Origin of the sequence: uncultured Pseudoxanthomonas sp. (assembly GCF_947498795.1) — a bacterium.
Classification (GTDB): Bacteria; Pseudomonadota; Gammaproteobacteria; order Xanthomonadales; family Xanthomonadaceae; genus Pseudoxanthomonas_A.
The window spans coordinates 1-458,057 of record NZ_CANMLQ010000002.1; the positions used below are offsets into that span (position 1 = coordinate 1).

396 protein-coding genes, 11 tRNA genes and 3 pseudogenes (1 of these 410 running past the window's edge) are annotated in these 458,057 nt (G+C 67.4%); 223 read left to right on the forward strand and 187 right to left on the reverse strand.

From position 1 onward, the window contains the following. Nucleotides 1-101: 101 nt before the first annotated feature. A complete protein-coding gene (locus tag Q0907_RS06260; protein ID WP_299342674.1) occupies nt 102-668 on the reverse strand; it encodes a GspH/FimT family pseudopilin in 567 nt (188 codons plus the stop codon). Nucleotides 669-819: 151 nt separating this feature from the next. Between Q0907_RS06260 and uvrB the strand changes: the two genes are divergently transcribed. The 13 genes from uvrB to Q0907_RS06325 all read left to right on the forward strand — a co-directional run bounded on the left by uvrB (nt 820) and on the right by Q0907_RS06325 (nt 12,863). Next, a complete protein-coding gene (gene uvrB / locus Q0907_RS06265; RefSeq protein WP_299342676.1) occupies nt 820-2,841 on the forward strand; it encodes an excinuclease ABC subunit UvrB in 2,022 nt (673 codons plus the stop codon). A gap of 75 nt (nt 2,842-2,916) precedes the next feature. Continuing rightward, nucleotides 2,917-2,991, forward strand: a tRNA-Val gene (locus tag Q0907_RS06270). Nucleotides 2,992-3,259: 268 nt separating this feature from the next. Beyond that, entirely contained in the window at nt 3,260-5,167 is a 1,908-nt protein-coding gene (thrS, locus tag Q0907_RS06275; protein WP_299343812.1) for a threonine--tRNA ligase, read from the forward strand. Nucleotides 5,168-5,215: 48 nt separating this feature from the next. Then, nucleotides 5,216-5,740 carry a translation initiation factor IF-3 gene (gene infC, locus Q0907_RS06280; RefSeq protein ID WP_299343815.1) on the forward strand — a complete coding sequence of 175 codons (525 nt, stop codon included), beginning with the start codon at nt 5,216-5,218 and terminating at the stop codon, nt 5,738-5,740. A gap of 338 nt (nt 5,741-6,078) precedes the next feature. Continuing rightward, nucleotides 6,079-6,276, forward strand: coding sequence for a 50S ribosomal protein L35 (gene rpmI / locus Q0907_RS06285; RefSeq protein ID WP_014160066.1), 198 nt, complete (start codon nt 6,079-6,081; stop codon nt 6,274-6,276). A gap of 10 nt (nt 6,277-6,286) precedes the next feature. Beyond that, nucleotides 6,287-6,646, forward strand: coding sequence for a 50S ribosomal protein L20 (gene rplT / locus Q0907_RS06290; RefSeq protein WP_299342678.1), 360 nt, complete (start codon nt 6,287-6,289; stop codon nt 6,644-6,646). A 189-nt stretch (nt 6,647-6,835) separates the two neighbouring features. Continuing rightward, nucleotides 6,836-7,831, forward strand: coding sequence for a phenylalanine--tRNA ligase subunit alpha (gene pheS, locus Q0907_RS06295; RefSeq protein WP_299342680.1), 996 nt, complete (start codon nt 6,836-6,838; stop codon nt 7,829-7,831). A gap of 78 nt (nt 7,832-7,909) precedes the next feature. Then, nucleotides 7,910-10,303 carry a phenylalanine--tRNA ligase subunit beta gene (gene pheT, locus Q0907_RS06300; RefSeq protein WP_299342682.1) on the forward strand — a complete coding sequence of 798 codons (2,394 nt, stop codon included), beginning with the start codon at nt 7,910-7,912 and terminating at the stop codon, nt 10,301-10,303. Between the two features lie 56 nt (nt 10,304-10,359). After that, entirely contained in the window at nt 10,360-10,659 is a 300-nt protein-coding gene (locus tag Q0907_RS06305; RefSeq protein ID WP_055936063.1) for an integration host factor subunit alpha, read from the forward strand. Continuing rightward, nucleotides 10,640-10,996, forward strand: coding sequence for a MerR family transcriptional regulator (locus tag Q0907_RS06310; protein ID WP_055936060.1), 357 nt, complete (start codon nt 10,640-10,642; stop codon nt 10,994-10,996). Before Q0907_RS06305 ends, Q0907_RS06310 begins: the two co-directional genes overlap by 20 nt. An 86-nt stretch (nt 10,997-11,082) precedes the next feature. After that, nucleotides 11,083-11,159, forward strand: a tRNA-Pro gene (locus Q0907_RS06315). Between the two features lie 102 nt (nt 11,160-11,261). Beyond that, nucleotides 11,262-11,732: a cupin domain-containing protein gene (locus Q0907_RS06320; protein ID WP_299342684.1), complete on the forward strand. Its 471-nt coding sequence runs from the start codon at nt 11,262-11,264 to the stop codon at nt 11,730-11,732. Between the two features lie 87 nt (nt 11,733-11,819). Then, nucleotides 11,820-12,863 (forward strand): TraB/GumN family protein, encoded by a 1,044-nt coding sequence (locus Q0907_RS06325; protein ID WP_299342686.1) that lies wholly within the window; start codon nt 11,820-11,822, stop codon nt 12,861-12,863. A gap of 45 nt (nt 12,864-12,908) precedes the next feature. On the opposite strand, the gene dxs is transcribed toward Q0907_RS06325, so the two are convergent. The 5 genes from dxs to Q0907_RS06350 form a co-directional block, all read right to left on the reverse strand. Then, on the reverse strand, nt 12,909-14,816 hold the full coding sequence (gene dxs / locus Q0907_RS06330; protein ID WP_299342687.1) for a 1-deoxy-D-xylulose-5-phosphate synthase: 1,908 nt from the start codon (nt 14,814-14,816) through the stop codon (nt 12,909-12,911). Nucleotides 14,817-15,086: 270 nt separating this feature from the next. Next, entirely contained in the window at nt 15,087-15,740 is a 654-nt protein-coding gene (locus Q0907_RS06335; protein WP_299342689.1) for an HNH endonuclease, read from the reverse strand. Nucleotides 15,741-15,834: 94 nt separating this feature from the next. Next, a complete protein-coding gene (locus Q0907_RS06340; RefSeq protein ID WP_299342691.1) occupies nt 15,835-17,628 on the reverse strand; it encodes an acyl-CoA dehydrogenase C-terminal domain-containing protein in 1,794 nt (597 codons plus the stop codon). 40 nt (nt 17,629-17,668) lie between these two features. Then, the gene (locus tag Q0907_RS06345; protein ID WP_299343818.1) at nt 17,669-18,142 is read right to left on the reverse strand and encodes an LEA type 2 family protein; all 474 of its coding nucleotides are present in this window, start codon (nt 18,140-18,142) and stop codon (nt 17,669-17,671) included. 83 nt (nt 18,143-18,225) lie between these two features. Beyond that, on the reverse strand, nt 18,226-19,677 hold the full coding sequence (locus tag Q0907_RS06350) for a glycoside hydrolase family 30 beta sandwich domain-containing protein (RefSeq protein WP_299342692.1): 1,452 nt from the start codon (nt 19,675-19,677) through the stop codon (nt 18,226-18,228). Between the two features lie 253 nt (nt 19,678-19,930). Here Q0907_RS06350 and Q0907_RS06355 point away from each other — a divergent pair, with 253 nt between their 5' ends. The 4 genes from Q0907_RS06355 to Q0907_RS06370 all read left to right on the forward strand — a co-directional run bounded on the left by Q0907_RS06355 (nt 19,931) and on the right by Q0907_RS06370 (nt 28,103). Beyond that, nucleotides 19,931-22,663 (forward strand): TonB-dependent receptor, encoded by a 2,733-nt coding sequence (locus Q0907_RS06355; protein WP_299342694.1) that lies wholly within the window; start codon nt 19,931-19,933, stop codon nt 22,661-22,663. A 126-nt stretch (nt 22,664-22,789) separates the two neighbouring features. Then, a complete protein-coding gene (locus Q0907_RS06360; protein WP_299342696.1) occupies nt 22,790-25,333 on the forward strand; it encodes a glycoside hydrolase family 3 protein in 2,544 nt (847 codons plus the stop codon). Between the two features lie 124 nt (nt 25,334-25,457). Beyond that, the gene (locus Q0907_RS06365) at nt 25,458-26,912 is read left to right on the forward strand and encodes an MFS transporter (RefSeq protein WP_299342698.1); all 1,455 of its coding nucleotides are present in this window, start codon (nt 25,458-25,460) and stop codon (nt 26,910-26,912) included. A 147-nt stretch (nt 26,913-27,059) separates the two neighbouring features. Next, the gene (locus Q0907_RS06370) at nt 27,060-28,103 is read left to right on the forward strand and encodes an alpha/beta hydrolase (protein WP_299342700.1); all 1,044 of its coding nucleotides are present in this window, start codon (nt 27,060-27,062) and stop codon (nt 28,101-28,103) included. A 7-nt stretch (nt 28,104-28,110) separates the two neighbouring features. Here Q0907_RS06370 and Q0907_RS06375 read toward each other — a convergent pair whose 3' ends face one another. The 3 genes from Q0907_RS06375 to Q0907_RS06385 form a co-directional block, all read right to left on the reverse strand. Beyond that, the gene (locus tag Q0907_RS06375) at nt 28,111-28,419 is read right to left on the reverse strand and encodes a hypothetical protein (RefSeq protein ID WP_299342702.1); all 309 of its coding nucleotides are present in this window, start codon (nt 28,417-28,419) and stop codon (nt 28,111-28,113) included. 736 nt (nt 28,420-29,155) lie between these two features. Next, the gene (locus tag Q0907_RS06380) at nt 29,156-29,866 is read right to left on the reverse strand and encodes an rRNA pseudouridine synthase (protein WP_299342703.1); all 711 of its coding nucleotides are present in this window, start codon (nt 29,864-29,866) and stop codon (nt 29,156-29,158) included. A 119-nt stretch (nt 29,867-29,985) separates the two neighbouring features. Continuing rightward, nucleotides 29,986-30,061: transfer RNA gene (locus Q0907_RS06385), tRNA-Phe, on the reverse strand. A 178-nt stretch (nt 30,062-30,239) separates the two neighbouring features. Here Q0907_RS06385 and Q0907_RS06390 point away from each other — a divergent pair. Next, complete coding sequence (locus Q0907_RS06390; protein ID WP_299342705.1) at nt 30,240-30,689, forward strand: DUF6491 family protein; 450 nt, start codon at nt 30,240-30,242, stop codon at nt 30,687-30,689. Nucleotides 30,690-30,702: 13 nt separating this feature from the next. Here the strand turns inward: Q0907_RS06390 and Q0907_RS06395 are convergent, their stop codons facing one another. The 3 genes from Q0907_RS06395 to ftsY all read right to left on the reverse strand — a co-directional run bounded on the left by Q0907_RS06395 (nt 30,703) and on the right by ftsY (nt 33,318). Continuing rightward, nucleotides 30,703-30,972 (reverse strand): oxidative damage protection protein, encoded by a 270-nt coding sequence (locus Q0907_RS06395; RefSeq protein WP_299342707.1) that lies wholly within the window; start codon nt 30,970-30,972, stop codon nt 30,703-30,705. 3 nt (nt 30,973-30,975) lie between these two features. Next, a complete protein-coding gene (gene mutY / locus Q0907_RS06400) occupies nt 30,976-32,031 on the reverse strand; it encodes an A/G-specific adenine glycosylase (protein ID WP_299343820.1) in 1,056 nt (351 codons plus the stop codon). 90 nt (nt 32,032-32,121) lie between these two features. After that, complete coding sequence (gene ftsY, locus Q0907_RS06405; protein WP_299342709.1) at nt 32,122-33,318, reverse strand: signal recognition particle-docking protein FtsY; 1,197 nt, start codon at nt 33,316-33,318, stop codon at nt 32,122-32,124. A gap of 120 nt (nt 33,319-33,438) precedes the next feature. Here ftsY and Q0907_RS06410 point away from each other — a divergent pair, with 120 nt between their 5' ends. Further along, entirely contained in the window at nt 33,439-33,738 is a 300-nt protein-coding gene (locus Q0907_RS06410) for a hypothetical protein (protein WP_299342711.1), read from the forward strand. A 208-nt stretch (nt 33,739-33,946) separates the two neighbouring features. Here Q0907_RS06410 and htpG read toward each other — a convergent pair whose 3' ends face one another. Beyond that, nucleotides 33,947-35,845: a molecular chaperone HtpG gene (htpG, locus tag Q0907_RS06415; protein ID WP_299342712.1), complete on the reverse strand. Its 1,899-nt coding sequence runs from the start codon at nt 35,843-35,845 to the stop codon at nt 33,947-33,949. Between the two features lie 168 nt (nt 35,846-36,013). Between htpG and rsmD the strand changes: the two genes are divergently transcribed. The 6 genes from rsmD (at nt 36,014) to Q0907_RS06445 (ending at nt 40,802) form a co-directional block, all read left to right on the forward strand. Further along, the gene (gene rsmD / locus Q0907_RS06420) at nt 36,014-36,658 is read left to right on the forward strand and encodes a 16S rRNA (guanine(966)-N(2))-methyltransferase RsmD (protein ID WP_299342714.1); all 645 of its coding nucleotides are present in this window, start codon (nt 36,014-36,016) and stop codon (nt 36,656-36,658) included. Continuing rightward, a complete protein-coding gene (gene coaD, locus Q0907_RS06425) occupies nt 36,655-37,164 on the forward strand; it encodes a pantetheine-phosphate adenylyltransferase (protein ID WP_296282544.1) in 510 nt (169 codons plus the stop codon). Before rsmD ends, coaD begins: the two co-directional genes overlap by 4 nt. A 44-nt stretch (nt 37,165-37,208) precedes the next feature. Beyond that, nucleotides 37,209-37,703, forward strand: coding sequence for a hypothetical protein (locus Q0907_RS06430; RefSeq protein WP_296282543.1), 495 nt, complete (start codon nt 37,209-37,211; stop codon nt 37,701-37,703). A 145-nt stretch (nt 37,704-37,848) separates the two neighbouring features. Beyond that, on the forward strand, nt 37,849-38,097 hold the full coding sequence (locus Q0907_RS06435) for a YfhL family 4Fe-4S dicluster ferredoxin (RefSeq protein ID WP_055940809.1): 249 nt from the start codon (nt 37,849-37,851) through the stop codon (nt 38,095-38,097). 94 nt (nt 38,098-38,191) lie between these two features. Further along, nucleotides 38,192-39,892, forward strand: coding sequence for a gamma-glutamyltransferase (ggt, locus tag Q0907_RS06440; RefSeq protein WP_299343822.1), 1,701 nt, complete (start codon nt 38,192-38,194; stop codon nt 39,890-39,892). 19 nt (nt 39,893-39,911) lie between these two features. Then, nucleotides 39,912-40,802, forward strand: a complete 891-nt coding sequence (locus Q0907_RS06445) for an MBL fold metallo-hydrolase (protein ID WP_299342717.1) — start codon at nt 39,912-39,914, stop codon at nt 40,800-40,802. 83 nt (nt 40,803-40,885) lie between these two features. Here Q0907_RS06445 and upp read toward each other — a convergent pair whose 3' ends face one another. Further along, nucleotides 40,886-41,518: a uracil phosphoribosyltransferase gene (gene upp, locus Q0907_RS06450; RefSeq protein ID WP_299343825.1), complete on the reverse strand. Its 633-nt coding sequence runs from the start codon at nt 41,516-41,518 to the stop codon at nt 40,886-40,888. 113 nt (nt 41,519-41,631) lie between these two features. Beyond that, nucleotides 41,632-44,007 carry a TonB-dependent receptor gene (locus tag Q0907_RS06455; RefSeq protein ID WP_299342718.1) on the reverse strand — a complete coding sequence of 792 codons (2,376 nt, stop codon included), beginning with the start codon at nt 44,005-44,007 and terminating at the stop codon, nt 41,632-41,634. A gap of 267 nt (nt 44,008-44,274) precedes the next feature. Here Q0907_RS06455 and Q0907_RS06460 point away from each other — a divergent pair, with 267 nt between their 5' ends. From Q0907_RS06460 to Q0907_RS06470, 3 genes are read left to right on the forward strand one after another with little or no spacing between them, the layout of a single operon-like run. Next, nucleotides 44,275-45,339, forward strand: coding sequence for a phytase (locus Q0907_RS06460; RefSeq protein ID WP_299343828.1), 1,065 nt, complete (start codon nt 44,275-44,277; stop codon nt 45,337-45,339). Continuing rightward, the gene (locus Q0907_RS06465) at nt 45,336-46,724 is read left to right on the forward strand and encodes a metallophosphoesterase family protein (protein WP_343229809.1); all 1,389 of its coding nucleotides are present in this window, start codon (nt 45,336-45,338) and stop codon (nt 46,722-46,724) included. The genes Q0907_RS06460 and Q0907_RS06465 overlap by 4 nt, the downstream gene beginning before the upstream one ends. A gap of 32 nt (nt 46,725-46,756) precedes the next feature. Beyond that, entirely contained in the window at nt 46,757-47,374 is a 618-nt protein-coding gene (locus Q0907_RS06470; RefSeq protein ID WP_299342720.1) for an inorganic diphosphatase, read from the forward strand. A gap of 69 nt (nt 47,375-47,443) precedes the next feature. Here the strand turns inward: Q0907_RS06470 and Q0907_RS06475 are convergent, their stop codons facing one another. Further along, entirely contained in the window at nt 47,444-48,940 is a 1,497-nt protein-coding gene (locus Q0907_RS06475; protein ID WP_299342722.1) for an aminotransferase class III-fold pyridoxal phosphate-dependent enzyme, read from the reverse strand. 118 nt (nt 48,941-49,058) lie between these two features. Here Q0907_RS06475 and Q0907_RS06480 point away from each other — a divergent pair, with 118 nt between their 5' ends. From Q0907_RS06480 to secF, 6 genes are all read left to right on the forward strand, one after another. Further along, nucleotides 49,059-49,490, forward strand: a complete 432-nt coding sequence (locus tag Q0907_RS06480) for an Lrp/AsnC family transcriptional regulator (protein ID WP_192269829.1) — start codon at nt 49,059-49,061, stop codon at nt 49,488-49,490. 59 nt (nt 49,491-49,549) lie between these two features. Further along, nucleotides 49,550-50,584 carry a tRNA preQ1(34) S-adenosylmethionine ribosyltransferase-isomerase QueA gene (gene queA / locus Q0907_RS06485; RefSeq protein ID WP_299342724.1) on the forward strand — a complete coding sequence of 345 codons (1,035 nt, stop codon included), beginning with the start codon at nt 49,550-49,552 and terminating at the stop codon, nt 50,582-50,584. Beyond that, nucleotides 50,581-51,717 (forward strand): tRNA guanosine(34) transglycosylase Tgt, encoded by a 1,137-nt coding sequence (gene tgt, locus Q0907_RS06490; protein WP_296282537.1) that lies wholly within the window; start codon nt 50,581-50,583, stop codon nt 51,715-51,717. The genes queA and tgt overlap by 4 nt, the downstream gene beginning before the upstream one ends. Before the next feature lie 277 nt (nt 51,718-51,994). Then, the gene (gene yajC, locus Q0907_RS06495; protein ID WP_296282536.1) at nt 51,995-52,333 is read left to right on the forward strand and encodes a preprotein translocase subunit YajC; all 339 of its coding nucleotides are present in this window, start codon (nt 51,995-51,997) and stop codon (nt 52,331-52,333) included. 95 nt (nt 52,334-52,428) lie between these two features. After that, nucleotides 52,429-54,312 carry a protein translocase subunit SecD gene (gene secD / locus Q0907_RS06500; RefSeq protein ID WP_296282535.1) on the forward strand — a complete coding sequence of 628 codons (1,884 nt, stop codon included), beginning with the start codon at nt 52,429-52,431 and terminating at the stop codon, nt 54,310-54,312. Between the two features lie 16 nt (nt 54,313-54,328). Further along, nucleotides 54,329-55,312: a protein translocase subunit SecF gene (gene secF / locus Q0907_RS06505; RefSeq protein WP_296282534.1), complete on the forward strand. Its 984-nt coding sequence runs from the start codon at nt 54,329-54,331 to the stop codon at nt 55,310-55,312. Between the two features lie 225 nt (nt 55,313-55,537). On the opposite strand, the gene Q0907_RS06510 is transcribed toward secF, so the two are convergent. Continuing rightward, a complete protein-coding gene (locus Q0907_RS06510) occupies nt 55,538-56,359 on the reverse strand; it encodes an inositol monophosphatase family protein (protein WP_299342727.1) in 822 nt (273 codons plus the stop codon). A 95-nt stretch (nt 56,360-56,454) separates the two neighbouring features. Here Q0907_RS06510 and Q0907_RS06515 point away from each other — a divergent pair, with 95 nt between their 5' ends. The 3 genes from Q0907_RS06515 to Q0907_RS06525 all read left to right on the forward strand — a co-directional run bounded on the left by Q0907_RS06515 (nt 56,455) and on the right by Q0907_RS06525 (nt 60,358). Then, a complete protein-coding gene (locus Q0907_RS06515) occupies nt 56,455-57,261 on the forward strand; it encodes an RNA methyltransferase (protein ID WP_299342729.1) in 807 nt (268 codons plus the stop codon). A gap of 86 nt (nt 57,262-57,347) precedes the next feature. Then, nucleotides 57,348-58,241: a phosphate/phosphite/phosphonate ABC transporter substrate-binding protein gene (locus Q0907_RS06520; protein WP_296282559.1), complete on the forward strand. Its 894-nt coding sequence runs from the start codon at nt 57,348-57,350 to the stop codon at nt 58,239-58,241. Continuing rightward, complete coding sequence (locus Q0907_RS06525) at nt 58,238-60,358, forward strand: bifunctional diguanylate cyclase/phosphodiesterase (protein WP_296282531.1); 2,121 nt, start codon at nt 58,238-58,240, stop codon at nt 60,356-60,358. The genes Q0907_RS06520 and Q0907_RS06525 overlap by 4 nt, the downstream gene beginning before the upstream one ends. A gap of 102 nt (nt 60,359-60,460) precedes the next feature. Here the strand turns inward: Q0907_RS06525 and Q0907_RS06530 are convergent, their stop codons facing one another. Continuing rightward, nucleotides 60,461-61,087 carry an exopolysaccharide biosynthesis protein gene (locus Q0907_RS06530; protein ID WP_299342731.1) on the reverse strand — a complete coding sequence of 209 codons (627 nt, stop codon included), beginning with the start codon at nt 61,085-61,087 and terminating at the stop codon, nt 60,461-60,463. A gap of 1 nt (nt 61,088) precedes the next feature. Beyond that, the gene (locus tag Q0907_RS06535; protein ID WP_299342733.1) at nt 61,089-62,393 is read right to left on the reverse strand and encodes a hemolysin family protein; all 1,305 of its coding nucleotides are present in this window, start codon (nt 62,391-62,393) and stop codon (nt 61,089-61,091) included. Between the two features lie 281 nt (nt 62,394-62,674). On the opposite strand from Q0907_RS06535, the gene Q0907_RS06540 reads away from it, so the two are divergent. Next, the gene (locus tag Q0907_RS06540; RefSeq protein ID WP_056878267.1) at nt 62,675-63,301 is read left to right on the forward strand and encodes a DUF47 family protein; all 627 of its coding nucleotides are present in this window, start codon (nt 62,675-62,677) and stop codon (nt 63,299-63,301) included. 12 nt (nt 63,302-63,313) lie between these two features. Beyond that, nucleotides 63,314-64,435, forward strand: a complete 1,122-nt coding sequence (locus Q0907_RS06545; RefSeq protein ID WP_299342735.1) for an inorganic phosphate transporter — start codon at nt 63,314-63,316, stop codon at nt 64,433-64,435. An 81-nt stretch (nt 64,436-64,516) separates the two neighbouring features. Here the strand turns inward: Q0907_RS06545 and Q0907_RS06550 are convergent, their stop codons facing one another. After that, entirely contained in the window at nt 64,517-64,927 is a 411-nt protein-coding gene (locus Q0907_RS06550) for a hypothetical protein (RefSeq protein ID WP_296282565.1), read from the reverse strand. Between the two features lie 41 nt (nt 64,928-64,968). Between Q0907_RS06550 and Q0907_RS06555 the strand changes: the two genes are divergently transcribed. After that, nucleotides 64,969-65,307, forward strand: coding sequence for an MGMT family protein (locus tag Q0907_RS06555; protein ID WP_299342737.1), 339 nt, complete (start codon nt 64,969-64,971; stop codon nt 65,305-65,307). Between the two features lie 43 nt (nt 65,308-65,350). Next, on the forward strand, nt 65,351-65,998 hold the full coding sequence (locus Q0907_RS06560) for a rhomboid family intramembrane serine protease (RefSeq protein ID WP_299343831.1): 648 nt from the start codon (nt 65,351-65,353) through the stop codon (nt 65,996-65,998). Between the two features lie 69 nt (nt 65,999-66,067). Here the strand turns inward: Q0907_RS06560 and Q0907_RS06565 are convergent, their stop codons facing one another. Both Q0907_RS06565 and Q0907_RS06570 read right to left on the reverse strand, forming a co-directional pair. Then, the gene (locus Q0907_RS06565) at nt 66,068-68,086 is read right to left on the reverse strand and encodes a M13 family metallopeptidase (RefSeq protein WP_299342739.1); all 2,019 of its coding nucleotides are present in this window, start codon (nt 68,084-68,086) and stop codon (nt 66,068-66,070) included. A gap of 204 nt (nt 68,087-68,290) precedes the next feature. After that, complete coding sequence (locus tag Q0907_RS06570; protein ID WP_299343834.1) at nt 68,291-70,393, reverse strand: M13-type metalloendopeptidase; 2,103 nt, start codon at nt 70,391-70,393, stop codon at nt 68,291-68,293. A 164-nt stretch (nt 70,394-70,557) separates the two neighbouring features. Between Q0907_RS06570 and Q0907_RS06575 the strand changes: the two genes are divergently transcribed. Beyond that, complete coding sequence (locus tag Q0907_RS06575) at nt 70,558-71,931, forward strand: MBL fold metallo-hydrolase (RefSeq protein WP_299342741.1); 1,374 nt, start codon at nt 70,558-70,560, stop codon at nt 71,929-71,931. A 19-nt stretch (nt 71,932-71,950) separates the two neighbouring features. Here the strand turns inward: Q0907_RS06575 and Q0907_RS06580 are convergent, their stop codons facing one another. The 7 genes from Q0907_RS06580 to trxA all read right to left on the reverse strand — a co-directional run bounded on the left by Q0907_RS06580 (nt 71,951) and on the right by trxA (nt 79,439). Further along, nucleotides 71,951-73,660 carry a CHASE2 domain-containing protein gene (locus Q0907_RS06580; RefSeq protein ID WP_296282570.1) on the reverse strand — a complete coding sequence of 570 codons (1,710 nt, stop codon included), beginning with the start codon at nt 73,658-73,660 and terminating at the stop codon, nt 71,951-71,953. Next, nucleotides 73,657-75,315: a FecR domain-containing protein gene (locus Q0907_RS06585; protein WP_299342743.1), complete on the reverse strand. Its 1,659-nt coding sequence runs from the start codon at nt 75,313-75,315 to the stop codon at nt 73,657-73,659. The genes Q0907_RS06580 and Q0907_RS06585 overlap by 4 nt, the downstream gene beginning before the upstream one ends. A 144-nt stretch (nt 75,316-75,459) precedes the next feature. After that, nucleotides 75,460-76,476, reverse strand: coding sequence for a serine hydrolase domain-containing protein (locus tag Q0907_RS06590; RefSeq protein WP_299343836.1), 1,017 nt, complete (start codon nt 76,474-76,476; stop codon nt 75,460-75,462). A 73-nt stretch (nt 76,477-76,549) separates the two neighbouring features. After that, nucleotides 76,550-77,326, reverse strand: coding sequence for a queuosine precursor transporter (locus tag Q0907_RS06595; RefSeq protein ID WP_299342745.1), 777 nt, complete (start codon nt 77,324-77,326; stop codon nt 76,550-76,552). Nucleotides 77,327-77,329: 3 nt separating this feature from the next. Continuing rightward, nucleotides 77,330-78,001 (reverse strand): DUF502 domain-containing protein, encoded by a 672-nt coding sequence (locus tag Q0907_RS06600; RefSeq protein ID WP_299342747.1) that lies wholly within the window; start codon nt 77,999-78,001, stop codon nt 77,330-77,332. A gap of 72 nt (nt 78,002-78,073) precedes the next feature. Then, nucleotides 78,074-78,538, reverse strand: coding sequence for a DUF4442 domain-containing protein (locus Q0907_RS06605; protein ID WP_296280298.1), 465 nt, complete (start codon nt 78,536-78,538; stop codon nt 78,074-78,076). 46 nt (nt 78,539-78,584) lie between these two features. Further along, the gene (gene trxA / locus Q0907_RS06610) at nt 78,585-79,439 is read right to left on the reverse strand and encodes a thioredoxin (RefSeq protein ID WP_299342749.1); all 855 of its coding nucleotides are present in this window, start codon (nt 79,437-79,439) and stop codon (nt 78,585-78,587) included. Between the two features lie 141 nt (nt 79,440-79,580). On the opposite strand from trxA, the gene Q0907_RS06615 reads away from it, so the two are divergent. The 4 genes from Q0907_RS06615 to Q0907_RS06630 are packed head-to-tail and all read left to right on the forward strand — an operon-like array spanning nt 79,581 to nt 81,461. After that, nucleotides 79,581-80,222 carry a hypothetical protein gene (locus Q0907_RS06615; protein WP_296280302.1) on the forward strand — a complete coding sequence of 214 codons (642 nt, stop codon included), beginning with the start codon at nt 79,581-79,583 and terminating at the stop codon, nt 80,220-80,222. Continuing rightward, entirely contained in the window at nt 80,219-80,662 is a 444-nt protein-coding gene (locus Q0907_RS06620) for a hypothetical protein (RefSeq protein WP_299342751.1), read from the forward strand. The genes Q0907_RS06615 and Q0907_RS06620 overlap by 4 nt, the downstream gene beginning before the upstream one ends. Beyond that, nucleotides 80,659-80,874, forward strand: a complete 216-nt coding sequence (locus tag Q0907_RS06625) for a helix-turn-helix transcriptional regulator (protein ID WP_296280306.1) — start codon at nt 80,659-80,661, stop codon at nt 80,872-80,874. Before Q0907_RS06620 ends, Q0907_RS06625 begins: the two co-directional genes overlap by 4 nt. Next, on the forward strand, nt 80,871-81,461 hold the full coding sequence (locus Q0907_RS06630; protein ID WP_299342753.1) for a DUF998 domain-containing protein: 591 nt from the start codon (nt 80,871-80,873) through the stop codon (nt 81,459-81,461). Before Q0907_RS06625 ends, Q0907_RS06630 begins: the two co-directional genes overlap by 4 nt. A gap of 84 nt (nt 81,462-81,545) precedes the next feature. Here the strand turns inward: Q0907_RS06630 and Q0907_RS06635 are convergent, their stop codons facing one another. Further along, on the reverse strand, nt 81,546-82,856 hold the full coding sequence (locus tag Q0907_RS06635) for an amidohydrolase family protein (RefSeq protein ID WP_299342754.1): 1,311 nt from the start codon (nt 82,854-82,856) through the stop codon (nt 81,546-81,548). Between the two features lie 106 nt (nt 82,857-82,962). Here Q0907_RS06635 and leuS point away from each other — a divergent pair, with 106 nt between their 5' ends. The 7 genes from leuS (at nt 82,963) to rlmH (ending at nt 89,672) form a co-directional block, all read left to right on the forward strand. Further along, nucleotides 82,963-85,596, forward strand: coding sequence for a leucine--tRNA ligase (gene leuS / locus Q0907_RS06640; RefSeq protein WP_299342756.1), 2,634 nt, complete (start codon nt 82,963-82,965; stop codon nt 85,594-85,596). Nucleotides 85,597-85,680: 84 nt separating this feature from the next. Next, nucleotides 85,681-86,226, forward strand: coding sequence for an LPS assembly lipoprotein LptE (gene lptE, locus Q0907_RS06645; RefSeq protein ID WP_299342758.1), 546 nt, complete (start codon nt 85,681-85,683; stop codon nt 86,224-86,226). Further along, nucleotides 86,226-87,260: a DNA polymerase III subunit delta gene (gene holA / locus Q0907_RS06650; protein ID WP_299342760.1), complete on the forward strand. Its 1,035-nt coding sequence runs from the start codon at nt 86,226-86,228 to the stop codon at nt 87,258-87,260. Before lptE ends, holA begins: the two co-directional genes overlap by 1 nt. A gap of 7 nt (nt 87,261-87,267) precedes the next feature. Beyond that, nucleotides 87,268-87,945 carry a nicotinate-nucleotide adenylyltransferase gene (gene nadD, locus Q0907_RS06655; RefSeq protein ID WP_299342761.1) on the forward strand — a complete coding sequence of 226 codons (678 nt, stop codon included), beginning with the start codon at nt 87,268-87,270 and terminating at the stop codon, nt 87,943-87,945. A gap of 31 nt (nt 87,946-87,976) precedes the next feature. Continuing rightward, nucleotides 87,977-88,393 (forward strand): ribosome silencing factor, encoded by a 417-nt coding sequence (rsfS, locus tag Q0907_RS06660; protein ID WP_056878289.1) that lies wholly within the window; start codon nt 87,977-87,979, stop codon nt 88,391-88,393. Between the two features lie 9 nt (nt 88,394-88,402). Then, nucleotides 88,403-89,164, forward strand: coding sequence for a DUF695 domain-containing protein (locus tag Q0907_RS06665; RefSeq protein ID WP_299342763.1), 762 nt, complete (start codon nt 88,403-88,405; stop codon nt 89,162-89,164). A 37-nt stretch (nt 89,165-89,201) separates the two neighbouring features. Beyond that, the gene (gene rlmH, locus Q0907_RS06670; protein ID WP_241046881.1) at nt 89,202-89,672 is read left to right on the forward strand and encodes a 23S rRNA (pseudouridine(1915)-N(3))-methyltransferase RlmH; all 471 of its coding nucleotides are present in this window, start codon (nt 89,202-89,204) and stop codon (nt 89,670-89,672) included. Between the two features lie 197 nt (nt 89,673-89,869). Here the strand turns inward: rlmH and Q0907_RS06675 are convergent, their stop codons facing one another. Beyond that, nucleotides 89,870-90,538 carry an energy transducer TonB gene (locus tag Q0907_RS06675; protein WP_299342765.1) on the reverse strand — a complete coding sequence of 223 codons (669 nt, stop codon included), beginning with the start codon at nt 90,536-90,538 and terminating at the stop codon, nt 89,870-89,872. A gap of 212 nt (nt 90,539-90,750) precedes the next feature. Then, complete coding sequence (locus Q0907_RS06680) at nt 90,751-91,494, reverse strand: SIMPL domain-containing protein (protein ID WP_296280327.1); 744 nt, start codon at nt 91,492-91,494, stop codon at nt 90,751-90,753. 160 nt (nt 91,495-91,654) lie between these two features. Between Q0907_RS06680 and Q0907_RS06685 the strand changes: the two genes are divergently transcribed. From Q0907_RS06685 to tldD, 4 genes are all read left to right on the forward strand, one after another. Next, complete coding sequence (locus tag Q0907_RS06685; protein WP_299343839.1) at nt 91,655-92,251, forward strand: Maf family nucleotide pyrophosphatase; 597 nt, start codon at nt 91,655-91,657, stop codon at nt 92,249-92,251. Nucleotides 92,252-92,263: 12 nt separating this feature from the next. Continuing rightward, nucleotides 92,264-93,751 (forward strand): ribonuclease G, encoded by a 1,488-nt coding sequence (rng, locus tag Q0907_RS06690; protein WP_296280330.1) that lies wholly within the window; start codon nt 92,264-92,266, stop codon nt 93,749-93,751. 108 nt (nt 93,752-93,859) lie between these two features. Then, nucleotides 93,860-97,699: a YhdP family protein gene (locus Q0907_RS06695; protein WP_299342767.1), complete on the forward strand. Its 3,840-nt coding sequence runs from the start codon at nt 93,860-93,862 to the stop codon at nt 97,697-97,699. Nucleotides 97,700-97,751: 52 nt separating this feature from the next. Beyond that, a complete protein-coding gene (gene tldD / locus Q0907_RS06700; RefSeq protein WP_299342769.1) occupies nt 97,752-99,200 on the forward strand; it encodes a metalloprotease TldD in 1,449 nt (482 codons plus the stop codon). 139 nt (nt 99,201-99,339) lie between these two features. On the opposite strand, the gene yjgA is transcribed toward tldD, so the two are convergent. Further along, nucleotides 99,340-99,894 carry a ribosome biogenesis factor YjgA gene (gene yjgA, locus Q0907_RS06705; RefSeq protein ID WP_343125249.1) on the reverse strand — a complete coding sequence of 185 codons (555 nt, stop codon included), beginning with the start codon at nt 99,892-99,894 and terminating at the stop codon, nt 99,340-99,342. Between the two features lie 100 nt (nt 99,895-99,994). Here yjgA and pmbA point away from each other — a divergent pair, with 100 nt between their 5' ends. From pmbA to Q0907_RS06720, 3 genes are all read left to right on the forward strand, one after another. Beyond that, nucleotides 99,995-101,353 carry a metalloprotease PmbA gene (pmbA, locus tag Q0907_RS06710; protein ID WP_299342771.1) on the forward strand — a complete coding sequence of 453 codons (1,359 nt, stop codon included), beginning with the start codon at nt 99,995-99,997 and terminating at the stop codon, nt 101,351-101,353. Nucleotides 101,354-101,477: 124 nt separating this feature from the next. Further along, nucleotides 101,478-101,855 (forward strand): DUF4870 domain-containing protein, encoded by a 378-nt coding sequence (locus tag Q0907_RS06715; RefSeq protein ID WP_296280339.1) that lies wholly within the window; start codon nt 101,478-101,480, stop codon nt 101,853-101,855. Between the two features lie 161 nt (nt 101,856-102,016). After that, on the forward strand, nt 102,017-102,379 hold the full coding sequence (locus Q0907_RS06720; protein ID WP_299342773.1) for a DUF4870 domain-containing protein: 363 nt from the start codon (nt 102,017-102,019) through the stop codon (nt 102,377-102,379). 52 nt (nt 102,380-102,431) lie between these two features. On the opposite strand, the gene Q0907_RS06725 is transcribed toward Q0907_RS06720, so the two are convergent. The 3 genes from Q0907_RS06725 to tilS are packed head-to-tail and all read right to left on the reverse strand — an operon-like array spanning nt 102,432 to nt 104,911. Then, nucleotides 102,432-103,310, reverse strand: coding sequence for a farnesyl diphosphate synthase (locus Q0907_RS06725; RefSeq protein WP_299342775.1), 879 nt, complete (start codon nt 103,308-103,310; stop codon nt 102,432-102,434). Next, on the reverse strand, nt 103,300-103,560 hold the full coding sequence (locus tag Q0907_RS06730; protein ID WP_299342776.1) for an exodeoxyribonuclease VII small subunit: 261 nt from the start codon (nt 103,558-103,560) through the stop codon (nt 103,300-103,302). The genes Q0907_RS06725 and Q0907_RS06730 overlap by 11 nt, the downstream gene beginning before the upstream one ends. A 49-nt stretch (nt 103,561-103,609) precedes the next feature. Beyond that, the gene (tilS, locus tag Q0907_RS06735) at nt 103,610-104,911 is read right to left on the reverse strand and encodes a tRNA lysidine(34) synthetase TilS (protein WP_299342778.1); all 1,302 of its coding nucleotides are present in this window, start codon (nt 104,909-104,911) and stop codon (nt 103,610-103,612) included. A gap of 123 nt (nt 104,912-105,034) precedes the next feature. Between tilS and Q0907_RS06740 the strand changes: the two genes are divergently transcribed. Together Q0907_RS06740 and lepB are read left to right on the forward strand one after the other, a co-directional pair. Beyond that, nucleotides 105,035-105,979: a GAF domain-containing protein gene (locus Q0907_RS06740; RefSeq protein WP_299342779.1), complete on the forward strand. Its 945-nt coding sequence runs from the start codon at nt 105,035-105,037 to the stop codon at nt 105,977-105,979. A gap of 232 nt (nt 105,980-106,211) precedes the next feature. Then, complete coding sequence (gene lepB / locus Q0907_RS06745; RefSeq protein WP_296280349.1) at nt 106,212-106,760, forward strand: signal peptidase I; 549 nt, start codon at nt 106,212-106,214, stop codon at nt 106,758-106,760. Nucleotides 106,761-106,766: 6 nt separating this feature from the next. Here the strand turns inward: lepB and Q0907_RS06750 are convergent, their stop codons facing one another. Next, on the reverse strand, nt 106,767-107,519 hold the full coding sequence (locus tag Q0907_RS06750; RefSeq protein WP_296280350.1) for a tetratricopeptide repeat protein: 753 nt from the start codon (nt 107,517-107,519) through the stop codon (nt 106,767-106,769). 239 nt (nt 107,520-107,758) lie between these two features. On the opposite strand from Q0907_RS06750, the gene Q0907_RS06755 reads away from it, so the two are divergent. Continuing rightward, complete coding sequence (locus tag Q0907_RS06755) at nt 107,759-110,578, forward strand: di-heme oxidoredictase family protein (protein WP_299342782.1); 2,820 nt, start codon at nt 107,759-107,761, stop codon at nt 110,576-110,578. A gap of 22 nt (nt 110,579-110,600) precedes the next feature. On the opposite strand, the gene Q0907_RS06760 is transcribed toward Q0907_RS06755, so the two are convergent. The 18 genes from Q0907_RS06760 to Q0907_RS06845 all read right to left on the reverse strand — a co-directional run bounded on the left by Q0907_RS06760 (nt 110,601) and on the right by Q0907_RS06845 (nt 130,582). Further along, on the reverse strand, nt 110,601-111,293 hold the full coding sequence (locus tag Q0907_RS06760; protein ID WP_299342783.1) for a transglycosylase domain-containing protein: 693 nt from the start codon (nt 111,291-111,293) through the stop codon (nt 110,601-110,603). Between the two features lie 13 nt (nt 111,294-111,306). Then, the gene (locus Q0907_RS06765; RefSeq protein WP_299342785.1) at nt 111,307-112,266 is read right to left on the reverse strand and encodes an acetyl-CoA carboxylase carboxyltransferase subunit alpha; all 960 of its coding nucleotides are present in this window, start codon (nt 112,264-112,266) and stop codon (nt 111,307-111,309) included. Between the two features lie 96 nt (nt 112,267-112,362). Then, nucleotides 112,363-115,920 (reverse strand): DNA polymerase III subunit alpha, encoded by a 3,558-nt coding sequence (dnaE, locus tag Q0907_RS06770; protein WP_299342787.1) that lies wholly within the window; start codon nt 115,918-115,920, stop codon nt 112,363-112,365. A gap of 181 nt (nt 115,921-116,101) precedes the next feature. After that, on the reverse strand, nt 116,102-116,509 hold the full coding sequence (locus tag Q0907_RS06775) for a hypothetical protein (protein WP_299342789.1): 408 nt from the start codon (nt 116,507-116,509) through the stop codon (nt 116,102-116,104). Nucleotides 116,510-116,653: 144 nt separating this feature from the next. Beyond that, nucleotides 116,654-117,259 carry a ribonuclease HII gene (gene rnhB / locus Q0907_RS06780; protein ID WP_299342790.1) on the reverse strand — a complete coding sequence of 202 codons (606 nt, stop codon included), beginning with the start codon at nt 117,257-117,259 and terminating at the stop codon, nt 116,654-116,656. Nucleotides 117,260-117,406: 147 nt separating this feature from the next. After that, nucleotides 117,407-118,588 carry a lipid-A-disaccharide synthase gene (gene lpxB, locus Q0907_RS06785; RefSeq protein ID WP_299342792.1) on the reverse strand — a complete coding sequence of 394 codons (1,182 nt, stop codon included), beginning with the start codon at nt 118,586-118,588 and terminating at the stop codon, nt 117,407-117,409. Further along, nucleotides 118,588-119,376 carry an acyl-ACP--UDP-N-acetylglucosamine O-acyltransferase gene (gene lpxA, locus Q0907_RS06790; protein WP_299342794.1) on the reverse strand — a complete coding sequence of 263 codons (789 nt, stop codon included), beginning with the start codon at nt 119,374-119,376 and terminating at the stop codon, nt 118,588-118,590. Before lpxA ends, lpxB begins: the two co-directional genes overlap by 1 nt. 1 nt (nt 119,377) lies before the next feature. Next, complete coding sequence (gene fabZ, locus Q0907_RS06795; protein WP_296280365.1) at nt 119,378-119,833, reverse strand: 3-hydroxyacyl-ACP dehydratase FabZ; 456 nt, start codon at nt 119,831-119,833, stop codon at nt 119,378-119,380. Beyond that, on the reverse strand, nt 119,833-120,852 hold the full coding sequence (lpxD, locus tag Q0907_RS06800; protein WP_299342796.1) for a UDP-3-O-(3-hydroxymyristoyl)glucosamine N-acyltransferase: 1,020 nt from the start codon (nt 120,850-120,852) through the stop codon (nt 119,833-119,835). Before lpxD ends, fabZ begins: the two co-directional genes overlap by 1 nt. Before the next feature lie 116 nt (nt 120,853-120,968). Next, the gene (gene bamA / locus Q0907_RS06805; RefSeq protein ID WP_299342798.1) at nt 120,969-123,449 is read right to left on the reverse strand and encodes an outer membrane protein assembly factor BamA; all 2,481 of its coding nucleotides are present in this window, start codon (nt 123,447-123,449) and stop codon (nt 120,969-120,971) included. A gap of 122 nt (nt 123,450-123,571) precedes the next feature. Continuing rightward, the gene (gene rseP / locus Q0907_RS06810) at nt 123,572-124,945 is read right to left on the reverse strand and encodes an RIP metalloprotease RseP (protein WP_299342800.1); all 1,374 of its coding nucleotides are present in this window, start codon (nt 124,943-124,945) and stop codon (nt 123,572-123,574) included. A 13-nt stretch (nt 124,946-124,958) separates the two neighbouring features. Beyond that, complete coding sequence (gene dxr, locus Q0907_RS06815) at nt 124,959-126,146, reverse strand: 1-deoxy-D-xylulose-5-phosphate reductoisomerase (protein WP_296280372.1); 1,188 nt, start codon at nt 126,144-126,146, stop codon at nt 124,959-124,961. A 2-nt stretch (nt 126,147-126,148) separates the two neighbouring features. After that, complete coding sequence (locus Q0907_RS06820) at nt 126,149-127,009, reverse strand: phosphatidate cytidylyltransferase (protein WP_296280373.1); 861 nt, start codon at nt 127,007-127,009, stop codon at nt 126,149-126,151. Next, a complete protein-coding gene (uppS, locus tag Q0907_RS06825) occupies nt 127,006-127,764 on the reverse strand; it encodes a polyprenyl diphosphate synthase (RefSeq protein WP_296280375.1) in 759 nt (252 codons plus the stop codon). The genes Q0907_RS06820 and uppS overlap by 4 nt, the downstream gene beginning before the upstream one ends. Before the next feature lie 8 nt (nt 127,765-127,772). Further along, a complete protein-coding gene (gene frr / locus Q0907_RS06830) occupies nt 127,773-128,330 on the reverse strand; it encodes a ribosome recycling factor (protein ID WP_296280377.1) in 558 nt (185 codons plus the stop codon). A 65-nt stretch (nt 128,331-128,395) separates the two neighbouring features. Further along, on the reverse strand, nt 128,396-129,337 hold the full coding sequence (locus Q0907_RS06835; protein WP_299342802.1) for a cation diffusion facilitator family transporter: 942 nt from the start codon (nt 129,335-129,337) through the stop codon (nt 128,396-128,398). 108 nt (nt 129,338-129,445) lie between these two features. Further along, entirely contained in the window at nt 129,446-130,171 is a 726-nt protein-coding gene (gene pyrH / locus Q0907_RS06840; protein ID WP_296280381.1) for a UMP kinase, read from the reverse strand. Between the two features lie 54 nt (nt 130,172-130,225). Further along, complete coding sequence (locus Q0907_RS06845; RefSeq protein WP_299342804.1) at nt 130,226-130,582, reverse strand: cupin domain-containing protein; 357 nt, start codon at nt 130,580-130,582, stop codon at nt 130,226-130,228. Between the two features lie 65 nt (nt 130,583-130,647). On the opposite strand from Q0907_RS06845, the gene Q0907_RS06850 reads away from it, so the two are divergent. The 4 genes from Q0907_RS06850 to Q0907_RS06865 all read left to right on the forward strand — a co-directional run bounded on the left by Q0907_RS06850 (nt 130,648) and on the right by Q0907_RS06865 (nt 138,200). Beyond that, on the forward strand, nt 130,648-131,343 hold the full coding sequence (locus Q0907_RS06850; protein ID WP_296280385.1) for an AIM24 family protein: 696 nt from the start codon (nt 130,648-130,650) through the stop codon (nt 131,341-131,343). A gap of 468 nt (nt 131,344-131,811) precedes the next feature. Next, nucleotides 131,812-134,916 (forward strand): TonB-dependent receptor, encoded by a 3,105-nt coding sequence (locus tag Q0907_RS06855; protein ID WP_299342806.1) that lies wholly within the window; start codon nt 131,812-131,814, stop codon nt 134,914-134,916. Nucleotides 134,917-135,052: 136 nt separating this feature from the next. Next, nucleotides 135,053-136,639 carry a sulfotransferase gene (locus Q0907_RS06860; protein ID WP_299342808.1) on the forward strand — a complete coding sequence of 529 codons (1,587 nt, stop codon included), beginning with the start codon at nt 135,053-135,055 and terminating at the stop codon, nt 136,637-136,639. After that, on the forward strand, nt 136,629-138,200 hold the full coding sequence (locus Q0907_RS06865; RefSeq protein WP_299342810.1) for a tetratricopeptide repeat-containing sulfotransferase family protein: 1,572 nt from the start codon (nt 136,629-136,631) through the stop codon (nt 138,198-138,200). The genes Q0907_RS06860 and Q0907_RS06865 overlap by 11 nt, the downstream gene beginning before the upstream one ends. A gap of 35 nt (nt 138,201-138,235) precedes the next feature. On the opposite strand, the gene Q0907_RS06870 is transcribed toward Q0907_RS06865, so the two are convergent. From Q0907_RS06870 to rpsB, 3 genes are all read right to left on the reverse strand, one after another. Next, nucleotides 138,236-139,729, reverse strand: coding sequence for an HDOD domain-containing protein (locus Q0907_RS06870; protein ID WP_299342811.1), 1,494 nt, complete (start codon nt 139,727-139,729; stop codon nt 138,236-138,238). A 215-nt stretch (nt 139,730-139,944) separates the two neighbouring features. Continuing rightward, nucleotides 139,945-140,823, reverse strand: a complete 879-nt coding sequence (gene tsf, locus Q0907_RS06875; RefSeq protein WP_142123817.1) for a translation elongation factor Ts — start codon at nt 140,821-140,823, stop codon at nt 139,945-139,947. Between the two features lie 193 nt (nt 140,824-141,016). Further along, nucleotides 141,017-141,820: a 30S ribosomal protein S2 gene (rpsB, locus tag Q0907_RS06880; protein ID WP_192269570.1), complete on the reverse strand. Its 804-nt coding sequence runs from the start codon at nt 141,818-141,820 to the stop codon at nt 141,017-141,019. 316 nt (nt 141,821-142,136) lie between these two features. Here rpsB and map point away from each other — a divergent pair, with 316 nt between their 5' ends. The 6 genes and pseudogenes from map (at nt 142,137) to asnB (Q0907_RS06910) (ending at nt 149,962) form a co-directional block, all read left to right on the forward strand. Continuing rightward, on the forward strand, nt 142,137-142,913 hold the full coding sequence (gene map, locus Q0907_RS06885) for a type I methionyl aminopeptidase (RefSeq protein ID WP_296280397.1): 777 nt from the start codon (nt 142,137-142,139) through the stop codon (nt 142,911-142,913). A 35-nt stretch (nt 142,914-142,948) separates the two neighbouring features. Further along, nucleotides 142,949-145,552, forward strand: coding sequence for a [protein-PII] uridylyltransferase (gene glnD / locus Q0907_RS06890; RefSeq protein WP_296280665.1), 2,604 nt, complete (start codon nt 142,949-142,951; stop codon nt 145,550-145,552). 46 nt (nt 145,553-145,598) lie between these two features. Further along, nucleotides 145,599-146,426 (forward strand): annotated as a pseudogene (gene dapD / locus Q0907_RS06895) (2,3,4,5-tetrahydropyridine-2,6-dicarboxylate N-succinyltransferase); the annotation flags it as partial. Between the two features lie 3 nt (nt 146,427-146,429). Further along, complete coding sequence (locus tag Q0907_RS06900; protein ID WP_299342816.1) at nt 146,430-146,792, forward strand: Spx/MgsR family RNA polymerase-binding regulatory protein; 363 nt, start codon at nt 146,430-146,432, stop codon at nt 146,790-146,792. After that, complete coding sequence (dapE, locus tag Q0907_RS06905; protein ID WP_299342818.1) at nt 146,789-147,934, forward strand: succinyl-diaminopimelate desuccinylase; 1,146 nt, start codon at nt 146,789-146,791, stop codon at nt 147,932-147,934. The genes Q0907_RS06900 and dapE overlap by 4 nt, the downstream gene beginning before the upstream one ends. Before the next feature lie 324 nt (nt 147,935-148,258). Further along, complete coding sequence (gene asnB / locus Q0907_RS06910; protein ID WP_299342820.1) at nt 148,259-149,962, forward strand: asparagine synthase B; 1,704 nt, start codon at nt 148,259-148,261, stop codon at nt 149,960-149,962. A 36-nt stretch (nt 149,963-149,998) separates the two neighbouring features. On the opposite strand, the gene Q0907_RS06915 is transcribed toward asnB (Q0907_RS06910), so the two are convergent. Continuing rightward, a complete protein-coding gene (locus Q0907_RS06915; RefSeq protein ID WP_299342822.1) occupies nt 149,999-152,407 on the reverse strand; it encodes a penicillin acylase family protein in 2,409 nt (802 codons plus the stop codon). Nucleotides 152,408-152,568: 161 nt separating this feature from the next. On the opposite strand from Q0907_RS06915, the gene bfr reads away from it, so the two are divergent. Further along, on the forward strand, nt 152,569-153,054 hold the full coding sequence (gene bfr / locus Q0907_RS06920; protein ID WP_296280403.1) for a bacterioferritin: 486 nt from the start codon (nt 152,569-152,571) through the stop codon (nt 153,052-153,054). On the opposite strand, the gene Q0907_RS06925 is transcribed toward bfr, so the two are convergent. The 5 genes from Q0907_RS06925 to Q0907_RS06945 all read right to left on the reverse strand — a co-directional run bounded on the left by Q0907_RS06925 (nt 153,055) and on the right by Q0907_RS06945 (nt 158,784). After that, nucleotides 153,055-153,711, reverse strand: coding sequence for a thiopurine S-methyltransferase (locus Q0907_RS06925; RefSeq protein ID WP_296280406.1), 657 nt, complete (start codon nt 153,709-153,711; stop codon nt 153,055-153,057). Nucleotides 153,712-153,838: 127 nt separating this feature from the next. Further along, a complete protein-coding gene (locus tag Q0907_RS06930) occupies nt 153,839-154,348 on the reverse strand; it encodes a hypothetical protein (RefSeq protein ID WP_299342824.1) in 510 nt (169 codons plus the stop codon). 89 nt (nt 154,349-154,437) lie between these two features. Continuing rightward, nucleotides 154,438-156,681 carry a DNA topoisomerase IV subunit A gene (parC, locus tag Q0907_RS06935; protein WP_299342825.1) on the reverse strand — a complete coding sequence of 748 codons (2,244 nt, stop codon included), beginning with the start codon at nt 156,679-156,681 and terminating at the stop codon, nt 154,438-154,440. Between the two features lie 55 nt (nt 156,682-156,736). Further along, nucleotides 156,737-158,557: an SLC13 family permease gene (locus tag Q0907_RS06940; protein WP_299342827.1), complete on the reverse strand. Its 1,821-nt coding sequence runs from the start codon at nt 158,555-158,557 to the stop codon at nt 156,737-156,739. Nucleotides 158,558-158,699: 142 nt separating this feature from the next. After that, a tRNA-Leu gene (locus tag Q0907_RS06945) sits at nt 158,700-158,784 on the reverse strand. Nucleotides 158,785-159,023: 239 nt separating this feature from the next. On the opposite strand from Q0907_RS06945, the gene rnr reads away from it, so the two are divergent. The 4 genes from rnr (at nt 159,024) to Q0907_RS06965 (ending at nt 163,989) form a co-directional block, all read left to right on the forward strand. Then, on the forward strand, nt 159,024-161,351 hold the full coding sequence (gene rnr / locus Q0907_RS06950) for a ribonuclease R (protein WP_299343841.1): 2,328 nt from the start codon (nt 159,024-159,026) through the stop codon (nt 161,349-161,351). 165 nt (nt 161,352-161,516) lie between these two features. Beyond that, nucleotides 161,517-161,990, forward strand: coding sequence for a GFA family protein (locus tag Q0907_RS06955; protein WP_299342829.1), 474 nt, complete (start codon nt 161,517-161,519; stop codon nt 161,988-161,990). A gap of 51 nt (nt 161,991-162,041) precedes the next feature. Next, nucleotides 162,042-162,785 carry a 23S rRNA (guanosine(2251)-2'-O)-methyltransferase RlmB gene (rlmB, locus tag Q0907_RS06960; protein WP_299342831.1) on the forward strand — a complete coding sequence of 248 codons (744 nt, stop codon included), beginning with the start codon at nt 162,042-162,044 and terminating at the stop codon, nt 162,783-162,785. Nucleotides 162,786-162,804: 19 nt separating this feature from the next. Then, nucleotides 162,805-163,989, forward strand: coding sequence for a P1 family peptidase (locus Q0907_RS06965; protein WP_299343843.1), 1,185 nt, complete (start codon nt 162,805-162,807; stop codon nt 163,987-163,989). A gap of 12 nt (nt 163,990-164,001) precedes the next feature. Here the strand turns inward: Q0907_RS06965 and Q0907_RS06970 are convergent, their stop codons facing one another. Continuing rightward, a complete protein-coding gene (locus Q0907_RS06970; RefSeq protein WP_299342832.1) occupies nt 164,002-164,541 on the reverse strand; it encodes an XRE family transcriptional regulator in 540 nt (179 codons plus the stop codon). A 114-nt stretch (nt 164,542-164,655) separates the two neighbouring features. Between Q0907_RS06970 and rhtA the strand changes: the two genes are divergently transcribed. Next, nucleotides 164,656-165,543 (forward strand): threonine/homoserine exporter RhtA, encoded by an 888-nt coding sequence (rhtA, locus tag Q0907_RS06975; protein WP_299342834.1) that lies wholly within the window; start codon nt 164,656-164,658, stop codon nt 165,541-165,543. Here the strand turns inward: rhtA and Q0907_RS06980 are convergent, their stop codons facing one another. The 11 genes from Q0907_RS06980 to pstS (Q0907_RS07030) all read right to left on the reverse strand — a co-directional run bounded on the left by Q0907_RS06980 (nt 165,544) and on the right by pstS (Q0907_RS07030) (nt 174,881). Further along, nucleotides 165,544-166,044 (reverse strand): O-acetyl-ADP-ribose deacetylase, encoded by a 501-nt coding sequence (locus Q0907_RS06980; RefSeq protein WP_299342836.1) that lies wholly within the window; start codon nt 166,042-166,044, stop codon nt 165,544-165,546. Between the two features lie 21 nt (nt 166,045-166,065). Next, nucleotides 166,066-166,695 carry a ribonuclease T gene (gene rnt, locus Q0907_RS06985; protein WP_296280421.1) on the reverse strand — a complete coding sequence of 210 codons (630 nt, stop codon included), beginning with the start codon at nt 166,693-166,695 and terminating at the stop codon, nt 166,066-166,068. A gap of 212 nt (nt 166,696-166,907) precedes the next feature. After that, nucleotides 166,908-167,657: a putative DNA-binding domain-containing protein gene (locus Q0907_RS06990; protein ID WP_299342838.1), complete on the reverse strand. Its 750-nt coding sequence runs from the start codon at nt 167,655-167,657 to the stop codon at nt 166,908-166,910. Beyond that, complete coding sequence (locus Q0907_RS06995) at nt 167,650-168,501, reverse strand: DUF692 domain-containing protein (protein ID WP_299342840.1); 852 nt, start codon at nt 168,499-168,501, stop codon at nt 167,650-167,652. Before Q0907_RS06995 ends, Q0907_RS06990 begins: the two co-directional genes overlap by 8 nt. Before the next feature lie 48 nt (nt 168,502-168,549). Beyond that, nucleotides 168,550-168,948 (reverse strand): hypothetical protein, encoded by a 399-nt coding sequence (locus Q0907_RS07000; RefSeq protein ID WP_296280426.1) that lies wholly within the window; start codon nt 168,946-168,948, stop codon nt 168,550-168,552. A 145-nt stretch (nt 168,949-169,093) separates the two neighbouring features. After that, nucleotides 169,094-169,804 (reverse strand): phosphate signaling complex protein PhoU, encoded by a 711-nt coding sequence (phoU, locus tag Q0907_RS07005; RefSeq protein WP_299342842.1) that lies wholly within the window; start codon nt 169,802-169,804, stop codon nt 169,094-169,096. A gap of 8 nt (nt 169,805-169,812) precedes the next feature. Next, a complete protein-coding gene (pstB, locus tag Q0907_RS07010) occupies nt 169,813-170,631 on the reverse strand; it encodes a phosphate ABC transporter ATP-binding protein PstB (RefSeq protein ID WP_296280430.1) in 819 nt (272 codons plus the stop codon). Continuing rightward, the gene (gene pstA / locus Q0907_RS07015; protein ID WP_296280432.1) at nt 170,624-171,475 is read right to left on the reverse strand and encodes a phosphate ABC transporter permease PstA; all 852 of its coding nucleotides are present in this window, start codon (nt 171,473-171,475) and stop codon (nt 170,624-170,626) included. Before pstA ends, pstB begins: the two co-directional genes overlap by 8 nt. Then, the gene (pstC, locus tag Q0907_RS07020) at nt 171,475-172,446 is read right to left on the reverse strand and encodes a phosphate ABC transporter permease subunit PstC (RefSeq protein ID WP_296280433.1); all 972 of its coding nucleotides are present in this window, start codon (nt 172,444-172,446) and stop codon (nt 171,475-171,477) included. The genes pstA and pstC overlap by 1 nt, the downstream gene beginning before the upstream one ends. Nucleotides 172,447-172,563: 117 nt before the next feature. After that, nucleotides 172,564-173,658 (reverse strand): phosphate ABC transporter substrate-binding protein PstS, encoded by a 1,095-nt coding sequence (gene pstS / locus Q0907_RS07025; protein WP_299342845.1) that lies wholly within the window; start codon nt 173,656-173,658, stop codon nt 172,564-172,566. A gap of 209 nt (nt 173,659-173,867) precedes the next feature. Continuing rightward, complete coding sequence (gene pstS / locus Q0907_RS07030; protein ID WP_296280435.1) at nt 173,868-174,881, reverse strand: phosphate ABC transporter substrate-binding protein PstS; 1,014 nt, start codon at nt 174,879-174,881, stop codon at nt 173,868-173,870. A gap of 435 nt (nt 174,882-175,316) precedes the next feature. On the opposite strand from pstS (Q0907_RS07030), the gene Q0907_RS07035 reads away from it, so the two are divergent. Both Q0907_RS07035 and Q0907_RS07040 read left to right on the forward strand, forming a co-directional pair. Next, complete coding sequence (locus Q0907_RS07035) at nt 175,317-176,615, forward strand: porin (RefSeq protein WP_296280436.1); 1,299 nt, start codon at nt 175,317-175,319, stop codon at nt 176,613-176,615. A 254-nt stretch (nt 176,616-176,869) separates the two neighbouring features. Next, the gene (locus tag Q0907_RS07040; RefSeq protein ID WP_299343846.1) at nt 176,870-178,435 is read left to right on the forward strand and encodes a M20/M25/M40 family metallo-hydrolase; all 1,566 of its coding nucleotides are present in this window, start codon (nt 176,870-176,872) and stop codon (nt 178,433-178,435) included. Between the two features lie 66 nt (nt 178,436-178,501). On the opposite strand, the pseudogene Q0907_RS07045 reads toward Q0907_RS07040, so the two are convergent. The 4 genes and pseudogenes from Q0907_RS07045 to Q0907_RS07060 all read right to left on the reverse strand — a co-directional run. Next, nucleotides 178,502-178,603 (reverse strand): annotated as a pseudogene (locus Q0907_RS07045) (endonuclease III); the annotation flags it as partial. A gap of 68 nt (nt 178,604-178,671) precedes the next feature. Continuing rightward, nucleotides 178,672-179,337, reverse strand: coding sequence for an endonuclease III (gene nth / locus Q0907_RS07050; RefSeq protein WP_299342848.1), 666 nt, complete (start codon nt 179,335-179,337; stop codon nt 178,672-178,674). Further along, on the reverse strand, nt 179,334-179,699 hold the full coding sequence (locus Q0907_RS07055) for a hypothetical protein (RefSeq protein WP_299342850.1): 366 nt from the start codon (nt 179,697-179,699) through the stop codon (nt 179,334-179,336). Before Q0907_RS07055 ends, nth begins: the two co-directional genes overlap by 4 nt. Before the next feature lie 14 nt (nt 179,700-179,713). After that, a complete protein-coding gene (locus Q0907_RS07060) occupies nt 179,714-180,496 on the reverse strand; it encodes an enoyl-CoA hydratase-related protein (RefSeq protein ID WP_296280438.1) in 783 nt (260 codons plus the stop codon). Nucleotides 180,497-180,659: 163 nt separating this feature from the next. On the opposite strand from Q0907_RS07060, the gene Q0907_RS07065 reads away from it, so the two are divergent. From Q0907_RS07065 to Q0907_RS07075, 3 genes are all read left to right on the forward strand, one after another. Beyond that, nucleotides 180,660-181,361 carry an FKBP-type peptidyl-prolyl cis-trans isomerase N-terminal domain-containing protein gene (locus Q0907_RS07065; protein ID WP_299342852.1) on the forward strand — a complete coding sequence of 234 codons (702 nt, stop codon included), beginning with the start codon at nt 180,660-180,662 and terminating at the stop codon, nt 181,359-181,361. Between the two features lie 100 nt (nt 181,362-181,461). Next, complete coding sequence (locus Q0907_RS07070) at nt 181,462-182,265, forward strand: CoA pyrophosphatase (RefSeq protein ID WP_299342854.1); 804 nt, start codon at nt 181,462-181,464, stop codon at nt 182,263-182,265. Further along, a complete protein-coding gene (locus tag Q0907_RS07075; RefSeq protein ID WP_299342856.1) occupies nt 182,262-183,119 on the forward strand; it encodes a sulfurtransferase in 858 nt (285 codons plus the stop codon). The genes Q0907_RS07070 and Q0907_RS07075 overlap by 4 nt, the downstream gene beginning before the upstream one ends. Nucleotides 183,120-183,137: 18 nt before the next feature. On the opposite strand, the gene Q0907_RS07080 is transcribed toward Q0907_RS07075, so the two are convergent. Further along, nucleotides 183,138-183,917: an enoyl-CoA hydratase/isomerase family protein gene (locus Q0907_RS07080; RefSeq protein WP_299342857.1), complete on the reverse strand. Its 780-nt coding sequence runs from the start codon at nt 183,915-183,917 to the stop codon at nt 183,138-183,140. Between the two features lie 38 nt (nt 183,918-183,955). On the opposite strand from Q0907_RS07080, the gene Q0907_RS07085 reads away from it, so the two are divergent. After that, on the forward strand, nt 183,956-184,399 hold the full coding sequence (locus Q0907_RS07085) for a copper chaperone PCu(A)C (protein WP_299342859.1): 444 nt from the start codon (nt 183,956-183,958) through the stop codon (nt 184,397-184,399). Between the two features lie 159 nt (nt 184,400-184,558). On the opposite strand, the gene Q0907_RS07090 is transcribed toward Q0907_RS07085, so the two are convergent. After that, nucleotides 184,559-184,978: a thioesterase family protein gene (locus Q0907_RS07090; protein WP_296280446.1), complete on the reverse strand. Its 420-nt coding sequence runs from the start codon at nt 184,976-184,978 to the stop codon at nt 184,559-184,561. Continuing rightward, a complete protein-coding gene (gene uvrA, locus Q0907_RS07095; RefSeq protein ID WP_299342862.1) occupies nt 184,975-187,920 on the reverse strand; it encodes an excinuclease ABC subunit UvrA in 2,946 nt (981 codons plus the stop codon). Before uvrA ends, Q0907_RS07090 begins: the two co-directional genes overlap by 4 nt. Nucleotides 187,921-188,350: 430 nt before the next feature. Here uvrA and rplU point away from each other — a divergent pair, with 430 nt between their 5' ends. The 3 genes from rplU to cgtA all read left to right on the forward strand — a co-directional run bounded on the left by rplU (nt 188,351) and on the right by cgtA (nt 190,111). Further along, nucleotides 188,351-188,659, forward strand: a complete 309-nt coding sequence (gene rplU / locus Q0907_RS07100) for a 50S ribosomal protein L21 (RefSeq protein ID WP_055935657.1) — start codon at nt 188,351-188,353, stop codon at nt 188,657-188,659. Nucleotides 188,660-188,671: 12 nt separating this feature from the next. Next, entirely contained in the window at nt 188,672-188,932 is a 261-nt protein-coding gene (rpmA, locus tag Q0907_RS07105) for a 50S ribosomal protein L27 (protein WP_142123858.1), read from the forward strand. 126 nt (nt 188,933-189,058) lie between these two features. Continuing rightward, entirely contained in the window at nt 189,059-190,111 is a 1,053-nt protein-coding gene (gene cgtA / locus Q0907_RS07110) for an Obg family GTPase CgtA (protein WP_296280458.1), read from the forward strand. 132 nt (nt 190,112-190,243) lie between these two features. Here the strand turns inward: cgtA and rpsT are convergent, their stop codons facing one another. Further along, nucleotides 190,244-190,513: a 30S ribosomal protein S20 gene (gene rpsT, locus Q0907_RS07115; RefSeq protein ID WP_299342864.1), complete on the reverse strand. Its 270-nt coding sequence runs from the start codon at nt 190,511-190,513 to the stop codon at nt 190,244-190,246. Nucleotides 190,514-190,641: 128 nt separating this feature from the next. Here rpsT and murJ point away from each other — a divergent pair, with 128 nt between their 5' ends. The 6 genes from murJ (at nt 190,642) to Q0907_RS07145 (ending at nt 198,393) form a co-directional block, all read left to right on the forward strand. Then, nucleotides 190,642-192,261, forward strand: coding sequence for a murein biosynthesis integral membrane protein MurJ (gene murJ, locus Q0907_RS07120; RefSeq protein WP_299342866.1), 1,620 nt, complete (start codon nt 190,642-190,644; stop codon nt 192,259-192,261). Between the two features lie 81 nt (nt 192,262-192,342). After that, nucleotides 192,343-193,290, forward strand: coding sequence for a bifunctional riboflavin kinase/FAD synthetase (locus Q0907_RS07125; protein ID WP_299342868.1), 948 nt, complete (start codon nt 192,343-192,345; stop codon nt 193,288-193,290). Further along, nucleotides 193,287-196,118 (forward strand): isoleucine--tRNA ligase, encoded by a 2,832-nt coding sequence (ileS, locus tag Q0907_RS07130; protein ID WP_299342870.1) that lies wholly within the window; start codon nt 193,287-193,289, stop codon nt 196,116-196,118. The genes Q0907_RS07125 and ileS overlap by 4 nt, the downstream gene beginning before the upstream one ends. Next, nucleotides 196,118-196,615 carry a signal peptidase II gene (gene lspA, locus Q0907_RS07135; protein ID WP_299342872.1) on the forward strand — a complete coding sequence of 166 codons (498 nt, stop codon included), beginning with the start codon at nt 196,118-196,120 and terminating at the stop codon, nt 196,613-196,615. The genes ileS and lspA overlap by 1 nt, the downstream gene beginning before the upstream one ends. A 196-nt stretch (nt 196,616-196,811) precedes the next feature. Beyond that, a complete protein-coding gene (gene ispH, locus Q0907_RS07140; protein WP_299342874.1) occupies nt 196,812-197,762 on the forward strand; it encodes a 4-hydroxy-3-methylbut-2-enyl diphosphate reductase in 951 nt (316 codons plus the stop codon). A gap of 298 nt (nt 197,763-198,060) precedes the next feature. Next, on the forward strand, nt 198,061-198,393 hold the full coding sequence (locus Q0907_RS07145; RefSeq protein WP_299342876.1) for a hypothetical protein: 333 nt from the start codon (nt 198,061-198,063) through the stop codon (nt 198,391-198,393). A 16-nt stretch (nt 198,394-198,409) separates the two neighbouring features. On the opposite strand, the gene Q0907_RS07150 is transcribed toward Q0907_RS07145, so the two are convergent. Continuing rightward, on the reverse strand, nt 198,410-198,982 hold the full coding sequence (locus Q0907_RS07150) for a metal-dependent hydrolase (RefSeq protein WP_299342878.1): 573 nt from the start codon (nt 198,980-198,982) through the stop codon (nt 198,410-198,412). Nucleotides 198,983-199,654: 672 nt separating this feature from the next. Between Q0907_RS07150 and Q0907_RS07155 the strand changes: the two genes are divergently transcribed. The 5 genes from Q0907_RS07155 to radA all read left to right on the forward strand — a co-directional run bounded on the left by Q0907_RS07155 (nt 199,655) and on the right by radA (nt 202,467). Beyond that, on the forward strand, nt 199,655-199,978 hold the full coding sequence (locus Q0907_RS07155; protein WP_299342880.1) for a hypothetical protein: 324 nt from the start codon (nt 199,655-199,657) through the stop codon (nt 199,976-199,978). Nucleotides 199,979-200,036: 58 nt separating this feature from the next. Continuing rightward, complete coding sequence (locus Q0907_RS07160; RefSeq protein ID WP_299342882.1) at nt 200,037-200,618, forward strand: DUF922 domain-containing protein; 582 nt, start codon at nt 200,037-200,039, stop codon at nt 200,616-200,618. A gap of 73 nt (nt 200,619-200,691) precedes the next feature. Beyond that, nucleotides 200,692-200,826 (forward strand): hypothetical protein, encoded by a 135-nt coding sequence (locus tag Q0907_RS07165; protein WP_299342884.1) that lies wholly within the window; start codon nt 200,692-200,694, stop codon nt 200,824-200,826. Between the two features lie 72 nt (nt 200,827-200,898). After that, nucleotides 200,899-200,974 (forward strand) — tRNA-Thr (locus Q0907_RS07170). A 104-nt stretch (nt 200,975-201,078) separates the two neighbouring features. Next, nucleotides 201,079-202,467, forward strand: coding sequence for a DNA repair protein RadA (gene radA / locus Q0907_RS07175; RefSeq protein WP_296280525.1), 1,389 nt, complete (start codon nt 201,079-201,081; stop codon nt 202,465-202,467). Nucleotides 202,468-202,593: 126 nt separating this feature from the next. On the opposite strand, the gene Q0907_RS07180 is transcribed toward radA, so the two are convergent. Both Q0907_RS07180 and ccsA read right to left on the reverse strand, forming a co-directional pair. Continuing rightward, nucleotides 202,594-203,112 carry a demethoxyubiquinone hydroxylase family protein gene (locus Q0907_RS07180; protein ID WP_299342886.1) on the reverse strand — a complete coding sequence of 173 codons (519 nt, stop codon included), beginning with the start codon at nt 203,110-203,112 and terminating at the stop codon, nt 202,594-202,596. Next, nucleotides 203,109-203,900 (reverse strand): cytochrome c biogenesis protein CcsA, encoded by a 792-nt coding sequence (gene ccsA, locus Q0907_RS07185; RefSeq protein WP_299342888.1) that lies wholly within the window; start codon nt 203,898-203,900, stop codon nt 203,109-203,111. Before ccsA ends, Q0907_RS07180 begins: the two co-directional genes overlap by 4 nt. Before the next feature lie 125 nt (nt 203,901-204,025). Here ccsA and ffh point away from each other — a divergent pair, with 125 nt between their 5' ends. The 8 genes from ffh (at nt 204,026) to Q0907_RS07225 (ending at nt 210,294) form a co-directional block, all read left to right on the forward strand. Further along, nucleotides 204,026-205,396 (forward strand): signal recognition particle protein, encoded by a 1,371-nt coding sequence (gene ffh, locus Q0907_RS07190; RefSeq protein ID WP_296280624.1) that lies wholly within the window; start codon nt 204,026-204,028, stop codon nt 205,394-205,396. 100 nt (nt 205,397-205,496) lie between these two features. Beyond that, on the forward strand, nt 205,497-206,297 hold the full coding sequence (locus Q0907_RS07195) for an aminotransferase class IV family protein (protein ID WP_299342890.1): 801 nt from the start codon (nt 205,497-205,499) through the stop codon (nt 206,295-206,297). 104 nt (nt 206,298-206,401) lie between these two features. After that, a complete protein-coding gene (gene rpsP / locus Q0907_RS07200; protein WP_296280628.1) occupies nt 206,402-206,659 on the forward strand; it encodes a 30S ribosomal protein S16 in 258 nt (85 codons plus the stop codon). Nucleotides 206,660-206,696: 37 nt separating this feature from the next. After that, nucleotides 206,697-207,224, forward strand: coding sequence for a ribosome maturation factor RimM (gene rimM, locus Q0907_RS07205; RefSeq protein ID WP_299342892.1), 528 nt, complete (start codon nt 206,697-206,699; stop codon nt 207,222-207,224). A 135-nt stretch (nt 207,225-207,359) separates the two neighbouring features. Then, nucleotides 207,360-208,118 carry a tRNA (guanosine(37)-N1)-methyltransferase TrmD gene (trmD, locus tag Q0907_RS07210; protein WP_299342894.1) on the forward strand — a complete coding sequence of 253 codons (759 nt, stop codon included), beginning with the start codon at nt 207,360-207,362 and terminating at the stop codon, nt 208,116-208,118. Between the two features lie 149 nt (nt 208,119-208,267). Next, a complete protein-coding gene (gene rplS, locus Q0907_RS07215; RefSeq protein ID WP_241045774.1) occupies nt 208,268-208,672 on the forward strand; it encodes a 50S ribosomal protein L19 in 405 nt (134 codons plus the stop codon). Nucleotides 208,673-208,798: 126 nt separating this feature from the next. Further along, entirely contained in the window at nt 208,799-209,863 is a 1,065-nt protein-coding gene (locus tag Q0907_RS07220; RefSeq protein ID WP_299342896.1) for a hypothetical protein, read from the forward strand. Nucleotides 209,864-209,886: 23 nt separating this feature from the next. After that, entirely contained in the window at nt 209,887-210,294 is a 408-nt protein-coding gene (locus tag Q0907_RS07225) for an RNA-binding S4 domain-containing protein (protein WP_299342898.1), read from the forward strand. 68 nt (nt 210,295-210,362) lie between these two features. Here the strand turns inward: Q0907_RS07225 and Q0907_RS07230 are convergent, their stop codons facing one another. From Q0907_RS07230 to mutS, 3 genes are all read right to left on the reverse strand, one after another. Then, nucleotides 210,363-210,980: a DUF937 domain-containing protein gene (locus tag Q0907_RS07230; protein WP_299342900.1), complete on the reverse strand. Its 618-nt coding sequence runs from the start codon at nt 210,978-210,980 to the stop codon at nt 210,363-210,365. A 142-nt stretch (nt 210,981-211,122) separates the two neighbouring features. Continuing rightward, nucleotides 211,123-213,369, reverse strand: a complete 2,247-nt coding sequence (gene katG / locus Q0907_RS07235) for a catalase/peroxidase HPI (RefSeq protein WP_299342901.1) — start codon at nt 213,367-213,369, stop codon at nt 211,123-211,125. Between the two features lie 402 nt (nt 213,370-213,771). Continuing rightward, nucleotides 213,772-216,315, reverse strand: coding sequence for a DNA mismatch repair protein MutS (gene mutS / locus Q0907_RS07240; RefSeq protein ID WP_299343849.1), 2,544 nt, complete (start codon nt 216,313-216,315; stop codon nt 213,772-213,774). A 393-nt stretch (nt 216,316-216,708) separates the two neighbouring features. On the opposite strand from mutS, the gene Q0907_RS07245 reads away from it, so the two are divergent. From Q0907_RS07245 to Q0907_RS07295, 11 genes are all read left to right on the forward strand, one after another. Then, entirely contained in the window at nt 216,709-219,279 is a 2,571-nt protein-coding gene (locus Q0907_RS07245) for a TonB-dependent receptor (RefSeq protein WP_299342903.1), read from the forward strand. 120 nt (nt 219,280-219,399) lie between these two features. Further along, nucleotides 219,400-219,891, forward strand: coding sequence for a CinA family protein (locus Q0907_RS07250; protein ID WP_296280645.1), 492 nt, complete (start codon nt 219,400-219,402; stop codon nt 219,889-219,891). A 72-nt stretch (nt 219,892-219,963) separates the two neighbouring features. Continuing rightward, on the forward strand, nt 219,964-220,605 hold the full coding sequence (gene lexA / locus Q0907_RS07255; RefSeq protein ID WP_299342905.1) for a transcriptional repressor LexA: 642 nt from the start codon (nt 219,964-219,966) through the stop codon (nt 220,603-220,605). 172 nt (nt 220,606-220,777) lie between these two features. Continuing rightward, on the forward strand, nt 220,778-221,809 hold the full coding sequence (gene recA, locus Q0907_RS07260) for a recombinase RecA (RefSeq protein WP_296280649.1): 1,032 nt from the start codon (nt 220,778-220,780) through the stop codon (nt 221,807-221,809). A gap of 17 nt (nt 221,810-221,826) precedes the next feature. After that, nucleotides 221,827-222,342: a recombination regulator RecX gene (gene recX, locus Q0907_RS07265; RefSeq protein WP_299342908.1), complete on the forward strand. Its 516-nt coding sequence runs from the start codon at nt 221,827-221,829 to the stop codon at nt 222,340-222,342. 92 nt (nt 222,343-222,434) lie between these two features. Continuing rightward, the gene (gene alaS, locus Q0907_RS07270; protein WP_299342909.1) at nt 222,435-225,086 is read left to right on the forward strand and encodes an alanine--tRNA ligase; all 2,652 of its coding nucleotides are present in this window, start codon (nt 222,435-222,437) and stop codon (nt 225,084-225,086) included. A gap of 151 nt (nt 225,087-225,237) precedes the next feature. Then, a complete protein-coding gene (csrA, locus tag Q0907_RS07275; RefSeq protein ID WP_296280654.1) occupies nt 225,238-225,447 on the forward strand; it encodes a carbon storage regulator CsrA in 210 nt (69 codons plus the stop codon). 74 nt (nt 225,448-225,521) lie between these two features. Next, a tRNA-Ser gene (locus tag Q0907_RS07280) sits at nt 225,522-225,614 on the forward strand. A gap of 177 nt (nt 225,615-225,791) precedes the next feature. Beyond that, a tRNA-Arg gene (locus tag Q0907_RS07285) sits at nt 225,792-225,868 on the forward strand. 97 nt (nt 225,869-225,965) lie between these two features. After that, nucleotides 225,966-226,814, forward strand: coding sequence for a 4'-phosphopantetheinyl transferase superfamily protein (locus Q0907_RS07290; protein WP_299342911.1), 849 nt, complete (start codon nt 225,966-225,968; stop codon nt 226,812-226,814). 150 nt (nt 226,815-226,964) lie between these two features. Then, a complete protein-coding gene (locus Q0907_RS07295) occupies nt 226,965-228,359 on the forward strand; it encodes a TIGR03013 family XrtA/PEP-CTERM system glycosyltransferase (RefSeq protein ID WP_296280657.1) in 1,395 nt (464 codons plus the stop codon). 9 nt (nt 228,360-228,368) lie between these two features. Here the strand turns inward: Q0907_RS07295 and Q0907_RS07300 are convergent, their stop codons facing one another. After that, nucleotides 228,369-228,788, reverse strand: a complete 420-nt coding sequence (locus tag Q0907_RS07300) for a J domain-containing protein (RefSeq protein ID WP_296280659.1) — start codon at nt 228,786-228,788, stop codon at nt 228,369-228,371. Between the two features lie 99 nt (nt 228,789-228,887). Between Q0907_RS07300 and Q0907_RS07305 the strand changes: the two genes are divergently transcribed. From Q0907_RS07305 to Q0907_RS07325, 5 genes are all read left to right on the forward strand, one after another. Beyond that, on the forward strand, nt 228,888-236,312 hold the full coding sequence (locus Q0907_RS07305; RefSeq protein WP_299342913.1) for a polyketide synthase: 7,425 nt from the start codon (nt 228,888-228,890) through the stop codon (nt 236,310-236,312). Nucleotides 236,313-236,323: 11 nt separating this feature from the next. Next, nucleotides 236,324-242,860: a non-ribosomal peptide synthetase gene (locus Q0907_RS07310; protein ID WP_299342915.1), complete on the forward strand. Its 6,537-nt coding sequence runs from the start codon at nt 236,324-236,326 to the stop codon at nt 242,858-242,860. Between the two features lie 139 nt (nt 242,861-242,999). Next, entirely contained in the window at nt 243,000-243,788 is a 789-nt protein-coding gene (locus Q0907_RS07315; protein WP_299342917.1) for a hypothetical protein, read from the forward strand. Then, on the forward strand, nt 243,781-244,560 hold the full coding sequence (locus tag Q0907_RS07320) for an alpha/beta fold hydrolase (protein WP_299342919.1): 780 nt from the start codon (nt 243,781-243,783) through the stop codon (nt 244,558-244,560). Before Q0907_RS07315 ends, Q0907_RS07320 begins: the two co-directional genes overlap by 8 nt. Continuing rightward, entirely contained in the window at nt 244,557-246,338 is a 1,782-nt protein-coding gene (locus Q0907_RS07325; protein WP_299342921.1) for a hypothetical protein, read from the forward strand. The genes Q0907_RS07320 and Q0907_RS07325 overlap by 4 nt, the downstream gene beginning before the upstream one ends. Before the next feature lie 82 nt (nt 246,339-246,420). On the opposite strand, the gene Q0907_RS07330 is transcribed toward Q0907_RS07325, so the two are convergent. Next, complete coding sequence (locus tag Q0907_RS07330; protein ID WP_299342922.1) at nt 246,421-248,130, reverse strand: hypothetical protein; 1,710 nt, start codon at nt 248,128-248,130, stop codon at nt 246,421-246,423. A 413-nt stretch (nt 248,131-248,543) separates the two neighbouring features. Here Q0907_RS07330 and Q0907_RS07335 point away from each other — a divergent pair, with 413 nt between their 5' ends. From Q0907_RS07335 to Q0907_RS07350, 4 genes are all read left to right on the forward strand, one after another. After that, complete coding sequence (locus Q0907_RS07335; RefSeq protein ID WP_299342924.1) at nt 248,544-252,440, forward strand: amino acid adenylation domain-containing protein; 3,897 nt, start codon at nt 248,544-248,546, stop codon at nt 252,438-252,440. 92 nt (nt 252,441-252,532) lie between these two features. Then, nucleotides 252,533-254,023, forward strand: coding sequence for an oligosaccharide flippase family protein (locus Q0907_RS07340; protein WP_299342926.1), 1,491 nt, complete (start codon nt 252,533-252,535; stop codon nt 254,021-254,023). A gap of 75 nt (nt 254,024-254,098) precedes the next feature. Next, on the forward strand, nt 254,099-254,863 hold the full coding sequence (locus Q0907_RS07345) for a class I SAM-dependent methyltransferase (RefSeq protein WP_299342928.1): 765 nt from the start codon (nt 254,099-254,101) through the stop codon (nt 254,861-254,863). Nucleotides 254,864-254,886: 23 nt separating this feature from the next. Continuing rightward, nucleotides 254,887-255,633 (forward strand): YdcF family protein, encoded by a 747-nt coding sequence (locus Q0907_RS07350; RefSeq protein ID WP_299342930.1) that lies wholly within the window; start codon nt 254,887-254,889, stop codon nt 255,631-255,633. A 55-nt stretch (nt 255,634-255,688) separates the two neighbouring features. Here Q0907_RS07350 and Q0907_RS07355 read toward each other — a convergent pair whose 3' ends face one another. From Q0907_RS07355 to Q0907_RS07420, 14 genes are all read right to left on the reverse strand, one after another. Further along, a complete protein-coding gene (locus tag Q0907_RS07355) occupies nt 255,689-257,026 on the reverse strand; it encodes an O-antigen ligase family protein (RefSeq protein WP_299342931.1) in 1,338 nt (445 codons plus the stop codon). Nucleotides 257,027-257,029: 3 nt separating this feature from the next. Next, nucleotides 257,030-258,910 carry an asparagine synthase (glutamine-hydrolyzing) gene (gene asnB / locus Q0907_RS07360; protein ID WP_299342933.1) on the reverse strand — a complete coding sequence of 627 codons (1,881 nt, stop codon included), beginning with the start codon at nt 258,908-258,910 and terminating at the stop codon, nt 257,030-257,032. Between the two features lie 2 nt (nt 258,911-258,912). Beyond that, nucleotides 258,913-260,088, reverse strand: coding sequence for a glycosyltransferase family 4 protein (locus tag Q0907_RS07365; protein ID WP_299342935.1), 1,176 nt, complete (start codon nt 260,086-260,088; stop codon nt 258,913-258,915). Further along, the gene (locus tag Q0907_RS07370) at nt 260,078-261,865 is read right to left on the reverse strand and encodes an asparagine synthase C-terminal domain-containing protein (protein WP_299342937.1); all 1,788 of its coding nucleotides are present in this window, start codon (nt 261,863-261,865) and stop codon (nt 260,078-260,080) included. The genes Q0907_RS07365 and Q0907_RS07370 overlap by 11 nt, the downstream gene beginning before the upstream one ends. Next, on the reverse strand, nt 261,862-263,034 hold the full coding sequence (locus Q0907_RS07375) for a glycosyltransferase family 4 protein (RefSeq protein WP_299342939.1): 1,173 nt from the start codon (nt 263,032-263,034) through the stop codon (nt 261,862-261,864). The genes Q0907_RS07370 and Q0907_RS07375 overlap by 4 nt, the downstream gene beginning before the upstream one ends. Further along, nucleotides 263,024-264,256 (reverse strand): glycosyltransferase, encoded by a 1,233-nt coding sequence (locus tag Q0907_RS07380; RefSeq protein WP_299342941.1) that lies wholly within the window; start codon nt 264,254-264,256, stop codon nt 263,024-263,026. The genes Q0907_RS07375 and Q0907_RS07380 overlap by 11 nt, the downstream gene beginning before the upstream one ends. Continuing rightward, the gene (locus Q0907_RS07385; RefSeq protein ID WP_299342943.1) at nt 264,253-265,401 is read right to left on the reverse strand and encodes a glycosyltransferase family 2 protein; all 1,149 of its coding nucleotides are present in this window, start codon (nt 265,399-265,401) and stop codon (nt 264,253-264,255) included. The genes Q0907_RS07380 and Q0907_RS07385 overlap by 4 nt, the downstream gene beginning before the upstream one ends. Continuing rightward, nucleotides 265,398-266,207 (reverse strand): polysaccharide deacetylase family protein, encoded by an 810-nt coding sequence (locus Q0907_RS07390; RefSeq protein ID WP_299342945.1) that lies wholly within the window; start codon nt 266,205-266,207, stop codon nt 265,398-265,400. Before Q0907_RS07390 ends, Q0907_RS07385 begins: the two co-directional genes overlap by 4 nt. Before the next feature lie 12 nt (nt 266,208-266,219). Beyond that, nucleotides 266,220-267,563 carry an outer membrane beta-barrel protein gene (locus Q0907_RS07395; protein WP_299342947.1) on the reverse strand — a complete coding sequence of 448 codons (1,344 nt, stop codon included), beginning with the start codon at nt 267,561-267,563 and terminating at the stop codon, nt 266,220-266,222. 23 nt (nt 267,564-267,586) lie between these two features. Continuing rightward, nucleotides 267,587-268,333, reverse strand: a complete 747-nt coding sequence (locus Q0907_RS07400) for a polysaccharide biosynthesis protein (protein ID WP_299342949.1) — start codon at nt 268,331-268,333, stop codon at nt 267,587-267,589. Next, nucleotides 268,330-269,889, reverse strand: a complete 1,560-nt coding sequence (locus Q0907_RS07405) for an XrtA system polysaccharide chain length determinant (protein ID WP_296282591.1) — start codon at nt 269,887-269,889, stop codon at nt 268,330-268,332. The genes Q0907_RS07400 and Q0907_RS07405 overlap by 4 nt, the downstream gene beginning before the upstream one ends. Beyond that, the gene (locus Q0907_RS07410; protein WP_296282592.1) at nt 269,886-270,509 is read right to left on the reverse strand and encodes an XrtA/PEP-CTERM system exopolysaccharide export protein; all 624 of its coding nucleotides are present in this window, start codon (nt 270,507-270,509) and stop codon (nt 269,886-269,888) included. The genes Q0907_RS07405 and Q0907_RS07410 overlap by 4 nt, the downstream gene beginning before the upstream one ends. An 85-nt stretch (nt 270,510-270,594) precedes the next feature. Beyond that, entirely contained in the window at nt 270,595-271,602 is a 1,008-nt protein-coding gene (locus tag Q0907_RS07415; RefSeq protein ID WP_299342951.1) for an NAD-dependent epimerase, read from the reverse strand. Nucleotides 271,603-271,626: 24 nt separating this feature from the next. Further along, nucleotides 271,627-272,916, reverse strand: coding sequence for a nucleotide sugar dehydrogenase (locus Q0907_RS07420; protein WP_299342953.1), 1,290 nt, complete (start codon nt 272,914-272,916; stop codon nt 271,627-271,629). A gap of 213 nt (nt 272,917-273,129) precedes the next feature. On the opposite strand from Q0907_RS07420, the gene galE reads away from it, so the two are divergent. After that, nucleotides 273,130-274,146: a UDP-glucose 4-epimerase GalE gene (gene galE / locus Q0907_RS07425; protein WP_299342955.1), complete on the forward strand. Its 1,017-nt coding sequence runs from the start codon at nt 273,130-273,132 to the stop codon at nt 274,144-274,146. 118 nt (nt 274,147-274,264) lie between these two features. Continuing rightward, nucleotides 274,265-275,320, forward strand: coding sequence for a diguanylate cyclase (locus Q0907_RS07430; RefSeq protein ID WP_299342956.1), 1,056 nt, complete (start codon nt 274,265-274,267; stop codon nt 275,318-275,320). 7 nt (nt 275,321-275,327) lie between these two features. Here the strand turns inward: Q0907_RS07430 and Q0907_RS07435 are convergent, their stop codons facing one another. From Q0907_RS07435 to Q0907_RS07465, 7 genes are all read right to left on the reverse strand, one after another. Further along, nucleotides 275,328-276,179 (reverse strand): alpha/beta hydrolase, encoded by an 852-nt coding sequence (locus Q0907_RS07435; RefSeq protein WP_299342958.1) that lies wholly within the window; start codon nt 276,177-276,179, stop codon nt 275,328-275,330. Further along, nucleotides 276,176-276,985 (reverse strand): bifunctional hydroxymethylpyrimidine kinase/phosphomethylpyrimidine kinase, encoded by an 810-nt coding sequence (thiD, locus tag Q0907_RS07440; protein ID WP_299342959.1) that lies wholly within the window; start codon nt 276,983-276,985, stop codon nt 276,176-276,178. The genes Q0907_RS07435 and thiD overlap by 4 nt, the downstream gene beginning before the upstream one ends. Nucleotides 276,986-277,028: 43 nt before the next feature. Then, on the reverse strand, nt 277,029-277,706 hold the full coding sequence (locus Q0907_RS07445; RefSeq protein ID WP_299342961.1) for a YoaK family protein: 678 nt from the start codon (nt 277,704-277,706) through the stop codon (nt 277,029-277,031). A 4-nt stretch (nt 277,707-277,710) separates the two neighbouring features. Then, nucleotides 277,711-278,199, reverse strand: coding sequence for a hypothetical protein (locus Q0907_RS07450; protein WP_299342963.1), 489 nt, complete (start codon nt 278,197-278,199; stop codon nt 277,711-277,713). A gap of 59 nt (nt 278,200-278,258) precedes the next feature. Further along, nucleotides 278,259-279,656 carry a PhoH family protein gene (locus Q0907_RS07455; RefSeq protein ID WP_296282601.1) on the reverse strand — a complete coding sequence of 466 codons (1,398 nt, stop codon included), beginning with the start codon at nt 279,654-279,656 and terminating at the stop codon, nt 278,259-278,261. Between the two features lie 115 nt (nt 279,657-279,771). Then, nucleotides 279,772-280,257, reverse strand: coding sequence for a peroxiredoxin (locus Q0907_RS07460; protein WP_299342965.1), 486 nt, complete (start codon nt 280,255-280,257; stop codon nt 279,772-279,774). A 2-nt stretch (nt 280,258-280,259) separates the two neighbouring features. Continuing rightward, nucleotides 280,260-280,820: a glycine cleavage system protein R gene (locus tag Q0907_RS07465; protein ID WP_162336523.1), complete on the reverse strand. Its 561-nt coding sequence runs from the start codon at nt 280,818-280,820 to the stop codon at nt 280,260-280,262. Nucleotides 280,821-281,000: 180 nt separating this feature from the next. On the opposite strand from Q0907_RS07465, the gene dapA reads away from it, so the two are divergent. Together dapA and Q0907_RS07475 are read left to right on the forward strand one after the other, a co-directional pair. Beyond that, on the forward strand, nt 281,001-281,909 hold the full coding sequence (dapA, locus tag Q0907_RS07470) for a 4-hydroxy-tetrahydrodipicolinate synthase (protein ID WP_299342967.1): 909 nt from the start codon (nt 281,001-281,003) through the stop codon (nt 281,907-281,909). A gap of 15 nt (nt 281,910-281,924) precedes the next feature. After that, the gene (locus Q0907_RS07475; protein ID WP_299342969.1) at nt 281,925-282,413 is read left to right on the forward strand and encodes a hypothetical protein; all 489 of its coding nucleotides are present in this window, start codon (nt 281,925-281,927) and stop codon (nt 282,411-282,413) included. A gap of 77 nt (nt 282,414-282,490) precedes the next feature. Here Q0907_RS07475 and fdxA read toward each other — a convergent pair whose 3' ends face one another. Next, on the reverse strand, nt 282,491-282,814 hold the full coding sequence (fdxA, locus tag Q0907_RS07480; RefSeq protein WP_299342971.1) for a ferredoxin FdxA: 324 nt from the start codon (nt 282,812-282,814) through the stop codon (nt 282,491-282,493). Nucleotides 282,815-283,105: 291 nt separating this feature from the next. Here fdxA and Q0907_RS07485 point away from each other — a divergent pair, with 291 nt between their 5' ends. From Q0907_RS07485 to Q0907_RS07500, 4 genes are all read left to right on the forward strand, one after another. Then, nucleotides 283,106-283,813, forward strand: coding sequence for a pirin family protein (locus Q0907_RS07485; protein ID WP_296282607.1), 708 nt, complete (start codon nt 283,106-283,108; stop codon nt 283,811-283,813). A gap of 100 nt (nt 283,814-283,913) precedes the next feature. Continuing rightward, complete coding sequence (locus tag Q0907_RS07490; RefSeq protein WP_299342973.1) at nt 283,914-284,720, forward strand: MipA/OmpV family protein; 807 nt, start codon at nt 283,914-283,916, stop codon at nt 284,718-284,720. A 29-nt stretch (nt 284,721-284,749) separates the two neighbouring features. Further along, on the forward strand, nt 284,750-285,331 hold the full coding sequence (locus Q0907_RS07495; protein ID WP_299342975.1) for a GNAT family N-acetyltransferase: 582 nt from the start codon (nt 284,750-284,752) through the stop codon (nt 285,329-285,331). Then, a complete protein-coding gene (locus Q0907_RS07500; RefSeq protein ID WP_299342977.1) occupies nt 285,324-286,436 on the forward strand; it encodes an MBL fold metallo-hydrolase in 1,113 nt (370 codons plus the stop codon). Before Q0907_RS07495 ends, Q0907_RS07500 begins: the two co-directional genes overlap by 8 nt. 15 nt (nt 286,437-286,451) lie before the next feature. Here the strand turns inward: Q0907_RS07500 and Q0907_RS07505 are convergent, their stop codons facing one another. The 3 genes from Q0907_RS07505 to Q0907_RS07515 form a co-directional block, all read right to left on the reverse strand. Continuing rightward, nucleotides 286,452-287,831, reverse strand: coding sequence for an ATP-binding protein (locus Q0907_RS07505; protein ID WP_299342979.1), 1,380 nt, complete (start codon nt 287,829-287,831; stop codon nt 286,452-286,454). Continuing rightward, entirely contained in the window at nt 287,828-288,493 is a 666-nt protein-coding gene (locus Q0907_RS07510; protein ID WP_296282612.1) for a response regulator transcription factor, read from the reverse strand. Before Q0907_RS07510 ends, Q0907_RS07505 begins: the two co-directional genes overlap by 4 nt. A gap of 157 nt (nt 288,494-288,650) precedes the next feature. Next, a tRNA-Glu gene (locus Q0907_RS07515) sits at nt 288,651-288,725 on the reverse strand. Nucleotides 288,726-288,799: 74 nt separating this feature from the next. Between Q0907_RS07515 and pcnB the strand changes: the two genes are divergently transcribed. The 6 genes from pcnB to pgi all read left to right on the forward strand — a co-directional run bounded on the left by pcnB (nt 288,800) and on the right by pgi (nt 294,310). Continuing rightward, nucleotides 288,800-290,158 (forward strand): polynucleotide adenylyltransferase PcnB, encoded by a 1,359-nt coding sequence (gene pcnB / locus Q0907_RS07520; protein WP_296282613.1) that lies wholly within the window; start codon nt 288,800-288,802, stop codon nt 290,156-290,158. Further along, on the forward strand, nt 290,155-290,646 hold the full coding sequence (gene folK / locus Q0907_RS07525) for a 2-amino-4-hydroxy-6-hydroxymethyldihydropteridine diphosphokinase (protein WP_299342981.1): 492 nt from the start codon (nt 290,155-290,157) through the stop codon (nt 290,644-290,646). Before pcnB ends, folK begins: the two co-directional genes overlap by 4 nt. A 17-nt stretch (nt 290,647-290,663) precedes the next feature. Then, the gene (gene panB / locus Q0907_RS07530) at nt 290,664-291,476 is read left to right on the forward strand and encodes a 3-methyl-2-oxobutanoate hydroxymethyltransferase (RefSeq protein WP_299342983.1); all 813 of its coding nucleotides are present in this window, start codon (nt 290,664-290,666) and stop codon (nt 291,474-291,476) included. A 36-nt stretch (nt 291,477-291,512) separates the two neighbouring features. Further along, nucleotides 291,513-292,355, forward strand: a complete 843-nt coding sequence (gene panC, locus Q0907_RS07535) for a pantoate--beta-alanine ligase (RefSeq protein ID WP_299342985.1) — start codon at nt 291,513-291,515, stop codon at nt 292,353-292,355. Between the two features lie 61 nt (nt 292,356-292,416). After that, the gene (panD, locus tag Q0907_RS07540) at nt 292,417-292,797 is read left to right on the forward strand and encodes an aspartate 1-decarboxylase (protein ID WP_296282617.1); all 381 of its coding nucleotides are present in this window, start codon (nt 292,417-292,419) and stop codon (nt 292,795-292,797) included. A 1-nt stretch (nt 292,798) separates the two neighbouring features. Then, nucleotides 292,799-294,310: a glucose-6-phosphate isomerase gene (gene pgi, locus Q0907_RS07545; protein WP_296282618.1), complete on the forward strand. Its 1,512-nt coding sequence runs from the start codon at nt 292,799-292,801 to the stop codon at nt 294,308-294,310. A 79-nt stretch (nt 294,311-294,389) separates the two neighbouring features. On the opposite strand, the gene queG is transcribed toward pgi, so the two are convergent. After that, nucleotides 294,390-295,463 (reverse strand): tRNA epoxyqueuosine(34) reductase QueG, encoded by a 1,074-nt coding sequence (gene queG, locus Q0907_RS07550; protein WP_299343851.1) that lies wholly within the window; start codon nt 295,461-295,463, stop codon nt 294,390-294,392. Nucleotides 295,464-295,548: 85 nt separating this feature from the next. Between queG and Q0907_RS07555 the strand changes: the two genes are divergently transcribed. The 6 genes from Q0907_RS07555 to Q0907_RS07580 all read left to right on the forward strand — a co-directional run bounded on the left by Q0907_RS07555 (nt 295,549) and on the right by Q0907_RS07580 (nt 302,904). After that, nucleotides 295,549-297,021 (forward strand): NAD(P)H-hydrate dehydratase, encoded by a 1,473-nt coding sequence (locus Q0907_RS07555; protein ID WP_299342988.1) that lies wholly within the window; start codon nt 295,549-295,551, stop codon nt 297,019-297,021. 48 nt (nt 297,022-297,069) lie between these two features. Next, nucleotides 297,070-297,552: a tRNA (adenosine(37)-N6)-threonylcarbamoyltransferase complex ATPase subunit type 1 TsaE gene (tsaE, locus tag Q0907_RS07560; protein ID WP_299342990.1), complete on the forward strand. Its 483-nt coding sequence runs from the start codon at nt 297,070-297,072 to the stop codon at nt 297,550-297,552. A gap of 75 nt (nt 297,553-297,627) precedes the next feature. Further along, nucleotides 297,628-299,157, forward strand: a complete 1,530-nt coding sequence (locus Q0907_RS07565) for an N-acetylmuramoyl-L-alanine amidase (protein ID WP_299342992.1) — start codon at nt 297,628-297,630, stop codon at nt 299,155-299,157. A gap of 65 nt (nt 299,158-299,222) precedes the next feature. Further along, nucleotides 299,223-301,013, forward strand: a complete 1,791-nt coding sequence (gene mutL, locus Q0907_RS07570; RefSeq protein WP_299342994.1) for a DNA mismatch repair endonuclease MutL — start codon at nt 299,223-299,225, stop codon at nt 301,011-301,013. A gap of 1 nt (nt 301,014) precedes the next feature. Continuing rightward, nucleotides 301,015-301,950 (forward strand): DUF1684 domain-containing protein, encoded by a 936-nt coding sequence (locus Q0907_RS07575; RefSeq protein ID WP_299342995.1) that lies wholly within the window; start codon nt 301,015-301,017, stop codon nt 301,948-301,950. Nucleotides 301,951-302,004: 54 nt separating this feature from the next. After that, nucleotides 302,005-302,904 carry a TraB/GumN family protein gene (locus tag Q0907_RS07580; RefSeq protein ID WP_299343853.1) on the forward strand — a complete coding sequence of 300 codons (900 nt, stop codon included), beginning with the start codon at nt 302,005-302,007 and terminating at the stop codon, nt 302,902-302,904. A gap of 43 nt (nt 302,905-302,947) precedes the next feature. On the opposite strand, the gene rnfB is transcribed toward Q0907_RS07580, so the two are convergent. From rnfB to Q0907_RS07610, 6 genes are all read right to left on the reverse strand, one after another. Beyond that, entirely contained in the window at nt 302,948-303,364 is a 417-nt protein-coding gene (gene rnfB / locus Q0907_RS07585; protein WP_296282743.1) for an Rnf electron transport complex subunit RnfB, read from the reverse strand. A gap of 64 nt (nt 303,365-303,428) precedes the next feature. Further along, nucleotides 303,429-305,492 (reverse strand): methionine--tRNA ligase, encoded by a 2,064-nt coding sequence (gene metG / locus Q0907_RS07590; RefSeq protein ID WP_299342997.1) that lies wholly within the window; start codon nt 305,490-305,492, stop codon nt 303,429-303,431. Nucleotides 305,493-305,613: 121 nt separating this feature from the next. Then, on the reverse strand, nt 305,614-306,054 hold the full coding sequence (locus Q0907_RS07595) for a DUF2147 domain-containing protein (protein WP_299342998.1): 441 nt from the start codon (nt 306,052-306,054) through the stop codon (nt 305,614-305,616). A 103-nt stretch (nt 306,055-306,157) separates the two neighbouring features. Further along, nucleotides 306,158-306,973 (reverse strand): sel1 repeat family protein, encoded by an 816-nt coding sequence (locus Q0907_RS07600; RefSeq protein WP_299343000.1) that lies wholly within the window; start codon nt 306,971-306,973, stop codon nt 306,158-306,160. Nucleotides 306,974-307,103: 130 nt separating this feature from the next. Continuing rightward, nucleotides 307,104-309,083, reverse strand: coding sequence for a prolyl oligopeptidase family serine peptidase (locus Q0907_RS07605; protein ID WP_299343002.1), 1,980 nt, complete (start codon nt 309,081-309,083; stop codon nt 307,104-307,106). 82 nt (nt 309,084-309,165) lie between these two features. Beyond that, nucleotides 309,166-312,051 (reverse strand): TonB-dependent receptor, encoded by a 2,886-nt coding sequence (locus tag Q0907_RS07610; RefSeq protein WP_299343004.1) that lies wholly within the window; start codon nt 312,049-312,051, stop codon nt 309,166-309,168. A 239-nt stretch (nt 312,052-312,290) separates the two neighbouring features. Here Q0907_RS07610 and apbC point away from each other — a divergent pair, with 239 nt between their 5' ends. Both apbC and dcd read left to right on the forward strand, forming a co-directional pair. Continuing rightward, nucleotides 312,291-313,160: an iron-sulfur cluster carrier protein ApbC gene (gene apbC, locus Q0907_RS07615; RefSeq protein ID WP_299343006.1), complete on the forward strand. Its 870-nt coding sequence runs from the start codon at nt 312,291-312,293 to the stop codon at nt 313,158-313,160. A 93-nt stretch (nt 313,161-313,253) separates the two neighbouring features. Then, nucleotides 313,254-313,841, forward strand: a complete 588-nt coding sequence (gene dcd, locus Q0907_RS07620; RefSeq protein ID WP_299343008.1) for a dCTP deaminase — start codon at nt 313,254-313,256, stop codon at nt 313,839-313,841. Nucleotides 313,842-313,854: 13 nt separating this feature from the next. On the opposite strand, the gene Q0907_RS07625 is transcribed toward dcd, so the two are convergent. Together Q0907_RS07625 and Q0907_RS07630 are read right to left on the reverse strand one after the other, a co-directional pair. Further along, on the reverse strand, nt 313,855-314,262 hold the full coding sequence (locus Q0907_RS07625; protein WP_299343010.1) for an HIT family protein: 408 nt from the start codon (nt 314,260-314,262) through the stop codon (nt 313,855-313,857). Beyond that, a complete protein-coding gene (locus tag Q0907_RS07630; RefSeq protein WP_299343012.1) occupies nt 314,259-314,918 on the reverse strand; it encodes a dienelactone hydrolase family protein in 660 nt (219 codons plus the stop codon). The genes Q0907_RS07625 and Q0907_RS07630 overlap by 4 nt, the downstream gene beginning before the upstream one ends. A gap of 127 nt (nt 314,919-315,045) precedes the next feature. Between Q0907_RS07630 and rimO the strand changes: the two genes are divergently transcribed. Together rimO and Q0907_RS07640 are read left to right on the forward strand one after the other, a co-directional pair. Further along, complete coding sequence (gene rimO, locus Q0907_RS07635; RefSeq protein ID WP_299343014.1) at nt 315,046-316,404, forward strand: 30S ribosomal protein S12 methylthiotransferase RimO; 1,359 nt, start codon at nt 315,046-315,048, stop codon at nt 316,402-316,404. Beyond that, nucleotides 316,401-317,230: pseudogene (locus Q0907_RS07640) on the forward strand (DUF3025 domain-containing protein). Before rimO ends, Q0907_RS07640 begins: the two are co-directional and overlap by 4 nt. Nucleotides 317,231-317,233: 3 nt before the next feature. On the opposite strand, the gene greB reads toward Q0907_RS07640, so the two are convergent. Genes greB through Q0907_RS07655 form a run of 3 tightly spaced genes read right to left on the reverse strand, consistent with a single transcriptional unit; the run spans nt 317,234 to nt 319,780 of the window. Continuing rightward, nucleotides 317,234-317,737, reverse strand: coding sequence for a transcription elongation factor GreB (greB, locus tag Q0907_RS07645; protein WP_299343016.1), 504 nt, complete (start codon nt 317,735-317,737; stop codon nt 317,234-317,236). Nucleotide 317,738: 1 nt separating this feature from the next. Further along, nucleotides 317,739-318,137: a copper resistance protein NlpE N-terminal domain-containing protein gene (locus Q0907_RS07650; protein ID WP_299343018.1), complete on the reverse strand. Its 399-nt coding sequence runs from the start codon at nt 318,135-318,137 to the stop codon at nt 317,739-317,741. A gap of 8 nt (nt 318,138-318,145) precedes the next feature. After that, nucleotides 318,146-319,780, reverse strand: a complete 1,635-nt coding sequence (locus Q0907_RS07655; RefSeq protein ID WP_299343019.1) for a helicase HerA-like domain-containing protein — start codon at nt 319,778-319,780, stop codon at nt 318,146-318,148. A gap of 3 nt (nt 319,781-319,783) precedes the next feature. Between Q0907_RS07655 and Q0907_RS07660 the strand changes: the two genes are divergently transcribed. Beyond that, nucleotides 319,784-321,364 (forward strand): transglycosylase SLT domain-containing protein, encoded by a 1,581-nt coding sequence (locus Q0907_RS07660; protein ID WP_299343020.1) that lies wholly within the window; start codon nt 319,784-319,786, stop codon nt 321,362-321,364. 61 nt (nt 321,365-321,425) lie between these two features. Here Q0907_RS07660 and Q0907_RS07665 read toward each other — a convergent pair whose 3' ends face one another. The 3 genes from Q0907_RS07665 to Q0907_RS07675 form a co-directional block, all read right to left on the reverse strand. Continuing rightward, on the reverse strand, nt 321,426-321,965 hold the full coding sequence (locus tag Q0907_RS07665; protein ID WP_299343021.1) for a transposase: 540 nt from the start codon (nt 321,963-321,965) through the stop codon (nt 321,426-321,428). Between the two features lie 274 nt (nt 321,966-322,239). Further along, nucleotides 322,240-323,085 carry an archaetidylserine decarboxylase gene (gene asd / locus Q0907_RS07670; protein WP_299343023.1) on the reverse strand — a complete coding sequence of 282 codons (846 nt, stop codon included), beginning with the start codon at nt 323,083-323,085 and terminating at the stop codon, nt 322,240-322,242. Next, nucleotides 323,082-323,735 carry an SCO family protein gene (locus Q0907_RS07675; protein WP_299343025.1) on the reverse strand — a complete coding sequence of 218 codons (654 nt, stop codon included), beginning with the start codon at nt 323,733-323,735 and terminating at the stop codon, nt 323,082-323,084. The genes asd and Q0907_RS07675 overlap by 4 nt, the downstream gene beginning before the upstream one ends. A gap of 140 nt (nt 323,736-323,875) precedes the next feature. On the opposite strand from Q0907_RS07675, the gene prmB reads away from it, so the two are divergent. The 7 genes from prmB (at nt 323,876) to Q0907_RS07710 (ending at nt 331,566) form a co-directional block, all read left to right on the forward strand. Next, nucleotides 323,876-324,805, forward strand: a complete 930-nt coding sequence (prmB, locus tag Q0907_RS07680) for a 50S ribosomal protein L3 N(5)-glutamine methyltransferase (RefSeq protein ID WP_299343027.1) — start codon at nt 323,876-323,878, stop codon at nt 324,803-324,805. Between the two features lie 130 nt (nt 324,806-324,935). Continuing rightward, nucleotides 324,936-326,039, forward strand: coding sequence for a chorismate synthase (gene aroC, locus Q0907_RS07685; RefSeq protein WP_299343029.1), 1,104 nt, complete (start codon nt 324,936-324,938; stop codon nt 326,037-326,039). Continuing rightward, nucleotides 326,032-327,072, forward strand: coding sequence for a D-glycerate dehydrogenase (locus Q0907_RS07690; RefSeq protein ID WP_299343031.1), 1,041 nt, complete (start codon nt 326,032-326,034; stop codon nt 327,070-327,072). Before aroC ends, Q0907_RS07690 begins: the two co-directional genes overlap by 8 nt. A gap of 75 nt (nt 327,073-327,147) precedes the next feature. Further along, a complete protein-coding gene (locus Q0907_RS07695; RefSeq protein ID WP_299343032.1) occupies nt 327,148-328,173 on the forward strand; it encodes an aspartate-semialdehyde dehydrogenase in 1,026 nt (341 codons plus the stop codon). A gap of 39 nt (nt 328,174-328,212) precedes the next feature. Further along, nucleotides 328,213-329,964 (forward strand): FimV/HubP family polar landmark protein, encoded by a 1,752-nt coding sequence (locus Q0907_RS07700; protein WP_343229810.1) that lies wholly within the window; start codon nt 328,213-328,215, stop codon nt 329,962-329,964. Nucleotides 329,965-329,982: 18 nt separating this feature from the next. Further along, nucleotides 329,983-330,804 carry a tRNA pseudouridine(38-40) synthase TruA gene (gene truA, locus Q0907_RS07705; protein ID WP_296282647.1) on the forward strand — a complete coding sequence of 274 codons (822 nt, stop codon included), beginning with the start codon at nt 329,983-329,985 and terminating at the stop codon, nt 330,802-330,804. 129 nt (nt 330,805-330,933) lie between these two features. Then, nucleotides 330,934-331,566, forward strand: a complete 633-nt coding sequence (locus Q0907_RS07710; RefSeq protein WP_299343034.1) for a phosphoribosylanthranilate isomerase — start codon at nt 330,934-330,936, stop codon at nt 331,564-331,566. Between the two features lie 2 nt (nt 331,567-331,568). Here Q0907_RS07710 and Q0907_RS07715 read toward each other — a convergent pair whose 3' ends face one another. Next, on the reverse strand, nt 331,569-332,453 hold the full coding sequence (locus Q0907_RS07715; protein ID WP_299343036.1) for a LysR family transcriptional regulator: 885 nt from the start codon (nt 332,451-332,453) through the stop codon (nt 331,569-331,571). Nucleotides 332,454-332,550: 97 nt separating this feature from the next. Here Q0907_RS07715 and trpB point away from each other — a divergent pair, with 97 nt between their 5' ends. The 5 genes from trpB to Q0907_RS07740 all read left to right on the forward strand — a co-directional run bounded on the left by trpB (nt 332,551) and on the right by Q0907_RS07740 (nt 337,899). Continuing rightward, the gene (trpB, locus tag Q0907_RS07720) at nt 332,551-333,762 is read left to right on the forward strand and encodes a tryptophan synthase subunit beta (protein WP_299343038.1); all 1,212 of its coding nucleotides are present in this window, start codon (nt 332,551-332,553) and stop codon (nt 333,760-333,762) included. After that, complete coding sequence (trpA, locus tag Q0907_RS07725) at nt 333,759-334,556, forward strand: tryptophan synthase subunit alpha (protein ID WP_299343040.1); 798 nt, start codon at nt 333,759-333,761, stop codon at nt 334,554-334,556. Before trpB ends, trpA begins: the two co-directional genes overlap by 4 nt. 87 nt (nt 334,557-334,643) lie before the next feature. Continuing rightward, the gene (accD, locus tag Q0907_RS07730; protein WP_299343042.1) at nt 334,644-335,537 is read left to right on the forward strand and encodes an acetyl-CoA carboxylase, carboxyltransferase subunit beta; all 894 of its coding nucleotides are present in this window, start codon (nt 334,644-334,646) and stop codon (nt 335,535-335,537) included. Continuing rightward, nucleotides 335,534-336,883, forward strand: coding sequence for a phosphoglucosamine mutase (glmM, locus tag Q0907_RS07735; RefSeq protein WP_299343044.1), 1,350 nt, complete (start codon nt 335,534-335,536; stop codon nt 336,881-336,883). The genes accD and glmM overlap by 4 nt, the downstream gene beginning before the upstream one ends. A gap of 77 nt (nt 336,884-336,960) precedes the next feature. After that, nucleotides 336,961-337,899 (forward strand): 2-oxoglutarate and iron-dependent oxygenase domain-containing protein, encoded by a 939-nt coding sequence (locus Q0907_RS07740; RefSeq protein ID WP_299343046.1) that lies wholly within the window; start codon nt 336,961-336,963, stop codon nt 337,897-337,899. Between the two features lie 138 nt (nt 337,900-338,037). Here Q0907_RS07740 and Q0907_RS07745 read toward each other — a convergent pair whose 3' ends face one another. Then, nucleotides 338,038-338,850 carry an SDR family oxidoreductase gene (locus Q0907_RS07745; protein ID WP_299343048.1) on the reverse strand — a complete coding sequence of 271 codons (813 nt, stop codon included), beginning with the start codon at nt 338,848-338,850 and terminating at the stop codon, nt 338,038-338,040. Between the two features lie 109 nt (nt 338,851-338,959). Between Q0907_RS07745 and tpiA the strand changes: the two genes are divergently transcribed. The 30 genes from tpiA (at nt 338,960) to Q0907_RS07895 (ending at nt 378,390) form a co-directional block, all read left to right on the forward strand. Beyond that, complete coding sequence (tpiA, locus tag Q0907_RS07750; protein ID WP_299343050.1) at nt 338,960-339,718, forward strand: triose-phosphate isomerase; 759 nt, start codon at nt 338,960-338,962, stop codon at nt 339,716-339,718. 58 nt (nt 339,719-339,776) lie between these two features. Continuing rightward, a complete protein-coding gene (gene secG / locus Q0907_RS07755; RefSeq protein WP_296282657.1) occupies nt 339,777-340,223 on the forward strand; it encodes a preprotein translocase subunit SecG in 447 nt (148 codons plus the stop codon). A 47-nt stretch (nt 340,224-340,270) separates the two neighbouring features. Then, a tRNA-Leu gene (locus Q0907_RS07760) sits at nt 340,271-340,355 on the forward strand. A gap of 304 nt (nt 340,356-340,659) precedes the next feature. Further along, nucleotides 340,660-341,016: an NADH-quinone oxidoreductase subunit A gene (locus Q0907_RS07765; protein ID WP_162108536.1), complete on the forward strand. Its 357-nt coding sequence runs from the start codon at nt 340,660-340,662 to the stop codon at nt 341,014-341,016. After that, nucleotides 341,007-341,561: an NADH-quinone oxidoreductase subunit B gene (locus Q0907_RS07770; RefSeq protein ID WP_162108535.1), complete on the forward strand. Its 555-nt coding sequence runs from the start codon at nt 341,007-341,009 to the stop codon at nt 341,559-341,561. The genes Q0907_RS07765 and Q0907_RS07770 overlap by 10 nt, the downstream gene beginning before the upstream one ends. 45 nt (nt 341,562-341,606) lie before the next feature. After that, nucleotides 341,607-342,332, forward strand: a complete 726-nt coding sequence (locus tag Q0907_RS07775) for an NADH-quinone oxidoreductase subunit C (RefSeq protein WP_299343053.1) — start codon at nt 341,607-341,609, stop codon at nt 342,330-342,332. Continuing rightward, on the forward strand, nt 342,329-343,633 hold the full coding sequence (locus Q0907_RS07780; protein WP_296282659.1) for an NADH-quinone oxidoreductase subunit D: 1,305 nt from the start codon (nt 342,329-342,331) through the stop codon (nt 343,631-343,633). Before Q0907_RS07775 ends, Q0907_RS07780 begins: the two co-directional genes overlap by 4 nt. Further along, a complete protein-coding gene (gene nuoE / locus Q0907_RS07785) occupies nt 343,630-344,157 on the forward strand; it encodes an NADH-quinone oxidoreductase subunit NuoE (RefSeq protein ID WP_299343055.1) in 528 nt (175 codons plus the stop codon). Before Q0907_RS07780 ends, nuoE begins: the two co-directional genes overlap by 4 nt. Before the next feature lie 4 nt (nt 344,158-344,161). Next, nucleotides 344,162-345,532 (forward strand): NADH-quinone oxidoreductase subunit NuoF, encoded by a 1,371-nt coding sequence (nuoF, locus tag Q0907_RS07790; protein ID WP_299343057.1) that lies wholly within the window; start codon nt 344,162-344,164, stop codon nt 345,530-345,532. Beyond that, nucleotides 345,529-347,763, forward strand: a complete 2,235-nt coding sequence (gene nuoG / locus Q0907_RS07795; RefSeq protein ID WP_299343059.1) for an NADH-quinone oxidoreductase subunit NuoG — start codon at nt 345,529-345,531, stop codon at nt 347,761-347,763. The genes nuoF and nuoG overlap by 4 nt, the downstream gene beginning before the upstream one ends. Then, complete coding sequence (gene nuoH / locus Q0907_RS07800) at nt 347,760-348,851, forward strand: NADH-quinone oxidoreductase subunit NuoH (protein ID WP_299343061.1); 1,092 nt, start codon at nt 347,760-347,762, stop codon at nt 348,849-348,851. Before nuoG ends, nuoH begins: the two co-directional genes overlap by 4 nt. 3 nt (nt 348,852-348,854) lie before the next feature. Next, nucleotides 348,855-349,343, forward strand: a complete 489-nt coding sequence (nuoI, locus tag Q0907_RS07805; RefSeq protein ID WP_162108528.1) for an NADH-quinone oxidoreductase subunit NuoI — start codon at nt 348,855-348,857, stop codon at nt 349,341-349,343. 10 nt (nt 349,344-349,353) lie between these two features. After that, nucleotides 349,354-350,007: an NADH-quinone oxidoreductase subunit J gene (locus Q0907_RS07810; protein ID WP_296282664.1), complete on the forward strand. Its 654-nt coding sequence runs from the start codon at nt 349,354-349,356 to the stop codon at nt 350,005-350,007. Beyond that, nucleotides 350,004-350,309 (forward strand): NADH-quinone oxidoreductase subunit NuoK, encoded by a 306-nt coding sequence (nuoK, locus tag Q0907_RS07815; RefSeq protein WP_056881218.1) that lies wholly within the window; start codon nt 350,004-350,006, stop codon nt 350,307-350,309. Before Q0907_RS07810 ends, nuoK begins: the two co-directional genes overlap by 4 nt. Nucleotides 350,310-350,325: 16 nt before the next feature. Further along, nucleotides 350,326-352,557, forward strand: a complete 2,232-nt coding sequence (gene nuoL / locus Q0907_RS07820) for an NADH-quinone oxidoreductase subunit L (RefSeq protein WP_299343063.1) — start codon at nt 350,326-350,328, stop codon at nt 352,555-352,557. Between the two features lie 58 nt (nt 352,558-352,615). Further along, on the forward strand, nt 352,616-354,127 hold the full coding sequence (locus Q0907_RS07825) for an NADH-quinone oxidoreductase subunit M (protein ID WP_299343065.1): 1,512 nt from the start codon (nt 352,616-352,618) through the stop codon (nt 354,125-354,127). A 9-nt stretch (nt 354,128-354,136) separates the two neighbouring features. Further along, nucleotides 354,137-355,600 (forward strand): NADH-quinone oxidoreductase subunit NuoN, encoded by a 1,464-nt coding sequence (gene nuoN / locus Q0907_RS07830; protein WP_299343067.1) that lies wholly within the window; start codon nt 354,137-354,139, stop codon nt 355,598-355,600. A gap of 133 nt (nt 355,601-355,733) precedes the next feature. Then, nucleotides 355,734-355,810, forward strand: a tRNA-Met gene (locus Q0907_RS07835). A gap of 164 nt (nt 355,811-355,974) precedes the next feature. Next, the gene (gene rimP, locus Q0907_RS07840; RefSeq protein WP_299343069.1) at nt 355,975-356,589 is read left to right on the forward strand and encodes a ribosome maturation factor RimP; all 615 of its coding nucleotides are present in this window, start codon (nt 355,975-355,977) and stop codon (nt 356,587-356,589) included. 3 nt (nt 356,590-356,592) lie between these two features. Next, the gene (nusA, locus tag Q0907_RS07845; protein ID WP_296282669.1) at nt 356,593-358,104 is read left to right on the forward strand and encodes a transcription termination factor NusA; all 1,512 of its coding nucleotides are present in this window, start codon (nt 356,593-356,595) and stop codon (nt 358,102-358,104) included. 142 nt (nt 358,105-358,246) lie between these two features. After that, complete coding sequence (infB, locus tag Q0907_RS07850; RefSeq protein WP_299343071.1) at nt 358,247-360,895, forward strand: translation initiation factor IF-2; 2,649 nt, start codon at nt 358,247-358,249, stop codon at nt 360,893-360,895. A 2-nt stretch (nt 360,896-360,897) separates the two neighbouring features. Next, on the forward strand, nt 360,898-361,275 hold the full coding sequence (gene rbfA / locus Q0907_RS07855; protein ID WP_296282671.1) for a 30S ribosome-binding factor RbfA: 378 nt from the start codon (nt 360,898-360,900) through the stop codon (nt 361,273-361,275). A gap of 190 nt (nt 361,276-361,465) precedes the next feature. Next, complete coding sequence (gene truB, locus Q0907_RS07860; protein WP_299343073.1) at nt 361,466-362,419, forward strand: tRNA pseudouridine(55) synthase TruB; 954 nt, start codon at nt 361,466-361,468, stop codon at nt 362,417-362,419. Between the two features lie 152 nt (nt 362,420-362,571). Next, nucleotides 362,572-362,832: a 30S ribosomal protein S15 gene (gene rpsO, locus Q0907_RS07865; protein WP_142124238.1), complete on the forward strand. Its 261-nt coding sequence runs from the start codon at nt 362,572-362,574 to the stop codon at nt 362,830-362,832. Between the two features lie 184 nt (nt 362,833-363,016). Further along, a complete protein-coding gene (gene pnp, locus Q0907_RS07870; protein ID WP_299343075.1) occupies nt 363,017-365,125 on the forward strand; it encodes a polyribonucleotide nucleotidyltransferase in 2,109 nt (702 codons plus the stop codon). Between the two features lie 587 nt (nt 365,126-365,712). Then, nucleotides 365,713-366,324: a DUF3617 family protein gene (locus tag Q0907_RS07875; RefSeq protein WP_299343077.1), complete on the forward strand. Its 612-nt coding sequence runs from the start codon at nt 365,713-365,715 to the stop codon at nt 366,322-366,324. Nucleotides 366,325-366,563: 239 nt separating this feature from the next. Further along, nucleotides 366,564-372,461: an OmpA family protein gene (locus tag Q0907_RS07880; RefSeq protein WP_299343078.1), complete on the forward strand. Its 5,898-nt coding sequence runs from the start codon at nt 366,564-366,566 to the stop codon at nt 372,459-372,461. An 11-nt stretch (nt 372,462-372,472) separates the two neighbouring features. Further along, the gene (locus Q0907_RS07885; protein WP_299343080.1) at nt 372,473-376,186 is read left to right on the forward strand and encodes a hypothetical protein; all 3,714 of its coding nucleotides are present in this window, start codon (nt 372,473-372,475) and stop codon (nt 376,184-376,186) included. A gap of 136 nt (nt 376,187-376,322) precedes the next feature. Further along, complete coding sequence (locus Q0907_RS07890; protein ID WP_299343082.1) at nt 376,323-377,588, forward strand: MFS transporter; 1,266 nt, start codon at nt 376,323-376,325, stop codon at nt 377,586-377,588. A 172-nt stretch (nt 377,589-377,760) separates the two neighbouring features. Beyond that, complete coding sequence (locus tag Q0907_RS07895) at nt 377,761-378,390, forward strand: hypothetical protein (protein WP_299343084.1); 630 nt, start codon at nt 377,761-377,763, stop codon at nt 378,388-378,390. A 116-nt stretch (nt 378,391-378,506) separates the two neighbouring features. Here Q0907_RS07895 and Q0907_RS07900 read toward each other — a convergent pair whose 3' ends face one another. After that, on the reverse strand, nt 378,507-379,379 hold the full coding sequence (locus Q0907_RS07900) for a hypothetical protein (RefSeq protein WP_299343085.1): 873 nt from the start codon (nt 379,377-379,379) through the stop codon (nt 378,507-378,509). A gap of 719 nt (nt 379,380-380,098) precedes the next feature. Between Q0907_RS07900 and Q0907_RS07905 the strand changes: the two genes are divergently transcribed. Beyond that, nucleotides 380,099-381,241 carry an NAD-dependent epimerase/dehydratase family protein gene (locus Q0907_RS07905; protein WP_299343087.1) on the forward strand — a complete coding sequence of 381 codons (1,143 nt, stop codon included), beginning with the start codon at nt 380,099-380,101 and terminating at the stop codon, nt 381,239-381,241. Nucleotides 381,242-381,298: 57 nt separating this feature from the next. On the opposite strand, the gene Q0907_RS07910 is transcribed toward Q0907_RS07905, so the two are convergent. The 3 genes from Q0907_RS07910 to Q0907_RS07920 all read right to left on the reverse strand — a co-directional run bounded on the left by Q0907_RS07910 (nt 381,299) and on the right by Q0907_RS07920 (nt 386,158). Beyond that, complete coding sequence (locus Q0907_RS07910; protein ID WP_299343089.1) at nt 381,299-382,780, reverse strand: DUF1501 domain-containing protein; 1,482 nt, start codon at nt 382,778-382,780, stop codon at nt 381,299-381,301. 7 nt (nt 382,781-382,787) lie between these two features. Continuing rightward, a complete protein-coding gene (locus Q0907_RS07915) occupies nt 382,788-384,656 on the reverse strand; it encodes a DUF1800 domain-containing protein (protein ID WP_299343091.1) in 1,869 nt (622 codons plus the stop codon). Between the two features lie 98 nt (nt 384,657-384,754). Continuing rightward, nucleotides 384,755-386,158, reverse strand: a complete 1,404-nt coding sequence (locus Q0907_RS07920; protein WP_299343092.1) for a GntP family permease — start codon at nt 386,156-386,158, stop codon at nt 384,755-384,757. Nucleotides 386,159-386,328: 170 nt separating this feature from the next. Between Q0907_RS07920 and Q0907_RS07925 the strand changes: the two genes are divergently transcribed. The 3 genes from Q0907_RS07925 (at nt 386,329) to Q0907_RS07935 (ending at nt 392,729) form a co-directional block, all read left to right on the forward strand. Next, complete coding sequence (locus tag Q0907_RS07925) at nt 386,329-388,548, forward strand: TonB-dependent receptor (protein ID WP_299343094.1); 2,220 nt, start codon at nt 386,329-386,331, stop codon at nt 388,546-388,548. A gap of 238 nt (nt 388,549-388,786) precedes the next feature. Further along, on the forward strand, nt 388,787-392,128 hold the full coding sequence (locus Q0907_RS07930) for a PAS-domain containing protein (protein WP_299343096.1): 3,342 nt from the start codon (nt 388,787-388,789) through the stop codon (nt 392,126-392,128). A gap of 112 nt (nt 392,129-392,240) precedes the next feature. Continuing rightward, nucleotides 392,241-392,729, forward strand: coding sequence for an 8-oxo-dGTP diphosphatase (locus Q0907_RS07935; RefSeq protein ID WP_093490648.1), 489 nt, complete (start codon nt 392,241-392,243; stop codon nt 392,727-392,729). A 499-nt stretch (nt 392,730-393,228) separates the two neighbouring features. Here the strand turns inward: Q0907_RS07935 and Q0907_RS07940 are convergent, their stop codons facing one another. Continuing rightward, a complete protein-coding gene (locus Q0907_RS07940) occupies nt 393,229-393,894 on the reverse strand; it encodes a response regulator transcription factor (protein ID WP_299343098.1) in 666 nt (221 codons plus the stop codon). A 10-nt stretch (nt 393,895-393,904) separates the two neighbouring features. Next, complete coding sequence (locus tag Q0907_RS07945) at nt 393,905-394,672, reverse strand: 3-hydroxybutyrate dehydrogenase (protein ID WP_296282687.1); 768 nt, start codon at nt 394,670-394,672, stop codon at nt 393,905-393,907. Between the two features lie 131 nt (nt 394,673-394,803). On the opposite strand from Q0907_RS07945, the gene Q0907_RS07950 reads away from it, so the two are divergent. The 7 genes from Q0907_RS07950 (at nt 394,804) to Q0907_RS07980 (ending at nt 401,055) form a co-directional block, all read left to right on the forward strand. Next, a complete protein-coding gene (locus Q0907_RS07950; protein ID WP_299343100.1) occupies nt 394,804-396,639 on the forward strand; it encodes a 3-hydroxybutyrate oligomer hydrolase family protein in 1,836 nt (611 codons plus the stop codon). A gap of 212 nt (nt 396,640-396,851) precedes the next feature. Then, nucleotides 396,852-397,466: a CDP-alcohol phosphatidyltransferase family protein gene (locus Q0907_RS07955; protein ID WP_296282689.1), complete on the forward strand. Its 615-nt coding sequence runs from the start codon at nt 396,852-396,854 to the stop codon at nt 397,464-397,466. Between the two features lie 70 nt (nt 397,467-397,536). Next, complete coding sequence (gene phaE / locus Q0907_RS07960) at nt 397,537-398,916, forward strand: class III poly(R)-hydroxyalkanoic acid synthase subunit PhaE (RefSeq protein ID WP_299343102.1); 1,380 nt, start codon at nt 397,537-397,539, stop codon at nt 398,914-398,916. Then, entirely contained in the window at nt 398,913-399,983 is a 1,071-nt protein-coding gene (locus Q0907_RS07965; protein ID WP_296282691.1) for a class III poly(R)-hydroxyalkanoic acid synthase subunit PhaC, read from the forward strand. Before phaE ends, Q0907_RS07965 begins: the two co-directional genes overlap by 4 nt. After that, complete coding sequence (locus Q0907_RS07970) at nt 399,980-400,363, forward strand: DUF5329 domain-containing protein (RefSeq protein ID WP_299343104.1); 384 nt, start codon at nt 399,980-399,982, stop codon at nt 400,361-400,363. The genes Q0907_RS07965 and Q0907_RS07970 overlap by 4 nt, the downstream gene beginning before the upstream one ends. A 39-nt stretch (nt 400,364-400,402) precedes the next feature. After that, nucleotides 400,403-400,606, forward strand: coding sequence for a PspC domain-containing protein (locus Q0907_RS07975; protein ID WP_299343106.1), 204 nt, complete (start codon nt 400,403-400,405; stop codon nt 400,604-400,606). 2 nt (nt 400,607-400,608) lie between these two features. Further along, on the forward strand, nt 400,609-401,055 hold the full coding sequence (locus tag Q0907_RS07980; RefSeq protein ID WP_299343108.1) for a hypothetical protein: 447 nt from the start codon (nt 400,609-400,611) through the stop codon (nt 401,053-401,055). 2 nt (nt 401,056-401,057) lie between these two features. Here the strand turns inward: Q0907_RS07980 and Q0907_RS07985 are convergent, their stop codons facing one another. From Q0907_RS07985 to Q0907_RS08000, 4 genes are all read right to left on the reverse strand, one after another. Continuing rightward, the gene (locus Q0907_RS07985) at nt 401,058-401,240 is read right to left on the reverse strand and encodes a hypothetical protein (protein WP_299343876.1); all 183 of its coding nucleotides are present in this window, start codon (nt 401,238-401,240) and stop codon (nt 401,058-401,060) included. Between the two features lie 89 nt (nt 401,241-401,329). Beyond that, nucleotides 401,330-402,544 (reverse strand): FAD-dependent oxidoreductase, encoded by a 1,215-nt coding sequence (locus Q0907_RS07990; RefSeq protein WP_299343110.1) that lies wholly within the window; start codon nt 402,542-402,544, stop codon nt 401,330-401,332. Nucleotides 402,545-402,616: 72 nt separating this feature from the next. Beyond that, nucleotides 402,617-403,312: a TetR/AcrR family transcriptional regulator gene (locus Q0907_RS07995; protein ID WP_296282696.1), complete on the reverse strand. Its 696-nt coding sequence runs from the start codon at nt 403,310-403,312 to the stop codon at nt 402,617-402,619. A 126-nt stretch (nt 403,313-403,438) separates the two neighbouring features. After that, on the reverse strand, nt 403,439-403,840 hold the full coding sequence (locus tag Q0907_RS08000) for a GFA family protein (RefSeq protein WP_299343112.1): 402 nt from the start codon (nt 403,838-403,840) through the stop codon (nt 403,439-403,441). A gap of 100 nt (nt 403,841-403,940) precedes the next feature. Between Q0907_RS08000 and Q0907_RS08005 the strand changes: the two genes are divergently transcribed. Then, entirely contained in the window at nt 403,941-405,176 is a 1,236-nt protein-coding gene (locus Q0907_RS08005) for an HD-GYP domain-containing protein (protein ID WP_299343114.1), read from the forward strand. A gap of 127 nt (nt 405,177-405,303) precedes the next feature. After that, the gene (locus Q0907_RS08010) at nt 405,304-405,735 is read left to right on the forward strand and encodes a nuclear transport factor 2 family protein (protein WP_299343116.1); all 432 of its coding nucleotides are present in this window, start codon (nt 405,304-405,306) and stop codon (nt 405,733-405,735) included. Here Q0907_RS08010 and Q0907_RS08015 read toward each other — a convergent pair whose 3' ends face one another. The 9 genes from Q0907_RS08015 to Q0907_RS08055 form a co-directional block, all read right to left on the reverse strand. Then, nucleotides 405,736-406,302 (reverse strand): hypothetical protein, encoded by a 567-nt coding sequence (locus tag Q0907_RS08015; RefSeq protein WP_299343117.1) that lies wholly within the window; start codon nt 406,300-406,302, stop codon nt 405,736-405,738. It abuts the gene before it with no gap. 102 nt (nt 406,303-406,404) lie between these two features. After that, nucleotides 406,405-406,914: a nuclear transport factor 2 family protein gene (locus Q0907_RS08020; RefSeq protein ID WP_299343119.1), complete on the reverse strand. Its 510-nt coding sequence runs from the start codon at nt 406,912-406,914 to the stop codon at nt 406,405-406,407. Beyond that, the gene (locus Q0907_RS08025; RefSeq protein ID WP_296282702.1) at nt 406,911-407,135 is read right to left on the reverse strand and encodes a hypothetical protein; all 225 of its coding nucleotides are present in this window, start codon (nt 407,133-407,135) and stop codon (nt 406,911-406,913) included. Before Q0907_RS08025 ends, Q0907_RS08020 begins: the two co-directional genes overlap by 4 nt. 149 nt (nt 407,136-407,284) lie before the next feature. After that, on the reverse strand, nt 407,285-407,761 hold the full coding sequence (locus tag Q0907_RS08030; protein ID WP_299343121.1) for a group 1 truncated hemoglobin: 477 nt from the start codon (nt 407,759-407,761) through the stop codon (nt 407,285-407,287). 1 nt (nt 407,762) lies between these two features. Further along, nucleotides 407,763-408,635, reverse strand: a complete 873-nt coding sequence (locus Q0907_RS08035) for a DUF3034 family protein (protein WP_299343123.1) — start codon at nt 408,633-408,635, stop codon at nt 407,763-407,765. Beyond that, nucleotides 408,632-410,941 carry an EAL domain-containing protein gene (locus Q0907_RS08040; protein WP_299343858.1) on the reverse strand — a complete coding sequence of 770 codons (2,310 nt, stop codon included), beginning with the start codon at nt 410,939-410,941 and terminating at the stop codon, nt 408,632-408,634. The genes Q0907_RS08035 and Q0907_RS08040 overlap by 4 nt, the downstream gene beginning before the upstream one ends. A 35-nt stretch (nt 410,942-410,976) precedes the next feature. Then, a complete protein-coding gene (locus Q0907_RS08045) occupies nt 410,977-411,597 on the reverse strand; it encodes a methylamine utilization protein (protein ID WP_343229812.1) in 621 nt (206 codons plus the stop codon). Between the two features lie 241 nt (nt 411,598-411,838). Next, complete coding sequence (locus Q0907_RS08050; RefSeq protein ID WP_299343124.1) at nt 411,839-412,873, reverse strand: nitronate monooxygenase; 1,035 nt, start codon at nt 412,871-412,873, stop codon at nt 411,839-411,841. 36 nt (nt 412,874-412,909) lie between these two features. Next, nucleotides 412,910-413,173, reverse strand: coding sequence for a hypothetical protein (locus Q0907_RS08055; RefSeq protein WP_299343126.1), 264 nt, complete (start codon nt 413,171-413,173; stop codon nt 412,910-412,912). 141 nt (nt 413,174-413,314) lie between these two features. Here Q0907_RS08055 and Q0907_RS08060 point away from each other — a divergent pair, with 141 nt between their 5' ends. The 3 genes from Q0907_RS08060 to Q0907_RS08070 all read left to right on the forward strand — a co-directional run bounded on the left by Q0907_RS08060 (nt 413,315) and on the right by Q0907_RS08070 (nt 414,687). Continuing rightward, nucleotides 413,315-413,686 (forward strand): YciI family protein, encoded by a 372-nt coding sequence (locus tag Q0907_RS08060; RefSeq protein ID WP_299343128.1) that lies wholly within the window; start codon nt 413,315-413,317, stop codon nt 413,684-413,686. Nucleotides 413,687-413,744: 58 nt separating this feature from the next. Further along, nucleotides 413,745-414,215, forward strand: coding sequence for an HIT family protein (locus tag Q0907_RS08065; protein WP_299343129.1), 471 nt, complete (start codon nt 413,745-413,747; stop codon nt 414,213-414,215). A 124-nt stretch (nt 414,216-414,339) separates the two neighbouring features. Continuing rightward, nucleotides 414,340-414,687: a response regulator gene (locus tag Q0907_RS08070; protein ID WP_299343130.1), complete on the forward strand. Its 348-nt coding sequence runs from the start codon at nt 414,340-414,342 to the stop codon at nt 414,685-414,687. A gap of 33 nt (nt 414,688-414,720) precedes the next feature. On the opposite strand, the gene Q0907_RS08075 is transcribed toward Q0907_RS08070, so the two are convergent. Continuing rightward, entirely contained in the window at nt 414,721-415,665 is a 945-nt protein-coding gene (locus Q0907_RS08075; protein ID WP_299343131.1) for a LysR family transcriptional regulator, read from the reverse strand. Between the two features lie 135 nt (nt 415,666-415,800). Between Q0907_RS08075 and Q0907_RS08080 the strand changes: the two genes are divergently transcribed. After that, nucleotides 415,801-416,193: a RidA family protein gene (locus Q0907_RS08080; protein WP_299343132.1), complete on the forward strand. Its 393-nt coding sequence runs from the start codon at nt 415,801-415,803 to the stop codon at nt 416,191-416,193. Nucleotides 416,194-416,202: 9 nt separating this feature from the next. Here Q0907_RS08080 and Q0907_RS08085 read toward each other — a convergent pair whose 3' ends face one another. After that, nucleotides 416,203-416,898: an aspartate/glutamate racemase family protein gene (locus tag Q0907_RS08085; RefSeq protein ID WP_299343133.1), complete on the reverse strand. Its 696-nt coding sequence runs from the start codon at nt 416,896-416,898 to the stop codon at nt 416,203-416,205. A gap of 146 nt (nt 416,899-417,044) precedes the next feature. Here Q0907_RS08085 and Q0907_RS08090 point away from each other — a divergent pair, with 146 nt between their 5' ends. The 4 genes from Q0907_RS08090 (at nt 417,045) to Q0907_RS08105 (ending at nt 420,260) form a co-directional block, all read left to right on the forward strand. Further along, nucleotides 417,045-417,383: a transcription initiation protein gene (locus tag Q0907_RS08090; protein ID WP_299343134.1), complete on the forward strand. Its 339-nt coding sequence runs from the start codon at nt 417,045-417,047 to the stop codon at nt 417,381-417,383. A gap of 107 nt (nt 417,384-417,490) precedes the next feature. After that, nucleotides 417,491-418,783, forward strand: a complete 1,293-nt coding sequence (locus tag Q0907_RS08095; protein ID WP_299343135.1) for an amidohydrolase family protein — start codon at nt 417,491-417,493, stop codon at nt 418,781-418,783. 337 nt (nt 418,784-419,120) lie between these two features. After that, nucleotides 419,121-419,390: a hypothetical protein gene (locus Q0907_RS08100; protein WP_093490678.1), complete on the forward strand. Its 270-nt coding sequence runs from the start codon at nt 419,121-419,123 to the stop codon at nt 419,388-419,390. Nucleotides 419,391-419,501: 111 nt separating this feature from the next. Then, the gene (locus Q0907_RS08105; RefSeq protein WP_299343136.1) at nt 419,502-420,260 is read left to right on the forward strand and encodes a hypothetical protein; all 759 of its coding nucleotides are present in this window, start codon (nt 419,502-419,504) and stop codon (nt 420,258-420,260) included. A gap of 94 nt (nt 420,261-420,354) precedes the next feature. On the opposite strand, the gene arr is transcribed toward Q0907_RS08105, so the two are convergent. After that, complete coding sequence (arr, locus tag Q0907_RS08110) at nt 420,355-420,756, reverse strand: NAD(+)--rifampin ADP-ribosyltransferase (RefSeq protein ID WP_299343137.1); 402 nt, start codon at nt 420,754-420,756, stop codon at nt 420,355-420,357. 390 nt (nt 420,757-421,146) lie between these two features. Between arr and Q0907_RS08115 the strand changes: the two genes are divergently transcribed. Beyond that, on the forward strand, nt 421,147-422,115 hold the full coding sequence (locus Q0907_RS08115) for an SDR family oxidoreductase (RefSeq protein WP_299343138.1): 969 nt from the start codon (nt 421,147-421,149) through the stop codon (nt 422,113-422,115). Nucleotides 422,116-422,518: 403 nt separating this feature from the next. On the opposite strand, the gene Q0907_RS08120 is transcribed toward Q0907_RS08115, so the two are convergent. Next, entirely contained in the window at nt 422,519-422,968 is a 450-nt protein-coding gene (locus Q0907_RS08120) for a hypothetical protein (protein ID WP_299343139.1), read from the reverse strand. 321 nt (nt 422,969-423,289) lie between these two features. Here Q0907_RS08120 and Q0907_RS08125 point away from each other — a divergent pair, with 321 nt between their 5' ends. Both Q0907_RS08125 and Q0907_RS08130 read left to right on the forward strand, forming a co-directional pair. Continuing rightward, nucleotides 423,290-423,736 carry a hypothetical protein gene (locus Q0907_RS08125; RefSeq protein WP_299343140.1) on the forward strand — a complete coding sequence of 149 codons (447 nt, stop codon included), beginning with the start codon at nt 423,290-423,292 and terminating at the stop codon, nt 423,734-423,736. Between the two features lie 173 nt (nt 423,737-423,909). After that, entirely contained in the window at nt 423,910-424,392 is a 483-nt protein-coding gene (locus tag Q0907_RS08130) for a hypothetical protein (protein ID WP_299343141.1), read from the forward strand. A gap of 226 nt (nt 424,393-424,618) precedes the next feature. On the opposite strand, the gene Q0907_RS08135 is transcribed toward Q0907_RS08130, so the two are convergent. Beyond that, on the reverse strand, nt 424,619-425,026 hold the full coding sequence (locus Q0907_RS08135) for a hypothetical protein (RefSeq protein ID WP_299343142.1): 408 nt from the start codon (nt 425,024-425,026) through the stop codon (nt 424,619-424,621). Nucleotides 425,027-425,031: 5 nt separating this feature from the next. Beyond that, on the reverse strand, nt 425,032-426,219 hold the full coding sequence (locus Q0907_RS08140; RefSeq protein WP_299343143.1) for a hypothetical protein: 1,188 nt from the start codon (nt 426,217-426,219) through the stop codon (nt 425,032-425,034). A 135-nt stretch (nt 426,220-426,354) separates the two neighbouring features. On the opposite strand from Q0907_RS08140, the gene Q0907_RS08145 reads away from it, so the two are divergent. After that, complete coding sequence (locus Q0907_RS08145) at nt 426,355-426,702, forward strand: hypothetical protein (RefSeq protein ID WP_299343144.1); 348 nt, start codon at nt 426,355-426,357, stop codon at nt 426,700-426,702. A 96-nt stretch (nt 426,703-426,798) separates the two neighbouring features. On the opposite strand, the gene Q0907_RS08150 is transcribed toward Q0907_RS08145, so the two are convergent. The 14 genes from Q0907_RS08150 to Q0907_RS08215 all read right to left on the reverse strand — a co-directional run bounded on the left by Q0907_RS08150 (nt 426,799) and on the right by Q0907_RS08215 (nt 437,771). Next, nucleotides 426,799-426,884 (reverse strand) — tRNA-Leu (locus tag Q0907_RS08150). A 58-nt stretch (nt 426,885-426,942) separates the two neighbouring features. Continuing rightward, complete coding sequence (locus Q0907_RS08155) at nt 426,943-427,530, reverse strand: cysteine dioxygenase family protein (protein ID WP_299343145.1); 588 nt, start codon at nt 427,528-427,530, stop codon at nt 426,943-426,945. A gap of 238 nt (nt 427,531-427,768) precedes the next feature. Then, nucleotides 427,769-428,881, reverse strand: a complete 1,113-nt coding sequence (locus Q0907_RS08160; protein ID WP_299343146.1) for a homoserine O-acetyltransferase — start codon at nt 428,879-428,881, stop codon at nt 427,769-427,771. A 27-nt stretch (nt 428,882-428,908) separates the two neighbouring features. Next, on the reverse strand, nt 428,909-429,841 hold the full coding sequence (locus Q0907_RS08165; protein ID WP_299343147.1) for an endonuclease/exonuclease/phosphatase family protein: 933 nt from the start codon (nt 429,839-429,841) through the stop codon (nt 428,909-428,911). Between the two features lie 303 nt (nt 429,842-430,144). Beyond that, complete coding sequence (locus tag Q0907_RS08170; protein ID WP_299343148.1) at nt 430,145-431,158, reverse strand: tetratricopeptide repeat protein; 1,014 nt, start codon at nt 431,156-431,158, stop codon at nt 430,145-430,147. After that, entirely contained in the window at nt 431,158-431,583 is a 426-nt protein-coding gene (locus tag Q0907_RS08175; RefSeq protein ID WP_299343149.1) for a cytochrome c-type biogenesis protein, read from the reverse strand. Before Q0907_RS08175 ends, Q0907_RS08170 begins: the two co-directional genes overlap by 1 nt. 98 nt (nt 431,584-431,681) lie before the next feature. Further along, nucleotides 431,682-432,278 (reverse strand): DsbE family thiol:disulfide interchange protein, encoded by a 597-nt coding sequence (locus Q0907_RS08180; protein WP_296282728.1) that lies wholly within the window; start codon nt 432,276-432,278, stop codon nt 431,682-431,684. After that, a complete protein-coding gene (locus tag Q0907_RS08185) occupies nt 432,275-434,215 on the reverse strand; it encodes a heme lyase CcmF/NrfE family subunit (protein ID WP_299343150.1) in 1,941 nt (646 codons plus the stop codon). Before Q0907_RS08185 ends, Q0907_RS08180 begins: the two co-directional genes overlap by 4 nt. Nucleotides 434,216-434,431: 216 nt before the next feature. Beyond that, a complete protein-coding gene (gene ccmE, locus Q0907_RS08190) occupies nt 434,432-434,893 on the reverse strand; it encodes a cytochrome c maturation protein CcmE (RefSeq protein ID WP_299343151.1) in 462 nt (153 codons plus the stop codon). Between the two features lie 3 nt (nt 434,894-434,896). After that, a complete protein-coding gene (locus tag Q0907_RS08195) occupies nt 434,897-435,064 on the reverse strand; it encodes a heme exporter protein CcmD (RefSeq protein ID WP_296282731.1) in 168 nt (55 codons plus the stop codon). Then, entirely contained in the window at nt 435,061-435,819 is a 759-nt protein-coding gene (locus tag Q0907_RS08200) for a heme ABC transporter permease (RefSeq protein WP_299343152.1), read from the reverse strand. Before Q0907_RS08200 ends, Q0907_RS08195 begins: the two co-directional genes overlap by 4 nt. A 13-nt stretch (nt 435,820-435,832) precedes the next feature. Continuing rightward, on the reverse strand, nt 435,833-436,519 hold the full coding sequence (gene ccmB, locus Q0907_RS08205; RefSeq protein ID WP_299343153.1) for a heme exporter protein CcmB: 687 nt from the start codon (nt 436,517-436,519) through the stop codon (nt 435,833-435,835). Next, nucleotides 436,516-437,160: a heme ABC exporter ATP-binding protein CcmA gene (gene ccmA / locus Q0907_RS08210; RefSeq protein ID WP_299343155.1), complete on the reverse strand. Its 645-nt coding sequence runs from the start codon at nt 437,158-437,160 to the stop codon at nt 436,516-436,518. Before ccmA ends, ccmB begins: the two co-directional genes overlap by 4 nt. 104 nt (nt 437,161-437,264) lie before the next feature. Then, a complete protein-coding gene (locus Q0907_RS08215; RefSeq protein WP_299343157.1) occupies nt 437,265-437,771 on the reverse strand; it encodes a DUF3293 domain-containing protein in 507 nt (168 codons plus the stop codon). A 69-nt stretch (nt 437,772-437,840) separates the two neighbouring features. Here Q0907_RS08215 and Q0907_RS08220 point away from each other — a divergent pair, with 69 nt between their 5' ends. Then, nucleotides 437,841-438,992, forward strand: coding sequence for a pyridoxal phosphate-dependent aminotransferase (locus tag Q0907_RS08220; protein WP_299343159.1), 1,152 nt, complete (start codon nt 437,841-437,843; stop codon nt 438,990-438,992). 18 nt (nt 438,993-439,010) lie between these two features. Beyond that, nucleotides 439,011-439,808: an amidohydrolase gene (locus Q0907_RS08225; protein WP_299343161.1), complete on the forward strand. Its 798-nt coding sequence runs from the start codon at nt 439,011-439,013 to the stop codon at nt 439,806-439,808. An 804-nt stretch (nt 439,809-440,612) separates the two neighbouring features. Here Q0907_RS08225 and Q0907_RS08230 read toward each other — a convergent pair. From Q0907_RS08230 to Q0907_RS08280, 11 genes are all read right to left on the reverse strand, one after another. Further along, nucleotides 440,613-441,062 carry a PaaI family thioesterase gene (locus tag Q0907_RS08230; RefSeq protein ID WP_299343162.1) on the reverse strand — a complete coding sequence of 150 codons (450 nt, stop codon included), beginning with the start codon at nt 441,060-441,062 and terminating at the stop codon, nt 440,613-440,615. Further along, nucleotides 441,059-441,454: a hypothetical protein gene (locus tag Q0907_RS08235; RefSeq protein WP_299343164.1), complete on the reverse strand. Its 396-nt coding sequence runs from the start codon at nt 441,452-441,454 to the stop codon at nt 441,059-441,061. The genes Q0907_RS08230 and Q0907_RS08235 overlap by 4 nt, the downstream gene beginning before the upstream one ends. After that, nucleotides 441,451-442,659, reverse strand: a complete 1,209-nt coding sequence (locus Q0907_RS08240) for a PQQ-dependent sugar dehydrogenase (protein WP_299343166.1) — start codon at nt 442,657-442,659, stop codon at nt 441,451-441,453. The genes Q0907_RS08235 and Q0907_RS08240 overlap by 4 nt, the downstream gene beginning before the upstream one ends. A 23-nt stretch (nt 442,660-442,682) precedes the next feature. Beyond that, the gene (locus Q0907_RS08245) at nt 442,683-444,557 is read right to left on the reverse strand and encodes an ABC transporter ATP-binding protein (RefSeq protein WP_299343168.1); all 1,875 of its coding nucleotides are present in this window, start codon (nt 444,555-444,557) and stop codon (nt 442,683-442,685) included. 77 nt (nt 444,558-444,634) lie between these two features. Continuing rightward, nucleotides 444,635-445,732 (reverse strand): efflux RND transporter periplasmic adaptor subunit, encoded by a 1,098-nt coding sequence (locus tag Q0907_RS08250; protein ID WP_299343170.1) that lies wholly within the window; start codon nt 445,730-445,732, stop codon nt 444,635-444,637. Between the two features lie 19 nt (nt 445,733-445,751). Further along, nucleotides 445,752-448,850, reverse strand: coding sequence for an efflux RND transporter permease subunit (locus tag Q0907_RS08255; protein ID WP_299343171.1), 3,099 nt, complete (start codon nt 448,848-448,850; stop codon nt 445,752-445,754). 243 nt (nt 448,851-449,093) lie between these two features. Next, nucleotides 449,094-449,942 (reverse strand): LytTR family DNA-binding domain-containing protein, encoded by an 849-nt coding sequence (locus Q0907_RS08260; RefSeq protein ID WP_299343173.1) that lies wholly within the window; start codon nt 449,940-449,942, stop codon nt 449,094-449,096. A 2-nt stretch (nt 449,943-449,944) separates the two neighbouring features. Further along, nucleotides 449,945-451,030, reverse strand: a complete 1,086-nt coding sequence (locus Q0907_RS08265) for a histidine kinase (RefSeq protein WP_299343175.1) — start codon at nt 451,028-451,030, stop codon at nt 449,945-449,947. A gap of 105 nt (nt 451,031-451,135) precedes the next feature. After that, nucleotides 451,136-451,780 (reverse strand): trimeric intracellular cation channel family protein, encoded by a 645-nt coding sequence (locus Q0907_RS08270; RefSeq protein WP_296282459.1) that lies wholly within the window; start codon nt 451,778-451,780, stop codon nt 451,136-451,138. Nucleotides 451,781-451,826: 46 nt separating this feature from the next. Then, on the reverse strand, nt 451,827-452,267 hold the full coding sequence (locus Q0907_RS08275; RefSeq protein WP_299343860.1) for a carboxymuconolactone decarboxylase family protein: 441 nt from the start codon (nt 452,265-452,267) through the stop codon (nt 451,827-451,829). Between the two features lie 43 nt (nt 452,268-452,310). Next, on the reverse strand, nt 452,311-453,198 hold the full coding sequence (locus Q0907_RS08280; protein ID WP_299343177.1) for an RNA polymerase sigma-70 factor: 888 nt from the start codon (nt 453,196-453,198) through the stop codon (nt 452,311-452,313). Nucleotides 453,199-453,312: 114 nt separating this feature from the next. Here Q0907_RS08280 and Q0907_RS08285 point away from each other — a divergent pair, with 114 nt between their 5' ends. Both Q0907_RS08285 and Q0907_RS08290 read left to right on the forward strand, forming a co-directional pair. Next, entirely contained in the window at nt 453,313-454,830 is a 1,518-nt protein-coding gene (locus Q0907_RS08285) for a fumarate hydratase (RefSeq protein ID WP_299343179.1), read from the forward strand. Between the two features lie 148 nt (nt 454,831-454,978). Then, entirely contained in the window at nt 454,979-455,614 is a 636-nt protein-coding gene (locus Q0907_RS08290) for a glutathione S-transferase family protein (RefSeq protein WP_299343181.1), read from the forward strand. A gap of 116 nt (nt 455,615-455,730) precedes the next feature. Here Q0907_RS08290 and Q0907_RS08295 read toward each other — a convergent pair whose 3' ends face one another. The 3 genes in view from Q0907_RS08295 to Q0907_RS08305 are tightly spaced (at most 43 nt apart) and all read right to left on the reverse strand, a layout consistent with a single transcriptional unit that may run on beyond the window. Further along, on the reverse strand, nt 455,731-456,840 hold the full coding sequence (locus Q0907_RS08295) for a sterol desaturase family protein (protein WP_299343183.1): 1,110 nt from the start codon (nt 456,838-456,840) through the stop codon (nt 455,731-455,733). A gap of 43 nt (nt 456,841-456,883) precedes the next feature. Then, nucleotides 456,884-457,303, reverse strand: a complete 420-nt coding sequence (gene arsC, locus Q0907_RS08300; protein ID WP_299343185.1) for an arsenate reductase (glutaredoxin) — start codon at nt 457,301-457,303, stop codon at nt 456,884-456,886. Next, nucleotides 457,303-458,057 carry the 3' portion of a phospholipase A gene (locus tag Q0907_RS08305; protein WP_299343187.1) on the reverse strand. Its footprint extends 430 nt past the window's final position, so the window shows 755 of its 1,185 coding nt (coding positions 431-1,185); the start codon falls outside the window, past its right edge; it ends in the stop codon at nt 457,303-457,305. The genes arsC and Q0907_RS08305 overlap by 1 nt, the downstream gene beginning before the upstream one ends.

A 458,057-nucleotide genomic window follows, 5' to 3' on the forward strand; every position in this document is an offset into this window, starting at 1 on the left:
CTCCTGGGGGCTGGGTTGGCTTCGCAACCCCCATCTTCCAGAGATGCCCCGGATGAACAACCTACCGAGAGATCACAGCTAGTCCGGTCCCCGCAGGGCATTCAACACGCCGTGGAGAGGTCGCCTCGCACGATACGGGCTCGACCGCTGTTGTTCATGATGACGCTGCTGGCCACGTGGCCGTCGTAGCAGATCCGGATGGTCAGATTGGTGCCGTAACTCATGCCGGTGGGCTGATAGCGGACCTGTCGGCGTCCCTGGGTCGAGATCATACGGATGAAGGGTGTTTCCGCCACGGTCTCGTTTCTGTAGATGTCGTCACCGTCGTCGGGCTGGCGATTGCCGTCCGGATCGCGGAAAGAGAGCCAATGACCTCCCCAGTCGGTGTCCTGTCGGCACGTGCCGGCGCCATCGCTGGGGCATACCACGATCGGCACGTTGTGGCTGATGGCCGTCATGCGCGCCGATGCGAAGTGGGACACCAACAGGTTCGCGGTCGCATTGGCTTGCTGTCGAGCCCGGAACTCCCTCATCGACGGCAGGCCGATGGCGACCATGAGCGCCAGGACGGAAAGGGTCACAGCGGTTTCCATCAGAGTGAAACCATGGATATGCAGGGTGGAGCCAATAGGACTCCTCCGGGCGGGAAGCGAGGGCATCCTTGCCATCGACAGCTCCTTTTGAATGGGGTGGGGTCAGGTTCGCGGTCGTTTGATCTGCTCGCCATCAGGTCCAGGCCTGTCCGCATGTAGGAATTCGCCGCGGCTCTCGTCACGCCCCCCTCGCTATACTCGTTCGCTTGCCTCTGGGTTGTGCACCATGACCGACCGTTTCCAGCTCGTTTCCCCCTACTCGCCGGCCGGCGACCAGCCGCGCGCCATCGAGAAGCTGGTGGAGAATTTCCAGGCCGGGCTGGCGAAGCAGACGCTGCTCGGCGTGACGGGCTCGGGCAAGACGTACACCATCGCCAACGTGGTGCAGCAGGTCCAGAAGCCGACGCTGATCATGGCGCCCAACAAGACGCTGGCGGCCCAGTTGTACGGCGAATTCAAGGCGTTCTTCCCGCACAACGCGGTGGAGTATTTCGTCAGCTATTACGACTACTACCAGCCCGAAGCGTACGTGCCATCCAGCGACACCTTCATCGAGAAGGACAGCTCGATCAACGAGCACATCGAACAGATGCGGCTGGCGGCGACCAAGACGCTGCTGTCGCGCCCCGATGCGTTGGTGGTGGCGACCGTCTCCGCGATCTACGGCCTGGGCGCGCCGGAAGACTACCTGTCGCTGCGGCTGATCCTGTCGGTGGGTGAGCGGATCGACCAGCGCGAGCTGATCCGCCACCTGACCCAACTGCAGTACACGCGGAATGAGTACGAGCTGCAGCGCGGCACGTTCCGCGTGCGTGGCGAGATCATCGACGTGCATCCGGCCGAAAGCGATGCCGAGGCCGTGCGGATCGAGCTGTTCGACGGCGAGGTCGAGGGCATCAGCCTGTTCGACCCGCTCACCGGCGAGTCGCTGCGCAAGCTGCAGCGGTACACGGTGTATCCCAAGACCCACTATGCGACGACCCGGGAGCGGGTGCTGGCGGCCATCGAGACGATCAAGATCGAGTTGAAGGACCGGCTGGAGCAGCTGTACGCACAGAACAAGCTGGTCGAGGCCCAGCGCCTGGCGCAGCGGACCCAGTTCGATGTGGAAATGATGGCCGAAGTCGGCTTCTGTTCCGGCATCGAGAACTACTCGCGCCACCTGACAGGGAAGGCCCCGGGCGAGCCGCCGCCCACGCTGTTCGACTACCTGCCGGCGGATGCGCTGTTGGTCATCGACGAATCGCACGTCACCATTCCGCAGATCGGCGCGATGTACAAGGGCGACCGGTCGCGCAAGGAGACGCTCGTGGAGTTCGGCTTCCGGTTGCCTTCGGCACTGGATAACCGCCCACTCCGCTTCGAGGAATGGGAGGCGCGTTCGCCCCGCAGCATCTATGTGTCCGCCACCCCGGGGCCGTATGAAATGCGCGAGTCCGCCGGCGAGGTCGTCGAACTCGTGGTGCGGCCCACCGGCCTGATCGACCCGGAAGTCGAGATCCGTCCCGTAGGCACGCAGGTCGACGACCTCCTGTCCCAGATCAACGAGCGCGTGGCGTGGGGCGACCGCGTCCTGGTCACCACGCTGACGAAGCGCATGGCGGAAAACCTGACCGAGTACCTGGGCGAGCACGGCATCAAGGTGCGCTACCTGCACTCGGACGTGGACACGGTGGAGCGCGTGGAGATCATCCGCGACCTGCGTCTGGGCAAGTTCGACGTACTGGTCGGCATCAACCTGCTGCGCGAGGGCCTGGACATGCCGGAGGTCTCGCTGGTCGCTATCCTCGATGCGGACAAGGAAGGATTCCTGCGCTCCACGGGCTCGTTGATCCAGACGATCGGCCGCGCCGCGCGCAACCTGCGCGGGAAGGCCATCCTGTACGCGGACAAGATGACCCGCTCGATGCAGGCGGCGATCGACGAGACCAGTCGTCGCCGGGAGAAGCAGGTGGAGTACAACCAGGAACATGGCATCACGCCGAAGTCCGTGGCGCGCCCCATCGTGGACATCCTGGAAGGTGCCCGCAGTGAGGCGGCCAACGAGGGCAAGACGGGCCGCGGCAAGGCGCGTCGCGTGGCGGAGGAACCTGCCGAGTACGGGGTGATGGATCCGGCCAAGGCAGTAGCGAAGATCAAGGCGCTGGAGCAGCAGATGTACCAGCACGCCCGCGACCTGGAGTTCGAGGACGCGGCCCGCCTTCGCGATCAGATCCAGCGCCTCAAGGCGGCCAGCCTGGGGGGGTGATGCATGCCCTGCTCGCAGCGGTTGTCGGCGACCCCGCTTCCGGGCTAGAATTCGCGCCCCTGCAAAGGGCAGACCGGGCGGTTAGCTCAGCGGTAGAGCACTACCTTGACATGGTAGGGGTCACAGGTTCGAACCCTGTACCGCCCACCACGCTCCCACAGCGTGGATTCCGGAGTTCTGGGGCCAGCCCGATGCGCCATCCGTATTCACGAGGTGGCTCGCGGAAACGCCGGCCGAGCGTGCGACATGAGCACTACCACCGCCTGAAGCTGGTATTGCCCGAGGCACTGCATCCCGTAGGCGCCCTCGTGGCGCTTTTTTCATGTCGTTCGTTCGTCCCTGAACACCAGCCCGGCCATCCATGGCCGGACTTTCCGATGCCAACGCCCTGTTCGCAGGCAACTGGATAGCCCAACCGATGATCACGATCACGCTCCCCGACGGCAGCCGCCGCGAGTTCGAGAATCCCGTCTCCGTCATGCAGGTGGCCCAGTCCATCGGCGCCGGCCTGGCCAAGGCCACCGTGGCCGGTGCCGTCGATGGCGTGCTGGTCGATGCCAGCGACATCATCGACCACGATGCCGCGCTGCGCATCATCACCCCGAAGGACGAAGAGGGCGTGGAGATCATCCGCCACTCCTGCGCGCACCTGGTCGGCCATGCGGTCAAGCAGCTGTATCCGGACGTGAAGATGGTGATCGGCCCGGTCATCGCCGAAGGCTTCTATTACGACATCTACAGCGAGCGCCCGTTCACGCCGGAAGACCTGGCGGCGGTCGAGCAGCGCATGCAGGAGCTGATCGCGCAGGACTACGACGTCATCAAGAAGATGACGCCGCGCGCCGAGGTGATCGACGTCTTCAAGGCACGTGGCGAGGAATACAAGCTGCGGCTGATCGAGGACATGGGTCCGGAGGTGACGGCCATGGGCCTGTACTACCACCAGGAATACGTGGACATGTGCCGCGGCCCGCACGTGCCCAACACGCGCTTCCTGAAGGCGTTCAAGCTGACCCGCATTTCCGGCGCCTACTGGCGCGGCGATGCCAAGAACGAGCAGCTTCAGCGCATCTACGGCACGGCCTGGGCCGACAAGAAGCAGCTGGAGGCCTACATCCAGCGTGTCGAGGAAGCCGAGAAGCGCGACCATCGCAAGATCGGCAAGCAGCAGGAGCTCTTCCACCTGCAGGAAGAGGCCCCGGGCCTGGTGTTCTGGCACCCGAAGGGCTGGGCCATCTGGCAGGTGGTCGAGCAGTACATGCGCAAGGTCTACCGCGACAGCGGGTACCAGGAAGTGCGCTGCCCGCAGATCCTCGACGTCGCTTTGTGGAAGAAGTCCGGCCACTGGGACAACTACAAGGAAAACATGTTCTTCAGCGAGTCGGAGAACCGCACCTACGCGGTCAAGCCGATGAACTGTCCCGGCCACGTGCAGGTGTTCAACCAGGGGCTGCACAGCTACCGCGACCTGCCGATCCGCTACGGCGAGTTCGGCGCCTGCCATCGCAACGAGCCGTCGGGCGCGCTGCACGGCATCCTGCGCGTGCGCGGCTTCACCCAGGACGACGGCCACATCTTCTGCACGGAAGACCAGATCGAGGCCGAGGTCACGGCGTTCCACCAGCAGGCGCTGAAGGTGTACTCGGACTTCGGTTTCGAAGACATCCAGATCAAGATCGCCCTGCGCCCCGATTCCCGCCTGGGCGACGACGCCACCTGGGACAAGGCCGAGGCCGCCCTGCGCGCCGCCCTGCGCAGCTGCGGGGTGGAGTGGCAGGAACTGCCGGGCGAGGGCGCCTTCTACGGCCCGAAGATCGAGTACCACCTGAAGGACGCCATCGGCCGGACCTGGCAGCTGGGCACGATGCAGGTGGACTTCATGATGCCGGGCCGCCTGGGCGCCGAGTACGTGGACGAGAACAGCCAGCGCCAGCACCCGGTCATGCTGCACCGGGCGATCGTGGGGTCGATGGAGCGCTTCATCGGCATCCTGATCGAGCACCATGCTGGTGCATTCCCGTCCTGGCTGGCCCCTCAGCAGGCCGTCGTGATGAATATCACCGACGCCCAGGCCGATTACGTGGCCGAGGTCAGGAAAACCCTTGCAAATCAAGGCTTCCGGGTGGCGGCCGATTTGCGGAACGAGAAGATCGGCTATAAGATTCGCGAGCACACGCTGCAGCGGGTGCCATACCTGCTGGTGGTCGGCGACCGCGAGAAGGAGAATGGCGCCATCGCCGTGCGTACGCGTTCCGGGGAAGACCTGGGCAGCATGTCCGTTGCCGCCTTCGCCGAACGCTTGCGCAGCGAGCACGCCGCGCAATAAGGTTCCGGTCCATCGCGGACCGGTGCACCCATCCCTGGAGACTGCAACATCAGCACCCCTGACAACAAGCAAAACCGCAAGAATCACGAGATCCGCGTGCCGCGGGTGCGCGTGATCGGTTCCGATGGCGAGATGATCGGCGTGCTTTCGCGCGACGAAGCCTTGGCCAAGGCGGAAGACGAAGGCCTGGACCTGGTCGAGATCCAGCCGAACGCCGAACCGCCCGTCTGCAAGATCATGGACTTCGGCAAGTTCAAGTTCGAAATGCAGAAAAAGGCCAACGAAGCCAAGAAGAAGACCAAGCAGGTCGAGATCAAGGAACTCAAGTTCCGTCCCGTCACCGACGAGGGCGACTACCAGATCAAGATGCGCAACATCCGCCGCTTCCTGGAAGAAGGCGACAAGGTCAAGGTCAACATCCGTTTCCGTGGCCGTGAGATGAGCCACCAGGAGCTGGGTCGCGAGATGGCCGCGCGCATCGAGGCCGAGTTGGGCGACGAGATCGTCATCGAGTCCCGTCCGCGCCTGGAAGGCCGTCAGATGGTCATGATGATCGCCCCCAAGAAGAAGTGATGTCAGCGGCTTGGCCGCTGACGCCTACTGTTCCCCTCGCCCCGCAAGCGTGGAGAGGGCAAAGGGTGAGGGGAAGGCGCCGCCAGGCGCCTTTCGCTTTTCCGCTAAGTGGCCGGATTTGCAAGAGAAAACAGCAGCGGGCATAATACGCGGCCCGGTACGCCGGGAGGCTGCTCGCAGCCGATGGACCCGTCGGGGGTTCCGTTCTGGAATCAACGACTTAAAAGCCGATATGGGCATGGATGGAAAGAGTGGCCTTTCAGTCTTCGCGGCGCAGCCGCAAAGCGTTGAAAGGGTGCCGCCCGGATCAGTGACATAAACCCGTCAAGGACATAGCAATGCCCAAGATCAAGACCCACCGGGCGGCGGCGAAGCGTTTTCGCAAGACCGCATCCGGCAAGTTCAAGGCTGGCCACGCCAACCGTAGCCACATCCTCACCAAGAAAGCGACCAAGCGTAAGCGCGGCCTGCGTGCGACGAATATCATTCGCGCCGAGGACAGCGGCCGTTTGAACCGCATGCTTCCCTACCTCTGAGGACTGAGACATGGCACGAGTTAAGCGTGGCGTGATGGCGCGTCGCCGTCACAAGAAGGTCCTCACCCTGGCCAAGGGCTACTACAACGCCCGTCGCAAGGTGTTCCGCGTCGCCAAGCAGGCGGTCATCAAGGCGCAGCAGTACGCCTACATCGGCCGCAAGCAGAAGAAGCGCAACTTCCGTTCGCTGTGGATCACGCGTATCAACGCGGCGGCCCGCATCAATGGCCTGAGCTACAGCCGCTTCATGAACGGCCTGCTGAAGGCTGGCATCACCCTGGACCGCAAGGTGCTGGCGGACATCGCCGTGCACGACGCGGCCGGTTTTGCGGCCCTGGCTGAAAAGGCGAAGGGCGCACTCGCGGCGTAAGCCGCGTCTCCACCGTAAAGCACTCCGGCAGTCGATCGCCGGAAACACGTGGGGAAGGGCGCGAGTCCTTCCCCATTGTTTTTTGTGGTTCTGCTTCTGTGGGAGCGACGTAAGTCGCGATGGGCGTTCCGTGCGCTTCATCGCGGCTTACGTCGCTCCCACGAGAAAACACCCTCTCATGGACATCCAATGAGCGATATCGAATCCCTGTCCACGCAAGCCCTGTCCGACATCGCAGCGGCGCAGTCGCCGGATGCGCTGGAGCAGTTGCGTGTCGCCCTGCTGGGCAAGAGCGGAAGCATCACCACCCAGCTGAAGCAACTGGGCGCGTTGCCCGCCGACCAGCGCAAGGCGGCGGGCGAAGCCATCAATCGTGCGCGTGATGCGATCGGCGACGCCTTGTCGATGCGCAAGTCCATACTGGAAGACGCCGCCCTCGATGCGCGCCTGGCGGGCGAGACCATCGACATCACCCTGCCGGGCCGCAACGGCACCCGCGGCGGCCTGCATCCGATCAGCCGTACGCTGGAGCGCATCGCCGACATCTTCGGCCGCCTGGGTTACGAGCTGGCCGACGGTCCCGAGATCGAGGACGACTGGCACAACTTCGAGGCGCTGAATTTCCCGCCGCACCATCCGGCGCGCGCCATGCACGACACGTTCTACTTCGGCGACGGCCGCCTGCTGCGCACGCATACCTCGGGTGTGCAGGTGCGCTACATGGACGCCCATCAGCCGCCGCTGCGCATGATCGCGGCGGGCAAGGTCTATCGCAGCGACAGCGACCAGACGCATTCGCCGATGTTCCACCAGGTCGAAGGCCTGCTGGTGGACGAGCACTCCACGTTCGCCGACCTCAAGGGCACGCTGGCCGAGTTCGTGCGCGCGTTCTTCGAGCGCGACTTCGAAATGCGTTTCCGCCCCAGCTACTTCCCCTTCGTCGAGCCGGGCGCGGAAGTCGACATCGCCTGGCAGCAGCCGGACGGCAGCACGCGCTGGCTGGAAGTGCTGGGCTGCGGCATGGTGCACCCGAACGTGCTGCGGAACTGCGGCATCGACCCAGAGCGCTATACCGGCTTCGCGTTCGGCCTGGGCGTGGAGCGCTTCGCGATGCTGCGCTACGGCGTCAACGACCTGCGCGCGTTCTTCGAGAACGACGTGCGGTTCCTGAAGCAGTTCGCGTAACGCGTCGCACCGCACGCACCCCTCGATATCTAAATCTTGAAGGCGGCGGGCCCGGACCCGCCCTACGGACAACGAACGATGAAGTTCTCTGAAAACTGGTTGCGCAGCCACGTTCCCACAGACGCCAGCCGCGATGAGCTGTCCGCAACGCTGACTGCCATCGGCCTGGAGGTCGAGGATGTCACGGTGCTGGGCGAGGGTCTGGAAAACGTCATCGTCGCGCGCATCGTCGAATGCGCGAAGCATCCCGAAGCCGATCGCCTGCAGGTCTGCCAGGTGGATGCGGGGCAGGGTGGTCTGCTGCAGATCGTCTGCGGCGCGCCGAACGCGCGCCCGGGTCTGATCGCGCCGCTGGCGATGGTCGGCGCCAATGTCGGCGGCATCGCCATCAAGGCGGCCAAGCTGCGGGGCGTGGAATCGAACGGCATGCTGTGCTCGGCCAAGGAACTCGGCATCGACGCCGATGCCTCCGGCCTGCTGGAACTGCCCGCCAACGCGCCCGTCGGCACGCCGGTCGCCGACTATCTTGGCCTGCCCGACGCCAGCATCGAGATCAAGCTGACGCCGAACCGCGCCGACTGCTTCAGCGTGCGCGGTATCGCGTACGACGTGGCGGCCTCGCTGGGCAGTGAAGTGAAGCCACTGGACGACGCGCCGGTGCCCGCGCAGAGCCCGGTAACGATGGAAGTTGCGCTGGAGGCCGGGGCGAAGGTGCCGCGCTTCGCCGGCCGCGTGATCGAAGGCGTCAACGCCCAGGCAGCTACCCCGGTATGGATGGCCGAACGCCTGCGCCGCAGCGGGGTGCGTCCGATCAGTTTCCTGGTCGACGTGACCCAGTACGTGATGCTCGAGCTGGGCCAGCCCATGCACGCCTTCGACAAGGACCGCCTGGTGGGCGGCATCGTCGTGCGTCCTGCGCGCGCTGAGGAGACCGTTGCCCTGCTCGATGGCCGCACGGCCGTGCTCGACGAGGATTTCCTGGTCGTTTCGGATGGACAGGGAGGCCATGGCGCGCGCGCCGTCGCGCTCGGCGGGATCATGGGCGGGCTCGATACACGGGTCACCGACGCCACGCGCAATGTCTTCCTCGAAGCCGCGCACTGGGTGCCGTCCGCCATCATCGGGCGCAGCCGCAAACTCGGCCTGCACACCGATGCCGGCCATCGCTTCGAGCGCGGCGTGGATCCGGAATTGCCGCGTATCGCGGTGGAATACGCCACGCGCCTGATACTGGATGTGGCCGGTGGCGTGCCCGGTCCGACCACCGAGGCCGTGCTTTCCGACCACCTGCCGCAGGCCGCCACCATCCTGCTGCGCCGCGCGCGCGTGGCACGCGTGCTGGGCGTGGACATTCCCGATGCCGAGATCGAACGCATCCTGCGTGCCCTTGGCCTGCAGGCGACCACGGTTGCGGAAGGCTGGCGCGTTGTTGCGCCGAGCCGGCGCTTCGATCTCGCCATCGAAGAGGACCTGATCGAGGAACTGGCGCGCATCCACGGCTATGACCGCGTGCCGACCACGCTGCCCGGCGGCGCGACCCGCATCGCGGCACCCAGCGAGACGCTGGTCGAACCGGCTGTCGTGCGTCGCCAACTGGCCGCGCGCGACTATTTCGAGACCGTCAATTTCGCGTTCGTCGACGCCCAGTGGCTTTCGCGCTGGGGCGCCGCCGAGGGCGCGGTGCCGTTGGCCAACCCGCTCAGCGCGGAACTGGCGATCATGCGCACGCAGCTGCTGCCCGGTGTCGTGGCGGCGCTGCAGCGCAACGCCGCGCGCCAGGCGGGACGCGTGCGCCTGTTCGAGATCGGCAATGTGTTCCACGCGCCGGCCCGCCCCAGCGACGCGCCGGTCGAAACGCTGCGCATCGCCGCGGCCGTCAGCGGCGAAGCGCTCGCCGAGCAGTGGGGCGTGCCGGCGCGTAAGGTCGACTTCCATGACCTCAAGGGCGATCTGGAGAGCGTCGCATCGCTGGCAGGCGCGAGCCTCGAGTTCCGTCCCTCGAACGCCGTCCATGCGCACCCGGGCCGGTCCGCCGACGTCTACCGAGAGGGTGCGCGCCTGGGCTGGATCGGGCAATTGCATCCGCGCCTTCAGCGCGGTCTGGACCTGGACGCGGATGTGTTCGCGTTCGAGCTGGACCTCGCCCCGTTGAGCGTCCGTGACCTGCCGCGTGCGGGGGAGCTGTCGCGCTACCCGTCCGTCCGCCGCGACCTCGCGTTCGTCGTCCCGGAGACGGTGTCCTGGGCGGCGCTCGCCGCCACCGCGAAAGCGGCGGCGGGGCCGTTGCTGCGGGACGTGCAGCTGTTCGACCGCTACGTGGGACAAGGGGTCGAATCCGGTCAAAAGAGTCTCGCTATGGGCTTGATTTTGCAGGACAACTCACGCACTCTCACTGAGAGCGAGGTGGCGCAGGTCGTGGCCGCCGTGGTCACCGCGATCGACGCCGCGCATGGCGCGAAGATCCGCGGATGAAGCGTGTGAAGGCAGTGGCTGGGCCGGTGACGGCCGCAATGGGGATGCAGTAATCCATGGCTTTGACGAAGGCGGAAATGGCCGAACGTCTGTTCGACGAGGTCGGCCTGAACAAGCGCGAGGCGAAGGAATTCGTCGATGCGTACTTCGACGTGCTGCGCGAGGCGCTGGAGCAGGGTCGGCAGGTGAAGCTGTCCGGGTTCGGCAATTTCGACCTGCGGCGCAAGAACCAGCGTCCGGGCCGCAATCCCAAGACCGGTGAAGAGATCCCGATCTCGGCGCGGACCGTGGTGACGTTCCGGCCGGGGCAGAAACTCAAGGAGCGGGTGGAAACGTATGCTGGATCCGGGCAGTAACCGCGAGCTTCCGCCGATTCCGGCCAAGCGCTACTTCACCATCGGTGAAGTGAGCGAGCTGTGCGACGTGAAGCCGCACGTGCTGCGTTACTGGGAGACCGAGTTCCCTAGCCTGGAGCCCGCCAAGCGTCGCGGCAACCGCCGTTACTACCAGCGCCATGACGTGCTGATGGTGCGCCAGATCCGCGGCCTGCTGTACGAACAGGGCTACACCATCGGCGGCGCGCGCCTGCGCCTCGAGGGTGAGGGCGCCAAGCAGGAATCGGCGATGAGCGCGCAGATCGTGCGCCAGGTGCGGATGGAGCTGGAGGAAATCCTCCAGTTGCTCCGCCGGTGAGGCATGGCGGCGCTCCTGCTGGGAGTCGCCGAAGAATTCCGGCTATAATGCGCGGCCCGTCGCAAGGCGGGCCGATCCGCGAGATTCGGGGCGTAGCGCAGCCTGGTAGCGCATCTGCCTGGGGGGCAGAGGGTCGTCGGTTCAAATCCGGCCGTCCCGACCAATCGCGGTTCGACATCAAGCCTGCGCACATGCGTGGGCTTTTTTGTGCCCGTCGTCCGCCGCCGTGCAGGATGGCCCACGGTTATCACGCGCAGGACCGACCATGCCTTCGATGACCGATGCCCTGATCCGTGACCTGCAACTGGCGCCGCATCCGGAAGGAGGCTACTTCCGGCGCGTCTACGAGTCCGCCAAGCGCACCGAGGTCAACGGAATCGAGCGGCCCGCGCTGACCGCCATCAAGTTCCTGCTGCCGGAAGGCGTGGTGACCCGCTGGCACCGCGTCGACGCGACCGAGGTCTGGGACTGGCACGACGGCAGTCCGATGGAACTGTCGATGTTCGATCCCGACCAGCGCACCCTGACGCGGGTCCAGCTGGACACCTCCGCGCGGGGCGGGCAATCCAACCAGGTCGTGCCGGCCGGCGTGTGGCAAAGCGCACGTTCGCTGGGCGCTTTTACGCTGGTCGATTGTTCGGTATCGCCGGGTTTCAGCTGGCAGGGGTTCGAGCTGATGCAAAGCGGCAGCGAGGTAGCGCGGACGCTGCGGGAGGCGGGCGGCAAGGTCGCCTGAACGATTCCCCGCCCGGCTGCGCGGCACTGCATGCCGGTTCGCTTGGGCACGGGCACACTCGCGACTCTTCCACATGGAGTCGCCAGGATGCGTCTGTCGTTCAACCGAGTGCTGCTTTGCCTGTCGCTGTCACTGATGCCGGGTATCGCCATCGCGCAGGATGCGGGAGCGACCGGTGCGGACACGGTCGTGGTGGACGAAAAAGGCGTGATCGACATGGAGGCGGTCGTCGTCTCCGGTATGCAGCCGGGGCCGGGTCTTTGGAAGGTGCGCCATGGCGACCATCTGCTTTATCTGCTGGGTACCCAGTCGCCGCTCCCCAAGGGCATGACGTGGCGATCGGACGAAGTGACGCAGGTGTTGCTGCTGGCGGATGAGGTCCTCGGTCCGCCAGGCGTGACGGTCAATGCCGATGTCGGATTCTTCCGCGGCCTGTCGATGCTGCCCTCGGCGCTGAAGGCCGCCAAGAATCCTGATGGCGAAAAGCTGCAGGACGTCCTTCCGCCGGAACTGTACGCGCGCTGGTCCGTGCTGAAGCAGCGCTACATGGGGCGCGACGGCGGCGTCGAGAAGAAGCGTCCCCTGATTGCGGTCTACGAACTCTATGGCAAGGCCCTGTCCCGCAGCGGCCTGCAGAATGCCGGCGGCGTCGTCACCCCGGTAATCGAGGGCGCGCTGAAGGCGCGTGGCATGAAGCGCACGCCGACCCAGCTGAAGATCACCCTGGAAGACCCCAAGGGCGCCCTGGCGGACTTCCGCAAGGAGACGTTGAAGCCGCAGGACCTGGCGTGCTTTCGGAAGACGCTCGATCTGATCGAACACGAACTCCCCCAATCCGCAGCCAGCGCGCGCGCCTGGGCGGTGGGCGACTGGACGGCCATCCGCAATGGAGCCCGGGCCGACGAGCGCGCCGCCTGCGAGTCGGCGTGGTTCGACACCGACACGGCACGCAAGCACGGCGTCCGCGATATCGACGCCCGCGTGCGTGCGAAGTGGCTCGAGATGGCGGACGCCTCCCTGCGCAAGAACCGCATCACCTTCGCCACGCTGTCGGTATGGGATCTGGTGAAGCCCGACGGCTATCTCGCGGCGCTGCAGGCGCGGGGCTACACGGTGGAAGCGCCGGAGTAACGCGCGCTGCGCGGGACCAGCGACACTGCACCTCGCGGCGCGGCTTCAGCCCGCCGCGGTCATCGGTGTCTGCGTGGCCGCGAGTACAGGCCAGCGCTTCAGCACGCTGGCGCGGATGCCGCTGGCATCGATGCCGGCTTCGGCCAACAGATCCTCACGGCTGGCGTGGTGCTGGAATTCGTCCGGCAGGCCCAGGTGGAGCACGGGCAGCGAGATGCCTTCGGCGTTCAGCAGTTCGGCGACGCCGGACCCTGCGCCGCCCATCACCACGTTGTCCTCGACGGTGACGAAGCCCTGGTGGGTCTTCGCCAGCTCGAGAATCAGGTCGCGGTCCAGCGGCTTCACGAAGCGCATGTTCACCACGGTCAGGCCCAGCTCGCGACCGACCTGTTCTGCAGCGGCAGCGGTGGATCCGAACGCAAGCAGCGCCACGCGGTTGCCGCGCACGCGAAGGTCCGCTTTGCCGATCGGCAGGGTATCCAGCGTCGTCTGCAGCGCTACGCCGGGGCCGGTGCCGCGCGGGTAGCGCACGGCGGCCGGGCCATTGAAGTGGTAGCCCGTGCTCAGCATCTGCCGGCATTCGTTCTCGTCCGCCGGCGCCATCACGACCATGTGCGGCACGCAACGCAGGTAGCTCAGGTCCAGGTTGCCGGCATGCGTGGCCCCGTCCGGGCCGACCACACCGCCTCGATCGATCGCGAACAGTACGTCCAGCTTCTGGATCGCCACGTCGTGCACCAACTGGTCGTAACCGCGCTGCAGGAAGGTCGAATAGATCGCGACCACCGGCTTGCTGCCCTCGCACGCCATGCCCGCCGCGAGCGTCACGGCGTGCTGCTCGGCGATGGCGACGTCGAAGTAACGCTCGGGATATTCCTTGCTGAAGCGCACCAGGCCGGAGCCTTCGCGCATTGCCGGGGTGATGCCCAGCAGCTTGGGTTCGGCGGCCGCCATGTCGCACAGCCAGTCGCTGAAAATGTCGGTGTAGGTGGGCTTCTTCGTACCCCCCTTGCTGACCAGGCCTTTCTCGGGATCGAACGGACCCACGGCGTGGTAACCGATCTGGTCACCCTCGGCCAGTTCGTATCCCTTGCCCTTGGTGGTCAGGATGTGGAGCAGTTGCGGACCCTTGAGGGTCTTGAGCGTCTTCAGCGCGCCGACGAGGGCTTCGACATCATGGCCGTCGATCGGACCGGTGTAGTGGAAGCCCATCTGTTCGAACAGCGTGGACGGCACGAACATGCCTTTCCAGTGTTCTTCCCAGCGGCGCATGAATCGGGCCGGCGGCTTCTTCTTGTCGCCCAGCAGTTTCTTGCCGCCTTCGCGCAATGCGTTGAGCGTGCGGCTGCTGCTCAGCCGGCCCAGCATCTTGGTCAGGCCGCCGACGTTCTCGGAGATCGACATCTGGTTGTCGTTGAGGATCACCAGAAGGTTGGGCTCGGGCTCCATGCCGCCGGCATGGTTCAGCGCTTCGAAGGCCATGCCGGCCGTCATCGCGCCGTCGCCGATCACCGCCACGACCTTGCGGTCGTCGCCCTGCTGCTGCAGCGCGATCGCCATGCCTAGCGCGGCGGAGATCGACGTGGACGAATGGCCCACGCCGAACGTGTCGTACTCGCTTTCGTCGCGCTTCGGGAACGGCGCGACGCCGTCCTTCTGCTTGACCGTGTGGATGGTGTCGCGTCGGCCGGTCAGGATCTTGTGCGGATAGGTCTGGTGGCCGACGTCCCACACCAGGCGGTCGCGCGGTGTATCGAACAGGTAGTGCAGGGCGACCGTCAGTTCTATCACGCCCAGGCCGGCGCCGAAGTGTCCGCCGCTCTTGCCCACCGACTCGATCAGGTAGCCCCGCAGCTCCTCGGCGATGGCAGGCAGTTCGGATTCGTCGAACTGGCGCAGGTCGGCCGGAACGTGGATGCGTGAAAGGCGGGGATAGCGGTCGGGGGCGATCATCGGCAGCAGGCTTCTTCTGAGGCGTCATTGTCCCCCCCTGATGTGAAGTGGGGCAAGCAAGCGCGTGAAGCCGGCGTGGGGTCCCCCACGGCGGTTCAGGAAGGTCGTGGCGAGGGTCGGGCAGGCATCATCCCTGCGTTCCTCGCCAGCGGGTGCGTCAGGGCGTCCCCGGGTCGGGCAGCATGGCCGCGTGCGCTTGCGATCGACCTCTCGTGGTTCGCGTCGGCGACCGCCTGTCCGCGCGTGTGGGCCGGGCATGCTGCCCGTGAATCAAGCGGACAGCTTGGACTTCTTCGGCAGCTGGGCCTTCAGGAAGGCCATCTGGTCGGCCAGGATGTTGCGGTTCGAGAGGATCAGGTGCTCGATCCAGCTCGGCCGGTACGGCACCGCGAGCAACGGCATGTGCGCCTGTTGCGGGGTGCGGTTGCTCTTGCGGGAGTTGCAGTGGAAGCAGGCCGTCACCACGTTTTCCCAGATGTCCTTGCCGCCCTTGGACAGGGGCAGCACGTGGTCGCGGGTCAGGTGGGGGCGCGCGTACTCATGCCCGCAGTACAGGCACAGATGGGCATCGCGGGCGAACAGCGCGGTGTTGGTGAGCGTCGGCGTGGGCGACAGGGCATGCGCGCGGGCATGGCCGCGCGAGGCCACGATCGGGTGCAGTTCGATCAGGCTCTGCTCGCCGGTCAGCCGGGAGACGCCGCCGTGCACATGCAGGCAGGGGTCGCCCAGCGTCCATGCGACTGCACCGCGCGCGTACAGACAGGTTGCGTCCTGCCAGTTGATCCAGTCCAGCACGCGGCCATGCGCATCCAGCGACAGCAGTCGCAGGGCGGCGGGGTGGGGACGGGGGGACGACGGAGACGGAACCGGCGAGGAAAGAGAACCGGTCTGTACCAGGTGAAGCTGAGCTCTGTCTGCTTCCATGGAGAAGCAGGTTATACCCAAATGTTGACGAAATGTGTATCCGGCGCGGCTTTTGTTCGGAGGAGCGCGACGCCCGCGCTCCTCCAGTACCGGATCACTCGCCGAAGCGGATGTCGTCCATCGCCATCAGCGTGTCCGCGCCGGATTCGATGGCGGCGGCATGGGCCAGCGTGCGCGGCAGGATGCGGGCGAAGTAGAACCGGGCAGTCTCACGCTTGGCCTGCCGGAAGGCATCGCCATGCGTCGATGCGTCGGCGGCTGCCACGCTGCGTGCCCACCAGTAGGCCAGCACGACGTAGCCCGAGTAGAACAGATAGTCGGTGCTGGCTGCACCGATTTCCTCCGGGTTCGCCGCCGCACGCTGCAGGATGTTCTTCGTCAGCCCCGCCCACTCCGCGGCTTTCTGCTGAAGCGGATCGATGAACTCCGTGAGCGACGCGTCGTCCTTGTGTTGCTGGACGAAGGCATGCACGTCGGCCAGGAACAGCTTCAGGCCCGCCGCTTGGGTGGCGGCGGTCTTGCGCCCCATCAGGTCCAGCGCCTGGATGCCGGTGGTGCCCTCGTACAGCGTGGTGATGCGGGCATCGCGCGCCAGCTGTTCCATGCCGTGTTCGTGGATGTAGCCGTGGCCGCCGAAGCACTGCAGCGCGTGGTACGTGTTCTCGATGCCCCACTCGGTCTGGCAGGCCTTCGAGATCGGAGTGAGGAAGCTCACCAGCGTGTCGGCCCGCTCGCGCTCCGCGGCATCCTCGGCATGGTTGGCCACGTCGATCAGGCTGCCCGCGTGCAGCGCCAGCAGGCGGCTGCCCTCGATCAGCGATTTCATCGTCAGCAGCATCCGGCGCACGTCGGGGTGGACGATGATCGGATCCGCCGGCTTGTCGGGGAACTTCGGTCCGCTCAATGCGCGCGTCTGCAGGCGCTCGCGCGCGTACCGCAGCGCGTTCTGGTACGCGCGCTCGCTCAGGCCGACGCCCTGCAGGCCCACGCCGAGGCGCGCGGTATTCATCATGGTGAACATGGCCTGCAGGCCCTTGTGCGGCTGGCCGACGAGATAACCCTGCGCACCGTCGAAATTCATCACGCAGGTCACCGACGCCTTGATGCCCATCTTGTGCTCGATCGAGCCGCAGGACAGCGTGTTGCGCTCGCCCACGGTGCCGTCCTTCGCCACCTTGAACTTCGGGGTCACGAACAGCGAGATGCCCTTCGCGCCGGCGGGTGCATCCGGCAACTTGGCCAGCACCAGGTGCACGATGTTGTCGGTCAGGTCGTGCTCGCCCGCCGTGATGAAGATCTTGGTGCCGGTGATGGCGTAGCTGCCGTCCGCGTTAGGTTCGGCCTTGGTCTTCAGGAGGCCCAGGTCGGTACCGCAGTGCGGCTCGGTGAGGCACATGGTGCCGGTCCAGCGGCCTTCCACCAGGGGCTTCAGGAAGACCTCCTGCTGCCACGCTTCGCCATGGTGCTTCAGCGCTTCAACCGCGCCATGCGACAGCAGCGGGAAGTTGCCCCAGGCCAGGTTGCTGGCGTTGACCAGTTCATTGAGCGGGACGCCCATCGTGTGCGGCAAGCCCTGGCCACCGAACTCGGGCGCCGAGGTCAGCCCGGTCCAGCCGCCCTCGACGAACTGCGTGTACGCGGCCTTGAACCCGGGCGGCGTGGTGACTTCGCCGGTGGCCTTGTCCAGTTGGCTGCCGATCTCGTCGCCGACGCTGTTCAGCGGTGCGAGCACGGTCTCCGTGAAACGGGCGGCCTCGTCGAGGACGGCATCCAGGATGTCGCGGGTCGCGTCGGCATAGCCGAGCCGCTGGAACAGGGGTTCGACGCCAAGGACGTCGTACAGGGCGAAGCGCAGATCTGTAAGGGGAGCTTTGTAGGACGCGGGCATGCGGTTTCTCGGAGGCGCGTAGGGGAGGGTGGGGCCGCGCTCAGCGCAGCACACCGTCCAGGCCGGGGACGGGGTTGAGGGTGTTGCGGGTATCGATGTCGAACGTGCGCTGCTTGGCTTCTTCCGGTGTCGCGCCGGCGCTGCCTTTGAGCGTGTAGGGAAGGGTGCGGCGGCCGGCGAGGGCATCCGCCACCACGATGCGGGCGGCGCTGCTGGGCGAGAACGCGACGCTGACGACATCGGCCGATTCCGGACCGACCGACAGGCTGGGGGTCGCGCGCAACGTGCCCGCGTCCTGGTCGCCGACCTGCACGTCGACCTCCACGGTGTCGAAACGCATCGGGATGCTGCTGTAGTTCTGCAGTCGCAGGTCCACGGCCCATTGGCCATCCGCCTTCACCGTCAACTGCTGCACGCTGACCGCGGGGTCGGAGACCCGCCTGATCACGCCATCGCCGCATCCGGCCAGCAAAGCGGCCACGGCGAGAAGTGCCAGCAGGGAAGTACGTCGCATCATGCCGCGGCTCCGTCAGGGGATGCGGCAGGATACTACGGCGTATGGCGGGCGGGATGCCGACGCGCGCTACGCCATCCGGGTCAGTCGTGCTGCGTTGCAGCAGGTTTCCAGACGAAGGTGGCGACGCTGCGTGGGGGCAAGGTGTAGTCGAACGCCTTTCCGCCCTGGCCTACGCTGAACTGGCGTGCCTGCGTCGCGGCGTTGGCGACCAGCAGCACCAGCGAGCCGTCATCCGCATTGCGGAACGCGACGTTGTCGAGGTCGCGGGTGGCCTCGCTGGATGCGATGCGATGCGCACCGGGGCGCACGAAGCGGCTCGCGTGCGCCAGCGCGTAATACTCGTCAGTGCGGGTGACGGACCCCGTGCGCGAATCGATGGTGACAACGCCACGGCACGTGCTGCAACCACCCGCGTACGGCCCGTTGTTCTCGTCCAGCGCCAGGTTCCAGAACAGGGCGCCGCGCGCCCAGTGCCGCGCGCTGCGGATGATGATGTTCTTCATCTGCAAGGGCAGTCCGCCGCTGCGCACGGGCTCCCAGTCGCCCCCGGAGCACTCCGTCATGTATGCATCCTTGTCCGGGAACGCATCATGCACGGGGGATTGGGCCGCCACATCGCCCCCGTAGCAATGCCATGCCACGGCCGCCACATGGGGATTCGCTTTCGCATCGGCCAGCACGCCGATCGGTTCCTGCGGTTTGTCCCAGTTGTGGTCCCAGTCGAAGATCAATGGACCGTTCCCCCGCGCCGCGATCATCGGGCCGAGGTGGTCGCCGATCAATCGCGCGCGCGCCGGCGCATTGAGGCGCATGCCGGGGTAGTCCTTCGGTTCGTAGTCGGGCTCGTTCTGCACGGTCAGCGCGAAGACCGGTATGCCTTCCACGGCATAGGCATCGACGTACTTCAGCAGGTAGCGGGAGAAGGCATCGTAATACTGTGGCAGCAGCGTTCCCTGGATCAGGCTGTTGGTGTCCTTCATCCACGCCGGCGCACTCCAGGGTGACGCCATGATCTTCAGCTGCGGATTGATCGCCAGCATCGCGCGCGCGACCGGGATGACATCGCCGCGATTCGCCTCGATGCTGAAATGCGCCAACGCCGGATCCGGTTTGCCATCGGGCGTGTCGTCGAGACTGTAATGACGGCGCGAGAAATCGGAAGCGCCGATCGTCAGGCGGGAGAAGCTCAGGCCAAGGCCGCCGTGCGCGCGGCCGAACAGCTCGCGCAACAGGGCGTCGCGCTGGACCGGGTCGAGCCTGTGCTGGATCAGCCAGGCCGACGAGTCGGTCAGCGATGCGCCGAAACCGACCATCTCCTGGAACCGCGCCTGCTCGTCGATGAGGATGCGCGGCCGCTCTGTCGATCCGGCGGCTCCGAACGTCGCCGGCGTCGATGCGGCGAGCGTTGTCTTGTGGTCCGCGGTCGTGATCCATACGGCGACGTCCTGCGCGCGGGTCGTGGCCGGCATCGCAAGCGCCGTGCAGGCGAGCAGCAAGAAAGAATGCAGGCGTCGAAGCGGGTGTCGCGTCATGGTGGAGTCCTCTCGCGGAGCGTCGCGAATCCCTCCCGGAATCCACGCAAAGCGGGTGCTGCATCGCAGCGTGATTTTCGGTTGCAGCGGTCGCGCAGCACGCAGATTCGCTCGTGCGTGCGTCAACGTGTCACGGTTGTTAGGAATTTGTTGACAGTGCATTGAAGCTTCTATATGACAGCGCTGTCAACCATGGTCGGAGAGGGACCAGACGATGCACGCGAACCACCCCACGAATTCTTGCGCGCGCAGTGTGCCGCGCAAGCAGCATCTCGCTGCAGCCTGCGCCCTCGCGCTGGCGTTTCCTGTCATCGCAAGCGCACAACAGGCGGCAGCGCCGGTCGATCCGACCGTCGAAACCCTCGATACGGTGAAGGTCACCGGCATCCGCGCCGCGATCGCCAATGCCGTCGAGACCAAGAATGAATCGACCTCGATCGTCGAGGCGATCTCCGCGGAAGACATCGGCAAGCTGCCCGACATCAGCATCGCCGATTCGATTTCGCGGCTGCCGGGCCTGACCATGCAGCGCCTCGATGGACGCGGCCAGGTGATCCACATCCGCGGCATGTCCGAACAGTTCGCCGGCACGCTGCTGAATGGCCGCGAGCAGGTCACCACCGGCGACAACCGCGGCGTGGAACTCGACCAGTACCCTGCCGAGCTGATCAATGGCGTCACGGTCTACAAGACGCCCGATGCGTCGCTGATCGGGCAGGGCATCTCCGGCACGGTCGACCTGCAGTCCATCCGGCCGCTGTCGTTCGATGAGCGGCGCATCGTATTCACCGGCCAGGGCGAAACGAATTCCTTCGACCAGCTCACCGAGGGCGGCGACAACAAGGGCTACCGCGTCTCGGCGTCGTACGTGGACCAGTTCGCCGACGACACCATCGGTTTCGCCATCGGCGTTGCGCGGATGGATGCCCCGTTCCAGGAAAAACACTACAAGTCGTGGTGGTGGGCCAATACCGACATGTGGGGCGCACCACAGCCCGGCAAGCCGGCGGACGCGATCGCCCTGCAGGGCGCCGAAGCGTGGGTGAAGTCGCGCGACACCACGCGCGACGGCGTCATGGCGGTCCTGGAATTCAAGCCGAACGACCTCTGGCACAGCGTGCTGGACGTGTACGCGTCGCGCTTCGACCAGGAGGAGTGGATGCGCGGTGCGATGTGGAGCAACGACCCCTGGTTCAACGGTGGCGCGGTCAGTTACAGCAACGTCAGCACGACGGACTACCACGGCACCCCGGTGGTCACCGGCGGCACGTTGAACGGCATCCAGCCGGCGATCCGCAACGACAACAACACCCGCGAGTCGCGCCTGTTCTCGGCGGGCTGGAACAATGAGTTCAAGATCAACGACACGTGGACGCTGACCAGCGACCTCAGCTACTCGCGCGCCAAGGTCGAGGAATCGAAGCTCGAAACCTACGCGGGCCGACTGGGGGGCGTCTCGGCCGACTTCCGCGTGCGCCTGTCGCCCGGCTACGGCTACTACGCACTGCCCGACATGTCGGATCCCTCCGCGGTCTACCTTCGCGATCCGCAGAACTGGGGTCATGACGGTCGCCTCGAGGACAGCCACCAGAAGGACGAAATGAAGGCATTCCGCGTGGCCGTCAACCACGTGATCGAGTCCTCCGACTTCCTGCGCAGCTGGGATGCAGGCTTCCATGTCAGCAAGCGCACCAAGGAGAAGAGCGCGGAGGTGTACTTCGCCGACCTGCCGGGCCGCACGCCGACACTGATCGACCCTTCGCTGCTGTCCTCGCCCACCGATCTCGGCTTCGCCGGCATGGGTCACGTCATCACCTACGACCCGCGCGCGCTGCTGTCGCGCTACTACGACGTGTACATCAGCGAGTCCAACGACGACCTGCAGAAGGACGCGATCACCGAGGAGGACGTGAAGACGTTCTACTTCAAGGCCAACCTCGACATGGACCTCACCGATACGGTGCGCCTGCGGGGCAATGCCGGCGTGCAGTACATCCGCACGGACCAGACGTCCCAGGGCATCGTCATCCAGCAGAACGAGAACGGACAGGCACTGGTGGCCGGCACGGCGGGCGCCTCGTATGGCGACATCCTGCCCAGCCTCAACCTGGTCGCCGACTTCGGCAACGGCTGGAACCTGCGCTTCGGCGCGGCCCGCGAGATGATGCGCCCACGCATCAACGACATGGGCGCGCGCGCCAGCGTCTACGTGCAGACGTCGCAGGGCGGGCCGTCCGAATGGCGCGGCAGCGGCGGCAATCCGGCGCTGGAGCCCTATCGTGCGAACGCCTACGACCTTTCGATCGAAAAGTATTTCGGCGAAGCGAGCTATGTCGCCCTCGCGGCGTTCTACAAGGACATGGACTCGTACATCTACACGCGCGAGATTCCCTGGGACTTCTCCGGCTACGACTACGAAGGCACCGAGCCACCGGCTTCCCCCCTGGGCGTGTTCTCCACACCCGCCAATGGCACCGGTGGCTACATGCGCGGCTACGAATTCTCGACCGCGCTGGGCGGCGAGCTGCTGCACGATGCCCTCGACGGGTTCGGCCTGCTGCTGAATGCGTCGTACACGGAGTCGTCGATCGATCCCGACGGCCCGGGCATCGGATCGGGCACCGATACGTTCCCGGGCTTGTCCAAGATCGTCGCCAACGCCACGGTGTACTACGAGAAGCACGGCTTCTCGGCGCGTGTCAGCCAGCGTTTCCGCGATCCCTACCGTGGTGAGTACGGCTCGATCTTCAACCAGCGCACCTACCGCTACACGTTGAACGAACGCACCATCGACCTCCAGCTGGGCTACGACTTCCCGGAGTCGAGCCGTCTGTCGGGCCTGTCGATCCTGTTCCAGGTGAACAACGTCAACAACGAGCCCTTCCGCACCGAAGTCAGCTCCGGCACGCATCCGGACCTCTTCTTCCCGGAGGAATACACCGAGTACGGCCGCCAGTACCTGCTGGGCTTCCGCTACAAGCTGTGATCCCCGGGCCGTATTGACCATCGCCGTACCTGGCGGGACGCAGCGCAATGCCTGCGTCCCGCCGGGCTGTCACCCAGGCGCGGATCCTGTCGGGAGTTCCTGCGCGCCGCCACCAAGGAGAAGTGCGTGAATCCGATCCGAATGACCCTGCTCGGAGCCAGTCTTCTGGCCTGCATGTCGTGTACGGACAAGAAGCAACCCGAACCGGCCGCCGCCGCGGCGACACCCCGCGATGCGGCGGAACTGAAGGACTGGCCGGCGCTGAAAAGCAGCTTCGCCAAGGATGCCGCCGTGGAAGCGCGCGTGGCCGAGATCCTGGCCAGCATGACGCTGGAGCAGAAGATCGGCCAGATGGTGCAGCCTGAAATCAAGGCGATCACGCCCGCCGAAGTGCGCACGTACTACATCGGCTCGGTGCTCAATGGCGGCGGCTCCTGGCCGGCGATGAACAAGCGGGCCAAGGTGGAGGATTGGGTCAAGCTGGCGGACGCTTATTACGACGCATCCATGTCGACCGATGCCAAGATCCCCGTGCCGGTGATCTGGGGGACCGATGCCGTGCATGGCCACAGCAACGTGTACGGCGCGACCATCTTCCCGCACAACATCGGCCTGGGTGCCGCGCACGACGTCGAACTGATCGAGCGCATCGCCGAAGCCACGGGACAGTCCACGCGTGCCACTGGCGTGACCTGGACGTTTGCCCCGACGGTCGCGGTCGCGCAGAACGCGCGCTGGGGCCGGACGTATGAAAGCTATTCCTCGCAGCCGGCATTGATCCGCGAGTACGCCGCCGCGTACGTCAAGGGCATGCAGGGCATGCTGGACAAGGACGGCAATGTCGTCGCCACTGCCAAGCATTTCATCGGCGATGGCGCCACTGACGGCGGCAAGGACCAGGGCAACGCCACGGTCACGCAGTCCACGATGATCAACGTCCACGGCCAGGGCTACTACGGGGCCATCGAGGCCGGCGTGCAGACCGTCATGGCGTCGTTCAACAGCTGGAACGACGTCGCTGCCGGCAAGGACTACGGCAAGATGCATGGCGCACGCGACCTGCTGACGGTGGCGTTGAAGGACAAGATGGGCTTCGACGGGTTCGTCGTGTCGGACTGGAACGGCATCGGCCAGGTGACCGGCTGCAGCGACGACAGCTGCCCGCAGGCCATCAACGCCGGCATCGACATGGTGATGGTCCCCGACAAGTGGAAGACCTTCATCGCCAATACCATCGCGCAGGTGAAGTCGGGCGAGATCCCGCAGGCGCGCATCGACGACGCCGTCACCCGCATCCTTCGCGTCAAGCTGCGCGCACGCCTGTGGGAACACAAGCCATCCGCCAGCCAGTTCGCCGGCAAGCCGGAATCGCTGGTGCATCGCGATCTTGCACGCCGCGCTGCGCGGGAGTCGCTGGTGCTGCTGAAGAACGACGGCGCCACGCTGCCGCTGAAGAAAGGGCAGCGCGTGCTGCTGGTCGGCAAGAGCGCCGACAGCATCTCCAACCAGACCGGCGGCTGGTCGCTGACCTGGCAAGGTACCGACAACACGAATGCGGATTTCCCGAACGCGGACAGCATCGCGGCCGGCCTGCGCGAGCAACTCGGCGACGCCAACGTCGTCCTGCGCGACAGCGCCGAGGGTGTTGACCCGACCAGCTACGACGTCATCGTCGCGGCGATCGGCGAAACGCCGTATGCCGAGACCAACGGCGACATCGTGCCGTCCGATTCGATGGCCCACAGCCGGCGCCACCCCGAAGACCTGGCGGTGCTGAAGGCCGCTGCGGCGACGGGCAAGCCGGTGGTCACGGTGTTCCTGTCCGGGCGCGCGTTGTACGCCAACGACCTGATCAACCTGTCGAACAGTTTCGTCGCGGCCTGGCTGCCGGGCACGGAAGGCAAGGGCGTCACCGACGTTCTGGTAGCGGGAGCGGACGGCAAGGCGGCACACGACTTCCGCGGCAAGCTGACGTTCCCGTGGCCCGCCGTCGCCTGTCCGAAGGCGGACAGCACGCCGCAGTTCGCGTTGGACAGCGGCCTGCGCTACGGCGACACGAAGGCGGTCGGCAAGCTGCCGGAAGATGCGACGGCCAGCTGTGGCGATGCCACGGCGCTCGGCATCTTCAAGCAGTCCGACATCGCGCCCTTCAGCCTGCAGATGGCGGCAGGCAATGAAGAGAAGGCGGTAGGCTCGGACATGAACGCCACCCAGCGCTGGCCACAGCCCAAGCCGGCCTTGCAGGTGGCGACCGTGCAGGTCAACACCCAGCAGGACGCTAAGGAAGTGACCTGGCTGGCGCCCGCGCGCTTCTTCGCCCGCAATCCGTCGAAGAACAACCTGGCGGCGATGGCGACCGCGCGTGGCGTGGTGCAGTTCGATGTCGTGGTGAAGCAGGCACCGACCAAGCCGGTGCAGTTCAGCGTCGGCTGCGGTGCGAACTGCGGCGCCAGCCTCGACCTGACCGCGACGTTCTCCGCTGATGCCGTCGGCAAGAAGCAGACGGTCAAGGTTCCGCTGGCCTGCTTCGGCAAGCTCGGAGCTGACCTGACCGGTGTCGACACGCCTTTCAGCATCAGCGCCGATGCGCCGTTCGCAGCCGCTTTCACCAACATCCAGGTGGTGGCCGGTGCCGCCGACGGCGCCGATGTGGTGAAGTGCGCCCGGTAATCCAGCCACGCCCCATGGCCGCAGGGCCCCGGGGCGCGGCTGACGCAGTGCAAGTTGCAATCGCGCGGCCGCTCCGTAGGCTGGCCGCTCCGTCCGGATCCTCTTCAAGCAGGCATACCAATCCATGACCACACAAACCACCCGATGGTCGCAGTTCGGCGTGCTGATCACCGTGTTCTTCTTCTGGGGTTTCGTTGCCGCCAGCAACGACATCCTGATCCCGGTGTTCAAGAAAGCGTTCAACCTGACGCAGGCGCAGAGCCAGTACGTCGCCTTTGCGTTCTACGTGGCGTACACCGTGGGGTCCCTGATCTACGTGGCGGTCTCGAAGCTGATCGGCCTCGATCTGCTCAACAAGATCGGCTACAAGAACGGCATCTGCCTGGGGCTGGTCATTTCGGCGCTCGGCACGTTGCTGTTCTATCCGGCCGCCAACACCGGTTCGTTCGGCCTGATGCTGTCGGGTCTGTTCATCGTCGGCCTCGGATTCTCACTGCAACAGATCGCCGCCAATCCTCTGGCGATCGTCATGGGCGATCCGAAGACCGGTGCGCAGCGCCTGACGATGGCGGGCGGCATCAACAATTTCGGCACCACCATCGGCCCGCTGCTGGTAAGCCTGGCCATTTTCGGCAGCGTGCTGAGCGGCAACACCGAAGCCAGCATCGAAAGCGTCAAGACGCCGTACCTGGTGCTGGGTGTCGCCTTCATCCTGGTGGCCGTCTTCCTGAAGTTCTCCTCGGTGCCCAATCACATCGACCTGGAGAAGCTTTCGGAGACCGAGGCGCAGGACAGCAGCAAGCTGATCCACAAGAAGTCGGCGCTGGCGTATCCGCAGCTGGTGCTGGGCATGATCGCCATTTTCGTCTACGTCGGCGTCGAGGTTTCCACCATCAGCAACCTGCCGGCATATCTTGAATCGCCGGAGGGGCTGGGTCTGGATACCTCGCAGATCGCGCCGTTCGTGTCGTTGTACTGGGCCAGTTTGATGATCGGGCGCTGGGGCGGTGCGGCGGGCGCGTTCAATGTCAGTTCCGGAGCCAAGCGCTGGCTGACGCTGCTGTTGCCTTACCTGGCGTTCGGCGTATTCCTCGCCGTCAACGCCATCATGCGCCACGAGGTGTCCCAGTTCTTCGGCTACGCCGCCGTCATCGTGCTGATGATCCTGGCCACGCTGGCGAGCAGGGGCAATCCGGCGCGCATGCTGCTGTACTTCGCGTTCTGCGGCATCGCTGCACTGCTGATCGGCATGTTCACCACCGGCTGGACCAGCGTGGTGGCCTTCATCAGCGTGGGCCTGTTCTGCAGCACCATGTGGCCGTGCATCTTCGCGCTGGCCATCACCGGCCTGGGCGACAAGACCAACCAGGGCAGCAGCCTGTTGATCATGATGATCATGGGGGGCGGCTTCGTCAGCATCGCGCAGGGTGCGCTGGCCGACAAGGTCGGCATCCATTACAGCTTCATCGTCGGCGTGTTGTGCTTCGCCTACCTGGCGTACTACGCCATTGCCGCGACCCGCACACTGCGCAACCAGGGCATCGATCTGGACAAGCTGGCGGCCGGCAACGGTCATTGAGTGCATGCGCGCCGGAGAGAGGCCGGCGCGTGTCCCCAGCCACCTGGCTACTCTCCAGCCAGGTGGCTTTTCTTTTTTTTGCCTCCCCTTTGCGCCGCGGCCGTAAAGGCGCACCATCGGCGCCGGGCTGGGAAACCGGGAACGGCGATGGCGACCGAGAGGCGGGGTGGCGGCACGCGTCGGTGGGCGATACGGATCGCGCTGGCGGTGGTGTTCGCAGGGGTGGGGACATGGACCGTGTTCCAGCTGAGCCCGTGGCCCTCCGTGCTGCTCATCCGCTGGGCGTTCGATCGCGGCGCGGCCGATGCGTCCGATGCCCTGCGCAAGCATCTGCCCCCGGGCGTCACCGAGAAGCGCGCCCTGTCCTACGATGCGAAGGATCCCGATGCGCTGCTCGACGTCTACTTCCCCGCGGACGTGCAGGGAAGCACCCGGCGGCTGACCACGGTGGTGTGGGTGCACGGCGGGGGTTTCGTGTCCGGTCGCCGGGAGGACGTCGCCAACTACCTGCGCATCCTCGCCGCACGGGGCGTCGTGGTCGTCAACGTGGACTACTCGATCGCGCCAGGCGCGACGTGGCCCACGCCTGCGCGGCAGCTGAATGCGGCGCTGGCCTATGTGCAGGAGAATGCGGGCGACCTGAATGTCGATGCCAGCCGCATCGTTCTGGCCGGGGACTCGGCAGGCGCGCAGATCGCGGCCGAAGTGGCGACCATCACCACCTCACCCGAGCACGCCAGTCGTGTCGGCATCGCCCCGTCCCTGCGAGCGGGACAACTCGCGGGCACACTGCTGTACTGCGGTCCCTACGATGCCGGCCTGGTCGAGTGGGACAGCCCGTTCGCAGGCTTCATGCGTACCGTCCTGTGGTCGTACCTTGGCCGGAAGGATTTCCGAGACGATCCCCGGTTGCACACGTTCTCCGTCGTGCACCACGTCACCCCGGCCTTTCCACCAACCTTCATCAGCGCAGGCAACGCCGATCCTCTGGAACCGCACTCACGTGCGCTGGCCGCCGCGCTGGAAGAGCAGGGGGTCGCCGTGGACGCCCTGTTCTTTCCGAAGGACCATGTTCCCGCACTGGGCCACGAATACCAGTTCAATCTCGACAGCGATGCCGGGCGCATGGCCATGGAGCGAAGCGTCGCCTTCCTTGATCGCGTGACGCGGTCCCCGCGCGACGCGCCGTGATGCCGCATCACCCTGCCAGCGCCATCCCGGGGTCGACGCCGCGCGGCGGCTGCACAGGCTGACGGTCCACATATCGGCACAGCAGTCCCGCACGCTGGCGGGCCCACTGGGTAGCCCAGCCGATCGCACGCTCCTCGCAGCGAACCGCCATTTCGAACGGCGAAATGTCGCCCATGTCGACCAGCACGCGCAGCACCAGGCCCGCGTTGACGGGTCGCACCTCGGCAATCGCAGCGTCATCCACTCGGAGTTCGTGGCCGGCGTCGGTGCGGTGCCAGGCGAAGCGTTCGGGAAGGACATGCGGGGATGTCTTCATGACGATGTTCACGCGCGTGTTCCGGAGCTGAGATGCCGCAGACGTTGGGGCAAGGCACGTGGCGGCGGTGTCAACATCCCGTGCCCCGGCATGCAGCATCGTTTCAGCGTTCAGCGTCGGCTACTACGTGTCTGGATCGCGTGAGCATGCTGCCCGCTCAGGTCTTCTGTCCGGCACAGGGCGTGCTTGCCGATAGGGGTAGCGGACGGCCTGCCGCGCGCCACAGAGCACCCCGGTCGCCCAGTCCCATCTGTTCACCGAGTCCGATGCCATGCCCCCCGACGCGAATTCCCGCACGATCCTCAGGATCTGCGGTGCCTCCCTGATCCTGCTGGCGACGTGGTTGCATGGCAATGGAAAGGGCTTCGAGCGCGGCCAATCACGATGCATGACGCAGCCCTCGTCTGCGGAACGGATGCGACAAGATTCCCGCTCTGCGCCGATCACAGCGGCATCGCTGCCGATCCGCACGTCTCCCGCGATCGCGTTGCGCTAGCGCGGCGGGCAGCGACCTTCGGCCCACGCCGCTCCGGCCGCATCGCGAGCGTCACCTGCCGCTGCAGCTTCTGCCAGGCTCTGCCGGTTCTTCTCGGTAGGCGAGGCCACGGCGCGCTGTCGCAGCTCCTAGTAATCCTTGTCGACCCGCGGCGCGGCACGCTGCGATTGCCTAACATCAACGCATGCGGGCGCTGGTTCGTTGCATGCGAATCCGCCGCGCGCGCGACGCGGCGGCCGGCTAGAAGCGCGTACCCGCCGGCAGGTAACGCCACTGGCCTGCCGGCATCTTCGACAGCGCCACGCGGCCGATGCGCAGGCGCCGGATCGAGACGACGTCCAGGCCGCCTTCGCGGCATCGGTGGCGCAGTTCGCCGGGCTGCACGTTCTTGATCGCGAAGCGCAGGCGCACTTCGTTCTGCCAGCTGACCTTGCAGGGCGCGAGGCCCTGGCCCCGATAGGCCGCCACGAGACCGATGCGGCTGAGCGTGTAGGGGTCGGTCGCGCCTCGGACCTCCACCACGAACTCCTGCTCGATCTGCGCGTAGTCTTCGGACAAGCGGCGCCACACCCGGCCATCCTGGCTGAGCACGACCAGGCCACTCGCTTCGTCGTCCAGCGGCACGAGCGGCGTCAGGCGATGGAAGTGGCGTTTCAGCGGGCGCACGCCGCTGTCGTCACCGTCCATGTGTGCCTCGGGCGTCGCGAGTGCCGGCGCGTCCTGCCACGCCACGCCCTGCGGCTTGTGCAGCAACAGGGTGGCCGGCTCGACCGCGCCCCGTTCTGCCGCCGGATCGATCTCCACGCGTTCCGTGGTCACCGGGTGCTGTGGCGTTTCGATGGTTTCTCCGTCCACGGTGACCCAGCCGCCTTCGATGTACTGCTCGGCCTCCGTGCGCGAGCATCCGGTCAGTTCTGCAACGCGTTTGGCAAGGCGGATGGGTTCGGACATGGGCGCCGGATATCTCGGAGGTAGAAGGTCGCTTCGTGGCGGACGCGATCCGCGCGGGGGCGAGGCAGCCGATACAAACGAAGAAGGCCCGCATCGCTGCGGGCCTTCCGGAATCGATATGGTGGCCCGGGGCGGATTCGAACCACCGACACGCGGATTTTCAATCCGCTGCTCTACCAACTGAGCTACCAGGCCATGAACGGTCGCGGGCCGGCGCTGCCGGTGCGAAGGCCGCAGATGATACGGATCGGGGTGAAGGATGGCAAGCCGCATCCGGGCTGAACGCGGTTCGCAGGGCCTGCGCCGCCTGTCCGCCGCCGGCGCATCATCGGCGTTATCGACAGCCCTTCTCCCGAACGACAGGAGTCCGCCCATGAAACGCCTGATTCCCACGGCCCTGCTGGCCTCCCTCCTGCTGGCAGGCTGCGCCACCGGCAAGCTGAGCCCGGCCGAGAGGCTGGCCTTCTATCGCGACCATGCCGGTGAGCCAGTCAAGGATTTCCGCTACCTCGGCCATCTCAATGGCTGGACCCCGGTGGGCGATTCGGCGCTCGCGGTCTGGACCAAGCCAAAGGAGGGCTACCTGCTCGAGTTCGCCGGCCGTTGCCAAGATCTGGAGTCGGCCGCCGCCATCAGCATCACCCAGTTCGCCAACCGGGTGAATGCGCGTTTCGATGACGTCCTGCCGGTCGGTCCCGGCACGTCCCCCATCAAGATTCCCTGCCGCATCGAGACCATCCGCCCGCTGGACGTCAAGGCCTTGCGTGCCAGCGAGAAAGAGTTGCGCGAGGCGTCGGCGGTGGAGCGCCAGGCCAAGCCGTGACGGGCATGCGGGCTCAGGGCGTCGGGACGTAGCCCGCCGGCTTGTCCGCGCCACCGCCGAACAGGAATTTTCCCAGCTCCGCTTCCAGGAATGCGCGGTGCTTCGGGTCGCGCGGCGACAGCCGGTTCTCGTTGATCAGCATCGTCTGGTGCGCCAGCCAGGCCGACCAGGCCGGCTTGCCGATGTCCGCGTAGATGCGCTTGCCCAGCTCGCCGGGATAGGGGACGAAGTCGAGCCCCTCGGTGTCGCGTTGTTCGTACTGGCAGAAGACGGTGCGCGACATCAGTCAATTCCCAAGCAGTTTGCGGATCGGCGCGGGCAAGCCCAGCGCGGCGAGCTCGCCGCGCGCCACCCAGCGCAGGTCGTCATTGTCGCGCACCACGGCGCGCAGGGCGACCTTGCGCAGGCGCAGTGGCTGCAGGTGCAGGCGGTAGTGGCTGAAGGTGTGCACGACCACAGGCAGTTCTTCGACGTTGTCGTACGCGCCCTTCATCTCGCGCGCGAACCAGTCGCGCAGGCCGGCATCGGTGTCGGCTTGCGGCAGCGTCCACAGCGAGGCCCAGATGCCGGTCTCCGGACGCCGCTGCAGCAGGATCTCGCCATCCGCGTTTTCCAGCCACAGCGCCACCGCTTCGCGTTCCGGCAGCACTTTCGACGGCTTGGAGGTGGGGAGCGCGCCGGTGAGCCCCTCGCGACGCGCCACGCAGTCGTCCTGTACCGGACATATCCCGCATGCAGGCTTGGCGCGCGTGCACAGCGTGGCGCCGAAATCCATCTGCGCCTGCGTGTAGTCGGCGAGCCGGCCGTCGGGGACGTTGAGCAAATGGTCTTCAGCCAACGCCCACAGTTGCTTTTCCACCGCTGGCAGGCCGGGCCACCCGGCAATGCCGTGGAAGCGCGTGAGCACCCGTTTGACGTTGCCGTCGAGGATGGGGAAACGGTAGTTCCACGCTTGCGACAGGATCGCGCCGGCGGTGCTGCGGCCGATGCCGGGCAGCGCATGCAGCGCATCGAAATCGCGCGGCAGGTCGCCGTCATGGTCGGCGACGCAGGTATTCGCGGCGGCATGCAGGTTGCGGGCACGGGCGTAGTAGCCCAGTCCCGCCCAGTGCGCCATCACGTGGTCGGTGGTGGCAGCCGCAAGGTCGGGCAAGGTCGGGAAGCGATCGACGAAACGCAGGAAGTACGGAATGACCGTGGCCACCTGTGTCTGCTGCAGCATGATCTCGGACAGCCACACGCGGTACGGTGTGCGCGGATGCTGCCACGGCAGGTCGTGGCGGCCATGCAGGTCGAACCAGCCAAGCAGGCGCTGCGCGAAGGAGTCAGCGCTCACGTGCAGCGTCCTGTGGGAGCGACGTCAGTCGCGATCGGCCACCGCGATGGCGTCATCGCGACTGACGTCGCTCCCACAACAGCAGAGGCTCCGATGTCAGCCGCCACCCAGCGCTTCCGGCAGCAGCGCGTCGACGAAGGATTCCGCATCGAATACGCGCAGGTCTTCCACGCGCTCGCCGATGCCGGCATAACGGATCGGAATGCCGAATTCGCGTGCGAGCGCGAACACCACGCCGCCCTTCGCCGTGCCGTCCAGTTTGGTGACCACCAGGCCGGTCACGCCGACGGCCGCGTGGAACTGGCGCAGCTGCGAAAGCGCGTTCTGCCCGGTGGTGCCGTCGATGACCATCAGCACCTCGTGAGGCGCATCCGCATCGATCTTGCCAAGCACGCGGCGGATCTTGCCCAACTCGTTCATCAGGCCGGTCTGGGTGTGCAGGCGGCCGGCAGTGTCGGCAATCAATACGTCGAAACCGCGCGACTTGGCCGACTGCAGTGCGTCGAACGCTACCGAGGCGGCGTCCGCATCCTGGCCTTGCGCGATGACGGGCACGCCGTTGCGTTCGCCCCACGTCTGCAGTTGCGCGACCGCGGCAGCGCGGAACGTATCGCCCGCGGCCAGCATCAGGCTGTGGCCGTCCTGTTTGAAACGGCGCGCGAGCTTGCCGATGGTCGTGGTCTTGCCGACACCGTTGACGCCGACGGTCAGCACGACGAATGGCTTGCGACCGGCATCGATCACCAGCGGCTTCGCGACCGGCGTGATCAGTGCGATCAGGTCCGCGCGGAGCGCCTTCAGCAGCGCCTGCGCGTCGGCGAACTCGCGTTCCTTCATGCGCTTGCGCAGGTCCTCGACGATCGCGGTGGTCGCAGGCACGCCGACGTCGGCGGTCAGCAGCGCGGTCTCGATCTCGTCCAGCAGGTCGTCGTCCAGGCGCGGGTTGCGCGTGAACAGGCCAGCCAGGCCCAGCGCGGCGCTCGTGCGGCGCAGGCGGTCGCGCCAGCCGGACTTGCCCGCGGCGGCGGCGGGGGCCGCGTCCGTGCGCGCTTCTTCATCCGGATGGGGGGCGGGCGGGGCAGGGGGGACGGAACCTGGCGCGATGTCGTCGGCCGCTGCATCCGCCTGGGGCGCGGTGTCGTCCGCGGCGGGGACGGACGCCGGACCACTGTCGGTCGGCATCGGCTCGCCGGGCGCACGCGGGAAGGCGGCGGCGAGCTCTTCGGTGCTGGGGCGGGTCTGGGCGGCGTCGGGGCCGTCCTGGGGCTTCTTGCGGCGGAAAAAACCGATCATCGCGGGGGGTATCTCGAGGAGGGCCACATGCTACCACCCGGCTGTCGGACGCCCGGGCACGGGAACTCAAGTGGGGCCAGGCACGGCCGATATCGAGGGCGGACAACCCGGAATCCCCGCATGCACGCCATCACCGGTATCGCCAACTCGGGCCTGCGGGCCGCCTCGACCGGTCTTCAGGCTGCGGCGCACAATCTCGCCAATCTGGCCACGCCCGATGCCACCCGGCAGGCCGTGGTGCTGTCCGCGCAAGCGACAGGCGGTGTGTCCGCGCACGTGGTCGGGGCATCCACCGATCCGGCCGCGCCGATCGAGGACGTGGCCGCGATGCTGACCTACAAGGCGATGGCCGGCGCCAACCTGTTCGTGCTCAAGGTGGCAGACCAGACGCTGGGCAGCCTGCTGGATATCAGCGCGTAGGAATGCGATCCCTTCTCCCCGCGCGCGGGGAGAAGGTGCCCGGAGGGCGGATGAGGGGCGCTTTTCTCGGTCGCACGCTGCGCCCACCGTAGGCTGCGTCTGGTACCGGTTAAAGGCGCCAGAGCCCGCTGCCTCCGCTCGCCCCGCACCCGCCTTCGGCACCCTCTCCCCGTTGCACGGGGAGAGGGGAGCAGCGAGAGGGCGTCGCTTACGCCGACAGCTCCAGCAGCAACGCATTGAGCCGCTTCACGTACCCGGCCGGGTCCTTGAGGCTCTCGCCCGCTGCCAGTGCGGCCTGGTCGAACAGCACGCGGGTGAGGCTGTCGAAGCGGTTCGCGTCGCTTTCGGCATCCAGTTTGGCGATCAGTGGATGGTCCGGGTTGAACTCGAACACAGGCTTGCTTTCCGGTACCTGCTGGCCGCTGGCTTCCAGCAGCTGGCGCATCTGCAGGCCCAGGTCGCCCTGGCCGATGGCGAGGATGGCCGGCGAGTCGGTCAGTCGGTGCGAGACGCGAACCTCGGCCACGTCATGGCCGAGCACGGCCTTGATGCGGCCGGTGAGCGCTTCCTTCGCCTTGGCGCTTTCTTCCTGCGCCTTCTTGTCGTCCTCGCTCTCCAGCGCGCCCAGGTCCAGATCGCCACGCGCGATGTCGACAAAGGACTTTCCGTCGAACTCGGTCAGGTATCCCATCAGCCACTCGTCGATGCGGTCGGTGAGCAGCAGCACCTCGATGCCCTTCTTGCGGAAGATCTCCAGGTGCGGACTGTCCTTGATCTGCGCATGCGATTCGCCGGTCAGGTAATACAGCTTGTCCTGGCCTTCCTGCAGGCGGCCGACATAATCGGCCAGCGAGACGCTGGGCGCACCGGAGGCATCGTGCGTGGAGGCAAAACGCAGCAGGCCGGCGATCTTCTCGCGGTTGGCATAGTCCTCGGCCGGGCCTTCCTTCAGCACCTGGCCGAAGTTCGTCCAGAACGCCTTGTAGTCCTCGGGCTTGTCCGTGGCGAGTTTCTCCAGCATGTCGAGCGCGCGCTTGGTCAGCGCTGAACGCATCGAATCCACCACCGGGCCCGACTGCAGGATCTCGCGCGACACGTTCAGCGACAGGTCGGACGAGTCCACCACGCCGCGCAGGAAGCGCAGGTACAGCGGCAGGAACTGTTCGGCCTGGTCCATGATGAAGACGCGCTGCACGTAGAGCTTCAGGCCCTTGGCGCCGTCGCGGTGGTACAGGTCGAAGGGCGCGCGGCCCGGCACGTACAGCAGCGAGGTGTATTCGAGCTTGCCTTCGACCTTGTTGTGCGCCCATGCCGCCGGATCGGTGAAGTCGTGCGCGATGTGCTTGTAGAACTCGGCGTATTCTTCGTCCTTGATCTCGGACTTGGCGCGCGTCCACAGTGCGCTCGCCTTGTTGACGGCTTCCCACGCCGGCGGGGCAGGCGCTTCGTCGCCGTGCTGTTCCTTCGGCATCTCGATCGGCAGCCCGACATGGTCGGAATACTTCTTGATGATGCCGCGCAGCTTCCAGCCGTCGGCGAAGCCTTCCTCGCCGTCCTTCAGGTGCAGCACGATGCGCGTGCCTCGCTCGGGCTTGTCGACGGTGGCGACCTCGAAATCGCCTTCGCCGGCACTGGACCAGTGCACGCCTTCGTTCGCCGGCAGGCCGGCGCGGCGGCTGAGCACGTCCACGCGGTCAGCCACGATGAAGGCGCTGTAGAAGCCCACGCCGAACTGGCCGATGAGGTTGGCGTCCTTCTTCTGGTCGCCGGACAGCGCGTGCAGGAATTCGCCGGTGCCCGACTTGGCGATGGTGCCGAGGTGGGCGATGGCCTCTTCGCGGCTCATGCCGATGCCGTTGTCGTCGATGGTCACCGTGCGCGCGGTGGCGTCGAAGCCGACGCGGATGCGCAGGGTGGGGTCTTCCTCCAGCAGCTTCGGGTCCTTCAGCGCCTCGAAGCGCAACTTGTCGGCGGCGTCGGCAGCGTTGGACACCAGTTCGCGCAGGAAGATTTCCTTGTTCGAATAGAGCGAGTGGATCATCAGCTGCAGCAGCTGCTTCACCTCGGTCTGGAAGCCCAGGGTTTCTTTGCGGGTTTCAACGGTCATCGCGGTCGTGCTCCATGGCATTCGTCTGGGCCGCGCGCGGCGGCCGATGCGTCCGGTGTATGGGCCGGGCGTGGCTTTCTCAACCGGGCGGGGCCGCGGAGGGGGGGCAAGCCCCGCGCGTCATGGCCGGGCCGTATCATGCGGGGCCTTCCGTCGCCCCCTTCCCCGATGTCCCGCAGCGCCCGCCGGCCACCCTCCGCTCCCGTCCCCGCGCCGCGTGGCCTCGGCCACGTGCGCATCATCGGCGGGCGCTGGCGCGGCACGAAGCTGGCGGTGCCGGACCGCCCGGGCTTGCGGCCCAGCGGTGATCGCGTCCGCGAGACGCTGTTCAACTGGCTGATGCCGGCGCTTCCGGGCGCTCGCGCACTCGACCTGTTCGCCGGGACCGGCGTGCTGGGGCTCGAGGCGCTTTCGCGCGGGGCCGCACAGGCGGTGCTGGTGGAGCGCGATCCCGGCCTGGCCATGGCGTTGCGCGAGGCGGTGGCGAAGCTCTCGGCGGATGCCGAGGTCCATGCGGCGGATGCGCTGGCGTGGCTGGCCGGGTGCGCCGACACCTTCGACCTGGTCTTCCTGGATCCGCCCTTCGCCGAGGGCCTGTGGGAGCGCGCGCTGGCCGCGCTCGTGCCCCGGCTGGAGGCGGATGCGTGGATCTACGTGGAGTCCCCGGCGGACCGGGTGCCGACGGTCCCCGCAGGCTGGATATTGCACCGGGAAGGCCGCACTCGGGACGTGCGCTACGCCCTGTACCGGACCCCGGCCCCGCAGCCCGCTGCTACACTGCGTCCCGACGATCCGCCGGCGACGACTGAATGACTGTGGCGCGCACCCGGACGGCCGTGTATCCCGGCACGTTCGACCCCATCACCAATGGCCATATCGACCTGATCGACCGCGCCGCGCCGCTGTTCGAGCGCGTGATCATCGGGGTGGCGGAAAGCCCGGGCAAAGGCCCGGCGCTGCCGCTCGCCCAGCGCGTCGAGCTGGCCCGCGACGCAGTGGCCCGGCATCCGCACGTCGAGGTGCGCGGCTTCGACGGCCTGTTGGCCCATTTCGTCAAGGACGTGGGCGGCGGCGTACTGTTGCGCGGGCTGCGCGCGGTATCCGACTTCGAGTACGAATTCCAGCTGGCCAGCATGAACCGCCACCTCATCCCCGAGGTCGAGACGCTGTTCCTGACCCCGGCCGAGCAGTACGGCTTCATCTCCTCGTCGCTGGTGCGCGAGATCGCCCGGCTGGGAGGCGACGTGTCCGGGTTCGTCCCGCCGGCCGTCACCGCCGCGCTCAAGGCGCAGTGGCAGCACCACAAGCAGGGCGCCTGAGCGCCACGATTCCAATAACCGCTTTACCAAGAGGGGGATTACCCATGAAGAAGTTCGCAAGCCGCATCATGCTCACCGCCTGCCTCGTGCTGCCGTTCGCAGCGTGCAAGAAGCAGGAAGAAGCCCCGGCCGAGCCGGCCGAAGTCGCCCTGGTCGCGCCGGCCACGACCGAGGACGGTCCGTGGAAGGAATACCTGAGCAAGGTGGTCGACGCCAACATGGGCACGATCACCAACACGCCCTACGTGTACTACCTGCCGGCCGACACCGATCCGGAGTTCGAGGCCAAGTATGGCCGCCAGCTGGAGCAGGCCAAGGGCGCCGTCGCGCGCGGCGTGAGCAGCGGCAACCTGATCGCGTTCGGCTCGCCGAACAGCGCCAAGATCGCCGACCTGGCGGTCGCCGCTTTCACCGGTGTGGAGACAGATGCGTTCAAGGGCGTGCGCGTGCTGTTCATCGGCAAGGCCGAGGACAGCGAGCGCGTGAAGGCCGCCGTGGCCCCGAGCAGCGCCGAATACGTGTTCGTCGAAGCCAAGTGATCTTCCGGCGCGTGGCCGCCCTTGGGCGGCCACGCTTCGGCGGAAAGGTCATCCCCGCGAAGGCGGGATCCAGTGGTTCGGTACCCCGGCGAATGCCGCGATGAAGTCGCTGGGTCCCGGCTTGCGCCGGGATGACGGCAACCTTATGTCCCTCAAGATCAACGAACTGTGCGTCAACTGTGATGTCTGCGAGCCGGCCTGCCCCAACCAGGCCATCTCGATGGGCGAGACGATCTATGTGATCGATCCGGCGCGCTGCACCGAATGCGTCGGCCATCATGACGAACCGCAATGTGTCGTCGTGTGCCCCGTCGAGTGCATCGACCCCGATCCAGCGTATCCTGAGACCCACGAAGCCCTGCTGGCGAAGATGCTGAGGCTGCAGGCCGGCTGATCGCCATGTACGCACGCGCTTCGCCCCGGTAGCCGTTCCAGGAGAAGTCGTGATTCCTCGCCGTCTGTTCGTCCTGTTGTTCTTCGTCGCGTTCGTGCCCGCCGCGCTGGCTGCCGACGCAGTCCGCAGCTCCGCTCCGTCCCACCCCCCTGGCACCGCCATCGCCAGCGCCCATGCGCTCGCCACGCAGGCGGGACTGGACGTCATTGCGCAGGGCGGCAACGCGTTCGATGCCGCCATCGCCGTCTCGTCGACGCTTTCGGTGGTGGAGCCGATCAGTTCCGGACTGGGCGGCGGCGGATTCTTCTTGCTTCACGATGGCAAGACCGGCAAGGACGTCTTCGTCGATGCGCGCGAAACCGCGCCGGCCGCGTCCACACCCGACAAGTACCTGTTGCCGAATGGCGACTTCAACCGTGATCGCGCCGAGAACGGCCCGTGGGCGGCCGGCATCCCCGGCTTGCCGGCCGCTTTCGTGCACCTGGCGGAGAAATACGGACGATTGCCACTGAAGGCGTCGCTGGCGCCGGCGATCCGCACCGCGCGCGACGGTTTCCCCGTCTACGCACGCATGGCACGCGGTTACCAGGCGCGCCGCGAGGTCATGGAGCGTTACAAGGGCACGCGTGCTGTCTATCTGGTGGATGGGAAGCCGATCAAGGAGGGCGACGTCTTCAGGCAGCCCGACCTGGCGCGCACGCTGGAACGCTTGGCTGCGCAGGGCTTCGACGGGTTCTATCGCGGCGAGACCGCCAAGCTGCTGCTGGCCGGCGTGAAGGCCGAGGGCGGGCAATGGACTGCGAAGGAGCTGGCCGGGTACAGCGTGCGCGAGCGCGCCCCGCTGACCTTCACGTACAACGACTGGCAGGTGACCACCGCGCCGCCGCCGTCATCCGGTGGCGTGGCGCTGACGCAGATGCTGCAGGTCCTCGATGCCTACGATCTGTCCGAGCTGGACGAAGCGCAGCGCACGCACCTGGTGGTGGAATCGATGCGCCGCGCCTTCCGCGACCGCACCTTCTACCTGGGTGATCCCGACTTCGTCGAGATCCCGATGAAGACGCTGACCAGCCCGTACTACGCGGCCGGACTGCGCGCCACGATCAATCCGCAGAAAGCGACGCCCAGCGACCAGCTGTCCGGCCTGCAGACGCCGCTCGAGGACGAGGAAACCACGCACTTCTCCATCATCGATGCCGAAGGCAACCGCGTCGCCGGCACCCAGACCGTCAACCTGCTGTACGGCTCCGGGCTGGTGCCGCCGGGTACCGGCGTGCTGCTCAACAACGAGATGGACGATTTCGCGCTGAAGCCGGGCACGCCGAATGCCTTCGGCGTGATGGGCTACGACGCGAACGCGCCGAAGCCGGGCAAGCGCATGCTCAGCTCGATGACGCCGACGTTCCTCGAGTCGCCGGACAAGGTCGCGGTGCTCGGCACGCCGGGTGGAAGCCGCATCATCACGATGGTGCTGCTGGGCATCCTCGGCTACGACGCGGGGCTCGAACCGCAGGCCATCGCTGCGCTGCCACGTTTCCACCACCAGTGGATGCCGGACCTGATCGAGATGGAGACCGACGCGCTGAGCCCGGCCACGCAGCAGACACTGGAAGCCATGGGTCACCGCTTCAAGGTGCCCGGCAACAGCGCCCAGGGCGGCCGCGGTTCCAGCCACGTGTGGGGCAACCTGCAGACGGTGGAGTGGGACAAGACCACCAACACCCTGATGGGTGGCAGCGACCCGCGCAATCCTGTCGGCGCGGCCAAGGTCGTCGAGTCGGCTCCGTCACGCTGAGAGGCGTAGAATCGGGGCCATGAAACTCTGGTCGCTGCTGGGCAATTCCCAGAAACTCGATGGTGGCGCGATGTTCGGCAACGCGCCACGCGCCATGTGGGAAAAGTGGTCGCCGCCCGATGCGGAGAACCGCATCGAGCTTGCCTGCCGCGCGCTGCTGGTGCAGCCGCTCAACGGCAAGACCGTGTTGTTCGAGACCGGCATCGGCGCGTTCTTCGAACCGAAGATGCGCGCGCGCTTCGGCGTGCAGGAAGAGCGCCACGTGCTGCTCGATTCACTGCGCGACGCCGGCTTCTCGCATGAAGACATCGACGTCGTGGTGCTCAGCCACCTGCATTTCGACCACGCGGGCGGCCTGTTGGCGCCGTGGCAGGAAGGACGTGCACCGGAACTGCTGTTCCCCAACGCGACCTTCATCGTCGGCGCCGATCACTGGCAGCGCGCGCTGAAGCCGCATCCGCGCGATCGCGCGAGCTTCATCCCGGAATTGCAGCCCTTGCTGGAAGCCAGTGGGCGCCTGGAACTTGTATCCGGCGAGCACTCCGTTGCGCTGGGCGACGCGGTCCGTTTCAGCTTCAGCGATGGTCATACGCCGGGGCTCATGCTGGCGGAGGTGGTCGGTGCAGCGGGCTTGGACGGCCAGCCGCAGGGTGGTGTGGTGTTCTGCGCCGACCTGATCCCGGGCCGGTCGTGGGTGCATGTGCCGATCACCATGGGCTACGACCGCAATGCCGAATTGCTGATCGACGAGAAGCGCGCCTTCCTGGAAGACAAGCTGGCGCGCAACGTCCATCTGTTCTTCACCCACGACCCGGGCTGCGCACTGGCGCAGGTGACCCGCGACGAGAAGGGCAAGTTCGGCGTCGCCCACGAGGTCGCCGAACTGCACGCGCGCCCGCTGGCCGCATAACCGGTTAAGGCGGTGGGAGCGACGTCAGTCGCGACGCGGCGGCTTGCCGTCGCGACTGACGTCGCTCCCGCAACAGCGGTGTTTCAGCCGATCCGCGTGCCGAAGATGCGGTCGCCCGCGTCGCCCAGGCCCGGCAGGATGTAGCCCTTGTCATTGAGGCGTTCGTCGATGGCCGCGGTGTAGACCTCGACATCGGGGTGTGACGCTTCCAGCGCCTTCAGGCCTTCGGGCGCGGCGACCAGGAAGATGCCCTTGATCCGCTTCGCCCCGGCGCGCTTGAGCATGTCGATCGTGGCGATCAGCGTGCCGCCGGTCGCCAGCATCGGGTCGAGGATCAGCGCATCGCGCTCCTCCAGCCGTCCGGTCAACTTCTCGAAGTAGGGCACCGGCTGCAGCGTTTCCTCGTCGCGCTGGAGGCCGACCACGCTGACGCGCGCGGTGGGGATCAGCGCCAGTACGCCCGGCAGCATGCCCAGGCCGGCGCGCAGGATCGGCACCAGGGTGATCTTGGCGCCGGCGATCTTCTTCACCGCCACCGGCCCGGCCCAGCCCGCCATCGTCTCGGTCGTCAGCTCCAGGTCGGCGGTGGCCTCGTAGGCCAGCAGGGTGCCCAGCTCGGTCACCAGTTCGCGGAAATCCTTGGTGTTGAGGCCGGCGTTCCGCAACAGGCCGATCTTGTGCTGGACGAGCGGGTGGCGGACTTCGACGGTCTTCATGATGAGGGCAGGGCGGCTGGCGATGCGGGAAGTCTGCATCAAACTCAGCAACCCTACAAAGCAGAAAGCCGGCGTGAGCCGGCTTTCTGCCTGGAGCGTGGAAACGCCGGGGGTCAGAACGCCCAGCGCATGACCAACTGGTAGCTCGGGCCGGCCTCTTCGGTTTCCAGCTCGTACTCGTCGTAGTCGCGGTCGATCTGGTCCTGCAGCGTGTCGAACTTGTCGAAGAACTCGTCCTTGCTCGCATCCAGCAGGTTGTTGGCGCTCAGGCGCACCGACACGCTCTTGCCGAAGCGCTTCTCCACGAACACGTCGAGCTCGCCGCCGTAGCGGATCAGCACTTCTTCACCCAGCAGGCGCGTGTACGCGTCGCCCTGCTTGCGGTAGGTTGCGCCGAAGCTGGCGCCCAGCGTCGGCAGGTCCTGGATGAAGCCGATGTTGTAGACAGACTTGGCCTGGTCGTTGAAGCGGCGCTCGCCCAGGAAGTCATCCACCTCGGACTTCACCCACGAGTAGTTGGCGAAGACGCCGGTGTTTTCCAGGCCGATGGCCGACAGCGGCGTGGACACGTCGAACTCGAAGCCGTAGACCTTGCCGTCGCCGAAATTGGACGAGGTGTACAGCCAGCTTTCCGCCGGTTCCTGCGCCATCGCATCGGCCAGGTCGACGGCATCGCCGTCCTCGATCATCTCTTCCCAGGTGTCCTGCATCTCTTCACTGGGTACACCAGTATTGACGATCTCGATGAGGTCCTTCACGTCGCGGTAGAAGAAGTTCAGCCCGACCACGCCCTTGCGGCCAAGGCGGTGTTCGAAACCGAGATCCAGGCCATTGGCGGTTTCCGGATCCAGTTCCGGGTTGCCGATGTAGTCGTTGTCGCCGAACTCGCCGTCCAGCAGGGCCGGCAGCAGTTCGTTGAAGTTCGGACGCTTGATGGTCTTGGCCAGCGACAGGCTGATGCGGTCCGCATCGCCCAGGTTCCAGCGCAGGTTCACCGACGGCAGCAGTTCGTTGTAGTCCTTGCTGACGCGGCCTTCGCTTTCCTCGTCTTCGAGGTATTCCACCTTCGACTCCGTGGTCTCGTAGCGCAAGCCCGCTTCCCACGAGAAGGCCTCGCCCTTGCCGCTGAGCATGATGTACGGGTCCAGGCGCTTATCCTCGATCACCGAGGCGACGCTGCCGTCGAGGTCGTAGTCCGCCAGGGAGGTGGGCGTCTGGCCATCTTCGTCGGCTTCCCATTCGTAGCTGACGACCAGGCCTTCACGCTTCTTGGTGCGGTAATCCAGGCCGAACTCCAGTTCGGCGCCGCCCAGCGGGCGCGCATGGGTCAGCCTGAAGCCGGTTTCGGAATCCTTGGCGGTGACGGATTCGGCGCTGTAGACGGTCTCGTCCCATTCTGCGTCGGCGGGAATACTCCAGGTGTCGTCCCAGTTCTCCGCACCACTGACGTAGACCTGCTCGCCCTCGGTGGTGGCCTGCGAATTCTCGAAGCGCGCATGGTCGACGCTCACGGCCGTCGTACCGCCGGCCATGTCGAACTTGTATTCGGCGCCGACGCCGTAGTTCTTCTGGTCGTACGGGTCCAGGCCCGGCACGCGGATGTTGATCGTCTCGTCGTCATCCAGTTCTTCTTCGAACGATACCTCGGTCACGTCGCGATCGGTCTTGACGTAGAAACCGTCGATGCTGAAGCGGCCGTTGTCGCCCACGTCCGCGGTGTAGGAAAGGTTCGCCGAATAGTCTCGACCGTCCTTGACCTCGGTCTGGTCTTCCCAGCTGATCTTCTCTTCACGCGTATTGTCGGTGAAGCGGTCCGAGCGCTTGGACTTCGCGCGGTAGCGATCCTGCACGTTGATGCCGGCCAGCAGGCGGCCACCGAGCGCTTCGAACGAGGTCACGGCGCCGAAGGTCGGGTTGATCTCGCCGTCGTCCCAGCGGTTCACGCCGACCCGGATGTAACTACCGGTGAACTCGTAGGCATCACGCAGCACGATGTTGATCGCGCCCGCCATCGCATCGCCGCTACGGTTGGCGCTGGCGCTGCGCTTGATCTCGATGTGGTCCACCATCTCCGCGGGGATGCGATCGACGTAGAACGAGCGGTCGTCACCGGCGCCGGGCACCTTCTTGCCGTTGATCAGCACCTGCGTATAGCCGCCGCCCAGGCCTCGCAGCTGCACGCCGTCGTATTCCATGATGTCCGAGCCGACGAAGCCCACGCCCGGCACGCGCTTGAGCATGTCGCCCACGGTGTTCGGTTCGAAGCGCTGGAAGTACTCCAGGTCGTAGACCAGGGTCGGCGCGATGTCGTCGGTGCGGTCGCGGTAGGCGATCTCGGCCTGCACCACCACGGTGTCCAGTTGCTTGGGATCGCCTGCGGTGCCCGCGTCCGGCGCCTGGTTCTGGGCGGAGGCAGCGAGACTGGCCGGAAGCAGGGCAGCGCAGAACAGCGCCTGTGCGAGTGAGGCGGCCAAGGCATTGCGTTTCATGTGTGTCGTCCCCGTGACGAAAGTAAACGGCACTTTGTAAACACGTCACATGGCGGAAACATGACACGCAGGTTCCTGTGTGGTGACAGGTATCCGCATGCAGTGCACTGACACGAAAATGTCATCACGCCTGCGTAGAACATGGCAGTTTGTTGACGCCTACATGTCATGGGGAAACCGGTGAAACCACGTCTCGTCCTGCTTGCCCTCCCTCTCCTGCTGGCCGCCTGCGGCGGCAAGCCCAATGCGCCGGTTGCGGCCGACCCGGTGCCACAGGCGCCTGCGCGCGAGAAAGAGCCCGACGAGAATGTCGAGAAGGATCCGCTGCTGAGCGAGGCGAAGATCGCCCACGTCGTGGTGCCGGAAGCCTTCATCACCCCCGCGACGCCGGCGGAGAACGTCGATTCGCCCGCCAGTTGGCGGGCGCCCGATGGGACGCGCTGGCTGATCGCCACCGCCAAGGACACGCACCGCCTGGTCGTCTACGACGGCAGCACGGGCAAGCAGCTGCGCACCGTTTCCGGTCCGGGTAGCGCTTTGGGGCAGATGCAGCGGCCGAACGGCATCGCCGTGATCGACGACCTGGTATTGGTGGTCGAGCGCGACAACCGTCGTGTGCAGGTCTTCCAGCTGCCCGGCTTCACGCCGCTGCTCGTGTTCGGTGCGGAAGACCTGAAGCAACCGTATGGCCTGTGGGTGCGACCGCAGAAGGACACGTACGAGGTGATCGTCAGCGACAACTACATGTCGCCGCAGAACGAGGACGCGCCACCGCCGCTCGCCGAACTGGGTCAGCGCTTCAAGCGTTACCACCTGCAGCGCACCGAGGGCGGTTGGAAGGCCACGCTCGCCGGCACGTTCGGCGACACCGGCGAGGCCGGCGCGATCCGCATCGCGGAATCCGTGTTCGGCGATGCGGCGAATGATCGCCTGTTGCTCGCGGAAGAGGATGTCGCCGTCGGCACGCGCCTGCGCGAGTACGGCCTTGACGGCACCTACCGCGGCCGAGATATCGGTGCGGACCTGTTCAAGGCACAGGCCGAAGGCATGGCGCTGGCGCAGTGCGCGGGGGGCACCGGCTACTGGATCGCCACCGATCAGTTCAAGGACCGCAGCGTCTTCCACGTGTTCGAGCGCAAGACGCTGGCCTACAAGGGTGCGTTCGCCGGCAACAAGACGGCGAACACCGACGGCGTGTGGCTCGACCAGGGCGCCGATGCGCGCTTCCCGCAGGGCGCGTTCTACGCGGTCGACGACGACCAGGCGGTGGCGGCGTTCGACTGGCGCGACATCGCCAAGGCACTGTCGCTGCCGGAGTGCCGCGCCGAATGAAACATGCAGGGGATGCGGGGATGACGTGGGTGCTGGCCGCCCTGTTGCTGGGGACTTGCGCGACGACGCTCGCGCAGGATGCGACGGCGCGCCAGCCCGAGCCGAATACACGCGTGCCGCAGGGCGTGGTGCGCTACGCACCGAGCGGCTTCCCGGATCGCATCGTGGCCTCGCCCGCGCAGGACGCCGCCACGGGTTTCTCGGTGGCGTGGCGCACCGATGCGCGCATCGACACGCCCTCGCTGGAGATCGTCGTCGCAGGCGATTCGCCCGAAATGGGTGAGTCGCGCAGCATCGCGGCGACCAGCACGCCGCTGAAGACCGAGAATGGCGAAGCCCATCACCATCGCGCGGATGTCACGGGCCTCCAGCCGGACACCTTGTACGCGTGGCGCGTGCAGGGCGACCGCACCTGGAGCGCCTGGCACCACACGCGCACGGCGGCTGCCGCAAGCGCACCGCTGACGCTGCTGTACTTCGGCGATACCCAGAACAAGAACGTCAGCCTGACCACGCGCGTCGTACGCGAAGCGATGCGGCACGCACCGGATGCGCGCCTGGCCCTGTTCGCGGGTGACCTGGTCAGCGGTGGCGATGGCGAGGACGACAACGAGTGGGGCGAGTGGTTCGACGCGAACGAGGTGCTGCCGACTTCGCTGGTGGTCGCGCCGGCGCCGGGCAATCACGAGTATTTCGAGGAGTTCGAAGACACGCCGCAGGAACGCCGCGTGCTCGGTGCGCATTGGCCGGTGACGTTCGCGTTGCCGGGCAACGGCGTGGCGCAGGCGAAGCGCACCACATACTGGTTCGACTACCAGGATGTGCGCGTGGTGGTGATCGATGGCACGTCCGCGCTCGACCTGGGCACCGCGAAGGCGCAGGCGGCGTGGCTGGACCAGGCGCTGGCCTCGAATCCGCACCGCTGGAGCATCGTGATGACGCACCAGCCGTTCTTCTCCCCGCGCGAGGGGCGCGACAACGTGCTGCTGCGCCAGCACCTGCTGCCGGTGATCCGCAAGCGCAAGGTCGATCTGGTGCTGCAGGGCCATGACCACGTCTACGGCCGCCTCAAGAACGAGGCACCGACACCGGTGTTCGTCGTGTCCGTCACCGGCGCCAAGCAGTACCGGCTCTCCGACGAGGCGCGCAAGACGATGCGGCCGGTCGCCGAGGACACGCAGCTCTTCCAGGTGCTGCGCTTCGACGGTCCACGTCTGCGTTATGAAGCGCGCACGGCGACCGGTCGCCTCTACGATGCCTTCGACCTCGTCGACGGCGGGACCGCCGGCAAGCAGCTTGTCGAGCACGCAGAAGGCCGTATCGAAGAACGTACCTGCACCCGCGCCGAGACCCTGAAGGGTCGCGCCGACCGGTGCTGGGAATGACCTACACCGACAATCACGCCAGGACCTTCCGCATGCCGAAGCGCACCACTCCCTTGTTGCTCGCGATGCTGCTCGCCGTGTCGGCGGGCGCCGCCCTCGCACGCGAGGCGCACATCCGCCATCCGTTGCTCGCCCAGCAGCCGAAGTCCGCGCCGGAGGAGGTGCTGCTGGCGGTGGAGATCCCCGCAGGCAGCTTCACCAAGTACGAGATCAACGACGAGGGGCTGGTCTTCGTCGACCGGTTCCAGTCAATGCCGGTGGCGTATCCCGCCAACTACGGGTCGATGCCGCGCACGCTGGCCGGCGACGGCGATCCGCTGGATGCGCTGGTGCTGACGCGCGAGCCGCTGCATCCGGGCGTGCTGGTGAAGTTCCGCCCGATCGGGGTACTGCGCATGCTCGATGACGGCAAGCACGACGAGAAGATCATCGGCGTGCCGACCGACAAGATTGACCCGACCTACGCGGGCATCCGCGACCTGGCCGACCTGCCGGAGATCGAGCGCCAGCGCATCGAAGCGTTCTTCCGCGTCTACAAGGACCTGCCGAAGGGCCGCAATCCGGTGCAGCTCAACGGCTACGGCGATGCGAAGGAAGCGAAGGCGTTGATCCAGGTCTCGCTGGACCGCTTCGCCACGCAGAAGCCGTAAGGTAAGAAGGGTTGCAGGAAAGAAAAAGGCGAGCCGAGGCTCGCCTTTTTCATGAAGCGCTGGCAGACGTCAGGCCGCCACGGCCTGGCTGATGCGGGGGCCTTCGCGCAGCGCCTTGCCCACCATGCCGACCAGCAGGTCCAGCTCTTCGCCATCGATGGCGAAGTGCGGGGTGAAGCGCAGCGAGTTCGCGCCGCCGTGGATGACGTTCAGGCCCTGCTGGCGTAGCCACTCTTCGGTGGATCCAGCGCCATAGCACTTGAACGCCGGCGACAGCTCGCACGAGAAAAGCAGGCCGGTGCCCTGCACGTTGGTGATCAGGCCGCCGAGCTCCGCCTGCAGCTGCTGCAGCTTCTGCACCGCTTCGACGCCACGCTTGCGGATGTTCTCGCGCACCTGCGGGGTCAGCTGGGACAGCGTGGCGCACGCGACATCAAGGGCGCGCGGGTTTGTGGTCATCGTGTTGCCGTACACGCCCTTGCGGTACAGGCCGGCGGCGCGCTCGTTCACGGCGAGCACCGACAGCGGGTACTGCGCGGCGTTCAGCGCCTTGGAATAGGTCTCCATGTCCGGCGCATCCAGGCCTTCGAAGCCCGGGTAGTCGACGATGGACAGCACGCCGTGCGCACGCAGGCCGGCCTGGATGGAGTCGACCAGGAACAGGCTGCCGTGGCTGCGGGTCAGTTCGCGGGCGGCCGCGTAGAACGCCGGCGGCACGGAACGGCCCGGGTCGCCTTCGCCCATCACCGGCTCCAGGAACACGGCTTCGACGAACCAGCCCTTGGCCTCGGCGTCGGCGAACGCCTGCTTCAGCGCATCCACGTCGTACGGCGGTATGGCGATGACGGAATCTTCGCCGCGGTAGCTGGCCAGGTGCTGCTGGTAGGACTTGCGCGAGGAGTCCGAGTACAGCGCCGGGCGTTCGGTGCGGCCATGGAAGCTGCCCTTCACCACGATGCGCTTGATGGTGCGGCCGGCGTGGCGGCCGTCCGGGTCGGTCATCAGCTTGCTGTTGATGTCGGCGATGCGCGCGGCCAGGCCGACGGACTCGGAACCCGAGTTGAGGCACAGGAACTTCGCGAACGGGCAGCCGCCACGGGTATGGCCGATCTCCTTGCGCAGGGCGCGATCGAAGCGCAGCTGCGAGAGGCTGGGGGTCATGATGTTGGCCATCACCTGCGGACGGGCCATCGCGTCCATCACCGCGGCCGGGGTATGGCCGAAGCCGAGCATGCCGTAGCCGCCCGCGTCGTACAGCACCGCACCGTTGAGGGTGACCACCCACGGACCACGCGCGGCCAGCGCGATGTAGGGGTTGATCGCGTCATCGGCATAGAAGTTGACATAGCCGGCCTGCACGGCGCGCAGCTGCTCGGTTTCATCCAGTTCGAACAGCTCGGAGAACTCGTCCTTCAGGCGCGCGTGTTCGGCGGCGGCGGCCTCGATCACGGCGGCCAGGTCCGGATGGCCCTTGGCCAGGCGTTCGATGGCGGCATCGTCCAGGCCGAGGGTCAGGCGCTGGCCCGTGTGGGCGCGCAGGGGGGCGAGGGCATCGGTGAGGGCCATGGGAATCTCCGGCTGCAGGCGGCAAACCCGTATTATCGGGAATAATTCGTCATTTGACAGTTGTGAACTGCGCGCATTTAGAGGATATTTCGTCGATTCGACGAAGCGCGCCTGATCAATGAAGCTCACCGATGCCGACCAGCAACTGCTCTCAATGCTGCGTGAGAACGCGCGTGCTTCCACGGCGCAGATTGCCCGCCGGCTGAACCTGTCGCGCACCACGGTGCAGAGCCGCATCGAGCGGCTGGAACGGGAGGGCGTGATCAGCGGTTACACCGTCCGCGTCCATGACGAGTACGACCGCAGCCACCTTCGCGCGCACATCATGATTGCCGTGCATCCGAAGCAGATGACCTCGGTGGTCGCCGCCCTGCGCGCGATGCCGGAACTGCGCGTGCTGCATTCGGTCAGCGGCAGCCACGACCTGATCGCCATCGGTGCGGTGCCGAGCGTGGGCGACATGGACGTGCTGACCGACCGCATCGGCGCGCTGGATGGCGTGGAGCGCACCACCTCGTCCATCGTGCTGTCGACCAAGTTCGAGCGCTGAGTGGGCGGGGGCCGCGCGGGCCGGTCACGTACAATGCACGCCCCCGCAAGGCCCCGCACGTGAAGAAGTCCGATTTCCATTTCGAGTTGCCCGAGGCGCTGATAGCCCAGGCGCCGCTGCCGGAGCGTTCCGCCAGCCGGCTGCTGGTCGTGCCGCCGGGCGAAGTGCCGTTCGTGGACCGCCACGTGCGCGACCTGCCCGAGTGGGTGCGTCCCGGTGACCTGCTGGTGTTCAACGACACGCGCGTGATCCCGGCGCGACTGTTCGGGCAGAAGGAAAGCGGCGGACGGGTCGAGATCCTGATCGAGCGCCTGCTGCCGGACAACGCGGCGCGCGCCCAGGTCGGTGCCAGCAAGTCGCCCAAGCCCGGTAGCCGCATCCAGCTGGATGCCGGCGGCGAGGCGGAGGTGGTTGGCCGCGACGGCGAGTTCTACCAGTTGCGCTTCCATGTGCCCGGCGCACTCGAAAGCTGGCTGCAGAAGGCCGGTCGCCTGCCGTTGCCGCCCTATATCCAGCGTGAGCCCGGCCAGGACGACGACGAGCGCTACCAGACCGTGTTCGCGCGCGAACTGGGCGCGGTCGCTGCGCCGACCGCCGGCCTGCACTTCGACGACGCATTGCTGTCCACGTTGCGTGAGCAAGGCGTGGAGTTCGGCCACGTGACCCTGCATGTCGGTGCCGGCACCTTCCAGCCGATGCGCGTGGACAACATCCACGAGCACCACATGCACAGCGAATGGCTGAACGTGGGTGCGGCGCTGGTCGAGCAGGTGCGTGCGACGCGTGCCCGCGGTGGCCGCGTCATCGCGGTGGGCACCACGGTCGTGCGTGCGCTGGAATCCGCCATGCGGGACGGCGAACTGCACCCCTTCGCCGGCGAGACGCAGATCTTCATCTTCCCCGGCTACCGCATCCGCAGCATCGATGCGTTGGTCACCAACTTCCACCTGCCGGAAAGCACGCTGCTGATGCTGGTCAGCGCGTTCGCCGGCAAGGACCGGATCATGGCCGCCTACGCCCATGCGGTGCGCGAGCAGTACCGGTTCTTTTCCTATGGAGACGCGATGCTGCTGTTCCCGGAGACGGCCGCATGAGCCGCATGTCCTTCGACCTGCTGGCCACCGACGGCGCTGCGCGCCGCGGACGCCTGACGTTCCCGCGCGGCACCATCGAAACGCCTGCGTTCATGCCTGTGGGCACGTACGGCTCGGTGAAGGGCATCCTGCCGGAGCATGTCGAGGACCTGGGCGCCGAGATCATCCTCGGCAACACGTTCCACCTGTACCTGCGGCCCGGCCTGGACGTGATCGGCGCGCACGGCGGCCTGCACGGCTTCGCTCGCTGGAACAGGCCGATCCTCACCGATTCGGGCGGGTTCCAGGTGTTCTCGCTGGCGCACCGGCGCAAGATCACCGAGCAGGGCGTGACGTTCGCCTCGCCGGTGGACGGCAGCAAGGTGTTCCTGGGCCCCGAAGAGAGCATGAACATCCAGCGCGTGCTGGGCTCGGACATCGTGATGATCTTCGACGAGTGCCCGCCGGTGAACGTCGATGGCAAGCCGGTCGACCCGCGGGTGATCGAACGGTCGATGGAACTGTCGCTGCGCTGGGCCGAGCGTTCGAAGCGCGCACATGAAGGCAACGACGCTGCGCTGTTCGGCATCGTGCAGGGCGGCGTGCACCATCACCTGCGCTCGCGATCGGCGGACGGACTGAAGGCGATCGGATTCGATGGTTACGCGATCGGCGGACTCGCGGTGGGCGAGACCGAACAGGAGCGCAACGCCACGCTGGACCATACGTGCCCGCAATTGCCGACGGACCAGCCGCGCTACCTGATGGGCGTCGGTCGGCCGGAGGACCTGGTGGAAGCGGTGGCGCGCGGCGTGGACATGTTCGACTGCGTCATGCCGACCCGCAACGCACGCAACGGCCACTATTTCACCTCGTTCGGCACGGTACGCATCCGCAATTCCAAGTACGAGCACGACCTGCAGCCGATCGAGCCCGGCTGCGGCTGCTATGCCTGCCGCAACGGCTTCACCCGCAGCTACCTGCGCCACCTGGACCGTTGCAACGAAATGCTCGCTCCCATGCTCGGCACCCTGCACAACCTCTGGTACTACCAGCAGGTGATGGCGCAGATGCGCGCGGCCATCGCCGAAGGACGATTCGCCGACTTCCGGGCCGCCTTCTACGCGGCCCGCGGGATCGACCCGGCGCCTTAGCCGGGATACCGGGCCGCACGCCGGAGGCTTCTGTAGGAGCGGGCCATGCCCGCGATGATCTCCTTCGGTCGTCCGGAAGGGCATCGCGCCCGTGGGGCGCTCCTGCAGGCTTCGTGGCGGAGGCGAAGTCCTCTGCGGTGCATGTCCGGACCGCCGGCCGGGAACCATCCGGCGCCGACGCGGTCTTTTCCGGTCCGGGCCAACAGGGGAGGCCGGGCGGGCCTTCCCGGCGCGTGGCATAATCCCCGGCTGCTTTTCATACCCAATGGACAAGTCCATGAATCTGCTTGAGTTCTTCGTTGCCCCCGTGATCGCCCAGGCCGCCCCGGCCCAGCAGGGCATGGGCGGCTTCGGCCTGCTGATGCCGATCGCGCTGATCGCCATCATGTACTTCCTGATGATCCGCCCGCAGATGAAGCGCGCCAAGGAGCACCGCTCCATGCTGGACAAGCTGTCCAAGGGCGACGAAGTCATCACTTCGGGTGGCATCGCAGGCACCGTCACCGACATCGGCGACAACTTCGTGACCCTGGAAGTGGCCGACAACGTGCGCGTCCGCGTGCAGAAGGCCGCCGTCGGCAATGTGCTGCCGAAGGGCACCCTGAAGTCCGCCTGATCCGCTTTCTCGCGCCGGGTCTGGCCCGCGCGATTCCCGCTGTTCCGAACCACCGCTGAGCGCATGCCCGGGAAGGGTCTGCGCGGGTTGCCACGATGCTTGAATTTCCTCGCTGGAAATACGTCCTGATCCTGATCGTCGTGTTGGCGAGCGCGCTGTACGCGCTTCCCAACCTTTACCCCCAGGATCCCTCCGTGCAGATCACCGCCAATCGCGGCTTCGCCGTCGATGACGCGCTGCGTGCCCGCGTCGATACCGCACTGAAGCAGGCGGGCGTGCAGCCCAAGCAGGTCGAGGTCGACGACGGCACCCTGCTGGTCCGCCTGCCCGGCCTGGACGCGCAGACCAAGGCCAACGACGCACTGCGCCAGGCACTGGGCGAGGACTATCTGGTGGCTCTGAACCTGGCATCCACGGTGCCCGACTGGCTGGGCAAGCTCGGTGCGCGTTCGATGGTGCAGGGCCTGGACCTGCAGGGCGGCGTGCACTTCGTGATGCAAGTCGACCAGAAGGCTGCGCTGGACAAGCGCATCGATGGCTATCTGGAAGACGTGCGCGTCACCCTGCGCGACAAGCGCATCCGCTATACGGCGGTCGAGCGGCGCCCCGACAACACGCTGCTCGTGACGCTCGCGGATGGCGAGGACGTGGCCGCGGCGCAGCAGGCGCTGGCGCAGACCCTCAGTGCGCGCGGTGGCAACGCCGGCACGCTCGCGGCAGGCGCCGGCCTGACCTATCAGGCGAGCGGCAACCAGATCACCATCGGACTGCCGCAGGCGGAGCTGGACCAGATCGCCTCCGAGGCGATCGAGCAGAACCTCACCACCCTGCGCAATCGCGTCAACGAGATCGGTGTCGCCGAGCCCATCATCCAGCGCCAGGGCAACGATCGCGTCGTCGTGCAGCTGCCCGGCGTGCAGGACACCGCCGAAGCCAAGCGCCTGATCGGCGCGACCGCCACGCTGGAATTCCGCGCCGTGGTGGAAGGCAATGCTGCCGACGCCGTGGCCAGCGGCCGCATCCCGCCGGAAGCCAAGGTCTACCAGCTGCGCGACAACGCCGGTCCGGTGCTGCTCAACAAGCGCGTGCTCGCTTCGGGCGACGAGATGGTCAATGCCCGCGTGGGCGTCGACAACAACGGCCTGCCCGCGGTCGACGTTACCCTCAACAACATCGCCGGCCAGCGGATGTTCGACTACACCAGCGCCAACGTCGGCAAGCTGATGTCGGTCGTCTACATCGAGCGCGTGCCAACGGTGACAATGGTCGACGGCAAGGAAGTGCGCAGCGTGCGCGTGCGTGAGGAAGCGCTGGCGCCGACCCGCATCGCCGGCGTGTTCGGCAAGAACTTCCAGACGACCGGCCTGGAAAAGACCGAGGCCGACAACCTAGCCAAGCTGTTGCGTGCCGGTTCCCTGGCCGCGCCGATGGACTTCATCGAGGAGCGCGTGGTCGGCCCCAGCCTGGGTGCCGAGAACGTGGCCCGCGGCACCAAGGCGGTGGTGTACTCCTTCATCTTCGCGCTCGCGTTCTTCCTGGTGTACTACCGGATGTTCGGCGTGATCACCTGCGTGGCGCTGTTGCTCAACCTGGTGATGGTGGTCGCGGTAATGTCGTTGTTCGGCGCCACCATGACGCTGCCCGGCTTCGCCGGCCTGGCCCTGACCATCGGCATGTCCGTTGACGCGAACGTGCTGATCAACGAGCGCATACGCGAAGAATTGCGGGCGGGCGTGCCGCCGCTGGCCGCCATCGCCACCGGCTACGACAAGGCGTCGGGCACCATCTTCGACTCCAACATGACCGCGCTGCTGGCGGGCGTGGCGCTGTACGCGTTCGGCACCGGCCCGCTGAAGGGCTTCGCCATCACGATGGTGATCGGCATCCTGACCTCGGTGTTCACCGCCGTGACCGTCTCGCGCGGCCTGGCCACCCTGATCTATGGCCGCCGCCGAAAGCTGAAGTCGCTGGCCATCTGACGAGAGCAACCGAACCATGAAACTCTTCCCGCTGCATCTCGTCCCCAACGACACCCGCATCGACTTCATGCGGCTGCGCTGGATCTCGATTTCCATCGCCGTGATCATGGCCGTGGTGGCGATCGGCGCCATCGCCTTCAAGGGATTCAACTTCGCGCTCGACTTCACCGGTGGCACCGTGGTGGAACTGCGCTTCCAGAAGGCGCCCGATGTGGATGCCGTGCGCTCGCGCCTGGAGACGGCCGGCTACGGCAGCGCCCAGGTCCAGACCTTCGGCACGGGCAGCGACCTGCTGGTCCGCCTGCAGCCACGGGAAGAAGCGGCGGCCGAAGAGGGCCCCGCCGGCCTGGATGCCACCAACCGCACCGCGCAGGACGTCGTCCGCCTGGCATCCAGCCCGGACAACCAGGCGACGGTGATGCGCAGCGAATTCGTCGGCCCCCAGGTCGGCAAGGAGCTGGCGCTGAATGGCCTGTACACGCTGCTGTTCGTGGTGGTGGGGTTCCTGATCTACATCGCCGCGCGCTTCGAATGGAAGTTCGCCGTGGCGGCCATCGTCACCACCCTGCACGACGTGCTGATCTGCGCCGGCTTCTTCGCGCTGACCGGCCGCGAGTTCGACCTGACCATCCTGGCCGGCCTGCTGTCGGTGATGGGCTTCTCGATCAACGACACCATCGTCGTGTTCGACCGCGTGCGCGAGAACTTCCGTAGCCTGCGCGTGGAGCCGGTCGAAGTGCTGAACCGCTCGGTCAACCAGACCCTGTCCCGCACGATCATCACCTCGTTCGTCGCGTTCCTGACGGTGCTGGCGCTGTACCTGTATGGCGGTGGCTCGCTGGAAGGCATGGCGATCTCGCAGATGATCGGCATCGTGATCGGCACGGTCTCCTCGATCTTCGTGGCCTGCCCGTTGCTGACCCTCGGCTTCCTGAAGGTCACCAAGCAGGACCTGATGCCCAAGGCCAAGGACGAAGCGCTACTGGCGCGTCGCCCGTAAGCGGCGTCGTTCAGGTACGAAAAAGGCCACGCAATGCGTGGCCTTTTTTTGTTGGCGTCGTTTTCTGTAGGAGCGACGTGAGTCGCGACCGCACGGCCAGATCAATCGGTTCAAATAGTTTGGAAATGGTCGGTGAGGCCAAGAAACCCCCCTTGGCTGATCGTATCCCGAGTGTTCCGGTTTCCGGTCGCGACTCACGTCGCTCCTACAGGTACAAGCAGGCGATCAGCCGTTGAACGAGGCCGCGTATCCCGACGAGACGATCGTCTTCTGGAGGGCCTCGGCGACCTTGAGGTTGCCGGCCACGATCTGGCGGGGCAGGGCGGTGCGGCCGTCGATCTTGCCGAGCGCGGCGCCACGGAAGTCGCAGACCTTGCCACCGGCTTCGCGCACCAGCAGCACGCCGGCCGCGATGTCCCAGTCCTTCACGCCGGCCTCGAAGTAGGCATCGACGCGACCGCAGGCCACGTAGGCCAGGTCGAGCGCGGCCGAGCCGGTACGGCGGATGTCCTCGGCGTGCACCAGCAACTCGCGCACGCATTCCAGCTGCGCACCGGCACGGGCGCGTTCGCGCGGCGGGAAGCCGGTGGTGATGACGGTGCCGGACAGGTCCTTGCGGTCTGCTACGCGGATGCGGCGCTCGTTGAGCTGGGCGCCGGCGCCGCGGCTGGCGGTGAACAGGTCGTTGCGCAGCGGATCGAAGATCACCGCATCGGTGGGTTCGCCGTTGTCCACCAGCGCGATGGACACGCAGTAGTGCGGGAAGCCGCGCAGGTAGTTGCTGGTGCCATCGAGCGGGTCGATCACGAAGGTGTAGCGGCCGTTGATCTGGGCGCCGCTTTCCTCGCCGACGAAGCCGTAATCCGGGTAGGCCCGGCGCAGCTCCTTGATGATGACCTTCTCGGCATCGGCATCGACTTCGCTTGCGTAGTCCATCCGCTCCTTCTGCACCACGTTCAGCGCATCCAGCTTGTTGATGCTGCGCAACAGCACGTTGCCTGCCAGGCGGGCGGCCTTGGTCATGACGGTGACGACGGGCTTCTGCATGCGAACGAACCTCGGACAGGCGTGGGGTGGGGCAAACGAGTGGAAAAGAGCAGCACGGCGCAGTGGCCGGCCCGCGCAGTTTACCATTTGCCCCCATGAACACGCCCGTTTCCGTTCCCGATTCCGTCTCCCCGGCCACGGCCGCCCGCCTGCGCGTCGTGCTGGTCGGCACCCAGCACCCCGGCAACATCGGCGCCGCCGCGCGCGCACTGAAGACGATGGGCCTCGCCCGGCTTGTGCTGGTGGCCCCCGAGGACTATCCGGCCGAAGAGGCTTACCGGCGCGCCGCCGGCGCCGATGACCTGCTCGGCGATGCCCCCGTCGTGGCCACGTTGGCCGAGGCCGTGGCGGATTGCCACCTGGTCCTGGGGTGCACCGCGCGCAGCCGCCGCGTGCAGCTCGAGGAGCACGCGCCGCGGCAGGCCGCTGCGCTCGCCGTGGGACGGGCCTCCGAAGGCGGCGAAGTGGCGCTGGTCTTCGGTCGCGAGCGTACCGGCCTGAGCAACGAGGAGCTGCAGCTCTGCCATGCCGCCGTGCACATCCCGGCCAATCCCGCCTACAGCTCGTTGAACCTGGCGGCCGCCGTGCAGGTCCTGGCCTACGAGCTCAGGCTCGCCTTGCTGGAAGGCGCGGTGCCGACGCCTGCGGAACCGCGTCACCCGGACGAGGTGCCCGCCAGCCATGCCCACATGGAGGGTTTCTTCGGCCAGTTGGGCGACACGCTGGACGCGATCGATTTCCACAAGGGGCGCACACCCGATTCGGCGATGCGCAAGCTGCGCCGCCTGTTCGCCAAGGCCGACCTGAACGAGCAGGAGGTGCGCCTGCTGCGCGGCATCCTGGCCGACGCGCAGCGCATGGCCCGGCTGGCGGGCGATCGCGGGACCGGATCACTGTCTTGAGCTCACGTTTTCCGATAGGCTGCCGCCATCGTTCTGGCGGGCGCCTATCGTTGCGTACAACTTGGTTCAGCCTGGCGCTGGCCGCGATCGGCGCAGCCCTGCTCCCCGCCACCATTGTCCCGGCCCACGCTGCGGGCGATGAGCGCGTCCTGGTCCTCGGCCGCATCAGCGACGATCCGAAGGCGCACTACGAACAGCTGAAGCCGCTGCTGGACTATGTGGTCCCGCGCATGCGCGATGTCGGCATCACCGAAGGCCGCATCCTGATGGCGCGCGACGCGCAGCAGATGACCAGCTACCTGCGCCGCGGCCGGGTCGACTGGGTCACCGAGACGGCGGGTACCGGCATGCGGCTGCAGGAACGCGCCGGCGCGCGGCCGTTGCTGCTCACCGAGCGGGGTGGCGTCAGCCGCTACCACGGCGTGTTCTTCGTCCGGCGCGACAGCGGACTGGAGCGCCTGACCGACCTGAAGGGGCGGACGGTGGCGTTCCAGAACACCGCATCGACCAGTGCCTACTTCGCGCCATCCGTCGCCTTGCTGGATGCAGGGCAGCGGATGGAGATCCTGCTCTCGCCGATGGACCGGCCCTCGGCCGACTCGGTCGGTTATGTGTTCGCCCGCTCCGAGCTCAACATCGCGGCCTGGGTGCACAAGCGCCTAGTCGATGCCGGCGTGGTCAGCAACCTGGACTGGGACGATGTGCGACGCATGCCGCCGGCATTCCGCCGCGATTTCCGCGTGATCCACGAGACGCAGGATTTCCCGCGCGCGCTCGAGATGGTGCGCGGCGACCTGGACCCCCGGGTGGAGGCGCGCCTGCGCGAGGTGCTGCTGGAGGCGGCCAGCGATCCCGCTGCGCGCGACGCGCTGAACGTCTTCTTCCGCACCACCCGCTTCCTGCCGGTCGATCCTGCATCGCAACAGGCGCTCGACGACCTGCGCCGTGGCGTGACCCGCGTCCGGGAGCAGGTCGAATGAAGCCATTGAAATTCGGCCTGCAGGCGCGCTTCCTCGCCGCGATGGCCCTGATGCTGGTGGTGGTGATCGCGCTGCTCGGTACGCTGCTGCACCGCCAGAAGGTGATGCAGCAGGAAGTCGCGGACCTCGGCCGCGAAGCGATGCACGGCATGGTCGAAGACAGCCTGCGCCGCCACGGCGAGGCCACCGTCGACCAGTTGGGCGATGCGCTGGCCAATCCGCTGTACTACTTCGACCTGGACACCATCGGCAGCATCGTCCGTTCCGCCCAGAAGGAGCCTGACGTCAGCTACGTGCTGGTCTACGACAACCAGGGCCGGATCATCCACGACGGTACCGCCGACATCGCGGTGTACGGGCAGACCATGACCGATCCGCTGGCCTACGAAGCGGTGAATGCGCGCAGCATGCACACGCAATGGTCGGCGCAGATCGTGGACGTGTCCGAACCGATCATGATCGGCAGCGAGCGCATCGGCGGCGTGCGCGTGGGCTACTCGGTGGCCTCCGTGCGTGCGTACGAAGAAAAGGCGATCACTGCCGCGCGCGAGCGCCTCAACGAACTCGGCGCGCGCCACCTGGGCTGGATCGCGCTGTTGCTCGCCGCGCTGGTGGCGGTGTGCGTGACCATCATGGTGTACGCGCAGCGCACGCTGGTCAGGCCGATCCGCGAGCTGGCTCGTGCAGCGCACGACATCGAAGTGGGCAACTACAACGGCGAGCGCATGGCCAGCGAACGCCAAGACGAAGTGGGCGAGCTCGTCCGCGCGTTCGGCACGATGAGCGACAGCATCGCGCGGCACGACCGCGACGTGCGACGCATGGCCTACACCGATTCGCTGACCGGTCTGACCAACCGGCTGGCGTTCCGTGAAAGCCTGGACCATCGCTTGATGATGTTGCGCGGCGCCGGCCGCCAGCTGGCGCTGCTGTTCGCCGACATCGACGACTTCAAGCGCGTCAACGACACGCTGGGCCACGAGGCCGGCGACGAGGTCCTGCAGCAGTTCGCGCACCGCATCCGCGACGCGGTCGAACTGATGGGCGGCGACGACGCTCTGCTCGCGCGCTTCGGTGGCGACGAATTCGTGATCCTGATCCAGGACGGCGACGTGCGCGGCAGCGCGACCCGCCTGGCGGAGAAACTGGTCGCGGAGCTGGGTCGCCCGATCGTCGTGCAGGAACGCCAGGTGTTCCTGGGCACCTCGATCGGCATCACGCTGTTCCCGGAGGATGCCTCCGGCGCCACCGCGCTGATGAAGAACGGTGACATCGCGATGTACCAGGCCAAGGTGGCGGGCAAGAACTGCTACCGCTTCTACAGCCGCGCGATGGACCAGGCCGTCGAACGCCGCGTGCGCATGGAGCAGGAACTGCGGGGCGCGTGGGAGCGCGGCGAACTCAGCCTGATGTACCAGCCGGTATTCCGCATGGCCGACAGCCGCATCGTCGGTGCCGAAGCGTTGTTGCGCTGGCAACATCCGGAGCTGGGCATGGTGGCGCCGTCGGTGTTCATCGATGTGGCCGAACAGAGCGGACTGATCGAGAGCATCGGTCCGCGCGTGCTGCGCGCCGCCTGTGCCGCGGCCGCGCGCTGGAGCACCGAACGCGACGCGCTGGATCCGTTGTTCGTCTCGGTCAACGTGTCGCCGCGCCAGTTGCGCAGCGGCGACCTGCCGGACGTGGTCGCAGAGTGCCTGCGCGACACCGGCCTGGCGGCATCGCGCCTGCACCTGGAGCTGACCGAGACCGCTGTCATCAGCGACGAGGCGCACGCCAGCGCGCTGCTGGCCACGCTGCACCGCACCGGCGTGAAGGTGTGGCTGGACGACTTCGGCACCGGTTTCTCCGGGCTGAGCCACCTGCGGCGCGTGCCGGTGGACGGCGTGAAGATCGACCGCAGCTTCATTGCCGACATGCTGCGCGACCCGGACGACCTGGCGCTGACCACCGCGATCATCGCGATGGCGCACTCGCTGGGCATCACCGTCGTCGCCGAGGGCGTGGAGAAGGAAGGCCAGTTCAACCTGCTGCGCGAGCGCGGCTGCGACCTGGCACAGGGTTACTGGCTGGGATATCCGGTGACTGCGGCGGAGTTCGCGCAGCTGATCGCCTGAAGCACGTCCGCCGGGGCCGCCGTGGGAGCGACGTCAGTCGCGATGACGTGCCGCTGAGGAGAAGCTCGCGACTTACGTCGCTCCCACAGCAGCGCGACTTGTTCAGAACCAGCTGTCGACCAGCCGGGCCAGCGATTCGAACAGGTTCCCCGACAGAAAGCCGAACACGACCACCGCGATGCCGCCTGCGATCCAGCCCACCAGCAGCAGCGCGCCGTCGCGCTCGAGCAGCGCCAGCGCGAACAGCAGCAGCAGAAAGCCGAACACGTAGTTGGTGAAGGGAATCGGCAGCGCCAGCAGGACGCCCAGCAACACCAGCAGCAAGCCGGTGAAGCTCAGCGCGATGCGGTTGTCGAGGAAGCCTGCCATGCGCGGTCGTACCAGCTTCTCCAGGCGGCGCAGCCATGGCGCCATGCGCTGGCGGAAGCGGATCATCGTGCTGCGGTGCGGCCCCCGATGGGCCAGGAAGGCCGGCAGCCAGACCTTGCGCATGCCGAGCAGCAACTGCACGCCCACCAGGACCACCATCGGGCCGCCGATGGCGCCGCCGACGCCCGGCACCGGGATGAAGGCTGGCAGTACGCCGATGAAGAGCAGCATGCCGAACGCCGCCGGGCCGAAATCCTTGAGCAGGTCGCCGATCCGCAGTACCTCGTCGGGGTCGCCGGCCGCGAAGCCGTCGAGCAGCGCGGCAGTGCTGGTATGGTGCGGTGTTTCGTCGACGGCCATGTCAGATGGCCAGGTCTTCGTCGGTTTCCGGCAGCTTCTGCAGCAGCAGCTTGTCGATGCGTGCGCCGTCCAGGTCGACCACCTCGAACCGCCAGCCGGCCCAGTCCAGCCGTTCGCCGACATGCGGGATGCGGCCGAAGCGCTCGATCATCAGGCCGGCGACCGTGTTGTATTCGTCGTCGTCCGGCAGCGCCACCCCACCCATCAGCTCGCGCAGGTCGTCGTTGGGCAGCGAGCCGTCCACCAGCAGCGATCCATCCTCGCGAACCACGACGAGCGGCGCGTCTTCGGTGTTCTCCGTGGCCTGCAGGCGGCCGACCACGGCACCCATCAGGTCGCTCTGGGTGACCAGGCCCTGGATTTCGCCATACTCGTCGACCACCAGCGCCAGCGACTGCTGTTCCTCGCGGAAGATTTCCAGCAGCTTCATCGCGTGGGTCGATTCGGACACGAACAGCGGCTCGCGCAGCTTGATGAACAGGTCGGGCTGGGCGACGCCGAAGCGGTCCAGCAGCGATTTCACTTCCAGCACGCCGACAACGTCCTGATCGTTTCCGCGATACACGGGGAAACGGGAGAATGCGGACTCGTGCATCGTCCGCAGGTTGTCCTCGTAAGGCGCGGCCGCGTCCAGCCACGTGATCTTCTTGCGCGGCGTCATCAGGCTGTCCGCCGTGCGATCGCCCAGGCGCAGCACGCGGTTCATCATGTTGCGTTCGTCGGCGTCGATCACGCCTGCCTCGTGTCCTTCGGACACGAGCATGCGGATTTCCTCTTCGGTGACCGCTTCCTTGTTGTCGTCCGCCAAGCCGAATACGCGGAGCACCAGGCGCGTGCTGAAGGCAAGCAGGGCAACCGCAGGGGCGGTGAGCTTGGCCAGCCATCCCATCGGGACGGCGACGAAACCCGCGATGGTTTCCGGACGGGTGATCGCCAGACGCTTGGGCACCAGCTCGCCGAAGATCAGCGTCAGATAGGTGATCAGCGCGACCGCCACGCCCACGCCGATCTTGGACGCATAGGGCGCGGAGGCCGGAACGGTGGAAACAAGCCATGCCCCGATCGCGCTGCCGATGGCATCGCCACCGAAGGTACCCGTCAGGACGCCGATCAGCGTGATGCCGATCTGTACGGTCGACAGGAAGTTCTCCGGCTTCTCCGACAGGTCGAGTGCGCGCTGGGCGCGATGGCTGGTCTGGGCCATCTGCTTCAGCCGGCTCTTGCGCGAGGTCATGACCGACATCTCGGACATGGCGAAGAAGCCGTTCAACAGCACCAGGGCAAAAACGATCAGCAGCTCAAGCACGGGAGCCTCCGTTCAGAGCGGGGAGGGCCGGCAGGGCGGGCGGGGTCTGTCGCGGGGGACAGTGGGGGGAGGTAGGGTCGTCGTCCATAGGGTGCACCCGGAGGCGCGGCGCGAGTTTAGCAAACGACCGACGGGCGGACGCGTGAAGCTGAACGAGACATTCGGCTAATGGGGAGTCCCTCGGGCGGCGCTGGCCACCGGCTCGGGCTGTCCGCAACCGTCACGGAACGGTCATAATTCCGCCCCTGAAGCCGTCCATCCCGTGACGGTGGGACCGCCCGATGTTCTCCCTCCAGACGATCTTCGGCTCCGGCCAGCAGTTCTACACGCTGTTGGACGAGGCCGCCCAAGCCGCCCACGACAGCACCAAGGCCCTGCATACCATGATGAAGGCCACCGACCGCCAGCCGGCGCTCGATGCCTTCAAGCTGGCGCGCCTGCGCGAGCGCGCGGCTTCGGACAAGATCGGCAAGGCGCTGGTGGACAGCTTCATCACCCCGATCGAGCGCGAGGACATCGAGGCGCTGGGCTCGGCGCTGTACAAGATCCCGAAGCAGGTGGAGAAGTTCGCCGACCGCTATTCGCTGGCCATCCAGCACCTGGACGGCATCGACTTCGCACCGCGCGCGGCGATGCTCGAGCAGGCGGCGTCGGTGGTCGTGGAGATGGTCCACGAGATCAAGAAGATGAACATCGATCGCATGACGTCGCTCAACGAGAAGCTGCGCGCGATCGAGAACGAGGCCGACCGGCTCATGCTGGAGCTTTACCGCGACATCTACTCCGGTCGCCTGGACCACCTGCAGATGTTCCTGCTGAAGGAGTTCTTCGAGATCCTGGAAAAGGCCATCGACCGCTGCCGCGAGGCCGGCGTGGTGGCGTACCAGATCGTCCTCAAGAACAGCTGACGGGTCGCGCCCATGCTTACCCTCGTGCTGGTGGTGATCCTCGCCGCGCTCGTCTTCGAGTTCATCAACGGCTTCCACGACACCGCCAACTCCATCGCCACGGTCGTCGCCACCAAGGTGCTGTCGCCGGGCCAGGCGGTGATGCTGGCCGCGGTGATGAACCTGATCGGCGCGCTGACCGGTACGGCCGTCGCGAAGACGATCGCTTCCGGCCTGGTCGATACCAACGTGGTGCAGGTGACCTCGCAGGTGATCCTCTGCGCCCTGCTCGGCGGCATCATCTGGAACCTGATCACGTGGTGGAAGGGCCTGCCGTCGTCGTCGTCGCATGCGCTGATCGGCGGCCTGTGCGGTGCCGCGCTGGCCGCCGCGCACAACGACTGGGGCGCGCTGATCTGGTCGCAGGCGGCCGGTGACTGGACGCAGAACAAGGGCATCCTGTGGAAGGTCGTGCTGCCGATGATCTCGTCGCCGGTGGCGGGCTTCGTGCTCGGCATCGTGGTGATGGTGCTGCTGTGGGGGCTGATCGTGCTGCTGTCGAAGCTCGGCGGCTGGCTGGGCCGTCTGGCGCGTCCGCACTTCGTCAACAAGTTCTTCGGCAAGGCGCAGATCCTGTCGGCTGCCTACATGGGCTACGCGCACGGCCACAACGATGCGCAGAAGACCATGGGCATCATCGCGCTGACGCTGTTCGGTGCCGAGGCCAGCGGCGCGCTCGACAACCTGCCGGGCTGGCTGGCGTTCCTGCATCCGGGCAGTGCGGGCGAGCAGGACATCGCCATGTGGATCGTCATCACCTGCGCCATCGTGATGGCGCTGGGCACCGCGTCGGGCGGCTGGAAGATCATCAAGACGCTCGGTCACAAGATGGTGAAGCTGCATCCGATCAACGGCTTCGCCGCGGAGACCAGCTCGGCCACCATCCTGACCGTTGCCGCGCATTTCGGCATGCCGGTCTCGACCACGCACAGCATCTCCACCGCGATCATGGGCGTGGGCTTCGCGAAAAACCCGCGCGCGCTGAAGTTCGGCGTGATCGAGCGCATCCTGTGGGCGTGGGTGCTGACGATTCCCGCCGCCGGCGGTATCGCCTACGGCCTGCTGCGGTTGCTGGAATCGATCGGCTGGGCGTGACGTGGCCCCGCATCCGTTGGAACAGAAAACGCCGGGCTTGCCCGGCGTTTTTCTTTCCGGTGCCGCGATGGCGGGCCGGGGCTACAGCAGATCGCCCTCCGCGGAGAGGGCGCGCTCCATGCTGTCGCCCAAGCCGCCGATCTCCAGCACCAGGCGGTCCACCTCGGCCGGGCTGAGGCTTTCGTACGGACGGTTCTCGCACAGCTGCAGGTAGGGCACGCCATCGAGTTCGCCGATGGCGAGGTAGCCGACGCTGCTCTGCCAGTTGAACTTCAATGCGCGCCTGGCGTCGATGCCGGTCATCGGGGCGATCACCGTGCTCACGCGCAGATAGCCGCGTTCGTCATCGTTGCCCAGTTCGGACAGGTAGATCGTCTGGTGGCGCTTGCCATTGTCCAGCGACAACTCCACGCAGGCGACATACGGGTCGTGCATAGTCACCTTGTAGCCGGAGGAACTCAGGTGGCCGCGGACCTGTTCGAAGTTCTGCATGGGATGCTCCCCTGTTGCCGATACCGCTATGCTAATCCCGCATGGGCGCCAAGTCTCCCGAAGATCGCATTCTTGCCGCAATCCGTGCGATACCGCACGGTCAGGTCGCCGGCTATGGCGAAGTGGCGCAGCGGGCAGGCTTGCCGGGCCGAGCGCGATTGACCGCGCGCATCCTCAGCCAGAACGCCGACCCCTCGCTGCCGTGGCATCGCGTGCTGCGCTCGGACGGGCGCATCGCCTTCCCCGAGGGCTCGAAAGCGTTCCGCGAACAGAGCCAGCGCCTGCGCGCCGAGGGCGTGAAGGTCGAGAACGGACGCGTCAGGCGGCCGCGCAAGGCGGACGATCTGGATGCGGCGTTGTGGGGGCCGGGCGCGCACTGACGCGTGCCTTATGATGTGACGCGACTGTCACGAGGTTCCCATGCTGCCCCGACTTCTCCCCGTCACCCGCAATCTGCTGATCGCCAACGTCGCGATCTATCTGCTCCAGCTGACGATGGGTGCGGCGTTTGAAGCGTGGTTCGCGCTATGGCCTGTCGGTCACGGGTTCATGCCGTGGCAACTGCTGACCTACGGCTTCCTGCACGATACCGGCGGTCTCGCGCACCTGGCCTTCAACATGCTGGCGCTCTACATGTTCGGGTCGCCGCTTGAACAGACATGGGGACAGAAGCGCTTCCTGACGTATTTCCTGGTCTGCGTCGCCGGCGCGGGCCTGCTGCAGCTTGCCGTGGGTTGGTGGATGGTGTCGGCCGGCGCGTTGCCTTATCCGACGGTGGGCGCGTCCGGCGGGGTGTTCGGCCTGCTGCTCGGTTACGGGATGCTGTTCCCGAACCACCGCATGATCGTCTTTCCGCTACCGATGGAGATCAAGGCACGCACGCTCGTGATCTTTTACGCCGTGCTTGCGCTGGTGCTCGGCTTCAGCGGCCTGCAGCCGGGCGTCGCGCACTTCGCGCACCTGGGGGGCATGGTGTTCGGCTGGCTGATGATCCGGTACTGGCGCGGGCAGCCGCCGTTCCGCAGGGGGCCGCGCAAACCCAGGCCGCCCCATCTGCGCAGCGTCAAGTAGCGCGGGACCTCACTAAGAAGAACGGCGCGGAAATCCGCGCCGTTCTTCTTAGTGGAACTCGGTTCCGGCTCAGCGCCAGATCCGCACCTGTGCTGCTTCCTGCGCCTGCATGGGCTGACCGGCCTTGCAGGTGAACGCCTGAGCGAAGGACGGCTGCTGCGTCAGCGGGCCGTTGGCGCGCCACTGGCCCGGGGCGTGCATGTCCACGGCGGCACGCTGTGCGGCTTCGGCTTCCGACAGATTCTGTGCCCACAGCGTGGCCCACGCCTTGTAGAAGGACTGCTTGGCGGCGGCGTTGGCCTGCGGCTCGGCGGTGGCGAAGGCATCCCATGCGAGTTCGACGCCGGCAAGGTCGGCCAGGTTCTCGTCGCGCGTCAGCGCACCGTTGACCTTGACGTTCTTGAGATCGGGGAAGGCATAGGCGTTGTACTGCGCGACCACCTTGTCGCCCAGCGCATTCCATGCCGCGACATCGGCGGGCGTCCACCAGTCGCGCAACTGTCCCTTGGCGTCGACCATGCGGCCCTTCACGTCGAAGCCGCGGCTCAGCTCGTGGCCGACCAGCGCGCCGAACGCGCCGTACTGCACGGCGGCCGGCTGCTTCGCGTCGAAGATCTCTTCCTGCAGCACGGCCGCGGTGACGATCAGGCGGTTCTGCGCCAGGTCGTAGGCCAGCGCCGGCTGCTGAGGCAGCACGTCCCAGCGGCGGTCGGCGTTGCCCTTGCCGATGCGCTTCATCTCTTCGCGATGGCGCCAGGTCGAGGCGATCAGGATGTTGCCGCCGAAGCTGCCGCGACCCATCGGCTGCACGCTGTAGTCGAGATCGCGCCTCGGCGTGCCTACTTCGATCTTCAGCTTGTCGAGCTTCGCCTTGGCTTCGGCCTTGGCTGGGTCGCTCAACCACGTGCTGCGCTCGATGCCGCGGCCAAGTGCATCGCGCACCTGGCCCGCGATCTGTTCCGCGCGGCGCTTGTGGTCGGCGGGCACGTAACGTTCGGCGTATTCCTTGCCCAGCATCGGGCCTGCGGCCAGGTTGATCGCATCCAACACCTGGCGCCAGCGCGGCGCCGGCGCGGTTTCGCCCCGCAGCACGCGGCCACGGAAGTCGAACTCGGCGTCGCGGAACGGCTTGGCCAGGTACGGCGCCATCGCATCGCCGACGCGCCAGCGCAGGTAGGCCTTCCACTGCTCTGGCTTGAGGCTGCCGACCAGGCTGTCGAGGCGCTTGAACAGCGCCGGATCGGCCATCGACACGGTGTCGTCGCTGACGCCCTGCGCTTTCAGGAACGCATCCAGCTGCAGGTTGCGGTACTGCTTGCCGAGGTCCTTGGTCGGCACCGGCGCATAGTTGGCGAACGGGCTGCGCAGGTCGACCAGCGGTTTGGAGACCTGCGCCAGTTTGGTTTCCACGTCGAGCACCAGCGCCGAATCGGCATCCAGGCGGGCGGCGGGCGTGCCGGTGAGCGCCAGCACCTGCTTCACGTAGGTGCGGTAGCGGCCGAGCAGTTCGCGCGTGTCCGCGTCGGTACGGGTGTAGTAGGCCGGATCGGGCAGGCCCAGGCCGCCCTGCATGAAGTAGCCGATGTGGCGGTCCAGCGCCTGCAGGTCCACGTCGGGGCTGAAGTTGAAGGCAACCGGCACGCCGACCTGGTGCAGCGCGGCGATGGCCGGCGCGACGTCCTTCGGCTTCTTGATGGCATTGATGCGGTCCAGCAGCGGCGCGATCGGCTTGGAGCCGTCGGCCTCCACCGCCGCTTCGTCCAGGCCGCTGGCCCAGAAGTCGCCCAGCAGCTTCTGCACGTTGCCTTGTGGTGCCCTCATGGCGGCATCGAGCAGGGCGCGTTGCTGATCCAGCGTGCGTTCGCGGAAGGCGCCCAGCACGCTCACTGCGCCGGCCTCGGCGGACGCCGGATTCTTCTTCAGCCAGTCCGCATTGGTGGCGCTGTAGAAGTCCGTGCACTGCGCGCTCACCGCAGGCGCGGCATTGCGCTTCTTGCGCTGCGCATCGGCATCCGGGGCACCCAGGGCGATGACAAGGGCGAAGGCGATCAGGGTGGGGCGGCCGAAGACGTGGCGCGGGCTGGGCATCAGGACTGTCCGGAGTTCAGGGGTCGGGCGATTCTAGCAAGGCAGCCGTCCATGCCCCGTGCGGGATCGACGGGAATCCCGCCGCAGGTGGCGACTTTTGCGGGCCCGTGTCACAGCTCGGTGATCCGAGGGGTACGGGCCAGCCCCCGCAAAAGGAAAGGCCCGGACATGCCGGGCCTTTCTGACGCGCAAAGTTGCGTGTCGTTACCAGATGACGACCTGCTGGTCGCCGCCGCGCACCATCGCATCGCCTGCCTTGCACGAGAACGCCGCAGCGAACGTGGGCAGGTTCGACGGCGCACCGATGGCGCGGAACTGCGCCGGGGCGTGCTCGTCGGTGGCGATGCGGTTCTTCAGCTCTTCCGGCGTGAAGTTGCGGCGCCACACCGTTGCCCAGTTGAGGAAGAAGCGCTGGTCGCGGGTCAGTCCGTCGGTCATCGGGTCCGGCGTACCCTCGGTGGCCTTCTTCATCGCGTCGTAGGCCGTGGCCAGGCCACCCAGGTCGGCGATGTTCTCGCCCAGCGTGTGGTTGCCGTTGATCTTCTGGCCGTCGTCCGTGCGGTAGCCATCGAACTGCGCCACCAGCTTGCCGGTGAGCCCCTTGAAGCCCTTGGAATCGGCATCGCTCCACCAGTTCTCGAACTTGCCGGTCGGTCCGAAGCGGCTGCCCTGGTCGTCGTAGCCATGGGTCATTTCGTGGCCGATCACCGCGCCGATGCCGCCGTAGTTCATTTCATCCGTGGCGCTCGGGTCGAAGAACGGCGGCTGCAGGATGGCGGCCGGGAACACGATCTCGTTCTGGAACGGGTTGTAGTACGCGTTGACCATCTGCGGCGGCATGCCCCATTCGGTCTTGTCCACGGGCTTGCCGATCTTGCCCAGGTCGAACTTGTAGTTGAACTCCTGCGCAGCCAGCACGTTGCCGATGTAGCTGTCGCGGCTGGTCGCCAGACCGGCCCAGTCGCGCCACTTGTCGGGGTAGCCGATCTTCGTGGTGAACGCCGCCTGCTTCTCCATCGCCTTGGCCTTGGTCTCGTCGCTCATCCACGCCAGGTTCTGGATGCGTGCCTTGAGCGCGGCGCCCAGGTTCGCCACCAGCGTTTCCATCTTGGCCTTGGCTTCCGGCGAGAAGGCCACCTTCACGTACATCTGGCCGAGCGCTTCGCCGCTCTGGCCCTCGATGGTGTCGAGCACGCGCTTCCAGCGCGGCTTGATTTCCTTCTGCCCGCGCAGCGTCTTGCTGTAGAAGTTGAACTGCTCGTTCGCGAAGGCATCGCTCAGGTAGGGCGAGGCGCCGTCGACGGTGTGGAAGCGCAGGTACGCGCGCCACGTCGCCGGATCCGTGTCGCCCAGCATCTTGCTGACCTCCTGATGGAAGGAGGGGATGGCGAGCGAGAACTGCTGCAGGCCGCTTACGCCCTGCGAGGCGAGGAACTTCGTCCACGAGAAGTTCGGCGTCAGCTTGTCGGCGTCGGCGACGGACACCATGTTGTTGTACAGGCTCACGTCGCGCGACAGGTCTTCACGCGACTTCGAGGCCTTCGCGAGGCGCGTTTCGAACGCCATGATGTCGTTGGCCTGCGTCTGCGCATCGGCCGCGGCCACGCCCGAGAGCTCGAGCACCTTCGCGATGTGCGCGACGTACGCCGTGCGGATGTCCTTCTTGTCGGCGTCGAAGTAGTAGTTCTTGTCCGGCAGGCCCAGGCCGCCCTGCATGGCGACCGCGGTGTTCATGTCCGGGTTGCTGAACTCCGGCAGCGAGCCGAAGCCGAACAGGAAGTTCTGTCCCTTGGCGGCGGTCTGGTTGAGGTAGGCGACGATGGCGTCCTTGTCCTGCAGGCCGTCGATCGAGGCCAGCATCGGCGCGATCGGCTGGATGCCCTGCGCGTTGGCCTTGGCTTCATCCATGCCGGTCGCCCACAGGTCGCCGACGATCTTTTCAACGCCCGTCGCGCCGGCGTGCGCGGCGGCTTGTTCGGCGAGTTGTTTCTGGATGGCGGTGGAGCGCTCATCCAGCATTTCGAACGCTCCCCAGCTGGTGCGGTCGCTGGGGATCGCATTGGCGGCCAGCCACTTGCCGTTGGCATAACCCGAGAAGTCGGTGCACGCGTTCTTGGTGGTATCGAGGTCGGCCAGCTGGAAGCGGTTCACGCCCGGCAGGCTGCTTTCGTCCAGTTTCAGTTCCAGCGCGGCGGGCGCCTTGGCGGCCGTATCCGGGGCGGGGGCGGCGTCTTCCTTCTTCGCGCAGGCGGCCAGGGCGGCGGCCACGGCCAGCGACAGGATCAGTATCTGGGGTTTGCGGGCAATCACGATCTACTCCGGCCCCGGACAGGGGCAATGGAAAAAAAGGAACCCCCGGAGGGGGCGTGGCGGCGACTCTACGCCTGTCACCGGGGGGGCAGGTGTGTCGAAGGTCATGCCCCAGGGGGCCGTAGCGGCCATACTGGGCGCCACGGCGAGGAGGGCATTCCATGCAGGTCCATTTCCATGGCGCGGCGGGCGAAGTCACCGGTTCCATGCACCTGGTCGAAGCGGCCGGCCAGCGCATCCTGCTGGATTGCGGGCTGGTCCAGGGCAGCCGCGACGCCGAGGCGCGCAACGCGGAGCCGTTTCCGTTCGACCCCGCCACGCTGGATGCGGTGGTGCTGAGCCATGCCCATATCGACCACATCGGGCGACTGCCGCTGCTGGTCAAGCGTGGTTTCCGTGGCCCCATCCACACGCAGGGGGCCAGCGCAGAACTGCTGCCCATCATGCTGCTGGACACCGCGTCGCTGTCCGAATCCGAGGCCGAACGCGCCAACCGCGGCCGTCGTCCGGGCGCGCCGGCAATGGAGCCCCTGTTCTCCGAGGAGGACGTGCACGCCACCATGAAACTCGTGCGTCCCGTTCCCTACGACGAGCGTACGACCATCGCGCCCGGCGTGGACATCGCCCTGCGCGACGCCGGCCACATCCTGGGCTCGGCGATCGTCGAACTGTGGGCCGATGGCCGCAAGCTGGTGTTCTCCGGCGATCTTGGCCCCAAGGGCACGCCCATCCTGCGCGATCCCAGCGTGGTGAAGCAGGCCGACCTGCTGTTGATGGAGTCGACCTACGGGGACCGCAACCATCGTGACCGCCCGGAAACGATCCGCGAGCTGGGCGAGATCTTCGAGCATGCCTGGCGCGACCGCGGCAACGTGCTCATCCCGGCGTTCGCGGTCGGCCGCACGCAGGAACTGCTGTACTGGTTCGCCCGCCACTGGGAGGCGTGGAAGCTGGCGCGCTGGCGGATCTTCCTGGACAGCCCCATGGCGGCAAAGGTGGTCGGCGTGTATGCGCGCCACCACGGCCTGTTCGACGAGGATGCGCGGCGGGTGTGGGCGCAGTCGCCCAATCCGTTCCGCCTGCCCAATCTGCACATGGTCGAGACCACCCAGCAGTCGATGGCGATCAACCAGGTGGAGAACGGCGCCATCATCATCGCCGGCTCCGGCATGGCCAACGGTGGCCGCATCCAGCACCACCTGCGCTACAACGTCGGGCGGCGCAACGCGCATATCGTGTTCGTCGGCTACCAGGCCGAAGGCACGCTGGGCCGGCGCCTGGTCGATGGAGCGCCGTGGGTGCGCATCCATGGCCGCGACTACCGCGTGAACGCGCAGCGGCACACCGTCGGTGGCCTGTCCGCGCACACGGACCAGCAGGGCCTGCTGGCGTGGTACGGCAACTTCCAGCCCGCGCCGCCGCTGGTGCTGGTGCACGGCGAGGATCGCGCACGCGAAGCCCTGGCAGGCGAGATCGGCGAGCGCCACGGGGTGCCGGTGGAACTGGCGCGGCCGGGGATGGTGGTCGACGTCTGACGACGCCGTGCGCCGCACGTCAGGCGCGCGTGACGGGCGCGCCGATGGCGTCGTGTTCGCCCGTATGGCTGAAGCTGCGGTTGCGGCCGGCCTGCTTGGCGCGGTAGAGCGCGGCGTCTGCGCGGTCGAACACGTCTTCCGGTCCGACATCGTCGCCGGACGTATAGGTGTGGATGCCGACGCTCGCGGTGAACGGCGGCGGCGCGCCCGCGTTCGCGCCGTGCGGCTTGCGTGCGTGGTTGGCCAGGTCCACGTGGATGGTGGTGGCGATGGTGGCTGCTGCCTGCGCCGAGGTTTCCGGCAGCAGCACCGCGAACTCGTCGCCTCCCAGGCGTGCGACCAGGTCGCGCGGACGGCGCGCGCGGCTGCGGAGGATGCGCCCTAGCGACTTCAGGGCGGCGTCGCCGGCCGCATGTCCCTGCGTGTCGTTGAGCTGTTTGAAGTGGTCGATGTCCATCACCAGCAGCGAAAGCGGTTGGCCGCTGCGGCGCGCGATGCGCAGTTCGTGGTCCAGGGCATGGTCGAACCGGCTGCGGTTGGCCAGCCCGGTAAGGGAATCCGACTGCGCCTGCTGGTGGGTACGCCGCAGCAGGCGGTAGATCCACAGCGACGCGCCCAGCGCCAGCACCAGCAGGGCGGGCACCGGGGAGAACCAGGCGTGGGCATAGCGCAGCAGCAGGATCGACAGCACCACGACGCCGGCCATCGTCAGGATGGTGGGGCGCCAGATATGGCGAAGCCCGGGCAGCAGCGAGAGCAGCAACGGAAGCGCGGCCAGCGTCGCTGCCAGCATCGCCTGCCAGCCTTCCGACATCGGCGTGATGGCGGCGCGCTTCAGCAGCATGTTCAGCAGGTTGGCCTGGTAGTCGGTCCCGCTCATGCTGGCGTTCGGGGGCTGGCCGGGCGCGCGCGCCAGCGGCCCCATGCCGGTCGCGCTGACGCCGACGAGGATCCAGTTGCCGCGCAGCAGCGACGCCGGGATGCGCTGGTTGAGGATGTCCGTATACGACACGTGGCGGAACGCGTTCGGCGGCGAAGTAAACGGCACCCTGACCTCGTAGTCGCGCACCCACTCCGACGCGGAGGCCGGTTCCAGGCCCGTCATGACCAGCCGGCGCCCGGGCAACTCCGTGCCCGCGCCCGCGGGCTGGTCGAGCTGCAGCAATGCCAACGCCAGCGCGGGCCAGTGCGGGGAGCCAAGGCCGGCGCGCAGATAAGCCGTGCGCGCCACGCCGTCGGCATCCAGCGCCATCTCGGCATGGCCCAGCGATGCCGCCGAGGCCGCGAACTCGGGGATCGGCATCAGTTCGACCGTGGAGCTGTTGAGCTGGACCGGCTCGGCCAGCACCGGCAGCACCACCCGGCCGCTGCGGCTGATCGCGCGCGCCAGCAGGGCGTCGCCTTCGGGATCGAACAGTGCGGGCTCCGACAGCAGCACGTTGAATGCGATGCCCTTCACATCGGTGAGCCGCAGACGGTCGACGAGTTGCGCATGCGTGCGCCGCGACCACGGCCACCGGCCGAGTTCGGCCAGGCTTTTCTGGTCGACGTCGACCACCACGATGCGGGGGTCGGCGTCCGGCGCTGCGCCCAGGATCAACCGGTCATACACCCACGCATCGAGCGGGGCGGTGATCCCGGACAGGGTGACGAGAATCGCCAGCGCGGCCGCGCCCACCGCCGTCAACAGGCGGGGTTTCCATTTGGGCGTGGCCGGGGCGGTGCTCACAGGGCCAGCAGTATGAGCAATGCGCCGGCTCCCGCGCCAATCCGGCACCAGCGGCAGGGCACCTCGACCACCTGGGCAGGGGGGAACGGGCCTTCGAAGCCATCCACGTCGATGGTCTGGGCGCGCAGGTACCAGGTACCCGAGCGCAGCCGGGGCAGGGTGATCTCGGCCTCGGCGACGAGTTCGTCGACCTGCGGGGCGCTGAAATCCGGGGTCCGCGACATCTGGAAGCGATAGCGCTGCCCGGGTTGGCCGGCTGGCCAGCGGAAGGTCACGTCACGGGTGCTGCCAGGCTCGGCCGCAGCGCGGTCGATGTCGGTGATCTCCGCCAGCGGACGCACGGTGAAGGCCACGCTGTCGCCGAAGGGCCCGGCCTTCCCGTTGCCGTCCACGCTGCGGATGCGCCAGGCGTAGTCGCCGGGGGGCAGGGGATCGGGCAGCGGGGCCTGCGTGGTGCCCTCGATGCGCGCCTGCGCGACGGGCTGGTCGAACCCCGCGGGGCCCGCCACCTCGTAGTCGTACGCGGCGGCGCCAGGCGCCTGCGTCCAGGCCAGGTCTACCCCGGGCGTGCGAATGACGCCCCCTGCGGCAGGCGCGATGGAATACGGTGCCGCGGGCTGGTCATCGATCTGCAGGCTTGCGACCGCATCGTGGCCTTCCAGCCCGGCGGACGAGATCGCACGGACACGTACGAAGTAATGGCCTGCTCCGAGCGCAGGCAGCGTGTAGCGCGGAGCATCGCTTTCGGCATCCACCCTCAGGCTGTCGAACGAACGCTGCGCACTGACCTGGATGCGGTATCGCTGCGCGCCGGGGACGGCAGGCCACGCAAGATCCGCGCGGGCACGCTGCGACAGTGGCGCCAGGCGCGACAGGTCGGGCGCCGGCAACAGCGCGACCGGGGTGACTGCGGCCTGGCCCTGCGCCACCACCGCGCCGAAACCCCGGCGAAGCACGGCGCCGCGCTGGCGGGGAGCGCTTACCGCGACACGTCCTTCCAGCACCTCGGTGTGCGTCTTGCCGTCGCGGGCCTCCACGCGGAACTGCGTGCCGCGCACCGCGGACGATGCGCTGGGCGTGTCCACGATGAAGTTGGCCGCCGGTCCACGCAGGTGGCGGACGTCGTTGCCGATGCGCCCGCGCTGCAGTCGCAGCCGGGTGTCGGCCATGCCGGAACGGCCGAAGCGGGTCAGCCGGTCGAGCAGCAACTCGCTGCCGCCGAGCAACAGCAGCCGCGAGCCGTCGGCGAACTGCAGGCTGAGCGAGGCCTCCGGCGAGGTCGTCACGCGCGCGCCGCTGCCCAGCGACATCCCGGCCGTCACCGGCGCATCGCGGCCGGCTGCGGTGCGTGCCACCGCGGCGCCCTGCAGCGCGACGACCTTGGCGGTCGCGGGCTGGTCATGCAGCCATTCGAGCGGAATCCGCAGTGTGCTGCCCGGCGGCAACTGGTAGGGGTTCGCGATGCGGTTGTGCGCCTGCAGCCGCTGCCAGGGGATCGAAGGCTTGAGGTACGCGCCGGTCACATCCCACAGCGTGTCGCCAGGACGGACGCGATAGACCCATTCCTGCGCGTGGACGGACCACGACGCCAGCACCAGCATCGCCAGGCCACACCAGCCCAGCCATCCTTTTCCCCGGCTCGCCCGCCCTCGCATTGCACGCTCCCGCATTGATCGTCAGGAAATGTTGAATCGATCACAATTATAGAAGCTTTGATCCGGCATCTGGCCGGTGTTGCCCTTGTTCGTCGTTAATGTGACTTGGCTTGGCGGGGCGGGGCGCGCCCCGTCCCGGCACCCTCAGGGTGTGCCGCCCCACCGGGCGGCGATGCGGCGCGCCAGCGCGTAGGGCTCCGGCGCATCGCGGTTGGTCAATACGATGACCGTCAGCCGTTGCGCCGGAAAGCGCAGCAGGACGTTGCGGAAGCCGATGCTTTCGCCCGAGTGCCACTGCATGCCGCCCTGCAGGCGCCATCCGAAGCCGTAGTGCGCCACGTCGGGTTCCCGCGTGGTGATCGAAGGCGCGAACGCCAGTGCGCGCGACGCGGCCGACAAGAGTCGATCGTCGTAGAGCGCGGCGTCCCAGCGCGCAAGATCCCCGATCGATGAGTAGATTCCCCCGTCGCCGAGCACCGCGCTGGTCATGCTCTGGTCGGTGCGCCGCCAGCGGCCGTCGCGGAGGCTGTAACCGAATGCGCGATCGGCTACCGGCGGGCCTTCGTCTTCGCGTGCCTGCGTCGCGGTCATGCCCAGTGGCGTGAAGATGCGCGCGTGCACGAACTCGGCGAACCGCTGTCCGGAGGCACGCTCCACGACCAGCGACAGCAGCGCATAGCCGCTGTTGCTGTAACGGTAGGTGCTGCCGGCGGGAAAGTAGAGACGATCCTCGCGTTCCAGCAGGCGCAGCACATCCGCATCACGTACCTGTCGCGTCTGCGTGGCGGGAACGAGATCCTCGTAGTCGACCAGGCCCGACGTGTGGGTGAGCAGATGGCGAAGCGTGATGCCGTCGGCCGCCGCGGGCAGCGAAGGCAGCCAGCGCCGCAGCGGATCATCGACCGTCAGCATCCCGTCCTCGGCGAGCAGGAGCACGCAGGCGGCGGTGAACTGCTTGCTGATCGAGGCGAGGCGGAAGTTCGTCCGGGGCGAAGCGGCGATGCCTGCTTCCAGATCGGCCATGCCATAGCTGCGCTGGAAGACGGGCACACCCTCCTTGAGCACCAGTAGCGAAGCGCCCGGGACCTGGCCCGCATAGTCGCGCATCCATGCGTCGATATCGTCTTCGCGCGTGGACGCGCTCGCCTCGACGTTCGCCATCACCAGGATCCCCCACAGACAGGCTGCTTTCATCGCCTTCTCCCGGCCACCCAGGGCGAAGCCTAGCACCCGCTCAGTCGAGGGCGGCTTCGGCGCGGAGTTGACGCTCGCGTTCATGGCCCAGGTAGCGGCGAATGCCATGCCGCATCAGGTAAAGCAGCGGGATCAGCGCGATGGCCGCCAGCATCTTGTACACGTAGTTCACCGTGCTGACCGCCAGGAACAGCGAGGTCGGCCACTTCTGCGGCCCCAGCACGAAGGCGATGTAGATCACCACGAAGCTGTCCACCAGCTGCGAGATCGCGGTGGAGCCGGTGGCGCGCAGCCACACCCAGCGTTCGCCGGTAGCCGCGCGGATGCGGTGGAACACCGACACGTCGATCAGTTGTCCCACCAGGAACGCCACGACCGAGCCGGCGATCGTCCACATGCCCTGCCCGAAGATGGCGGCGAAGGCCTTCTGGTAATCAGGCACGCCCTGCGCCTGTGCCGCGTCCACCCACCAGCCTGCCGGCGCCAGCGCGATCGCGGCGAAGGCGAAGAGGAAGCCGTAGACGATCAACGCCACCGCCAGCCACGAGATGAAGCGCACGCCGCGCTTCCCGAAGAACTCGTTGATGGTGTCCGTGAGGACGAACACGAACGGCCACAACAGCGTACCGGCGGTGAAGCTGAGCGAGCCCGTCTGGCCGAACAGGTTCCATTCCAGCGGCGCGATGCCCAGTGTGTCTTCCAGCGCGAAGATCTTGACGCCGATGAACTCGGCCAGCACCGCGTTGGCGCAGAATACCGCCGCCAGCACGATGAAGAGGCGGACCGCACGGTCGTCCAGCGTGCGCGGCGCGTCCATCGGTCAGCGCTCCCCGGCGCGGGTGAACGGCATGGTTTCCGGTGCCACGGCACCGCCGGAAATGATGAAGCTCATCGCCTGGTCCACGGTCCAGTCGGTCGGCGTCAGCAGCTCGACCGGCACGATCTCCAGGTAACCCGACGTCGGGTTGGGCGTGGTCGGCACGTAGACGGCGGCGAGTTCGCGGCCGCTGCCTTCCTCACGGATCACCCGCGTCACCAGGCCGACCGATTTCATCTCCCGGTGCGGGAAGTCGATCAGCACCACGCGCTGCGTGCTGCCCGGCTTGGTCTCGAGCATGTCCAGCAGCTTGCGTGCGCTGGTGTAGATGACGTTCGCCAGCGGTACGCGCGCGATCAGCGCCTCGAACCAGCTCAGCAATCGCTGCCCGACCACGCGCCGCGTCAGCGCACCCACGGCCAGGATCACGAACAGCGTCGCGACCATGGCGATGGTGTTCTGCACCCACAGGCCGTTGAACCACCCCAGCGACTGCGGGAACGTGGCCGCGATCTGGTGCGACAACGGCTCCACCCACGGCTTGCTGATGTCGGACAGCAGCACGAACACGAACTTGATGACGACCCACGTCAGCCAGATGGGCAACAGGGTCAGCAGACCGGTGATGAAGAGCTTCTGCACCGAGACGCGGTGCGGGGGATGGTCGGGGGGCATGGGCCTATTGTAGGCCGCTGCAGGGCGGTGGCTGTAGCGCCATCGGTGAAACGCCGTGATGCCGTCCGCGCCTCAGCGTGCCGTCGTGCGCGCCTCGGGCTTCAACCGCACGTAGATCTGCTTGCGCACGCGCGCGACGACTTCGTTCTGCGCATTGAACACGTCGGCCGGCATCCAGCGGAGGTACTTCTGGCCATCGGCTGCCCCGGCGCGGATCTCGTCCAATACATGGCCGTCCAGCCTGAACTCGGCGTGCAGCGTGCCCTTGCCTGGCTTCACGAACTCGATCTCGGCGGCCTTGTCCCAGACGTAGTAGTCGGGACCCAGCCGCTCCTTGGCCAGGATCATCCAGAACGGATCGGTCATCGCGAACAGGCTGCCGCCGAAATGGGTGCCCACGTAGTTGCGGTTCCAGGGGCGCATGCGCAGTTCGACACGCGCGAAGGTCCAGTCGTCGGCCAGCTCGGTGACGTGGATGCCGCTGAGCAGGAAGGGCGGCCACACGTTGAAGATGTGGCGCAGGGTACCGGGTTTCATGCAGGACGACGGAGGGATCAGGAGGGGACGGGAAGGTATTCGCGGATCAGAACAGCAGGGAGGACATCTTCCGGCGGTACTGGCCCACCAGCGCGTCGTCCTCGATCACCCGGAACGCATCGATCAGGCTCTTGCGCGGCAGGCCATCCTCGAAGGATCGGTCGCGCTTCAGCATTTCCAGGAACTGGTCCAGCGCCTCTTCGGATTCGCCCGCGACCAGCGCGTGCACACCCAGCAGGTGGCGCGCGCGCAGGTCGTCGCCATTCGCGGCGACCGCGGCGCGCAGGACCGCCCGTGCAGGTGCGTCCTTCAGGGCGGCCGCGAATCCGAGCCGGGCGCGGGCCTTGACCGCACGGTCGTCGGTGGCGAGGTTCGCGGGCAGCGCGTCGAGCAGCCGCTCGGCCTCGCTCGCGTCGCCGGTCTTCAGCAGGGCAAGGACCAGGTCGAGCTTCAGTTCGTCCTTGTCGGGCTCGGCGGCGACGGCCTCGCGCAGGGCGGCGACCTGGTGCTGGGGATCCAGCGGGACTTCTTCGACGAGGGCGTCGGCCGCTTCTGCCGGCTGGATGCCGTGCGAAGCGAGGAACTCGCGCAACTGGCCTTCCGGCAGGGCACCCGGGAAGCCGTCGACCAGTTGCCCGTCCTTGACCAGGAACACGGTCGGCACCGAGCGGATCTGGAAGGCGGCCGCGATCTGCTGCTCCTTGTCCACGTCGACCTTGGCCAGCAGGAAGGCGCCGTTGTATTCCCCGGCCAGCTTCTCGAGGATCGGCCCCAGCGTCTTGCACGGCCCGCACCACGTGGCCCAGAAGTCGACGAGGACCGGAACCTCCAGCGACTTGCGCAGGACTTCGGCTTCGAAGGTTTCGGTGGTGGCATCGAAAACGTGGGGCAGTTCGCTCATCGGGGCGCTCTTGGGCGTGTGGGGGCGTGGCGTTCAGATGGTGTCGCGGGCCGCAGGATACAAGGCGATGTAAAAAGTGTTTGACATTCGCCGATTGACATGTAAAGTTTGCCTTACATTTTGTATAGCGAAGGTTACTCAATGCGAGTGCAGCGAGCGAAGTGGTGGATCCTGCTTTTCGGCGCCATGCTGGCGTTCTGGGGATTGCTGGCGGGGCCCGACGTGCTGCTGGGCGTCGACCTGGGCAAGTGGGGAACGGCCCTGCTGGTGACGGTCGCCTGGATCTCGATGTTTGCGGTGTCGCGCGCACCCGTGGACGAGGCCGAGCGCATCCTGTCGCCGGGTGAGTGGAAGGCCTGGGTCGGCGTCGCCTTCATGCTGGCGGCGACCGGATACTTTCTGGCCAAGGCGCATGTCTTCGCCGATGGTCCGGCGGCTGAGAATGACGGCGCCCGCGCTGTGGGACGCAACCTGGCGTTGCTGCTGGTCGCCTGGAGCGTGCTCCTGGGCGTGCTGGGCGCGCGCTGGAAGGGGCGCGTGCAGGAGGATGAGCGCGACCGCGAGATCGAAAAGCAGGCGGCAGGTTGGGGACGTGGCGCCTTGACGTTCTGCCTGATCGGACTGGCGGCGATGCTGGCGTTCTCGCCTTCCGACCGGTTGGCATGGGCCACGCACTTCATGATCGCGAACCTGCTGGTGTTCGCGCTGATGTGGGGCTGGCTGTGCGAGTACGTGGCGACGGCCTTGCTGTACTGGCGTGATCGTCGGGAGGTCCGGGCATGAGGGCCGGGCGGGAGACGGTGCAAGCGGGGTTCGGCGAGCGGTTCGCCCGCAACTCGGCCTTGGGCATGTCCGGGTTGGCGTTGTTCGCCGCCATCGCGGTGGTCGTGCAGGGCGGGGTGTTCCCCTTCCTGTCGACCACCGCCTGTTTGGCGATGTCGTATTTCTTCCGGCGTCGCGCTCGGCAGGAAGAAGCAGACCGGCGTCGCGCGATCGAGGACGAGCGCGACGACGTGCTGCTGGCACGCGGTGACCGCACGTTCCGCATCGCCGCCAGTATGTGGATGGTGGGCCTCGCCATTGCGCTGGCTTGGCCGCCTGTGCGCGAGGCGTTGCTGGCGCCTGCGTTGCGGGTGCCGGGCCTGTTGCTGGTGGGTGTGACGGTGGCCAATGTCGCGGGCCATGCGACCGTGGCGGCGCTCTATCGGCGCGATCGTGCATGACCGGCACGCCGATCGCCAACGACATCCGCCGGCTGCGCTTCGAGCGCGGCGAGATGACGCAACAGGCACTGGCCGATGCCTGTGGCGTGACACGCCAGACCATCATCGCGTTGGAGGCGGGGCGCTACGCACCGTCGCTGGAACTGGCGTTCCGCATTGCGCGGGCGTTCGGCGTGGGGATCGACGAGGTATTCAGATGGGGCGGCGAATGAACAGTGCGTGGACGTGGAGCGGGTGGGCGGCCCTGGGCGTGTTCGTGTTGGCGATGATCGGCTTCGGCGCGACGTTGTCCGGCTATTCGCACGTCTGGCATCCGGTGGCGGTGCTGGGCGCGAAAGGCGTCCCGCACGCGATGGCGTTCAACATGTTCGGATTCGTCCTTACGGGTGTGCTGGCGGCGTCGGCGGCGCTTGGCCTGCGTCGCCATGTACCGCACGACGCCGGCTGGCCGCTGCGCGTGGGCACGCAACTCATTCTGCTGTCGGCGCTGGGGTTCGCGGCGATGGGCCTGCTGCCGCTCGATCCATCGGATTTGGACAATCCGGCCAGCAGCCTGCACGCCACGGCGTGGATGCTCTGGTGGGTGGCCTTCGTGCCGGGTGCGCTGCTGATCGCGCTCGGTTTGCGTGGACGACAGTCCTGGCGCGGGCTGGCACGGGCCAGCGTCGTGGCGGCGCTGCTGGTGCTGTTCGTCGCGCTGCTGGCGGTAGAGCTCATGCCCGCAGGCCTGGCCCAGCGCATGGGCTACCTGGGCTGGCTGGGGTGGTTGTGCGTGGCGTCGCGACACCGCGGCGCGTAGGGAGCTGGCTCCGCTGCGCTCGGGTGGATGAGGGCGCGAGCTGGCCCAAGGAGCAACTGGGCTAGCGCGACCCCCCGGGCACGGTTACGGCTGGCGATACACCTTGCCGTCCTTCATCACGAAATCCACCTTCAACACGGCGTTGATGTCCTCCACCGGATTGCCGGGCACCGCCACGATATCCGCACGCTTGCCGGCTTCGATCACGCCTTGGTCGTCCACGCCGAGCACCTCCGACGCACGGATCGTCGCTGCCTGCAGGGCGTAAGCGGCCGGCATGCCGGCTTCGACCATGTAGACGAACTCGCGCGCGTTGTCGCCGTGCGGCCCCACGCCCATGTCCGTGCCGAAGGCGATCTTCACGCCGTTGCGGTAGGCCATGCCCGCCGTCTGCTGGATCAGTGCGCCGATGCGTTCGGCCTTCGGCCTTACCACGGCCGGGAAATAGCCATCGATCTTCGCTTTCTCGGCGACGAAGCGGCCGGCCGAGATCGTCGGTACGTACCAGGTGCCGTGCTGCTTCATCAGCCGCATCACCTCGTCGTCCATGTAGGTACCGTGCTCGATGCTGGTGACGCCACCCAGGATGGCGCGCTTCATGCCTTCCTTGCCGTGCGCGTGCGCCGCGACGCGGAAGCCGTAGTCGCGCGCGGTGTCGACGATCGCCTTGACTTCCTCGACGGTGAACTGCGGTGCGTCGCCGGACTTGGCGTAGCTCAGTACGCCGCCGGTGGCGGTGATCTTGATGACGTCGCTGCCGTCCTTGTAGCGCTGGCGCACGGCTTGGCGGGCGTCGTCGATGGAGTTGATGACGCCTTCGGTCGGTCCCGGCGGGCCCATCAGGTGCGCCAGATGGGTGTTGAAGCCGTTGGTGGGATCGGCGTGGCCGCCGGTGGTGGCGATGGAGGTGCCGGCGGCGAAGATGCGCGGCCCCTTCACGGCACCCTGGTTCACGGCATCGCGCAGGTGCAGGGTCACGTCACCCCCGAGGTCGCGCACGCTGGTGAAGCCGGCCATCAAGGTCTTCTCGGCGTATCTCACCGAGCGGTAGGCGAAATCCACCGGGTCCAGGCGGAAACCTTCCGAATAGCTCTGCGGGCTGGATTCGCCGTCCAGGTGCACGTGCAGGTCGGTCCAGCCCGGCGTGCAGGTATGGTCGGCCAGGACGATCGATTCTGCGTCGGCCAGCTTGGCGCGGCCGGGGATGACTTCGGCGATCCGGCCGTCGCGGACCAGGATGGTGTGCTCACCCAGGACCTTCCCGCTGCGGGCATCGAACACCCGTTCGCAATGCAGGGCCAGCGTCGCCGGCGCAGCCGGTTCGGCAGCCCTCGCGGTCATGCAGGCGGTCAGGCCGCAAGCGGCCATGGCGAGGGCAAGGACGGTCTTGTTCATGTGGGATCCCCTGTTTCGACCCCGTCATGCTAACCGGTGGCATGGCGGGTCATGGTGCGCTGCGGTACCCTTGGCGGCTTTGCCGTAGCCGTCTCTGCACGCCGCCATGCCCACTGCCGCCGAACCCGTTTCCTACGATCCGAAATCCGTCGAGTCCCAGGCCCAGTCCTTCTGGGAGGCCCGGCGCGCCTTCGAGGTCGACGAGCGGTCGGACAAGCCGAAGTACTACTGCCTCTCGATGCTGCCGTATCCGTCGGGTGCGCTGCACATGGGCCATGTGCGCAACTACACGATCGGCGACGTGATCAGCCGCTACAAGCGAATGACCGGCCACAACGTGCTGCAGCCGATGGGCTGGGACGCCTTCGGGCTGCCGGCCGAGAACGCCGCGATCAAGAACAAGACCGCGCCGGCCAAGTGGACTTACGCCAACATCGACCACATGCGCAGCCAGCTGAAGTCGCTGGGCTACGCGATCGACTGGTCGCGCGAGTTCGCCACCTGCCGCCCGGACTATTACGTGCACGAGCAGCGCATGTTCACGCGCCTGCTGCGCAAGGGTTTGGCCTACCGCAAGAACTCGGTGGTGAACTGGGATCCGGTCGACCAGACCGTGCTGGCCAACGAGCAGGTCATCGATGGGCGCGGCTGGCGCAGCGGCGCGCTGGTGGAGAAGCGCGAGATTCCGCAATGGTTCCTGCGCATCACCGACTACGCGCAGGAACTGCTGGACGGGCTGGACGACCTGCCGGGCTGGCCGGATGCGGTCAAGACCATGCAGCGCAACTGGATCGGCCGTTCCGAAGGCCTGGAAATCCAGTTCAACGTCGAGGGCCACGAGCCGCTGACGGTGTTCACCACTCGACCCGACACGCTGATGGGCGTGACCTTCGTGTCGATCGCCGGTGAACATCCGCTGGCACTGAAGGCAGCGGCGTCGAATCCGGCACTGGCCGCGTTCCTGGAAGAGCTGAAGCATGGCGGCGTCTCGGAGGCGGAACTGGAGACGCAGGAAAAGCGCGGCATGGATACCGGCCTGCGCGCCATCCATCCGATCACCGGCGACCGGGTACCGGTGTGGGTCGCCAACTTCGTGCTGATGGGCTACGGCACCGGCGCGGTCATGGCCGTGCCCGGCCACGACCAGCGCGACTTCGAGTTCGCCACCAAGTACGCGTTGCCGATCCAGCAGGTCATCGCGCTGAAGGCACCGAGGAACGAGGAGGAGAAGGCCTACGACGCCACCACCTGGCGCGACTGGTACGGAGACAAGACGCGGGACGACCTGGAACTGGTCAACTCCGGCGAGTTCGACGGGCTGGACTACCGCGGCGCGTTCGAAGCTTTTGCCGAGCGCTTCGAGCGCAAGGGCCAGGGCCAGCGTCGCGTGAATTACCGCCTGCGCGACTGGGGCGTCAGCCGCCAGCGCTACTGGGGCTGCCCGATTCCCGTCATCTACTGCCAGAGCTGCGGCGCCGTGCCGGTGCCGGACGCCGACCTGCCGGTCGTGCTGCCCGAGAACGTCACCCTGGACGGCGTCAAGTCGCCGATCAAGGCCGACCCGGAATGGCGCAAGACGAAGTGTCCGCAGTGCGGCGCCGCCGCCGAGCGCGAGACCGACACCTTCGACACCTTCATGGAATCGAGCTGGTACTACGCGCGCTACACCTCGCCCGGCGCGAAGGACATGGTCGACAAGCGCGGCAACTACTGGCTGCCGGTCGACCAGTACATCGGCGGCATCGAGCACGCGATCCTGCACCTGATGTACTTCCGCTTCTACCACAAGCTCCTGCGCGACGCGCGGCTGGTGGACAGCGACGAGCCGGCCACGAATCTGCTGACGCAGGGCATGGTGATCGCCGAGACGTTCTATCGCGACAATGCCGATGGTTCGAAGGACTGGATCAATCCGGTCGATGTCGAGATCCAGCGCGACGACAAGGCGCGTGTCGTCGGCGCGACGCTGAAGGCCGACGGTCAGCCGGTGAAGATCGGCCCCGTCGAAAAGATGTCGAAGTCGAAGAACAACGGCGTCGATCCGCAGTCGATGGTCGACAAGTTCGGTGCGGATACCGTGCGTCTGTTCTCCATGTTCGCCGCACCACCCGAGCAGTCGCTGGAATGGAACGAGGCAGGTGTGGAAGGCATGGCGCGGTTCCTGCGCCGCCTGTGGACGCAGGTGCAGAAGCATGCCGCCGATGGCGCTTCGCCGGCGTTGGATGTGGCCGCGCTGAACGCGGACCAGAAGGCCCTGCGCCGCAAGACCCACGAGACCATCGACAAGGTCAGCCACGATTACGGCAAGCGCCACAGCTTCAACACCGCCATCGCGGCGGTGATGGAACTGTCCAACGCGCTGGGCAAGTTCGACGATGCCTCCCCTGAGGGGCGCGCCGTGCGCCAGGAAGCGCTGGAAGCGGCCGTGCTGCTGCTCAATCCCATCACGCCGCACGCGAGCCATGCGCTGTGGCAGGCGCTGGGCCACGGGGAAACGCTGATCGAGGATGTGGCGTTCCCGGTCGTGGACCCTGATGCACTGGTGCGCGACTCGGTAACGCTCGCGGTGCAGGTGAACGGCAAGCTGCGCGGCACCATCGACGTCGCCGCCGATGCGCCGCGCGACCACGTGGAAGCGCTCGCCAGGGCCGAGCCCAACACCGCGAAGTTCCTCGAGGGCCTGGCCATCCGGAAGGTCATCGTGGTGCCCGGCAAGATCGTCAACATCGTCGCGGGGTAAGGCACTCGACCGCCTTGCCCCTGTGTTCACCTCCGGTCCGGCTACGCTCTTGCCGCCCATGACAGGCTCGTCCAGACTTCGACCATGACCCGATTCCGCCTGCCCGCCCTCATCCTCGCCCTGACCCTGCTGGCCGGTTGCGGCTTCCACCTGCGCAACAAGATCGCGCTGCCGGCGGACCTGGGGCCGGTACGCGTGGAGGCATCATCGACTTCCTACAGCGCGCTGGTGACCAGCCTGTCGCGCGGCCTCCAGGCGGCCGGTGCCACGCTCGCCTCGTCGATCGGTGACGAACGCGACGATACGGCGTCCGGACAGGTCGCCACGCTCCGCGTCGTGTCCGAGCGTTGGGGCGATCTTCCGATCGCGGTCGACCAGTTCGGCCGTGCGCAGGAATTCAGCCTGCGCTATGCCGTCGTCTTCTCCTTCAAGAAGGCCGACGGCACCGACCTGGTGCCGCAGCAGGTGGTCGAACTGTCGCGCGACTACGTGTCGCCGCCGCAGGACGCGACCGGCACCTCGACCGAGCGCGAGGTGCTCGCCGACGAACTGCGCCGCGAGATGGCCGCCTCGATCCTGCGCCGCATCGACGGCGTCGTGCGCTCGGGCCCGGTGACGCCGGCCCCCTGATGGAACTCAAGCCGGAACAGCTGGCGGCGCGCGGAACCACCGAGCCGCTGCTGCCGGTATACCTGATCGCCGGCCCCGAGACGCTGCGGGTACTGGAAGCCGCGGATGCGGTGCGCGCGCAGGCGCGTGCGCAGGGCATCGGCGAACGGGAGGTCTTCGATGCCGACGGACGCGATTTCGACTGGGGCCAGCTGGAGGCGAGTTTCAATGCGCCCAGTCTCTTCAGCGCGCAGCGATTGGTCGAAGTCCGCCTGCCGGGAGGCAAGCCGGGCAAGGAGGGCGCCGAGGTCATCAGCGCGTTCTGCGCCAACCCGCCGTCCGACGTGGTGCTGCTGATCACGGCCGGAGAGTGGGGCAAGGCCTATCAGGGCAAATGGAGCGATGCCATCACGCGCGTCGGCGTGCTGGCGGTGGCCTGGGCCATCAAGCCGCACGAACTGCCGGGCTGGATCGAAGGCCGCCTGCGCAGCAAGGGCCTGCGCGCGGATCGCGATGCGGTGCAGCTGCTGGCGGATCGCGTTGAAGGCAACCTGCTCGCCGCAGCACAGGAAATCGACAAGCTTGCCTTGCTCAGCGACGGCGAGGTGCTCGATGCCGAGCGCATGGAATCGCTGGTTGCCAATGCCGCGCGCTACGACGTGTTCCGCCTGACTGACGCCGTGCTGGCGGGGCAGGGGGCACAGGTGTCGCGCATCCTGGCGGGATTGCGCGCCGAGGGCGACGTCGTCGCGGGCCTGATGCCGATGATCGTCAAGGAGCTGCTGCGCACCGCGTCGCTAGCGCGGGTGCAGGCCAACGGCGGCAACCTCGCTGCCGAAATGAAATCGCAAGGTATCTGGGAGGCGAAGCAGGCGCCCTTCAAGCGCGCACTGCAGCGCCATGCCACGCCCGCGCGCTGGGACCGCTTCGTCGCCGAGGCCTCGAAGATCGACCGCACCGCCAAGGGCCGTGGCGATGGCGACGCTTGGGTGGGGCTGGAGCGCCTGTTGCTGGCGATCGCGGACGCGAAGGCCGTGCGCCTGCTGGTCGCCTGATCCGGCGATGCTGCGCGTCTTCTACGGCGGTACTTTCGATCCCGTCCACAACGGACACCTGGCCATCGCGCGCGCGGCGCACGATGCCCTCGGCGTGCCGGTCCGCTTGATGCCGGCGGCGGATCCGCCGCATCGCGCTCCGCCGGGGGCCACCGCTGCGCAGCGCGCGCACCTGCTCGACCTCGCCACGTGGGACATCCCGGGCCTGTGCGTGGATCGGCGGGAACTGGACCGCGCCGCGCGCGAGCCGACCTCCCGTTCCTACACGATCGACACGCTGCGGGAGCTGAGGAGCGAGCTGGGCAACGTCGTTCCCATCGCGCTGTTGATCGGCGCGGACAGCCTGCTCGGACTGCCCACCTGGCGGGCGTGGACGGCGCTGCTCGACCTCACGCATTTCGTCGTCGCCGACCGGCCGGGCAGTGGGCTGGATTCAGCGCTGCCGCCCGTGCTCGCCACCGCTCTCGAGGGTCGCTGGACGGACCACCCGGACGATCTGGCGCGGGTGGCCGCGGGGCGCGTGTTCCGGTTGCACCAGCCCCTGCAGCCCGAATCGGCCACCGAAATCCGCCGCCGCATCGCAACGGGCGAAGCCTGGCGCCAGCTCGTGCCCGCGCGGGTGGCGGAGGCCATTGCCGACGAAAGGCTGTACGCCTCACGGGCCGCCGACACGGGTCCGCTATAATCCCGGCCGTATTCCCAGAGCCACCAAGCCTTTGTCCAGCCAAGCCCACGTCATCAAGACCCGCCTTCCCAGCCCGCCGCCGGCCCTGCCGGACTTGCTCGCCACGGTGCATGCCGCGGTGCAGGAACTGAAAGCCAAGGATGTCGTCGAGATCGACGTGCGCGGCAAGTCCAGCGTCGCCGATTACCTGGTGATCGCCTCGGGCACTTCCACCCGCCACGTGAAATCGATCGCGGACGAGGTGGTGAAGTTCGCCAAGAAGCTCGACGTGATGCCGCTGGGCGTGGAAGGCGAACGCGAGGCCGAGTGGGTACTGGTGGACCTCGGCGATGTCATCGTCCACGTCATGCTGCCCCGCGTGCGCGAGTTCTACGCGCTGGAGCGCCTGTGGACCGTCGGCGACCAGCCGCCGGAAGACGTCGAGACCGCGGACGAATCGCGGCTCTAGGGGTTGTCGATGGCCAGGGAAGGTCGTTGGAATTTCTATGCGCTCCGTGTGGATGAGCAGCCTGCATCGATCTATCTCGACCTGAGCCTGGCCGACGAGGTCAGGACCGATGATTACCCGGTGATGGCGTGGTTACGTGTGGAAATGCGCGATCCCCGGGATGACGGACTGTCGAGCCAGCAGGAGTTCGATGCGCTGATTGCGTTGGAGGACCGGGTGGTCCCGTTGCTGGCGACTGAGGGGCGGGGCGTCTACGCCGGTCGCAATACTTCCTCGGGTTGCCGCGATTTCTATTTCTACTTGACGGCGGGCGATGCTTGGGATGAGCAGGTTGAGCAGGCCATGCGTGCGGCGTCCGAGTATCGCTACCAGTCCGGGCATCGTCCCGATCCGACATGGAGCACGTATCGCGAGTTCCTTTTTCCCGACGCGCGCACGCGAGAGTCGATGGAGAACCGCGATGTCTGCGCCGTCCTAGAAGATCGGGGCGACGCGCTGCGGCAGCCGCGGGAGATCTATCACTGGGCCTACTTTTCCAGCTCCGATGCGCGCGATGAGTTCCTGCGCAGGGCCGCCGCCATCGGGTTCAAGAGCCGCACGCAAAATAACGACGATGACGGAGAGCAGGGGTGGGGGGCACAGGTGTTTCGCCGCGACGTTCCCGCCTATGACACCATCGACGACATCTGCCTGCCGCTGTATGACCTCGCGAGCGAATGCGGCGGTCGCTATGACGGATGGGAGTGCGAAGCGATCTCCCGACCCTCCTAGCCTGCCACGTGGCGCACTGCGGCGATAACATGTCCATATGAAATGCCGCCTCATCGCTACCGGAGAACGCGCGCCCACATGGGTCGCGCAAGGCTTCGCCGAATACCAGAAGCGTCTGTCGCACTGGCTGCCGTTCGAGCTGGTCGAGATCGAGCCCGGTCTGCGCGGCAAGGGCCGTGATCCGCAGCGGGCCATCGAAGACGAGGGAAAGCGGGTGTTGGCGGCGTTGCCGAAAAGCGCGCATGTCGTGGCGCTGGAAGTCACCGGCAAGCCTTACTCCTCCGAACAGCTCGCGCAACGGCTCGAACACTGGCGCACGCTGGGCCGCGACATCGCGCTGTTGATCGGCGGCCCCGAGGGCCATGCCCCGGATGTGCTCGCGGCGGCGCACGAGAAATGGTCGCTCAGTCCGCTGACGCTGCCGCACATGCTGGTGCGGCTGGTGGTCGCCGAACAGGTCTACCGCGCGGCGGCGATGCTGGCGAATCATCCGTACCATCGCGCATGAGGCTTGCGGCTCTCGGTAGGCGCGATGTGAGTCGCGACCGGGTGAGGTGCGCGGCAGGGACGGTCTAGGTGGAGAGTCGGCGACCCGCCGCGAGGTTGCCGGTGCTCTCTGGTGCGTGGTCGCGACTCACGTCGCACCTACAGGAACAGCAGGAGGCCCGCCTTTCGGCGGGCTTCGACTTTTTCAGTTCGGATGCATCACTGCAGGTTGAACGCGATCGGCACCAGGCCGTAAGCCTGCACCGCCTGTCCGTTCTGCATGGCGGGCTTGAAGCGCCAGGTCTTCAACACGTGCTGCCGCGCTTCCTTGTCGAGGTTGCGGTTGCCGCTACTGGTCTCCACGCTCACGTCGACCGGCCTTCCATCGATGTCCACGAGTACGCGCAGGATCACCGTGCCCTGGATGCCGTTGCGCAGCTCGTTGGTCGGATAACGCGGCGACGTCGCACGGACGTATTCCAGCGTGGCGGACTGCAGCGGGCCGGCGCCCAGCGACGTGCCGGTTGACGCGGTGCTGTCGATGGCCGGAAGGTCGATCGTGCGCTCAATACCGGGGTCCACCACGGCCGGCGTGTCGACGATGGTCGTGTCCGTGGTCACCGTGCGGGCCGGAACGACCGGGCGCGGCTCCTCGCGCTTGACGGTGGTCTGCTGTTCCTCGATCGGTACGACGACCGGAACCGGCTCTTCCTTCTGGATCCAGCGCACCACGGGTTTCGGCTTGACCGTGGGCGTGATCGGGGGCGCCGCCATCGGCATCAGCAGCATGAGCAGGGCGGCGGCGTGCACCGCGATGGCGGCCGCGATGGCCGCAATGCGGCCGATGTCGATGCGGGTATCGGAACCGTGGGGTAGTGCGCGAACCATGATCCACCTCCTTGAGGGCTGTGAACGGAACAACGCTCGGTCGCGGGGAGTGGGGTTGCAACGTCCCGGCGCCGCACGTCCAGACTGTACTCCGGCGGATGGCGTGCGCAAGAGGGGGCGGACTTCGACCTTTGGCGTAGCCCGGTCGCCCGGCCCGGAAACGAAAACGGCGCCCCCGGGGCGCCGTCGTCGTGGACCGGCGGGCGCTGGCCTTACTTGCCCAGTTCGAACACCACGTCCAGGTTGATCGAGACGGTGGTCTCGCCAGGCGAGACCGGGGGGGCGCCGCTGGCGTCACGCGCTTCCATCTTGGCCATGGCCATCATCGGGACCGGGCGGAAACCGCCGTTGCCCTCGGAAATGCTGACGATCCGGCGCACTTTCAGCCCCAGCGACCTGGCATAGGTTTCGGCACGCGACTGGGCTTTCTTCAATGCGGCGAGGCGGGCTTCGTCGTACACCGGCTCCGGGTTGTCGATCTCGAAGCTGGGGCCATTGATCTGGTTGGCGCCCACGCCGGCCAGCGCATCCAGCACCTTGCCCAGCTTGGCGATGTCGCGGACCTTGATGCTGACGGTGTTGTTGGCCTGGTAGCCGGTGATCTTCGGGGCTTCGTTCTCGGCGTAGCGATACTGCGGGTTCAGGCTGATGCCGCTGGTCTGCACGTCCTTGTCGGCGATGCCGGCGGCCTTGATGGCCGACACGACCTTGGCCATCTGCTCGCTGTTCTGGCGCATGGCCGTGTTGCCGTCCACGGCCTGCGTCACCACCCCGGCGGAGATGGTGGCGATGTCCGGCACGCGCGACGCGTCGGCCTGCGCCGAGACGTTGAGCAGGGTGCCGTCGGAGGGCACGGCGTAGGCGGGTGCGGTCTGGGCGTGGCTGGTCATGGCGACGGTGGTTCCAAGGGACAGGGTCAGGGCGAGCAGCAGCGGGCGGATCAGGGGCAGGCGCATGGGATCTCCTTTTCGTGGTTCGAGTGGCGGGCACCCGGTCGTCGGCGACGCGCAAGGGTGTTCACGATGACATGAACGCGTCGTGATCTGGCGCAGGGTTAGCGGGATTCGGCCGACATCAGCGGTCATTCAGTCAGGCGCCGCGGGTTATTCTTTCGTGATGCTCTATCTGGCCTCCCAATCCCCGCGACGTGCCGAACTGCTGACCCGCCTGGGCCTGTCCTTCGGACGGATCGACCTCGATATCCCCGAACACCGCCAGCCCGGCGAGCCCGCCGTCGACTATGTCCGCCGCGTCGCCCGCGAGAAGGCGGGTGCCGGATTGCTGAAGGTCGTGGCCACCCCGGATGCCGTGGTGCTGGGGGCCGATACCGAGGTGATCCTGGGCGACGAGGTGTTCGGCAAGCCGGTGGACACCGCCGATGCCGCCGCCATGCTGCGTCGCCTGTCCGGCCGCACGCATCAGGCCGTCTCAGCCGTCTCGGTGGTCAGCGCCTCGCGCGAGGCGCAGGCGCTGGTGGTCACCGATGTCAGCTTCGCCGAGCTGGACGAGGATGACATCGCGGCCTATGTCGCCAGTGGCGAAGCGATCGGCAAGGCGGGGGCCTACGGTATCCAGGGGCGTGCGGAGCAGTTCGTCACCCGCCTGTCCGGCAGTTATTCGGCGGTGATGGGGCTGCCGCTGCACGAAACGGCGAAGCTGCTCCGCGACTTCGGCATCCATCCGTCGGCATCCGCCACTCCTGTGTCAGCCTGAGGGAAGGACCCCATGTCGGAAGAAATCCTGGTCAACGTCACCCCGCGCGAAACGCGCGTCGCGGTGATCGAAAACGGCATGCTGCAGGAATTGCACATCGAGCGCGGCTGGCGCCGGGGCGTGGTGGGCAACATCTACAAGGGCAAGGTGCAGCGGGTGATGCCCGGCATGCAGGCCGCGTTCGTCGAAGTGGGATTGGACCGGGCGGCGTTCCTGCATGCGAACGACATCGTGCGTTCGTCGCCGGGCGCGGTGGCCGATGGTGAAGACGCACCGCTGCCCACGCCGCCGGCGGCACCGATCATGGACCTGCTCCGCGACGGGCAGGACATCGTGGTGCAGGTGGTGAAGGATCCCATCGGCAGCAAGGGCGCGCGGCTCACCACGCAGATCAGCATTCCGTCGCGCTACCTGGTGCTGTTGCCTCAGTCGAAGGTGATCGGCGTGTCGGCGCGCATCGAGGACGAAACCGAGCGCCAGCGCCTCAAGCAGGTCGTCGGCGAACTGGCCGGCCTGCACGGTGGCCACGGCTACATCATCCGCACCAATGCCGAGGGCCAGCCGGCCGAGGCGCTGGCCGAAGACATCGCGTACCTGTCCCGCGTCTGGAACGTGGTGGAGCGCCGCGGCCGCGAATCGCCTTCGTGCAGCGTGCTGTACGAAGACCTCAGCCTGCCGCTGCGCGCCGTGCGCGACCTCATCCGCAAGGACGTGGAGAAGGTCAAGGTCGATTCGAAGGAAACCCACGAGCGCCTGCAGGCGTTCGTCGCCAAGTACATGCCGGTGCTGGCCGAACGGATCGAACTCTATTCCGGTGAGCGGCCCATCTTCGATCTCTACGGAGTCGAGGACGAAATCGGTCGCGCGCTGGACAAGCAGGTGCCGCTGAAGTCCGGTGGCTACCTGGTGATCGACCAGACCGAGGCCATGACGACGGTCGACGTGAACACCGGTTCGTTCCTGGGCCAGCGCAACCTGGAAGAAACCGTCTATCGCACCAACCTGGAGGCCGCGCAGGCGGTCGCGCGCCAGCTGCGGCTGCGCAACCTGGGCGGCATCATCATCATCGACTTCATCGACATGGACGATCCGGAGCACCGGCGTCAGGTGCTGCGCACGCTGGAGAAATCGCTCGCCAAAGACCATGCCAAGACCACGGTGTACGAATTCTCGCCGCTCGGCCTGGTGGAGATGACGCGCAAGCGCACGGTGGAAAGCCTCGCGCGCCAGCTGTCGGAACCGTGCCCGGAATGCAGTGGCCGCGGCAGCATCAAGACCACCGAAACCGTCACCTACGAGATCTTCCGCGAGATCACGCGTGCCGTGCGCCAGTTCGAGGCCGCGCGCCTGCTCGTGATCGCATCCCCCAAGGTGGTCGCCCGCATCACCGATGAGGAATCGACCGCGGTCGCGGAGCTGGAGGAATTCCTCGGCAAGTCGATCCGCTTCCAGGCCGACGAGCAGTACCTGCAGGAGCAGTTCGATGTCGTGCTGCTGTAAGCCCGGGGGGCGGGCGTCGGCATTCGGAAGCCGCAAGAGCGGATCCCGGCGTCTGCGCTCCGGGCGACCGAACGCAGACACCCGCATCCCGGCGAGCGCCGCGAACTGATGCCCACGCCGCTGCGCCGCCGCCTGCGCCTGGCCCGCCGGGGTGCCGTCTACGGCATCGCCGTGGTGCTGGTGTGCATGGCCGTGGTGCTCGGCATCGCCAGCCAGGTGTTGCCGTTGGCCGAGCGCCATCCGGACCGCGTCGCCGCGTGGTTGAGCGAGCGAGCCGGACGGCCGGTCGCCTTCGATGCCGTGAAGACACAATGGACGCGACGCGGGCCGCTGCTGCAGCTCGACGGCCTGCGCCTGGGCGAAGGCGACAGCGGCGTGCGCATCGGCCAGGCGGAAGTGCTCGTGTCGATGTATGGCGGCCTGCTGCCCGGTCGTTCGTTCACCGAATTGCGCCTGCGTGGCCTGTCGTTGACCTTGCAGCGTGGTGACGACGGCACTTGGTCGGTGCGGGGCCTGCCGGGGCAGCAGCAGTCCGGCGACGATCCGCTGCGCAGTCTCGAGGGGTTGGGCGAGTTGCAGGTCATCGACGGCAGGCTCGCCGTCGTTGCGCCTTCGCTGGGCTGGGACATCCGGCTGCCCGAGATCGATCTGCGCCTGCGGGTCGAGGGCGACCGCGTGCGTGCCGGCACACGGGCGTGGATCAGCAAGGACGCTGCGCCGCTGAACGTCGCCGTGGATTTCGACCGCAAGGCGGGCGATGGCCGTGCGTACCTGGATGTGTCCGCGGACGATATCGGCGCCTGGTCGCCGTTGCTTCGCTATGCCGGCGTCGTCGCCGAGCGTGGCAAGGGACGCGTGCAGGCGTGGACGGAATTGCGCCGTCATCGCGTGGTGCTGGTGACGGCGGACGCCAACCTGCAGCAGGTCGGGCTGCGCGGCGCGCCGCTGGCGGATGCCGACGCGCCGACCCGGATCGCGTTCGACCAGATGGAAGGCCGCATGCGCTGGCGCCTGGTCTCCGGCGGCTGGCGGCTGGACGCGCCGCGCTTGCGCGTGGGCACGGCGCCGGCCGTGCAGACGTTGGATGGCCTGGTGCTGGCTGGCGGCGAACGCTATGCGCTGCTGGCCGACCAGGTGGATGCGGCGCCGTTGTTCGCCGTCCTCGGCCTGAGCGACAAGGTCGACGCCGGCCTGCGCCGCTGGCTGGTGCAGGCACGGCCGGGCGCACGGCTCGCGCGACTGACCCTCGCCGGTCGCCGCGACGGCGGGCTGCGTGCGGAAGGCCGGTTGCGCGACATCTCGTTCCGGACCGTGGGCGATGCCCCCGGTCTCAGCGGCCTTGCCGGCGACTTCGACGGCGACGCGGAGGGTTTCCGGCTGACGCTGGATCCTGCGTCGGTGATGCGTTTCGACTGGCCCAGCGGATTCGCCGTGGTGCACGACGTGCGACTGAAGGGCGATGTGCTCGGCTGGCGCGAAGGCGGCGGGTGGCGTGTCGGCACCAGCGCGCTGCACGTACAGGGCGAACAGTACGCGGCCGATGTGCGCGGCGGGATGTGGTTCCAGGGCGACGGCACGCGGCCCTGGATCGACGTGGCGGCGGACCTGGCCGATGCGCCCGTCCCGGTGGCGAAAGGTTTCTGGATCCACCACAAGATGTCGAAGGCGGCCGTCGACTGGCTGGATGCCGCGCTGGTCGGCGGCACCGTGCGGAACGGGCGCGCGATCGTCAGCGGCGACCTGGACGACTGGCCGTTCAATGATCGCGACGGTCGCTTCGAGGCGGTCGCAAACATCGAGCGTGGGCAGTTCAAGTTCCAGCCGGAGTGGCCGCCACTCGAGCAGGTGGATGCCGACATCGCCTTCATCGGCAACGGATTCGAACTGAAGGGACGAGGCGCGTTGGGCGGCGTTGCGATCCCGGCGTTCCAGGCCGGCATCGCCGATTTCGCCGCGGGCGATCTGAAGATCGCAGCGCGTACCGACACGGAGGCGGGCAAGCTGCTGGCATTGCTGAGGCAGAGTCCGTTGCGCAAGACCTACGGCGACACCCTGGACCACCTGCAGGCCAAGGGACCGGTCGCGGCGACCTTCGACCTGCTGCAGCCGCTGCATGCCGCCGAGCAGATACGCAAGAAGCTCGCCGGCACGGTGGACCTCAAGGGCGCGCAGTTGTCGGAAACGCGCTGGAACCTGGTGTTCGACAACGTGCGTGGCAAGGCGAAATACGACGACGGCGGTTTCGCGTCAGGCCCGCTGCAGGTGGTGCACGACGGACTGCCCGGTGTGCTGGGCCTGCGCGCAGGCAGCGGCACGCGCGACCGCAACCAGGCGTTCGAAGCCGACCTGTCCGCAGCCGTCGATGCCGACCGCCTGCTCGATCGCGCGCCCGAGATGGCATGGCTGAAGCCCTACATGGACGGGCGTTCGTCGTGGACCGTGGGCGTGACGATTCCGCGTACGCCGACGGGCGCGGTGTCTCCGCCCACCCAGCTCAGCCTGACGTCCGATCTGGTCGGCACGGCAATGAGCCTGCCGGCCCCCATGCGCAAAGCGTCCGCAACGCCACTGCCGACGACGGTCCGCGCCCCCTTGCCCATCGGCAGCGGTGAGATTGATGTGGCGTTCGGCGATCTGCTGGCGTTGCGCGCGCGCACTACCAACGGGCAGACCGGGGTGCGTGTCGTACTCGGCAGCGACCGGGTGATGGACGCGCCGCCATCGTCGGGTCTGGTGGCGACGGGGCGCACCGGAACCCTCGATGCGATGGAGTGGATCGCGGTCGCGCGCGGCGGGGGCGATGATGCCGATGGCGTGCCGCTGCGGCATATCGATGTCACTGCCGAGCGTCTGCTGATGATCGGTTCGGTGTTCCCCGATACGCGCCTGCAACTCGCGCCGGCGCAGCAGGCACTGGCGGTGTCGCTGGATGGCGATGCGCTGTCGGGTGCCCTGCTGGTACCCGATGCGAAGGGCGCGCCGATCGCCGGCAAGCTGGCGCGCGTGCACTGGCGCAAGGCGCCCGTCGAAGGTGCGCCGGTCGCCGCGTCGGGCGCGCGCGCCGCCACCGACGACATCGATCCCGCTGCCGTCCCGCCGCTGTCGCTGGACGTCGAGGATCTCCGTTTCGGCGATGCGCGATTGGGCACGGCCAAGCTGCGCACGCGCCAGCAGGCCGATGGCATGCACGTGGACCAGTTGCAGCTGCGCTCTCCCGGCCAGCAGATCGACGTGCGTGGCCAGTGGACCGGCACGACGTCCGCCGCCCGCACGCGTTTCGCGGCCGATGTGAAGAGCGAGAACTTCGGGGTGCTGTTCGACGATCTTGGCCTGGGCGATCGGGTGGGGGGCGGTCATGGCCAGATCAGCGCCGAGGCCGCATGGCCGGGAAGCCCTGCAGCGTTCCGCCTGGCCGCACTCGACGGCAACGTGAAGCTGGCCGTGCGCGACGGTCACCTGCTCGAAGTGGAACCCGGCGCGGGCCGTGTACTGGGCCTGCTGAGCGTGGCCGAGGTGCGGCGCCGGCTGATGCTCGACTTCAGCGACTTCTTCTCCAAGGGCTTCGCGTTCAACCGCATCGACGGCGATATCCGGATTGGCGGCGGACTGGCACGCAGCGACAACCTGCTGATCGATGGTCCCGCGGCCGAGATCGCGATCCGCGGCGATACCGACCTGCGCAGCGAACGGTTCGACCAGACCGTCGACGTGAAGCCCAAATCCGCCAACGTGCTGACTGCCGTCGGCGCCGTGGCCGGTGGCCCCATCGGTGCGGCGGTGGGCGCGGTTGCCAACGCGGTGCTGAAGAAGCCCCTGTCCGAGATGGGCGCCAAGACCTATCGCGTCACCGGCCCGTGGAAGTCGCCCAAGGTCGAGGTGGTGGGACGCGAACAGTCTCGCGTGCGCACGGACGACGACGACCGTACCGACAGCGCGGGCGCGCCCTGACGCCGCCTGTCCGCGGCCGCGCTTGCCGCGGCCGTTTTCCGCCCCCATTGTGATGACCATGACCCTGCCGATCACGCTCGCCGAAACCCGCCTCCTCCTGCCTGCCGGACTGGACCCGTCCGGCCTCGACCGCGCCTTCGGCACGCTGCTGGGCCCCGGGATCGATTTCGGCGACCTGTACTTCCAGCACGCCCGACGCGAGAGCTGGACGGTCGAGGACGGCATCGTCAAGGACGGGGCGCATTCGATCGAACAGGGCGTCGGCGTGCGCGCCATCTCCGGCGAAAAGACCGGATTCGCGTATTCGGACGACATCAACGCGCAGGCACTGCTCGAGGCGTCGAAATCGGCACGCGCCATCGCGCGCGACGGCGCGACCCATGCGCCACGCACGCTGGTACGCAGCGGCGGCCGCGCGCTGTACGCCGGCGACGATCCCATCGATGCGATGGGGAACGATGCCAAGGTCGAGGCGCTGCGTGCGGTGGATCGTTCCCTGCGCGCGGCCGATCCGCGCGTGCAACAGGTCACCGTCAGTCTCTCCGGCGGCATCGATACCGTGCTGGTCGCGCGCAGCGACGGGGTGATGGCCTCCGATGTGCGCCCGTTGGTGCGCTTGAACGTGCAGGTGATCGTCGAGCAGAACGGACGCCGCGAATCCGGCTATGCCGGCATGGGCGGCCGCTACGGTTATGCCGAACTGTTCGCGGACGGCAAGCCCGAAGACCTCGCGCGCGAGGCGCTGCGCCAGGCGCTGGTGAACCTGGACGCCATCGACGCGCCCGCCGGCATCATGCCGGTGGTGCTCGGTAGCGGCTGGCCGGGCGTGCTGCTGCACGAAGCGGTCGGGCATGGCTTGGAAGGCGACTTCAATCGCAAGGGCACCAGTGTGTACGCCGGCCGCATCGGCGAGCAGGTGGCATCGAAGGGCGTCACCATCGTCGACGACGGCACGCTGCCTGGACGCCGCGGATCGCTCAACATCGACGACGAAGGCACGCCGACGAACTGCACCACGCTGATCGAGGATGGCGTGCTGGTCGGCTACATGCAGGACACCCACAACGCGCGGCTGATGGGCGTCGCGCCCACGGGCAACGGTCGTCGCGAATCGTTCGCGCACCTGCCGATGCCGCGCATGACCAACACCTACATGCTGGCCGGGCAGGACGATCCGGAAGACATGATCCGCTCGGTGAAGAAGGGCCTGTACGCCGTCAATTTCGGCGGCGGGCAGGTCGACATCACCAGCGGCAAGTACGTGTTCTCGGCCACCGAGGCCTACCTGATCGAAGACGGCCGCATCACCGCGCCGGTGAAGGGCGCCACCCTGATCGGCAACGGTCCGGACACCATGCAGAAGGTGAGGATGATCGGCCACGACCTGGCGTTGGACCAGGGCGTCGGTGTCTGCGGCAAGGACGGCCAGAGCGTGCCGGTCGGCGTGGGCCAGCCGTCGCTGTTGATCGAGAGCTTGACGGTAGGCGGGACGAAAGCGTGATGCATTCCTGGCTGTCCCTTCTCCCGTCGGGAGAAGGTGCCCCGAAGGGGCGGATGAGGGTGCGGCGGAGTCCATGACGCCTGCCTCGCACGGACTTCGCCGAACCCTCACCCCAACCCCTCTCCCGAGGGGAGAGGGGCTATTCCGTCTCGTCGTCTTCGGGGGCCTGCGTATCGAGCGAGGACAGTACTTCGCGCAGTTCCCGGAAAAGTTCGCGGAACGCGCGCGGCGGTTTGTTCTTCGCTTTTTCGTCGAGCGCGTTGCGCACGAGTTGTCGGAGCTTCTGGCGGTCGGCCGTCGGGAATTCGTCCAGCAGGTCCGCCAGCGCCTGGTCGCCGCCGGCCAGCAGGCGGTCGCGCCATTGCTCGGCGCGATGCAGCAGCGCCGTCTCGCGTCGCGCGGCGTCGCCGCCTTCGTCCATCGCATCGCGGATGGCTTCCAGTACCTCGTCCTCTTCCCGTCGCATCTGCTTGGCCAGGAACTGCAGCTGGCGCTTGTGCGCGATGTGCGAGGTGATGCGCTGGGTTTCCACGATATGCGGCATCAGCTCCTCCGGAATCGGCAGGCGCGCCAGCTGCGCGGGCGGCAGCGCCACCAGTTTTTCGGCCAGGCTGCGGATCTCCAGCGCTTCGCCCCGCTGCTGGGTACGGCTGGGGCTGAGGAATTCGCCGGTTTCGGGGTCGCGTCCGCGCATGGTGCTGCCTCTTTCTCTCGCTTCCGTCGCATCGCGCGGACGCCTGGATTCATCCGATCCTGCCCTGCGGGCGCGGATCACAGGACACAAGGATAAAGCATTGAACGCCACCGACCTGACGTCCCCCGACCAGAGCCTGGCCCGGCTCGAACGCCTGGAAGCGCTGTCGCTGCGCCTGCTGGAGCGCGCCCGGGCGCACGGTGCCACGCAGGCCGAGGTCAGTTGCAGCGAAGAGACCGGCCTCAACGTCAGCGTGCGCCTGGGCGACGTGGAGACGGTGGAGTCGACCCGCGACCGCGGTATCGGCGTGACCGTGTACTTCGGGCAGCGCAAGGGCAGCGCCAGTACGGCCGACCTGCGCAAGGAAAGCCTGGAAGCGACGGTGGCGCAGGCCTGCGCCATCGCCCGTTATACCGAGGACGACGAGGCAGCCGGGCTGGCCGATGCGGCGCTGATGGCGTCCGATGTCCCCGACCTCGACGTCTGGCATCCGTGGGCGCTGGAGATGGACCACGCGGTCGACCTGGCGATGGCCTGCGAGGCGGCGGGACGCGAGGCCGACGCGCGCATCGAGAATTCCGACGGCGCGTCCGTCGGCAGCGGCGAAAGCCTGTCGGTGTACGCGAATTCGCACGGGTTCGTCGGCAGGGAGCGGGAGACCCAGCACACGATCGGCTGCGCCTTGATCGCAGGACAGGGCGATGGCATGCAGCGCGACGGCTGGTACAGCACGGCGTTGTCGCATCTGGAACTGGACGACCCAACGTCGATCGGGCGCAAGGCAGCACAACGCACGGTCTCCAGGTTGCAGCCGCGGCCGCTGGCGACGGGCGCGTATCCCGTGCTGTTTTCCGCTGAGGTCGCCCGGTCGCTGATCGGCCACCTGCTCGGCGCGGTATCGGGGGGCGCGCTGTACCGGAAAGCCAGCTTCCTGCTCGACCACGTGGGCCAGCGGATCTTCCCGGACTGGTTCGCCATCGAGGAGCTGCCCCTGTTGCCGCATGGGCTGCGCTCGGCGGCATTCGATGCCGAAGGCGTGGCGACGAAGCGTTCGCATCTGATCCGCGACGGCGTGCTGGAGCGCTACGTGCTGGGAAGCTATTCGGCGCGCAAGCTCGGCCTGCAGACCACCGGCAACGCCGGTGGCGTGCACAACCTGCAGGTGCAGGCCAACGCCGGAGGATTCGAGGACCTGCTCGCGGGCATGCGCACGGGACTGCTGGTCACCGAGCTGATGGGGCAGGGGGTGAACGGCGTGACCGGGGATTACTCGCGGGGTGCGGCCGGCTTCTGGGTGGAAGGCGGCACGCTCGCCTACCCGGTCGACGGCATCACCATCGCCGGCAACCTGAAGGCCATCTTCGCCGGCATCGAGGCGGTGGGGCGCGACGTGGATCGTCGCTCGCATGTCGGCATCGGCTCTGTCCTGGTCGGCCGGATGACCGTCGCGGGAGAGTGACGGGGCGCGGCTGCGCGACCCTGGCCGACGGCGCCATCGTTACCCGTTATGCTTGGCGTGCGGAGTGCTGCGGGGGATCGCGGCGCTCGACCGCCCACCACAACACTTTCGGGGAATCATCCAGATGAGCGAATTCGACAACGTCACAGCACCTCCGCCGCCGGCCACGGGCGATGCACCACAGGACCAGCGCACGATGTCGCTGCTGGGGCACCTGCTGGGCATCATCACCGGGCCGATCGGCGCGCTGGTCATCTGGCTGGTGAGCAAGGACGACGCTTCCAAGGGCTTCGTCGTCGACCAGTCCAAGGAAGCGCTGAACTTCCAGATCACCGTGCTGATCGCGTTCGTGATCTCCTGGATCCTGGCCTTCGTGCTGATCGGCCTGCTGCTGATGCCGCTGATCGGCATCGCCAATCTCGTGCTCTGCATCATCGCGGGCATCAAGGCCAACAATGGCGAGTCCTACCGTTATCCGTTCGCGCTGCGCCTGATCAAGTGATCGCACGCCAAGCGTGATGGGAAAGCCCGGCCATGCCGGGCTTTTTTATTGTTAGGTGTCAAGCGGTGGACAGGCACCTAGAATCCCGCGGACCCGGCGCGCGCGTCGCATCAGCGACGCAGCGGGCGCGTGGTTCGTCCGACTCACAACAGGGAATTCGCATGTCCACCTCGAACGTTTCACCGGAAGAACGCTCCGCAGCCCTCATCACCTACCTGCTCACCGCTTTCCTCGGCATCATCGGCGCGGTGATCGGTTGGGCGGTCTTCAAGGACAAGGGACCTTTCGCCAAGGATCAGACCAGCGAGGCGCTGAACTGGGCGATCTCCGTCACCATCGCCTTCGTCCTGCTGTGGATCGTGGTGGTCGTGCTGGCCATGGTGTCGGCCAAGCTGGCGGTGCTGGGAAGCTTGCTGTACATGGCCCTCGGCCTCGCGAGCTTCATCCTGTGCATCATCGCGGCGCTGAAGGCCAAGGACGGGACTGCGTATCGGTTTCCGTTCGGTCTGCGCCTGGTCAAGTAAGCGACCTTCGCGCAGCGAGAAAAAGCCCGGCATCGCCGGGCTTTTTTGTCACTCAATACGAACGATGGATCGCGAGATCGCCGAGTGAACGAAGGGCGTCGCCGCGAGCGTCATACACGGACAACGCCTCGCGCATCCGCGCATCGAGTTCCCTCAGTTTCGCCTTCGCGCCTTCCATGCCGAGCAGCGCCGGATAGGTCGACTTCGCCTGCGCCACGTCCTTGCCGGCGGTTTTGCCCAACTGGTCGGAACTGGCTTCGATGTCGAGGATGTCGTCGCGTACCTGGAACGCGAGGCCCAGCGCATCGGCGAAATCATCCAGCCGCGCCAGCGTGCCGGCGTCGGCGGCGCCAGCCAAGGCTCCCATGCGGACCGCGGCGCGGATCAGCGCCCCCGTCTTCAGCGCATGCATCCGTTGCAGGTCGTCCAGCGGCTGCCGTGTGCCGGTGGCGTCGATGTCCAGCGCCTGGCCTCCGCACATGCCGGCGGCGCCGGAGGCCCGCGCCAGGGTGCCCATCCATGCCACGCGCAGCGCGGCGTCGACGTCGGCGTCCGCCAGTTGTTCGAATGCACGCGTCTGCAGCGCGTCGCCGGCGAGGATGGCGGTGGCCTCGTCGAAGGCGACATGCACGGTGGGTTTGCCGCGGCGCAGGTCGTCGTCGTCCATCGCCGGCAGGTCGTCGTGGACCAGCGAATAGGCGTGGACCAGTTCCACCGCGATCGCGGGCGCATGCAGGGTGACTTCATCCGCCTGCAGCAGCGTGCCGCTGGCATAGACCATCAGTGCGCGCATGCGTTTGCCGCCGCCGAGCACGGCATGGCGCATGGCGGCATGCAGGCGGTGCGGGGCGGCGTCGGACGGCGGCAGTGCGCGGTCCAGGTGGTCTTCCAGCGCTGCGGCCCACGCCGCGAGACGCGGCTCAGCGGCCATCGGGCGCGGGTGCGAAGGGCTCGCCGTTCTCCGGCTGTTCCGGATCGGTCAGCAGGCGCACGCGCAACTCGGCCTGCTCAAGCGCCGCCTGGCACTGCCGGTACAGTCCGACGCCACGCTCATAGGCCGCAAGCGAAGCTTCCAGGCTGAGGTCGCCGTGTTCCATCTTCTCGACCAGTTGCTCGAGCTCATCCAGCGACTGCTCGAAATGGGCGACGGGTGAGGCGTCTGCGGGGGTCTTCTTTGCCATGGGGCAAGTGTGGGGATCGCGTGCGGTCAGGTCAAACCGACCGGTGGGCTCAGCCGCGTCGCCACACCAGGCGGCGGTCGCGGTCGCGCAGCCAGGCGTCGCATCCGGCGGAGAGGACGAGGTCGCCGGCGGCCCAGAGCTCATCGCCCTGCCAGAGCAGCGGCAGTTGGCGCCGCTCCCAGGGCGGGACGCCGCACGACTGCAGTACGTCCTTCAGCGCATGCCGGTGCGCGCGGCCGGGCAGGGCGATGCGCTCGCCACCCCGGCGCGCGGTCAGTCGGAGACGGGGGGCGATGGGCTCCCCCTCACCCTCCAGCGCGAGCGTTCCGCCATCGGGCAGGGTGAGGGGGACATTGCCATCCCACGTTGCCTGCCACGTGCCGGGCAGCGCGGTGCGCAGGCGTTCTGCATGCAGCAGGCCGCGCCAGCGCCTCACCACCGCGCCCTGCCAGGCGAATTCCGCCTGCGCATCGTCGCGCGCGGTCAACAACTGCGCCTCGATCTGCGCCACGCCCTGCGCAGGCAAGGGAGGCAGCGACAGCGTTTCGATCCATCGCCGCAGCGCGCGGGCACGCGCGCGCGCATCCTCCGACCGCAGCGTGGCGACGCGGAGCGCCGCAGGGTCTGCCGTGGCCGCGCGGGCCAGCAGTGCGCGATCCTGTTGCGCCAGCAGGTCTGCGCCCGCCGCGCTCAGCGCGGCGCTGCGCGCAAACGCGGCATCGGTGTGCGGCCAACGCTGCCGCAGCAGGGGCATCACCGTGTGCCGCAGGAAGTTGCGGTCGAATGCCGTGCTTTCGTTGCTGGGATCGTCGATCCACCGCAGCGCGTGGGCGTCGGCGTACGCCTCCAGCAGGGCGCGCGGTGTATCCAGTAGCGGACGCCATTGCCACCCCGGCCCGAATGCGCGCCACGGTCGCATGGCTGCGAGTCCTTCCGGGCCGGACGCGCGAAGGGCGCGCAGCAGGAACGTTTCAGCCTGGTCTTCGCGATGGTGTGCGGTCGCCAGGAGGTCGCCGGGCGACATGGCCGACGCGAAGGCGCCATGCCGTGCACGCCGTGCCGCGGCCTCCGGGCCTTCGCCCCGCGAGGTATCGACGTGCACGCGATGCACCTGCAACGGCACGCCGAGTGCCCGGCACGTCGTTTCGCAATGCGCTGCCCATGCGTCGGCCTGCGGTTGCAGTCCGTGATGGACATGGATCGCCTGCAGTCCTCGCGCGCGCACGTCCGGATCCTGTGCCAGCCGGTGCAGCAACACCGTCGAATCCCGTCCACCACTGAACGCCACCCACACCCGGCCCGCGACCGGCGACGGCGACAGGGCGAGCGAAGGAAGGGCAGGGTGCTGCATGCGTGCATGCTAGCGGCGAAGCGTGCGATGTGCAGCCGGTCACACCGCGATCGACGGCGCGTTGACGGTGCGTGAACCGGCCACGGGCGAGGATGATCGCGTCACCGAAACGAAGGAGAACGCATGACGGCGTCCACGGCCTCATCCCTTGCGGAAACCCGGCGACAGCACGCGCTCGACCGTTACCACGTGCTGGATACCCTGCCTGCCACGGTCTACGACGACCTGGTGACGCTCGCCGCGGCGCTCTGCGGCACGCCCATCGCGGTGGTCTCGCTGATCGACCGGGATCGCCAGTGGTTCAAGGCACGCCTCGGACTGGACGACCACCAGACCACGCGGGATACCGCCGTCTGCGACCATGCGATCCGGCATCCGGAGGACCTGCTGGAGGTGCAGGACCTGAGCGAGGATGCGCGCTTCACCGACTTCCCCATCGTGACCGGCGACATCAAGGCGCGCTTCTATGCCGGCATGCCGCTGGTGACCGGCAACGGTGAGGCGATCGGGACCGTCTGCGTGGTCGACACGCAGCCCCGCCGGCTCAGTGGCCAGCAGAAGGCCTCGTTGCGGTCGCTCGCGCGCGTCACGATAGCGCTGCTGGACGCGCACAGGGCAGAGCACGACGCATCGGCGCTCGCCGCGCTCCAAGCCGGCACGCCCGCGGTGGTCACCGATACGGCGGACGCGCCTGCGTTCACGGTGGCCATCATCGAGCTGCAAGGCATGGCGGACGCCGTGCGGCGGTTGGGGGAACGGGTGCTGGAGCGGAAGCTGGAGGGGCTGGGGACGGATTTCGATGCCTGTGTGCAGCCCGCACGGGGCGATCACGTCGGTCGGGTCACCGGCAGTCCCGAGTACGTCGTGCTGCTCCATGGTGAGCAGGCGGATGCGCGCGTGGATGCGCTTCGCGACGCGGCGCGACGTGCCGGACAGCGCGAGGGACTGTCGATGCTCGTGGGGGTCGCCACCGCCCTGCCGGGCGAGGCCATGCATCTTGCCTACCTTCGTGCGGAAGAAGCCCTCAGTCGGCAGAAGGATGCGGTCTCCGAAAGGCGCGCTGCCTGACCAGCACTGCGCCGCGGGACGGCGCCCGCGTCCACCGTGCGCAGGGTTTCGCAATCCGTGGCGCCGATGCGGCCCGGCGCGGGTGGTGGGCATGCCGCGGATTCACCCGATGCGCGGCGGATCCGCGGTGCGGACGGAGATCTCCGCCCGCCATCGGGCGAGGCCCATGGCCACGCGTGCGGGGCGCGGCGATCTGCGGCATGCTCGCCATCGGTCCCGCCGCTGGGGAAGCATGTCCCGCTTTCGTCGTTCCATCGTCCGCGTGCTGGTGGCGCTGATGATCCTCATCCCGGCGGTGTCGCTGGCGATGTATGCCTTCAATCCGTTCGGTGCGCGCTCGCTCGATCCGCGGCAGCGCGTCCTGGGGCACGGCCTGTACCGTGTGCCTTCGTCCAGCATGCTGCCCGGCATCGTGCCCGGCCAGGTGCTGGTGACGCGTGCCGGCTACTACACCCGCCATCGTCCGCAGCGCGGTGACGTGGTGACGTTGTTCGTGCCCGAACACGCGGGCCAGGTGTGGCTGCAGCGCGTCGTCGGGCTGCCCGGCGAATGGGTCGGGATCGTCGACGGCAAGGTGCACATCAATGGTGTTGCGCTGGATGAGCCGTACGTCGCGGCGCAGAACGTGCGCACGGGCTACGCCCTCGCGTTCGCGCCGGTCAGGGTGCCCCAGGGGCACTACTTCATGATGGGCGACAATCGCGACAACAGCGTGGACAGCCGGATGCAACCCATGACCCGGCGCGAGGACATCACGGGCAAGGTCGTGGGGCTGTTCTGACGCGATCTAGGCGTGCGGCAACGTGGCCAGCTCCCGTTTCGCCACCTCGATCCAGTCCCGCTGCTCGCGCTGGTAGTAGCGCGGCGCGGCGTCGGAGCGGTCGAGGATCTCCTGGAACACGCTGCGTGCGCGGGCATGCTCGCCCTGGCGCTTGAGCAGCAGGCCGAAACGCGCCCGCGCCTCCTCGCCCGGATAGCCCTGCACCACGGCCTCGTACTCGTGGATCGCGGCGGCGGCATCGGCGGTGTCTTCCACGGTGCGCGCGTACAGCAGATGGCCGTCGACGGAACGGAAGCCGGGATTGGCCGCGATCAGGGCATCCAGCGTGGCACGCGCCTTCGCCGACTCGCCCAGGCCGAACTGCGCCTTCGCCAGTCCCAGCATGAGGTCGGGATCGCTGGCGTACAGGCCCTTGAGCGCCTGTTCGTACAGTTCGGCGGCCTGTGCGTAGTCGCCGCTGCGCAGGCTTTCGTCGGCCAGCCGGCGACGGTTCTCCGGCGTGTCTGCCGCCTTGAGCAGCCTGGCGGCGTCGCGGCGGTCGCGCTCGGGGTCGATGCGGTTGCGCACGTTGCGCACGGTGCGGCGGGCGGACGGGCTGTGGCGCAGGTCGGGCAGGATCTCGGCGATGAAATAGATGATGGCCGACAGGAACGGGAAGACCAGCAGGATGAAGACCCAGTAGAGGGGGCGACCGGTGCGCACCACGTGCACGCAGCACGCGATCTGCACGGCATAGGTCAGCAGCAGGAGTGGGCTCATGCGGTAATGGAAGTGGCGGCGGAGCGCCAAGCATCGGCCATCCGCGTGACCGGCGCCAGCGCAGGGCGCCGGTCGGGCGCGTGCGCCCCGCGCCATGATGTGCGGCGCCGGTCACAGCAGTGCGGGCGAACGCTCTGCGACGATGCCGCGTCCGACCATCGGATGGCGCGCGCCCGTTTCGGGGAATGAGGCGAGCGTGCCGCCGACGTTCCCCACGCGTCCCCTGGAGTCGGTACCCGATGCCTTTGCCCGTGTTCGTCCGGCGCCGCCGCGCGCCGGTGTTTTCCGTGTTGGCCGTCATGGCGCTGACCGCCTGCTCCGCACCGTCCGACGACACGGACGACGCGCCGTTCTGGAGTCGCGCGCGCGTCGCGTCGGCCTCCCCGGCGGGGATGGCCGGTGGCACGGCCACGACGGCGTCCGCCGAAGCGCAGGCCGCTCCGCCGCAGAACATCAATATCGACCCGGTCCCGTCCGGCCGCTATCGCATCGTGAGCGTGGCGAGCGGTCTGTGCATCGAGGTCCGGGAGGGGAGTGCCGCCAACGGCACCCCGCTGGTGCAATCGGTCTGCGATGCCACGCTGCACCGGCAATTCTTCGATATCGCCGAGACGACGACAGGGCAGTACCGACTGCGCAACCTGGCCACACAGAAGTCCGCCGACATTCCCGCAGGATCGGGCGCCGACCACGTCACCGTGCAGCAGTGGGAGGACAACGGCAGCGGCGCGCAGCGGTTCCGCCTGCAGCGGATCGACACCAGCGACCGGTACCGCGTCGTCAACGTCAACAGCGGAAAGTGCCTGGGCATCACCGCCGCGTCCACCGCGGCGGGCGCCGTACTCGAGCAGCTCACGTGCGCGGCGGTGCCGGCACAGCAGTTCCACCTGGGCGCGGGCGAGCCCGAAGCGGTGCGGCAGAACGGGTCGCAGCCGCTGTTGCCGCCGCCGCGGCCGGTGCCGCCTTCGGCCACCTACCAGCCGCTGCTCTGGCCCGACGATGCCGCACCTGTGCACTTCACGCAGGACGATGGCACGCTGGTGACGCATGTCGGCGGGCGCGTGCGCGATCGGCATGCGCGCGAACCCATCGTCGACGACAGCTACCAAGTGTTCCCGCCGCAGTATTTCGAACGGCGCACGCACGAGATCGTGATCCACGACGATGCGGTGCCCGGCACGTCGGGCGAGCAGCGCATCCTGACCGTCGTGGTCAGGCCGCAGCACTACTGGTACGGCACCAATTTCCGGCACGGCTACATCGGCCGGCGCAGCGAGGATCCGCTGGCGCCTACCTCGGTCGCCCTGTACGCGGACAACGGCGGCATGAAGCTGCTGCCTGGCGGCGTGGTCGGGCAGACGCCGATCACCGGCTACGCGCAGCTCGGGCAGGACCCCGGCAGCAACTACACGCCGCCGGCCGGCACGCCGGGCAACGCCTTCGTGCTGGTCAAGGAGATCCGCACCGCCGCCAACGAATCGCACCGGCCGCTGCGCAAGGGCGACCTGGTGGAGTTCGAGCTGGGCATCTTCCTGGCCGGCAACCCCGACCTCATCGGGCGCTTCAACTACTACGCCGAAGCGCTGGTCTACCGAGCGGGATCGCACGGCATCGTGTCCTGGTTCCGCGGGCCCGGCTACGGCGTGCAGCGTCCGCTGGACTCGCTGGCCATGCCGGGCGAAGCACTCAGTGCCGGTCCGTGGATGACGCTGCACGAGGACACATCCAGCGAGCCGTTCCGCATGCTGCAGCAGGCGTCGCACAACATCGCCGGCTACAACATGCAGTCGTGGGCCGAAGGACGCCGGCTGATCCATACCTCGTTCGCCAGCGGTCGCCATTCCGAGGAGAGCAACACCGTCTTCGCTGCGCATGCCGGCAAGGCGGCGCCGCGCTTCTCGCAGACGCGCTGCGTCGACTGCCACACCGGCAACGGCCGCAGTTCGCCCGTGGTCGGTGCGCCGCTGAACCGCCTGGGCGTGTTCGTCGGGGTGGCGGGTGCGGGCACGCAGGCGCCGGATGCACGCTTCGGCTTGCGCCTGCAGCAGGGCACCTATCGCGAAGCCGGCGCCAACCTCGACGGGCGCGAAGCCGAACTGGTGCTCACCGGGTACACCGAGCTTCCGGGCCGCTATGCCGATGGCAGCGGTTATGTGCTGCGACGCCCGACCTATGCGCTGCGCGACCGTGCCGGTCAGCCGCTGGCGATGCCGACGGCGCTGTCGGTACGCGTGGCGCCCTCGCTGATCGGCCTGGGTCTGCTGGAAGCCGTCCCCGAGCAGCAACTGGAGCGCCTGGCGCTGGCGCAGCCGGGTGATTCCGATGGGGTCGCCGGGCGGCTGCAGGTGGTGGCCGATGCGCGCGATGCAGGACTCAGCCGCGTCGGACGGTTCGGTTGGAAAGCGGGCACGGCGACGCTGGAACAGCAGGCATCGCTCGCGTTCAACACCGACATGGGCGTCACGTCACCGCTGATGCCATCGCTGGAATGCGCACGCGTCAGCCAGGGCACGGCGTGTGCACAGGTCGACAACGGCAGCGCAACACTGACGGCGGCCGACATCCACCAGACCACGCTCTACCTGAGTCTGTTGGGCGTGCCGCCGCGACGCGACTTCGACAATCCGCTGGAACAGGACGCCCAGGCGCGCGCCCGGCAGCTGCGCGTGAAACGCGGTGCGCAGCTCTTCGACACCGCGCGATGCAGCACCTGCCACGTCCCGGAACTGCGCACGGGCCACCACCGGTTCGTCGAACTGCGTTACCAGACCATCCGGCCGTACACCGACCTGCTCCTGCACGACATGGGGCCGGACCTGGCCGACACCTACGTCGAAGGCCGCGCCACCGCCCGAGAGTGGCGGACCGCGCCGCTGTGGGGCCTCGGCCTTGCGTCCAGCATCGATCCGAACGTGCGCTACCTGCACGACGGTCGCGCCGCCACGCTGGAGGAGGCCGTGCTGTGGCATGGCGGACAGGGGACGGCGGCGAAGCAGCGGTTCGAGGCGATGAGCGCCGAGGACAGGCGTGCGCTGGTGGATTTCCTCAGGTCGTTGTGACCCCGCGCTGTCCTGCCGGCGATCAGCGCCGGCCGGGACAGTCCTGCTTCGACAGTCGCGCCAATGCGCGTGCCAGCGCGGTATCGGCTTCGAATCCGTCGGCCTTGGCCGCGAGGTGGCGAAAACGGTTGGCGAAGCGTTCCGGACGACATGCGGGGTCGTAATACGACGGACCTTTCATTAGCGCGATGAGGAGCAGTTCCTCTTCGGGCACCAGGTCCCGCAGGGGCCGTCCATACCAGACCTTCGCCGCCTGCTCGATGCCCGTCGCGTTGCGGCCGAACCCGCTCTCCGCCAACACCGTGTCGACCATCCGTCCGATGCTCCAGGTGCGACTGACGTGAATCGTGGCCGCCAGGTGGCTGAGGTGCCAGTGCGTAGCGGCCGACTGACCTGCATCTCGTCGTATCACCAGAGCACGGCCTGCACGGCCGAGCAGTCGCAGCTGGTGACCGAGGGGTTCGCGTTGCCGGCCCGAGTAGTGCCAGAGCCAGTAGCCCCGGATGCTGACGGGGTTGAGGCGTGGCACGTCTTCGATGTCCCCTGCTTCAACGTCCAGATAAAGCGCGCGCAACGCCGGCGTAGCGCGGTAGCGATTCGGATCGAGGTCGTCGGGAAGTCCGGAAGCGCCGTAGGCATGCAGACCGAAGCACAACCCCGTGACGAGTGTCGCAACTGCCAGCAGGATCCCGAGGGTGGCTCTGAGCCAGGCCATCCCCCGTGCGGACTCAGGCCGCTTCGTACGCGCCGTAGCCGCGCAGGCGCTCGTAGCGCTTCTGCAGCAACTGCTCGACCGGCAACTGGTCCAGTGCGTCCAGTTCGTTGAGCAGCACGGCCTTCAGGCGCACGGCCATCTGGCGCGGGTTGCGGTGCGCGCCGCCGATGGGTTCGCGCACGACCTTGTCGACCAGACCGAGGCCATGCAGGCGCTTGGCGGTCAGGCCGAGTTGTTCGGCGGCGTCCTTGGCCTTGGCGGCGTCTTTCCACAGGATCGACGCGCAGCCTTCCGGCGAGATCACCGAATAGGTGCCGTATTCCAGCATCAGCGTGCGGTCGCCGACGCCGATGGCCAGCGCGCCGCCGCTACCGCCTTCGCCGATCACCGTGCAGATGATCGGAATCTTCAGTTCGGCCATTTCCAGCAGGTTGCGGGCGATGGCTTCCGATTGCCCGCGCTCTTCCGCGCCCACGCCCGGGTACGCGCCCGGGGTATCGATGAAGGTCAGCAGCGGCAGCTTGAAGCGCTCGGCCATCTTCATCAGGCGCAGCGCCTTGCGATAACCCTCGGGACGCGGCATGCCGAAGTTGCGCGCGATCTTGCTCTTGGTGTCGCGCCCCTTCTGGTGGCCGATGATCATCACGCTGCGGCCGTCGATGCGGCCCAGGCCGCCGACGATGGCGGAGTCGTCCGCGAACGCGCGGTCGCCGGCCAGTTCCTGGAACTCGTCGCAGAAGACCTTGATGTAGTCCAGCGTGTAAGGGCGCGCCGGATGGCGCGCCAGCTGCGATACCTGCCACGGCGACAGGTCGCGGAAGATCTGTGCCGTGCGCACGCGCAGCTTGTCCTGCAACGCATGGACCTCGGCATCGACATTCACCGCCGGGCCCGTGCTGGCGGCGCGCAGGTCCTGGATCTTGGCTTCCAGATCGGCGATGGGCTGTTCGAAATCGAGGTAGTTCGGGTTCATCTGCGGGCCATGGGCCGGAAAGGGGGAAAGTGTAGCCGAAGCGCTCCAGCGGTCACGTACGGGGGGGTAGGGCCGCCATCGCGCACGCGCAGCGCGTCAGTTCGCCCAAGGACGGCTGAAAGCGGGCTTGGCCGCGCGCACGCCCGGCATCGCGCGCAGGGCATCGAGCAGTTCGGCATCCACGCGCACGGCCTTCTGGCCGTTGAGATCCAGCATGCCGGCGATGGCGGCGCCGTTGGTCGCCATCAGCAGGTCCAGGCGCAGGGGCGTGCCGCCCGGGCGGTGGCGCGACAGCAGCGCATCGACGCGCTCCCACAGGCCGGGCACGCGCAGGTCCAGCCGCAACTGCAGGCGCTGCGCGTGCTGCTGGCAGAGTTGAGCGTAGTCCCACACCTGTCGGATGCGCAGGCTGTAGCCACCACTGAACTCGTCCTCGCGCAGTCCACCCTTGATGACCAGCACGCGATCGCGCGTCATCAGCGCGCCGAACTCCGCCAGCGCATCGGAAAACGCACTGCATTCGATGCGGCCACGACCGTCTTCCAGCTGCACGAAGACCTGGCTGTCGCCCTTGCGGCGGATGCCCACCACCTGGCCCGCGACGATGGCATTCACTTCGGGACGCCAACCCTTCTTGTCGCCGCCGGACGAACTGGACCAGATGCGGTCCAGCTCGCTGAGGTCGTTGCCGACCAGCGAGCGAAGGTCGTCGCGATACGGGTCCATCGGGTGGCCACTGAGATAGTGGCCCAGGGTCTCGCGTTCGCCGTGCAGCACCTGCATCAGCGGCCATTCGTCCGTGACCGGCAGCTCCACGTGGATGTCGTCGCCGCCGCTGCTGGAACCGAACATGTCGACGATGCCGGCATTGCGGTTCTTGCTGATCTGGTCGATGGCCTTCAGCACCTCCGGCAGCTGCAGCGCGAGCGAGGCGCGGTTGCGACCCAGCGCGTCGAGCGCGCCGGCATTGATCAGCGCTTCCAGCGCGCGCTTGTTGAGCCTGGAGGAATCGACGCGCTTGCAGAAATCGAACAGGTCGCGGAAGTCCCCGCCGTCCTTGCGCGCCTCGACGATGCTCTCGCACACACCCTGGCCGACGCCCTTCACCGCGCCCAGCCCGTAGCGGATGGTATTGGCGTCGGTCGCGACGAACATGAAGTCCGAATGGTTCACGTCCGGCGGCAGCACGTTCAGGCCCAGGCCGCGCGCTTCATCGAGGAAGCCGACGACTTTCTCGGTCTTGTCCATGTCCGACGACAGCGTGGCGGCCATGAACTCGGACGGGTAGTGCTTCTTCAGCCACGCCGTCTGGTAGGCGACCAGCGAATACGCGGCGGCATGCGACTTGTTGAAGCCGTAGCCGGCGAACTTCTCCATCAGGTCGAAGATTTCATCGGCCTTGCGCTCTTCCACGCCGCCCTTGGCGGCGCCCTCGCGGAAGATCTCGCGGTGCTTGGCCATTTCGGCCGGCACCTTCTTGCCCATCGCACGCCGCAGCAGGTCGGCGCCACCCAGCGAATAGCCGCCGACGATCTGCGCCATCTGCATGACCTGCTCCTGGTAGACCATGATGCCGTAGGTCTCTTCCAGCATGGTCCGCGTGCGCGGGTCGGGATACTCGAATTCCTCGCGGCCGTGCTTGCGCTCGACGAACGACGGGATCATGTCCATCGGGCCGGGCCGGTACAGCGCATTCAGCGCGATCAGGTCCTCGAAGCGGTCCGGCTTGGCTTCCTTCAGGGCCCGCCGCATGCCGGTGGATTCGAACTGGAACACCGAGCCGGTGTTGCCGTTGGCGAACACGTCGCGGTAGACGCTGGCGTCGTCGAGCGGGATGGTGGTGATGTCGACCGGCGGCACGCCCGCGCGGGCATGCCGTTCGTTGATCGCCTTCACCGCCCAGTCGATGATGGTCAGCGTGCGCAGGCCGAGGAAGTCGAACTTCACCAGGCCGACGGCTTCCACGTCGTCCTTGTCGAACTGGGTGACGGGATTCTTGCCGCGACCGCCTTCGTCGTGTTCGGCGAAGAGCGGGCAGAAGTCCGACAGCGGCGACGGCGCGATCACCACGCCGCCGGCGTGCTTGCCGGCATTGCGCGTCAGGTCTTCCAGCTGGCGCGCGAGGTCGATCAGGTCGCGGACGTCGTCCTCGTCGCGGTAGCGGTCGATCAACTCCTGCGACGCGGCTTCGCTGCTGCCTTCGCCCATCGCATCCTTCAGCGACACGCCCAGGATGTTCGGGATCAGCTTGGCGACACCGTCGACCAGCCCGTACGGGAAGCCGAGCACGCGGCCGGCGTCGCGCACCACGGCCTTCGCCGCCATCGTGCCGTAGGTGATGATCTGGCTGACCCGGTCGCGGCCGTACTTTCGCGCGACGTAGTCGATCACCTCGTCGCGCCGGTCCATGCAGAAGTCGATGTCGAAGTCGGGCATCGACACGCGTTCCGGGTTGAGGAAGCGCTCGAACAGCAGCCCGTACGGCAGCGGGTCCAGGTCGGTGATCTGCAGCGCCCACGCCACCAGCGAGCCGGCACCGGAACCGCGACCCGGTCCGATCGGGATCCCGTGGTTCTTTCCCCACTGGATGAAGTCGGCCACGATCAGGAAGTAGCCGGGAAAGCCCATCTTGCAGATGGTGTCCAGCTCGAAGTCCAGCCGCCGCTCGTAGTCCTCGCGCGTATGGCCGGGCGCGAGCGGATTCTTCTCCAGCCGCGCCTTCAGTCCGTCGTGCGACTGGCTGCGGATCCAGCTGTCGAGCGTTTCGTTGTCCGGCACCGGATACGCAGGAAGGAAGTACGTGCCCAGCCGCATCTCGATGTTGCAGCGCTGCGCCAGCGCCAGCGTGTTGTCGATCGCGTCGGGGACATCGGCGAACAGTGCGGCCATCTGGTCGGCAGACTTCATGTACTGCTCGGCACTGTATTCGCGCGGCCGCTTGGGATCGTCCAGCACGCGGCCGGAGGCGATGCACACGCGTGCTTCGTGCGCGTCGAAATCATCCGGCGACAGGAACCGCACATCGTTGCTGGCGATGACCGGCAGGCTGCGCGCACCGGCGGCGTGCAGTGCGAACGCATTGAACGCCTCTTCGCCGTCGCGCTGCGTCCGCGTCAGTTCCAGGTGCAGGTCGTCGCCAAAGGCGCGCTGCCAGTCGGCCAAGTGCTGTTCCGCCAGATCATGGCGACCAGTCAGCGCGAGGCGTCCCGCGAGGCTCTGGCGACCCATGATCGCGAACAGGCCCTGGTGGTCGTGGCGCAGCCAATCGGGATCGATGGCGACGCCATCGGTGCGATGACCTTCCATCCATGCGCGCGACAGCAGGCGCGACAGCGACAGGTAACCCTCCCGGTCGCGGCACAGCAGCGTCACCGGCCACGGCGCGTCGTTGCCGTCTGCCACCAGCAGGTCGGCGCCGGCGATGGGCTTGATGCCCACGCCCTCGGCGGCCTTGTAGAACTTCACCAGCGCGAACAGGTTGTTGCGGTCGGTCACCGCCAGTGCCGGCATGCCCAGTTCCACCGCCCGGCTCAGCAGGTTGGCCTGCTTGGCCTTCTTCGGGTCGGCATGATCCGGTTTCTCGGGCACCCGGATGATCGAATCCGCAAGCGAGAACTCGGTGTGCAGGTGGAGGTGGACGAAACGGGAAGACATGCCGACTCGGGGTACTGTCGGGGCAGCGTACCGGCGGGGGTAGGGTGGGGCAAGGCTTGACATTCCGGGTGCGCGGAACGGGCCGGCGGAGACGAAAAAAAGCCGCCCGGGGAAGGCGGCTCAGGGGAAAACCCGAGGGGTCGGGTGGGGTGGGCGCCGCTGCGTGGGCGACGCCGGAGTGTCAGTGGATCCGGAACATCGGCACCGGTTCCGGGACATAGCTGCTGAAGCGGACGTGGCGCAGGTGGGATTCCAGCGCGGCTTCGGCGGTGCGCGCGGCTTCCCAGTCGGCACGGGTGTAATGCAGCGCGTCGGGTGCGCACCCCTGCAGTTGCGCTTCGAGGCTGCGCAGGCGGCGGAAATCCAGATAGCGCGCGGTTTCGTCGGCGACCAGTAGCCAGGTGGCTTCGTCCAGCGGATGGGCGTCCGCGTTCCGCAGCAGCGCCGCTGCGTGCTGCAGCCGGGCGCGAAGAATCGGGGACTGCGTCCAGTCGCGGTCCGCCAGCAGGCTGCGCAGCAACTGCACGCGTGCATCTTCGACGGGATGGGGCGGGACGGACGCGACGGGAATCGGATTGGGCAGGCTCATGGCGCACCTCATGGGGGAAGAGGCTCCTGCGCAGGGAGTGCAGGATGCAGGGCCATGGTGCCGGCGCGTGGGCACGGACGCGCCTGCAGGAAGCCACCGTGACGATGGACACCGTGCCGGTGGTCATGCGCGGGGGTCCGCGCGTCAGCGCCGGTTGAAGGCCTCGCGCACGGGCGCGAAGCTGCGCCGGTGGTGGACGCAGGGTCCGTGCTGCGTCAATGCGGAGAGATGCGCGGGCGTGGGATACCCCTTGTGCACATCGAAGCCGTACTGCGGGAAGGTGGCGTGCAATTGCACCATCAGCCGGTCGCGCGAGACCTTCGCCAGGATCGATGCCGCCATGATCGCCGGCTCGATGGCATCGCCGCCCACCAGCGTCTCGGCCATGCAGCCCAGTCCCTTCGGCGCGCGGTTGCCATCGATGCGGACCAGCTCCGGCAGCGGCTGCAGCGCCGCGATGGCACGGCGCATGCCTTCCAGCGTGGCCTGCAGGATGTTGAGCCGGTCGATCTCGTCGGGCTCGACGAAGACGACCCGCCAAGCGAGCGCGTGCTCCTGGATCAGCGGGAACAGCGCCTCGCGCCTGGCTTCGCTGAGTTGCTTGGAATCGTTCAGGCCTTCGATGGGGCGCGACGCGTCGAGGATCACGGCTGCAACCGCCACGGGCCCCGCGAGGGGTCCCCGACCTGCTTCGTCCACACCGGCAACCAGACGGACGACAGGATCCGGGAACAGTGACGCCGAGGTCATCGTGGAATGCTCCTTGTAGGAGCGACGTCAGCCGCGACCGCGTAAACGATATCCACGCGGATGTTCCCCAGGGCAAGAGAGGGTGCGGAGAGGCCCTGTCCGTCGGGCGATGCGGAGGCAGCGGAAATCATGGTGGCCGGTCGCGACTTACATCGCTCCTGCTGGGGAACCGATCAACTCCGCCACCGCCTCGGCGGCACTCGCTGACGCGTCCTGGCGCAACTGAGCGTGCAACCGCTGGTAGACAGGCTGAAGGCCGGCGACGGCCTCCGGTTCGAGGAACCAGTGGAGGACGGCGGAGGACAACGCTTCCGGCGTGCAGTCGTCCTGCATCAGCTCCGGCGCGATGTCCTCGCCTGCCAGCACGTTCGGCAGGGCGTAGCGCTCGACCTTCAGCAGGCCCAGTCCCTTGACGATGCGGTAGGTCAACGGTGCGATCCTATAGCCGACCACCATCGGCCGCTTGCAGAGCATGGCTTCCAGTGTCGCAGTGCCCGAAGCGAGCAGGACGACATCGCTGGCGATCATCGCCTCGCGTGCACGGCCGTCGAGCAGGCGCCATGCCGTGTCGACGCCCTGCGCGGCGAGCTGTGTTTCCAGGGCCCGGCGGCAGGCGGCGTTGGCGGCCGGTACCACGATCTGCAGGCCGGGCATCTGGCTGGCGACGCGGCGTGCCGCCTCGAAAAAGTCCGGCGCCAGGCGACCGATTTCGCCAAGGCGGCTACCGGGCAGCACGGCGAGGACCGGGGCATCGAGTGGCAGGCAGAGCGCAGCACGTGCTGCCGCACGATCGGGGTGCAGGGGAATGTCGTCCGCCATCGGATGACCGACGAAGCGCGCATCGATGCCATGTCGGGCGTAGATCGGCGGTTCCATCGGGAACAGGCAGAGCACCCGATCCGCGCTGAGGCCGATCTTCTCGGCGCGCTTCTCGCGCCACGCCCACACCGAAGGACTGACGTAGTGCACGGTGCGCACGCCGCGCATCTTCAACCAGCGCTCGATGCCCAGGTTGAAGTCGGGCGCGTCGATGCCGACGTAGGCGTCGGGTTTCCAGTCCAGCACGCGTTGACGGAACGCCCTGCGCAATCTCAGCAGGCGGGGAAGATGGCGCAGGACCTCGGCCAGGCCCATCACGGCGAGTTCGTCCGCGTCCCACCAAGTGTCGGCGCCGGCGGCGCGCATCGCGTCGCCCCCGATGCCGGCGAATTCGGCGTGCGGGAAACGCTGTTTCAACGCGGCGATCAGTCCGGCCCCGAGGCCGTCGCCGGATGCTTCGCCCGCGCACAGCGCGATGCGGAGCGGCCGGGCCGCGGGTGTCGCGTCCATCAGCGCTGCAACGGCCGTTCGCCGCTGTCGATGAAGTGCAGCAGCGCCTTGACGTCTTCGCTGGCCTGCGCCTGTTCGGCGAGCTGTTGCTTGGCTTCCGCCAGGGGCAGGCCGGCGACGTACAGCGTGCGGTAGGCGCGCTTGATGGCGGCGATGCGTTCGGCATCGAAGCCACGCCGCTTGAGGCCTTCGCTATTGATGCCGCGCGGACGCCCTGCCGCGTCGCCGGCCACCATCGTGAACGGGGGCACGTCGCCGCTGAGCAGCACGCCCATGCCGATGAACGCGTGGGCGCCGACGCGGCAGAACTGGTGCACGCCGGCGAAGCCGCTCATGATCACCCAGTCCTCGATCGTGACGTGGCCGGCCAGCGTCGAGTTGTTGGAGAACACGCAATGGTTGCCGACGATGCAGTCGTGCGCCACGTGCGTATAGGCGAGCAGCATGTTGTCGCTGCCGACACGGGTGATGCCGCCGCCGGTGCCGGTCCCGCGGTTCACGGTGACGAATTCGCGCACCTGGTTGCGATCGCCGATGACGAGTTCCACCCGCTCGCCCTTGAACTTCTTGTCCTGCGGGTCGCCCCCGATCGCGGCATGGCCGACGAAATGGTTGTCGCGGCCGATCCGCGTCGGCCCGGTGACGGAGCAATGCGTGCCGATCACCGTGCCGTCGCCGATCTCGACCTCGGGACCGACGTAGGCGAACGGACCGATGCGCACGCCTTCACCCAGCATCGCGCCGGGATCGATGACCGCGCTGGGATGGATGGCGGTGGGGGCGCTCATCTCAGCGGGTGTCCTCGGCGCACAGTACGTCGGCGCAGGCGACCTGTTCGCCGTTGACCGACGCCACGCCGGTGTAGAAGGCCATGTTGCGGATCAGCCGCTTGAGCGTGACGTCCAGGTCCAGCCGGTCGCCGGGCACCACCATGCGGGTGAAGCGCGCGTTTTCCACCTTCACCATGTAGAACATCCGTCCTGCAGTGTCGCCCTGGTGCGAAAGCTGCGTCAGCAGGCCGCCGGCCTGCGCCAGTGCCTCGATGATCAGCACGCCGGGCATGATCGGGCGGTCCGGGAAATGGCCGGTGAAGAAGGGCTCGTTCTGGGTGACGTTCTTGTACGCCAGCACGCGCTTGTCCTTCTCGAACTCCACCACGCGGTCGACCAGCAGGAACGGGTAGCGGTGCGGCAGCAGTTGGCGGATGGTGGCCGAGTCGACGGGCAGTTGCAGGTCCAGGGTCATCAGGTTTCCTTGTCGGCCGCCAGCACGCGTCGTGCCAAGGCGTCCAGTTGCTTGAAGCGCGCGGCGTTCTTGCGCCAGGTACGGTTGTCGGTGAGCGGCGTGCCGCTCGAGTATTCGCCGGGTTCGGTGATCGAGCTGGTCACCAGCGACATCGCGGTGACCACCACGCGGTCGCAGATCTCGAGGTGGCCGAGCACGCCTGCCGCCCCGCCGATCAGGCAATAGCGGCCGATGCGTGCGCTGCCGGCGGCGGCACTGCACCCGGCCATCGCCGTGTGCGCACCGATGCGGACGTTGTGGCCGATCTGGATCTGGTTGTCGAGGCGGACGTCTTCCTCCAGCACGGTATCGTCCAGCGCGCCGCGGTCGATGGTGGTGTTCGCCCCGATTTCGCAATCGTCCCCGATCACCACGCCGCCCAGCTGCGGCACCTTGATCCAGTGCCCGCTGTCCATCGCCAGGCCGAAGCCGTCGGCGCCGATCACGGCGCCGGGATGGACCAGGACGCGCTGGCCCAGGCGCACGCGCGTGACCAGGGTGACGCGCGCGACCAGTTCACATCCTTCGCCGACCACGCAGTCGTCGCCGACGATGCAGCCCGGGCCCAGCACGCTGCCTTCGCCGAGCGTGCTGCGTGCGCCCACCACGACGAAGGGGCCGACGTGCGCGCCCGGCGCGATCCGCGCGCTGGGATCGACCACCGCGCTCGGGTGGATGCCGGGTGCGCGGGCGGGCTTGTGTTCGAACAGCGCCGCCATCTTCGCGAACGCGGTGTAGGGATCCTTGGCGACGAGCACGGTGCCGGCCGCATCGGTGGCGTCCTCGGCACGCAGCACCACCAGGCTGGCCCGGCTGTCCGCCAGCTGCGCGCGATAGCGGCTGTTGGCGAGGAACGCCAGCTGGCCCGGCTCGGCACGCGCCAGTGTCGCCACGCCCTCGATGGGCAGACCGGCGTCGCCGCGCAGCTCCAGTCCGAAGCGGGCGGCCAGGTCGCCGGAAGTGAAGGAGGGCAGGGTCATAGGGCGCGTAGTTTAGCCCCACCGCCCTGGAACCGCTCCACCGGGGCGTATGGTGGAAACGAAGACGGGGAGCTTGCGCCCCCCGTCGGGTCGTCATGCCGGACCGGACGCCCGCGTTAGAACGCGCCGCCGAAGGTGAACTGCAACCGCTCGAGCTCGTCGCCCTCTTCCTTCTTGATCGGGAAGGCGTAGCTGATCGAGATGGGACCGACCGGCGCGCGCCACAGCAGCGAGATGCCCGTGGAGGCGCGCAACTGGCCGGCGTCGAAGTTGTCCACGCCGTCGAACACGTTGCCGAAGTCGAAGAACGCCGCGATACGCGCCGCGTTGGAATCGAACAGCTTCGGGAAGATCAGTTCCACCGAGCCGGTGGTCTTCAGCGAGCCGCCCAGCGGCTGGCCGCGATAGCCCGAGATGACCTCCGAGCGCGGACCCAGCGTGTTGTCGCGGAAACCGCGCACCGAGCGCGTACCGCCGGCATAGAAGTTCTCGAAGAACGGCAGGCCGGTTGCCACCAGGGTGCGGTCCAGGGTGCCGCCATCCGCACACGTGCCATCCGCGGCCGGCGGCGTGGTGGTGCCCTGGCCTGGGATCTGCGGATCCGAGCCGTTCGCGCGGCAGATGTACCGGTAGATGTCGGAGCCGTAGCTGTCGCCGTAGCCGATCTCGGCACGCGTGTTCAGCACCAGCGCCGGGCTGATCGACCAGTACTTGGAGAACTCGTAGTTGAGCTTGTAGTACTCGACCGTGGAACCCGGTAGCGCGATTTCCGCCGACACGCGCTGGTAGGTGCCGCCCGTCGGCATGAAGTAGTCGTTGCGCGTGTCGCGCGCCCAGCCCAGCTCCGTGCGCCAGGCATGGAAGGTGCGCTGGCCGACGGCGTTGATGTAGTCGATGATCGAAGACGGCGTGGATCCGCCGAAGGTCAGGATTTCATTGCTGTCGACGCCGAACAGCAGCGAGACGGTGTCGTTCTCGGTGATGGGCAGGCCCAGAACACCCTGCGCCGCGGCGCTGGTGGTGGAGTACTGCGCGGTGTTGAAGTCCGAGTAGTCGAACTCGCGCCACCACAGGTTGTAGCCCAGCGACATGCCTTCGTCGGTGAAGAACGGGTTGGTGTACGAGAACGAATAGCGCTGCAGGTAATCGCTGCGCTGCGCTTCCACCGACACGCGGTTGCCGCCGCCGAGGAAGTTGTTCTGCGACAGCTGGATGGAGGTGGTCAGGCCGGACAGCTGCGAATAACCCAGGCCGAACACGAAGCTGCCGGACGTGGTTTCCTTGACGTTGAAGACCACGTCGACCTGGTCGGACGTTCCCGGCACCGGGGTGGTCTCGACATCGACCGTCTCGAAATAGCCCAGGCGGCGCAGGCGCACGCGCGAGCGGTCGACGGCCACCTGCGAGAACCAGCTGCCTTCGAACTGGCGCATCTCGCGGCGTAGCACTTCGTCGGACGTGCGCGTATTGCCCTTGAAGAGGATGCGGCGCACGTTGACGCGCGGACCCGGCACGACCTGCAGGTTGATGGCGACGGTGCGGTTTTCGCGATCGATGGTCGGGATCGGCGTGACCTGCGCGAAGGCGTGGCCGATGTTGCCCAGCGTCGAGGTGATCGAATCGGACGTCATTTCCAGCAGGATGCGCGAGAACGTCTGTTCCGGCTTCACGATCACCAGCTTCTCGATCTCTTCCTTCGGCAGCACCGTGTCGCCGGTGACCTTCACGTCGGAGATCTTGTACTGCTCGCCTTCGGTGATGCCGGCGGTGATGAACATGTCGCGCTTGTCGGGACTGATCGACACCTGGGTGGAGTCGATATTGAAGTCCACGTAGCCGCGGTCCAGGTACCAGGAATTCAGGCGCTCCATGTCGCCGGACAGCTTTTCCTTGGAATACTGGTCGTCGCGGCGATACCAGGACAGCCAGCTCGACTCCTTGGATTCCCAGTTCTCCAGCAGGTCTTCGGTCTCGAACTTCTCCGCGCCCACGACGTTGACGTGCTTGATCTTGGCCGCCTTGCCTTCCTTGACCGCGATGGTGACGTCCACGCGGTTCCGGTCCAGCGGGCTCACGGTCGGCGTGATGTCGACGTTGTACTTGCCGCGGTTGTTGTACTGGCGCACCAGTTCCTGCGTCACCCGGTCCAGGCTCAGGCGGTCGAAGGTTTCGCCCTCGGACAGGCCGATGTCCTTCAGGCCGGTCATCAGGTCTTCCGTCTTGATGTCCTTGTTGCCGGTCAGCGTCAGCTTGTTGATGGCGGGGCGCTCGGTGACCGTCACCACCAGGATGTCGCCCTGGCGTTCGAGCTTGACGTCTTCGAAGAAGCCGGTCTTGTAGAGCGCACGGATCGACTCGGCCACGCTGGCGGAGGTGACGACGTCGCCACGCTCGATGGGCAGGTAGGTCAGCGCGGTGCCGGTCGAGATGCGCTGCAGGCCATCGATGCGGATATCGGTCGCGGTGAACGATGCGCCGCTCGACGGCGCGGCGGCCACGGGCGCGGCAGCGGGTTCCGTCGTCTGGGCCAGTGCCGGCATGGCGATGGCCGAAGCCAGGGCGAGGGCAAGCAGGCGGCGGGAAGGCAGTCGCGTCATCGTTACATCCGGTTGGGGTGGTTCCTGCGGGGCAGGAGTGGACTGCAGGGCAGCGGTCCGGGGTGTTGCCAGGGGAAGGGTGGCGGCCTTTGGGCGGGCCGGCCCGAAGAAGTTCAGGGGCATCAGGTCACCAGACGCGTCATCAGACGCAGGATGTCGTTGTAGAACGCCAATCCCATCAGGCCCGCCAGCGCGGCCAGGCCCACATATTGTCCGGCCACCATGTGGCGCTCGCTCAAGGGGCTGCCCTTGACCAATTCAATAAGGTAATACAGCAGGTGCCCGCCGTCCAAGACGGGGATCGGCAGCAGGTTGATGATGGCCAGGCTGAGGGACATTAGCGCCAGGAAGAACAGGAACCAGGCAAGGCCCTGTTTTGCGCTGTCATTGGCGACTTGGGCAATCGTCAGGGGGCCCGAGATGTTCTTGCTGGAGGCATCACGGGTGAGCATGCGCCGGATCATGCCCAAGGAGTCAGTCACCATCTTTCCGGTTTGCTGGAATGCAGCGGGGATGGCCGCGATCGGGCCGAGTTGCTGTGTAGTGTCGAATTCAGCGGGAACCCCGCTACCTGCCGGTTCGAGCCCGAGCGCCCAGTACACTTGGCCGGTCGCCTCGTCGCGCTGGCGTTTGGGCGCCAGTTCAAGGGCACGGCGCTCCCCCTTGCGGTCGACCTCCACCATCGCCAGACCGCCACGATGACCCCATTCCTGGACCAACGGGCCGATATCGCCAAAGCTGTGGACAGGCTGGCCGTCGATGGCGGTCACTGTATCGCCGACCTCCAGGATGCCGGCCGCCGCACTACCGGGACGGATTTTCCCGATCGTCGCGGGGAGCGTCTGGTGATTCCAGACCAGGCCGATGGCGGCGCTCACGTTTTCCTGGTTGAAGTCGGCAGGAAGACGTGAGAGGGCCAACGTCCGCTCGCGTTCGCTGCCGTCGATGCCGACCAAGTTCAAGGTAATGTCGCGCCGATCAATGGCCGCGATGGTCAGCGTCTGCAATGCGTCGAGTGAGGTGTGGACTTGGGCTCCGTCGATGGCCTCGATGCGATCGCCGCGCTGGAGTTGTGCCTGGGCTGCCAGCCCCGTTGCTCGGCCCACGGTTGCCGAGTAATCCGGGCGGCCAATGACAAACATGACCCAAAGCAGCGCCACACAAAGAACGAGGTTGGCCAGCGGACCCGCCGCCACCACCGCGATGCGTTGCCACACGGACTTGCGGTTGAAGGCCTGGTCGAGTTGGGCGGCGGGGACGTCGCCCTCGGCTTCGTCCAGCATCTTCACGTAGCCGCCGAGCGGGATCGCGGCCACCGCGAATTCGGTGCCGTGGCGGTCGCGCCGGGACCACAACGGCTTTCCGAAGCCCACCGAGAAGCGCAGCACCTTTACGCCGCAACGGCGTGCGACCCAGTAATGGCCGAATTCATGGAACGTGACCAACACGCCCAGTGCCACGATCATCCACCAGATTGAGCCCAGCACTTCACTCATCGGATGTCGGCGCTCATCGGGAAAGGTGGCTTGCGAGGTTGCGTTCGGTCAGCCGGCGAGCCTGTGCATCCGCTGCCAGCAGCACCTCCAGCGAATCCGCCGGCGCCGCAGGCAGCGCAGCGAGGGCGTCCTCGACCAGCGCGGGGATGGATAGGAAACCGATCCGGCCCTGAAGAAAGGCTGAAACGGCGACTTCGTTCGCGGCGTTCAGCACGGCGGGGGCGGTGCCGCCCGCCGCCATGGCGTCCCAGGCCAGCCGCAGGCAGGGGAACGCGTCCGTGTCGGGCGCTTCAAACTCCAGGCGCGGGTGGGCCAACAGGTCGAGCCCACCCACCCCGGATGCGATCCGTTCGGGCCAGCCGAGGCCGACCGCCAGCGAGGTGCGCATGTCGGGCAGGCCGAGTTGCGCCAGCGTCGAGCCATCGACGAATTCCACCAGCGAGTGCACCAGGCTCTGCGGATGCACCAGCACGTCCAGCCGCTCGCGGCCGACACCGAACAGGTGGTGGGCTTCGATCAGCTCCAGGCCCTTGTTCATCAGAGTGGCCGAATCGACCGAGATCTTCGGCCCCATCGACCATTTCGGATGCGCGACGGCCTGTTCGCGGGTGACCTGCGCGAGTTCGGCGCGGCTGCGTCCGCGGAAAGGTCCGCCCGACGCGGTCAGCACGATGCGGCTTACGTCGGCCTGAGCCTGTCGTGAACGCAGGCACTGGAAGATGGCGTTGTGCTCGCTGTCGATCGGGATGATCTCGGCGCTCGCCGCGTCCGCCGCAGCGGTCACCAGTTCGCCGGCGAGCACCAGCGACTCCTTGTTCGCCAGCAGCAAGCGCTTGCCCGCGCGGGCCGCTGCCAGGGTCGAGGACAAGCCGGCCGCTCCGACGATCGCGGCGACCACGACCTCACAGTCGGGCGCGGCCACCAGCGCGTCGAGGGCGGCCACGCCGGCATGCGCGCGCGTCGCCAGGCCGGCATCGGCCAGACCGTCGCGCAGGCGCGCGTAGAGGTCGGCGTCGGCGATCACCGCGTGGTCGGGTCGATGCGCTGCGCACAAGGACAGCAGCGCGTCGACGTTGCCGCCGGCCGCCAGCACGCTGGCGCGGTAGCGGTCCGGATGACGCGCGATGACGTCCAGCGCCGACGCGCCGATCGAGCCGGTCGCGCCCAGGACGGCCACGTTGCGGGAGGCGGGCATGGACATGCTCAGAACCCGAAGACTTCCTTGCCCAGTACGAAGATGGGCAGGGCCGCCAGCACGCCGTCGATGCGGTCGAGCACGCCACCGTGGCCCGGGATCAGGTCGCCCGAATCCTTGGCGCCGACATGCCGCTTGAGCAGGCTTTCGAAGAGGTCGCCGACGACCGAGAACAGCACCGTGAACACCGCCACGACCAGCACGCCGGGCAGGTGTCCGGCGCCTGCGCCGGCGATCAGCGCACCGGCCACGGCGACCACCATGCCGGCGACCAGGCCGCCCAGCAGCCCTTCCAGCGTCTTGTTGGGACTGATCCGTGGTGCCAGCTTGCGGCCGCCGAACCAGCGACCACCGAAGTGACGGCCGGCGAAGTAGGCGCCGCTGTCGGCGGCCCACACGATGGCCAGCGCGACGAACAGCCAGATGTGTCCGTTCGGCTGCGACGAATGGATCAGGCCGAGCGCGCACCAGGCGGGCACCACGGCCAGCGTGCCGGCCGCCAGCTTGAACACCCGCGCCCAGGTCTCGTGGTCGGAGGCGAAGGTGAAGAAGCGCAGCCATAGCAACGCCAGCAACCACCATCCCACGCCGACCAGCGCCATCAGGCGCAGCGGTACCAGGTCGGTGGCGTCGCCCGAGCCACGCGAGGCCCATACCAGCGCCACCATCACCAGCAGGTTGGCGGTCAGCAGCACCGTGCGCTGCAGGGTGTCGTCGATTTCGGCGAGCTTGAACCATTCCCACAGGCCGACCAGGAACACCAGCGCCGCCAGCATGGCCAGCCACGAGGTGGGCAGCAGCAGGATCGCCCCGATGGCGAACGGCGCCATCACCAGTGCGGCGATGACACGGGTGCGGGTGGCGCTCATGCGGGGTGATCCTCGGTCGCGCTGCCGGCGACCTGGGCGCTGGTCAGGCCGAAGCGGCGCTCGCGCTGCGCGAAGTCGTCCAGCGCGCGCTGCAGCAGCGCCGCGTCCAGGTCGGGCCACAGCACATCGGTGAACCAGAGTTCGGTGTACGCCAGCTGCCACAGCAGGAAGTTGCTGACGCGGTGGTCGCCACCGGTGCGGATGAACAGGTCGGGCGCGGGCAGGTCGGCCAGTGCCACCTGCGAGCCGAGGGCGGCTTCGTCGATGTCTTCGGGTCGCAGCCGGCCGGCGGCGACCTCCGTGGCCAGTGCCCGCGCGGCGTGCGCGATGTCCTGGCGCCCGCCATAGCTGGCGGCGATGACCAGGTGCAGGCGTCCGTTGGCGCGGGTCAGTGCCTCTGCGGCGTCCATCCGCGCGCGGATGTCGGTCGAGAAGCGGGCCCGGTCACCGATGAAGCGCACGCGCACCGAGCGCCGGTGCAGTTCGTCGACCTCGCGGTCCAGCGCGTTGAGGAACAGTTTCATCAGCGCACCGACTTCCTCTTCCGGACGCCCCCAGTTTTCGCTGGAGAACGCGAACAGGGTCAGCGCGCCGATACCGCGCTCCAGGCAGAAGTCGATGCAGAGGTTGACCGCGCGTGCGCCGGCGCGGTGGCCGATCACGCGGGGACGGCGACGGCGTTCCGCCCAGCGCCCGTTGCCGTCCATGATGACGGCCAGGTGGCGGGGCACGGACGGGGAAGCGGCAGGGGACATGGCAGTCCTCAGACCGCCATCAATTCCTGCTCCTTGGCCTTCACCACATCGTCGACGTCCTTGATGGACTTGTCGGTGAGCTTCTGGATCTCGTCTTCGGTCCGGCGCTCTTCGTCTTCGGTGATCTGCTTGTCCTTCAGCAGGTCCTTGACCTGCTGGTTGGCATCGCGCCGGATGTTGCGGATGGCGACCTTGGCATCCTCGCCTTCGCTGTGCACGACCTTCGAGAGCTCCTTGCGGCGCTCTTCCGTCAGCGCGGGCAGGTTCAGCCGGATGGTGGTGCCGGCGGTGTTCGGCGTCAGCCCCAGATCCGATGCCAGGATGGCCTTCTCCACCGCGCCGACCATCTGCTTCTCCCACGGGGTGATCGTGAGGGAGCGCGAGTCGGAGATCGTCACCGTCGCCACCTGGCTCAGCGGCATGTCCGAACCGTAGTAGTTGACCTTCAGGTGTTCCACCAGGGCCGTGGAGGCACGGCCGGTGCGCACCTTGATCAGGGTGTGGCGGAGCGCTTCGATGCTCTTGGTCATGCGCGCCTGCGCGTCTTTCTTGATGTCGTTGAGCATCGCCCTTTCCGTTGCAAAGCCTGTAAACGACGGATTATAGGGCGATTCGGCCCCGTTGCCGACCGTCAGGGGCCGGTCCGGTGCGAATGATGCGGTGCCGCATCATGCAGATCGTGGCCGCAGCCCGCGCCCCGTTCGATCTGCAGCGTGGCGTGGTTGATGCCGAAGCGATGGTCCAGCGCATGCACCGTGGCGTCGATGAACGCGTCGTGGTCGTCGTCCCGCGCCCGCACCAGGTGCGCGGTCAGGGCGATCTCGTTGGCGCCCAGGGACCAGATGTGGAGGTGGTGCACAGCCGACACGCCGGTCTGTTCCTGCAGGAATGCGCGGACCTCGTCAGGATCCACGTGTCCCGGCACCGCGTCCATGGCGGCGTCGAAACTGGCCCGCAGCAGCCCCCACGACCCGACGGCGACGACCACGGCGATCAGCAGCGCGGTAGCCGGATCCAGCCACGCCCAGCCCAGGGTCGCCATGCCGACGCCAGCCAGCACGGCAGCCAGCGACACGGCGGCGTCGGCAATCAGGTGCAGGAAAGCGCCGCGCTTGTTGAGGTCGTGCAGGTGGCCGTCCTTGACCAGCCAGGCGGCGCCGAGGTTGACCAGGATGCCGAGCGAGGCGACCACGATGACCGGTGTGGCGGGAATTTCCGGCGGCGCGCTGAAGCGTCGGAACGCTTCCCAGCCCAATGCGCCCGAGAAGACCATCAGCAGGACGGCGTTGGCCAGCGGCGACAGCAGCGTCGCGCGCCGCCAACCGTAGGTGTGGCGTCCGCGCGGCGGACGTCCGGCCAGGGCGGCGGCGCCCCAGGCCAGGGCGAGCCCGAGGACATCGCCGAGGTTGTGCAGCGCATCCGACAGCAGCGCCAGCGAATTGGTGTGGAAGCCGTAGCCCGCTTCGATGGCGGTGTAGGCGAGGTTGATCAGCGTGACCCACGCGAACGTGCGCGTGGCCGAAGCCTGCGGGTGGGCGTGCGCCCCGTGCCCGTGGTGATGTGCGTGTCCCATGGCGGACTAGGGTGCCTGCGGCCCTGTGCGAACACTATTACAAGGGCGATCGCGTCCCACGTGCCCGACGTGGCCGAAAGGCGCGGCCACCGGGGCCGCGCCCGTCAGTCAGTTGCGGCCCTTCACCAGCGTGCCGACATGCTCGCCGCGCAGGATGCGCATCAGGTTGCCGGGCACCGACAGGTCGTAGATGCGCAGCGGTACGTCGCTGTCGCGGCACAGGGCGAACGCCGCCGTGTCCATCACCTGCAGGTCGCGCGCGATGACATCGTCGTAGGTCAGCTGATCGTAGCGGACGGCATCGGCGTGCTTGCTGGGGTCCTTGTCGTAGACGCCGTCCACCTTGGTCGCCTTCAGCAGCAGGTCCGCGCCGATCTCGATCGCCCGCAGCGCGGCGCCGGAATCGGTGGTGAAGAAGGGGTTGCCGGTGCCTGCGGCGAAGATCGCGATGCGGCCCTTTTCCAGATGGCGGATCGCACGGCGGCGGATGTAGTCCTCGCAGACGTCGTTGATCTTGATGGCGCTCATCACGCGGCACTTGGCGCCGAGCTTTTCCAGCGCGTCCTGCATGGCCAGCGCATTGATGACGGTCGCCAGCATGCCCATCTGGTCGCCGGTGACCCGGTCCATGCCGCCGGCGGCCAGGCCGGCGCCGCGGAAAATGTTGCCGCCGCCGATCACCAGGCCCACTTCGGCGCCGGCGTCGCGCGCCTCGATGATCTCGCGAGCGATGCGGGTGATGACGGCGGGGTCGATGCCGTAGTCCTCGGCCCCCATCAGCGCCTCGCCGGACAGTTTGAGCAGGATGCGGCGATACACGAGGGGAGCGGGCATGGGGATTTCTCGGCGTGGGGGCAAACGCGGCAATTCTAGCCGAGTGCCCCCGTCTCAGTCGCCGGGTTCGTAGATGGCGTAGAGCTTGCGCGCGGTTTCCAGCACCTCCCACGTGCCGGTGAAGCCGGCCGGCACGATGAAGCTCTGGCCTGCCTCAAGCAGCACGTCGCTGCCGTCGTCACCGCGCAGGCGCATGCGTCCGCTGAGCAGGTGGCAGAACTCGTGTTCGGTGTACTGCACGCGCCACGCCCCGACGCTGCCTTCCCAGACGCCGCAATGGAAGCGCTCGTCCTGCGTGGAATATGCGTTGGCGTGCGCCTGCCGCGGCGCGCCGTGCACGACGCGCTCCGCCGCGACCGGCGCACGCGTGGCTTCATCCGGGGTGTGCGGTACGGAAACGATGCGGGACATGAGCGGAACCGGCAGGCGGGGCGACTATGATGTGGCCTTCTTTCGGCAACCATCAAGGAACGGCCATGAGCGTGCGCACCCTGCAGGAATTCCTCGCCTCGTCGCGTGAGAAGGATGCCAGTCCGGATGCCTTCGAGCTCGAGAGCCCGCACCTGCTCGAGGTGCGGTTGAACGGGCTGGTCTGGGCCAAGTCCGGCGCGATGGTAGCACGCAAGGGGGCGGTCAAGTTCACCCGCCAAGGCGTGCTGGAGCAGGGCCTGGGCAACCTGCTGAAGAAGGCGGTCAGCGGGGAAGGCATGCAGTTGATGAAGATCGAGGGGCAGGGGCGCGTCTATCTGGCCGATGCCGGCAAGCGGATCACCCTGCTGCGGCTCGCCGGGGAGGCCATCTTCGTCAACGGCAACGACGTGCTGGCCGTGGAGTCGGGCATCGAGAGCCGCATCACCATGATGCGCAAGGTCGCCGGCATGCTGTCCGGCGGGTTGTTCAACGTGCGCCTCAGCGGGCACGGCATCGTCGCGATCACGTCGCACTACGAACCGCTGACACTGCCGGTGAATGCGCAGACCGGTCCGGTGTTTACCGACCCCAACGCCACCGTGGCGTGGTCGGGCAGCCTGACGCCCGAAATCGTCACCGACATCTCGCTGGGCACGCTGCTGGGACGGGGGTCCGGAGAAAGCGTGCAGCTACGGTTTGCGGGCGACGGCTGGGTGGTGGTGCAGCCCTACGAAGAAGTCGTGTACCAGCCGAGGCAGTAAGCGCCCGGCGCTCCTCTCTGATCCAGGGTCACCCGCCGGTGCGTGGAGGCGCGGCGTCGACTGCGGAGGGGGGAACCCGCATGCGCACCCCACGCCCAGCCTTCTGCCGCGCTGTCGCGGCTTCAAAGGCGCGGGCGCACGGCCGTCCATCAAACGCGGCGCCCGTTGCGGCGGACCCGGAGATCCCTCGCTATCCGTAACAGCGTGTCGATGTTGCGCGTGGCCGCATTCTGTTATCGCTATTACGTTCCGGGGCGTCCAAAAAATGCGCCTGAGGGGGGGCAAAACTACACGGCATTTTGTGATGTATTTGGCATTATTACTTGAGTGTTGCGTAACCTAATTCCAACATTTGATTAACCTGCTATTAAGGCCCGTGGCTGCCCTGAAGGGCGCGCCGCACATTCTCGGAGAGGGCGGGCCCGTCCGGACGCTCATGTGAATCAACCTGCAGCAGGGAGTCGCACAGTGTCCAAGCGTACGTTCAATCGAACACTCAAACGCAGCGCCCTTACCCTGGCGCTCGGCGTCTGCTTCAACACGTCCGTCTACGCCCAGTCCAATACCTCGGGCGCGGTCTTCGGCCAGGCATCGGCGGGCGAGAAGGTCCTGGTCCAGAACCCGGCCACCGGCTTCAGCCGTGAAATCGCGATCGGCGCCGACGGTAGTTACCGCGTATCCGCGCTCTCGCCCGGCACGTACCGCGTGACGCTTCAGCGGGCCGACGGTACGACGACGACGCGCGAAGTCGCGGTCAACGTCGGTACCGGTACGGCCGTCAATTTCGCAGCGGAAAGTTCCGGCAGTGGTGCCACAACGCTCGGCACGGTGACCGTCACCGGGTCGCAGTTGGTCAACCCGATCGACGTCTCGTCGGTCGAGTCCACCACCATCCTGACGTCCGAGCAGCTGGCCCGCATCCCCGTGCCGCGCGATACCACCTCGGTGGCCCTGCTGGCGCCGGGCACGGTGCGTGGCGATGGCGCCTTCGGCAACCTTGCCTCGTTCGGTGGCTCCTCCGTCGCCGAGAACCAGTACTACATCAACGGCTTCAACATCACCAATTCGTTCCGGAGCCTGAACTTCTCGAAGGTGCCTTTCGAGGCGATCGCCGAGCAGCAGATCAAGACCGGTGGCTACGGCGCCGAGTTCGGCCGTTCGCTGGGCGGCGTGGTGAACCAGATCACCAAGCGCGGCACCAACGAGTTCAAGGCCGGTGCCAATGTGTTCTGGTCGCCGAAATCGCTGCGTTCGGACGTGGAGGACTACAAGTACTCCAACCCGTTGGTCCCGGGCGACTACGGCAACGTCGCCGAGAACAACAGCAACGATACGCAGGAAGAGCTGATCGGTGCCGTGTGGGCAGGTGGTGCGCTGATCAAGGACACGCTGTTCGCCTACGGCCTGTTGTCCTACGGCAAGACCGACACCGATGCCTGGGGCAACATGGATGCGGTCACGAACCGCAACGGGTCGATCAAGAATCCGACCTGGCTTGCGAAGTTCGACTGGAACATCAACGACAGCAACAAGCTGGAGCTGACCGCGTTCTCCGACAAGCAGGAAACCGAGACGCGGGTCTACAACAACACCCCGGGCGAAGTGGACCGCACCACCTATGTCGGCACGGTGTTCGACGAGCAGGGCGGCAACAACTACGTACTGAAGTACACCGGTTATCTCACCGACGCCTTCACCCTGACCGCGCTGTATGGCCACGGCGAATTCAAGCGCGCGCAGCATCTCCGTAATCCGGACGGTTCGACCGTCAGCTACAACGGCGATATCACCACGGCCTACACGACCGACATCAACGGGACGACCGCGCTCGGCGGCTGCCCGGCGATCATCGACGTGCGTCCGGGCTACCGCAAACTGATCACCGGCGCCTATGGCAGCCTGTGCCATCTGACCGACGGCGCGTTGCTGCAGGCATCCAACAACAAGGATACCCGCGACCAGTACCGCATCGACGCGGAGTGGATCCTCGGCTCGCACCAGTTGCGCTTCGGCGTGGACGTGGACAATTACGAGTCGGTGGCGGGCGAAGCCAACGTGGGTGGCTGGCTGTGGCGCTACTCGACGAACAACGGTCCCGACGGGCGCCCGAACACCGGCGACGAGTTCGACGTGGTCCGTCGCCAGACCACGGCGCGTGGCACCACCATCGAGGTGAAGCAGCGCGCCTACTACCTCGAAGATTCGTGGAGGATCACCGACAACTTCCTGGCGTACCTCGGCGCGCGCTGGGATACCTTCGAGAACCTGGGCTCCGACGGACGCGCTTTCGTCAAGATCGACAACCAGTTCGGCCCCCGCCTGGGTTTCTCGTGGGATGCCAAGGGCGACTCGTCCCTGAAGATCTACGGTAATGCCGGTCGCTACGCATTGCCGTTGACGCCGAGCGTCGCGGTGCGCGGCTCCAGCGCCTCCATCTACCAGCGCTCCAACAACAACCGCTTCTCGGGCGTCGACCCGGTGACCGGTGCGCCGATCCTGATCAACCCGCTGAATCCGCTGAACCTGATCAACGGCGAAGACGGCCAAGCGCATGATCCGAACACGATCGCCAGCAAGAACCTGGATCCGATGTACCAGGACGAGTTCATCCTCGGCTTCCAGACCACGCTGACCGACCACCTCAACTTCGGTGCGCGCGGCATCTACCGTAAGTTGAAGGCCGCCATCGACGACAACTGCGACTACACCGCGATCACCGACCTGGCCGATGCCGACGGGCTCGACTACACCGTGCCGAACCCCGGCTTCCCGTATTGCCGCCTGTTCAACCCGGGCGAAGATGCGGTGCTGGTCACCGACCTGAACGGCGACGGCGTCTACACCACCTACACGGTGGAGGGCGACCGCCTCAGCCCGCCGGCCAAGCGTTCGTACAAGGCCCTGGAACTGTTCCTGGACGGCAGCTGGGACAAGTTCTTCTTCCAGGCCTCGTATACGCTCGGCTACAACAAGGGCAATACCGAAGGCGGCGTGAAGTCCGACATCGGCCAGGGCGACACCAACACCACGCAGGACTTCGACTACCGCGAGCTGACGGTCGATACCTACGGCTACCTGCCCAACGATCGGCGCCATGCGTTGAAGGTATTCGGCAACTACGACTTCAACGACGAGTGGTCGCTCGGTGCGAACCTCATCGTGCAGACGGGACGACCGATCAACTGCCTGGGTGTACTGGATCTCAACCCCCTGGAGCCCGTGGGTCCGGTGACCAACTATTCGCCGCATCCTTATGGTTCGGGCTTCATGCGCTGCAGCAACTCGGAAAATGGCGCCTCTGACGATTCCACGGTGAGCGCGGTTCCGCGTGGTACCGCCGGGCGCCTGCCCACGACCACCAGCCTGGACCTGAACCTCGCTTTCAGGCCGTCGTTCGCACCGGGCCTGCAGTTCAAGATGGACGTGTTCAACGTCTTCAATTCGCAGAAGGTCACGGCGGTGAGCGAAGTGGCGGAAGACTCGGCGACCGGCAATCCGCTGAGCACCTACCTGCTGCCACGCTCGTACCAGGCACCCCGTTCGGTCCGCTTCATGGTCCAGTACGACTTCTGATCCCGCATCTGTTCGAACAAGAACAACGCTCCATGCTCTCTTCTCGGCCGCCTTCGGGCGGCCTTTTCTTGTGCGCCGCGGCCTGCGTTGATCGTGTTGCGGATATGCTTGAACCAACTCCCTCACGATGGCGACCATGAACGGAGCGCTGCAGCGCCACTGGAACGAGGCGAACCACCACGAGGCCGCCAGGAACCCATCCGCGGCCCGCGCCTGTTACGAAGCCATGCTGGCGATAGCGCCCGATCTGGTGGCGCCACACCTTCGCCTTTCGCGGCTTGCGCAGGTCGCCGATCGTTATGTCGATTCGCGCCTGCACGCACTGCAGGCCGCGCGGATATGCGCCCGGATCCAGGACACCAAGTCGGTCGGCTTCGCCAGCCTGCGCCTGCTCGCCTTTGCCGAAGATGCGGAAATCGTCCGGCTCATCCGGTCCATGCCGTGGTCCGACGAAGAAGTCCTGCGTCAGGCAGCGGTGCTCGCCCAGCATCTCTGGCTGGTGGATCGGCACGACCTCGCACTCGAGTTCCTGACGCATGTCGCCAGCCGTGTGCGGCCCGATCCGCTCCTCTGCTACACCCGCGCCAACGTACTCAGGTCGCTGGGCAGGCTGGACGAAGCCACCGACTATTACGAATACGCACTGCGCCTGGATCCGGACAACGCCTATGTGCACCGGACCCTCGCGTTCCACCAGGCTGCGAAGCCAGCCGGTAGCCGAGCGCCGAGGATCGAAGCGGCCTACGGGCAACATGCGGATGGATCGCCCGAACGTGCACAGCTGCGCTATGCGCTGTTCAAGGAGCTGGACGATGCCGGTCACACGGCGGCTGCCTGGGACGCGTTGCGGGAGGGAGCTGCCATGGTGCGCAGCACGCTGCGGCACGATCCGGCAGAGGAGGAGCGGGCGTTCGAGCGTCTCATGCAGTCCTCTCCCTGGGCGATGCCGGTGCGCGTCGATCAGGCGCCATCCGGACCCGTGCCGATCTTCATCGTCGGCCTGCCGCGTACCGGCACGACCGTGCTGGACCGGGTGCTGGGTAATCATCCCGAGGTCGTTTCGCTGGGCGAGCGCAACGACCTGGAGGCGGCGATAAGCGAAGTGTCCGATCATTTTTACCCGGGCGGACTGAGGGAGTCGCGGTGGGAGAAGCTCGCGGGGATCGATCCGCTCACCGTCGGCGTACGGTACAGGGATCGCCTGGCGCCGATGGTCGCGGGGAGCCGATGCTTCATCGACAAGAACCCCCGGAACTTCTTCAATGTGGGTCTGATACTGCGGGCGCTCCCGCAGGCACGCATCCTCTGCGTGCGCCGCGATCCGATGGACGCCTGCTTCTCGAACCTGAAGGAGCTGTTCGAGGGCGGCGCGTATCCCTACAGCTACGCATTCGAAGACCTGGCTGCGCACCATCGCGGTTTCGACAGGCTGCTGGCGCACTGGATGGCCGAGGCACGGGGTGCGATGCACGTGGTGGACTACGAGGCGCTGGTGCGGAGCGGCGAGGACACCCTGCGCGGCATTCTCGCGTTCTGCGGCCTGGCGCCCGCCCTGGACATGCTGGACATCACCGCCAATGCGGCGCCCGTGTCCACCGCCAGCAGTTCGCAAGTCCGTTCGCCCATCCACGATCGCGGAATAGGGGCATGGCGGCGTTACGCCGTCCCGCTGGAGCCCCTGCGCCGGATGCTGGACGCGCAGGGGAACGGACATGACCGCTGAGCCGATGTCCGGACGCGTGGCTGCGCTGATGCAACGCGCCCAGGCGCATGCCGTGGCCAAGGATTTCGACGCGGCGACCGAAGAGTACCGGCGCGCACTCGCCCTGTCGCCCGGCGATCCCGACATCCTCTTGCAGTTGTCCTACATGGCGTCCCTCGCAGGCCGTTACCGGGCCGCGCACGGTCATGCGTTGCAGGCCAGCCAGCACGACACGCAGCGGGTCGAGGTCGTGAAGGAGCTGCTTGCACGGTTGCGTACCTTCAATGAAATCCCAGCCATGCTGGCGTGCATCGAGCGCATGTTGCCGATGTCCCGCATTCCGATCCCTTCGTTGATCACCATTGCGGCACAGCTGACCTACGCGGGGTTGCCGCAGCGGGCGATCATGTTCCTGGACGAAGCGCGGCGCGCGGACCCGGACTATCCGCCGACCTTGTTGTCGCGGGCCCATGTGCTGATGTTCCTCGGTCGATTCGACGAGGCGGCGGAAGATGCCTCCCGTGCGCTCGCGCGGGCGCCGCAGATCGCGCAGGGCTACTGGCTCCTGTCGCAGGTCCGCAGGCAGCACGCCGGCGAGGCCCACCTGGCCCGGATCTGGGCGCAGCTGAAGGTGCCGCGACGGACCGCGCAGGATCGTGCGTTGCTCGCCTTCGCGCTGCACAAGGAACTGGACGGTCTTGGGCGCTACGAGGAGGCCTGGCATGCGCTGCAGGAAGGGTGCGCCAGCAAGCGTTCCTCGCTGCGCTACGACGCGGCGCAGACGGCGTTGCTTTTCGAGCGGCTGCTGCGTTTCGAACGACGCGGTTCCCCCGTGCAGGCGGGGTCCGGCACCCCTGCGGTGCCGGTATTCATCGTGGGCATGCATCGGTCGGGCACGACGCTGATCGAGCACCTGCTCGACGGGCATTCCGACGTGTGCGGACTGGGCGAGCTCTACGACTTCACCAGTGCCATGCGCTACGGCACCGATCATCATTGCGCGGGCGTGATCGATCCGGAGATCGTCGCAAGGGCCGCTTCCGTCGACTTCGACATGGTCGGCCGCCGTTATCTGGAAGGCATCGGCTGGCGCTTGTCCGGCGAGGGCCATTTCACCGACAAGCTTCCTTCGAACTTCCTCAACCTGGGCTTCATCTGCGAGGCCCTGCCGCAGGCGAAGATCCTGCACATGGTGCGCGACCCGATGGAGACCGGCTTCTCCAATCTGCGCGAACTGTTCTCCGACGCCAATCCCTACAGCTACGACCAGCGCGAACTGGCCGATTTCCATGCGCACTACCGCACGTTGATGGCCCACTGGCATGCCCGCTATCCCGGGCGGATCATGGACGTGGACTACGCGCAACTGACGCGCGAGCCGGAACAGGTGGTCCGCCGGGTCTGCGACTTCATCGGCCTCGCCTTCGAGCCGCAGATGCTGGGGATGCAGTCGCGCACGCGGGGTGTCGTCACGGCCAGCGCCGTGCAGGTCCGCACCGCGATCCATGTGCGGGAAGTGCCGAAGTGGCGCGCGTACGAGCGGTACCTTGCACCGTTGCGGGAGCGCCTCGGCAATGACTGAACGATGATGCCGGCCTCCGGCATCACCGGGTCGATTCAGGAGCCGACGGCCCCCGCCGAGACGCGATTGCGCCCCTCGCGCTTGGCGCCATACAGCGCTTCGTCGGCAGCGCGCAGCAGATCGTCGACGTGGCGGAACTGTTCCAGCGCCCCTTGCGTGGCGAGGCCGGCGGAGAAGGTGATGTGCAGCGGCTGGCCGTTGACGTGCGCCATGGCCGCGCCGGAAACCTCGGACAGGATGCGTCGCACCACGTGGGCGGCCGCGTCCTCATTGATGCCCGGCAGTACCACCAGGAATTCCTCGCCGCCGTAGCGGGCGACGATGTCGCTGCTGCGCACATGCCGCATCAGCGACTTGGCGAAGTTGCGCAGCACCTCGTCGCCGACCAGATGGCCCCAGCGGTCGTTGACCTGTTTGAAGTCGTCCAGGTCGATGAAGGCGATCGACAGCGGCCAGCCGTGGCGGGTGGCGGCGTCGAACTCCTTTTCCAGCACTTCTTCCAGCTGGCTGCGGTTGTAGGCGCCGGTCAACGGATCGCGACGCACTTCCTCGGCCAGGCGGCGTGCGCGGTCTTCGTGCTCGTCGGCCTCCTTGCGCGCGCGCGCGGCTTCCTGGATCTCGCGCAGGTTGCGTACCACCAGCAACTCGCGCGCCTGGTCCAGCAGGGCCTGGATGCGGGCGGGGGGCGCAGGCGGAACGTCGAACATCGCGCAGACTTCGGGCAGGGCGGCGATCATGTCCTCGGTCAGCGTGAGGAAGGCCGCATAGTCCAGCCCGAGGCGGGTGGCCGCCTGCAGCGCCGCGTGCCGATGGGCGGCCTCGGTGCGGGCTTCATCCGCGCCGGCCAGCCAGATGTCGGCGACATGGCCGGAGACGGCGACGCACGCATTGAACGTGGTATCGGAAGCGGGCCCCTCGCTTTCCATGATGGCTTCCCGCAGCAGTGCGGGCAGGTTCCACTGCCGCGCCAGCCAGCCACCAACAGAGGCGTGGTCGCAGCCCAGCCAGTCGCATTCGGCGGCAAGCAGTGCCGCGTTGTCTTCGGTGCGTTCGACCAGCTGCGCGTAGTCGTCGCCCAGCACTTCCAGCAGGGCCAGCATGCCGATGTCCTGCAGCAGTCCGGCGAGCATCAGTTCCTCGGCCTTGCGCGTGCCGGCATGCTGGCCGAGCAGGCGACATGCCAGTGCGGCGATCACGCTGCGGCGCCAGACGCGCTCCTGCGCCACGGGATGGCTGCCACTGCCGCAGCGCGCGAGCGAGAAGCCCAGGGCCAGCGTGAGCGTCGCGTTGAGTCCGAGTACCGTCAGTGCCTGCGACAGGTTTTCCACGCGGCGTCGGCTGGCATAGAGCGGGGAATTGGCGATGCGCAGCATGCGCGCGCTCAGGGCGGGGTCCAGGCCGATCGCATCGGCCGCGGTCGCCATCACCACCTCGGGGTCCTGCGCCAGTTCGAGGATGCGCAACGCCACGCCCGGCGGGCTGGGCAGGTTGCGGCAGTTCGACAACTGGGATTCGAGTTCGGGACGCATCCGGGTGCGCACTACGCTGGAGGAAAGTGGCCGGCAGCATGCCAGCAAAGCGTGACGGGATGGCAGCTTTGTAGACAGTTTCGGCACGGCAGCGTCAAACTTTAGGCGCGCACGACGAAAGGCGGTGCGCACGCCGCCGCGTCGGGACGCGTTTCGCGGACAACAAAAAAGCCGCGGTTTCCCGCGGCTTTTCCGGGTGAAGCGGAACGCGCGGCTTATGCCAGGCCGGCCTGCTTCATCACTTCGGCGGCGTAGTCTTCCACCACCTTCTCGATGCCTTCGCCGACCACCAGGCGCTGGAAGCCGACCACGTCGGCGCCGGCGGCCTTGACCACCTGCTCGACCGACTTGTCGCTGTCCAGCACGTACGGCTGGCCGTACAGCGTCACTTCGTTGACGATCTTGTTGATCTTGCCGGAGATGATCTTCTCCAGGATGTCGGCCGGCTTGGCCTTGTCCTTGTCCGACATCTTTGCCAGCTCGATTTCCTTTTCCTTCGCCACGAACTCGGCCGGCACGTCGGCCGCCTTGTTGTGCGGGGGGTTCATGGCGGCGATGTGCATCGCCAGGCCGCGGGCCAGTTCGGCGTCGCCGCCCTTGACCTCGACCAGCACGCCGATCTTGCCGCCGTGCACGTAGGCCGCGACGTTGTTCGCGCTGTCGATGGCGACAAGGCGACGGATCTGCATGTTCTCGCCCAGCTTGGCGATGGCGGCGGCGCGGGCTTCCTCGACGGTCTCGCCCGAGGCCAGCTTGGCGCTCTTCAGCGCTTCGACGTCGGCGGCGCCCGAGGTCAGCGCGGCCTGCGCGATGGCGTCGGTGAAGGCGATGAAGTTGGCGTCCTTGGCGACGAAGTCGGTCTCGGAGTTGATCTCGACCAGCACGGCCTTGCCGCCGTCCTGCGCCACGGCCACGCGGCCTTCGGCGGTGACGCGGTCGGCCTTCTTGTCGGCCTTGGCCAGGCCCGACTTGCGCAGCCACTCGGCCGCGGCGTCGATGTCGGCGTTGTTCTCGGTGAGCGCCTTCTTGCACTCCATCATGCCGGCGCCGGTGCGCTCGCGCAGTTCCTTGACCAGGGATGCGGTGATTTCCACGGGATTACCTCTGTTTGGATTGGCAAAGCCCCTCTCCCGTCGGGAGAGGGGTTGGGGTGAGGGCCGGTGGAGTCGCGACGCATTGAACGCCAGCGTGCTTCCCGTACCCTCATCCGCCCTTCGGGCACCTTCTCCGGGGAGAAGGAACAATAGGGGCCGCCGCGCAGCATGGCGCGGCGGCGTTGCAGCCGGATTACTCGGCAGCGGCTTCGTCGGACTTCTTGCCGGCGGCCTTCTTGGCCGGGGCACGGCGGGCACCCTTGTCGTCGCCGCCTTCGGCGAACTCTTCCTCGCGCACGGTGGCGGCGTTCGGCGATGCGGCCTTGCCTTCCAGCACGGCGTCGGCGGCGGCGCGGGCGTACAGCTGCACGGCGCGGATGGCGTCGTCGTTGCCCGGGATGGCGTAGTCGACCAGGGCCGGGTCGTAGTTCGAGTCGACCACCGCGATCACCGGGATGCCGAGCTTCTTGGCTTCCTTGATGGCGATGTCTTCATGGCCGATGTCGATGACGAACAGGGCGTCCGGCAGGCGGTTCATTTCCTTGATGCCGCCCAGCGAGGCCAGCAGCTTCTCGCGCTCGCGGCGCAGGCCCAGCACTTCGTGCTTGACCAGCTTCTCGAAGGTGCCATCGGTTTCGGCGGCTTCCAGTTCCTTCAGGCGGGCGACCGACTTCTTCACGGTGGCGAAGTTGGTCAGCGTGCCACCCAGCCAGCGCTGGGTCATGAACGGCATGCCGCAACGCTCGGCTTCTTCCTTCACTGCTTCGCGCGCGCTGCGCTTGGTGCCCAGGAACAGGATGGTGCCGCGCTTCTGCGCGACGCCCGAGATGAAGTTCATCGCGTCGTTGAACAGCGGAACGGTCTTCTCGAGGTTGATGATGTGGATCTTGCCGCGGGCACCGAAGATGTACGGCGCCATCTTGGGGTTCCAGTAGCGGGTCTGGTGGCCGAAATGGACGCCGGCTTCCAGCATCTGGCGCATGGTGACTTGGGGCATTGCATGACTCCTGATAAGGAACCCACCGCCAGGCAAAGGAAGGCGGTGCCCGTGAGGGCGGGGTTCCGGGGTTGGGCCTCCCTGCGGCATCCGTGTCCGAACCCTCCAGCGAAGGGCACCCCGGCACGGGTTGAGGCAGCAGGTGTGGATTCGTCGGTGTCGCCCGACGTGGGCGGTCCGGCCGGGCAGGCCCGGGCGCGAAGCCGCGGGAGTATAGCGGGGTTTGCCCGGTGGCGGCAAACCGGGTGGAGTCGCGGGGAGGGCGCCGGTGGCCCGAGCCGTTCAGCCCGCGCGCCAAATGGGGGATAATCGGCCAATGGCCATCCAGCTCAAGACCCCCGAAGACCTCGCCCAGATGCGCATCGCCGGCCGCCTCGCCGCCGAGGTGCTGCAGGTGGTCGCCCCGCATGTGAAGCCGGGCGTGACCACCGCGGAACTGGACCGCATCTGCCACGATCACATCGTCAACGTGCAGCAGGCGATTCCCGCCAACGTGGGCTACAAGGGCTTCCCGGCGACGGTCTGCACTTCGGTCAACAACGTCATCTGCCATGGCATCCCCAGCGAGGGGAAAGTGCTGAAGGACGGTGACATCGTCAACATCGACGTCACCGTCATCAAGGATGGCTGGCACGGCGATACCAGCCGCATGTACATCGTGGGCACGCCGTCGGTGATGGCCAGGCGCCTGGTGGACGTGACCCGCGAGGCCATGTTCCGCGGCATCCGCGCGGTGAAGCCGGGCGCCACCCTGGGCGATGTGGGTCACGCGATCCAGCAGTACGCGGAATCCGAGCGCTTCAGCGTGGTGCGCGAGTACTGCGGCCACGGCATCGGCAAGGTCTACCACGACGAGCCGCAGGTGCTGCACTACGGCCGCCCGGGCGAGGGCGTGGTGTTGAAGCCGGGCATGACCTTCACCATCGAGCCGATGATCAACGAGGGTGCGCGCCATACCCGCGTGCTGCCGGACGGTTGGACCGTGGTGACCAAGGACCGCAAGCTCTCGGCGCAGTGGGAACATACCGTGGCGGTGACCGAGGATGGCGTCGAGATCCTGACCCGCGTGCCGGGCGACGACAACGACCTGTGAGTACCCCGACAGCCGCGAACGGACAGGCGACGCGGCTGCCGGACATCGGCCCGGGCGTTGCCGATGACGCGGCCTGGTCGGCGGCGGCACGCGCGTCGCTGGGCCATACCGATGCCCGGCTGGACAAGCGCTTCGACCAGGACGACGGCATGGACCGTATCCTCGCGCTGCGTGCGCGGGCGGTCGATCACCTGCTGAAGGATGCGTGGCTGCGCTGCATTCCGCCGGAGGCGCCGATGGCGTTGTTCGCGGTGGGGGGCTATGGCCGGGGCGAACTGTTTCCGCATTCGGACGTCGACGTGCTGGTCCTGGCGGCGCCCCACGTGCAGCAGGCGCATCACGGCGCCGTGGCGCGCCTGTTCGCGCTGTTGTGGGACGCCGGACTGCCGATCAGCCACAGCGTGCGCTCGGCGGGCGAATGCACGGCTGCGGCCGCTGCCGACCAGAGCGTGCTGACCGCGCTCATCGAGGAGCGCCTGATCGTCGGCGAGCCTGTCGACGAAGGGCTGCTGATCGATGCCATCGGCCCGGCCCGGGTCTGGCCACCGCGGGATTTCTTCGTCGCCAAGCGCGAGGAACTGCGCATCCGCCACGCGCGGTTCGGCGACACCTCCGACAACCTGGAGCCCAACATCAAGGAAGGCCCGGGCGGCCTGCGCGACCTGCACACCCTCGGCTGGATGGCGCTGCGCACGTTCGGTGTGCGCGATCTCGAGGCGCTGGTGGGACTGGGGCATCTGGGCCCGGACGAAGCCGCGGCGCTGGCGCGCGAACGCCGCGCGCTGGGGCGCCTGCGCTACGGCCTGCACCGGGTGGCGAACCGGCCGGAGGAGCGCCTGCGGTTCGATTACCAGAAGACGCTGGCGCAGCGGCTCGGGTTCGCCGACGACGAGGAAAGCCTCGGCGTCGAGAAGATGATGCAGGGCTTCTACCGCAGCGCGGCCATCGTGCGCCGCATCAGCGACCGCCTGCTGCAACGCTTCGAGGAGCAGTTCGACGGCGAGGCGCTGCCCGAGCCGCTGGACGGGCAGTTCGCTCTCCGTCGCGGCTACCTGGCCGCACGTGAAGGCGCCTGGCCGGCGAACGATGTCGGCCAGGTGTTCGCGCTGTTCGCGGTGTGGGCCGCCCATCCGCAGGTACGCGGGCTGCATTCGCGCACGGCGCGCGCGCTGGCGGAGTCGCTTCCGAAACTTTCGGCGTATCCCGCCGCCGGCAAGGAACAGCGCGATGCCTTCATGGCGTTGCTGCGTGGCCCGCGAGCGGTGGAAACGCTCACCCGCATGGCGCGCCTCGGCGTGCTGGGGCAATGGATTCCCGCGTTCGCGCGCGTGTCCGGACGCATGCAGTTCGACCTGTTCCATGTCTACACCGTCGACCAGCACACGCTGATGGTGTTGCGGAACATCGCCGCCTTCGCCGCGGGTCGCGCCGACGAGCGCTTCTCGATCGCGCACGAGGTCTGGCCGCGCCTGCGCAAACCCGAGTTGCTGCTGCTGGCCGGCCTGTTCCACGACATCGCCAAGGGCCGTGGCGGCGACCATTCGGAACTGGGCGCGGTGGATGCGCGCGAATTCTGTTCCGCCCACGGGCTCAGCGAGGCAGACACCGCCCTGGTGGCGTGGCTGGTGGAGCAGCACCTGCGCATGTCGGTGACGGCGCAGAAGCAGGACATCTCCGATGCGGACGTGATCCACGCCTTCGCCGCGCTCGTCGAGGACCGCGAGCGCCTCGACTATCTCTACCTGCTGACCTGCGCCGACATCGCCGGCACCAGCCCGAAGCTGTGGAACGCGTGGAAGGACCGCCTGCTCGCAGACCTGTACTTCGCCGCCCGCCGCGTGCTGCGCGAAGGCCTGGAGAATCCGGTGGCGGTGGATGAACGCCTGGACGAGGCGCGCGGCAGCGTGCGCGCCATGCTGGAACTGCAGGGCCTGTCCGCGGCGCAGGCAGACGCACTGTTCACCACCATGCCCGAAGAAAGCTTCCTGCGCTTCCGCCCCGAACAACTTGCCTGGCAGACGCATGCGATCCGCGGTGCGTCGGCAGGCGAAACGCGCGTGCGTGCGCGCCGCATCGCCGACGATGCCGACGCCATGGAAGTCTTCGTGCATTCGCCCGACAGGGACGGGCTGTTCGCGGCCATCCTCGCCACCCTGGACCGCATGGGCTTCGCGATCCACCAGGCGCGCGTACTGGTCGGGCCGCAGGGCGCGGTGTTCGACACGTTCGAAGTGCTGCCGGCCGACGCCTACGCGTCCCGCGATCCGGCCGACATCGAGCGCACCCTCGGCGACGCGCTGGCGCGCCCGCTCGACAGCGTCCGCACCTCGCGTCGCGCCGTGCCGCGCCAACTCAGGCATTTCCGGTTCGCCCCGCGGATCGAATTCGGCACGACGCCCGATGGGCGCCGTACCATCCTCGGCCTGGTCGCGCCCGATCGCCCCGGTCTGCTGTCGGATGTGGCCCAGGTGCTGCGCCGGCAAGGCCTGCGCGTGCACGATGCGCGCATCGCGACGTTCGGCGAGCGCGCCGAGGACGTGTTCCAGATCACCGACGAGCACGACCAGCCGCTGAACGACGCCGCTTTGCAGGACGCGCTGCGCGATGCGTTGCGCGCCGGCCTCGAGACTCCCCCCTGACACGTATCCGGTAGACCGTTCGATGACCCGTAAAGCCAGCAAGACCGAAGAACTGAAGTCCACCATCGAGAGCGCCTTCGAGCGCCGCGCCGAACTGACCCCCGCCGAGATCGAGGGCTCCACCCGCACTGCCGTCGAGCTGGCCATCGAAGGCCTCGAGGCCGGCAAGCTGCGCGTGGCCGAGCCCGACGGCAAGGGCGGGTGGAAGGTCAACGAGTGGCTGAAGAAAGCCGTGCTGCTGTATTTCCGCGTCAACGAGATGGAACTGGTCGAGGCCTATCCCGCGCCGTTCTGGGACAAGGTCGAAGCGCGCTTCGGCGCGTTCGACGAGAACGACTTCCGCAAGCTCGGCGTGCGCGTGGTGCCGGGCGCCATCGCCCGTCGCGGCACGTACTTCGGCAAGGACGTGGTGCTGATGCCGAGCTTCGTCAACATCGGCGCGTACGTGGGCGAGGGCACCATGGTGGACACCTGGGCCACCGTGGGGTCGTGTGCGCAGATCGGCAAGCACTGCCACCTGTCCGGCGGCGCCGGTATCGGCGGCGTGCTGGAACCGTTGCAGGCCAGCCCGACGATCATCGAAGACCACTGCTTCATCGGTGCGCGGTCGGAAGTCGTCGAAGGCGTGGTGATCGGGCACCACAGCGTGATCGGCATGGGCGTGTTCATCGGCCAGTCCACGCGCATCTACAACCGCGCCACCAAGGAAATCACCTACGGCTACGTGCCGCCGGGCAGCGTCGTCGTCTCCGGCTCGCTGCCGGCCGCCGATGGGTCGCATTCGCTGTACTGCGCCGTGATCGTCAAGCAGGTCGACGAGAAGACGCGCAGCAAGACCAGCGTCAACGAACTGCTGCGTGGCCTGGCGGACTGATCGATGGCGACGACGCTTTATGGCCTGAAGAACTGCGACACCTGCAAGAAGGCGACGAAGTGGCTGGACCGCTTCGGCGTGGCGTACACGTTCGTCGACTACCGCGACAACCGGCAGGCGCCGGAGACGCTGAAGGAATGGGCCGAGAAAGCGGGGGGCTGGGACGCGCTGATCAACAAGTCGTCGACCACGTGGCGGCAGTTGCCCGAGAGCCGCAAGTCACCGGGCTCCGATGCGGAATGGAAGCTCTTGTTGAAGGAGTATCCGCAACTGATCCGTCGCCCCGTCGTCATCGGCGGCATGGCGGGCTTTTCACAGGGTTTCAGCGACAATGGTTTCAAGAAGCAGTTCGGAGCCGGGTCGTGAGCGATGTCGTCGAGCTTTCCAGCGAACTGATTCGCCGCCATTCGGTGACGCCGGATGACGCAGGGTGCCAGCACGTGCTGGCGACGCGTCTGGTGCAATGGGGTTTCCAGTGCGAACACCTGCGCTTCGGCGATACCGACAATCTATGGGCCACGCACGGAACCGGCTCACCGGTGCTGGTGCTGCTCGGACATACCGACGTGGTGCCGCCGGGTCCGCTGTCTGCCTGGACCAGTGATCCCTTCGTGCCGACCGTGCGCGAGGGCGTGCTCTACGGGCGCGGCACCGCCGACATGAAATGCAGCGTGGCCGCATGCACGATCGCGCTGGAACGTTTCGTCGATGCGCATCCCGACCATCCGGGCACGGTCGCCCTGCTGGTCACGTCGGACGAGGAGGGGCCCGCGCACGATGGGGTGAAGAAGGTCGCCGAGCTGTTCCGCGAACGCGGGCAGCGCATCGACTGGTGCATCACCGGCGAGCCGTCTTCGAAGGAAACGCTGGGTGACCTGCTGCGCGTGGGTCGTCGCGGCACGCTGACCGGCACATTGAACGTGCACGGCGTGCAGGGCCACGTGGCGTATCCGCACAAGGCGCTCAACCCCATCCACAAGGCCCTGCCTGCACTGGAAGAGCTGGCCGCGCGCCAGTGGGACGAAGGCTACGAAACCTTTCCGCCGACCAGCCTGCAGATTTCCAACATCAACGCCGGCACCGGTGCCAGCAACGTCATCCCGGGCGAGCTGCAGGTGGTGTTCAACCTGCGCTTCAATCCGAGCTGGACAGCGGAAGGGCTGGAACGGGAGATCGAGGGCATCCTCCGCCGCCATGGCGTGGATTACAGCATCCAGTGGCTGCGCGGCGGCGAACCCTTCTATACGCCGGAAGGCCATCTGCGTGCGACCGCGCGCGCAGTGCTGGGCGAGTTCGTCGGCGCGCCGCCGGAGGAAAGCACCGCAGGCGGCACGTCGGACGCCCGCTTCATCGCGCCGCTGGGCGCCGAGTGCATCGAGGTGGGACCGGTCAACGCCAGCATCCACAAGGTCGACGAGAACATCCGCGTGACGGATCTCGAGGCACTGCCTGGCCTGTACCAGAAGCTGCTCGAGCGGCTGATGCTGCCGGTTCGCGCAGATTCGTAGGAGCGCCCGCGGGCGCGCTGCCTGTTCCGCAGGTTCCTGAAAGCATCGTGTCGCAGGGCGCTCCTGCAGGATGCAAGTGGTTGCACGCGCAACTTTTGCGGGACTTGCCAAGGTCCGGGTGAAGCGGTTACGGTCGCCTCATGCCCTGTCGCGCCGCCATCAATTACAACCGCAACAACCTGCGCCCGAACAACGGGGCGCGGGCGATGCGGCTCTGCGACTAGGCAAAGAAAGACCTGCCGGATTCCAGAAACCCGCATCGCAAGATGCGGGTTTCTTCGTTTCAGGCCTCCGATTCCGAACCCCACCCAGGAGCTTCCACCCATGTGTTCCATCTTCGGCATCTTCGGGCTGCAGCCCGGCGACGACATCGCCGCGCTGCGACGGCAGTCCCTCGAGCTTTCCCAGAAGCAGCGCCACCGTGGGCCGGACTGGAGTGGCGTCTACCACGACGACGGCGCGATTCTGGTGCACGAGCGTCTGGCCATCGTCGATCCGGCCGGCGGATCGCAACCGCTGCGCTCGGCCGATGGCGCGCTGGTGCTGGCGGTCAATGGCGAGATCTACAACCACCGGGAGTTGAAGGGCGAACTAGCGCAGGACTACGCCTTCCAGACCGGTTCGGACTGCGAGGTCATCAACGCGCTGTATCGCGAAGATACGCCGGCCTCCTTCCTCAACCGCCTCAACGGTATCTTCGCGTTCGCCCTGTGGGACCGTGCGACCGGACGTGCGTTGATCGCACGCGACCCGATCGGCGTCTGCCCGCTGTACTGGGGCCATGATCGTGAAGGTCGCCTGTGCGTGGCCTCGGAGATGAAGGCGCTGGCGCCGATCTGCGCGGACGTGGCGCAGTTTCCGCCCGGTCATTACTACGACACCGCCACCCGGGAACTGGTGAAGTACTACGGGAAGCCCTGGCGCGATTACGCCGCCGTCGAAGGCGTACAGGTGCCCAGGGAAGAACTGCGGGAAGCCTTCGAGCGTGCCGTGCACCGGCAGTTGATGACCGACGTGCCGTACGGTGTATTGCTCTCCGGCGGACTGGATTCGTCGCTGGTCGCGGCGGTCGCCGCGCGCTACGCACGCCATCGCATCGAGGACAACGACACGACGGAAGCGTGGTGGCCGCGCCTGCATTCCTTCGCCATCGGCCTGGACGGGTCGCCCGACCTGGCCGCGGCTGAAGTGGCGGCGAAGGCGCTGGGCACCGTGCACCACGGTTTCACCTACACGTTCCAGGAGGGACTGGATGCGATCCCCGAGGTGATCCGCCATATCGAAACCTACGACGTCACCACCATCCGTGCGTCCACGCCGATGTACCTGCTGGCGCGGCGGATCAAGGCGATGGGGGTCAAGATGGTGCTGTCGGGCGAGGGCAGCGACGAGATCTTCGGTGGCTACCTGTATTTCCACAAGGCGCCGAATGCGCGGGAATTCCATGAAGAGTTGGTGCGCAAGCTGGACGCGCTGCACAACTACGACTGCCTGCGCGCCAACAAGTCGATGATGGCGTGGGGCGTGGAGCCGCGCGTGCCGTTCCTGGACGTCGAGTTCCTCGACGTGGCGATGAAGATGGACGCTGCGCACAAGATGATCGACAAGACGAGCCAGGGCGCGAAGCGCATGGAGAAGGGCGTGCTGCGCGAGGCGTTCGATGGCTACCTGCCGGAATCGATCCTGTGGCGGCAGAAGGAGCAGTTCAGCGATGGCGTCGGTTATGGCTGGATCGACGGGTTGAAGGCGCACGCCGAAGCGCAGGTCAGCGATCGCGAACTGGCAGCGGCCGACAAGCGCTTCCCGGTGAACCCGCCGCAGACCAAGGAAGCCTATTTCTACCGCACGCTGTTCGAGCAGCACTATCCGGGCCAGGCCTGCGCCGAAACGGTGCCGGGCGGCAAGTCGATCGCGTGTTCGTCGCCGGCCGCCATCGCCTGGGACGCCAGCTTCGCGCAGATGGCCGATCCGTCCGGTCGTGCCGTCGCCGGCGTGCATGCATCCGCGCTGCAGGCGACGACGACATGACACCGTCCGCCAGCAGGGGCTGGCGGTGCCGGATCACTACCTGGTCTGAGCGTTGGCGGGCCGCAGCGTGAGCGTGTGGGTCGCTTCGCCCGGCAGGAAGGGTGTCGGCCTGCCGTGCACCCAATCGTCATGGCCCGCGCCCCAGAACGGCGACATCGGGTGGCCACTCTGGCCGCCGGGCATGTGGATGATGCCGTCCGCCTCATGGCCGGGCGAGACCACCATGCGTTCCGACGCGCCGAACGCGGGACCCTGCACGCGCGGCATGGCGCCGTCGCCCGCCAGCGGTTCACCCAGCATGCAAAGTTTCGCCTTGAGGAAGCCGGGCAGCGCGTTGGCCAGCGGGTGGCAGATCTTCGCGGTGTTGCGCTCGCCCCAGCGGCGTTCTGCCAGCGGTCCCTGCTCGGCCAGGTCGTCGCGGACTTCCTTCGCGGCGTCTTCCAGCAATGCATCCCACGTTGCGTAGCGGCGCGACAGCAGGTGCAGGGGGCGCTGCTGCAAAAGCGGCCACACCACGCCCTCCAGCTGCGGCAGGTCGGGCATGATGAAGTCGTCGCCCAGCGTGGCCTGCGCAGGCGCGGTCAGGCCGTCGGCGATGCGTGCGTGCACCGCCAGTCGCCAGGCGCGGACCACGCGGTAGCTGACCGAATCGGTGCTGGCGCGTCCTTCCCAAGTCTTGCCTGCCTCGGCGAGCGCCTTGATGGACGAACTGGCCGGCAACCGCTTCGCTTCGTCCTGCAGCAGCCGCCACCAGCGTTCGAGGAACACAGCACGGTCGTCCAGCTGGATCGACAGAAGGTCGCGTTCGGTGAAGCGTTCCTTCGCCATCAGGCCGTCACGGATCTGCTTTGCGCGCGCACCCAGCGCATAGCCGCCATCACCGACGCGGGCGAGCGGCTCGCCGTCCAGCACGCGCGCATTCGCCGTCCACAGGCGATGGTTGGCGGGGGCGGTCAGTACGGGAGTGAGCTGGCGCGAGATCGCCCATGGCGTGCACGTCGGTGCACCCGATGTGGTCCTGTCGCCTGTCATCGGGCCGCCTGCTTCCAGGGGCGACGGGCAGGCGCCGGCGCGCGACGGCAGCGGACCCAGGATGCGCCACGCGATGCGGCCATTGTGGTCGGCGATCACCAGGTTCTGTGCCGGCGTGGCGGTCCGTTGCGCGACCGACAAGGCCGCTGACAGGTCGCCCGCGCGTGCGAAATCGGCGAGGCCGAAATTCAGTGCGCCCGGCTGGTGCGCCACCCAGCGCAGCGCCAGCGCAGGCTGCCTGTCCCGCGCCGGATGGAGGAGCGGACCGTAGCGCGTGTCCTGCACGTCGAGCGTGACCGGGTCGGCGCCGGCCACACGGATCGTTTCGGCGTGGTGCTCGACGGCATCGCAGGTGCCGGGTGCGGCATCCTTCCCGCAGGGCGTCACCGGGTACCAGTCGGCGGTATCCGCGTAGCTGTTGGTGAAGCCCCACGCCACATTGCCGTTGCTGCCCACGATGATCGCCGGCAGGCCGGGCAGGCTGAAGCCGGACACGTCCACGCGGCCGCCCGGGGCGCGCGGGTCCGGATAGCGCAGGCGCACGCGGAACCAGAGGTTCGGCGCGCGCAGGCCGAGGTGCATGTCGTCGGCGACGATGGCGCGGCCATCGGCCGTCAGCGCGCCGGCCACCGCCCAGTTGTTGCTGCCGGGCGTGCCCTTGTCGGCCAGCCGCCGGTGCGCTTCCGTCGTCGGCATCGGCAGCGTACGCAGGTCGACCTCGTCTGCCGCCGGCAGCGCCGCGTTGCCGCGCGGCTGTCCGTACAGCGGCGCGTCCCATTCCGTGCCGTCGTGCGCGAGCAGCCCGAAGAGCCCCGGAGGCACCTGCTGGCGAAGCTGCCAGAGAGCCAGTTCACGCAGGTTCTCCGAGTCCTGCAGGTCGAAGTACATCGCATACCCGGCCAGCGCAGAGTCTGCCACCTCCCATGGGCGCGGTGCCTGCCGCAGCAGCAGATAGGGCCAGGGACGCGCGCGCAGATCGCCCAGCCCGGCGTTGACGCCGCGCGCATACGCTTCGAGCTGCGGCAGGCGGTCGCCGGCGAAATCGTCCAGGTGTTCGGTCACGCGTGCGCGCATGCGATGCATGCGTCGTTCCTTGTCCATCGGCAGGGCGATCGCGCCGAACAGCTCCGACAGCTCACCTGCGGAGCTGCGCCGCATGAGGTCCATTTCGAAGTAGCGTTCCTGCGCGTGCACGTAGCCGAGTGCGCGCACCGCATCGGTTTCGCTGGCGGCCTCGATGGTGACCACGCCCAGTGCATCGCGCTGGATCGCCACCGGCGCGGACAGGTCGGCCAGCGGCTGCTCGCCATCGAGATGCGCCAGGCTTCCCCGAAGCGACCACCATGCCGCCAGCACCGCCAGAACCACCAGGGCCAACAACAGCAGCGCGATGCGCCGGGTCCACTTCAGCATTGCGGGATCCTTGCGGAGATTGCGTGGCGGGGTGGCCGGATTATTCCATGGAAGCCGATGCCACCAACGCCGCGCTGCAGCGCCCAACGAGACTGATTCCGATTCGGTCATCGCCCCGAGGGATGGGGCATGATGCGCGCCTTGCCCCAGGAGCCGCTCCCATGAAAGGCCATCCCGATGTCGTCGACTACCTGAAGTTCCTGCTGCGCGGGGAACTGGCCGCGCGCGACCAGTACTTCATCCATTCGCGCCGGTACGAAGACCAAGGCCTGAAGGCGCTGTTCCACCGCATCGACCACGAGATGCACGAGGAAACCCAGCATGCCGACGCGCTGCTGCGCCGCATCCTGTTCCTGGAGGGCGATCCGGACATGCGGCCGGAAGCCTTCACCGCCGGCAGGACGGTCGAGGAGATGCTGCAGCGCGACCTGGAGGTCGAATACGCGGTGCGGGCCAACCTGGCCAAGGGCGTCGGGATCTGCGAGCAGCATGGGGACTACGTGAGCCGCGACATCCTGCTGGCGCAGTTGAAGGACACCGAGGAAGACCACGCGCACTGGCTGGAGCAGCAGCTGGGCCTGATCGAGCGCCTCGGTATCGCGCTGTACCTGACGTCGAAGCTCGACGGCGAGTCCGCCGCAGAGTGATCAGCCGCGACGGAGGCGGTATACCGCCGTCTCCAGCGCGCTCAGCCCCTCTTCGCGAAAACGCGGCTCCTGGTCCAGGATGTCGCGCCGCTCCGCCAGCGTGTGCCGCCAAGGCGCCGAGAACAGCGCTTCGACCTCGGCCTGTGCCACCGAGAACGGTGGCCCGGCCTTCTCCTCCTGCGGATACTCGAGCGTGATCAGCAATCCCTGGCAGCCGGTCGGCAGCGCGGCATACACGGTGTCGCGATAGCGCAGGCGCATGTCGGGCGGCAGGGCGATCAGTGCGGCGCGGTCGTAGACGCCGGCGACGTCCGCCAGCAGCGCCGGTGCAAGGCCGAAGGCATCGCCGACGATGATCTCGATGGGACCGGCGCTGACGTGTTCGCCGTAGCGGCTGGTCGTCCGCACGGGATCCAGCCCGGCTTCCTCGAAGAACTGCGTTACCGCCAGCGGCGACAGTTCCACGCCCAGCACGCGGTACCCCTGCGCCGCCAGCCAGTGCATGTCCAGCGACTTGCCGCACAGCGGCACGAGCACGCGCGAGCCCTGCGGCAGCTGCAACGATGGCCAGTGCTTCTGCAGCAGCGGCATCACGTCGTGGCGATGGAAGCCGATCTGGCCTTCCTGCCACCGCTGCAGCCAGAAGTCGGTGTCCATGGTCTTATTCCCTCGCGTGTCTTGGGCGGTGAGTATGACGTGCAGTAGAGCGAGGCGCGTTTAGATGCCTGGGCGTGGACGTCGATGATGCGTGCCCGGTAGCGCTGTCCCGCGATTCGGAATGACGTCAATTCGTGGTGAGCGACGAGCAAATAGCGCCCAACGTCTCGAGGGCGGAAGAAGCTGGAATGTCCTTACGCGCGGCAACCACCGCCACTACCAGGATGCGCCTGCCCGCATTGGCCGTCAGATAGTACGTAGTCCTGCCTGCGAACTCGGATGCCCACTCCTGATGCCGCAAGGCCATGTGCGAACATGACGAAGCGCTGGCCACCTCGGCCCCCAGCGACTCCAGGTATCTTTTCTCGACCGAAGCGTGTGCATCCAAGCCAGGTGGACTCCCAGGCTCCTCGGAAGGCACCAGCAATACCTGGATCAGGACGCCGTCAATCTCTGCGAACGCCCTGTCGCCGTCCTTGATCGTGCGTACATGCTTACCCGGGACAGTGAAGGAGAATGGCTCCCCGTCCTCGGCGCCGGTGAACAGGAAGCCGTCTTGGGTCCTGTCCATTTTCAGCCAGGCGGCTGAAGCTGGCGACGCTGCCAGAAGCAACGCAAGCAGCCAGAGATGACGCATACCTGTTCCTCCTGGTGGCCATCCTTCCGCGTTACATGAAGCACCGCTGCTGCGATGTCAAAGTCGCGGCGGCGCGCCCGTTCGACGAACTATTGGACTTCCAGTCCATCCACCTTCTGCCACCCCCGCGGCAACAAGCCACCCCGCGTGGCACGCGCGCCGACGTATGCGTCCAGATCCTTGAACGACAGGCTCATCGTGCGCTGTCCGCTCTTGATCGACAACGTGGTGCCCGGCGATACGGCGGCGATGGCGACGACATGCTCGGTGCCCAGTTTGGCCTTGGGGATCTCGATGATCTTGTTGCCTTTGCCCTTGTCCAGTTCCGGCAGTTCGCTGACCGGGAAGGCAAGCAAATGCCCCGCGCTGGTCACCGCGACGATGCGGTCGGCCGCGGGGTTGGGGACGTGGGCCGGTTGCAGCACGTTCGCGCCGGCGGTCAGGTTGAGCATGGCCTTGCCGGCTTTCTGGCGGCCCGTGAGGTTTTCGAAACGGGTGACGAAGCCATAGCCATGCGACGACGCCAGCACGAACCGGTTGTCGTTGTCGCCGCTGGCAAGCGCCTGGAACGACGCGCCGGCCGCCGGCGAGAAGCGCCCGGTCAGGGGCTCGCCGTTGCCGCGCGCGGACGGCAGCGTGTGCACGGCGGTGGAATAGCTGCGGCCTTCCGAATCGAGGAACGCCACCTGCTGCGTGCTGCGCGAGCGCACCGCACCCAGCAGTCCGTCGCCGTCGCGATACGACAACGTTGAGGCATCCACGTCATGGCCCTTGGCGGCGCGGATCCAGCCCTTCTCCGACAAGACCACCGTCATCGGCTCGCTGGCGACCAGTTCGGTTTCGTCCAGTGCCTGGGCGGCATCACGCTGCACGAGCGGCGACAGGCGCGCATCGCCGAACTTCTTCACGTCGGCGGTCAGTTCGTCCTTGATCAGCTTCTTCAGCTTGCTCTTCGACTCCAGGATGCCGGCGATCTTCTCGCGCTCGGCCAGCAGTTCGTCCTGCTCGCCGCGGATCTTCATCTCCTCAAGACGGGCGAGTTGCTTGAGCTTGGTGTCGAGGATGTAGTCTGCCTGTTCCTCGCTCAGCTTGAAGCGCGCGATCAGCGCGGCCTTGGGCTCGTCCTCGGTGCGGATGATTCGGATGACTTCATCCAGGTTGAGGAACGCGACCAGCAAGCCTTCCAGCAGGTGCAGGCGACGCTCGACCTTCTCCAGCCGGTGCTTCAGGCGGCGCGTCACCGTGTCGCCGCGGAACGCCAGCCACTCGGTCAGGAACATCTTCAGGTTCTTGACCTGCGGGCGCCCGTCCAGGCCGATGATGTTGAGGTTGACCCGGTAGCTCTTCTCCAGGTCGGTGGTGGCGAACAGGTGGCCCATCAGCTGTTCCGCGTCCACGCGGTTGGAGCGCGGGATCAACACCACGCGCACCGGGTTCGCGTGATCGGATTCGTCGCGGATGTCTTCCAGCCAGGGCAGCTTCTTCGCCCGCATCTGCGCGGCGATCTGCTCGATCACCTTCGACGGCGACACCTGGTAGGGCAGGGCGTCGATGACGATGTTGGCGTTGTCCTTGCGCCAGGTGGCGCGCGCGCGGACGCTGCCGGTGCCGTTCTCGTACATCGCGCGCAGGTCGGAAGCGGCGGTGATGATCTCCGCCTTCGTCGGGTAGTCGGGGCCACGGACGTGTTCGCACAGGTCGGCGACCGTCGCGTCCGGATCGTCGATCAGGCGGATGCACGCGCTGACGATCTCGTTGAGGTTGTGCGGAGGCACGTCGGTGGCCATGCCGACGGCGATGCCGGTGGTGCCGTTTAGCAGCAGGTGCGGCAGGCGCGCCGGCAGCCAGGTGGGCTCCTCGAGCGTGCCGTCGAAGTTCGGTGTCCAGTCGACCGTGCCCTGGCCGAGTTCGCCCAGCAGTACCTCGGCGATCGGCGTCAGCTTGGATTCGGTGTAGCGCATGGCCGCGAACGACTTTGGGTCGTCCGGCGAGCCGAAGTTGCCCTGGCCTTCGATCAGCGGATACCGGTACGAAAACGGCTGCGCCATCAGCACCAGGGCTTCGTAGCAGGCGCTGTCGCCGTGGGGATGGTACTTGCCGATGACGTCGCCGACCGTGCGCGCGGACTTCTTCGGCTTCGCGCCGGCGTTCAGGCCCAGCTCGCTCATCGAATAGACGATGCGCCGCTGGACCGGCTTCAGGCCGTCGCCGATGAAGGGCAGGGCGCGGTCGAGCACCACGTACATCGAATAGTCGAGGTAGGCGCGCTCGGCGTACTCGCGCAGCGGGATCTGTTCGAAGCCGTGAAAGGTGGGGCGGATCGTTTCGGTCATTGCGGGCGTGCGGTCTGCGGGTCGGAAGCCCAGCCATTCTACCCGTCGCGTCGTCTCAGCCGCCGATACCCGGCAGCAGCGGACCGTCCAGCCACAGCCAGCGCGCCAGCCAGGCCGTGGTGAAGGCGATCGCCAGGGTGAGCGGCACGCCCACGCGGAGGAAATCGCCGAACGTGTAGCGGCCGGGATTGAGGATCAGCAGGTTGCCGTGGTGGCCGATGGGGGTCAGGAACGAGGCCACGGCGCCCATCGCGGTGCAGACCACGAACGGCACCGGATTCAGTCCCAGTCCCGTCGCCAGCGCCAGGGCGATGGGCGCCAGCAGCACCGTGGTGGCGGCGTCGGACAGGATCTGCGTCAGCAGCGCGGCGGTCCCGAACATGACCAGCAACAGCATCAGCGGCGACCAGTGCGCGGTGTGGTTGAGCAGCAGGTCCGCCACCAGCGCGGCCGTGCCGGTCTTCTCCATCGCGATGCCCAGCGGGATCACGCCGCCGATCATCACGAAGATGCGCACATCGATCTCCTGGTAGGCCCGTTCGATATCGACGCAGCGCGTGAGCACCATCGCCACCGCGCCGGCGAGGAACGCGATGTGCGGCGCCAGCGTCTCGGTGGCCGCCGCCGCCACTGCGCCGACCATGATGGCCAGCGCGACGGGGGCCTTGCGGCGCGGCTTTTCCTGGCCGCCGAACGGCATCAGCATCAGGAAGCCGTGGTGGGTCGCCAGCGGCTCCAGGTTCTGCTGCTGGCCCCACAGGACCAGCAGGTCGCCTTCCTGCAGCACCATCTCCGACAGTTCGCCGTGCAGCCAGCCCTCGCGCCGCCACAGGCCCACGACCACGACGCCGAGGTTGCGCAGGAAGTCGATGTCCGCAACGCTTCGGCCGACGAACTCCGAATGCGGCGCCACCACCGCCTGCACCAGCTGCTCTTCGCCGAGCGCCTCGGATTTCGGCTGCTCGCCCGGCTTTTCGCCGTACTTCGCCACGGCATGCAGGGCAAGGCCCGGCTCGTCGCGGATGGAGGCGATCTCGTCCGGTGATGCCCGCACCAGCAGCACATCGCCCGCGGCCAGCAGGCTGTCGCTGCGCTGGACGCGGCGGCGCATGCCGTGCCGCAGCCAGTCCACCACCTGCAGGCGGTCATCGAAGGCTTTCGCGAAATCGCCGCGCGACTTGCCGATCCAAGGCGAATCCTCTTCCACCAGCAGTTCGGTGTAGTAGCGGTCCAGCTTCAGGTAATCGCCCTGCGGCGTTTCGCCTTCGCGCTTGGGTACCAGCCACCGGGCCAGCAACATGTAGACCGTGCCCAGCACCACCAGTGCCGCGCCGATCGGCGTGATGGCGAAGATGTCCAGGGCCGGCAGATCCGCGCGCTTGATCAGGTCGTTCGACAGCAGGAAGGCCGGCGCGCTGAACAAGGTCAGCGTGGTGCCCAGCGAGGCGGCCAGCGACATGGGCATCAGCAGCCGGGAAGCGGCCAGCTTCTGCTCGCGGGCGATGCGCATCAGGATCGGCAGCATCATCGCGGTGACCATCACGTGGTGCGAGAACGCCGCCAGCGCCGCCGTCGCGGGCATGACCACGGCGATGGTGCGCCACTCGCTGCCGCCGGCCGCCTTGCCGATGCCGGCGCCGATGCGGTCGGTGATGCCGGTGGCCGAGAGACCGGCGGACAGCACGAACACCGCCGCGACGATGATCGCGGGCTCGCTGGCGAATCCGGACAATGCTTCCTTCGGTCCCAGGATGCCGGTCAGCGTGAGCGCCAGCAGGGCCAGCAACGCCACCAGGTCGACGCGCAGTTTTTCGCTGATGAACAGACCCAGGGTGATCGCCAGGATGGCGAGGAACAGGATCTGTTGGACTTCCATGCGCTTCCCCGTGCGTTGCGTCGTCGTGCGTGCCGACAGCCTACTGCGGATCGGCGTGAGGACGCGTGAGGCGGCATGCCGCAGGCACGCGCCCATTCCGGAAACGAAAAACCCCCGCTTTCGCGAGGGTTTTCGTTGTGCGTGGTGCCCAGGAGAGGACTCGAACCTCCACGGTTTTACCCGCTAGTACCTGAAACTAGTGCGTCTACCAATTCCGCCACCTGGGCAGGTAAGCGAGGCGCGCATTTTGAGGACCGGGCAGGGGAATGTCAACGGTTCCTTCGCGTGGCGGTATTCAGGCGAGGTGTACCATCGCCCCATGACCAAGAAAACACAGCGAAGTGGCGGCAAGACGCCCGCCGGGAAGGGAAGCAAGCAGGGCGGAGCGTCCGCCTCCCGTGGCACGGGCCAGGCCGGCAAGCCCGCCAGATCCGGTACTCCGGCAAAGAAGAGCCTGCCCCCCTGGATGCCCGAGGCGGCGCGTTCGCCTTCGCGTGCAGCGGGTGGCACGTCCCCGTCGCGACGCCCCTCCGGTGGGCACGCGCCGCGGACGGGCGGGCGTTTCGTCGACCCGCACGCGCAGCGCGAGGCGCAGCGTTACGAACAGCCCATCGCCAGCCGCGAGGCCATCCTCGGGTTCCTGGAAGCGGCCGAAGGGCCGCAGACGGCAGAGGAAATCGCCGGTCCGCTGGGACTGGATGCACCCGAACGGTTCGATGCGTTGTCCAAGCGCCTGGGTGCGATGGTCCGCGACGGCCAGCTGGTGCAGAACCGGCGCGGCGGCTTCGCGCCCGTGCAGCAGACTGACCTGATCTCCGGCACCGTGATCGCCAACCCGGACGGCTTCGGTTTCCTCCGTCCCGACACGGGCGGCGGCGACGATCTGTTCCTGCCCCCTTACGAAATGCGCAAGGTCATGCATGGCGACCGCGCGCTGGCCAACGTCACCGGCATCGATCGCCGCGGCCGCCGCGAAGGCAGCATCGCGCGCGTGCTGGAACGCGGCGTCACCCGCCTGATCGGCCGCTTCGGTTTCGAAGTCGGCATCGCCTACGTGGCGCCGGACGACAAGCGCATCCAGCGCAACGTGCAGATTCCGCAGGATGCCACCGGGGGTGCGCGGGATGGCCAGCTGGTCGTGGTCGAACTGACGCAGGCACCGGACGCGCGGCGCCCGCCGATCGGCAAGGTGATCGCCGTGCTGGGCGACAGCCTGACGCCATCGCTCGTGGTCGAGGCCGCCATCCACGGACACAACCTGCCGCACGAGTTTCCGCAGGAAGTGCTGGACGAAGCCACCGCGGTGCCGCTGGTGGTCGAGCCGGCGATGATCGGCGACCGCGTCGACCTGCGGTCCACGCCGTTGGTGACGATCGACGGCGAAGACGCGAAGGATTTCGACGATGCCGTCTACTGCGAGCCCACGCGCGACGGCTTCCGCCTGATCGTCGCCATCGCGGACGTGTCGCACTACGTGCGTCCCGGCACGCCACTGGACGACGAAGCGCAGAAGCGCGCCACGTCCGTGTATTTCCCGGGCTATGTCGTGCCGATGCTGCCGGAGACGCTGTCCAATGGCATCTGTTCGCTGAACCCGAAGGTCGACCGCATGACCTTCGTCTGCGACATGCACGTCAATCGCGACGGTGAAGTGACGCAGTCGAAGTTCTACGAAGCGGTGATGAACTCGCATGCGCGCCTGACCTACACGCAGGTATGGAAGGCCGTCGGCGAGAACGACGAGGAGACCCGCGCGCAGATCGCGCCGGTGCTGCCGCACGTCGAACGCCTGTACCAGTTGTACCAGGTGCTGGCGAAGGCGCGGACGCAGCGCGGTGCCATCGAATTCGAAAGTTCGGAAGTCCGCTTCGTGCTCGACAACCGCGGCGAAGTCACCCAGGCCGGCATGCTGGTGCGCAACGACGCACACAAGCTGATCGAGGAATGCATGATCGCGGCCAACGTGGAAGCGGCGAAGTTCCTGCTCGCGGCGCACATCCCGGCCCCGTACCGCATCCACGACAAGCCTCCGGAAACCAAATACATGGACCTGCTTGAATTCCTGAAGGAGTTCAAGCTGTCGATGCCGTCGTGGGGCAAGGTGCAGCCGAAGGATTTCACCAACCTGCTGAAGAAGGTGCGCGAGCGTCCCGACGCCCCGTTGCTGGAATCGGTCCTGCTGCGCAGCCAGAGCCTGGCGGTGTATGCGCCCGAGAACATCGGTCATTTCGGTCTGGCGTTGAGCGCTTACGCGCATTTCACCTCGCCGATCCGCCGTTATCCAGACCTGCTGGTGCACCGCGCGATCAAGCACGGGCTGACCAAGAAGAAGCCCGACGCCTTTCTTTACTCGTCACGCGACATGGCCGCGCTGGCGCTGCAGTGTTCCGAGCGCGAACGCCGTGCCGACGAAGCCGAGCGCGAGGTCGACGAGCGTTTCCGCGCCGCGTGGATGGAAAAGCACGTCGGCGGCCAGTTCGACGGCGTCATCAGCGGCGTCACCAGCTTCGGCCTGTTCGTGGAGCTGGACCAATCCAAGGTCAATGGCCTAGTCCATGTCACCCAGTTGCCGCAGGACTACTACCACTTCGATCCGCTGCGCAAGACATTGTCGGGAGAGCGTCGCGGCATGTCGTTCCGTCTCGGCGATCGCGTGCGCATCATCGTGCTGAAAGCCAGTCTGGAAGAGCGCAAGATCGACTTCCGCCTAGTCGAGGACAAGACCAGGGACAGCGGCCTGCCGCCGCCCCCGCCGCGCGGACAACCGGCCAAGCGTACGAAGAAAAAGTATTGATTCAGGTCCGTCGTCCCGGCGAAAGCCGGGACCCAGGGTCTTTTGCTGGCGACGCTGCGAAGTTCACGCAGACGACGGTCGCGACGGAACCAAAGTCGCTGGGTCCCGGCTTTCGCCGGGATGACGGCGTCGGTTCTCGTTTCCCCTGCTTGATGAGGAGCCGCTTTGTCCACCCAGACCCACACCGGCGGCTGCCAATGCGGCGCGGTCCGCTTCCGCGTCACCGGCGACCTGAAGGACGCCTCCATCTGCCATTGCCGGATGTGCCAGAAAGCCTTCGGTGCGTACTACGCGCCATTGGTGTCCACGCGCGGCGCGGTGCTCGCGTGGACGCGCGGTGAACCGAAGCGCTTCCAGTCCTCGAACGTGGTGCGGCGAGGCTTCTGTGCCGAGTGCGGCACGCCGCTGACCTATGAAGCACCGGATGGGGTGGCTCTCGCAGCCGGTGCGTTCGATGATCCGTCCGGGCTGGCGCCCTGGGTGCAGTACGGCGTGGAGGGCAAGCTACCCTATGTGGATGCCCTGTCCGCACTGCCGCAGCGGCGCACCGAGGAGGATGAGGCGGCTGCGGCGTTCTTGGCAGGGGTGGTCTCGTTCCAGCATCCGGACCACGACACGGCGGCCTGGCCGCCACGCTGAGCGGGCGGTCGGTGCGATAATGCCGCCCTTTCCAACGCGGCCTTACAGCGCATGAGCAAGCAGAATTCGTGGATCGTCGGCGTCAATGCGGTCGCCTCGGCGGTCGAGAACGACGCCGACAACGTGCGCGAGATCCTGGTCGAAGGCGGCAGCAAGAACGCGCGCCTCACCGAGATCGAGGAGAACGCGCGCCGCAAGGGCATCGACGTGCGCCGCGTCACCGGGCAGGCGCTGGATGGCGTGGCCGGTTCGCTGCGCCACCAGGGCGTCGCCGCACGCTATGCCGCTGCGCCCACCTGGGACGAGAACGAACTGCAGGGGTTGGTGGAGGGCGCCGAAGGCAAGGCCCTGCTGTTGGTGCTGGACGGTGTGCAGGATCCGCACAACCTCGGCGCGTGCCTGCGCAGCGCCGCGGCGGCCGGCGTGACCGCGGTGATCATCCCCAAGGACAAGTCGGTCGGCGTCAATGCCACCGTGCGCAAGACCTCGGCGGGTGCGGCGGACCGGATTCCGGTCGTGCAGGTCACCAACCTGTCCCGCTGCCTGCGCGACCTGCAACAGCTCGGCGTATGGATCTACGGCCTGGCCGGCGAGGCTACGGCGTCGCTGTACGCCACCGACCTGCGCGGCAACGTCGCGCTGGCGCTCGGGGGCGAAGCCGACGGCCTGCGCCGCTTGACGCGCGAACACTGCGACGGGCTGGTGAAGATCCCCATGCCGGGCGACATCGAAAGCCTCAACGTGTCGGTCGCCGCCGGCATCACGCTGTTCGAGGCGGTCCGCCAGCGCCAGTAAAGGAGTCCACGTGTCCCGCATGCCGCATCCTCCGTTTCCGCGACTGGTGGCGCTGCTGCTGGGGCTGTCCTCGTTCGCAGCCTTCGCGCAGGACGCGCCGCGCGCTCACGCGCGAGACCTGGGCGTGGCGCCAGGCATCTTCGCGCCGGGGACGTACAACGCCATTACCGATGTCGCCGGTGTGCGGGTCGGCCAGGTGACGTTGAAGGAGGGCGACAAGGTACGCACGGGCGTCACCGCCATCCTGCCGCACCCCGGCAACGTGTACCGCTCGCGCGTGCCGGCTGCCGTGCACGTCGGCAACGGCTTCGGCAAGCTCATCGGCAGTACCCAGGTCAACGAACTGGGCGAGCTCGAAACCCCCATCCTGCTGACCTGCACCCTGTGCGTATGGAAGGCCGCCGATGCGATGGCGGACTGGATGCTGGCCCGGCCCGACATGCAGCAGGTGGGCTCGCTCAATGTCGTGGTCGGCGAAACCAACGACGGAGGCCTCAACGACATCCGCGCGCGTCCGGTCACGGCCGACGCCGTGCGCCGCGCGCTGGATGACGCCACGAGCGGTGCCGTGCAGGAAGGCAGCGTCGGTGCCGGCACCGGTACGGTGGCGTTCGGCTGGAAGGGCGGCATCGGCACGTCATCGCGCAAGCTGCCTGCGTCGCTGGGCGGCTGGACGGTCGGGGTGCTGGTGCAGAGCAACTTCGGTGGCGTGCTGCAGGTGTCGGGGGCGCCGGTCGGCCGCGAACTGGATCGCTACGCCTTCCAGAAGGCGGTCGCGATGCAGGGCGATGGTCGTCGTGGTCCGGCGGATGATCGTGGCGACGGTTCGATCATCATCGTCATCGCCACCGATGCCCCGCTGGCCGACCGCAACCTGCGCCGCGTCGCGTCGCGCGCGATGATGGGCCTGGGTCGCACGGGCAGCTCCGCATCCAACGGCAGCGGCGACTACGTCCTCGCGTTCTCCACCGCGGAGTCGGTGCGGCGCGCCTTCGATGCGCCCCGGCTGGACACCTCGGAGCTGGCGAACGAGCAGATGAGTGCCGTCTTCCAGGCCAGCGTCGAGGCGGTCGAGGAAGCGATCTACAATTCGCTCTTCATGGCCACCACGGTCAGCGGCAATGGCGAGACCGTCGAGGCCATCCCGCTCGACCGGGTGCGAGAGATCCTCCGGCGGCACGGCATCACCGCACCCAAGAAGTGATGTTCCTCGGTTTCAGTGCACGACGTTGCGGATGAAGCGCAGCGGCGTGTCGCCATCGTTGCGGTAGGCGTAGTCGCGATCGCTCGGGAATACGAAGAAGTCGCCTGCCGCGACGATGTGGTCGCCGTCCGGGAGTTCGACGACCAGATGGCCTTCGATGACGAAGAACATCTCGTGCCAGCCGGCCGGATCGGCCGCCGACACGTAGCGGTCGCCGGGCATCAGTGTCCACGCCCACAGTTCGACATCGTGTGAGGCGGGTGCGGTGGCCAGCAGCACGCCCTGCGAGCCCGGCGTGCGGCCGCTCCAGGCCAAGGCTTCGATACGGTCCAGACCCGGGGCACTCGGCGGCTTCACCAGGTCCGCGAAGGTCACTTTCAGGGTTTCGGCAATGCGGTCGAGGGTGTTGAGGCTGACATTCGCATCGCCGGATTCGATGCCCACCAGCATGCGGCGGGAGACGTCCGCCGCCACCGACAGGGCCTGCTGGCTGAGACCTGCGTCCGTACGCAGGCGGCGGATGTTCTCGGCGACGTGTTCAAGCACACTCATGGGCGGGGTTGCGCACTATATTGCGCATCCGGTAAGCTTCGGTATGCGCAATATAGTGCGCATTCCTTCCCTTCTTCAAGCGCGGCGCTTCTGGCGCGCGCAGGTCATGCCGTCATGTCGTCCCCGAATTCCCGCGCCTGCCTGCATTGGCAGCCGATCGCACTGCTGCTCATCGCCATGCTGTCCATCCAGGCCGGCGCGTCGATGGCGAAGAGTCTGTTTCCTGCCGTGGGGGCGACCGGCGCCACGGCGCTGCGGCTGGCGTTGGCGACGGTAATGCTGGTCGCGGTGTTCCGGCCGTGGCGCGCGCGGGTCACCCGCGCGCAGTGGCCGCTGCTGGTGCTCTACGGCGCGTCGCTGGGACTGATGAACCTGCTGTTCTATAAGTCGCTGGAAACGGTGCCGCTGGGAATCGCGGTCGCACTCGAATTCACGGGTCCGTTGGCCGTGGCGCTGTTCGGCTCGCGCCATCTGCGCGACGTCGTGTGGGTCGTGCTGGCCGTCGCCGGGCTGGTGCTGCTGGTGCCGGAGCAGGGTGCCGAGGCGCTAGATCCCGTGGGTGCGGTCTACGCGCTGGGTGCAGGCGCCTGCTGGGCGATGTACATCGTGTTCGGCCAACGGGCAGGCAATGCGCACGGGCCGCAGACGGTCGCCATCGGCAGCTGCATCGCGGCGGCGGTGGCGGTGCCGTTCGGCGTCGCGCATGCCGGTGCTGCGCTGCTGGCGCCAGCGCTGCTGCCCATCGCCCTGGCGGTCGCGCTGCTGTCCACGGCGATCCCCTACAGCCTGGAAATGGTGGCGCTGACGAAGATGCCCACGCGCACCTTCGGCATGCTGATGAGCCTGGAACCGGCCATCGCCGCCCTGTGCGGCCTGCTGTTCCTGCACGAGCGCCTGTCGCTGCTGCAGTGGCTGGCGATCGCGGCGATCATCGTCGCGTCCGCCGGCGCGGCGATGACCTCGCGTCCGCCGGTGCAGACCGCGGCCAACGGTGAAGCGTAGTCAGGCGAGCGAGGCCTGGTAGACCGCCAGGTCGCTGCCGGAGAAACAGCAGAAGATCACCTCGGGCGGCGTGGGCGATGCAGACAATGCGGCACGGACAGTGTCGACCGCGACGCGTGCGGCGGATTCCGCGGGATAGCCGAAAATACCGGTACTGATGCAGGGAAAAGCGACGCTGCGCAGGCCGTGCCTTTCCGCCAGCGCCAGGCTGTTGCGGTAGCACGCAGCGAGCAGGGCGGGCTCGCCGTGTCCACCGCCACGCCAGACCGGACCGACGGTATGGATCACATGGCGTGCCCGCAGGCGATACCCCTGCGTGATCTTCGCTTCGCCAGTGGCGCAGCCGCCGAGCAGTCGGCATTCGTGCACCAGCTCCGGACCCGCCGCGCGATGGATCGCGCCATCCACGCCACCGCCGCCGAGCAGCGAACTGTTCGCCGCATTGACGATGGCGTCGACCTGTAGCGCAGTGATGTCGGCCTGGATCGCAGTCAACCGCATGACGCCGTCCTGTGCGAGGTATCAGCCCAACGGCTTCGGCCACATGTTGGCGATCTTGCAGAACAGGCGCGCGGTCTGTTCGGCGTCGTAGACCGCCGAGTGCGCGTCGTCGGCATTCCAGTCGAAGCCGGCGGCCTGCACGGCGCGGGCGAGCACGGTCTGGCCGTACGCGACGCCAGCCAGCGTCACCGTGTCGAACACGCTGAAGGGATGGAACGGGTTGCGCTTGTGCGCCACGCGCGCAACGGCGGCATTGAGGAAATTGAGGTCGAAGTGCGCGTTGTGGCCGACCAGGATCGCGCGCTGGCAACCGTGCTTCTTCACCGCCGCGCGCACTGGCGCGAACACGTGGTCCAGCGCCTCCTTCTCCTGCTTGGCGAAGCGGAACGGGTGGTCCAGATCGATGCCGGTGACTTCCAGCGATTTCGGATCGATCTCGGTGCCCGGCGCCGGATGCAGGTGCACGCTCGCGGTTTCGCCACAGACCAGCAGCCCGTTCTCGTCCAGGTCCAGCGGCACCGCGGCCATTTCGAGCAGGGCGTGCCGGTTCCAGTCGAAGCCGCCGGTCTCCACGTCCACCACCACGGGCAGGTAACCGCGGAAGCGGTGGGCCATGGGGGTGATGCGGACGGGTTCGGCAGCGTTTTCCATGCGGGAAAGGGTAGCAGAGGGCGCGCGTGCTTCCTCGGCTGGAAACCCGATGTCGGCCAGGTTTTGTGTAGGAGCGACGTGAGTCGCGACCGTCAACCTGCCACTCCAGTGACAATGAGGGGGCCGCATGAAGGGCGGACGCCATGCCCCGGTTGCTGGCCTGCAGTGATGTCCTGGTCGCCCGTGTCGTGCGGTCGCGACTTGCGTCTCTCCTACAGTGCAGGTGTGCGCGTCCCGAGCACGGTGCCTTCGTCGCGCATGCGCACCAGCATTGCGGCGCCCTGGTCGGCGAAGGCGGGCACGTCGTCGACTCCTGCCTCCGCTGCCAGCTGACGCACCGCATCGCCACCGCTGCGACCGCCTTCGCCCAGCAGTTCGACCAGCCGGTAGACCAGTGGCGAGATCGCCGCGAAGCGCACCTGGTGTTCCGCATCCCGACGCACGAGCAGCAGCGTCGGTTCGACCGGCGGCGCATCGGGCTGGAAGTCCGGACCGATCCGGTGCACCGGCCATTGGTAGGCCAGCGCCCACGCGAAGGGCGAGACCACCGGTTCGCCCGTCAGCAGGTCGGCGTGCGGGTCATGCGGTGGCACGGGATCGTCGGCGATCTGCAGCGCCAGCTCGACCCACTCGTAGTGCGCGAGTTCGCGCAGCCAGGGATGCAGGTCGTCGTCGCGCGTTTCCAGGTAGCGGATGAACTCGCGCGCGATCTCCGGGAACAGCGGCGTCTGGCTGCGGTGGTCGGCGTAGAAGCGGCGCACCAGCACGCGCCACGCGTCCTCGCCCAGCGTCTTCCGGATCACCGGGAAGTTGCCGGCCAGCAGGGCTTCGATGTTGTTGAAGAACAGGTCGCGGTAGATCGCCAGCCGGCGCGCTTCGATGCCGGGTGGCGGCGGATGCGAGGACGGATCTCGCAGGTGGCGCGACAACGCGAACTGCTGGTCGTGCAGGGTGTCAGCCATGCGTCGCCCGCGCCGATGCGCCAGGTAGATGCAGCGCCTGCAGGGCGCGGATGCGCTGCAGTTCGACACACAGCTCGGCCAGCGGCGGGAAGTTGAAGTCGCGCTCCAGCAGCGTGGGGCGCACGCCATGCGTGGCATAGGCCTGCGACAGCAGCGCCCACACGTCGTCCTTCACCGGGGCGCCATGCGTATCGACCTTCAGGTCGTCGGCTTCGTCGTAGTGGCCGGCGATGTGGTACGACGCGATCCGCGCCGACGGCAGGCGCGTGAGGAAGGCGCATGCGTCATAGCCGTGGTTGATGGCGTTGACGAATACGTTGTTGACGTCGAGCAGCAGGTCGCAGTCGGCCTCGTCGAGTACTGCGGTGATGAAGTCGACTTCGTCCATCGCCTGGTAGGGCGCGGCGTAGTAGGAGACGTTCTCGATCGCGATCCGCCGACCCAGCGCGTCCTGTGCGTGGCGGATGCGCGCGGCGACGTGATGCACCGCCTCCTCGGTGAACGGGATCGGCATCAGGTCGTACAGATGGCCGTCGTCGGTGCAGTAGCTGAGGTGTTCGCTGTAGAGCACCACCCGGTATTCGTCCAGGAAGCGCCGCGTGCGCGCGAGGAACGTATCGTCCAGCGGCGCGGTGCCGCCCAGCGACAGCGACAGTCCATGGCAGGTGATCGGATACTGCGAGGCCAGGGTCTTCAACGCATCGCCGTAGCGTCCACCCACCCCCAGCCAATTGTCCGGCGCGCATTCGAGGAAGTCGAACGCCCCGGCCGGCGCGGCCAGCAGCTCGTCCATCAGGGCGCGGCGCAGGCCCAGGCCGGCGGAGGCGGGAGGAAGGGTGATCATGCGGATGCACACGCAGGCCCCGGCGCAACGCCGGGGCCTGCTCCGGACTTACTTGGTCTCGCCGGCCTTCTTGGTGCCGCCGCACTTGCCCTCGCCGCACTTGCCTTCACCGCACTTGCCCTCGGCGCCCTTGGCGCCGGCATGGGCCTTGTGCTCGGCGGCATCGATGAAGCCGTCCTTGTTGGTGTCGATCTCGGCGAATTTCGCGGCCTTGTCGGGATGGGCTGCGTTGAATTCGGCTTGCGAGACCTTGCCGTCCTTGTCGGTGTCGGCCTTGGCCATGCCGCACTTGCCTTCGCCGCACTTGCCTTCGGCCGCCTTCGCCGCTTCCTGGCCCGCCAGCAGGTAACCCTGCGAAAGCGGCTCCATCGCGAACGCGGAACCGGTCAGGGCGAGGCCTCCGGCCAAGGCAATGGCGACCGCGGCAGGCTTGTTCGTCTTGGACATCGTCATGCTCTCCAGTGAGGTGCGGCGGAGCCGCACGGGAAGTGGCGACAGTGTAGACGCAGTCCGTTAGCCGGCCGTATGCATGCCCGGAAATGCTCGCGCCCCGCGTGGAAGCGGGGCGCGGGGGTGCTGCGGTGCGGAAATCTCAGACCGCGCCGGTGGTGCTGGTCTCGTCGCGCTTGTCGCGGGGCGGCAAGGGCTGTTCGCCGTGCACGAGGAACCAGATGTTCTCGGCGATGTTGGTGGCGTGGTCGCCGATGCGCTCCAGGTTCTTCGCCATGAACAGCAGGTGCGTGCACGGCGTGATGTTGCGCGGGTCTTCCATCATGTAGGTCAGCAGTTCGCGGAACAGGGCGGTGTAGTGCGCGTCGAGTTCGGCGTCGCGCTCGCGCACCTGCACGGCCTGGTCCGCATCGCCATTCTGGTAGGCGACCAGTACGTCGCGCACCTGGCGGGCGGCCAGCTTGCCGAGCGCGCGCAGGCCGGTGATCTGTGGCATCGGGGGCGACACATTGAGCGCGATGGAACGCTTGGCGACATTGGCCGCGTAATCGCCGATGCGCTCGATGTCGGCGGGGATGCGCAGGCCGGCGAGGATCTCTCGCAGGTCGCGCGCCATCGGGCCACGCAGCGCCAGGTGCATCACGTCGTGGCTGACCTGGTGCTCGATGGCGTCGATGGCCTCGTCGTTGGCGATGATGCGCTGCGCGGCCTTGTCGTCGCGGCGCTCGACCACGTCCAGCGCGGCCTCCAGCTGGGCGACGGCGGTCTCGCCCATGCGCACGATCTCCGCCACGATGCGGCGCTGTTCTTCGTCGTAGCTCTTCACGATATGGTCGTTGGGTTGGGTGTTCATGGGCGTCCTCAGCCGAACCTGCCGGTGATGTAGTCTTCCGTCTGCTGCTTGCCGGGGTTGGAGAAGATCGTCGAGGTGACGTCGTGCTCCACCAGCTCGCCCAGGTACATGAAGGCGGTGTAGTCGGACACGCGCGCGGCCTGCTGCATGTTGTGGGTGACGATGGCGATGGTGTACTGGTGCTTGAGCTCTTCGATCAGCTGCTCGATCTTGCTGGTCGAGATGGGGTCCAGCGCGGAGGTCGGTTCGTCCAGCAGGATCACGTCCGGACGAAGTGCCACCGCGCGTGCGATGCACAGACGCTGCTGCTGGCCGCCCGACAGGCCCAGCGCGCTCTGCTTCAGCTTGTCCTTGGCTTCTTCCCACAGCGCGGCCTGGCGCAGCGCCTGTTCCACGCGCACGTCCATGTCGGCCTTGTTGAGGCGCTCGTGGTGGCGGATGCCGTAGGCGACGTTCTCGTAGATCGTCATCGGGAACGGCACCGGCTTCTGGAACACCATGCCCACCTTGCTGCGCAGGCGGTTCATCGGATACCGGGCATCGAGGATGTTCTCGCCGTCCAGCAGTACATCGCCCGTCGCGCGCAGCTTGGGGTACAGCGAGTAGATGCGGTTGAACACGCGCAGCAGGGTCGACTTGCCGCAGCCGGACGGACCGATCAGCGCGGTCACGCGCTTTTCGGGGATTTCGAGGTTGATGTTCTTCAGCGCATGGAAATCGCCGTAGTAGAAGTCCAGGCCCTTGGCGGCCAGTTTCACGCTGGCGGTCGCGGCGTGTTCGTCGTGGCGCTGCGGCGTCACCACGGCGATGCGGGCGGCGTCATTCATGGGTCACCTTGTTTCGAAGAAGGATGGTTCGGGCGATCAGGCTGAGCACCAGCACCATGCCGGTGACGAGGAAGGCGCCGGCCCAGGCCAGCGAGTTCCAGGAGTCGTACGGGCTCATCGCGTACTGGAAGATGACCATGGGCAGGTTGGCCATCGACTGGTTGAGATCCGTGCTCCAGAACTGGTTGTTGAAGGCGGTGAACAGCAGCGGCGCGGTCTCGCCGCTGATGCGTGCCAGCGCCAGCAGGATGCCGGTGACGATGCCCGGCAGCGCGGATCGCATCAGCACCTGGGTGGTGACCTTCCACTGCGGCACGCCCAGCGACAGCGCGGCCTCGCGCATCTGCTGCGGTACCAGCCGCAGCATCTCGTCGGTGGTGCGCACGATCACCGGCAACGCGATGAACGCCAGCGCGACGGCGCCGGCCCATGCCGAGTAGTGGCCCATCTGCGCCACCATCACGGTGTAGATGAAGAGGCCCAGCACGATGGACGGTGCCGACAGCAGGATGTCGTTGACGAAGCGGACCGTTTCGCCCAGCCAGTGCTTGTTGGCGTACTCGGCCAGGTAGGTGCCTGCGGCGATGCCGATGGGCGTGCCCAGCACGATGGCCAGCAGGCTCATCACTACGCTGCCAAACAGCGCGTTGGCCAGGCCGCCGGGTTCGTTCGGCGGCGGCGTCATCTGGGTGAACAGGTCCAGGTTCAGGCTGCCCATGCCTTTGGTGATCGTGGTCCACAGGATCCAGACCAGCCACATCAGGCCGAAGATGGCCGCGGCGATCGACAGCGTCAGGGCGACGGCGTTCTTGACCTTGCGGAACGTGTACAGGGACGCGGACATCAGTTGCCCTCGCGCTTGGCCAGCTGGCGCAGCATCAGGCGGGCGACGGCCAGCACGATGAAGGTCAGCAGGAACAGGGTGAAGCCGAGCAGCAGCAGCGATCCCTTGTGCAGCGGATCGGTGGCTTCGGCGAATTCGTTGGCGATGGTGGAGGCGATGGAGGTGCCGGGCTCCAGCAGAGCGGCGCTGATCGTGTAGGCGTTGCCGATGACGAACGTCACCGCCATGGTCTCGCCGAGGGCGCGGCCCAGGCCCAGGAAGACGCCGCCGATCACGGCCGAGCGCGTATACGGCAGCACCACGTCCCACACGACCTCCCATTTCGTGGAACCCAGCGCGTACGCCGATTCCTTCAGTCGGCCCGGGACCGTCAGGAAGACCTCGCGCATCACCGACGACACGAACGGGATCACCATGATCGCCAGCACCAGCCCTGCGGTCAGCATGCCGATGCCCAGCGGCGGACCCGAAAGCACCGCGCCGACGAGCGGCAGCTGGCCGAGGTTGTCGTTGATCCACGGATAGACGTGTTCGCTCAACTGCGGCGCCAGCACGAAGAGGCCCCACATGCCGTAGATGATCGAAGGGATGCCGGCCAGCAGTTCGATCGCCATGCCCACCGGGCCGCGCATCCAGGCCGGTGCCACTTCGGTCAGGAACACCGCGATGCCGAAACTCACCGGCACCGCGATCAGCATGGCCACGCCGGCACTGACCAGCGTGCCGAACACCGGCACCAGCGCGCCGAACTCGCGCGTACCCACGTTCCATTCGGTACTGGTGAAGAAGCCCAGGCCGAAGGTCTGCAGCGCTTCGCGCCCGCCCCACAGCATCGAAAGCGCGGCAGCGATGAGCGAAATCAGGACGAACATGCCGGCGCCGGTCAGCGTCAGCCGGAACAGCCTGTCGGCGCGCGCGTCTTTCGCGGTACGCACGTCCGTCAGTGAGGCGGGGAGGGCGGTGGCGTTCATGCAACCCGGGGAGTGGGGAAGGGGCGGGGTGACGCGGGAGGCGTTAGTGCACGGTGATGCGGTTACCGCGTGATGACAGCGGGCCGCCCCTCGGGACGGCCCGCCGCACGATCTGCATCAGAGCTTGATCTCGGTGCTCCAGTACTGCTCGATCTGGCCTACCAGCTCCGGCGGCAGCGGCACGTAGTCCAGTTCGTTGGCCTGCGCCTGGCCCTGCTCGTAGGCCCACTTGAAGAAGTCCAGCGTGTGCTTGGCCTTGGCCGCATCCTTGGGCTGTTTGTAGACCAGGATGAAGTTGGTCGCGGTGATCGGCCACGCCTGTTCGCCCGGCGCGTTGGTGATGACCAGGTTGAAGTCCTTGGCGCTGGCCCAGTCGGCGCTGGCCGCGGCGGCGGCGAAGCTCTCCGGCGTGGGCTTCACGAACTGGCCGGCGGCGTTCTGCAGCGACGCGTACGACATGTTGTTCTGCTCGGCATAGGCCAGTTCGACGTAGCCGATGGAGCCCTTAAGCTGGCGCACGTAGGCGGCAACGCCTTCGTTGCCCTTGCCGCCGACACCGCCCGGCCAGTTGACCGAGGTGCCTTCGCCGACCTTCGACTTCCATTCGGGACTGACCTTGGACAGGTAGTTGACGAAGTTGAAGGTGGTGCCCGATCCGTCGGAGCGGTGCACAGTGTTGATCTTGCCGGCGGGCAGGGCCACGCCCGGATTCAGCGCGACGATCGCCGGATCGTTCCAGGTGGTGATCTTGTGCAGGAAGATGTCGGCCAGGACGGCGCCATTGAGCTTCAGCTGGCCCGGCTGCAGGCCTTCCACGTTGATGACCGGCACCACGCCGCCGATGACCGACGGGAACTGGGCCAGGCCGGCCTGCGCCAGCTCTTCCGAAGAGAGCGGCTTGTCGGACGAACCGAAATCGACGGTCGCCGCCTTGATCTGCGCGATGCCGCCGCCGGAGCCGATCGACTGGTAGTTGATCTTGGCGCCGGTGGTCTTGTTGTAGTCCGTGGACCAGCGCGCCATCAGCGGGTAGATGAACGATGCGCCCGCGCCGGTCAGCTCGGCGGAGATCTGCTGGGACCCGCTGGCGGCCGGTGCGGCGGCATCGCTGCTGGCCGACGGGGCCGGTGCATCGGTCTTGCCACCGCAGGCCGTGGCAAGGAAGGCGGTGGCCAGGGCCAGCGTGGCCAGGCGGGCAGTGCGGATAGGCATGGGCTCTCCAGACAGGTCGTGTGTGATCCCGGCTATGAAATGATGTTTTTGTTACAGCGTGATGACATCGCCATCTCGCGCTGTCATGCGACGCGCGGCGCGGGCGCCGGGAAAAGAAAACGGGCCCGAAGGCCCGTCGGGGTAGCGCCGCGCGGGAGAGTCGCGGCGCCGGTGCCGGCACGGGGAGAGACCGTGCCGGCGGGGTGCGATCAGTACTTCAGGTTGGCCTTCCAGTACGTCTCGATCTGCTGCACCAGCGCCGGCGGCAGCGGCACGTAGTCGAGCGACTTGGCCTGGGCGTCGCCATTGGCGTAGACCCAGCGGAAGAAGTCGCGGGCGTCCTTGTTGCCCTTCTTCGGCGCCTTGTACATCAGGATGAAGTTGGTGGCGGTGATCGGCCAGGAGTTCGCACCGGGCGCATTCGTCATGACCAGGTAGAAGTCCTTGGACTTGGCCCACTCGGCGCTGGCGGCGGCGGCGGCGAAGGTCTCGTCGCTGGGCTGCACGAAGTTGCCGGAGGCGTTCTTCAGGCTGGCGTAGGCCATCTTGTTCTGCAGCGCATACGACAGTTCGACGTAACCGATGCCGCCCTTGATCTGCTTCACGTAGGCGGCCACGCCTTCGTTGCCCTTGCCGCCCACGCCGGTCGGCCACTGCACGGTGGTGCCTTCGCCCACCTTGGTCTTCCACTCCGGGCTGACCTTGGACAGGTAGTTGACGAAGTTGAAGGTGGTGCCCGAGCCGTCCGAGCGACGGACCACGGTGATGCGCTGCGCCGGCAGGGTCAGGCCCGGGTTCAGGGCGGCGATGGCGGGGTCGTTCCAAGTCTTGATAGTGCCCAGGAAGATGTTGGCGAGCGTCGGGCCGTCCAGCTTCAGCTGGCCGGGCTTCAGGCCGGCGACGTTCAGCACCGGCACCACGCCGCCGATCACCGACGGGAACTGGGCCAGGCCGTACTTGGCCAGCTCTTCCGGCTTCAGCGGCGCGTCGGACGAACCGAAATCCACCGTGCCGGCCTTGATCTGCGCGATGCCGCCGCCCGAACCGATCGACTGGTAGTTCACGCGGTTGTTGGTGGCCTTGGCGTAGTCGGCGGACCACTTGGTCATCACCGGATACACGAACGACGCGCCAGCGCCGGTCACGTCGGCGGCGAACGCCTGCGCCGAGAAGGCCGAGGCGAGCGCGAGCAGCGCGACGCGGGATTTGATCGAGTTGAGCACGGAAATCTCCTGGGAGAAGGCAGGGTGGAAGGACGGGCATGCCCGTTGGGTGGCCATTCCACGACGTTTGTGTGACAGCCCGGTGTCGGCATTGCGACAGTCGCGTGACGCTGGGCGGCCTCCGCACCTCCAGGCCGGGGTGGCATCGATGCGGGCAAGGGCCGAAGGTGGGGAAGCGCCGGCGATGTCGATCCAATCCGCCTCTGTAGGCGCGATACATATAGATGCATCGCCTTCGAGCCGGGACCACCTGGGGCACCACGGCGCCGCTGTCACACATCGGTCATGAAACTCACATGTGACTGCAAGATTTCACTCCCATCCTTTAGCGCATCTTTGACGGGCGCTTAATGATTTCCGAAGGTGATCTCGGAAACGAAGCGGGTCGCCCACGAAGCCTGCGCTTTCACTTCCCATTCCACTCGGAGAGTCACCATGCGTTATTCCCTCCTGGCCGCCGCGCTTGCCGTCGCCATGGGCAGCACCAGCTTCTCGGCGTCCGCCGCCGACTCCCGCGATCAGACGATCGCCGAACTGAAGGCGCAGCTGGAAGCGCTGTCGGCCAAGGTGGCCGAGCTGGAAGAGCGCACCGACGCGCAGTCCGACGTGAACCTGGACACGGCGGCGCAGCTCGACAAGATCACCACCGGCTCTCCGAAGATCGACACCAAGGGCGGCGTCAAGGTGACCTCGGCCGACGGCAAGTTCGAGGCCAGCATCGGCGGCCGCATCCACTTCGACACCTACGCGTTCGATCGCGACATCGCCAGCACCACCGGCACGACCGAATTCCGCCGCGCGCGCCTGACCCTGTCCGGCAAGGCCTACGGCTGGGAATACAAGATGGAGCAGGACTTCGGCGCCGGCACCAACCTCGACGGCCTGCGCGATGCCTACATCGCCAAGTCCGCGCTCGGCGGCAAGTTCACCATCGGCCACTTCAAGCCCTACCGTGCGATGGAGGAACTGACCAGCTCCAACGAACTGCTGACGATGGAGCGGCCGTTCTCTTCCGCCACCGGCCTGTTCTCCGGCCGCCAGTTCCAGCAGGGCGTCGGTTACCTGCGCGCCGGCGAGAACTACACCGCCGGGCTGAGCGTGTTCAACCTGCGCGGCGCGGCCGCCACGCGCAACGAAGGCACCGGTGCCGCCGGCCGCGTGACCTGGGCCCCGATCAACAACGACAACAACACCTTGCACTTCGGCGCGTGGTACAGCACCGAGAACAACAACCTCGGTTCGGCCGACCTGGTCGCCACCTCGAACTACGCCGGCCGTCGCGGTCCGTCGCAGGTGATCGCCACCACGACCGGCGCCAGCCGCAACACCGTCGACGTGATGGCGGTGGAAGCCGCCGGTTCGTTCGGCCCGGCCTTCTTCCAGGCCGAGTACGCCGATGCGACCTTCGGCCAGCCGCTGGGCCGCGACCAGGATGTGACCACGTACTACGTACAGGGCAGCTTCATGCTCAACGGCGGACACAAGCCGTACAAGGGCGCCACCGGCGTGTTCGGTTCGCCGAAGGTCGCCGACAAGGGTTTGTGGGAACTGACCGGCCGCTACGACTATGTCGAGAACGAAACGCTGAACCGCGAAGTCACCAGCTGGATCCTCGGCGTGAACTACTACGTCAATCCGAACCTGCGCTTCATGTTCAACTACACGCAGGGCGACAACGAAGTCACCGGCGACGAGACCGCCCAGTACGCGCTGCGCACGCAGTTCGCCTGGTAAGACCGTCGCGCGGCCATGTCCGCGACCGCGTGAACGCAGGGCCCGGGATCGTCTCCCGGGCCTTGTCGTTTCTGGAGCGGGGATGCCGGCGACCATGACCATTGGCAGGGGGCCGTCACGCACGGGGCGGCGACACTGGCGGTGGCACCCAGGCACGGCCGGGTCGCCGAGGGATGGGGATCCTTTTCGAACCAGGGGGCGTGGTGAAGCATTCGGCGAGTGTTCTTGGCGTGGCGTTGTGGGCGGGCCTGTCGATGGCAGGGGCGGCGCGGGCCGCCGAGCCGGTCGACCTGGACATGGTGGCGAAGATCCGCAGCGAGGCGCTCCATCGCTCCCAGGCGGCCGCGAACCTCAAGGAGCTGACCGAGACCATCGGTCCCCGCCTGACCAATTCGCCCAACTACACGGCGGCCAGCGCGTGGGCGCGCGGCAAGCTGTCCGGCTGGGGACTCGCGAACGTGCATGACGAGGTGTACGACCCGGCCTTCGGCCGAGGCTGGGCCTTCCGTGCGTCCCGCGTCGAAATGCTGTCGCCGCGCCAGTTGCCGGTCCATGCGCTGCCCAAGGCTTGGACACGCGGTACCGACGGACCGGTCGAAGGCGAGGTCGTGCTGGCGTCGTTCAAGACGCTGGAAGACATCGGGAAGCAGCGCGGCAAGCTGCGCGGCCGCATCGTGCTGGTCGATGAAGCGCGCACCTACAAGCCGTCCGACAAGAACGACTTCCGTCGCTACAGCGAGGCCGAGCTGGGCGAGCTGCAGACGTTTCCCATGCCGGAAGACGCCGCCCCCGACGCCCAGCAGAAGCGCCTCGACGAGTACCGCAAGCGGACTGCGCTGAGCAAGGCGCTGAACGAGTTCTTCGCCGAAGAGGGCGTGCTGGCCACGCTGTCGATCAGTTCGTGGGACAACGGCATCATCCGCGCGACCGGCGGTGGCGCACGCAAGGCCGGCGAACCGGTCGGCGTGACCGAGCTGGTGCTCCCCGCGGAGCACTACAACCCGCTGGTGCGTGCGGTGCAGGGCAAGCAACCGGTGCGCCTGCGCATCGACGTCGATTCGGCGTTCACCAGCGCAGAGGACCTGCCAGCCACCAACACCTTTGCCGAGATTCCCGGCAGCGGCAAGGCGGACGAGCTGGTCATCATCGGCGCACACCTGGATTCCTGGCACACGGGCACCGGCGCCAACGACAACGGCGCGGGCGTGGTCGTGATGATGGAGGCCATGCGCATCCTCAAGACGGTCGGTGCGAAACCGCGGCGCACGATCCGGCTGGCGTTGTGGGGCGGTGAGGAGCAGGGCTTGAACGGCTCGGCCGGGTACGTGGCCAGGCATCTGGCGGACTATCCCGCACCGACCGATCCGGAACAGAAGGCACTACCGCGCGCTTACCAGCGAGGTACCGGCCCGCTGCAGCGCCAGCGTGGTTACGATCGGTTCTCGACTTACTTCAACTTCGACAACGGCACGGGGCGCATCCGCGGCATCTATGCGCAGGAAAACCATGCGGCGGTGCCGATCTTCAAGGCCTGGCTGGAACCGTTCAACGATCTCGGCGCCACCATCGTCACCACGCGCAACACCGGCAGCACCGACCACATTTCGTTCGACCGCGTCGGTTTGCCGGGATTCCAGTTCGTCCAGGATCCGGCGGACTACTTCACCCACGTCCACCACACGCATCTCGACACGTACGATCACGTGGTGCCGGAAGACCTGAAGCAGGCCGCGGCCATCATCGCCTCGTTCGCCTGGCACGCCGCGATGCGCGAAGAGCGCCTGCCCCGGAAGCCCTTCATCGAGCGCGACGCGCCGTAGCGTGCGCTGCGCGCACGAACGCGTGGAATCCGGCAATGCGATGTCGTGCGCATGGCGCACGCTACGTCAGGCGAGGGTCTTGTCCTTGAACCGGCAAAGATCGCGGATAACGCATTGCGGGCAGTCCGGCTTGCGGGCCTTGCACACGTAGCGTCCGTGCAGGATCAGCCGGCCCGCAACAGCCTGCGTGCGCCGTCTGCAACAGGGCCGCGCCGGCGGCAGGTGTTATTGCCGCATCAAGCGACAGTCTTGTCCTTGAACCGGCAAAGATCGCGGATAACGCATTGCGGGCAGTCCGGCTTGCGGGCCTTGCACACGTAGCGTCCGTGCAGGATCAGCCAATGGTGCGCATCCTGCATGAACTCCGCCGGCACCACCTTCACCAGCCTGTCCTCCACGGTGCGGACATCCTTGCCCGGCGCCAGTCCCGTGCGGTTCGAGACGCGGAAGATATGGGTGTCCACGGCGATGGTGGGTTCGCCGAACGCGGTGTTCATCACCACGTTCGCGGTCTTGCGTCCTACGCCAGGCAGGGCTTCCAGTGCTGCTCGTGATCGCGGTACCTCACCGCCGTGGTCGTCGATCAGGATGCGGCAGGTGGCGATGACGTTTTTCGCCTTGGCATTGAACAGGCCGATGGTCGCTATGTATTTCTTCAGCCCGTCTTCGCCCAGGGCAAGGATCGCGGCCGGCGTGTTGGCGATGGAAAACAGCCGTCGCGTCGCCTTGTTCACGCCCACGTCCGTCGCCTGGGCGGATAGCGTCACCGCCACCAGCAGTTCGAACGGGGTGCTGTACTCCAGTTCCGTGGTCGGCTTCGGATTGAGTTCGCGAAGCCGTGAGAACAGCTCCACGACCTCGGCGCGGGTGAGCGTAGCGCTGCGCCGGGCTGCACGCGTCACGGCTTCATCCTTTCCGCCGCCTTCGCCTTCGCGCGGGCCAGGATCGCGGCGGCGCCTGAGGGCAGGGCAGGTCGCGCGACCTTGATGTCGCTGGCGACGTCGCTCACCTTCAATCGACGCGCCTCACGCTCCGCCGCGCGGCATGCCAGTCGCGCCTGACGTTGCCGGTAACGCGCCCTGGCGGCCCAGGCCGTCCGCAGGCGCTGCTGGGCCTGCAAGACAGCGGTGACTGCGTCGCCCGCGCAGTCGCACGGCTGGAACGCCATCAGGCCCCCCTCGATCGCGGCATCGACATCGTCGGCCGTGAGGTGCGCTCGCAGGATGCGCGCGTGATCGCAGCTGGGGCAGGCGATGGCCGGCACGCGTGATTCCCGCCTCAGCGACCGGTGAACGCAGGCTTGCGTCGTTCCATGAACGCACGCGTGCCTTCGCGCATGTCGTCGGTGGCGAACATCAGGCCGAACTGCGCGCTCTCGTACTGCAGGCCTTCCTCGATGCCGCATTCCCCGCCGATGTTGACGATGTCGAGCGTCGCCCGCAGCGCGAGCGGTGCGGAGGCGGCAAGCTGGGTCGCGATCTTCAGTGTCTCGGCGTCCAGTTCCGCGGCCGGCACCACGCGGGTGACGATACCCAACTGGAGCGCGCGCTCGGCCGTCACCGGCGCACCGAGCAGACACAATTCCAGCGTCGCCGAGCGCCCGGCAAGGCGCAGCAGCCGCTGGCTGCCGCCGAAGCCGGGGATCAGGCCGAGGTTGATTTCCGGTTGCCCCACCTTGGCGCTGTCCGCTGCGATGCGCAGGTGGCAGCCCATCGCCAGTTCGAGCCCGCCGCCGAGTGCGAAACCGTTGATCATGGCGATTACCGGCTTGGGCAAGGTTTCGATGGTGCGCATGAGTCGCTGGCCGCGCAGCGAGAAGTCGCGCCCGTCGGTCGCGCGCAGGTCGGCCATCTCCGCGATGTCCGCGCCCGCGACGAAGGCCTTGGGCCCCGCACCGGTGAGGACGACCACGCGGACGCCGGGATCGCGCGCGGCGTCGTCGAACGCGGCCTGCAGCGCGTCCAGCGTGGCCGCATTGAGGGCATTGAGTTTGTCGGGGCGATTGACGGTGAGGCGACGGACGCCGGCGTCATCGGCGACCAGGACAAGAGGTTCGGACATGGGTTTTTCGCGTCGATTTGTAAAATTTGGGTGAATTCGGAACTCCGCCCGCAGGGCCCGGTCTGAGCAGCCTGTCGTCAGTGGCGGTTAAGCGCCCCGGCGGCTATCCTAGCGCGTCCATTCCAGGCGGTATGCCGCCGTCGCCATATCGGAGAGTGTGTTGATGAAGTTGCGTTCGATTGCGGTCGCTGTTGCGGCATTCGCCATGGCCGGTAGCGCCCTGGCCCAGGACGTCTCGTCCGAGAAAGGCAAGCTGAGCTACTACTTCGGTTACGACTACGGCAACAACCTTGCCGAGCTGACCGCACGTGGCGAGCAGCTCGACATCAATTCCGTGGTAAAGGGCCTGCAGGACGCCTACGCCAAGAAGCAGCCGGCTCTGACCGCCGACCAGCTGAAGCCCGCGCTGGAAGCCTTCCAGAAGCGCGAGCAGTCGCGCGCCCAGCAGGCCAAGGCCGAGTACGACAAGGTCGCCGCCGAGAACAAGACGAAGAGCGACCAGTTCATCGGCACGTTCAAGGGCCAGGCGGGCGTGAAGACCCTGCCGAGCGGTGTCGCGTACAAGGTGCTGGAGAACGGCACCGGCGCCAAGCCGACCCAGGCGAGTACGGTGGAACTGCTGGTGTCCGGTCCGTATCCGTTCGGCCAGCGTCCGGCGGAAGCGCGTCCGGCGCAGCAGATGAAGGACCTGAAGGTCAGTGCGGTCGAGATGGCGGCGATGCGCGAAGCGCTGCTGCAGATGCCGGCCGGTTCCAAGTGGGAAGTCGCGCTGCCGCCGGACAAGGCGTATGGCGCGGACCCGCGCACGGGCTTCCCCCCGAACGTGGCCGTCGTGTTCGAAATCAAGCTGGTCAGCGTCAAGTAATTCCAGCAGTCGCTACACCCTCTGCGCCGGCCTAGTGCCGGCGCAGTGCGTTTCCGCGCTGGGCGACGCATCGCGTTACCCTCCGCAGGTGCCCGAAGACATGACTACCGCATTCCGTGCCGTGCTCAGCCCCTGCATTGGCGTCTGTACGCTGGACAATGACGGGCTGTGCGAAGGTTGCCTCCGCACCACGGCCGAGATCGCGCGCTGGTCGCAGATGAACGATGACGAACGCCTGCGTCTGATGGAACATGTGCTGCCCGCACGCGAGCAGGGTCGCGTGCCGCTCGAGCGTCGGCTGCGCGAGGGCGGCGATCTGCGCCGCGCACTGCATCCGCTGGGTGAGGTGCCCCGTGCAGCCGGCTGGAACCATGGCGAACTGATCGACCTGCTCCCTCCCGGGCGCCTGGCCGAAGCCGCGGTGCTGGCGGGCCTGGTGCCGCGAAAGGAGGGCACGCAGGTGGTGCTGACGCGCCGCACCGATGGCCTGCGCCATCACGGCGGACAGGTCAGTTTCCCCGGCGGACGCATCGAGCCGACGGATGCCGATGCCGTCGCTGCCGCGCTGCGCGAGAGCCACGAAGAGATCGCGCTGCCGGCATCGCAGGTCACGCCACTCGGCTTCCTCGATCCGTTCACCACGATCAGTGGATTCCGCGTGGTGCCGGTTGTCGCCCTGATCGATCCGGCCTTCGTGCCGGTGCCCGACCCCAACGAAGTGGCCGACGTGTTCGAGGTTCCGCTCGACTACCTGCTGTCGCCGGACAATCTGCGCCGTGTCGAGGTCGACTACCGCGGGCGCCGGCGGGTAGTGCTCGAGTACGCATGGCCGGGACAGCGCATCTGGGGCGCGACGGCGGCCATCCTCTTCAACCTGCGGCAACGGCTGGAGCAGCTAACGTGAACTGGACGACCCTCGTCGACGTGTCTTCCCTGTCCGCCGTGCTCGGCGATCCGCGCTTGAAGCTGGTGGATGCGCGCTTCGTGATGCTCAACGCCGCGCCCGATGCGGGACGCGAGGCCTATCTTGCATCGCACTTGCCGGGTGCCGTCTACGCCGATCTCAATCGCGATCTCTCCGACCTTTCGAAGACGGGAGAGGGACGGCATCCGCTGCCCGACAGCGATGCCTTCGCGCGCACGCTGGGCGCGTGGGGAATCGGACCCGCGCACCAGGTGGTGGTGTACGACGCGGGCGACGGCAGCATGGCCGCGGCACGCCTGTGGTGGCTGTTGAAGGTGATGGGGCATGAGCGCGTCGCCGTGCTCGATGGTGGCCTGGCCGCGTGGCGCGCTTTCGGTGGCGCGGAAACGGCCGATCTCGCGCCGGTGGCATCGGAGGCGCCGTACCCGTCGCACTTCGACACGCGTCGGCTCGCCAGCGCGGATGAAGTGACCGCGCGCCTGGGCGAAGGCAGCGGCTGGCTGTTCGACGCGCGCGCGGCAGAACGCTTCCGTGGGGATGTCGAGCCGATCGATTCGGTCGCCGGGCACGTGCCCGGCGCACTCAACCTTCCGTTCACACAGAACCTGCGCGACGGCCGTTTCAGGCCTGCGGAAGCGCTGCGCACGGAGCTTGCTGCTTTACTGGGCACCCGCGCCGCCAGCGACAGCGTGCTGATGTGCGGCTCCGGCGTGACGGCCTGCCACCTGCTGCTCGCCTTCGAGCATGCCGGCCTGCATGGCGCCCGGATCTATCCCGGCTCGTGGAGTGGCTGGATCAGCGATCCGTCGCGTCCCGTCGCACGCGGCGACTGACGCGACCCCCGCTTCACGTCACTTCTTCAGTTTTTCCACCAGCGCCTGCAGGGCTGCCTGCGTATCGGGCGCATGCCAGGCATCGACGAAGCGCTCCAACTGGATCAACGACGGATCGAGTGCCTCGACCAGATCGCGACGGGCGAGGGTGCGGGTCTGCAGCATCGGGTGATGCGGCAGCCGCAGCAATTGCTGCAGCCAGGCGATGGAACGCGCCGTGACGTTGTCCTGTTCGACGAGTTCATCGACCAGTCCGATCTCCAGCGCCCGCTCGGCCGGCACCATTTCGCCCGCGACCAGCAACCGCTCCGCGCGGTAGGAACCGACCACGCGGCGCATCAGCCGCTGGATGCCTTCCGGCACCACCAGGCCCACCTGGGTTTCGTTGAGGCCGAGTGCGAACGGGCGCGCCGGATCCGCGCTGCGGGCCATTACCCGGTAGTCGCAGCACAGCGCCAGCACGCAGCCTCCGGCTGGTGCGTGGCCGGTCAGTGCGGCCACTACCGGGACACGCGATTCGGCCAGCGTACGCGCCGCGCCGAAGAAGGCCTGCCAGGCGTCCAGCAGCGCATGGCGGTTGTCGCCGAGCGACAGCAGGTAGGGCACGTCCATGCCGGCGGAGAATATTCTGGGATTGCCTGCCAGTACGATGCCGCGCGCGCCTTGGTCCAGCGCGGCGTTGAGCGCATCGATCAGCGCACGGCACAGCTCGGTGTTGAGGGCATTGACCGGTGCGCGCGCCAGTCGGATCTCGCGGATGTCGCCGTGGTCGATGGTCTCGATGAGTCCGGTCGTCATTCATCCTCTCCCTGAAGCCAGGCCGGTATCATAGGCGCATGAACCATCGCATCGGAATGATCGGCCTCTCGGCCCTGTTGATGTCGTGCCTGGGCACCGTCCATGCGGCCGAGTGCGTGCCCGTCGCCAAGGCGGCATGGGTGCGCCTGCCGCCGGTCGCGATGCCGATGATGGCCGGCTTCGTGCGAATCGAGAATCCGTGCAGGACGCCGGTCAGTATCGTCGGCGCGGAAAGCCTGGCTTTCGAGGATGTGTCCTTGCACGAAACGCGCGAAGAGAACGGCGTCAGCCGCATGCGCGAAGTGACCGCGCTACCCGTCGCTCCGGGCAAGGCCGTCGAGCTGAAGCCGGGCGGGTTGCACCTGATGCTGCATGGCGCCTACCAGTCGTTGGTGGCGGGCGAGAGGCCCGTGATCACGCTGAAGCTGGCCGATGGCCGTTCGCTGCCCGTGACCTTCGAGGTGCGCAAGTCGTCGCCCTGAGATCCGTCGGCTTGTTGTAGGAGCGACGTCAGTCGCGACCGTAGATCCCAAGCTCCAGGGCAGCAGGGTAGGGACGGTATAGCGGCTGGATGTCCGGATAGTCCATGGCTGTTTGAGTTTCCGGTCGCGACTCACGTCGCTCCTACAGCCTTTCCGCGGTTACTCCGACGCCGCGCGGATCGCCGCCGGCAGCGCCGCGCTCTGGCCGGTCTGCGTGTCCATCCACACCACCACCACGTTGCCGTCGGAATACAGCACGCTGTCGTCCTTCGCCGACACGATCCGGTGGCCGATGGTGACGCTGCTAGTGCCCAGCCGGTCGACGTAGAGCTCTACCACCACGTCGTTCGGCCACGTCAGGGGACGCTTGTAGTTGATGTTGTTGGCCGCCACGACGGGGGCGATGCGGTCGGTCATCGACACGTCCGGCACGGTCAGCATCCAGCGTACGCGCGCTTCTTCCAGGTACGAGATGTACTTGGCGTTGTTGACGTGGCCCATGCTGTCCATGTCACGCCAGCGCACGCTGATCGGAATCTTCGCCAGCAGCTTGCGGCCGGTATCGTGGGTGTCGCTCATCGGGCGGCCTTCTTCGTGGTGGACTTGGCGGTCTTCTTGGTGGCGGACTTGCGCGGCGGCAGGACGTCGGGCTTCGCGACGGCCGCAGGTTTGGTCGGCTTCGGCGCCTTGGCGGTGGGCAGCAGTTTGGCGAGGAAGCGACCCGTGTGCGAATCCGCGTGCGCGGCAATGTCCTCGGGCGTGCCCGTCGCGAGGATCTGCCCTCCCCGGTGACCGCCTTCAGGCCCCAGGTCCACGACCCAGTCCGCGGTCTTGATGACATCCAGGTTGTGTTCGATCACCACGATGGTGTTGCCCTCGTCGCGCAGCTTGTGCAGCACGGCGAGCAAGTGCTCGATGTCGTGGAAGTGCAGGCCCGTGGTCGGCTCGTCGAGGATGTACAGCGTGCGTCCGGTATCGCGGCGCGAGAGCTCCTTCGACAGTTTCACGCGCTGGGCTTCGCCGCCCGACAGCGTGGTCGCGCTCTGGCCGAGCTTGATGTAGCTCAGGCCGACATCCACCAGCGTTTCCAGCTTGCGGGCGATCGACGGCACCGGCTCGAACAGGGTCAGGGCGTCTTCGACCGTCATCTCCAGCACATCGTTGATGTTGTAGCCCTTGTAGAGGATCTCCAGCGTCTCGCGGTTGTAGCGCTTGCCGTGGCAGACGTCGCAGGGCACGTACACGTCCGGCAGGAAGTGCATTTCGACCTTGATCAGGCCGTCGCCCTGGCAGGCTTCGCAGCGACCGCCCCGCACGTTGAAGCTGAAGCGGCCCGGCGAGTAGCCGCGCGCGCGCGCTTCCGGCACCTGCGCATACAGTTCGCGCAGCGGCGTGAACAGGCCGGTGTAGGTCGCGGGATTGGAACGCGGCGTGCGCCCGATCGGCGACTGGTCGATGTCGACGACCTTGTCGAACAGGTCCAGTCCCGTCACTTCGCGGTACGGTGCCGGCTTGTGCGAGGCTCCGTTGATCTCGTTGGCGGCGAGCGAATACAGCGTGTCGTTGATCAGTGTCGACTTCCCTGAACCCGATACGCCGGTGATGCACGTGAACAGGCCGGACGGAATGTCCAGGTCCACGTCCTTCAGGTTGTTGCCGGTGGCGCCACGCAGGTGCAGCGTCATCTTCGGGTTGGCCTTGTGGCGGGCCTTGGGCACCTCGATCCGACGCCTGCCGGAGAGGTACTGGCCGGTGAGCGAGCGCGGTGCTTCCAGCAGGTCCTGGAGCGTTCCCTGTCCGACGATCTCGCCCCCGTGCACACCAGCGCCCGGGCCGATGTCGAGCACGTAGTCGGCCAGGCGGATCGCGTCCTCGTCGTGCTCCACCACGATCACTGTGTTGCCCAGGTCGCGCAGGCGCGTCAGCGTGCCGAGCAGGCGCTCGTTGTCGCGCTGGTGCAGGCCGATGCTGGGCTCGTCGAGTACGTACATCACGCCCACCAGGCCCGCACCGATCTGCGATGCGAGTCGGATGCGCTGCGCCTCGCCGCCGGACAGGGTGTCGGCCTTGCGCTCCAGCGTCAGGTAATCCAGGCCGACGTCGACCAGGAACCCGAGGCGCTCCGCGATTTCCTTCACGATCTTCGCGGCGATCTCGCCGCGCCAGCCCGGCAGGTCGAGGCCGCGGAAGAACGCCAGCGCTTCATCGACCGGCATCACCACCAGCGACGGCAGCGGACGGTCGGCGACGAACACGTTGCGCGCGGACTTGTTGAGGCGCGCGCCCTGGCAGTCGGGGCAGGGCCGGTCGCTGATGTACTTCGCCAGCTCCTCGCGCACCGCGGGCGATTCGGTCTCGCGGTAGCGGCGCTCCAGGTTCGGCACGATGCCTTCGAAGCGGTGTTTGCGCTGCGTGCGTCCGCCCGATTCGGTGAGGTAGGTGAAGGTGATGACGTCTTCGCCGCTGCCGTACAGCACGGCCTGTTGCACCTTTGCGGGCAGCGACTGCCAGGGCGCATCGGTGTCGAACTGGTAATGCTTGGCCAGCGAGGCGATCAGCTGGAAATAGTACGCATTGCGGCGATCCCAGCCGCGCACGGCGCCGGCGGCCAGCGACAGTTCCGGATGCACGACCACGCGCGAGGGATCGAAGAACTGCGCAACGCCCAGGCCGTCGCAGGTCGGGCAGGCGCCGACCGGCGAATTGAACGAGAACAGGCGCGGCTCCAGTTCCGGCAGCGAGTAGTCGCAGACCGGGCAGGAGTACTTCGACGAGAACAGCAGCGGTGCGGTTTCCGGTTGGTCCAGGGACATAACCTGTGCCATGCCGTCGCCCAGCTTCAGCGCGGTCTCGAAGCTCTCCGCCAGGCGCTGCTTGAGGTCCTCGCGCGGCCGGAAGCGGTCGATCACTGCCTCGATGGTGTGTTTCTGGCGCAGCGCCAGAGCCGGCACGGCGTCGATCTCGTACAGCTCGCCGTCCACGCGCACGCGCACGAAACCCTGCGCGCGCAACTGGTCGAACACCTGCGCATGCTCGCCCTTCCGCTCGCGGATCACCGGCGCCAGCAGCATGTAGCGCTGCTCGCCGTCGAGCGCCAGCACCTGGTCGACCATCTGGCTGACGGTCTGGGCTTCCAGCGGATAACCGTGGTCCGGGCAGCGCGGCAGGCCGACACGTGCGTACAGCAGGCGCAGGTAGTCATAGATCTCGGTGATCGTGCCGACGGTCGAACGCGGGTTGTGGCTGGTCGACTTCTGCTCGATCGAGATGGCCGGCGACAGGCCCTCGATGTGGTCGACATCGGGCTTTTCCATCACCGACAGGAACTGCCGCGCATACGCCGACAGCGACTCCACGTAGCGGCGCTGGCCTTCGGCATAGATGGTGTCGAACGCCAACGACGACTTGCCGGAACCGGACAGGCCGGTAATCACGATCAGCTTGTCGCGCGGCAGGTCGAGATCGATGTTCTTGAGGTTGTGGGTACGGGCTCCGCGAATGCGGATGAAGTCCATGGCCATCGGGTGGGGGGATCCGGAAGCGAACAAGGAAGCGTAGCGATCTGCCTAGGTGGGGGCAAATACCGCCATTGCCAGCGAAACGAGGGGGAAGGGTAGGTGGGCAGTCAGCATGGGCACTCACGGGCTCCGTGCGGGGCAGCCGCTAGGAGGTCATCGGGCGATGTCGCAGCGCCGTCCTCCCGGCGCATCCAAGTGGCTGAGTTACAAGGGAATGCGATGCCATCGTGCAGGGCGGAGGGGGAAGCGGGACCCGCCAGCATGGGCGTCCATGCGGACAGTTCCGGTCCGCAAAGCGCGAGCGGACGGCCGCGCGGCTCGCGACGCCGGGGTCGGTTGACCGTAACCCCATGAATCCACTAGAATTCCGCTTCTGTTCGCCCTCGATGGCGGGCAGGCTCCAGAAAATAACTACAGAAACCAAGGAATCCACATGTACGCAGTCGTAGTCACGGGCGGTAAGCAGTACCGCGTGATGAAGGGCGAGACGCTCCGCGTCGAGAAGCTCGAGGCCGAAGCCGGCAATGAGCTCACCTTCGACAACATCCTGATGCTGGGCGATGGCGAGACCATCAGCCTGGGTGACGCCCTGAAGGGCGCCACGGTCACCGCGAAGGTCGTCGGCCATGGCCGCGCCGACAAGGTGCGCATCATCAAGTTCCGCCGCCGCAAGCACCACATGAAGCGTCAGGGTCACCGGCAGCATTACACCGAAATCGAAATCACCGGCATCAACAAGTAAGGAGAAGCAGTCATGGCACATAAAAAGGGCGTAGGCTCATCGCGCAACGGCCGCGACTCCAACCCGAAGATGCTGGGCGTCAAGGTGTTTGGTGGCCAGGCGATCGACGCAGGCAACATCATCATCCGCCAGCGCGGCACCCAGTTCCATCCGGGTCCGGGCGTCGGCCTGGGCCGCGACCACACGCTGTTCGCGCTGGTCGACGGCAAGGTCGAGTTCTCGATCAAGGGCGCCAAGAAGCGCCGTACCGTGAGCGTGGTGACGGAAGCCTGAGGCTTTCGCACACGTCGAGCGAAGGGCCCCGCCGCGTGCGGGGCTTTTCGTTTCGAGACCCGGCAATGATCGGGCAGCGCACCCGCTTCTCCCACTCTCCACTCCCGAACCCCACTCCCGGCTCTCATGAAACTCGTAGACGAAGCAGAAATTCTGGTCGGCGCCGGCAACGGCGGCAACGGTTGCGTGGGCTTCCGTCGCGAGAAGTTCATTCCGCTGGGCGGACCGGACGGGGGTGATGGCGGCAACGGCGGCAGCGTCTGGCTGCAGGCCGACGAGAACCTCAATACGCTGGTCGACTTCCGCCACCAGACCCAGTTCCGCGCCCAGCGTGGCGAGAACGGCATGGGCCGGCAGATGTACGGCAAGGCGGGCGACGACCTGACCATCACCGTTCCGGTCGGCACGGTCGTCACCAATGTCAGTACCGATGAAGTCATCGGCGACCTGACCCAGCACGGCGACCGCCTGCTGGTCGCCAAGGGCGGCAAGGGCGGCCTTGGCAACATGCATTTCAAGAGTTCGATCACCCGTGCGCCGCGCAAGGCCACGCCGGGCGAGGAGGGTGAAGAGCGCCTGCTGAAGCTGGAGCTCAAGCTGCTGGCCGATGTCGGGCTGCTGGGCTTCCCCAATGCCGGCAAGAGCACCTTCATCCGGGCGGTGTCGGCGGCGACGCCGAAGGTGGCCGACTATCCGTTCACCACGCTGTACCCGAATCTCGGCGTCGTCAGCGTGGAAGCGCATCGCAGCTTCGTGATCGCCGACATTCCGGGGCTGATCGAGGGGGCCGCCGACGGTGCCGGCCTGGGCGCGACGTTCCTGCGCCACCTGCAGCGCACGCGCCTGCTGCTGCACTTGGTGGACATGGCGCCGATGGAAGGCGGCGTCGAGGACGTCGATCCGGTCGAGCAGGTCCGCGCCATCGAGCGCGAGCTGGAAAAGCACGACCCGGAGCTGTTGCAGAAGCCACGCTGGCTGGTGCTCAACAAGGCCGACCTGATGTTCGAGGACGAGGCGAAAGAGCGCGCTGCCGAGATCATCGCCAGCCTGGGCTGGACACAGCCCTGGTACCAGGTGTCCGCCATCTCCCGCGAGGGCACCTGGCCGATCATGAAGGACGTGATGGCGTTCTTCGATCGGCAGAAGGAAGAGGCAGACGAGGCCGCCCGCGAGGGTTGAGGATGATGTTCGAAACCCGCCGGAAGGCGGGTTTTTCGTCTGCGCGCCGCGCGGGTCGTGCGCGGCGCGCAGGCAAAAAGAAACCCGCCTTTCGGCGGGTTTCCGTGTCTTCGCGTTGCGTACCGCCGTGAATCAGACCGCTTGCAGGGCCTTGATGCGGGCGTTCAGGCGGCTCTTGTGGCGGGCAGCCTTGTTCTTGTGGATCAGGCCACGCGAGCTGAGGCGGTCGAGGATCGGCTGGGCCGAGACGAACGCGGCCTGGGCGCCGGCGGCGTCATTGGCGTCGAGCGCCTTCAGGACCTTCTTGACGGCGGTGCGCAGCATCGAACGCTGACCGGCGTTGCGCGCATTGCGCACGACGGTCTGCTTGGCGCGCTTCTTGGCGGACTTGATATTGGCCACGGTGGGATTCCTGGTGAATACCTGAGAGAATTCAGGGGGTGAACGGAAGACGGGTAAATTGAGCCGGAAATTATGGGGCATTCAATGGGTTGCGTCAACCTGGGTCGTCCCCGGGCAGAGGGGGGGCGATGAGCGGTAACCGGCTGCTTCGTTCCACCGCCATCTTCAGTTCCATGACGTTCCTGTCCCGGGTCTCCGGGCTGGTGCGGGATCAGGTCTACGCCATCGTCTTTGGCGCCAACCCGGCCATGGACGTGTTCATTGCGGCCTTCCGCATCCCGAATTTCATGCGGCGGCTGTCGGCGGAGGGGTCGTTCTCGATGGCCTTCGTGCCGGTGCTGGCCGAATACAAGGAGAAGCACGGGCAGGATGCGGTCAGGAACCTGGTGGACCGGGTCGCGGGTACCTTGCTGGCGGCCCTGCTGGTGGTCACCGCGGTGGTCCTGCTGGCGGCGCCGTGGTTGACGAGGGTGATCGCGCCCGGCTTCGAGGTCGGGGGCGAGAAGCATGCGCTGTTCATCGAGATGCTGCGCATCACCTTTCCCTACGCGCTGTTCATCTCGCTGGCCTCGCTGGCGGGCAGCATCCTCAACAGCTACCAGCGGTTCGCGGTGCCCGCACTGTCCCCGGTCCTGCTGAACGTCGCGATGATCGCCGCAGCGCTGGGGCTGGCTCCGTTGATGGGCGGATCGGTCAAGGCGCTGGCGTGGGGCGTGTTCGCCGCCGGCATCCTGCAGTTGGGGTTCCAGCTGCCTGCACTGGCGAGGCTGGGGCTGCTGCCGAGGCCCAGGCTAGATTTCGCCCATGCCGGTGTCCGCAAGATCCTGACGCTGATGGTCCCGACGCTGTTCGGTTCCTCGGTGGTGCAGTTCAACCTGCTGTTCAACACCATGGCGGCCTCGTACCTGATCGGCAGCAGCATCACCTGGCTGTATTACAGCGACCGCCTGCTGGAGTTCCCCTTGGGCATGTTCGGGGTGGCGATCGGCACGGTGATCCTGCCGCACCTGTCCAGCCGGCACGCCGCGACCGATCCCGACGGCTATTCGAAGGGGCTCGACTGGGGGTTTCGCCTCTGCCTGATGATCGGTCTGCCGGCCTGCACGGGCTTGATCCTGTGCGCGGAGCCGCTGATGTCGACCCTGTTCCAGTACCGCAACTTCACTGCGATGGACGCGCGCATGAGCAGTTGGAGCCTGATCGCGCAGTCCACCGCCGTGCCGGCCTTCCTGCTGGTCAAGGTGCTGGCCCCCGCCTTCTATTCGCGGCAGGACACCCGCACGCCCGTGAAGGCGGCCGTGGTGGCTGTCCTGACAAATGCGTTTTGCACCATCGGCCTCTTCGCCGGCCTGCTGTACGCCACGCCTGCCGGGCACGCCGCGCTGCAGGCGGCGGGCGGCGATTGGATGCAGGCGCTCGCGAGCATTCCCGGGGCGCATGCGCTGCTGGCCCTGGCCATTGCCATCGCCGGCTGGGTCAATGCGCTGCAACTGGCGTGGTTGCTTCGCAAAGCAGGCGTTTACCGCCGGCAGCCGGGCTGGGGGCGTTTCCTGCGCCAGATCGGCATCGCCACCCTGGCGATGACGCTCACGGTGCTGGCGTTCCGGTTGCTTTGGACGGACTGGTCCGCCTGGACGTGGTGGGAGCGCGGCTGGCGGCTCGCGGCGATGGTCGGCGCCGGCGGCGGCCTGTATGCCGGCCTGCTGTACGTTCAGGGCATCCGGCCGCGAGACCTGCGTGGGCATTGAGGACGGGCGGGGCCGGCTATACTTCAATGTCTTGCACCATCCCGGATCCGCCGCCTGGCGCGTCCGCCCTGACAGGATTCCATGAGCAGGCTGTTCCGTGACGTCGATGGCGGGTCTCTGTGCCCGCACGGTAGCGTGGTCTGCATCGGCGCCTTCGATGGCCTGCACTCGGGCCACCGCGCGCTGGTGCGGCATGCCGTGACGCGCGCGCGTGCGCTGGGCGTCGAGTGCGTCGTCGTCACCTTCGAACCCCTGCCGCGCGAGTTCTTCTCCAAGGACCATCCGCCGCCGCGCCTGACCCTGGCGCGCGCCAAAGTAGAAGGCCTGCTGGGCCTGGGCGCCGATCGCGTGGGCCTGCTGCGCTTCGATGCCAGGCTTTCGGCGATGTCCGCCGACGACTTCGTCCGCACCCTGCTGGTCGGCCGGCTGGCCGCCCGCGAAGTCTGGATCGGCCCGGAATTCCGCTTCGGCCACCGCCGCGCCGGCGACGTCGCGCTGCTGCAGGCGATGGGCAGCGAACTCGGCTTCAGCGCCGATGCGATCGCGCCGGTCGAAGTGCAGGGCGAACGCGTGTCCAGCACGCGCATTCGCGAAGCCCTGAAAAGCGGCGACTTCACCACCACCACCCGCCTGCTCGGCCGACCCTATGCCATCGGCGGCCGGGTCGTGCGCGGCAAGCAACTCGGCCGCACGCTCGGCTTTCCCACCGCCAACCTGCGCTTCCCGAAAGCGCCCGCCCTGTCCGGCATCTACGCCACCTGGGTGCACGGCGTGGGCGATGCACCGTGGCGGTCGGTCTCCAGCTTCGGCACGCGCCCCACGGTGGACGGCGTCGAGCCGCTGCTGGAAGCCCATCTGTTCGACTTCGCCGGCGACCTCTACGGGCGCCACATCGAAGTCGAATTCGTCGCCAAGCTGCGCGACGAACTGAAATTCCCCGATCTGCCCAGCCTCACCGAGCAGATGCACCGCGATGCCGACCAGGCGCGCGCACTCCTTTCCGAACACAAAGAACGAGCGACGGCGTGAGCCAGGACTACAAAGCGACCCTCCATCTGCCCGCCACGGATTTCCCGATGCGCGGCGACCTGCCCAAGCGCGAGCCCGACACGCTGGCCCGCTGGGAAAGCCAGGGCCTATACGCGCAGCTGCGCGAGAACGCCAAGGGCCGCCCGCTGTTCGTGCTGCACGACGGGCCGCCGTACGCCAACGGTGCGATCCACCTGGGCCATGCGGTCAACAAGATCCTGAAGGACATCATCGTCAAGTCGCGCTACCTCGCCGGCTTCGATGCGCCGTACATCCCCGGCTGGGATTGCCACGGCCTGCCGATCGAGATCGCTATCGAGAAGAAGTTCGGCAAGGTCGGCGTGAAGCTGGATGCGGTCGAGTTCCGGCAGAAGTGCCGCGAGTACGCCGAGTCGCAGATCGACATCCAGCGCAAGGATTTCAAGCGCCTGGGCGTGATCGGCGACTGGGACAACCCGTACAAGACGCTCGATTTCCGCTTCGAAGCGAACGAGATCCGCGCGCTGGCGAAGATCGTCGCCAACGGCCACCTGACCCGAGGCGTAAAGCCGGTGCACTGGTGCTTCGATTGCGGCTCGGCGCTGGCCGAGGCCGAGATCGAGTACGCCGACAAGGTGTCGCCCGCCGTCGATGTCGCCTACGCCGCGCGCGATGCGCAGGCGGTGGCGACGGCGTTCGGCGCCACGGTGCCGGCGGATGTCGAGGTCGCGCTGCCGATCTGGACCACCACGCCGTGGACGCTGCCCGCGTCGCTGGCGATCTCCATCGGCGGCGAACTGGAATACGCCCTGGTCGAAGGCCCCGCGCACGACGGCAAGCGCCGCTGGCTGGTGCTGGCCGATGCGCTCGCGGCGCGCGCGCTCCAGCGCTACGGCGTCACCGACGTGGTCGTGCACGCGCGGGTGAAGGGCAGTGCGCTGGAGGGCCTGCTGTTCGCGCATCCGTTCTACGACACGCGCGACATCCCCGTGCTGCTGGGCGACCACGTGTCGGCCGAAGACGGTACCGGCGCCGTGCACACCGCGCCCGGCCACGGCCAGGAGGACTACGTCGTCAGCAAGCAGTACGGCCTGCTGGACAAGTACACCGCCGCGCAGCTCAACCCAGTCGATGGCCGAGGCGTCTACCTGCCGTCCACGCCGGCCGCGCATGGCGTGGAGCTGGCCGGCCTGCACATCTGGAAGGCCAACGACGTCATCATCGACGTGTTGAAACAGAGCGGCGTGCTGCTCGCTTTCAGCAAGCTGGAACACAGCTACCCGCACTGCTGGCGCCACAAGACGCCCATCGCATTCCGGGCCACCCCGCAGTGGTTCATCTCGATGGAGCAGGCCCACCTGCGCGCCGACGCGCTGGAAGCGATCAAGCAGGTCGGCTGGTTCCCGCAATGGGGCGAAGCCCGCATCGCCGGCATGGTCGATGGCCGTCCCGACTGGACCATCTCGCGCCAGCGCACCTGGGGCGTGCCCATCGCGCTGTTCGTGCATCGCGAAACCGGCGAGCCGCATCCGCGCAGCGTCGATCTGATGCGCGCGGTCGCCGACCGCGTGGAGCAGGGCGGCGTCGATGTCTGGTACACGCTGGACGCCACCGAACTGCTGGGCGACGAAGCGAAGGACTACGACAAGATCACCGACATCCTCGATGTCTGGTTCGACTCCGGCGTGACCCACGAAGGCGTGCTGCTGGAGCGTGGCCTCGGCAAGCCGGCCGACCTTTACCTGGAAGGCTCCGACCAGCATCGCGGCTGGTTCCAGTCCTCGCTGCTGACCGGCGTGGCGATCGACAAGCGGGCGCCGTACAAGCAGTGCCTCACCCACGGCTTCACCGTGGACGAGCACGGCCGCAAGATGTCCAAGTCGCTGGGCAACGGCATCGAGCCGCAGGACATCATGAAGACCCTTGGCGCCGACATCCTGCGCCTGTGGATCGCCAGCGCCGACTACAGCAACGAGATGTCGCTGTCGCAGGAAATCCTGAAGCGCAACGCCGACGCCTACCGTCGCCTGCGCAATACCGCGCGCTTCCTGCTCAGCAACCTCAACGGCTTCGATCCCGCCCGCGATCTGCTGGCGCCGGCCGACATGGTCGCGCTGGACCGCTGGATCGTGCACCGCGCGTTCGAGGTGCAGGAGAAGATCAAGGCCGCCTACGACCGTTACGACTTCGCCGAAATCGTGCAGGCGCTGCTGAACTTCTGCAGCGTCGACCTCGGCTCGCTGTACCTGGACGTCACCAAGGACCGCCTGTACACCATGCGCGAGGATTCGCGCGGTCGCCGCAGCGCCCAGAGCGCGATGTACCGCATCGCCGAGGCCTTCGTGCGCTGGATCGCGCCGGTGCTGAGCTTCACCGCCGACGAGATGTGGGGCTACCTGCCGGGCGAGCGCACCGGTAACGTGCTGTTCGCCACCTGGTACGACGGCCTGGCGCCGCTGCCGGCCGACGCTGCGTTGAACGCCGCCGACTTCGACCAGCTGCTGGCCCTGCGCGAACAGGTCGCCAAAGTGCTGGAGCCGATGCGCGCCAACGGCCTGATCGGTGCCGCGCTGGAAGCGGAGATCGCGGTGTCCGTAAACGCCGCGACCGCCGCCAAGTGGCAGCCGCTGGCCGAGGAACTGCGCTTCTTCTTCATCAGCGGCGACGTCACCGTCTCCGAAGTCAGCGCCGACGACGTCTTCGTGCTCGCTACGCCGACCACCAAGAGCAAGTGCGTGCGCTGCTGGCATTACCGCGCCGATGTCGGCGCGCATGCCGAGCATCCGGAACTGTGCGGCCGCTGCGTCAGCAACATCGACGGCGCCGGCGAAACCCGGGAGTGGTTCTGATGACGGCCGCCCCCAAGCCCACCGCGCTGCTCTGGCTGCTGCTGTCGGCGGTGGTGATCGGCCTGGACCAGTGGTCCAAGGCCTGGGTTCTGGCGTCGCTGCCGGAGTACACCGCCATCCCGGTGATCGACGGCTTCTGGAACTGGTACCGCACCTACAACACCGGCGCGGCATTCAGCTTCCTGGCCGACGCAGGCGGCTGGCAGCGCTGGTTCTTCACCGTGCTGGCCGTGGGCATCAGCGGCCTGCTGGGCTTCTGGCTGTCGCGCACGCGCCGGGGCGACTGGCGCCAGGCGCTGCCGTACGCGCTGGTGATCGGCGGCGCGCTGGGCAACGTGATCGACCGCCAGATCCACGGCCACGTGATCGATTTCATCCAGTGGCACTGGCGCGACCATTATTGGCCGGCGTTCAACATCGCCGACTGCGCGGTCGTCGGCGGAGCCATCGGCATTGCGCTGTTCGGCCTGTTCGACGGCAAGAAGAAGGCTGCGTAAGGCGGGCCTTGGCCCGTCGCTCGGCGACACACCCCTGCGGTGGGCCAACGCCCACTCTACGGGGCGTATCGCGGCGGATTGCCCTCACCCCGTTCCCCTCTCCCGCGGACGGGAGAGGGGCGTAGGTGCCATGCGGGATCGGCACCGGCAACACGTTTAGCGTTTCATTTTCCCGCCTTCGGTACTATCGGATTCTATGGACGTCCTGCTCGCCAATCCCCGTGGTTTCTGCGCCGGTGTCGACCGCGCCATCGAGATCGTCAAGCGCGCCATCGAGACGCTGGGCGCGCCGATCTACGTGCGGCACGAAGTGGTGCACAACCGCTTCGTGGTCGACGACCTGAAGCAGCGCGGCGCGATCTTCGTGGAAGAACTCGACGAAGTGCCGGATGGCGCCACCGTCATCTTCAGCGCGCATGGCGTATCGCAGGCAGTGCGCGGCGAAGCCACGCGGCGCGGATTGAAAGTCTTCGACGCCACCTGCCCGCTGGTCACCAAGGTGCACCTGGAAGTGGCGCGCCACTGCCGCGCCGGGCGCGACGTGGTGCTGATCGGCCACGCCGGCCACCCCGAGGTGGAAGGCACGATGGGCCAGTGGAACCGCGAAGGTGGGGAAGGGCAGATCTACCTGGTGGAGGACATCGACCAGGTGGCCACGCTGGTCGTCAGCCAGCCCGGGAACCTGTTCTACACCACCCAGACCACGCTGTCGGTCGACGACACGGTGGGCATCATCCAAGCGCTGCAGGCGCGTTTCCCGGCCATCCACGGACCGAAGAACGACGACATCTGCTACGCCACCCAGAACCGCCAGGACGCCGTGCGCGACCTGGCCAAGCAGTGCGACCTGGTGCTCGTGGTCGGTTCGCCGAACAGCTCCAACTCCAACCGCTTGCGCGAGCTGGCCGAGCGCGACGGCGTGGAGTCGTACCTGATCGACGGCGCACACGAGATCGACCCGCGCTGGATCGACGGCAAGCAGCGCATCGGCGTGACCGCCGGCGCCTCCGCGCCGGACGTACTGATCGACGGCGTCATCCAGCGCCTGCGCGACCTCGGCGCCGCCGGCGTCAGCGAACTGGACGGCGAACCCGAGAACATGGTGTTCGCGCTGCCGAAGGAACTGCGGCTGCAGCTCGTCAGCTGAAGTGCCTGCGTTCCGCGTGGCGGCGTTTGCCGTCGAGCGTTCGACATGGGCGCGAACCGGATACCCCGGTCGACGAAAACAACCGCTGACAGACGTCATCACGCAACGTTAGGTGTCGCTGGAACCCAGCGAGTGTCCTGTCTGTCGCTCTATGGCCATGGACCGAGGCTCGCGCCGAATGTCCAGCCCACAGGATGAGCGAGGACAAGAGGTGTTCGCGCTGGCAACGTATCAACCCGTGCGACATGCACAAGGCATCGTGGCAGCCCTTGGGAACAGGGAATACCGGATGGTTCGCATGCATCGCATTGCCGTGCAGTTGTATCTGCCGACGCTCGGATGCCTGCTGCTCGCACTCGCGTCGACCTGGCTCGCACCGGCGGGGTCGCTGCCTGTGGGTGCAGGCGTTTTCGCGAGCACTTTTCGCTGGCTTCCTTATGGGCTGTGCGGCATCGCCGCGATGCTCGCTGTGATCGCCAGTCTGCGCCTCCGACGCTGGCAGGTGAGCGACGCCCTGATCTGCGGGTGTGGCGGGCTGCCCGGTAGCGCGCGCGAGGGTCGCTTCGGTCCGTATCGCACCTGTCCGGAGTGCGGTCGTCGACACGTCGCCAGTGGACGATCGCTGTATTAGCAGCTGTCGCGCCGCCTCAGCGCGACAGCTGTACCGACCACATGACGAACGCGACCCACATCGGCGCGATCAGTAGGCCCCTTCGCAAGATGACTCGAAATCTGGCGCGCCGCGAGATTGCGATCAGAAGTGCGAAGAACGGAAGCAGGATGCCCATTTCGATAATCAGGTTGCGCCAGAGGAAATAGTTGGCGGGATCGAGTGAACCTGCGCTCGGGAGTATGCCGATGGGGAGCGATACGTCCATGGGCCACGGCCACAGCATCGGCAAGCCATGCGCACCCACGAGCAGGTCGAGGATGGGGTGGGAGAGGGCGGCGATCAGCAGGCCGGCGATCGGGACGGGCGCATTGTCCCGACTGCGCAACGCGGTGCGGGCAAGCAGGGCCGCGACCAGCGCGAACAGGAGGCCGTGCGTGACGCGTGGATTTGCGGAATAGCCGAAGGCCCATACCGCGAGGTAGTCCACGTCGGCGCAGATCGCGAGGGCGATGTACATGACCGCAACTTGCCTGCTCGCACCAGGGGCATGGTGGCAGCAGAGGAAAACGGTGAGTCCGGCCGTGGCGTGACCGAGGAGGGAAGACATGGGCGGTTGGTGGAGGTGAGGGAGGTGGACAACTTTGGGGGCAGCGCGTGTGGCGGCGATGCAGTCCAGGTGAGGTCCGGATGAAGAACAGCATTAGATGCCTGTCCGGATACCCGAGTGTCGCTGATACATACCTCCGTGATTGCCGTAATGTAAGGCTTGGAGATGTCTACTGAACCGGGGGCGATTCACCTCCAGCACAGTTCCGAAGCGAAACTTTTAAGCAACACCGAGCAAGGCCCGCTAATGCGGGCCTTCGTTCTTCCAGGTGTTTTCATCGAATGCGGACGAGAGCCGTCCGAGCGCAAAGCCAATGTCTCCGGCCTAAATTTGCTTAGTTCCGGCTTCGGCCATTTGGCTGATTCGCAACCAGAGCGGACATCAGCCTAAGCGCCCGTTTTGCACCCTGCTGGGTCCGGTTTACGTCGGCTTGTTAGCCGGGCCGAGCCGCCCTAAGATCAACCGTATCAAGGGGATAGCTCACCGTCTGTTGCGCTGTGGGTAAGTCCGATGACTGGACCTAGGGATCCTTCTATTAGTTAGCTAGGGGGCATATTGAGTACACCGAGACGTAAACGCCCGAAGCGGCTTTGGGTCGCAGCAGTTCTTACCACCCTCATGTCTGTTCTTGGTCTCGCCGCGCTGTCGCTGCTATACCGAGATAGTGCTGCGATGGCAGTGCTGAATGCTGATGCCTTATCCATGACTCGCGGGGCACTTATAGCTTTGGTGCTGCTTATCGCATCTTGGTATGCGCTGCTCGGTAAGCGGTACGGTAACTTCGTCCTTTTCGCGGCTGCCGTCTTGTACTACGGCGCACTAATAATTCAGAGTGCTGGTTTGCTTGGTCAAGGCCACTCAGTTTTTAGCAAGGATGGAGAGATGCGCCTTTGGAGCAACATCATTCGTCAGTCCTTAGCATTATTGTTTGTAACTTGGGCCACCTTCAGTTCTAAGACACGCTTCTACTTCTCGGGTGGTACAGATGCTCCCTAACAATTCATTCAAGCTGAATCCGCTCGGCGGGTTAGCTTAATTCAAGCGTTAGCCGCTCATGGGGATCAATGTGCACCATAAAAAAATCAGCTCAGTAATTCTGCCCTCGTGCGCCCTGCTTGTGAGTGGTATAGCGCTCGCTGGCGAGCCTAGCTTTACCTTCTATGAAATTTCTGGTGACAGCGCAGGAACTCTCCGAAAGCAACTTGATGAAAAGCGGCCTCAAGACGGGTCTGGTGACCGCTTCGATGGCATCACCGATAATTCGATCTCTTACACATATGAATACGCTCCAACTACGAATGGTTGCAAATTCAGTGAATTCTCTCCTGTACTCGAAACAACGATCACCATGCCTCGTTGGGTTGATGCCGACTTGACGTCAGAGCTTGGAAAGAAATGGCAGTCCTTCTACCAAGCGCTTCTCGAACATGAGTTAGGCCACCGTGATATCGGCCTGAGCTTGTACAAAGAACTTGAAGCGGCCGGACGCAATTTTGAGACAGCTAAAAATTGCGATTCAATCGGTGATGAGTTCGAACGTGTCGCTACATCTTTGTTTGAGAAGTACAAGGAAATGGATCGCCAGTACGATTTACAGACAGATCATGGCAGAAAGCACGGCGCAGCCTTTCTTTGAGAGAGTGGGTCAATCCGACAGACTGGATTGACCGCCTTAGCCGGCGACAACTGCTACTAGAGGCCACTGCCGAATGACCAAACCAATCCTCGCCTCCATCGCCACGGCCAAGGCCAAGTTGGAGGAACTCCGCAGGCTGGAAGAGCCGGAAGTCCAGCTACGCCAGCAACAGTCGGCTGACGCGTATACCGAGATAAGGGCTTACTAGCCCGCTTCCCATCCCATCCCGAACACCCCGCATTGACCCGCCCCCACCCCAACCCCTAAAATTCGCGGCTCCGCCGGAATAGCTCAGTTGGTAGAGCGGCGCATTCGTAATGCGTAGGTCGTAGGTTCGATTCCTATTTCCGGCACCAGTCGTGACAAGGCCCCGCTTCGGCGGGGCTTTGTTTTTTCCGGGTCTCGCCCGCGGAGACGGCGGGCCGATACAGTAGCCGCTCGCCGTCCCGACAGGTTTCCCGTGGCCAAGACCTCCGCCAAGTCCCGTACCGCCTACGTCTGCACCGAATGCGGGGCCGACCACAGCAAATGGCAGGGCCAGTGCGCCGACTGCGGGGCGTGGAATTCCCTCAGCGAGATCGTCCTCGAAACCGCCGCCGGCGCACCGCCCGCCGCCCGCCGTTCCGGCTGGGCCGGCAAGGCCGAAGCCCCGAAGATCACCGCCCTGAAGGACGTGCGCCATAGCGAAGAAGCGCGCGTGACCACCGGCATCGGCGAGTTCGACCGCGTGCTGGGCGGCGGACTGGTGGAGGGCGCCGTGGTGCTGGTGGGCGGCGACCCGGGCATCGGCAAATCCACCCTGTTGCTGCAGGCGCTGGCCCGGATGTCGGCCAGCCTGCCGGCGCTGTACGTCACCGGCGAGGAATCGCTGGCCCAGGTCGCCGGCCGCGCCGTGCGCCTGGACCTGCCGCTGGACAACCTGCAGGCGCTGGCCGAGACCGGTATCGAGACCATCCTGCAGCACGCGTCCGTCGCACGGCCGAAGCTGATCGTCGCCGATTCCGTGCAGACCCTGTGGACCGAGTCGCTGACCGCCGCGCCGGGTTCCGTCAGCCAGGTGCGCGAGAGCGCCGCGCGGCTGGTGCGCTACGCCAAGGAGACCGGCACCGCCGTGTTCCTGGTGGGCCACGTGACCAAGGAAGGCGGCATCGCCGGCCCGCGCGTGCTGGAACACATGGTCGATGCGGTGCTGTACTTCGAAGGCGAGAGCGGCAGCCGGTTCCGCGTGCTGCGCGCGTTCAAGAACCGCTTCGGCGCGGTGAACGAACTCGGCGTGTTCGCGATGGGCGAGAAGGGCCTGAAGGAAGTGCCCAACCCGTCGGCGATCTTCCTCTCCGGCAGTGCGCAGCAGCCCGGCAGCTGCGTGATGGTCACCCGTGAGGGCACGCGCCCGCTGCTGGTGGAAGTGCAGGCGCTGGTGGACAGCTCGCCGCTATCCAATCCGCGTCGCGTGGCGGTGGGCCTGGAACAGAATCGCCTGGCGATGTTGCTGGCCGTGCTGCACCGGCACGGCGGCGTGGTGGTGGGCGATCAGGACGTATTCGTGAATGTCGTCGGCGGCATCCGCGTGCAGGAAACCGCGGCCGACCTGCCAGTGCTGCTGGCAGTACTGTCCTCGCTGCGCGATCGTCCGCTGGCCGAGAAGACCGTGGCCTTCGGCGAAGTGGGCCTCTCGGGCGAGATTCGCCCCGTGCCGAACGGCGAAGAGCGCCTTCGCGAAGCGGCCACGCACGGTTTCAAGCGCGCCATCGTGCCCAAGGGCAACGCACCGAAGTCGGGCACGTTCAAGGGGTTGGAAGTGGTGGCGGTGGAGCGGCTGTCGCAGGCGCTGGAGGCGGCGGCGGAGTAGGGCGGCAGAGAACGTTGTGGGAGCGACGTTAGTCGCGATAGCGAGAATGAGGCCCCGGCAAACGTTGTTGCGTGCGCCGGCCGTGCGGTCGCGACTTACGTCGCTCCTACAGAAGCCGGTCTCGAATCAGAGCCGCATGCCGAGCCAGATGACGGCCTCGGTCGAAACACGGACAACGGGGGTCAGGATCGGCGGCCAGAAAGCGCCGGACGGCATCGCGTTGCGTCCATGATCGTGATGTTCCTGTTCTTCCGCCACGATGCGCGACACGGTGTCGAACGCCTCCGGATCAGTCGTTTCCAACTGCCGCTGCTGCTCCATCAGGTGCTGCAACACCACGCTTTCGACGGCCAAGGTGGTGGCCGCGATGGCGGAGGGCCCCAGCAGGCCGGTCACCAGCCCCAGCGTCCAGCCGCCGACACCGCACAGCACGTAGCTGCGGCAGCGACGGACCCCGCGAAGCTGAAGCGCACTCGAGAACAGGGCGCGGTGCCCCCGCTCGTGTTCGAGAAAATGCTGAAGTACCGGTGCCATGTGTGGCGCCGTCCAGCGCGCCACGAGGATCTGCGCACGATAGATGTTGACGGCGCCGTGCTCGCCCGCGTGATCGACCTTCAGGATCCGATCGCCCAGGCGCGTACTCAACCGCGCCTCAACACCATTTCATAGACGAACTTGCTGCCGAAGAACGCCAGCAGCAACAGCGCCATCGCGGCGAGGGTCCAGCGGACGGCTTTCACGCCTCGCCAGCCATAGCGCCAGCGGCCGACCAGCAGCGCCCCGAACGCCAGCCACGACAGCACGCTCAGCACCGTCTTGTGGCTGAGCTTCTGGGCCAGGAAGTTCTCCACGAACAGCACGCCGGTCAGCAGCGTGGCGGTCAGCAGGATGAAGCCGACCGTGATCGTGCGGAACAGCAGGTCTTCCAGTTCCGTCAGCGGAGGCAGGGCGCGCAGCCAGAGGTGGAATTCGCGCCGGCGCAGGGCGCGTTCCTGCGCCCATAGCATCACGGCAAGCAGCGCGGCGATGGCCAGCGCCGCGTACGCCAGCAGCGCCAGCCAGGCGTGTAGCTGGAGGCGCCAGTCCAATCCGCTGGAGGCCTGGTGACCGTAGAAGTGGTAGGCCGCGAGCAGGACGGCCGCCAGCGGGAACGCCACCACGCCCAGTGCGGCCATCCGGCCCTGGATGGCGACCAGCAGTGTCATCGCCGCCATGCCCAGCGCCACCAACGAGAGCGCGGCGAAGAAATGCATGTCCGGGCCGCCGGGGGTGCGCCAGGCCACCAGCAGGTGGTAGGCGCCGTGCAGCACCACCGCGCCGAGTGCAGGCCACACCCAGGGCCGCGAGGCCTCGCCGGTGTCGCGGGCCACGGAGCGGACCAGCAGGCCGGCGGCGAGCAGATAGAGCGCAACGGCGATGAGAATGACTGTCATCGGGGAAGTGTCGCACAGCGGGCGGCGCCGGCGCAGGGGAGAAGGCGGCCCGCGCTGCGCGGGGAGGAGGCGGAGAGCGGGACCGCTATAATCGCCCTCCGTTTTCCCCTGGCGTGACTGCTTCCATGTTCGAATCCCTGACCCAGCGACTCTCCGGCACCATCGAACGCCTGCGCGGCCGTGGCCGCCTGAGCGAGGAGAACATCCGCGAGGCCACCCGCGAGGTCCGCATCGCCCTGCTGGAGGCCGACGTGGCCCTGCCGGTGGTGCAGGCGCTGATCGAGCGCATCAAGGTGCGCGCCGTCGGCCAGGAAGTGCTGAAGTCGCTGACGCCGGGCCAGGCGCTCATCAAGGTGGTCCGCGACGAACTGACCGCGGTGATGGGGTCGCAGGCCAGCGATCTGAACCTCAACGTGCCGGCACCGGCCGTCATCCTGATGGCCGGCCTGCAGGGCGCGGGCAAGACCACCACCGTCGGCAAGCTGGCCAAGCACCTGCGCGAGAAGCGCAAGAAGAAGGTGATGGTGGTCAGCGCGGACGTCTACCGTCCCGCCGCGATCGAGCAGTTGAAGACGCTGGCGGAGCAGGTGGACGTGCTGTTCTTCCCGTCCGATGCCGGGCAGAAGCCGGAAGCCATTGTGCGTGCCGCCATCGACGACGCGAAGAAGTCCTTCGTCGACGTGCTGCTGGTTGACACCGCCGGCCGCCTGGCGATCGACGAGGCCATGATGGCCGAGATCAAGGTGCTGCACGCCGCCGTCAAGCCGGTGGAAACGCTGTTCGTCGTCGACGCGATGACCGGCCAGGACGCCGCCAACACCGCCAAGGCCTTCAGCGAAGCGCTGCCGCTGACCGGCGTGGTGCTGACCAAGACCGACGGCGATGCGCGCGGGGGCGCGGCGCTGTCGGTGCGCTACATCACCGGCAAGCCGATCAAGTTCATCGGCGTGGGCGAGAAGCCCGACGGTCTGGACGTGTTCCACCCGGAGCGCGTGGCCGCCCGCATCCTCGACATGGGCGACGTGCTGTCGCTGGTCGAGCAGGTCGAGCAGAGCGTCGATCGCGAGAAGGCCGAAAAGCTCGCCGCGAAGGTCATCAAGGGCAAGAAGTTCGACCTCAACGACATGCGCGACCAGCTGGAGCAGATGCAGAACATGGGCGGCATCGGCGGCCTGATGGACAAGCTGCCGGGCATGGGCCAGATCCCCGAGCACGTGAAGCAGCAGGTGCAGCAGGGCAAGGAAGTGCCGCGCATGATCGCCATCATCAATTCGATGACGAAGAAGGAGCGTCGCAACCCGGCGCTGCTGAATGGCTCGCGCCGTGCGCGCATCGCCAAGGGCGCGGGCCTGACGCCGGCCGACGTCAACAAGCTGATGAAGCAGTACCAGCAGATGGAAAAGATGATGGGCAAGCTGGCCGGCGGCGGCATGAAGGGCATGATGCGCAACATGAAGAGCATGATGGGCGGCCGCGGCGGCATGCCGTTCCGCTGAGGCTTTCGCTTGCTGTGGGAGCGACGTAAGTCGCGATCTTGCCTCCGCTCATCGCGACTCACGTCGCTCCCACATTGGATTGAAGCGGAGTTCCGGTCCCATGACGCTCGCTTACCTCAACGGCAAACCCGCCAGCGCCGACGATCTGCGCGCGCTGGCATTGGCGAACTATGGCCACTTCACCTCGATGCAGGTGCGCGACGGTGCCGTGCAGGGCCGTGACTTGCATGTCCGGCGGCTGGAAGAGGCGACGCAGGCGCTGTTTGGCGCCGCGTTCGATGGCGTGACGGCGTTGCGCCAGGCGGCGCATGCGATGGAATCCGCCGACCTGCGCGATGCGTCCCTGCGCATCACGGTGTTCTCCCTGCGCTTCGACTACCGCGATCCTGCGCGTGCAGTGACGCCGGATGTGCTGGTCACGCTCGCGCCCCCTTCCACGGCGGAAAAGCCGGCGCTGCGGGTGAAGACGTATCCGTTCGTGCGTCCACTCCCGCAGTTCAAGCATGTCGGGACGTTCCCGCTGTTCCATTACCGCAGGCAGGCGCTGGAGGACGGCTTCGACGATGCGTTGTTCGTCGATCCTGCGGGGTGCGTGGTGGAGGGGTCGATCTGGAATCTGGGGCTGTGGGACGGCGCGACGGTCATCTGGCCCCAGGGTCCCGCCCTCCGCGGAACGACCGAGCAGCTGTTGCAACACGCCCTGGGTGCCAAGGGCGTATCGCAGCGGCATGAGCCGGTCGCGGTGGCTGAGCTGGCACGGTTCCGGGCGGGATTTGCCTGCAATGCCAGTGGCTTGCAGCCTGTGACCGGGGTCGACGCTGTCGCATGGGGGGCTGATACCGATCTGATGGCCGGGCTGTCGGACCTCCTGCGCGCCGTCCCCTGGGAGCCGCTGGCGTGACCTGCCCGCCCGCGCCATGGGCGGGGTTTTCCTGACGGATTCAATGGCTTAGAATAGCCGGCTTACCTCGCCATTCTGGCGACTGGGCAACACTGGAAAACACCATGGTCAAGATCCGTCTCACCCGCGGCGGCGCCAAGAAGCGCCCCTTCTACCACATCATCGTCACCGACTCGCGCAGCGCGCGTGACGGTCGCAACATCGAGCGCGTCGGCTTCTACAACCCGGTCGCCGCTGGTGCCGAGAAGCGCGTCGAACTCGACGTCGCCCGCGTCGACCATTGGGTCGGCAACGGCGCGCAGCTGACCGAGAAGGTCCGCAGCCTGTACAAGGAAGTCGCCAAGTCCGCTCCGGCGGCCTGATGGCCCGGCCGCGCGAACGGCGCGGCCTTTCCTTCGCATGAACACCGAGCGCCCACCGACCCCGCAGAAGATGATTCTGCTGGGAAGGCTTCTGGGCGCTTTTGGTGTGCGTGGCCAGATCAAGATCGAATCCTGGACCGAGCCGCGCGAGGCCATCTTCCGCTACCAGCCGTGGACGCTGCGCGATGCGTCCGGCGCCCAGCGCGAGCTGAGCGGCGCGCGCGGCAAGGCATCGGGCAAGCATCTGGTGGCCACATTGCCGGGCGTGGAAGACCGCGATCAGGTCGAGGCGATGCACGGGCAGGAGATCCTCGTTCCGCGCGCTGCCCTGCCGCCGCCGAGCGCGGGCGAGTTCTACTGGGTCGATCTGGAGGGGCTTCGCGTCGTCAATGCCGACGGGACCGACTTCGGCACCGTCTCGCACCTATTTTCCACCGGCGCCAATGACGTGCTCGTCGCGCGTGGCGACCGTGAGCGGCTGATTCCCTTCGTCGAACCCGATTACGTTCGCTCGGTGGATTTCGAGGCGGGCGTGGTCACCGTGGACTGGGACCCGGCGTTCTAGCAGTGAGCGGAGAGCAGTGGGTAAGGATGCCGGAGTTCCTGTCGCGCCTTGCCATCATCGCTCCCCTCGCGCTCTCCCGTGTTCTGCCGGCGCTCTTGCTCACTGCTCACCCCTCTCCACTCACTTCTCCCCTCCATGCGCATCGACGTCATGACCCTGTTCCCCGACTTCATCGCCCAGGCCGCGGCCGTGGGCGTGGTGGGGCGTGCGCAGGAGCGGGGGCTGTTGTCGCTGCATGGCTGGAATCCGCGCGACTACGCCTGCGGTGGCTATCGCCGCGTGGATGACCGCCCGTTCGGTGGCGGTCCCGGCATGGTGATGATGATCGAGCCCTTGCAGGCGTGCCTCTCGGCGGTCCGCGCCGCCGATGCACAGCCTGCGCCGCTAATCTACCTGAGTCCGCAGGGTGCGCCGCTCACCCAGAAGAAGGCGCGTGAGCTGGCCTCGCTGCCGCGCATGATCCTGCTGTGTGGCCGCTACGAGGGCGTGGACGAGCGTTTTCTCGACGCCGAAGTCGACGAGGAAATCTCCATCGGCGATTACGTGCTCTCCGGCGGCGAGCTGGCTGCGGCGGTGCTGATCGACGCCGTCGGCCGGCTGCAGGAGGGGGCACTGAACGATGCCGACTCGGCCGTCCAGGACAGCTTCGAGGGGGATGGCCTGCTGGACTGTCCGCACTTCACCCACCCGTCCCGCCATCCGCTGGGCGACGTGCCGGCCGTGCTGCGCTCCGGCGACCATGCGGCCATCGCGCGCTGGCGCCGGCAGCAGGCATTGGGGCGGACCTGGCTGCGGCGGCCGGACCTGCTGGACGAGACCGGTCTGTCCAAGGCCGACAAGGCCCTGCTGGAGGCGTTCAAGGCCAGCCAGGCGGGCGGGGAAGGCGCAGGGTAGCCATCACGGCCGGGAATCCGGTAGAATGCGCGACCCTTGGGCGGTTCTCGCCTGCGGACCCCATAACAATATCGTGCAGCGCAATCCGGCGACTGCATCAGTTTCCGCTGTCGCAAGACACGATCACGCATACAAGCATTGGTGCCAACATGAGCAAGCTCCTCCAGGAATTCGAAGCCTCCCAGATCACGCGCGAGCTGCCCGCGTTCGGCCCCGGTGACACGGTCGTCGTCAACGTGAAGGTCAAGGAAGGCAACCGCGAGCGTGTGCAGGCGTACGAAGGCGTCGTCATCGCCAAGAAGAACGCCGGCCTGAACTCCGCCTTCACCGTGCGCAAGATCTCGCACGGCTACGGCGTCGAGCGCGTCTTCCAGACCCACAGCGCCTCCATCGACTCGGTCGAAGTGAAGCGCCGCGGCAAGGTCCGCGCCGGCAAGCTGTACTACCTGCGCGAGCTGGAAGGCAAGGCTGCGCGCATCAAGGAAGATCTGGCAGCGAACGCCGCCGCCAAGGTCGCCCGCCAGGCGGCTGCCGCCGCTGCCGCTGCCGAGTAATACCGGCTCGAGCGCGTCGCAACGGACGGCCACCTTCGGGTGGCCGTTTGCGTTGGGGCATCGCGTATCTTTTTTGTGTGGGCGGCCCGCAGTGATCCTTCCACTTTCCCATCGGATTCGTGTGTGATGACGCGTGACTGGAAAAGGCGGCGGCGCCGCCTCATGGCCTTGATGGCGGGCCTTCTGATGCTCGGCGAGCTGGCCGCCGCCACGTCACCGAGCCGTCGGTTCACGCTCGACGCGTTGTCTCCCCTTGCGTCGGCTTCGGAACTCACCTCGCGCCTGCTGACGCCCGTGACGCAGGATCGCATCCTCAAGTTTCGCGAAAAGGTGGATTTCAGCTTCAGGGAACAGACCATCGAAGTGGGGGAAGAGCCTTACGAGCTTTTCGTCCCCGAGCCTGCTGCGGACGGAACATACGGCCTGCTGGTCTTCATCTGGCCGGGCGACGAGATACAGGTGCCGGAAGGATGGTGGAAAGTCCTTCGGGACAACCACATCATCTATGTCGCTTCCCGCCGTTCGAGCAATGTCGAGAATATCTTCGACCGACGCGTGCCGTTGGCGCTCCATGGCTACGAGTACGTGCGTAGCCGTTACAGACTGGCTCCCGGACGCGTGTACATCGGCGGTTTCTCCGGTGGCTCGCGCACCGCGCAGCGGGTGGTGATGGCGTACCCGGACGTGTTCCATGGCGTGCTGCTCATCGGCGGCAGCGATCCGCTCGGCGGGGAGAGCGGATTCACGCTGCCGTCGACCGCGCTGTCCCGCGAACTCCAGCAACGTACGCGGTTCGTGTTCTCGACAGGGGGCAACGATTCACCCAATCGTGCGAAGGATGCACGTACCCGTAAAGACCTCGAAGCATTGTGCATGCAGGGCATTCGGCTGGTTCCGCAGAACGGCGTCGAACACTGGGTGCCGGACGGTCGTGGATTCGGCAGGGCCCTGAAGCAGTTGGAGATGCCGGTATCGCAACGTGCGGATGCCGGTGCCTGTGCCGGCGCGCTCGATCAAAGCATCCAGGCGCAACTCGACGCGGTCGCGGCCAAGGTGGGAAGTGGAGAGCTCGATGAGGCGGGACGGCTGCTTGCGCGACTCGATGCGCACTATGGTGGACTGGCGGCCCCGCGAAGCGTCGAGCTGTCGCGGATCATCGCGGAAAAGGCGGGGCTGTATGAACTGCCTTAGCGCGACTCCGTCGGGGGCGTCCGATGCATAGCGGCAGTGCGCAGCCCGACGCGGTCAGGCTGGATCTCTGGCTCTGGGCCGCCCGCTTCTTCAAGACCCGCAGCCTGGCCAAGCAGGCGATCGAGACCGGCAAGATCGAAGCAGGCGGGCAGCGGGCGAAAGCGTCGCGGGCGGTGCGCGTGGGCGACGTGCTGGCGATAACGCGCGGCGAGGACGTGTTCGAGGTCGAAGTGCGTGCGCTCAGCGACAAGCGGGCGTCGGCGACCGTGGCGCAGGCGTTGTACCTGGAATCGGACGCCTCCCGGTCGCGGCGCCTTGCCGCGCTGGCGGCAAGGCAGGCGGAGCGCGCGGGGTATCAGGCGCCGTCGTCGCGTCCCGACAAGCGTGCGCGGCGCCTGATCCGTGCGCTGGGCGATATCGACGCCCTGTGACCGGGGACTGCATGAAGAAGGGCGCCATCGGCGCCCTTCTTCACTGCCGCGTCTAGGCGTGATGCGTATCAGCGCCCGCCGCCCAACATGCCGCTGCCGATCTTGAGGATGTCGCCCAGGCCCAGTTGGCCGTCCCCGTCCTGGTCCAGCACCGCGCCCAGCAGGCCACCCCCGAGTCCGCCCTGTTGCTGCGCGACCTGGCGTTCCTGGCCGAGCACCTGGCCCAGCGCATTCGGACCGGCATCGCCTTGGCCGAGGAAACGCTGCGCCAGGAAGGACAGCACGATCGGCGCGAGGATCTTCATCAGTATCGCCGACTTGTCGCCACCCAACCCGGTCGCCTGACCTAGGCTGGCTTCCGCGCGCGGCTGCGCACCACCGAAGATGTGACCCAGGATGGCTGCGCCATCCGTCTGGCGACTCGGCGCCGAACCGCCGCCGAGCACAGCCCCCAGCACGCTGCCGAGGTCGAGGCCGGCATGGTCTTTCTGCAGGGCACCGAACAGCGCCTCCGCGCCCTGCGGTTGTGCTGCGTTCTTGCCCAGCGCGCCCAGCAGCAAGGGCAGGGCGGCGGCCACGGCGCCGGAGGTCTGCATCTGGCCCACGCCGAGTTGCTGCGAAACCTGTTGCAAGGGCGCGCCCTGCAGCTGGGCGAAGAGTTCTTCTGCGAGTGACTGGTTGCTCATGGTGTGGCCGTCCTCCTGGACGCGATGGGTGGCGCCGATCATCCTAGCGCCAAATCCCGTGACCTCCGTCTCACAATAGACCGGACCGACCGGCGGATCGGGTCCAACCCGCACGCGCCGCGTGCGGGTCGCGACCATCGCGCTACGCCAGATCGAAGCGATCCAGTTCCATCACCTTGGTCCAGGCGGCGACGAAGTCGTCCACGAACTTCGCCTCGCCATCGCGACTCGCGTAGACCTCGGCCAGCGCGCGCAACACCGAGTTGGAGCCGAACACCAGATCTACGCGCGTGCCAGTCCATTTCACGGCGCCGGTCTTTCGGTCGCGGCCCTCGTAGCTGTTGGCGCCGGTCGCTTTCCATTCGGTACCCATGTCGAGCAGGTTGACGAAGAAGTCGTTGCTCAACGTGCCCGGCTTGTCGGTGAACACGCCATGCGCACCGCCGTCGGCATTCGCGCCCAGTGCGCGCAGGCCGCCGACCAGGACGGTCATCTCGGGGGCCGTGAGGGTCAGCAGCTGCGCGCGATCCACCAGCAAGTGCTCTGCCGGCACGGCGGAGCGTCCCTTGAGGTAGTTGCGGAAACCGTCCGCCACCGGTTCCAGCACGGCGAACGAGGCCACATCGGTCTGGTCGGCACGCGCATCGGTGCGGCCTGCGCGGAACGGCACGGTGACATCGTGACCGCCCGCCCTGGCCGCCTGTTCGACCCCCACGCCACCGGCCAGCACGATCAGGTCCGCGAGCGAGACCTTCTTGCCGCCGGCGGCATCCAGGTTGAATTCCGTCTGGATCCGTTCCAGCGCCTTCAGTACCTTCGACAACTGGTCCGGCCGGTTGACCGCCCAGTCTTTCTGCGGAGCAAGGCGGATGCGTGCGCCGTTGGCGCCGCCCCGCTTGTCGCCGCCGCGGAAAGTCGAGGCCGAGGCCCATGCCGTGGAGACCAGCTCGGCGACGGACAGTCCCGAGGCGGCGATCTTCTGCTTCAACAACGCGACGTCACCGGCGTCGATGGTCGCGTAGTCCGCCTTCGGCAACGGGTCCTGCCACACCAGTTCTTCCTTCGGAACCTCCGGACCCAGGTAGCGGGCGCGCGGGCCCATGTCGCGATGGGTCAGCTTGAACCATGCACGCGCGAAGGCCTCGGCGAATGCCTGCGGGTTTTCGAGGAAGCGCCTGGAGATCGGGCCGTAGACCGGATCGAAGCGCAGCGACAGGTCGGTGGTCAGCATCTTGGGGCGCTGCTTCCGGGTCTTGTCGTGCGCATGCGGCACGTCCTCGGGGGCCTCCTTGGCGACCCACTGGTGCGCGCCGGCCGGCGATTTCTCGAGTTCCCATTCGAAGCCGAACAGGTTTTCGAAGAACTTGTTGCTCCACAGTGTCGGCGTCTGCGTCCAGGTCACTTCGATGCCCGAGGTGATCGTGTCACCGCCGCGGCCGCTGCCGAACTTGTTGTGCCAGCCGAAGCCCTGTGCTTCCAGTTCGTCGGCTTCGGGCTCGGCGCCGACGTTGTCGGCGGGGCCGGCACCGTGGGTCTTGCCGAACGTGTGGCCACCGGCGATCAGGGCGACGGTTTCCTCATCATCCATCGCCATGCGTGCAAACGTGTCGCGGATGTCCTTCGCCGCCAGCAGTGGATCCGGATTGCCGTCGGGTCCTTCCGGATTCACGTAGATCAGGCCCATCTGCACGGCGGCGAGCGGGTTTTCGAGGCGGCGCGAATGCACGTCGCCATCGGCATCGTCGTCAGACACCAGCACGGCGGCATCGCCTGGTTTCTCCACGCCGTCCGAACCATGCGCATAGCGGATGTCGCCGCCCAGCCACGTGGTCTCGCGGCCCCAGTAGACGTCCTGGTCGGGCTCCCACACGTCCTCGCGTCCGCCACCGAAACCGAAGGTGCGGAACCCCATGGTTTCCAGTGCCACATTGCCGGTCAGGATCATCAGGTCGGCCCAGGAGATGCTCTGGCCGTACTTCTGCTTGATCGGCCACAGCAGGCGGCGCGCCTTGTCCAGGCTGACATTGTCCGGCCAACTGTTGAGCGGGGCGAAGCGCTGCTGCCCGCGTCCGCCGCCGCCGCGCCCGTCCTGGATGCGGTACGTGCCCGCGCTGTGCCATGCCATGCGGATGAAGAGACCGCCGTAGTGTCCGAAGTCGGCCGGCCACCAGTCCTGCGAGTCGGTCATCAGGTCGCGCAGGTCCTTTTTCAGCGCGTGGTAGTCCAGCTTGTTGAAGGCCTCCGCATAGTCGAATCCGCTCCCCAGTGGATTGGAGCGCGAGGAATGCTGGTTCAAGAGATCCACGCGCAACTGGTTGGGCCACCAGTCGCGGTTGCCGGTACCGCCACCGGCGGTGGGATGGAACGGGCATTTCGATTCGGTGGTCATGGATTTCCTTCCTTTGGCGGTCGGGTGAGTGGGTGGGAGCGGGGTGGTGTCACGCGGGATACAACGCGACGCGGCGACGTCAATCGCGCGTGCGGCAGGGCAAGGCGGGAGCGGCATGCCGATGGTCAGGCAGGAGATGCGCGTTGATGGCTGACGTCCCCGGCGGTGCGTTGGCGGATGGCGACCAGACTAGGCAGTGCGGACGATCAATGAAAATCGTTTGTGGCGAAGAGTCCGATAGCGGTGCTCAATGGTGCGGCGCGCCATCGCCCCTCCCTGAAACTGGTCTCACGATACTCCGCGCGCGTTACGCGGATGTTGGAGATGCGGGCGCAGCCGCAGGGGCGACGGAGGCCGCCCGGCAATGGCTTTACCTATCCGCGCGACCTCGCGCAGCGCGTTTCAGAGCAGCGCCTTGAGCCGATAGAGGGCTTCCAGCGCCTGCTTCGGCGTCAGTTCGTCGGGATCCAGCGCGGCGAGCGCTTCCTGCGCGGCGGAGGGTGTCGCGGCGAACAGTCCGAACTGTTGCGGGGCATCGAGCGCCTGCGGCGCCATGTCCGAGGCGTGCGTGTCGCGACCGCGCTGCTCCAGCTCCGCCAGTCGGCGCCGCGCCTGTTTCAGGGTGGTCTTCGGAAGTCCGGCCAGCGCCGCGACCTGCAGGCCGAAGCTGCGATCGGCCGCACCGTCCTTGACCGCATGCATGAAGACCAGCGTATCGCCGTGCTCCACCGCATCAAGGTGCACGTTGGCGATGCCGCTGGCGGGTTCGTTGGCCAGTGCAGTCAGTTCGAAATAGTGCGTGGCGAACAGCGTATAGCAGCGGTTGCTGGCCGCCAGATGACGCGCCACCGCATCGGCCAGCGCGAGCCCGTCGTAGGTGGACGTGCCGCGGCCGATTTCGTCCATCAGCACCAGCGACTGCGCGGTGGCGTGATGCAGGATGTAGCTGGTCTCGGCCATTTCCACCATGAAGGTGGACTGCCCGCGCGCGAGGTCGTCGCCAGCGCCGATGCGGGTCAGGATGCGGTCGATCGGCCCGATCACCGCCCGCGAGGCCGGCACGAAGCTGCCGATGTGCGCGAGCAGCACGATCAACGCGTTCTGCCGCATGTACGTCGACTTGCCGCCCATGTTGGGGCCGGTGATGACCAGCATCCGGCGGCCCTCGTCCAGGCGCAGGTCATTGGGCTCGAACGGCTCCTTGCGCACCGCCTCGACCACCGGATGGCGGCCGCGCTCGATGCACAGGCCGGGCGCTTCGGCCAGTTCGGGCCGTGCCCAGTCCAGTTCCTGCGCGCGCTCGGCGAAGGACGCCAGCACGTCGAGTTCGCTGAGCGCGGCTGCACAGCGCTTGAGCGGTTCCAGGCGCGCATTGAGCGTATCCAGCAGCGCGTCGTACAGCAGCTTCTCGCGCGACAGCGAGCGCTCGCGCGCGGACAGGACCTTGTCTTCGAACTGTTTCAGTTCCTCGGTGATGTAGCGTTCGGCGCCGGTCAGCGTCTGCCGGCGCGTGTAGTGCACGGGCGCCTTGTCGGCCTGGCCCTTGCTGATCTCGATGTAGTACCCGTGTACGCGGTTGTAGCCGACCTTCAGCGTGGCGATGCCGCTGCTCGCGCGTTCGCGTGCTTCCAGGTCCACCAGGAACTGGTCGGCGTGGGTGCTCAGGCGGCGCAGTTCGTCGAGCTCGGCGTCGTAGCCGTCGGCCAGTACGCCGCCATCGGTGAGTTTGAGTGGTGGCTGCGGTGCGACCGCTGCCAGCAGCAGCGTCGCGGTGTCGTCGTGTTCGCCCAGTTCCGCGGCCAGCGCCTGCAGGCGTGGCGAGTCGAGTGGCTGCAGGTGGCCGCGGATGTCGGGCAACAGCGCCAGCCCGTCGCGGAGCGTGGACAGGTCGCGTGGCCGCGCCGATCGCAGCGCGACGCGGGTGAGGATGCGCTCGAGGTCGCCAAGCGCACGGAAGCCGCTGCGCAGGTCGCGATCCGTACCGTGCCCGATCAGTGTCGCGATGGCATGGTGGCGCTCACTCAGCACGGCGCGGTCGCGCAGCGGCCGGTGCAGCCAGCGGCGCAGCAGGCGGCCGCCCATCGGGGTGACCGTGGTGTCGAGTACGCCGAGCAGGGTGTGCCTGGTGTCGCCATCGATGCGCGTGTCCAGTTCGAGATGGCGCCGCGTGGCGGCATTCATCGCGATGGCATCGCCGGCCGATTCCAGCGCGATCGCGGTCAGGTGGGGCAGGCGCTGCTTCTGGGTCTCCTCGACGTAGCCGAGCAACGCGCCCGCCGCGCCGGTGGCCAGGGCCTTGTCGTCTATGCCGAAGCCGGTGAGATCATGCAGGCCGAAGAAGCCAAGCAACTGGCGACGACCGCTGTCGGGATCGAACAGCCAGGGCGCGCGACGGCGCAAGCCGGTGCGCTGCTGCAGGAATGCGGGCAGGCCTTCTTCGTCTGGCACCAGCAACTCGGCCGGCTCGAGCCGCGCGAGTTCGGCTTCCAGCGCATCGTCGCTGTCCACTTCGTTGACCATGAAACGGCCGCCGGCCAGGTCCGCCCACGCCAGGCCATAGCCCGAGCGTCCCCGACTGATCGTCATAAGCAGGGTGTCGCGGCGTTCGTTGAGCAGGGCTTCGTCGGTCACCGTGCCCGGCGTGACCACGCGCACCACCTTGCGTTCCACCAGGCCTTTCGCCAGCGCCGGATCGCCGATCTGTTCGCAGATCGCCACCGACTCGCCGAGTGCGACAAGGCGGGCCAGATAGCCTTCGCAGGCGTGCACGGGCACGCCCGCCATCGGGATGGGGGCGCCGCCGGAACTGCCGCGCTGGGTCAGCGTGATGTCGAGCAGTCGCGCGGCCTTGCGCGCGTCGTCGTAGAACAGCTCGTAGAAATCCCCCATGCGGAAGAACACCAGCAGGTCCGGATACTCCGCCTTGGCGGCGAAGAACTGCTTCATCAGGGGCGTGTGTTCCGACTTGTCTTTGCTCACGTGGCCAGCGGGGAAGTGGAGGCAAAAGGGCGTTGATTGTAGCGGCTGGGCACCCATGCCCGTGTGCACCGTGAGCCATGCGCTGCCCCTGCGGGTCGAGCACGCACATGGCTCGAAGCCACGCATGCTGCACGCCCCGCGTAACGCCAGTTCCGCACGATCGTTCGGAAAATCAGTGGGTTATCCGTGCCAAAGTGATGGCCTGCGTATCGACGCAGTGCAGAATGCCGTGCTGTGAAGCCGGTGTTAATTTCGCGTTGACGCAAGGGGAGTTGCGTTCGTCGTCAGCGGCATCGCCGCTCGCCACATCAGGTACACCACAGCATCAACCGCCAGACATGACCCTTGGGAGGGGAGAACATGGTCAACGCATCGCCCAGGCACAAAGCGCTTTCGCTTGCCGTCTTCACCGCGCTCTGCGCCAGCTCGCATGCGTATGCGCAGCAGGCCGCCGCGCCGGCGACGGATGAGGAACCCACCACGCTCGCGACCATGACGGTCACCGCGCAGAAGCGCGAGGAGGCCATGCAGGACGTGCCGATCGCGATCACCGCGGTGTCCGAGCAATTGCTGCAGGACACCGGCGTGCGCGACATCAAGGACCTGCAGGTCCTGGTGCCGGGCTTGACCGTAACCAGCACCCAGAGCGAGGCCATTACCACCGCGCGTATCCGCGGCATCGGTACCGTCGGCGACAATGTCGGCCTGGAATCGTCGGTAGGCGTGGTGATCGATGGCGTGTACCGCCCCCGCAACAGCGTCGGCTTTGGCGACCTCGGCCAGCTGGAGCGCATCGAAGTGCTGAAGGGCCCGCAGGGCACCGTGTTCGGCAAGAACACCTCCGCCGGCGTCATCAACGTGGTCACACGCCGTCCCAGCTATACGCAGAGCGCGGAAGGCGAGATCACGCTCGGCAACTACAACGCCATCGGCGTGTCGGGCGCGTACAACGACGCGTTGGGCGAAGTGGGTGCGTTCAACATCTACGCCGCCAAGCGCAAGCGCGACGGCTGGATGGATGTGCGCACGGGCGCCGGCCCGCGTCGCGAGACCGACGACAACGATCAGAACTTCCATACCATGCGCGGCAAGGTGCTGCTGGAGCCGACCGAGAACCTGGAAATCATGCTGTCCGGCGATTTCACCAGCCGCGAGGAGAACTGCTGCGCGGCGGTACAGACGACCGTGGGTGCGACGGCCGCCATCCTCAACCGGCTGGTCGGCGGCCAGGCCGTGGCCGCGCCGGGCGACGACCCGTTCAACCGCGTGGCCTACAGCAACCGGCCGACCACCCAGGACATCAAGGAGAATGGTGTTGCCGTCGAAGTGAACTGGGACTCGTCCTGGTTCGGCGGCGCCACGCTGACCTCGATCACCGCACAGCGCGAATGGGAGGCGATCAACGGCCTCGACTACGACTTCAGCACGGCCGACATCCTGTACCGCGTGGCGGACAAGGACGAGTCGTTCACCGGCTTCAAGACCTTCAGCCAGGAATTCCGCCTGACCGGCGCGACCGATCGCATCGACTGGATGGTCGGCGCGTTCTATACGGACGAAGACCTGGATCGCACCGAGACCTATCGCATCGGTCCGCACTACGAGCCCTACCTGTCGGTCGCGCTGCTGTCGATCATCAATCCCGCGCTGGGCACCTCGCCGACCGCGCCGCTGTTCCTCTCGCAGGCTACTGGTCGCCCGTTCGGCACGGTGTTCGCCGGCCTGGGTGCGCTGGATACTTACCAGCAGAGCGCGAAGAGCACGGCGCTGTTCACCAACAACACGTGGCATGCCACCGATGCCCTCGACCTGACGCTGGGCCTGCGCTACACGCGCGAGAAGAAGACGCTGATTTCGAATTACAGCAATCCGAACGGCGGTGCGGGCTGCGGTTCCATGCTGGCCAATCCCGCGCAGGTCGTCGCCGCCCTGGTGGCGCGCGGCCTGACGGTAGCGCAGGCCAGCGCCGCCGCCCCCACGGTGGTCGGATACGGCTGCCTGCCCTGGGCCAATCCGCTGCACAACGCACCGTCGCGAGACACGGTGCAGAGCCGCGAGGAGAAGGAGTGGTCCGGCACGCTCAAGGCCGCCTACCGCTGGAACGACAACGTGATGACGTACGGTTCGTTCGCGCGCGGCTACAAGGGCGGCGGCTTCAACCTCGACCGCGTGCAGTCGTCGAACGGCCTGAGCAGCGGCAGTGCGAACGGCATCCAGCCTGTCCTGGACACCTCCTTCGGCGGTGAGTTCGTCGACAGCTACGAGCTGGGCGCCAAGACCACCTGGCTCGACGGCAACCTGTTGTTGAACGCCACCCTGTTCCATCAGAAGTACGAGGACTTCCAGCTCAACAGCTTCCTGGGCACGAGCTTCGTGGTGCGCTCGATCCCGGAAGTCACCTCGCAGGGTCTGGATGCCGAACTGATGTGGCAGCCCAGGTCGATACGCGGTCTGATGCTGCAGAGTGGCCTGATGTATGCCGACACCACCTACGGCGACAACATCCCCGGCGGCGACTTCGTTTCGCCGACCGGCGCGCTGTACAAGCTGCCCGGTGCGCAGATGAGCTTCGCTCCGAAGTGGTCCGGTTCGGCATCGGTGACGTATGAATGGGACGTGGGCAGCCTGATGGCGCGCTTCAACATCGGTGCCAAGTACGTGTCCGAGTACAACACCGGTTCCGACCTCGACCCGGAGAAGATGCAGGGCGCGTACACGGTCGCCAACGCGCGCTTCGGCATCGGCGCGCAGGACCAGCGCTGGATGCTCGAGTTCTGGGGCACCAACATCACCGACGAGGAATACGTGCAGGTCGGTTTCGACGGTCCGCTGCAGAACGTCTCGCCGGCCCCGAACAATCCCTTCAACACCTTCAACGCGTTCCTCGGTGCGCCCCGCATGTACGGCGTGACCTTCCGCGTCCGCTACTGATCCCCTTCGCACGATGTGGCGAGCGGCCCGCCCCCTGGCGGGCCGTTTTCTTGTGTGCCCGACGGGCGACAGCGCGCGGCAAATCGGCTACAACACGACAGTCCCCCGTCGGAACCGATGATGTCAGCCCCCACCGATGAAGAACTGCGCGCCCTGGCCCATCAGGTCGGCGAACGCCTGCGGCAGGACCGCGATCACCTGGTCACGGCGGAAAGCTGCACGGGAGGCTGGATCGCCAAGTGCGTGACCGATATCGCGGGCTCGTCGGACTGGTTCGACTGCGGCCTGGCCGCCTACAGCTACGAAGCCAAGCAGGCCCTGCTGGGCGTGCGGCCGCAGACGCTTGAAACGCACGGCGCCGTCAGCCGGGAAACCGTCATCGAAATGGTCTCCGGTGCGCTGGTCAACTCGGGTGCCAGCGTCGCCGTCGCCGTGACCGGCATCGCCGGCCCCGGGGGTGGCAGCCCCGACAAGCCGGTCGGCACGGTGTGGATAGGCTGGAAGCGGCGCGGGGGCTACGCGCGGGCGGAGGTCTTCCAGTTCGCAGGTGACCGTGAGGCGGTACGCCGGCAGACGGTGGCGACCGCACTTGCGGGCCTGGAACGGCTGTAGCCGGGATCCTGACGGAATCCCTCCCGCGCGACCGGTTGCCAGACGGCCGGGTTAGTAGTATTACTACTAACCATGGACCTGACCGATACCCAGCACGCCATCCTCGCCCTGATCGCCGACCGGCTCGAAGCCGAGGGCATGCCGCCGTCGCAGGCGGAAATCGCCAAGGCCTTCGGTTTCAAGGGAGTACGCGCCGCGCAGTACCACCTCGAGGCACTTGAGCAGGCGGGCGTCATCGAGCGGGTTCCCGGCCGGGCACGCGGGATCCGCCTGTTGAAGGTGCCGGCATCGGCGCAGCCCGACCTTGCGTTCCCGGCCGCCAACGACGACGGCCTCCGCGTGCCCGTGCTCGGGCAGGTGGCTGCCGGTGCTCCGATCGGGGCCGACGCGGGCCACCATGACTATGTGCTGCTGGACCGCGCCTTCTTCGCGCCTGCCCCGGACTACCTGCTGAAGGTCAAGGGAGATTCGATGCGCGACGAAGGCATCTTCGATGGTGACCTGATCGGCGTTCACCGCACACGGGACGCCCGTTCTGGCCAGATCGTGGTGGCGCGGGTCGACGACGCCATCACCGTCAAGCTGCTGAAGATCGGGAAAGACCGCATCCGCCTGCTCCCGCGCAATCCGGACTACGCCCCCATCGAAGTGCTGCCCGATCAGGACTTCGCCATCGAAGGGTTGTATTGCGGGCTGGTGAGGCCCAATCGGTGACGGGCATGTCCGATGCCGGCGAACGGCATTTCCCGATGCCCGGGCACGGCATGCCCCGATGTCCGCAACCCGTGCCCCGACGTAATTTCACTCATGCCCGCTCCGTCGCAGCCTGTGCGATGGGCACCCACCACACTGATCGCACCTGACCACATTGACTAGGACCACGACGATGGACGAGAACAAGAAGCGCGCCCTTTCCGCTGCCCTGACCCAGATCGAGCGCCAGTTCGGCAAGGGTTCGGTGATGCGCATGGGCGACCGGGTGATCGAGCCCGTCGAGATCATTCCCACGGGTTCGCTGATGCTGGACATCGCCTTGGGCATCGGCGGATTGCCGCGCGGTCGTGTGGTGGAAATCTATGGTCCGGAGTCCTCCGGCAAGACCACGCTGACGCTGCAGGCGATCGCACAGTGCCAGAAACAGGGTGGCACCGCGGCCTTCATCGATGCCGAGCACGCGCTCGACCCGATCTACGCCGCCAAGCTGGGCGTGAATGTCGACGATCTGCTGCTGTCGCAGCCGGATACCGGCGAACAGGCGCTCGAGATCGCCGACATGCTGGTCCGCTCGGGCTCCATCGACATCGTGGTCATCGACTCCGTCGCGGCCCTGACCCCGAAGGCCGAAATCGAAGGCGAGATGGGCGACCAGCTGCCCGGCCTGCAGGCACGCCTCATGAGCCAGGCGCTGCGCAAGCTCACCGGCAATATCAAGCGCTCCAACACCACGGTCATTTTCATCAACCAGTTGCGCATGAAGATCGGCGTGATGATGCCCGGCCAGAGCCCGGAAACCACCACCGGTGGCAACGCGCTGAAGTTCTATGCGTCGGTCCGCCTCGACATCCGTCGCATCGGCGCCATCAAGAAAGGCGACGAGATCATCGGCAACCAGACCAAGATCAAGGTGGTCAAGAACAAGCTGGCACCTCCGTTCAAGCAGGTCGTCACCGAGATCCTGTATGGCGAGGGCATCAGCCGCGAGGGCGAACTGATCGACATGGGTGTCGAGGCCAAGCTGGTCGAGAAGGCGGGTGCCTGGTACAGCTACGGCAGCGAGCGCATCGGGCAGGGCAAGGACAATTCCCGCACCTTCCTGCGCGAGAATCCGGCCATCGCCGCCAAGCTCGAGTCGGAGCTGCGCGAGAAGTTCCAGCCCGCCGAGGCGCAGCGCGATGAGAGCGCCGACGACGGCGAGTAAGCGCAAGGCGGCAGGTGATGAGCGAACAGGATGAGCCAGCCGGCGGCGGCAAGCGGGGGCGTCGCCCGTCGTCCCCGCAGACGCCACTGCAGCGGGCCCTCGGCCTGCTGACCCGGCGCGAGCACTCCCGGCGGGAACTGTCCCGCAAGCTGGCATCCCGCGGTGTGGAAGCGGCCGATGTGCGATCGGCCGTGGACCGGTTGTCGGAGGAGGGGTGGCAGAGCGACACGCGCTTTGCCGAGGCCCTCGTCCGCAATCGGGCCTCAGGGGGGTATGGTCCGCTGCGCATCCGGGCCGAGCTGTCCACCCACGGGCTGGATCGCGAGGCGGTTGCGGCGGCCATGGCCACCTTCGATGGCGACTGGACCGAAACGGCATGCGACCTCGTCCGCCGCCGTTTCGGTCCAGCCCGCCGGATCGATCCGGCGCAATCGCGAAAGATCGCGGATTTCCTGGTCCGGCGCGGCTTCGACGCCGCAGCGGTGCGCGCTGCCAGCCAGATGGAGCCGGAGGACTGGGGCGGGGCGGCCTGATAATCTAGCGCATTGGGTTGCTTCCCCCGGCCGCGTCCGCATGTTGTGGATGGTGCGTCGCAGTGAGGCGCCTTCCAGCCAATGCCTGCCAGATGACCACTCCCAAGACCCTCAGCACCCGCCAGATCCGCCAGGATTTCCTCGATTTCTTCGCCGGCAAGGGCCACACCATCGTGCCCTCCGCCTCGCTGGTGCCCGGCAACGATCCCACGCTGCTCTTCACAAACTCAGGCATGGTCCAGTTCAAGGACGTGTTTCTGGGCGCCGAGAAGCGCAGCTACGTGCGCGCGGCCGACGTGCAGCGCTGCCTGCGCGCGGGAGGCAAGCACAACGACCTTGATTCGGTCGGCTACACCGCCCGGCACCACACCTTCTTCGAGATGCTTGGCAACTGGTCCTTCGGCGACTATTTCAAGAAGGAAGCCATCGCCTGGTCGTGGGAACTGCTGACGGAGGTGTGGGGGCTGGCACCGGAACGGCTGCTGGTCACGGTGTACCACACCGACGACGAGTCCTACGACCTGTGGAACAGGATGATCGGCCTGCCGGCCGAGCGCATCGTCCGCATCGGCGACAACAAGGGCGCGCCGTACGCATCGGACAATTTCTGGCAGATGGCCGATACCGGCCCCTGCGGCCCATGCACGGAGATCTTCTACGATCACGGCGAGCATATCGCCGGCGGTCCGCCGGGTTCGCCGGACGAGGACGGCGACCGCTACATCGAGATCTGGAACAACGTTTTCATGCAGTTCGATCGTCAGCCCGATGGCACGCTCGTGCCGCTGCCGGCGCCGTGCGTGGACACGGGCATGGGGCTGGAGCGGTTGGCGGCGGTACTCCAGCACGTCCACACGAATTACGAGATTGACCTGTTCCAAGGCCTGATCCGCAAGGCGGCGGAGCTGACCGGCACGGCCGACCTGGAAAACAAGTCGCTGCGCGTCATCGCCGACCACATCCGCGCCTGCAGCTTCCTGATCGTCGACGGCGTGCTGCCGTCCAACGAAGGCCGGGGTTACGTGCTGCGCCGTATCATCCGCCGCGCGCTGCGCCACGGCTGGATGCTGGGCATGCGCCAGCCGTTCTTCCACAAGATGGTCGACACGCTTTCCGACCTGATGGGGGATGCCTATCCGGAACTCCCTGCCGCCCGGGCCCTGGTCGAGCGCGCACTCAAGGCGGAGGAGGAGCGGTTCGCCGAGACACTGGATTCCGGCATGCGCATTTTCGACGACGTCGCTGCGCGCGTCGCCGATGGCGTCATTCCCGGCGTCGATGCCTTCCGGCTGTACGACACCTACGGCTTCCCGGTAGACCTGACCGCCGACATCGCCCGAGAACGCGGGCTGACGGTCGACATGGCCGGGTTCGATACTGCAATGGCACAGCAGCGCGAGACCGCGCGTGCCGCCGGCAAGTTCACATCGAACACTGGCTTGCCTGCCGACCTGGTGGCCCAGCTCTCGCCGACCGCGTTCCTGGGCTACGACCAGCTCGATGCGGGTGGCCTGCAGATCGTCGCGCTGCTGAAGGAGGGGCGTCCGGTGCCATCCGTGGCGGCGGGCGACGAGGCGGTCGTCATCCTGGATCGCACGCCCTTCTACGCGGAATCCGGCGGCCAGGTCGGTGATACGGGCGTGCTGGTCGAGCAGGGCGTGCGGTTCGAGGTCGGGGACACGTTGAAGTTCGCCGGCCAGTTCCATGGCCATGCCGGCCGCGTCGCCGAGGGCGTGTTGAAGCTGGGTGACCATGTCGTCGCTTCCGTGGATGCCGCGCGCCGCGCGGATACCATCCTGAACCACTCCGCCACCCATCTGTTGCATGCGGCGCTGCGTGAGGTGCTCGGCACCCATGTCCAGCAGAAGGGCTCGCTCGTCGCGCCCGACCGGCTGCGCTTCGACTTCTCCCATTTCCAGCCGATGACGCCGGCCGAACTGGCCGAGGTCGAGCGTCGCGTCAATGCGCAGATCCGCTCGAACAACGCCGCTGAAGTGCACAACATGGGCATGCAGGAGGCGCTGGATTTCGGCGCCATGGCGCTGTTCGGCGAGAAGTACGGAGAAAACGTCCGCGTCCTGAAGATGGGCGATTACTCCACGGAGCTCTGTGGCGGCACGCATGTGGGGCGCACGGGCGACATCGGCCTGTTCAAGCTGATCGGCGAGAGCGGTGTGTCCGCCGGGGTCCGGCGCATCGAGGCCGTGACCGGGCAGGGCGCCCTGGACTATGTGGCCGACGAGGAGCGTCGCTTGTCCGAGGCTGCCGGTCTGCTGGGCGGCAGTCCGGGCGAGATCGTCGAAAAGATCCGCTCCTTGGCAGACCGCCAGAAGAAGCTCGAGCGGGAGCTGGAATCCCTGAAGGCGAAGACGGCCTCCAGTGCCACGTCCGATCTGGGCAGTGCCGCGGTGGACGTTGGCGGAATCCGTGTCCTCGCCTCCCGCCTGGAAGGCTTCGATGCCAAGGCCCTTCGTGACGCGGTCGACCGCCTGAAGCAGCAACTGGGGGATACCGTGATCGTGCTGGCCGGCGCATCGGACGGAAAGGCTGCCCTCGTGGCGGGCGTGAACGGCGCCGCAACCGGCAAGGTCAAGGCGGGGGAACTCCTCTCACATATCGCCAGTCAGATCGGTGGCAAGGGCGGTGGTCGCCCGGACCTCGCCCAGGGTGGTGGTGAGGACGGGCCCGCCCTTGCGACAGCCCTCCAGGCCATTCCGGAATGGGTCCGGCAGCGCCTCGGTTGACCCCTCTATTGGACCAGACGGCGCTTGCGGCCGCGTGCCTCCGGCCGCTAACATGCTTTAGGTTCATGAATGTACCAGGAAGCCGGCGGCCCTATTTCACGGTGCCGACGCGCCCCCGGCACTATCCTTTGCCGGATTACGGAGAAGAAACATGTTGATCTTGACCCGCCGTGTCGGCGAAACCCTGATGATCGGCGATTCGGTCACGGTGACCGTGCTCGGCGTCAAAGGCAACCAGGTGCGCATCGGCATCACTGCGCCCAAGGATGTGGCCGTGCACCGCGAAGAAATCTACCAGCGCATCCAGCGCGGCGAAGAAATCTCTTCGCATGCGGCGTCGGAGAACGTCACGTCCGATTGATTTTGTTTGCCGCCTGCGCGGTGAGCCGCTATCCTATGCGGCCGCTGCAGCTTGGCTGCAACGAGCGTCAAACCGGAGTGATGCCCGAGCGGCTGAAGGGGCTCCCCTGCTAAGGGAGTATAGGGTCAAAAGCCTTATCGAGGGTTCGAATCCCTCTCACTCCGCCAGTTCCGCGGTTGCCCGTGCTTGTCGGGTGACGCGCCGGAAAGATGGCGAGAGCGGGCACTCGAACGAGGCTCGCGGGATGTGTTCCGGTAGTGCTTTGCACAATGTCGTCGTGCAAAGAAGTGGTAGAAAAAAGATTGACGGGCGGAAAACGCTTCACGCATAATTCCGCTCCTCACGCGCCCGTAGCTCAGCTGGATAGAGTACCTGGCTACGAACCAGGCGGTCGGGAGTTCGAATCTCTCCGGGCGCGCCATTACGAACGCAAAGAGCCAGCGGCCATCCGCTGGCTCTTTGCGTTTCGGGGTTTCGCTGATCGTGCGTCATCGCGATCCGCGTGACCTGTTCGTGTCGTGGCATACGTGACGAAGATGGTTCGCTCACGTAGTGATTCCGACATCGGCATGTCTTTCGTATCCGCGCATCCCCCGGGGCTTTCACCGGATCGCTACCCGTCCGCGGACGCGATGGCATCCGTGTTTCCGCAGTGGCTGAACGGCATTGCATTGAAGCCTGCGCTGGAACGACACGTACTGATAGCCGCCTTCGCGCTGCAGGACTGGCGCGCATGGGAGACGCAGGCGCTGGCGATCATCGATCCGCGCGAGCGCGGGCGTGCGGAGCGGCAGCGGCAGCCACGACATCGTGCAGACCTCGTGCTGGCTTACGCGTTTCATCGCCTGGTGTTGGCGCACGCCCTGGGTGTCCCGGCGGCACAGGTACCGCTGACGCGGGATGCCCGCGGTCGACCCATGCTCGAGGGCAGGCTGGAACAGACAAGTCTGAGCCACGCCGAAGGTGTGGTGACCGTTGCAGTGAGCATGTCCGGCGACGTCGGGGTGGATATCGAACCGGTGAGTCGCGCCCAGGTCATGCCGGAGATCGCCGGACGCATCTGCCATGCTGCCGAGTCGGCACGCATTGCGCAGGTTCCCGACGCCGATCGCGCGGCGGCGCTGCTCGATCTTTGGGTTCGCAAGGAAGCCTTCCTGAAAGCGGCCGGTGTCGGGCTGGAACGCGAGATGGATACGTTCTCCCTGCCTGTCGAAGGCGTCGTAGCGCTGCATCCGGACGGCACGGCAGAGGTGGAGATCGAGCGGCTGGATCTGGGGCCTGATGTCGTCTGCGCCGTGGCGCGGCCGCCGGGTGCCGGCTGTATCGCCGGCTGGCTGCGGCCGATGCGAAGGGACGAAGTCCGCTAGGGCCGTCGTGCGGCGGGCAGGCGTGTGTCCGGATCTCTCACTTTTTGCGTTTTTCGAAAGTGAGGGGCATCAGGGCCGGGTCCTTCTCACGCGGCGGCGTCGCGCGAGGCGGTAGTTCCGGGCCCGGCGATCAGGCATCAGGGGGACGTAATGAAGTCGACGCATGCGAGCCAGAAGTCCAGGGCCATCCGGTTCCTGTGGCTGCTGGAGGTGGTGATCATCGTGCTGGCCGTGCTGGGCTCGGCCTGGCTGCGCTTCCTGAATGACCAGGAGACCCACCTGGAGTTCGTCGAACATGCGCCGGCGCGCGCCTTGCTGGTGGCGCTGAGCCTGACCGGCGCCATGGCGGCGTTCGGCCTCTACCAGGTGCACATGCGCCACAGCCGCATGGACTTCTTCCTGCGCTTCCTGATGTCGTTCGTGCTCGGCGGCATCGCGCTGATCGTGCTGTATTACCTGGTGCCGCAGGCGTACATCGGCCGCGGCGTGCTGGCGCTGTCGCTGGCGCTGTCGGCTGCAGGCATCGTGGCGGTGCGCATGCTGTCCGTGAGCCTGTTCCGCACGGATGTGCTGAAGCAGCGTCTGCTCGTGCTGGGCGCCGGCAACAACGCCGACCTCATCAACAGCCGCATGCGGCGCAAGGCGGACCGCCGCAGTTTCATCGTGGTCGGCTTCGTGCCCGTGGCCGGCCAGCCGGTGGTCGTGCGGGATGACCTGCTGGTGAAGCCCGAGGGCACGCTGGCGGACCTGGTGGAAGACCTGCAGATCGACGAGCTGGTGATCGCACCGGACGAGCGTCGCGGCGGCCTGCCGATGGAAGACATGCTTCAGTGCGTGCAGCACGGGGTGAACGTCATCGACCTGTCGACCTTCTTCGAACGCGAAGCCGGCATGGTGCAGCTGAACATCGTCGATCCGTCCTGGCTGGTTTTCTCCGGCGGCTTCGATTACTCCACGCCGAGGCGACTCAGCAAGCGGTTCTTCGACCTGCTCGCGGCAGGCGCGCTGTTGCTGCTCGCGTGGCCGCTGATGCTGCTGACCGCGCTGGCGGTATGGCTCGAATCCGGTGGCCCGATCCTCTACAGCCAGATCCGCGTCGGCGAGCGTGGCAACCACTTCAAGCTGACCAAGTTCCGCAGCATGCGGACGGATGCGGAAAAGGGCGGCGTCGCGGTGTGGGCGAGCAAGGACGACGATCGCACCACGCGCGTTGGCCGCTTCATCCGCAAGACGCGACTGGACGAACTGCCGCAGCTGTTCGCCGTGCTTCGCGGCGACATGAGCTTCGTCGGGCCGCGCCCCGAGCGCCCGCAGTTCGTCGACATGTTGAACGACGAAGTCCGCTACTACCGTGTCCGCCATTGCGTGAAGCCGGGCCTGACCGGTTGGGCGCAGCTGCGCTATCCGTACGGCGCGTCCGTGAAGGACGCCGAAGAGAAGCTGAAGTTCGATCTCTTCTACGTCAAGAACCATGGCCTGGTGTTCGACATGATGATCCTGCTGCAGACCGTCGAAGTCGTGCTGTTCGGGCGTGGCGCGCGCTGAGCGCGCCGGTCAGCGAAGGGCGGCCGACGCCGGCGGCGAAGAAAACACCAGGTAGGCGGCGATCGCCAGCAGCACCAGCAGGACGAGCCAGCTGCGCTGCGAGACATTGGCGAATCCCGGGGATTCGCCTGTGGCCGGCGCGACGTGCGGGCGCGGAGGACGCGTCAGGTGGGTGGTCCGCACGTTTACCCGCGGCGGAGGGCTGCCGGGAAGTCGGCCATGCGCGCGGAAGAACTGCATCGCCTGGCTGTAGCGCAACGTCAGGTCGGGCAACGACATTCCCGGCATGTCGGGTCGCACGGCCTGGTCGCCGTGCCGGTCGGGATGCAGCTCGGCGACGCGCCGCCGATAGGCGCGCTTGAAGTCGTCCAGGCTGCAGTCGGGCTGCACCCGCAGTTCGCTGTACAACGAATGGAAATCGACTTCCATGGCGCGGGGATGAAAACGTTCACGTTGTGACCTGAATCTATCTTCCCATACGTTCTGGAGGAATGGGGGAGGCGCGGACGGCCTCCATGGGGCACCGACGTGGACACTGCCAGCGACACCCTCGACGATCCTCGCCGCTTACCGGCGGCGAGCCAGGCTTTGCCCTGGCGCAGCGCGCCGCATGCCGGCATCACGTCGGCGCGCATGCCGCAACCGGCGGAACTCGCGCAGCTCGCGAGCGAGATCGGCGTGGAAACGCACGCAGTCGCGGCAGTGGCCTGGGCCACGCTGCTCGCACGGATGACCGTCGAGCCGATGGCGAGCGTGTCGCTGGCCTGGTCGCGAGACCGGACGACGCCCGCGCTCGCATGGACGCTGGCGTTGGACGGCGAGCGAGTCGCCAGCGCGACCGGCCGGCTTGTGGCGGCCCTCGATGCGTCAGTCGCCCCGGCGTCGGACGCAACGGCCGCCTTCGCCAGCGACGCGGCACCGTGGGCGGCGTATGTACGCGAAGCGGCCGACGCGCCGGCATGTCCGCTGGTGCTGCAGCTGATCGGCGGCGACGTGGTGCTGCACGACCACGACGGTGGCTATACGGACGCGCAGTTGCGCCAATGGCTGTCGTATTGGGCGTGCCTGCTGGCATCGCTCGCCGCAGCGCCGGATACGCTCCTCTCGGAGGCCGCGATCGTGCCTGCGGACGCGGCGGGCGATCTGCTCGCGTTCGGCAACGACACGGCCCACCCGTTCCCCCGGGTAGCCGGTGTACATCGCCTGTTCGAGGCGCGGGTGGCGGAGACCCCTGACGCCGTGGCCCTCGTGCAGGGCGATGCGCGCCTGACCTACGCCGAACTCAATGCGCGCGCCAACCGGCTGGCCCGGATGCTGAAGCACCACGGCGTGGGACGGGATGAGCGCGTGGCGATCTACGTCGATCGCGGCATCGAGGTGGTGCTCGGCCTGCTGGCCGTACTGAAGGCGGGCGGTGCCTACGTGCCGCTGGACCCCACGTATCCCGCCGACCGCCTGGCCTATACGGTGGCCGACAGCGCGCCGCGCGTGCTGCTGACGATGCCGGGCATGGAGCGCGAGGCGCGTGACGTGCTGGGCGAACTTCCCGAACACCTGGTCGTCATCGACATGCAGCACGCCGATGCGGCTGCCACGTCGATGGCATCGCACGATCTGGCCGACGACGAGGCCGGCGTGGGCCCCGAAGATCTGGCCTACGTGCTGTATACCTCCGGTTCCACCGGCAAGCCCAAGGGCGTGGCGATGCCGCACGGGCCGCTGGTCAACCTGATCCAGTGGCAGATGCGCGAGCCCGGCAATGACGCGCCGCTGCGTACCCTGCAGTTCGCGGCGCTGGGTTTCGATGTCGCGTTCCAGGAAGTCTTCGCCACCCTGGCGACCGGCGGGACGCTCCATACGATCGACCAGGAAACGCGCATGAGCGCGGGCAAGCTGTTCGAGACCATCGTCGAACAGCGCATCGAGCGCATGTTCCTGCCGTACTTCGCGCTGCAGATGCTGGCCGAGGGCCTGGAGGGCCACCTTGCCTCGCTGCCCGAGGGCCAGCGCATCGCGTGTGCGCTGCGCGAAGTGATCACCGCCGGTGAGCAACTGCGCATCGAACCGAAGATCGTGCGTTTCTTCGAACAGCTGCCGGGCTGCCGCCTGCACAACCACTACGGTCCCACCGAAACCCATGTGGTCACCGCGCTGACGTTGCCGGAAGATCCGCATGCCTGGCCGCGCCTGCCCACCATCGGCAGGCCCATCGCCAATGCGCGCCTCTACGTGCTCGACGCGCAGGGCCGCCCGTTGCCCCTCGGTGTGGTCGGCGAGCTCTACCTGGCCGGTCCGGTGGTCGCGCGCGGCTACCTGCATCGCGATGACCTGACGGCCGAACGTTTCCTGCCCGATCCGTTCGTCGACTGCGCCGGCGCGCGCATGTATCGCACCGGCGACATCGGTCGCTGGCTGCCGGACGGTACGGTCGAATACCTGGGGCGGCAGGACTTCCAGGTGAAGATCCGCGGTTTCCGCGTGGAGCTCGGCGAGATCGAGGCGCAGGTGATGGCGTTCCCCGGCGTGCGCGAAGCGGGTGTGCTGGCGCGCGAGGACGTGCCCGGCCTCAAGCGCCTGGTGGCCTACCTGGCGCCCCGGGACCGGGATGCGCCCGTCGACCTGGAGCGCCTGCGGCAGCATCTGGTGGAGGCAATACCTGACTACATGGTGCCGGTGGCGTATGTGCAGATGGACGCGCTGCCGCTGTCGCCGAACGGCAAGCTGGACCGGCACAAGCTGCCGCGCCCCGGTCGTGGACGTCCCGAATGGGCCGGGGCGTACAGCGCGCCACGCGATGCGACCGAAGCGGCGCTGTGCCGCATCTTCGCCGATGTGCTCGACCTGGAAGACCTGGGGCGCGACGACAACTTCTTCGACCTCGGTGGTACGTCGCTGCTGGCGATCCGTGTACTCGAAGCGGCGCGCCGCGAGCGTGTGGGCGATGTGCCCGCCATGGCGCTGTTCCGCGCGCCGACGCCGGCGCAACTCGCCGCCGCGATGGCGGATGGCCAGCGCCAGCCGCTGGACGCCGCGCGCATGTCCGCCCGGCGCGACCTGCACGCGCACGAGCCGATCGCCATCGTGGCGCTGGCCGGTCGCTTCCCGGGCGCCTCGACCGTCGAAGCGTTCTGGGACAACCTGTGCGCCGGCCGCGACAGCGTCAGCCGCTTCGCCGCGGATGAGCTGGATGCCGGGATTCCCGATGCGCAGCGTGCCGACCCGGCGTACGTACCGGCGCGGGGCGTGTTTGACGACGTCGACAAGTTCGACGCCGCCTTCTTCGGCATCTCGCCGAAGGAAGCGGAACTGATGGATCCGCAGCAGCGGATCTTCCTGGAGCTGTGCTGGGAATGCATCGAGCGCGCCGGCCACGTGCCGGATGCGACGACGGAGCCGGTCGGCGTGTTCGCCGGCATGTACAACGCCAGCTATTACCAGCGCAACGTGCTGGCGCATCCCGACCTGGTCGACAAGCTCGGCGCGTTCCAGGTGATGCTCGGCAACGAGAAGGACTACATCGCCACGCGCGTCGCGCACAAGCTGAACCTCACCGGCCCGGCCGTCAGCGTGCACACCGCGTGCTCCACCTCGCTGGTCGCCATCAGCCAGGCGATCGACAGCCTGCGTGCGGGGCGTTGCAGCATGGCGTTGGCAGGCGGCATCGCGGTGACCTGCCCGGTGCGCAGCGGACACGTGTACCAGGAAGGCGGCATGCTCTCCGCCGACGGCCATACGCGCAGCTTCGATGCCGATGCCAGCGGCACGGTGTTCAGCGACGGGGCGGCCGTCGTCCTGCTCAAGCGCCTCTCCGATGCCATCGCCGATGGCAACCCGATCCATGCCGTGGTGCGTGGCGCGGCGGTCAACAACGACGGCGGCCAGAAAGCCAGCTTCACCGCGCCGAGCAGCGAAGGGCAGGCCGCGGTGATCGCCATGGCGCACGCCGACGCAGGCGTGGAGGCGCGCAGCATCGGGTACGTGGAGGCCCACGGTACCGCCACCCCGATGGGCGACCCCATCGAAATCGAAGGGCTGACGCGCGCGTTCCGCCGGAGTACCGACGACACGGACTTCTGCGTGGTCGGCTCGGTGAAGAGCAACGTCGGCCACCTGCTGATGGCGGCCGGTGCCGCCGGCGTCATCAAGACGGCCTATGCGCTGCGCGAGCGTTGCCTGCCGCCCACGGCGCACTTCCGCCATGCCAACCCGGTGATCGACTTCGCGCGCACGCCATTCCGCGTGAGCGGCGAGCTGGCGCCCTGGAATGCGCTCGAGGGCCAACCGCGGCGCGCGGGGGTCAGCTCCTTCGGCGTGGGCGGCACCAATGCGCACGTGGTGATGGAGGAAGCACCCGCGGTTGCGCCATCCGACCCCGGCGACGGCCCGCAGGTGCTCACGCTGTCGGCGCGCACGCCCGCCGCCCTGGGCGAGGCGGTCGCCCGGCTCGCGGATCACCTGGAACGCGAACCCGCTCTCAACGTCGCCGACGTGGCATGGACACTCGCCGTGGGTCGCAAGGCGTTCCCGCATCGCATCGCCGTGGCGGTGGCGAGTGCGGCAGACGCGGTCGCGCTGCTGCGCAGCGCCGATGTGTCGGCCAATGCATCGAAGTCGCGGCCTGTCCAGGCGGCGGATGTCGTCTTCATGTTCCCCGGGCAGGGCTGCCAGTACGCCGGCATGGGACGGGCGCTGTACGCCGCCGAGCCGGCCTTCCGCGCCGCGTTCGACGACTGCGCGCAGGTGCTCGATGTCGAACTGGGCCAGGACCTGCGCGCGCTGGTGTTCGGAGACGACGCCGACGCTTTGCTGCCCACCGCCATCATGCAGCCCGCGATCTTCAGCATCGAATACGCACTGGCGCGCTGGTGGATGTCGCATGGCGTAGTGCCCACGGCCATGGTCGGCCACAGCGTCGGCGAATTCGTCGCCGCGACACTGGCGGGCGTGTTCTCGCTGCCGGATGCGTTGCGGCTGGTCGCGCGCCGCGGCCGCCTGATGCAGGCGCAGCCCGCGGGCGCGATGCTGTCCGTGCGCCTGCCGCTCGATGCGCTGCAGGCGCGCCTGCCAGATGCGCTGTCGCTGGCGGCGGAGAATGCACCGGGCGCCTGCGTTGTGGCGGGGCCGCACGAGGCGATCGCCGCCTTCCAGCATCAGCTGGAGGGGGAGGGCGTGGCCTGCCGCGCGCTGAAGACATCCCACGCGTTCCACTCCGCGATGATGGACGCCGTGGTGCCGGCATTCCGCGCGGAAGTGGAGGCGCTGGTGCGCCACGCGCCGTCGCTGCCCATCCTGTCGACCGCAAGCGGCCAATGGCTCGCGGACGCGCAGGCGGTGTCGCCGGAGTACTGGGCCCGCCATCTGCGCGAGCCCGTGCGCTTCTCCTCTGCCGTCGCGCACGTCCTGGAGCGTCCTGGCCGCGTGCTGCTGGAGATCGGCCCGCGCAATACCCTCGCCACGCTATCGCGCCAGCAACCCCTGTTGCAGAAGCACCGCATTGCCGCCGTCGCCTCGCTGGCGGACAACGTGGAGGGCGAACATGCGGCCTTGCTGAACGCCTTCGGGCAGCTGTGGTCGCAGGGCGTCGACGTGCATGCCGAGGCCCTGGATCGACGGGGCCGTCGCCTGCGTCTCTGCCTGCCGACCTATCCGTTCGAAAAAAAGCGTTATTGGGTAGAGGCCGCCCATGCGGTGCCCCGCAACGTCATTCCCCACCCCAGCCTGGCCGCGCGTGCGGCCCCGGAGTTCCTGATGTCCGTCGTGCCCGAAATCGCACCGCCCGCCGCCGATCGTCGCCCCCGCATTGCCGCGCAGCTGCGCGAGGTGTTCGAGGACGTGGCCGGTTTCGAGCTGTCAGACGCGGACGGCGATGCGAACTTCATCGAGCTGGGCCTGGACAGCCTGATGCTGACCCAGGTCGCGCTGCAGTTGCAGAAGACCTTCCCGGTACGCATCACCTTCCGCCAGTTGATGGGCGAATACGCCAGTCTCGATCGCCTGACCCAGGGCTTGGATGCGCAATTGCCGCCCGAAACCGCGCCGGCCCCGACGGCCCCCGTCGTCCAGAGCGCAGCGCCCGCGGTGCTCGCGGCACCGTCGGCCCTCGCGATGCCGGCGACATTGGCGCCCGCACCGGCGCCCATGACGGTCGCGCCGATGCGGGCACTGGCAGGCGGGGATGCGCTGAGCCAGCTGATCGCCCAGCAGATGCAATTGATGTCCCAGCAGTTGGCCCTGCTTGCGGGCACCGCACCCGTCGCGCCTGCCGCCGTGGCGCCCGCGCCCGCGCCCGCGCCGCCCGTGGAGGCCGCGCCGGTCTCCGCGCCGCCGTCCGCACCGGTTGCCGCGTCCGCACCCGCGGGCACGGCCGTCGCCGCCGACGAGGAAGCGGCGCTCGCCCATACGCGCTACGACGTCAAGAAGGCCTTCGGCGCGATCGCCCGCATCGACGCGCACAACGGTACCGAACTCAACCCGCACCAGCGCGAACGCCTCGATGGTTTCATCCGTCGGTACACGGCACGCACGCCCAACTCCAAGGCCTACACGCAGCAGCATCGCGGCCACATGGCCGATCCGCGCGTGGTGACCGGCTTCCGGCCGCTCACCAAGGAGATCGTGTACCAGATCGTCGTGCAGCGCTCGAAGGGATCCCACGTGTGGGACATCGACGGGCATGAATACGTCGACGCTCTGAATGGCTTCGGCACCAGCCTCTTCGGCTGGCAGCCGGACTTCGTGGTGGAGGCGGTGAAGCAGCAGATCGAACAGGGCTACGAGATCGGCCCGATGCATCCGCTGGCCGGCGAGGTGTCGCAGCTGGTGTGCGAACTGACCGGCCATGATCGCGCCGCGCTGTGCAACACCGGCTCCGAGGCGGTGCTCGGCGCGATGCGCATCGCGCGGACCGCGACCGGCCGCGAGACCATCGTGGTGTTCTCCGGCTCCTACCACGGCATCAACGACGAAGTGATCGTGCGCGGCACCAAGAAGCTGCGCGCCGTGCCGGCCGCCCCCGGCATCCTGCGCAACACCGCGGAGAAGGTGCTGGTGCTCGATTACGGCACGCCGGAGACCCTGCAGATCATCCGCGAGCGCGCGCACGAGCTGGCGGCCGTGCTGGTGGAGCCGGTGCAGAGCCGCCGTCCCGACTTCCAGCCGGTCGAGTTCCTCAAGGACGTCCGCAAGATCACGGCAGAGGCCGGCGCGGTATTGATCTTCGACGAAGTGATCACAGGTTTCCGCTCGCATCCCGGCGGTGCGCAGGCGCTGTTCGGCATCAAGGCCGACCTGTGCACGTACGGCAAGGTGGTCGGTGGCGGTTATCCGATCGGTGTCATGGCCGGCAAGCGCGAGTACATGGATGCGCTGGATGGCGGCTACTGGCAGTACGGCGACGACTCCACGCCGCCGGCCGGCGTGACCTACTTCGCCGGCACCTTCGTGCGCCATCCGCTCACGCTTGCGGCGGCGAAGGCGTCGCTGCTGCACATGAAGGAACACGGCGCGGCCCTGCAGCAGCGCCTCAACGAGCGCACCGCGGCGATGGCGGCGGAACTGAATGCGTTCTCGGAGGGCGTCGGCGCACCGGTGCGCATCAAGCACTTCGCATCGCTGTGGCGCACGCACTTCGACGAAGAGCATCCGCTGCAGGACCTGCTGTTCGCGATGATGCGCAGCCGTGGCATCCACATCCTCGACAATTTCCCGTGCTTCTTCACCACCGCCCACAGCGAGGCCGACTTCCAGGCCATTGCGCAGGCGTGGAAGGAAGCGGTGCTCGAGCTGCAGGAAGCCGAACTGCTGCCGCGCCACGCGGCCACCTCGCGCACGGTCATGGACGCGGCTGATCCGGTTGCGCCCGGCGCCCGGCTGGGACGCGACCCCGACGGCCGCCCGGCGTGGTACGTGCCCAATCCCGATGCTCCTGGCCAGTATCTCCGGGTGACTGCGTGAGGGAGGCGAGGGTGGAACGCCAGGACGCGACCATCGCTGTCGACTACGACCCGTTCGCCGGTGGCGCGCTGGCGCGCGTGGTGCCGACCACGGAGCCGCAGCGCGAGCTGTGGCTGGCGTCGCAGCTCGGTGAAGACGCGTCCCTCGCCTACAACGAATCGGTATCGCTGCGGTTGCGCGGTGCCCTGGACGCTGCGCGCCTGCAGCGTGCGCTGCAGGCCGTCGTTGCGCGTCACGACGCGCTGCGTGCCAGCTTCGGTCCGGACGGCGAGACCTTCTGCGTGCTGGAGCCCGCGCCGCTGCCGCTGCCGTTGACGGATCTTTCTCCGCTGCCTGCGGCCGAGCGCGAACAGCAGCTCGCAGAGCGTCGCCGCACGGGCGTCGAAACCACGTTCGCCCTGGCGCAGGGCCGCCTGTTCCGCGCCGAACTGGTGCGATTGTCCGCGCAGGACCACGTGCTGCTGATGCATGCGCACCACCTGGTCTGCGATGGTTGGTCGTGGTGGGTGATCGTGCGCGAACTGGGAGCCGCTTACGGGCAGGGCGAAGGTGCGCTGCCGGAGGCCGAGCACTACGCCGACTATGCGCTGGCGGAAGCGCGGCATCCGATGGGGCCGCAATACCGCGACGACGAGGCCTACTGGCTGTCGCAGTTCGCAGGCCTGTCGCCCGTGCTGGACCTGCCCACCGACCGGCCGCGCCCCGCGCGCCGCAGCTTCGCGTCGCTGCGCGAGGACCACGTGCTCGACGCCGACCTGGTGGCCGCCGTGCGCCGGCTCGGTGCACGGCGCGGTGCCAGCCTGTTCGCGACCCTGCTGGGCGGTTTCGCCGCGCTGCTGTCGCGCATCGCGGGGCAGGAGCAGGTGGTGGTGGGTATTCCGGCGGCGGGACAGTCGGTGGATGGCCATGACCATCTCGTCGGGCACTGCGTCAACCTGCTGCCCTTGAAGTTCGACCTGCAGTCCAGCGACAGCTTCACCCAGGTCGTCGATGCCGCGCAGACCACGCTGCTGGATGCCATCGAGCACCAGCGCTACACCTTCGGCACGCTGCTGAAGAAGCTGCGCATCGCGCGCGATCCCGCGCGCCTGCCGCTGGTCAGCGTGATGTTCAACATCGACCAGGCGCTGGACCAGGAGAAGAGCGGCTTCCCGGGCCTGGCGCTGGACTTCACCACCAATCCCCGCCACTACGAGAACTTCGAACTGTCGATCAACGCCGTGCAGGTCGACGGCACCTTGCGGCTGGAAACGCAGTACAACACCGACCTGTTCCAGGCGGCCACGGTGCGCCGATGGTTGTCGGCCTTCGAGACGCTGCTGCGCGCGGCGTGCGAGGCACCGGGCGAACGGATCGCACGCTTGCCCCTGGTCGACGCGGCCATGCTGGCGGAACTGGTGGCCTTGCAGCCGACGCCCGTGGCGTTCGATCGCCAGTGCCGCATGCACGAATTCTTCGAACGGCAGTGCGACCGCGCGCCGGATCGCAACGCGGTGCGCGCGGACGATGGCGCGCTGACGTACCGCCAGGTGGAAGTGCGCGCCAACCGCATTGCGCACCTGCTCCGCCGGCATGGCGTGCAGAAGGGCGCACTGGTCGGCCTGGCGCTGGACCGTGGCGCCGACATGCTGGCGGCCCTGCTGGGCATCCTCAAGGCCGGCGCCGGCTACGTGCCGCTGGACCCGCAGTTTCCCGCCGACCGGCTCGCGTACATGGCCGGCGATGCAGGCCTGGCGGCGCTGGTCACCCAGTCGCACCACGCGGCCCGCTTCGATCTTCGCGGGCGTCCGGTGCTGGCGCTCGACTCACTGGCGACGGAACTCGCCACATTGCCGGCCGCGCGACTGGGACGCGATGGCGGCGCGGCGGATCCGGAAGGGCCGGCCTACGTCATCTACACCTCGGGCTCTACCGGCCGCCCGAAGGGCGTGCAGGTACCGCACCGCGCGGTGTCCAATTTCATCACCGCCATGCAGGTCCAGCCCGGTCTGTCGGCCGAGGATCGCCTGGTCGCGGTGACCACGCTGTCCTTCGACATCGCCGTCCTCGAGCTGATGCTGCCGCTGAGCGTGGGTGCCGAGATCATCCTGGCCGGCAAGGACACGGTGATCGACGGCCTTGCACTGTCCGCGCTGCTGGCCGCGACCGACGCCACCGCCATGCAGGCCACGCCGGCCAGCTGGCGCCTGCTGCTCGAAGCGGGGTGGGAAGGGCGTGCGGGCTTCAAGGCGATGTGCGGCGGCGAACCGCTGCCGCCGGACCTGGCGCAGGCACTGCTGCCGCGCTGCGGCGAGCTGTGGAATCTCTACGGCCCCACCGAGACGACGGTGTGGTCGACGGCCACGCGCGTGATGGCGCCGGCGCAGCCGGGCATGCCCGACATCCATATCGGCCGTCCCATCGCCAACACGCAGGTCTGGATCCTCGACGACAACGGCCAGCCCTGTCCGCGGGGCGTGCCGGGCGAGATCTGCATCGGTGGCGAAGGCGTGACGCTGGGCTATCTCGGCCGGCCCGAGCTGACGGCGGACCGTTTCCTGCCGGATGCGTTCGCCACCACGGCCGCCGGCTTCGGTACCGGCATCGCATCGCCGACGTTGTACCGCACCGGCGACCGCGGCCGCTGGCGTCCGGACGGTGAGCTCGAACACCTGGGACGTCTCGACTTCCAGGTGAAGGTGCGGGGGTACCGCATCGAGCTGGGCGAAATCGAAAGCCAGTTGCTGACGCATCCGGCACTCGCGCGCGCGGTCGTGATGGCGCGCGAGGACCGGCCCGGCGATGTGCGGCTGGTGGCGTATGTCGTTCCCGCATCCTCGCCGGGCGTCGATGACGCCGCGCTGGTGCACCACCTGAAGCAGCACCTGCCCGACTACATGGTGCCGCAGCACATCCTGCGACTGCCGGCGATCCCGCTGTTGCCCAACGGGAAGGTGGATCGCAAGGCGCTGCCTGCGCCCGAGGCGTCGACCGTGGATGCGGCCGCCGCGACGCGCTCGTCGCCGGCGACCGCACCGGCCGATGCGCTGCAGGCGCAGGTGGTGAAAGCGATGGAGGACGTCCTCGGGCGTCCGGGCCTGGGCATGGACGATGGCTTCTTCGAAGCGGGAGGCCATTCGTTGCTGGCCGCGCAACTGTGCACGCGCCTGGGTCGCGCGCTGGGGCTGCCCGTGCCGCTGCGACAGCTGTTCGACACGCCGACGGCGCGCGGTCTGTCCGAGGCGCTCCGCGCACGCCTGGGCGGGCTGCCGCAGGACGCCGCGTCCGCCGCGCTGATCGTGCCGAAGCTCGCCGACCCGCGCACCGCGCCGATGACGCTGATGCAACAGCGCCTGTGGGTGCTGGAGCAGATCGAGCCGGGAACGGTCACCTACAACACGCCGTCGGCGCACCGGTTGCATGGCCCGATGGACCTGCAGGCGCTGGACCGCGCATTCCGCGAAATGGTGCGGCGCCAGGCCTCGCTGCGGACGCGCCTGGTGTCGCAGGGCGAGACGGCCGTGCAGGTCATCGACGATGCGCTCGATGTCCCGCTGTTGCCCGCCATCGACCTGACCCACCTGCCGGAACCGGAGCGCATGGCCACGCTGATGGCCGACCTGGAGGCCCGCACCGCGCAGCCCTTCGTGCTGGACCAGGGCCCGTTGTTCCGCGTGGCGCTGTACACGCTGGCCGAAGACGACCACGTGCTCTACTTCATGACCCACCACGTGATCTGGGACGGGTGGTCGTTCGATATTTTCTACACGGAGATGTCGGCGCTGTACGCGGCCTTCGCCCAGGGCCAGGCCTCGCCGCTGCCGGAGCTGGAGACGAGCTACGGTGACTTCGCTGCCTGGCATCGCCAGCAACTGGAAGGCGACGCGCTGCAGCGGCAGGTGACCTACTGGACCACGCACCTCGCGGGCAGCGGCGAACCGCTGCACCTGCCGGAAGACAAGCCGCGGCCGGCGCGCGCCAGCGGCATCGGTGGTACCGACTGGGTGCACGTGGACAGCGCCACCACGGATGCCCTGCGGCAGGTAGGCGGGCGCGTCGGCGCGACCTTGTTCATGACCCTGCTGGCCGCGTACTACGTGCTGCTGCACCGCCTGAGCGGACAGGACGACCTGGTCGTCGGCATGCCGTTCCGCAACCGTCCCAGCGATGCGCTGGAAAAGGTGATGGGCTTCTTCGTCAACGTGCTGCCGTTGCGCAGGCGGCTGGATCCGGCGATGCCGTTCCTGGCGTTGGTGGAAGAGGTCAAGGCCGGCCTGGTGGAAGCGCTCGACCATCCCGACGTCCCGTTCGAACACCTGATGCAGGCACTGAAGGTCGCGCGCGATCCCAGCCGCTCGCCGATCTACCAGGCGCTGTTCTCGTTCCAGGATGTGCGTGCGCGCAACCTGCAGTGGGGCGAACTGCGCCATGAACACCTGCTGATGTTCCAGAAGGGCATGGCGCACGACCTGGGCATCTGGTTCCTCGAGCATCCGACCGGCCTGTCGGGGGCACTGGGCTACAACGCGGACATCCTGACGCCGGAAGGCGCGCGCGCGATCGGCTACCGCTTCGGCACCCTGCTGGACGCGATCGCCCGCCAGCCCGAGTCGACCATCGGGTCGCTGCCGATCGTCGGCGCCGACGATGCCACCCGGCTGGGGCAGTGGAACTCGACGGCCGTGACCGTGCCTGCCGAACGCACGGCACATGCGCTGCTGCACGCGCAGGCCCGGCTGGCGCCCGACGCGGTCGCCGTGTCCTGCGACGGCAGCGAGATGGCCTATCGCGCCCTGCACGAACGCAGTGCCCGCATCGGCGACGAGCTCGTGCGGCGCGGCGTACAGGCCGGCGACCGGGTCGGCATCTGCCTCGACCGCCACGCGGATCTGGTGGCGGCGATGCTGGCGGTATGGCGGACCGGCGCTGCCTATGTGCCGCTCGATCCGGCCTACCCGCCGGACCGACTGCGCTTCATGGTCGACGACGCAGGCCTTCGCCTGGTGGTGAGCGAAGGCGATCTCGCGGCGCCGCTGGACCTGCCCATGGAGCGTCTGCTGCGGCTGGACGCCGATGCGCACGCGATCGCCGCCGCTCCGCGCGTGCCGGCCGTCCACGACGCCACCCTCGGCGGACAGGACGCGACGGCGTACGTCATCTACACCTCGGGTTCCACCGGCAAGCCGAAGGGCGTCTGCGTGCCGCACGGTGCGGTGGTGAACTTCCTCGCCAGCATGGCGCGCGAACCCGGCCTGTCCGCGAACGACAGGCTGGTCGCGGTGACGACGACCTCGTTCGACATCGCCGTACTCGAGCTGTTCCTGCCCTTGGCGGTGGGGGGCCATGTGGTCGTCGCCAGCCGCGAGCAGGCCATCGATGGCGATGCGTTGGCCCGACTGCTGCGCACCGCGAAGGCGACGGTGATGCAGGCCACGCCCTCGACCTGGCGCATGTTGCGCGATGTGGGCTGGAAGGCGGACGGGCCGTTCAAGGCATTGTGCGGCGGCGAGCCGCTGCCGCCGGACCTGGCAGTGGACCTGCTGGGGTGCGGCTCGGACTTGTGGAACATGTATGGCCCGACCGAGACCACCGTCTGGTCGACCTGCACACGCATCCTGCCTGGCGCAGACGGGCGCAGCCCCGACATCCACATCGGGCGTCCCATCGCCAACACCACGGTGTGGGTCCTCGATGCGCGCGGTGCGCTGTGTCCGCCGGGCGTGTCGGGCGAGATCCACATCGGTGGCGCCGGCGTCACCCAAGGTTACCTGGACCGCCCCGAACTCACCGCCGACCGCTTCATCCCCGATCATCTGGTCTCGGGCGGCACCGCCTCGGGCGCGCGCCTCTACCGCACCGGCGACCGCGGGCGCTGGCGCACCGACGGCGTGCTCGAGCACCAGGGCCGGCTGGACTTCCAGGTGAAGGTGCGTGGCCATCGCATCGAACTGGGCGAGATCGAACACGTGCTGGCACGGCAGGCTGGCGTGCAGCGTGCCGTGGCGATCGTGCGCGAGGACACGCCGGGCGATGTGCGCCTGGTGGCGTATGTGGTGATGGACACCGACGGCGAGGCCGACGAGCAGCGTCTGCTGGCCGCATTGCGCGATGCGCTGCCGCGCTACATGGTGCCGCAGCACATCGTCAGGCTCCCGGCGGTGCCGCTGCTGCCGAACGGAAAGCTGGATCGAAGCCGCTTGCCAGTACCTTCCGCATCGGCCCCGAACCACGGCACCACAGGGCCCGCGTGCTTCGACGACCCGCGCCAGGCGTACCTGGCGCAGGTCTGGAGCGACATGCTGGGCGTGCCGGTCGAGGCGGGCGACAATTTCTTCGAGGTAGGCGGGCACTCGATGCTCGCCGTGCAGATGGCCAACCGGGTCGCGCGCGACACCGGCGTGCGCCTGCGGATCCTGGAGCTGGCCACGCAGACCCTTGCGCAGGCGGCGGAACAGCTGCCATCGTCGGCAGGCGATCGTATCGACGGCGCGGCCGAAGCGCCGCCTGTGGGTATGTTCCGCCGGATGGCGAACTGGTGGCGGCGTGGGAGTCGGTCCCGTGTTCGCTAGCGTGGCGGCGGGGACGCGGCGTGGCGATGGCCGCCCGGCCGGCGCCGATACTGGGGAGGAACGTGGTGTTGAACGGATCAGCGCGGACGGAAGTGTCCGCAGGCTGCATGCGCCGAACGGGGCGCTGCGCATGCCGGCGATGAGCGACACCACGATGACGCCGGGATTCTTCGGCGTGGACGACCGGCGACTGTTCTGCATCCGCCACCTGCCGCGACAGGCGCGCGCGGACGCCGTCGTGCTGATGTGCCCGCCGCTGCTGCATGAACACATGCGCAGCTACCGTTTCTTCTCGCAACTGGCCGGAATGATCGCGGACCGCGGCATGGCGTGCCTGCGCTTCGACTATTTCGGTACCGGCGATTCGGAAGGCGAGGAGTCCGCGTTCGATCCCGAAGGTGCGTCGCGCGACCTGGCACTGGCCGCCGCCGCCGCGCGCAGCATCGCGCCCGGCGTGCCGCTGTACCTCATGGCCGTGCGCGCGTCGGCCCTGTTCGCATGGCGGGAAGCGGCGTCGCTCGGCGCGTCGGCGCTCTGGCTCTGGCAACCCGTCGTCGACGGCGCGCGCCATGTCGAGACCTTGCGCAGGCGCGATGCGAGCGAACGCAACTCGCGGTCGCGCTACCCGCGTGCACGCTCGGCCGCACCCGCGACGCCCGACGATCTGATGGGCTATCGCCTGCCTTCAGGTTTTCCCGCGCAGATGCAGGCGCTGCGTCTCGACGGCGATCCGGGCGTGCCGGTGGCGCTGTTCGACACGCCGGCGGGCGAAGGCCCGGTCCGCGCGGATGCGCGCTTCGTGCTGCCCGACGCCTTGCAGCGATGGACCAGCGAAATCGATCTCGATGGCCTCATTCCCCTGGGCGGGCTGCAGGAAGTCCTCGACCAGGCCACGCAGTGGCGACCGGAGCGGCACGCGCATGGATGATGTGATTCCGCTGGATGGCGGCAAGGCGTTCGGCCTGCTGACCCGTGCGCAGGGGACGCGCCGTGGACGCACGTTCGTCCTGTTCAACGCCGGCCTGATCCACCGGATGGGTCCGTTCCGTCTGCACGTCCGGCTGGCGCGCACGCTGGCGGCCGAAGGGTACGACGTGCTGCGCTTCGACCTGCCGATGGTGGGCGATGCCCCCGCGGGCTCGCATCCCGGCAAGACGGAGGTCGTGCGGGAGGCGATGGATGCCGCGCAGGCCGCCACCGGCAATGATCGCTTCATCGTCGGTGGCATCTGCAGTGCGGCCGACCTCGGCTGGCGCACGGCGGTGAAGGATCCGCGCGTGGACGGCCTGTGGCTGCTCGATGGCCTGGCCGTGCAGAACGCGTGGTTCCGGGTGGGCCAGATGGGACTGGTGCTGTCGCGCGCGCCGACGCACTGGTTCGGCATGCTGGCGCGCTTCTTCCGGTCCCGTCCGGAGGATGCGCCGGGCCTGCTCGATTACCGCGACTGGCCTGCGCACCCGCAATTCCTGGACGAACTGGATCAACTGCTCGAGCGCGGCGTCCGCATCTTCGCGCTCTATACCGGCGGTGTTTCGTATTACCTGCTCCATCCCCGGCAACTCGATGCCACGTTCGGCCGTCATCGCCACCACCCGCACCTGCGCGTTGCGTTCAGGCCGGAGATCGACCACCTGATCCTGTCGCCGTCGCACCGCGACGACGTGCTCGCGCAGGTGCGCGACTGGGCGGTGGCGGCATGACGGCGCGCTTGCGTACCTCGCTGTACGCCCGCCGCCGCGCGCGGCCCCTGCGCGTCGTGTTCGTCGGGCCCGCACGCGTGCCGCGCTGGCTGACCTGCGCGTTCGAACTGTCGCGCGACCGTGACGACATGGAGTTGCTCGCCGTGTACGCGGAAGCGCACGCGGAGCCGTCGCCGCGCCGGCTGCCGCTCGGCCTGTTCCCGTTCCTCTGGCTGGAGCGCACGCTGCTCCGACTGTTCCTGCGCCTGCGCGGACGTCCGATGGAAGGCCCGCTGACCACGGGGACGCTGCCCGCGGACCTGCATGGCCCTGCGACGGGAGACACCTCCGTCCTGCGCGATTCCGCCGCGATCCGCGACCGCCTGTCCGCGCTGGCCCCGGACCTGGTCATCTGCATGGCGCCGGTCGCATGGGGCCGTGCCTTCGCCAGCGTGGCCACGCACGGCTGCTGGCTGCTCGACGGCGACCTGCGTGATCCGGTGCGTGCGGGTGCGGCCCTGCTGTCGCCGATCCTGGAAGGGCACGATGCCACGCCGATCACGCTGGAGCTGTGCCGGGACGGAGCCGCCGCGCCCGAGGTGCTGGCCGGCAGCTGGGGCGCGACACGCGCCGTGTCCTTCAGCCAGCATCGCGACATGGCGTTCCTGAAGCTGCCCGCGCTGCTGCTGCGCGCGATCCGCGACCTGCCCGACACGGGCGGCACCGCGTCGATGGCGCGTCTGCAGGTGGGGCCGGCGCCGATCCGCTGGAACATGGGCATGTGCGTGCATGCCGCGTGGATCGCGCTGCGCCTGCTCCTGCAGTCCGGCGCACGGCGCCGCGCCACGCACCAACCCTGGTACGTGCTGATGCCGGATGCCGCAGACCCGGTACTGCCGGAGGCACCGCGCATCGGCGCCTCGCGTGCGCTGGTGGCGCCGGGCAAGGACTACTGGGCGGATCCTTTCCTGGTCGACGACGACGGACGTTGCCTGCTGTTCGTCGAGGAGTTCGTCGATGCGCGCAACCAGGGCGTGATCGCATGCCTGCAGATCCTGGACGACGGTACGGCGATCAATCTAGGCACCGTGCTGGACGAGCCCTTCCACCTTTCCTATCCGCAGGTGTTCCGCTGGGAAGGTGCGTGGTACATGACGGTGGAATCCTACGAGGCCGATTGCGTCAGCCTGTACCGCACGACCGACTTTCCGCGCGGCTGGACCCGCGTGTGCGATCTGCTCGAAGGCTGCGCCTGCGTGGACCCGACGCTGCACCACCATGACGGGCACTGGTACCTGTTCGGCAACGTATCCGAGAGTGGCGGCAATCCGTCCGACGAACTGTTCCTGTTCGTCGCCGACGCGCTCGAGGGACCCTACCGCCCGCATCCGGCCAACCCGCTCGTCGCGGACGTGCGCAGCGCGCGTCCGGCAGGCCGGTTGTTCCACCACGGCGGGCGCCTTTGGCGTCCCGCCCAGTGCTGTGCACCGGTGTATGGCGCGGCGGTGGTGTTCAACGAAGTCATCGAACTCGATCCCGAACGCTACCGCGAGCGCAGGAGTTCGCAACTGGACCCGACCTGGGCACCGGACCACGATGGGTGCCATACCTTCAATGCCGCCGGGCGATGGCAGGTGCTGGACGCCCACGGCGTGCCACCCGATGCAGCGCGACGGATGCCGGTGACCCACGATCCCGCGGCACGCTCGCCACGCATGGCGTCTCGGGTTTCGCACGTGATGCAGCAGTCGCGGCTGGGACTGCTGTGGGGCGCGTCGCTCTGGCCGTGGTACCTGTGACGTCGCGCAGAAAGCAGAAAGGCCGGGGAACCCAGGGTTCCGCCGGCCTCGTGATCGTGTCCCGCGGGGGCGCGGCGACGGCTTACTTCTGCCCGTCCAGCTCCCACTGCTGGTCCGCCCAGTAGACCAGCGGCAGCGACAGCAGCGCACTGGTCAGCCGTGGGCTGCTGCGCCGCAGTGCCGACATCGCGCGGCGCGCATTGGCCTTGGCGCTCCGTGCGGCGCGGGAGGCGACACTGGTCGTGGCACCGGTGCCGACATCACCCGACGCCGGAACGGTCGAGGTGCTGCCACCGGTCACCGCCGGGGCGGTACCTGCGGACACCGGCTGGCTGCCCGCCGTCGTCGCCGTATTGGTCAGCGGGGGCAGGGTGCCGCCGGTGACGCGTCCGCTGGTCGGCGGCGGCGCCGTGGTGCCGCCGGGCAGCGCGGACTGCGGGATGTGGATGATGTACGTATCGATGTTGTTGGCGTCGTTGACGGCCCAGTTGCTGTTGAACGCGATCCGGGTGAAGTCGCGGCTCACCGAGGCATGCGGTTCCGACCAGTAGCCGCCGGCGGATTCCGCCCGGCGTGTGTAGCCCAAGGCGTACATGCGCGGGTTCGCCTTCAGTTCCATCGCGTAGATCTTGTTGGTGTACCACGGCCACGAACCGTCGCGCGAAGCGTTGGACGCGTATGTACTCCAGATCACCCAGCCCGGCTTGTTGAAACCCTTACCCGAGAAATGCATCGCGGTGGCGGCGCCGTTGACGTAGCTGGGGAACAGGACGGTGCGCGGGCAGATCGGCGCAGTGGTGACGCTCGCCGCTACGGCTGGGCAAGCGTCGACATCGGTGTAGAACACGTCGCCGGTATTGCTCTGGTAGTCCACGGAGACATAGTAGTCTTGGCCATTCGGCCCCAGCGCCATGTCCGAGTGTTCGCTCTTGTGGTGCAGCTTCTTCTTCTGGGTGAAATCCGGCGACCACGCCCAGGTACCCGTGGTGTCGGACGAGGTGACGTACCAGCGGCCGGACGCGGACATGCTGGAGTGATCGGGGCGGTTGCTGTCCTGGCGGCTGCCGACCAGACGGTTCTGCTGGAGATCCCACACGATGTAGCCCAGCAGGCCGAAGTTGCTGTTCTCCACCTGGAAGCCCCAGTACCGGCCATCCGCCGACGGCGAGCCTTCCGACTTGGTCCAGATGTGGGCGGCGGTCGACGCCCACGACGGCAGCTTGCCGTTGAAGTCCGCCGCCACCGTGTGCGTGTTGGTGCGCACGTCGAGCGACAGCAGCGTGGTGCCGCCGTTGGTGGGCAGGTAGTACAGGATATTGGGATTGGTGGGGTGCCACTGCGGCTCGGCATCGCCGGCCATGTGGTACGCCGAGGACACGTTGGCGTTGGCCACCTTGGGCGACAGCGCGCGGACGTGCGCCAGGGTGTTGGCGTTGTAGAGGTGCCACCAGCCATCGTTCGAGTAGACGATGAAATAGGTGTTGTCGGCGTTGAACGCCTGCCGGCGCGAGTAGTCGTTGCGGGCGAAGGTGCTCGGCGGCTCGACGGCATGGTCCGTGGCACGGACCAGGCAGGTGTTGAAGTTCGGCTCCTTCAGCACGGCGCCCTTGGCGGGCTTGCCCAGCGCCGGCATGGCCGGATTGACCTTGCCCTCGGCGAGGGAGAAGCCGGAGGTGTAGAACGAGTTGCAGACACCCAGCGACTGGGCGTGGGCGGCCGAAGCGGCCAGGCCCAGCGGGACCAGCACGAGGCCCAGCAGGCTACGGGGGGACAAAATGCGGGATGCAGTCATCTAGAACGGCTCCTGTCGGCCGTTGTGTATCGAAAAACGGGGACCCCCTGTCCGATGGCCAGTCTATACGACGTTATGCGTGGCGCTGCCGATTGGTTCACGGATCGGAGAATCGCTTCTGGCCGGATTCAAACCTGATTCACGTTTTTGCGCTTTATGGGCGCTGGCATACAGCCCGCCCACAGCATCGTGAAGGACGCCTTCACGAACGACATGGCCGCAGCCAGCGTGTCGTCTGGGGAGCGAGTAGACGCCATGGCGCGGCGTCCCCGTCAACACTGCAAGACGCCAAACCGGGTCGCACGTCTCACATTTGCCTATACTCGAAGGCAAAGGGAGGAATGTGCATCAGGAGGCCATTCTTGCGGAAAGATGCACCAGGGGCAGGGCATGCGGGGGACCTCCGGTTTCCGTTGACGGATGCGCAGGCGGAGAAGTGGCTGGGGAGCCGCTACAGCGACGAGGCCACCCTGGCGTTCGGGGAAGCCTTCGAGTTGGTGATGGAGGGGCCGCTGGATCGCACGCGCTTCGAGAATGCGCTGCGCGAGGTGGTGTCGCGGCACCAGGCGCTGGCGGTCGCGTTTTCGCGCGATGGTACCGAGCAGATCCACCAGCCGCAGTGCGCGGTGGTGCTGCAGGTCGAAGACCTGTCCGCCGTGGCCGACGCGGAAGCCGCCTACGCCGCCGCGTGCCGCCGGTGGCGCGCGACACCGTTCGATCCTGCGGTCGCGCCCCTGGTGAGGGGCATCCTGTACGCGTTCGCGCCAGACCACCATCGGTTGTTCATGGCCGCGCATCACCTGGTGATGGATGGGTGGTCCATGCGGGTGGTGCTGAAGGACCTGATGGACCACTACAACGCGACGACGCCCGAGGCGCGTGCACGCATTCCGGCTGCGGATCGCTGGAGCGACTTCGTGCGGGAAGAACGCGCGCGTCGCGACGGGCCCGAAGGCGCGCACAGCCTGGCGTACTGGCGCGCGCGGTTCGCCACGCTGCCGGAACCCTTGCGGCTGCCCACCGATCGGCCCAGGCCTGCGCGGATCCGTTTCGATGCCGCCAGCTTCACCGTGGAGCTGCCCGTGGCGCGGTGGCAGCAGATCCGGGAACGCGCACGCGATACCGGTACCACGCGGTTCGCGATGCTGCTGTCGGCGTACTTCGCATTGCTGCATCGGTTGAGCGGACAGACCGACCTGGTCTGCGGCATTCCTTTCGCCGGTGCGGCACGCGGCGGTGGCGCGCGCGTCGTGGGCGATACCGACAACACCCTGCCGCTGCGGGTTGAGGTGGACCCGGCCGCCCCGCTCGAAGCGCTGGCGCGGCAGGTGCAGGCCCGCCTGGCGGAGGCGGCGGATCACCAGGACACTTCGCTCGGACGCATCGTGGATGCGCTGCAACTGCCGCGGCACGCGGGGCGCATGCTGCTGCTGGAATCCATCTTCACCCTGGCCCCGTCGCTCGACAAGCTGCGCATGGACGACGTGCGCTGCGCGTTGAACGTGCTTCCGCGTTCGGCCGCTGCCTGGGAGCTGGGTTTTTACTGGCGCCAGACGCCCGGGGCCCTGGTGCTGGAGGTGCAATACCAGACCGCGTTGTACGACGCGGCGACGCTGCGCGACTGGGTGGGCCTGTACCTGCGCCTGCTGGAGGAACTTGCGTCAGGGAACGAGGCGGCTATCCAGTCCATCGACCTGACGTCCTCGCAGCCATTGGCGAACTTCGCGCTCGTCAATGACATCGCACCGCCGGGTGGGGATGCCCCGTCCCTGGTGGCGATGCTGGAACAGGCCTTCGCCGCGCATCCGGCGCGTAAGGCCGCCGCATGCGGGCCCCATTCGATCGACTACGCGACGCTCGATAAGCGCACGCGCGCCGCAGCGGGCGGACTTGCCGCGCGTGGCATCGGGCGTGGCGATCTGGTCGGCATCGCGCTGCCGCGATCGCTGGACATGCTGGTGGCGGTCGTGGCGGTGCTGCGCGCCGGGGCGGCCTACGTGCCACTGGACCTGGCCTTTCCTCCCCAGCGCCTGCGGCACATGGCCGACCATGCCGGCCTGCGCACGCTTCTGGTCGGCGAGGGCGCCGCGCTGCCCGACGGACTGGCAGAAGGTCGGGCGTTGCTCACGTTGGCGGACGTGCAGTCGACCGGTGAGGACGGAGCGCTGCCCCGGGTCGCGGAAGACGATGCGGCCTACGTGCTGTACACGTCCGGCTCGACCGGTGAACCGAAAGGGGTGCGGATCCTGCATCGCAACCTGGTCAACTTCCTGGCCACGATGCGCGAACAGCCGGGCTGTACCCGTGACGACGTGGTGTGCTCGGCGACCACGCTCTCGTTCGACATCGCCGCGCTCGAGCTGTACCTGCCGCTGGTCTGCGGCGCGCAGGTGGTGATCGCCGACGATGCGGAACATCGCGACCCCGAAGCCCTGTGCCGCTTGATCGAGCGGCACGGATGCACGCTGTTCCAGACCACGCCGTCGCTGATGGCGCTGCTGCAGGAGGTGGGACGCACCGAGGTGCTCGCGCCCCTGCGCCTGCTGGTCGGCGGCGAAGCGTTGCCGCTTCCGCTGGCGCGAACGCTGCACGGGCAATGCCGCGAACTCTGGAACATGTATGGGCCGACGGAAACGACCGTATGGTCGAGCCTTCATCGCATCGACGGAAGCGAGGACACCGTGCCGTTGGGACAACCGGTCGCCCGCACGCGCTTCTATCTTCTGGATGGACAGCGGCGACCGGCGCTGCCGCACGCGCTGGGAGAGATATGGATCGGCGGCGCAGGGGTTGCCGATGGATATCTGCATCGGCCCGACCTGAGCAGCGAGCGGTTCGTCCGCGATCCGTTCGCCGATGACGGCTCGCGCATGTACCGCACCGGCGACTTGGGCCGCCTGCATGCGGGGCGGCTCCACTTCCACGGGCGCGCGGACGAGCAGATCAAGCTGCGCGGGTACCGCATCGAACCGGGCGACATCGAAGCGGCGGCGGCGGGCGACGACGGCGTCACCGAGTGCGTGGCGGTCGTGCGTACCCTAGACGGCGGCGACCAGGTGCTTGTGCTGTATGCGTCGACGGCGGCCGAACCGGCCGGGGTGGAGCAACGCCTCCGCCAGCGCTTGACGGCGGCCTTGCCGGCCTACATGCGTCCGCACTACATCGAAGTGCTGGAACGCCTGCCGAAGACGCCCAACGGCAAGATCGACCGGCGCGCGCTGCCGCCGCCCACGCTGGATGCCTCCACGCCGCTGCGTCGCCGCGTCGCGCCCCGCACGCCGCTCGAGCGCGAACTCTGCGAACAGTGGGCGCGATTGCTGCAGCGGACCGAGGTCGGAGTGGATGACGATTTCTTCGAGTCCGGCGGCTACTCGCTGCTGGCCGTGCGCATGTTCAACGAACTCCACCAGCGGCATGGCGTGGACCTGCCGCTGGCCACGCTGATCGCGCATCCCACCGTGGCCACGCTTGCGCAGGCCATCGAGGCGACGGTGGCGGTGGCCGGCGAGGGCGAAGGTGTCGCGGTCGCGGACGGACGGTGCCTGGTGACCCTGCGTGCCGGCGGGCACGGCATACCGTTGTTCCTCGTGCATGCCGTCGGCGGCAATGTGCTCAATTACATGCCGCTGCTCGATGCGTTGCCATCGTGGCAGCCGGTTTTCGGCGTGCAGGCGGTGGGTCTCGACGGGATGTCGGCCGCTTCGACACGCGTGGAGACCATGGCCGACGCCTATGCCACCGCGATCCAGGCTGCGCGCCCGCAGGGCCCGCTGATGCTGGCGGGCGGGTCGATGGGGGGTGTACTCGCGCTGGAAACGGCGCGCCTGCTGCGTGCGTCTGGGCGCGAGGTGGTGCTGCTGGCGATGTTCGATACGTTCGGGCCCGGTCTGATGCATCGCCGGTGGTGGCGGCGCGTGCCGCTTTGGCGCGAAGCGCTGGCGCACACGCCATGGACCGAACTCCTCCGTCGCCTGCGCGTGCGGCTGTGGGACTCGCCGCGTGCGGGCTGGCGCCACCGGCGTTCGCCGGGACTTCCCTTGCCGCAGCAGGTACGCCTGCAACAGGTCGAGCGCGCCCATCACCAGGCGCTCGCCTCGTATCGGCCGCACCCCTATCCGGGCGAAGTGGCCCTGTTCCGGACCCCCCTGCGCGGGCACGAGGACGATGACGCGCTGGGCTGGCGCGGGTGGGTGGAAGGCCGGATCGAGGTGTACACGCTACCCGGCCGTCACCACGACTTCATCGACCAGCCGGAGCTCGCGCAGCGCTTCGCCGCCTGCGTCGCGGGGGTACAGGCAGCCCGGCCATGACCGACCGGCGCGCCTTTGTGCGTTGTACCCGTGATGCCTGACGCCGTTTCTTCCCAGCCCCTGCCCGCCGTCTTTCGCGGCAAGCCCGCGCCATGAGCCGCGAAGACGGCACGACGGCGCCGCGAAAGCGCAGCGTGGGCGCGCACTACCTGCGCTACTCCTCTGCCAGCCTGCTGGTCATGGTCGCCGGCCTGGTGTCGTTCCCGCTGCTGACGCGGCTTTTGGACAACACGCAGTACGGCATCCTCGGCTACTACGAGACGTGGCTGATGATCGGCGTCGCCGTGGCGAAGCTGGGCGCGCAGCACGCCATCCTGCGCTTCTATCCCTACCAGGACGAAGCCCGCGCACTGCCGGGGTTCGCCACCAACATGTTCCTGCTGCCGTTGCTGGTGTCGTGCGGCATCTGGGCGGTGGGCATCACGGTGTTCGCGTGCGTGGACTGGTTTGGCGGCGTCTCGTTCTCGCCGGTGCTGTGGATGGCGGTGATGATGGTGCCGCTGCAGGTGTTCGTCAGTCTGGTGCAGATGATGCTCAGAGCCGGCGAGCATTCCGGCCTGTTGACCGTGACGCGTGTGGCATGGCGCTGGATGGAACTGGTCCTGATGGTGGGCGCAGTCGTCGCGCTCGAGCGCACTGCCGTGGCCGCCTATGGAGGCAGATTCCTGGCCGCGGCGGTCGTCGTGGTGTTTTACATCCATTGGGTGCGGCGCAACCTCCGTTTCTCGCGGCAATGGGATTGGTCGCAGATGCGCTTGACCCTGCGCTACGGGATGCCGCTCGTCGTGAACGAGATCGCCACCGTCCTGCTCATCTCCATCGGTCGCCTGATGCTGAAGGGCATGACAGGCGAGTTTTCGGCGGTCGGCATCTTCACCATCGGGTACTCGCTGGCGCTTCAGGTCAGTCTGCTCATGAGCGCTGCGCTGTCGGAGTCCTTCATCCCCGTCGCGAACCGGAGCTGGGAGACCAGCGGTGCCGTGGCCGTCCGCGCCCTGAAGTCCAAGGTGCTGTTGCCGATGACCTACGCCTCTATCGGGATCGCCGTCGCGATTGCCTGCGTCGGGAGCGATGCCGTACAGGCCATCAGTGGTGCGGACAAGGCGCCTTCCGGTGCCGTCTTCGCGTGGATAGGAGCGCTCTATGCGCTGTATCCCCTGCTCGAGATCGGAGGCTATGGGCTGCTGCTGCACAAGCGCTCGGTGACGGTGCTCTGGCTGACGGTGTTCGCCACCGGACTCAATGTCCTGCTCAACCTGTGGCTTATCCCCGGACACGGTTACATGGGTGCGACATGGGCGACGGTGGCAAGTTTCTCCGCGCTGGGAGTGGCACTCTATGCGTTCTGCCCACGCGACCTGCGCCACCGGCCCGACGCGCGATCGCTGCTGCTCGCGCTAACCGCCGGCGCCACGTTCGTCGTGGTTGTGCAAGTCTCCGGCCTGTTCGGGCTCGAAACGCCCTGGCCGCGTCTTCTCGTGGCAGGTGGGCTGTGGATGCTGCTCTACGTGCTTCCAGTGCTGGCGCTGGACAGCCGTGTGCGGACGATGATTCCCGGCGTGCGGCGACTCGGGGGCGGCTGATCCGGGGCTTGACCGGTTGGATCGCCTTCCAACGTTGGAGGAGGAGTTGGGGCGTATTTCGGACGGAACAACACCATGAGTTCAACGCAGGATGACCTCGCTTCCCGAGCCAGGAGCGAGGCTGAGTTCCACGACGCGCGCATCAATATCACTGATGAGCGCAGGCTGAGTTACGCCTATGAATCAGTGCGCGATGTGTACACCTTCGCTGGCGTACCGCAGGAGTGCCTGGACAAACGGGTGCTTGAGGTGGGCTGCTTCCGCGGCGACCAAGCCCTTGCATTGCGTGGTTTCGAAGGCAAGTACACGGGTATCGACATCAGCCCGGCGGCAGTGAACTACTGCAACCAGCTCGGTTTGCCGGCCCGCTTCGATTTCGTGGTGGACGATGCCAACGTGCTGGAAAGCGTAGGCGATGGATCGGTCGACTACGCCTTCGGCAATGGCGTCCTGCACCATCTCGATCTTCCGCGTTTTGCGCCCGTTCTCGCCGGAAAGTTGTCGGCGAACGGTTATGCGCGCTTCGTTGAGCCGGCACAGGGCAACTTCGTGCTGAGAATGTTCCGGAAGCTGACGCCGAAACTGCGGACGCCTGATGAATTTCCTTTCGACGCGGCGACTATCGCGTTGCTGGAAAAGCATTTTGATGTCCGCGTTTCCTATCAAGCCTTCCTGCGTCCCTATCTACCGATGTTGCTGTTCAACAGCGCGCCGGCCACGCGCGTCGCACGCTGGCTGGATGATCGCCTGTTGAAACTGCGGTGGCTGCAGGGGCAGGCGTGGCTCCTGCAGATCGAGCTCCGGAAACGTGCCGTGGCCGGCGGACAGTCCGCCGCTTGAGGTAATCGGGTATCTTGGGGAACATGCTTTCGCCCCTCCTGTGGCTGCTCGCTGCCGCATCCCTCGTGATCCTCTCCCTGACATGGCGCGCGGCTAGGGGCCGCCTCGCGATGGCGGCGCTCATCGTGACGGCAACATCGTTCCTGGCCATGACCCCGCTGTTCGCCAACCTGCTGGTAGCGCGGCTGGAGAACTTCGGTCCGCCTCCTGCAGCGTGCTCGTCCGACCCCCCATCGGTCGCCGTCGTCCTGTCGGGGGGCGTGGATCGCAAGCCCCGCGGACTGTTCGACCTGTCGGCAATCGGCATCGCCAGTCGGCGAAGGGCCGACAGTGCGGTTGCCTGGTGGGGATCCGCGCCAGGTCGGCGTCTGGTGTTTGCGGGTGGAAGAGGCTGGCCCGAAAGCCTGCCCGAGGGAGATCTACTGGCGAACTACGCCAAGCGCCTTGGAGTGCCGGCCGACCTGATATCGGTGGAGCGCGAGTCTGCCGATACGTGGGAGAACGCTATCAACGTCGCGGCGATGGAGGATGTGCCGAAGCGCGTAGTGTTGGTGACGTCGGCCATGCACATGCCGAGGGCGCGTTACTCGATGGAACAGGCGGGATTCGAAGTGTGCAGTCTGGGCGCGGACTGGAACTATGTTCCGTTCCGTGCGCCGAACCACCTTGTCCCGAGCAGTGGTGGCGTCGTGAAGACTGAGCGCGCACTGCACGAAGTGGTAGGCCTGTTGTACTACCGGCTATGGCGGGGGCGTGCCCCCCATCAATGACCGCGGTTGCTTCGGTCCGACCCCTGATTTGTACGGGCTATGATCCGCCCGCAGGTCACTTGGAGCGATATTTGCCGGGCGATAAGCGCGCCGCCAGCGGGAACCGCTGGCCGATGCTGGACGCCGCGGACGCCGGCATGGCGTCGGCGAATGCCGCAGTGGTCGTTGCAGGCGCGGACTTGAGCGCGAAATAGTGTTCCATGAGGCCGCACAGCGCCCAGAAGTTGGCCATGACAGCACCCTCGAAAAAAGGGCTTCCGTACACGTTCCCGAGTGCCGTGGACACTGTCAGCAGGATGAAACCGAGCGACAGTGCTTTGCCTTCGGCGTCGCTGGCAGGTACGGATCGGGTGAAGCGTATGCCCATCCAGAGCACACGCCCCAGCAGGAACAGTAGCGCCAACAGGCCCAGAGGGCCGCACTCCGCCAGCATCAAGAAGTAGATGCTGTGGGCATCGTAGCCCGCATAGCGCGGAACGTAGTTGCCGATGTACTGCTTGAAACGGTTCAGGCCGACGCCGAGCGGGTGTTCGCTCCACATCTCCATCGCACCGCCCCAGATCTCGAAACGGCTCGCGGTGCTGACGTCGAGTTTTTCCTCGCCGACCGCATCCTGCTGTTCGGTCTCGGCCACGCGCTGCGTGACGCTTTCCGGCAGGAAGCTGATCGCGGGGATCATCAAAACGCTGATGGCGATGGCGAGCACCACATTGCGGCGGACCAACAGCAGAGCGAAGGCGACCAGTGCGATAAGGTAGGACTGGCGAGAGTAGGTTGCCATGATGGCCACGACCATGATCCCGCAGCCGCCTATGGCCGCGAGACGCCAGAAGTTCTGCTTGCGGAAGAACAACGCCATCGCGATGAACATCGGCAGGAACATGGCGTAGAAGACACCCGCGCGGTTGGCCGTCGAGTAGTCAACGCCGAATGGACCCGAGGCGCGACGGGACTCGTTGTAGTTGCCGAAGCCGTAATCCAATCCCTCGCGTATCGCTTCCAAGCCCGCGAGGGCGGCCACGATCATCACGAAGATGATCAATTGCCGCGTGCCTTTCAGATCCTGTCCGCAACGGCGGTAGACGAAGTAGAGCAGCGGATAGAACAGGAGGTTCTTGAGATAGGTGAAATCCTCCATGAAGTCGCGCTGCAGGGTCGCCTGCGCGACCAGGAAGGAAAGGGTCAGCGCGAAGAACAGCGTCAGCAGGGGAGGCGTCAGGTAGCCAACCTGTTTGAGCGGGGCATAGCGCCGTCCTGCCATGAGCAGCGCAGCCAACACCACGATGAAGATGATGTTTGCGAGATTCAGTCCGGGAATGCCGGTATCCACCGAAAAATGGAGCATGTTCGGCATGAACAGCAGGGGCACCGCGAGCAGCAGCCGCATCCACATGGGTCAGGCTCCTGACGCGACGTCGCCGTCGAGGAAGCGCTGCGCCCACAGTTCCAGGCAGAGCGCCTGCCACAGCGCCTCACTGCGATCGATGTCGCGCTCCACGTGGTCGTGCAGCAGCGCCTGCGCGGCGGACGCCTGCAGCAGGCCGCGTTCGCGGAAGGCACGGCTGCCGAAGGTGTCGGCGGCCAGCGTGCGCAGTGGCCCGCGGAACCAGTCCGCCAGCGGAATCGCGAAGCCTTGCTTGGGCTTGCTGATGGCGCGCGGCGGCAACCATTTGTTGGCCACCTCGCGCAGCAGGTGCTTGCCGCGGCCGTCGCGGACGCGGTAGCCCACCGGCAGCGACAGCGCGAACTGCACCAGGTCCGGCTGCAGGAACGGCGAGCGCCCTTCCAGTGACGCGGCCATCGCCATGCGGTCGAGTTTCACGAGGATGTCATCGGGCAGATAGCTCTGCAGGTCGATGGCGACCGCGCGGTCCAGCGGTTCGTCACCCGCACCGAGATCGCTGCCGGGCTGTGCGAGTGCCGGCAGGTGGAAGTGGTTGCTGCAGCCCGCCTGCGGGCGCAGGCGCTGCGCGATGTCCGAGCGCATGACGGCGACGCCGCTCAGGTAACGCTCGTCGAACCGCAGCCGCAGGCGCTCGCCGACGCGGGCCAGCCGTTCGCCGTACGGATTGGGCGCCACGGCACCGGCCAGCGACAATCCTGCCGCGACCGGGCCCCGCATCGCGCCCAGGCGCTCGAGCTTCATCAGCTTGAGATAGCGGTCGTAGCCGCCGAACATCTCGTCGCCGCCGTCACCGGTCAGCACCATCTTCACGTGCTGCCGCGCGAGTTGCGAGACGAGGAAGGTCGGTACGGCGGAGGAGTCGGCGAACGGTTCGTCGAAGTGCCAGACCAGCGTCTTCAGCAGGTCGACCGCATCGGGCTCCACCACCAGTTCATGGTGTTCGGTGCCCAGATGCGCCGCGACGCGGCGCGCGTCGTCGAGTTCGTTGTAGGCCGCTTCCTTGAAGCCGATGGTGAACGTCTTCACCGGCTGTCCCAGGTGGCGCGCCATCAGCGCGACAACCGTGCTGGAATCGAGCCCGCCACTGAGGAAGGCACCGAAGGGCACATCCGATACCAGTCGACTCGCGACCGCACGGTCCAGCAACGCCTCCAACTGCTCCGCCGCTTCCGGCTCGCTCAGCGAGGTCTTGGGCGAGAGCGAGGGCTGCCAATAGCGATGCAGACTGATCTGGCCGTCGCGGTAGCGCAGGAAGTGCGCAGGCGGCAGCTTGTGGACGCCCGCGAACACGCTGTAAGGCGACGGCACGTAGCCGTAGGTGAGGTAGGCGCGGAGCGCATCGTCGTTGAGGTCGCGCGGGCAGTCGGGAGATTGCAGCAGCGACTTCAACTCGGAACCGAACAGCACGCGGCGCTCGTCGTGCGCGTAGTAGAGCGGTTTCTCGCCCAGGCGGTCGCGGGCCAGCACCAGTTCCTGCGTGCGGCGGTCCCAGATGGCGACCCCGAACATGCCGTCCAGCTGCGCGAAGATGCCGACGCCGTCGCGCAGGTATCCCTGCAGGATCACCTCGGTGTCGCTCTGGCTGGCGAAGGCGTGGCCATCGCGCTCCAGGCCCGCGCGCAGTTCGCGGTAGTTGTAGATCTCGCCGTTGAAGACGATCGTGACCTGGTGGTCGGCCCCGTACATCGGCTGGTGACCACCGCCGACGTCGATGATCGACAGCCGCCGCATGCCCAGTAGTGCGCGCTCGTCGTGGTGCAGGCCCTCGTCGTCGGGACCGCGATGGTGGATGACGGCGTTCATGCGCCGGCCCAGCGCGGGGTCGGGCGCCGGCTGGCCGGGAGCGACCACGAGTCCTGCAATGCCGCACATGGTCAGGCGTTCCCGTTGTGCGCGGGCGTGCCGTGGGCAAGCAGGCGTTCGCCGCGATACAGCTGTACCAGCCGGTTGAGCACCTGATCGAGGCCGGCGTGCGTCCGTACCGTCGCGCGGGCGGCTTCACCCATGGCGGTGCGCCTGGCGCCATCCATCGCCGCCGCCTCCGCGAGGCACGTCGCCAGGGCGGCACGGTCGCCGGGTTCGAACAGCCAGCCGTTCTCGCCGGGGCGCACGAAATCCTCGTTGCCGCTGATGCGGCTGGCGACCATCGGCAGGCCGGATGCCATCGATTCCAGCAAGGTGTTGGACAGGCCCTCGATGCGCGAGGTCAGCACGCCGATGTTGCCTTCGGCCAAGGGGGCTTCGATGTCGTCGCGGTGGCCGGCGAAGGCGATGCGCGATTCCAGGTCGAGCGCACGCACGCGCGCCTTGAGTTCGGCTTCCAGACGGCCGGTCCCGACCAGCAGCAGGCCGGCCGTGGGGTGGTCCTGCGCGATGTCGGAGAAGGCGTCGACCAGCACGTTCAGGCCCTTTTCCGCCTCCAGCCGGCCGATGAACACGAAACGCGGCGGCAGGGCGCCGTTACGACGGATGCCGGCGAAGCGCGACGTGTCGACCGCGTTGGGCAGTGCGACGATGCGCTCCGGCGGAATGCCGCGCGATTCCAGCGTGCGCGCGATGCGGCGGCTGATCGCCTGCCAGTGTTCGGTGCGTCGAAGCGCGCGCTGGGCGAGCGTGTCGACCAGGCCCGTGCGCGGCGCCAGCGTGCCCTTCTCGAGTTCCCACCAGCCGGACACCTTGGTCAGCACGCGAACGTCCAGCCATTGGCCCATCACCGCGCAGATCGCGGCCATGCGGTGCGCGATGTGGACATGCCACGCGTCGTAGCGACGGCTGCGTGCATACAGGAAGGCGATCGTGCGCAGCCACAGCAACGGACTGGCGAGCAGCGGCAGGCGCGGGAAGGCCAGCCGGCAGACGACCGCGCCATCCACGCGCTCGACGCGCGCGGGCGACGCATAGGGAAGGCGGGGTACGAGGATGGTGACGCGGTGTCCCCGCGCGCGAAGGCCGCGCGCCAGCGTACGGACCTGCGCCTCCGCGCCACCGCCCTTGTGCGCCGGATAGGCGGCTTCCATCACCATCAGCACGCGCAGCGCGTCAGCGGACATCCATGTACCTCCGCATCCACAGCTCCAGCACCAGCAGTTGCCAGAGCGCGTTGGAGTGGTCCCAGCCACCGGCCATGTGCAGGTCGACCAGGCGTTCGATGAAGGCCGGGTTCACCCAGCCGCGCTGGCGGGTGCGCTCATCCAGCAGCACCTCGCGCACGCGCGCCTGCAGGGCAGTGTCTTCCTTCATCCATATGGCGATGGGCAAACCGAAGCCCTGTTTGCGCTTGCTCAGGATCTCCGCAGGCAGGATGTCGGCGACCGCCTGCTTGAACAGATACCGCTTCTTCAGGCCGCGCACCTTGTAGTGCGCCGCCAGGCGCCCGCAGTAGTCGACCAGCGCGGGATCCAGGTACGGGAAGCGCACCGACACGCCGTGCTGGCGGCAGGCGCGATGGACCTTCACCAGGTCGTTCTGCGCGATGGCCATCAGCAGGTCCAGCCGCATGATCTGGTGCAGCGGTTCCGTGCGCGGACCGATGGCGTACACGCCACGCATGAAGTCCAGGGAGGCATTCTGCGGCACCTGCGCGCGGAAGGCGGGCGTCAGCAGTTCGCCGTAGAAATCCGAGGCGAAGGAGTCGTCGGTATAGAAGCGGTCCGGGTTCGGCAGCGAGCCACGGCGGGTGAAGTTCTGCACGCGGTTGAGCACGTGTACATGGCCGCCGCCGACGGTCTCGCCAATGGCGCGCGCGGCCGCCTTCAGCGGGGAAGGCAGCCGGTAGAACGCCTCCATCACCTTGTCCTTGGCGTAGCGCTGGTTGCCGCCGAAGATCTCGTCGCCGCCGTCGCCGCCCAGCATGGTGGCGAAGCCCTGGCTGTGGCCGAGTTCGGCGCACGCCAGCGTGGGTACGGCCGAGGCATTGCCGAACGGCTGGTCGTAGGCATCGATCACCGAGTCCAGCAGGCCGAGCGCACGATGGCGGTCGACCTTCGCCAGGTGCGGCTGTGCGCCACAGGCTTCGCTGGCCAGTCGCGCGAAATCCAGTTCGTCGTAACCGGCTTCGGGAAAGCCGATGGAGCAGCTGTGCACCTGCGATCCGCCCTGGCGCGCCAGGATGCTGACGATGCTGCTGCTGTCGGTGCCGCCGCTGAGGAAGCAGCCCCAGTCCCCATCCGATGAAGGACGGAAGTCCTGCACGGTGGCGATCATGCGGTCGCGCAGATCGTGCGCGAGCTGCGTGTCGGTGCCCTGCAGGTCGGCCGGATACTCCGGCAGGTAGTAGCGCGTGCTGCCGTCAGCGCCGGCATCGAGCGTGAGCACGCAGCCCGGCTCGACGCGACGGATGTCGCGATGGATGGTCAGCGGCGCCGGGATGCAGGTGAAGTTGAGGTAGTGGTAGACCGCGCTCAGGTCGACCTCATTGCCCACGCCGGGCGCGTCGAGCAGCAGGCGCAGATCGGTGGCGACGGCGAAATGGCCGTCGCGGCGGTACCAGAACAGCGGCAGCGATCCGAAGTGGTCGGTGAACGCGGTGATTCCGGCGGGGCCGGCCTGCCAGCTGGCGCAGGCGAAGCGACCACGCCAGTGGCGCTGCGGCGCCGTCGCCGTACCGGCGGCAGCCTCCTCGAGATCGCCCGAGATCAGGTCGGCGATCGCCAGCCAGTGGCGGCCGTCGGCGTGCCGGCCATGCCGCACCCCGGCGGTGGTGGCCACCTGCAGCGTTCCATCACCCACGTCCCGCACCTGCAGGCCGGGCTTGGTCGCCAGCCAGGCAGCGGCCTGCGGCCCGCTGGCCAGGATGAAGTCTTCGCAGAGCGAACCGGCGGAGCTCATGCGTCGTCCCGTGCTGAGCCGATGGGCGACAGCGGAACGGCGCCGGCGTCGGTGGCCGGTGCCTGCAGGCAGCGGTCGTAGACGCGGGTCGTCGATCGCACCAGCTGCTCCACCGAATAGCGCTGGCGCGCCACCTGGGCCGCCTGTTGCGACAGTCGCTGGCGCAATGCCGCGTCCTTGCCGAGCGACTGCAGGCAACGCGCGAGCGCTTCGGCGTCGTCGCTGGGGAACAGCAGGCCGGTCGCGTCGTCCTCCACCAGCTCGGGATTGCCGCCTACGTCCGAGGCGATCACCGGGCAGCCGGCCGCCATGGCTTCCATGAGAACGTTCGACATGCCTTCGTACGAAGAGGGGAGGATCAGGAAATCGGCGGATTGCATCAGGGCGGCAGTGTCCTTGCGTTCGCCTAGGAAACGTACATCGGCGTCCAGACCGGCCGCCTCGCGCATCGCGTCGATGTCGCCGCGCAACGGCCCGTTGCCGGCCAGCGCCACCCAGGGGCGTTCATCCGCGGGAAGGCGGGCGAGGGCGCGCATCAGGCAGGCCAGGTTCTTTTCTTTCACCAGCCGGCCGACGAACAACGCGAAAGGACGGTCCGCCGGCGCGCCGATGGTCTGGCGCAGGGCCTCGCGCTGGCCGGTGGGCAGGGGCTCGGGGGGCAGCATGCCGTTCGGCACCACGTCGATCCGCGCCAGCGGCACGCCCGCCCGCTCGGCCGCGGCGACTGCGCCGGCGCGCGCATTCGCGATCACCGCCGCCGAGCGCGACAGGATGAAGCGCTTGATGCGCCAGAAGCGTTCGGATTCGTCCAGGTACAGGCCGCGGATCGACGCCACCATGGGCGGCCGCGGACGCGCGAGCCAGCCGGACACGATCGTCCACAGTTCCGCCGTTAGCGAGAACGCGTGGACCAGGTCGTAGCGCTGGCGGCGCAACAGCGCCGCGTAGGCCAGCACGAAGCGCAGGTCCAGCCGGCCACGCTTGGGAATGTGGTGCACCACGATGCCCTGCGCGCGCAGGTCGCGGACCAGGAACGACTCCTTGCGGAAGAACACGAGTTCCGCCTGCCACTGGCGACGGTCCAGGCCGCCGAGCAGGTAGGTGATCTGGCGCTGGCTGCCGCCCACTTCCATCTCGTCGCTTACCACCAGCAGCTTCCTAGGACGCATGTGCGACACCCTCCATCAGGTCCTGCAAGCGGCGTGCCTCCTTGCGCGCGTCGAACTCGCGCTCGACTTTGGCACGGGCTCCAGCGACGACCTGCCGTCGCAGGTCGGCATCTTCCAGCAGGCGCTGCATGGCATCGGCCAGGGCGGCCGGCTGCTTTTCGTCCACCAGCAGGCCGGTGGTTTCGTGCTCGACCAGCTCGGGAATACCGGACACGCGCGTGCTGACGACCGGGCAGCCGGTGGCCATCGCTTCCATCAGCGCCACCGGGATGCCGTCGCGGTTGCCGTCGGGCGCCACTTCGGAAGGCAGCACGAACAATGCCGCCTCGCCCATCCAGCGGCGCACGACGTCCTGCGGCTGCGCACCGCAGAACTCGATCCTGTCGGCCACGCCGCGGGCCTGCGCGAGCGCGCGCAGCGACGCATCCAGCGGGCCGGACCCCAGCAGGCGGCACTGGAAGTCGACGCCGCGCGCCTGCAGCAGGGCGAGCGCTTCCACCAGCGTGGCGAAGCCCTTGATCGGGTCGAGCCGGCCGACGGTGAGGATCTGGTGCGGCAGGCGGCCGTCCGGCTGCCAGGGATTCGCGCGCAGGTCGACGCCGCAATGGATCACGTGCAGCCTGTCGCTCGCCTGCGCGGTCTCGCGTTCGCTCAGCCACGCCACGTTGAAACGCGAAATGGTGACCGCGACCGCGGCATCCTGGATCTTGCGGGCGATCAGTTGGCGCTCGATGAAGATGTCGTGCGCGTGGCAGGTGAAACCGAACGGCACGTCCAGGACACGCGACAGCGTCCAGGCGGCGGTAGACGGGTAGGTCGCCCAGTGCGCGTGCAGGACCTGCGGCTTGAAACCGTGCAGCCAGTCCACATGCTCCAGCCCACGCAGCCACGCCGCGAGCGATTTGACCAGCACCGAGGGCGAACGCCAACTGTCGCCAACGACGCTGCCGAGGGTAGCGATGACGGCGCCGGGATTGCGCAGGAGGGCCTTTGTCGCCCCCCACAGCGCATGCAGCGGCGAACGCGGATGCCGCACACGGTCCATCAAGGCCTGCGCGTCGGCCTGCACCAGCGTTTCAGACGGCTTCTTGAGCGAAATGATCCGCACGTCCACGCCGTTCTCGATCAGCGTGGTGATCTCGCGGACGATGAACGTCTCCGACCAGCAGGGAAACAACGACACCACGTACACGGCGCGTTGCAGGGGAGGGGGAGCGGTCATCGGCGAACGTCTTCCAGTCGGGTGGTCTGCCACAGGTGTGCCTCGGGATCGCGCAGGTAGTCCGCGAGGGCGAGCATGGCACTGGTATTGAGGCTGAGGAACGCGACGGCCAGGCGCACCGGCAGCAGCGTCGCCAGTCGCGGCCAGCCGCGACCGAGCACGGCGATGGCGTAGCCGGACAGCTGCAACGCGAGCAGCAGCGGATAGAGCATGCCGCCTCGCAGCGCCAGCGCGACGTTCGCCAACAGCGCGAGCGCGAGCAGCCATGGCGCGAGCAGGCGCAGCCACTTGTGGCCCCACAGCCGCCAGGCGAGCGGGTGAGCGCCCGGGATGGCCAGCGCAGGTTGCAGGTGGATCAGCTGGAAGTTTCCGGCCAGCGTGCGCCGCTTGCGGCGTTCCTCGTCGGCGGGATTGGCCGGTGTGCGGTCGAAGGCCTGGGCCTCGGGCACGAACACGGTGCGGTATCCCGCACGGGCGATGCCCAGCGGGATCCACATGTCGTCCAGCACGATCCCGCCCGGGATGGCGGGGATCAGCGTGCGACGTGCGGCGTACAGCGCGCCGGTGGCGCCCACCAGCGAACCGCTGGCGCTTTCCAGCCGCCGGATCGCCTTCTCGTAGCGCCAGTAGGCGTCCACGCCCTTGCCGTAACCATCGCCGGCTTCCAGCACGAGTTCGCCGCTCGCCGCCCCGACCGAGGGATCCGCCAGTACCGAGGCGAGCGCGCGCGCCGCCGCGGGATCGATGCGCTGGCGCACATCGTTGAACAGCACGATGTCCGCATCGAGCAGCGGCACCACGTTGCCCAGGCAGGCCGACTTGCCGCGCCGCTCGCCGAAGGCGAATACGCGGATGCGTTGCGGATCCCGTTGTGCCGCGAACCGGTCGCTGCCGTCCGTGCAGCCATCGCACGCCACGTTGATGCGCAGGCGGTCGTGTGGATAGTCCAGCGCCAGCAGGTTGTCCAGTTTCGCGGGCAGCTCGCGCATGCCGTTGTGAACCACCAGCAGCACGTCGATCGTGGGCAGCGCGGCCGCGGCGTGGACCGGGCGCGGCCGGACGCGGGCCAGCAATGCCATCAGCAGCGGATAGCCCGCGTACGCGAACGCCACCAGGGCCAGCGATGCCCAGAACAGCAGGGTCATGCGCGACGCCCCAGCACAGCCAGCGCGCCCGCCCGCACGCGTTCGTAACCGGTGTCGCCGAGCATGCGCTTGGCGAGCGCCAGGCCGCGGTAACGCAGGCGCTCATGGCCGATGGCCACATGATCGCGCCGGATCCAGCGCTGGAACGTCACGTGCCGTGTCGCCGCCGTCATCGCCATGCGCGGCAGCGGGCGCGACGCGCCTTCCGCGGCTGCCAGCACGCCGGGTTCGGACGAAAGCACGTGCGTGTAGCCGCACTCACGCGCGATCGCCAGCAAATTCTTCGGCATGCGTCCCCCTGGCGGCGCCAGCAGCGTGACCGGGGCGCCGACCTGTTGTTCGATCTCCTCCCGCGCCGCCGCCAGCGTCTGGCGCAGGTGATGGTCGTCCAACTGGGTCAGGTAGACGTGGTCGTATCCATGCGACTGGATCGACATGCCGGCGTCCGCCATCTGCCGCAACTGGTGCCAGTCGAGGAAGCCCGCCGTGCCGACCGTGGCGGGATTGATGAAGAAATCCGCAGTGATGCCATGACGGGAGAGGATGGGTAGGGCGAGCGCATGGTTGCTCGCGTGGCCATCATCGAACGTCACCAGGATGCGCGCCTGCGAACGACCCTGCAGCAACGCGTCCGCACTGCTGCCGCCACCGCAGGCGGCCACTTCCCGCATCTGCAGCTCGAATTCGTCCGTCCCGAGCGTGTAGTGAGGGTCCTGTCCGTCAGGTGTCGAACCGGTGTGCAGCGCGTGGTACATCAGCGCGACGACGGGGCCGGGTTCTGCGGCAGCGGGGGTGGGGAGGGGCATGGTGCGATTGCGTCAGCGGTAATACGTGACGGACAGCATCACGACGTTCTCGGTGTAGTCCTGGCTGCCAACGGAGCTGTCGCGCTTGCGATTACGGATGTCAACCTGCGTACTCCAGTGGCGGCTGAAGCGCATGGCGATTCCCGCCCCTACGATCGTGTCGGTGTCCTCGCGCGCAGTGTTCGTGAATTCGCGCCTGTATCTCTGGGCCGTGCCGTTGAGCGAAAGCCTATCAGTCAAAGCGTACCGCGCATTAAGGTTGAGGCCAACGCCGTCCGTGTCGAAGCTATCGTCGCGAAGGTATCGCAATTGCTCGCTGAATACATCACCGACGATCACCAAACGCTCTCCGGTGAACTCGTATGCCACGCTCGCGAATCTTTGCTTGAACGTATCAGGAATGATTTGCAGTGTGGGATCACCGGGCTGCCCCACGACGGGATCGCTGGAGTTCCCCGGTTCGTTTGGTCCGCCGACGCGCTGGATCAAGTCGGTGGAAGCATCGCCGAACTGGTAGCTGGCCCGCGCGCTCAGTTGGCTGCGCGGCGCGACCTGCCAGCCTGCATAGCCGCGGAACAGCGCGCTGGACGTGCCATCCGCACCTTCCGGCTTCAGCCGCGAATAACCTGCGCTGACGTCGAGATTGAGCTTGGACAGTTCGCTCAGGTAGGTGACATAGGCGTCGTAGCGCTTGTAGTTGTAGAACTCGGAGATGGTGTCGTACTCGGTCTGCCCGGCCTCGAGGTTGAATACCAGCGTGTCGGTGGTGCTCAGGGGGCGCAGCAGGCGCGCCGCGGCCGAGTAGCGATCGCTGTTGAACGTCTCGGTCTCTTCCGCCCAGCTGTTGGTGTAGCGGAGGTCCAGCACGCCGCGCATCGTCTCGCCGAAACGGGCCATCAGCGTCGGGCCTGCTTCGAAGACGTTGATCTTCTGCTGGTTGCCGGGAGTGAACGCGGCCAGCGAGTCCACCGACTGCTCGCTGAGGGAATCGCGGGCGTAGAAGGTCAGGCGCTCGGGCAGCAGCGTCCATTCCAGCTCGCCGGTGAACTCGCCGCGGGTATCGTCCTGGTAGACATCGTCCATGTAGTCCAGGTACTGCACGTTGCCGCGCAGCCGGGTGGTGAGCACCGAGCTGTCGTGGGTCAGGTCGAACCTGACCTGCGGCGAGAGGATGTCCTCGCTGATCTCGTTCGCTGCCTGCAGCACGATGTTGTCGCTATGCATGTAGCGCATGCTGACGTCGTAATCCAGGCGCGCGGCCTGCGCACCGAACGGCAAGGCGGCCGCGAGTGCGGCGCACAGGATGCGCCGGCGCGTGGACAGGTGACGGTGGAGGCTGTGGCGGGACGTGGCCATGGTTTCTTCCGTGCGCAGGTGGGTCAGACGCCTTCGTTGAACACGACGCCGGCGAACTTCTTCGGGTCGAAGTTCGCGGCCGCCTGGGCGATGGCGGCGGGCGTGTCGCGCCCATAGCCGGCCACCAGCACCACGACATCGGCCAGTTCCGAGAGGATGCGGGCATCCGGCGCGCCGCGCACCGGCGGCGCATCCAGGAACAGATGGCAGTTGGGGTAGCGGCTGCGCAGCGAATCCAGCAGCAGGCGCATGCGGAAGGACGAGAAATACTCCGAGCCCGTCTCGCGCGTGCGCCCCGCGGGCAGCAGGCGCAGGCGCGGCACGCCGGTGTCGTACAGCACGCTCTCGGTGGTGCGTTCCTGGTCTTCCAGGTAGTCGACCAGACCGCCTCCTTCGGCGGACAGCTTCATCGTGCGGTCCTGCGTGGGCTGGCGCAGGTCGCAGTCGATCAGCAGCGCACTCTTGGTCTCGTCGAACGCGACCGCCACGGCGAGGTTGCGCGCCACGAAACTGCCGCCGCTGCCGGGGCTCACGGGGGTCACGAGGGTGATGAAATTGCCTTCGGCCACGGACAGCAGCTGGGTGCGCAGCTCGCGGAAGGCGTCGACCTCGCGCCGTGCCGAATCGCTGCGGTAGATGGTGGCGCGGTCTTCCAGCTGCAGCGGGCTGAGGGCGGTGACCGGTGCGCGCGGCGCGATGGAACGGCTGGCGACATGCTCGTCGCGGTCGCCCGCGGCGTCGTTGCCCAGCGGCCTGATCGGGTTGCTCATAGGACTTCCATTACCTTCAGCGTATAGGTCAGGCCGTACAGCAGCGGCACGGCGAGGAACAGCGACGCGGCCAGCGCGTAGCGCCGCAGCGCCTTGCGCCGCCGGCGCCCGGTCAGGTACGCCGGCATGGTGCCGAGCACCGGCAGTCCGGCTTCGCGCTCGATCTGCAGCGGCGAGCGCACGCGCGGATCCAGCTTGATCAGCGCGAACAGCACGCCCAAGGGAATCAACAGCGCCAGGGCGATGCCGGCACCGGCCACGTGCATGACACGCAGGCCGCTCGGACGCAGCGGCATCTGTGCGGGCTCCTGGATGCGGAAGCTCAGGCCGCGCTGCTCGGCGTCGAGGTTCATCGACACTCGGGCGTTCTCGCGGCGCTTCAGCAGGTCCTGGTAGAGATCGCGGTTTACCTCGTAGTCGCGGGTCAGTTCGGCCAGCGTGCTCTCCGACGAGGCGATCCGGTTGCTGCGCGCCATCTCGCTGGCCAGCATCTGCTCGGCGCTGCCGATGCGCGCGGCGGTGGCGGCGCTTCGACGGCGGGCTTCGGCCAGCTTGCTCCTCAATTCGCCGTACAGCGGATTGAAGGCGGCCGGGCCCTCCAGTGCGGTGCCCGCCGTGCGCGGCGCGTTTTCCTCGCGGCGCAGGTCTTCTTCCACGTCGCGGATCTGGTGCTGCACGCGCACCACGTCCGGGTGCTGTTCGGTGTACTGCAGCAACAGGCGGTCGCGATCGGACTGCAGTTCGGCCAGGCGCGCGCGGTACTGGCCGGCGCGGGTCTGCACCAGGGTGATCTCGCTCTCGCCCGACAGCTGCGACTGCAGCGCGGCCTCCTGCGAGCGCAGGTCGATCAGTTCCATCCGCGCGCCTTCGATGATGCGGCGCAGCTCGCCGATGCGGGCGTTGACGTCGACGTCCGTACCCGGCCGCGCATCGGGCGTGCTCTGGCGGAAGTTCTCCAGGCCGGCCTCGGCGGTGGTCAGCTTCTCGTGGTACTGGTTCACCTGCGAATCGATGAAGGCGTACGCCTCACTGCTCTCGCGTTCCTTGGTGGCCAGGCTTTCCTGGATGACCAGTTCGGCGAAACGGCGGGTGATCTCGTAGGCCCGCGTGGCGTCCGAGTCGCTGTACGCGATCTCGATGAGGTTGGCGCGCGGGTTGCTGATGCTGGTGCGGTCGATGATCTTCTCGATCAGCTTGTCCTGCTCCAGCGGCGTGGGGTTGTCCTCCATCCAGCCGCCGGTCTTGAGGATCTCTTCCATCACGCGACGGCTGAAGGCGACTTCGCGCAGGATGCTGGCGCGGTCGACGACACTGGTGGCGACTGCGCGGCCTTCCATCAGCGGCGCGATGATGTTGCGGTCTTCCACCAGGATGATCGTGGAGGAGGTGTACTTCTTGGGCAGCATCATGCCGATGACCAGGCCGAGCAGCGCGATGCCCGCGAACAGGCTCGCCAGCAGCACGGCGCGACGCTTGAACTCCTTGCTCAGCACCGGTACCGCATCGAACGCGGAGCGCCCCTCTTCGGGCGCTCCCCAGGCAGCGGACTGGTTCACAGGACGCGTTCCGGCACGGTGATCACGTCACCCGGGGCGACGGTGAAGTTGGTGCTCAGGTCGCCGCGGTTGAGGATGCGGTCCAGCCGCACGGCGTAGCTCTGCGTGGCGTCGGCCGTCTTGCGGTACAGGTTGGAACGGTCGGGCGCGGCGAACTCGGTGACGCCGCCGGCGGCCAGCACGGCGTCCAGCACCGTCATGCCCGGGCGATAGGGAATCGAGACGGGCTGGCGTACCGCACCGGTGACGCGCACGCGCGACAGGTACTCGTGGCTGCGCAGTTCGGTCAGGATCACGGCGACCTGCGGGTCGCGCACGTAGGCGCCGAGCTTTTCCTGGATGTCCTTGGCGACCTCGGCGGGGCTGTGGCCGGCGGCCGACACGTCGCCTACCAGCGGGACCGAGATCATTCCGTCCGGGCGGACCGGCACGGTGATGCCGAGTTCCGGGTTGCGCCAGACCGACACCTGCACGATGTCGTCCACGCCGATCTGGTAGTTCTCGACGGCGGTGCTGGCCTGTTGCGGCGGTGCGGACTTGCTGCCGGCGTTGCCGGAGGCGCAGCCGGCGAGAAGAAGCGCCAGGACGACGGCCAGGAGGCCGGCGAAGGTGCGGTTCATGGAACATCCCCTGTGTTGGTGCGGATTGCCCCATACAACGCAGGGAGTGCCCGCGCCCGGCCACCGGACGCGGGCGAAAGGGCGGTCAGACCCGATAGAACTCGCGGTACCAGTCGACGAAACGGCGCACGCCCGTCTCGATGGGCGTGGACGGGTGGTAACCGGTGTCGCGACGCAGCGCTTCGACATCGGCGCAGGTGTCGGGCACGTCGCCGGGCTGCATCGGCAGCAGGCGCTTCTCGGCCTTGCGGCCCAGGCATTCCTCCAGCACTTCGATGTAGCGCAGCAGCTCCACCGGCTGGTGGTTGCCGATGTTGTACACGCGCCAGGGCGCGCTGGACGAGCCGGGGTTGGGGAGCAGCGGGTCGTAGGTCGGGTCCGGGCCGGGCACCGTGTCGAGCGTGCGGATGACGCCTTCGACGATGTCGTCGACGAAGGTGAAGTCGCGCGTGTGGCGGCCATGGTTGAACACGTCGATGGGCCGGCCTTCGAGGATGCTCTTGGTGAACAGGAACAGCGCCATGTCCGGGCGGCCCCACGGTCCGTAGACCGTGAAGAAGCGCAGGCCGGTGGTCGGCAGCCCGAACAGGTGGCTGTACGTGTGCGCCATCAGCTCGTTGGCCTTCTTGGTGGCGGCATACAGGCTGACGGGATGGTCCACGCTGTCCTCCACCGCGAACGGCAGCTTGCGGTTGCCGCCGTAGACCGAACTGGAGGAGGCGTATACCAGGTGTTCGACGCCGCGATGGCGGCAGGCTTCCAGGATGTTGGTGAAGCCGACGATGTTGCTGTCGATGTAGGCGTGCGGGTTCTCCAGCGAATAGCGCACGCCGGCCTGGGCGGCCAGGTTCACCACGCGCTGCGGCTTGAAGTCGTCGAACGCGGCCTCCATCGCCGCGCGGTCCTCGAGCGAGGCCCGCACGAAGCGGAACCCGTCCTTGGGCTGCAGGCGCGCCAGGCGCGCCTCTTTCAGGGTGGGATCGTAATAGTCGTTGAGGTTGTCGTATCCCAGCACCTCATCGCCGCGGTCGAGCAGGCGATGGCTGAGATGGGAGCCGATGAAGCCGGCGGCACCGGTGACGAGGACGCGCATCGAGGATTCTCGTGGGGAAGGACGTTACAGGCAGTCGTCGACAGCGTGGCGGGGCAGCGCCCGCTTCACGTCGAACACCACCGCGCCTGGCTTGCCGAGGGCGCGCACGCCGTCGCCGCCACGCTCGGTGAATTCGCGGTGGGCGACCGCCAGGATCACGGCATCGTACTGGCCGGCCTGAGGCTCGGCCACCAGGTCCAGGCCGTACTCGTGCTTGGCTTCGGCGGCGCTGACCCACGGGTCGTGCACGTCCACCTGCGCGTTGTAGCTGCGCAGTTCGGCCACGATGTCGACCACGCGCGTGTTGCGCACGTCGGGGCAGTTCTCCTTGAATGCCAGCCCCAGCACCAGCACCCTGGCGCCGGCCGTGGGCAGGTTCTGCCGGGCCATCAGCTTGGCCACGCGTCGCGCGACATGGCTGCCCATGCCGTCGTTGATGCGGCGGCCAGCAAGGATCACGTCGGGGTGGTAGCCGATCTGCTGCGCCTTGTGGGTGAGGTAATACGGGTCCACGCCGATGCAGTGACCGCCGACCAGGCCCGGGCGGAACGGCAGGAAGTTCCATTTGGTGCCGGCGGCCTCGAGCACCTCATGGGTGTCGATGCCCAGGCGATGGAAGATCAGGGCCAGTTCGTTGATCAGCGCGATGTTGACGTCGCGCTGGGTGTTCTCGATGACCTTGGCGGCCTCGGCCACGCGGATGCTGCTGGCCTTGTGGGTGCCGGCGGTGATGATGCTGCCGTACAGCGCGTCGACGAAGTCCGCGACCTCGGCGGTGGAGCCGGAGGTCACCTTCATGATGGTTTCCAGGCGGTGCTGCTTGTCGCCGGGGTTGATGCGCTCCGGGCTGTAGCCGGCATAGAAGTCCTGGTTGAACCGCAGTCCCGATTCGCGCTCGATGATCGGTACGCAGGCCTCTTCGGTGGCGCCGGGATACACGGTCGATTCGTAGATCGCGACTGCACCCTTGCCGATCGCGCGGCCCACGGTGCGGCTGGCGGATTCCAGCGGATGCAGGTCGGGGCGCTTGTAGTCGTCGATCGGGGTGGGGACGGTGACGATGAACACGTTGCAGCCCGCCAGCGCCGCCGGGTCGTCGCTGAAGTCGAGCAGGGGCGTGTCGCGCAGCTCGTCGGCGCTCACTTCCAGCGTGTGGTCCTGGTGCTCGCGCAGTTCGGCCACGCGCTTGCTGTTGATGTCGAAACCCAGCGTGGGGAACTTGCGGCCGAAGGCGACGGCCAGCGGCAGCCCGACGTATCCCAGGCCGATCACGGCGATCCTGACCTGGTCCAGGGTGGGCAATGGAGCGTTCATCAATGTGGGGTCCCCTGTGTACTGCGTGTTGGAAGAGTCTATAAGGCCGGGGGCATGCCCGCGCTGCCGCCGGCGGCCCCATGTCGAGTCGATCAACGTGCAAAGCCCCGTCGAGAGGACACGCTTGCGCAATGGCCTGATTGCGCCGCGCTCTGCGTACCAGAGGCATGATCGGCCACCAGGAGGGTGGCGACCAGCGACCGGGGAGTCGACATGCGGATCCTGTTGTGCGGTGGCGCCGGCTACATCGGCGCGCATGCTTACGTGGTGCTCGTCGAGCGGGGCCACGACGTGGTGGTGGCGGACAACTTCAGCAACAGTTCGCCGGGCGTACTGGCCCGCCTGCAGCAGATCACCGGGCATCCGGTGCCGTTCCAGCCGCTGGACCTGCGCGACCGCGAGGCGGTCGTCGGCTTCTTCGCGCGGCAGCAGTTCGATGCGGTGGTGCACTTCGCGGCGTTGAAGGCGGTGGGCGAATCCTGCGAGCGTCCGCTGGACTATTTCCACAACAACATCAGTGGCACGCTCAACCTGTTGCACGGCATGCAGGCGGCGGGCGTCAAGCGGCTGGTGTTCAGCTCGTCGGCGACCGTCTACGGCGACCCCGCGAGCGTGCCCGTCCGTGAAGACGCGCGCCTGCAGGTCACCAACCCGTACGGCCGGACCAAGCTGGTGATGGAACAGCTGATCGGCGACCTCTGCGAAAGCGATCCGGGTTTCCACGCCGCCAACCTGCGCTACTTCAATCCCGTGGGCGCGCACGCCTCCGGCCTGATCGGCGAGGACCCGACCGGAATCCCGAACAACCTGATGCCCTACATCTGCCAGGTGGCCGTGGGCCGGCGCGAGCACCTGAGCGTGTTCGGCGGCGACTGGCCCACGCCCGACGGCACCGGCGTGCGCGACTACATCCACGTGATGGACCTGGCCCGCGCGCACGCGGATGCGCTGGATTTCCTGGTGCGCGAGCGCCGCAACCTCACCGTCAACCTCGGCACCGGGCAGGGCATCAGCGTGCTGCAGCTGGTGAACGCGTTCGCGGGTGCGGCCGAGCGCGCGATCCCGTACCAGATCGTCGCGCGTCGCGCGGGCGATGTGGCCGAAGTGTATGCCGATCCATCGCTGGCCAACGACGTGCTGGGCTGGCGTGCGGAGCTCGACGTCGACGCGATGTGCCGTGATGCCTGGCGGTGGCAGTCGCAGAACCCGCAGGGCTATCCGTCCGCCTGACCGGACGCCGCGAACGTGACCGGTTTGGCATAAGCGAGCCTGCGGCGGCCTGCCGCAGGCTGGCGACGCGATAGCGATTGGTCGAGAATCGACGCACCTCCCGCTCGCCTGGATCCGCTTGCCTACCGACGCCGTTCGCGACCTGGCGGAACAGAACCGCTCACGCTACGGCCAGCGCATGTACCGCATGCGCGCGCTGGGGCTGGGCCTGGGAGCGCTGTGCGTGGGCGCCGTGCTGTACGAACACGCGGCGCCTCCCGCGTTGTGGGCGTTGCTGGCCGCGCATGGGTTCCTGTGGCCGCACTTGGCCTATTGGCGGGTGAAGCGGCAGCACGACGCACCGTTGCAGACGGAACTCCAGAACCTGACCTTCGACGCCGCGATGGGCGGCTTCTGGATCGCGGCGATGCAGTTCGATGCGCTGCCCAGCGTGCTGCTGGCGGTGATGCTGACGATGGACAAGGTCATCGTCGGTGGCGGGCGTTTCGCGGTGCGCACGCTGGCGGCGATGGCGCTGACCTGCCTGGCGGCCTGCGCCGCCTGGGGCTTCGCCTTCGAGCCCTTCACGAGCTATCCGGTAGTGCTGGCGTGCCTGCCTTTCCTCGCGATCTATCCGACGGCCATCGGCATCGCGACCCATTCGCTTGCGCGCAGGGCGCGGCAGCAGAAGGACCTGCTGGAAAAGATGGCGCGCTTCGATGCCGCGACCGGATTGATGAACCGCCAGCAATGGCTGCACGCGGCGACCCACGAGCTCAAACGCTACCAGCGCGCCGGGCGTACCGCAGTGCTCGTCTTGATCGACATCGACCGCTTCAAGGACATCAACGACGGCTACGGCCATACGGTCGGGGACGAGGTGGTGGAAGAGTTCGCCCGCCTGCTGAAAGCCTGTCTGCGTGACGTCGACACGAGCGGACGCTACGGTGGCGACGAGTTCGGCGTGGTGATGCCAGACACGCGATGGGAAGAGGCCATCGTGGCCGCCGAACGCCTGCGCCGGCAGGTCGCGGCGTGCGGATTCTCCAAGCGTGCGTTGCGGTGCACCGTCAGCATCGGCCTGGCGGAATCCCATGCGGGCATCGCGTCGGTGTCGGACTGGATCAACAGCGCCGACAGTGCCCTCTACCGCGCGAAGGCCCAGGGGCGCGACTGCATCGTCGTCGGCTGCTGAGGCGCGCTCAGTCGAGCAGGGCGTCGACCACGGCCGCGGGTTGTTTCATCCAGGCGAAGTGATCGGCGCGTGCGCCCAGGCGGGCATGGTCGAGCACCGTCACGAGGGCAGGACTCCCGGGCAGTTTCGCCATCAAGGCCCGCAGCGAACTTTCCGGTGCCAGCCAGTCGTCGTCGAACAACACGCCGCGCACAGGCGCACGCACGCCTCGCATGCCGGCGTCCAGGTCCACCGGCCAGCCCGCTGCGCGATAGCGGCCGCTCAACCCCACCCGCGCCCAGTCGCGGATCAAACCGCGTGCTTCATCGCCACCGAAGCCCAGTCGGCGACCGGGCAGGGCGCCACAGGCGCGTGCCAGCCAGGGCGCGAACTGGTAGAAGAATGGCAGCGCGTAACCACGCGGCGCGGGGAACGTTCGCCAGTATGGCGTTCCGCTGGCGACCAGCCAGAGGCTCGCGAACGCGTCGGCAGCCTGACCTGCATGGCAGGCCGCCAGCTGGCCGCCCAGGCTGTGGCCGCCGACGCGATGGGGAATGTCCCGCAGGCGACCACGCATCGCGGCGTGGCTGAGCGGCAGGTCGGTGCCCAGCAACTCGCGATAGCCCCAGTCCGTGTGCCGTCCGGCGCGGAGCGAACTGCTGCCATTGCCGCGCCATTCGTGCACGAAGACCGCGATGCCGCGGGCGGCCAGCATCTCGGCGAACGGCAGGTAATGACGCGCCGCGACCCCGAGCGCGGGTACCCACAGCAGCGCGGAGACGGGATGGGTCGGAATACGGGCGACCAGGGTGTAGCCGTGGCCATCCTGCGATTGCAGCGGAATGTCTTCCGCAAGCCGGGACGTGTCGGTGGCATTCATGCGGTCGGTGCAGCCCCGGTGTGGTCCAGCACGACGATGTCGCTGCGTCCCGGCCGATAGCCGCCGCGCAACGCAGCGTGCACGTAGTCCGAAGCGGCGAGGCATGCCGCCTTCATCGCCATGCCTTGCGCGCCACGCGCGGCGATGGCGGAAGCGAGCGTGCAGCCGGTGCCATGGGCTTCCAGGGCCAGGCGCGGGTGCGAAGTTTCGGTCATTCCGTCCGCATCGACGTACAGGTCCACCACATCGCCGTCGCCCGGCAGATGGCCACCCTTGAGGAACACGGCTCGGGCGCCCAGCGCCAGCAGGTCGTTCGCGGCCCTGCGCATCGCCGGCGCATCGGCAATGGCGCGCCCGAGCAGCAGTTCCGCTTCCGGAAGATTCGGCGTCACCACGTCCGCCAGCGGCAGCAACCGTGTGCGCAGCGCTTGCAGGGCGCTGTCTTCCAGCAGCTTGGCGCCGCTGGTGGCCACCATGACCGGATCGACCACCACCGTGGCCGGGCGATGCACGCGCAAGGCCTCGGCCACCACGCCGATGACGTCGGCGGTCGCCAGCATGCCCAGTTTCACGGCGCGCACGTCGAAATCGTCGAAGCACGCTTCGAGCTGCGCGCGGAGGAAATCCATCGGCGGCACGTTTACCGCGGTAACGCCCCGCGTGTGCTGTGCGGTGAGCGCGGCGATGGCGGAGAGGCCATGCACGCGGTGGGCGGCGAAGGTCTTGAGGTCGGCCTGGATGCCGGCACCGCCACCGGAGTCGGAACCGGCGATGGTCAGGGCGGAAACCACGGAGGGAACGGTCATGCGCGGATTGTGCCATCCGTACGCGGGCGGGTGGCGGGGCGGGTCACGCCGTCGGCGACCGTGCGCGCATCCACTGGCGATACAGCACGTAGCCGACGCCGGTGCAGCCGGTCAGCAGCGCCGGCGCCAGCAGGGCGTCGTAACCGACTTGCCGATACAGCCAGGCGCCCAGCACGCCACCGCCCAGGAAGCCGCTGATGATCAGGCCGCTGAGCGTCAGGCGCCTTACCGGCAACGGCATGCCGCGCAGCAGGTGCCCCAGGCCGATGCCGAGGTCGGTGAACATGCCACTGAGGTGGGTGGTACGCACGGCGGCACCGCTGTAGGTCGTGACCATCGCGTTCTGCAGGCCGCAGGCCACGGCAGCGAGCAGGGCACCCCAGATCTGTTCCTGCTTGAACAGCGGGACCGCGGCGATCAGCAGCACGGCCTCCAGCGCGAGCACCACGCCGTACCGGCGGCCGAGTTTCAGCGTCTGGTCCTGGATGATAAGGCCGCTGAGCATCGCGCCGAGGCAGAACGCGATCAGCACGCCCCACAGGTGGATCATCGCACGCAGGTCGCCCTGCGCGATCGCCGCACCCAGCAGGCTGGTGGTGCCGGTCAGATGGCTGACCGCCTGGTGTTCGAACCCCAGGTAGCCGATGACGTTGACCATGCCGGCCACGCAGGCCAGCAGCACGGCACCGATCCAGACCCAGCGGGGAAGTTGGAGGCCCATGGCGTCAATGAGCCCCGCGTGCAGAACGCGGACCTCGTCCCGGCCACAGCCATGCAAGCGACCAAGCGGCACAGACCGGAAGGAGTTCGGACGCCCAATACTTCCATGCTGAATAGTCGAGGGTTACGTCCAGCAGCACCTTCAGGATGCCGGCGCCTATCGACTGGACCAGTACCCAGGCAAGCAGCAGATGGAGCCAGCGCCAACGCACGATTCCGGTGGAGAACCACCAGTAGGCGACCGTCGCAAACAGGATGTATCCAATTGTGCGGACGACGTTGAAGGACGCGAATCCAACATCATCCGGGGCGAACCGGGACAGGAATACCGAGAGCAACATGCTGGTGCCAATGGACCATGTAGCCAGTGCCGAGAACAGGACGACGCCACCCAGCAGGACGCGCCGCCATTGCACGCCAAACTTCAGCGCTGCGGCGGCATCCGTGGCGGCGGCGGCGGATGCGTAGCGTGTCGGCGTGTAGGGATCATGCATGGCTGCCTGCTCTGGTGTCGCCACGCAGGCCGCAAGGGCCTGCGTGGCGATCGATACCGCTACAGCACTTCCGACGCGTAATCCGCCAGGCGCGAGCGCTCGCCACGCCGCAGCGTGATGTGCGCGCTGTGCGCCCAGTTCTTGAAGCGGTCCACCGCGTAGGTCAGGCCCGATGTCGTCTCCGTTAGGTACGGGGTGTCGATCTGCTCCACGTTGCCCAGGCAGACGATCTTGGTGCCGGGGCCCGCACGGGTGATCAGCGTCTTCATCTGCTTCGGGGTGAGGTTCTGCGCCTCGTCGAGGATCAGGTAGCGCGACAGGAACGTGCGGCCACGCATGAAGTTCATCGAACGTATCTTGATGCGCGAGGCGAGCAGGTCATTGGTCGCCGCACGGCCCCAGGCGCCGCCTTCCTGGTTGTGCGTCAGCACTTCCAGGTTGTCGGTAAGCGCGCCCATCCACGGCGTCATCTTCTCTTCCTCGGTGCCCGGCAGGAAGCCGATGTCCTCGCCGACGCTGACCGTGGCGCGGGTCATGATGATTTCGCGATACCGCTGCTGGTCCATCGTCTGCGCCAGGCCGGCGGCGAGCGCGAGCAGCGTCTTGCCGGTGCCGGCGGTGCCGAGGAGGGTGACGAAATCGACTTCGGGATCCATCAGCGCGTTGAGCGCGAAATTCTGTTCGCGGTTGCGCGCATTGATGCCCCACACCGCATGCTGGCTGTGGCGGAAGTCGTCGACGATCTGCAGCGTTGCCTTGTCGCCCTCGACCTTGCTGACGCGGAATTCGGACTCGTCGTCGCCGGGCAGGTACAGGTACTGGTTGGGGTACCAGCCCGCGCCATCGGCCATCGTCACTTCGTAGAACGTGCGGCCCTTGTCGGTCCACGAGCGCAGGTCCTTGCCATGGCGTTGCCAGAAATCCTCCGGCAGGGGATCGGCGCCGGTGTACAGCAGGCTGAAATCGTCGAGCGCGCGATCATTCTCGTAGTCCTCCGACACGATGCCTGCGATCGCCGCCTTGATGCGCAGGTTGATGTCCTTGGAGACGAACACCACCGGGATCTCCGGCTCGCTCTCCTTCAGCGCGAGGATGGCGCCGAGGATGGCGTTGTCGGGGATGACCGCACCGAAGCTCTTGCCGGCATCGAAATGGCTGGTCTGGAAGCGCAGCAGGCCCGCGCTCTGTGAGCCGCGCAGCTGCAGGCTGTTGGGCTGCACGAGCGGAATGCCGGCGGCCAGGTTGTCCAGGCCGGACGCCTCGACCAGCTCGTTGAGGAAGCGGCTGACCTGCCGCGCGTTGCGGCTCGCTTCCGAGGTTCCCTTCTTGCCGTTGTCCAGTTCCTCGATCACCTGCATCGGCAGGAAGACGTCGTGCTCCTCGAACTTGAACAGCGCGGTGGGGTCGTGCATCAGCACGTTGGTGTCCAACACATAGATACGCTTGCTACGGGTCATTCGGGCAACCTCATCGAGGAAGATGTGTGAACACGGGCGACATTTCCGCGGACAGCAGCGAACCACCATGACCCGCCGCGGCGCGGGATGGTGGGTGGAAGGGAAGGGGATTTCGTCACTGGGCCTGGTGGGCCTTCAGCGCGTCCAGCACGGCGTCGGCATGGCCGGGAACCTTCACGCCGCGCCACTCCTGCACGATGCGGCCGTCCGGCGAGATCAGGAAGGTGCTGCGCACCACGCCCAGCACCTTGCGGCCATACATGTTCTTCTCGTGGATCACGTCGAAGGCCTTGCACAGCGCTTCGTCGGCGTCGCTCACCAGCGGGAACCTGAAGCCCTGCTTGGCGCAGAAGTTGTCGTGCGATTTCACCGAGTCGCGCGAGACGCCCAATACGGTGGCGTCGAGCTTGGCGAACTTCGACAGCAGCGCGTTGAAGTCCAGGCCCTCGGTGGTGCAGCCGGGAGTGCTGTCCTTCGGATAGAAGTAGAGCACCAGCCATCGGCCGGCGTAGTCGGCGAGGGTGGCGGTCTCGCCGCCGGACAGGGCCAGCGGCAGTTTCAGTGTCGATTTGGGCAGGGCTTTCGCGCTTTTCGCCGTCATCGTCAGAACTTCATCGGATCCATGATCGCGTCCAGGTTCAGATGGTCGCAGAATTCGAGGAAATCGTCGCGCAGCGCGGCGATGTGCATGTTGGCCGGCACGCCGATGGTGACCTGCGCCGAGAACATCTCCGCCCCGGTCTGCATCGCGCGGTAGCGCGTGCTCTGCAGGTTCTCGATGGTGATCCCCTGGCGGTCGAAGAAGTCCGCCAGCTGGAACAGGATGCCAGGCTTGTCGGCGGCCACCACTTCCACGATGTACGGCAGCAGGTTGGACTGCACCACCTTCGGCCCGGTGCGGTAGAACACCAGCTTCAGGCCGTCGTCGCGCTCGAGCCGCGACAGCATGGCTTCCAGCTTCGCCACCGCGTCCCACGACCCGGTCGCGAGCGCAGTCACCGACACGTCGCGGCCCACCGTGGACAGCCGCGCGTCCACCAGATTGCAGCCGCTGTCGGCGATCCGGCGCGTCACCGACAGGAGCGGCGATTCCGGATGCGTCGTATAGGCGGTGATCAGGAGGTGGTTTTCGGTCGGCGAAGGCCGGGGCGTGGAATCGGTCAAGAGAGCTTCCGGCGTTGCGGTCAGGCTGAATGGCGGCCGGGCAGCGGCCCGACGACGCAGGCAGCATACTTGCCCGCCCTTTGAGCCCGCAAGTAACATGCGGCCGACATTGCAGGCGGACCGGGACGACCGCGCTCACGGGCGCTTCCGGTGCGCCGGATCCCCACCGAGAGCCTCCCCTTGCACCTTTCCGGCAGCATCACCGCACTGGCCACGCCGTTTTCGGCGTCGGGCGAACTCGACCTGCACGCCTGGCGCGCGCTGCTGAAACAGCAGCTCGACGGCGGCACGCAGGGCGTGGTGGTGGCGGGTTCGACCGGCGAAGCGGCGGCGTTGTCCGACGACGAGTACGACACGGTCCTGCGCATCGCGGTGGAAGAGGTGCGTGGGCGCCTTCCCGTGCTGGCCGGCACCGGCCAGATGAATACCGCCAGGACCATCGCGGCGACCCGCCGTGCGGCCGCGGGCGGCGCGCAGTTCGCGCTGGTGGTGACGCCGCCCTATGTCCGGCCGACGCAGGCAGGCCTGGTGGCCCACTATCGCGCCGTCGCCGACCAGGGCGGCCTGCCGGTCGTTCTCTACAACGTGCCGGGCCGGACCGGCTGCGACCTGCTGCCGGAAACGGTCGCCGAACTCGTCGACCACCCGAACATCGTCGGCATCAAGGAAGCGCGTTCCGAGCCCGAGCGCATGTCCGCACTGCTGGCGCTGCGCACGCCGGGCTTCGCGATCCTGAGTGGCGACGACCCGACCGCGTCGCGCGCGATGCTGGCCGGAGCCGATGGCCTGATCTCCGTCGGGTCCAATGCGTTGCCGCGCACGTTCCGCCGCCTGTGCGACGTGGCGCGCGCCGGTGATGCCGCGGCCGCGTCAGCGCTGGACGCGCAGCTGCAGGAGATCTACGCCTTCCTCGGCGTCGAATCCAATCCCATTCCGGTGAAGGCGTTGCTGCAGCGTGCGGGGTTCGGCCACGGCCTGCGCCTGCCGCTGCTCGCGCTGTCCGCCGCCCATGCCGATACCGCCGATCGCCTCGCCGCCGTGGCGCAGGCGCTGGAAGCACAATCCAGCCGCGATACCCTCGCGGCCTGAACCCAGGAGAACCTCATGCGTCTTTCGTCTTCCCTCGTGCGTCCGCTTGCCCTCGTGCTGCTGGTCGTCTCCGTCGCCGGCTGCTCGTGGTTCAAGAAGGGTGCGCGGGGCGACTATGCGCTGGCGCCGGAAGCCCGTCCGCTGGAAGTGCCGCCGGACCTCAACCTGCCCAACACCAGCGGCGCCATGCAGGTGCCGGCCGCCAGCCAGGCCACGTCGTCCAACGCCCCGACCGCCGGTGGGTTCAGTGTGGCCGGCTCACGCGACGACGCCTTCACCCGCGTCGGTGAAGCGCTTGCCGGCGTAGAAGGCGTGACCATCGCCAGCCGCGCGCAGCTGCTGGGGACCTATGACGTGAGCTACGAGGGCGCAAGCTTCCTGGTGCGCGTGTCGGCGGTGGACGCAGGCGCGTACGTATCGGCGGTCGATCCGCGAGGCCTGCCGGCGACGTCGCCGGCCGCGACCAAGCTGCTTGCGGCATTGAAGGCGAAGCTGGGCGGCTGATCGCATCCGCCGCGACATGCGAGAAGGGCGCCGCAAGGCGCCCTTTTTCATGGGAGGCGTTCCGGCATGCCGCGCGGTCAGCGCTCCAGCAGCGGCAACTTGCCGCGCTTTCCTTCCCACTCCTTGGCGTCCGGCAACGGCTCCTTGCGGGTGGTGATCACCGGCCAGGCGCGCGAGAGTTCGGCGTTCAGCGCCACGTAGCCCTCCTGTCCCGCCGGCACGTCGTCCTCGGGATAGATGGCATTGATGGGGCATTCCGGCTCGCACAGCGTGCAGTCGATGCATTCGTCCGGATCGATCACCAGGAAGTTCGGCCCTTCGTGGAAACAGTCCACCGGACAGACCTCCACGCAGTCGGTGTACTTGCACTTGATGCAGTTTTCGGTGACGACGAAGGGCATGAAGACGAGCGCTCGAGCGGGAACCGCGCAAGTTTAATGCAGCCGGCCCGTCGTGGCGCGAATGCAGGCAGGCGTCCGCGTGATGCGCACTTCATCGCGACAGACTGACGCAGCCCCGACCCTGTACCGCTTCGACCGTGCATCGGGCGTCGTCCCATCCGTCGGCGGTATTGCGGGTTTCGAATCCAATTAGGTTCAAAAATAGGACAAATAATTGAGATTGGCTGGGTTTATTCCATTTTTGATAGCGCCCAAGCTTCGCACCCTGTCCACCACCCAAGGAGTTTCGCCATGATCACCCTCCGCCCTGCCGAGGCCCGCGGCCATGCCAATCACGGTTGGCTGGATTCGTGGCACAGCTTCTCCTTCGCCAACTACTTCGATGACAAGCACGTCCACTGGGGCCCGCTGCGCGTCATCAACGAGGATCGCGTGGCCGCCGGGCGCGGCTTCGGCGAACACGGCCACCGCGACATGGAAATCATCAGCTACGTGCTGGAGGGCGCGCTGGGCCACAAGGACTCGATGGGCAACAGCTCCAGCATCGTGCCCGGTGATGTGCAGCGCATGAGCGCCGGCACCGGCGTGCAGCACTCCGAGTTCAATTACAACGCGTCCGGTGCCACGCACTTCCTGCAGATCTGGATCATTCCCGATCGGCAGGGCGTCGAGCCGTCGTACGAGGAGAAATCCTTTCCCGCAACCGACAAGCAGGGCCGCCTGCGCCTGGCGGTCAGTCCCGATGGCGCCGATGGGTCGGTCCGCATCCACCAGGATGCGCGCATGTACGTCGGTCTGTTCGATGGCAGCGAGAAGGCCGAACTGCCGCTCGCCGACGGCCGGCTGGGCTACGTGCACGTGGCGCGTGGCGAGGCGACCGTCAACGGGAAGCCCCTGAAGGCGGGTGATGCGCTGCTGTACGACGCGGAGCCGCTGGTCACCATCGAACGCGGCATCGGTGCCGAGGTGCTGGTGTTCGACCTTCCGCGGATGCAATGAGGCGAGGTGCAGTGGACACGCAGTGACTTAAGGAGTTCTTAAACATCCCGCGCGAGCATGGGCGGGCCGGGCAATCCGGTCCCCCACCGCCGAGGTTTCCATGAGTCTGCTGCGTGCCTGCACACCGCTGTTGCTGCTGTTGCCCTTCTCCGCGTTCGCCCAGGTCGTCGAGCGCACCGATGCCAAGGCGCAGGACCAGTTGCCGTCGCGCTGGAGCGCCGGCCTGGCCGTCGTGCACCGCGACAGCGAGTACGCGGGCGAAGGCACGCGCACGCGCCTGTATCCCAACCTCGCCTACGACGGCGAACGTGTCTACCTGCGTGGCGCGGCACTGGGCTACCGCGTCCACGTGGACGATCGTTTCGAACTGCGCACCTTCATCGCGGGTCGCCTGGATGGGCTGGATGCGGATGACTTCGGCATCGCCGAACTCGCGCGTCGCGGTGTGGACCGCCGGCTGCTGTCCGATCGCGACGACAGTGTCGACATCGGCGTCGGTGCGAGCTGGAAGGGGGCGGGCGGCAAGCTCGACCTGGACGCGCGCGTCGATGTGACCGGTACCAGCGACGGCTACGCGGTCGCCCTCGACTACAGCTATCCGTTGGCGCTCGGTCGCTCGACCCTGGTGCCGTCGGTGGGCGCCATCCGCCTGTCGGCGGACCTGGCGGACTACTACTACGGCATCCTCGATGAAGAGGTCGCACGCGGCGTGGCGGCCTACCGTCCCGGTGCCGCTACGGTGCCGCGCGCCAGCCTGACCCTGGTCCATCCCTTCGCCAGACGCTGGGCGCTGGTGGGCAACGTGGAATACCGGGCCTTGCCCGACGCGCTGCAGGACAGCCCGTTGGTCGAGGAGGGCAAGGACCGCAGCACGTCGCTCTTCGTCGGCATCTCGCGCGGATTCTGATCGCGGTTTCCCTAACCCCTGGAGCTCCCATGAATGCACGACTTTCGCGCGCGGGGACGGCGACATTGTTTCGCCCGGTACCCGTGGCCCACCTTCCCGCACCGCAGGATCCGTCGTGGAGCCAGGCATCGGCCGATGACGACATCGATATCCGTCGCGTCACCCGGGCGCACGCCGCAGTGCTGATGCAACTCTGCGACCGCCAGCGGTCGGAACTGCCCGAAACCTCCGGTACCCGCGCCGGCGCCGGCGTGCTGGAGCTGATGGAAGCCTTGTTCGAACCGCCGCTGCGCGCGTGGGCGTGGATCGCGGAGCGCCGCCGGGAGCCCGCGGGCTATGCCTTCGCCACGGTGGGATTCTCGATGCTCGACCGGGCGTATTACCTCAATCTCGAAGCGCTCTTCGTGCCCGCCAGCGCGCGCCCCTCTGACGTCGCCACGCAGTTGCTCGCCGAAGCGCGCCGCACGGCATCGCAGCTCGGCTGCGTCGATCTCCGCTGGCAGGTGCCCGTGGGGCAGGGCGATGTCCAGATGATGCTGCCCGGGCAGGCCGGTGCGGCCACGATGGTCCAGTACGTATTCCCCACGTCGAGGAGCGGCCACGATGGCTGACCCGTCCACCCCGATGCCTCGCCGGGGAAAACGCCTGAAGCGCATCGCGGCGGCGGCCTGCGTGTCCGCCACGGCCTTCGCCTACGCGGGCCTGTCCGGCTGCGCCACGCTGTCCTACCCGCAATCGCCGCAGTTCGGCGAGGACGGCTTCCAGAACGAACGCAAGCCGCGTGCGCTCGGTTGGCGCGATACCGGCAAGCTCTGGTGGGACTTCCTGGTCGGCGGCAAACCGGCCGGTACCGTGCCGAGGGGCGCCATTCCGGTCCAGTCGCTGTCCCGTGCGCAGTTGGACGCCGCGGCGGACGGCACGCTGTACCGGCTCGGACATTCGACCGTCCTGCTGAAGCTCGGCGGCCGGTTCTGGCTGACCGATCCGGTGTTCTCCGAGCGCGCCTCGCCCGTCCAGTGGGCAGGTCCCAAGCGCTTCCACGCGCCGCCGATCGCCGTCGATGCATTGCCACCGCTGGCGGCCGTGGTGTTGTCGCACGATCACTACGACCATCTGGACCGCGACACCGTGCGCGCGCTGGCGGCGAAGACGGAGGTGTTCCTGACGCCGCTCGGCGTGGGCGACCGGCTGGTCGGGTGGGGCGTGCCCCGCGACAAGGTGCGTCAGCTCGACTGGTGGGACGAAGTGGAACGCGATGGCGTGCGCTTCACGGCGACGCCGTCGCAGCATTTCTCCGGCCGCACGCTGTTGGACCGCAACGCCACGCTGTGGGCGTCGTGGGTGATCCGGACGGACGAGTTGAAGGTCTTCTTCAGTGGCGATACCGGCTACTTCGACGGTTTCCGCACCATCGGCGAGCGCCTGGGGCCGTTCGACATCACCTTGCTGGAGTGCGGCGCCTACGACCGCCGATGGCAGGACGTACACATGCTGCCCGAGCAGACGCTGCAGGCGCATCGCGATCTGGGCGGCCGATCGCTGGTGCCCATCCACAACAGCACCTTCGACCTGGCCTTCCATGGCTGGAGCGAACCCATGGAAACGCTGTACGCCCTGTCGCAGGACGCGGGGGTCGCCATCGCCACTCCGGTGATCGGCCAGCCGCTGTCGATCGCGCGGCCCGCCGACACGCAACCGTGGTGGCGCGGCGAATAGCGCCGCGTCGCCGCATCAGGCGTCGGGTGCCGCGCGGAACGCGACGCGGCAACCGAATCCCCGTCCGGCGATGCCGTCTTCCACCGTGATGCGCGCATCGTGTGCGCGTGCGATGCGGTCGACCAGCGACAGGCCGATGCCGCTGCCGCGTTCGCCATTGCCCTGGCTGCCCCGGAAGAAGCGCTCGAAGATGCGTTCGCGCTCGTCGGCGGGCACGCCGGGGCCGTTGTCCCGCACCCTGACCCAGGCGGTCGCGCCTCCGTCGTCGGTGCCGCAGGCGATCTCGATGCGCGCGCCGTCGCCGCCGTAGCGGACTGCGTTGTCCAGCAGGTTGCGTACCAGGATGCCGAGATCGTCGAGGTCGCCCCGCACGCTGGCGGGCTCGGCATGGAGGGCGAGCGTCTGCTGCCGGCGGCTCGCCATCGATTCGAACTCGCGCGCGACCATCGTCACCACGTCGGGGAGCGCGACGACGGGTCGATCCTCGCGCAGCGGCGACGCGTCCACGCGTGCCGAGTCGAGCAGCTGCTGCGCCAGCCGCGACGTGCGCTGGATGCCATGCGCCAGCTGGGCCAGCGCGGCCTGCGCGTCCGCCTGGCTGCCGGCGCGCATGGCGACCTGCGTCTGCGTCAGCAGCGCAGCCAGCGGCGTCCGCAACTCGTGCGCGGCATCGGCCAGGAACTGGCGTTCGCCGCGCATCGCCTCCGACAGGCGTTCGAGCAACAGGTTGAACGAATCCACCAGTGGCCGGATCTCGCGCGGCAGCCCGGAGGCGGGCAAGGGAGCCAGGTCGTGAGGCTCGCGCTGCGCCATCTCGCGGCGCAGGCGGTTCATCGGACGCAGGCTCCAGTGGATGGCCAGGCCCACGATGGACCCGAGCACGAGCAGGATGCCGATGCCGCTCCACAGGCTGATCTTCACCCAGTGCGCGAGTTCGGCCTTCATCGCCGACTGCGACATGCCGGACTGCACCTGGATGCGGCCGCTGGCATCGGTGGCGGCATAGACGCGCCACGGTTCGCCCGCGACCTCGCTCACCACGAAACCGGACTTGAAGTCCGCGCGCAGCGGCTGCATCGGTGCGCCATCCGACGCCACCACGGGCGTGCGCCGGCCGAGGATCCACACCTGGTAGCGCAGCGTGTCGAATTTCTTCTTCTTGCCCGCCGGGCCGGCCCGCGGGGGCAGGTGAAGACGCGGGCCGTCGTCCAGCGCGTCGAGGTTGCTCGGCATGGACAACAGGATCTGTTCGCTGACCTCCTGCAGGAACAGGTCGTCGTGGCCCTGCTGCTGACGCGTCATCTGGAAGTGCTGGCTGCCGAGCCATCCGGCCCATCCCAGCGCGAGCGGCGTCATCACCGCCAACAGCAGTTTCGACTTCAGCGAGTGGCTCATTCACCCTCTCCCAGCCGGTAGCCGAAGCCATGCACGGTCGTGATCACGCCGTCTCCCAGTTTCCTGCGCAGCTGGTGGATGTAGACCGCGATGGTGTTGCTCTCGATCGACCCTTCGCCGCCGTACACCAGGGACTCCAGCGTATCGCGCGCGATCACGCGCCCCGGCCGCTCCATCAGGGCGAGCAGGGTGCGGTACTCGTGTACACCCAGTCGCACCGGCCGGTCGCCCAGTCGCACCGAGCGGTCGGCAGGATCCAGCACGATGTCGCCATGGCGCAGCACCGGCGCGACGCGGCCCTGCGTGCGGCGCACCACCGCGCGCAGGCGAGCGCTGAGTTCCCCGGCTTCGAACGGCTTGACGATGTAGTCGTCGGCGCCGGCATCCAGTCCACGCACGCGGTCGCTGAGCTGGTCGCGTGCCGTGATGATCAGCACGGGGGTGGTGTCGTAGCGCTGGCGCAGTGCCGCCAGTACGTCCAGTCCGGAGCCGCGCGGCAACCCCAGGTCCAGCAGGACCGCGGTGTAGCCGTGGTCGACCAGCGCCAGGCGTGCGGATGCGCCGTCTTCGGCGCGGTCGATGGACCAGCCGTCCTGGGCCAGGGCGGCGGCCAGGGCATCGCCGAGCATGCGATCGTCTTCAACCAGGAGCAGGCGCGACACGGGCGGGCCTCGGCGGGATATGGGGCGATCATGCTAGGACGACGCGATTAAACCGTCTTTAATGCGTCCGTGCCGGCCCCTGCAAACGCAAAACCCCGCCGTAGCGGGGTCCTGGCACTCCACCTGTCGCGGATCTCAACCCGCAACCTCGACCGGATGGCGCTCCCTAGGGGACTCGAACCCCTGTTTTAGCCTTGAGAGGGCCACGTCCTAACCACTAGACGAAGGGAGCGTTTTTGGTGAAACCGGCGTAGCGGATTAGTATAGGTGGCGGTCAGGTCGAGGGCAATCCACCCCGCCGGCCGCGTGACCCTCCTGCATGGAACTGCCGCTATTACGCCCGTCACCGCTCTGCGAACCATCCCGCGCGACCAGCACACCATTTCGCGCAAGGACATCAGCCCGAACGCGCTGCGCGTGCTCTACCGCCTGCGGGATGCCGGTTTCCAGGCGTACCTGGTCGGTGGCGCGGTGCGCGACCTGCTGGTCGGCGGCCACCCCAAGGATTTCGATGTGGCGACCGACGCCACGCCGGAACAGGTGCGCCAGCAGTTCCGCAACTGCCGGCTGATCGGGCGCCGGTTCCGCCTGGCGCACGTGGTCTTCGGGCGCGAGATCATCGAGGTCGCCACCTTCCGCGCCAATGTCGACGACGGCAGCGGCGACCGCGAGATGGACAACGGCAGGCTGGTCCGCGACAACGTCTACGGCACCGTCGAAGACGATGCGGTGCGCCGCGATTTCACCGCCAACGCGCTTTATTACGCCATCGACGACTTTTCGGTCCGCGACTATGTCGGCGGCTTCGAAGACACGATGGCGCGACGGCTGAAGCTGATCGGCGATCCGGAACAGCGTTATCGCGAGGATCCCGTGCGCATGCTGCGGGCGGTCCGCCTGGCGGCCAAGCTGGGCTTCGAGATCGATGCCGACACCGCCGCGCCGATCGCGCCACTGGCGCCACTGCTGGCCGAGGCCGCGCCGGCGCGGCTGTTCGAAGAGATCCTCAAGCTGTTCCTGTCCGGGCATGGCGTGGCGAGCTTCGAGGGGCTGGAGCGCTTCGGCCTGCTGAAGGTGCTGTTCCCCGAAACCGCCGCCGCGCTGGCGTCCAATCGCAGCGGCGCGTTGCGTCGCATGGTACTCGCGGGGCTGACCGGCACCGACCAGCGCGTGGCCAACGAGGAACCGGTATCGCCGGCCTTCCTGTTCGCGTTGCTGCTGTGGCCGGCGTACTGCCGCGCCCTGATGGGGCTGCAGGCCCAGGGCGTGCAGGCGGAGGAAGCGCAGCGTCGCGCCGCCGATCGGGTGACCCTGCACCAGTTGAACACGGTGGCCCTGCCGCGCCGCTTTTCGTTGCCGATGCAGGAGATCTGGCTGTTGCAGACCCGGTTCGGCAACCGCCAGCGCAAGCGGGTGACGCGCCTTTTGACGCATCCGCGGTTCCGGGCCGCGTTCGATTTCCTCGTGCTGCGCCTCGCCGCGTCGCCGGAGCATGCCGAGGACGTGGCGTTCTGGCGCGAAGCGCAGACGCAGTCCGGTGAAGAGCTCGCCGCCACGCTCGGTGTCGCCGCGTCGACCGACGCCTTCGGCGACGATGATGATGCGGCCCCATCGAAGCGTCGCCGCCGTCGCCGTCGGCGCACGGGCGGCGCCTCGCCGGAATGACGGCGACGTGCCAGGCCTGCATTGGCCTGGGAGCCAATCTCGGCGATGCGGCCGATACGCTGCGCCAGGCGGTGGCTGCGTTGGCGGGCCGCGAAGGCATCGTCGTGCGCGCGGTGTCGCCCTTCTACCGCACGCCGGCCTGGGGCAGGGAAGACCAGCCCGACTTCATCAATGCCGTCGCACTGGTGGAAACCTCGCTGCCGCCGCGCGCGCTGCTGGACCTGCTGCTGGCGGTGGAAGCCGGGTTCGGTCGGCATCGCGTCGAAGGCGAGCGCTGGGGCCCGCGTACGCTGGACCTGGACTTGCTGCTCTACGGCGACGCGGTGATCGACGAGCCCGGGCTGCGCGTGCCGCATCCGCATCTGCACGAACGCGCCTTCGCGCTGGTACCGCTGCTGGACGTCCTGCCCGATGCCCGTATCCCTGCCCACGGCGCTGCGCGAGATGCTGTGTCCGTGCTGGAAATGTCCAACATCCAGCCGTTATGAGTGGATAATGCGGCGCTATGAGCACCCACGCCGACAGCAAGCCCTGGACCGTTCCCGCCCTCGCCGACGCCAAGCGTGACGGTCGCAAGCTGGTGATGCTGACGGCGTACGACAACAGTTTCGCCCGCGTCCTGGATGCCAGTGGCATCGACCTGGTGTTGATCGGCGACTCGCTGGGCATGGTGGTGCAAGGGCACGACTCCACGCTGCCGGTGACCGTGGACGACATCGTCTACCACACGCGTGCCGTCGCCCGCGGCCTCGATCGCGCCCTGCTGGTGTCGGACCTGCCGTTCCAGTCCGATGCCACGCCCGAGCGCGCGCTCGATGCCGCCATCGCGCTGCTCCAGGCCGGGGCGGAGATGGTCAAGCTGGAGGGGGCGGGCCACAAGCTGGAGGTCATCCGCTTCCTGGTCGAGCGCGACATCCCGGTCTGCGCGCACCTGGGCCTGACCCCGCAGTCGGTGCTGAAGTTCGGCGGTTATCGCGTGCAGGGGCGTGACGAGGCCGCGGCCGTCCGCCTGCGCGAAGAGGCGCGCGCCGTCCAGGACGCCGGTGCGCAGCTGCTGGTGCTCGAGTGCGTGCCGTCGTCGCTGGCCGCCACGATCACCGCGGACCTGGCCATCCCCACCATCGGCATCGGGGCGGGTCCCGGCTGCGATGGGCAAGTGCTGGTGCTGCACGACTTCCTCGGCCTCGACACGGGCCATCGACGGCCGAAGTTCGTCAAGGATTTCCTTGCCGAAGGCGGTTCCGTGGCGGGCGCCGTACGCGCCTATGCCGAAGCGGTGCGCAGCGGGGCCTTCCCCGACGATGCCCATTCCTACTGACCGCGCCGCGCGCGACCACATGCCCCAGGGGCCACGATGATCGAGACCATCACCGAGCTTGAGGCGCTGCGTGCCCGCGTCAGGGAATGGAGGCAGCAGGGCCTGCGGGTCGGTTTCGTCCCGACGATGGGCAACCTGCATGCCGGGCATTACTCACTGGTGATGCTGGCGCGGCAGTACGCCGACCGCGTGGTGTCCAGCGTATTCGTGAACCCGACGCAGTTCGGACCCAACGAGGACTTCACCCGCTATCCGCGCACGCCCGAGGCGGACATGAGCGGTCTCGAAGGCGCAGGCTGCGATGTCCTGTGGCTGCCCACGGTGGAGTCCATGTATCCGTTCGGCGTCGGCCTCGCGGCCAACGTGCATGTACCCGGTGTCAGCAGCGTGCTGGAAGGCGCGCACCGCCCGGGGCATTTCGATGGCGTATGCACCGTGGTCAGTCGACTGTTCAACCAGGTACAGCCCGACGTGGCCGCCTTCGGCAAGAAGGATTACCAGCAGCTCGCGGTGATCCGCCAACTGGTCACCGACCTGGCGTTCCCGATCCAGATCCTCGCCGGCAGCATCGTGCGCGAGTCCGACGGACTGGCGATGAGCTCGCGCAACCAGTATCTCTCGGCGGACGAACGTCCGCGCGCGGCGCAGATCCGCCGGACACTGATCGCCATGCGCGAAAGCCTGGTGGCGGGAACCCCGCGCGCCCGGGTGGAAGCCGATGCCGCCCGGCAGCTTGCGGAGATTGGTTACGAAGTGGACTACACCGTGGTCCGTCGTCCCGACCTCAGCGAGCCGGAAGACGGCGAAGCGGGCGCGCGCGTCGCGCTGGTCGCAGCGAAGCTGGGGCGCACGCGCTTGATCGACAACCTCGAGTTCTGAGCGCGGTACAAGGCCGGCACGAGGGGATAAACTTCGCGCTCCCGCTCTTCGTGCCGCCGACATGCACCTCAGCCTGCTCAAGACCAAGATCCACCGCGCGACCGTCACCCATTCGGAACTGAACTACGAAGGTTCCATCGCCATCGATGGCCTACTGCTGGAGGCCACGGGCATCCGCGAGTTCGAACAGGTCCATATCTGGGACGTCACCAACGGGGCGCGCTTCTCCACCTACGCGATCCGCGCCGACGAGGGCAGCGGCATCGTGTCGCTCAATGGCGGTGCAGCCCGCCATGTGCAGGTCGGGGACCTGATCATCATCGCCGCGTTCGCTTCCATGAGCGAGCAGGAAGCCGATGCGTTCCAGCCCACGCTCGTCTACGTGGACGGCCAGAACCGCATCACCCACACCAACCGCAGCATCCCCAAGCAGGCGGCCTGACATGAGCCAGGGTTTCGACGCTTTGCAGTCCCATGCCGCGCGCCTGCGTGCGGAGCCCTTGAGTGCACTGCTGGCGCGCGAACCCGACCGCATCGCCGCCCACACGCTGCGCACCGGTCCCCTGTATTTCAACTTCGCGCGCCAGTCGTACGACGCGGCTGCCTGGCAGGCCCTGCTGGCGCAGGGCAACTCCGCCGACCTGGCGGGTGCGTTCCGTCGCTTGTTCGACGGAGAGAAGGTCAACGTCACCGAAGACCGCGCGGCCCTGCATACCGCATTGCGCGGACGCCACTCGGACGCGGTCGTCGCACGCGAGGCCTACGCGACGGCGCTCGATGTCCGCCAACGCATGGCGGCCCTGATCTCGGGTCTGGAAGACAGCGGCGTCACGGACATCGTCAGCGTCGGCATCGGCGGGTCCGACCTCGGGCCGAGGCTGGTCGCCGACGCGTTGCGCGATCCGTTGCCGGGTCGGTTCCGCGTGCACTTCCTGTCCAACGTCGATGGCGCCGCGGCGCAGCGCACGCTGGCACCGCTGGATCCGGCACGTACCGCGGCAGTCCTGATCTCGAAGACGTTCGGCACGCAGGAGACGCTGCTCAACGGCGGCATCCTGCGCGACTGGCTCGGCGGCAGCGATCGGCTGTACGCCGTCAGCGCCAACCCGGACCGCGCCGCCGCGGCGTTCGACATCGCGTCCGAGCGGGTGCTGCCCATGTGGGATTGGGTGGGCGGCCGTTACTCGCTGTGGTCGGCGGTGGGGCTGCCGATCGCGCTGGCGATCGGTTTCGACCGTTTCGAGCAACTGCTGGCGGGCGCATCGGCTTTCGACGCGCATGTCATCGGAGCGCCGTTGGCCGAGAACATCGCCGTCCGCCATGCGCTGACGGCCGTGTGGAACCGCAATGTGCTGGGCCATGCGGCCCAGGGCGTGATGACGTACGACCAGCGTCTGGCGCTGCTGCCGGCGTACCTGCAGCAGCTGGTGATGGAGAGCCTGGGCAAGTCGGTGAAGCTGGATGGCAGCCCGGTCGGCGTCGAGTCCGTGCCTGTGTGGTGGGGCGGAGCGGGTACCGACGTGCAGCACAGCTTCTTCCAGGCGCTGCACCAGGGCACGCAGATCGTGCCGCTCGACTTCGTGGGCACCGTACGCAACGACGACCCCTACGCGGAGAATCACCTCGCGCTGATGTCCAACCTGCTCGCGCAGAGCGAAGCGCTCGCCAATGGCCAAGCCAGCGACGATCCGCATCGCAGCTATGCCGGCGGTCGTCCCGGCACGATGATCCTGCTGGACGCGCTGACCCCGCAGTCGCTCGGTGGCCTGATCGCGATGTACGAGCACAGCGTCTATGCCCAGTCCGTGCTCTGGGGCATCAACGCCTTCGACCAGTTCGGCGTGGAACTGGGCAAGCAGCTGGCCAACGGGCTGCTGCCGGCGCTCAAGGGCGAAACCGAGGCGAAGGATCCGGTGACCCAGGCACTGCTGGCGGAGATCGCTGCACGCGGGTGAGCTGCCTGCAATACCGCCTTCGCCCATCGTTGGTGGGAGCGGTGTAAGTCGCGAGCTTTGGCTTGTCGCCCTTCGCGACTTACGTCGCTCCCACAGGCAGGCGGTGCTGCGCCAATCCCCATGCGACATGCTCGCGTACCAACGGGGACAGGTCTTCCCTACGGCTTTCGAGCGCGGTCAGCACGTCGGGCGTAGTGGGCGCATTGCCCAGCGCCACCGCGATGTTGCGCAGCCAGCGTTCATGCCCGCTGCGACGGATCGCCGAGCCTTCCGTACGGCGCAGGAATTCTTCCTCGTCCCACGCGAACAGCTGCGGCAACGTCGCCACGTCCAGGTCGTTGCGCGCGCGGAAGTCCGGTTCGTCCGTGCGCTTGGCGAACTTGTTCCAGGGGCACACCAGTTGGCAATCGTCGCACCCGAAGATCCGGTTACCAATCGCGGGCCTGAGGTCTTCCGGAATCGCACCCTCGTGCTCGATGGTCAGGTAGGAAATGCAGCGTCGCGCATCGAGCCGGTAGGGCGCGGTGATTGCCTGCGTCGGGCAGATGTCGATGCAGCGGGTGCAGGTGCCGCAATGCGCACTCGCCGGCGCATCGATCGGCAACGGCAGGTCGACATAGATTTCCCCCAGGAAGAACCACGAACCACCGTCCCTGTCGATCAGGCAGGTGTGCTTGCCGATCCAGCCCAGGCCCGCGTTGCGCGCGAGGGCGCGTTCGAGCACCGGTGCGGAATCGACGAACACGCGATGGCCGAATGCGCCGACTTCCTGCTGGAGCCGTTCGGCGAGCTTCTGCAGGCGGTTGCGCATCAGCTTGTGGTAGTCGCGCCCCAGCGCGTAGCGCGCCACGTACGCGCGCTGGCCATCCTGCAGCGTGTCCCATGCGTCGTCGCTGTCGTTGCGGCCGTAGTCCAGCCCGACGGAGATCACCCGCAGCGTGCCGGGGATAAGTTCCTGCGGGCGCGAGCGCTTGTCGCCATGCTGCGCCATCCATGCCATCGACCCGTACAGTCCCTGCGCCAGCCAGTCGCGCAGGTGCCGTTCGTCGTCACCCAGATCAATCCCGGCGATGCCGCAGCGCTGGAAGCCGAACTCGCGGGCCAGCTCCCGTACGCGCCGGGCAATCGCGTCAGGATCGGGCGCGGGTGTCATGGGGTCGGAAACGGGCATGGGGGGATTATAGGAGGGGGCCGCAGGTTCACTTCCCCGCAACCGGGACCGGACCTAGAATCCGCGCATGTCCGGCACCTGGCCCCTGTACTCCGCGCACGCCGCACGGGCACTGGATGCGCGCGCCACGCAGGCACTCGGCGGCGATGCCTACGTGCTGATGCAGCGCGCCGGCCTGGCGGCCTGGCAGCACCTGTTGATGCACTGGCCCGAGGCGCAGCGCATTGTCGTGGTGTGCGGACCCGGCAGCAATGGAGGCGACGGGTATGTCCTGGCGCGGCATGCGCGCCGCGCGGGACGGGCGGTCGAGGTCGTGCACCTGCATTCGCACGTGCCGGGCAATCCTGTCGCACAGCGCGCCTGCACCGATTACGTGGCCGCGGGTGGGCAGGTCACGCTCTTCGACGATGCGCTGCCGAAGGCCGATGTCATCGTGGATGCCCTGTTCGGTATCGGCCTGTCGCGCGCGCCGGAGCACGAAGCGAAGGCGCTGATCGACGCGATCAACGCGCAGTCCGTCCCCGTGTTCGCGCTCGACGTGCCGAGCGGGGTGGATGCCGATCGCGGCAGTACGCCCGGCGTGGCGGTGCTGGCGACGCGCACGCTGCAGTTCATCGTGCGGCATGCAGGCCTGTACACCGGCGATGCGCTCGAATACACGGGCGCACTCGCGTTCGACGACCTCGAGATTCCCGTCGCGACATTCGATGGCGTTCCCGCGGAGGCATCGTTGCTGGAGCAGGACGCGCTCGCACGCTGGCTGCTTCCGCGCCGACGCAACACGCACAAGGGCGAGTCCGGCCACGTGCTCTGCATCGGCGGCGACGAAGGCAGCGGGGGCGCGATTGCGCTGTGTGCCGAAGCCGCATTGCGCGCGGGTGCCGGCCTGGTCAGCGTGGCGACGCGGCCGGCGCATGTCGCGGCGCTGCTGGCGCGCAGGCCCGAGGCGATGGTGCGTGCGGTCGAATCGACGGACGCGCTGGTACCCCTGATTGAACGGGCGCGCGTGATCGCCATTGGCCCCGGCCTGGGGCAGGGCGAATGGGCGCGCGCCTTGTTCCAGCACGCGATGCGCGACGACATCCCCTGTGTGATCGATGCCGATGCGCTGAACCTGCTGGCGACATCGCCGCACAGGCTGCAGGACGCCGTGCTGACGCCGCATCCCGGCGAGGCGGCACGTTTGCTCGCGTGCACCACGGCCGACGTGCAGCGCGACCGCTTCGCCACCGCGCGGGCGATCGCCCAGCGTCATGCGAGTGTGGTCGTCCTGAAGGGAGCCGGCACCATCGTCGCGTCACCGGACGGGGTGTTGCGCGTGGTCGCTGCCGGCAATCCCGGCATGGCCGTGGGCGGCATGGGCGATGTCCTGACGGGTGTCATCGCCGCACTGCGGGCGCAGGGTCTCGCGGCGTTCGACGCCGCCAGCGCCGGCGCGCTGCTGCATGCGCTGGCCGGGGACGCCGCGGCGTGGGATGGCCAGCGGGGGTTGCTGCCGTCGGACCTGTTCGCACACCTGCGGCGATTGGCCAATCCCTGAGTGCCGTACACGCGTGGCACCCGTCGCGCCAGCGCTTAGAATCCCGGCATGCACGTGTTCCTTCCCGACAACGAGGCCACCGAAGCCCTGGGCCGATCACTCGCCCGCACGCGTCCTGCGGCCGCTGTCGTCCACCTGCAGGGTGACCTGGGCGCCGGCAAGTCCACGCTGGCACGCGCGCTGCTGCGTACGCTGGGTGTGGTGGGCGCAATCCGCAGCCCGACCTACACGCTGGTGGAGCGTTACCCCGTCGAGGGGGGAGAGGCCTGGCATCTGGACCTCTACCGCATCGGCAATGCGGGCGAACTCGAATTCCTGGGGCTGGATGAAGGGGCTGCGGTGCTTTGGCTGGTCGAATGGCCCGAGCGCGGCGCTGCGGCTTTGCCGCCCGCCGACCTGCACGTGGCACTGGAGGTCGCCGGTGCGGGTCGCTCGGCCCGGCTTACCGGGGCATCCGCGGTGGGCGAACACTGGATCGCGCGAATGACGGCAGAGGCCCAGTTGCAGGCGGCATCTCTCCAGTCCGGTTAGGAACATCCGCCAGGTTGCGGATTATTAAGGGAAAACGCCTTGCATTCGTGAGTCGATGGTGCTTGAATCCGCGGCATGAGCCCGGGGATGCCCACCACCTTGCTGCGCCTTGCCCTTGCGGCCCTGCTGGCCGCCGCGCCGTGCGTGCTCCTCGCAGGAGAGGTCACCGGCGTCACCCTGGCCCAGGGCAGCACCGGCACCCGCGCAGAGATCGAACTGGTGGGCGCCGGACAGTACAAGACCCTCACGCTCAAGGGTCCCGACCGCCTGGTCGTGGATCTCCCGGCATCGAAAGCGAAGGCTGGCCTGCGGCTGCCGGTACCGGCGGGCATCGTGCGCGCCGTGCGCACAGGACAGCCGGACGCGAATACCCTGCGTGTCGTCTTCGACCTTGCATCGCCCGTCACCGCGCTCGCGCCGCGCATGGAACAGGCAGGCGCCAATTCCCGCCTGGTCATCGAATGGCCCGGTGACGGCGTCGCGGTGCCGGCGACAGCCAGCGCTGCTGCGACAACCGCAAACGCGACACCGTCGCCAGCGACCCCGGTTCCTGCGCCCTCGCCGCAGGCCGATGCGGCCCGGGCGACCGCGCTGCTGACCGCCAAGGTGGTGCAGGCGGGGTCGGTGCCGGCAACGACAGGGCCGACGCCCGTCAGTCCGCCCTCGCCCTCGCCGCAGGCCATCCTCAACGGCCAGTCCACCGCCGCCACGATGCCGGCGCCGACCCCCGCCGGCGAACGACCCACCTATACCATCGCCACGGGTCAGCCCACTCCGATGCCGGGCGCGACGACGCCTCCGGCAGAAGCGCCGAAGGTGCCGACCATCGTGCCCTCCGGAACGCGCCCGCTGGTCATCGCCATCGATCCGGGCCACGGCGGCCAGGACCCGGGCGCCATCGGTCCCAGCGGTCGCTACGAAAAACACGCGGTGCTGGCGATCTCCAGGGAACTGGCGCGCCAGATCAACGCCACGCCGGGCATGAAGGCCTATCTGGTCCGCGACACCGATGTCTATGTCGAGCGTCCCCAGCGCGCGCGCAAGGCGCGGGCGGCGAAGGCCGACATGTTCGTGTCGATCCACGCCGACGCGGCGGAGAACCGCAGCGCCTGGGGTTCGTCGGTGTACGTGCTGTCGTTGCGGGGTGCTTCGTCGCAGCACGCGCGCTGGCTGGCGGACAAGGAAAATGCCTCCGATCTGGTCGGCGGCGTGCGTCTGACCAAGGACACCTTGTCCAACGTGCTGCTGGACCTGGCCCAGAGCGGCCACATGAAGGCCTCGCAGGACGCCGCGGGCCACGTGCTGACCTCGCTGAAGGGCCTCGGCAAGACCCACAAGCCGCAGATCGAGTTCGCCAACTTCGAAGTCCTCCGCAACTCCGACATGCCGGCGATGCTGGTGGAAACGGGCTTCATCTCCAACGCCGACGAAGAGAAGCGGCTGTTCGACCCGGCGCACCAGCGCAAGGTTGCAGGCGCGGTGCTGGAAGGCATCCAGTCGTACTTCACCCGCCAGCCGCCGCCGGGCACGCTGTTCGCCGCACGCGCGCAGGCCGAGGCCGACGCACGTGCTGTCGCGGCGGGCGGTGCCGCCGGCGCGCCCTGATCGCGCACCCGCTCGGCTATCATCACGGCTGATCCCCCGAGACGGCGCGCCTGCGCCGCCAGCACGTGCCGATCCGCCAGCTTCCCGACACCCTCATCAACCAGATCGCTGCAGGCGAAGTCGTCGAGCGCCCGGCGTCCGTCGTCAAGGAACTCGTCGAGAACGCACTGGATGCCGGCGCGCGCCGCGTCGACATAGACCTTGAAGAGGGCGGCGTGCGGCTGATCCGCATCCGCGACGACGGCGGCGGCATCGCACCCGAGGAGCTGCCGCTGGCGGTATCGCGCCACGCCACCAGCAAGATCGCCTCGCTCGATGATCTGGAAGCCGTCGCCACGCTCGGCTTCCGCGGCGAAGCCTTGCCTTCGATCGCTTCGGTCAGCCGGTTTGCGCTGACCTCGCGGCGCGCGCAGGATGCGCACGGCGCATCGCTGCAGGTGGAGGGCGGCAAGGTCGGCGAGGTGGCGCCCAAGCCGCATGCCGTCGGCACCACAGTGGAAGTGCGAGAGCTGTTCTACAACGTGCCGGCGCGGCGCAAGTTCCTGCGCGCCGAGCGCACCGAGATGGGCCATATCGAAGAGTGGCTGCGTTCGCTGGCGCTGGCGCGTCCCGACATCGAGCTGCGGGTCTCCCACAACGGCCGTCCCTCGCGGCGCTACAAGGCCGATGAGCTGGAATCCTTGTCACGCCTGAGCGAAACGCTGGGCGACGAATTCGCACGCAATGCGCTGCGCGTGGACCACGCCGCCGCCGGCCTGCGCCTGCAGGGCTGGATCGCACAGCCCAGCTACTCGCGCGCCAGTGCGGACCAGCAGTACGTCTATGTCAACGGCCGTTCCGTGCGCGATCGCAACATCGCGCATGCGGTGAAGATGGCGTACCAGGACGTGCTGTTCCATGGCCGCCAGCCGGCGTACGTGCTGTTCCTGGAACTGGATCCCACCCGCGTCGACGTCAACGTGCACCCCGCCAAGCACGAAGTGCGCTTCCGCGACACGCGGTTGATCCACGATTTCGTATACCGCACGCTGCACGACGCCCTGGCCGAAACGCGTGCCGGTGCATTGCCGAACGACGCCGCGGTGCCGTCGTTCGCCAGCAGAACCTACCCGTCGGTGCCGTCCGCCTGGATGCCCACGCAGCAGTCGCCGCTGGGCCTGAACGTGGCCGAGGCGCCCGCGGCGTATGCCGCGCTGTACGCTGCGCCGGCAGGAACCGCGACACCGGCGACCTCCCTGCCGCAGACGATGCCGGCTGCCGATGCCGACGGCATTCCGCCGCTGGGCTTCGCCATCGCACAGCTGCACGGCATCTACATCCTGGCGGAAAACGCGGATGGCCTGATCGTGGTCGACATGCACGCCGCGCACGAGCGCATCGGCTACGAGAAGTTGAAGGATGCGCACGATGGCATCGGCCTGCGTGCGCAGCCGCTGCTGGTCCCCCTGGCGCTCGCCGTGGCGGAGCGCGAGGCCGACGTGGCCGAGCGAGAAGCGGCGACGCTGGCGGCGCTGGGCTTCGACGTCACCCGCAGCGGTCCGCAGTCGTTGAGCGTGCGCAGCATTCCCGCCTTGTTGTCGAACGCCGAACCCGAAGCACTGCTGCGCGACGTGCTGGCGGACCTGCGAGAACACGGCGAAAGCCGCCGCGTGGCGGCTGCGCGCGACGAACTGCTGTCTACCATGGCGTGCCACGGCGCGGTCCGTGCGAACAGGCGCCTCACCGTGCCCGAAATGAACGCCCTGTTGCGCGAGATGGAGGCCACCGAGCGATCGGGGCAGTGCAATCACGGCCGCCCGACATGGGCGCGCTTTTCCTTGAACGAGATCGACCGCTGGTTCCTGCGAGGACGCTGACATGGGGAAGAACACGGGATGGCTTGGGGTGGCCATGCTGCTGGGAGTGCTGGCCGGGTGCGGCGGCGATGAGAAGGCGGCCTCCACGGGCAAGGTGGCGGACGTCAACTTTCTGGCCGACAACGCCGCGTGGCGCGAACAGCGCAAGAACGAGCTGACCGCGCCCGATGGCTGGACCAGTCTGGTCGGGCTGCATTGGATCGAACTGAAGTCCCACTTCATCGGCAGCGGCCCGGGCAGCGGCATCAAGCTGGCGGTCGGCCCGGCGAAGCTGGGCATGGTGACGCAGCAGGATGGACGCGTGTTCCTCACCCCCGAAGGTGGTGCGGCGCTGACGTTCGATGGCGAACCGTTGAAGGGTCGCGTGGAACTGCAGAGCGATCGCGATGCGCAGCCATCGACGATCGGCTTCGACGAAGGAAAGGGCGTGCTGACGGTGATCGAGCGCGGCGGGCGCCACGCGCTGCGCGTAAAGCACGCCGATGCCGAATCGCGCACGCAGTTCATCGGGCTGGACTACTGGCCTGCGCAGGAGGACTGGCGCATCGAAGGGCGTTTCATCCCGCATCCGCCAGGCAAGACGCTGACCATCGTCGACGTCATCGGCGTGGCCAACGAGTCTCCGAATCTAGGCGTGGTCGAGTTCGAGCGCGATGGCACGACGTACCGGCTGGAAGCGCTGGGGCAGGCAGGTGGTCCGCTGTTCTTCGTGCTGTCCGACCGCACCAGCGGCCACGGCAGCTATCCTGCCGGCCGCTTCCTGGATGCCGACGCGCCGCAGGCCGGCAAGGTGGTGCTGGATTTCAATCGCGCGTACAACCCGCCGTGCGCCTTCACGCCGTACGCGACGTGTCCGTTGCCGCCCGCGGAGAACCGCCTCGACCTGCTGGTGGAAGCGGGAGAGAAGGCCTACGCGAAACCCATCAAAGTGCTATGACGACCCGGGAAGGATGACATGCAGCTGCGCCACGCGTTGAAAGCCCTGATCATGATGGCCTTGCTGGGCGGAGCGACGGCATCCGCCAGTGACGCGCCCACGGCTTCGACGGCACCGGTGCCGCTGATGTGGAAGGTGTCCGACAAGGACAACGCCGTCTACCTGCTCGGCTCGTTCCACCTGTTGCGCCCCAGCGACTACCCGTTGTCCGGCGATGTCGATGCCGCGTTCGCCGATGCCGAGCGCGTGATGTTCGAGTTGTCGCCCGAAGAGATGCAGTCCCCCGCAGTGGCTCAGCTGATGATGCAGGCGGCGACGCGTGCCGATGGCAAGACGCTGCAGCAGGATCTCGATGCCGACACCTGGAAACGGCTGGAGGCATGGTCGGGCAAGAACGGCGTGCTGCTCGCGCCCTTCGGCCGTTTCGAGCCGTGGTTCGTCGGCCTGACCATCAGCATCGTCGAGATGACCAAGCAGGGCCTGGATCCGAAGCTGGGCTTGGACAATCACTTCATGGAGCAGGCCAAGGCCTCCGGCAAGCCGACGGCCGGCCTCGAGCGCGCACAGGAACAGATCGCCGTGCTTGATGGCATGGACGCGACCGAGCAGCGGCAGTTCGTCGCCGAGGCACTGGAACAGGCCGAGAAAGGTTCCGAGGAGACCGCGCGCCTGCATGACGCATGGCGACGCGGTGACGCGGAGATGCTCTGGACCGGCATGGCGGCGGACATGCGGACGGAGTATCCGCGTCTTTACCGGCGCATCAACGTGGACCGCAATGACGCGTGGATACCGAAGATCCGGCAGATCCTCGACCAGCCTGGCGACGATGACGCGCTGGTCGTGGTCGGCGCCCTGCATCTGCTGGGCGAGGACGGCGTCGTGGAAAAGCTGCGTGCGCGAGGCTACAAGGTGGAGCGTGTGTGCTCGGCATGCACGGCGGGCAGCCGCTGATCCGACGTGGGTCGACCGGTCGGAAACATCGCGTGCGAGGGCTTCAGCCGGGTTCCATCACGATGCAGTCCACCGGGCAGGCAGGCACGCAGAGTTCGCAGCCCGTGCACAGCGGATCGATCACTACATGCATCTGCTTGGCGCCGCCGATGATGGCATCCACGGGGCAGGCCTGGATGCATTTCGTGCAACCGATGCAGTCGGCCTCCACCACCACCGCGACCATTGCGGGCTTGTGCGTGCCGCGGGCGCGGTCGTACGGCAGCGGCGGTACGCCCAGCACCCGTGCGAGCGCACGCGCGCCGTCATCGCCGCCGGGGGGACAGTGGTCCACGCCCGCTTCGCCGCATGCCATCGCCTGCGCGTAGGGCAGGCAGCCATCGAAGCCGCACTGTCCGCACTGGGTCTGCGGCAGCAGGCGATCGAGGCGCTCGGTCAGGTCCGCGGTTGCCACGGGGATCAGCGAGGAGTGGGATGGAACCGGCTTCTGCTCGTTCCTCACGTTTCTTCGCTCTGCTCTTGCCTCACCGCACCGGCATGCCGGGCAGGGCACCGGCATCGGCGTCCAGCAATGCCAGTGCGCCACCGTCGAACCCGGCCGACAGGATCATGCCCTCGCTCAGGCCGAAGCGCATCTTGCGCGGTGCCAGGTTGGCGATGAACACCACGTTGCGGCCGACCAGCGTGTCCGGCTCGCCGTAGCTGGCGCGGATGCCGGAAAAGATCTGGCGCTGGCCCAGGTCGCCGGCATCCAGCAGGAATCGCAGCAGCTTGTCGGAACCGTCCACGAAGCCGCACTCCAGCACCTTGCCGATGCGCAGGTCTAGCCTGGCGAAATCCTCGATGCCGATAAGGCCGGTCGCATCCTTCGCCTCGGTCGGCACGGCAGCTGTCGCCTGTGCCTTCTTCTCGGTAACGGCGGGTGCGGGCGCGGGCGCGAGTGTGTCCTTGGAGGCGTCGGTCATGGCGTCGATCAGTTTCGGGTCGATACGGGTGAAAAGCGGAGAGTAGGTCTGGATGGTGTGGGCGAGCAGCGGGTTGGCCACATCGGCCCACGTCTCCACCGGTGCGCTGAGGAACGCTTCCGCTTCGGCCGCCGTGCGCGGCAGCACCGGCTTCAGTGCCGCTGCGAGAATGCGGAACAGGTTCAGCCCCTGTGTGCAGACCGACTGCAGGTCGGCGTCCGCGCCCTCCTGCTTGGCGATCACCCACGGCTTGGTTTCATCGATGTACTTGTTCGCTTCATCGGCCAGCGCCATCGTCAGGCGCAGCGCCGTGGCGGGTTCGTTGCGTTCGTAGGCATCGGCGATCGGGGCGAGCGCATCGACGAAACGCTGGTACATCCCCGGGTCCGGCAGCGCTTCGGCCAGCGCACCGCCGAAGCGCTTGTCGATGAAGCCGGCACAGCGGCTGGCCAGATTGACGAACTTGCCGACCAGGTCCGCATTGACGCGCGCGATGAAATCACCGAGGTTCAGGTCGAGATCGTCCACGCCGCCGGACGACTTGGCCGCGTAGTAATAGCGCAGTGCCTCAGGCTCCAGGCCTACATCCAGGTAGGTGCGCGCCATGATGAACGTGCCGCGCGACTTCGACATCTTCGCGCCATCCACCGTCAGGTAACCGTTGACGTGCAGGCGGGTCGGTGCGCGGTGCCCCGTGCCGTGCAGCACCGCCGGCCAGAACAGGCCGTGGAAGTTGACGATGTCCTTGCCGATGAAATGGTGCAGTTCGACCTCGGTACCGGCGTCGAGATGCGATGCGAAGTCGAGGCCACGCTGCGTACACAGGGCGTGGAAGCTGCTCAGGTAGCCAATCGGCGCATCCAGCCAGACATAGAAGTACTTGCCGGGTGCGCCGGGAATCTCGAAGCCGAAGTAGGGCGCATCGCGCGAGATGTCCCACGCGCGCAGGCCACCGTCGGCATCCAGCCACTCGCGCAGCTTCGCCTTCACGCCCGGCAGGGCGACGTCGCCCGCCAGCCATTCGCGCAGGAACGCATCGAAGCGGCCGACGTCGAAGAAGTAATGTTCCGAGTCGCGGATCTCCGGCGTGCTGCCGGACAGGATGGACGTCGGTTCCTTCAGATCGGTCGGTGCGTAGGTCGCGCCGCAGACCTCGCAGTTGTCGCCGTACTGGTCGGCGGATCCACAGTTCGGGCAGATGCCCTTGATGTAGCGGTCCGGCAGGAACATGCCTTTGGCCGGATCGTAGAACTGCGCCACCGTGCGGCGGCTGATGTGCCCGCCGGCATCGAGGCGCTGGTAGAACTTTTCCGTCAACGCCCGGTTGCCGGACGAGTTGGTCGAGTCGTAATGGTCGAAGGCCACGCCGAAGGCGGCGAAGTCGCGCTCGTGGCTTGCCTGGATGCCCGCGATGAAGGCCTCCGGGGTGACGCCCGCCTTCTCCGCCGCCAGCATGATCGGCGTGCCGTGGGTATCGTCGGCGCAGACGAAATACACCGTGTCCCCGCGCATGCGCCGGGCCCGCACCCAGATGTCGCCCTGGATGTAGCCGACCAGATGACCCAGGTGCAGCGGGCCATTGGCGTAGGGCAGGGCATTGGTGACGAGGGCGGTGCGGCTCATGTCGGACTTCGTTGCGGGGGCGCGCGATTATCGCATGGACGGCCGGATGCCCCTTCCTCCTGGCCAGAACGCAACGGGCCCGGCAATGCCGGGCCCGTCTTGCAACAGGATGCGTCGAGACTTACTGGCGGATCCAGGTCTGCGACTTGCAGATGAAGGCGATGCAGCCGGAGACCTCCAGCTTCTTGCCACCTTCGATCAACTCCATCTTCGACTTGTATTCCTTGCCTTCATCCGGCTTCAGGATGGTGCCGCCCGCGTAATCGCCACCGCCTTCCGCCTTCATGCCGCGGATGATCTCCATCCCCGTAATCGGCTTGTTCTTGCGGTCGCCTTTGCACTTGTCGCAGGTCGGATTGGGCTTGCTCGGGTTGATCAACTCGACGATCCGGCCGGTGATCGTGCCGTTCGCGGCCTGGGTGATCTCGACGAAGGATTTCGGCTTGCCGGTTTCGCCGTCGATGGTCTTCCAGCGGCCGACCACCGGGTCGGCGGCCGAGGCCACCAGCGACAGGGCCATCAGCGGAGCGGCCAGCATCACGGCCATCAGGGTCTTGCGCATGTTCCCCTCCCAGGGATGTAGGTCAGGCCCGCCGGCAACGACCGGCGGGATGCCGCTGTTATACCGCATCCGCCGGCGTATGGAAGCGCGGCGTGCCAGCTGTTCAGCCGTCTTTGCGGGTGCCGAGGTCGGCGTCGTCCGCCTCGGGCGTCTCCGGCTCCTGCGCATCCTGCCGCGGCGCCGTGGCGGGAATGCGCGAAGCCGGCGGGGTTGATCCCGGCACTTGCTCGACGCTGCCCACCGACACACGCCCGATACGCGGCTTCATCCAGATTTCGTCGTGCCACGCCTGGTACTGCTTCGGGTCCCAGTAGCGGTCGTCGTAGAACTTGCTGCCATCGATCGGAATGAATCCCCCCGGGCCGGGGATGTGGATCTGCAGGTTCCCGGTGAAACCGGTACGGCTTCCCGTGGACCGACGTTTCTCGCGGCGGAGCACGGTGGCCAGGCGCGGCTGCGCGGCCTGGTCGCCGAACCGGGCATAGATGGCCTGGCCTTCGTCGACAGCCCGGGCGCGTTCCGCCTCCGTCAGTTGCTCCCAGTAGCGCTCCCGCAGTCCGAGGAACCCGGTGTACCCGCGCTCGGACGCCAGGTCCATCCACGCATACGCGAGGGCGCGATCCTTCGCCGTACCCTGGCCGTTCCACAGCATCTCCCCCACCATGCCTTGCGAAGGCTTGTCGCCGTAGTAGGCGGCGCGCTGGTAGAAACGGAACGCCTCGTCGAACTCGCCGGCCTTGAACCGCTTCAGGCCCAGCAGGCGGTAGCGCAGGTCGGGATGTCCGCTCAGGAAGCCGGCGCTGAGCATCATCGCGTCGCGTGTCGGGTCCGGCGGAGGTTTGGCGGCATGTGCCGCGGAAAATGCGGCCGCAGTGCCAGCCAGCAGCAGGCACAAGGTGGTCGTCCTGAGGTTGCCCATGTGTACTCCGACACCGGTGATGGGAAGTAGGCTTCGATTGTGACCGGCGACGTTGTCGCCGGTCACGTCTCGGAAGTCATGGCCGTGGTGCGGAGCCTGGCGCTCTCCACCGCATCCGCGCGGGATGGCCTTACTTCGATGCGCCAGAATCCGTTTTCCCGATATGCCGGTCGAAGAAGGCAAGCATCTCGGTATACAGCTTCACCCGGTTGTCCACGTCGTAGAAGCCATGCATCTCGCCGGACTGGATGATCATGCCTTCCGGCGGATTGCCCGCTGCGATCAGCGCCTTGTTCATCAGTTCGGTCTGCTCGGGCGGCGTGCGTACGTCGCGCGCCCCTGCGGCAAGGTAGACCGGGATCTTCACTTCCGCGGCGCGGCGTGCGGGCGAATTCTCCGCCCACGCTTTCTTGTCGGTTCCATGCGTGCGGCGCAGGTAGCGCTGGCCGGACTCCGTGCTCGGTATGTCGCCCTTCTCGAACATCATCTCCACGTCGTAGACACCAACGTAGCCGAATGTGCACTTGAACAGGCCGGGCGCCCGGATCGGCGCCATCAGCGATGAGTAACCGCCGAAGCTGCCGCCGTAGATGCAGATGCGGTCCTTGTCGGCATGGCCCTTCTGGATCGCCCACTGCGTGGCGTCGATGATGTCGTTCTGGATGCCCTGGCCCCATTGCTGGTGCCCGGCATTCTGGAAGCCACGGCCGTAACCACCGGAGCCGCGGTAATTCACCTGGAGCACGGCGTAACCCCGGCTCGCGAACAGCTGCGTCTCGCCGCTGAAGGCCCAGTCGTCGCGGGGACCGATGGGGCCGCCATGCGGATTGACGATGAGCGGCAGGTTCTTTCCGTTCGAGCCGTTCGGAATGGTCAGGTAGCCATGGATGCGCTTGCCGTCGCGCGCCACGAAGTTGAACGGCACCACCGACGCCATCTTGCCGGGGTCCAGCTGCGGCAGGCGCTTCATCAGGAAGCGGGCCTTGCCGGACTCGCGATCGTAAAGGTAGAGCTCGCCCGGATTGCGGTCGCTGTAGACGCTGACGATGATTTTCTTGCCGTCGGTGGTATGGCTGGAAAAATCCACCATCTGCCCCTCGAACGCGGACGCGAGCGAGGCGTAGAGTTCGGCATCCGGATGCGCTTCGTCGATCAGTTTGACGGACGGTGCCCCCGCTTCCGTCACTACCGCGATCAGTGTCGTGTCGTCGGTGGACCAGATACGGTTGCTGATCTGCGCCACGGGGTCATGGAACAAGGGCTTGAACGCCCCCGTGGTGGTGTCCAGTGTTCCGAGCGCCGCCGGCGCCACACCGTCGTCCTGGGTGACGTAGACGGTTCCGTTGCGCGTGGTGTGGATCACGCCGAGGTGCTTGCCGCCGGACTTGGAAGCGTTCACCAGCGTCCAGTCGCGGCCATCGCGACGGTAGAGTTCCGTACGTTCGTCGAACTCGCCATCTTCGTTGCGGCTTGACGAGCACACGGTGAAACGCGCCTGCTTGTTCTCGTCCAGCGTGATGTTGCAATTCTCCTTGGGTGCACGGCCGAGCGATGTGCGCCGCCCGTTGAACACGTCCAGCTTGACCAGCTCTGTGCCGGCGCCTTCGCTGGAGCGGGGCGAGCGGACGTCCATGATGACGAACTGGTCGTCGTCCTGCAGGGTGTCGATGAGGCTGAAACGCTCGGACGTGACGGTCTTCGCGCGCTGGGTGACGTCCTGGGTGCCGTAGAAGACCAGCGGCCGCGGTTGTGAGCCATCGGCATTGACGGCGAACCACTCGCCCGTGCTGAACGGTTGCGCGTATCCGCCCATCTTGCGGATGGCATTGAACATCAGGCGGTTGGGGCTGACCCATTCGAACGAGCCCACGCTCTTCTTGTCGGGCAGTTGGCTGACGTTGAGGATCTTCAGGTCACTGGTGCGCATCGTGGTGAGCACGTCCTGGTCGCCCCGGTCCACCGTGATGGCCAGGTACTCACCGGTGGGCGATATCTTCGCGGTGCTGAAGGCGGCGTGGCCGACGAAATCGCGGATCGGCGCCGGCGCGCCCAGTGCCTCGGCCGCGATCAGCCATCCGGCGAGGAAAAGCAGAATTCCTTGACGCTTCATCATGATCTCCTTGTGTGCGGCGTAGGAAGAAAAAGACCCGGCGTCGCCGCCGGGTCCAGGTGTTGCTGCACCGCTCAAACCATCAGTTGAACTTGTAGGTCGCTTCCAGACCCACCTGACGACCGATGGCATCGAAACCGCGCCAGTAGTACGGATAGGTGTAGTTGGTCTTGTCGACCGGATGGTGGTTGTCGAACATGTTGACCACCGACAGGCGCAGGTTGAGCTTCTCGGTGATGTCCTTGGCCACGCTGGCGTTCCAGGTGATGAACGGCGCGATGCGGGTATCGAACTCCGGATACGCCACCGGCACGTTGGGGTCCCAGATGGGAGTGCTGCCGAGGCGGTTCATGAACACCGTTGCCATCCAGTCGTCGTTCGACCAGTTGACCGTCAGGCGCACGCGGCTGCGGTTGTCCAGGTTGCTGTTCAGATCGCGGTAGCTCAGGAGGGCCTGGTCGGCCGAGAGCTTCTGGGTCTGTTCCAGCACATGGGTCCACTGCAGCGTGGCACTGAAGTCGCCGAAGCGATCCGTATCCAGGCGGTAGCGCACGGTGGCGTCGACACCCTTCGTCCCGAGGAACGACTGGTTGATCGGGCCGCTGCGGATCTCGGTGATCTGGTTGGTTTCCGGATTACGCGTGATGCGCCCCAGGGTCGCCTGGCAATAGGCGCTGCTGAGCGGGTACGGGAAGTTCGAACCGTTCGGGTAGCGACCGGTGTTGCAGCCCAGTTCCGCTTCCAGGATCGTCGCACCGCTCTGAACGTTGACGACGTTTTCCAGCTCGACGACATAGTAGTCGGCGGCCAGCGACAGCTGGTCGGTCACGTCCCAGACGAAGCCCGCGGTCCACGATTTGCCGGTCTCCTCTTCCAGCGTGGGCTGGCCCTGGGACGTGGTGAACGCCGAGTAGTTGTAGTTCGCGCCCGCCGCGCCGCACACCGCCGCACTCGTACCGATACCGTTGAGCGAGCAGCGGTAGTAGTCGGTGATGGCGCCGAAGGAGCCGCTCGGTTCCGAGAACACGTAGTGCATGTCCGGCGCCTTGAAGCTGGTGGCGTAGTTGGCGCGGACCAGCAGACTGTCGAAGGGACGGAACTCGAGGCCCGCGCCCCAGGTACGCGCGTCATCCACGTCGGTGATGTCGTCGTACTTGTCGTAGCGGCCTGCCAGGCTGCCCGTCAGCATGCTGAAGATCGGGATCTTGAACTCCACGCCCGCGGCATAGCGGTTGCGTTCACCGCTGCCGCCCGTGCCAGTCAGGTTGTAGATCTCACGGACGCTCGGCAGGATGCGGCGGTCGCTTTCCAGGTCGTAGCTCTGGCGCGAGGCCTCGAGCACGCTGGCGAACGACAGCGGGCCGGCGGGCAGTTCGAACAGGTCGCCGGACAGCACGAAGTTCGCGGACGCATTCCGGGACACCGCTTCGTAATGCACCATCGTCGACATGGCCGCATAGTCGGCCGGCGAGATCGGGCCATAGAAGCGATCAAGGTTCAGGCGATAGACCGGCAAGCCGTTCGGAACACCCGCCAGACCCGTGTAGGCGCCCTGGCCGGTTGTGCCCAGACGCGAACCCATGAAGTAGTTGGTCGCGCCCGCCACGGTCAGGCGCGGACGATCGCGGACGATTTCATACTGGGCGCCGCCCAGCGTGAACTCCCAGTCGTAGCGATCGGCGAAGGTGCCGCGCAGACCGAAGGCCAGGTCGAGGGAGTCTTCCTCGAACTTCTGGTACGTGCCTTCGGAACCGCCGTAGCTTTCGGGCGTGATCGCGCGGATCGGGAAGATGCGCATGCCCAGGTTCGGGTCATAGAAGTTGGCGCTCGGCTGCGGGCCACCCTGCCACTGCTCGACACCGCCGCCCAGTCGGCTGCGGGAGTGGAACGCCATGGCGCTCGCCCAGCCTTCCAGGTTGTCGGTGAAGTTGAAGGTGCCATAGACGTAGCCCGACAGGTCATTGCTGCCGTTCGAGACCGTCTGTTCCGCCGGGAAGCGGTCGTAGCCGCAGCCCGGGCCCAGGTTCGCACCGGTCGCGGAGCTCGTATAGAAGTGGTAACGGTAGAGCTCGCTGCCGGAGCAGTCACGACCGGCCGGCAGTACGTAGCCCTGCGTGGCACCGGTGCTGCTCAGGCGACGGATCTGGATGCCGATGGGCGGCTGGTAACCGCCGCGCCCGTTGCCTGCGGCGAGCGGGTAGGTGCCCGGGGGCGCCGGGTTGTCGGCGGCCGAATCCATGAAGTCGCGCTGGTAACCCCACAGGGCTTCGGCGTTGTAGGACTCGAACGCGTACGTGACGCTCCAGTTGTCGCCGGTCTTGCCGCCCACCCACTGGATGTCGGCGATGTCACGGCCACCGTCGGTCGAGGTCTGGCCCTTGACCTTGAGGATGTTGCCTTCGTAGTTCGTCTTCAACACGATGTTGACGACGCCGGCAACGGCGTCGGAACCGTACACGGCCGATGCGCCGCCCGAGAGGATCTCGATGCGTTCGACGGCCGCCGCGGGGACGTTGTTGAGGTTCTGGAAGTTGCTGCGGCCGTTGTAGGGGAACGGATAGTCATTCGCCCGGCGACCGTTGATCAGCAGCAGCGTGCGTCCCGGACCCAGGCCGCGGAGGTTAACCGGGCTGGCGTTGGGCGTGAAACCGCCGGCAGCGTTGAAGTCGTTCTGGACGCTGCCGGTGTTCTGGCTCAGCGTATCGATCGCTTCGGCAACCGTATTGAAGCCTTCCTGCTTGATCTGCTCGGCCGTGATGACGGTGACCGGTGACGGTCCCTCGATCTCTGCGCGCTTGATGCGCGAGCCGACGACCTGCACCTTCCCGAGGTTGGTCGTTTCGGCTTCTGCAGTCGAGCCGCTGGTGGTAGCGTCCTGGGCCAGTGCCGCGCCCGGGATCAGCAACGCGGCGACAAGAGCCGCACCAAGCGGATTGCGCCGGAGCGCTTTCGCGTTTCCGTAGTTCATGTCGGTGAATCCCCTAGAAATCCGTACGTGTAAGCGGCTTTCAATAGGACCGTTCCCATCGGCCCCAGCCGCGCAATAGCGTCCGTGCGACCCGACATTAACACGGAATTAATGTGATGCGCATACCACGAAATTATTTCCGGCGCGTGATGGGATCGTCACGGTCATGACGCGTCATTCAGGTTGCCGGCGAGGCGCCTCGGGGTGAGACAATGGCGGTTTCCCCGCCGCGCGAATCGATGCAAGTGACTGAATCCCATCAAAATTACGCCAAGCCGCGCACGCACGCCGTGCAGGGGGCGCTGTCGCCCCACCCGCGCGTCCGCAATGTGATTGCGGTCGGCTCAGGGAAGGGAGGGGTGGGCAAGTCCACCACGGCGGTGAACCTGGCGCTGGCACTGGCGGCCGAGGGTGCCCGGGTGGGGGTGCTGGATGCCGACGTCTATGGGCCGAGCGTGCCGGCGATGCTGGGGCTCGCGGGGCGGCCGGACAGCCCGGACAACAAATCGATCGAACCGATGCGGGCGTTCGGGGTGGAGGCCATGTCCATCGGCCTGCTGGTCGACCAGGACACGCCAATGATCTGGCGCGGGCCAATGGCCACGTCTGCGCTGATGCAGCTGTTCAACGACACGCTGTGGGGTGATCTGGACTACCTGCTGATCGACCTGCCGCCGGGTACGGGCGACATCCAGCTGACCCTGGCGCAGAAGATCCCGGTGGCCGGGGCGGTCATCGTCACCACGCCGCAGGACATCGCCACGCTGGATGCCAAGAAAGCGCTGAAGATGTTCGAGAAGGTCGAGGTGCCGGTGCTGGGCATCGTCGAGAACATGGCCGTCCATACCTGCTCCCAGTGCGGCCACGTGGAGCACCTGTTCGGGCAGGGCGGTGGCGAACGGATGGCGGCGCAGTACGGTGTGCCGGTGCTGGGCTCGCTGCCGCTGGACATCGCCATCCGCGAGCAGGGCGATGCCGGCCAGCCGGTCGTGGTCGCCGCGCCCGATTCGGCGGTGGCGCAGGCCTACCGGCAGACGGCGCGGGTCATGGCGGCAACGCTGGCGCAGCGTCCGCGCGCGCCTTTGTCCATCCTCTCGTCGCTGGTCTAGCGGCCGGCGAAGACGGCGGGCCGGGGCCCGCCCTACAATTCCCTGTCCGCCGTGCGCCGCGCGCGGCCTTCGCCCCACCACACCAGGATTTGCATGAGCATCAAGAGCGACCGTTGGATCCGCCGCATGGCCGAGCAGCAGGGCATGATCGAGCCGTTCGAGCCGGGGCAGGTGAAGTTCGCCAACAAGAGCGGGGCCAACGGCGAGCGCATCGTCAGCTACGGCACGTCCAGTTATGGCTACGACGTGCGCTGCTCGCGCGAGTTCAAGGTGTTCACCAACATCAACTCCACGATCGTCGACCCCAAGCACTTCGATCCGAAAAGTTTCGTGGACATCGAAGCGGATGAATGCATCATCCCGCCGAACAGTTTCGCGCTGGCGCGCACGGTGGAGTTCTTCCGCATCCCGCGCGACACGCTGGTGGTCTGCCTCGGCAAGAGCACCTATGCGCGCTGCGGCATCATCGTCAACGTGACCCCGCTGGAACCGGAGTGGGAAGGCCATGTGACGCTGGAGTTCAGCAACACCACGCCGCTGCCGGCGCGCATCTACGCGAACGAAGGCGTCGCGCAGATGCTGTTCTTCCAGTCCGATGCCGACGACGTCTGCGAGACCAGCTACAAGGATCGCGGCGGCAAGTACCAGGGCCAGACCGGCGTGACGCTGCCGCGCACCTGAGGCGGGTGCGCGATCAGCCCAGCCACCGGCGCCACGCGTCTATCCTTTCTGCCAGTGCGGCAGGACCATGCCGGACCGGGGCGCCGTTGCCCCAGACCGGTCCGGGCCATGCCGCGTCGCCCTCGTGCCTGCCGACCAGATGCACATGCAGTTGCCGGACGATGTTGCCGAGGGCGCCGATGTTGAGCTTCTCCACGCCCGGCTGCGCGCGGATCAGCTGGCCGGCTTGGTTGATCTCCGCCAACAGCAGGCGTTGCTGGCCGCCCTCCAGTTCCAGCCATTCGCTGACCCCGTTCACGCGAGGCACCAGGACCAGCCACGGGTAGCGCGTGTCGTCCATGAGCCGTACCTGCGACAGCGGGCCGTCGGCGACGAAGGCGCTGTCGGACGCCAGGCGTGGGTCCAGCAGGAAATCGCTCATGCCAGGTTCCTTGCGAGGAAATCGAGCGTGCGTTCGCGTGCCAGGCGCGCACTCGACGGATCGTAGTCCGCGCGCAGGTCGCAGTTGAAGCCATGCCCCGCGGGGTATGTGAAAACGTCCATCTGGGGAAGCAGGTCGCGGTGCTGCTGCACCAGCTTCGGCGGTATCGAGGCATCCTGCTCGCCGAAGTGGAACATCACGGGGGCCAGCGGTGTCTCGGAGAGGAAGGGCGCGTTGCGTGCCCCGTAGTAACTCACCGCGGGCAGGCCCAGGCGCATGGCGGCGAGCAGCGCCACCGTGCCGCCCCAGCAGTAACCGACGGCGCCCACCTTGCCGTGGCTCGCGATCGTGTCCGCCGCTGCCGCAGTGATGTCCAGTGCCGCTTCCAGGCCCAGACGCGTGATCAGGTCGCGGCCGAGCGCGAAGCCGACATCGTCGTAGCCCAGCTCGACGCGGGGCTCCAGGACGTCGAAGTACGCCGGCGCGAGCGCCACGTAACCGTCGATGGCGAAGCCCTCGGCGACGCTGCGGATATGCGCGTTCACCCCGAAGATCTCCTGCACGATCACCAGCGCGCCGCGCGGCGCGTCGGCGGGATCCGCGCGCCAAGCCCCGATGCGGCCGCGGGGCGTGTCGATCTGAGTCCAATGGCCCATCGGCAGGATTCCGGCGAAGACGGCGCCCAGTGTATGCGCAGGCGGCCCCGGACCGAATGGACGGAACGGGCCGCCCGGGGCGGGGCGCTATAATCCGCGGCCCGTACACGCCGCCGCCGTACTCCCCATGTCCCTGCAGAACCCCAAGGTGGGCTTCGTCAGCCTCGGCTGCCCGAAAGCCCTGGTCGATTCCGAACGCATCCTCACCCAGCTCCGCGTGGAGGGATACGACATCGTGCCGACCTACGACGCGGCGGACGTGGTGGTGGTGAACACCTGCGGGTTCATCGATTCCGCCGTGGCCGAATCGCTCGACGCCATCGGCGAAGCGATGAACGAGAACGGCAAGGTCATCGTGACCGGCTGCCTGGGCAAACGCCCGGAGCAGATCCGCGAGCAGTACCCGGATGTGCTGTCGATCAGCGGTCCGCAGGACTACCAGAGCGTGATGGAAGCGTTGCACGCGGCGCTGCCGCCGAAGCACGATCCCTTCGTCGACCTGGTGCCAGACTACGGCGTCAAGCTGACGCCGCGGCATTACGCGTATCTGAAGATTTCCGAGGGCTGCAACCACCGCTGCAGCTTCTGCATCATCCCGTCGATGCGCGGCGACCTGGTGTCGCGCCCGGTCGATGACGTGCTGCGCGAGGCCGAGCGCCTGGTGCGCGGCGGCGTGAAGGAACTGCTGGTGGTGTCGCAGGACACGTCGGCCTACGGCGTGGACGTGAAGTACGCCGAACGCGAATGGCGCGGCAAGGTGTACCAGACGCGGATGAAGGCGTTGTGCGAGGGCCTGGGCGAACTCGATGCCTGGGTGCGCATGCATTACGTCTACCCGTATCCGCACGTCGACGACGTGATTCCGTTGATGGCCGAAGGCAAGGTGCTGCCTTACCTGGATATTCCTTTCCAGCACGCCAGTCCGCGCATCCTCAAGCTGATGAAGCGTCCCGGCGCCGTCGACAAGACGCTGGATCGCGTGAAGCGCTGGCGTTCGATCAGCCCCGACATCACCCTGCGCTCGACCTTCATCGTCGGCTTCCCCGGCGAGACGGAGCAGGAGTTCGAGGAGCTGCTGCAGTTCCTCGATGAAGCGCAACTCGACCGCGTCGGTGCGTTCGCCTACTCGCCGGTCGAAGGCGCGGCGGCGAACTTGTTGCCGGATCCGGTGCCGGAAGAAGTGAAGCAGGAGCGCTTGGCGCGTTTCATGGAGAAGCAGGCGGAGATCTCCGCCGCGCGCCTCGAAGCGAAGATCGGCACGGTGCAGCAGTGCCTGGTGGACCTGATCGAGGACGATATCGCCGTCGCGCGCTCGAAGGCCGATGCGCCGGAGATCGATGGCCTGGTGCATATCCAGAATGGCGGCGAACTGGGGCTGCGCGTCGGCCAGTTCGTCGACGTGGAAATCACCGAGAGCGACGAGCACGACCTGATTGGCGATGCCATCTCCACGGCCAGCCGACCGCTCGACGTCAAGGTGCTGTGACCGCGCCGGCGACGGGCGCGCATGCTGGCAATGGCCGGCGCCGCTTCGTCGCCCCCTTGCGTGGACAGGTGGATGCCGCATGTTTCCGGCATCCGCTGTTCGACGGGTACGGCGAGTACCGGGACCTGCTGACGGCCCCACTGGCCCGACATAGAAGCCCTCAACGCGCGGATGCCGATCTCCGGGCCTCGTTTCGCGAGACAGGCAGGATGCCGGCTTGCTTGCCGACGGGCTTCACTACGAAGCACGGACCGCGCAGGGGTGCATCGCCACGCGCGCGGATAACTGGCATGACCTGTTCAACGCGATGGTCTGGCTGCGTCATCCGGCGCTCAAGCACGCGCTCAACCAGCAGCAGTGCGGGCACATCGCGCGTATGGGCTCGCGTGAGCGCAGTCCCGCGCAGCAGGCGCTGACCCAGTTCGATGAAAGCGGCGTCATCGTGCAGGTGCGCGATGCTGCACTGCTGGATCTGTGGGATCGGCACGACTGGGCGGCACTGTTCCATGCGAACGCCGCGCGCTGGCACGACGGCGGCATCGCCGTTGCTGCGGTAGTGGGCCATGCGCTGATGGAGCAGGTGCTGGTGCCCGGGCGCTTGCTGGTCGGCAAGTGTCTTGTCGTGTTCGGTGATCAGATCGATGTGATCGCGCGCGTGGTCGAATCGATCTTAGCGGGTGCGATCCTCACTGCGCCAAGCGAACTGCGTCCGCTGCCACTGGCCGGCATTCCCGGATGGCACGCAGGACAGGATGCCGCGTTCTACGGGCAGGAGGACTACTTCCGTCCGTTGCGGGAAGGCCGAGTTTATCCACGATCGTTGTGACGATCAGCTCGCGTAGCTGACATCCACCAGCACGAAGTGGGTAATGCCGCCGGGGAGTTCGACCGAGAATTCGTCGTCGACGCGCTTCTTCAGCAACGCGCGCGCGAGCGGCGAATCGATGCTGATCCAGCCGCGCGTCGCCTCGGTCTCGTCGGGGCCGACGATGCGGTAACGCGAGGTTTCGCCGCTGGCGATGTTTTCCAGCTCGATGGTGGCGCCGAAGAACACGGCGTCGGGATCGCTGGGCGCGGTGTCGACCACGCGCAGCACTTCCAGCCGCTTGCTCAGGTAGCGCACGCGCCGGTCGATCTCGCCGAGCTGCTTCTTGCGGTAGGTGTACTCCGCGTTCTCGGAGCGGTCGCCCTCCGCGGCGGCGGCGGCCAGGGCCTTCACCACCTCGGGGCGGCGCACGCGCCACAGATCGTCCAACTCCGCCTTGAGGCGGTCGTGGCCTTCGCGGGTGATCAGGGCGGTGCTCTTCTCGCCCGGTGGGCGCCAGCGCGACACGTCAGCGTTCTCCGGCGGCTTGCGCGCGCCGCAACGTGCGCCCGCGCGGATCCTCGACCGGCTCGATGCAACTGCCCGCGGTCAACACCAGCAGATCGTCGTCGTGGATGGCGAACTCCTGCGCAGGTCCACCGTCTTCCGGCGCGAGCTGCACGCAGGTGCCGTTCCAGGTCACCGACCAGCGGCCGGCGCGCATGGGTGCCGCCTGCAAGTCGTCCTGGCAGTGCGCTTCCAGCGCGTATCGGCCGTCAGCCCCCAGGTCGAGCAATACGTCCTGCGATGCGCAGGTTTCCGCCGGCAGGCTGCCGAAGAACGTGCCGGCGAACGTCGACGGCGCCGGATTGGCGGCGGAAGCCGCCAGCGACAACGCGCAGGCCAACGGTACGAAACTCCACTTCATGCGCGTGATCAGCGACGTCCGCCAAAGATGCTGCCCAGGATGCCACGCACGATCTGGTTGCCCAGCTTGGTGCCGACCGTGCGCGTGGTCTGCTTGGCCATCGTCTCGATCATGCCCTGGCGACGCTTGGTGCCGAACACTGCGTCCTTCACGGCCTGGCCGAAGCCGCCGGCGTCGGGATCGTCCTGCTCGGTCTTCGCGGGTGGCGCCTGGGCGGCCTGCGTGGCGGTCTCGGCGCGCTTGGCGAGCATTTCCGCAGCGGACTCACGATCGACGCGGGTATCGTACTTGCCACCGACAGGGCTGCCGTTGCGCACCTGCTGGCGTTCGCCTTCGTTGATCGCGCCCATCCGGCAGCGCGGCGGCGACACCATCGTCTGCTGCACGGGCGAGGGGATGCCCTTGTCCTGCAATGTCGACACCAGCGCCTCACCGGTGCCGAGCTTGGAAATCGCCTGGGCCACGTCGAGTTTGGGATTCGGCACGAAGGTCTCGGCGGCGGTCTTCACCGCCTTCTGGTCGCGCGGGGTGAACGCGCGCAGCGCATGCTGCACGCGGTTGCCCAGCTGGCCGAGGATGTTGTCGGGCACGTCGTCCGGGAACTGCGAGCAGAAGTACACACCGACGCCCTTGGAGCGGATCAGGCGCACGACCTGCTCGATGCGCTGCTGCAGGGCCGGCGGGGCATCGTCGAACAGCAGGTGGGCTTCGTCGAACACGAAGACCAGCTTGGGCTTGTCCAGGTCTCCCACTTCCGGCAGCATCTCGAACAGTTCCGACAGCAGCCAAAGCAGGAAGCTGGAATACAGGCGCGGCTTCAGGATGAGCTGGTCGGCGGCGAGGATGCCGATCACCCCACGCCCGTCGGTATTCGTGCGCATCAGGTCGGCCAGTTCCAGCGCCGGCTCGCCGAAGAACATCTCGCCGCCTTCCTGTTCCAACCGCAGCAGCGCGCGCTGGATGGCGCCGACCGACTGCGTGCTCACCAGGCCGTAACTGGTGGAAATGTCCTTGCGCTCGGCGGCGACCAGGCCCAGCAGGGCGCGCAGGTCTTCCAGGTCCAGCAGCAATAGCCCGCGGTCGTCGGCGAGCTTGAACACGATGTCGAGCACGCCGCTCTGGGTGTCGTTGAGTTCGAGGATGCGCGAGAGCAGGGTGGGGCCCATCTCGCTGACGGTCGTGCGGACCGGATGGCCCAGCTTGCCGTAGAGATCCCAGAAGATCACCGGATTCGCGGCCGGCGCGTAGTCGGCGATGCCGATGTCCCTGGCCCGCTGCATGACGCGCTCGCTGCCATCGCCGGCGGTGGCGAGTCCGGCCACGTCGCCCTTCACGTCGGCCATGAACACGGGCACGCCCATGCGCGAGAAGCCTTCGGCCAATGTCATCAGCGTCACGGTCTTGCCGGTGCCGGTGGCGCCGGCCACCAGGCCATGGCGATTGCCGAACTTCGGCTGCAGCGTGACCGGGATGTCGTCCGTGATGCCCTTGCCCAGCAGGATCGGATCCATGTGCAACCTCGCGTGGTGATGGCGCGATTCTAGCGGCTGGAAACCGCCTCCGGGATAAAGCGCTGAGACGCGTGACCTTGCCCCGGTCGCGCAGCCGGGGCTACCCTCCCGGCTCACACTCTGGATGCACACCTGATGTCGCTTGCGGTTCCTGCCTGTCTGCGCCTGTGGCCCGTTGCGGTCGCTCTTTCCCTCCTGCTGGTCTCCCCGCCTTCGCTGGCGCAACGCGTGTCCGCGAAGGATCGCGCCGCCGCGCAAGCGCTGGAACAGCGCATGGGCGCCGCCGAGAAGCGTTACCGCGACGGTCTGGTGCTGGTGGCCAACAGTGATCCGCGCGGCGCTACCGAGAGCGACGCCGCACTCGAGGACATGGAGGACGTGCTGGCGGCCTGCGTTCAGCAGCGCGGCTGCCAGGTGCCCACGCTGCTGGCGACCTACAAGCGCCTGCTGAAGGGCAACGCCGATGCGCAGGGAGAGGGCACGGGAGACGAGGGCGAGACCCTCGACGCACTCGACGATGGCACCGACCACGCGGTGCCGGCCAGCGCCGCCATCCCCGAAACCGCACGCACCGCGGCGCTGCTGAACGACCAGCGCCATGCGTTCGACCGCATGGTCGAGTACAACCCGGCCATCCAGGCGGGCATCCGCCGCTGGCTGACCGACATGCGCCCGGCGCTGATCGACAGCTACGAGAACTATCAGAACATGCGCGCCGAGCTGTATCCCGCCTGGGAGCGCAGCGGCCTGCCGGAAGCGCTGCTGTTCGGCATCATGGCGAAGGAATCCAACGGGCGCGTGCATTCGACCTCGCGCGCGGGTGCGGCAGGGCCCATGCAGTTCATGTTCCACACCGGCGCCCGTTTCGGTCTGGGACGCGATGCGAGTGGCTTCGACACGCGCTACGACCCGTACGCCTCCGGCCAGGCCAGCGCGGAGTACATGAACGAGCGCATGCGCGGGCTCAACAACAATATCGAACTGGCCCTCGCGGCCTACAACGGGGGCGAGGGACGGGCTGCGCGCGTGTTCCGCGAGAACGGCGGCCTGGGCTTCTGGGACGATGTGGTCTACAGCCAGTTCCCCGGGGAGACGCGCGACTACGTGCCGATGGTGATCGCGGCGGCATGGCTGTTCCTGCACCCGCGCCAGTACGGACTGGAGTTTCCGAAGGTCACCGCGCAGCCGGCGACGCTGAAGCTGGCGCGCGACGCATCCATCTATGAGCTGACCATCTGCCTGGGCAATGGCGGCACGCGCGAGGGCTACATGCGCACGCTGCGCAACCTCAACCCGCGCTACCAGCCCGAGGCATGGATCCCCGCCGGCACCACGCTCAAGGCCAACGCGCGCATCGCGGGCCTGTACACGCGCCACTGCATCAGTGGCCCCCGCGCGGAACTGGCGCGCACGCTGGTGAGCGCCGATCCCGCAGCCGCCATCCGCCGCGCCTCGCGGACCGGCAATGTCGCCGTCGGCGATGTGACCCCCGTGGCCGGCGTGCCGACCACCGTCGCCTCCGGCGAGCCGCAACCAGCCGAACCGAAGGCGAAGCAGGCGCGGGATTACCGCGTCGCGAAGGGCGACACGCTGGGGCGCATCTCGCAGCGGTTCCAGTGCGATCTGAAGAAGCTCGCGCAGGCCAACAGGTTGAAGGCGCCGGCGTACGCCGTGCGGCCGGGGCAGGAGCTCAAGCTGGAAGGCTGCAGGAAGTAGCGTGCGCTATCCGCACGACCGGATGGTGCCGACTTTTTTGCAGTCGTGCGCAAGGCGCACGCTACGGTTCGCCGGCGTCGACGGTGTCCATGTCACGGGCGGCTCGCCAGTCCGGAGGGTAGGTGCCCGCGCGGAGGTGCCGGGCGAAGCTCGAGTAAGGCCAGGATACGGCTGCGTCCACATGGCCATGTTTAACCGGATTGAAGTGGATGTAGTCGACATGCCGCCGCAGGTCGTCGGCGTCACGAATCAGGTGCTCCCAATAGCGTCGCTGCCATAGCCCGCTTTCACGACGTGCGACCATCGAGCAGGCGCGCGCCATCGGCGGTAGGCCCGCCAGCTGGGACGTCCTGCGCTTGATGATCGACCAGCGTCGCGGATAGTCCGTATCGCCTTCCGGAAGTGTCCAGATCACATGAAGGTGGTCCGGCAGGATGACCCAGGCCGGCATCGAGAACGGCAGCATTTCCCGAACTTCGCGCATCGCTATGCCGAAGGCCGAGATGACGCGAGGGTCAGTAAGCAGGGGGCGTCGTCGTGCCGCCGCGGCGGTGAAGAACCACGTCGCGCCTGGCTGGAACACACGTCGGAACGTCGCCATCCTTGGCCACCTCTCGGAAACAGACGGTCATGATGACGTCCACGTGGCGCCGGCGCTATTAACAATGCGCGTCGGACAGGAAAGGGACTTGGTTAAGATCGCCTAGAGTGAGAGATGCACCGCGCGGTCGTTCGCGTGGCGCACGCTAAGATTCGGGCGGAGCGCGTGGTCCACCCAGCGTACGCTGCGCGCACGACGATGTGATGCATGGTGGGATCTTGTACGCGGGGTTACATCGTGCAGTCGTGCGCAGGGCGCACGCTACGGAGCAAGGTTATTGCCGCAGCTTCGCGAGCGCCTGACCCAGTCTCACCGGCGATTCCGCCTTCAGCTCTGGCACGAGCGTCGCCACGCCCGGCGGCAGCAGCACGATGACGGTCGAGCCGTAATTGAACCTTGCCATCTCCGCGAACCGTTCCAGCGTGATGCCCTTGCCGCGGTAATCCTTGCGGGTGATGGCAGTGCCATAGGCGGGAATCTCTTCGCCGCTCCACACCGTTTCCACGCCGGAGACGAGCAGGGCGCCGACCATCACCGACACCATCGGTCCGAAATCGGTGTCGAAGTGGCAGACCAGTCGCTCGTTGCGCGCGAACAGGCGCGGCACGTTCGCCACCGCATCGGTGCCGACACTGAAGAGGCGGCCGGGCACGTGGACCGTTTCGCGCAACGTGCCGGTCCACGGCATGTGCACGCGGTGGTAGTCGCGTGGCGACAGGTACACGGTGGCGAACACGCCGTGGCGGAAGGGTTCCGCATCCGCCGCGTCGCCCAGCAGCTCGGCGGCGGTGAACGATTGGCCCTTGGCCTGGAAGATGCGGCCATCCTCGATGGGGCCGCACTGGCTGATGTGGCCGTCGGCCGGCATCAGCAGCGCGCGCGGGTCGGCATCGGCAACCCGTGCGCCCGGCCTCAGTGCGCGGGTGAAAAAGGCGTTGAAGCTCGGGTAGGACAGGGGGTCGGGATTGGCGGCTTCACCGAGGTCGACATTGAATTTCCGCGTCACCGTATCGATCAGCCAGCGGCTGACGCCTGGCGAGGTCGAATAGGCCAGCCGGCGCGCCAGCGACGACAGGAAGCGGTGCGGCAGTACGTAGGTCAGCGAGGTCAGCAGGCTCATTTCGACGCCGCCTCGGTCAGCGCGCGCATGTCGGCGGCGATCGCCCTGGGCTGGAATGGCGGGCGGATCAGCCCGGCCAGGCGGCCCTGCGGGTCAAGTACGCCGATCGCGGACGAGTGGTCCATGCTGTAGTCGTTCGGGTTCTGTTCGAAGCCTTCCCCGGGGACCTTCATGAAGACGAAGCCCAGCGACCTGGCGAAGTTCTCCAGGGTCGGGATGTCGGCCGTGGCTGCCATCGTGTCGGGATGGAAGGCGTGGGCGTACTCGCCGATGCGGGTCGGCGTGTCGCGCTCGGGGTCGACCGAGACGAACAGCACGCGCGGGCGGGTCGAGTCGGGCAGGTCCTTCCACTGCGCCTGGGCCTGTGCCAGCTCGGCCAGCGTGGTCGGGCAAACGTCGGGGCAGAAGGTGAAGCCGAGGAAGACGAGCGTCCAGTGGCCCTTCAGTTCCCCGTCGGTGAGCTGGGTGCCGTCGGACTGGCGCAGCGAGAATGGCGGCAGCGGCCGCGGCTGCGGAAACAGGGTCACCGTCTGGGTCGCTGGCCATTGCGTGGCGGGCGTGACGGGGCCGAAGAATTTCTGCGCGGCCAGCAGGCCCAGGCCGGCGGCCAGCGCCAGGACGAGGATGAGGCCGATCTTCTTGTTGAACATGCGCTGGGGATTCCCACGATGGAAGGGCGCGGCCACACGGGCCGGGGGCCGCATGGGCGCGGCGGCAAGGCGGCCATGATACCGGGGCAGCCCCTATAATCGGCGGCCTTCGCCGTCCCGGCGTCTTCACAAGCCTTGCCATGACCGCCGACGTCGCCGCCGAACTGCACACCATCATCGACCTGATCCGGTACGGCGCCAGCCGCTTCAACGGGGCCGGCCTGACCTTCGGCCACAGCTACGACAACGCCCTGGACGAGGCGTCGCACCTGGTGCTGCACACGCTGCACCTGCCGCCGGACCTGGGCCCGGCCTACGGGCAGGCGCGCGTCACGGGTGCGGAGAAGGCCCAGGTGCTGGCGCTGTTCGAGCGACGCGTCAGCGAGCGCATCCCGGTCGCCTACCTGACCGGCGAGGCCTGGTTCGCCGGCCTGAGCTTCAAGAGCGATGCCCGTGCCCTGGTGCCGCGTTCGCCGATCGCGGAACTGATCGAAGCCGGCTTCGAGCCCTGGCTCGGCGGCCGCGACGTCACCCGTGCGCTGGACCTGTGCACAGGCTCCGGCTGCATCGCCATCGCGATGGGCCACTACAACCCGGACTGGCAGGTCGACGGCGTCGACATCAGCGACGACGCCCTGGCGCTGTCGGCGGAAAACAAGGCGCGCCTGCTGGCCGACAACGTGCAGTTCCTCAAGTCCGACCTGTTCGCCGGCCTGACCGGCAGGCACTACGACCTGATCGTCACCAACCCGCCCTACGTCACCAACGACGAGACCGACGCGCTGCCCAGGGAATATTCCTTCGAACCGGAACTTGGCCTGCGCGCCGGCGACGACGGGCTGGACCTGGTGCTGAACATCCTGCGCGATGCGCCGCTGCACCTGAGCCAGGACGGCCTGCTGATCTGCGAAGTCGGCGAGTCCGAGCGTGCACTGGTCGCGCTGCTGCCGGACGTCGAATTCGCGTGGATCGAGTTCAAGGTGGGGCAGATGGGCATCTTCGCCGTCGAATGCGCCGAACTGATCCGCCACAACGCGCAGATCAGCGCGCTCGCCGCCACGCGGAAGTAGCGCGTCTCGCACACGGTCCGCGGCGGTTGCGCCTGCAACCGTCGCGGCCAACGTTGGCGCACTGCACAATAGGGCGCCCGGCGTGCGATGCTTCAACGCCCGGCAGGGTGGTTCCACAGCGGAGCGGCGCTTGAGCAGCAACAGTTTCGGAAAACTCCTCACGGTCACCACGTTCGGCGAATCGCACGGGCCGGCGATCGGTTGCGTCGTCGACGGCTGCCCGCCGGGGCTGCACATCGCGCCCGAGGAGTTCCGTCACGACCTGGAGCGCCGCGCGACCGGCAAGTCGCGGCACACCTCCGCTCGCCGAGAGGCCGATGAGGTCGAGATCCTCAGCGGCGTCTACGAGGGGCGCACCACCGGCACGCCGATCGCGCTGCTGATCCGCAATACCGACCAGCGCAGCAAGGACTACGCCGACATCGCCCGGCAGTTCCGCCCGGGGCATGCGGACTACACCTACTGGCAGAAGTACGGCATCCGCGACCCGCGCGGCGGCGGACGCTCTTCCGCACGCGAGACCACGATGCGCGTGGCCGCGGGCGTGATCGCCAAGAAGTGGCTGCAGCAGCGTCACGGCGTGAGCGTGCGGGGTTACCTGTCGCAACTCGGGCCGATCACCCCCGAAGGCTTCGACTGGAGCGCGGTGGAGGACAACCCGTTCTTCTGGCCGCACGCGGCGCAGGTGCCGGCGCTGGAAACCTACATGGACGCGCTGCGCAAGTCGGGCGATTCCATCGGGGCGCGCGTTAACGTCGTCGCCTACGGCGTGCCGCCCGGCTGGGGCGAGCCGATCTACGGCAAGCTCGACGGGGATCTCGCCGCCGCGCTGATGAGCATCAATGCGGTGAAGGGCGTGGAGATCGGCGACGGTTTCGCGGCGGTTACCCAGAAGGGCACCGAGCATCGCGACCTGATGACGCCCGACGGGTTCCTGTCCAACCACGCGGGCGGCATCCTTGGCGGCATCTCCACTGGCCAGCAGGTCACCGCGTCCATCGTGCTGAAGCCGACGTCCAGCCTGCGCCTGCCGGGCGCGACCGTGGATGTGGACGGCAATACGGTAGATGTCATCACCACCGGTCGCCACGACCCCTGCGTCGGCATCCGTGCCACGCCCATCGCCGAGGCGATGATGGCGCTGGTGCTGATGGACCAGGCGCTGCGCCATCGCGCGCAGTGCGGTGATGTCGGCGTCGTGCCGCCGCAGGTCCCCGGCAGCCTCGATGGCTGAGTCGCGGCCGCGCGTCTGGGTGTCGCAGCCGCTGTTCGACGACATCGTCGAGCGGCTGGATGCGCACTTCGACGTGCGTTCGACCCCGGAGGTCATCGAACACGCACCCCAGGCCATCGCCGACGCGTTGCGCGACAGCGCGGGTGCGCTGGTGACGCTGAACGAACGCATCGGGGCGAAGGAAATCGGCGCCGCCACGCAGCTGCGCGCGATCGCCAACGTGGGCGTGGGCTACAACAACCTCGATGTCGACGCGTTGACGCAGGCCGGCATCGTCGCCACCAACACGCCGGACGTACTCACCGAGACCACGGCCGATTTCGGTTTCGCGCTGCTGATGGCCACCGCGCGCCGCATCACCGAAGCCGAGCGCTGGCTGCGCGAGGGGCAGTGGCAGCAGTGGTCCTTCAGCACGTTGCTGGGCGCGGACCTGCATGGCAGCACGCTGGGCATCGTGGGCATGGGTCGGATCGGGCAGGCCATCGCCCGCCGCGCGCGCGGCTTCGGCATGCGCGTGCTGTACCACAACCGCAGCCGGTTGCCGGACGTGGTCGAGCGGGAATGCGGTGCGGAATACGCGAGTTTCGACGATGTGCTCGCCCAGGCCGACCACATGGTGCTGGCGCTGCCGTACGCGCCGCAGGTCCACCACCTGGTCGACGCGGCCGCGCTGGCGAAGATGAAGCCGACCGCCACGCTGGTGAACATCGCGCGCGGTGGCATCATCGACGAGGTCGCACTGGCCGATGCGCTGGGCAACGGACGCTTGGCCGCCGCAGGCCTGGACGTCTACGAAGGCGAACCCGCCGTGCGGCCCGAACTGCTCGTGCTGCGCAACGTGGTGCTGACGCCGCATATCGCCAGCGCCAGCCTGGCCACGCGCCGCGCGATGGTGTCGCTGGCGGTGGACAACCTGATCGCCGCGCTGGGCGAGGGTCCGGACGCGGGTCATCCGCCGACGCCGGTCAATCCGGACGCGCTGGCCATCGCCGGCACCATCAAAACCACCATCGCCAAACGACAGGGAGCCTGAGGCACGTCCGCAGGTTCCCCGAACACAGCCTTCTCCCGTCTGCTGTCTTCACTCCTCCCTTCGCGAAACCCCTCCATGAGCAACCAGAACCGTAGCTTCAACGTCGCCGTCGTGGGCGCCACCGGCGCCGTCGGCGAAACCATGCTGTCCATCCTCGCCGAACGCGATTTCCCGATCGGCAAGCTCGTCGCCCTGGCGTCCGAGCGTTCCGCCGGCGACAGCGTCGAGTTCAACGGTGAAAAGATCACCGTGCAGGACCTGGTCACCTTCGATCCGACCGGCATCGACATCGCGCTGTTCTCGGCGGGCGGCGGCATCTCCAAGGAATTCGCGCCTAAGTTTGCCGCGGCCGGTGCCGTCGTCATCGACAACTCCTCGGCCTTCCGCTACGACGCCGACATCCCGCTGGTCGTCAGCGAAGTGAACCCGGAGCAGGTGCAGCACCGCCCGCGCGGCATCATCGCCAACCCGAACTGCTCGACCATGCAGATGCTGGTCGCGCTCGCGCCCATCCACCGCAAGGTCGGCATCGAGCGCATCAACGTGGCGACCTACCAGTCGGTCTCGGGCGCCGGGCGTTCGGCACTCGAAGAGCTCGGCCGCCAGACCGGCGCTCTGCTGAACTTCCAGGACCCCGATCCGCAACGCTTCCCGGTGCAGATCGCCTTCAACCTGATCCCCCACATCGACGACTTCCTCGACAACGGCTTCACCAAGGAAGAGATGAAGCTGGTGTGGGAAACGCGCAAGATCCTCGGCGACGACAGCATCCAGGTGAATCCCACCGCCGTGCGCGTGCCGGTGTTCTACGGCCACTCCGAAGCCGTCGCCATCGAAACACGCGACAAGATCACCGCCGCGGACGCGCGCGCGCTGCTGGCGTCGTCGCCGGGGGTGGAGGTCGTCGACGATCGCGTACCCGGCGGCTATCCCACGCCGGTCACGCATGCCTCGGGCAACGATGCGGTCTACGTGGGCCGCATCCGCGAAGACCTCTCGCACCCGCGCGGCCTGAACCTGTGGATCGTGTCCGACAACATCCGCAAGGGCGCCGCCCTGAACGCCGTGCAGATCGCCGAGCTGGTGGCGAAAAACGGCTGAGCCGCTATAGTCGTGGCCGGGAAAACTTGGGGAAGGGCCGTGAAACCGAAGCACAGACCTCGGGCGGCAAGACTCCACCTGGCCGGCATGATCGGGCTGGGGCTGGCGTTGCTGAGCAACGCAGCCCTCGCGCTCGGCCTGGGGGAGATCAAGGTCAAATCGCAACCCGGCCAGCCCTTGCTGGCCGAGATCCCGGTCATTTCCAGCGAGCCGGGCGAACTCGAGCAACTGCGCGCGCGCCTGGCGTCGCCGGTGACGTTCGAGCGCGTCGGCCTGCCGCGACCGCAGGGGCTGGTCAACGAACTGGACTTCACGGTCGCGCTGGACGACGCCGGGCGTCCGGTGGTGCGCGTCACCAGCCGCACGCCGGTGGACGTGGCGGCGGTGAACTTCCTGATCGAGGTCGACTGGGGCCAGGGGCGGCTGGTGCGCGAGTATTCGGCGCTCGTCAGCGCGCCGGGCACGCTGGCGGCGGCAGAACAGCCGGTGATCGACGCGCCGGTTGCCGCGCCTACCGACACCATCAGCCGTCCGGTCGAACCGGTCGCCTCGATGCCGCAGGAAACGGCGGAAGCATCGCCTGAAGCGCCCGCGCAGCCCACGCCGGCACCGGCGGCGGCGGCGGCGGCGGCACCCGTTGCGTCCGTGGCACAGGCGGCTTCCGTGGCGCCCGGTGGAACGCTGGCGCCGGTGCGTCGTGGCCAGTCGCTTTCCCAGATCGCGGCGCCGCTGGCACGCGAGCAGGGTTACACGCTGGACCAGGCGATGGTCGCACTGCTGCGCGCCAATCCCGAGGCCTTCATCAACGGCAACCTCAACCTGCTGAAGCAGGGCGCGGTGTTGCGCGTCCCGGACGTGGCGGACGCGCAGACGATCCTGGAGGGAGAAGCCGCGGCGCTGGTGCGCAGCCAGATCGCGGAGTGGCGCCGCGCACGCGCGCCCATTCCGCAACCGGCCGCCGTCGTCGACGCCGCGCCAGCGACGGCGCCTGCCGCGGCGGCATCCCGCCCGGCACCGGTGGCGGATGCACGGCTGGAAATCGCGCCCGCGGCCACGAGCACGTCGGGTTCTGGAACGCAGTCCGGCGTCAGCGCCGGCGGTGAGGGCGAGATGTTGGCGAACGAACAGTTGCAGCAGTCGAAGGAAGACCTGGCCGCGCGCGAAGCGGAAGTGCAGGAGCTGCGCTCGCAGGTCGCGGACCTGGAAAAGCTCAAGGCGCAGCAGGAACAACTGCTGGCCATGAAGGACAGCGATCTCGCCGCCGCACAGCAGCGGCTGGCGCAGAGCAACGGCAGCGACGGTGGCGTGCCGGTGTGGGCATGGGCGGGCTTCGGCCTGCTGTTCGCGGGCGCGCTGGCCTGGGGATTCGCGCAACGCCGCCAGCGCCTGTCGCCCGCGCCGGTACCGCGCAACCCGGTGTTCGGCAAGGCGCCTGCCGAAAGCCGCGCTGCCGAACTCGCTGCCGTGATCCCGCAGACGGTGCCCGAGGCGGAGACGGCGCCGAGCCCGGTGCTGGAGCCGTCCGTCGCCGCGCCGCCGAAGGTCGCGCCGACCCCGGTAGCCAAGCCTGCGAAGGGCCCCACCTGGCACGCAGGCGGGGCTGCCTCCGGCGCACCGGTGGCACCTGCGTCGACGCCGGCGCCGGCCGGCCGCGACCGTCTTGAACTGGCGGTGGCCTACCTCGACCTGGGCGACGTGGCCACGGCCCGTGATCTGCTGAACGAAGTGGCGGCGGGCAACGATACCGGCGCGCGCGACGAAGCCCTGCAGCTGCTCCGCGATATCGGATGAAGGGCGCGGAGTGATGTCGTGACGCGCTATGCGCTGGGTGTCGAATACGACGGCAGCGAATTCCTGGGATGGCAACGGCTGAGCAAATCCGGCACGCCGGACGACACCCGCACCGTGCAGTCGGCGCTGGAACTCGCGCTGTCGTCCGTCGCCGATGCCCGGGTGGATACGATCTGCGCCGGCCGCACCGACGCCGGTGTGCATGCCCAGTGCCAGGTCGTGCATTTCGACAGCGACGCGGCGCGGACGCCACGGGGCTGGCTGCTGGGGGCGACGGCGCGGTTGCCGCCTGCCGTCTGCGTACGCTGGTGTCAGCCGGTGGCCAAGGATTTCCACGCGCGCTTCTCGGCGCGTGCCCGCCGCTACCGTTACACGCTGGTCAACCGCCTGGCGCGACCGGCGATGGAGCGGCAATACCTCAGCTGGGAAAAGATCCCGCTGGATGCCGATGCCATGCACCGCGCCGCCCAGGTGCTGGTCGGCGAGAACGACTTCAGCGCGTTCCGCACCGTGCATTGCCAGTCGCCGCATGCGATGCGCAATCTCCATGCGATTTCGGTGGCGCGACAGGGCGAGCGGGTGGTCGTGGAGGTGCAGGCCAATGCCTTCCTGCACCACATGGTGCGCAACATCGTCGGTTCGCTGCTGGTGGTGGGGCGGGGTGAGCGGCCGGAAACTTGGGTGGGCGAGCTGCTGGCTGGCCGTGATCGCACGGTGGCCGGACCGACCGCACCGCCGGATGGCCTGGTCTTCGTCAGTCCGCTGTACCCGGCGGAGTGGCAGCTGCCCGCGGAAGTGACGCTGCAGGACACGCCCGTCGCGACCGCGGCGCCGTTGTAGGAGCGGACGATGTCCGCACTGCTTTTCCAGGCACGCCCGCCCGGCGGATAGGCCCCGCCGGCATGGCCCGGCTCCGCGCGATCTCCCGAAAGCGGCTACGCTTCCGCGACGCCCGACCTTTTCCCCACCATGCACATGCGCATCAAATTCTGTGGCCTGACGCGTGCCGAGGATGTCCGCCTGGCGGTCGAACTGGGCGTGGACTACGTCGGCCTGGTGTTCGCGCCGCACAGTCCGCGCCGGCTGCTGCTCGGCCAGGCGCGCATGCTGCGCGACCTGGTGCCGGAAGAGATCGCGGTGGTCGCGCTGGCCATGGACAACACGCGTGGCGACATCGAGCACATCGTGGAATCGCTGCAGCCCGACTTGCTGCAGTTCCATGGCGACGAAGACGATGCATTCGCGACCTCCTTCGGGCGCCCGTACTGGAAGGCGATCGCGATGGGCGGGCAGGACGCGGGCGTATTCGCCCGCCTGTCGGCCTATCCGGGCGCGCAGGGCTTCCTGTTCGACGGCCACGCCGCAGGCGAGCAGGGGGGGAGCGGGCAGCGCTTCGATTGGCGCCGCATGCCCGCGTCCACCGACAAGCCGTTCCTGCTGGCCGGCGGCCTGACGCCCGAGAACGTCGGCCTCGCGCTGCGCACGGCGCGGCCTTGGGGCGTCGATGTGTCCAGCGGCATCGAAACGGCGCCCGGCGTGAAGGACGGGGAGAAGATGCGTCGGTTCGTCGAGGCCGTGCGCGAGGCTGAAACCGGCGCTTGAGCTCAGGCCAGCGCGGTGCGCAACCACGCCGCCAGCGCCGGTATCCGTGGGTCCGGGTTGCCGCGCCGGCCACACAGCGCCCACTGCCCGCCGGTATCGGTGAACCCCCAGGGGGCGACCAGGCGTCCGCCTTCGAGATCCGCCTGTACCAGTTCCTGCGGCGCGATGGCCACGCCCAGCCCGGCGACGGCGGCTTCCAGCAGATAGGTCAGGTGATCGAAGCCGGCGCCCCGCCGCGGCTGGCCGATATCCAGGCCCTGCGTGGCGAACCAGCGCGGCCAGGCCTGTGGACGCGAGGCGGTGTGCAGCACGGGCTCGTCGGCGAGCACTGCGGGTGGCGCGCCCGACAGCGCGGCGAACCGGACATGCCTTGGGCTGAACACCGGTCCGATCCGCTCGGGCGCCAGCAGGTGCACATCCCAGCCTGAGGGCCAGGGGGCCTCGCCGACCAGCAGGGCGGCGTCGAGTCCGGTGAGGGCGTCGTCGAACCCTCCCTCCTGTGCCGACAGGTGCAGCGTCAGCGTCGGCAGGTCGACCGCCAGTCGCTCCAGCCGGGGGATCACCCAGCGCGCCAGCAGGCTGCCCGGGCAGCCGAGCACGAAGGCTAGCGGCCGACGGTCACGCTGCATCGCAGCCCAGCCAGCCTGGAGCGAAGAGAATGCGTCGCCGGCCAGGTCGCGCAGGCGCAGGCCATCGGCCGTGAGCGCCAGGCCGCGACCATCGCGGACGAACAACGGGCGGCCCAGCGCCTCTTCCAGGGTGCGCACATGCCGGCTGACCGCTCCGTGGGTGACGTGCAGCTCGGCGGCCGCACGACTGACGCTGCCCAACCGGGCTGCCGCTTCGAACGCACGCAGGGCATTGAGCGGGGGAAGAGGTCGTGACATGGCGTCAGTTTAAATCACGGATTGGTCAGATTTCATGAGTTTTTCGTCCATAACCTGTGCGATACAGTGACGGCTCGCTCTCGCTGGACACAAGACCATGGCCGCCGCTGCCGACTATCACGCCTACCCCGATGCTGCCGGCCACTTCGGCCGGCACGGCGGCCGCTTCGTTGCCGAAACCCTGATCGGCCCCCTGCAGGAACTGGCCACCGCCTACGACACCGCCCGTGTCGATCCGGCCTTCATCGCCGCCTTCGACAAGGACCTCAAGCACTATGTCGGCCGGCCCAGCCCGATCTACCACGCGGAGCGCCTGAGCCGTGAAGTGGGCGGCGCACAGATCCTGCTCAAGCGCGAGGACCTGAACCACACCGGCGCGCACAAGATCAACAACACCATCGGGCAGGCGCTGCTGGCCAGCCGGATGGGCAAGAAGCGGATCATCGCCGAGACCGGCGCGGGCCAGCACGGCGTGGCCAGCGCCACCGTCGCCACCCGGCTGGGCCTGGAGTGCGTGGTGTACATGGGCGCCACCGACATCGAGCGCCAGAAGATCAACGTCTATCGCATGAAGTTGCTCGGCGCGACCGTGGTGCCGGTGACCAGCGGTTCGGCCACGCTGAAGGACGCGTTGAACGAAGCGATGCGCGATTGGGTGACCAACGTGCACGACACGTTCTACATCATCGGCACCGTCGCCGGCCCGGACCCGTATCCGCGCATGGTGCGCGACTTCAACGCCGTGGTCGGCCGCGAGGCGAGGGCGCAGATGCTGGCCGACTACGGCCGCCTGCCGGACGCCATCACCGCCTGCGTCGGCGGCGGCAGCAACGCGATCGGCCTGTTCCACGCCTTCCTCAACGACCCGGGTGTACGTATCGTCGGCGCCGAAGCTGCAGGCGACGGCATCGAGACCGGTCGCCATGCCTCGTCGCTGTCGGCGGGACGCATCGGCGTGCTGCACGGCAACCGCACCTACGTGATCTGCGACGACGACGGGCAGATCATCGAAACGCATTCGATCTCCGCCGGCCTGGACTACCCGGGCGTCGGGCCGGAACACGCGTTCCTGAAGGACAGCGGACGCGCGGAGTATGTCGGCGTCACCGACGACGAAGCGCTCGCTGCATTCCATCGCCTGACACGCACCGAGGGCATCCTGCCGGCGCTGGAGTCCAGCCACGCGGTCGCCCAGGCGATCAAGCTGGCGCGCGAACTGCCGAAGGACCAGCTGGTGCTGTGCAATCTGTCCGGCCGTGGCGACAAGGACGTGCACACCATCGCCGCACGCGAGGGGATCAGCCTGTGAGCCGCTTCGAAAGCAAGTTCGCCGAGCTGAAGACCGCCGGCCGCAAGGCGCTGGTGCCGTTCATTACCGCCGGCGACCCGTCGCTGGAGTCCACGGTGCCGGTGATGCATGCACTGGTGGATGCCGGTGCCGACGTCATCGAACTCGGCGTGCCGTTCTCCGACCCGATGGCCGACGGCCCGGTCATCCAGCGCAGTTCCGAGCGCGCGCTGGCGCGTGGCGCCGGGCTGCGCTACGTGCTGGAGGCCGTGGAGGTGTTCCGCCAGCAGGACGACACGACGCCCATCGTGCTGATGGGTTACCTGAACCCGGTGGAGATCCACGGTGCAGGGCGCTTCGCCCGCGAGGCGGTCGCGGCGGGCGTCGACGGCGTTCTGCTGGTCGACCTGCCGCCGGAAGAGGCCGAAGAGACGCGCGCGGTGTTCAACCGTGAAGGGCTCGCCCTGATCGCGCTGGCGTCGCCGACCACCTCGCCAGAGCGCCTACGGATGCTGTGCGAGACCGCGCAGGGCTACCTGTACTACGTCAGTTTCGCGGGCGTGACGGGTGCGTCCGATCGCCTGGACACCACGGCGGCGGGCGAACGGCTGAAGCAGCTCCAGGCAGGCTCCCGCGTTCCCGTGGTGGCGGGCTTCGGCATCCGCGACGCGGGCAGTGCCCGTGCGATGGCCGCCGATGCCGATGGCGTCGTGGTCGGCAGTGCGCTGGTGGCCGCGCTGGCCGACGCCGAAGGCGATGCACCTGCCCGCGCGTCCGCCTTCCTCGCCCCGCTGCGGGCGGCGCTGGACGCCTGAACCACCGTACGGCTGTGCATGGACGACTGAGCTAAACTGCCGCGCTCAACCATAAGGCCCCTCCCGGGGCAGGCAGCAAGACCACGCATGAGCTGGCTCAGCAAACTGATGCCGTCGGGCATCCGCACCGAGGGCAACGCGGGCAAGAGCAAACGCAGCGTCCCCGAGGGGCTGTGGGAAAAATGCGACCGTTGCGGCGCGGTGCTGTACCGGCCGGAACTGGAGGAAAACCTGGAGGTCTGCCCGAAGTGCAGCTTCCACATGCCCATCCGCGCCCGTGCCCGTCTGGCAGCACTGTTCGACCCGGGCAGCACCCGCGAGATCGGTGCGGCACTGGGTCCGACCGACGTGCTGAAATTCAAGGACCAGAAGAAGTACGCCGACCGCATCAAGGCCGCGCAGAAAAGCACCGGCGAGCGCGACGCGCTGATCACCCTGCAGGGGACACTGAAGGGCCGCGACCTGGTCGCCAGTTCCTTCGACTTTGCCTACATGGGCGGCTCGATGGGCTCGGTGGTCGGCGAACGCTTCTCGCTTGGCGCGGAAAAGGCGCTGGAGATCGGCTCGCCGTTCGTGTGCTTCTCCGCCAGCGGCGGCGCGCGCATGCAGGAAAGCCTGTTCTCGCTGATGCAGATGGCCAAGACCTCGGCCGCGCTGGGCAGGCTGCGCGAAGCGGGTCTGCCCTACATCTCGGTGATGACGCACCCCACGACGGGGGGCGTGTCGGCCAGCTTCGCGATGCTGGGCGACATCAACCTGGCCGAGCCTGAAGCGCTGATCGGCTTCGCCGGCCCCCGCGTGATCGAGCAGACCGTGCGCGAGACGCTGCCGGAAGGCTTCCAGCGGTCGGAATTCCTGGTGGCGCATGGCGCCATCGACCAGATCTGCGACCGTCGCGAAATGCGTGACCGCCTGGCGGACCTGCTGGCGTTGATGATGCGACAGCCCAAGCCCGAAGACAGCGAACTGGTGACCGCATGAGCCGCAAGTATTTCGGTACCGATGGCATCCGCGGCCGGGTCGGTACCAGCCCGATCTCCGCCGACTTCGTGTTGCGCCTGGGTAATGCGCTCGGACGCGTGCTGTGCGAAAACGCGGGCGATGCCCGACCGGTCGTGGTGATCGGCAAGGACACGCGCATCTCCGGATACATGTTCGAGGCCGCCCTGGAAGCGGGCCTGGTCGCCGCGGGCGCCGACGTGCAGTTGATGGGGCCGATGCCGACGCCTGCGGTGGCGTTCCTCACCCGCACGCTGGGCGCGGACGCCGGTATCGTCATCAGTGCGTCGCACAATCCGCATTACGACAACGGCATCAAGTTCTTCTCCGCCGAGGGCGAGAAGCTGGACGACGCCACCGAACTGGCGATCGAAGCCGCGCTGGATGCACCGTTCTTCACCGCCGAATCCGAAAAGCTCGGCAAGGCGATCCGCACGCGCGATGCGGTCGGCCGCTACATGGAATTCTGCAAGGCCAGCGTGCCGCGCCGCTTCGACCTGAAAGGCGTCAAGCTGGTGCTGGATTGCGCGCATGGCGCCACCTACCACATCGCACCGCTGCTCTTCCGCGAACTGGGGGCGAACGTCGTCACCATCGGGGCGGAACCGAACGGCGTCAACATCAACGACGGCGTGGGCTCGATGCACATCGACAGCCTGGCCGCGAAGGTGCGCGAGACCGGGGCGCAGCTGGGCATCGCCTTCGATGGCGATGGCGATCGCGTGCTGATGGCGGACGGGCAGGGCACCCCCGTCGATGGCGACCAGCTGATCTACCTGCTGGCGCGCGACTGGCAGGCGAGCGGCCGTTTGCGCGGTCCGGTGGTCGGCACGCTGATGACCAACTATGGCCTGGAGCGCGCGCTCGGCAAGCTCGAGATTCCGTTCGTCCGCACCAAGGTCGGCGACCGTTACGTCCACCAGGCGCTGGTGGAAGGCAATGCGGTGCTCGGCGGTGAAGCCTCCGGCCATCTGCTGTGCCTGGATCGCACGACGACCGGCGACGCGATCATCGCGGCGTTGCAGGTGCTGGAATCCTTGAAGCGCCGCAAGCTGACGCTGCGCGAGGCGTTGGATGGCCTGGCGATGCTGCCGCAGAAGACCATCAACGTGAAGCTGGCCAACGGCGCCAAACCTACCGAGGCCGCCAGCGTGCAGGCCGCCCTGGCGCAGGCGCAGGCCGCGGTGTCCGGTCGTGGTCGTGCGTTCCTGCGCCCTTCCGGCACCGAGCCGGTCGTGCGCGTGACCGTGGAGGCCGATGACGACACGCTGGTGAGGAACACGCTGGAAACCCTGGCCGAGGCCGTGCGCGCCGCTGCCACGGCCTGAATCGGATCCATGAACGTCCGGCGCGGGACGGGTCCGATGATCCACCGCGCCTTCCCCCTGTTGTTGGAGCAGATTGCATGAGTGCCCGTATCCCCACGCTGGACATCACCCGTTTCGATACCGACCGCGAGGCGTTCGTCGCCGAGCTGGGTGCGGCGTATCGCGAATGGGGTTTCGCCGGCATCCGCAACCACGGCATCCCGCAGGCGCAGATCGATGCTGCCTACGACGTGTTCAAGCGCTTCTTCGCGTTGCCCGATGACGTGAAGAAGCAGTATCACGTCCCGGGCAGCGGCGGCGCGCGCGGCTACACGCCGTTCGGCGTGGAAACCGCGAAGGACTCCAAGCATTTCGACCTGAAGGAGTTCTGGCACATCGGTCGCGAGATCGCGGACGATTCCAAGTATCGCGACGTCATGCCGCCGAACCTGTGGCCGGACGAGGTGGCAGGCTTCCGCGAACATGGCTATGGCCTGTACCAGGCGCTGAACCAGCTGGGCTCACGCGTGCTGTCGGCGCTGGCGCTGCACATCGGCCTGCCGGAAACCTATTTCGCCGACAAGACCGATTCGGGCAATTCGATCCTGCGTCCCATCCACTATCCCCCGATCACCGCCGACGACATCCCCAACGTGCGCGCCGGTGCGCACGAGGACATCAACCTCATCACGCTGCTGGTCGGTGCGAGCGCGGCCGGCCTGGAAGTGCGGTCGAAGCAGGGCGAGTGGGTGCCGTTCACGTCGGACGCCGACACCATCGTCGTCAACATCGGCGACATGCTGCAGCGCCTGACCAACCACGTGTATCCGTCGACCACGCACCGCGTGACCAATCCGCCCGGCGAGCAGGCGCGCCAGCCGCGGTATTCGGTACCGTTCTTCCTGCACCCCAATCCGGATTTCCTGATCGACGTGCTGCCGTCCACGATCACGCCGGACAATCCAAAGCGTTATGCGGAACCGATCACGGCGCAGGGTTATCTGGAAGAGCGTCTGCGCGAGATCAAGCTGAAATAACCACTGCCTCGTGCGCCGCGGGTAGCGACCGCGATGGGACCTGCGGTGGCGTCAGGCGGAAAGCATCGCGGGCACGGCCCGCTTCTACGGGATCCTGGTGGTCTGCAGGAGCGCCCTCGGGCGCGATGCCTTCCTTCCTCAATCCAGCGGCCGAACCTTGCGGGAGTTCCGCGCCATCAGGCCCATCGCCATGCGGTGCGGCAGCAGCTTCACGAGTGCATGCATCCACCGGTAGCGCCAGCCGGGAATCACCAGGATGTCGCCGCGCTCGTTGCCCTCTATGCCTTCGCGAGCCACGTCCTTCGCCTGCAGCCACAGGGCCGGCGACACCTGCATGCGCGACCGGGTGCCGGTGACATCGTGGAACTCGGAATAGGTGAAGCCGGGGCATAGCGCAGTGACGTGAACGCCCCGGTCGGTGTTCTCCAGCGCCATCGCCTCGCTGAACTTCAGCAGGAAGCTCTTCGCAGGCGCGTACAGCGTCTGCCCCTCGGCCGCCGGCATCAGCGCCGCGAACGAGGCGACGTTGAGGATGCGGCCTTGCCCGGAGGCGCGGATGGAGGGCAGCAGCCGCCATGTCAGGTCGCAGACGGCCGTTACCATCACCTGAAGGAAGGCTGCATGTGCGCTCCAGTCATTGCTGCGATACCGCCCGGGCATGCCGTAGCCGGCGTTGTTGACCAGGATGCGGACCTGCACGCCCCGCCGTTCGAGTTCGGCGACCAGGACTGCTGGCGCGTCCGGTTCCGCCAAGTCGGCCGCGACCACTTCCACGGCGACCTGCGCCCGCAGTTCCGCGGCCAACGCCTGCAGTCGTTCCGTGCGGCGCGCAGTCAGCACCAGCGGTACGCCGCGTCGCGCGTACTCGCGCGCGATCTGTTCGCCGATGCCGCTGGAGGCACCGGTGACCAGGGCGTAACCCGCGGTGCGGGCAGGGGAGACGTCGGGCATGTCGGGTCCTGGCATGGGGGCGCGGAGGCGGCCACGATAGCGCGGCAGGTAGGTGTGCCGGACAACATCGGCTAGACTGCGCGACCCGAACTGGACAGGAATTGGTCTTATGCGTCGCAAGCTCGTGGCCGGCAACTGGAAGCTCCATGGCACCCGTGGTTTCGCGACGGTGCTGATGGACGAACTGGTCGCAGGCCTGCCGCTGGACGGCGTGGACCTGCTGATCCTTCCCCCGCTCCCCTACCTGGGCGAGCTCATCGAGGACTACGGCGACCGCGGCGTGGCATTCGGCGCCCAGGACGTCAGCAGCAACGAAAAAGGCGCCTATACCGGCGAGGTATCGGCCTCCATGCTGGTCGACGTGGGCGCCCGGTATGGACTGGTGGGGCATTCCGAGCGCAGGCAGTACCACGATGAAAGCAGTGAGTTCGTGGCGAAGAAGTTCGTCGCGGCCAAGGGCGCAGGCCTGGTTCCGGTGCTGTGCGTGGGCGAGACCGACCAGCAGCGGAGGGACGGGCAGACCGAGTTCCGGATCCAGAAACAGCTGCAGGCCGTGTTCGACCTGGCCGGTCCGCAGGCGTTCGACGGCGCCGTCATCGCGTACGAGCCGGTCTGGGCCATCGGTACCGGCCTGACGGCCACCCCGGCCCAGGCCCAGGCGGTGCATGCGTTCATCCGTGGCGAAGTCGCCGCGCGCGATGCTAGAATCGCCGGCTCGCTGCTCCTTCTGTATGGCGGCAGCGTGAAGCCCGACAACGCCGCGGAACTGTTCTCGCAGCCCGATGTCGATGGAGGGCTGGTCGGCGGCGCTTCCCTGGTCGCCAAGGATTTCCTGGCCATCGCGCGAGCGGCGGCCGGTCGGGGATGACCCCGGCACGACCGGCCCAACGGGGCCGGACGACTCAACCGGTTGAGACTGATTCCAAATGTGGATGTTGATCCTGAATGTGGTGTACGTGCTGGTGGCCATCGCCATCATCGCGTTGGTGCTGATGCAGCGCGGTTCCGGCGCTCAGGCGGGCTCGGGATTCGGCGGGGGTGCGTCCGGTACCGTGTTTGGTGCGCGCGGCGCATCCAATTTCCTGTCCAAGAGCACCAAGTGGCTGGCCATCACGTTTTTCGGCATCAGCCTGTTCATGGCGTGGTACGCGACCCATAGCGCGCGCCCCACCACGCAGCAGAACCTCGGCGTGATGTCCGACCTGCCGGCCGCGCCCGCCGCGCCGGTGGGCGAACTTCCCAAGCCGTCGACCGTACCGAGCACGCCGATCCAGCCGACGCCCGCCGCGCCGGCCAACAGCGTGCCGGCCGCGCCGCAGGAAACGGCACCGGCGACGGAAACGCCTCCCGCGACACCGCCGCAAGGCGGCTGAGCGCGGATACAATGGCGGGGCGCCGAGCGCATCGCACGAAGTTCAAAGCCCAGGTGGCGGAATTGGTAGACGCACTACCTTGAGGTGGTAGCGGCGAAAGTCGTAGGGGTTCGAGTCCCCTCTTGGGCACCAACAGGGCGGGTCGGCGGCAACGTCGCTCCCGCCTCGAAAAAACCCGCCTTCCGGCGGGTTTTTTCTTTTGGCGATGGCGGCGATGCGTGCCGGTAATCGTTTACTAGCGAGTTCACGAACCGTTACAATCCCGCCGATTCATCGGGCGCCCGGTACGTGTTGCGGAAGGGCTCCCGCGGAAGGTGGGCCCGATGGTCGCATCGACGGGTCGCTCGCGGCGAAGGCCGCTGGCGGGCGATGCGAGCCCCATTCATGCCGCGCCGCGTCCTGCGCGCCGGCGGATAGGACAAGACGAGACAAGCGAGTGCTGGCCAACTACCTGCCCACCCTGTTGTTCCTGATCGTCGCCACCGGCATCGGCATCGCGCTGATGGTGGCCGGTCGCTTCCTCGGTCCGCGTCGTCCCGACGCCCAGAAGCTCTCCCCGTACGAATGCGGCTTCGAGGCTTTCGAAGACGCGCGCATGAAGTTCGACGTGCGCTACTACCTGATCGCCATCCAGTTCATCGTGTTCGATCTGGAAATCATCTTCATTGTTCCGTGGACGCTGGTGTTCCAGGAGCTGGGTCCGCGTGCGCTGGTCACGATGGGCCTGTTCGTGGGAATGCTGTTCCTCGGCTTCGTTTACGTTTGGAAGAAGGGAGCGCTCGAATGGGAGTGATCCAGACCGTCGACCGTCTGATGAACAACCCGATCCCGGAAGGGCGGGTGGACGACATCCTGCGCCCCGAAGGCGACAATCCGCTGCTGGAAAAGGGCTACGTCACCACCAGCGTGGATGCGCTGATGAACTGGGCGCGTACCGGCTCGATGTGGCCGATGACGTTCGGCCTGGCCTGCTGCGCGGTCGAGATGATGCACGCCGGCACCTCGCGCCTGGACCTGGACCGCTACGGCGTGGTGTTCCGCCCGTCGCCGCGCCAGTCCGACGTGATGATCGTCGCCGGCACGCTGGTCAACAAGATGGCCCCGGCGCTGCGCAAGGTCTACGACCAGATGCCCGACCCCAAGTGGGTGATCTCGATGGGCAGCTGCGCCAACGGCGGTGGCTACTACCACTATTCGTACTCGGTGGTGCGCGGCTGCGATCGCGTGGTGCCCGTGGACGTGTACGTGCCGGGTTGCCCGCCGACGGCCGAAGCGCTGGTGTACGGCATCCTGCAACTGCAGAAGAAGATCTGGCGTACGCAGACCATCGCGCGCTGATTCCTGCTTTCCCCTGACATCCCCCTCCAGAGCACGCCACGCCCCATGGCAGAGCAAGCTGCAAACTTCACCGACCAGTTGCGCGCCCGTTTCGCGGACGCCACGGTCAGCGTGGCCGAGCCGCGCGGCGAAATCACCCTGGAAGTGCCGTCGGCATCGTGGCACGCCGTCGCGCTCGCGCTCCGCGACGAATTCGGCTTCGAGCAGGCCGTCGACGTCAGCGGCGTGGACTACCTGGGTTACGGCAGCGCCGAGTGGGATACCGCGGACGTGTCGTCCGAGGGCTTCAGCCGCGGCGTCGAAGGCTTCGGCCCGGGTCGCTTCAGCTGGGAACAGCGTCCGCGCGACGCCGCGCGTCCGAACCGTTTCGCCGTCGTGCTGCACCTGCTGTCGTACCAGCACAACCGTCGTGTCCGCGTGCGCTGCTTCGCGCCCGACGATGGCCTCCCGGTGGTGGCATCGGTGTCCGATGTGTGGCCGGGCCTCAACTGGTTCGAGCGCGAGGCGTTCGACCTGTACGGCATCATCTTCGAAGGCCATCCGGACCTGCGCCGCATCCTGACCGACTACGGGTTCGTCGGTCATCCGTTCCGCAAGGACTTCCCGCTGATCGGCAACGTCGAAGTGCGTTACGACGAAGAGAAGAAGCGCGTGGTGTACGAGCCGGTCACTTCGGTCGAGCCGCGCGTCGGCGTGCCGCGCGTGATCCGCGACGACGCGCGTTACCAGACCGCCGCCGGCGAAGCCGCCGCGCGTGAGGGCAAGGCATGAGCAATCCGCAATCCGGCGCCGCGTTCGCCAGCAATCCTGCCGAAGCCAGGCAGGAAATCCGCAACTACACCCTGAACTTCGGTCCGCAGCATCCGGCCGCGCACGGCGTGCTGCGCCTGATCCTGGAAATGGACGGCGAGACTATCGTCCGCGCCGATCCGCACGTGGGCCTGCTGCACCGGGGCACCGAGAAGCTGGCCGAATCCAAGCCGTTCAACCAGTCGATCGGCTACATGGATCGCCTCGACTACGTCTCGATGATGTGCAACGAGCACGCGTACGTGCGCGCCATCGAGACCCTGATGGGCATCGAGGCGCCGGAGCGCGCGCAGTACATCCGCACGATGTATGACGAGATCACCCGCATCCTGAACCACCTGATGTGGATCGGGTCCAACGCGCTGGATCTCGGCGCGATGGCGGTCATGCTGTATGCGTTCCGCGAGCGCGAAGAGCTGATGGACTGCTACGAAGCGGTCAGCGGCGCACGCATGCATGCGGCGTACTACCGTCCGGGCGGCGTGTACCGCGACCTGCCGGACCATATGCCGAAGTACAAGGAGTCGCCCTGGCGCAAGGGCAAGGCGCTCAAGCAGTTCAACCAGGCGCGTGAAGGGTCGCTGCTCGACTTCCTGGAAGACTTCACCAACGAATTCCCCAAGCGCGTCGACGAATACGAGACGCTGCTGACCGACAACCGCATCTGGAAGCAGCGCACGGTGGGCATCGGCGTGGTCGCGCCCGAACAGGCGCGCGCCTGGGGCATGACCGGCGCGATGCTGCGCGGCTCGGGCATCGCATGGGACCTGCGCAAGAAGCAGCCTTACGCGAAGTACGACGCGGTCGATTTTGACATCCCCGTCGGCGTCAATGGCGACTGCTACGACCGCTACCTGGTCCGTGTGGCCGAGATGCGCCAGTCCAACCGCATCATCCAGCAGTGCGTGAAGTGGCTGAAGGCCAACCCCGGCCCGGTCATGGTGCAGAACTTCAAGGTCGCGCCTCCCTCCCGCGAGGAGATGAAGGACGACATGGAAGCGCTAATCCACCACTTCAAGCTCTTCAGCGAAGGCTACTGCGTGCCGGCCGGCGAAACCTACGCCGCGGTCGAAGCGCCAAAGGGCGAATTCGGCTGCTACCTGGTGTCCGACGGTGCCAACAAACCGTTCCGCGTGAAGCTGCGCGCACCGGGCTTCGCGCACCTGTCCTCGATGGACGAGATCGTGCGCGGCCACATGCTCCCCGACGTCGTCGCGATGATCGGTACCTATGATCTTGTCTTTGGTGAGGTGGACCGATGAGGGCCACGGGTAATTTCGAGGCGGCGCAGAACGTCGATCCGCTGGTGGCGTTGAGCGACAAGACGCGCGCGCACATCGATCATTGGCTGACCAAGTTCCCGCCGGACCGCAAGCGCTCGGCGGTGCTGCAGGGCCTGCATGCCGCGCAGGAACAGAACGAAGGTTGGCTGACCGACGAGCTGATCGCCGCCGTCGCCAAGTACCTCGACCTGCCGCCGGTGTGGGCGTACGAGGTCGCCAGCTTCTACTCGATGTTCGAGACCGAGAAGGTCGGCCGCAACAATGTCGCCTTCTGCACCAACATCAGCTGCTGGCTCAACGGCGCCGAGGACCTGGTCGCTCACGCGGAGAAGAAGCTCGGCTGCCGGCTGGGCGAATCCACGGCCGACGGCCGCGTGTACCTGAAGCGCGAAGAAGAGTGCGTGGCCGCCTGCTGCGGCGCGCCGGTCGTGGTCATCAACGGCCATTACCACGAGAAGCTGACGCCGGCGAAGGTCGACGAGCTGCTGGACGGGCTGGAGTAAGTACATGGCAGGCCATTCCCACTATTCAGAAGGCTACGGCCCGGTCGGCCCCGCTCCGAAGGAGCACCAGGCCGTCTACACGACGCTGCATTTCGACAAGCCGTGGTCGTACGAGAACTACCTGAAGACCGGCGGGTACTCCGCGCTGCGCCGGATCATCGAAGAGAAGATCCCGCCGGCCGACGTCGTGGAGATGGTCAAGCAGTCCGGCCTGCGCGGCCGCGGCGGCGCCGGCTTCCCGACCGGCCTGAAGTGGAGCTTCATGCCGAAGGGCGACATGCAGAAGTACATCCTCTGCAACTCGGACGAATCCGAGCCGGGCACCGCCAAGGACCGCGACATCCTGCGCTACAACCCGCATGCGGTGATCGAGGGCATGGCGATCGCCTGCTACGCCACCGGTTCGACCGTGGGCTACAACTACCTGCGCGGCGAATTCCACCACGAGCCGTTCGAGCACCTGGAAGAAGCCACCGCCGAGGCCTACAAACACGGCTGGCTGGGCAAGAACATCCTCGGCTCCGGCGTGGACATCGACCTGTACAACGCGCTCGGCGCGGGCGCCTACATCTGCGGTGAAGAAACCGCGTTGATGGAGTCGCTGGAAGGCAAGAAGGGCCAGCCGCGCTTCAAGCCGCCGTTCCCGGCCAACTTCGGCCTGTACGGCAAGCCCACCACGATCAACAACACCGAGACCTACGCCTCGGTGCCCGCCATCGTGCGCAACGGCGCCGAGTGGTTCATGAACCTGGGCAAGCCCAACAACGGCGGCTGCAAGATCTTCTCGGTCTCTGGCCATGTGGCGAAGCCGGGCAACCATGAGATCCGTTTGGGCACCTCGTTCGCCGAGCTGCTCGAGCTGTGCGGCGGCATGCGCGAAGGCCGCAAGCTCAAGGCGGTCATCCCGGGCGGCTCCTCGATGCCGGTGCTGCCGGGCGAGGTGATGATGGGCCTGACGATGGACTACGACAGCATCCAGAAGGCCGGTTCCGGCCTGGGTTCGGGTGCCGTCGTGGTGATGGACGACACCACCTGCATGGTGCGTGCGTGCCAGCGCATCGCGCGCTTTTATTACAAGGAAAGCTGCGGCCAGTGCACGCCGTGCCGCGAAGGCACCGGCTGGATGTACCGCATGCTGACCCGCGTGGCCGAGCACAAGGCCACGATCGAGGACCTGCAGACGCTGCGCGCGGCGGCGGGCCAGATCGAAGGCCACACCATCTGCGCGTTCGGCGAAGCCGCGGCGTGGCCCGTGCAGGGCATGCTGCGCCACTTCTGGCACGAATTCGAATACGCGATCGTCAACAAGCGTTTCCTCGTCGACGACGAGCGCGACGGCAAGGTCGTCCGTTCCAACCTGGAGGTGGCCGCGTGAGTGCGCAGCCCGTGAATCCCAACCTGCCGCCGGACCACGTCACCGTCTTCATCGACGGGCAGGAGCTGGCCGCGCCCAAGGGTTCGATGATCATCCAGGCCGCCGACAAGGCCGGCATCCCGATCCCGCGCTTCTGCTACCACGAGAAGCTGCCGATCGCGGCCAACTGCCGCATGTGCCTGGTGGAAGTCGAGAAGATGCCGAAGCCGGCACCGGCCTGTGCCACGCCGGTGATGGACGGCATGAAGATCGCCACGCGCAGCGACAAGGCGTTGAAGTCGCAGCGCAACGTGATGGAATTCCTGCTCATCAACCATCCGCTGGACTGCCCGATCTGCGACCAGGGCGGCGAATGCGAGCTGCAGGACCTGTCGCTGGGCTACGGCCGTTCGGTCAGCCGCTTCCAGGAACGCAAGCGCGTGGTGCCGGACGAGGACATCGGTCCGCTGGTCGCCACCGAGATGACCCGTTGCATCCAGTGCACGCGCTGCGTGCGCTTCACCGCGGACGTCGCCGGCACGTACGAGCTGGGCGGCATGTACCGTGGCGAGAACCTGCAGATCGGCACCTACGACGGCAAGCCGCTGACCACCGAAATTTCCGGCAACGTCATCGACGTCTGCCCGGTGGGCGCGCTGACCAACAAGGTGTTCCAGTTCCGCGCCCGTCCGTGGGAGCTGATTGCGCGCGAATCCATCGGCTTCCATGACGCGATGGGCTCCAACGTGTTCTATCACTCGCGCCGCGGCCAGGTGCTGCGCACCGTTCCGCGCGAGAACGAAGCCGTCAACGAATGCTGGTTGTCGGATCGCGACCGTTATTCGCACCAGGGCCTCTATGCCGACGACCGCGCGGTGAAGCCGCTGCAGAAGGTCGATGGCGAGTGGCGCGAGGTCTCCTGGGCCGAGGGCCTGTCCGCTGCCGCCGAGATCCTGCGCGCGAACCGCGGCGACAGCCTGGGCGTGCTGGTGCACCCGGCGGTGTCTAACGAGGAGGGCGGCCTGTTGGCGAAGCTGGCCGAAGGGCTCGGTACGGGCAACCTGGACCACCGCATCAACAACCGCGATTTCTCCGATGGCGCCGTCGCCGAACCGTTCGCGCTGCCGCTGGCGGAGATCGAGCAGGCCGATGTCATCGTGTTGTTCGGCACCAACATCCGCTACGAGTTGCCGCTGCTGCACCAGCGCATCCGCAAGGCCGTCCGCAAGGGGGCCAAGGTGCATGCGGTCAATCCGGTCGATTTCGATTTCGCATTCAGCCTGGCCGGGAAGCACATCGTCGCGCCGTCGCAGCTCGGTGGCGTGCTCAATGACGCTGCGCTGCGCGACGTCGCCAAGGCCGCCAACCGCGCCGTCGTGATCGTCGGTGGCATGGTCGAGAACCATCCGCAGGCCGCTGCGCTGCGCGGTGCCGCAGCCGATTTCGCTGCCGCGACCGGCGCCTCGCTGTGCCGCATCCCCCAGGGTGCGAACGCGGTAGGCCTCGCGCGCCAGGGTGTGCTGCCGAGCGCCCGCGACGTGGCCGGCATGTTCGCCGAGCCGCGCAACGCCTACGTCATCTACGGCATCGAACCGGGCCTGGATTTTGCCGATACGCCGGCTGCCACCAAGGCGCTGGCCTCGTCGAAGGTCGTGGCGCTCAGCCACTTCGCCTGCAAGTCCACGCGCGATGTGGCCGACGTGATCCTGCCGATCGGTCTGTTGCCTGAAATCGACGCGACGCTGACCAACCTGGACGGCAAGGACCAGCGCACGCAAGCCGCCGGCAAGCTGCCGGGCGAGGCGCGTGATGGCTGGAAGGTGCTCCGCGCCCTCGGTGGCGAGCTGCAGCTGGCCGGTTTCGAGTTCACCGACATCGCGGGCGCGCGTGCAGCCATCGCCGGCACCAGGGCGGTTGCCATGGCGAAGTCCGCCGCGCCGGACGCCGCTGGCCAAGGCCTGGAACTGGCCGTCACCGCAGCGATCTACCGCACCGACGGGACGGTCCGTCGTGCCGAAGCGCTGCAGGCGCATCCGCTGAACGTCGGCGACCGCATCGTGCTGAATCCCGCCGATGCGCGGGCCGCCGGCGTCGCCGAGGGCCAGGTCGCCAAGGTCGGCAATGGCATCGGCACGGCCTCGCTGCCGGTGGTGGTGGACGCCCGCGTGGCCGCGGGTGCCGCCTGGATCGAGAGCGGCTACGGTGCCACGGCACCGTTGGGCGCCGGACGCGTCACGGTGGTGAGCGCATGAATGAATTGCTGATCAACACGGTCGGCCCGCTGCGCGAATGGTTCTTCGGGCTGGGCGACATCGGCATGGTGTTGTGGATCGTGCTGAAGATCCTGGCGATCGCCATGCCGGTGATCATCTCGGTCGCGTTCTACGTGGTCTGGGAGCGAAAGCTGATCGGCTGGATGCACGTGCGCCATGGCCCGATGTACGTGGGCATGGGCATCTTCCAGGCGTTCGCGGACGTCTTCAAGCTGCTGTTCAAGGAAATCATCCAGCCCAGCAGCGCGCAGAAGACGATGTACATCCTGGCGCCGCTCATCACGCTGGCGCCGGCGTTCGCGGCGTGGGCGGTGGTGCCGTTCGATTACCAGTTGGTGCTGTCGAACGCCAATGCCGGCCTGCTGTACCTGCTGGCGATGACCTCGCTGGGCGTGTACGGCATCATCATCGCGGGCTGGGCGTCGAACTCGAAGTACGCCTTCCTGGGTGCGATGCGCTCGGCCGCGCAGGTCGTCAGCTACGAAATCGCGATGGGCTTCGCGCTGGTGGGCGTGCTGATCGCCGCCGGCAGCCTGAACCTGACCGACATCGTGATGGCGCAGTCGGGCGATTCCGGCTTCTTCGAATGGTTCTGGCTGCCGCTGTTCCCGCTCTTCATCGTCTACTGGGTCTCCGGCGTCGCCGAAACCAACCGCTCGCCGTTCGACGTGGTGGAAGGCGAATCGGAAATCGTCGCCGGCCACATGGTCGAGTATTCGGGTGCGGCGTTCGCGCTGTTCTTCCTGGCCGAATACGCCAACATGATCCTGGTGAGCTTCCTGGTGTCGCTGTTCTTCCTCGGCGGCTGGCTCAGCCCGCTGCAGGGCTGGATCACGGCCGACGTGTCGCCCTGGATCAACTGGGTCTGGACCGGCGGCTGGCCTTGGCTGCTGCTGAAGGTGCTGTTCTTTGCCAGCGCCTACATCTGGTTCCGCGCCAGTTTCCCCCGTTACCGCTACGACCAGATCATGCGTCTGGGCTGGAAGGTGTTCATCCCGCTCACGATCGTCTGGATCGCGGTGACGGCGTTGCTGGTGTTCTTCGGCGTGTTCGAGAAGGGTGTGTAAGACATGAGCAAGGTTGTGCACTACTTCAAGAGCCTGATGCTGCTGGAGCTGCTCCAGGGCCTGTGGCTGACGCTGAAGTACACCTTCAAGCCGAAGTACACGCTGATGTATCCGATGGAGAAGTTCCCGCAGTCGCCGCGCTTCCGCGGCCTGCACGCGCTGCGCCGCTATCCGAACGGCGAAGAGCGCTGCATCGCCTGCAAGCTGTGCGAGGCGGTGTGCCCGGCGCTGGCGATCACCATCGATTCAGCCCCGCGCGAGGACGGCACCCGCCGCACCACGCGCTACGACATCGACCTGTTCAAGTGCATCTACTGCGGTTTCTGCGAAGAGAGCTGCCCGGTGGACTCGATCGTGGAAACGCACGTGCTGGAGTACCACTTCGACAAGCGCGGGCAGAACATCGTCACCAAGCCGCAGCTGCTGGCGATCGGGGACCGGCTGGAAGCCGAGATCGCCGAGCGCCGCGCCGCCGACGCCGCTTTCCGCTGAGGTCCGAAGAATGGATTGGGTCCTGATCAGTTTCTACGCCTTCGCCACCGTCGCGGTCGTCGCCGCCGGCGCGGTGATCAGCGTGCGCAACCCGGTGCATGCCGTGCTGTGCCTCATCCTGACGTTCTTCTCGGTGGCCTGCATCTGGCTGCTGGTGGGCGCGGAGTTCCTCGGCGTCGCCCTGATCCTCGTCTACGTGGGCGCGGTGATGGTGCTGTTCCTGTTCGTGGTGATGATGCTCGACATCGACGTCACCGCCATGCGCGAGGGCTGGGTCAGGTTCCTGCCGGTGGGCCTGCTGGTGGCCGTGGTCATGCTGGCTCAGATGCTCGTGCTGATCGGCATCAAGGCGAAGATGGCCGTGCCGTTCGCCGACAACGCCGCCGCCGCGGCCGCCGAGGTGTCCAACACCGCCTGGCTGGCGCGCACGCTGTTCACCGAGTTCCTGCTGCCGTTCGAGTTCGCCGCCGTCATCCTGACCGTGGCCGTCGTGGCGGCGGTGATGCTGACGTTGCGCAAGCGCACCGGCATCAAGACGCAGGACCCGGGCGAGCAGTCGCGGGTCAAGGCGCGCGACCGCATCCGCATGGTGTCGATGCCGGCCGAGAAGCCGGTGCGCGAAACGCCGGCCAGTGCGCCGGCGGAAGGGGAGGGCAAGGCATGATTTCCGTAGGCCACCTGCTGGCGCTCGGCGCCGTGCTGTTCTGCATCAGCCTGGCGGGCATCTTCCTCAACAGGAAGAATGTCATCGTGCTGCTGATGTCGATCGAACTGATGCTGCTTTCGGTGAACATCAATTTCGTCGCGTTCTCGCGCGAGCTGGGCGATGCCGCCGGCCAGATCTTCGTGTTCTTCATCCTGACCGTGGCCGCCGCCGAGGCCGCCATTGGCCTGGCGATCCTGGTCACCCTGTTCCGCACCCGGCGCACGATCAACGTGGCCGAAGTCGATACGCTCAAAGGCTGATGCACCGATGACCGGTATGGAAGTCCTCCTCTCCAAGAACGTGCTGCTGGCCATCGTGCTGGCGCCGCTGCTGGGCAGCATCATCGCCGGGTTGTTCGGGCGTTTCGTCGGCCGGGCAGGCGCGCATACCGCGACCATCCTGGGCGTGGCCACCAGCTGCGCGCTGTCGTGCTGGGTGCTGTACCAGCTGGTGGCGCTGGGTGCTTCGCCGTTCAACCAGAACCTGTACACCTTCTTCGAGGTGGGCAGCATCACCGGCCATGTCGGCTTCATGATCGACAGGCTGACCGCGATGATGATGGTCGTGGTGACCTTCGTGTCGCTGCTGGTGCATGTCTACACCATCGGCTACATGGCGGAAGATCCCGGCTACCAGCGCTTCTTCAGTTACATCTCGCTGTTCACCTTCAGCATGCTGATGCTGGTGATGAGCAACAACTTCCTGCAGCTGTTCTTCGGCTGGGAAGCGGTGGGCCTGGTGTCCTACCTGCTGATTGGTTTCTGGTTCAAGCGCCCGACGGCGATCTTCGCCAACATGAAGGCCTTCCTGGTCAACCGCGTGGGCGACTTCGGCTTCCTGCTGGGCATCGGCTGCGTGCTGCTGATGTTCGGCACGCTGGACTACGCCACCGTGTTCGCCAATGCCACGCTGCTCGGAGGCAAGGCAGTGCCGGTCTGGTCCGGTGCGGTGACCCTGTTCGGCCACACCACGCAGCTGCTCGACCAGCCCGTGATCTGGTCCATGGCCACGCTGACCTGCATCTGCCTGTTCATCGGTGCGATGGGCAAGTCCGCCCAAGTGCCGCTGCACGTCTGGCTGCCGGACTCGATGGAAGGCCCGACGCCGATCTCCGCGCTGATCCACGCCGCGACGATGGTGACCGCGGGCATCTTCATGGTCGCGCGCATGTCGCCGCTTTTCGAGCTGTCGCAGACGGCGCTGGACTTCGTGTTGTTCATCGGCGCGACCACGGCGTTGTTCACCGGCCTGATCGGCATCGTGCAGAACGACATCAAGCGCGTGGTGGCGTATTCCACGCTGTCGCAGCTGGGCTACATGACGGTCGCGCTGGGCGTGTCGGCTTATTCGGCGGCCGTGTTCCACCTGATGACGCACGCCTTCTTCAAGGCGCTGCTGTTCCTGGCAGCGGGCTCGGTCATCATCGGCATGCACCACGAGCAGGACATGCGGAAGATGGGCGGCCTGCGCAAGTACATGCCCATCACCTGGATCACCAGCCTGATCGGCACGCTGGCGCTGGTCGGCACGCCGTTCTTCTCGGGTTTCTATTCGAAGGACGTCATCATCGAAGCCGCGCACCACCATCACGAGGTGGCGCACGAGCTGGGCGAGAAGATGTCCGAGATGGGCGTGATGGCGGCCCAGGGCTATCAGGGCCCCAGCGAATGGATCGCGACGTATGGGTATTGGGCCGTGTTGCTGGGCGTGTTCGTGACCAGCTTCTACAGCTTCCGGCTGCTGTACCTCACCTTCCACGGGAAGGAGCGCTTCCGGGATGCCCACGACGACCACGGGCACAGCGACCATGGGCACGACGCCGCGCACGCTGAGGCGCACGATGACCATGGCCACCATCACGGTGCGCATGAGCCGCACGAATCGCCGTGGGTGGTGACGGTGCCGCTGGTACTGCTCGCGATTCCGTCCATCCTGATCGGCATGTTCACCGCCGGTCCGATGCTGTTCGGAACGGCCTGGAACGATGCCCATCATGGGGTGACGCCGTTCTTCCAGGGCGCGATCGACTTCCTTCGCCTCGACCCGTCGTTGGCCACGTCGCCGCGCGATACGGTGATGGCGTTGTTGCCGGAGTGGCACGGTGCAATCAACTTCGCGCTTCACAGCGTGAAGACGCCAGCGCTATGGCTGGCATTCGGAGGCTTCGCCCTGGCGACCTTCCTGTACCTGTTCAAGCCGGAGCTGCCCGGCAGGATGCGCCACAGTGCCTTGGGCGCCTTCCTGACCAACATCCTGGACAAGAAGTACTGGGCCGACCACCTGTGGATCAACGGCTTTGCCGGTGGTGGCGTCAAGCTGGGCAAGGTGTCGCGCGCCTTCGACAGCCACGTGATCGATGGTGCGGCGGTGAACGGCACCGCCAGGCTGGTCGACCTGGGCGCGCAGCTGCTGCGCAAGACCCAGTCCGGTTACCTGTACCACTACGCGTTCGCGATGATCATCGGCCTGATCCTGCTGCTGGGCGTGATCATCAGGTTTTGGCAGTAACGACATGGCGCCGCCCCGTGCGGATCGTCCTGGCGAAGAACTCAACGGATAACACAACGTGTCGAACTGGCCCCTGCTTAGTGTTCTGATCTGGCTGCCCATCCTGGGCGGTGCGCTGGTCCTCGCCGTGGGCAACGCCCGCGCGGGCGCAGCGCGCTGGCTGGGCCTGGCGGTCGCGGTACTGACGTTCGTCGCCAGCATCGGCCTGCTGACGGGCTTCGACTACGCGAATCCGAGCCTGCAGTTCATCGAGACCCATGCGTGGATCCCGAGCTTCGACATCCATTACAACCTGGGTGCCGACGGCATCGCGGTGGCGCTGTTGTTGCTCAACACCCTCATCACGGTGCTGACGCTGGCGGGTGCGTGGGGTTCGGTGAACAAGCGCGTGGCGCAGTACGTGGCGGCGTTCCTGATCCTGGAAGGCCTGACCAACGGCATTTTCGCTGCCAGCGACGCCGTACTGTTCTACGTGTTCTTCGAAGCGATGCTGATCCCGATGTTCCTGATCATCGGTGTCTGGGGCGGACCGCGCCGCATCTATGCCTCGTTGAAGTTCTTCCTGTACACGTTCCTCGGCTCGGTGCTGATGCTGGTCGGTCTGGTGTACCTGTACATCAAGGGCGGCAGCTTCCAGCTGGCCGACCTGTATGCGATGCCGTTGAGCGCGAAGGAGCAGACCTGGCTGTTCTTCGCATTCCTGATCGCCTTCGCAGTCAAGATCCCCATGTTCCCGGTGCACACCTGGCTGCCGGACGCACACGTCGAGGCGCCGACCGCCGGCTCGGTCATCCTGGCGGCGATCGCGCTGAAGATCGGCGGCTACGGCCTGCTGCGCTTCAGCCTGCCGATCGTGCCGGATGCCGGCCATGAGTGGGCGATGTTCATCATCGTGCTGTCGCTGATAGCGGTCGTTTACGTGGGCCTCGTGGCGCTGGTGCAGGACGACATGAAGAAGCTGATCGCGTATTCGTCGGTCTCGCACATGGGCTTCGTGACGCTCGGCATCTTCATCGCCTTCAGCCTGGTGCGCGACTACGGCAATCTGGACGGCGCGCGCCTCGGCCTGCAGGGCGCGATGGTGCAGATGATCAGCCACGGTTTCATCTCCGGCGCGATGTTCACCTGCGTCGGCGTGCTGTACGACCGCATGCATACCCGCATGATCAAGGACTACGGCGGCGTCATCAACACGATGCCTTGGTTCGGCGCGTTCTTCATCCTGTTCGGCATGGCCAACTCCGGCCTGCCGGGCACCAGCGGCTTCGTCGGTGAGTTCATGGTGATCCTGGCCTCGTTCCAGCAGCACCCGCTGATCGCCTTCTTCGCCGCCACCACGCTGGTGATCGGTGCGGCCTACACACTGTGGCTGGTCAAGCGCGTGATCCTGGGCGACGTGGCCAATGCGCACGTGGCGGAGCTGAAGGACGTGTCTCTCCGCGAGGCCGTGGTGCTCGGCGGGTTCGCCGTCTGCGTGCTGGCGCTGGGCGTGTATCCCAAGCCGCTGACCGACCTGATGGAGCCGTCGATCGCGCAACTGGCGATGCAGCTCGCCAACAGCAAGCTGTAAGGAAGAACCATGACGACGCCGATGACCATCTCCGCCGCCGACCTGCAGCCGCTGCTGCCCGAACTGACATTGATCGGTGGTGCGTTCGCGCTGCTGATGCTGGACCTGTTCCTCGACAACTCCCGTCGCATCATCACCCACGCGCTCGCCCTGGTGGTCATGGCGGCGGTGGTATGGATGCTGGCGACGGGCGTGGGCGGGCAGGGGGCCGTGTTCAGCGGCATGTTCGTGCGCGACACGCTGGCCGACGTCAGCAAGGTGGTCATCGTCGCGGTCAGCGCACTCTCACTGGTCTATGGCTGGCCGTACCTGCGCGAGCGCAACCTGTACCCGGGCGAGGCCCCGGTGCTGGTCATGTTTGCCACGGCGGGCATGATGATGATGGTGTCGGCGGGCAGTCTGGTGATGGTTTACCTGGGCCTTGAACTGCTGGCGCTGTGCTCGTACGCACTGGTTGCGCTGAACCGCGACGACGGTCTGTCCACCGAGGCGGCGATGAAGTACATCGTGCTCGGCTCGCTCGCCTCGGGCTTGCTGCTGTACGGCATGTCGCTGGTGTACGGCGCGACCGGTTCGCTGCAGCTGCCGGCGATCTTCGATGCCACCGGCGCTGCGCTCGGTGGAAGCAGCGACGCGCGCATGCTGTTGCTGACGGGCGTGGTGTTCATGGTGGCGGGCGTGGCGTTCAAGCTGGGCGCGGCGCCTTTCCACATGTGGTTGCCCGACGTCTACCAGGGTGCGCCGACGCCGGTGACGCTGTTCATCAGCGCCGCTCCGAAGCTTGCCGCGTTCGGCATGGCGTTCCGCCTGCTGCAGGATGGCGTGGGCCCGGCGGCTGCGCAGTGGCAGTGGTTGCTGGCGGGGCTGGCGGCCGCGTCGCTGGTGATCGGCAACGTCATCGCGATCGCGCAGACCAATCTCAAGCGCATGCTGGCGTACTCGACGGTATCGCACGTCGGCTTCCTGCTGGTCGGCTTCGCTGGCGGCGGCGAGGTGGGGTATTCGGGCGCACTGTTCTACGCGATCAGTTACGCCATCATGTCGGCGGCCGCGTTCGGCGCGATCATCGTGCTGTCGCGGCAGGGGTTCGAGGCCGACAGGATCGACGACTTCAAGGGCCTGAATGCGCGCAACCCGTGGCAGGCCGGGCTGGTGCTGTGCGTGATGGCCTCGCTGGCCGGCGTGCCCCCGTTCCTGGGCTTCTGGGCCAAGCTGGTGGTGCTGGGCGCGGCCGTCAACGGCGGCTTCCTGTGGCTGGCCCTCGTCGGCGTGCTGTGCGCCGTGATCGGTGCGTTCTACTACCTGCGCGTCATCAAGGTGATGTATTTCGACGAGCCGGTGGGCGAACTCCCGCCGCCGCGTGCCGACCGCGTGGTGCCGATGGTGTTCGGCGTCAATGCACTGGCCCTGCTGGTGCTGGGCATCGCCTGGAACCCGATCATGGCGTGGTGCAAGCTGGCCTTCGCGGGCTGAGGTCGCATCCCGCGATCCACGCTGTCTTTCGCCGGCAGGGCGCTGCCGGCACCCGTGATGAACGCGATGTTTCAATTCGGTGCATGGCAAGGCTTGCAATGCGTCGGCGTATTCATCATAATTTCGCTTCTGCTGCGGGGTGGAGCAGTCTGGCAGCTCGTCGGGCTCATAACCCGAAGGTCGCAGGTTCAAATCCTGCCCCCGCTACCATGTTTATCCGAGGTCGCCGATACCGGCGGCCAACGAAAAGCCTGGGCACGCAACGACGCATGTTCCCGTCGTTGCACCGACATCCAGCGTATCGGACAAGGGGCCCATCGGGCCCCTTGTTTGTTTCAGCGAATGCAGAACCACGAACCATCGGCAGCGAATCCGTGAGCGACAAGGCCAACGACATCGCCAACCTGCTGGCACCCACCGTCCAGGCACTGGGCGTGGAGCTGCTCGGCATCGAATACCTGCCCGCGCCCGGCGGCGCCACCGTGCGCCTTTACATCGATGTGCAGGAAGCCGAGCGCGCCACGCGCCACGTCAACATCGAAGACTGCGAAGCGGTGAGCCGCGAAGTGTCCGCGCAGCTCGACGTCGAGGATCCGATCTCCGGCAACTACACGCTGGAAGTCTCCTCGCCGGGTGTGGACCGGCCGTTGTTCCGCCTGGAGCACTACGCGCGCTTCGTCGGCGAAACGGCCAAGGTCGTGCTGAAGCTGCCGCAGGAGCGTCGCCGTCGCCTGCAGGGCAAGATCACACGCCTCGAAGGCGACAGCATCGTGTTCGCCGTCGACGACGCCGAGATGACGGTGGCGTTCGACAACATCGACAAGGCGCGGCTGGTCCCCGACTGGGCCGCGCTGGGCCTGGCGCCCGAGAAACCCGGTGGCGGCCGCAAGGCCGGTGCCAAGAAAGCCGGCGACGCCACGCGTGCGCCGGCCAAGAAAGCCAAGAAAAAACCCAACCAACCGGCGGCCCGCAAGCCGCGCGCGGAGTGATCAATGAGTAAGGAACTGTTGCTGGTCGTGGACGCGGTGGCCAACGAGAAGGGCGTGCCGCGCGAAGTCATCTTCGATGCCATCGAAGCCGCCCTGGCGTCCGCCGCCAAGAAGCGCTACCTGGATCAGGACGTGCAGGTGCGCGTCACCATCGACCACAAGGACGGCAGCTACGAGACGTTCCGCCGCTGGGAAGTGGTGGCAGACGACGTGGTGATGGAATCGCCCGACCGCCAGATCCGCCTGATGGACGCCGAGGATGAAGCCGAAGGCGCCGAAGTGGGCGACTGGATCGAAGAGAAGATCGAGAACCCCGATTTCGGCCGCATCGCCGCGCAGGCTGCCAAGCAGGTCATCGTGCAGCGCGTCCGCGAGGCCGAGCGCGCCCAGGTGGTCGACGCCTGGAAGGATCGCGTCGGCGAACTGGTCACCGGCGTGGTGAAGCGTGCCGAGCGCGGCAACATCTACGTGGACCTGGGCGGCAACGCCGAGGCCTTCATCCCGAAGGACAAGGGCATCCCGCGCGACGTGCTGCGCGCCGGCGACCGCGTCCGCGGCTACCTGTTCGACGTGCGTTACGAACCGCGCGGCCCGCAGCTGTTCATCAGCCGTGCCGCCCCGGAATTCATGATCGAGCTGTTCAAGCTCGAAGTGCCGGAAGTGGGCCAGGGCCTGGTCGAGATCAAGGCCTGCGCGCGCGATCCGGGCGACCGCGCCAAGATCGCCGTGCTCGCGCACGACACCCGCACCGATCCCATCGGCGCCTGCATCGGCATGCGCGGTTCGCGCGTGCAGGCCGTGAGCAACGAGCTCAACGGCGAGCGCGTGGACATCGTGCTGTGGAACGACAACCCGGCCACCTTCGTCATCAACGCGATGGCGCCGGCCGAAGTGCAGTCGATCATCGTCGATGAAGAGAAGCACTCGATGGACCTGGCCGTGGCGGAAGACCGCCTGGCGCAGGCGATCGGCAAGGGCGGCCAGAACGTCCGCCTGGCCAGCCGCCTGACCGGCTGGCAGCTCAACGTCATGACCGCCGACCAGGTCCAGGCGAAGAGCGAGGCCGAGCAGGCCGTCGCCCGCCAGCTGTTCATGGACAAGCTGGAAGTGGACGAGGAGATCGCCGCCATCCTGGTCAGCGAAGGCTTCAGCACCGTCGAGGAAATCGCCTACGTGCCGGTCGGCGAGCTGCTGGCCGTCGAGGGCTTCGACGAGGACATCGTCGAGGAACTGCGTTCGCGCGCCCGCGACGCCCTGCTGAACGAAGCACTGGCCGAGGAAGAAGGGCTGGAAGGCGACCATCCGGCCGACGACCTGCTGGCGCTGGAAGGCATGGACGAGGAGACTGCGTTCGCGCTGGCCTCGCACGGCGTCCGCACCAGCGAGGACCTGTCCGACCTGGCGGCCGACGAAGTGGTTGAATTCGGCATCGAGGGGCTGGACGAGGGGCGCGCCGCCGCGCTGATCCTGGCCGCCCGTGCCGAAGAGATCGCTCGCTTGGAGCGCGGCGCATGACCGCCCTCCAGGCCCGCCTGGAATGCGGCGCATGAGCCACCCATGAACACCGCCCTGGCACCCGCAGGGCTTAGAATTCCCCCTCTTGAACAGGGTTGCCCCACCACCACCGGGGGGGCGGAATACCCAAACTAGGATCCGAATGTCGCAGCAAACCACCATCCGCAAGCTCGCTGAACTGGTCAACACGCCGGTAGAGAAACTCCTGGAGCAACTGTCCGAAGCGGGCATGAGCTTCAGCGGTCCCGACCAGGTCGTGACCAGCATGGAAAAAGTGAAGCTGCTCGGCTTCCTCAAGCGCTCGCACGGCAAGAGCGATGCCGCGGTGGATGAAGCTGCGCCCAAGAAGATCACGCTGAACCGCCGCAAGGTGCAGGAAGTCACCGTCGCGGCCGGACGCAGCAAGACCACGGTCAACGTGGAAGTGCGCCAGAAGCGTACGTACGTGAAGCCGACGGACGCCGAATCGGTGGCGACCAACTGGCAGAGCGAGGCCGATCCGGAGCGCGCGGAAATCCTGCGCAAGCTGGAGGAGTCCCGCCAGCGCAACCTCGACGAACAGCAGCGCCTGGCGCAGGAAGACGCCAAGCGCGCCGAGGAACTGGAGCGCCGCCGGCAGGAAGAGGCCGCCGCGCGCGCCGAAGCCGAAGCTGCGCGTGCACAGGCCGATGCGGAAGCCGCCGCACTGGCCGCCGGTGCCGTCGCTGTGGATGGCGACGAGTCGGTGCGTCCGGCCAAGCCCGCCACCCAGGGCCACCATGTGCCCAAGACGGTCGTGCGCAAGGATCCCCCGCGCACCGACGACCGCAACAACGCCGCTGCCGCCAAGCACAAGACGCGCGGTTCGCACGCGATGGTCGCCGGCGTCGAGGACGACGACAACACCAGCCGTTTCGCGGGCCAGCTGCACCTGTCCGCCGCCGATCGTGCCCGTCGTGGCGCGTCGCGTGGCAAGCCCAAGCCGCCGCGCCGCCATGAGCAGAGCCGCGGTGGCGGTGGTGCGCACGGCTTCGAGCGTCCGACGGCACCGATCGTGCGCGAAGTGGCGATCGGCGAGACCATCACCGTGGCCGACCTGGCGCAGAAGCTGGCGCTGAAGGGCGGCGACGTGGTGAAGGCGCTGTTCAAGATGGGCGTGATGGCCACCATCACCCAGACCATCGACCACGACACCGCTGCGCTGATCACCGAAGAACTCGGCCACAAGGCCGTGCGCGCCGACGCCAACGACGTCGAGAACGAACTGCTGGCGCATTCGGAGGAGCAGCAGGGCGACAAGGTCGCGCGTCCGCCCGTGGTCACCATCATGGGGCACGTCGACCACGGCAAGACCTCGCTGCTGGACTACATCCGCCGTACCAAGATCGCCAGCGGCGAAGCTGGCGGCATCACCCAGCACATTGGTGCGTACCACGTGGAGACGCCGAAGGGCGTCATCAGCTTCCTCGACACCCCGGGCCATGCCGCGTTCACCGCGATGCGCGCCCGCGGCGCCAAGCTGACCGACATCGTGGTGCTGGTGGTCGCGGCCGACGACGGTGTCATGCCGCAGACCCGCGAAGCCATCCAGCACGCGAAGGCCGCGAAGGTGCCGCTGATCGTGGCGGTGAACAAGATCGACAAGTCCGACGCCGACCCGCTGCGCGTGAAGAACGAGCTGCTGGCCGAAGAAGTGGTCGCCGAAGAGTTCGGCGGCGACACCCAGATGGTCGAGATCTCGGCCAAGACGGGGCAGGGCGTGGACAACCTGCTGGACGCTATCTCCATCCAGGCCGAACTGCTGGAACTGAAGGCCGTGGAAGACGGCCGCGCCAGCGGCGTGGTCATCGAATCCTCGCTGGACAAGGGCCGCGGCCCGGTCGCGACGGTGCTGGTGCAGCAGGGCACCCTGAAGAAGGGCGACTACCTTGTCTGCGGTATCCAGTACGGCCGCGTGCGGGCACTGTTCGACGAGACCGGCAGCCAGCCGCCGTCGGCCGGCCCGTCCATCCCGGTGCAGGTGCTGGGCCTGTCCGGCGTGCCGGAGGCGGGCGACGACTTCGTCGTGGTCGCCGACGAGCGCCTGGCCAAGGACGTGGCGCAGCAGCGCGACGCCAAGCGCCGCGAATCGCGCCTGGTGCAGTCTGCCGGCAGCCGCATGGAAGACATCATGGCGCAGCTGGGCAAGGGCGAAGGCCAGCTCAGCCTCAACCTGATCGTCAAGGCGGACGTGCAGGGTTCGGTGGAAGCGCTGCGCCATTCGCTGGTCGCGCTGTCCAACGAGTCGATCCGCATCAACATCATCAGCTCCGGCGTGGGCGGCATCACCGAGTCCGACGCCAACTCCGCGGTCACCTCGAAGGCCACCGTCATCGGCTTCAACGTGCGTGCCGATGCGTCCGCGCGTCGCATCATCGAAGCCAACGGCGTGGACCTGCGCTACTTCTCGATCATCTATGACGTGATCGACCAGGTGAAGCAGGTGGCGTCCGGCCTGCTGGGCGTGGAGATCCGCGAAGAGATCATCGGTATCGCCGAAGTGCGCGACGTGTTCCGCAGCTCCAAGTTCGGCGCGGTCGCAGGCTGCATGGTGGTCGAAGGCACGGTCAAGCGGAACAAGCCGATCCGCGTGCTGCGCGCCAGCACGGTGGTGTTCGAAGGCGAACTGGAGTCGCTGCGCCGCTTCAAGGAGAACGTCGACGAAGTGCGCAACGGCACCGAGTGCGGCATCGGCGTGAAGGCCTACAACGACGTGCAGCCGGGCGACCAGATCGAGTGCTTCGAGCGCATCGAAGTGCAGCGCACGCTCTGATCATGCCGACCAAGTCGTTCCACCGCACCGACCGCGTGTCCGCCCAGCTCCGCCGGGAGCTGGGTACGCTGGTGCACGAGGCCGTGCGCGAGCACGGCCTGCCGTCGGTCAGCGTGTCCGACGTCGAAGTCACCCGCGACATGGCGCACGCCAAGGTGTTCGTTACCGCCCTGATGCCGGAACGCTCGGTCGAGGCGATGAAGGGCCTGAAGGAACTGGCCTGGGGCTTGCGCATGGAATTGGCACGACGCGTGAAGATGCGTCACGTGCCGGAGCTGCATTTCCACTACGATGATTCCGTCGACCGCGGCGAACGCATCGAAAATCTGCTGCGCGACCTGCCGCCCCCGCCGGCCGACGAAGAGCCGCGGGATCCGTAAGCGGAGGCGGCGCCCGGCCCGCGCATGGTCGAGCCCACCGCCGTGCCGTCCGTCGGACGGTCCGCGCCACCGTTGGTGTGCGGAACCCGCTAGCCGCGCTTGCGGGCGCGCGCCATGCTCCTGCTCTTCCCTGCATGCGAAGAGCGTCGCGGGCGTGGCCTGCACTTACGAAAGGAACGCGTTGCTTCCCATGGCGTCGCCCGAGACCAAGTTCCGCGCCCTTGACGGCATCCTGCTGCTCGACAAGCCGCAGGGCATGAGTTCGAACGGTGCGCTGCAGGTCGCGCGTCGCCTGTTCAGGGCCGAAAAGGGCGGTCATACCGGAAGCCTGGATCCGTTGGCGACCGGCCTGTTGCCCCTGTGTTTCGGCGAAGCCACCAAGATCGCCGGATTGCTGCTGGGGTCGCGCAAGGCCTACGACACGGTCGCCGTGCTCGGAACGACCACCGATACCGACGACGCCGATGGCGTCCCGCTGCGCCAGCGCCCGATACCGCCGCTGGATGCCACCACCGTCGCTGCTGCGCTCGCGCCACTGAAGGGTCGCATCCGCCAGCGCGCTCCCATCTACTCCGCGCTGAAGCAGGGGGGCGAGCCGCTCTACACGAAGGCGCGGCGGGGTGACGTCATCGAAGCGCCGGAGCGCGAGGTCGAGGTCCACGGCATCGAGATCCTCGGGATCGCGCCTGATCGGCTTTCCCTGCGCGTGGAATGCGGGTCCGGGACCTACGTGCGCAGCCTGGTCCGTGACCTCGGCGAGGCGTTGGGGTGCGGCGCCCATGTCGGGGCCCTGCGGCGCCTCTGGGTCGATCCGTTCCTGCAGGCGCCCATGTACACCCTGGAGGCGTTGCAGGCGTTGGCTGAACAAGGGGGCGACGCTGCCCTGGAGGCCTGCCTGCTGCCCATCGAGTCCGGTCTGGCCGGCTTCCCGCGGGTCGAGGTGGATGCTGTCGGTGCACGCCGGTTGGCGCAGGGGCAACGGTTGCGGGGGTATCCACCCAGCGAGGTCCCGGTGGCGATCCACGGGCCGGAAGGACGCGTGCTGGGCCTCGGGACGGTCGATGCCGAAGGCACACTGTCGCCGCAGCGGTTGTTCGCCTGGGCGGTGGCCGGCACCGCCGTGAAGACGGACCGCTCGCAATAGAACCTTGTTTCACAAGGACCCGGAGGCTACACTACGCCGCCGGTTTTATGCCGGTATCTCGTTCATTTCCCAGCTTCATCAACGGCGGGCCAGGCGGTGCGCGCGGAGGACACCCGCGTTCCTGCAGGCCACGCATCCACCAGAGAAAACGCATGTCCATCGATACCCAGAAAGTCATTGCCGACAACGCGCGCGGCGCCAACGACACCGGTTCGCCGGAAGTCCAGGTGGCCCTGATCACCGCCCGCATCGAGCACCTGAGCGGCCACTTCAAGACCCACAAGAAGGATCACCACAGCCGCCGTGGCCTGCTGCAGCTGGTCAATCGCCGCCGCAGCCTGCTTGACTACCTCAAGAAGAAAGACAACGAGCGCTACAAGACCCTGATCGAAAAGCTCGGTCTGCGTCGCTGATATACCCCCGACCGCGGCGCAGAGATGCGCCGCGGTTTGCATTTCAGGGAACGGAATGCGCTGCATCCGCTGGCCGCACCGGGCCCGCCCCTCCCAGCACCACCGGCCGGACGCATCCGGCCAGCCACGCGCGACAAGGGTCGCGTGAGGTCCAACCCGCACAAGGCATCCCAAGGAAACCCCCGTGGCAAAAATCACCAAAACCTTCCAGTACGGCAAGCACCAGGTCACCCTGGAGACCGGCGAAGTCGCCCGCCAGGCCGGCGGCGCCGTCGTCGTCAAGTTCGACGACACCGTGCTGCTGGTCACCGCCGTGGCCGCGAAGTCCGCCCGCGAGGGCCAGGACTTCTTCCCCCTGACGGTCGACTACCAGGAGAAGTTCTACGCCGGCGGCCGCATCCCCGGTGGCTTCTTCAAGCGCGAAGGTCGCGCGACCGAGAAGGAGACGCTGATCTCCCGCCTGATCGATCGCCCGCTGCGCCCGCTGTTCCCGGAAGAATTCCGCAATGAAGTGCAGGTCATCGCCACGGTGATGTCGCTGAACCCGGAAATCGACGGTGACATCCCGGCGCTGATCGGTGCCTCCGCCGCCGTCGCCCTGACCGGCGCGCCGTTCAACGGCCCGATCGGTGCCGCCAAGGTCGGCTACGTCAATGGCGAGTACGTGCTGAACCCGACCGTCAGCGAACTGAAGGACTCCAAGCTGGAGCTTGTGGTCGCCGGTACCGCCAACGCCGTGCTGATGGTCGAATCCGAAGCCGCCGAGCTGTCGGAAGAAGTGATGCTGGGTGCGGTGATGTTCGGTCACCGCGAGATGCAGAAGGTCATCACCGTGATCAACGAGCTGGTGGCCGAAGCCGGCAAGCCGAAGTGGGACTGGCAGCCGCCGGCCAAGAACGAAGGCCTGATCGCCGCCCTGCGCCATGCGGTGGGCGACAGCCTGGCCGGTGCGTTCCAGGTGCGCGACAAGATCGAGCGCCGCGATGCCATCTCCAGCCTGAAGAAGGCCATCCTGGGCGCGCTGGCGCCGCAGGCCGAGAGCAATGCCTGGAGCACGGGCGACCTGTCGAAGGAATTCAGCGAGCAGGAATACCAGACCATGCGCGCCTCGGTCCTGAAGACCAAGGTCCGCATCGACGGCCGTGCGCTCGACCAGGTGCGCCCGATCTCCTCCAAGGTCAGCGTGCTGCCGCGCGTGCACGGCTCCGCGCTGTTCACCCGTGGCGAAACGCAGGCGATCGTCGCCGTCACGCTGGGCACCGCCCGCGATGGCCAGGTGATCGACGCCGTCGCCGGCGAGTGGAAGGACCACTTCCTGTTCCACTACAACTTCCCTCCGTTCTCGGTGGGCGAAGCCGGCCGCATGATGGGCCCGAAGCGTCGCGAAATCGGCCATGGCCGCCTCGCCAAGCGCGGCGTGCTCGCCGTGATGCCGACGATGGAAGCCTTCCCGTACACCATCCGCGTGGTGTCGGAAATCACCGAGTCGAACGGTTCCTCGTCGATGGCCTCGGTCTGCGGCAGCTCGCTGGCGCTGATGGATGCGGGCGTGCCGATCAAGGCGCCGGTGGCCGGCATCGCGATGGGCCTGGTGAAGGAAGGCGACGAATTCGTCGTGCTGAGCGACATCCTGGGTGACGAAGACCACCTGGGCGACATGGACTTCAAGGTCGCCGGTACCGCCAACGGCGTGTCCGCGCTGCAGATGGACATCAAGATCGAAGGCATCACCGAAGAGATCATGAAGCAGGCGCTGACGCAGGCGAAGGCCGGCCGACTGCACATCCTGGGTGAAATGGCCCAGGCGATGTCCGCACCGCGCCAGGAACTGAGCGAGTTCGCGCCGCGTTTGATCACCATCAAGATCCACCCCGACAAGATCCGCGAAGTGATCGGCAAGGGCGGTTCGGTGATCCAGGCCATCACTAAGGAAACCGGCACGCAGATCGACATCCAGGACGACGGCACCATCACCATCGCCTCGGTGAACGGCGCCGCCGGCCAGGCCGCCAAGGCCCGCATCGAGCAGATCACGTCCGACGTCGAGCCGGGCCGCATCTACGAAGGCAAGGTCGCCAAGATCATGGACTTCGGTGCGTTCGTCACCATCCTCCCGGGCAAGGACGGCCTGGTGCACGTCTCGCAGATCTCCAACGATCGCGTCGAGAAGGTCAGCGACGCGCTGAAGGAAGGCGACGTGGTCAAGGTCAAGGTGCTGGAAGTCGACAAGCAGGGTCGTATCCGCCTGTCGATCAAGGCCGTGGAAGAAGGCGAGGGCGTGTCGGCCGAGTAAGCCGCACGACATCGCAAGGCATGACGGAAAAGCGGGCTTCGGCCCGCTTTTTCTTTTGGGTCACGGAGTGCCGCATTGCGGCGCATCGTGCCTGTGCACGGCCATCGTCCGTGTCTTTCTACGACCGCCGGACTTCCGTCCTGGCTGTGTCGGTTTCCCGGCTCGCGGCACGAGCGTAGCCGCCCGTGCCCTCGGTTCGCCCCGCGCAAACGCAGGCGAGCCCGGCACTGCTGCCGCCGCGCAGCGGCGCGGACATGCCCCTTTTCCGCGCGTCCCGCCTGCGCACGACGTCGACGTGATGCAGGGCGAGCCTAGGGCGCTCCCGTTCTGGCACCGGACTTGCACGGCGTCACGCGCGTCACGGAATTTGCGAAATTCGAATTTCAGTTTTGCGTCGGCATGCCGATAGGAACGGGAAGAACGTCGAAGAAGTGCAGCGGGGAAGCTGCCTTTCGTGAGCAGGGGAAACGTCCGTACCGGCGTGGTGTGGCGCCTTCCGGGGAGCCGCCGAGGCGATGTCTCGGGGTTCGTCTGGCGTCGTGCAGTGCGGGACGTCGACACGCGGTTTGGTCACTTGGGGGAAATCGATGGAATCAGTCGTCGGCACGCGTGCGCGGGCCAACAGCAGGCCGATGTCGGTCTGCCGCGCGTCTTTCCGGCCATGGCGGCTCCTGCTGCTCGCGTCGACCCTGCTGCCTTGCCTGGCTGACGCTGCCGACGGCAAGGCCTATGCCGATGTGCCGGTACGCAAGGCCGGCCTGTGGGAGGTGACGATCATCGCGCACGCACCACCGGGTGCGGGCGGGCGTATGCAGCCTGCCATGACCGCGCTCCAGTGCACCGACGCGGGTGCCGAGCGCGTGGTGCCGTTGTTCCTGCTTCCCGCCCGCGAGCAGTGCCGCCAGATCACCGTTTCCAGGAACGGCAGTGGCCATGAGATCAACACCGTCTGCGAGACGCACGGCCAGCGCGTCGACACGCAGGTGAAGGTGCAGGGCGACATGCAGGCCCGGTATGAGGGCACCTATCGCATCCGCTACCCGGCGTCTCCTTCGAACGACACAGGACACGTGCCGTTCAAGGGGCGCTGGCTGGGCCGGTGCAAGCCCGGCCAGCGCGCCGGCGACATGGTGCTGCCGAACGGCATCACCGTGAACACGGTCGACGATGCGCGGCGCGCAAGCGGGCACGCGCATTGAACGGCCTCGCTGTCCCGGATGCATGGCATCGCGCCACGCCGCATCCGCATCGCACGCCGGGCATGGCCATGCGCACCACTTCTTGCTCGCGCAACACGGGGTCGCCCGTGGCGCTTTCTAGTCTTCTTGCTTTCAGGACGGAACGGATCATGCAGATTGCCGCGGTAGTTGGAGAACGATGGGCCGCCCTGGCCTGTCACGGGAACGGAAGGAAACGCATCGCCACGGTCTGCGTCCTGATGCTTCTGGCGCTGTTCCTCCCGGCCGCGCACGCGCAGGTCAAGAACGGCGGCTTCGAAACGCAGAACTTCTCGGAGTGGAAGCTCGAACGCTACACGCGCTCATCCAGTGCCCTGCCGGTCGTGCCGCCGACCAACAGCAGCCAGCTGACCCTGGGTGCGGTGCAGGAGACCGTTCCCAGCAGCAACACGGTCAACACCGCCTTCGGCGGCAATGTCCGCATCCTCACCGCGGCCGGCACTGCCGCCAACACCGGTGGCAACGGTGCGCGCTATCCCTTCTCCGGCACCGCGTCTTCGCTGCTGGGTGGCAACGGTGCGCGCGCCGCGTATGCGATGGAGCAGCAAGCGACGATGGTGCTGAGCGACGTCGATCCCGTCGACGGCAAGGTCCACCTGCGCTTCGCGATGGCGCCGGTGCTCAACAATCCCAACCATCCCGCAGGCCAGCAGCCGTTCTTCTTCGTCGAAGTCATCAATCTGACGAAGGGCAACACCCAGCTCTTCCATACCTTCAACTATTCGAACCAGGCCGGCATTCCCTGGCAGTCGTTCGGTGCCTACCAGTTCACCAACTGGCAGGGCTTCGACATCTCGCCGGGCAACGGACGGCTGGACGTCGGCGACCAGATACGGCTGAAGGTCTACGTGGCGAACTGCTCCGCAGGCGCCGCCGACCACACCGCCCAGGTCTACATGGACGTGTTCGGTTCGAAGATGCCGGGTCTCAGCGTGTCCGCCGTCGGCCCGTCGACGACCAAGCCCGGTGAGCAGGTCACCTACACCTACAACTACGTCAACAACTCGGGCGTCTATGCGCTCGGTTCGATCGTCCGCCTCGCGGCGCCGATCACCGAAAACGGCCTGCCGCTCACGTTCGTCCCCAATGCGTTTCCCGCGTCGTGTTCCGGTCCCCACGCCGGCACGGCCCCGCGCGCGGACTACATCGACTGTCCGGTCGGCGATCTCGTGGCCGGCGCCGGCGGCAGCTTCCCGGTGACGTTCACCGTACCCGCCGGTGCGGCGACGACCGGCCCGAACAACGTCATCAACAATGGCGACTACGATGTGCGCGCGAATACGGTCAGCCCTTTCATCGGGCCGCTCGTCAAGACCACGATCTCGCCGGCGAGCACCACGCTGATCGACCTGGGCGTCAGTGTCGGCAACGGCAACGTGCCGTCCTACCTGGTCGGTGGCGCGGTGGCCTACACGATCACCGTGACCAACCATGGTCCGGTCGACGCCAACGGCGCAAGCCTTTCGCAAAGCCTGAGCGGTGCGAACGGCACCGCCGCCTGGACCTGTGCGGTCCCGGGCGGCAGCACGGCCAGCTGCGGCGCCACCAGCAGTGGGTCCGGCACCCTGTCGACGGCCACCGCCAACCTGCCGGTGGGCCAGTCGCTGGTCTATACCGTCAACGGCATCACCGCGGCATCGGCCGGTACGCCGGTAGTGACGGTGGTCAGCGTGACGCCGCCCGCCGGGATGTCGGACAGCGTCGCGGCCAACAATACCGATGGCCTCAGCACGCCCGTGAGTGCCGCGCAGCACCTGCTCACCGCCCACACCACCGGTGCCGGCAGCGGACGCCTCAATGCCATTCCCGCGGTCTACGCCTGCCCGTCGGGCGGCGCGAGGACGGCCTGCAGTTCGGGGAACCTGGGTGAGGGGCAGGAGGCCTACCTCACCGCCGTGGCCGACAACGGTTCGCTCTTCAAGGGCTGGACAGGCGGATGCGCCAGCGTGACCGGCAACGAATGCCGCGTGCAGATGGGCACGCAGGACCTGCAGGTCACCGCGGACTTCGCCCGGGTCTGGATCGTCACGCCCAGCGTCGCCGGCGGCACCCTGGGCAACGCGGCGGCGCAGGTCATCGAGGACGGGCAGGGGACCAGCTTCACCTTCACCCCGACCACTGCAGGCCACGTTCCCACGATCACCACCCCGCCGGGCGCCAACACGTGCCCCGGCACGCTGAGCGGCCCGACCGCCGGCGCCTACACCTACACCGTCACGCCGGTGACGCAGGATTGCGCATTCCACGTTGCGTTCGCGGGCCAGCCACGGCTGGAAATCGCCAAGACCGCATCCATCGTCGCGCCCGCCGCGGCGTCCGTGGGCGTGCCGTTCGACTACACGATCACGGTCACCAACACGGGCGCAGGGCCGACCTCCGCCGCTGCCACCGTCACGGACCCGGTGCCGGCAGGCCTCACCCTCGGGACGCTGCCCGCCGGTTGCACGACCAACCCGGTCGGCAGCCAGACGGTGGTGTGCACCATCGCCTCGGGGCTGTCGAACATCGCACCCGCCAATGCCGCGAGCTTCGTGATCGCAGCGACGCCGCAGGGTGCCGTCAACAACACCACCGTGTCGAACACGGCCACGGTGACTGGCGGCGGTGATCCCGCCTGCGCCACCGCCGGCAGCTGTGCCAGCGCACCCGTGGATACGCCGATCGTCGCACCCCGCCTCGAGATCCAGAAGACCGGTCCGGCGACCGCGGTCGTTGCGGTGCCCTACGACTACCTCATCACGGTGACCAACTCGGGTACTGCCGCGACATCGTCGGTCGCGACGATGACCGACGTGGTGCCCGCAGGCCTGAGCATCGGCACACTGCCCGCTGGCTGCGCGACGAATCCGTCCGGCAGCCAGACCGTGGTGTGCGCGGTCCCGGCCGGCCTGTCCCATGCCGCGCCGGGCAACACGGCGACCTACGTGATCCCGGTGACGGCGACCGTGTCCGCGGCCGCCAGCGTCGACAACATCGCCAGCATCCAGGGCGGCGGCGATCCGGATTGTGCCGCGGGCTGCGCCAGCACGCCGGTCACGACGGCGCTGGCCGCACAGGCCCCCGTCCTGTCGATCACCAAGTCAGTGACATCGACCGGTCCTTATCGCCTCGGCAGCGTCGTCGCGTATCAGTTCGTGGTCGAAAACATCGGCAACCTGTCGCTCACCGGCATCGTGGTGAACGACGCGCGACTCGATGCGCCAGCCGTCTGCGCGTCGACGACGCTGCAGCCTGGCGACAGCACCACCTGCACGGGCGTGCATACCGTGACGGCGGAAGAAGTGGCCGCCGGCAACGTGCACAACAGCGCGACGGCCAGCGGTCAGCCGCCGACGCCGCCGGGGGGGCCGACGCCACCGGCCATCACCAGTTCTTCGAGCGAAGTGGACACGGCGACCGAACAGCTGCCGGCGATGACGCTGGTGAAGTCGGTGACGTCGACGGGCCCGTACCGCGCAGGCAGCACGATCGCCTACCGGTTCGAGGTGGAGAACACCGGCAACGTGACCCTGGCGAACGTGTCCGTGAGCGATGCGATGGCCGGGCTCAGTCCGCTGGCCTACGCGTGGCCGGGCCTGGCGGGACAGCTGCAGCCGGGCGAGAAGGTCGTGGCGAACGCGACCTACAGCGTGACGCCTGACGACGTGCTGGCCGGCCAGGTGCGCAACACCGCGATGGCCACGGGCCAGCCGCCCACGCCGCCGGGAGGCGCTCCGTCGCCCGGCGTGAGCACGCCGACCAGCAGCGTGGACACCGACATCCTGCCTGCGGTGAATGCGGTCGACGACGCGCCCGCCTCCGTGGATGGGGCTCGCGGCAATCCGTCGGTCGGGAACGTCTACGACAACGACACGATCAACGGTGTGGTGGTGGATCCGTCGCGCGTCACCGGCACGGTGACCACACCGGCGACCTCGCTCAACGGTGGTCCGGTCCCGGTCCTGGATCCGGCGACGGGCAACGTGTCCGTCCCGGCCGGAACACCGGCGGGCACGTACACGATCGGTTACCGCCTCTGCGAAGCGCAGACGCCGGACAACTGCGACGACGCGACGGTCACGCTCACCGTGACGGCCACGATCATCGATGCCGTGGAGGACGCGTTCGTCCCGATCCGCAGCGGCACGGGCGGGACCTCGCCCAGCGTACTGGGCAACGACACCCTGGGCGGTGGTCCTGCGCAGATCGGCCAGGTCACGCTGGTGCCGGGCAGTCCGCCCATCCCGGGACTGGTGATGAACCCCGACGGCACCGTCACGATGACCGCGGGCACGCCGCCCGGTACGTACCGTTATCCGTACACCCTGTGCGAAGTGCTGAACCCGGCCAACTGCGATACGGCCGATGCCATCGTGGTGGTCAGTGGCGAAGCGCTGCTGCGCGTGACCAAGGCCGCAGGCGTGCGCGACGTGCAGACCGGCGACCTGGTGCGATACACGGTGTCGGTCGAGAACCTCGGCGACGGTCCGCTGGTCGACGGCCGCATCATCGATACGCCGCCCGCGGGCTTCACCTACGTGGAAGGCTCGTTGTCGGTCAGCGACGGCGACAACGCCGCCACGGTGGCCGGCCAGTCTCCGGTGCGGTTCGAAGGCCTCGACATTCCGGTCGGTGGCAGCGCCCGCCTGGTGTACGCGATGCGGGTAGGCGCCGGTACGCGCGCCGGCACGCAGGTCAACCAGGCGCAAGCGGTGTCGTCGTCCGGTGAGCCGCTGTCCAACGTGGCGAGCGCCGACGTGATGCTGGTGGCCGACGCGATGGTGGAAGACAGCCTGCTGTTCGGCACGGTGTTCAACGACCGGGACGGCGATGGTTGGCAGGACAGCGCCACGCTGAGCGGTATCCGCGTGCAGGGAGGGTTCGCGTCGGCTGCCTACGTGGCGGGTTCGACCACGCTGGATCGCGGTACGGGTCCGCAGCCGCAGGCCGATGCCAGCGCGCCGCTGCTGCACGGCATCGTCGTGGGCACGGTGGAGGGGCGCCAGTCCGAGGCCGATGCCGTGAGCGACCGCCAGGTGGTGATCCGCCAGACGTTGCGCGAGCCCAGCTTCACCGACGACTTCGTGCTGAGCAGCGACCAGGGCGTGACCTTGCGGATGGACCGCCACGGCGTCACTTCGGTCGAAACGCGTGGCGACGCGGCCAAGGGCCTCACGGCGGCGATGCCCACGGTGGAGCGTCGTGTCGCGCAGGGCGCGGACGGCTACGTGGTGGACTACGTCATCGGCAACGCCGGTATCGAGGAACGCGGCGTGCCGGGCGTGCGCATCGCCACCGTGGAAGGTCTGTTGATCGAGACCGACCTGTTCGGCCGCTACCACCTCGCCGGCGTGTCCGGTGGCACGTGGGAGCGCGGACGCAACGTGATCCTGAAGGTGGATCCGTCCACGCTGCCCGCCGGCACCACGATGACGACGGACAACCCGCTGCTGCGCCGGGTGACCCCCGGTGTGCCGGTGCGCTTCGACTGGGGCGTGGTGCTGCCCGAACAGGTGATCGAAGGCGGCAGCGACCAGCTGGAACTCGAACTGGGCGAGGTGCAGTTCGCGCCGGGCAGCGCCGTGTTGCCCGCGCGCTACCAGCCGCTGGTGAGTGCCATGGCCGCCAAGGTGCGCGAGTACCAAGGCGGTGAGGTGGTGATCCAAGCCGATGGCGACAGCGAAGGACGCGCGTTCGATCGGGCCAATGCGGTCAAGGACGCCTTGCTGGCCCAGCTCGACGGGCCGGCGGCCAAGGCACTGACGGTGAGCGTCCGCGCAAAGCCGGAGGCGCCGGCGTCGCTGGTCGCCGGTGTGCGGGATGACGCCGCGCTGCTCGGCACGGTGCTGTTCGATACCGACATGGCGACGATCCGCGCCGAGTTCGCACCGCTGCTCGACGCGATCGCGGCCGCGCTCGAACGCAGTGGCGGAGGCGGCGTCGTCATCGTGGGCCACGCCGACCGGCGCGGCTCGCATGCCTACAACAGCGCGCTGGGAATGCAACGTGCGAAGGCGGTATTCGACGCCCTCGCCGGACGACTCAGCGCATCGGCCCGCGCGACGTTGCGGGTGGAAATCGAAAACGACCCGGTCGCGCCCGACGGCGCGCGGAACTGAGGGGGCGGGTCATGGACAAGCGCATGAAGATGAAGCTGTTGGACTACACGTTGATCACGCTGCTGGCCGGTGCGGCGCCGATGGTGGCCGCGCAGGAAGCGGCCACGACCGCGGACAACCCGGTGCAGGGCGAAGGCGCGACGGTCACGTGCGATACGGAACGCTGCACCAGCGAGGACGGATTGTTCTTCCGCCTGCGCACGCGCAGCTACGACGACCCGGTGACGCAGGCGACCGGCGCGCACGCCACCTCGGTCGCGCTGCAGCCTGACCGTCGCGTGACGGTGCAGGCGGCATCGCCGGCCAAGGCGGTGGTGACCGGCAAGTTCTCGATCGACCTGCCCGGCGGCGGCGCGATCTGGGCGACCGAAGATCCCACGCTCGGCCAGCCGGAACTGTCGGTGTCCGCACCGTCGTTCGCGGCGTTCGATGGCACGGGCATCCTCAAGCCGGTGCCGTTCTACGTACGCGGCAACTATCCGGCCTTCATCGCGCGGCTGGAGATCAGCGTGTATCGCGCGAGCGATGCGGACCTGATCGAGCCGCTGGCGACCGTGCCGCTGGATGTGGCGGCCGTGACGCGCGCCGAATGGGACGGCGCGCTTCCGGCCAAGTATCGCTTCCGCAAGGGCGATGAGCTGGTCTACGTGCTGCGCGCCACGGGAGCCGACGGCCAGGTCGACGAAACCCTGCCGCGCACGTTGCAGCTGGTGTCGCCGGAGGAAGCCGAACGCGGCGCCACCGCACTGCGCACGAGCACCGAGCGTCAACTGGGCAATGCACTCAGCACAGAGCAGGCGCAGGCGCAGAGCCTGATCGACGACGTCTTCGCGGGAAATGGCCTGCGCCAGCAGAACATCCCGCTCTACGGCTCGCGCGTGCGCATCCAGGGCCGCAACCTGCCCGCCGATGCTGCGTTGCGCATCAACGGCCAGGAATACCCGGTGGACCTGGAGCGCAAGTTCGTTGCCGAGTACCTGGTGCCGGTGGGCAAGCACCGCTTCGACATCGCGGTGGGCGGGCATGGCGACGGCGAAGCGCCGACGCCATCGCATTCGCTGGATATCGACGTCAGCGGCCGCTACTTCTTCGGCGTGGGCGTGGCCGACGTGACCATCGCGCAGAACAGGATCAGCGGTTCGTCGGCCTCGTTCCAGGGCGATGCGCGCTATCAGGACGATGTGATCAGCGACGGCCGGCTGGCGTTCTACGGCAAGGCGAAATGGCGGGGCAAGTACCTGGTGACGGCGCAGGCCGATACCACCGAACGCGATCTGGAGCGCCTGTTCGACGGCTTCACCCAGGCCGATCCGCAGGACATCTTCCGCCGCCTCGACCCCGACCTGTACTACCCGGTCTACGGCGACGATTCGAACACCTATCGCGACGTCGACACGATGGGGCGCTTCTACCTGCGCGTGGACTGGGACAAGAACCAGGCCCTGTGGGGCAACTATGCGACCGGAATCACCGGTACCGAATTCGGCCAGTACCAGCGTTCGCTGTACGGTGCGGCGCTCAACTGGCGCTCCAATGCCAGCAACCGGTGGGGCGATGCCGGCAGCGAACTGCGTGTGTTCGGGTCCCAGCCGGAGAGCGCGCCGGGCCACAATGAATTCATCGGTACCGGCGGCAGCCTCTACTACCTGCGCCACACGGACCTGCTGCCCGGGTCGGACGTGGTGACGCTGGAGGTGCGTGATCGCACCACCGGCCGTACCGAGAACCGCGTGGTACTGCAGCGGGGCACGGACTACGAGATCGACGAACTGCAGGGCCGCCTGCTGCTGACGCGCCCGCTGGCGCAGATCAGCCGCGACAACAATCCCACGCTCACGCGCGATGCGCCGCTCGATGGCCTGGAGCAGCGCCTGCTGGTGGACTACGAGTGGGTGCCGTCCGGTTTCGACGCGGACGAGCTCACTGTCGGCCTGCGCGGCAAGCACTGGTTCGGCGACCACGTCGGCGTGGGCGCGACCTACATCGACGAAAGCCGTGCGGGCGAGGACTACACGCTGAAGGGCGGCGACCTCACGCTGCAGGCGGGCAAGGGCACCTTCGTGAAGGCCGAGTACGCGCGCAGCGAGTCGTTCGGCCTGCCGGCATTCTTCTCCGACAACGGCGGCCTGAGCTTCATCCAGCAGAACGACACCGCGCTGAACCGCGAAGGCGAGGCGAAGGCACTGGAGGCACGCGCCAACTTCAGGGAACTGGGCTGGACCGAGCACGACTGGAGCGCCGGGGCCTGGTGGCGCCGCACCGACGCCGGCTATTCGGTATCCCGCTACGACAACGGCCTGCCGGTGACCGAGTATGGCGCCGAAGTGCTGGGCCAGTTCGACCAGAACATCCGCCTGTACAGCCGCTACACCCGCGCCGAACGCGGCACGGACACGCTGGACCAGGCGCAGGCGACGGTGGAATGGCGGATCAGCGACGACGGCACGCTGGGCGTGGAAGTGCGACGCGTGAACGAGGAAAGCGGCGCCGTCGATGCCGCCGGCACGCTGGCGGCGCTGAAGTACCAGCACCGCATCGGCAGCGCGTGGGACGTGTATGGCGTGGCCCAGTTCACCGTGGACGACGACGGCGGCCAGTATGCCGACAACGACGCCTACACCTTGGGCGCCAGGCATCTGTTCGGCGACAACTCGTCGATCGGCGCGGAAGTCACCGACGGCGATCGTGGCAATGCGGCGACGGTCAATGCCGAATACCGCATCACGCCGGAGCACACGTTCTATGGCGGCTACACGCATTCGACCGACACCACCGGCTACGACTCGCTGTTCAACCCGAAGGGGCAGAACGGCTGGACGCTGGGCCAGCGCTGGCGCATCTCGAATCAGGCCAACGTGTTCAACGAAAGCCAGTTCCTGAAGGAGCGCGACACGTCGGGCCTGGCGCACACCTTCGGCATGGATTTCTATCCGGCGCGCGGTTGGAACACGGGCTTCACCCTGTCGGAAGGCGAACTGGAGAACGCACGATCCGGTGGCGTGGTGGATCGCCGCGCGGTCAGCGTGTCCGGCGGCCACACCTCGCCGGAGACCGACTGGCAGAGCAAGCTGGAATGGCGTGAGGACACCGGTGCGGAACAGCGCGAGCAGTGGGTCAGCACCACGCGTCTGACCCATCGCTTCAGCGACAGCTGGCGCATCGCGGCCCGCCTGAACTATGCGGACACCGACGACCGGCTCAATCCGCAGGAAGGCGCCAGGTTCATCGAGGGCAGCGTGGGCTTCGCCTACCGACCCTGGAACAGCGAGCGATGGGGCCTGTTCGGGCGCTACACCTATCTGTACGACCTGGCGAGCATGGGCCAGCTGGGCGGCGCGGAGGTCGACCAGCGCTCGCAGATCGTCTCGCTGGAAGGTGTGTACAAGCACGACCAGCACTGGGAGTTCGCCGGCAAGCTGTCGCGTCGCGAAGGCGAGGTGCGCCTGGGGCGGGGCACCGGCGTGTGGCTGGACTCGGCCACCACGTTCGGCGCCGTGCAGGCACGGTACGAACTGCGCACCCGGTGGCATGTGCTGGGCGAGTACCGCTGGCTGGACGTCGAGGACGGCGGTGCACGGCAAGGTTTCCTGGTCGGCGTCGACCGCGACCTCAACAAGCACTTCCGCATCGGTGCGGGGTACAACTTCACCCGCTTCAGCGACGACCTGACGGACTTCGACTTCGATCATCGCGGCTGGTTCGTCAACATGACCGGTACGTACTGAGCGGTCCGGGTGCGGCCAGCATGAGGGAAGGCGGGTTTCGGTCCGCCTTTTCTTATGGCATCGCGTACGGTGCCGCAGGACACACCGTCCTTGCCCATGCGACGCGCTGTCGCAGGCCATCGCCGATAATGGGCGCATGGAATCCGTGAAGACTCGATCGGCCGCACCCGCTTCGCTCTGGTCCGGCCGCGGACTGGTGCTGCTCGGCATCGTGCTGTCCGCTTTCAACCTGCGTACCGCGGTCACCTCGCTGACGCCGTTGCTCGACATGCTGGGCGACACGTTCGGTTTCGGTGCCACCCTCACCGGCGTGTTCGGCATGCTGCCGACCGCGGCGTTCGCGCTGTTCGGCGTGGCTACGCCTGCATTGGCGCACCGCATCGGCCTGGAACGGACGGCGCTGCTGGCCATGCTGCTGGCGATGCTCGGCCTGCTGCTGCGCAGTGCGGCGGGCGACACGACGGCCCTGATGGCGGCTTCGCTCACCGCGCTGGCCGGCATGGGCATCGGCAACATCGTGCTGCCGCCGCTGGTGAAGCGCTACTTCGCCGACCGCGTGGGTACGGTCAGCACGCTGTACATCACCGTGCTGCAGGCCGGCACCATCCTGCCGGCGCTGGTTGCCGTGCCGGTCATGGAAGCGGCCGGCTGGCGCGTCTCGCTGGGCCTGTGGGCGGTCTTCGCCGCCGCGTCGGCGGTGCCGTGGTGCCTGGTGCTGTGGCAGGAGCGACAACGCAACACCCCGCTCGCCCGCGCGCACGACGCAGCGGTTGCCGTCGATGATGAAGCGCCCGAGCTCGCGGCACCGCGACCACAGGGCCGCGCATGGCGCTCGCCGGTGGCGTGGGGCATGGCGCTGATGTTCGGCATGACCTCGCTGGTGACCTATTCGATGTTCACCTGGCTGCCCAAGCTGCTGGTCGAAGCAGGCGGCACGCCGGCGCTGGGCGGCACCATGGTGGCGCTGTTTTCCACGCTTGGGCTGGTGGCCTCGCTCACGATGCCGCTGATCGCCGTGCGCATGCGCAATCCGTTCATCGTGGTGGTGGTCTGCGCGGGCTTCTACGCCGCGGCGTTCGCCGGCCTGCTGCTCGCACCGATGGCGGCACCTGCGCTGTGGGTCGCGCTGCTCGGCCTGGGCCCCAGCACGTTCCCGCTGTCGCTGACGATGATCAACCTGCGCACGCGCACGCCCGAAGGCTCCGCGGCGCTGTCCGGCTTCATGCAGGGCGTAGGCTACACGCTGTCGTGCGCTGGACCGCTGGCGTTCGGCCTGCTGCACGAACACACGCATGGGTGGACGTGGCCCATGACCTTTCTCGCCGCCTGCGTCGGCGTGCTGCTCGTCGGCGGCTATCTCGCCTGCAGGCCGCGGTATCTGGAAGATACCTGGCACGCGTAGGAGGGGTTGCGCCGCAGGCGATACTCATCATCGTGGCCTCCATCTGGTGCTTGATGGGTATCGCCTGCGGCTCAACCCATCCTACGAACTGGACGATACGTGGCAGTGATCTGCGGCGCCGGTCGGCCGGCCTCGGCGTCCACACGAGTTCCCCGTTGACACTTCTTTGGCGGTGACGAAATACTCCGCGTCGCCTTTGTCCGGCAAGGGGTCGCCAGTGCCAACCATCTTTCTGCGCGCGTGCGCGGCGGCTTCCATTCTGTGCGCTGCTTCATCCTTGTCCTCTTCACCCGTGCCCACGACGGATTCGGGCAGTGCCGCTGTCCAGCTTCGGGAACTGCAGCCGCTCATCGATAACGATTCCTTGAAGGTACCCGAGCTGCTGCTTGGGTCCGATGCCTGCGCCGTCAGAGTGCTGTCCGGGGTACTGCTTTATCGTCGCGATCCCGACGCCTATCGCAATGCGCTGTTCGCCGAACTCGTCATCGACGACTACGCGGAACGGTCGGCAGGCAAATACAACGACGTCGACAAGGACGAGGCCATCGCGGCCATGGACGCAGCCTCGGTCGCGCCGGAGGGCATCAGCGACCAGCGCATCCAGATGGTGCTCGGCTTCTGCGCCCTTCGGGACAAGAATTTATGGATGAAGACCCCAGATGGAAGCCGCCTCTCGTTGGCCCGCTTCTTTCGTGGGGCGGCATTGGCCTCACTGCTCACGGGTACGGATGAAGACGCGGTCGCCATCACGAGCGCCATCGACGCCCATACCGCCCGCTCGCATGCTCCGCCGGATTCTTAGAGCTTACAGCCCGAGGGTTGGGTTGAGCAGAAGGCGATACCCATCATCGTCACGGCATACGGTGTGCGCGATGGGTATCGCTGCGCTCGACCCATCCTACGAATCCACGCCGCGCATCACCCCAGCTTGATTTCCAGTTTCGCCTGCATCTGCTGGCGGAACTTCGTCGCCAGCGCGGCGAAGCCCGCGCCCGTCGGGTGCATCTCGTCGAACCACTGGTCGCTGCGGGTCAGCACGCCGCGCAGGTCGACGAAGTCGAAGACCTTGCCGGTGGTGCGGTCGTCGCGCAGCGGCACCAGCACGCGCTCGACGAAGCCGTCGATCAGCAGGCGGGCGAACTCGCGTTGCTGTTCGATGCGTGGCAACACGTGCGCAACCTTGTTGCCGATCCACGGGCCCACGCCTTTCTTGAGCAGGGCGGCGGCGCCCAGGTTGCCCAGGGTCAGCTGCGCGGCCCGTCCCAGCTCGCGCGGGTAGTCGTAGGTGTGCGCTAGGATGGGGGTGTGCGGGCGGATGGCCTGGAAGGCGGTGATGAAGGCGCGGTAGCGGTCGAGGACCTCGGCATAACGACCTGTGTCCACGACACGCTGGAACGCCGCCGCCGGGCTCATCGGTGCCGCCGCGCGGAACGTGGCCTGCAGGAAGGTGTCGACGAAGTCGTTGCCGCCTGCGCTGACCAGCACCAGGTCGAATTCGAACCCGCGATACCACGTGGACAGGTCGCGGATGCCGCTGGCCGTGAACATGTCGGTTGCCAGATCCCCGCTGTCCTCGGTACGGAAGAACAGGCCGCCCGCCCCGAACAGCGGCACGCCCTTCTTTTCGTCCTCCGGCGCGGGGTACACCAGCCAGTCCAGCAGGTTCATCGACAGTGGCGTGGAGAACCACGAGTCGCCTTCGCAGAACACGATGGGCGTGGAGGCGAAGGCGGCGGGCTTGCGGGCGAGGGCGCGGTACAGCGTGCGGAATTCACCGCGGCGGGTGGTCATCAGTGACTGAGAAGCGGGCATCGGGTGTCTCCATGGGGCAGGGGTCCCCTGAGGGGAGCAACGCACGGAGTGGGCCATGGCGGCCGTCACGCGCTGCGGACGACACTGCGCGCGGTGATACTGACATGGTGCGGGTGACGACTCGCCCCACGGAAGCGGCGTGCGAGCCTCAAAGACTCGCCGGCGACCTTCCGATGCCCAGCGTCGAGTCGCATGCGCCTCGGGTGCGACTCGAAAATCGTCGAGGGCGAGTGTCCACGCTTCGGGGCTGCAAGCCTCCACGGGTCGGCCGCCAAGCCTTGGGTGTCGGCCGCAAGGCACGAAGCCTCGCGCTTCACCAGCCGCATGTCGGTGGCGAGGCTTCGGCCCTTGAAGCGACAAGCGTATCTGGCTCGCGCGCGACATTTCTTGTGTCGCCGGCGAAACGCTGGAGGTCACGCGCGCGCCTTTTTCGCTGACGGGTGCGAATCGGAATCTCGCCGGCGAGCCGTCGAGGCTCGACGACGGCGGGCCGACGTTCGCTGCGGGCACCTTGAAAGGGGAGGGTGAGCCTGCAAGGGTTGGACGCTGGTCACCGCACCTGTGTTCCGGACACGGGCGACCGCCGTTGGCTTTCCCATACCGGTGGTTTACAGGAAGTCACAACGACTTCCGGCAGGGGTTTGCCGACCGGAGCGGTGCTATCTAGTCGGTTTCCTGACACCGCTGGGGAGCACCGCATGACCACCCGTCGCGACCTGTTCAAGCTGGGCGCGCTGGCCGCCGCCGCCGCCGCGCTGCCGTCGTTCGCCTCCGCCGCCAGCGAGACCAAGCCGGTGGGCAAGGCGGCCAAGCCGCTCAACATCCTGATCCTCGGCGGCACCGGCTTCACCGGGCCGTTCCAGGTCGAGTACGCGCTCAAGCGCGGGCACAAGGTCACGCTGTTCAACCGCGGCAAGCGCCCGTCGCCGGAGTGGCCGTCGGCCGTCGAGCAGCTGCACGGCGACCGCAACACCGGCGACCTCGCCGCGCTGAAGGGCCGCAAGTGGGACGTGTGCATCGACAACCCCACCAGCCTGCCATTCTGGGTGCGCGATGCGGGCCAGGTGCTGAAGGGCAACGTGGGCCACTACCTCTTCATCTCCACCATCTCGGTGTACGCCGACGGCAGCAAGCCCGGCATCAACGAGGCCTCGCCGCTGGCGCAGTACAAGGGCAAGGATGCGATGGCCGAAACGCAGCAGACGCTGCGCGCCGACATCGAGAACCTCTATGGCCCGCTGAAGGCGCTGAGCGAAGCCGAAGCGCACAAGCAGTTCGGCAAGAACGTCACCATCGTGCGGCCCGGTTATATCGTCGGCCCGCGCGACGAGACCGACCGCTTCACCTACTGGCCGCACCGCGTGGCGCAGGGAGGGGAGATCCTGGTGCCCGGCGATGGCCAGGACCCCATCCAGATCATCGACGGCCGCGACCTGGGCGAATGGATGATTCGGCTTGCGGAGGCGCGCACGCTTGGCACCTTCAACGCCTGCGGCCCGGACTATTCGCTGTCGATGGACGCCATGCTCTACGGCTGCCAGGCCGTCACCGGCGGCGGCATGACGCTCACCCACGTGCCGCCGGCATTCCTCGACGAGCAGCAGGTCGGCCTGCCGATCTGGGTGCCGTCGAAGGACAACCCGTACGCGGGCTACGGCGCGGTCAGCAACCAGCGTGCGATCGCCGCGGGGCTCACGTTCCGTCCGCTCGCCACCACGGTGGAAGACCTGCTGGCGTGGTTCCGCAGCCTGCCGGCCGAGCGTCAGGCCAAACTGGGCGCGGGCATCACGCGCGAGAAGGAAGCCGAACTGCTCAAGGCGTGGCACGCGCGCAAGGGCTGAGGCATCCCCGCGCGCGGGCGCGACCGCGACCGCGACCGCGCCTGATACCGCGAGTCCCTATCGCTCCCGACGCACCAGCGTGCGGTCCACCGGGCCGCGGCGCTGCCAGTCGGGCACGACGCGCTCGCTGGATATGCTGTCGGCGGATGCCGGCGTTCCCGTGCCCGTCGCCATCAGCGATGGAATCGATGCAGCGGTCGCTGCCTCGTCGAATTTCGGCGCGATGTCCGTGCCCTGCATGAGGCCCAGCGGCGCGTAGCCCGTATAGCCGGGGAACACCTGGCTGAGGTTGGCGTTGCCCATGCGGCGGATGAGGATCTCCGACATCACGCGGCGGTAGTCGGTGGTCACCGGCACGTCGCCGAAGGTAGGCGAGAGGGTTTCCGGATTCAGCCCGGGCCAGCTGCCGTAGAAGCGGCGCCCGTTGACCGGGCCACCCAGCACCAGCATCGGATTGCCGTAGCCATGATCGGTACCGCCGTTGGCGTTCGCCCGCACGCGACGGCCGAATTCCGACTGCACCACCACCGTCACCCGCGCCATCTCGCCGGTGCCGTTGAGTTCGGCATAGAACGCGGCCAGCGCCTGCGACAGTTCGGCGATCTTGTTCTGGTAGTAGTGATAGCCACTGCCCGCGGTGCCCTGACCCTCGTGCGTGTCCCAGCCGCCCAGGTCCAGCGTGGCGTAGCGCAGGCCCAGGTTGAAGCGGATGGTCTGCGCGATGGTCCACAACTGTTGCGCGAAATTGCCGGTCGGCCAGCTGGCCGGCAGGCTGGCGTAGCCCTGCTGCCCGATCAGGCGCAGCGCGCCGTCCGCGCGGCGGCCGTTGACCTCCATGCCGGTCTGGCCGTTCCACAGCGAGGCCACGGTCTCGCTGACGCCGCGCAGGCCGCTGGGCGAATCGCTGCGCGTACGCTGCCAGCTCCACGCGGTGGTGTTGAGCGAGAAGTCGGACGGGCTGCTCATGGTCAGCGCATCGATCGCGCCCATCAGGCCGGCGGGCTGCGTGCCGCTGACCCCGAGCGCCGGCAGGGTGCCGGTACCGTTGGGTCGCGTCTCCCAGGCGCGCGTCATCCAGCCGGTCGGCGAACCGTACTTCCCGGGCGTGCCCAGGTCGATGTACAGCTGCGCGTCGAAGTGGCTGCGCGTTACCGTCGTCGCCATGCCGCAGGCATGCACGATGGCCATCCTGCCGTCGTTCCACAGGTCGCGCAGGCCGGTGGCGGACGGGTGCAGGCCGAAGCCGGTACCGGCGCCGCCGGACAGCGTCAGCGGCAATGCACCGTACGCGCCACTGGTCTCGATCTTCAGGCTGGGGCGCGCTTCCTCGTAGAAGCCGCGGTCCACGCCGTCGATCGGGACGACCAGGTTCAGGCCATCGATGCCGCCCCGCAGGAACAGGTGCACGACGGTGTCGTAGCTGTTGACGGCGGCATCGACGGGGTCGGCGAACATCAGGCTGGCGCCGGTGGTGCCGACGATGGCGGCCGCGCCGCAGCCTTTGACGAACTCGCGTCGGGTCAGTCGGAAATCGGTCATAGTCGCCTCAGCGGCTCATGAATTCGGGAGTCATCAGGATCAGCGCCACCAGGCTGCGCAGGCGCTCGTGGTTGTAGTGCCGCTTCAGGTCGCTGCCCTGCCACGTGTTGGTGTCGGTGATGACGTAGGTGTTGGGGTCGCCGTTCTGGGCCATGAACGCCACCAATGCCTGCTTGCGCGCGGCCTCCGGCTGGTAGCCCAGCAGGCGCGTGCACCACCAGGTGACCAGGGTATTCGCGGTCCAGTTGGCGACGGGCACGTTCGCGCGCGTCGTGTCGACGATCGGGTGCAGCGGCACCTCGCCGTCCTTGGTTTCGGTCAGCCAGCCCAGCAGGCGCCAGGTCATGGCGTACGAGTTGGAACCCGACCACGCCAGGCCGGCATCGGGATACCCGTTCGGCGCCGGCCAGTTGTACGGGGTGTGGCCGGTGAACCCATAGAGCCACATGAAGTCGCCGCTGCGGCCATGGTCCAGCCTGAGCGTCCAGTCGCCGCCCAGCGTGCGCATCGCGGCCACGGCGCAGTCGAACGGGCGGCGGTTCTTCTGGCCGAAGCTGTTGATGAAATCGTCGGAATTCAGGATGTGCCGCAGCACCAGTTCGATCTGGTTCGGGGCGCGCCAGTTGGCGCGGAAGATCGCGGCCGCGCTGTCGATCAACGCCTGCTTGGGCGTGTCGCTGATGAAGCGGCGGATCAGCTTCTTGCAGATGAACTTGGCCACGCGCGGATGGCTGGCCAGACGGTCCAGCACATCGCGGCCGTCCTTGAGCGCCGGTTGTTCGGGATAGATCAGCATGCCGAGCAGGAACTTCGGCCCGGCGTCGTGCCATGACTGCCGATAGACGAACGTACCGTCGTTCTCGGTGGGGAACTGCCAGTGCCCGTTCTTCGCCGACCAGCCGGTGAACGCGGCGGAGGTTTCGTACACGTCGATGTCGGTGTAACCGATCGGGTACGCCGGATCCTCGGGGCAGGGCGGCACCTGGAACGGATCCATGAAGCCTAGGTAGTTCTCGGCCCCGAAGGTGTGCAGCTCCAGCAGCTCGCGGGCGAAGTTCTCGTTCGGGCCAGATCGCGAATTGCTGATGTTGTCCAGGTAATACAGCATCGCCGTGCTCTGGGCCACGCCTTCCAGCATCGTGCGGAAGTTGCCCTTGGCGTTGGCGCGGATCACGTCGCGGTCGTAATGCACGAACACGGGTCCCACGCTGAAATCGGTGCCCAGCACGTTGAAGTGGTCGTGCCAGAAGTTCACCAGCACTTCGCGCAGCTGGCGGCGCGAGTACACCGCGCGCACGAAGGCGGCACGCTGCACCTCGTTGGCGGGGCGCATGCGGATGTTGTATTCCGGGTCCGGCACCACGTGGTCGGCCCACAGCTGGGCGAGCGACTTGTTGAGCGTGGTGTAGCCGCCGGCGGTGAGGCGAGTGGTGACCGCGCTGTCGTCGATCGCATCCCAGTTGAGCTGCCAGTCGACATAGTTGGCCAGGCGCTGGCGGTCGCTGCTGCCCAGCGCATTGAACTCGGCGACCGTGGTGGCGGTGGCGCCGTAGCTCAGGTTGTTGAGTGCCTGCACGGCGAACGGCGGGCGAGCCAGGGTCAGCAGCCGGGGATTCGACTGTCCCATCATCACGCGGCCACCGGTCGGCACGGCCACGGCGTCCGGTGCGGGCGTGGTGTCCTTGGGACTGGCGCGCTCGCCGCCTTTCCAGCCGTACAGGCGATTCAGGCGCTGACGGACCTGCGTGCCGATGTCGGCGGTCGCCACCGGCGGTCGTTCGGGGCCGGCGTCGCGCCGGGCGCGTGCGTCGACGGCCGTGCGCCGGAGTGGGCCACGCGCGGCGAGCCGACGCCACGGGACGGTGTAGTACGCCATGCGGATTTCCCTGCCTTCCCCGGAATGCGGGAAGTATTGTGCAAGCGCGATGCCCCGTTTGGGACCGCGCGCACAGGCCGGTCACGCCATGGGTGGCCTCAGACCCAGCCCGTGGCGTAAAACACGCCGATGATCACGAACACCGCCGTGGTCTTGATCAGCGTGATGGCGAAGATGTCCTTGTACGACTGCCGGTGGCTGAGGCCGGTCACAGCCAGCAGGGTGATCACCGCACCATTGTGGGGCAGGGTGTCCATGCCGCCGGAGGCCATCGACGCCACGCGATGCAACACCTCCATCGGGATGCCGGCCGCGTTCGCGTTGGCGATGAAGCTGTCCGCCATGGCCGCCAGCGCGATGCTCATGCCGCCCGAGGCCGAACCGGTGATGCCGGCCAGCGCGGTGACGGAGATCGCTTCGTTGACCAGCGGATTGGGAATGGCCTGCAGCGCGTTGGCCACCACCAGGAAGCCGGGCAGGGCAGCGATGACGGCGCCGAAGCCGTATTCCGAGGCGGTGTTCATCGAGGCCAGCAACGCGCCGCCGATGGCGCTCTTGGTGCCTTCGGCGAAGCTGGCGAACACCGGCTTCCACGCGAACGCGATCACCGAGACGATGCCGACCAGCAATGCGCCCTGCACGGCCCAGATCGCGGCGACCTTCGAGACTTCCTGCACGACCGGTGCGGGGTTGCCGATCACGGCCGGGATGAAGGACTGGCTGTCGCCGTAGAAGCCCGGGATCCAGCGGGTGAACAGGAAGTTCGCCAGGCCCACCAGCAGCAGCGGCAGGATCGCGATCAGCGGATGCGCCAGGCGATCGCCCCTGAAGGGTTCGGGTTCGTTGCGCAGCTCTTCGCTGCCGGCATAGCCCTCCCCGTTGCGCGCGGCCACGCGACGCCGCCATTCCAGGTACGTCATGCCGACGATCAGGATGAAGATGCCACCGATGGTGCCCAGCACCGGCGCGGCCCAGCCGGTGGTGCCGAAGAACGAGGTGGGGATGATGTTCTGGATCTGCGGCGTGCCTGGCAGTGCATCCATGGTGAAGGTGAAGGCGCCCAGCGCGATGGTGCCCGGCACCAGCCGCTTGGGGATGTCGCTCTGGCGGAACAGTTCCGCCGCGAACGGATACACCGCGAACACCACCACGAATAGCGACACGCCGCCGTAGGTCAGCAGCGCGCACACCAGCACGATGGACAGCATCGCGCGCTGCGCGCCGACCACCTTGATGGTCGCTTTCACGATCGCCTTGGAGAAGCCGGAGATCTCGATCAGCTTGCCGAACACCGCGCCCAGCAGGAACACGGGGAAGTACAGCTTCAGGAAGCCGACCATCTTGTCCATGAACAGGCCGGTGAACATCGGCGCGACCAGCGACGGATCGGTGAGCAGCACCGCGCCCAGCGCCGCGATCGGCGCGAACAGGATGACGCTGTAGCCGCGGTAGGCCACGAGCATCAGGAAACACAGCGCGGCCAGCACGATCAGGAACGACATCCAACACTCCTCGGCCAGCGCCGGTTGCAGTGCGGCGAGTATCCGCAGGGCCGTGCCGGCCGTCCCACTGTACGAAGGTACGATGCCCTCCGCGCGGGCCACCCCCTAGTGTTCGCTTCAATCGGCGGCACCCGCCCGCCGCCAACGTCATACCCGGGAGGGGGAGACCCATGAAGCGCAAGCACCTGAGCCTGGCCATCGGCTGCGTCCTGTTGTCGTCCGTGCCGGTGGCATGGGCGCAGGACGCCGCGCCGGCCGCCGGCACGCCAGCCACCAACGCCACCACGCTCGATTCGGTCAAGGTCACCGCGCGCAAGCGCGAGGAGACCCTGCAGGATGTGCCGGTCGCAGTCACCGCGTTCACGCCGGAGACGCTGGACAAGCTCAACATCAAGGACCTGGGCGACCTCGATGCGCAGGTGCCCAACCTGACCGTGTACGCGGCGCGCGGCTCCACCAGCACCGTGACCGCCTATATCCGCGGCGTGGGCCAGGCCGATCCGCTGTGGGGCGTGGACCCGGGCGTGGGCATCTACCTGGACGACGTCTACATCGCCCGCCCGCAGGGCGCGCTGCTGGACGTGTTCGACGTGGAGCGCATCGAAGTGCTGCGCGGACCGCAGGGCACGCTGTACGGCAAGAACACCATCGGCGGTGCGATCAAGTACATCTCGCGCGGCCTGCCGCAGGAGACCACCGGCTTCGCCTCGGTCACGGTGGGCAACTACAACCAGCTGGACGTGAAGGCGGCGCTGGGCGGCGAGATCGGCGGCAAGGACAGCGGCCTGCGCGGCCGCGTCTCGGTGGCGAGCATGAACCGCGACGGCTTCGGTGAGAACACGTACACCGGCCAGGAGGTCAGCGACAAGGAGATCAACGCGGTCCGCATGCAGCTGGGCGCGTACTCGCAGGACGATTTCGACGTGCAGTTCGCCTTCGACTACATGGACGACCAGTCCGGTGTGCGCGGTGCGAAGATGCTGGCGCCCAACCCGCTGGCCCCGGCCTATCCGCCGACCAGCGACCGCTACGACATCCGCAGCGGCATGAAGAACATCAACGACACCGAGATGAAGGGCGCCTCGGTCACCGCCAACTGGCGGCCGAGCGACAACTGGGCGTTCAAGTACGTCGCCGCCAAGCGCGAATCCGACACCGAGACCAACATCGACTTCGACACCACGCCGTTGCCGCTGGTGGACGTGCGCGCGTTCTACAGCGACAGCCAGGTCAGCCAGGAACTGCAGGCGAACTACGATGGCGGCGGCCGTGCCCGTGGCGTCATGGGCCTGTACTGGTTCAATGGCGACGCCGGTGGCCAGGTGCTGAACTATTTCTGGAACCCGCTGCTGGCCACCGGCCTGACCAATCCGCTGTTCGGCGACACCCAGGGCGTGGTCAACACCAAGAGCATCGCGCTGTACGCCGACTGGACCTTCGACCTGACCGACCGCCTGAAGCTGGACGTGGGCGCGCGCTACACGGACGAAGACAAGCATGCCGTCGCGCTGAACCGCTTCTACACCAACAACCAGTACGAAACGTCGTGGGGCACGGCGGCGAACTTCGACAAGACGGTCAACTTCAAGAACGTCTCGCCGAAGGTCTCACTGGACTACCAGGTCACCCCCGACATCATGGTCTACGGCCTGGCCTCGCGCGGTTTCAAGTCGGGCGGCTACAACATCCGCGCCAACACCACGGCGGTGCCGCGCTCGGGCGAGCCGTTCGACGACGAATCGGTCGACAGCTTCGAGATCGGCAGCAAGATGTCGTTCCTCGACCAGCGCGTGTTCCTGAACCTGTCGGCGTTCCACAACAAGTACGAGGACATCCAGCTGTCGGTGTTCACCTCATACACGCTGCCGAATGGCTCGCAGAGCTTCTTCGGCGACTTCACCAATGCCGGCAAGGGCACCGTGAACGGCGTGGAAGTCGAGTACCAGTTCCTGCCGACGGCCAACTGGCTGATCAGCGGCAACCTGGCCTGGCTGGACGCGAAGTACGACGAGTTCATCACCAGCGGCGTCAACGTGGCCGACAGCCAGCGCTTCACCAATGCACCGGAATTCTCCGGCGCGCTCAACGTGGAGTACCGCACCGACCTGGCCAACGGCGGCAACCTGTCCGCGCGCGTGGGCTACTCGTACCAGTCCGAAGTGTGGCCGACCACCGACCTGAGCCCGCTGATCCGGCAGGAGGGCTACGGCCTGGTCAACGCGGGCGTGATCTGGAAGCTCGACGACGCGTGGAGCCTGTCGCTGCAGGGCACCAACCTGGCGGACGAGGAGTACCGCACCACCGGTTACAACATCGCCGCCTATGGCGTGCTGACCGGCTTCTACGGTCCGCCGCGCCAGTACAGCCTGACCGCGCGCTACGATTTCTGAGTACGCGCAGGGCCACGGTGCGGGAACGGCAACGGCGGGCGAAAGCCCGCCGTTGCTGCGTTATGCTCGCCGGCATGTCCCTCAATCATGTAGCGTGCGCCATGCGCACGATCGTCGAATCCGCCGCTCGCCTTGCAGCGGCGGGGCGCGATGCGGCATCGGTCTTCGTGTCCGGTGCGATGTGTGGATGCGGGTATCGCGAGGTCGTGCGCGTGGCGCACGCTACGTGGAGCACCGCATGTTGAGTGTCAGCGTGGTGGTGCTGGCGGGGTTGCTCTGGCTGGGCGTACTTTTCGGCTCGGCGCTGTATGCCGAACGCCATCCACGCGTGCTCGCGGTGCAGTGGCCCTACATCTACGCGTTGTCGCTCGCGGTGTACTGCACCTCGTGGACGTTCTTCGGCACGGTGACCCAGGCCGCGCGTTACGGCTGGCCGCTGCCGCCGACCTTCGTCGGGACTATCCTGCTGTATGTGTTCGGCGCCTTCCTGCTGGTGCGGCTGGTGCGCATGGCGCGCGAATCCAACGCGACCTCGCTGGCCGACCTGATCGCCACGCGGCTGGGCAAGGACGGCTGGCTGGCGGCCACCATCACCTTGGTCGCGGCGCTGGGCCTGATTCCCTACATCGCGTTGCAGTTGAAGGCGGTGGCGATGAGCTTCGCGCTGCTGACGCGTTCGCCCGGCAACGATGCTCTGCCGGCCTGGCAGGACAGCGCGCTGTACGTGGCGCTGGCGATGGCGGTGTTCGCGATGCTGTTCGGCACGCGGCGCGCCAGCGCGGTGGAGCACAACCGCGGCCTGGTGTTGGCGATGGCGTTCGAATCGCTGTTCAAGCTGGCGGCGATGCTGGCACTGGGCGTGTTCGTCTGGTGGGGCTTGCCCGAACTGCCTGACGTGCCGCCGGTGCAGGCGCCGCCCTCGACCACCTACGGCTTCCTGCCATTGGTCGCGCTCGGCGTGCTGGCGATGTTCACCCTGCCGCACCAGGTGCATGTGGGCGTGGTCGAATGCCGCGATGAGCGGCATGTGCGCACGGCGCGCTGGCTGTTCCCGCTGTACATGGTGCTGATGGCGGCACCGCTGTTGCCGTTGGCGCGCGCCGGCGGCGCGATGTTCGGCGATGCGGTGCCTTCCGATCTCTACGTACTGGCGCTGCCGCTGTCGCAGGGGCACCAGGGCCTCGCGTTGCTCGCCTTCCTCGGCGGCCTGAGCGCGGCCACCGGCATGGTGGTGGTCAGCACGCTGACGCTGAGCCTGATGATCGGCAATCACTGGCTGGCGCCGGGCCTGCTGCGCGGCGGCTGGTTGCGCGGCACCGGCGGCGACCTGCGCGGTGCGGTGCTGGCGCAGCGGCGTATCGGCATCGTTGCGGTGATGCTGTTGGCGTGGGCCTACAGTCGGTTGGTCGCCGGCAACGATGCGCTGGCCGACGTGGGCGCGGTGTCGTTCTCCGCGCTGGCCACGCTCGCACCCGCCCTGGGTTTCGCGATCTGGCGCCCGCAGACGCCACCGCGCGCGGTGATCGCCGGCATCGCGGTCGGTTTCCTGGTCTGGGCCTGGCTGTTGCTGTTGCCGGTGACGATGGATGCGCGCGGACTGTCGCCGGCGTGGTTGCAGGAGGGACCCTTCGGCATCGCGGGGCTGTCGCCCGATGGCTTCTTCGGCCTGACCGGGTGGAGCCGCCTGGGGCGCGCGGTCGGCGTCAGCCTGTTCTGCGGCACGGCGGTGACGTTGCTGGTGATGGGCTGGCGCGGCAACGCGCCGCGCCGCGCCGACAGTCGAGGTTTCGACAGCAAGACCTTGCGCGATGCGGGTCGCCGGTTCCTGCCGCGCGAACGGGTCGAGGAATTGCTGGCCGACGCACCGCGCACCGGCCCCGTGCCCGGCGTGATCGAAGCGCGCCTGGAGCGCGAGTTGTCCGCGGTACTCGGTTCCGCGTCGGCCCGCCTGCTGCTGGATGCCGCGCGCCGCGAGAGCGGCGACCTCGATACCGTGGCGGCGATCGTCGGCGAGGTCTCGCAGGATCTGCGCTTCAACCAGCAGGTGCTGGAAGCGGCGCTGCAGAACATGAGCCAGGGCATCAGCGTGATCGACCGCGAGCAGCGGCTGGTGGCTTGGAACCGGCGTTACCGGGAGATGTTCGGATTTCCGGCGGAGATGCTGCAGGTCGGCCGACCGATCGCCGAGCTGACGCGCTGGGCGCTGGCGCGCATGCCGCAGCGCGGCCAGGACGAACGCGCGCTGGAGCGCAGGTTGGCCTTCATGCGCGCCGGCACGGCGCACCTCACCGAGCGCGTGTTCCCCGATGGCAGCATCGTCGAGATCCGCGGCAATCCAATGCCGGGCGGCGGCTTCGTCGCCACCTACACCGACGTGACCGCGTCGCGCCAGGCCGAACGCCAGCTCAAGCAGGCGAACGAAACGCTGGAGCAGCGCGTCGCCGAACGCACCGCACTGCTCGAGACCGCCAAGCGCGAGGCCGAGCATGCGAACGATGCGAAGAGCCGCTTCCTGACCGCGATCGGCCACGATCTGTTGCAACCGCTGCACGCGGCGCAGTTGTTCACCGACGCGCTGTCGCAGCAGCTGCCGGAGGCGCGCCAGCGCGACACGGCGCTGCAGGTACGCGGCGCGCTGGATTCCACCACGGACCTGCTGACCGGCCTGCTGGACATGTCACGCCTGGAAGCGGGCGGCCTGCTGCCGGAGCCGCGCGACTTCCCGCTGATGGAGGTGCTGGAACCGCTGGCGTCCGAGTTCCGCGTGCTGGCGAACGAACGCGGGCTGTCGTTCGACATCGTGCCCACGCGTGCGTGGGTGCACACCGATCCGCAGCTGCTGCGGCGCATCCTGCAGAACTTCCTGGCCAATGCCGTGCGCTACACGGTGCGTGGCGGCGTGCTGCTGGGCGTGCGTCGCCATGGCGACCGGCTGCGCGTCGAGGTGTGGGACACCGGCCCCGGCATCGCCGAAGCGGAGCAGCAGCGGATCTTCGAGGAATTCCGTCGCGGCGACGATGTGCCGGGGCAGGGGCTCGGACTGGGTTTGTCGATCGCCGACCGCATCGCCGCGCTGCTGGAGGCGCCGCTGTCGTTGCGGAGCCGGCTGGGGCAGGGTGCCGTGTTCGCGGTGGACCTGGTGCGCGTGCCGACCCCCGCGCCTGAGCCGGTGTCCTCCGGCAAGCCGGGCCTCGCCGGCCGCCACGTGCTGGCCGTCGACAACGATCCGGCGGCGTTGTCCGCGCTGCAGCAGGTGCTGGAAGGGTGGGGCTGCAGCGTGGCCACCGCGGGTGGAAGCACAGGCGCGGAGATGGCGCTGCACGAGCGTTCGGCGGACCTGTGGTTGTTCGACTTCCACCTGGATGACGGCGACACCGGCGTGGCGCTGGCCGAACGCCTGCGCGCCGCGCATGGTGCTCGTCCGTGCCTGATCCTCACCGCCGACCAGACCGATGCCGTGCGCCGCGCGGTGCGCGATGCCGACCTGCCGCTGCTGGCCAAGCCGGTGCGGCCGCTGGCGCTGAAGTCGGTGCTGGACCGGCTGCTGGCCGCACGGGTCTCTGATGTGGGAGCGACGTAGGTCGCGATGGTTGCATGCGGAGGCTGTCCGCCCTCCTGGTTCGTCATCGCGACTGACGTCGCTCCCACAACCGCGAACGCTAGAATGCGCGCCTGGATTCCGGAGTTCGCGCATGCCATACACCCCCATCGTCGCCACCCTCGGCTACGTGCTTTCGCCCGATCGTTCGCAGGTGCTGCTGATCCATCGCAACGCGCGGCCGGATGACCAGCACCTGGGCAAGTACAACGGGCTGGGCGGCAAGATCGAGCGGGATGAGGACGTGGTGGCCGGCATGCGTCGCGAGATCCACGAGGAGGCCGGCATCGACTGCGACGCGATGACGCTGCGCGGCACGATCAGCTGGCCGGGCTTCGGCAAGCACGGCGAGGATTGGCTGGGCTTCGTCTTCCTCATCACGCGCTACAGCGGCACGCCGTTCGAACGCAATCCGGAAGGCACGCTGGAATGGGTGCCGGTGGAGAAGATCATGGAACTGCCGCTGTGGGACGGCGACCGCCACTTCCTGCCGCTGGTGTTCGACGACGACCCGCGTGGCTTCCACGGCGTCATGCCGTACCACGAGGGCCGCATGGTCTCGTGGGACTACTCGCGGATCTGAGCGGTCCCGCGTCCGTTTCTGTTTTAGGAGCGACGTAAGTCGCGACCGGAATGCAGCGGGATCAATGCACATTGGATGAGCGCTGATTCCTCCGACTTATGTTTCTGCTCGTCCGTGTCATCCATGGAACAACGGAGACCAAGGTCCACGGTCGCGACTCACGTCGCTCCTACAGGGAACGGCCGCATGTTCCACGATCACGCTTGTCCACACGCTGTGTGGATCGGCGTTGGGAAAGCATGTGGATAACCGCGCGCCCGCCTTGCGCCGCAAGCCTGTCAAGGTGTGTGGCGAAATTTTGACCAGTGCGTGACGGTCGGGTTTCCGGGTTGTCCACACCGCATGTGGATGGTCTGTCGACCAACATGTGGATAAGCGTTGGCGCGCGTTGCGGCACAGCGCTGTCAAGGTGTGTGGCGAATTTATGATCACCGCACATCAGCGGTGATCCACGCTTGGTTCCACGTCATCGCGCCGTCCTTGGAAACGGCGTGGAACCTCAGCCTTCGATCTGTCGTGCCGGGTCGGCCAGTTCCAGTTCGCGCAGCACCACGCCGGCCTGCGTGCGGTTGCGCACGCCGAGGCGGTCGAAGATGGCGGACAGGTGCGCCTTCACGGTGCGCTCCTGCACATCGAGGCGGTCGGCGATCTGCTTGTTCAACAGCCCCTGCGCCACCAGCGTCAGCACGCGGAACTGCTGCGGCGACAGGCTGGCCAGGCGACCGGCCAGTTCGGTGTCGTGTTCGGACGATTGCGCGCGCGCCACCGCGCCGCGCAGTGACGGCGGCAGCCACTGCTCGCAGGCGAGCACGCTGCGGATGGCGTCGCGCAGTTCGTCCAGGCCCGAGCTTTTCGGCAGATAACCCGCGGCACCATGGTCCAGCGCACGACGGACCACGCGCGGATCGTCGTTGGCGGACACCACCACGACGGCGACCGCGGGAAACTGCGCACGGATCGCCGCCAGCCCGGCCAGGCCGTGGTTGCCGGGCATGTGCAGGTCGAGCAGCACCAGATCGATGTCGTCGTGCGCTTCCAGCGTGGCGATGACGCCGTCCAGCGACTCCGCTTCGCGCACCGACAACTGCGCCACGGCATCAGCGGCCGCACCACGCAGCGCGGCGCGGAACAGCGGGTGGTCGTCGGCGATCAGTAGGTTGGGCATGCGGTGCGGCTTACTGCACCGTCCAGCCGCCATCCACCACGATCGTCTGGCCGGTGATGTTGCGCGCGGCCGGTGAGGTGAGGAAGGCGGTGATGCCGGCTAGTTCGTCCAGGCCGATGAACACGCCCTTCGGCATCGGCTTCAGCATCACCTGGCTGACCACGTCGGCCTCGGAGATGCCGCGCGTGCGCGCCTGGTCGGCGATCTGCTTGTCCACCAGCGGCGTCTTCACGTAGCTGGGGCAGACGGTGTTGATGGTGATGTCGGTGTCGGCGGTTTCCAGCGCGAGCACCTTGGAGAAACCGACCAGGCCGTGCTTGGCGGCCACGTAGGCGCTCTTGTACGGGCTGGCGACCAGCGCATGGATGCTGCCGATGTTGACGATGCGGCCGAAGCCGCGTTCGCGCATGCCCGGCAGCACGGCGCGGGTCAGGCGGGCCACGCCGACCAGCATCACCTGCACGAGGAAGTCCCACTTTTCGATGGGGAAGTCCTCCAGCGGCGACACATGCTGCAGGCCGGCGTTGTTGACCAGCACGTCGATGGGGCGCGAGACCGCCGCGAGCGCGGCATCGATGCTGTCCTGGGAGGTGACGTCCAGCGCGACCGCTTCGGCGGAACCGCCGTCGGCGCGGATTTGCGCCGCGACCGTCTCGGCGGCCGCCAGGTTGAGGTCGCTGACGATGACGTGGCGGCCCGCTTCGGCAAGCTGGGCCGCGATGCCGGCGCCGATACCGCTGGCCGCGCCGGTGATGAGGAGGGTGTGGGTCTTCTGCATGGGGGCTCCTGCGTGCTGCGGTTAGGGTAGCAGGCACGCAGGATCCGTTCGTGGTACCAAAGTACGATGACGGCGCTTCCCCCGAAGGGTAGTTTCATGGCACTGAAAGGAACCCTGGACGCTTTCCACGCATGAACGCGAAGACGCGCATTTCCTGCGGCCTGATGCTCGGCGCGGCCCTGGCCGCCTGCAGCTCCGCGCCGCCCAAGCCCGAGGCCGTGGCCCACATGATCCAGCCCCAGCGCGTTACCGAACACCGCGGCAGCGACGACCTGCTCACCGCGGGCCTGGGACTCGACGGCCTGCGCGCGATGGCCGCGCCCGCGTTCGCCGATCCGGCACACCCGACGTCGGCCGAACTGCGTCGTCGGGCGATCTGGGCGAACTGGCGCGGCATCGCCGATCTGTCGCTCACCGGCGCCTATGGCCAGGCCTACGGCAGCGTGGCCAGCGTGCCCGGTCGCGAGTATTCGGCGCTGGCGAAAGTCCCGGGTGCGACGCAACCGCACCGCGTGCTGGTGCAGGTGCCGGACAATTTCGATGCGACCAAGCGCTGCATCTTGGTCACCGCATCGTCGGGTTCGCGCGGTGTCTACGGTGCCATCGCGGTCGCCGCCCCATGGGGCTTGCCGAAAGGCTGCGCGATCGCCTACACCGACAAGGGAGCGGGCACGGATTACTTCGATCTCGACGCGCAGCAGGGCGCACGTGAGGACGGCACCGTGGGTGCGCTGGGCACCGATGCGCTGGCCTTCGTGCCCGACGCGCCGGTCGGCGCCAGTGGCGTGGCGGTCAAGCACGCGCATTCCAAGGACAACCCCGAAGCGGACTGGGGCCGCCACGTGAAGCACGCCGCCGAGTTCGCGCTGGCCGCGCTGGACCAGGCGTTCCCGCAGGCGGCGCCATTCCGTTTCGACAACACGCGCGTCATCGCGGTGGGTATCTCTAATGGCGGCGGTGCCGTGCTGCGCGCCAGCGAGGAAGAAGGCGGCTGGCTGGATGCCGTGGTCGCCGGCGAACCGAACATCCTGGCAGCCGATGCGCCGGGTGCGCGTTCGCTGTACGACTACACGACCGAAGCCGCGCTGCTGATGCCGTGCGCACTGCTGGACCTGCCGGCGGAATCGCTGCCGCAGCCGCCGCTGCGCGCGCAGGTCGAGCCGCTGTGGACGGCGCGGTGCGCCACGTTGAAGGCGGCCGGTCTGGTGACCGGTGCAGACGTCAAGGCGCAGGCTGCCTCCGCACGTGCGCAATTGAAGGCGAATGGCTGGACCGATGAAGCCCTTGTGGCGGGCGCACTGAGCGTGGGCTTCGACCTGTGGCGTGCGGTCGCCGTCACCTACGCCTCGGCCTATGGTCGCTACGGCGTCGGCGAGCATCCATGCGGGCATGCGTTCTCCGCGCAGAACCCGGACTTCAGCGCACGCGCCGCGAGCGCCGCCGAACGTGCCGCGTGGTGGTCGGACGGCAGCGGCATTCCGCCGGGGGCGGGCGTGGGCATCGTGGACACGAAACTGGCGCCGCCGGACTTCACCCTGCCGGGCCTGCAGTGCCTGCGTGCACTGCAGACCGGCAGCAGCGACGATGCGCGCCGCGTGCAGGCCGGCATCGCGCAGACCGCCGCGCGCTTCCCGCGCACGCGGCGGCCGGTGGTGGTGATCCATGGCCTGGACGATGGACTGGTGCCGCCGGCGTTCTCCAGCGCGCCGTACGTGCAGGCCGCGCGCGCCGCCAATCCCGACGTGCGCTATTGGCAGGTGCGCAACGCGCAGCACTTCGATGGGTTCCTTGCACTGCCGGCCTACGGTGCGCGCTACGTTCCTCTGCTGCCTTACGTCTATGCCGCGCTGGACCAGGTCAGCGCCACCCTCGATGGCAGCCGGGAACTGCCGGCCAATGCCCTGATCAATGCCAATCCCCGTGGCGCCGGCAGCGTCGAGGCGAGCCAGTTCGCAATTCCGCGTTGAAAGAATCCTTCTCCCCGCCTGCGGGGAGAAGGTGTCCGGAGGGCGGATGAGGGGCAGGGCGCGGCAAGTCCGCGAGCGTGTAAGCATCTGGTCTTCGTTCGCCCCTCACCCGCCTTCGGCACCCTCTCCCCGTAAACGGGGCGAGGGGAGGCGGCAACGTCTTCACCCGGTTCGGCTTACCCTGTAGGCCGTTCCTGGTCACGCGTGCCGCCATGTCCCGACACTTCTCGATGATCCGCGACTTCCAGCTGGCCGACTGGTTCACGCTGGGCAACGCCTTCTGCGGCACCGGTGCGGTGTTCGCTTCCATGCGCTTCCTGCAGGAGGGCATCCTTCGCGACCTGATGATCGGCATGGCGCTCATCCCGTTGGCCTTCATCTTCGACGCACTCGATGGGCGGGTGGCACGCTGGCGCAAGCAGGCTTCGGTGCTGGGGCGCGAACTCGACTCGCTTGCCGACGTCATCTCCTTCGGGGTCGCGCCCGCCGCACTGGCCTACGCCTGCGGCATGCAGGGCGGCTGGGACTGGCTGGTGCTGTCGTACTTCGTCGCCTGTGGCGTCAGCCGGCTGGCACGCTACAACGTCACCGCCGAAACGTTGGCCGATGGGGGCGACAAGGTGAAGTTCTTCGAGGGCACGCCCATTCCCACCAGCCTGGCCTTGGTCATCGTGCTGGCCGTCGCCGCGTACCTGGGTCATGTCGGTCCGGCGTTGTGGCTCGGTGCGGTGAAGCTGGGTCCATGGCTGTTGCACCCGCTGGTGCTGCTGTACGCCGTCTCCGGCACGCTGATGATCAGCAAGACGCTGCGCATCCCCAAGCCTTGAGCCGTGAGGTGAGGGCGCGTCATGCACGCGCCGCCGGCCGCGGCTAGAATCGGCCGGGAAGGGAGGGCACATGGCAAATTCCGTTCCACCGTGGCCGGGCGATTTCGAATCGGTGGCCAAGCAGTACTGGAGCCTATGGGGCGACGCCCTGCGACAGGCTGGCGCGACGGCGCCTGCGATGTCCATGCCCGGCGCAAATTCGGGCTGGCAGCAGACGGTCGACTGGTGGTCCAAGCTGGTGCCGGGCGGGCAGGCGCAGGTGGACGAGGCCGTAGGCCGCTTCCAGCGGCAGGCCGGCCAGTGGTTCGGGCAGATGCAGCAGGTCGCGGCCCAGTTCACCGGCCGCGACCATGACGCCAGCGACATCGGCCGCGCCTGGCGCTCCGCGCTCGGCATGGCCGATCCCGCACCGGCCCAGAATCCGTTCTCCGACATCTTCCGCAGCATGCAGGGCGGCGCGCACGGCCTCGACGGGTGGATGCAGCAGATGCGCCCGTGGCTGGAGAACCTCCAGCGGGACGGTGATCGCTGGATGCACCTGCCGACGTTCGGCCTGTCGCGCGAGCATCAGGAACGCTGGCAGCAGCTGGCGCAGGCCTATCAGGACTACCAGCGCCAGGTCGGCGAGTACGACCAGCTGATGCTGCAGGTGGCGCAGGACGCTTTCGCGCGCTTCGAGCGCAAGCTGGAGGAGCATGCCGAGCCCGGCCGCCAGCTGCAGAATGCGCGCGCCCTGTTCGACCTGTGGATCGACGCCGCCGAAGAGGCCTACGCGCAGGTGGCGATGTCCGACGATTTCCGCCATGCCTACGGTGGATTGGCGAATGCGCAGGCCCGACTGCGGCTCGGCGTGCAGCGGGAAGTCGAGCAGGTCTGCACGCAGTTCGGCATGCCGACGCGGACCGAGGTCGATTCCGCCCATCGCAAGATCGTTGAGCTCGAACGCGCATTGCGCAAGCTGACACGGGCGGCCTCCGCACCCGTCCGCCGCGCGTCCGCACAGCCCGCGCCCGCGCCAGTGGAAACCCGTTCGCCCGACGCGGCGCCGTCAGCGCGGGCCGCTGCCAAGCCGAAGGCCGCGAAAAAACGTCCTGCCGCACGACGCACGTCGGCTCCTTCGCCGAAGGCGTCGCCCGGGACGCGCGTGGCAGCGAAGAAGGCCGCGCCTAAGAAGCGTGCCGTCAGGGGGGTGGCCGCAGCGGCTCCGGCCCCTGCCAAGCGTGCGCCCGCGCGCGCCTCCACTGCCGCCGAGCACAAGCCAGCCAGGGCGAAGACGGGGGTCGGCAAGGCGAAAGCCCGGAAGCCCACGGCGAAATCAACGAAGAAGACCATTGCGGCAGCCACCACGCCCACGTCGGTCGTATCGATGAAGGACTGGGTGGCGCGCAATGCGACGCGCGGCGCTACGGCGGGCGCGCCCAGCAAGACGAAGCGGGGTAAGGGCAAATGAATGGACCGCTCAACTTCAGCGCCGAGGCCCTGGCGCAGGAAGCCACCACGCTGACGCAGAAACTGTCCGCCGGCCTGCATACGCTGCCGGAGGTGGACGATGTCCACTACGGCGCCACTCCGAAGCAGGAGGTCTGGCGCGACGGCAAGGTGGTGCTGTACCGCTTCGTCGGCGAGAAGGCGCCGACGGCGAAGGTGCCGCTGCTGATCGTCTACGCGCTGGTCAACCGGCCATACATGGTCGACCTGCAGCACGACCGCTCACTGGTGAAGGGCCTGCTGGCGCAGGGCGAGGACGTCTACGTCATCGACTGGGGCTACCCGGACAGGTCCGACCGCTTCCTCGAGCTCGACGACTACATCAACCGTTTCATCGACGGCGCGGTCGATCATCTGCGCGACAGCAGCGGCCGCGATGCGGTCAACGTGCTTGGCATCTGCCAGGGCGGGGCGTTCTCGCTGTGCTATGCCTCGCTGCACCCGGAGAAGGTCAAGAACCTGATCACGATGGTCACGCCGGTGGACTTCCACACGCCGGACAACATGCTGTCGCACTGGACGCGCGAACTGGACGTGGACCTGTTCGTCGAAGCGCTGGGCAACGTGCCCGCCGACATGATGAACGCCTGCTACCTCATGCTGAAGCCGTTCCGGCTTAACCTGCAGAAGTACGTGGGCCTGGTCGACATCCTCGACGACAAGCGCGCGATCGAGGATTTCCTGCGGATGGAGAAGTGGATCTTCGACTCGCCGGACCTGGCGGGCGAAGCGTTCAAGCAGTTCATCACCCAGTTCTACCAGCGCAACGGTTTCATCAAGGGCGGCATCCAGATCGGCGGTGAAGCGGTCGACCTCGGCTTCGTCGACATGCCGGTGCTGAACATCTATGCCGAACAGGACCACCTGGTGCCGCCGGATGCCTCGCGTGCGCTGAAGGACGTGGTGGGCACGGCCGACTACACCGAACTGAGCTTCAAGGGCGGCCACATCGGCATTTATGTCTCCAGCCGCGCCCAGCGCGAAGTGCCTGCGGCCATCCACCATTGGCTGGGCCAGCGCGCACGATGAACACGTCGACGCGACGTTTCATCGTCCTGCTGGCTCTGCTGTTCCCGATCGCGGCACATGCCGCGCCCCCCGCAGCGGCGAAGCGCGAGATCCAGGGGTTGATGGACGCGTTGTCGGCGTCGTCCTGCGAGTTCCAGCGCAACGGCACGTGGCACGGGCGAGACGAGGCGCGCAAGCATCTGCAGCGCAAGTACGACTACCTGCTGAAGCGCGACCTGGCCGATACCGCCGAGCAGTTCATCGAGCGCGCAGCCAGCAAGAGCAGCATCAGTGGACGCGCCTACCAGGTGCGTTGTCCGGGACAACCGGCGCAGCCGGCCGCCACCTGGTTCAAGGCGAAGCTGGACGCGCTGCGCGGTTCAGCCGCGCCGGCGCGCTGACGCGCTAGACTGGCCACGGACAACCGTGGGGAGTTGGCGATGAATACCGCATCCAAGCCGTTTGCCAGGTCGCTGAACGACCGCATGATCGCGGGCGTGATGGGCGGTATCGCCCATCGCTATGGATGGAGTACCACGCTGCTGCGGGTGCTGTTCGTGATCGTCTCCATCGCGTCGGCGGCGTTTCCCGGCATCCTCGTCTATCTGATCCTGTGGTTGCTGATGCCGAACGAACAGGATTGAGCATGGCGCGGGTGGGCCGGTGGCTCGGATATGCGCTAGGCGTGGTCTGGGCCGTGCCCAATACCGTGATCGGCGCGTTGGCCGGGATCGCGGGTCTGCCGTTCGGTGCACGCGTAGAGTGGAGTCGCAGGGACTTCGCCTTGGTCTTCCACCACTGGCCGTGGGGACCGGGCGGTGCCATCACCTTCGGCAACGTCATCCTGCACACCGGCGACACGCTGGAATCCGAGTGCATCACTTATGAGCACCGCGCTGGCCATGCCCAGCATCCTCGCATCCGCCTCGGGGACCATGAACGCGCGCACGTCTACCAGTACATGGTGCTGGGACCGCTGTTCCTGCCGGTCTACCTGCTGTGTGGCGGCGTCAGCGTGCGCAATCCTTTCGAGCGGGCAGCGGACCGTTACGCGCTGACCGGCAAGGGATGGTGGCCGTCCGGCTCACCGTAGCGTCATTGCGCCTTCGCGCGTCCCGAACCCGACTTCTTGCCGCCGCCATCCTGCTTGTTGACCGTGGCCCAGGCGATGCGCTCCGCCTCTTCCTTCGATCGGCCTTGCTCGCGCTCGGACTCCTCGATGTGTTCGGCCTGGCGCTTCTGTTTTTCGGTATATGCGGATTTGTCGCCACGGGGCATGGCCGTACTCCAGTCGGGACGTGCCGCCAGCCTGCTCCGATGCGCGTGATGGAGGCATGACGTGGGCGTCAATGCGACGCGGCGCAGCGTCAGCGCTCCAGTCGCTCGAACGAGAACAGAGGCCACAGGGGATGCCGGCGTCGCTCGATGAGCGCGCGCAGCAGTCCAGCCCCCAGCATGCTGTAGGTGATGCCGTTGCCGCCGTAGGCCATCGCGAAATGCACCCGCGGCCCCCACTGCGCGTGCGGGCCGAAGAAGGGCAGGCCGTCTTCGGTTTCCGCGAAGGTGCCCGCCCACGAGAACGCCGGCGTGATCTCCAGCGCAGGGAACAGGTCGTGCAGCCGTTTCAGCAGCGTCCGTGCCTTCTTTTCGACCCGCGCATCGCGCTTGGCGGGAATGTCGACAGCGTCGTCTTCGCCGCCTATCAGCAGTCGGCGGTCGGACGTGCTGCGCGCGTAGAGATACGGGCGCGCGGTTTCCCACAGCAGCGTGTCGGACAGGAACCCGAGCGCTTCCTCGGACAGCGGGTCGCTGATGACGGCATAGCTGCTGCGGTTGCGTGCCACCGACTTCTTCAGCCAGTGCTGGCTGGCATATCCCGCCGCGACCACGAGATGCGAGGCGCGCACGGTAACCCCGCCTTCGGTACGCAACACGACGCCGCGCGCCGTCGTGTCGATCTCGACGACACGCGTGCGGTCGAATACCGACGCTCCCTGCTTCTGCAGGCGCTGGAGCAGGCGATGGGTCAGTCGGTACGGATCGACCCGCGCCCCCTGGCGGCTGAGCAGCGCCGCGGGGGCGTCGAAGCCATAATCGTCCCGCACGCGTTCAGCGGTGAGCAGTTCGACATCCAGGCCGTGCCGCCGCCGAGCGGCGTGCTCTTCCTCGAGGTCGCGCACGTCGCGGTGTCGGCTGGCGTAGTACAGGCTAGCGTTGCGCGCGAAGCCCACGTCGCGCCAGGCCGACGCGACGCCGTGCAACTGGTCGATCGCGTCGGAACAGGCGCGATAGGCGAGGGCGGCATCGGCCTCGCCGTGACGCTTCGCCAGATCGACCAGATGGGTGTCGATCTCATACTGCAGCAGCGCCGTGCTGGCCGACGTGCTGCCCCAGCCGATGTCGCGTTGCTCGAGGACTGCGACCTCGAAGCCATGCGTGGCCAGTTCGTCGGCGATCAGTGCGCCGGTGATGCCCCCGCCCAGCACCACCACGTCGCAGCGGTGGTCAGCCTCCAGGCGCGGAAACGCCTGCATCAGCCCGTTGCTGACCGCCCAGAAGGGATAACCGCTTTTCAGGTCCATGCTTGCCCCGCACCGTCAGGATACGGCGATGCTGGCAGGCGGCGCGACAGGGACAGGTGAAGGGCGGCGCCCTCAGCGTGGCAACGCACCCTGCAGGAACAGGTCGACCGAGGCCAGCGCCTGTGCTTCCAGCGTGTCGACGTCGGGCATGTGGGTGCTGCCCGCCGCCAGCCTGACCACCTGGTCGCCGAACAGGCTCATGTAGAACTGCGCCGCGGCTGCTTTCGGCGAGGGCAACTGCAGCCGGCCGGCCGCGACCTGCTGGGCGAAATAGTCTTCCAGCGTCTGCCGGATCGATGCGACCACGTGGTCGAAGAACCAGTCGCGCAGCGCGGGGAACGACTGTCCCTCGCCGATGACGATGCGGTACACCACCTGCGAATCCCGCCCGGCCATCAACTGCGCCATCCGGATCGCCACCCGGCGCAGCGCCTGCTCGGGCGATAGCTCGGTGAGATTGAGGTCGCTGAGGACGTGGATGTGCAGGTCCATGCGGCGCTCGAGGATGGCGCAGGCCAGTCCCTCTTTGTCGCCGAAGATGCGATACAACGTGGCCAGCGATCCGCCGGCGCGCGCCACGATCTCGCTCAGGCGCGCATGCTGGTAGCCCTTCTCGGCGAACACCTCGGTGGCGGCGTCCAGGAATTTTTCCGCCCGGATCTCGCCGCGGCGGCACAGCTCCACGTGTGGTCGCGGTCGCAGCGGCGACTCGCCGAGGATGTGCGCGTCGCTGAAAACGTTTTCCATGAAATCGGAAGGCGTGCTCATGTGGAACTCCTGCTCGCACCCGGTCGGCGGCAATTACCCAGACTAGCAAAAGCCTACTTGGGTGTGGCAAGTCCGCGTCGCATTCGCCGCCGGCAACGGGGGCTTTTTCGGACTAAGTGAGAAGTACTACAGATAAGACGTCAACGCGGGTGCCGACTGCCAACGGTCATGCGCCCCGTCGATGCAGGTGACGGGTGCGGCCGCCAGTTCTTCGGGCGTCGCATCCAGGCATCCCAGGTTGATGCCGTAGATGCGCTCCCCGCCCGGGATGTCGTTGCCGATCCCGAACGGGCGCACCCCGCAGGTCCGGCAGAAATGGTGGGAATGGCGCATCGCATTGAACCGGTACTCGACCAGATGGTCGCCACCGGCCAGCAGGCGGAAGCGGTCCGGCGTGACGATGGCCGGCCAGAACCGGTTGCGCCGGCAGATGGAGCAGTTGCACCGGTAGGTAGGCTGGGTCAGGTCGATGTCCGCCTCGAACCGGACCGCCCCGCAATGGCAACTGCCCGCATAGGACTTCAGCATGTGGCCTCCCGTGCCGATAACGGTTCCGGGGCAGTCGGGCCTGTCCCGCCGGCATCGCCGGAGCGCGGAGCGTAACCGACCCGGGGCCGTGGAGTCGTACATGCTGAAAACACTCGATGTCGCAGCGCTCCGGCCGGGCATGCATGTACAGAAGCTGCTCGGGCCGTGGATGCAGCATCCGTTCTGGAGGACCTCGTTCGTGCTGGACGAGGAGCGGTTGGCGCAACTGCAGGACAGCGGCGTGGAGCAGGTGGTCGTCGACCTGTCGTTGGGCGCCTGGGACGGCGAGGATGCGATCGCCGACGGGGTCTCCCCCGTCATCGACACTGTTGCCACCCGAGCCGAGGACGATGCCCCGGCAGCAGCGGACCGCCGCCGGACCCTGGTGCCCGAGGCCGCTCCCGATTTCGCCTCCGAACTGGCCCGTGCGCGCCGCATCTGCGGCGAGGCCCGCGATGCCGTCGAGGCCATGTTCCGCGAGGTACGCATGGGCCGCGGCGTCGATCCCGGTCATGTCCTGCCGCTGATCGAGGAGATCACCGGCTCGGTCGATCGCCATCCCACCGCCCTGGTCAGCGTGGCGCGATTGAAGGACGCCGACAGCTATACCTACCTGCATTCGGTCGCCGTCAGCGCGCTGATGGTGATGCTGGGGCGCGAGATCGGCCTGTCCGATGCCGATCTGCGCGAGGCCGCGCTGGGCGGCCTGCTGCACGACATGGGCAAGGCGGCCATGCCGCTGGACGTACTCAACAAGCCGGGCAAGCTGACCGATGACGAATTCGACGTGATCCGCCAGCACCCGGTGCACGGCGAGCGCCTGCTGCGCGAAGGCGGCGTGACCCAGGCCGGGGTGCTCCACATCACCCGCCACCACCATGAGCGGATGGACGGCACCGGTTACCCGAATCGCCTGCCTGGCGACGCCTTGCCCGTGCTCACCCGCATGGGGGCCATCTGCGACGTCTACGATGCCATCACGTCCAACCGCCCTTACAAAGCGGGTTGGGACCCCGGCGAATCTCTGCGGCGCATGGCCAGCTGGCAGGGACACTTCGATACCGACCTGCTGAAGGCCTTCGTCCGCAGCCTGGGCATCTACCCGGTGGGAACCCTCGTCCGTCTGTCCAGCGAGCGCCTGGCGGTGGTGGTGGAACAGAACCCCGGCACGCTGCTCGCGCCGCGCGTGCGCGCCTTCTACTCGGCCAAGTCGCGCACGCACCTGCTGCTGACCGACATCGACCTGGCCGCGACCGATGGCCGGGAGCGCATCGTCGGCATCGAGTCGCCGGAGAAATGGGGATTCCGCGAGTTGGAGAAACTCTGGCTGCCCTGATTCGCCGGGCGCCGGATATTCGATCCCTGGGCGGCCGCACGGACACGCGATCCTGTCCCGCCGGCACCGCCGTTGCCGTATCGTCGGGGAACGACCCCACCGCCGGGTCCCCTTCGCAGGAACCTCCATGTCGCTGACTTTCCTCCTCTTCGCCGCCGCGGCCGCCTCTGCGCCGCCGCCGGGCGCCGATGCCGCCACGCTCGCCGCCATCGAAGCCACCTGCCTCGACTACATCGACGGCCAACTGGAAGGCGACCCGGCGCGCGTGGCGCGTGCGCTGCATCCCGACCTGGCCAAGCGGGCCGTTACCGGGGACACGCCCGACGAGCGGCTCGGCCTGCGCCGCATGTCGAAGGAGGAACTGGTAGGCCTGACCCGCCAAGGCGTGCTGAAGACGCCGAAGGACCAGTGGAACCGCAGCTGCCGGATCCTCGACGTCACCGCCGAGACCGCCGCGGTGCGGCTGGAAACCCCGTGGTTCGTCGATCACTTCCACATGGGCCGCTACGGCAGCCGCTGGATCATCGTCAACGCGCTGTGGCACTCGAAGCCGCGTTGATCACCCGGCAGCACGCGTTCGGGCCGCCTTGTGGAACAGCAGGGCGGACAACAACCAGGCGACGACATACAGGGCGGTGAACGCCAGCACGAACGCCGGTGATTCCTGCGTGTCCATGCCCATCGCGATGCCGCCTGCCGCCATCTGCGCCAGCGCCATCGCAACGAGCACACGGGACATCCCGCGCGCCTGCAGTCTGGCAACGCCGGCGCCCAGCACGCCTGTCACCAGCACGCCCAGGAAGAGCAGGTTGGCGCGATGGCCCGGCTCATCGACGATGCCCACGGCCAGGTTCGCCCACAGCAGCAGGAAGCCGGCGCCGACGGCGATGGCACCTGCCAGCAGGTAGCTGGGCACGCGCGCGACACGCGCCGTCATCTCGAACGCGGCACAGCCGGCCAGCAGCATTGCGCCGAAGACCACGAAGTCGCCGCCCGTCCAGGCCACCTCATCCGTGAAACGCATGGCGACCCACGGCATCAGCAGCAACAGGGCCCCGCTGCCCCACACGAGCGGGCGCAATACGCGTATCCAGGCGATCGCGTTGCGATAGGTGTCGTGCGTCATGTTCAGTCTCCGTGTCGGCGGCGGGCATGCCGGACAAAGGATCCACGGCCGGCGTGCGCCGGTGACGGAGGCTGTGTGAAGCGGGTGCGAAGTCGCGCGCCCTCAGTGCGCGGCCTGCCGGTGCGCGTAGCTCAGCACGCGGGTGACCTGCCATTGGCCGTCGCGCTCGCGCCAGATCATCACGAAATCCGCTTCGCCCGCGCATTCGGTCGCCGACCGTGCGCAGAAGCGATGGGTGCCCTGCGCGATGGCACCGAAGCCCTTGATCGGGAACACGGTCAGCGTGCCCGGCACGCGCTCGCGTCGATACTGTCCGCACACGTTGGCACGCGTGCGTCCGATCATCTCGTCGCGGGTCCAGGTGACGCCGCCGTTGTCGTGGTAGAACTCCACCGCGTCGTCGAAGTAGGCGGCATGTTTGGCGAGTTGGGCGGGGTCGGCGCAGGTGTTGAACGTGTCGAACAGCGCGCTGTCCAGTGCATCGACCACCTGGGTGAGCTGTTCGTGCGTGCGGTCGGCCGCGGCTGCCGATTCCACTGCGCCCAGCAGCAGGACCGCACCCGCGAGTCCGGACAGCGCGACCTTCGCGATGCGCGCGCGTGACGTGCTCATGCCGCCACCACGGTGGCGCGCGGACGCCCGCCCAGCAGGCGGGCCGGCAACATCAGCAAGGCGTGCAGGAAAGCGAACAGGGCCGAGAACGTCACGCCGAGCAACCGGAACGGCAATGACAGCAGCCAGACGAAAGGCCACGCCAACAGCGCCAGCAGGGCGAGTGGCCAGCACAGCACCAACAGCAGGCACCAGGCGAGCAGGGCGAGGAGGGTCTTCATGGTCGGGGGATTCCTTCATCCGGCGGATCACGAGGTCCGATGCTGGCTCCCCCGGCGTCCTTGGGCCAGCGATCTGCGACGAAATGTCCGACACGGCGACGAAAGCGCCCGGCCGGCGCATCAATCCGCGCACTCCGCAGGGCGGCGGGTCAGGGCTGCGGCAGCAGCGGTGCTTCCGGTGGCGGCGGTCCCCGACGGACCACGTCCCGCTGCATCGCGGCCAGCCGGCGCAGCAGCCGGTTCTGCGTGGCGCGGGGCAGGCCGCGCTCGTCCATCGCCCACATCAGGTCTTCGACCAGCGCATTGAAGTCGGCTTCATCGACCGTGACGTGCTTGTGCGCTTCGACCATCGGCTTGCCGGCGTAGCGGCACGGACCGCCGGACTGCACGCACAGGAACTCCACCAGCCGGTCGTTGAGGTGGACGATGTCCACGTCGGCGAAGTGATGCGCGATGCGCGGATCGTCGGATACGCGGAACAGCAGCGTCTCCACCAGCGCTTCGATGCCGCTGCGCTGGCCCAGCTGCTGGTACAGCGCATCGTCGCGCGGTGGCGTCGACGCGCACCCGGCGATGGCGAGCAGGCAGGCCAGCACCCAGGGGGTGGCGATACGCGCGACCTTCATGTCAGAAGCTCCACTGCACGGAAACGTACGCGCCGCGCTGGTCGTCCAGTGTGGCGATGCTGCCCAGGTCGGCCCACGCGCCGACCACCGCGACATGCTTGTTCGGGAACCACGCCACGAAAACATCGCGCCAGTCGTCTTCGCGGGCGAAGCCGAGGTTGTCCGGCTTCTGGCGGTATTCGAGACCCACGGCCAGCCGCGGATCCAGCAGCACCGCCGCCGAGCCCTCCCACAGCCAACTGCGTGTGGCGCGCCGGTCGCCGCCGAAACCGAGCAGCCCGGCCTGGTTGCCGCTGGTGGATCGCAGCGTGGCATTGAGCAGCAACTGGTAACCCCCCGCGGCATCGAGGAACAGCTTGCTGGCGCTCACGTAGGCGTCGGTGCCATGGTCGTCGCGGGCGCCGACCGCCAGCGGAAGTGCGCCGTCGCGCAGCCGCTTGTGCTGCACCCCCACGCTCACCTGCGGCATGCGCGTGTAGACCAGGTCGCCGGCCACGCGTACTTTCGCGCCGTAGATGTCCTGTTCCAGCGCGTCCCAGGGCAGCGCCAGCCGCCGTTGCAGTTCGCCCAGGTCGAACGACTGCCGCGCGAACGACACTTCCACCCGGTTGCCGAACGTGTACGACGCTCCGTAGGCGTCCAATGCGTAGTCGCCGGTATCAACGCGGGTGTAGAACGCCGTGCCGCCGTTCTGTTCGTCGGTGCCGTAACCGGACAGCACGGCCCACGGCACAATGCCCCCACCGGCCGCTCCTTCGATCTGGGTCGCGCCACCGGTCGCCAGCAGGCGTCCCTGTCCGGCGAGCGCGGGCAGTGCCGGCAGGAGTGCCGCGACCGCGCACGCGAGCGGGAGGGCACGAAGGCGAACGGTCATGCGTCGGTTTCCAGCGGGAGGGCATGGGACGGGGTAGCGGTCTCGCGCCGGCGGCACCAGTCCAGCAGCTCGGCACTGCCGAGCGGTGCACTGAACAGGTAACCCTGCACCATGTCGCAGCGGTAACGGCGCAGCAGGGCGAGTGCGCGATCGTTCTCCACGCCTTCGGCGATCACCGACAGGCCCATGTTGTGGCCCAGCTCGATGGTGGAGCGCACGATCACCGCATCGTCGCTGCCTTCTTCCAGCTGCATCACGAAACTCTTGTCGATCTTCAGTTCGTCCACCGGCATCCGCTTGAGCTGCGCCAGCGATGAATAGCCGGTGCCGAAGTCGTCGATCGCCAGCCGCACGCCACAGGCCTTCAGCCGGTGCAGCATGCGCAGGGCGTACTCGATGTCCTGCATCAGCGCGCTCTCGGTGACTTCCAGGATCACGCGCGCGGCCGGCACCCCGTGCGTCGCCAGTCGCTCTTCGATGTAGGCGGGCAGGTCGGCGTCCAGCAGGTCCATCGCCGACAGGTTCACCGCCAGCCCCAGGTCGAGCCCGCCCTGGCGCCACGCGGCATTGCAGGCCAGCGCCTGGTCCAGCACGAAGCGCGTCAGTTCATGGATGAAGCCGGAACGTTCGGCCAGCGGAATGAATTCGTCCGGCGCCACCGGGCCGAGCGAGGGGTGCCGCCAGCGCACGAGCGCCTCCACGTGCTGCACGTGCGCGCTGGCCGCGTCCAGCTTCGGCTGGAATTTCAGCTCCAACTGTCTGCCGGCGATCGCCTGGCGCAGGTCGGTCATGAGCTGCAGCTGCCTCAGGTGCGACTCGTCGCGCCCGGGCTGATAGACGGCCACGCCGCCGTGCGCGGCCTTGGCGTCGTACAGCGCGATATCGGCGCGGCGCAGCAGCGTGTCGGCATCCGCACCGTGCTGCGGGTGGCAGGCCATGCCGAAACTGCCTTCCACGCCAACGCGCGTACTCGGCAGGTCCAGCGGTTGCTTCAACGCCGTCCACAACGCCTGGGCCTGCACGTTCGCCGCCTCGCAGGACAGGCCACGCAGCATCACCATGAATTCGTCGCCGCCCAGCCGCGCCACCAGGTGCGCCCCGTCCAGCGCGCCGCGCAGGCGCCGCGCCACTTCGCGCAGCACCTGGTCGCCGAACTCGTGGCCCAGCGTGTCGTTGATTTCCTTGAAGCGGTTCACGTCCATCACCAGCACCGCCACTTCGCCGCCCGCCGCGATCGCTGCCTGCAGGCGGTCGTAGGCATGGCTGCGGTTGGGCAGGCCGGTCAGCCCGTCGTGGTGCGCCTGGTGCAGGATGCGTTCCTCGCGCGCTGCGATGTCGGCCTGCATGCGGCCGAAGGCGCCGGCCAGCTCGGCGATCTCGCGACTGCCGCCGGACACGGGTGCCTGCGAGTAGTCGCCGGCCTGGATGCGCTGCGCTGCCTGCGCCAGCCGCGCTACCGGCCGGCTGATGCCTCGCCCCAGCGCAACCGCCACGGCGACCGCGAGCACCGCCGCCAGTCCGGACAGCAGCAGGATGCGCGAGCGCAGCGCGCGGTAGGGCGCGAGCGCGCGATCGTACGAATCCAGCAGCACCAGCCGGGCGTCGTCGCCCTGCGTCAGCGGATGCGAGTCGGACAGGTAATGGTCGGCACCCACGGCGACCGGCCGTGCGTGATCGCCGTCGGCCACCCAGGCGCGGGCGAAGGGCGCGCGCTGGTCCATCGGCAGGGAGGCCGCATGTACCAGGGTGCGGTTGCCGACCAGGGTGACGAAGGCGGCTTCCAGGCCCGTGAGGCTGCGGTATTCCTGCGCGACGGTATCGTCGTAGCGGCGACCGACCGCTAGCCAGCCGACCCGGTCGGGGGCCATCACCGGCAGCACCACCACCAGGTACAGCGCGTCCTGCACCACCACCGTCTGCAGGGCCAGGCCATCGGTGGCGGCCTGCCGCATGATCCCGGCCAGCACATCGGCCGAGGGGCCCGCCATGCCGTTGGCGCTGGCCTGCCAGCGGCCGTCGCGGTCGAGCACCCATGCCAGGTCCGCGCCGATGCGCGTGCCATGGTTGTCCAACGCCGAGCGCAACGTGGGCAGATCGCCGCTGGTCACCGCCGCACGGAATCCGAAGTCGTCCGCCAGCACCGATGCCGAGGCGAGCAGCTGCTCCGAGCGGCCCTGCTGGAACTGCTCCCACACGCGATGCCCCACGTGCAGTTCCTGCTCCAGTCGCGACGACACCGCGCGCTGGGTCGCGACCGTGACCACCGCGAACGTGGCCAGCTGCGCCGCCGCCACCACGGCGATCATCACCGCGATGACGCGCGTCTGGAAACGGCGTGGCTTCAAGGCGTGCCACCCTTGGCCTGGCGGAACTTCTCCTGCAGGGAGCGGAGACGGTCGTTGCCGCGGACCTCGCTCTTCACCGGCGCCAGCGACACCTGCAGGGTCGCGGAAGCACCGGCGGCCGGCACGTCGAGCGTGCGCTCGAGCGGTGCACCGTTACCGCGGACGTGCCACACGCGCAGCGTGTAGCGCCCCGGCGGCACCTCCAGCGACAGCTTGCCGTCGGTCCCGGTCTTGCCGAAGTAGGGCGTGTCGAGCACGACGATGTGGCCGATCATCCAGTCGTGGATGTTGCAGCCCACCACCACCACGCCGGGCTTGTCGAAGCGGATCGGCGCGGCCTTGTTGCCGGAGTAGAGCGGGATCTCGAACTGCCGCGGCTGGGAGAACGAATAGACGTGGTGCTGGATGTTGTCGCGGTTGGGGAACGCCACCACCGTGCCGGCCTGCACCGGCAGCACGCCGGGGACGAACGCCGAATGCTGCTGGTCCATGCGTGCGGTCGCGGTGCGGGTGGACGACGGAACCGTACCGTGCAGGCTGACCACGGCGTCCATCGCCGGCCCGGTGTTGCTGCCGACGGCCAGGCGCACCTCCGCGGCATGGGCGCCCGACGCCATCGCAAGGGCCAGTACCCCGCCTGACCATGCCCGCCTTGCGAGCCGCTGCAGATCCATCGATGTCCCCTGTCTGATCCAGGCATTTCAAGCAAATCCCGTGCCACGGCTCACACCCTGCGGCGCCTGGGCTACGCCGCAGGGGAGAGGATCGCGTCGCTTCGGAACGGCTGAAACTGACGTTACGCGTCACGGAGATGGTCGGATGCAGGCGCGCCCAGCCTCACCGATGGCACCCGCGGGCTCAGTCCACGCCCATCAGATGGCGCGTGACCCCGGCGGCATCCAGGCCCGCCAGGGTGCCCGGCCGCGCGCCGGACCAGAGCGGGGAAAAGTCATCGCGGCCGACGGCTTCCGCCGCCGCGCGCAGCGGTGCCAGCGCCGGCGACGCCCACGGGAACGCCGGTGGCAGGTCCGACAGGGGGCCCAGCTCGCGCATCAGCCGGTTGACCAGGCCACGGGCGGGCCGGCCACTGAACAGGTTGGTCACGGCGGCTTCGCGCATCGGCTGCTGGAGCGCAGCGCGATGCACGGGCGCGGTCGTCGCCTCCGGACACAGCAGGTACGCGGTGCCGGCCTGTACCGCGCTGGCGCCCGCGTCGAGCATGGCCCGTACATCATGGCGATCGCCGATGCCGCCGGCTGCGATCACCGGCACGGCCAACGCCTTCGACAACGACGCCACCAGCGGAAGCGTTGCGGGTTGCAGCGTCAGGTCCTCGGAGAGGAAATGCCCCCGATGCCCACCCGCCTCGATGCCCTGCGCGATCACCGCGTCCACGCCGCGACGTTCCAGCCACAGGCCTTCCTCCCGCGTCGTGGCGGACGACAGCACGGTCGCGCCCCAGCCCTTGATGCGCGCCAGCAGGTCTGCATCGGGCAGTCCGAAGTGAAAGCTCACGATCGGCGGACGGAACGGTTCCAGCAGCGCCACCGTTGCGGCATCCAGCGGGCGCCGCGCGCCGGTAGCCGATGGCGCGGGCGGGACGATGCCGTACGCGTCGTAGTACGGTGCCAGGGCCTCGCGCCAGCGCTGCATCTCGTCCGCGTCGGGCTCGGCCATCGCATGGCAGAAGAAGTTGAGGTTGACCGGCTGCGCGCGCGCGGCGAACGTCCGGAGTGCCGCCTGCAACTGCGCGGCGTCCAGCATCGCGCAAGGCAGGGAACCGAGCGCGCCCGCGTGCGCCACCGCAAGGGCCAGTCGTTCGTCCTGCACACCCGCCATCGGCGCCTGGATCAGCGGCAGGCCGGTACCGAGGAGGGAGGCGAGGGCGGTCATGGGGTCAGCTTACGCGACTCCCGAGGGCGCCCCGACTCACGTCGGCGCCGGGAAATCCGACAGTGCCGTACCCGCCACGGACACCAGCCTATCGAGGCGGACGTGCTCGCCCGAGTCGAGTTCCACCCGTTCGACGCCGTCGCGCGCGGACAGCGTGACGAGACGGCAGGTCCGCTGTTGCATCACGCCATCGTCGTCGAGGAAGCGGACTTCGACGGTGGTGCGACGCATGGCCGTGGCTTCCAGCACATCATGGAATTCGCAGTTGACGGGCAGATAGGGTGCGCGTGAATCGGGCATGGCGTGTCGCTCGATGGTTTGCCGGCGGCCGCAACCGGGCCGCGGTAAGCTGCGTGCCCCGCAGGATGACACAGGCGGCGGACGTGTCGATGTCCGGCCTTGCGGTTCGTCGCCAAGGCATCACGACCCACGGGAGTTCCCATGAAGTACCTCGGCCTTGCCTATTTCACCCCCGAAAAGTTCGCCGCGATGAGCCCCGCGGCTGTCGAGGCGCTGGTCGGTCAGTGCCCTGCGCGGGACGACGCGATGCGCGCGACCGGCAAGGTGCGGTTGGCCGCGTCGCTGGGCGACCTGGATGGCTGGAAGACCCTTCGTTCCCGCCAGGGCCGGACGCAGGTCAGCGACGGCCCGTACACCGAGTCGAAGGAGGTGGTCGGCGGTCTTTTCATCATCGATGCCGACAGTCCCGAAGAGGCTGTGCGGATCGCTTCGCTGCATCCGGCGGCCACGCTGGGCGAGGAGGGCGGCTGGGCCGTCGAGCTGATTCCCATGGAATTCCATTTCGAAGGATGAGGCCGTCAGGAGGCGAAAGATGATCGAACTTCCTGTCCGGGATCCGTGCGACCTGTGCGTGGCCGCGCGCGACGAGCCGTGGAAGATCATCGACGAGGGCGAGCACACGCTCACCGTGATCAATCCTTGGCAATTCGAGACCGGCCAGTGCTGCGTCATCACGCGCCGGCACGTGGCGACGCTGCTCGATCTGTCCGCACCGGAGTGCGCGGCCGTCCTGGGGGCGGCCCAGCGCGTCGCCAGCGCCCTTGTCCGCGCCTATCGGCCGCTCGGCATCCTCACGTTCCAGAACAACGGCGTCTACAGCGGCCAGGAAACGCCGCACTTCCATTTCCACGTCGTGCCGCGGCAGCCTGGCAGCGACTGGGGCATCGGCCCGCCGCAACTCTCCGTCTTCGAAAGCGCCGGGCGCAGGCGGGGTGCCGTCCACGACCCGAATGATGATGCGGCGCGGATGGCGCGCGTCCGCGTCTCCCTCGAACGCCTGACGGAGACGGCCGCGCAGATCCGCGCGCATCTGCCGGCTTGATCTGCGCCGCTGACGGACATCGGCCGTTCTTGTCCGCAGGACGGGCACTGCTTCCAGACACCGACACCGGTCAGCCGTCTCCGGTTCACACCAGCTTCGCGGGGCGTTGCGGCAAAGTTCCGCCATGACTTCATTGAACATCCTCTACGTCGATGACGACGACACGCACCGCTCCATGGTGGCCGAGGCCATCGAGGTCGCGGGGCACACGGTGACGCAGGCCGCGACCGCGTCGGCGGCGCTCGATCTGATGCGGCAGGCGAGGTACGACTGCATCGTCACCGACTACTGGATGCCGGACATCACCGGCGCCACGGTCGCGCGCGAAGCACGCGTGCTCCATCCCGGCGCAACCGTGTGCGTGGTCTCCGGCCACGACAAGAACGACATGGCGGGATTGCCGCCCGGCACCCTGCTGATGACGAAACCCTTCAACGTGCCGCTGTTGCTGGACGTGCTGACGCCGCGCTAGTCGAGAACGCCACCGTGACGCGCGGTCCGGGACTCACGCCGGCGGCGCTTCGCGCGCCTTGGGTGGCAGGATCGCCGGTGCCTGCTGCGCCATCAGGTCCACGACCCAATCGATGAACACCCGCAGCTTGTGGCTGACATGGCGGCTGGGCGGAAACGCCAGGTAAAGCGGCATCGGCGCCAGCTGCCAGTCCTCGAACAGCGGCACCAGTTCGCCGTGCGCGACGGGCTCGCGGGCCATGTAGTGCGGCAGCCACAGCACGCCCATGCCGGCCAGCCCCGCCGCCAGATAGGCGTTGCCATCGTCAACCGACATGACGGGCCGGCCGTGCACGCTGACGTGTTCGTCGCCTCGTTGCAGGTCGTACGCCAGCGGAGGGCCGGTGCGCGATCCGCGATAGCCGACGATGCGGTGCGTACCGTCGTCCAGCGCGTGGGGATGCACCGGCGTGCCCGCGCGTGCCAGGTAGGCCGGCGATGCATAGATGCCCAGTGCCAGGTCTGCCAGGTGGCGTGCCCGCAGCGAGGGATCGGAGAGCGTGCCACCGCGCACCACGCAGTCGACGTTCTCGTCGATCAGGTCCACATGCCGGTCGCTGGCGCCCAGGTCCAGCTGGATATCGGGATAGCGCGCGTGGAAATCCGGCAGCGCCGGCACCAGGACCAGGCGCGCCAGCGGCGCAGGCACGTCCACGCGCAGCCGCCCGCGCGGCGCCTCGGACGCGGCCGACAGGCTGGTCTCGGCATCGTCCAGGTCGGCCAGCAGGCGGACCACGCGCGCGTAGTACGCGGCGCCGTCGGCGGTCGCGTTGACCTTGCGCGTGGTGCGGTGGAGCAGCTTCACCCGCAGGTGCGCCTCCAGGGATTGCACCAGCTGCGTCACCCGCGTGCGGCTCGACTGCAGCGTCTCGGCGGCCCGGGTGAAACTGCCGGTCTCGACCACGCGGACGAAGGCCTGCATCGCGTCGATGCGGTCCATGCGCACTCCTTCGGGGGCGGGAATTGTTTCGATTCTACAAACAGTGATCCCGCGATCGGCGTGTATATCCGGAAAGCCGCGGTGCCTAGAGTGATCGCCATGCATCGGGCGACCGGCCCGACAGGAGATGCGTCCATGAACACCCGCAACGTCGTTTTCCCCGCAGGCCGCCACGCGCTGTACGAGCATCACCGCTATTCCCCGGCCGTGCGCGCCGATGGCTTCCTGTTCGTGTCAGGACAGGTAGGCAGCCGCGAGGATGGCACGCCGGAGCCGGACTTCGAAGCGCAGGTGCGCCTGGCTTTCGCCAACCTGCAGGCCACTTTGCAGGCGGCCGGCTGCACCGTGGACGACATCATCGACGTGACCACCTTCCATACCGATCCGGAACGCCAGTTCGACACCGTGCTGGCGGTCAAGAACGACATCTTCCCGGCAGCGCCCTATCCGGCCTGGACCGCGCTCGGCGTGACCTGGCTGGCGGGATTCGATTTCGAGATCAAGGTGATCGCACGCCTGCCGCGCTGAGCGGATCCGTCAAGCCGACAGCGCGGCCTCCACCGCGGCGCTGGCGTGCAGGGCCGTGGTGTCGAACAGTGGCACGCGCGCGTCCTGCGGTCCCACCAGCAGGCCGATCTCGGTGCAGCCGAGGATGATGGCGTCCGCGCCACGGTCCACCAGCGCGTCCATGATGCGTCGGTAAGCGTCGCGCGCGCTGTCGCGGATCACGCCGCGGCACAGCTCGTCATAGATCACGTCGTGCACCACGGCGCGGTCATCCGCCGCCGGCACGATCACCTGCAGGCCATGCACCTGCTGCAGGCGCTCGCGATAGAACGCCTGCTCCATGGTGAAGCGGGTGCCCAGCAGCCCGACGGTACGATGGCCGGCGGCGGCCATCGCCGCGCCCGTGGCATCGGCGATGTGCAGCAGCGGAATCGAAACAGCCCCCTCGATCTGCGGCGCCACCTTGTGCATGGTGTTGGTGCACAGCACCAGCAGGTCGGCACCGGCGGCCTGCACGCGGCGCGCCGCATCGGCCAGGCGCTCGCCGGCCGCGTCCCAGTCGCCTGCGTGCTGCCACTGCTCGATCTCGTGGAAGTCCACGCTGTACAGCACCACGCGCGCCGAATGCAGCCCGCCCAGTCGCTCCCTGATGCCCTCGTTGATCTGGCGGTAGTAGGGCACCGTCGACTCCCAGCTCATCCCCCCGATCAGTCCGATCGTCTTCATGCGCGCGCCGCCTGCCGTGTGATCACGCGTCGATTATGCGCGGCCGCGCAGCGGCTAGGCTTGAGCGTCACGGCGGGCGAGGGTAGGTTGCCCGGACCAAGGGGTGGCACGCCGCGCCCCCTCGACGCCGCCCACGAGGATGCCCGATGAAGTACCTGATCTCCTTTCCCAGCGCCGCGATGGTCGTGTCCGGCAGCGAGCTGGATGCCGCAGGGCGCGATTCGCGTGCGGTGATCGCGGCGGCGAAGGCCGCGGGTGTGTATGTCTTTGGGGGTGGCATCGACGAAAGCGTGCCACCGGTCCTGGTGTCCGCGGACGCGACCGTCGTCGACGGAGGCTATCCGTGGGCGCCGCCGCTCACCGGCGGATTCTGCGTACTCGAGCTGCCCTCGCGCGAGGACGGGATCGCCTGGGCGGCGCGCATCGCCAGGGCCTGCCGCTGCGACCAGGAACTGCGGGTATTCGGATTCGATCCGGCTTCATAGGCGCGGACCCCCCGCCCGCGCCGCGGATGGCGCGTGCCCGCGCGACCGGCGCGTCCCCTATGCTGGGCGTCATCGATGCCCGGGCACGCCGGGCGGGAGAGGACTTCATGCTGACCCTGCTTGCGACGCGTCGCGTTACCGCCGGCGTGCTTGTCGCGCTTCTTTTCGCTGCTCCCGTGGCGGCGCACGACCTGGCCATCGTCGGTGCGCGCCTCTACCCCGCACCGGATGTCGCTCCGCTCGACGACGCCACCCTGGTGATCCGCGACGGCCGCATCGTGGCCATGGGCGCCCGTGACCGCGTGGCGGTGCCGGCCGGCATGCGTGTCGTCGATGGTCGCGGGAAGAGCGTGGCGGCCGGCTTCTGGAACAGCCACGTGCATCTGATCAAGCCGCCTTTCCTCGCGCCGGACGCGCAGCCGGCGGCGGCACTGGACGCGGCATTGCGTGACCGATTCACGCGCTGGGGCTTCACCACGCTGTTCGACATCGCCTCGTTGCCGGGCGATGCACGTGCGTTGCGCGCGCGCATCGCGCGTGGCGACGTCGTGGGCCCCCAGCTGCTGACCGTCGACATGCCGTTCTTTCCCGAGCACGGCACGCCGATCTACGTGCGCGAGCTCTGGGCGCAGACCCACGCGCCCAGCGCGGAAGTGGCGACGGCCGAGCAGGCGCGCACGCGTGCGGCGGCGCAGATCGCGGCAGGGGCGGATGGCGTGAAGCTGTTCACCGGCGCGATCATCGGCGGCCCCGGTGGCGTGTTGCCGATGTCGAAGGAAATCGCCACCGCGGCGGTGGCCGAGGCGCATGCGCATGGCAAGCCCGCGTTCGCGCATCCCACCGACCGCGCGGGCCTCGATGTCGCGGTGGAGAGCGGCGTCGATGTGCTCGCGCATGCGGCCCCCGACGCGGGCGCGTGGTCGCCCGACTTCGTCGCACGCCTGAAGGCGGGCAACGTCGCGTTCGTGCCCACGCTGACCCTGTTCGATTCGGAACTGCGTCGCGAAGGCGTGCCCGCGCCCGTGCTGGAGAGGTTCGTCGGCGCCGCGAAGCAGCAGCTCGGTGCGATGGCGCAGGGCGGCGGCGTGGTGCTGTTCGGTACCGACGCCGGGTACATCGAGGTGTACGACACGCAGCTCGAGTTCCAGCTGATGGCGGCTGCGGGCTTGGACTGGCGGCAGATCCTCGCCAGCCTCACCACGGCGCCGGCGCAACGCTTCGGCCAGGCCTCGGTGCGCGGGCGCTTGCAGGAGGGGCTTGCCGGTGATCTGGTGCTGCTGGGATCCGATCCGCAGGCGCGCATCGATGCCTTCGCGGACGTGCGCATGACGGTGCGCGGCGGGCAGGTGATCTACGACGCCGCGTCGACGCCTGTCGTACCTGTTCCCGCACGCGACTGACCGGCGCGTTCGGTGGCAGGGCCGCGCGCTCCGTAGCTGCAGCGTGGAAGAAGGGCGTTCAAGATGTCCGTGGCGAGTGCGCTGAAGTGCATGGCGATGACGATCACGGCGCGCACAGGTCGATCAACGGCATCCGCATGAAGCGTGGATTACGGTCTCCTCATCCGTTTCGACGATGAAGGCAGTGATCCAACTGCGACGGATTTCATGAATTTGAACGCGCGTCGTTCACCATCTTCACGCCGCCTCGACGTACGCGAACGCGGGGTAACAGGCGGGTGCCGACATCAGCTGAAACGCCGCTATATTCCCAGCTCCCAGAAGAAGGAGGATTGGAATGTTCACCAACAAGCGATTCATGACGACGGCCCGTGTGCTCGGTGTGGCGATGGTGGCCGGCGTGGCCCTGAGCGGCTGCGCGACCTACGACGACGAGTTCGCAGGCATCAACTCGCGCCTGGACCAGCTGGACACGAAGGTGCAGGGTGCGGCGCAGAGCGCCGATGCCGCGAACCAGTCCGCACAGCAGGCCAACCAGCGCCTGGATCAGATCGAAGGCCGCGTGCGTCAGCTCGAGTCAGCGCCGCGTCGCGTGCCGCGCGGCTGACCGCGCCCGCACGATTCGTGACGGATCGTGGAATCCGCATCCCGGTGGCCGCGACAGGCCACCGGGATGCGTACTGACATCGCTCCAGTGTCGAGGAACCGCACCCACCGTATGCGCCCGCATTCTTTCATCCGTACCGCCGGCGGCGCGCTGTTGCTGACGCTCGCGTTCGCCGGTTCTGTTGCGGCCAAGTCCCAGGCCGACACGTCACGGGCCGACAAGGCCTCCGAGGCGAAGCCCGCGCAAGCGGCCACCAGTGCCGACCAGCTTCCGGAAGGCCAGCAGGTCTCCGACACGATCGTCGCGCTCGCAGGCTGGATCGTCGCGACCAGGGACAGCCAGGGGTATCCCTTCGCCATCATCGACAAGGCGGCGGCGCAGATCCTGGTGTTCGACGGCGAGGGTCGCCCGCGCGGCGCCGCACCGGGCCTGTTCGGATCGGCGGTCGGCGATCACACGGCGCCCGGCGTCGCGGGACTTGCCCTTCGGGAGATTCCCGGCCGTGACCGCACGACGCCGGCAGGTCGCTTCGTGGGTGGCTTCGGCCCCTCCATCGACGCCGGACGCGTGCTGTGGGTGGACTACGATTCCGCGGTCTCCATCCATCCGACCGCCACCGGGGTTCCCGCCGAGAAGCGCGAAGAGCGACTCGCGTCGCCGACACCGGACGACAACCGCATCACGCACGGCTGCATCAACGTAGCGCCCACGTTCTACACCGACATCATGCAGCCGACGTTCGAGAAGGGCGGGGTGTTCTACATCCTGCCGGACAAGGACACGCTCGAAGACACGTTCCCCGAGTTCGCGCAGAGCCGTGCGGACATGGCGGACGGCGGTAAGAAGCGGGGACGCTCGGCCCGCAAGTGAGTCGCGCGCGGCAGCAGCCTGCGCGTCACGCATCAGCCAGCGACGTGGACGCTCGCGCGCATTCACGCGCGTGCGTCGCCCGCACCGCTCAGTTTCAATCCTCTATCGCCTCCACGCCCTGCCGGTCCAGTTCGGCCAGGCGTGCGCGCATGGCCGCGAGTCGTTCGGGCGAGTGGCCGACCCAGCCGTGTACTTCCGCGACCACGCGCAAGGGGTCGCGCGTCCGGTAGGAGCGCGTCGGATTGCCGGGGAATTTCTTGTCGGTGAGGTTGGGGTCGTCTTCGAAGGGGCCGGTCGGCTCGACGATGTAGATGTGCCCGCGTCCCGCGCCGACCGCCAGTTCCGCGCCCCATGTCGCCGCTTCCAGCATGGCGGTCAAATAGACGTACTTCGCGACGCGGCGTTTGCCGAAGTTGGAAACGTGGCCTGCGACGATCAGGTCGCCGGGGACGAGTGTTGCCTGGGTGCCGTGGTAGTAGACCGGGGTATCGCGCATGGGAGTAGCTCGTGTGGCCTGCCGAATCGACAGGCCGGCGATACTGATGCCCGCCCCGGGCCTTGCCGCAAGCCCCGGGGCGTTATATACATTGAGGGTGGGAGGCGCAGCGCGCCTCTTTTTTTGTGCCTGGATTCCGGTGTCTCGCAACGGGAGCATCCACCCGGATCGATGTCGGCCAACGAGTCTTGCAGCGCCGCAGGCAGGCGATGCCGACTGGCATGTGCCATCCGCCATGGCGTTGCCTGCCTTAAACGCGTCTTAAAGTCGCATCGCGACACTGCCTCACGGCGACGATGCACCGCGTCGTCGTGCCCCGCGCTGCGTCGTGTCGCTCGTCGTGCGAAGCCTCTGCGTGCTCTTCTTTCTTCCCTCCACAAGGTAACGATCATGGCAGGCTGGACGACGTCGGATATTCCCTCCCAGGTGGGGCGCACGGTCCTGGTCACCGGAACGGGCGGCATCGGCCTGCACGTGTCCCTTGCGCTCGCACGGGCCGGTGCCACGGTGATCGTGGCGGGACGCAACGCCGCCAAGGGCGCGGCCGCCGTCGAGCAGATCAGCCAGGTGTCGCCGCGGGCGCGCGTGCGCTTCGGCGCCGTCGATCTGGCCAGCCTCGACTCGATCGAGACCTTCGCCGACACCGTGCTGCGTTCGCACGGCAGCCTCGACCTGCTGGTCAACAATGCGGCCGTGATGACGCCGCCCCAGCGCAAGGAAACCGCCGACGGTTTCGAACTGCAACTGGGGACGAACCATCTGGGCCATTTCGCGCTGACGGCCCGGTTGCTGCCGTTGCTGCGCGAGGGACGCCATGCGCGCGTCGTGTCGCTGTCGAGCATTGCCGCGCGCAGCGGTGCGATCGATTTCGACGACCTGCAATCGCACCGTCGGTATGTGCCGATGGCCGCCTACAGCCAGTCGAAGCTGGCGTGCCTGCTGTTCGCGTTCGAGTTGCAGCGACGGAGCGTGCGCGAAGGGTGGGGCATCCAGAGCCTCGCCGCACACCCCGGCATCTCGCGCACGGACCTGCTGCCCAACGGCGCTGGCCCCGGCAGTCCGCAAGCGCTGGCACGCCGCTATCTGTGGTTCCTGTTCCAGCCCCCGGAACGAGGGGCTCTGCCGCCCCTGTACGCGGCGACTGCAGCCACGGCGCAGGCCGGTGGTTACTACGGGCCGGACAGGTTGAGCGAGACACGCGGCCATCCGGTTGCGGCCAGGGTTCCGCCGCAGGCGGAGGATGTCGCCGTTTCCGAGCGCCTGTGGCAGGAGTCGGAGCGCCTGACAGGCATCGTGTTTGGCGGTCGCACGGCACAGGGCGCTCGAAAGGCGGCGCTGGACGCGGGATCGACGATGTGAAGGCTTCGCGCTTGGCACCACCGGTGTTGCCGGATTCGACGCGCCGTTCGATCACGCACCGCTGACGCTGCAGTGGCGGTCCAACCACACGCTGCACGCGAGCTACCCGGACTATCCGGGGTTCCCGCAGACGCAGTACAGCGCGGGTGATCCAGCAAGACCAAAGGTGACCTTGGTATTCGAGGGTGCGCCGTAAAGTGCACGTGGGGGGTGAGCACTGCATGCCCGGCATGCCCAGTGTCACGGCATTGCGATTCGGGTCATCGGTCGTCAGGACCCGAACACACGCTGACCCCTTTATTCGCGTACGCGGGCTGGGGCGTCCATGTCCGATCCGGCGCGGCCAGCGACAGGTCGGGGTGAGGCTTTACCTGGTGAGCCCTGTGTATGGGCCCGGGTGTTCTTACTCGACGCGGCGAGAAGACCGGTCACTCGTACGACGGGCCTCTTCGATCCAGTCCAGGGCTTCGCGGTAGCCTTCCTCGCTTTCCAGGACGCGATCCATCAGGGGCCGCCCCGTCAGCGTGAGGTACTCGCCGAGGTGCGCGGGCGTGAGGCCGGCGGTCTCGGCCGCCTGGTGGAACAAGTGCCAGCGCATCGCGCGCTTCTCGCGTTCGTAACGCAGCCAGAAGTCTGGAAGGACCTCCGCACCCGCACGCGCGCGATTCACCGGCTCTCCCGGGTTCCTGCGGTTGGGGGCGAGGCGCTGGGCGGCGGCGAGAAGCAGGTGTGCCATGTCCTCGCGCTCTACAGGGGCCTTCGCCGCACGCAGTTGCCGGGCACACCGATCCAGGGCGGTGGATAGCGCGCGCAGCGAGGCCTGGAGGTAGGGGTTCGGGTGGTCTTTGATCATCGTTCGACGTTGCACGGGCCGCGAACAGCGCCCGATCACCAAGGTAGACGTCCGGCGGAGCGATTTCCCTATGGTGCTGTTCGCGATATCGACACGGCGATGGGCCTGAAGACCGTAACCGCGACAGATAAACGTCAGTCAGCGTGGGCATCCCGCGCGCTGCTGGGTATGTTTATGCGTTGGCTTGTTCGCCAGTCCCAGCCACCCTAACATCGTGCCGCGTCAGGGGAACAGCCCGCTATGCGGTGCGCTACGAAAACGTCGCGCAGCTGGCATCGGGCAACCGACTATCGGGTGGCTGGGCACTACTACGGGGAAATCATGCGCTATCTGCTGCTTGCAACGGGACTTGCACTCTCAGGCGTCACGCCGTCTGTACTCTCCAAGGGAAATCAAGCGAAGCCGCCACTCAGCCAGGCTGAGCTCAGGCAATGGGTATCACTCGAGGACGAAATCGAACGCCAGAGGAAGGCTTACAACATCCAGGTCAGGGAGAGTAACGACCTCGTCAAGCAGCAAGCGCAGATCCGCGGCGAACTCGATCAACTGAAAATGGGCATCGACGCTGGCGAAAGTTTTCGCATGGATGCATACAACGCCAAGATCGAAGAGCACAACGAAATCGGCGAGCGACACGACGAGTATACGTTGCGGATGGCTGAAATATCGGAGAAGCAGCGTCTGGCGGCAGAGGACTACAATCGCACGTGTGCGGGAAGGACGTTTCTCAACGCCGATCTGCTCAAGATCAAGCGGCCAAAGAAGTAGCGCGTGACACTTCATTCGAGCCGAACCCGCTTCGCGGATCGGACTGATTCTGCGCCGGTCTTCCGATCAAAGAACGGGTCGCCATTGACGCGCCGGCAGCCAGCTCATTCCGGTGGCGCGCAAATGGAATCCGTACTCTGCCCATGTTTTTCGCATCACCCTCAAGGAGACTCATGAAATACCGGAAGATCGGTAGTCTGGTGTTGGCCTGTTCTGTCATTGGCGGCTGTGCCACGCCCCCGTATGTGTCTCCCGCTGGCGCTGCACAGGCTGAGCTGAAGCTTGTGGCGTCGGGAGGTGTGTTCGCGGGAGCCACGATTTATGAGGAGTCCGAGTCATGTCGCGGAATGCGCTCGCCGGGTGAACTGATCAAGGTGCGCGAGCGCATAGTGTCGATTCCGGCCGGAAAGCCCCTGAGTTTCAGTATGGAGTCGATCGGATACGAGGGTGGCTTGACCTGGGCACAGTGTCGGATCGTCCTGACCTTCAACCCGCTGGCTGGCCACAGCTATGCCGCTGTCTACGAACACGACGGTGCGCCGAATCAGTGCACTATCCGGCTGATCGATACGACGGCATCTGCGCCTTCGCCAATCGAGGGTCGCAAGCGGATCTTTACTCCGCCTGCCACGCGGAACAGCCCATCCTGCAAGTAGGGCGCAGGTGGCAGCACTGCATGGATGGTGTTCAACGAAGTGAGTCCCGACACCTGTGTCATCAGGCAGCGAAGGTATCGGGTTGGCAAAGCTAGCTCTAGCCAATGAGTTGCCCCTGGAAGCGCCAGGCTACAAAAAAAAGCCCCGGAGGTCCGGGGTTTGATCGTGAAATTGCACTTTGAGTCCTGTTTTTGTGGGCGCCCTGCGGGTGGCTTGGGCGAGGTAACTACTCTGCCGGTAAATGTAGTGGGCCGCGTGCATCCGCTGCCGCTCTGAGTTTCTTTGATAATTTTTCCCACTGCGATTTTGTATGGGGATTGAAGTCAGCGACACAATGCGGTTCGTCACCATCGATGGGGTCCCGGTACGCCTTAATAAATTGAGCATTGAGGTCTGCAACACTCAGGCCCCATACGCCAGCGCTCTTATCTTTTCCGTACTTTTCGACGTATTCGTCAAAGCAAGGTTCCGGCTCAATCAGTGCTTTGCTGTGAACTGAGAGCTCGCCCTGATCTTTCGGGGTTGGGCGAAAGGCTGCGCTATAGAGGCGTTTTTCTTGAAACCATTGCGGGTGCACTTGCCTTAGGAGGACTTCACTCTCGTCGGAAATAAGTTTCTCGGGTGCGGTAGCCATCGTCCTCAGTTCGCCTCCACCGCATTCCAGAACTTGATGAACTCGACGACAGAGTTCTCCTGAGCTACATCAAGTTCATGAGTGATTTCTTGATCTGATTCCATGTTAAGTGCATGCAAGTGGAGGATCGAGCTATCAGCCTCAAGTGTTCCACTAATTTCCCAGTCGCCAAGTGTCCATTCGAGCGCCACTCCGCCTTCCGCTGAGGGGTAAATGAAAGGCGAGGATATGCCGGAGCTTTGCGTCAATGCTTCAAGGAAGGGTCGCGTTGCGTCTATGGTGGTTTTGCTGGGAGCTGGCGCACCCTCTTCAAGCCAACCTTCTTTCAGTTCTGCCAATTCATCTAGTCGCTCTTGGAATGCAATGCGCGGCTGTTCGTCAATATAGATAAGTTCTTCGACGTAGCTTATTCGCGTAAGTCGGTCATTCTTGTCGAATGTCCCTGTCCCGATAAGGCGAACCTGATGCTTCTTTCGGCCGTAAGCCTTTTCAAACTGCTCGCGACTCGTTGCATTCGCATGCAGGGTGCGCCCTTCCGAGTCTTTGAGGTGAATAAGGTTGGCGCTATCTTGGCCGCCATCTAGAACGAATATTTGCGATTCATCTAGCGGGTTGTCATAACTGGAGAAGACGGAAAGAATCGCCTTCTTGCGGATCTCAGGCGTGTAAGTAGTCGTCTTTTGGCGAGGAGGCGTTAGTTCGATGAACTCGCCGGGCCGAAGCTTTTCTCCAAACCGATTGAATCGGCTCGCAGCTTCCTTGGGGAATCGCGCAGGGATGTCATCGTTTGCAGCGATTGCGTTTAAGAATTCGTCAACGAGGTCTCGTGCCTCTTCGAATTCTTGAAAAGGAGCAAACCCTAAGCCTCGCTGGCCCGTTTGTATCGACGGGCTATATGCAGGATCGATTACGGTTGCATAGGCAACTGCGCTTTTCCCGCCCTCAACTTTCGACAGGCCAAGTTCGAAAGAAGACACGAAATGATTGGGCAGCCGTTTCCGATCAGGGTTTCTGTCGTAGTACAGCCTCTTCGCAACTTCTAGGACCAGTTCGCGATAACCGGACAGGTCGCTCAGTACGTCGAACGGGATAGTGTGCGAATCAAAACGACCGCCTGCAAAGCGAGCACGGATAAAGAACCCGTCCTCCTGATTGCTGCCCGGTGGGTCTTCTTTTGTGGGTAGGTCCGTCACGGTGGCGTTCGCCTCAGGCTGGTGCCGCAGAGCTATATAGCAGAAGCAAGCTCCTTGCGCCTGTCTGCGTACGTCTCACCCTATGCGACTACACGCTAGAAGAATCGGCCTAGGCGACGTCGCCGGGAGGGTTTTATGGATCGATGGAACTGGGTGGCGGTTCGGGCCTACAGCCCCGCCGCGTTCGCGCTGCTGGTGGCCGTGGTGTCAGTGGCCGTCCTTTCGCGGTGGCAGGCAAGCCCGATGCTGGCCGCGTTCGTGGCGGTTGGGCGCTGGGTGCCGCTGCTGGCGCTGGCGGCCACGCTTTGGCTGGTGGCTGCGCCCACGTACAGGCTGGTGCAGTGGCAGCGCGGCCAAGGGTTCGACTGCCCGCGTTGCGGCGGCCTGCTGGGGCACGAGCGCACGGGCTACGCCAGCCGGGGCGGCGCGTACCGGCGCTGCTATGCGTGCGGCGACAACGTGAACCACCGTCACTATGCGTAACAGGCTGTAGCAGCGGCTACCGGCCATGTACCGGCCACGAGCGATGCGGGTAAAACAAAGGGGTTAGGCCGCGAAGCCTAACCCCTTTGTTTTATTTGGTGCCGAAGGTGGGACTCGAACCCACACGCTTTCAAGGGCGGCGGATTTTGAGTCCGCTGCGTCTACCATTCCGCCACTTCGGCGCGGACGCGAAGTATAGCCGAGCCCGGGGCCTCGCCGACAGAGCGGGCCCGCCGCGCCTCAGTTGACCTGGTCCGTCCCCAGCAAACGCTCGCCGCGGCGCTGCCAGCCCTCGGCGCCGGCCTCTTCCTCCGGCGTGAAGATGCCGCAGCGGACCATCGTGCGCTGGTACACATGCAGACTGACCGCGATGGCCTTGTCGCTCGGGTTGCGAATGGTGTGGTACTCGTGCGGCGGGATCAGGCTGCCGGCCGACCCCGTGCCGGCCTCGATCGTGCCCGCCTGGATGAAGCGATAGCGCACATCGTCATGCTCGGCCAGCTCGTACTGCGTGATCTCCAGCCGCCCGCGCCACACGCCTTCCACGCACCACATGCCCGAGTGATCGTGAATCTTCGTGCCCTGGCCCGGGCCCCAGGTCATCGCGATCACGCTGTAGCCGTGCTCCGGACTGGTGTACAGCTCACGGCGCGCGTAATGGTCCGAGATGGGCTCCAGCACGCAGGACGGCAGGCTGACCTCCTCGTCGCAGATCAACTCGCACAGCGACTTGCGCAGCGCATCGGTGACGGCGCGGTCGTCACCCAGGGTGACGGCGGCATCCAGCGAAGCGACCAGCTTGTCGGCGCCGGGGAAATCGAGGGTCATGGCACGGCCCGCTTGAAAGTGTGAGGCCATTTTAGCCGGCTGGGGCGGGGAGGGAGTTTTGCGGTGCGGGATGGCCGGCTTTTTCATTCGCCCCGTTTGCGGGGAGAGGGTGTCGAAGGCGGGTGAGGGGCGAACGGAGTGGGAACGCAGAGGCGCAAGGGGGCACTACCGCGCTCGCCCCTCATCCGCCCTCCGGGCACCTTCTCCCCGCCTCGCGGGGCGAAGGGAAGTGCCGGCGTTAGAGACTGCCCAGGAACTCCGCCACCGCAGGCCCGAACCGTCCGAAATCCACCAGGAATGCATCGTGCCCCTGCGGCGATTCCAGCGGCAGGAAGTCCGCCTGTGCCCCACCGGCAGCCAGTCCCTCGGCGATCTGCTGCTGCTGTTGCAGCGGGAACAGGATGTCGGTGGTGGCCCCGATCGCCAGGGCGCGCTGCACCCGGATCTTCGCCAGCCCCTTCTCGACGTCGCCTCCGGCATACTCCGCCAGGTCGAACCAGTCCATCGACCGGCTGAGATAGAGATAGCAATTGGGATCGAAGCGGCGCACGAAGCGGCGCGCGTGGCCTTCCAGGTAGCTCTCCACCTGGAATTCCAGCCCGAACGGTTCCTCATCCGGACGATCCGACTCCAGCCGCACGCGACCGAAGCGGCCATCCCACTCCAGTGCGGAACGGTAGGTGATGACCCCCAGCTTGCGCGCCATGCGCATGCCGGATTCCGGATACGACGCATCGTCGTACTGGCCACCGTTCCAGTTCGGGTCCAGGCGGATCGCCTCGCGCTGCAGCGAGCGGATCGCGATGGAGAACGGCAGCGCCTGCGCACTGCCCGAGATGTTGATGTGCGTGCGCGCGGCGCCCGGATGCAGCAGCAGATAGGCCAGCGCCGTCATCCCGCCCATCGAGTTGCCGATGATGCAGGCCAGCTGCTCAATGCCCAGCCCGCGCACCACGTCGAAGGCCGCGTGGGCGCCGTCTTCCACGGACAGCTCGGGGAAATCGAGGCGGTACAGCGTGCCGGTGCCGGGATTGACCGATGCCGGACCCGTCGAACCCTTGCAGCTGCCGAGCGAATTCACGCACACCACGAACCAGCGGTCGGTATCGATCGGCTTGCCCGGCCCCAGCATTGCCTCCCACCATCCCTCGGCCTCGTTGCCGGCATTGCGCGCGGCATGCGCGTCCGGCGACAGCCCGGTGACGATCAGCACCGCGTTGTCGCGCCGTTCGTTCAACGTGCCCCACGTCTCGTACGCCATCCGTGCACCATGCAGCGCGCCACCGCGCTTCATGCGGAACGGCGAGGGCAGGGGATGGAAGCGGGTGCCGGGGGGGATGAATTCGGTCATCCGCCAAGTGTAGCGACCCAGACGGCGCTATTCGCTCCGCCAGCGCAGCCCGGCACGCACCGGCAGGTGATCGGAACCGATGTCGGGGCCGCGTTCCGCGCCCGTCTGCGCGAACCCGGACGAGACCAGCACGTGATCGATGCCGATGCCGAACAGGCCTTTGCCTTCGCTCGGATAGGTCGGCGCCCAGCCGGTGGCGCGCGTCAGCGGATGCAGGTCCGCGCCCAGCAGGGCGCTGGACCAGGGCGTGGCATTGAGGTCGCCGGCGACTATCATCGGCTCCCGTGCGGCCGATGCCGCGAGTTCGCGCAGCAGGCCATCGCGTGCGCGGTACTTGCGCGTGGCCATCGGCGGCTTCGGATGTGCGGCGACGAAGCGGATGCGTCGATCTTCGATATCCACGCCGGCCTCCATCCTCAGTGCACCCAGACGATCGGGCACCACGCGCACGTCGTGCAGGGGACGGTCGGACAGGATGCCCAGCCCCGGCGGCGATGCCAGCGGATGCAATGCCCGGTGCGGGAACCCGCCGTAGCCCTGACGCGCCAGCGCCTCCGCGTAGTCGGGCGACAGCTCGGTCAGCACGACGATGTGGGCCGGCTGGTGATCCAGCCAGGCGAGCAGTGCAGCGGGGTCGCGTTGGCGGATGTTGACGTTGGCGACGGCGATGACCAGCGCCGGTGGCCCGTCTGCGTGCGGTGCGACGGGACTGGCTGTCAACCACGGCACGGCAAGCAATGGCAGACCCAACAGCCAGCGCCTGTCGCGCAACGTGCCGAGCGCGCAGGCGAGCAGCCATGCCAGGGCGTAGAGCGGCTGCCAGTGCGCGAACAGGTCCAAGGCCCAGCCGAGAGATCCCTGGCCCGGCAGCCACGCGCGCTGCAGTGGCAGCAGGAGTCCGATCAGGGCGGGCATGGCGATCCATGGCGCAAGCCGGGAAACGAGGCGTGCGCGGCTCATGCGGCAGACGAGAGAGGGATCATCGCCGGAGTGTAGGCAAGGTGCAGAGGTCATGCCATGTCATGCAGGCGCCGTGCATGCTGCGCCACCCGCGATGCGAAATCGACATCCCTCGCCCTGCGAAGCGGGGAGAGGGTGCCCGGAGGGCGGGTGAGGGGCGAACGGAGTAGGGAAGCTGACGTTGCGATCAGCGTCAACGCGCGTCTACACGTGGAGGCGAAGGTGTCGCGCAAAAGAGCGCCCCTCATCCGCCTTCGGCACCTTCTCCCCGCAGGCGGGGAGAAGGGAGCGACACACTGTGCCTTACGGCACCACGCGATCGATCGTCAGTGTGTAACCGCTGCCGGCCTTGACGTCGGCGGTGATGGCGGTCGCTTCGAGATCGCCGGGCTGCGCGGCGGGGCCGTTGCCCTTGGCGATGCGGGCGACCAGTTGCACCTGCGGGAGCTGCGACAGCTTCAGCGTCGGCATCGGGCTGTCGCCATCGCCGAGCGGCACGGTGACCGGAAAGTCGGATACCGGCAGGCGCCGGGCCGCGACCGGCATCGGCGGGCCACCCACCTGGCGGGCGAAGACGAACAGTGTGTCGCCGGGAGCGAGCTTGTCCTTCAGGGCAGGCGCCAGGTCGACGGTCACCGTGAGCAGCGCCGGCGCGCTGTCGGCGGCGGGCCCGGCGTCGGCCAGCGGGGGCAGGCCGGCTGCCGCGCGGGCTTCGTTGATCTGCGTGCGCAGGGTGGCGGCGGTGTTCGGGTCCACCTTGGCCAGCAGCGGCTCCCAGGTCTTGGCCGCGTCCGCGTGCTTGCCCTCCTGCCGCTGCGCCAGTCCCACGAACCACAGCGCGCGCTGGTGATCGGGATTGATCGCCAGCGCCTTGTCGAGCAGCGCGATCGCCTGCGCATCGAGCTTACGGTCGGCATTGTTGAACAGGCGCGCCTGCGCCGCTTCGACCAGCAGGTCGGCATCGGTGGGCAACAGCTGCACCGCGCGCTCGAACGCCTTCTGTGCGTCGTCGTAACGCTGGAGGGCCGCGTAGGACTTGCCAAGCAGGCGCCAGCCTTCGGGCTCGTTCGGCTGCTTCTTCAGTTCGGCCTCCAGTTGCGCGACCGCCTCGTCCAGCGTGGCGGGCATTACGGAGGATGCCGCTTCGGGTTCGAGTGCCGCCGGCGTGCCGACCACGCGGTACAGCGCGAACGTGGCGATGCCCAGCGTGGCGACGCCGGCCAGCACCAGTCCGCGCGCATCGCGCCACAACGGCCACAGCACGGCCAGCAGCACGCCCAGCGACAGCACGATGGCGAGGATCACGAACGGGGTCATCACCACTCCTGGTCGGTGTCGTCGATGGCGGGCGCTGGCTGCTTCGCGCGCCGGGCGACGATGCGGGCGACCCAGAAACCGCCGGCGAGCAGCAGGAGCAGCGGCCCGAACCAGAGGATGTAGGTGCCGGGCGCGACGTCGGGCTTGTACAGCACGAACTCGCCATAGCGGTCGACCAGGAACTGCTTCACCTGCGCGTCGTCCTTGCCCTGCCGCATCAGGTCCAGCACTTCGCGGCGCAGGTCGTGCGCGATCTGCGCGTTGGAGTCGGCCAGCGACTGGTTCTGGCACATCACGCAGCGCAGTTCGGCGGTCAGCTTGTGGAAGCGGACTTCCTCGGCATCATCGCGGAACTGCAGCGGCGTGGGATCGCTGGCCTGCGCGAAGGCAGTGAAACTGCAAACGGCCAGGCACAGGGCGAGCACCCACCGTAGAGCCGAGCTTGCTCGGCTGCTCTTCGTTGCGGCACCGCGCAGCCGAGCAAGCTCGGCTCTGCGAGGGAGCCTTGATGTCGGGAATACGGTCATCGGCCGGCTTCGATCTTTTCCAGCGCGGGAATCAGCTGGTTGTCGATGATGGCCTGGTCGATGGCGCCGACATGCTTCCAGCGGATCACGCCCTGGCCGTCGACCAGGAAGGTTTCCGGCGCACCGTAGATGCCCCAGTCGATCGCGGTGCGGCCTTCGAGGTCGGCGACGACCATCATGTACGGGTTGCCGAACTGGTCCAGCCAGCGCAGGGCGTCCTCGCGTTCGTCCTTGAGGTTGTAGCCGATGAAGCGCACGCGCTTGGTAAGTGCGAACTTGGTGAGGATGGGATGCTCGACGCGGCATTCCGGGCACCAGCTGCCCCACACGTTCATCACGTAGGGCTGGCCGGCGAGGTCGGCGTTGGTGACGCGCTTGGCGGGGTCGTGCAGCAGCGGCAGGTCGAAGGCGGGCGCCGGCTTGCCGATCAGCGGGGAGGGCAACGCATCGCGCCCGGCGCGGTCCGACTGCTTCACGCCGTAGTACAGCAGGCCCATCAGGCCGACGAAGAACAGGCCGATGATGACCAGCGCGAACGTCAGCGCACCGCGCGAGCGCGGCGGCGACGGCGGGAGTTCGGATGCGTTGTTCATGCGGGACGCGCCTCTTGTTTCTTGTGGTTCCGGAACCGGCGATCGGCGGCGGTGACGAAGCCGCCCAGCGCCATCAGCGCGGCGCCGAGCCAGATCCAGCGGACGAAGGGTTTGATGTGCACGCGCAGCGCCCACGCGTCGTTGCCCAGTGGTTCGCCGATGGCGACGTAGACATCGCCCAGTACGCCGGGCTTGATGCCGGCTTCGGTCATCACCTGGCCACCGCTGGCGTAGGCACGCTTCTCCGGATGCAGCAATACCACCGGCTGGCCGTCGCGCAGTACCTGCACGTGGCCGCGGTCGGACAGATAGTTGGGGCCCCGGGTTTCATCGACGCCCTGGAAATGGAAACCCCAGCGGCCGACCTCTACCGTCTGGCCCGGCTTCACCGCCAGTTCGCGCTGCACGTTCAGGCCTTCGACCAGCAGCGCGCCGACCAGGAACACGGCGATGCCGGTGTGCGCGAGTGTCATGCCGAGCATCTCGGGCGTGACGCGGCCGTTCGCGCGCAGGCGCTGCCACAGGAAGCGCAGCGTGCCCAGGCCGACCCACGCTGCGCCGAGGATGCCGGCGGCCACCTTCAGCTTGCCCTGCGGCGCCATGAAGTACGCGATGGCGGCCAGCACCAGGGCCAGGCCGGCCCACGGCAGCAGCATCGCCGCCAGTTTGCGCGGGTTTTCGCGTTGCCACTTGGCGAGCGGGCCGAACGGCACCAGCGCCACCAGTGGCGCCATCAGCACGATGAACAGCAGGCTGAAGTACGGCGGGCCGACGGAGATCTTGCCCAGATCCAGCGCATCGGCGATCAGCGGATACAGCGTGCCCAGCAGCACCATCGCGCAGGCGGCGGTCAGCAGCAGGTTGTTGGCCAGCAGCAACGTCTCGCGGGAGCTGGCGGCGAAGTACGACTTCTCCGAGGCGTCGTCGGCCAGCTGCGGCGCGCGCAGCGCGTACAGCAGCAGCGAGCTGCCGATGACGATGCCGAGGAAGATCAGGATGAACACACCGCGCGTGGGATCGGCGGCGAATGCGTGCACGCTGGTGATCACGCCCGAGCGCACCAGGAACGTGCCCAGCAGCGACAGCGAGAAGGCGGCGATGGCCAGCAACAGTGTCCAGCCGCGGAACGCGCCGCGCTTCTCGGTGACCGCCTGCGAATGGATCAGCGCCGCGCCGACCAGCCACGGCATGAAGCTGGCGTTCTCGACCGGGTCCCAGAACCACCAGCCGCCCCAGCCCAGTTCGTAGTACGCCCACCAGCTGCCCAGCGCGATGCCCAACGTCAGGAAGCCCCAGGCCACGTTCGTCCACGGCCGCGTCCAGCGCAGCCAGCGCGCATCCACGTGGCCGTCGAGCAGGGCGGCGATGGCGAACGCGAACGGCACCACGAAGCCCACGTAGCCCACGTACAGCAGCGGCGGATGGATGATCATCCCCGGGTCCTGCAGCAGCGGGTTGAGGTCGCGCCCCTCGCCCGGCGAGGGCAGCAGGCGCACGAAGGGATTCGAGGTGAAGATGAGGAAGGCGAGGAAACCGATGGCGACCACGCCCATCACCCCCAGCACGCGCGCCATCACCACCGGCGGCAGGCCACGCGAGAACAGGGCCACGGCACCGGTCCACAACGCCAGCACCAGCGCCCACAGCAGCAGCGAGCCTTCGTGCGAGCCCCATACGGCGGTATAGCGGTAAACCATCGGCAGCAGCGAGTTGGAATTGTCGGCCACGTACTTGACCGAGAAGTCCTGCTTCACGAATGCCACCGTCAGCGCGATGAAGGCCAGCATCACCAGCCACAACTGCGCGTAGGCGGCGGGGCGCGCCACGTCCATCCACGCCGCCTTGTTGCGGTGCGCGCCCGCCAGCGGCAGCACCGCCTGCAGGATCGCAACCAGCAGCGCCAGGATCAGCGCGATTTGTCCGAGTTCAGGAAGCATGCGTATTCCATCCCCTCGCCCTGCGTAGCGGGGAGAGGGTGCCGAAGGCGGGTGAGGGGCGAGCGGAGTTGCGGGTGTTCAGACGATCAAAGAGTGGCCGGGCGCGCGGGCTACGCTTCGTGCGCATGTGCGGAGAGCCAAAAGCGCCCCTCATGCGCCCTTCGGGCACCTTCTCCGCGCTCGCGGGGAGAAGGAAACTGTCAGCGGGCGCGAGGATCAATTCGGCGACCCCGCCGGCGCCGCCTGCACATCATGCTTCTGATGCGCCTTGCCCATCTTGTCGGCGACTTCCTTGGGCATGTAGGCCTCGTCGTGCTTGGCCAGCACGTCGGTGGCGATGAAGAGGCCGTCCTGCATGGAGCCGGTCGCGACCACGGCCTGCCCCTCCCGGAACAGATCCGGCAGGATCTTGTCGTAGCGCACCGTCAGCTGGGCGTCGCCGTCGGTGACGGCGAACTGCGAGACCAACGAGCCGGGTTCGCGCTTGAACGATCCTTTCTCCACCATGCCGCCCAGGCGGAACCGGGATTCGCCGGCTTCACCGCGCAGCACTTCGGCGGGCGTGTAGAGGTAGGCCACGTTGCGCTGCAGGGCCATCGCGATCAGCGCGGTGGCGATGCCGGCAACCACGACGGCGAGCAGCACGAACAGCAGGCGACGGCGTCGAACGGGATTCATCTGTCAGCGTTCCAGGTCGGCGGGGGCGGCGCCGCGGCGGGCATCGCGCGCCACACGTTGGCGGGCGGCGCGCAGTTCACGGCGCACCTGCAGGCGCGGGGCGAGGAAATCCCAGCCCAGTACCACGGCGAAGACGGCGTAGGCGCCGATGACGTATTCGAGGTAGCTCACGGCGCGGCCCCCTTGGCGGCGGCGAGCTTCGCTACCCAGTCCTTGCCGGCCTCGCGGCGCAGGTTGTCGGCGCGCGCACGCGCCAGCAGCGAGCCGGCGAACCAGAACTTCGTCGCGATCACCATCAGCACCAGCGGCAGGATCATGCTGTCGTCCATGCTGGATTCGCCGAACACGCGGATGGTCTGGCCCTGGTGCAGCGAGTTCCACCACACCACGGAGTAGCGGATCACCGGCAGGATCGCCACGCCGACGATGGCCAGCAGGCCCGCCGCGCGCGCGGCGTTGCGGCGGTCGTCGATGGCGCCATACAGGCCCATCACGCCGAGATAGAGGAACAGCAGGATCAGTTCCGTGGTCAGGCGAGGGTCCCAGTCCCACCACGTGCCCCACATCGGCTTGCCCCAGATGCTGCCGGTCGCCAGGGTGATGACGGTGAAGGCGGCACCCGTGGGCGCGCAGGCCATCGCCAGGATCTCGCACAGCTTGATACGCCAGATCAGTGCGATGGCCGCGTAGAACGCCATCAGGCCGAACACGAACATGCTCATCCATGCGCTGGGCACGTGGATGTAGAGGATGCGGAAGCTGTCGCCCTGCTGGTAGTCGGCCGGCACCACGAACAGCGCCTGCCACAGGCCCACGCCCAGCAGCACGATGGCGGCGAGGTAGCACCACGGCGTCCAGCGCGCGGCGAAGCGGTCGAAGGTGGGAGGCGAGCCGAGTTGGTGGAACCAGCGGACGAGAGGATTCATGCAGCCACGTTCTTCAGGTGAGGGCGATGCGGATCGCCGCGGCGGCGGCCAGGGGCGCCAGCAGCAGCGACAGCAGCAGGCCGGCGACCAGCCAGAGGAGGGCGCCGGAGGCATCCAGCCCTTGCGCGTTGGCGGCCACGGCGCCCGCGCCGAACACCAGCACCGGCACGTACAGCGGCAGCGCCAGCAGGGCCACAAGGATACCAGAGCGCCTCATGCCGACCGTCAGCGCCGCGACCACCGCACCCAGCAGGCTCAGCAGCGGCGTGCCCAGCGCGAGCGTGGCGAGCAGCATCGGCAGGTCGTTGCGCGGCAGGTGCAGCATCTCGCCCAGCAGCGGCGCGGCGAGCACCAGCGGCAGGGCAGTGGTGGCCCAGTGGGTCAATACGCGCACCAGCACCAGCCAGGCCAGCGGCACGGGGGCGAGGATCCATTGTTCGAGCGAGCCGTCCTCGGCATCGCCGCGGAACAGCGTGTCCAGCGACAGCAGGCCGGCCAGCAGCACGGCGACCCACAGCACCGCCGGCGCCACTTTCGACAACACCAGCGGCGCGGTTCCCAGGCCGAGGGCGAACAGCACCACCACCAGCAACGCGAAAAGTGCCGGCTGCAGCGCATCGCCCCGGCGGCGCCACAGCAGTTGCACATCGCGCACGATCAGCGCGCGCGCGGTCTGCAGCAGGGAGGGCGCGGCGCTCATGCCGGGCGCTCCATCACCAGGATCCGCGTCTGCACGGGGGGAGCAGCGTAGGCACCATGCGTGGTGACCAGCGCGGCACCCCCCTCGCGCAGGTGCGCGGAAATCATCCGGTTCACCAGGGTGATGCCCTCCAGGTCGAGATTGGCGTAGGGCTCGTCCAGCAGCCACAGCGGCGAGGGCGACAGCCACAGCCGTGCAAGCGAAAGCCGTTTCTTCTGGCCTGCGGACAGTTGGCGTGCGAACGCGTCCTCGTAGCCGGCCAGGCCGACCATCGCCAGGGCGTTGCCCGGCATCTGGCGCGCACGGCGACCGTGCAGGCCGCAGAGGAAGTTGAGGTTTTCCAGCGTGTTCAGGTCGGCCTTCAGCGCGGGCAGGTGGCCGAGATAGGCCATCGCATGCGCGCGGCGCGACGGACCGGCCGGCTGCCCGTCGATGTCGATCTGACCGGCATCGGCATGCAGCAGGCCGGCCAGCACCCGCAGCAGGGTGGTCTTGCCGACCCCGTTGCCGCCCTGCACCAGCAGCGCCTCGCCCGCGTCCACGGCGAAATCCAGCGGCCCGAACACTGGCTCGTCGTTGCGCGAGAACGCCAGGGCACGGGCAGCCAGCAAGGGCGGGTGGCGGGAAGCGGCGTCGGTCATCGGATCGGGCGTTCCCGGGCGGGAGCGGGGTGTCCTGTCGGATCAAACGCCCATTCTAAACGGCCGGGCCGGTCCGGCCGCCTGCGACAGACGGTCGCGGTCCGTCACCCCACCCAGTCGGTATGCGGGTCGCCGTCGGCCTGCGGCGGGCGCGGCCACATCATCCGCAGTCGCACCGGCGTGTCGGCGTGCCAGAACAGCGTGCCGCCCTGGCCGAACTCGCGCGCCAGGGCGTCGGCCTGTTCCAGCGTGGCGTCCAGCACCAGGCAGCCGTGTTCGACCATGCCTCCCTGATTGTTGCAGCCCAGCGCCGGGTGGAATGACAACCCCAGCGCGTGCAGGCGTGCGTGCAGGCGTTCCTGCGCGATGTCGTTGACCGGGCGCGGCGCCTCGCCGGGTGGCGGGTTCCACGCGGTGATGAACAGATAGCGGGTCGCCATGACCTGGCGTTCGACATCCGGCGCGGTCGAGCCGGTGCGGAACAGCCATTCCTGCCGGCCCACGGTGACGAAATAGTGCGCGGCAGCCCAGGCCGTGGCCAGCCGTGCGCGTTCCGCCTCGGGGACATCCCCGAGGGTCGCGCCGGCAGCGGGAACGCGGTGGTCGGCCATGGCCGCATCATCGCGCGTAACGCCCAGCGCGTACACTCCGCGTTCCCTTCATCGAGTGCCCGCCCCAGGATGTCCCAGCCGCAGACCAAGCTGCCCAAGGTGGGCACCACCATCTTCACCGTGATGTCGCAGCTCGCCGCCGAGCACGGCGCGGTCAACCTGGGGCAGGGTTTCCCGGATTTCGCCGTTCCGCAGCGACTGGTGGACGAGCTGGACCGCGCGATGCGCGATGGCCACAACCAGTACGCCCCGATGACCGGCGTGGCGCCGCTGCGCCAGGCCATCGCGGAGAAGGTGCTGCGCTGTTACGGCCGTGAAGTGAACCCGGATACCGAGATCACCGTGACCAGCGGCGCCACCGAGGCGTTGTTCAACGCGATCCACGCGGTGGTGCGCCCGGGCGAAGAAGTCATCGTGCTGGACCCGGCCTACGACAGCTACGAACCGGCGATCGACCTGGCCGGCGCGCGTGCCGTGCATGTGCCGCTCGATCCGCAGACGTTTGCGGTGGACTGGAACCGCGTGCGCGCCGCCATCACGCCGAAGACGCGGTTGCTGATCATCAACAGCCCGCACAACCCGTCCGGCGCGATGTTCGACGAAGCGGATATCCGCGCGCTGTCGGCGCTGCTGGAAGGCACCGGCATCTACCTGATTTCCGACGAGGTCTATGAGCACATCGTGTTCGACGGCCGCCGCCATGAATCGATCCTGCGGTATCCCGAGCTGGCCGCGCGTGCCTTCGTCGTCTCCAGCTTCGGCAAGACCTACCACTGCACCGGCTGGAAGATCGGCTACGCCATCGCGCCGCCGACGCTGAGCGCGGAATTCCGCAAGGTCCACCAGTACAACGTGTTCTGCACGTTCGCGCCGGCGCAGCACGCCTTCGCCGCGATGATCCGGCAGGAACCGGAGCACTACGAGCAACTGGGCGCGTTCTACCAAGAGAAGCGCGACCGCTTCCGCGAGCAGCTGCTGGGCACGAAGTTCGTGCCGCTGCCGGTGCCGGGCGGCTATTTCCAATTGGTCGATTATTCGGCGGTCAGCGACCTCCCGGATGCCGAGTTCGTGAAGTGGTTGACCGTCGAGCATGGCGTCACCGCGATCCCGCTGTCCCCGTTCTACGAAACGCCGCCGACCGGCCAGCGCCTGGCGCGACTGTGCTTCGCCAAGAACGAGGCGACGCTGGATGCGGCGATCGCGCGGTTGAAGGCGCTGTAAGCGGATACGGAGACACAGATGCAGGACCTCCGCATTTCCCTCGTCCAGGGCGAGACCCGCTGGCACGATCCGGCGGGCAACCGCGACTACTACGGCGCGTTGATCGCGCCGCTCGCCGGGCAGACCGATCTAGTGGTGTTGCCGGAGACTTTCACCAGCGGCTTCAGCAACGAGGCCATCGACCAGGCCGAAGGCATGGACGGCGCCACGGTGGCGTGGATCCGCGAGCAGGCGGCGACGCTCGATGCGGCGATCACCGGCAGCGTGCAGCTGCGCACGGCGGAAGGCGTATTCAACCGCCTGCTGTTCGCCACGCCCGACGGCGATCTGCAGCACTACGACAAGCGTCATCTGTTTCGCTACGCCAACGAGCACATGCGGTATGCCGCGGGCAGCGAGCGGTTGACGCTCGAATGGAAGGGCTGGCGGATCAATCCGCTGGTCTGTTACGACCTGCGCTTCCCGGTGTTCGCGCGCAACCGGTACGACGTGGAGCGGCCGGGACAGCTGGATTTCGATCTGCAGCTGTTCGTCGCGAACTGGCCGGCGCCGCGGGCGTATGCGTGGAAGACGCTGTTGCGGGCACGGGCGATCGAGAACCTGTGCTACGTGGCCGCTGTCAATCGTGCGGGTACGGACGGCAATGGGCACGCGTACAGCGGCGACAGTGCGGTGATCGATTTCCTGGGGCAGCCGGTGGTGGAGTTGCCGGCTGGCGAGGGGGTGACGACGTCGACGATCTCGGCGGCAGCGCTGGCGGCGCATCGGGAGAAGTTCCCGGCGATGCTGGATGCGGATCGGTTCGAGTTGCTCTGAGCCAGGCTTTCAAAGCCCCTCTCCCTGCGGGAGAGGGGTTGGGGTGAGGGGCAACGAAGACCGAGTCTTTAGGCCGCCCTTGGCTGTCACCACATCCGTGGCGCCCCTTAGTTCGATGGCCTTGCGGGATGGGTTTACTTTTTCCGACGCATGGTGCCGCTCGCCGCGGAGGGCCCTACTTTGACCAGCCATTCGGCTGTTGAAGGGCGTTTCTTTGCTTGTGCAAAGAAAAGTAGGCAAAAGAAACACCCCCCGGCGGTCCGCCCGCCGCTGCGCGGCGGGTTCGCAGTCCCGACGGGAATTTTCGGCCAGGGCATCCTGCCCTGGCCCAAAACGGCGCACATCCTTGTGCGCCGCCCCTGCGGGGTTTTACCCGCCGCGACTGCCAGACCTAAGGGGCCCAAGAGCTGCTTCCGCTGTTGCTCACGCTTTCCGGGTCCCCATGAGGCACGGCGAGTGGGCCGGGTACAACCCGAAGGGCGCCGTCATGGATGACGGCGTTTTCGTATGGCACATGGATGTGGCTTACGAAAATTCCCGGCCCGCTCGCGGACCCGGAGCGAAGCGCAGGGCGTGCCGCCTGGGGTGTGTTTCTTTGCTCCTTTCTTTGCACAAGCAAAGAAAGGAGGCCGCCGCGGCGAGCGGCGCCATGTCTAGAAAAGAAAATCTGTCCCGCAAGGCCAACGACCCCAACGGCATCGCGGATATGGTTACAACGCAGGGAAACTTGAAGGGACGAACTTCGTTACCCCTCACCCCAACCCCTCTCCCGCAGGGAGAGGGGCTTACGAGCCTCAGTCGGCGTCAGCCTGCCTTCGGCGGCAGGATCTGGCACACCGCCTGGCACATCACCAGCACACGCCCGGCCTGGTCGCGAACCTCGCCGGCGAGGAACAGCTGGTTGCGCGTGCGCTCCACCAATCGCGCGTGACACACGATGTGCATCAGTTCGGGCGTCACCGGTCGCAGGTACTGCGTATTGAGCGAGGTGGTCACGCTCGGCGGCGCGATCAGGTACGAGAACGGCCCCAGCGTGTTGTCCAGTGCGGCCACTATGAAGCCGCCCTGCATGTGCCCGATCGGATTCTGATAGCGAGGCAGCACGGGAAAGCGCATCGCCAGCGACTGGCCTTCCACGTATTCGACCGGCTCGCCCTGCATGTCGATCAGGCAGGGCGGCGGAATCTGCAGCGGCGCGCCGGCGGGCAGTCGCGCACTCAGCAGGGAGTTGATGTCGGTCGCGGCGTCGCTCATCGGGTGAAGCTCAGCTCGAACGAAGTGAAGAAGGGCGCGCGAGGCGGCGTGGACAACGTGCTGCCATTGATCCGCTTCTGCACGCAGATCGCCAGCGGCGTACCGCCTTCCCGCCAGGTGCGCACCACCTTGCCCCCAGCGTCCAGTTCCGCCACCACCACGAACGGCGAGGTATCCGCCGTCGGTGTGGCGCAACCGGCGATGGCGGTCTCCAGCGCGACGCCCTGCGCATCGCGCATGGCGGTGGCCTGGGCGACGGGCAATGACGCTTCGTCCGCGTCCGCCCGCTGTTTGGCGCCGGTGTAGTCCGTGGGCGATTGCGCGTGCGCCAGTGAGGTGACGCACAGTGCGCAGGCAAGCAGGACAGCGCGCATCGTCGACGGCCTGTTCATGGCGCCTTCGGCGGCTCGATGCGCCAGATCTTGCCGTCGTCCTCGTCGGTGACGACATAGACATGGCCGTCCGCATCCACGCGCACGTCGCGCACGCGCTCGCCGATCTCGTTGAGCAGGCGCTCCTCGCCGACGATCTTGTCGCCCTGCAACGTCAGGCGGATCAGGTTGCGCTCGGCCAGGGCGCCAATGAACAGGCTGTCGTTCCATGGGCTGCCGGTCTTGCCGGTCAGGAACGCCATGCCGGACACGCCGGGCGACTTCTCCCACAGGTGGTAGGGCTGTTCCATGCCGTCCTTCGCCTTTCCTTCGGCTTCCGGAATCGGTTGCCCGGAGTAGTTGATGCCGTAGGTGATGACCGGCCACCCGTAGTTCTTGCCGGCCTCCGGCAGGTTGATCTCGTCGCCGCCGCGCGGCCCGTGTTCGTTCTGCCAGATCTTGCCGGTGCGCGGATCGCGTGCCATGCCCTGCATGTTGCGATGGCCGAAGCTGTAGATCTCGGGGCGCGCATCGGCGCGGCCGACGAACGGGTTGTCCTTGGGCACGGTGCCGTCCAGGTTCAGGCGCACCAGCTTGCCCTGCAGCTTGCCGAGGTCCTGCGCGGTGGGGCGCTGGTTGCGTTCGCCCTGGCTGATGAACACATGGCCGGCATCGTCGAACACGATGCGCGAACCGAAATGGTTCGGGCCTTCCAGCTTGGGTTCCTGCCGGTAGATGACCTTGACGTCGGCCAGTGCATCGCCGGACAGCGTGCCGTAAGCGACGGCCGTGCCGGCGGTGCCGTTCTCGCCGGGTTCGGCGTAGCTCAGATAGATGCGCTGGCTGCTGGCGAAGTCGGGCGCCAGTACGACATCGAGCAGGCCCCCCTGGCCGGTAGCCCACACCTTGGGTACGCCAGTGATCGGCGCGGATACCGCCCCGTCCGCGCCGACGCGGCGCAACTGGCCGCTGCGTTCGGTGACGAGCATGGCGCCATCCGGCAGGAAGGCCAGGCTCCACGGGTGGTCGAGGCCGCTGGCGAGACGGGTGACGCGGATCTGGCCCTGCGCGCTGGCCAGCGTCTGCGACGGCTGGTCTGCGGGTGCGGCCTGCGCGGCGGCGGGCGCCGACGCCCTGGCCGCATCACCGTTGGCCGAGGAATCGCAGGCGGCCAACGGCAGGGCGAGGAGGAGGGCGGTGGCGAGTCGATGGTGGGCGTTGCGCAACGTCGTATCTCCTGTGGGGGAAGTCAACGGTAACCGGCGGCCTGCAGCTCGAACAGTTCGGCGTAGCGGCCGCCGGCGGCCATGAGTTGTGCGTGCGTGCCGCTGGCTTCCAGCCGCCCCTGGTCGAGGACCAGGATGCGGTCGGCCATGCGCACGCTGGAGAAGCGGTGCGAGATCAGCACCGCGGTCCGATTGTCCGACAATTCCTTGAAGCGTTGGAAGACCTCGAATTCGGAACGCGCATCGAGTGCGGCGGTCGGTTCATCCAGGATCATCACCTGCGCATCGCGCATGTAGGCGCGCGCAATCGCGATCTTCTGCCACTGCCCGCCCGACAGGTCCACGCTGTTCTTGAAGCGGCGGCCCACCAGCTGGTCGTAGCCGCGCGGCAGGCTTTCGATCACCTCGTCGGCCATGGCGCGGGCAGCGGCGGCACGCACGCGCGCATCGTCGTGCATGGCCTCGATGCGGCCGACGCCGATGTTCTCGCCCGCGGTCAGGTGGTAGCGCACGAAATCCTGGAAGATCACGCCGGTGTTGGCGCGCAGGTCATCGAGGTCGTACTCGCGCAGGTCCCGTCCATCGAGCAGGATGCGGCCTTCGTCGGGGTCGTACAGCCGCGCGAGCAGCTTCACCAGCGTGGTCTTGCCGGCGCCGTTCTCGCCGACCAGGGCCAGCACTTCGCCCGCGTGCAGTTCGAAGTCGAGATGCCGCACCGCCCAGCGTTCGGCATCGGGATAGCGGAAGCCGACGTTCTCGAAGACGAAGCCGCGGGTGATGGGACGCGGGACCGGTACGGCATCTTCAGGTGACGTGATCTCCGGCTCGATCTCGAAGAAGGAGAACAGGTCGTCCAGGTACAGCGCCTGGCCGGCCACCTGCGAGAAGCCGATCAGCAGCCCTTCCAGCAACTGGCGCAGGCGCAGGAAACTGCCGGCCAGGAAGGTCAGGTCGCCGATGCTGAAGTCGCCGCGCACCGTGCGCCAGGCGATGTAGGCATACGCGACGTAATACCCCAGCGTGCCCAGCGCGGCGAGCACCGTGCCCCACAGCGCACGCCGGCGCGCGAGCGCGCGGTTGGCGAGGAAGAACTTCTCCGCGAGCGTGCGGTAGCGTTCGATCAGGAAGCGGTGGAGATTGAAGATCTTCACCTCCTTCGCGGTTTCCACGCTCGCGCCCATCTGCCGCAGGTACTCCAGCTGGCGCCGTTCGGGCGTCCACTGGAAGTTCAGCGAATAGCCCAGCGCATTGAAGTGCGCCTCGCCAACGAAGGCCGGGATCAACGCGATCGCGAGCAGGGCGATGAGCCACGGCGCGTAGACCAGCAGGCCCGCAGCAAACGCGACCACGGTGATGGCATCCTGTACTTGGCCGAACAACTGGCTCATCAGGTTCATGCGGCCCATGGTCTGGCGGCGCGCACGGTCCAGCTTGTCCTGCAGGTCGGGGTCTTCGAAGTCCTCCAGGTCGAGAGTGGCCGCATGCGCCATGAGCCGCACGCTGGTCGCGTTGGTGAACAGTTCCGACAGCAGCGCGTCGGCGTAGCTGACCAGGCGGCCGAGCAGGTCGGAGCCGATCGCCAGCGCGAACTCCAGCGCCAGGAGCGTGGCCAGCGTGTCCAGCTGCCCGCTGCGCCACGCTTCGCCGAGCGATCCGAAGTCCAGGCCCAGCCCGACCAGCCGGATGGCTTCGTCGATGATCAGCTTGGCGATGTAGAGCGTCACCACGGGGACGAACGCGCGCACCAGGCGCAGGCCCAGGCTCGCCAGCGTCAGCGTGCGGCTGGTCTGCCAGATCTGGCGCAGGAACGGGCCGAGGTTGCGCATCGCATCGAAGCGCTCGCGCAGGTTGGGCGTGGGATTGCGTGCGGGCGCGGCATGCGTAGGGGCGGACGGCATGCCCGGATTGTGCCCGGTCGTGGGGTCGTCGTCAGTGAAGGCCGCCGGTCGTCCCGGCGTCCCCGCGGCGCACAGCGTCAGCGTGTCGCCAGCGTCGGTGCCGGCGACCGGATGTCCAGCATCTGGCCGGCTTCCACACGTTCGCCGCCCCGTACGACCAGGCGATCGCCCGCCTTGATCCCGGCGCCGACCTCGACCAGGCCGTCCAGTTCCGTCCCGGTCGTCACCGGCACGCGTTCGGCCTTGCCGGCGGCATCCACCCGCATGACGAAGTCGCCCTCGCGGCGCAGGATCACCGCGTCGCGCGGCACCGCGATCACCGTGCGCGACGGGGCGGTGGGCAGGCCCACGTCCACCGCGGTGCCGATGGGAATGTCCATGCCGTCCACCGCGATGCGCAGTTCGAGCTGCCGCGAGGCTTCGTCGCCCACCGGCACCAGCACGCTGACGGGATAGGCGCGTTCTGTGCCGGCGTTGCGCACGCGTACCTCGGTACCGGGCGACAGATGGCGGGCCAGGTCGACCGGTGCGCGGACGCGGACTTCCTGCGCGCCCGTGTCCACCAGGCGCGCGACCGAGGCGCCGGTGACCAGGTATTCGCCCGGTTGCGTGTGGCGCTCCACGACGATGCCGTCGAACGGGGCGCGGACGGCCATCTGCGCCCGCTGATGGCGGAGCTGCGCGAGTTGGGCCAGCACGCGTGCCCGTTCCTGGGCCAGCACGTCGCGATCGGCGCGCAGCTGCTCGTACTGCGCACGCGCGATGTTCTGTTGTTCCGCCAGCTGCGCGTAGCGCTGTTCCTGCCGGGTGGCCAAGGCGAGTTGCGTCTGGATGCGCGCAAGATCGGCCTGGCCCTCCTGCTCGCGCAGGCGCAGCGCGGCGTCGTCGAGCACGGCCAGCGCCTGTCCGCGGCGAACACGCTGGCCGACCTCCGCGACGTCGACGACACGGCCCGTCTGGTCGCCTGCCACGCGCGCATCGCGACGACTGATGACACTGCCCGGCGACCACTGGTGCGGCGCAAAGGCCGTGCTGACGGCGGGTGCGACGCTGACGATGGCGGGCGGCGATGCCTCATCGGGTGGCGCGCTGGCTTCGGCCTCCCGTTTCATCCACGGCAGGACGAGGACGCCCGCGAGTGCGGAGGCGAGCAGCAGTTTGGGCAGGGGACGCATGGGATTCTCCAGCACAGGGTCAGGAAGCGGCACGGGGAAGCGCGAACGCGTCCTCGGCCCGGTCGCCGCGCCGATGCGGCGTGCGTTCGCCAGCCAGGCGCAGCAGCGCAGGCACGAGCACCACGGTGAACAGCAGGCTGAGCGCGACGCCACCGACCGACACCGCGGCCAGTCCGCGATAGATCACCGCGCCGGGCCCCGGATTGATCGCCATGGGCAGCGCGCCGAGCACGCCGGTCAGGGCAGCGATCAGGATCGGGCGCAGGCGTTGTTCGAGTGCTTGCTTGAGCGCGTCGTCGAGCGATGCGCCGTCGGCCTGCGCTTCACGCGTCTGCGCCACCAGCAGGATGGCGTTGTTGATCACCATGCCCAGCAGCATGATGAAACCGATCATCGAGAGGAGATCCAGCGTCTGGCCGGCGACGAGGTCCAGGACGCGCAGGCCGGCGACGCCACCCAGCACGGCCATCGGCAGGGTGGCCATGACGAAGGCGCTGTCGCGCAGTGAGCGGAACATCGCGGCCATCAGCATGAAGAGCACGACCAGCGCCATCGCGAAGTTGATGCCCATGCTGCGCACCACCTCGCCGAGCCGGTCAGCGCTGCCGGAGATGCGGACGGCAGCATCCGGCGGCAGGCTGTCGCGCAGGGTCGGCACGATCTCCCCGTTGACGATATCCAGCGCTTCTTCCAGCGACATCGCCGCGGGAGGATCGACGGTGAGCGTGACCGTGCGACGGCGATCGATGCGGCGCAGCTGGTTCGGCGCGAGCACCGTGTCCACCTGCGCCAGGTCGGCCAGGCTCAGCACACCGCCCTGCGGCGTGGCCAGCGGGGCATCGCCCAGGCGCGCGATGTCGTCCTCGCCGTTGCTGCGCAGGATGATCGCCAGGCGGCGGTCGCCATCGAAATGCTCGCCCAGCCACTGGCCGTCGCCCAGCGTGCGCACCACCGTGCCCAGCTCTGGGCGCCGCCAGCCGACTTCGGCCAGGCGCCGGTCATCGGGACTGACGCGCAGCTCCGGGGTGCCGCCGTCGGCATTCGGCCAGGCCTGCACGTTGGCGCCGGCGAAACGCTCGGACAATGCTTTTCGTCCCGCCTCCGCCGCACGCGCCAGCGCATCGCCGTCGCTGTGCTGCAGGTGGATGGCGATGGCGCGCGCCGAGCCCCCGAAACTGCCGAACAATTCGCCTTCGCTGGCGAACGCGCGCGTATCGGGGAAGCCGACCACGATCTCGTCGCGCACGATGCGTTCGAGTTCGCCGATGTCGTCCGGATCGACCACGCGCGCACCCAGCGTGCCGCCGCCCGGCCACAGGTTGAGATACCAGTTGCTGAGCTGCGGCCCCTTATCGCCCTCCATGTACGGGCGCATGCGCTCCAGCAATGCGGGGGCGATCTCGCGGTTCACGCGTTCGGGGCTCATCCCCGGCGGGAAGTTGAAGAAGGCGTCCACCGCGGCGCGCTTCACCGGCGGCAGGTAGTCGATCTGCGGCATCAGCACTACCGCAAGCAGGGCGGGTGCGAGCACCAGGCCGCCGACCCAGGCGAGCTGGCGCGGCCGGCCTTCGGTGGTCTTCAGGGCCCAGTCGCTGAGCCGCGACCAGAAGCGATGCTGGTTCTCATCGCCAGGCCGCGTGCGCAGCCAACTGCCGGCGGCGGCGGGCAGCACCGTAACGGCGATCAGCAGCGAGATGCCCACCGCGATGGAAATGGTCAGCGCCAGGTCGGCGAAGAGCTGGCCTTCGACGTCGTCCATGAAGATGACCGGCAGGAACACCGCCACCGTCGTCAGCGTGGAGGCGACCAATGCGCCGCCGACCTGACGCGTGCCTTCCAGCGCCGCATGCGTGGCCGAAAGGCCTTGCTCGCGCAGGCGCACGATGTTCTCCGCAACCACGACGGCGGCGTCCATCACCATGCCCACGGCGAAGGCGAGGCCGGCCAGCGAGATGACGTTGAGGCTGCGCCCGGTCAGCTGCAGCACAATGAAGGTGGCGAGCAGCGAGATGGGTATCGCGCACGCGATCAGCGCGGTCGCGCGAACGTCACGCAGGAACCACCACAGGCAGCCCACGGCGAGCAGCACGCCGGCGGTCAGGCTGCCCGACAGCAGGCCGAGCGCGCGGTTGATGAAGACCGACGCGTCGAAGCTCTGGGCGATGTCCAAGCCCAGTGGCTTGAGTTCCTGCTCGCGCACGTCGGCGACGACCTGCTTCACGTCGTCCAGCGTGTCGAGCACGTTGGCGCCGCTTTCGCGCAGGATGCGCAAACCGATCGCCGGATTGCCGTTCTGGTAGGCGAAGAAGCGTTGCTCGGGACGCTTGACCTCCACCGTGGTGACATCGGCCAGCCGTACCGGCCGGCCATCGCGCCAGGCGAGGATCAGGTTGCCCAGCGCCTCGGGCGAATAGCGTCCGGCGAAGCGCAACACGTATTCACGGCGACCGGCTTCCACTACGCCGCCGGAGACATCGGTGGCGCGCGCGGCGACGGCAGCCACATCGGGAATCTGGATGCCGAGCGCCGCGGCCCGCGACAGGTCCAGGGTGATGGTCAGCTCCTCTTCCGCACCGCCATTGATCTCCACGCCGGCCACGCCATCGACGGACGTCAGACGCGGCACGATCCGGTCTTCGATGAGTTGGCGATAGTCGAGGATGTCGCCGCGCGTGCCGGGCAGCTTCTGCACGAAGAAGTAGGTCAGCGAGTTGTTGGCGTTGTCCGCGCCGGCCTGCACCACGGGCGGCGTCGCATCGCGCGGCAAAGGCTGCAGTCGATTCATCCGCGCGAGCACCTCCACCAGCATCGCGTCCATGTCGCTGCCGACGGCGAAGGTCAGGTTGATGAAGCTGTTGCCGGCGTTGACGTTGGAGGTCATCTCCTCCAGCCCGGGCAGGCCCTGCATCACTGTTTCGATCGGCTCGACGATCTCGGATTCCATCTCCTGCGGCGAGGCCGCGCGCCAACCGGTCTGGATCGACGTCTGCGGGCGCTCGATGTCCGGGAACAACTGCAGCGGCAGCTTGCCCAGGCTCAGCAGGCCGAATGCGCAGACCATCGCCACCACCACGGCGACGGCGGCGGGATTGCGCAGTGAGGCATCGGTGAGTTTCATCGTACGTCCGCGTGGTGGTCGGCGGTGCGCACGATGCGCGCAGTGACGAGCGGCGTTATGGCCCGGAAGTCATGCGGCAAGCCGCATTGCGGCGAGTGGTGGATGCGCGACGACGAACCGAGTTTTGAGAATCTGCGTTACGCGCGATGAGCGGTTCTGTTGTGGGAGCGACGTAAGTCGCGATGGCCGAATCAAGGTCCGTCATCGCGACTTACGTCGCTCCCACAAGAAACCCGGTGACGCCTACAGCAATACCGCCAGCTTGTCGCGATGGCTACGCGACAGTTTCAGCTCCTGGCCGCAGTCCAGGCGCAGGAAGCTTTCGCCGTTGGTGTGCGGGCGCATTTCCACCACGCGGCGCGCATTGACGATGGTGGAACGGTGGATGCGGGGGAAGCGCTGCGGGTCCAGCTGTTTCTCCAGTTCGCGCATCGTCGCGCGCAGGATCAGCGTGGTGCCGTTCGCTTCTTCGCCGTCCACATGGATGCACATGTAGTCGCCGGCGGCATCGATCCAGCGGATGCTGTGCAGGTCCACGCGCACGGTGCGGCCGCCATCGCGGACGGCGAGTTTCTCCTCGCGGCGCAGCAGGTCGAGCGCGTCCGGCTTCAGGGCCTCGTCCAGGTCCAGCGGCGGGCGGCCGCTCAGTTCCCCCAGCAGGCCGAGCAGGTGGGCGCAGTGGCCGCTGGCTTCGCGCTGGGCGCGAGCCCGGCGCACGCGGGCCAGCGCTTGGGCGAGCCGCGAATCTTCCACCGGTTTCAGCAGGTAGTCGGTGGCCGACGCCTCGAACGCGCGGATGGCATAGTGATCGTAGGCGGTCACGAACACCACCAGCGGCATTTCGCTGGCGGGGATCGCCCGCAGTGTCTGGAAACCATCCAGGCCGGGCATCTGCACATCGAGGAACATCAGGTCCGGGCGGTGCTCGCGCAGGCCGGCGATGGCCGATGCGCCGTCGCCGTACTGGCCGACGATCTCGATGTCGGGATGCGCGGCCAGGCGGATCTCAAGGCCGCGACGCGCGAGCGGTTCGTCGTCGACGATCACGGCGCGCAGGCGGGGGGCAGGTTCCGTGCGGGCGTGGCTGTCCATGCTCAGTCACCGAGGGTCTGCGAGGTTTCGAACGGCAGGCGCAAGATCACCTCGATGCCGCGTTCGCGGTTGCGCACGGAAAAGCCGCCGGCCTCTCCGTACAGCACGCTGAGGCGTTCGCGCGTGTTGCGAAGTCCCACTCCCTTGCCCGGCGGCAAGGCGTTGCCTTCAAGACTGCTGCAGCCGGGGCCGTCGTCGATCACCCGCAGCACCAGTTGGCCGGCATCGTGTTCGGCTTCGATCCGCAACAGACCGCCGGCAACCTGGCGCGCGACCGCGTACTTGATGGCGTTCTCCACCAACGGCTGAAGCAGCAGGCTGGGGAGCAGCGCGCGCCAGCAGTCCTCGTCGATGTCGGTCTCGATGCGCAGGCGTTCGGCGAAGCGGATCTTCTCGATGTCCAGATACAGCGTCAGCGCATCCAGTTCCTGCCGCAGCGTCACCCGTTGCATCGGGTCGTTGTCCAGCGAATGGCGCAGGAACGACGAAAGCCCCTGCACCATGCGGTTGGCAGTGGCGTTGTCGCGGTCCAGGATCAGGGTGGAGATGGCGTTGAGCGTGTTGAACAGGAAGTGCGGATTCAGCTGGTAGCGCAGCATCTTCAGCTGGGCCTGGTGCGCCATGCTGCGCGCGGCGAGCGTGCGCCGTGCTTCGTCCTGGAACTGGCGGTAGTACTTGATGCCGAGGTACAGCCCCACCCAGGCCAGCACCACATAGATGTATCCGAGCGAATGCGCGACGAACTCCAGATGGTTGGCGGGCGCGCAGTCTTCGCAGAAGCGCAGCATCACCGCGCGGCTGGTCAGGTTCATCACCGTGGACGCTGCCAGCATCGGCAGGACCATCGCGGCCGCCAGTTGGGCGGGTTTGAGCCGCCAGCAGGCGCGCAACAGCTGGCGCAGGACCGCCGTGGCCACGAACCCGGTACAGGCGGCGGTGAACGGCACGATCCAGTAGCCTGCCGGCTTGCCGTAGGCGACTGCCTGCAGCGAACCAAGCGCGAAGTACGCCAGCCAGCCGCCTGCCTGGAGGCTCCAGAACGCCTGGTGCCGGGGAAGATCTAGAGGGTGGGCCGTTGAAATGGCCATGGCGGGCTCGCGAAGACGCAGGTGCCGCCATGCTAATGCCATGCCCGGCGACATGCCGCACGGCTCATCGGCCGCCGCGCACGCTTCGGCGCAAGGATCGCCGGATCAGCCCAAGGGGCCGGGTGGCTCGCCATCGCCACCCGATTGCAGTGCCACCGGCAGGTGCCAGCCGTAGGTCACCGCCATCATGCGCAGGCCGAAGCAGAGGCCTGCGCCGACCAGGGCGCAGGGCAGCGCGGGCAGCGCCAGCCAGTGACCGAGCGCGACCACCAGTGCGCCGGCCAGCGCGGCCACCGCATACAGCTCCGCCCGCAGCACCAGCGGCACCTGCGCCAGCAGCACGTCGCGCGCGATGCCACCGCCAATGCCGGTCAGCATGCCCATCGCGGCAGCCATCGGCGGCGAGATGCCGTATTCCAGCGCCTTCTGCGTGCCGGCCACGGCGAACAGCGCCAGCCCCATCGCATCGAACAGACGCACCGGATGGTGCAGCTTCTCGATCAGCGGCGCCCAGAAGAACGTCACGATGCCAGCGGCCAGCGACGTCACGGGATAGCGCCAATCGCTGAGCGCGGCCGGTGGCGTAGCGCCGATCAGCAGGTCACGGGTGATGCCGCCAGCCGTGGCCGCGATGAACGACAGCACCAGGACGCCGAAGATGTCGAGGCGGCGGCGCACGCCCAGCGTGGCACCGCTGAGCGCGAACACGAACGTGCCGATCAGGTCGAGGATGGGGACGAGGGTATCCATGCCGGCATTGTGCCGCCGGCGTGGCGGGCCTGCGAGCCTTGTTCCGTCAGGCCAGGATCGGCTGCATCCCCACGCCCAGGCGATTCCAGGCGTTGATCATGGCCACCGCCATGGTCAGCTCGGCGATGCCGGGTTCGTCGAAATGCGCCTTCAGCGCCTCATAGGTGCTGTCGGCCGGTGCGCCGGAGGGCAACGTGGTCAGCTGCTCCGCCCAGGCCAGTGCCGCACCCTCGCGGGCATCGAAGAAGCGGCTGTCCCGCCAGCCGGCCAGCGTGTGCAGCTTGCGCGACTCCACCCCGGCCTTGACCAGTGCGCTGCTGTGCATGTCCATGCAGTAGGCGCAGCCGTTGATCTGCGAGACGCGCAGGAAGATGAGTTCGAGGAACTCCTTTCCCAGCACGCCGTTGTGGACGGCCGTGCTGGTGGCGTAGAGGCCGCGGAAGGCCTCGGGGACATGCTTGGGATAGTCGACGCGATGGAATTTCATGCTCATGGCAGTGCCTCAATGGCGGCCACACCGGCCACCTTCACTACCAGGACGCGCCACCGTCCTTCGCCGTGACAGCCGTACCCAACTTGTCCGGATTGGCCACGGTGAAGATCTCGCTGATGCGCTCGCCGTCGCTCATCGCCACGATCACCGCAACCAGCACGCCATCGCGGTAGCGCAGGATCGCCGGTTCGCCGTTGGCCGTGCCCATGCGCCAGGCGATGGCCGGGTCCTGGCGGCGATACGCGGCCCAGAACAGGCGCGCGATCCGGATCGCGCCCAGCAACGGACGGATGACCGCCTGTCCCTTGCCGCCGCCATCGGAAACCAATTGCGCGTCCTCGCGAAGCAGGGCCGCGATCGCAGGCTGGTCGCCGCGGCGCGCGGCGTCCATGAAGCGCTCCAGCAGGCGTCGGTGGTTCTCCGGCGGCACCTCGAAGCGCGGACGGCCGGCCTGCACGCGTTCGCGCGCGCGATGGACCATCTGCCGGCAATTGGCTTCGCTCTGGCCGAGCAGGGGCGCGATCTGCGCATAGTCGTAGTCGAAGGCTTCCTTCAACAGGAAGGCGGCGCGCTCTTCCGGGCCCAGCCGTTCCAGCACGGCCAGGAAGGCCAGCGAGACCTGTTCCGAAACTTCGGCGGTGCGCTCCGGGCCGGGGGCCTCGTCGATGTCCGAGGGCGCGGGCAGCCACGGGCCGGTGTAGTGCTCGCGCTGCACGCGCGCCGCGCGCAGGCGGTCGATGCCCAGCCGGGTGGCGGCGGTGACCAGCCAGGCCTCCGGGTCGCGGATGCCGGTCTTGTCGGTCTGCTGCCAGCGCAGCCAGGTGTCCTGGACGACATCCTCGGCGTCGCTGCGGCTGCCCAGCAGCCGGTAGGAGAGCCCGAAAAGACGGGAGCGGTGGGTTTCGAAGGTGTTTTCGGCGTTCATGCGACCAAAGACGGGGCAGGGCGACGTGGCGTGACAGCCGGGCAAGGAGTCACTTTGGCCTAAAATGGGCGCTTCCGCCCGCTACCCCACCGGCAGCCCCCGGCTTCACGTCCCATGACCTCGATCAAGCAAGAAGACCTCATCCAGTCCATCGCCGACGGCCTGCAGTACATCAGCTACTACCACCCGGTCGACTACATCAAGAGCCTCGCGTCGGCCTATGACCGCGAGGAATCGCCTGCCGCGAAGGACGCCATCGCGCAGATCCTGATCAATTCGCGCATGTGCGCCGAAGGCCATCGGCCGATCTGCCAGGACACCGGCATCGTCACCGTGTTCCTCGAGATCGGCATGGACGTGCGCTGGGACGACGCCACGATGGGCGTGGAGGACATGGTCCACGAGGGCGTGCGCCGCGCCTACAACCACCCCGACAACAAGCTGCGCGCCAGCGTGCTGGCCGACCCGGCCGGCAAGCGCACCAACACGAAGGACAACACGCCGGGCGTGGTCAACGTCAAGGTCGTGCCGGGCAACACCGTCGACGTGATCGTCGCCGCGAAGGGCGGTGGTTCCGAAGCGAAGTCGAAGTTCGCGATGCTCAATCCGTCCGACTCCATCGTCGACTGGGTGCTGAAGACCGTGCCGACGATGGGCGCCGGCTGGTGCCCGCCGGGCATGCTCGGCATCGGCATCGGCGGCACCGCCGAGAAGGCGATGCTGCTGGCGAAGGAATCGCTGATGGAGCCGATCGACATCACCGACCTGCAGGCACGCGGCGCGTCCAATCGCGCCGAGGAGCTGCGCCTGGAACTGTACGAGAAGGTCAACGCGCTCGGCATCGGCGCGCAGGGCCTGGGTGGCCTGACCACCGTGCTCGACATCAAGGTCAAGGATTACCCGACCCACGCGGCCAACCTGCCGGTGGCGATGATCCCGAACTGCGCCGCCACGCGCCACGCGCACTTCACCCTCGATGGCAGCGGCCCGGTGATGCTGGACCCGCCGTCGCTGGAGGACTGGCCGGAACTGACCTACGACGCATCGAAGGGCCGTCGCGTCGATCTCGACACGCTGACCCGCGAGGACGTAGCCAACTGGAAGCCGGGCGAAGTCCTGCTGCTCAATGGCAAGTTGCTGACCGGCCGCGATGCCGCGCACAAGCGGATGGTCGACATGCTCAACAAGGGCGAGGCGCTGCCGGTCGATCTGAAGGGCCGTTTCATCTACTACGTGGGGCCGGTCGATCCCGTGCGCGATGAAGTCGTCGGCCCGGCGGGCCCGACCACCGCCACCCGCATGGACAAGTTCACCGAACAGGTGCTGGCGCAGACCGGCCTGCTGGGCATGGTCGGCAAGGCCGAGCGCGGCCCGGCGGCGATCGAGGCCATCAAGAAGCACCAGTCGGCCTACCTGATGGCGGTCGGCGGCGCGGCGTACCTCGTCTCCAAGGCGATCAAGGCGGCGAAGGTCGTCGGTTTCGCCGACCTGGGCATGGAAGCGATCTACGAGTTCACCGTGCAGGACATGCCCGTGACCGTCGCGGTCGACTCCCAAGGCACCTCGGTGCACCAGACCGGCCCGAAGGAATGGCAGGCGCGGATCGGGAAGATTCCAGTGGTGGTGGCCTGACGCTGTTTCCTTCTCCCTGCGGGAGAAGGTGCCGAAGGCGGATGAGGGGCGAGCGAAGTCTGATTGCTTGAATCATGCTGACGGTTGGCGCTCCTCACTCCAACCCCTCTCCCATGGGGAGAGGGGCTCAAATCGCAGAGGCCCATCTATGTCGACAAAGCTCTACTACTCCCGCAGCACCGCCAGCCTCGTCGTCCACTGGCTGCTGATCGAGCTGGGCATCCCGCATGAGCTGCACGAGCTGGACTTCGACAAGCGCGACCAGAAATCCGACGAGTACCTGAAGCTCAACCCCGCCGGCGTGGTGCCCACGCTGGTGATGGACGGGCAGGTGATCACCGAGACGGCCGCGATCCTGATGCATCTCGCCGATACGCATCCGCGTGCCGAACTGGCGCCTGCGGTAGCGAGCACGCAGCGTGCGCAGTACTACCGCTGGATGCTGTTCTGCGCCAACACGCTGATGCCCGCATACCGTGCGTGGTTCTATTCCGACGAGATCGCTGGCGAGGCCAATGTCGAGGCCACCCGGCAGCACGCACGGGCGAAGCTGGAAAAGGCGTGGGGACAGGTCGCCGAGCATCTCGAGGCGCATGGGCCGTACCTGCTGGGCACGCAGCGCACCGCGGCCGACTTCCTGCTGACGATGCTGATGCGCTGGTCGCGCAACATGCCCAAGCCCACCGATACCTGGCCGGCGCTGCAGGCCTATGCGCAACGGATGAAGGCGCTGCCGAGCTTCAGGGAAGTCTATGCGCGTGAGGGGCTGACGGATTGGACGTGATCAGGCTGCACGTTGTGGGAGCGACGTAAGTCGCGACGATGCATGATGGGAATGGTGCAGGCCGATGGGAAAAAGCTCGCGACTTACGTCGCTCCCACAGCGATCATCGCGTTGGCTCAGTCCACGTATTCTTCGAACTTCTTCCCGCCCTGGAACGGCATCAGGTGCTGGCGCACGATGCCGCGAGGCACCGTCTCCAGCTTCATCACGCCGTATTCGTCGGGCCAGTCTTCCTGCTTCGGCGGCAGCTTGAACGTGCCCATCAGCATGTCCACCAGCGGCAGGTGGATGGCGTAGTTCACGTCCAGGTAGTCCTTGTGCCGTGCGTGGTGCCAGTGGTGGTAGCGCGGCAGCACCAGCAGGTATTCGAGCCAGCCGAAGCGGATGCCCAGGTTGGCGTGCGCCAGCACCGCCTGCAGACCCACCAGGATCACGTAGGCATTCACGGCCGGGGTCGAGAAGCCGAGGACCAGCAGCGGCAACAGCACCGCGCTGCGGGTCAGCACGATCTCGACGATGTGGATGCGCGAGCCGGCCAGCCAATCCATCTCGCGGCTGGAATGGTGCACGGCATGGAAGCGCCAGAGCCACGGAATGTTGTGGTACGCGCGGTGCAGCAGCGCTTGCGCGAGGTCGGCGACGAACACGGCGATCAGGAACTGCACCCAGACCGGCAGCGACTGGATGGCGTCCTTCAAGGCGGGGAACGCGGCCAGGCCGGCGATGGTCGAGGTGGAGGCCGTCACCAGGATCAGGATGAACTGCACCAGCATGTGGCTCATGAAGAAGTACGTCACGTCGGTGCGCCAGCCGGGACGCAGCGGCGAGATCCGGCGCTTGCCGAGGTAGTGTTCCAGCGGCACGAACACCAGCGCCGAGAAGAACAGCGAGATCACGAACCAGTCCAGGCCCAGCGAGTACGGTGTCTTGCCGATGGCGTCGAACTGCACGTTGGTGCCGCCCAGCAGCACCGCCAGGGTGGCGCCACCCACACCGATCAGCGCGATGCGCTTGTTGCGGTCGCGCAGGATGGCCCAGGTGCCCATGGCGAAGGCGGCCGCCAACCCGACCAGCAGCAGGTGGCGAGCGAACTGCTCGTTGTAGGCGGCCCGGAATTCCCTGCTCGTCAGCAGTTCGGGGAAATGGAAACAGGCGACGGCCATCAGGCTCAGCAGCCCGAGCATGGCCGAAGCGTAGGCGAAGAACGAACGGCGAGGGCGTGTCATGAGCATCCTGGCAGGCGGTGCGATTCCTGCGCAGGATCTTACGTCAGGCGAGGCGGTTTCCGGCCTCGTCGACGACCGGCTCGCCATCCTCCTTGCTAAAAGCGCCACGCTGCGCCTGCGGCAGGATATCCAAGACCCGTTCGGAGGGCCGGCAAAGCCGGGTGCCGAGGGTCGTCACCACAATGGGACGATTGATCAGCACCGGATGATCCAGCATGGCGTCTATGAGCGCCGCGTCATCGGCATCGGCAAGGCCGAGTTCCGGGTAAAGCGCTTCCTTGGTCCGGACAACCTCGCGCACGGGCGTGCCCATCGCCGCGATCAGCGACACCAGCGTGGCGCGATCGGGCGGCGTCTTCAGGTATTCGATGACCTGCGGCTCGATACCCGCGTTGCGGATCAGTCCCAGCGTGTTCCGCGAGGTGCCGCACGCGGGGTTGTGGTAGATCGTCACGTCGTCCATCAGTACCAGTCCAGCAACGAGATGCCCAGGCCGACGTAGGTGGCCTTGTGGTTGTAGTCGATCAGGCTTTCGCCGTAGCCATGGAACAACTGCACGTGGGCGCGGAACGCGCGATTGATCGGAAAGCCGTAGTCCAGCTGCAGGGCGCCGTGCGACTGATCGCCGCCACGCAGCGAGTGCCGGCCCAGTACGGTGAATACATGGCCGTCGCGCGCGTAGGTGAGCATCGCATCGCCACGGCCGATGTAGTCTTCGATATCCGGGTTGTCGTCGTCGTTGCCGTCCGGAACGCGATACCACGGACGTACGACGAAAGCCCAGTTCTCGCGATCCAGGCCGATGGTGGCGATGACGCGGTTCCAGCTGCGCGACAGCGGATCGCTGCGGCCGTTGGACTGGTGGTTGATGCCGATGCCCGCCATCCGCCCCTTCCAGCCCGCCAGGCTGTAGTTGTTGCGGAACACCAGCATCACTTCGGGTTCGTAATTGGTTTCGCGGAACGGGCGTGATTCCTCGCCGTTATAGACCTGCCAGCGCGAGCTCTGGGTGTACGCGCCCCAGATGTCGCCGTTGTCGCCGAACAGGTTCTCGGCGAACTTGGTCTTGAAGCTCAGCTGGAACTTCGCCTCGATGTCCTGCAGTGCCTGCGGCTCGGTGACCGTGTTGTCGGGATTGGGCGAGGAGGGCGTCTCGTTGACCTGGCTGGTCCAGAACGCGGGCAGCAGGTACATGGGCTTGTAGGCGCGCAACTGGA

Excerpts from the sequence above, each read along its gene's own strand:
- rimO (WP_299343014.1), top strand. The coding sequence starts at position 315,046 with ATGTCCCTGCAGAACCCCAAGGTGGGCTTCGTCAGCCTCGGCTGCCCG.
- Q0907_RS06620 (WP_299342751.1), top strand. The coding sequence starts at position 80,219 with ATGAGGGCCGGGCGGGAGACGGTGCAAGCGGGGTTCGGCGAGCGGTTC.
- lptE (WP_299342758.1), top strand. The coding sequence starts at position 85,681 with ATGACCCGATTCCGCCTGCCCGCCCTCATCCTCGCCCTGACCCTGCTG.
- Q0907_RS07085 (WP_299342859.1), top strand. The coding sequence starts at position 183,956 with ATGAACCATCGCATCGGAATGATCGGCCTCTCGGCCCTGTTGATGTCG.
- Q0907_RS08180 (WP_296282728.1), bottom strand. The coding sequence starts at position 432,278 with ATGAACAACGCATCCGAACTCCCGCCGTCGCCGCCGCGCTCGCGCGGT.
- pstA (WP_296280432.1), bottom strand. The coding sequence starts at position 171,475 with ATGTCCGCGTCCCTGTACACGTTCCGCAAGGTCAAGAACGCCGTCGCC.
- thrS (WP_299343812.1), top strand. The coding sequence starts at position 3,260 with ATGATCACGATCACGCTCCCCGACGGCAGCCGCCGCGAGTTCGAGAAT.
- Q0907_RS07450 (WP_299342963.1), bottom strand. The coding sequence starts at position 278,199 with ATGCATGATCCCTACACGCCGACACGCTACGCATCCGCCGCCGCCGCC.
- ccmE (WP_299343151.1), bottom strand. The coding sequence starts at position 434,893 with ATGAATCCCGTTCGACGCCGTCGCCTGCTGTTCGTGCTGCTCGCCGTC.
- Q0907_RS07885 (WP_299343080.1), top strand. The coding sequence starts at position 372,473 with ATGGACAAGCGCATGAAGATGAAGCTGTTGGACTACACGTTGATCACG.
- thiD (WP_299342959.1), bottom strand. The coding sequence starts at position 276,985 with ATGACCGTTCCCTCCGTGGTTTCCGCCCTGACCATCGCCGGTTCCGAC.
- tgt (WP_296282537.1), top strand. The coding sequence starts at position 50,581 with ATGAGCCGCATGTCCTTCGACCTGCTGGCCACCGACGGCGCTGCGCGC.
- Q0907_RS08280 (WP_299343177.1), bottom strand. The coding sequence starts at position 453,198 with ATGAACGCCGAAAACACCTTCGAAACCCACCGCTCCCGTCTTTTCGGG.
- Q0907_RS07150 (WP_299342878.1), bottom strand. The coding sequence starts at position 198,982 with ATGTCTTCCCTCCTCGGTCACGCCACGGCCGGACTCACCGTTTTCCTC.
- queG (WP_299343851.1), bottom strand. The coding sequence starts at position 295,463 with ATGACACCCGCGCCCGATCCTGACGCGATTGCCCGGCGCGTACGGGAG.
- Q0907_RS06565 (WP_299342739.1), bottom strand. The coding sequence starts at position 68,086 with ATGCCCAGCCCGCGCCACGTCTTCGGCCGCCCCACCCTGATCGCCTTC.
- lpxD (WP_299342796.1), bottom strand. The coding sequence starts at position 120,852 with ATGACCCTGCCCTCCTTCACTTCCGGCGACCTGGCCGCCCGCTTCGGA.
- Q0907_RS08030 (WP_299343121.1), bottom strand. The coding sequence starts at position 407,761 with ATGAAGGTCGCGCGTATCGCCACCCCCTGGGTGCTGGCCTGCCTGCTC.
- Q0907_RS07125 (WP_299342868.1), top strand. The coding sequence starts at position 192,343 with ATGAGCAGGCTGTTCCGTGACGTCGATGGCGGGTCTCTGTGCCCGCAC.
- Q0907_RS07505 (WP_299342979.1), bottom strand. The coding sequence starts at position 287,831 with ATGAGCCACTCGCTGAAGTCGAAACTGCTGTTGGCGGTGATGACGCCG.
- Q0907_RS07475 (WP_299342969.1), top strand. The coding sequence starts at position 281,925 with ATGCGTCTTTCGTCTTCCCTCGTGCGTCCGCTTGCCCTCGTGCTGCTG.
- rbfA (WP_296282671.1), top strand. The coding sequence starts at position 360,898 with ATGCCGACCAAGTCGTTCCACCGCACCGACCGCGTGTCCGCCCAGCTC.
- Q0907_RS07770 (WP_162108535.1), top strand. The coding sequence starts at position 341,007 with ATGGGAGTGATCCAGACCGTCGACCGTCTGATGAACAACCCGATCCCG.
- Q0907_RS06865 (WP_299342810.1), top strand. The coding sequence starts at position 136,629 with ATGACCGCTGAGCCGATGTCCGGACGCGTGGCTGCGCTGATGCAACGC.
- map (WP_296280397.1), top strand. The coding sequence starts at position 142,137 with ATGGCCATCCAGCTCAAGACCCCCGAAGACCTCGCCCAGATGCGCATC.
- mutS (WP_299343849.1), bottom strand. The coding sequence starts at position 216,315 with ATGAAGCAGTTCTTCGCCGCCAAGGCGGAGTATCCGGACCTGCTGGTG.
- Q0907_RS07345 (WP_299342928.1), top strand. The coding sequence starts at position 254,099 with ATGAGTTCAACGCAGGATGACCTCGCTTCCCGAGCCAGGAGCGAGGCT.
- Q0907_RS06530 (WP_299342731.1), bottom strand. The coding sequence starts at position 61,087 with ATGGCCGTCGACGAAACACCGCACCATACCAGCACTGCCGCGCTGCTC.
- Q0907_RS07675 (WP_299343025.1), bottom strand. The coding sequence starts at position 323,735 with ATGTTCAACAAGAAGATCGGCCTCATCCTCGTCCTGGCGCTGGCCGCC.
- Q0907_RS06605 (WP_296280298.1), bottom strand. The coding sequence starts at position 78,538 with ATGAAACCCGGTACCCTGCGCCACATCTTCAACGTGTGGCCGCCCTTC.
- Q0907_RS06525 (WP_296282531.1), top strand. The coding sequence starts at position 58,238 with ATGAAGCCATTGAAATTCGGCCTGCAGGCGCGCTTCCTCGCCGCGATG.
- trmD (WP_299342894.1), top strand. The coding sequence starts at position 207,360 with ATGCGCATCGACGTCATGACCCTGTTCCCCGACTTCATCGCCCAGGCC.
- Q0907_RS06765 (WP_299342785.1), bottom strand. The coding sequence starts at position 112,266 with ATGAACCCGAACTACCTCGATTTCGAACAGCCCATCGCCGATCTGGAA.
- Q0907_RS06835 (WP_299342802.1), bottom strand. The coding sequence starts at position 129,337 with ATGGGACACGCACATCACCACGGGCACGGGGCGCACGCCCACCCGCAG.
- Q0907_RS07375 (WP_299342939.1), bottom strand. The coding sequence starts at position 263,034 with ATGCGTCCTAGGAAGCTGCTGGTGGTAAGCGACGAGATGGAAGTGGGC.
- Q0907_RS06740 (WP_299342779.1), top strand. The coding sequence starts at position 105,035 with ATGACGGCGTCCACGGCCTCATCCCTTGCGGAAACCCGGCGACAGCAC.
- Q0907_RS07040 (WP_299343846.1), top strand. The coding sequence starts at position 176,870 with ATGGCAGGGGCGGCGCGGGCCGCCGAGCCGGTCGACCTGGACATGGTG.
- Q0907_RS06615 (WP_296280302.1), top strand. The coding sequence starts at position 79,581 with ATGCGAGTGCAGCGAGCGAAGTGGTGGATCCTGCTTTTCGGCGCCATG.
- Q0907_RS06455 (WP_299342718.1), bottom strand. The coding sequence starts at position 44,007 with ATGAAACGCAATGCCTTGGCCGCCTCACTCGCACAGGCGCTGTTCTGC.
- nuoF (WP_299343057.1), top strand. The coding sequence starts at position 344,162 with ATGGCAGGCCATTCCCACTATTCAGAAGGCTACGGCCCGGTCGGCCCC.
- Q0907_RS06410 (WP_299342711.1), top strand. The coding sequence starts at position 33,439 with ATGCACGCCATCACCGGTATCGCCAACTCGGGCCTGCGGGCCGCCTCG.
- Q0907_RS07595 (WP_299342998.1), bottom strand. The coding sequence starts at position 306,054 with ATGCGCAAGACCCTGATGGCCGTGATGCTGGCCGCTCCGCTGATGGCC.
- rnr (WP_299343841.1), top strand. The coding sequence starts at position 159,024 with ATGCCCGAGGCGGCGCGTTCGCCTTCGCGTGCAGCGGGTGGCACGTCC.
- Q0907_RS06675 (WP_299342765.1), bottom strand. The coding sequence starts at position 90,538 with ATGGTTCGCGCACTACCCCACGGTTCCGATACCCGCATCGACATCGGC.
- Q0907_RS06820 (WP_296280373.1), bottom strand. The coding sequence starts at position 127,009 with ATGAGCGCCACCCGCACCCGTGTCATCGCCGCACTGGTGATGGCGCCG.
- prmB (WP_299343027.1), top strand. The coding sequence starts at position 323,876 with ATGACCGCCGACGTCGCCGCCGAACTGCACACCATCATCGACCTGATC.
- Q0907_RS07300 (WP_296280659.1), bottom strand. The coding sequence starts at position 228,788 with ATGGAAGTCGATTTCCATTCGTTGTACAGCGAACTGCGGGTGCAGCCC.
- ispH (WP_299342874.1), top strand. The coding sequence starts at position 196,812 with ATGGACGTCCTGCTCGCCAATCCCCGTGGTTTCTGCGCCGGTGTCGAC.
- fabZ (WP_296280365.1), bottom strand. The coding sequence starts at position 119,833 with ATGACCCTGGACCTGCAACTGCCCGTCGACTCGGCCACCATCCGCCAA.
- Q0907_RS07935 (WP_093490648.1), top strand. The coding sequence starts at position 392,241 with ATGCCATACACCCCCATCGTCGCCACCCTCGGCTACGTGCTTTCGCCC.
- yjgA (WP_343125249.1), bottom strand. The coding sequence starts at position 99,894 with ATGCGCGGACGCGACCCCGAAACCGGCGAATTCCTCAGCCCCAGCCGT.
- Q0907_RS08275 (WP_299343860.1), bottom strand. The coding sequence starts at position 452,267 with ATGAAATTCCATCGCGTCGACTATCCCAAGCATGTCCCCGAGGCCTTC.
- apbC (WP_299343006.1), top strand. The coding sequence starts at position 312,291 with ATGCAAGTGACTGAATCCCATCAAAATTACGCCAAGCCGCGCACGCAC.
- Q0907_RS07925 (WP_299343094.1), top strand. The coding sequence starts at position 386,329 with ATGAAGCGCAAGCACCTGAGCCTGGCCATCGGCTGCGTCCTGTTGTCG.
- Q0907_RS07610 (WP_299343004.1), bottom strand. The coding sequence starts at position 312,051 with ATGAACTACGGAAACGCGAAAGCGCTCCGGCGCAATCCGCTTGGTGCG.
- Q0907_RS06630 (WP_299342753.1), top strand. The coding sequence starts at position 80,871 with ATGAACAGTGCGTGGACGTGGAGCGGGTGGGCGGCCCTGGGCGTGTTC.
- accD (WP_299343042.1), top strand. The coding sequence starts at position 334,644 with ATGAGCTGGCTCAGCAAACTGATGCCGTCGGGCATCCGCACCGAGGGC.
- Q0907_RS07145 (WP_299342876.1), top strand. The coding sequence starts at position 198,061 with ATGCATCGCATTGCCGTGCAGTTGTATCTGCCGACGCTCGGATGCCTG.
- Q0907_RS07380 (WP_299342941.1), bottom strand. The coding sequence starts at position 264,256 with ATGACCGCTCCCCCTCCCCTGCAACGCGCCGTGTACGTGGTGTCGTTG.
- rhtA (WP_299342834.1), top strand. The coding sequence starts at position 164,656 with ATGTCGTCCCCGAATTCCCGCGCCTGCCTGCATTGGCAGCCGATCGCA.
- infB (WP_299343071.1), top strand. The coding sequence starts at position 358,247 with ATGTCGCAGCAAACCACCATCCGCAAGCTCGCTGAACTGGTCAACACG.
- Q0907_RS07060 (WP_296280438.1), bottom strand. The coding sequence starts at position 180,496 with ATGTCCGAACCTCTTGTCCTGGTCGCCGATGACGCCGGCGTCCGTCGC.
- Q0907_RS07195 (WP_299342890.1), top strand. The coding sequence starts at position 205,497 with ATGACGCTCGCTTACCTCAACGGCAAACCCGCCAGCGCCGACGATCTG.
- dxr (WP_296280372.1), bottom strand. The coding sequence starts at position 126,146 with ATGTCCATGCCCGCCTCCCGCAACGTGGCCGTCCTGGGCGCGACCGGC.
- secD (WP_296282535.1), top strand. The coding sequence starts at position 52,429 with ATGCTTGAATTTCCTCGCTGGAAATACGTCCTGATCCTGATCGTCGTG.
- Q0907_RS06635 (WP_299342754.1), bottom strand. The coding sequence starts at position 82,856 with ATGAACAAGACCGTCCTTGCCCTCGCCATGGCCGCTTGCGGCCTGACC.
- murJ (WP_299342866.1), top strand. The coding sequence starts at position 190,642 with ATGAGCGGTAACCGGCTGCTTCGTTCCACCGCCATCTTCAGTTCCATG.
- nuoH (WP_299343061.1), top strand. The coding sequence starts at position 347,760 with ATGAATGAATTGCTGATCAACACGGTCGGCCCGCTGCGCGAATGGTTC.
- Q0907_RS08050 (WP_299343124.1), bottom strand. The coding sequence starts at position 412,873 with ATGACCGCCCTCGCCTCCCTCCTCGGTACCGGCCTGCCGCTGATCCAG.
- Q0907_RS06990 (WP_299342838.1), bottom strand. The coding sequence starts at position 167,657 with ATGGCTGACACCCTGCACGACCAGCAGTTCGCGTTGTCGCGCCACCTG.
- Q0907_RS07955 (WP_296282689.1), top strand. The coding sequence starts at position 396,852 with ATGTCCCGACACTTCTCGATGATCCGCGACTTCCAGCTGGCCGACTGG.
- Q0907_RS06375 (WP_299342702.1), bottom strand. The coding sequence starts at position 28,419 with ATGAAGACATCCCCGCATGTCCTTCCCGAACGCTTCGCCTGGCACCGC.
- Q0907_RS06390 (WP_299342705.1), top strand. The coding sequence starts at position 30,240 with ATGAAACGCCTGATTCCCACGGCCCTGCTGGCCTCCCTCCTGCTGGCA.
- recX (WP_299342908.1), top strand. The coding sequence starts at position 221,827 with ATGAGCGAACAGGATGAGCCAGCCGGCGGCGGCAAGCGGGGGCGTCGC.
- parC (WP_299342825.1), bottom strand. The coding sequence starts at position 156,681 with ATGACCGAAACGATCCGCCCCACCTTTCACGGCTTCGAACAGATCCCG.
- Q0907_RS06540 (WP_056878267.1), top strand. The coding sequence starts at position 62,675 with ATGTTCTCCCTCCAGACGATCTTCGGCTCCGGCCAGCAGTTCTACACG.
- Q0907_RS07500 (WP_299342977.1), top strand. The coding sequence starts at position 285,324 with ATGGCTGACCCGTCCACCCCGATGCCTCGCCGGGGAAAACGCCTGAAG.
- panD (WP_296282617.1), top strand. The coding sequence starts at position 292,417 with ATGCACCTCAGCCTGCTCAAGACCAAGATCCACCGCGCGACCGTCACC.
- csrA (WP_296280654.1), top strand. The coding sequence starts at position 225,238 with ATGTTGATCTTGACCCGCCGTGTCGGCGAAACCCTGATGATCGGCGAT.
- Q0907_RS07905 (WP_299343087.1), top strand. The coding sequence starts at position 380,099 with ATGACCACCCGTCGCGACCTGTTCAAGCTGGGCGCGCTGGCCGCCGCC.
- cgtA (WP_296280458.1), top strand. The coding sequence starts at position 189,059 with ATGAAACTCGTAGACGAAGCAGAAATTCTGGTCGGCGCCGGCAACGGC.
- Q0907_RS07350 (WP_299342930.1), top strand. The coding sequence starts at position 254,887 with ATGCTTTCGCCCCTCCTGTGGCTGCTCGCTGCCGCATCCCTCGTGATC.
- ccmA (WP_299343155.1), bottom strand. The coding sequence starts at position 437,160 with ATGACCGACGCCGCTTCCCGCCACCCGCCCTTGCTGGCTGCCCGTGCC.
- uppS (WP_296280375.1), bottom strand. The coding sequence starts at position 127,764 with ATGTCCCCTGCCGCTTCCCCGTCCGTGCCCCGCCACCTGGCCGTCATC.
- trpB (WP_299343038.1), top strand. The coding sequence starts at position 332,551 with ATGGCCGCCGCTGCCGACTATCACGCCTACCCCGATGCTGCCGGCCAC.
- coaD (WP_296282544.1), top strand. The coding sequence starts at position 36,655 with ATGACTGTGGCGCGCACCCGGACGGCCGTGTATCCCGGCACGTTCGAC.
- Q0907_RS08160 (WP_299343146.1), bottom strand. The coding sequence starts at position 428,881 with ATGACCGAATTCATCCCCCCCGGCACCCGCTTCCATCCCCTGCCCTCG.
- Q0907_RS08270 (WP_296282459.1), bottom strand. The coding sequence starts at position 451,780 with ATGGATACCCTCGTCCCCATCCTCGACCTGATCGGCACGTTCGTGTTC.
- Q0907_RS08235 (WP_299343164.1), bottom strand. The coding sequence starts at position 441,454 with ATGAACAGGCCGTCGACGATGCGCGCTGTCCTGCTTGCCTGCGCACTG.
- Q0907_RS08025 (WP_296282702.1), bottom strand. The coding sequence starts at position 407,135 with ATGAAGACCCTCCTCGCCCTGCTCGCCTGGTGCCTGCTGTTGGTGCTG.
- Q0907_RS07485 (WP_296282607.1), top strand. The coding sequence starts at position 283,106 with ATGATCACCCTCCGCCCTGCCGAGGCCCGCGGCCATGCCAATCACGGT.
- Q0907_RS06320 (WP_299342684.1), top strand. The coding sequence starts at position 11,262 with ATGCCTTCGATGACCGATGCCCTGATCCGTGACCTGCAACTGGCGCCG.
- Q0907_RS07970 (WP_299343104.1), top strand. The coding sequence starts at position 399,980 with ATGAACACGTCGACGCGACGTTTCATCGTCCTGCTGGCTCTGCTGTTC.
- rsmD (WP_299342714.1), top strand. The coding sequence starts at position 36,014 with ATGTCCCGCAGCGCCCGCCGGCCACCCTCCGCTCCCGTCCCCGCGCCG.
- Q0907_RS08035 (WP_299343123.1), bottom strand. The coding sequence starts at position 408,635 with ATGACCGTTCGCCTTCGTGCCCTCCCGCTCGCGTGCGCGGTCGCGGCA.
- Q0907_RS07900 (WP_299343085.1), bottom strand. The coding sequence starts at position 379,379 with ATGACCACCCGCCGCGGTGAATTCCGCACGCTGTACCGCGCCCTCGCC.
- tpiA (WP_299343050.1), top strand. The coding sequence starts at position 338,960 with ATGCGTCGCAAGCTCGTGGCCGGCAACTGGAAGCTCCATGGCACCCGT.
- Q0907_RS06515 (WP_299342729.1), top strand. The coding sequence starts at position 56,455 with ATGAACACGCCCGTTTCCGTTCCCGATTCCGTCTCCCCGGCCACGGCC.
- Q0907_RS08255 (WP_299343171.1), bottom strand. The coding sequence starts at position 448,850 with ATGAAACTCACCGATGCCTCACTGCGCAATCCCGCCGCCGTCGCCGTG.
- Q0907_RS08170 (WP_299343148.1), bottom strand. The coding sequence starts at position 431,158 with ATGACCCCGTTCGTGATCCTCGCCATCGTGCTGTCGCTGGGCGTGCTG.
- rimM (WP_299342892.1), top strand. The coding sequence starts at position 206,697 with ATGAACACCGAGCGCCCACCGACCCCGCAGAAGATGATTCTGCTGGGA.
- recA (WP_296280649.1), top strand. The coding sequence starts at position 220,778 with ATGGACGAGAACAAGAAGCGCGCCCTTTCCGCTGCCCTGACCCAGATC.
- Q0907_RS07330 (WP_299342922.1), bottom strand. The coding sequence starts at position 248,130 with ATGACTGCATCCCGCATTTTGTCCCCCCGTAGCCTGCTGGGCCTCGTG.
- rpmI (WP_014160066.1), top strand. The coding sequence starts at position 6,079 with ATGCCCAAGATCAAGACCCACCGGGCGGCGGCGAAGCGTTTTCGCAAG.
- Q0907_RS07315 (WP_299342917.1), top strand. The coding sequence starts at position 243,000 with ATGAGCGACACCACGATGACGCCGGGATTCTTCGGCGTGGACGACCGG.
- glmM (WP_299343044.1), top strand. The coding sequence starts at position 335,534 with ATGAGCCGCAAGTATTTCGGTACCGATGGCATCCGCGGCCGGGTCGGT.
- Q0907_RS06545 (WP_299342735.1), top strand. The coding sequence starts at position 63,314 with ATGCTTACCCTCGTGCTGGTGGTGATCCTCGCCGCGCTCGTCTTCGAG.
- Q0907_RS06940 (WP_299342827.1), bottom strand. The coding sequence starts at position 158,557 with ATGGAAGTCCAACAGATCCTGTTCCTCGCCATCCTGGCGATCACCCTG.
- rplU (WP_055935657.1), top strand. The coding sequence starts at position 188,351 with ATGTACGCAGTCGTAGTCACGGGCGGTAAGCAGTACCGCGTGATGAAG.
- Q0907_RS06335 (WP_299342689.1), bottom strand. The coding sequence starts at position 15,740 with ATGGAAGCAGACAGAGCTCAGCTTCACCTGGTACAGACCGGTTCTCTT.
- Q0907_RS08185 (WP_299343150.1), bottom strand. The coding sequence starts at position 434,215 with ATGCTTCCTGAACTCGGACAAATCGCGCTGATCCTGGCGCTGCTGGTT.
- pheT (WP_299342682.1), top strand. The coding sequence starts at position 7,910 with ATGAAGTTCTCTGAAAACTGGTTGCGCAGCCACGTTCCCACAGACGCC.
- Q0907_RS07460 (WP_299342965.1), bottom strand. The coding sequence starts at position 280,257 with ATGACGGCGAAAAGCGCGAAAGCCCTGCCCAAATCGACACTGAAACTG.
- Q0907_RS08020 (WP_299343119.1), bottom strand. The coding sequence starts at position 406,914 with ATGAGCACGTCACGCGCGCGCATCGCGAAGGTCGCGCTGTCCGGACTC.
- Q0907_RS06325 (WP_299342686.1), top strand. The coding sequence starts at position 11,820 with ATGCGTCTGTCGTTCAACCGAGTGCTGCTTTGCCTGTCGCTGTCACTG.
- Q0907_RS08010 (WP_299343116.1), top strand. The coding sequence starts at position 405,304 with ATGTCGCTGACTTTCCTCCTCTTCGCCGCCGCGGCCGCCTCTGCGCCG.
- Q0907_RS07920 (WP_299343092.1), bottom strand. The coding sequence starts at position 386,158 with ATGTCGTTCCTGATCGTGCTGGCCGCGCTGTGTTTCCTGATGCTCGTG.
- Q0907_RS08085 (WP_299343133.1), bottom strand. The coding sequence starts at position 416,898 with ATGAAGACGATCGGACTGATCGGGGGGATGAGCTGGGAGTCGACGGTG.
- Q0907_RS06435 (WP_055940809.1), top strand. The coding sequence starts at position 37,849 with ATGTCCCTCAAGATCAACGAACTGTGCGTCAACTGTGATGTCTGCGAG.
- phaE (WP_299343102.1), top strand. The coding sequence starts at position 397,537 with ATGGCAAATTCCGTTCCACCGTGGCCGGGCGATTTCGAATCGGTGGCC.
- pstB (WP_296280430.1), bottom strand. The coding sequence starts at position 170,631 with ATGAATGACGCCGCCCGCATCGCCGTGGTGACGCCGCAGCGCCACGAC.
- Q0907_RS07400 (WP_299342949.1), bottom strand. The coding sequence starts at position 268,333 with ATGAGCAACCCGATCAGGCCGCTGGGCAACGACGCCGCGGGCGACCGC.
- phoU (WP_299342842.1), bottom strand. The coding sequence starts at position 169,804 with ATGAACACCCAACCCAACGACCATATCGTGAAGAGCTACGACGAAGAA.
- Q0907_RS07660 (WP_299343020.1), top strand. The coding sequence starts at position 319,784 with ATGTCGCTTGCGGTTCCTGCCTGTCTGCGCCTGTGGCCCGTTGCGGTC.
- Q0907_RS08265 (WP_299343175.1), bottom strand. The coding sequence starts at position 451,030 with ATGGCCATTTCAACGGCCCACCCTCTAGATCTTCCCCGGCACCAGGCG.
- Q0907_RS07695 (WP_299343032.1), top strand. The coding sequence starts at position 327,148 with ATGAGCAACCAGAACCGTAGCTTCAACGTCGCCGTCGTGGGCGCCACC.
- pstC (WP_296280433.1), bottom strand. The coding sequence starts at position 172,446 with ATGAACGCCACCGCCCTCCCCGCCTCACTGACGGACGTGCGTACCGCG.
- Q0907_RS07250 (WP_296280645.1), top strand. The coding sequence starts at position 219,400 with ATGTCAGCCCCCACCGATGAAGAACTGCGCGCCCTGGCCCATCAGGTC.
- Q0907_RS07945 (WP_296282687.1), bottom strand. The coding sequence starts at position 394,672 with ATGCAGAAGACCCACACCCTCCTCATCACCGGCGCGGCCAGCGGTATC.
- Q0907_RS08135 (WP_299343142.1), bottom strand. The coding sequence starts at position 425,026 with ATGGCTACCGCACCCGAGAAACTTATTTCCGACGAGAGTGAAGTCCTC.
- trxA (WP_299342749.1), bottom strand. The coding sequence starts at position 79,439 with ATGAGCGAACTGCCCCACGTTTTCGATGCCACCACCGAAACCTTCGAA.
- Q0907_RS06720 (WP_299342773.1), top strand. The coding sequence starts at position 102,017 with ATGTCCACCTCGAACGTTTCACCGGAAGAACGCTCCGCAGCCCTCATC.
- nuoE (WP_299343055.1), top strand. The coding sequence starts at position 343,630 with ATGAGGGCCACGGGTAATTTCGAGGCGGCGCAGAACGTCGATCCGCTG.
- Q0907_RS07940 (WP_299343098.1), bottom strand. The coding sequence starts at position 393,894 with ATGCCCAACCTACTGATCGCCGACGACCACCCGCTGTTCCGCGCCGCG.
- Q0907_RS08125 (WP_299343140.1), top strand. The coding sequence starts at position 423,290 with ATGCGCTATCTGCTGCTTGCAACGGGACTTGCACTCTCAGGCGTCACG.
- Q0907_RS07065 (WP_299342852.1), top strand. The coding sequence starts at position 180,660 with ATGAAGTTGCGTTCGATTGCGGTCGCTGTTGCGGCATTCGCCATGGCC.
- Q0907_RS08095 (WP_299343135.1), top strand. The coding sequence starts at position 417,491 with ATGCTGACCCTGCTTGCGACGCGTCGCGTTACCGCCGGCGTGCTTGTC.
- Q0907_RS07395 (WP_299342947.1), bottom strand. The coding sequence starts at position 267,563 with ATGGCCACGTCCCGCCACAGCCTCCACCGTCACCTGTCCACGCGCCGG.
- Q0907_RS06775 (WP_299342789.1), bottom strand. The coding sequence starts at position 116,509 with ATGAGCCTGCCCAATCCGATTCCCGTCGCGTCCGTCCCGCCCCATCCC.
- Q0907_RS06680 (WP_296280327.1), bottom strand. The coding sequence starts at position 91,494 with ATGCGCCTGCCCCTGATCCGCCCGCTGCTGCTCGCCCTGACCCTGTCC.
- alaS (WP_299342909.1), top strand. The coding sequence starts at position 222,435 with ATGACCACTCCCAAGACCCTCAGCACCCGCCAGATCCGCCAGGATTTC.
- Q0907_RS08070 (WP_299343130.1), top strand. The coding sequence starts at position 414,340 with ATGACTTCATTGAACATCCTCTACGTCGATGACGACGACACGCACCGC.
- Q0907_RS07580 (WP_299343853.1), top strand. The coding sequence starts at position 302,005 with ATGGCCTTGCTGGGCGGAGCGACGGCATCCGCCAGTGACGCGCCCACG.
- Q0907_RS06365 (WP_299342698.1), top strand. The coding sequence starts at position 25,458 with ATGACCACACAAACCACCCGATGGTCGCAGTTCGGCGTGCTGATCACC.
- Q0907_RS06980 (WP_299342836.1), bottom strand. The coding sequence starts at position 166,044 with ATGCGGTTGACTGCGATCCAGGCCGACATCACTGCGCTACAGGTCGAC.
- rplT (WP_299342678.1), top strand. The coding sequence starts at position 6,287 with ATGGCACGAGTTAAGCGTGGCGTGATGGCGCGTCGCCGTCACAAGAAG.
- Q0907_RS08290 (WP_299343181.1), top strand. The coding sequence starts at position 454,979 with ATGTCGACAAAGCTCTACTACTCCCGCAGCACCGCCAGCCTCGTCGTC.
- pyrH (WP_296280381.1), bottom strand. The coding sequence starts at position 130,171 with ATGCCCGCTCCCCTCGTGTATCGCCGCATCCTGCTCAAACTGTCCGGC.
- lpxB (WP_299342792.1), bottom strand. The coding sequence starts at position 118,588 with ATGGACGCGACACCCGCGGCCCGGCCGCTCCGCATCGCGCTGTGCGCG.
- rnt (WP_296280421.1), bottom strand. The coding sequence starts at position 166,695 with ATGGAAAACGCTGCCGAACCCGTCCGCATCACCCCCATGGCCCACCGC.
- Q0907_RS06725 (WP_299342775.1), bottom strand. The coding sequence starts at position 103,310 with ATGGCCGCTGAGCCGCGTCTCGCGGCGTGGGCCGCAGCGCTGGAAGAC.
- Q0907_RS06395 (WP_299342707.1), bottom strand. The coding sequence starts at position 30,972 with ATGTCGCGCACCGTCTTCTGCCAGTACGAACAACGCGACACCGAGGGG.
- Q0907_RS06445 (WP_299342717.1), top strand. The coding sequence starts at position 39,912 with ATGAAACTCTGGTCGCTGCTGGGCAATTCCCAGAAACTCGATGGTGGC.
- ffh (WP_296280624.1), top strand. The coding sequence starts at position 204,026 with ATGTTCGAATCCCTGACCCAGCGACTCTCCGGCACCATCGAACGCCTG.
- Q0907_RS06930 (WP_299342824.1), bottom strand. The coding sequence starts at position 154,348 with ATGCGTCATCTCTGGCTGCTTGCGTTGCTTCTGGCAGCGTCGCCAGCT.
- Q0907_RS08075 (WP_299343131.1), bottom strand. The coding sequence starts at position 415,665 with ATGGACCGCATCGACGCGATGCAGGCCTTCGTCCGCGTGGTCGAGACC.
- nuoN (WP_299343067.1), top strand. The coding sequence starts at position 354,137 with ATGACGACGCCGATGACCATCTCCGCCGCCGACCTGCAGCCGCTGCTG.
- secF (WP_296282534.1), top strand. The coding sequence starts at position 54,329 with ATGAAACTCTTCCCGCTGCATCTCGTCCCCAACGACACCCGCATCGAC.
- Q0907_RS08250 (WP_299343170.1), bottom strand. The coding sequence starts at position 445,732 with ATGCGTCCCCTGCCCAAACTGCTGCTCGCCTCCGCACTCGCGGGCGTC.
- nadD (WP_299342761.1), top strand. The coding sequence starts at position 87,268 with ATGCTGCGCGTCTTCTACGGCGGTACTTTCGATCCCGTCCACAACGGA.
- panC (WP_299342985.1), top strand. The coding sequence starts at position 291,513 with ATGATCGAGACCATCACCGAGCTTGAGGCGCTGCGTGCCCGCGTCAGG.
- Q0907_RS06750 (WP_296280350.1), bottom strand. The coding sequence starts at position 107,519 with ATGAGCCCACTCCTGCTGCTGACCTATGCCGTGCAGATCGCGTGCTGC.
- Q0907_RS08100 (WP_093490678.1), top strand. The coding sequence starts at position 419,121 with ATGTTCACCAACAAGCGATTCATGACGACGGCCCGTGTGCTCGGTGTG.
- ccmB (WP_299343153.1), bottom strand. The coding sequence starts at position 436,519 with ATGAGCGCCGCGCCCTCCCTGCTGCAGACCGCGCGCGCGCTGATCGTG.
- Q0907_RS08285 (WP_299343179.1), top strand. The coding sequence starts at position 453,313 with ATGACCTCGATCAAGCAAGAAGACCTCATCCAGTCCATCGCCGACGGC.
- Q0907_RS06850 (WP_296280385.1), top strand. The coding sequence starts at position 130,648 with ATGAGCGTGCGCACCCTGCAGGAATTCCTCGCCTCGTCGCGTGAGAAG.
- Q0907_RS07295 (WP_296280657.1), top strand. The coding sequence starts at position 226,965 with ATGAAGTCGACGCATGCGAGCCAGAAGTCCAGGGCCATCCGGTTCCTG.
- rpsP (WP_296280628.1), top strand. The coding sequence starts at position 206,402 with ATGGTCAAGATCCGTCTCACCCGCGGCGGCGCCAAGAAGCGCCCCTTC.
- Q0907_RS06685 (WP_299343839.1), top strand. The coding sequence starts at position 91,655 with ATGCTCTATCTGGCCTCCCAATCCCCGCGACGTGCCGAACTGCTGACC.
- Q0907_RS06600 (WP_299342747.1), bottom strand. The coding sequence starts at position 78,001 with ATGCCCCCCGACCATCCCCCGCACCGCGTCTCGGTGCAGAAGCTCTTC.
- Q0907_RS08005 (WP_299343114.1), top strand. The coding sequence starts at position 403,941 with ATGCTGAAAACACTCGATGTCGCAGCGCTCCGGCCGGGCATGCATGTA.
- Q0907_RS07775 (WP_299343053.1), top strand. The coding sequence starts at position 341,607 with ATGGCAGAGCAAGCTGCAAACTTCACCGACCAGTTGCGCGCCCGTTTC.
- secG (WP_296282657.1), top strand. The coding sequence starts at position 339,777 with ATGTGGATGTTGATCCTGAATGTGGTGTACGTGCTGGTGGCCATCGCC.
- rpsB (WP_192269570.1), bottom strand. The coding sequence starts at position 141,820 with ATGCCCCAAGTCACCATGCGCCAGATGCTGGAAGCCGGCGTCCATTTC.
- dnaE (WP_299342787.1), bottom strand. The coding sequence starts at position 115,920 with ATGTCTTCCCGTTTCGTCCACCTCCACCTGCACACCGAGTTCTCGCTT.
- Q0907_RS06860 (WP_299342808.1), top strand. The coding sequence starts at position 135,053 with ATGAACGGAGCGCTGCAGCGCCACTGGAACGAGGCGAACCACCACGAG.
- Q0907_RS08295 (WP_299343183.1), bottom strand. The coding sequence starts at position 456,840 with ATGACACGCCCTCGCCGTTCGTTCTTCGCCTACGCTTCGGCCATGCTC.
- Q0907_RS08230 (WP_299343162.1), bottom strand. The coding sequence starts at position 441,062 with ATGAGCGACGCCGCGACCGACATCAACTCCCTGCTGAGTGCGCGACTG.
- lexA (WP_299342905.1), top strand. The coding sequence starts at position 219,964 with ATGGACCTGACCGATACCCAGCACGCCATCCTCGCCCTGATCGCCGAC.
- Q0907_RS08245 (WP_299343168.1), bottom strand. The coding sequence starts at position 444,557 with ATGCCGTCCGCCCCTACGCATGCCGCGCCCGCACGCAATCCCACGCCC.
- Q0907_RS06310 (WP_055936060.1), top strand. The coding sequence starts at position 10,640 with ATGCTGGATCCGGGCAGTAACCGCGAGCTTCCGCCGATTCCGGCCAAG.
- Q0907_RS07890 (WP_299343082.1), top strand. The coding sequence starts at position 376,323 with ATGGAATCCGTGAAGACTCGATCGGCCGCACCCGCTTCGCTCTGGTCC.
- Q0907_RS07390 (WP_299342945.1), bottom strand. The coding sequence starts at position 266,207 with ATGCCCCTCCCCACCCCCGCTGCCGCAGAACCCGGCCCCGTCGTCGCG.
- Q0907_RS06915 (WP_299342822.1), bottom strand. The coding sequence starts at position 152,407 with ATGCTGAAGTGGACCCGGCGCATCGCGCTGCTGTTGTTGGCCCTGGTG.
- Q0907_RS07495 (WP_299342975.1), top strand. The coding sequence starts at position 284,750 with ATGAATGCACGACTTTCGCGCGCGGGGACGGCGACATTGTTTCGCCCG.
- Q0907_RS07090 (WP_296280446.1), bottom strand. The coding sequence starts at position 184,978 with ATGAGCGACACCCACGATACCGGCCGCAAGCTGCTGGCGAAGATTCCG.
- Q0907_RS07070 (WP_299342854.1), top strand. The coding sequence starts at position 181,462 with ATGACTACCGCATTCCGTGCCGTGCTCAGCCCCTGCATTGGCGTCTGT.
- Q0907_RS06590 (WP_299343836.1), bottom strand. The coding sequence starts at position 76,476 with ATGGCGAACGTCGAGGCGAGCGCGTCCACGCGCGAAGACGATATCGAC.
- Q0907_RS06925 (WP_296280406.1), bottom strand. The coding sequence starts at position 153,711 with ATGGACACCGACTTCTGGCTGCAGCGGTGGCAGGAAGGCCAGATCGGC.
- bamA (WP_299342798.1), bottom strand. The coding sequence starts at position 123,449 with ATGACGCGACTGCCTTCCCGCCGCCTGCTTGCCCTCGCCCTGGCTTCG.
- Q0907_RS07490 (WP_299342973.1), top strand. The coding sequence starts at position 283,914 with ATGAGTCTGCTGCGTGCCTGCACACCGCTGTTGCTGCTGTTGCCCTTC.
- Q0907_RS07435 (WP_299342958.1), bottom strand. The coding sequence starts at position 276,179 with ATGAATGCCACCGACACGTCCCGGCTTGCGGAAGACATTCCGCTGCAA.
- Q0907_RS07810 (WP_296282664.1), top strand. The coding sequence starts at position 349,354 with ATGGATTGGGTCCTGATCAGTTTCTACGCCTTCGCCACCGTCGCGGTC.
- Q0907_RS07975 (WP_299343106.1), top strand. The coding sequence starts at position 400,403 with ATGAATACCGCATCCAAGCCGTTTGCCAGGTCGCTGAACGACCGCATG.
- rplS (WP_241045774.1), top strand. The coding sequence starts at position 208,268 with ATGAGCAAGCTCCTCCAGGAATTCGAAGCCTCCCAGATCACGCGCGAG.
- upp (WP_299343825.1), bottom strand. The coding sequence starts at position 41,518 with ATGAAGACCGTCGAAGTCCGCCACCCGCTCGTCCAGCACAAGATCGGC.
- Q0907_RS08060 (WP_299343128.1), top strand. The coding sequence starts at position 413,315 with ATGAAGTACCTCGGCCTTGCCTATTTCACCCCCGAAAAGTTCGCCGCG.
- Q0907_RS07410 (WP_296282592.1), bottom strand. The coding sequence starts at position 270,509 with ATGAACCGCACCTTCGCCGGCCTCCTGGCCGTCGTCCTGGCGCTTCTT.
- Q0907_RS08045 (WP_343229812.1), bottom strand. The coding sequence starts at position 411,597 with ATGGCGTCGGGCGCCCATGCCGCGGAGGTGCGCCTGGCCGTCGGCAGC.
- lepB (WP_296280349.1), top strand. The coding sequence starts at position 106,212 with ATGTCCCGCTTTCGTCGTTCCATCGTCCGCGTGCTGGTGGCGCTGATG.
- asnB (WP_299342820.1), top strand. The coding sequence starts at position 148,259 with ATGTGTTCCATCTTCGGCATCTTCGGGCTGCAGCCCGGCGACGACATC.
- Q0907_RS07910 (WP_299343089.1), bottom strand. The coding sequence starts at position 382,780 with ATGACCGATTTCCGACTGACCCGACGCGAGTTCGTCAAAGGCTGCGGC.
- Q0907_RS06430 (WP_296282543.1), top strand. The coding sequence starts at position 37,209 with ATGAAGAAGTTCGCAAGCCGCATCATGCTCACCGCCTGCCTCGTGCTG.
- Q0907_RS07950 (WP_299343100.1), top strand. The coding sequence starts at position 394,804 with ATGAACGCGAAGACGCGCATTTCCTGCGGCCTGATGCTCGGCGCGGCC.
- Q0907_RS06585 (WP_299342743.1), bottom strand. The coding sequence starts at position 75,315 with ATGCGAGGGCGGGCGAGCCGGGGAAAAGGATGGCTGGGCTGGTGTGGC.
- Q0907_RS08080 (WP_299343132.1), top strand. The coding sequence starts at position 415,801 with ATGAACACCCGCAACGTCGTTTTCCCCGCAGGCCGCCACGCGCTGTAC.
- Q0907_RS06730 (WP_299342776.1), bottom strand. The coding sequence starts at position 103,560 with ATGGCAAAGAAGACCCCCGCAGACGCCTCACCCGTCGCCCATTTCGAG.
- ftsY (WP_299342709.1), bottom strand. The coding sequence starts at position 33,318 with ATGATCGGTTTTTTCCGCCGCAAGAAGCCCCAGGACGGCCCCGACGCC.
- Q0907_RS07965 (WP_296282691.1), top strand. The coding sequence starts at position 398,913 with ATGAATGGACCGCTCAACTTCAGCGCCGAGGCCCTGGCGCAGGAAGCC.
- Q0907_RS07230 (WP_299342900.1), bottom strand. The coding sequence starts at position 210,980 with ATGAGCAACCAGTCACTCGCAGAAGAACTCTTCGCCCAGCTGCAGGGC.
- Q0907_RS06715 (WP_296280339.1), top strand. The coding sequence starts at position 101,478 with ATGAGCGAATTCGACAACGTCACAGCACCTCCGCCGCCGGCCACGGGC.
- Q0907_RS07990 (WP_299343110.1), bottom strand. The coding sequence starts at position 402,544 with ATGGACCTGAAAAGCGGTTATCCCTTCTGGGCGGTCAGCAACGGGCTG.
- Q0907_RS07630 (WP_299343012.1), bottom strand. The coding sequence starts at position 314,918 with ATGGGCCATTGGACTCAGATCGACACGCCCCGCGGCCGCATCGGGGCT.
- Q0907_RS07420 (WP_299342953.1), bottom strand. The coding sequence starts at position 272,916 with ATGAACGCTCCATTGCCCACCCTGGACCAGGTCAGGATCGCCGTGATC.
- Q0907_RS07000 (WP_296280426.1), bottom strand. The coding sequence starts at position 168,948 with ATGTCCAAGACGAACAAGCCTGCCGCGGTCGCCATTGCCTTGGCCGGA.
- Q0907_RS07355 (WP_299342931.1), bottom strand. The coding sequence starts at position 257,026 with ATGTGGATGCGGCTGCTGCTCGCGGTGCCCCTGCTGTTCATGCCGAAC.
- metG (WP_299342997.1), bottom strand. The coding sequence starts at position 305,492 with ATGAGCCGCACCGCCCTCGTCACCAATGCCCTGCCCTACGCCAATGGC.
- Q0907_RS06965 (WP_299343843.1), top strand. The coding sequence starts at position 162,805 with ATGCCGCATCCTCCGTTTCCGCGACTGGTGGCGCTGCTGCTGGGGCTG.
- Q0907_RS06760 (WP_299342783.1), bottom strand. The coding sequence starts at position 111,293 with ATGGCCTGGCTCAGAGCCACCCTCGGGATCCTGCTGGCAGTTGCGACA.
- Q0907_RS07915 (WP_299343091.1), bottom strand. The coding sequence starts at position 384,656 with ATGGCGTACTACACCGTCCCGTGGCGTCGGCTCGCCGCGCGTGGCCCA.
- rseP (WP_299342800.1), bottom strand. The coding sequence starts at position 124,945 with ATGAGTGAAGTGCTGGGCTCAATCTGGTGGATGATCGTGGCACTGGGC.
- nuoK (WP_056881218.1), top strand. The coding sequence starts at position 350,004 with ATGATTTCCGTAGGCCACCTGCTGGCGCTCGGCGCCGTGCTGTTCTGC.
- Q0907_RS06665 (WP_299342763.1), top strand. The coding sequence starts at position 88,403 with ATGGCCAGGGAAGGTCGTTGGAATTTCTATGCGCTCCGTGTGGATGAG.
- htpG (WP_299342712.1), bottom strand. The coding sequence starts at position 35,845 with ATGACCGTTGAAACCCGCAAAGAAACCCTGGGCTTCCAGACCGAGGTG.
- Q0907_RS06380 (WP_299342703.1), bottom strand. The coding sequence starts at position 29,866 with ATGTCCGAACCCATCCGCCTTGCCAAACGCGTTGCAGAACTGACCGGA.
- Q0907_RS07320 (WP_299342919.1), top strand. The coding sequence starts at position 243,781 with ATGGATGATGTGATTCCGCTGGATGGCGGCAAGGCGTTCGGCCTGCTG.
- Q0907_RS08260 (WP_299343173.1), bottom strand. The coding sequence starts at position 449,942 with ATGGACAGCCACGCCCGCACGGAACCTGCCCCCCGCCTGCGCGCCGTG.
- tsaE (WP_299342990.1), top strand. The coding sequence starts at position 297,070 with ATGCACGTGTTCCTTCCCGACAACGAGGCCACCGAAGCCCTGGGCCGA.
- panB (WP_299342983.1), top strand. The coding sequence starts at position 290,664 with ATGAGCACCCACGCCGACAGCAAGCCCTGGACCGTTCCCGCCCTCGCC.
- Q0907_RS08120 (WP_299343139.1), bottom strand. The coding sequence starts at position 422,968 with ATGATCAAAGACCACCCGAACCCCTACCTCCAGGCCTCGCTGCGCGCG.
- Q0907_RS08145 (WP_299343144.1), top strand. The coding sequence starts at position 426,355 with ATGGATCGATGGAACTGGGTGGCGGTTCGGGCCTACAGCCCCGCCGCG.
- tldD (WP_299342769.1), top strand. The coding sequence starts at position 97,752 with ATGACCATGACCCTGCCGATCACGCTCGCCGAAACCCGCCTCCTCCTG.
- Q0907_RS06340 (WP_299342691.1), bottom strand. The coding sequence starts at position 17,628 with ATGCCCGCGTCCTACAAAGCTCCCCTTACAGATCTGCGCTTCGCCCTG.
- Q0907_RS07930 (WP_299343096.1), top strand. The coding sequence starts at position 388,787 with ATGTTGAGTGTCAGCGTGGTGGTGCTGGCGGGGTTGCTCTGGCTGGGC.
- Q0907_RS06350 (WP_299342692.1), bottom strand. The coding sequence starts at position 19,677 with ATGACGCGACACCCGCTTCGACGCCTGCATTCTTTCTTGCTGCTCGCC.
- Q0907_RS07625 (WP_299343010.1), bottom strand. The coding sequence starts at position 314,262 with ATGAGCGATTTCCTGCTGGACCCACGCCTGGCGTCCGACAGCGCCTTC.
- holA (WP_299342760.1), top strand. The coding sequence starts at position 86,226 with ATGGAACTCAAGCCGGAACAGCTGGCGGCGCGCGGAACCACCGAGCCG.
- Q0907_RS07455 (WP_296282601.1), bottom strand. The coding sequence starts at position 279,656 with ATGACCCGTAGCAAGCGTATCTATGTGTTGGACACCAACGTGCTGATG.
- Q0907_RS06260 (WP_299342674.1), bottom strand. The coding sequence starts at position 668 with ATGGCAAGGATGCCCTCGCTTCCCGCCCGGAGGAGTCCTATTGGCTCC.
- truB (WP_299343073.1), top strand. The coding sequence starts at position 361,466 with ATGGCGTCGCCCGAGACCAAGTTCCGCGCCCTTGACGGCATCCTGCTG.
- arsC (WP_299343185.1), bottom strand. The coding sequence starts at position 457,303 with ATGGACGACGTGACGATCTACCACAACCCCGCGTGCGGCACCTCGCGG.
- Q0907_RS07745 (WP_299343048.1), bottom strand. The coding sequence starts at position 338,850 with ATGCCCGACGTCTCCCCTGCCCGCACCGCGGGTTACGCCCTGGTCACC.
- arr (WP_299343137.1), bottom strand. The coding sequence starts at position 420,756 with ATGCGCGATACCCCGGTCTACTACCACGGCACCCAGGCAACACTCGTC.
- Q0907_RS08000 (WP_299343112.1), bottom strand. The coding sequence starts at position 403,840 with ATGCTGAAGTCCTATGCGGGCAGTTGCCATTGCGGGGCGGTCCGGTTC.
- Q0907_RS07875 (WP_299343077.1), top strand. The coding sequence starts at position 365,713 with ATGGAATCAGTCGTCGGCACGCGTGCGCGGGCCAACAGCAGGCCGATG.
- Q0907_RS06480 (WP_192269829.1), top strand. The coding sequence starts at position 49,059 with ATGAAGCTCACCGATGCCGACCAGCAACTGCTCTCAATGCTGCGTGAG.
- Q0907_RS08165 (WP_299343147.1), bottom strand. The coding sequence starts at position 429,841 with ATGAGCCGCGCACGCCTCGTTTCCCGGCTTGCGCCATGGATCGCCATG.
- Q0907_RS06345 (WP_299343818.1), bottom strand. The coding sequence starts at position 18,142 with ATGCGACGTACTTCCCTGCTGGCACTTCTCGCCGTGGCCGCTTTGCTG.
- pgi (WP_296282618.1), top strand. The coding sequence starts at position 292,799 with ATGAGCCAGGGTTTCGACGCTTTGCAGTCCCATGCCGCGCGCCTGCGT.
- Q0907_RS07665 (WP_299343021.1), bottom strand. The coding sequence starts at position 321,965 with ATGGCGACGTTCCGACGTGTGTTCCAGCCAGGCGCGACGTGGTTCTTC.
- Q0907_RS06470 (WP_299342720.1), top strand. The coding sequence starts at position 46,757 with ATGCCGAAGCGCACCACTCCCTTGTTGCTCGCGATGCTGCTCGCCGTG.
- Q0907_RS07385 (WP_299342943.1), bottom strand. The coding sequence starts at position 265,401 with ATGACCCTGCTGTTCTGGGCATCGCTGGCCCTGGTGGCGTTCGCGTAC.
- lspA (WP_299342872.1), top strand. The coding sequence starts at position 196,118 with ATGACGGCCGCCCCCAAGCCCACCGCGCTGCTCTGGCTGCTGCTGTCG.
- Q0907_RS07325 (WP_299342921.1), top strand. The coding sequence starts at position 244,557 with ATGACGGCGCGCTTGCGTACCTCGCTGTACGCCCGCCGCCGCGCGCGG.
- rpsO (WP_142124238.1), top strand. The coding sequence starts at position 362,572 with ATGTCCATCGATACCCAGAAAGTCATTGCCGACAACGCGCGCGGCGCC.
- yajC (WP_296282536.1), top strand. The coding sequence starts at position 51,995 with ATGAATCTGCTTGAGTTCTTCGTTGCCCCCGTGATCGCCCAGGCCGCC.
- Q0907_RS06595 (WP_299342745.1), bottom strand. The coding sequence starts at position 77,326 with ATGGACGCGCCGCGCACGCTGGACGACCGTGCGGTCCGCCTCTTCATC.
- Q0907_RS07780 (WP_296282659.1), top strand. The coding sequence starts at position 342,329 with ATGAGCAATCCGCAATCCGGCGCCGCGTTCGCCAGCAATCCTGCCGAA.
- Q0907_RS06755 (WP_299342782.1), top strand. The coding sequence starts at position 107,759 with ATGCCTTTGCCCGTGTTCGTCCGGCGCCGCCGCGCGCCGGTGTTTTCC.
- Q0907_RS07165 (WP_299342884.1), top strand. The coding sequence starts at position 200,692 with ATGACCAAACCAATCCTCGCCTCCATCGCCACGGCCAAGGCCAAGTTG.
- Q0907_RS07740 (WP_299343046.1), top strand. The coding sequence starts at position 336,961 with ATGAGTGCCCGTATCCCCACGCTGGACATCACCCGTTTCGATACCGAC.
- nusA (WP_296282669.1), top strand. The coding sequence starts at position 356,593 with ATGAGTAAGGAACTGTTGCTGGTCGTGGACGCGGTGGCCAACGAGAAG.
- Q0907_RS08225 (WP_299343161.1), top strand. The coding sequence starts at position 439,011 with ATGCAGGACCTCCGCATTTCCCTCGTCCAGGGCGAGACCCGCTGGCAC.
- rlmB (WP_299342831.1), top strand. The coding sequence starts at position 162,042 with ATGAGCAAGCAGAATTCGTGGATCGTCGGCGTCAATGCGGTCGCCTCG.
- Q0907_RS08090 (WP_299343134.1), top strand. The coding sequence starts at position 417,045 with ATGAAGTACCTGATCTCCTTTCCCAGCGCCGCGATGGTCGTGTCCGGC.
- Q0907_RS06465 (WP_343229809.1), top strand. The coding sequence starts at position 45,336 with ATGAAACATGCAGGGGATGCGGGGATGACGTGGGTGCTGGCCGCCCTG.
- frr (WP_296280377.1), bottom strand. The coding sequence starts at position 128,330 with ATGCTCAACGACATCAAGAAAGACGCGCAGGCGCGCATGACCAAGAGC.
- Q0907_RS07415 (WP_299342951.1), bottom strand. The coding sequence starts at position 271,602 with ATGCGCGTCCTCGTCACCGGTGCCGCCGGCTTCATCGGCTCCCATCTC.
- Q0907_RS06475 (WP_299342722.1), bottom strand. The coding sequence starts at position 48,940 with ATGGCCCTCACCGATGCCCTCGCCCCCCTGCGCGCCCACACGGGCCAG.
- dcd (WP_299343008.1), top strand. The coding sequence starts at position 313,254 with ATGAGCATCAAGAGCGACCGTTGGATCCGCCGCATGGCCGAGCAGCAG.
- Q0907_RS07985 (WP_299343876.1), bottom strand. The coding sequence starts at position 401,240 with ATGCCCCGTGGCGACAAATCCGCATATACCGAAAAACAGAAGCGCCAG.
- fdxA (WP_299342971.1), bottom strand. The coding sequence starts at position 282,814 with ATGCCCTTCGTCGTCACCGAAAACTGCATCAAGTGCAAGTACACCGAC.
- Q0907_RS06510 (WP_299342727.1), bottom strand. The coding sequence starts at position 56,359 with ATGCAGAAGCCCGTCGTCACCGTCATGACCAAGGCCGCCCGCCTGGCA.
- Q0907_RS07365 (WP_299342935.1), bottom strand. The coding sequence starts at position 260,088 with ATGTCCGCTGACGCGCTGCGCGTGCTGATGGTGATGGAAGCCGCCTAT.
- Q0907_RS06970 (WP_299342832.1), bottom strand. The coding sequence starts at position 164,541 with ATGAGTGTGCTTGAACACGTCGCCGAGAACATCCGCCGCCTGCGTACG.
- Q0907_RS08130 (WP_299343141.1), top strand. The coding sequence starts at position 423,910 with ATGAAATACCGGAAGATCGGTAGTCTGGTGTTGGCCTGTTCTGTCATT.
- rng (WP_296280330.1), top strand. The coding sequence starts at position 92,264 with ATGTCGGAAGAAATCCTGGTCAACGTCACCCCGCGCGAAACGCGCGTC.
- Q0907_RS07220 (WP_299342896.1), top strand. The coding sequence starts at position 208,799 with ATGACGCGTGACTGGAAAAGGCGGCGGCGCCGCCTCATGGCCTTGATG.
- rlmH (WP_241046881.1), top strand. The coding sequence starts at position 89,202 with ATGAAATGCCGCCTCATCGCTACCGGAGAACGCGCGCCCACATGGGTC.
- Q0907_RS07980 (WP_299343108.1), top strand. The coding sequence starts at position 400,609 with ATGGCGCGGGTGGGCCGGTGGCTCGGATATGCGCTAGGCGTGGTCTGG.
- Q0907_RS08040 (WP_299343858.1), bottom strand. The coding sequence starts at position 410,941 with ATGATCGCCGTGGTGGCGGCGGCGCAGCTGGCCACGTTCGCGGTGGTC.
- uvrB (WP_299342676.1), top strand. The coding sequence starts at position 820 with ATGACCGACCGTTTCCAGCTCGTTTCCCCCTACTCGCCGGCCGGCGAC.
- Q0907_RS07575 (WP_299342995.1), top strand. The coding sequence starts at position 301,015 with ATGGGGAAGAACACGGGATGGCTTGGGGTGGCCATGCTGCTGGGAGTG.
- Q0907_RS06305 (WP_055936063.1), top strand. The coding sequence starts at position 10,360 with ATGGCTTTGACGAAGGCGGAAATGGCCGAACGTCTGTTCGACGAGGTC.
- Q0907_RS08105 (WP_299343136.1), top strand. The coding sequence starts at position 419,502 with ATGCGCCCGCATTCTTTCATCCGTACCGCCGGCGGCGCGCTGTTGCTG.
- Q0907_RS06555 (WP_299342737.1), top strand. The coding sequence starts at position 64,969 with ATGGGCGCCAAGTCTCCCGAAGATCGCATTCTTGCCGCAATCCGTGCG.
- lpxA (WP_299342794.1), bottom strand. The coding sequence starts at position 119,376 with ATGAGCGCCCCCACCGCCATCCATCCCAGCGCGGTCATCGATCCCGGC.
- Q0907_RS06575 (WP_299342741.1), top strand. The coding sequence starts at position 70,558 with ATGCAGGTCCATTTCCATGGCGCGGCGGGCGAAGTCACCGGTTCCATG.
- pheS (WP_299342680.1), top strand. The coding sequence starts at position 6,836 with ATGAGCGATATCGAATCCCTGTCCACGCAAGCCCTGTCCGACATCGCA.
- Q0907_RS08115 (WP_299343138.1), top strand. The coding sequence starts at position 421,147 with ATGGCAGGCTGGACGACGTCGGATATTCCCTCCCAGGTGGGGCGCACG.
- Q0907_RS08220 (WP_299343159.1), top strand. The coding sequence starts at position 437,841 with ATGTCCCAGCCGCAGACCAAGCTGCCCAAGGTGGGCACCACCATCTTC.
- Q0907_RS07880 (WP_299343078.1), top strand. The coding sequence starts at position 366,564 with ATGCTTCTGGCGCTGTTCCTCCCGGCCGCGCACGCGCAGGTCAAGAAC.
- Q0907_RS06995 (WP_299342840.1), bottom strand. The coding sequence starts at position 168,501 with ATGATCACCCTTCCTCCCGCCTCCGCCGGCCTGGGCCTGCGCCGCGCC.
- Q0907_RS07445 (WP_299342961.1), bottom strand. The coding sequence starts at position 277,706 with ATGGGCCTCCAACTTCCCCGCTGGGTCTGGATCGGTGCCGTGCTGCTG.
- Q0907_RS06625 (WP_296280306.1), top strand. The coding sequence starts at position 80,659 with ATGACCGGCACGCCGATCGCCAACGACATCCGCCGGCTGCGCTTCGAG.
- leuS (WP_299342756.1), top strand. The coding sequence starts at position 82,963 with ATGCCCACTGCCGCCGAACCCGTTTCCTACGATCCGAAATCCGTCGAG.
- pstS (WP_299342845.1), bottom strand. The coding sequence starts at position 173,658 with ATGCCTATCCGCACTGCCCGCCTGGCCACGCTGGCCCTGGCCACCGCC.
- galE (WP_299342955.1), top strand. The coding sequence starts at position 273,130 with ATGCGGATCCTGTTGTGCGGTGGCGCCGGCTACATCGGCGCGCATGCT.
- Q0907_RS07715 (WP_299343036.1), bottom strand. The coding sequence starts at position 332,453 with ATGTCACGACCTCTTCCCCCGCTCAATGCCCTGCGTGCGTTCGAAGCG.
- Q0907_RS06870 (WP_299342811.1), bottom strand. The coding sequence starts at position 139,729 with ATGCGTCCCGAACTCGAATCCCAGTTGTCGAACTGCCGCAACCTGCCC.
- Q0907_RS08200 (WP_299343152.1), bottom strand. The coding sequence starts at position 435,819 with ATGAATCCTCTCGTCCGCTGGTTCCACCAACTCGGCTCGCCTCCCACC.
- Q0907_RS08155 (WP_299343145.1), bottom strand. The coding sequence starts at position 427,530 with ATGACCCTCGATTTCCCCGGCGCCGACAAGCTGGTCGCTTCGCTGGAT.
- uvrA (WP_299342862.1), bottom strand. The coding sequence starts at position 187,920 with ATGGCCATGGACTTCATCCGCATTCGCGGAGCCCGTACCCACAACCTC.
- Q0907_RS07555 (WP_299342988.1), top strand. The coding sequence starts at position 295,549 with ATGTCCGGCACCTGGCCCCTGTACTCCGCGCACGCCGCACGGGCACTG.
- rnhB (WP_299342790.1), bottom strand. The coding sequence starts at position 117,259 with ATGACCTCGGCGTCACTGTTCCCGGATCCTGTCGTCCGTCTGGTTGCC.
- Q0907_RS07650 (WP_299343018.1), bottom strand. The coding sequence starts at position 318,137 with ATGAAGTGGAGTTTCGTACCGTTGGCCTGCGCGTTGTCGCTGGCGGCT.
- Q0907_RS08215 (WP_299343157.1), bottom strand. The coding sequence starts at position 437,771 with ATGGCCGACCACCGCGTTCCCGCTGCCGGCGCGACCCTCGGGGATGTC.
- Q0907_RS07370 (WP_299342937.1), bottom strand. The coding sequence starts at position 261,865 with ATGAGCTCCGCCGGTTCGCTCTGCGAAGACTTCATCCTGGCCAGCGGG.
- Q0907_RS07160 (WP_299342882.1), top strand. The coding sequence starts at position 200,037 with ATGGGGATCAATGTGCACCATAAAAAAATCAGCTCAGTAATTCTGCCC.
- Q0907_RS07605 (WP_299343002.1), bottom strand. The coding sequence starts at position 309,083 with ATGAAGCGTCAAGGAATTCTGCTTTTCCTCGCCGGATGGCTGATCGCG.
- Q0907_RS07035 (WP_296280436.1), top strand. The coding sequence starts at position 175,317 with ATGCGTTATTCCCTCCTGGCCGCCGCGCTTGCCGTCGCCATGGGCAGC.
- Q0907_RS06900 (WP_299342816.1), top strand. The coding sequence starts at position 146,430 with ATGGCGACGACGCTTTATGGCCTGAAGAACTGCGACACCTGCAAGAAG.
- bfr (WP_296280403.1), top strand. The coding sequence starts at position 152,569 with ATGAAAGGCCATCCCGATGTCGTCGACTACCTGAAGTTCCTGCTGCGC.
- Q0907_RS07225 (WP_299342898.1), top strand. The coding sequence starts at position 209,887 with ATGCATAGCGGCAGTGCGCAGCCCGACGCGGTCAGGCTGGATCTCTGG.
- Q0907_RS06845 (WP_299342804.1), bottom strand. The coding sequence starts at position 130,582 with ATGTCCCGCATCGTTTCCGTACCGCACACCCCGGATGAAGCCACGCGT.
- ccsA (WP_299342888.1), bottom strand. The coding sequence starts at position 203,900 with ATGACAGTCATTCTCATCGCCGTTGCGCTCTATCTGCTCGCCGCCGGC.
- Q0907_RS08015 (WP_299343117.1), bottom strand. The coding sequence starts at position 406,302 with ATGACGCACGACACCTATCGCAACGCGATCGCCTGGATACGCGTATTG.
- dxs (WP_299342687.1), bottom strand. The coding sequence starts at position 14,816 with ATGATCGCCCCCGACCGCTATCCCCGCCTTTCACGCATCCACGTTCCG.
- Q0907_RS07710 (WP_299343034.1), top strand. The coding sequence starts at position 330,934 with ATGCACATGCGCATCAAATTCTGTGGCCTGACGCGTGCCGAGGATGTC.
- Q0907_RS07080 (WP_299342857.1), bottom strand. The coding sequence starts at position 183,917 with ATGACGACCGGACTCATCGAGACCATCGACCACGGCGACATCCGCGAG.
- asd (WP_299343023.1), bottom strand. The coding sequence starts at position 323,085 with ATGAGCCTGCTGACCTCGCTGACCTACGTACTGCCGCACCGCTTCCTG.
- nuoL (WP_299343063.1), top strand. The coding sequence starts at position 350,326 with ATGGAAGTCCTCCTCTCCAAGAACGTGCTGCTGGCCATCGTGCTGGCG.
- nuoI (WP_162108528.1), top strand. The coding sequence starts at position 348,855 with ATGAGCAAGGTTGTGCACTACTTCAAGAGCCTGATGCTGCTGGAGCTG.
- Q0907_RS07155 (WP_299342880.1), top strand. The coding sequence starts at position 199,655 with ATGGCAGTGCTGAATGCTGATGCCTTATCCATGACTCGCGGGGCACTT.
- Q0907_RS07565 (WP_299342992.1), top strand. The coding sequence starts at position 297,628 with ATGAGCCCGGGGATGCCCACCACCTTGCTGCGCCTTGCCCTTGCGGCC.
- Q0907_RS06370 (WP_299342700.1), top strand. The coding sequence starts at position 27,060 with ATGGCGACCGAGAGGCGGGGTGGCGGCACGCGTCGGTGGGCGATACGG.
- folK (WP_299342981.1), top strand. The coding sequence starts at position 290,155 with ATGACGGCGACGTGCCAGGCCTGCATTGGCCTGGGAGCCAATCTCGGC.
- Q0907_RS07340 (WP_299342926.1), top strand. The coding sequence starts at position 252,533 with ATGAGCCGCGAAGACGGCACGACGGCGCCGCGAAAGCGCAGCGTGGGC.
- Q0907_RS07995 (WP_296282696.1), bottom strand. The coding sequence starts at position 403,312 with ATGAGCACGCCTTCCGATTTCATGGAAAACGTTTTCAGCGACGCGCAC.
- Q0907_RS07245 (WP_299342903.1), top strand. The coding sequence starts at position 216,709 with ATGGTCAACGCATCGCCCAGGCACAAAGCGCTTTCGCTTGCCGTCTTC.
- rpmA (WP_142123858.1), top strand. The coding sequence starts at position 188,672 with ATGGCACATAAAAAGGGCGTAGGCTCATCGCGCAACGGCCGCGACTCC.
- tilS (WP_299342778.1), bottom strand. The coding sequence starts at position 104,911 with ATGCAGCACCCTGCCCTTCCTTCGCTCGCCCTGTCGCCGTCGCCGGTC.
- Q0907_RS06550 (WP_296282565.1), bottom strand. The coding sequence starts at position 64,927 with ATGCAGAACTTCGAACAGGTCCGCGGCCACCTGAGTTCCTCCGGCTAC.
- Q0907_RS07600 (WP_299343000.1), bottom strand. The coding sequence starts at position 306,973 with ATGGGCAACCTCAGGACGACCACCTTGTGCCTGCTGCTGGCTGGCACT.
- Q0907_RS06695 (WP_299342767.1), top strand. The coding sequence starts at position 93,860 with ATGCCCACGCCGCTGCGCCGCCGCCTGCGCCTGGCCCGCCGGGGTGCC.
- Q0907_RS08055 (WP_299343126.1), bottom strand. The coding sequence starts at position 413,173 with ATGCCCGATTCACGCGCACCCTATCTGCCCGTCAACTGCGAATTCCAT.
- katG (WP_299342901.1), bottom strand. The coding sequence starts at position 213,369 with ATGACCACCGAATCGAAATGCCCGTTCCATCCCACCGCCGGTGGCGGT.
- asnB (WP_299342933.1), bottom strand. The coding sequence starts at position 258,910 with ATGTGCGGCATTGCAGGACTCGTGGTCGCTCCCGGCCAGCCGGCGCCC.
- Q0907_RS07690 (WP_299343031.1), top strand. The coding sequence starts at position 326,032 with ATGGCTGAGTCGCGGCCGCGCGTCTGGGTGTCGCAGCCGCTGTTCGAC.